This window comes from Methylobacter marinus A45, assembly GCF_000383855.1.
In the GTDB taxonomy this organism is placed as follows: domain Bacteria; phylum Pseudomonadota; class Gammaproteobacteria; order Methylococcales; family Methylomonadaceae; genus Methylobacter; species Methylobacter marinus.
Genome location: NZ_KB912877.1, coordinates 4196019 through 4657391, shown reverse-complemented (window position 1 = coordinate 4657391; position 461373 = coordinate 4196019). Strand labels below are relative to the sequence as shown.

Below are 461373 nucleotides of genomic sequence, written 5' to 3'. Positions count from 1 at the left end.
TCGCCGTCACCTGGGGAAGTAGGAGCGTTACGCGACGATGAAACTCCCTTGGCGATCGCGAAACCAGAAACCGCCGACAGGATGGGCAACCCCGCCTCAGCTGAGATGGTCTTTGTGAGCATCAGTATGGCCAAGATAATGATGATGAACGCGGCAATTACCACTTGCCCATAAGTAGACCAAAACTCGTTCCGCTTCTGCAGGTAATCCGAGTAAGCCTCATTTAGATACTTAGGAATGTTTGGGCGGATATTACGCTGCGTCAAGAAGTCCAAGTAGATCTCGTAGTGGACGAATCCCCGCTCTTTGTCAGAGAAGGCCTTCCATGCGAAGAAGACTATGGCACCTGTGATTAGGATGCCTATGGCTCCAACAAAGATGACAATCCAGAACATGTCCATTGAGATTTGGTGCTCCATCATTCCTCCTCACACATAACGTGATGTATACGACATTAAATATCCAATAATCTGATGCATATGTCGTATAACTCCAGTTGTCTATTAGTAATCAATTGATTTTATGGTTATACCTGAACTCAATGTTCCAGATTGCGGCAATAAATGCGACACTCAACCAAAAACCAGCCAGTGACCTTATTGCCCTTGGTCATCAGATTCTAGATAGTGGGCTAAGGGTTTTTCCATCAGTATATATTAGCTCAAATTGTAGCGCTACATTAAGCTGATGACCATGAGGAACGGCCCAGTTGTTAAAGGTCGATTTGAGTTACTTGACAAATGGCAAAATTAGCAATAAAGTTTACTTGACAAATCATTAATACAGCCAAGTTTACGGAGAAAATTTTGGATAATAGCACTCCAGTTTTTTTTAATTCAGATTTAAAAGCCGATCGTTTAAATTTTATTTCACGCTTGTTACTAGACGCTCGTTATAGTGCTTTGAACGATGCGAATACAGAATTAGATGATAATTACTGCAAAGGCACTCTAGCTTTCGGGCGTCAGAGGCAGGCAATCATTCAAGCTTGCTTGAAGAAACAATATCCATGGTTAACTGTCTCTCATGCCGGGACGGATGTGATATTTAAAATTGGTTCTGTAATTGTTCGTTTTTTTACGGATAATTCACGCCATCCTAGGAAGCCAAGGGTTTTGATACCCACAGTAGCTGAATCTACACAACTCGGAATTTTTGAGCCAAGTAGTAATGAAGTTGTGTTGTGGCGCTTTATCGTTGAAAAAGCAATGAATGATGAAGATGTCGATACTGTCTACTTTATTGGGATTAATGAGTTTAATGAGATTATATGTCGATGGACCTATGAAGGCTCTGTTCCGGTTCTACACAGCATAGATGATTCAACGCCACACGAAAAAGAATTGCCACCGGCATCTGTAACACCCAAATTCAAAGATGAAAAATCTAACCCCAAACTAGACGATGTTCAACGGTAATGAGTTACGATTGGCAAGACAATATCATGGGCTGTCTTTGAATGAGCTTGCCAATTCGATAGAAAAATCACGTCAATATATACATCAGTTAGAGACTGGAAGAACTGAACCAACCGAACAGACTATTAAGCTATTGGCCGATACTTTAAAAGTTTTGCCAAGTTTCTTTTGCACTTCGGGACAAACGTATTTTGCAGAGGAGCAATTTCACTTTAGAAAAAATGTCACAACCAAAGTAGTTTATAAACAAACAGTGAAAGCACGTGGTGAGTTTTTTGAAAGAATTGTTAAATTTATTGATGAAAAATTAAATTTACCTGAAGTTGATTTCCCCAGCATTGATGTGGAAACCAATGAGGAGATTGAAAAAGCAGCTGAAAAAACTCGTAGTCATTGGGATTTAGGTATGGGCCCCATTTCAAATATGGTTCGCGTAGTTGAAAATGCGGGTGCTGTTGTAACGTATTTTGATGGCGTTTCTACTTCTGTCGATGCTTTATCCATTACAGCAAAAAGACCCATTATTATCCGCAATGATTCTAAACAAAGTCCTTACCGATTAAGGTTTGATCTTGCTCATGAAACAGGGCATCTGATTATGCATGAAGGACAAGTTACGGGTGATAGATTGACCGAATTGCAAGCAAATAGATTTGCATCGGCCTTTCTTATGCCTAGAACTACATTTTCTAAAGACTTCATGATGTTTGGGAATCGAGGTAGTAGGATTAGTTGGCAAGGTCTTTCTGATATTAAATTGAAATGGAAAGTAAGCAAAGCAGCTATTTTATATAGAGCTAAAGATCTAAATCTGATCGATTCTGATCAATACAGAAGTGCAATTATAGGATTAAAAAAGCGCGGTGAAGGTATTGTTGAATCAGAAGATCATTTTATAGAAAAAGAAAAATATGAATTGTTGAATAATGCATTTGCTTGTTTAGATCAGTATTATCAAATTAAAGCTAATGAATTTGCTGAGTTTTTTAAAGTAAAATCTGACTTTTTTTCTGTTCTTGTGGATATTCCCAAGAATCGGCCTAAATTACAATTAGTTGGCAATTAGGATCAATGGGGGATAATCGAAATTTACCAGGAATTCAGCTTGGCTGCTAATTAGAAATAGCACTAGCTGTGCAGTGAGGGAATTAAAATCCAATAAATTTCACCATCAATAATCCATTTGACAACCTGCCCAAAAATCCACTATATTTTCCCAAACTGGTAAAAAACCGCCCGGAGCGATCTCGGCGGTTTTTTTATGCCCATAAGATTTTAGCAGACCCGCTCAGGCTTGCCTGACGCGGGTTTTTTTATGCCCGTAAGAAATTGACGACGCACCCGCCCGGAGCTTGCCCGGCGCGGGTTTTTTAATGCCTGAAAAAAACTCCCGCAAGGGGAATGGTTCCCTACGAACATTGTTGAAGATGACAGATCTGGTAATTATTAACTCGAATAAAGAAGCGGTGACTTCGCATATCAGCATTGCCGAAGGTATGGAGGTGACTCAGGATTCTTCTTTGCAGCTTATTAAGCGGTACAAGGCTGATTTAGAGGAGTTTGGAAGGGTGCGATTTCAAATCGTACCCTTCCAAACAAAGGGCGGCGTTCAAAAACACAAGGAATACATGCTCAATCGCGATCAAGCCCTATTTTTGATCACTTTGATGCGAAATAACCAGCGAACCGTGGCGTTCAAAAAACGGTTGGTGAAGCAGTTTTCGGAAATGGAAGCCTGGATTAAAGAGCGCCTGCAGTCGTCCGTCGAATATAAAGTGATGTCGTCCATCCTTAAGGACGCTCGCGCATTGGCCGGAAAAGAGACCGAAAGCCATCATTATGCGAATGAAGCCAAACTCGTCAACTGGGCGATGACGGGAGCGTACAAGGCCTTCGACAAAGCGGCATTGTCCCAGGAAGAAATGGAATTGTTAAACGATCTGCAAGCCCGGAACGCCGTGCTGATCGGCGCCGGCATGACGCGCGAAAACAGGAAAGAGTCGTTGAGAATAATGGCCGCGCTGAATCGAAATCGCTTGGGTGCCGGCTCTTCAAGCCGCTGTTCCAGGGAGGAACTCTAATGGCCTGGACTCAAGACGACCTTGACCGAATCAAGCGCGCGATTGCCCAAGGCGTGCGCCGCGTGCAATTCAAGGACCGGTTGATCGAATACAACTCGATCAGCGAGATGCTGAAAGCTCGCGAAGCTATCGAAAAAGACCTCAACGACCAGGCTGCGCAGGCCGCCGGCGTGACCCGGCCGCGCGGCTACCGGGCCAGAACCTCCCGGGGTTATTGATGCGGATGTTGCGCTATAAAAAGCCGGTCTCGCTGATCGTCGGACTCGACGGCAAGCCGTTGGCGGCCGAAAGCCGGGCCTACGAAGCCAGCGCCCAGGGGCGGCGCCTGGGCTCGTTCGATGCACCGGATCTGAGCCCGAACCAGGCGGCGACGGCGGAGCTGACTATCCTGCGCCGCCGGATGCGGGCCAGCGTGCGTAACAACCCGTGGATGTCCCGGGGGCTGAAGGCCGATGTCGCCAACGAGACCGGCACCGGCATCATTCCGCGTTCCAAGGCCAGCAACAAGGCGTTCCGCAAAGCCATCCGCACCTTGTGGAACGATTGGCTGCCGTTCGCCGATGCCGACGGCATTTTGAACGCTTACGGCATCCAGTGGAGCGCCGTGCGGGGGCGCAAGGAAGCCGGCGAGGTCTTCATCCGCATCCGTCAGCGCCGGCCTGAAGACGGTTTGCCGGTACCGGTTCAGTTTCAGGTGCTGGAGGCCGATTTCTGCCCGGTCAACATGAACGAAAAGGCGCCCAACGGCAATGATATCGTTTCCGGCATCGAATTCAATGCCATCGGCAAGCGCGTCGCGTATTGGATGTACAAAAAGCATCCGGCGGAGAAGGGCGGTTGGACTTATAACGAGCTGACCCGGGTGCCGGCCGAGCAAATCATTCATCACTTTATTCCGCTGCGTCCGGGGCAGTTGCGCGGCAATCCGGACGCCGTGCAGGCCATCGTCCGTTCCTATCTGTACGACAAATACGACGATGCCGAGCTGGGGCGCAAGGAAACCCGTGCGCACTACACCGGCGTGATCCGCCGGCCCGATTACGGCGCCGACGACTACCGCTTCGACCCGATCTCGGGCGTGCCGATCGGGCTGGACGATGACGGCGTGCCGATGCTGGATCTGGAGCCGGGTTCGTTCCCCAGCCTGCTGCCTGGCGAAGATGTCACGCTGTTCGACGGCGACGACGGCGGCGCCGGCTACGCGGATTTCCAGTGGCAGCAGAAACTGGCGATCGCGGCCGGTCAGGATGTGCCGTACGAACTGACGACCGGCGATTACAGCCGCATCAACGACCGCGTCTGGCGTGCGATTGTGAACCAATACCGGCGCGAAATCGAGCAGACCCAGGATCTGTTCACGATTCATCAGGTATGCCGGGTGATGTGGGAAGCCTTCATCGATGCGGCGGTATTGGTCGGCGCCGTCGAAGCGCCCGGTTACGAGACCCGGCGTTTCGATTATATCCGCACCGACCATCGGGCGCCGGCCTGGCCGTACATCAACCCGTTGCAGGATGCCAACGCCGCCAAGATTCTGAAAGAGGAAGGGCTGGAATCGCGGCAGGCGCTGGTGGCCGAGCGCGGCTGGGATGTCGAAGATGTCGACGAACAGCGCGCGGAAGACAAGCAACGCGAAAAGAAACTCGGTTTAACCGACTCAACCCATCAGTGACGTTATGAGCAACCCGATTAAATTATTGACCCGTTTATTCAGCCGCAACAGCGCTAACGCCGTGGTGACTGAAATCTACGCCAAGGCGGTCAACCAGCCGCTGTTCGTGCATCCGGCCCTGGGCGAAATGATCGTGCAGGGCTATCTGCATGCCGATGTCAACCAGCTGGCCGGGGATGCCGGTCAGCGCGGCATGGACAAGACCGAAGCGACGGTCGGCATACTCGATATTTCCGGGGCCTTGGTGTCGCGTTACACACCAGGCCCATGCAGCGCCGGTCCATTGAGCTACGAGGAAATCCGCGACAACTTCGATGCGATGATGGCCGACCCCGGCATCAAAACCATTATCGGCCGCTTCGATACCCCGGGCGGCATGGCCGCGCAAAACATGGATCTGACCGACCATATTTACCAGGCGCGCGGCCAGGGCAAGCGCCTGATCGCGATGGTCGACGACATGGCCTATTCGGCTGGTTTCGCGCTGGCGTCCGCGTTCGATGAAATCTGGATTACCCGTACCAGCGGCGTCGGTTCGGTCGGCGTGGTCAGCTATCACATCGATCAATCCGACTTTAACAACAAGCTGGGCGTCAAGATCGAATACCTGCATGCAGGCGCCCGCAAAATCGACGGCAACCCGCACGAACCTTTGGGCGATGAGGCCAGGGCAAACTTCATGGGCGAAATTTCCCGTTTGTACGACCTGTTTGCGTCGACGGTCGCGCGTAATCTGGGGCTCAGCGTAGAGGCGGTAAAAGCGACGGAAGCGGGCACGTTCCACGGCGAACGGGCGGTTGAAGCCGGCTTCGCGCACAAGATCGGCACCTTCAGCGACCTGCTGCAATCGCTGATCCCTCAGGGCCATGATCATGTCGTCACGGTGACGATGGAGGATCAGGGCGGCATGACTCCGCAGCAAGAACAGTCCGGCCTGTCTGAGCCGGAACAGCCAGAAGATCATGCCCTGGATGATGGAGAAGAGGAATCTCAAGGCGGCGAATCTTCGCAGCCGGCAGCGAGCAGCAAAACGTACAAGGAAAAACTTGAGGATCAGAAAAAACGCCGCGATCCGGACGGCATCGAGGTCGACTCAAAAGCCAAAATAGCCGCCGAGATCCGCGCGATCTGCGCCGCCGCAAAAGTGCCGGAAGCGGCCGCGAATTACATTACCGCCGGCACCGATGTCGAGCAGGTGCGCGCCGATCTGTTCGCCATGCTCACGGCGGGCGAGATCGAGATCAGCAACGCCTTGCCGGCCAAACTGGTGGAAACCGCGCAACAAACCGCACAGCCGTCCGCCGGCAGCATTTACCGCAAACGCCAACAACATTTCAAACGATAGGAAAACATCATGGCCACACTCACTGAAAAAGCCCACGCCGGCGAATTTATTCTCACCGAAGTCGATGCGGCGTTCCGCGAAAAAATCACCGTCATTTCAGGACAGAACCTGATGGCCGGTACCGTCCTGGGGCGCATTGAAACTGACGGCGCCACTGCCGCGGCCGATGCCGGCAATACCGGGGACGGCGCCATGGGCGAGATTACCGTTAGCGCAGGCGTGCAGGAGGGCGATTACCTTTTGACAATTACCGCTGCGGCCACCAATGCCGGCAATTTCCAGGTCACCGATCCGCAGGGCGATGTCGTCGGGGTCGGTACGGTCGGCGCGGCCTTCAGCGGTGGCGGCTTGTCCTTCACGCTGGCTGACGGCGCGGCGGATTTTATTGTCGGCGATACCATCACGATCACCGTAGCGCCCGGCTCCAAAAAATACACCCTGCATGATCCGGCTGCGACTGATGGCAGCCAGCATGCCGCCGGGATTCTGTACGCCGTCGTCGATGCGTCACTGGCCGATGCCAAAGGCGTGGGCATCACCCGATTGGCGACCGTTGCCGACGTGTCGCTGACTTGGAAAACCGGCATCAGCGCCGACGCCAAGGCGGCGGCCATCGCGCGCATGGCTGAACAGCATCTGCTGGTCCGCTAACACAAGATTTTAACCGTTTGGAGAAAAACGCATGCCATCCTTAGATATTTTTAACGATGACGCTTTCGGCGTCGTCAACCTGACCGCCGCCATCAATGACGCTGCCGAAGGGCAGGCCGTTCCCGGCATTATCGACGATTTGTTCCAGGAAGAGGGCATCACCAGCACCGCCGTTTTCATCGAGCGCGACGGCGATACCTTGACTCTGGTTCCCACAGGCGAACGCGGCGCTCCAGGCAGCGCATCCGGCAAATCGAAACGCCAGGCGATTCCATTCAGCACCGTGCATTTGCCGGTCGTCGACGGCATCAATGCCGATGAAGTGCAAAACGTGCGGGTGTTCGGTTCCGAAACGGAACTTCAGACCGTGGAAGGCATGGTCAACAAGCGTCTTATGAAAATGCGCAAACGCCTGGATGCGACGTTGGCTTTTCACCGGATCGGGGCGCTCAAGGGGCAGGTGCTGGATTCGGACGGCGCCACGGTCCTGCTGGACGCATTCACCTCGTTCGGCGTCACGCAGCAATCCGTGGGGATGGCGTTGACGACTGAGACGACCAAAGTGCGCGACAAGATCGTCACGGCCAAGCGCAAAGCCGAAGACGTGATCGGCGATTCCGGCGTCATTACCGGCTGGCGGGCGGTATGCGGGCGCAATTTCTTCGACGCCTTTGTCGGCCATCCTGCCATAGAGGCCGCCTATGCCGGCTGGAGCGAAGCGGCCAACGTCCTGCTCGGCGATCATCGCGCGGCCGGTTTCCGTGTCGCCGACGTCGAGTGGCGTGAATATTACGGCAAGGTCGGCGGCGTCGCGTTCATCGATCCGGATGAAGCGTATTTGATCCCTATCGTTGACGGCCTGTTTATCACCCGCTACGCCCCGGCCGATTATATGGAAACCGTCAATACCATCGGCTTGCCGTATTACGCCAAACAGGAGCCAAGACGGTTCAACAAAGGCATTGACATGGAGGCGCAGTCCAACCCGTTCAATATCTGCACCAAGCCGCGCGCGATTATCAAGCTGACCAAGGTTTAACCTGATGCCGGCATTGATTCTGCCTTATTTGCTAACCGCCGCGCTGTCGTTCGGCGGCGGGTTTTATTTGGCGCATGAACTGAACGCCGCCAAAGTGGCGCGTATTGAATTAGCGGTCGAACAAGCCAATGCCGAAGCCGCCGCGCAGTTCCATGCTGCGCAAGAATTAGCCAACAAGGCGCAGCTAAAAGCCCTCGCCACTAACCGAGAACTGGATAAATCACATGAAGCTTTTATTGCGACCGTTAATGATTACAGGCGCCAGTTGGATGCTCTTAGCGTGCCAGTCCCAGCAGCCTGGAAAAGTCGTAATGGTGACGTGTCCGCCGGTGACAGTGCCGGCATTTCTGCTGCAGCCGCCGCCGAAGCCGAACTTGCAGAAGCGGTTGGTCGAATTGTTAGAGAAGAGGGCGCCAAAGGCGATGCAGCGGGGATCTACGCCAACAGCGCCCATATCTGGGCGTTAACGCTGAATTCAAATAGTGAAAAAAAAGGGAGATGACAATAATGCCTGAAAAAGACCCACTTTCTTACTCACTATTAACCTATGCCTGGGTGTTCTGCCTGTCAGTATTCGGCGGCTCGGCGGGCTACCTGCGCAAAATCCGTTCCGGACTGATTGCCCGGTTCTCCATTACTGAATTGGCCGGCGAATGGGTGATCAGCGCGTTTGTCGGCGTCGTGACGTTTTATTTATGCGAATGGTCGGCGATGCCTGGCGTGCTGTCGGCAGCCTTGATCGGCATTGCCAGCCACATGGGCAGCCGGGCTATTTTTATATTGGAGACGGCCGCCGACCGGGCCTTTCAGCGCTTTATCGAAGCTAGAAGACCGTGATCGGCATCAAAATATAATTTTTTAACTGTAGTGAGAAAAACAATTAAGAGGCGTCAATGTCAGCATTCACTAATTATTTAGAAGAAGAGATCCTGAAGCATATTTTCAGAACCGGTTCATTCACCAAGCCGGCGGCGCTCTACGTTGGCCTTATGACAGCCGTATCCGACGGCGAGACCGGCACGGTAGCGGAAGTGTCGGGCGGCGGTTATGCGCGCGTTTCTGTGGCCCCGGATGATTCGAACTGGGATGCGGCTGTCGGAGGAAACGGCACCACGGCCAATACTAACGCCATCACGTTTCCGGAAGTGACAGCCGATTGGGGCACCGTCACGCATTTTGGCATCTGGGATGCCAGTGCAAATGGCAACCTGTTGGTTTATGCGGCATTGACAGTGCCTCGCAACATCACCAGCGGATCGACGCCAGATTTTGCAGCCGGCGCGCTGACCGTGCAGATCGACAATTAGTGGCCGAACCGGCTGATGAAAGCAGAGATGATGAATTAGATAGGGATATTTTAAATTTAGGCAATAGAGCGTCGGCCTATTGCGATAAAGATAAATTGCTACCACAGCAAAAAATGCGTTTCAAACTGGAAGATTATTTTAACTTCGATAATAGAAATAACTGGGCGTAACGATGCCAATACTCTCGACAGTCATTTTAACATCACAGCCGCAAGCGAATGGAACGCTGCTCGTGCACGAGCAACACACGGATCATACAGGATTCAAACATGACCATATTTATATCGCTCAGGCCGGCGCAGACATAAATCTTGCCGCCGAATTGCGCGCTCAGGTTATGGGTACCGAGATTGACAGACGAGAGGCGGCGGCGCTTGAGGCTGAGAACTTCATCTTACCGTTCAGCAAGTATGAGTTCCTTAATTTATTCACTCAGGCCGAAAGGCTAGCCATTCGGACAGCTGCTAAAAATGATGTGGTTATAGAGGATTTTTTATCCTTGCTGAGCGAGGCACCGGCGGTTTATTTAACAAATCCTGATGTGATCGCGGGCATTAACTATTTCGTTCAGGCTGAACTTCTGACACAGGATCGTGCCACGGAGGTATTGAATGGCTGAGTATTACATTTACTCGGATGCGGCAGGGGTGGGAGATGGTAGTTCATGGGCTGACGCATTCACTACGATTACGGCTTGCTTAACGGCTGTGACCGAGGCCGACGGCGATATATTTTATGTTGCGTCAGATCACAATGAGCTGAATAACGCAGCATTAACTCTGTCATTCGGTGCTTACGTCAAACTGTTATCAGTGAACCGCACATCTGGTTTGCTCGAAGCAGGTGCCATCATCAGCACATCCCACATACTCGGGGCTAATGTCAAAATAGACGGCAATCTGTATTGCTTTGGCGTTGCTTTCGTTATCGGCGTAAATCCTTCAGGCGGGACCAACATCAATCTCCAACTAGGGGACAACAACTCCATCCTGTCGTTTTCAAACTGCGCATTCACGTTACTCCATTCGGCAGGTGCGTCCTATTTCATCTTGGGCCGAAGTGCAAATTCCAGCAGCGCCATTGAGATCGATCTTAACAACTGCTCGATCAGCTTCGGTAATGGAGGCCAGGGAATTGTTCCATGCGGCGCAAAAACAACAATGACGAATTGTAGTATCGGTGAAACAGGGCATGCTCCTAATGCTATATTCAACGCAAAAATTATGACAGGTATAATGGGGGAGATGCGCCTTGCTGGATGTGATTTCAGTTACGGGAGCGCGCTATATGACGCCAGCGCAGTGAAGAGTCATGCAAGCCGAATGCTGTTTGTGCATTGCTTGGTTCCTGGCACGTTAGGAACTGGCACTCACCCCGGACCTGGGTATCTTGAATACGAGCTACACGCCTGCGGCACCGATACAGACGATAACGCCTATCAATACAATTACCAAGGCGGCGCAGGACTCATCAGTTATAACACCGGCGTTTATCCTGCATCGGGTGGCGCTACGTTTTCTGACACTGATGGCACTGATGACCCGTTGTCGCTGATGATGGTGTCTAGTGCGTATGCAAGTAGGCACTATCCGCTGTATTCCCCATGGTTCAATGTTGCCATCGACTCAACAGGCAGTAAAGCTCTTTCAGTAGATTTCGCGCACACGGGTGTTTCGGCATTGAAAGATAATGAAGCTTGGGTTGAAGTTGAGTATATGAGTGAGACAGAAAACACGCTGATCACCAGGGCAATATCTGCGCCCGTCGCGTCCGGCACTAATGCGCTTGACATGCTGGCTTCAGGCAGCGATCTGGCGGATACAGCAGAGGCGTGGACAGGCATCATGGACGAGATAACGCATACGCTCAGTAAATCGGTAACGGTTGAGCAGCAGGGCTTTGCAAGAGTGCGCGTGGCGTTGGCTAAACCATCGACAACGGTCTACATCGACCCACAGGTTACGGTAATCTGATGTTATTTGTTCCTGGTCTTGGCTATGTGTCTGGGAGTGGGTTTATCCCTGGTGGTAGCTACATTCAAGTGCCGGCTGCTGCGGTCGCCCTGGATGGTGCCGCTACAGCGACAGCCGCTGCCGCCGGCTCCCTGAAAACTGTTATCTCGCTCTCTGCGGCGGCCGTCATGCAATCAAGCGCCGCCGGCGCACTATCCATGGACATTAGCCTTGAAGGCTCTGCTGCCGCTGTAGCATTGGCCAATGGTGCATTAACTGCTCAAATCAATATGTCCGGCGCTGCCACCGCCGTAGCTGATGCATCCGGCAATCTGGCCGCGCATGTATCGACAGCACTGTCCGGCCAGGCTGCCGCGTTGGTTTCGGCCGAGGCCGATCTGACGGCGCAAGTCGATCTTGGCGCTTCTGCCGTGGCTCAGGCGTTGGCATCCGGCGACTTGACAATGGACGACTTATTCTCAGACCGGCTCATTGAAAAATATACGTTACGGCCGCCCGAGCGCAACTATGCCATCAATGCGCCTGCGCGCAATTACACATTACAGGCGGTCGCATGAAGATAAACAGCAAAGTTCCGGCGGAAATCATCCCTGTTGTTTTCGATTTTTCCGAAATCATCCCGGCGTTCGACAGTGTTGTTGAAGTCGGCATCGCGGTTATCGAAGGCGCCGATGCCGATTCGCCGTCCATGCTGATTGGCTCGCCAACGACCAATGGCGCAACCGTCGTGCAATTGGTGCGCGGGGGCGTGGCGGATGTCAAATACCGACTCTATTGCCTGGTCGCAGTCGGTGATGAGAAATATCAGATCGACGGCGATATGACCGTCACAGTGTGGCATTCCAAATGACTGATTTTTATTATGACTGATTTTTATTCCCTGATGCCTGACTCGCTGTTTACCGAGACGCTCGGCGACGATGTGACTTATCACGCCAAAGCCGGCGATATCGAGATCAAGGCATTTGTAGATGATTACTTGGAACCTGTATTTTCCGGCGAGGCGCATGTGCAGGAGGGCCGCAAAAGAATTGATGTGGCCGTGGCCGATGCGCCGGGCCTGAAAAAAGGCATGAAGTTCACGCACAACGGCGTGAAATACACGGTTGATGACATCATCGCCAATGACGGCCAGTTTGCCAGCTGTGTGGTGAGCTAATGGCGAGCATTAACGTACAGATTGATCAACAGCAGGTTGATGAAATTTATCGTTTGCTGGAGAACGTCAAACACGGCGCCGAAAAGGCCATACGCGTATCGCTTAACCGTACACTGGACGGCGCTGTAACGTTGACTGCTAAGAGGATTGGCGAAAAAGTCACGCTGAAGTCGGCCATGATCAAAAGCAAAATCACCAAGGCGCGTGCCAAAAACTATGCGCTGGGGGCAACGATGCGGATGCAGAGCGGCCGCATGCCGCTGGCCGCGTTCAGCACCAACCCGAGCGCCGCCAATTTCCAGGCCGGCGGCCGTGGCAATGGCGTATCGGTCAAGGTCTGGCGGGATCAGCCGCCGACGCGCTTCCGCCATGCGTTTTTCGCGGTCATGCCGAACGGTTATATCGGCCTGTTTCAGCGGCGGGGCGGAGATCGGTTGCCTATCGATGAATTAAAAGGACCGTTTCTCAGCTCGATCTATGATCAAACGCCCGGATTGGCGTATGAGGTCGAAACCACATCGGCGGCTCGCCTTCAGCGCGAGCTGGCGCACCAGGTTGACTACTTATTGGGGCTAAACAATGGCTGAGACGATACGCGAACGGATAATAGCGGCATTCACCGACCGCGCGGCGCCGCTGTCGAATCTGGACATCGAGCGGGCCAAGCGCAACCTGGGCGAAAGCAACGACCGGTTTATTTCGATCTGGGACGGCGAGGATCAACTGCTGGAATCACGCTATGGCAAGGAGCAGTTGCAGTTCCCGCTGGCGCTGGAATGCATCTGGAAACACGGCAGCGATAATCCGAGCGCGTCGGCCAATGAGCTGATGGGCGAGATCATCACCACGATGATCGGGATCGGCAAGGACCGTACCTTTGGCGGTCTGGTGGACAAGGTCACAGCGGCCACCAAATCGCCGCAGTACCCGGCGGACGGAAGCGATTACACGACGCTGACCGTCATTTTCTTGATTAATTACACGACCGTTGTGGGTGATCCCTATGTTGTCTAGCATCCGGGACAGGCACGGTTGCCCTTTAATATTTTGCCGCCTCGGCGGTCTTTTTTAACGGAGATTACAATGGCAAATGCCGAAAATGCGAAACTACAATACGAGGCCGGGCAAAATGTTTACACGATGTCCGCCTTGGCCGATTCAGGCGATGCGACTGTGTTCACATCATCCGCAACGCTGTTTTCCAAAAAATCCGGCTATGCGCCCGACGTGCGCCCGAATGGACTGATCACAGGCGGCGCCATCACGCCGGCGGTATCCAATACCAATGATATGGTCGATGTCGCCGCGCTAACCTGCTATTTAGCTGGCGTCAAGGTCGCGGTCGCGGCGGATACCGATGTGTCGATCACGCGTGGACTGATGACCGACACGCATAATATCACTTCTATTACCGTCAAAAGCGACGGCACCATCGAAGCCGTTTCCGGCAATGATGGCACGGAGTTCAGCGAAACGCGCGGCGCGGCAGGCGGTCCTCCATTGATCCCGGTCGGCTCTATCGAAATAGGCCAGGTGCGTACCACGAGTGTCGATGCGGCCGCTGTGGATGATGCGGAAATCGTTCAGGTTGTCGGTGTGCATCAGGAGCGATACGACTATCCTATTTTCGAGATTGATTATGCCAATGCAGAGGTCACGTTTGCATCGGCTCTGCCGCTGATCCATACCGGCGGTGTGCCAAAAGCGGTTTACGCGTCCTATGCCGATCCGATCTTCGCTGATGTGCAGTTGTCGTCCGATTTCGTGCCGGCGGAAACCTCGCACTCGGTGTCCTCGACGCAAGTTTATGGCAGTACGCTCGGTTCAACATCCAGTTCACTCGGTCAGGCGTCATTTACGGCCTTTCTGAATGATGGCATCGGCGATGCGCTGGTCGGGCTGAAAAACGCCATTCTCTGGTTTAAATTCTTTCCGGATCGGTACAAATCGTCCTACATGCTGACGCAGGGCAAACTGGGCATCAGCCGGACATTTCCGGCCGGTGACAACATCCAGGCGGCATGCACCATTTCGGCTGAATCCGAGTCTATCGAGGTTAGCATCTGATGGCGTTCAATAGCCAGAAATTCATGGCCACGGCATTCGAGCCCAGAACGGAGTCGGTTCCTGTTCCCGGGCTCGCCCATTGGTTCGAAGACGGCGAGACAGCGGTCTGGCGGGTGCGAGGCCAGACGGCCAATGAAATGGCCGCCAGTATCGATGCAGGAAGTAAGCACAAGAACATCGATACCATCATCAAAGCCATCGCCGCTGATACCGATCAGGTCGCCGAGCTGCAAAAGGCCATCGGCATCAGCAAGGAGACGCACAGCGACATCATCAAGCGATTGGAGATGCTGGTGCAGTGCAGCGTTGATCCGGTTATCACGCTCGATGTCGCGGTAAAGCTGGCGGAAACCCGTCCGATCGATTTTTATACGCTGACGAATAAGATTCTGTATTTGACCGGGCAGGGCATGGACATAAAAAAATCAAAGCCCTCTGGCAAGATGAAAGTGTCAGGGGGCTGATGGCACTGCTGGACCTGCGCGGCGGATTTCTGTACCAACACAAGCCCAGCCTGTTCCCAGGCGGTGAGATTACCGGCACGGAAATGGCCCTGTGGGAATTGTATTATCGTGAAAAAAACAAGCGGACTAAAACCAAGTAATGGCTGATATATCCCGAACGATTGAAATTATTTTCGGCGCCGTCGACCAGACCGGCAGCGGGATATCGTCCGCCGCCGACAATCTGAACAGACTGACTGGCGCCGCAAGTAATATTACCGAGCCACTGTCTGAAATTGCCGATTATGCGGTCAAGGCCGAAGCGGCCATCGTGTCTTTGGCCGGTGTTTATGGCGGTTATGCCATGGTCAAGGCCTCGGAGTTCGAGCAGGCGCAGATCGATTTAGCCAAGGTGCTAACCGACATCGATCCAAGGATTGAGGAATATACTGATTCAGTAATGGAATTATCCGAGCAATATGGTGTTTCATCGGCCGAAATTTTACAGGGTATCGCCAATTTCAAACAGGCCGGGTTTACCGCTGAAGAGGCTGCTCTCCTGCAAAAAAACGCGCTGGATCTGATGATAGCCGGTGATGTTGAGGCGGCGAACGCATCGGAAATCCTTATTTCGGCAATCAAGGGATTTGGCAGCGAAGCCTCGTCCGCCTCGCGTTATATTGAGGCATTGAATAATGTGTCGAACGATTACGCGGCCGATGTTGCCCAGTTGGCTGAGGGCATGAGCCGCATATCGCCCGTATTGAAGACCATGGGATTCTCGTTCGAGGAAGGCACCGGGCTATTGACGCCCATGATCGAGGTATTTAGAGACGGTGGCGTGGCAGCAGAAGCCCTGAAAACAGGACTGTTGAAGCTGGTGGATGACGCAAAACCGGTAAAGGACGCGCTGGCGGCGCTGGGTGTATCGCAATTGGACCTGAACGGCAACATGCGCTCGGGGCGTGATATTTTCTATGATGTCGCGACCGCCTTTCAAAAAGTGGATGAAAACCAGAAGCTGGTATTTGCCGGGCAACTGTTCGGCATCGAGCAGGCGCCCAAGCTGGTGACGGTTTTCGATAATTTGAATAAAGTTAACGAAATTACCGCATCGGCCATGGCCCTTACAGGATCGGCGGCTAAAGAGGTTGATTTACGTCTTGCATCAACAGCCAAGCAAGCTGATATCGCTAAATCCTCCTTCGAGAATCTTGCCATTGCCATCGGCAAAGAGCTAAATAGCATGTTTTCCGGCGTTATTAGTGGTTCCTCAAGCGTGCTGCAAGCGTTGCGCGCTATCGTGGAGAGCGGCGGGCTGGAGCCGTTTTTGCTAGCCATGCGGCCTTATGTCGATGAATTTGCCAAAACGTTGGACAACATGGCCAAGAATCTGCCCGAGGCCTTCAAAGGGGTTGATTTTTCGGGATTGATTGCGGCGCTGAAGGATTTGGGCTTTGAGTTCGGCAGTTTTTTTGACGGTCTTGATCTGAATACGGTGGAAGGGTTGCAGGATGCGATCCAGTTCCTGGTGGATTCATTTACCTCACTGACCAATGTCGTATCAGGTATTGTTGATGCCTGGGGGCCAGTAGTGCGGGGATTTATAGAGGGTGGGGATGCATTTAATCAGTTGGATGCCCGTACACAGAAAGCGATAGGTACTATGCTGGGGGCCGCCCAGGTATTTGAACAGCTAAAGGGCGCCGTGTTTGATGGGTCAGAAGCACTTAAAACCATTGGAGACGCACTGACAACGATTGCTACCGTGGATATAGGGGCCAAGTTTGCATCCATGCTAGCCGCGCTTAGCGGCGGCGGTTTGGCGGCGGGGGCGGCAGCGTTTGGTGCCGTAACGGTTGCCGCGTATGGGACGTATGCGGGAATTGACGCCAATATCAACGCCTGGAAAGACTATAAAAACACCCAAGATATCGTCAAGGACTCAACAGAGGGCCTTGCTGAGAAGCTGCCCGTAATAAAAGACAAGCTGGAAGAGATCAGTAAGCGTACGGGTGTCACCGTCGTCACCATGAAAGACCTGAACAAGGCAGTCGATGACGGTCGATTAGTCTTCGATGAGGCCTCCAATTCCTATGTACTCGCAGGGGAAAAGGTCAGGAATTTTGATGCGGAAGTAGAAGCGGCAGCCGGTTCCAGCTTTGACTTTGCGGATGAAGTCAACAAAATGGCCAAAGTCTTAAATGTGGCGGAAGTCAGTGCGGAAGAAGCCAAAAAGGGCTTTGAATCACTGGCGCAAGCCGAGAAATATCTGGCGGATACGGCTAAAGAGGGTCATGCCCGGTTCATTGAGTTCCGGGACGGTTTGTATCACGTTACGGAAGGGGGTTTTGAGACAGCGCAGTCTCAAAAGGAATTGGCGGATGAAACCAAAGCGGCCGCTGAAGCAGGTAAAGAAGGGTCTGAAGAATGGAAGCGGGTTCAGGAAGTGCTACTGAAAACCCAAGAACAGGCCAACAATTTCACCATTGAAATGGAGAAATTGTCGAACGAACGCTATGAAATCGACGTTCGGGCCGCCGTGGATTTGCAGACGGCTGAAATTGAGGCTCAAACCCAGCGCATTGCCTCGGCGTTTACTGCCGTGACCGATGTGATTGGTACGCTGGCCGGAAGCGTCACGGAACTGTGGTCGTTATTCTCGGATAAGGCCGGAACTGTCGGGGGTTCCGAATTGGAGGCGGCGGCGTTACGCATGGAGCAACGGTTGGATGCCGAACTGGATTTAAAACGCCAGATGACCGAAGCCGTGATGGCCCAGACCTATGCCCTGACCAGTCGGCTGAATTCCGGAGAACCGTTGATCAGTATCGACGGCGGAACCCTGGCCCCCGAATTGGAACTGGTGTTTGAAAAGATATTGAAATATACCCAAGTGCGGATGACGCAAGAGGGCTTAGCTATGTTGGTGGGGTTATGATTGTCAGTTTGTGCTCCAAATTATTTGATTATGAAGGCGATTTTTTATTGGATGTGGATATGAGCACTAGCGACTTAAGCCACTTATCCCGTCGGGTATCCCGGACGGCTGCGCTGAATGGGGAAGCCTTGATCGTGGATAACGGCTATTCCGCCAGTGATGCCACCTTCATACTCGAGGTCCGGCAGGTGGATTTGAACTTACGTGCACAATTGGCGACCCTGATCACCCGACATAGTTACTTGACCCTATCCTGTGCCGTGGGTCTCTTTTTGGGTGTGGTGGAGTACGTGGACGAATCCAGGGGTTTTAAACTTAAATTTTTAGTTAAGGCGCAGGTCAACGAATGAAACAACTATTTAACAATAATGCCAGTGGCACCTTATCCGCTTCCGTTGACGATCTGGCCGTCACGCTGGTGTTACAAGCGGGGGAAGGGGCCTTGTTTGGCTCCCCGTCGGCCACCACGTATGAACTGGCTACCCTGACGGATGATGGGGTGGTGGAAATTGTAAAGATCACCGGGCGCACAACGGACACTTTAACGGTGGTCCGGGGCCAGGAAGGCACCACGGCGCAAGCCTGGGGGTCCGGTACGACAATTGAAGGCCGGATCACGAAAGGCACCTTGGAGCACCTAGTCCAGAACGTCGCAGAAGGTACGAATGCGGTGGCAATCGGTGAAGGGGCTACAGCGGATGGTGAAAGGGCTACCGTGATGGGGAATTACGCCTATGGCATGCAAGAAGATGATGTGCTCGTCGGGTATAAGGCGATATCCACGGTGGAATCCGGGTGGTCGAGCCTTATCGATAAGGCACAAGGCGATTGGATTCGCGTTGATGTCGGTGGCACGGATTACCTGTTTAGGCAGCTTCTCGAATCAGGCACCACAGGCGTATCCCTGCCGACTTTCGGCACTGACCTCGGGGAGCTTACGGAAGATGGTTCAGTGGTGTGGCAATGTTACGGTGCAGACTCAGGAGGTGGAAGTGCTGCCTCAGCACTGGGGTTTATGAGTACGGCCTTGGGCAACCAAGCTGTAGCCATTGGCAGACATGCACATGCGGTATCAGGAGTGGCTATCGGCAACACCAGTGGTGCTATTGCCCAATCTGTCTCCGTAGGCAGGGAGTCATTAGCCAATGTGAAAGATAGTGTATGTCTGGGTCGTAACTCAGCGGTACGGATTGCCATGCCAGAATGGACCCCGGATACGGAGTTCCATTCCGGGGATGTGATCAAGAATACGGCAGGGACACATGTGTTTCGAGTTGATAATTGGTCGTCAGTCGAACAAGTCTATTTAAGCGGAGGGGTAGAACCGACATGGGATACTGATTTAAATAGCTATACCACAGATACGACGGGCTTCCCCTTCAATAACCTTTCTTGGCAGTGCATCGCCCCGATAGGAGATTATGCCTTATCGGAGACGATAGGCGGTGTGGCTATGGGGGGCTATGCAACCACGGAGCAGGGAGGTGTTGCCCTCGGGTATGAAGCCCATGGCGTCTATAACGGCATTGGTATCGGCCAAGCAGCTATTGCCGTTATGGGCATCGGCATTGGCAACACCGCATATGCCAATGGGGGGGTTGCCATCGGTAAATCCGCATATGCAGCTTCTGATGTGGAATGGAATACAGGTGCCCTAGCCCTAGGGGACTATGCCAGGGCCTACGGAGAGTATAGCAGTTTGGCCATTGGGGAGGGGGCGGAAGCCGCTAATATCCACACCATAGCAATTGGTCCTTATTCGATGGCTAGGGTTGAAAACTCCCATGTGCTAGGGGGTCTGTCAATTGCTCCGAAAAGCGACGGGTACGTTGAATATGATGCCGTGATCTACGGTTCCAGCCAGGAAAACTACCTCCTCGCTAAGGAAGTGTCGCTTACTCAAACAGCCGCAGATGATATAATAGTGATACCTATCCCCGAAGGGGCCTTATTTTTTGTCTCTGAAGTTGGATTAATTCTTACTGAATCTGATACGGTGACAGGTCAACCGGAGATAAGTTTTGGTGTGACAGGTAGTACGGAAGCGTTATTGGCTCAAGTGGCTACGACAAAGAGTGTTGAAGGGGGTAGGAATAAATACACTCCGTTGTCAGATGATGGGATCACTACAGCGATTACCGCTAGCTTAAAGGTATCTGCAACCGCAACAGCCCTAAAGGGGCGGTTCTATATCAAAGGCTTGCTGGTTGAGGGTCAGTAAATGGTAATTAACGGGGGGGTGATCAATGGCACAGCGATCAATGCCGCATCAAGTAGCGGTCGTAACCTGGAAGCCCTCCCCCGGATGTGGGTGGCGACCCGCTATCGCTGTTATTTGACCGGCGAGGCCGACGGCTTGCCGACGGATTTAGAACTGCCGATCAGTTCCTTCCAGACCCGATTGCGATTGACCGGGGACACCGTCTTGACCACGGTGATCAAAGGCGTGGACGCTTATATTGATGCTATCGAAGCCCGGTCTTCCGGGATGTTGCAGGTCTGGCGAGAATACGTGATGTTTGACGGGACGACCCTGCCCTTTTTAATGGTGGAGGCCGCGTTTGACGAGATCACTACCCACACAGGTGGCCGTGCGGGTAGTACCGGGGTGCTGACCGCTCGGGGTCCCTTTGCCCCTAATATCACCGAGATCATTGCCTTAACCACCCCCATCTATTATAGCTTTTCTGGGGGCAAGCGCCGCTACCGGTGTGAGCTGGACCCCCGCTTGCGACCCGGAGATACCGCCCTGATTAACGGGGATGAATTGGTGGTGGATACCATCATCCACATTGTCGACGTGAAAACTACGATTATGGAAATCTCGGAAGTCTAATGGGTAAAGTTACAATTCTGCAAAGCCTGGGGGCGGGCTACTATAAGATTAAGGTGCATTTCGACAATTCTCGTGTGGCAGCAAGGCTCAGTCTATTCGAGGAAAAAATCCCTAAGTTGGAAGCGCGGCTGACGGAAATCTCCGAACGAAAAACGGAACAACAAGTCCTGGTTAATCAAGCCTTACAGGCCCTCAATCAGTATGTGGCTACTACTCCGGTACAAGAATATGTCCAGAACCCCAGCACCTTGAATAAGCTGACGGCAGCGGCGTATGCCGAACGGGGCAAACTGGATACCATTGACCGGGAAGAACGCTTGGTCAAGCTGCAAAAAAAGGAAATGGAACAGGAAAAGAAAAAGCTGACTTCGTTGTGCCCGGACGATTTTGAGACTTATGCATGGTGCGTGGCGAACAATGAAAACTTGACCGGTGAGCTGGAATCGATTGAATGCGATTACCTGTTGCAACGGGACATCCACACCGATCAAATTAAGAATGACACTGGCATTTGGCTTCCAGGCACTGCATCTGCCCCGGAATCTACGCTACAGCATGCACTGGCCTCCTCGGCCTGGGCGGCTTGGTTTAATCTCTGCGTGGCCCCGGCTGCCCAACGCCATAAAGCCCGATACCGGGTGGCAGTGATTGACGGCTTGGATAAGGACGCCAATACTTGTAACCTGACCTTTCAGGGCCGCTATGATATGAGCAAGGACCCGTCCAAACTGGTCGATGATACGCCGATTCACCCGCAGTTTTCCGAAGCCCAGCAAGTTCACTACACCGGAGCGGATATCGTCTATCCACCCTGTAATGGAAAGGCCTTTGAGGATGGGGATAAAGTGATTGTGGATTTACATGGTGGAGTAGGAACACCAACGGTGATTGGATTTTATGAAAACCCAAGGAAATGTCAAGGCCCATGGACATTCATAACATTGCTTGGGTTTAACACTAATGGTGTACCCGGAGAACTTGGTATTCCATTGGATGCATCCGGCCAGGGGCCGATATCCGTCTATTCCTATACCGTATTAGTGGAGGGGTTCGACTGGGAGACTGTGCCAGGTTCCTTGATGCAATCAACAACTGTGGACGAAATAGAGACGAATGCCGAATTCCAACGGATGTACACTACAGCCGCGTTAGGGGTGTCAATAAAAATTGTACAGACATTTACTCGAACATTGACAGCCCATAAAAAACAGAATATGTACTATCCCGCCACATTCGAGTATGAAGAGTATGAAGTACTATTAGAGGAATCCATCACGTCAGATATGACTATAGGTGATGTGCATTATGGCGACATTTACAGCTATTCAGGCACGACTACTATTACTGGCAGTCCAGGGGTAGAAGGTACTTCACATCGGGAATTTACCGCTACAGCTAAGCAGCTAGCTATTTATCAAGATGGGTCTGTAAAGGCCACAAGAAACTATTCTGCAACAGGAACCCAGCATGAGGGGGTGTCGAGTATTACCTATTCCCGCATAACAACGGGGGATTTAGATGATATTACTGATGAGGATATTATCAACGCTGAAACAAGTACCTGGAATCCTGGGTTCTTGGCCTATATGCAGCCTGAACCGTTTCCTACACCAGGACCAAATAATGTCGATATAATGTTGAATAGTAATGCGTGGTGATACAGATGTAAAAGAAATACGGCATTAAAGGATGTTTTTCAAATTGAATATAATAAGTTCTTGAATAATAAAAATATATTATCGATGTGTCGCGGGTTCAATTCCCGCCGCCTCCACCAATTCCGAAAGGCGAACTGATCTCAGTTCGCCTTTTTTATTGCCTGCGCCCCGCGCTACAGGCCTTACCTTGTAAGGCTTTACGGACTTCGCGCCTTTCTTGATCGCGGACTTTTCAGGGCAATTCTTCTCAGAATGGCCCAATACTCTCAGTGACTCTCCCCACCGCGCAAAGCCCAAGTCCATGGCTAGAGAATAGAGGACCATTGAAAAACAATGGATTATTGGCGGACTCATCAACGGAGCTTGAATGCGAAATCGGGTGAGCGAAAGGAAACTAAGTAATGGGCATGGAATAAATCAGGGAATTGGGAGCCAATGTAACAAAAATGTTTGTATTTATTGATAATTACCCACAACTCGCAACATCGGTCAAGCCCTTATATGCAATCAGGAGCCTTGATCGATAAGCTCTTCGCTTGCAGGAGTCGGTCAGGCTGGATAGTATTACCTATCTAAAATGATATATATAGGTAATACTATCCATGGCAAAGCCCTCTACCGCCAGCAGTGCCTGGCACAAGGCCCTGATGACCATCCGAGAACTGGGAGGCATCATCCGTACAACGGATGCAATCCAGGCAGGGATTCATCCCCGAACGCTGTATCAGCTTAGAGACAGTGGCGAGCTGGAGGTTCTGTCACGAGGCGTTTACCGCCTTACAGCTCAGGGCGACATTTCCGATCCGGACCTTGTCACCGTAGCGACGAGAGTTCCTCAGGCCATCATATGTCTGGTATCGGCACTGGCTTTTCACGAAATCACCACTCAAATTCCTCATGCCGTTTCCATTGCGTTGGCCAAGGGCTCGGAAACACCACGCCTGGATTATCCTCCGCTAAGCGTATACAGGTTTTCTGAAGCAGCACTAAAGGAAGGCGTTGAAACACATCAGATTGATGGCATTTCAGTCAAAGTTTATTGCCCGGAAAAGACACTGGCAGACTGCTTTAAATTTAGAAACAAACTCGGAATGGACATCGTGCTGGAAGCCCTAAAACTCTATAAAGCACGCAAAAAATTTAACCTCGGCGAACTGATCAGGTATGCGAAAGTCTGCCGGGTGGAAAAAGTCATGCGCCCCTATCTGGAGGCAACACTATGACTACACGTAAAAATATAGCAGCCTCGGTTCGCCAAAGGCTGTTAAACCGAGCAAAAAGCGATCAGAGACCATTTGCTGAATTGCTTCAATACTATGCGATGGAGCGTTTTCTATATCGTCTTTCACGATCAGCACATGCCCAACGCTTTATCCTTAAGGGGGCTCTTATGCTGCGCGTTTGGCAGGCTCCTGTATTTCGCCCGACCATGGATATCGACATGCTGGCAAAGACCGGTAATGACGAGGAAAACATCATTTCGCAAATCACAGAAGTGCTGAATGTCGAAGTCGAGCCCGATGGATTGGACTTTGATACCGACTTTATCCAATCCGAGCGTATTACCGAAGATGCAGACTATCAGGGTATCCGCATTCGCTTTCGTGGCACGCTCGATTCAGCCAGGATAAATATGCAGCTCGACATTGGGTTCGGCGATATTGTCCATCCTGATCCAATAGAATCTGAATTGCCGACATTGCTCGATTTCGCGGCGCCAAGATTGCTCTGCTACAGCCGCGAGAGCGCTATCGCAGAGAAATTTGAAGCCATGGTAAAGCTTGGAATTTTGAATAGCCGGATGAAGGATTTTTACGATATTTGGATGTTATCCCGACAATTTAACTTCAATGGTGATCAACTGAAGCAAGCCATTCTGCTCACGTTCAGACAGCGAGGCACCTCGTTGTCTGAAAATATTATCGCATTCCAAGAATCATTTTCTGCCGAAAAGCAGGTGCAATGGACAGCCTTCCGCAGACGCCTTGGGCAGGAGCATTTACCCAAGAACTTTGCAGACATCGTGGATCAAGTGTCACGCTTCCTAGCGCCCATCGGAGAAGCCGCATCGGTAGGCCAGTCATTTGACAAAGACTGGAGCGCACCAGTTGGCTGGCAATGAGCCATCATGAGCAATACCCCTTAAATACGAATTAAGAGCCTAATAAACGCCAGTTCACCGATAACGTTAAGGAACGGGAATGAAATAAATCCACACCTACACCGGAAATTTATCCACGTACTTGAGGAAGTTATTTTTATACGCATTCCTAAGTATAAATTCTTAAAAATTATAAGGTTATATAAGTATATATGCTTAAGTAGTGGCGCTAATTGAATGTGCGCTTCCTGAAGCTCAAAATTGGCAGCATGTAACTATTCCGCCCGGTTCGGGTTATAAACTTGCAGGAGGTTAAGACGTGTCATTGATAACCGTTGAAGTTTTAAACAAGGAAACCGGTAAAATCGGAACCATGCCGGTTGCCGTTAACCCTGTGTTTTTACGCGGAGATAATTCGCCTGTCATGCTCGACTACCTGCAGCGCATTATCGATCCACGGCAACGACCCGTCCTCAAGCCGATAAGTATATCGCCACGTTAGGCAAGACCAGCGCGAGCGATGGCCGGTTTTCGCTCCAATACATTACTGATGTTGCGCATGCCGTCGTGAGCCGTTGACACTGGCCTCGCCACCTAAAAAATCCTGCCCGGTTCGGCAAGCGCGCCAAGAACGTACCAATCCCAATTCCCCTTAGAGTTCAACAAACCAATGCTGTCGCGTTTCCGCGCTGATCAAGATCGCGATACTGTTTACAAGCCCCGTGGGAGCGATGCCCACATCGCGACTAGCCAAATCCGTATGGCAGCTGCCGCTTGCGTTCGTCGGCATGATGAGCCTCGGAGGGGGGAGGGGCGCCGGTCTGATGGGGCCGCCAATGCCCGGCGCGCGCTGACTGGACTGAACCGCTTCGGATTGAGGGTTGCTCATACCGGGCTCGCACATGTCATGCCGCGCTCGAAGTCCGGTATCGGTTCCCACGGAGGACCGTGGGAACCAGGTAACCGTAGATAAATCAAGGTGTTACTCGCTCCCACGCTCCCGCGCTCATCGTTATACATAAGTCAAAAATTACTGTTTTGCAATCTTAGCTAATGAGGCTTCGATACCATTTTTTGTCGCCCAACGTTCCCGACTTCGAAATCGCGATCTGGGGATCGCTCCCACAGAGCATCCGGCCCCTTGTGGGAGCGACGCCTTCGTCGCGATTTCGAAGCCACTGATGTTCAATATCCGCAGATTTATCAAACAGCACCGTTTCCAGGTATACGACGAACTCTGTTTAGCAAGTTTACCGATACTTGTGTATAACGGCGAGCGCTCCCGCGTGGGAATGCATACCCAGCTATGAAAGCCTTGGTTTCGGTTAACACGGAAACGGGCAAGCGTTTTATCGTGCGAATGAATTCGTACCTGCAATTTTATGCAACCGGTTCCATAAATTCCGTCAGGCATGCGATTTTATGTAAAATAGCGGGCTTTATCGATCGGCTAGAAAGGCGCACGGCGCTCAATCGTCCCGCAAACAACATAAAACAAATTTTAGACTCCACGTAATTACCAAAACCTCCCTCAATGAACCTCGATTACACCACCCTCGACCTGCTGCGGCAGAGTCATCCGGCCTGGCGGCTGTTGCGCTCGGATCACGCGCCGCTGGTGGCGAGTTTTCTGCATCGCGTGTTTATCGTGCCCAATATACGCGTCATGGCGCAGGCGGATTTGGTCGAGGCGCTGGATGACGAGCTCTTCGCTCTACGCGAGACGCAGGCCTTTCCAAAATCGGCTATCGAGTATCTCAACGATTGGGCCGGCCCGGACAAAGGCTGGCTGCGCAAGTTTTACTCCTCGGGTTCGGACGAGCCGCAGTTCGACCTGACGCCGGCCACCGAGAAGGCGATTGCCTGGCTGGGCACGCTTACCGAGCGCAGTTTCGTCGGCACCGAATCGCGCTTGCTGACATTGTTCGAACTGCTCAAGCAGATGAGCGAGGGCAGCGAGACCGATCCGCAGGCGCGCATCGAGGAACTGCACAAGCGGCGGGATGAGATCGATCTTGAGATCACCCGCGTTTTGGCCGGCGATATGCCGCTGCTGGACGATACGGCGCTGAGGGACCGCTTTCAGCAATTCAACCAGCTTGCGCGAGAGTTACTGACCGATTTTCGCGAGGTGGAGCACAACTTTCGCGGCCTGGACCGGCGCGTCAGGGAACGCATCGCCCTGTGGGAAGGCTCGAAAGGCGCATTGCTGGAGGACATCATGGGCGAGCGCGATGCCATCGCCGATTCCGATCAGGGCCGGAGCTTTCGGGCCTTTTGGGATTTTCTGATGTCCAGCAGCCGGCAGGAAGAACTCTCGACGCTGCTCGAGCGCGTCCTGACCCTGCCGCCGGTCGCCGAGCTCAAGCCCGACGCCCGCATCCGCCGCGTGCATTACGACTGGCTGGAAGCCGGCGAGCACGCCCAGCGCACGGTGGCCCAGCTCTCGCAACAGTTGCGGCGCTTTCTGGACGATCAGGCCTGGCTGGAGAACCGGCGCATCATGGATATCCTGCGCGATATCGAGGCCAGGGCGCTTCAACTGCGCGAATCGCCGCCGCCCGGCGAGGTGATGGGTATTGCGGACACGGCGGCGGGCATCGAGTTGCCGATGGAGCGGCCGCTTTACACGCCGACGGTCAAGCCGGTGATCGCCGATGTCGGGCTGGAAGCGGGCGATGCCGAAGTGGACGCGGCGGCGCTGTACTCGCAGATCGTGATCGACAAGACGCGGCTGGCCCGGCATATCCGCCATGCCCTGCAGGACCGCACGCAAATCACCCTACGCGAGCTGTGCGAGATGCGGCCGTTACAGCATGGCCTGGCGGAGCTGGTGGCGTACCTGCAGCTCGCCGGCGATTCCTTTAAGACGGTTGCCGATGAAGAGACGGTCGAGACCATCGTCTGGACACGCATAGGAACGGACGGCCGGGAATATATCAAACAGGCGCGGTTGCCGCGCGTGATCTTCGTGAGATGAGAATGGCGGAACAAGAACTTGAAAACGCGGCGGCGAATGACTTATCGGCCCTGCTGATCCCTTTGCTCAAAGGTGTGATCTATCGGGAGGCCGACGCAGGTCTTTGGCAGGCGCTGCTCAACCTGCAGGCCCGGGTGCGCGATTATGTGGCGGTGCTGGGATTGGAACTGGTGCTCGACGAGGCCGAGGGCTATTCGTTTTTGCGCTCGCGCCAGGAAAGCGACGATGACGCCGCCCCCAGGCTTCCGCGCCTGGTGGCGAGGCGTCCGCTGTCGTTTCCGGTGAGCTTGCTGCTGGCGCTGCTGCGCAAGAAGCTGGCCGAGTTCGACGCGGGCGGCGGCGACACGCGGCTGGTGCTTGCGCGCGACGAAATCGTCGATCTGGTTCGGGTGTTTTTGCCCGAAAGCAGCAACGAGGCCAGGCTGATCGACCAGATAGAGACGCATCTCAACAAGATCGTGGAACTGGGTTTCCTGCGCAAACTTAAACCGGCCGCGGGCCAGACCGCCATGTTCGAAGTACGGCGCATTCTCAAGGCTTTCGTCGACGCGCAGTGGCTGGCGGATTTCGATGCGCGGCTGGCGGCGTATCAGGCGCAACTCGCGCAAGGAAATAAGTTATGACCACTATGCAATTGGGCCTGGATTTCGTGGCCGACGACGCGCTGTCGGGCTTTCGCCTGCATCGGCTGGAGGTTTACAACTGGGGTACGTTCGACGGCCGGGTGTGGATACTGAATCCGGACGGCCAGAACGCCTTGCTGACCGGCGATATCGGCTCGGGCAAGTCGACGCTGGTCGATGCGGTTACCACGCTGCTGGTGCCGGCGCACCGCATCGCCTACAACAAGGCCGCCGGCGCCGACAGTAAGGAGCGCTCGCTGCGTTCCTATGTGCTCGGGCATTACAAGTCAGAGCGCAATGAAGTGAGCGGAAATGCCAAGCCCGTGGCATTGCGCGACCACAACAGCTACTCGGTGATTCTGGGCGTTTTTCATAATGCCGGCTACGACCAGACCGTGACGCTGGCCCAGGTCTTCTGGATGAAGGACGCGCAGGGGCAGCCGGCACGGTTTTACGTCGGCGCGGAACGGGGGCTGTCGATTGCGGCCGATTTCGCCCACTTCGGCGCCGACATCGCGGGCCTGCGCAAGAAACTGCGAGGTCTCGGCGCCGAGGTGAACGACAGCTTTCCGCCCTACGGCGCCTGGTTCCGCCGCCGCTTCGGCATCGACAATGAACAGGCGCTGGAGTTGTTTCATCAGACGGTGTCGATGAAATCGGTGGGCAACCTGACCGATTTCGTTCGCAGCCACATGCTCGAGCCTTTTGATATCGCGCCGCGCGTCACGGCCCTGATCGGCCATTTCGACGACCTGAACCGGGCGCATGAGGCGGTGCTGAAGGCCAAGCGGCAAGTGGCGCTGCTTTCGCCGCTGGTTAGCGATTGCGAGCGCCATGCAAGCCTCGTTGCGCAAGCCGAGGAACTGCGGGCCTGCCGCGAGGCGCTGAGACCTTACTTCGCCAACCTGAAACTCGGCTTGCTGGAAAAACGCATCGCCGGCCTTGCCGATGATTGGAGCCGGCAGGATGCCCAGGTCAAGCGTATCGAGGAGGACCGTGACGCGCAACGGGTCAAAATGGATGAACTCAAACGCAGCATTGCCGATAACGGCGGCGACCGTCTTGAGAGGCTGGCGATCGATATCCGCAACAAGGACCAGGAGCGCCAGGCGCGCGAGAACAAGGCGCAGCGTTATGCCAGGCTGGTGCGCGCCATCGGTGAAAGCCCATCGGAGGACGAGCCCGGCTTTCTGGCGCAGCGGCAGCGCTTTCTGGCGCTGGCCGAAGCGGCGCAGGCGCAAGATGACAGATTGCAGAACGACCTGACCGAACACGGCGTGAGTTTGCGCCAGGGCAAGCAGGAACATGACCAACTGAGCGCCGAGATCAACAGCCTGAAAGCCCGGCGCAGCAATATCGACGACCAGCAGATCCGGATGCGCTCCGCCTTGTGCGAGGCTCTGAATATTCCGGAGACCGACATGCCGTTTGCCGGCGAACTGCTGCAAGTGCATGAGGATGAGCGCGACTGGGAAGGCGCCGCCGAACGCTTGCTGCGCAACTTCGGCTTGTCGCTGCTGGTGCCGGATGAGCATTATCCGGACGTGGCGGCGTGGGTCGACAGAACGCGCCTTAAGGGGCGGCTGGTCTATTTCCGGGTGCGTCGGGGCGCCCGGGGCGAGTTGCCCGGCCTGCACCGGGATTCGCTGGCGCGCAAACTGGCCATCAAGCCCGACTCGCCTTTCTACGATTGGCTGGAGCGGGAAATCGCCCACCGCTTCGACGTGGCCTGCTGCGCGACGCACGAGCAGTTCCGCCGTGAAATCAAAGCCATTACCCGCGCGGGCCAGATCAAGGCGCCGGGCGAGCGTCACGAGAAAGACGACCGACACCGGCTGGATGACCGCAGCCGCTATGTGTTGGGCTGGACCAATGAAGCAAAGATCGCGGCCCTCGAAGCCAATGCAAAGCAGTTGGAGGCTCGGCTGGGCGAATTGGGCGGTCGCATTGGCAAGATCCAGGCCGAGAAGGGCGCCCTTAAGGAACGCCTCGATGCGCTGTCGAAACTCGACGAGTACACGGATTTCCGCGAACTCGACTGGCAATCGTTGACCCTGGAACTGGCTCAATTGAAGGACGAAAAGAAGCAACTGGAGTCCGCTTCGGATGTGCTCAAGCAATTGAGCGAACAGTTGAACGAGATTGCCGAGGCTTTGAAAGACAGCGAATCCCGGTTGGAGGCGCATAAGGACAAGCGCTCGAAAACCGAGCAGAAAAAGACCGACGCCGAAGCGCTGCTGGCACAGATACAAACGCTGCTGGATGGCTGCGCGCCGGCTGTCCACACGGAGTATTCCGATCGGCTTGATGCCATCAGAAGCGAGGCATTGGGCGAGCATCAACTGTCTGTCGAATCCTGCGACAATCGCGAGCGCGACATGCGCGACTGGTTGCAGACCCGAATCGATGCCGAGGATGCGAAGCTCAAGCGCCTGCGCGACAAGATCATCCAGGCGATGGCGGCGTACAAGGAAGCCTTCAAGCTGGAAACGGCGGAAGTCGATGCCAGCATCGAGGCCGCTTTCGAATACCGGAACATGCTCGATCAGCTGCAGGCCGACGATTTGCCGCGTTTCGAAGCGCGCTTCAAGGAGCTGCTGAATGAGAACACCATCCGCGAGGTGGCGAATTTCCAGTCGCAGCTGGCGCGCGAGCGGGAAACGATCAAGGAGCGTATCGCGCGCATCAACGAGTCGTTGACCGGGATCGATTACAACGCCGGCCGCTATATCATTCTGGAGGCTCAGCCGACGCCCGACGCCGACATCCGCGACTTTCAGGCCGAACTGCGTGCCTGCACCGAAGGGGCGCTGACCGGCTCCGACGACAGCCAGTATTCGGAAGCCAAATTCCTGCAGGTCAAACACATTATCGAGCGTTTCCGGGGGCGGGAAGGTCTGTCCGAGCAGGACCGCCGCTGGACCGGCAAGGTCACCGATGTGCGCAACTGGTTCGTGTTCGGCGCCAGCGAGCGCTGGCGCGAGGACGACAGCGAGCACGAGCACTATTCCGATTCGGGCGGCAAGTCGGGCGGTCAGAAAGAGAAGCTGGCCTACACCATCCTGGCGGCGAGCCTGGCCTACCAGTTCGGCCTGGAATGGGGCGCGGTGCGTTCCCGATCCTTCCGTTTCGTGGTCATCGACGAAGCCTTCGGGCGTGGCTCGGACGAGTCCGCGCAATACGGCCTGCGGCTGTTTTCCCAGCTCAATCTGCAACTGCTGATCGTCACGCCCCTGCAGAAAATCCATATCATCGAACCTTTCGTTTCCAGCGTGGGGTTTGTCCATAACGAGGAAGGCCGCGCCTCCAAGCTGCGCAATCTTTCGATCGAGGAGTACCGGGCCGAGAAAACGAGGATGGCGGGATGACCGAAGGGAAGGCGCCAAGGATGGCGCGCATCGACTGGACCAGGCCGGCCGACTTGCGCGCTCAGGTGCAAAAGCTCTGGGATAGGGGGGAATGGCTGGCCGCTCTTGTCGCGGACGCCCCGTTATTGCCGAAGCGTCTGCTGCTGAAGGGCCCGGCATCGGCCGAGATGGCCGATCGCTTTGACGATGTGCGCGCCTGGATTGCCGAACTTCGGGCCTTGCCTTACTGCCGGGTAGAGATGAGGGAATTTAGGCACCGGTTGCTGGGCGCTAACGCAGTGCCCCGGGAGGTCTGGATCGATACCGTCGAAGACGCCGCCGCGCTGATCGGCAAACGGCGGGATGTGGCCCGTTTCACGGCATTGATCGAGCTGACAGGCAGGCGCCAGCCCAAGCTGCTGGAATGGCTGGCAAAACGGCCACTGCGCGCCCTGGAGCTTGCCGATGCCTGGGAGCGGCTGCTGGAAATCGCCGCCTGGCTTGAACGCCATCCGCGCCCCGGCGTATACCTGAGGCAGGTGGACATCCCGGGCGTGCACAGTAAATTTATCGAAGCCCATCGCGGCGTGCTCATGGAGTTGCTGGATCTGGTCTTGCCGCCCGGGGCCATTGATCAGGCAGCGTGTGGCGCGAGCCAGTTCGCCAGGCGGTACGGGTTCCTCGACAAACCGGTCCGCATCCGCTTGCGCGTTCTCGATCCGGAAATAAACCTTTTCGGCTGCGCTCGGAACAGGCAGGCGCCGGGCAGCCTGGCGCCGGATATCACGCTCGATGCCGAGAGTTTTGCCGGGCTCGATCTCCCCGTCGCGCGTGTTTTCATCACCGAGAACGAGATTAACTTCCTGGCCTTTCCGCGGGTTGAGAACAGCCTGGTCATCTTCGGCGCGGGATACGGTTTCGAGATGTTGGCCCGGGCCGAGTGGCTTTCGCGCTGCCGCATGCATTATTGGGGCGATATCGACACCCACGGCTTCGCGATCCTTGATCAGCTGCGCGGCCGGTTCGGGCACGTGGAGTCGTTCCTGATGGATCGAAAGACACTGCTGGCGTTTGAACCGTTATGGGGAGAGGAAGGGAAACAGACAGTGCGCGACCTGCCTCGGCTGAATGTTGAAGAAGCGGCGCTCTATGATGATCTGCGGGACAACCGGATTCGCGAGAATCTGCGCCTTGAGCAGGAAAGAATCGGCTTTGGCCATGTGCAGTCCGCATTATCGGCGCTCGAGCCGGCTCATGTATTCGACGAAGTTGCTCAGCCAATTGATTAGTTCCAGAAATTTGAATCTTGCATCGCTCGCGAACGATACCCTAAAGGGCACAAGTGCGCCTCCTGGCTCGGCACATCCTATTACTTAGGAACGCGCATAAAATAACTTCCTCAAGTACGCGGATGAATTTCCGGTGTAGGTGCGGATTTATTTATGCCCTATGGGCACAAGTGAATTCGCACCTACAATTTCGTCATAACTGATGTTACGCACGCGGGCGGTTTCATCCCGTTTGCCGCGCCGAGCACCGCAGCTTTCGTCGGGAACAGCCCGAAGGGGCGCTTCATGGATGAAGCGGGTTGCCAAAGAGACAGGAGTCCCTTTTGGCAACCCGCGGCGAAAGCGAGGAGCACAGGATGCAAGCGGCAACCGGGCGGCCTTTTCTTTGGTTACTTTCTTTTCGACTGCATGGATGCAGGAGGTAGAGCAATGCAGGAGCAATTGCCGAGGCCGCGCAAAAGAAAGTAACTCGCCTTCGGGTGCGATAAACCCGATTAAATAAAACTGTCGCGATAGCGACACATTATTAAACCGATTTAACATCAACTGGCCGCGTAACATCAGGTCATAATCAAACTGATTGAGTACCGGTGGGAGCGATGCCCACATCGCGACTTGCCAAGCGATTTAAGATCGCGATGTGGGCATCGCCCCCGCATTGAAACCAGGCCATTGTTCAAGGCCCGATCCAGATAACGCCAGCTAATAAAAATAACCTGGATAATAAGTCCACCGCCACGGCTCGATCTTGTAGATCTCAATCTCGTTCCGAACTTCCAGGGCCTGCGCGGCGCGTTGGACGGCATCGGCCTGAAACCAGGCGGCGGCGACTTTCGCTTCTTCAATCCGGAAGGCGCGCTCTCTGTCCCAGGCTTCGGCCTTGGCGGCATCCTCTCTCTCGATTTCCTCTTTTTTTATCGCCCAGCGCTGTTGCGCGGCTATCTGCTGTTGCCTGGGAATGTCGTTGATCACCATCGGCCGGATGCCGGGCTTGTGAGGGCAGGGATCTTGCTGGTACTGGCCGGGGGCGCATTTGTAGACCTGGGCGTAAGCGGAAGTGGACAGCAAGGCGAGCAGTACTAAACATACCTTCATTTCATCCTCCTTTGCAGGTGGCGCTTCATGATGCCCGCGCCGTAGCGTAGGCACGAGAGGGGAATTAAATCCTGTGATTCAATGCCCGCGGCAATGGTTCAATTCCCGCGCTTGCCATTCCTCGCCATGGCCGCCGGCTTTTGTGCCGGCGCTGCATTCAGAGTACGGCAATCAGTTCTATGTCGCCGCTGCGCCGTTCCGTGCTGACGGCGACGTCCTTGCCGTGGCGGCGGACAACCAGGTCGATGCTGGCCGAGCCGTAGCGTAAGCCCCGAATGCGTATCCAGTTGATATAACTCGGGAGGCGCGGGTAAATCAGCCGAAGCCTCGGCTGGTCACAGTCAAAACCGATGCCCAGCATGGCTTCGATCATCATGAAGATCGCGCCGCTGGCCCAGGCTTGCGGGGCGCAGGCGACCGGGTACAGGATTGGGGCCTGCCCGGGCAGGCGGTTAAAGCCGCAAAACAGTTCCGGAAGCCGATGCTGGTCGAAGAAAATAGAGGCATCGAACAATCCCTCGATTATCTTCAGGGCTTCATCGATAAAACCGTAGCGCGCCAGGCCGGCGGCGGCCAGGGCTGTATCGTGCGGCCAGACCGAGCCGTTATGATAGGACATGGGATTGTAACGCGCCTCGCCGGCGAAGATCGTTCTCAATCCCCAGCCGCTAAAGGCGTTTTCCCCGGTGAATTGCCGAACCAGCCGCGCGGCACGTTCCGGCTTGACCATGCCGTTATAGAGCAAATGCCCCTGGTTGGAACTGCGAACCGCGCAGGGTTTGCCGTTGCCGTCCAGCGCCAGGGCATACATGTCGAGATCATCGAGCCAGAAATTGGCTTCAAAGTCTTCCTGCAGGCGATCGGCCAGGGTGCGCCAGTAGCTCGCCTTGTCTTCGAGTTGAAGGCGATCGGCCAGGTCGGCGCCGCATTTCAAGGCTTCCCAGGCATAGCCCTGAACCTCGCACAAGGCTATCGGCGGTACGGCATCGCTGCCGTCATCATGAAAAATCGAATCGTTTGAATCCTTCCAGCCTTGCTGGACCAGGCCGCCTTTCACATGCTGGTGGTAGCAGAGAAAGCCGTCCTGCGACAGTTTCGTGCTGACCCAGTTCAGTGCTTCTTCGATGTTAGGCCAAAGCTGCCTGATAAACGCCAGGTCGCCGGTCCGCTGAAAGTAATGGCCGGCCAGCACCACGAACAAAGGCGTCGCATCCACGGTTCCGTAGTACCGGCGAAACGGGACTTCGTTCAGGGCGGGCAGTTCGCCCTCACGCAATTCGTGCAGGATTTTTCCCGGTTCGGCTTCCTGGTACGGATTGTCCGACTCGGCCTGGGTCGCGGCCAGAAAGGCCAGAACGCCCCGGGTTAACTCCGGCCGCACCCATAAGGTTTGCAGCGCGGTGATCAAGCCATCGCGACCGAAAGGCGTGGAAAACCAGGGAATTCCCGCGTAGGGATAAGGGCCGTAACAGGTCTCCGTGGTCAGAATCCGCAAATCGGCCGTCGAGCGGTTGAGCCAATCGTTGAATTGCTCGTTATCGGTCCAGATTGCGGCGCTCGCCGCCCTGTCGGCCGCAACCGCACGGTTTTTGGCGCTGGCGGATTGCGTATAGTCGAGCAGATCAAATTGGGCCTCGCCATGCACGCATGAAACCAGGGACTCCAATTCATAGCTTTCTCCCGGCGCCAGCTCGATCCAGAATTTCGCGGTATCCCTTGCCAGTTCGTCAGGGGGTTTGTTAAAGCCTATGCGCGTGCGTCGGACAACACCGTCCAGCCCTTCGTAGGTCAAAATGGCGGCGTCCTGTTCCAGGCTCGGCTCTTTCTGTTTGCCATGTTGCGCGCGATGCACGCCGCGTACTTCGAAGATATCGGAAAAATCGGCGTCGAATTGGTATTCCAGGGAGAAGCGGAGCGGTTGATCGTGGTAACTGACTATTTTCAGGTATTCGCTGAGCGAGTTGTCATTGGCAATCATTTCGCGATGCAGATGCAGGCTGCCCTTTGGAATCCACAGCGATTCGTCATGGAATAAGTCCGGCGTGGTCTGGTCGACCAGCAGCCGGCTGTTGTCGAGCCTGACCATGGAGTTCAGCAACATCGGTTCGCGTTCGGCGAGCTTGATATGCCAAAACGACAGGTGACGCGTGCCGAGAAAATAAAACCCCTGTTCGCCGAAGCCGACCCAGCTGATTTCGCCATGGCGGCTGAAAACCGCAAAGCTTTCGCCGGACTTAAGAACCCGGGTCCGGTCATCGGCGCGCGAGGAAGTGGCTGGAATATACCAACTGTTGTCTATTTGTATGGAACCTTCCATCTCATGCTCCGATAATTGTCGTTACAGTTTGTCGGAAACGCCGGCCGATGCCGCGGCCAGCGGTTGTTTCCAGACCGTGCCCTGCGGCATTGTCCGGTTTTTCAGCCTGTTGAGGCGATAGGTGCCTGGAAGGCTGTTTTCCTGCTGTATGATCAGCTTTTGATAAACATTGACGTAATTTCTGGCCATCAGGTCCGACGAGAAGTTGTGTTCGAAATAGCTTCGGCAGACGCCGCGATCGATCCGGTCGATGCGGTCTATGGCCGAAACGGCCTGTTCCTCGGATTCGACAATGTAGCCGGTCACACCGTCCTTCATGACTTCCGCCACGGAACCGCGGCGATAAGCGATGACCGGCGTGCCGCAGGCCATGGCTTCAATCATCACCAGGCCGAAAGGTTCCGGCCAGGCGATCGGGAATATGAGCGCTTTCGCGCCGCCCAGCAATTCGTTCTTGCCCTGTTCGTCCACTTCTCCGATGTATTCGATCAGGGGATGATTAAGGCGGGGACGGATGCGGGCTTCAAAATACTCGCGATCCACGACATCGATCTTGGCCGCCATTTTCAGCGGCATGTCTGCGCGCAGGGCAATCTCGATAGCCGCTTCAGCGCCTTTTTCAGGCGATATGCGGCCAAGAAAAGCCAGGTAATCGCCGGCTTCGGCCTGAAAATCGTACAAATCAACCGGAATGCCGTTGTACACGGTATCGGTCCAGTGAGCCATGGGTAACGGGTCGCGCTGGTGATCGGCGATCGAAATGACCGGCATATCCCGGAATTCAGTGAACAATGGCTTCAGGTCGGGCAAGTCGAGCCGGCCATGCAGGGTTGTCACGTGCGGGGTCCGCATCTTCCGCCATAAAGGGAAATGCAGGAAGTCGGTATGAAAATGAATGATGTCAAAATTTTCGGCAACACTGCTCACCTGGGCTAACTGCATCATATGCCAGGGCAGGGGATCGCGTTTTTCGGAGGACAAACGCAAGGCGGCCGGGACAATGGCTTGCAATCTGGCGCTGGTGCGGGAATCGGCGCTGGCGAAAAGTGTGACATCATGGCCCTGGTGCACCAGGGCTTCGGTCAGGTAGTGAACCACTCGTTCCGTTCCGCCGTAGGCTTTCGGCGGAACGCTTTCGTGCAAAGGAGCGACTTGGGCAATTTTCATTTTGTTATAACCTCTTGATACGTTAATAAAAGACGGTTAAGTTCTGCAATGAATAGACAGGTCGGCTTTCTTCAGACAGTAGATTCTCAAGTTTTATTGTAAGGATTGATGTTGCAAACGGTGAAGGCCGGGTCTGCGTAACATATGTAATCTGGGGCATGATCATCGCATTTCAAGTTGTTGGGGATCGCCCCGTGTAACGGCAAATTTTAGCGTTCCGCTTTTCCTCTTCAGGACCCCGCTAAACGGGCCGCAATGAAATCCTGATTGGCAAAGCTGAAGGATGATAGTGATGCTCGGCCGGAACGCGTGCGCAGCTTTGAGCTTTGCGATTGATATTTTGAGTATTAACATGGACGATTGTTCAATATCTGCCGGCTACATGACGGGGGCTCTCGTGGCTGGCAGCGTTTTTATCAATTGATGGAGGTGTCATGTCATCGTTTTGCCATTGGGAGGGGGATATCCTGGTGCTGAATGTCCTGGGGCGGCCGAGTGCCAAGCGCACGGCGATCGGCAAGGTCATCGGCAGGCAGTTGGAGATTCATGTCGCCGAGGCGCCGGTGCGCGGCAGGGCGACGGCGCATCTGGTGCGGTTTCTGGCGGAGCAGTTCCAGGTCGATGTCAGCGCCATCGTGGTCGTGTTCGGCGTCTATAAGGTCAACAAGCAATTGCGCATTACAGCGCCCAAACGGTTGCCGGCCGTCATTCCTCATCCGTCCGGGCATGAGATGCGGGACCCGGTCTCCTGACAACAGCGTTCCCGATTAGCCTGAATATTTCACCACGAAGGACACGAACGCCTCCAAGGACAGGAAATGATCCCGTCATTTCTCTGCATTCACCCCATCCATGGGGATTATGGAGGCGGTAGAATTGCGTCTGGAACAGCAATCGAGTACACGAAGGCTTAGCAATTCAATTACTTGCAAATATTTCATAATGAGCTCATGAAGTTATCGGTGAGAGTTGGTAATGCCATGATTTTCTTCGTGCTCTCGGCAACTGCTCCTGCGTTGCCTACAGGGATGTAGGTACTTAGCGTGAGCAGGAGCGGAAGCTGCGCCTAAAGCGCCTACTGTTGGTGCTCTACCTCCTGCATCCATGCAGTCCTCTGTGTTCTCTGTGGTTTCATGAAATATCCGGGTTAGAACTTTCCTTCTTAATCATTCTGTCATTAGCGCAGCCTAAAATCCGAGCCTCAGCAATCATAACAATGGAGTAATTCCCGTGAAGAGGTTCGATCAAAAATTCTTTAAGAATCAGAAAAGCGCAGGCATGCTATTAGCCTCGGCGGCCTGGTCGCTGTTGCTGGCATTGACTGTTTCAAACATGGCGGCGGCGGACGACGGCGTGCCGCTCATGGAGCAGGGTATCCAGTTCGGTGATCCGGCGCCCGGACGGACCATGGTCTGGAGCCGCACAGACCGCCCGGCCCGAATGATGGTGGAATACGCGTTCAACGAGCAATTTCAGGATTCGCGCATCATCCGCGGGCCTTACGCATTCGAAGGCAACGATTTTACCGCTCGCCAGGATTTGGTCGACCTCCCTCGAGGCAAGGATGTTTTCGTTAAGGTCTGGTTCGAGGATCTGACCAATGCCCGCGCCAAAAGCGAACCTGTTGTCGGGCACTTCCATACGATCGGCGAACGCGACAACATCCGTTTCGTCTGGGGCGGCGATACATCTGGTCAGGGCTGGGGCATCAACGAGGCTTTCGGCGGCATGAAAATCTACGAAGCCATGCGCCAGGTCGAGCCGCAGTTCTTCATTCAAAGCGGCGACAATGTTTATTCGGACGGACCCATCCCGCCAAGCAAGCCTGCCGAAGACGGCCAGATCTGGACCAACATCGTCACCCCTGAAGTCAGCAAAGTCGCCGAAACACTGGATGAATTCCGCGGCCGCTATAAATACAACCTGCTGGATGAAAATCTGCTCCGCTTCAATGCCGAAGTGCCGCAAATCTGGCAGTGGGATGATCACGAAGTCGTCAACAACTGGTCGGACGCCAAGGACCTGAACGACGACAGCCGCTATACCGTCAAGGATGTGCCGTTATTGATCGCCCGCGCCGCCAAGGCTTTTCATGAATATGCGCCTCTGCGCTCTCACGACGCCGAAGAAGCCGGCCGGATTTACCGGAAACTGTCCTACGGCAAGCTGCTGGACGTCTTCGTGCTGGATATGCGCAGTTATCGCGGGCCAAATACCCATAACCTGCAAACCCGGGAAAGCGCCGAAACGGCATTCCTGGGCGAAACGCAACTGGCCTGGCTGAAGGAAGAACTGAAGAATTCCCGCGCGGTCTGGAAAGTGATTTCCGCCGATATGCCTATCGGCCTCAATATCGGCGACGGCGTTGACGCCCACGGCAATGCCCGCTGGGAGGCCATCGCCAACGGCAACGACGGGCCGGCTGCCGGCCGCGAACTGGAAATCGCCCGCCTGTTGAGCTTCATCAAGCATAAGCACATCGACAATGTCGTCTGGCTGACCGCCGACGTCCATTACGCGGCGGCTCACTACTATGATCCCGATAAAGCGCAAACCAGCGATTTCGCGCCGTTTTGGGAATTCGTGGTCGGCCCCCTCAATGCCGGCTCTTTTGGTCCCAACAGCACGGACAATACTTTCGGTCCGCAAGTGGTATTCGCCAAGGCGCCGCCGGCCGGCCAGGTCAATCTGTCTCCATTCGCCGGTCTGCAGTTTTTCGGCGAAGTCAACATCGACAGGAGGAGCCGCGCCTTGACGGTCGATTTGAAAGATATCGAAGGCACGACCGTATTCAGCAAAACCCTGGCGGCATCGGCGCACGACAGGGATTGATCGCCAGCTGCCGGGATCCACCCAGGACACCGGCAGCTTTTACCGATGTCGTACCAGAGAACCCAAACACATTTTGTTTCTATCAAAAGGGGTCCGACCCATGTTGAGTCAACTTTACAAATTCGCTTTATTGACGATTGCCGTACTTGGCCTGCAAAATGCCGCGGAAGCGGCGCCTTTCGGGAATAAAGTCCCCATTGTTATCGGCCACCGGGGCGCATCCGGCTATCTCCCCGAACATACGCTGGAAGGTTACGCGCTGGCGATCGAGATGGGCGCAGACTTCATCGAACCCGACCTGGTCCTGACCAGGGATGGGAAGATGATAGCCCGTCACGAGCCGATGATAGGCGCTACGACCGATGTGGCTTCTCATCCGGAATTCGCCGATCGCAAGAACAAACGCATGGTCGACGGCGTTGAATACAACGACTGGTTTGCCAGCGATTTCACGCTGGCCGAAATTAAAACCCTGCGCGCTGTTCAGTCCCGCGCGGATAGGGATCAGCAATACAATGGCCTGTTCCAGATTCCGACCCTCGATGAAGTGATCGCCCTGGTCAAACAAAAGAGCGCCGAGACCGGACGCACCATCGGCATCTATCCTGAAATCAAGCACTCGACGTATCACGCGGCGTTAAGCGATGAGGCAAACCGTAAACTGTTCGGTCCGCATTTCTTCGAAAGAAAACTGCTGAACAAACTGCATGCCGCATACGGCAACAGCGTCTGCGCCCCGGTTTTCATCCAGTCTTTCGAGGTGGGCAACCTGGCGTACATGAGTTCCAGAACACGCATTCAATTGGTGCAGTTGATCGATGCCTACGATGTGGATGCCGATGGTTCAATAATTCTCGAAGCACCTTACCGGCAACCTTATGATTTCGTTGTCTCGGGCGATTCGCGCACCTTTGCCGATCTGCTGACTGAAACAGGGCTGGATTTCGTCAAAACCTATGCCGATGCTATCGGACCGTGGAAGCCCTATCTGGTAAAAACCGTGGATGACGGCGTCGACCGTAATGGCGACGGCAACCTGACCATTAACGACAGGCGCGTGGAAGGCAGCACCGGCGTGCTGGAAATGGCGCATGAAAGAGGGTTGCAGGTTCATACCTGGACTTTCCGCAACGATGCGAGCGGCTACGGTTTTACCGATCCTCAGGAAGAAATGACTTATTATTTCGATCTGGGGCTTGACGGTCTGTTTACGGATTTTCCCGATACCGGCGTGGCCGCCCGTGAGCAGTCGATAAATGCCGCAGGCAATGCCTTTGCATCGGATGCCTGCAAGCGACGCAGAACTGGACATGCGAGGCATTACCGTTAGGAACGGAAATGCAATAAGCCCCGCGATTGAGACAGTATTTCCGTACCTGTCCATGCAATCGTGCTCACGCCCCTTGCCTGCATCCCTGTAGGCAAGGCCGCAGAGAGACGGAAAGACAAGTCAGTTGCGGAAGTTGTAAACTTCACGTTCCTTAAGTTGAACGGTTCAGTGATCGGGCGGCGCCAGGGTCTCAATTGGCTAGCTGCCCGACTTTTCAAAGCTGCCGCATGAGGCATGCTCCGGCGGCCGGCGCATCAAAAAAACATCATTTTGTCGACGCTTGACAGCCCTTCGACTTATCATGGATCGATTGATCAATATTCCTTGCTGGTTTTAGACCTTGTCCTTCGGACCGAAAGGAGCGTCCCGCAACAAGCGAAGTTGCTTTCTCGGGCGCGGATTGGGAAGGGGATGCAGACCTCTTCCCGATCATTGGCTTCATTCCGCGGGGATGTTTCCTTATTGCTTGGCGACTGATCAATTGTTTACAGGACAACAAACCGTAATTCATAGCGTAAAAAAGGAGTTAATACACCATGAGCATGACCTTAGTGATAGGCAACAAAAATTATTCGTCCTGGTCTTTGCGGCCCTGGCTGTTTTTGAAATACCACGGCATCGCCTTTGAGGAAATCAGAATTCCGCTGTATCAGGCCGACTCCAAAAGCAGGATTTTCACCTATTCCCCATCAGGCAAAGTGCCGGCGTTGATCGATGGCGGGCTTAAGGTCTGGGATTCGCTGGCCATTATGGAATATCTGGCCGAACGGTTCCCCAAAACGCAAGCCTGGCCGGAAAATCAGGCGGAAAGGACTCTGGCGCGCTCGGTTTCAGCGGAAATGCACGCCGGTTTCACAGACTTGCGCACCCATTGCGGCATGAATTGCCGACGCTTGCCGGCGGCTAAAAAGCTGCCCGATGCGGTATACAAGGATATCGAGCGCATCGGGCAAATCTGGCGACAATGCCGGCAACAGTACCGGAATCGAGGCCCCTGGCTGTTTGGCCAGTTCACAATCGCCGATGCCATGTTTGCGCCTGTGGCCTTGCGTTTTCGCACGTATCAATTGGAAACCAACGCGGAAGCCCGCGACTATATGAATACGGTGCTCGAATATCCGGCAATCCGGGAGTGGGTTGAGGCCGGCCAGCGCGAAACGGAAGTGATCCCCGGGCTTGAGGATTAACGATGCCATTTAACAAAGAACAATACCTGAGCCGCATTGGCATCAGTCAGCCCCCGGCGACAGCAGAGGGGCTCGTCCGTCTGCAATCCGCACAGCTTCAGGCTATCGCCTTCGAAAATATCGATCCGCTGTTAGGCGTTACGCCTAGCCTGGATACCGCGTCCATTGTCCGCAAGCTGATACATGGCCGCCGGGGCGGCTATTGCTTCGAATTGAACGGTTTGTTCGGGCAGGCCCTGGACGCGTTGGGTTTTCGCTATACGCCTGTCCTGGCACGGGTCCGCATGGGGCAGCCGGAAGGCGGACCTCGCGCGCACCTGTTGTTTCTGGTCGAGACCGAAGACGGCGCGTGGCTGGCCGATGCCGGTTTCGGCGGCCCCGGTTTCCCGGCGCCTCTGCGTCTGGAAACCGGGCTGGAACAGACGATGGCCGGAGATGCTTTCCGCATCAGACAAGACCGCCTGTTCGACGAACTGGTGGTGGAGAAACACACGCCGGATGGCTGGTTCGCACTGTACGGCTTTGACCGGGCTTCCGTTCGTCCCTGTGATCTGGAAGCCGCCAACGTGGTTTGCTCGAGTTGGAGCCAGTCGCCTTTTCCGTTCCATCTGATGATGAACCGGTGTACGCCGTTCGGGCGCATCAGCCTGTTCGACACGAACTTCACCGAGACGCAATCCGGTACTTCAATGACGCGTGCCATCGAAACGCCGGCGGAACTGGGCGAGATCATTCGAAATGATTTCGGCATTGACATTGGACCCGCGCCACTGGCGGCTATTGCCGCCCGGTTGAGCTTTGAATGTGTCGATGCGCCGGTATGAACCGGTAGTCTGGCTGGAAATTGCTATGGAAAATTATCTTCGCTGCTCTGAATATATCGATTGCAACCACCCGGACATCGTCAGTCTGGCAAGATGGCTGGCGGATGGTGCCGAATCCGATCATGACGTGGCTGAAAAATGCTTCGAGTGGGTAAGGGACAACATTCGCCACAGTTGGGATTTCCGCTTAAACCCGGTGACCTGCCGGGCATCCGATGTGCTTCGACACAAAACCGGCTATTGTTACGCGAAGAGCCATTTGCTGGCGGCCTTGCTGCGCGCCAGCAATATCCCGGCCGGGCTGTGCTATCAGCGCTTAAGTCTGGAAGGCAACGGCGCGCCTTACTGTCTGCATGGACTGAATGCGGCTTATCTGCGGGACTACGGCTGGTATCGCATGGATGCCAGAGGCAATAAGGACGGCGTCAATGCCGGTTTTGACCCGCCGCGCGAGCGGCTGGCATTTGCTGTCACGGACAAACTCGAATGGGATTTTCCGGAAATCCGGCCGGAGCCGTTGCCGGCGGTTATCAAGGCCTTGACTGAAAACCACAGCTTCCTGGCCGTTTATCAAAATCTTCCTGATATGGAAATAATCTGAAAATACGGTAAGAACCTACATTCCGCGGCAAAATTTGACCTAATCAAAATTATTTCCGTATCGATTGTTAATCGGCCTGTTCATTTTCCTTGATTCCCAGGCGTTTTAATCCGGCAATTCCCACGGATTGATGCTCTGATACCGTAAAATGAACAGACACGTAGGGACGAACCTGTGTGTTCGCCTTTGGCCAGCGGTTCCCCCGATAACCTGTTGTGCACCCGAAACAGGGCGGACACGTAGGTCCGCCCCTACAATGCCTCCGCACGATACAGGCGCCCCCTTTTATTTGTATGAGCCGCATCGCAAATTATTAGGTGATTTCCATGTTACCTATTATTCCGGTAGTGGCTGAATTGGCTGCGGAATGTCGGTAAGAACTAACCGGCCTGGAATTGAAGAAGGATCTGGCTAAAAATGATTTCCTGAAATTAGCATCTTGCATAGGATGTGCCGGCTAAAAGCGGGCGTTCCAGGCGACGCGGTGAAGCGCAATGCTCGCGAACGATACCCTAAAGGGCACAAGTGCGCCTCCTGGCTTCGGCACATCCTATGCGGAAAATGGGATATTATTGACGGCCAAACCTGAATAATATTGACTGGCGACTTAAGTTATGTCGCACATAACCCATACTTTCTACGATACAAACCAAATCCCTCCCAATATAAGCGCTGATTTCATTTATAAGTCGGAATGTCGTTGATTAATCCAGATTCTGATTATTTAAAAACTCTTTCATCAGTCGTTTTAGTCATGTTCAGTTAAAGTTCATGAAAAACCATTAATCTTTAGCACTGAAAAGGACAATGTATGAATATCGTATTTTGAACTTAAATTTTTTAACCGTGTTCTATAATATCCAATTGTTTCCAGCTGAAAATCTCAGAGGGACACAGATATTATCTTTACAAAATTAGCCAAAGGCTGTGCGATTATGAAAAAAAAATTATTAGTTATCGGTATCAGTTCCGCTTTATTGACAGCTTGTGTAACGGATCCTTACACCGGCCAGTCACGGATAAGTAATGTTGCCAAGGGGGGAGGCATAGGGGCTGCGGTAGGTGCCGGTGCTGGTACATTGTTTGGCGGTAATGATCTGGCGAATGCCGGTTGGGGCGCTTTGGCCGGTGGCGCGGTCGGCGCGGCGGTTGGCGCTTATATGGACCGCCAGGAACAACAGATGCGTGATTCACTGCAGGGAACCGGTATCGAGGTTCAAAGAACAGCCGAGAATACGCTGAACCTGACCATGCCGAACAATGTGACATTCGGGTTTGATTCCTCCAATTTAACACCGCAGGCCCAATCCGCGCTGGATTCAGTGGCTAATGTATTAAACCAGTATCAGGATTCCAGAATCAGTATTACCGGTCATACCGATGATATCGGGGCCGATAATTATAATCAGAGGTTATCCGAGCAACGCGCTTCCAGCGTTTCAAGCTATTTAACCCAGCGTGGCGTGAATTATTCGCGCATTACCCAGCAGGGCATGGGTGAGCGTATGCCGAAACTGCCTAATACCAGCGAAGCCAACCGGGCCGAGAACCGCCGCGTGGAACTGGCCATTATCGCCAATCCGACTGCCGGCAGCCAACCGGGCACTCAGCCGCAAGGTCAACCGCAAGGCGGCTACCCGCAGCAGCAAGGTTATCCGCAACAGCAGGGCTACCCGCAGCAGCAGGGCTATCCGCAGCAACAAGGCTACCCACAGCAGCAGGGCTATCCGCAGCAGCAAGGCTACCCGCAGCAGCAGGGCTATCCGCAACAGCAGGGCTATCCGCAACAGCAGGGTTACCCGCAACAGCAGGGTTACCCGCAACAGCAAAATTATCCTCAGCAGCAGAATTACCCTCAGCAATACGACTATTACAGATAGAACCGTCAGCTTTTAGAGGAGGGCAGTCCGCCAGGTTAATGTCGGACTGCCCGTTTTTTTTGTAAAAATCAGCCAAGCCGTTTCAGGCGCCAGAATCAATCCGCCGTTTTAAGATTATATTTGCGCACCCGGTAGCGCAGTGTTTCCCGTGTCGTGCCCAGTGCCCGCGCGGCGGCGGTCAGGTTGTTGTCGGCCCGCTCCAGGGCGGTCTTGATGATGAAACGATCCATCTCTTCCAGCGCCATGCTGCCGTCCAAAGGCAGGCAAATCCTGTCTTTCGGTTCAACCATCGAACTGTCCGAAGCCGTGCTTTCCTGGCCGGGCAACTGCAGCCACTGAGCCGGAAAGACCGGACCGTCGGCGAACAGCACGCAGCGCTCGATGACGTTGCGCAATTCGCGGACATTGCCGGGCCAGTGATGGGCGCGCAGTTTCTCCCAGACCGGTTCGGGAATGTCCTTGACATGGCGCCCGGCCTTGGCGTTGTACTCGGCGACGAACAGCGGCACCAGTTCGTCCAGATCCTCCCTGGCTTCGCGCAAAGGCGGCAGCATCACGCGGAAAACGTTCAGACGGTGATAAAGATCGCCGCGGAACCCGCCTTCCCGTACCATCTTCTCCAAATCCTGATTGCTGGCCGCGATAATCTGCACATCGACCGTGATTTCCTTCTCGCCGCCCAGGCGCCGTACTTTATGATCCTCGATCGCTTTCAGCAGTTTGGCCTGTAAATCGAGCGGCATTTCGCCGATCTCGTCCATAAACAGCGTGCCGCCGTCGGCCTGTTCCAGCAGGCCGCGATGGCGTCCCGAGGCCCCGGTGAAGGCGCCGGGCTCGTGGCCGAACAATTCCGACTCCAGCAGTTCGCGCGGCAAAGCGGCGCAATTGACTTCGATCATCGGCTGTTGCGCCCTGACGCCGCCATAATGCAGGATGCGCGCCGCCAGCCCCTTGCCGGTGCCCGTTTCGCCGCCAATGATCAAGGCGCTGAAAGGTACCTGGGTCAGGCGCGTCAGCAATGCCCGGACATTGCGCGCTTGCCGGCTCGACCCGACATAGGCATCCGGCGAATAACGCCGGTGCCCCTGCCGTGCCTGGTCAATGACCCGGCGCTGTATCGCCGCGCCGCGGGCCGCGCTGTTGACGACCAGATCGAGGCGATCCGGATCGCAGGGCTTTTCCAGAAAATCATAAGCGCCCAGACGCAAGGCCCGGACCGAATCCGGCACGCTGCCGTAGCCGGTCAGGAACAGCCATTCGGCATGGCTGATGCTTTTTTTGGTTTTTTCCATGAAGTCCAGGGCATTGCCGTCAGGCAGGTTCATGTCGGACAGAATCAGCAAAGGTTCCAGCGCCTCTTTAAGCAGCAATTTCCCGGCTTCGGCCAGTGAGGTCGCCAGCACGACCTCCCAGCCGGATTGCCGATAGTGGCGGCACAGCTCCGAGCCCAGCAGTTTTTCGTCCTCGATAATCAGCAAGGTTTCCATCAGGCTTGATCTCCGATAAGGGAAGTATTCGGCAGTATGACCGACACGCAAGCGCCATGCGGCTGATAATTGCTGAGCCGGATGCTGCCGCCCATGTCTTTGACAAAACGTTGCACCATGGCCAGCCCCAAGCCGGTACCGCGCTGGCGGCTGGTCCGAAACGGCCGGATGCCGTGATTCAGCATATCCTCGGGGAAACCCTGGCCGTTATCGATGATATCGATATGGAGTCCCTGTGTATCCTTGCAGGCCTTGATGCAGACCACGCCGGTGCCGCCTTCCAGAGACTCCACGGCATTCAGGATCAAATTCAGCAGGGCCTGGCGCAGCGCACTCTCGGGCAGTTGTACCGGCAGCGGGCAGGGCGCGTCGATTTCCAGATGCACGGTTTCGGCAATCTGATAGCGCGTCAGCGTGACCAGGTCGCGGATCAGCGCAGCCGCATCGAATTCGGTTGCCGGCTCCGGCGAATGCCGGCTCTGGTCCAGCATCTCGTTGAGCAGCCGGGCCAGGCGTTTCAACTCATCGCCGATCATATCCAGTCGTTCCTGCTGGTCCGGCGCCTGAATTTCACGGCGAAAATTACTGAACGCGATTTGAATGCCGGCCAGAGGATTGCGGATTTCATGCGCCAATTCCGCGGCCACTTCGCCTACCGCCGCCAGCCGCTCCGCCCGCGCCAGACTTGATTGCTGTTCCAGCAGGGCCTGCGTGGCCAGTTTGACCTCCTGTTGCAGGGACTGGGCGTGCAGGCGCTTGGCTTCCTCCAGTTCCGCCAGATGCTTGACCATCTCATTGTAACTGTTGAATACCGGCAGCAGCAGCGGATCAAGATGATCGGTCGTGATCGGCGTATAGCTCTCTTCCGTCAGGCGCTGCAAAAGCTGCTTCAAGTCGTTGAGCGGATGCAGGATGCGGCTGCGCAGAAACAGCACGGCCACGATCAGGGTCCAGGCCAGGATGAGCAGCGCCAGGTACAGTTCGGTCTCCGTGGTGCGGCTGATGTTCTCCAGCAGGTACTCGCGCTGCAGCGATTCGTTATCCAGCGTTTCGCTCATGACCTTTAGCGCCGCGATCAGGCGCGTGTTTTTCTCCAGCTGGTCCAGTTTGCCGACATCGACCAGCAGGTTGCGTACCGTTTCCAGGCTTTTGCGGGTTTTTGCCGATAAATGGCGATGCTCGGCCATCAATGCATTCATTTCGTCCAGGGTTTTGTCCAGCGCCGCCGAAGGGGAGGCCGGCACCGCTTCGGTCAGATATTCGATCAGCGATTGCTGCAGGCCCACCGAGACATTCTGAATGCGATGGGAGTAAGTGGCATACGAGAGCACGGTTTCGAAACGATGCAGATTGCGCCAGATCATGCCGCCGAGTATGGCCAGCACCAGCAGCAGCAACCCCAGGAAGGCAAGGCCGCGCAGTTGAACGGGGCGATAAAAGAGTGATTTCATTCAGGGGTGGGTGTTATAAGGCGCAAGGCAAGACAGCTCTGTCACCTTGCGCCTTTGGCCTCAATAATTCAAATACAAATTAACCGACAGGATATGACTCATGCGGTCGGGCCCGACGGCCTTGCGGATGTATTGGTTCATATAACCGATTTCCGTCCGGGTGCTTTTATCGAAATTGTAACCGACGCCGGCAAATATACGGTTCTGGTCAAAACCGTCGTCGGCGCCCCAGTCGGTCCGGTTGAGATTGGCGAAGTACTCGTCAGTAAGCACCAGGCTGAAATCGGTCGCGAACGGCAAGGGTTTCGACAGCTTCAGCAACTGCCGGAAACGCCAGCCGACATCCTCGCCATTCTGCACGAAGCGCTGCTCGAAGCGGCTGCGGCTGGTGATCGTGCCGAACGAGAATGTCTCGCTCCACAGCAATTGCTGCCAGATACGGTGTTCGTCAACCGGTGTGGCCGCGAAGGGTTCCTCGGTGGGAATGAAGGCATAACCCAGCCAGACAGTGGTATTGTCATTCAACGCATAGCCGAGACCGGTACGCAGCATGCCCTGCGAGAAGCGAGAGGTATCCTCGCCGAACCGGCCCTGGCCTTCGAGCCAGTATTTGAAGCTTTTCAGATCGGGATTGAGAACGCCCAGGCTGCCCGTGGCCGTTATATTGCCCCAGGTCTGGAAATCTTCCGCGGTCTTGGCGGCAATGGGATCGGAAAGCGTCAGGCTGAGCAACAGCGGTAAAACCAGCCGCAATTTTGAAGTCTTCATTATTCTTAATTTCATGATTTAATTTTTTGTTACAAGGCAAGAGAAGCAAACCGGTATTGCCGCGTTGCTTCATGGGGATTATACCGGCTGATTGGAAACTCATGTAGGGTACGCAGCCGCTGTCATCAAGTTAAGGATTCGGTAATCAATAACTGTCTTATTTTAAACGGCGTCTGTGGGAGCGATGCCTTCATCGCGACTTGCGGTGTCTTTAGTCGCGATGAGAGCATCGCTCCCACGGGGATCATAAAAAACGGCATCGGGATGTTATTTTTAGCCGAATCCTAAGAAATCGTTCCGAATTATTTGCCGGTGCTGTAGGTGCGAACCTATGTGTTCGCCCTTGCCCAACAGTTCCCCCTCGGCCAATGGTTTCCCGGTAACCTGTCGTGCACCGGACACAGGGCGGACACGCAGGTCCGCCCCTACGGTTCATCCCGGAATTGGAAATGGACCTTGCGGTTGTTTCGGCAATCCCGTAGGTGCGAATTTATTTATGCCCTATGGGTACTTGTGCCCTTGAGGGTATTCGCACAGGACAACGGTACGCGATGCCTACCCTACTTGCGCATCAATCCCAGCAGTCCCTTCATCAATACCAGCGGCGTCGGCGGGCAGCCGGGAATCACCATGTCAACCGGGATGACATTGGCTACCGCGCCGCAGCTGGCGTAGGACACGCCGAATTCACCGCCGCAGGCGGCGCAGTCGCCGGCCGCGATGACCCATTTCGGATTCGGCGTCGCTTCATAGGTGCGCAGCAATGCGGTCTGCATGTGCCGCGATACCGGTCCGGTCACGAGCAGCACGTCGGCATGCCGCGGCGAGGCGACGAAATGAATGCCGAAGCGTTCTATGTCATAGAAGGGATTGTTGAGCGCATGGATCTCCAGCTCGCAGCCGTTGCAGGAGCCGGCGTCGACCTGCCTGATCGCGATACTGCCCGAGAATTTCCGGTCGATATGGCTTTTGATCTTGATGCCGAGCTGTTCCAGCTCATCATCCTTCGGCGCCTTGACCGGTTCGGTGACCACGCCGGTGGTCAGGATTTTCTTGAACAGTCTCAGCATGTGCCTCTCCTATAAATCATGGCCCGAATAGGAGCCGTTCACGGATTTGTTGCAGACCGGAAAATCCGGGACGATATTGTCCAGCACGAGCTTTTCCAGTACCGGCCAGTTCAGCAGGCTGGGATCGCGCGGATAGCAGCGGGCGATGGTATTGCCGGCATCGAAGCGGATATAAGTGATGATCTCGCCGCGCCAGCCCTCGACGATGCCCAGACCTTCACGGCCCGCTTCGGGTGTCTTCCAGGCGCTGCGCAGATCACCCGGCGACAAAAGATCGATAAATTGCCCGATCAGTTTCAGGGCGACGCTGATCTCCTTGTACCTGACCCAGAAGCGCGAGGCGATATCGGCCTGCGTTTCCACCGGCACCTTGACCGTCAGGCGGTCGTAAGGCGCGTAGGGCGCATCGCGGCGCACGTCGAAATCCTGCCCGCTGGCCCGGCCGACAAAACCCAGGGCGCCGAAGGCGGCGGCGATGGCTTCCGGCAGCAAGCCTGCCGTGTAGAGCCGGTCTTCCAGGGATGAATTCAGATCCAGCGCCGGCAGGACTTCGCCCAGTTCAACTTTCAATTGGTATATTCCTCGCTTGATGGCGATACCGGCCTGTTCGGATACATCACAGTCCACGCCGCCCGGCACAATCCGGTCCATCAGCAGGCGATGGCCGAACAGTTGTTCATTGCAGCGCAGCCACAGTTCCCGCAGGCGCGCGAACTGCATGTGCGCAAAAGCGAAGCCGACGTCATTGCAGATCGCGCCCATGTCGCCCAAGTGGTTGGCGACCCGCTCGCGCTCGGCCAGAATACCGCGTATCAAAGCCGCGCGCGGCGGAATCTCGATGCCGGCGGCCCGTTCCATGGCCAGGCAGGCGGCCCAGCAATGGCCGACCGTGGTGTCGCCCGAGACCCGACTGGCCAGGCGCGCCAGTTGCTCGGGCGTCCGGCCTTCGGCGATTTTTTCGATGCCCTTGTGCACGTAGCCGAGGCGTTCTTCCAGATTCAAAATGGTCTCGCCCACGGCCTGGAAGCGGAAGTGGCCGGGTTCGATAATGCCGGCATGAACCGGGCCGACCGGAATTTCATAAACGCCCGCGCCGTAGGCCTTGACGAACGGATAATCCCGATCGGGCGGCGTGACCGCTTCCGGCTCGCCCTGAACAGGGAAATCCTTGCGCAGCGGATAGCGGGTTTTGGGCCAGGCCTTGTGCCGGGTCCAGGGACGGTTGTCGGGATGGCCCGCGAAATTCACGCCGAACATATCCTGCGTATGGCGCTCGCTGCGGCTGGCGGCCGGATATACCGTGGCCTGCGAAGGCAGTTCCGGTTTCGGGTTATGGACTCGGGTCCGCAGCAGGATGTAGCGGCCCTCTCTTTCGAAACAGGCGTTGATCAAAAACCAGTCCCGCGCCTGCTCGGCCCAGCCGGCCGCCCAGCGTAAATTGTGCTGCAAGGCCAGTTGCGCAAACCGTTGCCAGTCATCGCTGGCGATCTGCCACAGGTCTGCCGGGCCGATGGCGAGCTGTTCGACCATGATGCCGGCCTCGTCGGTCTGCTTTAAAAAATCGGCCTTCCAGTTAGGAGCATGCATAAAATAACTTCCTCAAGGTGTGCAAATGATTTTCGATGTAGGTGCGGATTCGCCTAGGGCGCCTACTGTTTGGTATACGCACAGTGCGAATGAATTCGCACCTACAATTTCATTCGGTTGGAATAACTCATGGCGCACTCCCCGAGATCAATAGCGTCGCCTGCGAGAACCAGTCGGCCAGAAAGCCCGGAATAGCCAGGCCCAGCCAGAGCACCAGTCCCAGATGAATCATGACCGGCCACAGGTTGGCTTTGATGGGCTGCTGGCCTTCGGGCCTGTCGCCGTAGACGATCGGCTGGATATGCCGGAACAGGCCCGCGAAGGCGATGCCTATCCCTAACAATAACAACGGCGCCAGCCACGGATAACTGCGCATCGTGGCCAGCAGTACCAGAAATTCGCTGGTGAAGACGCCGAAAGGCGGAAAACCGGCAATCGAGACCGTGCCGATCAGCAGCCCCCAGCCGATTGCCGGCTGGGTTTTGATCAAGCCGCGTATCTTTTCCATGTTCTGTGTGCCGGCGAGCTGGGACGCATGGCCGACGGTCACGAAAATCGCCGACTTGGTCAACGAATGCACGGTCATATGCAGCAAGGCCGCAAACGTCGCCAGCGGGCCGCCGATGCCGAAAGCGAAGGTCATCATGCCCATATGCTCGATCGAGGAATAACTGAACAGCCGTTTGATGTCTTTCTGCCGGTGCAGGAACAGGGCGCCGACCAGGAACGACAGCAGGCCGAATCCCATCATCAGGAAACCGGCCATATCGGACTGGGTCGCGCCGTCGACCAGCATCTTGTTGCGCACCACGGCATAGAGCGCATCGTTCAGCAGCAGGCCCGACAGCACCGCCGACATCGGCGTCGGGCCTTCGGAATGGGCGTCGGGCAGCCAGTTATGCAGTGGCACGAGGCCGATTTTGGTGCCGTAGCCGATCAGCAGGAACACGAACGCGATTTTAAGCACTTCGGGATTGAGCTTATCGGCATTTTCATAGAGCACCGACCAGAGCAGGGCGTTTTCCTCGCTGCCTATCTGCTCGGCCGCGTAATACAGCAGAATCGTGCCGAACAGCGCCTGCGCGATGCCGACGCCGCAGAGGATGAAGTATTTCCAGGCCGCCTCCACCGACTCGGGTGTGCGGTACAGACTGACCAGCAGCACCGTCGCCAGTGTCGCGCCTTCCATCGCGACCCACAAAATGCCCATGTTGTTGGTCGTCAGTACCAGATACATCGACAGCATGAAGCCCTGGTACATGGCGTGATACAGCTTCAGGCGCGCATCGTTGAGCCGGCCGGTTTCCATTTCGTGCGCCATGTAAGGCGCGGAAAAAATGGCCGTGGTCAGGCCGACGAAAGCGGTCAGCACGATCAGATAGACGTTGAACGGATCGATCAGAAACGCTTTGCCGGCCGACAGGATCGTGCCTTCGCGCAGCACGTTGATGGCCAGCCAGAGCGTGGCGATCAGGTTGACGGCGTTCAGGCGGATATTCCAGGCGCCGGAATCGGCCCGGTGTCCGGCCAGCGCGAAAAAGGCCATGCCGGTCAGTGGAATCAACAGCACCAGATAGGCGGCGATCATTTATCCACCTCGCTCAAGCGGTTCAGCAGATCGACGTCGAGCGAATCGATACTGGTGCGGATATGCAGGAAAAAGATGCCGAACAGCACGGCCGCCACCAGCACATCGAACGCCACGCCCAGCTCGACCACCATCGGCATGCCGTGTGTGGCGACGATGGCGGCGAAAAACAGGCCGTTCTCTATCGACATGAACCCCACCACATGCGCGACCGCCTGCCGGTGCGAGATCATCAGCAGCATTCCTAAAAGCATCACCGACAAACTGACGGCCAGGGCATTGAGCATGACCAGGGACGAGGTCTGCACGATGGGGTGCAGGATGTAGTAGCTGAACAGCATCAGGCTGGCGCCGCCCAGCATGACGGCGGTATTGTTGCTCAACGCCTCGACATCACGGTGCATGTTCATTTTCAGCACCTGCCGCCGCAGCATCCAGGGAATGAGGATCACTTTCAGGACCAGCGTCAGCGCGGCGGAAATATATAGATGATAATTGCTCAGGCTGTAGGCGGCCGCGGCCGTGGTCAAGGCCAATAAAAATCCCTGCACGGCGAACACGAAAATCAGCCTTAACAGCCGCCCCTGGCCCAGCATCAGAAACGACGTGAGCCCGACCAGGGCCGCCAGCGACAGGATGGCCTGCGTATAAAAATCCAGTTGCTCGATGTTCATCGCGCACCCTCCAGAATGATATGGCTCAACATGCCCAGCAAACCCAGCAAATAAGCAAAACTGAGGTATTCCTGCACGCGAAACAGGCGCATTTTCGCGAACAGCGTTTCCGACAACGCCAGCAGAATCGACAAAAACGCCAGTTTGCCGATGATGAACAGCAGGCCGTAGCCCAAATCACCCGGCGTAATCCTTTCGGCAATGCCCCACGGGAAAAAGATGTTGGCGATCAATACGCCGTACAGCATCAGTTTCAACTGGCTGGCCCACTCGATCAACGCCAGATGGCGGCCGCTGTATTCCAGGATCATGGCTTCATGGATCATGGTCAGCTCCAGATGCGTGGCCGGATTATCGACCGGTATGCGCCCGGTCTCGGCAATCGCGACCAGCATCAGCGAAAGCAGCGCGAAGATGAATGAAGGGCGCAATACCAGGCCTTCATCGAGCACAAAGTCGATGGCTAGCGATAGATTGGTCGTGGAGGCGGACATGGTCAGCGCGAAAATGCCCATCAGCATGGCCGGTTCCGCCAGGGTTGAAATCGTCATCTCGCGCGAAGACCCCATGCCGCCGAAGGCCGTGCCGATGTCCAGGCCGGCCAGCGCCAGGAAAAACCGGGCAAAGGAAAAAAAACCGATCAGCACGATGACATCGGCGCTGGCCGAGGTCGGAAGGTCCACGGCGATCAGCGGCACGATGCTGGCGGCCAGCACCATGGCCGAGAAGATGATGTAAGGGGAAATCGTGAAGATCCAGGAGGCCTGATCCGAGACCACCGGCTGCTTGCGCGTCAGCTTGAGCAAATCCCGGTAAGGCTGGAACAAGGACGGCGCCTTGCGGTTCTGCAGGCGGCATTTGCAGCATTTGATCCAGCCCGCCAGCAAAGGGGCCAGCGCGACAAACAGCACGGTTTGCGACATTGCCAATAACCAGTTCATCAGCTGATAATCCATAACATAACGATTAAGGTAACGAACGAATAGCCCAGATAAGTCCGGATATTGCCGGTCTGGATGCGTCCCACCAGTCTGGCCGTCCGGTTGACGGCCCGCTCGATCGGCTGATACAGGCGCGGCCAGCTGTGATCCTGTATTTGCAGGGCATAATGAATCGCCGCGACATCCTGATCCATGGCGCCCTGGCGATCTTTCTTGACCTGTTCGTCGATGAGCCAGACTCTGGCGAAAATGCGCCTGAACGGCATCATGAAGGCGCTGGCGCTGTATTGCATGCGTGGCGTCAGGCCGCCGAAGCCGCAGTCCCAGGTTTCGGCCCGGCGCATGACCGTGGCAGGGCTGCGGCGCAGATAGCGGAAGCAGATGCCGGCCGCGATCAGCGCTCCGACCAGCACCAGCGGCGCCGAATAGGACGCCTGTTCGGCGGAAACGGGCGCCAGATGCAGCCAGCTCAAGGAGGAGCCATCCGGCAAGGACGCCCCCAGCAGCTGTTCGGCAACGTGATTGATCAAGCCCAGCATCAGGCCCGGAAAAATGCCGAACAAAAAGCACAGGCCGGCCAGCAGGGCGGGGCCGGCCAGCATGCCCGGGTCGGCGATTTCCTGGGCCTTGTCGGCATGCCGCGAACGGGGCAACCCCAGGAACAGGATGCCGAAGACATTGACGAAGCAGGCTGCCGCCAGGGCCGCGGTCAGCGCCAGCGCAGCGGCGGCGACCGGAATCAGGCTGCGCAAGACGCCGTTGTCGATGACATCGACCTGCAGCGCCGTCTGGAAAGCCAGCCATTCCGAAACGAAGCCGTTAAACAGCGGCAACGATGAAATGCTCATGCAGCCGATCAGGAACAGCATGCCGGTCTTCGGCATGCGCTTGATCAGGCCGCCCATCTGGTCGATATTCAGTTCATGGGTCTGGTGATGAATCATGCCCGCGCCCAGGAACAGCAGATTCTTGAACAAGGCATGGTTGAAAGCGTGAAACAGCGCCGCCAGAAAACCCAGCGCTCCCAGTTGCGGCTGGTTCTGCGCCATGAAAATCATCGACAAGCCCAGCACCATGACGATGATGCCGACGTTTTCGACCGAACTGTAGGCCAGCATGCGCTTCAGATTGGTCTGCATCATGGCGTACAGAATGCCGCCCAAGGCCGAGACCGTGCCCACTATCATCAGTACCAGTCCCCATTGCCAGTGCACCTCGCCGATCAGGTCGAAACAGAACCGGATCAGGCCGTACAGGGCCACTTTCAGCATCACGCCGCTCATCAGGGCCGAAATGTGCGACGGCGCCACCGGATGCGCTTCCGGCAGCCAGACATGCACGGGCACGAGGCCGGCTTTCATACCAAAGCCCAGCAGCGCCAGCGCAAACGCGATGCTGGCCCAGGCGTTCGATAATCCGGCGCCGCGCAAGGCATCGAAAGTGAAGCCGTCGGCAAAGCTGGCCAGCACGCCGAAAGCCAGGATTATGGCCAGCGCCCCGATTTCCGCCATCAGCAGATAAAGAAAAGCCGCGCGCCGGTTGGCCGGGTTGTCATGCTGGAACGCCACCAGAAAATAGCTGGCGACCGACATCAGTTCCCAGGCGATCATGAAGAAGAAGGCGTCGTCGGCCAACAGCACCAGCAGCATGCCGGCGATGAACAGCCCGCTGAACAGGCTCAGGACCGCAAAAGGATGCTTACTTTCTTCATAAGCCGAGACATAGCCGGGCCCGTACAGGCTGACGGCGCTAATGGCGATGCCGATGATCAGAAAGAATAAGCCGGACAGATTGTCGAAGCGCACCTGCCAGGGCAGCCAGGGCAGGCCCAGACCGATCCGGCCGGTCATCACCTCGCCGCTGACCAGCACGCTCACGCCGGCCAGTGCCGCGAAAAGCCCCGACAAACCCAGCAAGCCGAACACGGCCTGCCGTGTCAGAATCTGCGCCCGTTGCTCTTCCAGGCTGCCGGGCATCCGGAGCCGGCCTAACGCCGGAAGGTTGTGTCGCCCCTGCATCAGCAGCGGCGGCAAGCAGGAAGCAAAGCTTAACAGGACAGCACAATAGGCCAATACAAGAATCATTCAACGCTCCGTCAAGAGATGCGGGTGAGGCAGCCGTCCGGCCACCCGTTCTTTGCTGCCAAAAAGGGCTTAACCTTTCCTTTCATCGGCCGTCATTAAGCGCGCGGCCAGCGCATGATCCGAAAACTTTTCCGAAGCCCGGCCTGTCTGCCGGCAACGGCCGCCCTGCGCTTCGTAGTTGTGCATGTAGTCATAAATGAATTCCATGACCGTATGGTCGATCAGATAGCCGTCGGATAAATCAAACACAACCGATTTGCCCGGTTCCAGCGTGGCCAGCGCTTTTTTCAGCGGCAGGAAATTGGAAAAGATCGCCGAACCGGTCAGTTTGACTATTACGGTGTCGTTATTGGGCCGTTCGATGGCGAAATGAATTTTGAACAGATTGTTGAGCCAGACCCCGCGCGCAATGTGAACAGCCAGCTTGACTATAATGCCGATAGCGACGCCGATCAATAGATCGGTTGCCAGAACGCCTGTGATTGTGACCATGAAAATAAAAAACTGTTCTTTTCCGATACCCATGACTTTGGCGAATTCCCTGGGCGAGGCCAGACGGAAACCGGTGTAGACCAGCAAGGCCGCCAAGGCCGCGAGGGGAATGCTGTGAATCAGGCGCGGAAACAGCATGACGAACAGCAACAGCAGTGCGCCATGAAAGAAATTGGCCCAGCCGGTTTTGGCGCCGTTATTAACGTTGGCGGAGCTGCGCACGATCTCGGCGATCATGGGCATGCCGCCGATCAGGCCGGCGAGCAGGTTGCCGATTCCTACCGCCGTCAGGTCGCGGTCCAGATCGGAGTGGCGTTTATAAGGGTCCAGCTTGTCCACCGCGACGGTGCTGAGCAGGCTTTCAAGGCTGCCTACCAGGCTGATGCCGACCACGGCTTCCCAGAATTCAGTCGTCATAAACTTGGAGAAGTCGGGAAAGTAAAAGCTGGACATGAAATTGTCGGATATTGCGACCAGAAACCTCGGCCCGACTGTTGCTTCATGATGGCCGATGAAAGGCGCATCCGGCAAAAACAGATACATATGTTCGTGGTTCAAGTCGAAAATACGTCCCAGGCCCATGCCGACCAGCACGACGAGAATGGGCGCGGGGATCATTTTCAGCGTGGGGCTTTTCAGCAGCGACCAGATAATCAGAACAACCAGCCCGGCCAGGCCGATCAGGGCGATTTCCGGATTGGGGTTCAGCAGGCTGTGCGGAATCTGCGCCATGGTCGAAAACAGACTGCCCTCTTCAGGCGTCACGCCGAGCATGACAGGGATCTGCTTGGTCATGATAATGATGCCGATCGCGGCCAGCATGCCGTGCACGACCGAGGCCGGGAAAAAAGAACTGAGGCGTCCGGCCTTAAAGACGCCCATCAGGATCTGCAGCACGCTGGCGACGACGATGGCCGCCAGCGTGTAACGGTAGCCGGCCATCGCGTCGCCTTCCCCCAAGGTCTGCACGGCATTCAACACGACAACGATCAAGCCCGCGGCCGGCCCGTTGATCGTCACGTACGAACCGTTGATGCGCGACACCAGCAGGCCGCCGATAATGGCCGTGATAATCCCGGCTGAGGGCGGAAAGCCGGAGGCCATCGAGATGCCCAGGCATAACGGCAAGGCGATAAGAAAAACCAGAAACCCCGACAGCAAATCGCCGCGCCAGTGCGCTTTCAAGCCGGCCAGCCCGGTTTCAGGTAATGCCGAAGACGGAGTATTGATCATGGTTAAGCCTCCACGTTATAAGAATCAATAGCTTTGCAGGAGGATCAGCATTTTCCATGCCAATAAAATGGGGTGGTTTAACGCTATGATTTCTTTAGATAAAAGGATGGGGTTGTGGTTGGTTGCGGAGACGATATGGAAAAAAAGGGGGTGCAAAAACACCACAAGCGGTTCATTTGCACCGGCGGCCGGGGATGTCTCATTTCATGAACCGCTGACTTCGCCCCGATCGTGGTTTACTGCAAGCGTTTGAGTCGATAAAGGCGAGTGAGCCCGCCCCGTATACGCTGAAATAGCGGGGCTGTAAGTTTTCCTACTAATTTACCGGACAACTCTTTTTCTATATAAATGCACTTGGTCAATGAATTTTTACAAGTTGTCAGCTGCATGCAAAGATAAAGCAATAACGGGCGCTATCTATTCTATCAACCAGGCTGATCAATATACGAGCTAAGTATCCATAATGAATATGAAAATCGTCTTATCGGTTCTACTGTTATTCGGAGGAGTCCTGATCATCACGCCGGGCATTGATAGCGTTAAGGGCTCTGGACCGGAATTCATCAGGCAAGCCCAGGCCAGGACATATCCAAATGAAGGCCAGGCTAACGATAAGGTCTTCGATATGCCGGGAGCCGGTAATTGCGAGGCCTGTCATTCGCAACCCGATACCTTTTCCGATATTCCGACATCACATTCGTCGATTTATGAACAGCTCATCTCAAGGCGATGAAAAAATCGGGTTAACGAAAGGCGACGCCCTGGTTATAGTGGATCTGCAAAATGATTTCCTGCCCGGCGGCAGCCTGGCGGTACCGGGCGGAGAACAGGTGATACCGGTTCTGAACGGTTATATCGAGCGCTTCGCCAGGCAAGGGCTGCCTATATTTGCCACGCGCGATTGGCATCCGAAAAACCACAGCTCTTTTGTTGCCCAGGGCGGGCCATGGCCCGAACATTGTGTGGCCGGCACCCGAGGCGCGGACTTTGCGCCCAGTTTGCATCTTCCTATCTCGACGCAGGTGATCTCGGCGGGGATCGAGGTTGAGCGCGATGGCTATTCGGCTTTTGAAACGCCCTTCTTCCAACAGCAACTCGAGAAGGCCGGTACGACCCGTTTGTTTATCGGCGGCCTGGCAACCGATTATTGTGTCTTGAACACGGTGCTCGATGCACTGGCCCTGCATTACCGGGTATGCCTGCTGTTCGATGCCGTACGCGCAGTCAATGTCAAGCCTCAAGACGGTGAAAAAGCCGTTCAAGAGATGGTCCGGCGAGGCGCCAAACCCATTAAGCAAGCCATGATTTTATGATCCTGGACGGTGCATTGCTGACTGATCTTTATCAGCTGACGATGCTTCAGGGCTATTATGAACAGAACCGGGAAGATCTTGCGGTGTTCGAGTTTTTTGTCCGTAAGCTGCCTAAAAACCGGAGCTATATGGTCGCGGCCGGGTTGGCCCAGGTTTTGGATTATCTTGAAGAACTGCACTTTTCCCCGGATGAAATCGACTGGCTCGCCGGCACCGGTTACTTCAAGCCGGCTGTGCTGGACCGGCTCGCCGCATTAAGATTCACTGGCGACGTGCATGCCATGCCCGAAGGCACGGTATTTTTCCCGAGCGAGCCGATTCTGCGGATCACCGCCCCCTTGCCGGAAGCGCAGCTGATTGAAAGCCGGCTCATCAACCTGTTGCATTTCCAGACCCTGATCGCCACCAAGGCCGCGCGCTCCGTGTTGATCGCGCCGGACAAGCTGCTGGTCGATTTCGGCATGCGCCGCGCGCATGGCAGCGAGGCCGGGCTGCTGGCGGCACGGGCCAGTTATCTGACCGGCTTTAGCGGCACCGCGACAGTGAATGCCGGCATGTATTTCGATATCCCGATTTACGGCACGATGGCGCACTCCTTTGTACAGACCTACAGCAACGAAAGCCAGGCCTTCATCGATTTTGCGAAAGCCAATCCCGATAATGTCGTGTTATTGATCGATACCTACGATACCGAAGCGGCCGCCCGGAAGGTCGTTGATCTGGCCGAAACGTTGCGCGCTCTGGGCATCAAAATCAAGGGCGTGCGCATCGATAGCGGCGATTTGGCCGATCATGCCCGTGAGGTCAGATCGATTCTCGATCAGGGCGGCCTTCAGCAGGCCACGATTTTCGCCAGCAGCAGTATTGATGAATACAAACTGGACGCACTGATGACGCAACAGGCGCCGATAGACGGCTTCGGCATCGGCACGCATCTGGATACCTCGGCCGATGCGCCTTATCTCGACTGCGCCTATAAGCTGCAGGAATATGCCGGCATCGCCCGGCGCAAACGCTCGGAAGGCAAGGCAACCTGGCCCGGACGCAAACAGGTCTATCGTAATTATGACGACGATGGCTGCATGAGCGGCGATACCGTAACGCTTGAAAACGCGCCTTGCACGGGACAGCCGTTGCTGCAGCGGGTCATGCAGGGCGGGCGGACTGCGATGCCGCAGCCTTCGCTCACCGAATCCCGGCAGTACACCAAAAACCAGTTAAGCCGGTTGCCGGAAACATTGCGCCAACTCGGTGATACGCCCGGCTATCCGGTGACGATTTCCGCCGAACTGCAAGCGCTGGCGAAACGCGTGGATGAGCAAACCCTTGTTTAACCGGTTCGCCATCGCGGCAAGTCCGAATGCGTCATGTGCCCGGGTCCTGCGCTGTTGCCCGCTCAGGGCTTTTATGGAATATCAGCAGCATCAGCGCCAGCACCGAAAACGCCGCGCCGGCAAGAAAGGTCATGCCTGAACCATAATTATCCCAGAGCCACCCGGCAATGACGCTGGCCAGCAGCATAAACAGGCCGGTTACGAAGTTGAACAGGCCGAATGCCGTGCCTTTCAATTCCCGGGGCGTGGCATTGGCAATCATGGTCGCCAGAATGCCTTGCGTGAACCCCATATGCAATCCCCACAGAGCGACCCCGCACAGGACGACAAGAATCGAATTCGCCCGCGCCAGTACCAGATCAGCCAGCGCCAGCAGAACAAGCCCCGTGGCCAGCAAGTACTCCTTGCGCACATAGTCCGACAGCACGCCGACGGGATAAGCCGATAACGCATAGAACAGGCTCATCACGACCATGACCAGGGGAATCCAGGTGATAGACAGGCCCAGCTCCTCGGCGCGCAGTATCAGGAATGCCTCGCTGAACCGGGTCAGCGTGAAGACGGCGCCTATTATGACAATCCGCCAGTAGGCCCTGGAAAAAGCCTTCAGGAATGCCAGCCGCAAGGGCGAGCGGAATTGGCGCGGCCTGGCTTTGGCGGCCGGTTCCTTTACCCCGAATACGATTAAAATGATCGTGATTGCCGCCGGCACAACGGCAAACCACAATACCGTTTTCATGTCTCCGTGGTAAAAAGACAATAATACGATGGCAAAAAGAGGCCCGAAAACCGCGCCGACCGTATCCATGGATTGGCGCAGGCCAAAACAGGCGCCCCTGATCGTTAAAGGCGCCACATCGGCAATCAACGCGTCGCGCGGCGCCCCTCGCATGCCCTTGCCGATCCGGTCCAGAAAGCGCGCGGCGAAGACCGTTTCCACGGAACCCGCGAGAGGAAATAATGGCTTGGTCAGCGCCGCCAGGCCGTAACCGGCCAGAATCAGCCATTTCCGGCGCCTGAAAAAATCACTCAATGCCCCCGAAAATATCTTGACGATCAGCGCGGTGGCTTCGGCAATGCCTTCGATCAAGCCGATAGTCAGCGCATCAGCCCCCAGTACCGTGACCATAAACACCGGCAATATGCTGTGCACCAGCTCCGAAGACAAATCCATAAACAGGCTGACGTAGCCGAGTGTCCATATGGTTCCGGGTATCGCGGGCAATTGTCTTTTATACACAGAGTTATCCTCGTAACGGATGCAAAAATATCTATCCCGGAATTTCATAATAACCATAGAGCACACAGAGAGCACAGAGAAAATCAAGTTGTTGTCATTTTCTTCCCGTGACTTCATGAATTACGCAATTCTACCGCCTCCATAATCCTCATGAATGGGGATGAATGCAGAGAAATGACGGGATCATTGTCTGTCCGTTCGTGGTGAAATATTCAGGCTAAGGAGCTGATGTTATGCAGACAATTGACCCCGGCGCCGGCAGGGGCGGGGGCGGTTAAAAATACTATCCGTCTTCCTCTCGGATTGGCCGTCCTTGTGGGAGCGATGCCTACATCGCGACTTGCCGGGCGGTATTGAATCGCGATGTATATCCAAAGGGAATAAAGACATCGCTCCATCCGCCACGAAGCACATCCTGTCCTGTACACATTCGTCGTTCTCTCTGGATAATTTATGCTGTACCTGATATCAGGTATTAATCTTAAACGCATACAAAATAGAAGCCGCGAATAAACATATCAGCCAGATAGCGGCTGCCCTGACCGAGCGGTTACGGGCAAGGGCGACGGCATAGATTGCTTTCAGCAGGTTATTGCTGCCGCTGGCCAGTATCACGGAAGACACGATGGCCGAACTGGAGACGGTGAATTCGCCGCTCAGCAGCGACAGAATAAAAGGATCGATATCGGTAAAGCCGACGATAATGGATAGAAAATTCAACCCATGGCCGCCGTAATGGCTGGTCACGTATTGGGTAATGCTGGTAAACAGCATAAACGATATGGCAAACACAATGGCGGTTGATAATTCCAGCGGATGCTTAATCACGTCCGCCTCGGATGGGCTGGGCGTATTATCCCGGAAGCGAAACAAGGCGGCCATGGCGGCAAAGGACAGCACGATGGCGGCTGAAAACGGCGCCAGCAGGCGCTGGCCGGCGCTGGGCGAAAACAGGAAAATAATGACGAGCAGCCGGATATACATCATGGCGGTTGCCATGATCAGCGCCGATGAAACAAAGCGGCCCGCTTCCGCCAGATGATGAGCGCGGCGCCCGATAACAACGGTGGCGACGGTACTGGAATACAGCCCGCCTAAAATACCGGTAATCATCAGGCTGCGACTCTTGAAAAAATACGTATTGACCAGATAGCTCAAGTACGAGAAGCCGGATACGATGATCACCGCCAGCCAGACCTTGTCGTAAGTGACCGGCATCATCGGCGCGATGGGCTCATCGGGCAGCAAGGGCAAAATGACGCCGGAGATAATCAGGAACTTGGCCAGGGTCGTGATTTCCTCGCCCGCCAATTTATCGGAAATACGATGGATCAGCGGTTTCTCGCCGAGTATTAAAATCAACGATACGATGAAGAGTATCAGGAACCAGCTGGGGAATATGCTGACAACCGGTCCGGTCAGATAAATCAGCAGGGCAAGCAGAACACTGAAAAGCGACAGCATCTCTTTCGACGATAACTGCCAGTAATAAATCAGCAGCATGCCGCCGAGCAGGGCAAGGCCGATGCCGAACAGTACGCGCGTGCCGTCCAGGGTGTACAGAATAAATCCTAACAAGCCGATCAGGACAAAAGTACGTGTGCTGCCAAAATGAAACTTATATTGATTCATGCGCTGATAACGGCGGAATTCCAGGCCGACGACAAAAGAAAAGGCCACGGTCAGGGCGAATTCGATCAAGAGAGGCGGAATGACATCTGGAAATTCCATGGTCTGGTCCTTGGGCAGCGATTGCGGAGGATGTGCCGGATTTTAGTGCGTTTGACCCGGTAAACAAGCTTCTATCACGGGGCTTCGCGTTATTTTCGTCACGGCTGTATAGGATTTTATGACAAGCTTGTGTATTCTCGCTCTGACTATCGATAACAAGGGTATTGACTTAAGTATATTTACTAATTATGTTGCGCGCACAAATGCGATATAAGTACCGCCACTCGATATTTGAGCGCTTGTTCTTGCCTTTTCAGATGCCAATGATCAGCTCTCGTTCAAGCGATGCTTTCAATCTCATGATTGGATGATTTTGCGTTGCGAATATCGTTGCAGACATTGAAAACAATTTTTTTATGGTTGGTTTAAAAATGAATATGAAATCCTCTCAATCTGTATCAGATGAATCTCTTTTAGATGATGCTTCCCCGGATAAACCCGTTTCGGAATCCGAATCCAGTGAAAGTAAAAGCGAAATCGACCTGGATGTCGAAGACTTCGATTTAAACGACGAGTACATCATATTGCCGACTGAAAACGAGAAGGTAGCCAAGAAAATGGCCGCGCGCAGAAAGATTGAAATGTACTGGGAGAAAAAAAGATTGAAGGAACAGCTCGGCGAATTTGAAAACTTTGATCTTGATTTCGATTTTTAATCCAAGCGCATATAGCAAATTGACCTGGCCTGCCCCAGTTTTAAAATTTAACGAAAAACATTAATTTTACGATCCCCATTGATTCATTAACAACGGAATTGCCGGATACAGGGTATTTTTCTCGACAAGGGAAACGCTCATTGTGTAAATTTCGGCCAATTTTTATCCCTTTAACCATTTTAACCCCCACCTTGCAATACGTTCCTGAACCACCGGTTTTTTAGACTTTCTCCCCGTCCGATACACTTCAATTTTAAGATGATTGCCTAAGTAGTCACCCGAATTTCGTGGCTGTTGAAAAGAGGGTATAAGTATTTTGATTGAATGACATATCGATAGTCGGTACAAAGGTCGCGTTCTTCAAGCCGGAACACAGGCGCCAGGGATGGCGTATTATTCGTGTTCATGCCGGGTTTGATAGCGTTTTAAACCGATAATGTCGATGCATTGAGGATGAACGCATGAGAATGAAAGAGATGCAGCACATGCTGTCGGATATTGAATGGGAGGTCAAATTAACCCGTGGCATGATCGGCAAGGATTCATTGGACGAGCGCGTGATGGCGGCCATGAGGCATGTGCCGAGACACGAATTCATACCCAAGGCCTTGCGCGAATACGCCTATCAGAACGCACCCGTGCCGATAGGCGCGGGCCAGACGATTTCGCAGCCCTATATCGTTGCCCTGATGAGCGATTTGCTGAACACGAAGCCTTCGGACGTTGTGCTGGAGATCGGTACGGGTTCAGGCTATCAGGCCGCCATCCTCTCCCGGTTGGTCAGGCAGGTCTACAGCCTCGAGTTTGTCGAGGAACTGGCGACGCTGGCGCGCACCCGGCTGCATGAACTGGGCTATGAAAACGTAGAGGTTCGCGCCGGCGACGGCAATCTGGGCTGGCCGGAGCATGCGCCCTATGACGGTATCATAGTCACTGCCGCGGCACCGCATATTCCTCAGGCGTTAATTGATCAATTGCGCACAGGCGCCCGTATGGTCATTCCTTTAGGCTTGCCTTACAGTGCTCAGGAATTGATAGTGGTTGAGAAAAAGCCGGACGGAAAAATCAAGACCGAGGACATTCTCGGCGTCGCTTTCGTGCCGTTGGTTGAAGCGCGGCACTCGGACAGACGCCATGGGACAAGCCGGTGAAAATCAATGCCGGGCACGCGCCGCGGGTCATCATGTGCTGTAGTCTCAAAAGGCGGTGTCCGGCGTATCCAACCGCTTGTCATTAACCAGCGCCCATAATTCAAGCGCGTTGCGGGGCGCGGCGCCTTGGGCGGTGTTGTCAAAATACACATGCACTTGCTTGCCCTGTTCTAGCCACTGCTCGATACGCTCGGCCCAGTGCATTAGTTCCGGCCTGCTATAGCTGGATACATAGGTTTGCATGTGGCCATGCAGGCGAACGTAAACCAGATCCGTGGTCACGCATTCCCACAGGGGCCAGGCTTCGGCATCGGACTGGCATGCGGCGACGCCGGCTTCCGCCAGGGCGTGCGCCGTTTCATCGTCAAACCAGGACGGGTGCCTGAACTCCACGGCATGGCGGACTTCCCGCCATTGTTGCAAAGCGGCGATAAACTGTTGCAGTTTGTCCGGGTTTTTTTTGACCAGGCCGGGCAACTGCCATAGCACGACAGCCAGTTTTTCTTTCAGCGCTTTGGCGTGATTTTTCTCAATCAGAACCGACGCGGACGGATCGGTTAATTTTTTATGATGGGTCAGGTAGCGATTGGCCTTGATTGCGAATCTGAAGCCGGCCGGCGTTTCCTCGGCCCATTTTTGAAAAGTACGGGGGCTTTGCAAACGATAAAAAGTCCCGTTGATTTCCACGGCCGGGAGTCGCTCCGCATAGAACTTTAACCGATTCTTGCGAATAACGCCGGCATAGAAACCATCCTGCCAGTCCGGATAATTCCAGCCGCTGGTGCCTACGTAAAATCGCGGCACGCTTTAACCTTTTATGCAGATGACAGGTTCCAGTCGGGCCACTTTTTTCGCCAGGCCGGCCCGGTCCGCCACATCGATGACGGCGCGCACATCCTTATACGCCAGCGGCGCTTCCTCGGCGATGCCGCGCATGGACGCGCTGCGGATGAGGATGCCCCGGTCCGCCAGTTCATCAATCAATGCCCTGCCGCGCCATTGCTTGGTCGCCTGGTGGCGGCTCATGGCCCGGCCCGCGCCATGGCATGCCGAACTGAAGGCGCGCTGTTCGCTGTCTTTCGTGCCGCACAGCACATAGGAGCTGGTTCCCATCGAGCCGCCGATCAGCACCGGCTGGCCGACATCGCGGTACTCGGGCGGCAAGTCCGGGTGCCCCGGTCCAAACGCCCGGGTGGCGCCTTTACGATGCACGAACAGGTTTCTTTTCACGCCGTCGATAGCATGTGGCTCTAGTTTGCAGGTGTTGTGCGAAACATCGTACAGCAGGTCGAGATGGAGTCCCGGAAACACCGCCGACACGGCTTTGCGGGTCAGGTGCGTGATGATCTGCCGGTTGGCCAGGGCGCAGTTGATACCGGCGCGCATGGCGCCCAGGTATTTTTTTCCCAGCGGCGAATCCAGCGGCGCGCAGGCCAGTTCCCGGTCGGGCAGGGCAATATGGTATTGAGGCGCCGCCAGGGCCATGTCTTTTAGAAATTCGGTGCCGATTTGATGGCCCAGACCTCTGGAGCCGCAGTGAATAGTGATGACGATGGCGTCGCGCTTGAGTCGGTAAGCATCGGCCAGGGTCGGGTTGTAAATATCGGCGACCCGCTGTACTTCAAGATAATGGTTTCCGGAACCCAGGGTACCCATTTCGTCTTTTTGCCGCTCCCGTGCTCTGGTGGAGACCTGTTGGGGTTCGGCGCCGGCCATGCAGCCGCGTTCCTCGGTGAAGGCCAGGTCTCGGGCGGTGCCGAATCCCTGTTCGACGGCCCATGAGGCGCCGCCTTTGAGCATGGCTATCATGCCGTCATGGTTCAGATGGATTTTACCCTTGCTGCCGACGCCCGCCGGAATCGCGCGATACAACTCATCCGCCAGCTGGTGCTGATGAGGCTGTAAATCGGCCATGTCCAGGCCGGTGAGCAGGGTGCGCACGCCGCAAGATATGTCGAACCCCACGCCGCCGGCCGAAATGACGCCGCCCTGCGCCGGGTCGAAGGCGGCGACGCCGCCGATAGGGAAGCCGTAGCCCCAGTGCGCGTCGGGCATGGCATAGGCGGCTTCGACAATGCCGGGCAATGAGGCTACGTTGGTAAGCTGTTCGTACACTTTCTGGTCCATATCGCGCAGCAGTCGTTCATCGGCATAAATGATCGCCGGCACGCGCATGGCGCCTTGGGACGGAATTTCCCAGCAGGTTTCATCGCGTTGTATGAATTGAGAGATATCCATGAGTATCCTTTAAACGTCGACGACGCATTGGGTAACCCATAGGCCGTCCGGTTGTTGATAAACATGCGGCTCGGTCAGCGCGGCGCCTTGTATTTTCACGGCAGGCTGGTGTTGTTGCCGGTCCACGGCCTCGCCAAAGGTGGTTGCCGTCAAGCCTTCCTCATCAAGGGACACCTGGAACCGGTTGAACAACAGGCCGTTAACCGCCGTGATGCATGCCCGTTCGTCGATCCAGCCCGGAAACGGAAATGCGTTGTCGCACCCCGTGCAATGTATCCGGATCGCTTCCGATGGCGGAATATGAGCGGGATCGGCTATTACCGCGGTCATGGCCGGCGTCGCCTGCTCCACGTTTTGGTTGAGCGTCGGAGCGATTCCGCGTATGCCCATATAGGCTTGGTGTTCAAAATGTTCCCAATAAGGCGACATAGCTTCACTTTGCCGTTGGTGAGTTTATTTCTTCGTAATAATGTTTCATACTACGATGAAAAAGCCCTATTGAGATATAGCGCGACTTACCTAAGTAATGGTACTGATTATCTTATTGCTGTTTATACTATAGATTAAACTTAATTTTGGCTCGAAAGCAGCAAAGCAGCGAATGTTTAATATGCACCTATGATCTTGAAAAATATGATGTTGTAGCGGGCAAATGGATTATTTTTCAGACTGAGCTTTCGGGCCGGCCTTTCTGTCATGTCTTGGGTGAAACCTGCCAGCCCTGCGTTGGTTTATCTGTTTTGCTTCATGATGCAAGTAATAATACCGACAATCTGAAATAAAACATTATGCCGTTACGTAATTTTGAATTTTCAATGTGGGCGGAAGCCTGTGAAGTGCTGGATCGTGCCGACCGGCTGCATCGGCGGTTTTTCAGACCTCGCGTCATGAATGCCAAGCGTCCAATCTGGGAGCCGCCGATCGATATTTATGAAACTCAGCATGAATTCACAATTATGGTCGCGCTGCCCGGTGTGGAAACGGAAAATATCAAGGTAAGCTTTGAGGATGGTTTATTGGTGGTGGGCGGGCGGCGTTTCCTGCCGGTTGGCGCCGAGGCTGAGATTCAACGGCTGGAGATTCCGTATGGTCGGTTTGAGCGGAGCATAGAGCTTCCCGATGGGCGTTTTGAATTGGGCCCGCACGAGTTTATGAATGGCTGTCTACTAATTTCACTACGGAAAATAGGATGACTTCATATGCGGATCAAGGACCTTAAAGACTTAATTCTGGGGTCAAAAGGCGATTCTGACGATGATTCGGCCGCGATGCGGAAGGCTCAGGATGATCAGTCCCGGCTATTCATTCCCGATGATGCCTTGGTCATCGTGCCCATGCTCGGTACCGTATTGTTTCCTCAGGTCGTCCTGCCGTTGGTGATTGGCCGAAAACAGTCGATCGCGGCCGTGCAGTATGCGGTGCGTTCCGAAAAGCCGATCGGCTTGCTGCTGCGGCGCGATGACCGGGATGAGGATCCTGCCCCCGATGATCTCTATACGGTCGGCACCGTGGCGGAAATATTGCGATACCTGACCGCCCCGGACGGTAATCATCATATTGTCTGCCAGGGACTCCAACGCTTCCGGGTCAAGGAGTTCCTGTCCGGGTATCCTTTTCTGGTGGCGCGTTGGGAGGAGCACCAGGAACCTGAAGAAACAACCAAGGATATCGAGGCGCGCGTTGTCACGCTTAAGCGGAAAGCGCTGGAGGTGTTGAATTTATCAAAGCAAGTGCCGGATGAACTGGTGAGCGCCGTTCAGCTGATCAATTCGGCGCCCATGCTGGCGGATCTGGTTTCCAGCTATCTGATCACGAAAGCGGAAGAGAAACAGCAGATTCTGGGGCTGTTCGATGTTCAGAAACGTATCGATAAGATATTGGAGATGCTCAATTACAGGATTGAAGTATTGAAGCTTTCCAATCAAATTAATGAGCAGACCCAGGAAACGATGGGACAGCGCCAGCGTGAGTTCGTGCTGAGAGAACAATTGAAAGCCATCCAAAAGGAACTGGGCGAGGGCGAGGAAGGCGCGGTCGAGATCGAGGAAATCAGCAACGCCATCGCGGCAGCCAAAATGCCTGAAGAGGTGGAAAAGCATGCCCGCAAGGAATTGAACCGCCTGCGGCAAATGCCCGAGGCAGCCGGCGAGTACTCCATGCTGCGCAGCTATCTGGACTGGCTGGTTGAAATACCCTGGTCGGTCGCCAGCACGGGGGATATCGATATCAGTAAGGCACGCGAGATTCTCAACGAGGATCATTACGGCCTGGACAAGATCAAGCAGCGCATTCTGGAATATCTGGCCGTGCGCAAGCTGAATCCGGAAGGCAAGAGCCCGATACTTTGCTTTGTCGGGCCCCCTGGCGTCGGCAAAACCTCACTGGGACGCAGTATTGCCCGAGCGATAGAACGCGAATTCGTGCGCACCAGCCTGGGCGGCCTGCATGATGAAGCCGAGATCAGAGGGCACCGGCGCACTTATCTGGGCGCGCTGCCCGGTATTATCATTCAGTCCATCCGAAAGGCCGGCACCAACAATCCAGTGTTCATGCTCGATGAAATGGACAAGATCGGCGCGGGGTTTCAGGGTGATCCTTCCGCGGCGCTGCTGGAAGTGCTGGATCCGGAACAGAACTCGACTTTTCGCGATAATTATCTGGCGGTCCCGTTTGATCTGAGTCATGTCATGTTCATCGGAACGGCCAATGTCCTGGACAATATTCCCATTCCCCTGCGCGACCGCATGGAAGTGATAGAACTGTCCGGCTATACGGCCGATGAAAAGGAGCAGATCGCCAAGCGTTATCTGGTCGGCAGGCAACTGGTCGCGAACGGGTTGACGTCCGAGCAATGCTCCATTACCGATCAGGCGATACGGACCATTATCCAGGAATACACGCGTGAAGCCGGTTGCCGGAATCTGGAACGCGAAATAGGCGCTGTGTTCCGGCATGTTGCCATGCGCATTGCCGAAGGCGATGTGACTCAGGCGCATATTGATGCCGAGCAAATCCCGGCTATTCTGGGGCCGAGAAAATTTGAGAACGATGTCGCCATGCGCACCAGCGTGCCGGGCGTCGCGACAGGACTTGCCTGGACGCCCGTCGGCGGCGACATCCTGTTTATCGAAGCGACCCGCATACCCGGCACCGGCAAGTTGATCCTGACCGGGCAGCTCGGCGACGTCATGAAGGAAAGCGCGCAGGCGGCATTGAGCCTAGTCAAATTTCGGGCGATTGAATTCGGTTTGAGTCTGGATCTATTCGAAAAGACCGACATTCATGTGCATGTGCCGGCCGGGGCCATTCCCAAGGATGGCCCCAGCGCCGGCGTGGCGATATTCGTGGCCTTGTATTCGGCATTCTCGGAGCGTATTGTGCAAAACGACGTGGCCATGACCGGGGAAATCAGTTTGCGCGGGCTGGTTCTGCCGGTCGGCGGCATCAAGGAAAAAGTCATTGCCGCGGCGCGTGCCGGCATCAAAACGGTCATGCTGCCGGCGCGCAATCAAAGGGATTTTGAGGAAATCCCGAAAGCGGTCCGGGATCAGCTCCAGTTTGTCTGGCTGGAGAATGTTGACGATGCGCTGGAGGTTGCCGTGGAAAAGGAGGATGAGAACAGTCCTGAACCGACATGATACAAGGCAGAAGCGCCTGCATCAATCAAGGGCATAAAAAACCGCGAAGAACGCGAAGTGTTGCAGGGTCGAGGAACAGCGGCACGCGCTCTACGGTTGGAAATGTTGAACAGCAAAAAAGAGGCGCCTGAGCGCCTCTTTTTTTGTCTGCAGGATCAATAAATGATTTTTTGATCCTTCAAAGCCGCGTAGATATCGTCAATCGATTGATTATCGCTGTCAAACGCGATGTCCGACAGCTCGGCATTGCTGTTCACGCACAAGCAGATCAGGCCGGCATTTTTGACGGCCTGAATAAGCGGCGCCGCGTCTTCGGCTTCCAGGATGGTTGTGGCATGGCCGGTGTCGAATAATTTCCGTTCCAGTTGATACGCCATGTCCTTGCCATTGGCGCCGGTCAAGGCGATAGCCGTGGCCGTCTGACTGAATCGCGCCGCCCGTTCCGCTATGCTGACCGGTTGCTGAATTTCATCTTCCGTATGGCCGGTGATCATGCCGGCGCCGACCGTGCCGTTGGTCAGGCGGTCGATGATAATGAACGAGCCCGTGCCCTTAGTGCGCTTGTAGGGGTCGAATACCACGGGGGCGTTGACTGAAACCGTGCAGGTGCCGATCTCGTTGAGCTTCAATTCGCTGGCGTCGTGATGTTCCAGGGTATTGACATCGATACGGTGATGGATCATCGAGATGGAGCCGGGTACGCTGCGGGTGGCCAGCTTGATAATGTACTGGCGGCCGGGCGTCATGGCTTGCTCGGCCATCCAGACGATGCTGGCCTTGAATTTATCGGCGACCGTGGCCGGGGCTTTCTCCGTGCCGACAATCATGTCGCCGCGGCTGATGTCGATTTCGTCTTCCAGCGTCAATGTCACGGCCATCGGCGGAAACGCCTGATCAAGATCGCCGTCGTAAGTCACGATTGACTTGATTTTGCTGCTTTTACCCGAGGGCAGGGCGGTAACGCGGTCGCCCTTGCGGAAAATGCCTGATGCCACCGTGCCGCAGAAACCGCGGAAGTCAAGGTTGGGACGGTTGACATACTGGACGGGGAAGCGTGCGTCGTCGAAATTGCGGTCGTTGGCGATTTCAATGGTGTTCAGCGCTTCCATCATCGGCACGCCGGTAAACCAGGGCATGTTGTCGCTGCGGTTGACCACGTTGTCGCCGTCCAATGCCGACATCGGGATAAAGGTAATGTCGTGCAGATCCAGCGTCTGGGTAAATGCCAGGTAATCGGCCTTGATTTGATTGAAGGTTGCTTCGTTATAATCGACCAGGTCCATTTTGTTGACCGCGACGATGATATGTCTGATGCCCAGCAACGAGGCGATGAAACTGTGACGCTTGGTCTGGGTTTGCACGCCGTAACGCGCGTCGATCAGGATGACGGCCAGATCGCAGGTCGAGGCGCCCGTGGCCATGTTGCGCGTGTATTGCTCATGGCCCGGGGTGTCGGCAATGATGAATTTGCGGGTAGCGGTGGAGAAATAGCGATAAGCGACATCGATTGTAATGCCCTGTTCGCGTTCCGCCTGCAAGCCGTCAACCAGCAAGGCCAGATCGATCTTACCGGCGCCCGTGGTGCCGGATTTGACGCTGTCGGCCTGAACCGCGGCCAGCTGGTCTTCGTAGATCATCTTGGAATCATGCAGCAGGCGGCCGATCAGCGTGCTTTTGCCGTCGTCGACATTGCCGCAGGTCAAGAATCGTAACAATTCCTTGCGTTCATGCTGCGCCAGATAAGCATTGATGTCGGAACTGATTAAATCGGATTGGTGTGACATAGTGTTGTTTCTCTGAATTCCTGTTATATGTTGCAGTGGCGGGTATCGTTAGAAATACCCTTCGCGCTTTTTCTGCTCCATGGAGCCGGCCTGGTCGTGATCGATCAGTCGCCCCTGGCGTTCAGAGGTTGTGGTCAACAGCATTTCCTGAATGATTTCAGGCAGCGTGGTGGCGGTCGATTCGACGGCGCCTGTCAGTGGATAGCAGCCCAGGGTGCGGAAGCGGACCATTTTCATTTCCACCTTGTCGCCCGGCTCGATCGGCATGCGGTCGTCGTCGACCATGATCAGCATGCCGTCCTTGTTGACGACGGGGCGTTCCTTGGCGAAATACAGCGGCACAATCGGGATGTTTTCCAGATGAATGTATTGCCAGATGTCCAGTTCGGTCCAGTTGGAAAGCGGGAACACGCGAATGCTTTCGCCCTTGTCGATTCTGCCGTTATAGATGTTCCATAATTCAGGCCGCTGATTCTTGGGGTCCCAGCGATGATTCTTGTCGCGGAAGGAATAGACACGTTCTTTCGCGCGGGATTTTTCCTCGTCGCGCCGGGCGCCGCCGAAAGCAGCGTCGAACTGATATTTGTTCAGCGCCTGCTTGAGACCTTCGGTTTTCATGACATCGGTATGTTTTTTACTGCCATGGGTAAACGGCCCGATGCCCTGCTCGACGCCGTCCTGGTTGACATGGACCAGCAGGTCAAGGCCCAGGTCCTTGACCATGCGGTCGCGAAACTCGATCATTTCCTTGAATTTCCAGGTCGTGTCGACGTGCATCAGAGGGAAGGGCGGTTTGCCAGGATGAAAAGCCTTCATGGTCAGATGCAACATGACGGCTGAATCCTTGCCGATGGAATACAACATCACCGGGCGTTCAAATTCGGCGGCTACTTCACGAATAATATGAATACTTTCAGCTTCCAGCTGTTTGAGGTGGGTCAGTTTATAATCAGTCATTAATAATCCGTCAGGAGTGAGTACCACGGTATATTTATCGAGCGGGATCGATAAGATAATAATTTCCGCTATTTTAATTTGATCAGGCGGTTAATGCCAGATTTGCCTGAAATTTATTGTATCGTGCCGGCTATGGTTAATAATATTACCGATTCTTGATGGATGGGTAGCCGAGGTTTTTCATTTGCCTGAGAATCCAGTGCTGGCGCTTGAGCACATAATTCGAGGGATGTTTTGCGTGCAGGGTGATCGGGTTGGGTAGCGTGGCGGCCAGCAGCGCCGCCTGGGAACGGCTGAGATGTTTTGCGGCAATGCCGAAATAGTGGCGGCTGGCCGCTTCTATGCCGAATAAATGATCACCGAATTCGGCTATGTTCAGATACATCACCAATATCCGTTCCTTGCTCCACAGTAATTCAATCAACAGCGTAAACCAGGCTTCCACTCCCTTGCGCAAGAAACTTTTTGACGGGATCAGGAACAGGTTTTTGGCGACTTGCTGGGAAATCGTGCTGGCTCCCCTCAGCTTGCCGCCGCCCATATACACATCGATTGAGGACTGTATGGCGTTCAGATCAAACCCGGAGTGCCGGAAAAAACGCTGGTCTTCGGAGGCAATAACGGCCGCCGAGGCATTGGGGGAGATTTTGTCGGCGCCGACCCAGGTATAGTCGATGGCTTGGAATGGCTGATTATCGGCCAAGTCCTCAAAATGCCGGTACATCATAAATGCCGAGGTTGGCGCGGGAAGCCAGCGTAATAAGGCGCACAGGCCAACGGATGTAACCACAAAAGTCAGCAGCAAATAAAGCGCCGCGTTTCGTAGTTTAAGTTTCAGTGGCAATGAGCGGGAAGTGCGTTTTCTCAAGGAACGGGCTTGTTTTGTAAAATCGATAAAGTTTTTTCTATGGGTTCGAACCGATGCGGCGTCATCAAGCGGAACGGCTTCGGGGTTAAATTTGGGCGATAAATCAAGGCGTGTTTTCAACGACAATTTTGTTGCGCCCGGTCTCCTTGGCCCGGTAAAGGGCGGCATCGGCCCGGTCGATAATGCTTTCCATCGTATCGCCGGCCCGCAGTATCGCAATACCCGAAGAGACCGTAACCTTGCCGATGGTTTCGGTATTGTCCTTGCGTGTCAGGCGGGTGCTTTCCATGATTTTTCTGATGTGGTCGATAATATCCAGGGCCTCGGTCAATGCCGTATCCGGCATGATAATGGCCATTTCCTCGCCGCCATAGCGCGCGGCATGATGATGGCCGGCGATATATTTTTTCAACAGCGAGGCGAAAAACCGCAATACTTTATCACCGACTAAATGGCCATGGCTATCGTTGACTTGCTTGAAGTGATCCAGGTCCAATAATGCCAGGCAGCCGTGTTGACAGGTCGGACTGGCTACGAATGCGGTTAAGGCGTTATCAAAAGCCCGCCGATTCAACAGCCCTGTCAGGGCATCGGTTTTAGCGATCTCGCGCACCTGGGCAAGTTCGTTCCGAAGCAGTTCCATTTCCTTGTGAGTTTCGTTCAGCTGGGCTTTTAAAGCGTTACTGGCTTCGGCGAGTTGCCTGGTTTCCTGGATAATTTCAGCCAGGATGACGCGCAGATCGGTTGGCGCTTCGGTTGTTTGCAAGGTCTGGGAGTTAACCGTGAGATGATCGCCGGCGACCGATGCTTTTTCACTGGCAAGATTGACGGCCAGTACTGTTTGTTCGATCAGCTGCCGCAGTTGGTGGTTAATTTTTTCAAAAGACTCAGCCGATGCATTACAGATATGCGTTTTATAAAGATTTAAGCTGGTTTCGGGGTCAAATGTTTTTTTGTCGCGGATTAATGTATCGACTTCCTGATTCAGCTGCAGGTTATTACCGGTGACATATTCGTACCAGATGGCATAGTTTATGGGGTCCGTTGGAATATTATTCTTTATCATCAACGGTAAACTTTGCCGCAGATACTCCCGGTGCTGTTCAGGCGGTGCATTATAGGTGGGTAAAAAAGACATGGTGTCCGTCATGTTCGATGGCAGATTTTGCACAAATAAAATCTCGGATTATCTGTAAGGAATTTATCGGAGTTTAAATTAAAATGAAGTCCATGCAATAAGCTTTTCCGGGTTTCTTATAACTAAGCTGTACATAATAAAAAAATACGTTTATTCACATATATAGACCGTGGATTTGACAGTCTTTTATTTTAATATCAGGATAACGGATTTTTAAAATCGATATCGGATAATAATGAAAATTGATGTTGTATATGCCGTGGTATCAACGGGATTATTAAGGAAGGCGGCCGCTGGCCTGGTCATGGTTATGGCGCTTTTCTCTATTGCGGGATGCGCTACTGTCGGGCATGAGTTCCCGGCCGGCCAGGTTTCGACGATCAAAATAGGCGAAACCACCCAGAACGAAATACGCTCCATTTTTGGCAATCCCTGGAGGACTGGAATCGAAGACGGCCTGAGAACCTGGACGTACGGTATCTATCATTACAGTCTGTTCGATGATGCCAGTACGGAAGATCTGCTCATTCGCTTTGACAAGCACGGCGTCGTGTCCTCATTTGTCTTCAATACGACCAAACGATCCAAATAGACCGGTCAGGGGCGCGCTGAAAGGAACCTCCCTGTCTCATCGGTTTTACAAACTATGCCTGCTGGCCGCGGACCCAATCCAAAGCCAGTGCCTCGGCTACTTTAATGCCGTCCACGGCTGCGGATAGAATGCCGCCCGCATAGCCCGCGCCTTCTCCCGCCGGATACAGACCCCGGGTATTCAGGCTCTGATAATCGGCATTGCGCTTGATGCGAATCGGTGATGAGGTTCGCGTCTCAACGCCGGTCAGCACGGCGTCGTGCATGGCAAATCCTTTTATTTTTCTATCAAATGCCGGCAAGGCTTCCCGTATCGCTTCTATGGCATAGTCGGGCAGGGCGGAGCTCAGATCGCACAAATGCACGCCCGGCGTATAGGAGGGCTGTACCGTGCCCAGCGCAACCGAAGGGCGCTTTTCCAGGAAATCGCCTACCAGTTGCCCCGGCGCTTCATAGGTGCCGCCGCCCAGTTCAAATGCCCGGGCTTCCAACCGGCGCTGGAATTCGATGCCGGCCAACGGATGGCCCGGATAATCGTCAGGCGTGATGCCGACAACAATGCCGCTGTTGGCATTGCGCTCATTGCGCGAATACTGGCTCATGCCGTTGGTGACGACATGGCCGGCCTCGGACGTGGCCGCCACGACCGTACCGCCGGGACACATGCAGAAGCTGTAGACGGAGCGCCCGTTGCGGCAGTGATGGACCAGTTTGTAATCAGCGGCGCCGAGTAAAGGGTGGCCGGCATAGTTACCGAAGCGGCAGGTGTCGATCAGCGACTGGGGATGCTCTATGCGGAAGCCGACGGAAAAAGGCTTGGCCTCAATATAAACGCCGCGGTCATAAAGCATTTTGAAGGTGTCCCGCGCGCTGTGACCGACGGCCAGCACGACGTGATTGCCGAGGATCGTTTCGCCGTTGGCGAGCTTGACCCCATGAACCTGCCCGTTATCGATAATAATATCGTCCACACGGCTCTGAAAGCGTATTTCGCCGCCCAATGACTCGATGGTCGCGCGTATTTGTTCTACCATCGAAACCAGCTTGAAAGTGCCTATGTGCGGCTTGCTGACGTAGAGGATTTCGGCGGGCGCGCCGGCTTTGACGAACTCCGTCAGGACCTTCCGGCCGTAATGATTGGGGTCCTTGATCTGGGTATGAAGCTTGCCGTCGGAAAAAGTGCCGGCGCCGCCTTCGCCGAACTGTACGTTCGATTCCGGATTGAACTGGCGCTTGCGCCAGAGGCCGAACGTATCCTTCGTGCGCTCGCGCACTTCCTTGCCGCGCTCCAGGATGATCGGACGAAAACCCATCTGGGCCAGAATCAACGCCGCGAACAGTCCGCAGGGCCCGGTGCCGATCACGACCGGCCGGGTAGCCAGGTGTTCAGGCGCCCGGGCTACAAAACGGTAAGTCGTATCCGGCGTCAGGGAAACATGCGGGTCATCGTGCAGGCGCTGCAGGATGGCCTGCTCATTGTCGATTTCGACATCGAGGCTATAAATAAGGAAAATCGAACTTCGATTGCGGGCATCAATACCGCGACGAAATATCGTATAATTCACACGGTGTTCCGCGCTGAGACCGAGTCGATCGAGAATGGCGGTTTTGATCATGCTTTCCGGATGATCGAGAGGGAGTTTAAGTTCAGTGATTCTCAACATGTAATTATTCCGAGGGGACTTTGGCTAAAGTCCGTGTATATGCCGGTCAGCTTGATGGGACGGGTATATTCTACCGTAATGATATTTTTCTTGTTAGTAGCTATTCAGACGCTTTTATTCTGTTATGCTTTTGATATTCCAAAAAGCCGGGTATAGAGTAAAACGAAACCATTTTACATTAATAAAATCCAGAACATGACTTCCGGTTTAGCAATGATCCGTACATCAAAATACCTATTTTTAATCGGTCTTATTGCCAGCGTCTATTTTACCTCGGGTTTATTAGGCCAGATGCTTAAAGTACCGCCCAGTAACGCCGGTGCGCTGTGGCCGCCTTCCGGCATTTCGCTGGCGGCGATGCTGTTGCTGGGCAAGCGGATTTGGCCCGGTATATTCATCGGCAATTTCTGTATCAGTGCCTGGGCCTTTGGCTTTAACGAGGAATCGTTGCCCATTTATGTAATAACCGGTTTTGGAGCCACCTCCTGTGCTTTAGTCGGCAGCCACCTGATAAGATGTTTCGTCGGTTTTCCGAACCCGCTGGTGGATGATAAAAGCATTCTGCTTTTTATGCTGCTTGGAGGCCCCTTAAGCTGTCTGTTACCGGCAACGATCGCCATGATCGCCATGTATTTGAGCGGCATCATCTCGGTCTCTGAAATTCCCGTCAACTGGATCAGCTGGTGGGCCGGCGACACCATGGGCGTTCTGGTATTCACGCCGTTGATGCTGATGGTTTTCGCCCAGCCGCGGCAGATCTGGCGCAAGCGTATGGTTTCAGTCGGCGTCCCGCTGGTTTTTACGTTTGTATTAGTGATTATATTTTTCTCGTATGTCCGGGAGGCGGATCAACAACAGCGCCAGCAAAAATTCAAAAATCAGGTGATTACCTTGTCGCGCGCCTTAAAAAATCGTATTTATGGCGACCTGCACGCCATTAACAGCGCCAGAACTTTTTTTATGGGGTCGAGCCAGATTGAAAGCAAGGAATTTGCATTATTTACCAGGCAGGCGCTGTCTCCTTTTAAGGAGATCGATTCGCTGATGTGGATCAGCGAATCGCCGTCCGGAACCGCCAATGTCGAATTCATATCCATACTGAACAAGCGGATAACCGGCTACTCAAACGCCGGACGGGCATTTCCGGCAAATCCAAACGATCTGCTCAAGGGCGATTTTACTTCTTCCGAGTTCGGCTATGTGCTGGTCGAGGGAAATAAGCTATATCTGGTGATGCCCGTGTTTAAAGAAGCGGAAACTGAAGAAAAACTGCGTCGGGGGATTATTTTAGCTGCCATTTCCATTGATGAACTGGTGCGCCGGGCGTTTAGCGAGCTGAATACGTCGGGCAGCTTCCTGACTGTCACCATGTCCAAAGGCCCGAAGTACGAGAAAAAAATTATATATTCCGATGCCGGTCATCAGACGGTTAATGCTTCCGAGTATTATGTGTTCCCGGTCGCCGACCAGCAGCTGCGCTTGAGTTTTGTCCACGATTCGATCCTGGAGAATTCGCGTATTTACTGGCCCATGTGGTGGGTTTTAGTCAGCGGGCTGCTGTTCACCTGCTTGCTTGGCCTCGGGCTGTTGATACTGACCGGGCGCTATTTCCAGACTGAATCCATTATTGAAGAACGGACGGCGGCATTGCTGCAGGCAAAAAATGCCGCTGAGACCGCCAATAATGCCAAAAACCAGTTTCTGGCCAATATCAGTCATGAGCTGCGCACCCCGTTGAATGGCATATTGGGGTTTACGCAACTGTTGCAGAAAAAATCCTATTTGCCTGAGGATGTTAAAAAGCAGGTAAACATCATCAAGCAATGTAGCGATAATCTGTTAACGCTGATTACCGATATCCTCGATATTTCAGCGATTGAGTCCAATAAAATCAAAATCGATATCGGCGACTTTGACTTTGATGCACTGTTATCCAATCTGATTGAGGTTTTCAGGCTGCAAGCCGATGAAAAACAACTGGTGCTCATCGTCAACAACGAAGTCATTCCCCATCACTTGATCGGCGATGAAACCCGTATCCGGCAAATTCTTATCAATCTGCTCAGCAATGCCATTAAATACACCGATTATGGCAGTGTGACCATCACCGCGAGCTACCATGACTGCAATCTAATCGTCTCTGTTGAAGACACGGGCTGCGGCATCGCTAAAAAAGATCTGGAACAGATTTTTTCTCCCTTTGTGCAAATTAGTACCACCGATTTTGTCAGGGAAGGCGTGGGTCTTGGCTTGGCCATTACACGCGAACTGGTCGGCTTCATGGGGGGCGAAATTACCGTCGATAGCCAGCCCGGCAGAGGCAGTGTTTTTACGGTGACTTTGCCCTTGCCGGTCAGTATAAGAAATCAGTATGACGGAAGCCGGCAGCATCGGGTCGAAGTCGGCCACAATGATTGCAACCGGGTCTTGATTGCCGATGACAGCGAGATCAATTTGCTGTTACTGGCTAATATGCTTGAGCAACACGGTTGTATCGTCGACTCAGCCAAGAATGGCAAGGAAGCGCTGCAATTGATAAGCGAACAACATTATCAGATGGCGCTTATCGATCTCAACATGCCGGTCATGACCGGTCTGGAACTGGTGAAAACAATAAGAAGCCAGAACAATCCATTAATCATCGCGGCCATCAGCGCCTATGCCGATGAGAATAAAATAACAGAAGCATTGAATGCCGGGTTTGATTATTATTTAACCAAGCCGCTCGATGAAGCTTATTTACTCAAGATGTTGAAGGATATTGCGCGGCAAGAGAAGGAGAGGGATGACATCAAGCCCGAAATGATTCAGAAAAGCCCTTTTCTGCCTATGTCCGGCTGATATATAAAGTTCGCAAATATAAACTGGAATTTACAGACGCTTTTCAAAAAACCGCGTAACAAGAACTACAAGAGCTTGCATCATGACAACTATCAAACTATCGCTTGGCTTTATATTGATATTATTAATGTCGCCGCTAAGCCGGGCGGCGGACTGGCCGGAGTTCAATCTGGTTAAAGCCGAGCCCGCGCGGTTGCCCCGGCCGGAGACGGTAAAAATCAGCCACGACCCCGTCTACAAGTCGGCAAAGGAATACGAGGCTTATCCGTTGTCGGAAATCCTGAATAAAATCCCCATGCCGCCCTCGTCGAAACCGGATGAACTGGTGCTCGTGTTTACAGCCGCCGACGGATATAACGTGTCCATGGCTTATCAGGACGCCATGGCCGAGCAGGGCTTTATCGCTTTCAGGGATAAAGCCGTTCCCGAATCTAAAAAATGGCTGGAATTTAAGTTCGGCAAACAGACCATAACGCCCGCGCCGTTTTATCTGGTTTGGCCGAAAGAAGGCCTGGACGAATGGCGCTATCCCTGGCCGTTTCAGTTGGTTTCGCTGTCATTGCAGCCCGCCAAAGCGTATTTCGGCGCCGCGGCGCCCGCTAAAACCGATGACCGGATCAGCAACGGATTCGAATTGTTCAGCCGCTATTGCATTCGTTGCCATTCAGTCAATCTTTCCGGCGGCGATGTCGGCCCGGAACTGAATGTTCCGAAAAACATTACCGAATATTTTCAGGAACAGGCACTGCCCCAATTCATACGCAATGCGAGCGCGTATCGTGCCGGCACGAAAATGCCCACATTTGAGAACCTTATAACGCCTGATGACGCACAGGATATCGTGCATTATCTGAAGCAAATGAAGCTGGAAAAAGCGCAGTAAACTCGATGCCAAACATAAACAGGGCCATTCTTCTGCTATGCTGGCAGGGAATGGTCATGCCGACAGCCAACGCAGTTGACTGGACGGCCAGTAATATTCAATTGCTGTACGGCAATGACTTTGAATTCGGTGATGATGAAAGAACCACCGTGACCGTGGAGCATGCGCATGGCTGGCGGCATGGCACAAATTTCTTTTTCGTCGATCTTGCCGACCGCAATGATATCGGCGTTGAAATTTATGCCGAAGTTTACTCTTACCTGAGCATGAACAAGGTGACCGGTCTGGATTGGTCTGCAGGTCCGGTTAAGGATATATCCCTGATGGCCGGTTTAAACATCAGCAACAAGCCTGAGCAGGATAACTTCAAAGCCTATTTGCTGGGATTCAGCCTGGATCTGTCCAATTCCCTGTTTGATTATCTGCAGCTGGATATCGCCGCTTATAAAGACGACAGCGTCAGCAATAAATACGGTATGCAGATTACGCCTGTATGGAGCTTGCCTTTTCAAATCGCCTCGACGAAGTTCAAGTTCAGGGGCTTTACCGATTTTCGTACCGGCAATACCAATGCTACAGGTACTTTTCACATTCTCGCGCAGCCGCAACTGCTGCTGGATGTGGGCGATTTGTTCGGCTGGAAAAGCGACAAGGTTTTTGTCGGCACCGAATATTCTTACTGGCACAACAAATTTGGCGTAAGAGGCGTCGATGAATCCGTGGTTCAGGCCATGGCGATCGGGTTTTTCTAAAAGCTCATGGATCGCCGCCACAAGCTGTAGTATTTTTCCGCAAACTGCTTTGCCGGCAGGGGATGGCTGAAATAATGGCCCTGAAAACTCGGACACTCCTGCTGTTTCAGAAGATCGAATTGCTGCGCCGTTTCCACGCCTTCGGCAATGACGTGCAAGCCCAGGTGTTTGGCCATGCCGAGGATGGCCTGCACAATCACGGCATCATTCATATCGGTTAAAATGTCCCTGACGAAACTCCGGTCTATTTTTAATATATCGATCGGCAGTTTTTTCAGATAGGCCAGAGACGAGTAACCGGTGCCGAAATCATCCACGGCTATCGAAATCCCCAAGGCCTTTAAGGCCTTCATTTTAGAAACGGTATCGTTTAAATCATCAATCATCACGCCTTCGGTCAATTCAATACCAAGCAGATACGGCGCAATGCCGCTGCGGGTCAGGGCCAGCCGGACCTGGTCGACGAAATCAGGCTGACGGAATTGACGGGAGCTGACATTGACGGAAATATGCGGCAAATTGATGCCCGCCGTTTGCCAGGCTTTGATTTGACGGCACGCCTCCATCAGTACCCATTGACCAACCGCTAAAATCAAATTGCTTTCTTCGGCAACGGCAATAAATTCCGCTGGCTGCATCATGTTTTTGCCCGGTTGCGGCCATCGAATCAGCGCTTCCGCGCTCAATACAACGCCTTCGCTATCGACCAGCGGCTGATAGTAAAGCGTAAATTGGTTCCGCTCGACGGCAATGCGCAGATTGTTTTCCATCTTGATACGTACATCGGCCGCTTCCTGCATGCTTGGGTGATAAAAACTGATGCTATTGCGGCCGCTGGCTTTTGAACGGTACATCGCGGTATCGGCTTGTTGCAGAATGATATCGGTGCCGACATGGTTATCGGGAAACAAGGCGATGCCGATGCTCGTCGATATTTGATGCTGGTAATCATTAAGAAAAAAAGCCTGGTTTAACGCGGACCTGATTTTTTCGGCGGCCGCGATGGCATGATCCGCCGCGACCGTCAAGCTGTCCAGATCGGGATGCAGCAATACCACAAACTCATCTCCGCCGAGGCGGGCCGGAGTATCCTCTTTTCTGAGCACCGAAGTCAGACGCGCCGCAACCTGTATCAGCAATTCATCTCCTACCGCATGACCCAGGGAGTCGTTCAGTAATTTAAAATGATCCAGGTCCAGAAAAATAACGGCGCCATACTTGTGATGCCTTTTGGCCACCGCCAGGGCGTGTTCGAACCGGTCCAGCAATAACCGGCGATTGGGCAAGGCCGTTAACGCGTCAAAAAAAGCCATGGTATGGATTTTGTCGGCGGCTTCTTTTTGCGCGGTGATATCCGAGAAAACGCTTATATAATGGCTGACCTCATCGAAATCGTTTTTAACGGCCGTGACCGTTTGCCATGCCGGATAGATCTCTCCATTCCTGCGCCGGTTCCATATCTCGCCTTCAAATTTGCCGGAGGTTTGCAGTTGGAACCGGAAGTCCTCGTAAAAGGCCGGGTCATGATAGCCCGATTTCAGGATGCTGGCGCTTTGCCCTTCGACTTGTTCAGCCGAATAACCGGTGATTTGGGTAAAAGCTTTGTTCACGCGCAGGATCCTGGCGTTCTTGTCGGTGATCATGATGCCTTGCAGACTTTCGAAAGTGGTTGCGGCCAGGCGCAATTGTTCCTCGGCTTTCTTTTGTCTGGTGATGTCGATCATGAAGCCGACTATTTCCGTAACCCTGCCGTTATTAATCATCAGGTGAACCACATCGCGCAGCCAGACGCAACGGCCGTCCGCGGCGACCATGCGATATTCAAATTCATGATTGCGAAGGTTCCGGGTTTCTTCCAGGCGATAGGCCGCCGCCGTTGCCCGGTCCTCTTTATGAAGATGCCGGCGCCAGAAATCCGCTTCATTCAGCCATCTGTCGACCGGATAACCCAGTATGCTTTCCGCCTCGTCACTGACAAACAGGAATCTGAATGACGCGGGATCCGCGCGCCAGACGATGGCCGATTGCGTTTGCACCAGTTTTCTGAATTGCTGTTCGTTGGCCGCCAGTTTTATATTGCTTTGCCTGAGTTCCTCGGTGCGCTTGTCGACTTCGGACCTGATGGTTTCGGTATGGCCGGTCAGTACCAGCAAGCCGATGCTCATAAAGCCGGTCAATACCATGCCTACGGCAAGCATTTGCGAAACAGACCAGGAATAATGCTCACTGAGAAATTCCTTATCGGGCGCAATCTCCAGAAACCATTGCTGATCAGCCAGATTGACGGCGCCGAGGACAGTCAGGTTCAGCGGGTCGGATAAGGGCTGATTGCCACTCGATTGGAACAGGGTGGATTGCAAAGGCGCGTTTGCGCCGTCGAAAAGCTTGATGATGACATGCGGAAAATTTGCCCTGTTGATGGTCTGTCTGACAAAGTCCTCAATATTGACAACCTCGGCGACAACGCCTTTCAGCTCGGTATCGGTTTGAAACACGGGCAGTAAAACCATGAATTCGTGTTTGCCGGTCACGATTATTTCCCGGTCACCGATTGTCAACCCGTTCGCTGTTTCCGCCACGGATTTAAATTCGGCCGTCTCTTCGGTAATGGCCCGGTATTTGCTGATTAAGCGATGGCCTTCAGCATTGCCGGCGGCCTCAAGCCATTCAAGCCGCGTAATATCGGGATGCTGATTAAAGAGCGAACGTCCAAAAGTTTTAAAATCATTCTTCGATACCGGCTTCGGCAAGTCAACCGAGTCTTTGATCAGTTGCAGCGTCATCAGGTGCTGGCGCAGTCCGGTTTGCAAATCATCCCGGATAATCGTGGATTGAAGATCAATCACTTTATGCAGGTGTTCAACCTCTTTTTGCCGCGCGACTAAATAGCCGACCGCAAGCACTATGAAAATGCCGACTAACGGCACGCCCAGGGGGAGCAACCGTTGGCGCCAGATTCTATGGGAGCGATTAAAAATAATGAAAAACAGCGGGGTAAAGACGGCTATGCCGGTGCAATCGCCCAGCCACCAGGTTAAAAAGGAAAAAAACAGATCCTGTCCGATGATAACGCCGGCCAGAAATAACGAATACACGCTCAGCATGGCCGGCAACAAGGTGGCTACAGGGCCCGCGAGCAGGAAAAACAGAAAAATCAGCCGGGTTGAAATCAGGCAGTTCGGAAATCCTGCGTATTTGTTGACCAGAACTTTGCCCAGCCAGGCCCTCAGCACGCTATTAAGCGGATTAAGAAACGCAACCGCCAGTTCCGGCGGCGATGCCAGTAATGCCGATATATCATAAACTTCATAATGAATCAGCCATTCAGCCGCGAATATCCCCGGCAAAACCCGGTTACCCCATAACAAAACAGCGGCCAGGCCGATGCCGGCCGGCGGCCAGATGGTCGTAGCGTAACTGGGCGGCAATGATAATGGCAGCGTCAACCGGCCGACCAGATAAAAAATGACAGTCGTCGTAATGATAGGCAGCCAACTTTTAACTAAAATCTTCACAGAGGTCATCGGTCTCATTGATAAGCGGTTGTTTAGTTTTAACAGGAACCGTCCAGGCAGTTGCTTGGATTTAGGTTGATGCAATAAAGTGCCGTTACGCGGCGACTATTAGGAACAGGAATGAAGTAAGACCCGCGATTGAGGCATTATTTCCGTTCCTGTTCAATGACTGCATGCATGGAATGAACGATAAGACAAGTCAATCGCGCAAGTTAATAAAATTCACGCTCCCTGGCACCGGTGACATCCTCAAGGCGTTGATCGCGGCTTGAATAAAAAGCCAATTGCATCCTGCTTTAGGGGTTCTGGTGCGCGGCTGATGGAATAATCAGCCGCGCATGGGTTGAATATTAAAGCTAAGGAACGTGAATTTTATAATTCCCGCAAATGACTTGTCTTTCCGTCCATCTTCGGCGTTGCGCAAACAGTTACATGGCTTGCCATGCGCCTGTTTGCGCGCCTTGAATATGAACAGAAATCCTGCCTCATTTGCGGGTCTTATTTCATTCCCATTCCTAACTTAAAAAGCAGGCGGCCAATCTGTTTTTTTATGGCCGGACGGGCAAGCTGAGATAACGTGATGACTAAACCCGTATTAAATCGGTAAAATAGCATTTTTCAATTTTTTCATCTTTCAAAAACAGAATGCGTACTACTCAATTTCCGCTCAATACCATTAAAGAAACCCCGGCCGATGCCGAAATCGCCAGTCATCAACTGATGATACGCGCCGGACTTATCCGTAAACTGGCCGCCGGTCTTTACACCTGGTTACCGTTGGGGTTGCGGGTATTGCGCAAAGTGGAAAAAATAACGCGCGAGGAAATGGAAAAAGCCGGCGCGCTGGAAGTTCTGATGCCGGCGCTTCAGCCTGCCGAGTTATGGCAGGAAACCGGCCGTTGGGAACAGTACGGCCCCGAGCTGGCGCGTTTGAAAGACCGTCACGACCGTGATTTCTGTCTCGGACCCACACATGAGGAAATCATTACCGATCTGGCGCGCAATGAAATCAAAAGCTACAAGCAATTGCCCATCACCTATTATCAGGTGCAAACCAAATTCCGCGATGAAATCCGTCCGCGCTTCGGCATTATGCGCTCGCGCGAATTCGTCATGAAGGATGCCTATTCATTTCATCTCGATCAGGCATCGCTGCAGGAAACCTACGAGGTCATGTATCAGGCCTACAGCAATATCTTCAACCGGCTGGGCCTGAAGTTCCGCGCCGTTATCGCCGACTCCGGCTCCATCGGCGGCGCCGTTTCGCATGAATTCCACGTGCTGGCCGATTCCGGCGAGGACGCCATCGCCTTCTCGACCGGCAGCGACTATGCCGCCAATATCGAAAAAGCCGAAGCGGTCATGCCGGCCGGATCGCGCGTTCAGCCGACGGCGGCATTAACACTGGTCGATACGCCCGATCAGCATAGCATTGAAGAGGTCAGCCGCTTTTTCAATATTTTGCCTGAGCAATGCCTGAAAACCCTGATCGTGAAAGGCGAGGAAGAAGGCACGCTGGTGGCGCTGCTGTTAAGAGGCGATCACGAGCTGAACGCGATCAAGGCGGAAAAAATCGACGGCATCGCTTCGCCACTGACTTTTGCCAGCGATGAGGAGGTTTACAGCGCCTGCCGCTGCAAGCCGGGCTCTATCGGTCCGATGGGGCTGGAGATAAAAATTATCGCCGACCGCGGTGTGGTCCTGATGTCCGATTTCGTCTGCGGCGCCAACCAGGACGGCAAGCATTATCAGGGCGTCAACTGGGAGCGCGATCTGCCTATCCCTGAGCAAATCGAAGACCTGCGCACTGTCGTCGAAGGCGATGCCAGCCCGGACGGGCAAGGCACGATCACGCTGGCGCGCGGCATTGAAGTCGGCCATATCTTCCAACTGGGCACCAAATACAGTGCCGCGATGAAAGCCGATATCATCAACGAAGCCGGTAAAAACCAGACCATGATCATGGGCTGCTACGGCATCGGCATTTCGCGCGTGGTGGCGGCGGCCATCGAGCAAAATCACGACGACAAGGGCATTATCTGGTCGGACAGCCTGGCGCCGTTCCAGGTTGCACTGTGTCCAATGAACATGCACAAATCCGAACGCCTGAAGGAAGCGACCGAAAAGCTGTATCAGGACCTGCGGCAAGCCGGCATCGACGTGTTGTTCGATGATCGTAAAGTCCGCGCCGGCTTCATGTTCTCCGATATGGAACTGATCGGCATTCCGCATCGCCTCGTGGTCAGCGACCGCGGCCTGGACGCGGGCACGGTCGAATACAAGGCCAGAACGGAGCAGGAGAGCATCGAAATACCGTTTGCGGAAGCCATCGACTTCTTAAAAGCCAGATTGAATCGATAATTGACTGGACAAGAAAAAAATTAACTGTAGGGCCGAATTCATTCGGCCCAGGCGCGGCCGGACGGAGGCAGGTTGTCCCGTCCGGCTTGAGCCGGAAGCCGTAGGGGACGCGGTGCGTGCCTTTCCAGGCTGAATTTCTGCATGCCAAGGGACGGGAATGAAATAGGGGCAAATACAGAATTAGAAAAAATTGTACGTTAACCTCTATTCGCTGATGGCATTGTCCTGGCGGTCTAGGAGACTGTCGGATTATGATTCGTCAGGATTAGTAAAGCATTGAAATAATTTGAAAAATATTTTCCTAACAAAACGCAGTTAAAAAATTTATTTTTTCAAAATCAATGTCTTATGTTTTTGTTGATTTTTAAATTCGACAGGCTCCTAGCGGCTAGTGATGTGCCAGAGATTCCATTCCACCTCCTGAACTATGAATAAACCCGGCTTGCGCAATGATAGTCACATGCCATTACATTATGCCCAAAATCCGGTAAGAACCTTTGGTATTCAAAATGATCGTCACCGGTGATGAGGTTTTGTTTTCCCAGTACCAGCCGTGAGGGCCTTCGAACGGCGCTGTTAAAGTACCGCTGGATCGATTGTCGGTGCTCTCTTTAAAGCTTTTGAAGTACCCGGTCTTATCGCCTTGGGGTTCGCCATGAAAATCAAAATAGAGCTTGGCCCCGTCGGTCGCCCACGAGTACTCCAGGGATGCGCCTTTTACCAGATGGAATTTATATTCCAGACCTTCACCGGCAGGCACTCGTATTTTGACCGAATCCTGCCACTGGGGCTGGGGTTGCTTTTGCGTGGTTTCAGTCGAGCCGGCAGAGGGCTTGACGGCCTGTTTCTGGTTCTGGCCGCTTGTTTCAGCCACTTGCTGCGGCAGCCTCGGACAGGTGATGGCGAGCGGCTGGCTGGCGGCTTTAGTCTGCACCGATGATAAAGCGGTCAACCCCATCATTTTTCCTAAGCCGGTCGGGTCAATGCCGTATTCGGCAGGCAGTACCGCCGTTATTAAAATAGTACTGGCCAATACCGTGGCAGAAGCCGTGGCGATGAGAAGCGATTTCAGTGAGGGAACGGAAGGATTAATGTCATTCATGAGTTTATACGTTAATTAAATAACCGGTTAACTGGTAGCCGAACAGAATCAGGCCGCCTGTCATCAACAGCGTATTGGTCGCGGTCGAAAAGGCATAAAAACTTCGGTGCCTGCGCCAGAAGTCGAGTGCAATCAGGATAAACAGCAACGCCACAAACTGGCCTATCTCCACCCCGACATTGAAGGCTAACAGGTTCTTCCATAACCCCTCTTGAGGCAAGGAAAAGTCCTGCAATTTGGTGGCCAGGCCAAAGCCATGAAACAGGCCGAATACCATCACGGCGAGTTTGGTGTTGGGCTGAAAGCCGAACAATCGGCGAAAACCCCCCAGGTTATCGAAGCCTTTGTAGACCACGGAAAGCCCAATGATGGCATCGATCAGGAACGGATTGACCGTCACGTTGCTCAGCACGCCGAACAACAGCGTCACGCTATGCCCCAAGGTGAACAGGCTGACATACAACAGTACGTCCCGAGTGCGGAACAGAAAGAAAATCACGCCAAGCAGGAACAGCAGGTGATCGTAGCCGGTCACCATGTGTTTGGCGCCGATATACAGAAACGGCCCGATAGCGACGCCCTGGTTGGCCAGCAAAAAATGCTTGGTATTGGCATCGACGCCATGCGCCAGAACGCCGGGGCTCAGCAGAAATAACAGGAACGGCAAGCCCATAAGCCAGGCGGACCGTCGTTTTGCAAATGTCATCGTTTAAAAACCCTCTTGCAAGTGAGTGGAATAAGGTTATGGCTACAGTTTGACGCCACAGTGCTTCAGGATCAGGACCATGATGGAATAACAGCCGGCCGTCGCCGTCAGGGAAACCCCCATGCTCAGATAGAAGTTAATTCCCGCTCTAAGCAATAAAGACAAGCTGACGAAGAAAACCAGGGAAGGCATGACCAGCCAGAAAATCCCGGTTGCCAGATCCGCCACTTTCCCGGCATCGTGAGTATCGATATAAAGCCAGAACATGGCCAGCACGGAGGTGAGCGGCAGCGAGGCCAGCAAGGCGCCGATCAATGAATTGCGTTTCGATAGCTCGGCTATCGCCACGACCAACAGGCTGGTAATGACCACTTTGATGATCGTATAGATCATGTTGTGCCACCGCGATTGATTAATGCCTTCCGCATTGAACCGAAGCGTAAGTACAACCCCTTTGATTTTAGCGCTGTGTTATGTGCTTTTGCGTACATTATTATGTATATATCTTAAAACGCGACTTTCCAGCAACCGAATAAGTATGGGGTCCATTCGTTCATATTCATCAGGAATATCAAGGCAAATCATGCGCTTGCCTTTCAATAGGTTCTTGAATTTTTTCGATACCTTGTTTCTATGGCTTTTTTCCATAACAAATATGATATCAGCCCACTCAATCAAGTCACCGCTTATTGGCGTCGCCGCATCTGAATTTGTGCCGCAGCCAATTGCATTGATCCCATCATATTGTGAAAAGACTTCTTCACCTGTAGGGCTACGGAGTCTATTTTCGCTACATACAAATAATAAATTCATGAATAGCTTTTTGGTGCATAACGTAAGATCAAAGGGCTCATGTTAGCGCACATGTTTTCCGCCCAGGTCTGCAATGAGAGAGTAGATGCTCTGACGGAGACTTGGTAAGAAGCTTTGATCGATATTGAACCCTCCTGACAGAACCGTAGGTATGCCATCCGGTCTTTCGCTTTCGAGCGCATAAGTACCGACAATACCGCCGAGCGACTGCATTGCCAAGTTAATCTGGATATCTGGCTCAGCACTAACAAGGACTGCGGTGCTTGATTTCTCTACCGACTCGTACATGGCACCAATCTCGTTTGCGAAACGCTCAAGATCACCCAATTGAAGCCAAGCTTCAAAGTCACCAACAAAGCCATTGGTTTCGACCAGAACTTGGACGCGGACCCAATCTTCATCGTCCACCAATTGTCTTGGACGTAGTTCAATCAGCAGGCCTTGGGCATGGAGTTTCATGCGCTCTAACGCAAAGTTGAGGGGCGCGCCGCTTTTGGGCGTGTCCCTCTCGAACGCCGTGTTAGCCTTCTAGTCGCCATGAACACCAGCACGTTCTATACGACGTCTTTCAGCTTAATGTAAACCTCCATCTCCACATAACCATCTTTCCTCATGTCATTGAGATAGTGTTCCATTAGCGGAAAATCATCAGGTTCAAATCCACTATTTGGGAACCAATTCGAATACAGCGACATGTGAAAGCTACTAGTTCCTTCTGGTGCGCCTTTGTAGTGTGCAACAGCATATTGTCCCGACGGGATGACTACTTTGAAAAACGGTTCCACAATCCTAGCGTCAGGACTTACGACAACAGCCGCCTCGTATTTGCACTTTTCAGTAGGCGTAATCGCCGGATTATCATGGCAGAGAGCAAAGCGCCTCTGTTTCAGATCCTCAATGCCGTAGCTGCGTGCCCATGCTATCAACTTATCCCACGTCTTGAGCAAAGACGCGGACTCATAACCTGCCGGTGACGTCAGCGCGCAGGCTACTTCTTCTTTGATTTCTACTACGTTCACATTCATAAGCATTTCCTCAAATTGTCCTGGGTTATATGTCACCCGATTGGTGACAACTTGAGGATATAAGTCATTGGGATTGAAAGCCTTTCCATACTTGCTAAATATCTTTCCAATCTTGCTGTTTTCCGTGCCTACAGGCTTTCTTGTCTGGCTCGGACTAACCCCGAAATACAATTTAAACGCTTTCGCAAAGTTAGCGCTAGAAGAGAAGCCGGTGATAATGGCAATTTCGGTGATGCTCAGCTCCTTCTTAAAAACGAGCAGGTTGGCAGCGCGCTCAAGTCGTTTACGGCCGACATAGTCATTAACCGTCTCTCCTACCAAAGCAAGAAATATTCGATGAAAGTGATAGATCGAAAAATTGCTGGCTTTTGCAATTTCCTTCAAATCAATCGGGCGGTTTAGGTTCTCATGAATGAAACGCAATGCCAGATTGACGCGCTCAACATAGCGATTACCGGTGGCCTTTCTCATTCGGGATAGATTGTTCATTTTGTCTCTGGAAGCTAACGTGATGTATACGACATAAAATGTCTAATAATCTGAGGCATATGTCGTATAACTCCAGTTGTCTATTGGTAATTAATTGATTTTATGATTATCCCTGAACTCAATGTTCCAGATTGCGACAATAAATGCGACATTCAACCAAAAACCAGCCAGTGACCTTATTGCCCTTGATCATCAGATTCTAGGCACGCAAGGAAGCCGGAGAGGTCTTCATCCGCATCCGTCAGCGCCGGCCCGAAGACGGCTTGCCGGTACCGGTTCAGTTTCAGGTGCTGGAGGCCGATTTCTGCCCGGTCAGCATGAACCAAAAAGCACCCAACGGCAACGACATCGTTTCCGGCATCGAATTCAACGCCATCGGCAAGCGCGTCGCGTATTGGATGCATAAGAAGCATCCGGCGGAGAAGGGCGGTTGGACCTATAACGAACTGACCCGGGTGCCGGCCGAGCAGATCATCCATCATTTTATTCCGCTGCGCCAGGCTAATGAATTCTTATAACGAATATTTACCGATCCTGAATCAGCCTCAGCGTTTTCTCGGGCATTTTACCGGCCGCAGCCCCTTCCTCCAGATGCAATCGTGCATCTTCATGCACGGTGGTCATGAATTTGATCAGGCGCATCTCGTGCTGCATTTTTTCTTCAAAATCCTCCGCTTCCCACATCTGGTTGAGCAGGTGTTTGGCATGATGATGAATCGTGAACGCGACGGCCTCGGGCAGATGCGTATAGCTGGCGCGGATCGATGCTTTCAGCTGGTCAAGCGAGTCCAGATACTGTTTGTAATCCTTGATATCCTGTTTGCATTTGACCTTAAACATGGCCAGTTCGGCATCATGCCGGGTTTTGAGCAAGGCAATTTCATGCGCCAGCTGCTCGCTGCGTTTTTTCAGATCGGCTTCCAGCGCTTTTTCGGCCAATACCCGGGTATGCCTGAGCCTGGCTCCCTGGTCCTGATTGGCCTCTTGCCAGTCAAGATTCTCTTTTTTGACTATATGAAAAAGATTGACCAGGTTAAGCACCCAGTTTTTAAAAACACTCATGAACGCAGGACGACGGTGGCGATTTTTTGCTGCAGCTTTAACAGGGCTTCAGTGTCCATCTGCTTGCGATAGCGAAGATGCTCCTGTTGCAACTGCCTGAAAGTGCTTTTGGGCAGGTTTTTCTTAATCGCCAACAGGTCTTTATGGATGGCTTTCGATAAAGACCGGATATGCTTGCGGTTGTTTGCCTTTAGCAGGTGTTTTCTGTGCAGTTCATTCAAGTATTTTATTTTCAATGTCTTGAAATGAAACAGCTGGGTAATTCGGGCCTGTTGCGCCTGAATATACAGCAATCGGCGCTGCAGGCGCTGTCCGGCTGAAAAGTAAAACAAAACGGAACGCGCGATTATGCCAGGCATGCCCAGCAATGCGGTGACGATCAGCAGGGCCAAGGCGCTTAACAACATGGCTGAGCCCAGGTGCGCGACCAATTCAGACAAACCGGGGATTTTCAGCCGCAGCAACACTGCCGCCAGAACAAAGACGGGCAATGAAGAAAGAAACAGTAGAAAAGGGATTTTGATAATCAAAAAGATCACCGGAACAAGTCAAGGGAAAGTGGATTTTGGTTTAGCGGGCGATATTGTAGCGAATTTTTCTTAAATCGCGCATATGGCAGACATAATCTCCCGATGAAATGCGAACCAGCCCGGATACGGCGCGGTTGTAAAAATAAACCCATGCCTGACAGACAACGCCGTCATATGTGGATATGTCAGCCTGCTTTCTGATGAATTCATGCGGCTCGGGATACTTTGCCGAGCACTGTTCATAGTCGTCGAGCAGCTTAAAAAGCTCCTTTTTGTCGATGATGCGGTAGAGTTCTCCAGCCACACGGCCGCGGCAATGAGGCAGTTCGACGACGCCGGGGTAACCGTCGACCTGATAAAGCCGGCCGCGCAGGGTGCCCAGGGCGAGAAACTGGCAGTGCCGCATCATCACGTCATGCACGGGCAGTGCAAAAGCCTGCCGTAATGTGCCGTAGACAAATAGATATTCATCCGACATGGCTATTTATGATTTGACCGCGATAATGCAGGCGAAATTGAACCAGCGGAAATAGGTGTCGATATGCTTGAAGCCCGCCCGCTCCAGCAGTGCATAGTTCTCATCGAGGTGATAAGGAATCAGTACGTTTTCCAGTGCCTCGCGTTTGCGCTGGTTTTCGGCGTCGGTATAGCCGCTTTGGGATTTTTTGAATTGCAAATAATGGTCAATATACAGGCGGTTCAGCACGGAATCGTTGCCGAGGATTTTTTCCGATAAAAACAACACGCCCCCCGGCCTGAGCGCGGAATAAATATTCTTCAGCAAATGATCCCGCTCGATCGGGCGCACGAACTGCAGGGTCCAATTCATAATGATAACGTTGCACTCCGGCAGTGCGGGCAGGTGGCTCAAGTCGGCGGTCAGCAGCGACACTTTTCCGGCCTGTATTTCGTCGGCCAGTTTGGCGCGGGCTTTATCCAGCATGGGTTCGGAATTGTCATAGCCGATAAAATGCACGGTCTGCGGGCATTTCGGGTGCGTCGCGATGTGCTTGATAGTGGTACCTGTCGAACAGCCCAGGTCGCAGACGACACCTGAGTCCTCCGGCAGAAAATCCATGGTGATATCGGACTGGATGCGTTGAATCTCACTATAAAAAGGCACGCTTCTGGAGACCATATTGTCGAATACCCTGGCCACGCGCTCGTCAAACGCGAAATCTTCCGCACGGCCTGTTTGTTGAAATAATCTGTCTTCCTCTGTCATCTGTTCGGTTTTATCCTGATGTCATTTTTTCAGTATTATGCGTCAGCCGGCGAGTAATAGGCTAAAATGCCGGCAAAACGGATTGTCGTTTACTCGGTGGCGCGGGACTGAATTCAATCCGGGCTTAATGCTTGCTAAGTCCGGGGGATGAACGCATGCCGCGCTACAGCCGCTTGATTCGTCTATTTTACGCTAAATGGCCTGGTTGGTTATAGCTTCTGTAGGCAGATGCATTGCCTTACAATTTTTTCAATCCGCCGGCTTCTATTTCAATCGGGTGCTCCATGAACAATCGTCGCCTAGCTGTGAAAATGAAATGTATTTTTATATTGCTGCTGCTGATGATACTGGATATCGGCCCGATTCCAATTACAGCCGGCTTGGGATTGTTTATCGTGCTGTTCAGGCCGCTATGGTTCAAGACCTTGGTAGACACCCTTTACAGCGGTAAAAATACGCCTTGATGGCCGGAATGACTGTAGGGCATTAGTTTGAATTTCAGGCATTTCAGGCAGTCTATTAACGAAATTCGACAGCATGGGACCGGCTTATGAATCTCAATATCATCGATTATTTTAAAGAAGACATCTGGTTACAGCGCACACAACATCTTTCGCCTTTCAAGGCGGCAGTGCTGAAATCCACCAAGATCATTCTCCTGTCCGTGGAAGGGTTCGACCGTGATATGGGGCCGTTAAGAGCATCCGCCCTGACGCTTTATTCATTGTTGGCGATTGTGCCGGTTATCGCCTTGTTGTTCGGTATCGCCAAGGGTTTCGGTTATGAAAAGATATTAAAACAGCAACTGCTCGAACAAATACCCAGCCAGGACACGCTGGTGCTGAAACTGATCGATTTCGCGGAAAACATGCTGGCCACGACGCAAGGCGAGGTGGTGGCCGGTATCGGTATCATCGTCTTGTTCTGGACCATCATCAAACTGATCGGCCATATCGAGCGATCATTCAATCATATCTGGAAAATAAACCAGGGTAGGACGCTGGGGCGCAAAATAAGCGATTATCTGTCGGTCATGCTGCTGGCCCCTGTTTTATTGATTGCCTCCAATGGCATTACCGTATTTCTGAAAACCCAGGTCACCTGGCTGATAGATGCCATTAATCTGCCGGACGCAGGCACCTGGCTGGTGCTTAGAGCACTGGGTTTATTACCGGTCGTCATTCTTTCCGCGCTGTTTGCCTTTACCTTTATTTTTATACCTAACCTTAAAGTGGATTATAAGGCGGGCATTATCGCCGGGGTGATTTCGGCCGTCCTGTATCATATGGCGCAATGGGCTTATCTGAGCCTGCAAATCGGTGTATCGGAATATAATGCCATCTACGGCAGTTTTGCCGCATTGCCTTTGCTTATCGTCTGGATCCAGATCGGCTGGATGATTGTCCTGTTCGGTTGCGAGATCAATTTCTATCTGCAAAATTACGGGGATTATCGAGGCAAGCACAAGATCGTCGATTTAAGCTTTTTTCTTAAAAAAATCATCGCCTTGCAGGCCATGCATTTAATCATCAAGCATTTTGTTGAGCAACAGGAGCCTTTAAGCGTTATTGAAATTGCGTCAAGACTGGCTATCCCGGCTTATGTTGTCCACAACGTTTTATCGGAACTGATGCAGGGCGAAATGATCGTTCAGGCTAAAACAGAGGATGATGCCGATGAGGTTTATCTGCCCGCCATGGATATCAATAAAATGACAATCGCTTATGTCATCAATGCGCTGGAGCAGAGAGGGCAGAATCAACTGCCGGATCTCGCTGAGGAAGAGCAATTTATGAAGGTGGTCAAGGAATTCAGGCAACTGATTGAAAACGCCGAGCAAAACCGTCTGTTAAAAGACGTTTAGCTTACAGGCGGGCCTTCTTGTGAGGCAACTCAATCTCGGTGACGGAGCCGGCTTCAGGGTCATTGAAGATACTGTCATCCAGCGCATTTTCACCGCGCGCTATGATGCAGGTGACTGTGGCGTCGCCGGTAACATTGAGTACCGTGCGCAGCATGTCCAGCACCCGGTCCACCCCCATAATCAAACCGATGCCTTCCACGGGCAATCCGACCTGATTAAATACCATGGCCAGCATGATAAGGCCGACGCCGGGCACGCCGGCCGTGCCGATCGATGCCAGCGTCGCCATGCCGATCACGATGACATATTGGCTCAGGCTCAGGTCGATGGCATAGACGTTGGCGATAAAAACCGTGGCAACGCCCTGCATGATCGCGGTGCCGTCCATGTTGATGGTGGCGCCCAAAGGGATGGTGAAGGCGGCGATAGAGTTATCGACGCCAAGACGCTTTTCAGCGACCTGCAAATTAATCGGGATCGTGGCATTGGAACTGGCCGTGCTGAACGCGAAAATATGCGCGGAACGCATTTTTTGAATGAACATCACGGGATTCAGTTTTGCCATCAAGGCTATCAGCAAACTGAATGTGCCGAAAAAATGCAGCAGCAGGCATACGATGACTGCTGAAAAATAGCCGATCATCGGCATAACCAGACCGATGCCTTGCTCGGAAAAAGTCCTGGCCATCAGGAAAAACACACCGATCGGGGCAAAATCCATGACCAGCGTCACGACTTTCATCATGACTTCATTCAATTTTTCAGCCGATTGAGCCAATTGCCGGCCCACATCGCCGGTCATCAGCATGGCAATGGCAAACACAATGACGAAGAAAATGATTTGCAGCATGTTGCCTTCAGCAAAAGCCTGAACGGGATTGCCAGGCACGATATTGATGAAGACCTCAGTGATAGGCGGTGCCGGCGGCGGCGTGAAGTCGGACAAGGACTGCGCGTTGGCAAAATCCTTGCCGGGACCGATCAGGGCCGCGACGCCGAGCGCCAGTGTAATCGCAATCGCGGTAGTCAGGATAAAAAGCCCTAGCGCTTTAATGCCGACCCGGCCCAGGACGCTGACATCGCCTATGCCGCAGACACCGCAGATCAGCGAAAAAGTGACCAACGGAACGACCAGCATTTTCAGCGCATTCACGAAGGCGGCGCCGATAATATAGAACAAGCCGTTGACCAGATAAGTCTGGATAACAGCGACATCCTGGCCGAAGGCGTTGATCAGGCTGCCCGACAGCAGGCCGATGACCATCGCGATCAGGATTTTGGTGGTAATGGTGGTTTTATGCGGCATCAATAATAGCCTGTTTGATCCGGACGATCGCCTGCATGTCCAACGCCGCGGTCCGGTCGTGCAGCCGGCATAAAGCGCCTCTAAAGCCCAGATAATCCGGCCGGTAAGGCATCAGATTGGCGATGTCCGGCAGCCTGAGGGAGCCTGCAAGCCCGCACAGCAATTGATGGGCCTTGGCTTGTTCGGAAAACCGCCTGATAGTGGTTGTATTCATGACTTGTGTTAATGAGCCTTTTTGCTTGTCCATGGTATCGAGCATGACGCCTTTGAAGCCGGCGTTTTTCAGCGAGGCGATGATGGACAGATGAGGTTGGGTATCGGCGAATAATACCGCGATCAAGTCATGTTGGCCAGTTAACGCTCCTAGTTTGGCGAGTGTGCCAGGCCAGTCGCCACCGGGGAAAAAACCGATCTTTACATAATCGACGCCGGTGTCAGCCATCGCCCGGACGGCGTCGAAAACAAGCGTCGGTTGCATGGGCAGATCGCCGACCGTCGCACTGACAGGACAGCGCCCGTCGATGGCGGCCACGATCTGTCTCACGAGCTCGGTTTCCAACGCGCCCAGGGCGCCTTGCTCGGGTTGCTTCAGATCAATGATGTCCACCTGCGCGCCCAGCACTTGCTCGGCTTCGTCCAGGCTATTCACACTGGCAAGCATTCCGGTCATGCGGTCACCTTGTTTTTATGCGCGTCGATCACGGCCATCAGCCAGCCCCAGGCTTCCCGTTCCCGGTCGCCGGCGGTTTTCTCGAGGCCGATGCGCAGATAATCGAATTCGGATTCAATTTTCTCCAGCGGGAGCATGTTTAATCGGCTGATCAGGATCGCCGCTTCCAGCACCGAAAATTGGGCGCGATTAAAACCCTGAAACGGTGCGTGATTGACGCTATGAACGGTTCTGCAGAACAATTTTGGCCGGATCGGGTCTTCTTCCACGCGGACCAGTTCCACTTCGGCATGGGCCAACGCCGCGTCCAGCACCCGACCGTCGATTTTTTCGGCCGGTTTTAACGGCCAGTCGCGCCGGCCGGTCAGGCAGCCCGCGAAAATGCGCACGTCGTCGCAATAGTTGATCACGGCGGTCCGGCGGGATAGCAGATTGTCGAGCGTCGTTGACGGGCGGAACGGCAGGATGATCAGTTCATCGGCCGGCGCGCCCGTGCCTGAAGGACTTTTGGCATGAATACCCATGGGGGCGATGTGGGGGGTGCCCGAATTGTTGACGGTTGTGACTATGGTTTCTTGGATCATTATTTTTTTTGCAAGGTGGAGCCTGCCGGTTTGAAGGTGTGCAGGTCGACGGTGGATTCGGTCGTGTTGGCGGCGCAACCCCAGGTCAGGGGCTGGTCCTGGTTGAAACGCTTGCCGAGCTGCCAGGCGATTTCGGCGCGCGCCAGTTCGACGCCCAGGTAAAAGGCGTGACCGCCGTCGTTTTCGACCTGCAATGCGGGATACAGATCAAACGGATCGGTGGCGCTGTGGAAACCGTCGCGGTTGAATATATGCAGGCCTTCGGCGCTGATCTGGACGCGGAAGCTGGGGTCGCGGATCTCGGCCGCCAGTTCCTTGATCTCTTCCAGTTGATACGGAAATGGCGAAATCTCATGCAGGGCCATCAGGCCCGGATCGATATGCTTGGGCAGCATGTTGTGCTCCTTGGCGGCGAACATGATGCGCCGCGCCAGGTCGGCTTCCTTGACCGCGCGGCAGGCATGCTTGCTGACTTCGGTGGTCAGAATGCTGTTGATGTTGAGTTCCGAGCAGATGCCCAGCAGCAGGGCGTTCATGCCCAGGGTGTCGGCGTGCGTGAGCTCGGTGATATTGCCGACACCCAGCATCATTTCAATGTCGGGGTATTTTTTCCTGACTTCGTGATAGCGCACGATCGAGGCGGTAAAGCCGAAGTGCAGGGGATCCAGGATCGGATCGACGATAAAGGCGCGGTGTTTGGCCTGCATGCCTTGAATAGCGCGGTCCAGAGACGCCAGATCTTCGTGTTTTTCCGGAATCAGAATCGGCGTCGATTCCACTTCGTCGGCGATCCAGAGGCTACTTTCGTGCAGGCTGAGCAGATAGTCCGCGCCGGCTTTGCCGCCCCGGAGCAGATCGTCGTTTTCGAGAGAATCGAGGCTGACCGTGAAGCCCTCCTGTTTCAGCGTGCCGATGACGGCTTCCATGTGCGGAAAATCGGTGCTCGGCAGGCAGCCTATGTCGATGACGTCGGCGCCGTTCTGTTGATAGTAATAAGCGCGTTTGACGACTTCTTCCACGGTAACGTGCGGCGCATCGGTAATTTCGGCGAAGATTTTGACGCTGTAGCGGTTCAGATCGATTTGCTGCGCCGCCTGGCCGAAGAATTGGGGCAAGTCTTTCAGCTCTTCGGGACCGCGCTCCACCGGCAGGCCCAAATCCTGCGATAACGCCTCCAGGTCGCCGCGGCAACGCCCCGGCACCAGAATGCGGTCGGCGCCGAAGGTATCGGTCAGGCGCCGGGCTATCATGTCGGCGGTCATCAGGGCGGCGACTTTAAGGCCCAGTTCATGCACGGTATAGGTGAATTCGGGCTGCATTTTTTCGAGAATCGCGCGCAGCTGTTTTTCCGCCAACCGGCCGGTCAGAAAGAGTATGTGTTCGCTCATTTTAAGGATTCAAGCCGTTCGTTCACTTTAAGGATCAGTTCGTCGACGCTTTCAACGACTGTCGTGTATTCGAAGGTGCGCAGCTTGGCGGTACCTTCCAGATCGATCTTGCGCGGATAAACCATGACTTTTCCGCCCGGCGCCGTCGTCTCCATTTCCGGTGCCGTATCGCAAGGATAGACAATGCTGGGCACCCGGCATTTCCCGGCCTGCGAATATAAATTGGTGACCAGGGAATCGGCGATCCCCAGCACGCACTTGGCCACCGTGTTGGACGTGGCCGGCGCCATGACAAAGGTATGATAATGGCCCTTGTAAAAATGCCCGACCGGCGGCGCCGAGGCGGCTTTATCGCGATAGACCGGCATTCTGGCACGAATTTCACTCAGGTCGATGCTGTACATTTTCAGCACTTCCTCGCCGGCCTGGCTGATGTATAAATCGACGTCGTCCAGGGTCAGCAGGAAATTCAGGCATTCTTCTATATAATGGCCGGAGCCGGTGATGGCCCAGGCTAAACGGGGTTTATTCATTATTCGGGGGCGGATGGATTTCGTTATAATCAATAAATTTCTCTATTATACCCGAATAAATACACAGCAATGCGCACAGGAGCTTAAGCATGTTCGGTCATATCGACAAACCGCTCATTATGGGGATTTTAAATGTCACGCCGGACAGTTTTTCCGACGGCGGCCGGTATTCGGACATCGATGCCGCCGTCCGGCAGGCCAGGCGCATGCTGGTCGAAGGCGCCGATATTATCGATATCGGCGGCGAATCGACACGGCCGGGCTCCGAACCGGTTGCCGCCGATGAACAAATACGGCGCGTGGCGCCGGTCATTACCGCGATCAGGCAACAGGTATCGGCCGATATTCCTATCAGTATCGATACGACCTTAAGCGAAGTCGCCAGGGCGGCCCTGGCGGCTGGCGCCGATATCATCAACGATATCTCGGCGGGCCGTGATGACGAAGCCATACTGGCGCTGGCCGCCGAAACCGGGGCGCCGATCATCCTGATGCACAGCCAGGGCGCGCCGAAAACCATGCAGGACAAGCCCTATTATGACGATGTCGTGCGGGAAGTGCTGGCTGCGCTGCACCGGCAAATCGATGCGGCACTGAAGGCCGGCATCAAAAAAGAGCGGATAGCCATCGATCCGGGCATCGGCTTCGGCAAACGCAAGCAGGACAATATCGACCTGCTGGCGCATCTTGATGCGTTTGTCGCCACGGGCTATCCGGTGCTGCTGGGCACCAGCCGCAAGCGCTTCATGGGCGCCATCTGCGCGGTAACGGAGCCGTCTGAACTGGTGACCGCCACCGCCGTGACCACGGCCTTGGGCATCATGGCGGGCATACAGATGTTTCGCGTGCATGATGTCAGGGAAAACCGCCAGGCGGCGGATGTGGCTTGGGCGATCAGGCAGAGTAGTGGATAGATCTCGAATTGACGTGACTTTTAAGCGCAATTATACTCGGTGAAGTAATAACTTGTGTAATAACTATAAGGTCGCCGTTATGTTAAAGGTCAAAATTACCGCGATTGGAAATTCCATGGGCATCGTTCTGCCCAAAGAGGCACTTAATAAACTTAATGCCGAGAAAGGCGATACGCTTTACCTTGTCGATAGCCCCGAAGGTTATACGCTGACTCCTTATCAGCAAGACTTTGAATCCCAGATGAAAGCGGCCGAAAAAATCATGAAAAAGTATCGCAATGCCTTGCATGAGCTGGCTAAATGATTGAACCGAAGCGGGTTCTGGATGAGGTTGTTATCTCTGTTCATCAAATGCTTCTGGCAGAGCATGGCGGGAGTCTGGGGATTCGGGATAAGGCGTTACTGGAATCCGCTTTAGCTAGACCGAAGCAACGGCATGACTATGAGCCTGATGCCTCGTTATTTGATCTGACCGCCTCCTATTGCTTCGGTATCGCTAAGCATCATCCTTTTATTGATGGTAACAAGCGAGTGGCTTTTACCGTCGCAGCCATTTTTCTGGAGATCAATGGTTTTTCATTTAATGCTTCCGAGCCGGAGACGGTCATTATCATTGAGCAGTTAGCCGCGGGTGAGCTTTCCGAAGAAGAGCTTCGCCAATGGTTCAAGCGTTCTTCCATTGAAAATTTGTAGGGTGCGCAACGCGTACCATTGGTTTTTGAATGAAACCGCAACAAGACCGAAATTTTGACTCCCTGATCGAAAAATTCGAGCAAAGAATCTACGACACACGCAAGGGCGATTGGCGGCTAAAGCTGCTCAAGGAGGACCTTGAGGTTTTTTGCAAGGATGAACCGCTGACGGTATGGGATGCCGGGTGCGGGTTTGCGCAGATCGGTCTGTGGCTGGCCGGACAGGGACACCAGTTGACGCTGTGCGATTTGTCGGAAAAAATGCTGGCGCGGGCGCAAGGGCTGTTCGCCGATGCCGGCTTGACGGCGCGGTTTCACCATGCGGCCGCGCAAACGCTGGCGCCGCAACTGCCGCAGTTTGATCTGGTACTGTTTCATGCCGTGCTGGAATGGCTGGCCGATCCCATGCCTTCCTTACAGGTGATAGCCGATCGGGTCAAACCGGGCGGCTCGCTGTCGCTGCTGTTTTATAACCGTAATGCCATGGTCTACACCAATGCCCTGAAAGGGGAATGGCGCTGGAAGCATCTGCTGGACGGCAGTTATATGGGCAAGGGCAAGAATCTGACCCCGCCCAATCCGCAGTATCCCCATGAGGTCATCGGGCAGCTTCGGCAATGGGGGTTTAGCGTAACGGTCCATACCGGCATTCGCGTGTTCCATGACTATCTGACCCGTGCCATTCGGGAGCAAAGCGATCTGGACGAGTTGTTTGAGCTGGAATACCGCTATTGCCGGATACCGACTTATCGCGATATGGGGCGCTATATCCATTTGCTCGCACGGCGTGACTGATTTCCTTAAAAATAGTTTAAGTTATCGACATATCCCTATAAAAAGATTTGCATTTTATTTTTCATCCTTTAGAATAGCGCGACTCAAAGTCGGGTGCTTAGCTCAGCTGGGAGAGCATCGCCCTTACAAGGCGAGGGTCGGGGGTTCGAACCCCTCAGCACCCACCAGACTTAAAATACATTCATATCGGCCGGAAGTTATACTTCGAGACGGCTTTTTTCCGAATCATTCCTTCAAGACAAACAGTCCGCATCATTATGCGCCGGATTATTGACCCGGCTGCTGACCGGCGTCAGCCGCATATCGCGGTAAGCCGCCGACTGGTCAAAAGACAAAACATCAACCGCTTCGGATTTTTTATCCAGCCAGTCAAGGTATTGTTCGGGCCTGATGACGACGGGCATGCGGTCGTGTATCGAGGCGATTTTGGCGTCGGCGCCGGTCGTGACGATGGTGCAGGAATAGACGGTTTCCGTCTCGTTTTCCCAGTGTTCCCAAAGACCGGCAAAAGCGAACAGTCGGTTGTCGGGATAATGGATGTGATAGGGCTGTTTGCCGGACTCGGTACGGTGCCACTCATAAAAACCGGTTGCCGGAATCAGGCAACGGCGTTTGCGGTAGGCCGTTCTGAACGATGGCTTTTCTGCCAGCGTTTCGGCCCGGGCATTGATCAACCGGTTGCCGATGCCGCGGTCTTTGGACCAGGATGGAATCAGTCCCCAATGCAGGTAGACGGCTTTATTGCTACCGTCTTCCAACTGCACGACGTTGAGGATTTTTTGTCCTGGCGGAATGTTATAGTCAGGCTGATAATTAGCCAGGCGCCGCAGACTGAAATGGTCAATAATCTGCTGCTCTGTCGCGATCAATACATAACGTCCACACATAAATGCACCCGGAACTGATTCAACTGGAAAAAACTTTCGACCGTTCTATTCTATCAAGGATTCCTGATCCCTTGTTTGACCGCTGCGGGGTCGAGCTATGGATCAAGCGCGACGATTTGCTGCATCCGGTTATTTCCGGCAATAAATGGCGCAAGCTCAAATATATTCTGGACCATGCGTTATCATCAGGCGCGCATACGCTGATCAGCATGGGCGGCGCCTATTCCAATCATCTGCATGCGCTGGCTTTTGTCGGGCGTGCGCTGGGAATGAAAACGATAGGACTGGTTCGCGGCGAGCGGCCGGACACGTTAAATCCGACGCTGGCCGACATGCAACACTGGGGCATGGAGCTGAGGTTCGTATCGCGTTCCGATTACAGATCACTCCGGCAGTATAAAGGCTGGCAGGATTTGCCCGGCATCGGTGCCGGGCAATTCTGGCTGCCGGAAGGCGGGGCACAGGCCCTGGCGTTGAAAGGCGTAATGGAACTGGCCCTGGAGATCAAGTTGTCTTACGATGTCATCTGCGCGCCCTGTGGGACCGGCGCCACGCTGGCCGGCATCATTGAAGCGGCTCCGGAGCCGGCATCGGTCATAGGCTTTGCGGCGCTGAAAAACGCGCGCTTTTTAACGGCCGATATTGAGCGGCTGCTGAGCGGGCCGCGCGCTAACTGGCAGGTCAATCTGGATTATCATTTCGGCGGATTCGCGCAAGTCACTGACGAATTGACGGCCTTTATCGATGCTTTCGAGTTAAAAACACAAGTGCCGCTGGAGCCTGTCTATACGGGTAAGATGCTGTACGGGCTTTACGATTTGATGGCCCGGGGCTGTTTTAAACCCGGGCAGCGTATTATTGCCGTTCACACCGGCGGTCTACAGGGGAAACGGGGGTTTGACCGATGAAAAGAGTACTGGAACCTGAATTGATGGAAGATGAAGCGCAGGTCAAGGCTTATGCCGAAGGGGACTTCGAGGCGCCGCACAGCCAGTTTATCGAGCGCCTGCGGGCCTTTGTTGATGAACCTGATTTCAGCGGTACGGCGCTGGACTTAGGATGCGGTCCCGGCGACATCAGCCGCCGTTTTGCCAGGGCGTATCCCTTGTCCAGGGTGCATGCTGTCGATGGTTCGGCGGCTATGATAAATTATGGTAAGTTATCGACAGCTGATGAGTTGAGGCCGCGGATAAATTTTATCCATGGTTTGTTACCCGCTGTAAGCTTGCCGCAAGCCAACTATGACATTATCTTCAGCAATAGCCTGCTGCATCACTTGCCTGATCCCATGGTGCTTTGGCAGGTCATTAAACACTACGCGGGACCGGGCGCGCGGGTCGTGATCATGGATTTATTGCGTCCGGCGAGCATTGACGAGGCGCGGGCAATGGTGCGGGCTTATGCGGCTGATGAACCTGACGTTCTCAAACGGGATTTTTATCAATCCTTACTGGCGGCATTTCGCATGGAAGAAATCGCCGGACAAATAGCACAGGCTGGTTTGAATCTCGATATCGAACAAATCAGCGACCGACATGTTTTTATCACAGGCGTTACATCCTGACGGCTTTAGGTATGGGTACAAAATGGACATAAACGAAACAGACGAAATAATAGATCTTCAAAAACCTGAGCTGTATATCAATCGCGAATTGAGTTTGCTGGAGTTTAATAAACGGGTTTTGGCACAGGCGAAAGATGAAAATGTGCCGTTGCTGGAACGGCTCAATTATCTGTGCATCTCCTGTTCCAATCTGGATGAGTTTTTCGAGGTCCGGGTGGCCAGTGTGTTGCAAATGGCGACCATGGATCCCAAGGCGATCGGATCGGATGGCTTGACGCCCCATGAACAGCTGGAGCAGATTGCGGTCAATGCCCATCAACTGGTCGACGAGCAGTATAGCGTTCTGAACGACATTCTGATTCCGCAGCTCTGCGAGCAGAATATTCATTTCATCCGCCGCAGCAAGTGGACGGAAGCGCAGCACAAATGGCTGGAAAATTATTTCAATGATGAATTGATGCCGATTTTAACGCCGGTGGGCCTCGATTCCGCCCATCCGTTCCCCCGCATACTCAACAAGAGCTTGAATTTTATTATTTCCCTGACCGGCAAGGATGCGTTCGGCCGCAACAGCGGCAGGGCGATTCTGCAGGCGCCGCGATCCTTGCCGCGCATCGTTAAATTGCCTGCCGAGGAAACCGGCAGCGGTCCGGCCGATTTTGTGTTTTTATCGTCGATCATCCATGCCTTTGTCAACGAATTGTTCACCGGCATGACGGTGAAGGGCTGTTACCAGTTCCGCGTGACGCGCAACAGCGACTTTTTCGTTGACGACGACGCCATAGATGATTTGCTGCTGGCCGTGGAAGGCGAACTGGCCATGCGCAATTACGGCGATGAAGTGCGGCTGGAAATCGATGCCAAGTGTCCTGAGGAAACCGTGAATTTTCTGTTGGGCCGCTTCGATATGACCCGCGACCGCCTGTACCTGGTGGATGGGCCGGTCAATCTGAACCGGCTGCAGGAAATTATTGATCTGGTTGAACGGCCCGATCTCAAGTTCGCGCCCTTCAAACCCGGCGTGCCGCCGCAACTGGCACGCAACAAGGACATATTCGCCGCGATCAAGCGCCACGACATTCTGCTGCACCATCCCTTCGAATCGTTCTCGCCGGTCGTCGAGTTTCTGCGCCAGGCGGCTGTCGATCCGGACGTGCTGGCGATCAAACAGACGCTGTACCGCACCGGCGCGGATTCACCCATCGTCAGCGCCCTGGTCAAGGCGGCCAGGGCCGGCAAGGAAGTGACGGTCGTTATCGAACTGCGGGCGCGCTTCGATGAAAAAGCCAACATCAATCTGGCGTCCAAGCTGCAGGAAGCGGCCGTGCATGTGGTTTATGGCGTGGTTGGCTATAAAACGCATGCCAAGATGTGTCTGGTGCTGAGAAGAGAAGGCTCTCAACTGTGCAATTACGTGCACTTGGGGACCGGCAATTATCATCCTAAAACGGCGCGGATTTATACCGATTACGGCCTGTTTTCCAGCGATAAGGAATTAGGCGAGGATGTCCGGCGCGTATTTGCCCAGCTGACCAGTCTGGGTAAAGTGACCAAGCTGAATAAATTGCTGCAATCGCCGTTTACCTTGCATAGCGGACTGATCAGCAAGATCGAACGCGAAATACGCCATGCCCAAAACGGCAAGCCGGCAAAAATCATCATCAAAGTGAACGCCATTGTTGAGGAACAATCGATTCAGGCTCTTTACCGCGCGTCTCAGGCCGGGGTTGTCGTTAAATTGATCGTCAGGGGCGTCTGTTGTTTAAGGCCCGGAATCCCCGGCGTCTCCGAAAACATCGAGGTACGGTCCATTATCGGGCGTTTTCTGGAGCATGGGCGCGTATATGCATTCGAGAATGACGGTAACTGGGAAGTTTATGCCTCCAGCGCCGATTTGATGAATCGCAACATGTTCCGCCGCGTTGAAACCTGTTTCCCTGTTGAAAATAAAAGGCTGCACAACCGGATTTTGCATGACCTGGAATTGTATCTGCGGGATAACACGCAGGCCTGGATACTGCAGCCTGACGGCAGCTACCAGCGCTATACCAAAGTCGAGAATGAAGAGCCGGTACAAGCCCAGGCGATACTGCTGAATGAACTGTTGACCTAGAGGAATGACTATGCGCGAGATTGCCCAGTTAGGTGCCGAGGTGCTAAGACAAAAGGCTGAAGCGGTTGCGGATGTGCACGTCGCCGAGATTCGGCAAATCATAGCGGATATGCAGGCCACCCTGGCCGGCACGCAGGGTGTCGGCATCGCCGCGCCCCAGATCAGCGAGTCAAGACGGATCATGATTGTGGCATCAAGGCCCACGCCGCGTTATCCCCATGCGCCGCAAATGGCGCCGACGGTCATGATCAACCCTGAGTTTGAACCCTTGTCGGATCATAAGGAGAAGGATTGGGAAGGCTGCTTGAGCATTCCGGGCATACGGGCGCGGGTGCCGAGGTATCGGGAGATCCTTATCCGTTATACCGATCAGCGGGGTGAATGGCTGGAGTTACGGCTGGACGGCTTTGTCGCCCGGATTTTTCAGCACGAATACGATCATCTGGAGGGCAGGGTGTATCTGGACAGCGTTGAGGATAATCGGGATATTGTTTCCGAGAGTGAATATTTCAAGCTGATGGACATCCAAAGCCATTGAACGCATTCTGCTGCAGTCTGGAAATCCAATGCTGTCAAAAGCACAGGCTTAGCCATATTTAGTCATTCATCCAGGTAATTATTCCCAGCATCAGCATTTGTAAAGGCAAGGTTGCAATATCAAAAACAAGCGCGAGCGGTTCCTCATGATTGATGCTTGGTCTGACACGCGCCTTCCGGGATTCCGGGAAAAACAGTAGCTTGTTTGGTTTGTTTTCCACGCCTGATACGGAAACGAAAGCCATCATATCGATGTCGTCTTCGATCACTGTTGCGCTGTTTATCTCCGGGCTGGATCTTTTGATTTGATATAGCGCATGCAGTATCGATTTGTCTTTAAGATGCAGAGCCAGGAAATTCTGCTGTAGTTCAGGACAGGCGTCGATGGGTAAGTTCAGATGATCTGTGTGATCAGGAATTGACGTGCAGTATGAGAAATTGAAAGTAATAACCGGAACAGTCGATTTCCTTGATGTATTGCTGCAGTCGGAATGAATGAGAGTACTCGGTATTCTTATATATTCACCGTAAGTTTCATCGCCTACCAGATGTTTAAAATTTTTACCGGTAATATCATGTGATTCGTTGGGCCTGACCGATAGGTCAAATGAGATAGGCTTATGCTCCCGGGTCGCTGTGTTAAAGCCGGTAAAGCAGACGGTCAATAAATCGTCTTGGCTTAGAAAGGCACTGGTATTCTGTATTAAGTCGTATTGCCAGTAATTTTCCTGATTCTGCTTACCCATTGCGACAAATAATGAGGCGCAACCATTGAGTCCGATCAGAATGAATGCGGATAAAATCAAAATCTTGATATGCCGATGGCTAATGCATGCTATCAAGACTTTAATTTTTACCGGCGGCATCAGATTTGACTCATCATTTTCGCATTATTTTGAAGAGCTTTAAGTTGGGGTTTTGAAACAAGAAAGCGCTGACGAAATTTTAAACTCTGTCAGCGCTAAACGAAATACGAAGCTTAGTTAATTCTTGTGCCGAGAGTTCCGCCCGGCGTGGCATTAACGGCACAGAACTTGAATTCCGGGATTTTCGCCGCCGGATCGAGAGCCTCATTGGTAATCAGGTTGGCGCTGGCTTCGTTATAGCAGAAAGCCATGAATATGCTGCCTTTCTGGATGCCCATGTCAGCACGCGCATAAGCCGTAATCTTGCCGCGACGCGACTCGATCGTAATCAGTCCGCCGGGTTCGACGCCCAGTTTGCTGAGGTCTTCAGGATTGACGGAAACAACCGGATCCGGTTCGATCGCATCCAGTGTAGGCGAATGACGCGTCATGCTGCCGGTATGCCAGTGTTCAAGCTGACGGCCGGTAATGAAGATCAGAGGATATTCATTATCGGGCAGTTCATCGGCGTGTATGTATTTGGCCGGCACGAATTTGCCTCTTCCTGACTGAGTCGGGAAACCGTCCGTGAAAATAACCGGCTGGCCCGGATCGCCTACATGTTCCAGCGGATAAGTCAGCGAATCTTCGTTGTTCAGTCTTTCCCAGGTCATGCCGGCGATGCTGGTCATGGCCTGGCGCATTTCATTGAACACATCTTCAGGGCCAGTGTAGTTCCAGTTGCAACCCAAACGGTTGGCGATTTCCTGGATGATCCACAGATCCTGTCTGGCATCACCGGGCGGATTGACGGCCTGGCGACCCATCTGCACGCGCCGGTCGGTATTCGAGAACGTACCGGTTTTTTCATAGAACGCCGATGCCGGCAGAATCACATCCGCAAAACCGGCCGTTTCGGTCAGGAAGATATCCTGCACCACCAGATGCTCCAGGGAGGCGAACGCTTCGCGCGCATGGTTCTGGTTGGGGTCGGACATGGCCGGGTTCTCGCCTTCGATGAACATGCCGAAGACGTCCTTGTGCAGAATCGCATGGATCATTTCCACAGTCGTCAAACCGCGATCAGGGTCCAGTTCAGTGTCCCACAGTGTTTCAAATTTGGCCCGATTGGCAGGATCTTCGACAGGTTGGTAATCAGGATAAACCATCGGGATCAGACCGACATCCGACGCGCCCTGAACATTGTTCTGGCCGCGTAGCGGATGCAGACCGGTGCCGGGTCTTCCCACCTGGCCGGTCATCAAGGCCAGCGAGATCAGACAGCGTGCGTTGTCGGTGCCGTGAATATGCTGGGATACGCCCATGCCCCAGAGGATCATCGAGCCTTTTGACGTTGCATACAGTCTTGCCACTTCGCGGATCGTGTCGGCGTCTATGCCGCAGATAGGCGCCACGTGTTCCGGGCTGTAGTCTTTCAAATGCGCGCGCATTTGATCGAAGCCTTCCGTGTACTTGGCGATATACTCGTCGTTCTGCAGGTTTTCTTCGAGTATGACGTGCATGATGCCGTTAAGCAGCGCCACGTCGGTATCGGGGCGGAACTGCAGCACATGAGAGGCGTATTTGGCAATCGATGTGCGGTTCGGGTCCATCAGGATGATTTTGGTGCCCCGTGCCGCGGCGTTCTTCATGAATGTCGCGCCGACCGGATGATTAACGGTCGGGTTGGAACCGATAATGATGATGACTTCGGCCTTGCTGACATCGGAAACCGGGTTCGATACGGCGCCGGAACCCAGACATTCCAGCAGCGCGACAACCGATGAGGCATGACACAGGCGCGTGCAGTGGTCGACGTTGTTGGAGCCGAAACCGGTACGCACCAGTTTCTGGAACAGATACGCTTCCTCGTTGCTGCCTTTGGCCGACCCCAAACCGGCCAGGGCTTTTTTGCCTTTCTCATCGCGGATCTTTTTCAGGCCGTTAGCGGCAAAATCCAGCGCTTCTTCCCAGGTAGCTTCCCTGAACACGCGGTCGATCTCGCTGGGATCGAGCAAGTCAGTGGTTTTGGCCACGCCTTCACGACGGATCAAGGGCTTGGTGAGACGCAGCGGGTTGTCGGTGTAGTTAAAACCGAAGCGGCCTTTAACGCAGAGGCGGAAATGGTTGGTGTAACCGTCGCGACCCTCCGTATACAGGATCTTGTTGTCCTTGACATGGTATCGGATCAGACAGCCGACGCCGCAGTAAGGGCAGGTTGAGTCGACGGTTTTATCGGCGACCTCGAGACCGACATTGTTGGCCGGCATCAGGGCGCCGGTAGGGCAGGCCTGCACGCATTCTCCGCAGGCCACGCAGCTGCTGGCGCCCATGGGATCGGCGATATCGAAGACGATTTCGGAGCGGGCGCCGCGGTTGGCGTAACCGATGACGTCATTCATCTGCTCTTCGCGGCAGGCGCGCACGCAGCGGGTGCACTGAATGCAGGCGTCCAGATTGACGGCCATGGCCGGATGCGACAGGTCGGCTGCAGGCTGGGCGCGGCCGGGGAAGCGCGGCGCGCCGACTTGCATTTTTTCCGCCCAGATATCCAACTCGGAATCCAGTTTATACGGGGAATTGCCCTGGTCAGGCATGTCGGACTTCAACAGTTCCAGCACCATTTTCTGCGATCTGACGGCGCGCTCGCTTTTCGACTGAACTTGCATGTCTTCTGTCGGCATGCGGCAGCATGAAGGCGCAAGCGTTCTCTCGCCGGCGACTTCCACCACGCAGGCACGGCAGTTGCCGTCAGGACGATAGCCTTCCTTGTAGCACAGATGCGGGATTTCCTTGCCGTGCCGTTTGGCTACCTGCAGGATGGTTTCGTCTTGAAATGCTGACACGGATTCGCCGTCCAGCGTGAAATTAACCGTGGGTTTGTTGATATATTCGGGATTTGCAGCCATGAGTGACTCTCTAAACTTAAGCAGTATTTATTTCAATTCATCAGGAAAATATTTCATCACGCAGCGCAGCGGATTAGGAGCCGCCTGGCCCAGGCCACAGATGGAGGCGTCCACCATGACCGATGACAATTCTTCCAGTAAACTGGCATCCCAGTTCTTTTCCTGCATTAATGTTGCCGCTTTGGAGGTGCCGACCCGGCAAGGGGTGCATTGTCCGCATGATTCCTCTTCGAAGAATTTCATGGCGTTCAAGGCCAGTTCGCGGGCACTGTCCTGGTTGGAGAAGATCACGACCGCGGCCGAACCGATGAAGCAGCCGTATTGGTTGAGCGTATCGAAATCCAGCGGAATGTCGCCCATCGATGCGGGCAGAATGCCGCCCGATGCGCCGCCCGGGAAGTAGCCGTAAAATTCGTGGCCTTCCTGCATGCCGCCGCAATATTCGTCGATCAGTTCGCGTACGGTGATGCCGGCCGGGGCCAGGTGCACGCCTGGTTTGTTGACGCGGCCCGAGACGGAAAACGAGCGCAGGCCTTTGCGTTCATGGCGACCGAACGAGGAGAACCATTCAGGACCTTTCTCGACAATGTCTCTGACCCAGTAGCAGGTTTCCATGTTGTGTTCCAGCGTAGGGCGACCGAACAAGCCGACTTCGGCCAGGAACGGCGGCCTTAACCGCGGCATGCCGCGCTTGCCTTCGATGGATTCGACCATGGCCGATTCCTCGCCGCAGATATAAGCGCCGGCGCCGCGGCGCAGATGGATAGGCGGCAGTTTTTGCGCTTTGGAAGGCGGATTGTGTTGCAGGTTGGCGATTTCCTGGGTCAGAATTTCTCGGCAGCCGGCATACTCGTCGCGCAGATAGACGTAGATTTCATCACAGCCGACGGTCAGGGCCGCGATAACCATGCCTTCGAGGAAACGGTGCGGGTCTTTTTCCAGGTAGTGGCGGTCCTTGAATGTGCCCGGTTCGCCTTCGTCGATGTTGACGGCCATCAGGCGCGGGCCTTTAAAACCCTTGACGATGCGCCATTTCCTGCCGGCCGGAAAACCCGCGCCGCCCAGACCGCGCAGGCCGGAGCTTTCCATTTTTTCGATAATGCTTTCGGCGCTGATCTCGCCTTCGAGGACGCCTTTCAGCGTTTGATAGCCGCCTTCGGCTGTGTAGCGTTCCAGGCTGATGTAATCGGTGACTTTAGCTTTGACAGCGTTATTTTCAACCGCTTCGAAGACGGCAGGCGCGGTTGCCTGATCTATCGGATTCTGGCCGACTACGGCGACAGGAGCGTGCTGGCAACGGCCGACGCAGGGGACTTTCTGGACCCGGACTTTATCTCCCAGGCCACTTTCCAGGGCATGCAGCAAATCATGAGCGCCGGCCATGTCGCAGGCCAGGGATTCGCAAACGCGGACGGTCAATGATGGAGGCGGGGTCTGGCCTTCTTTAACGACATCGAAATGATGGTAGAAAGAAGCTACTTCGTAAACCTCGGCAGTAGAAAGATTCATCTCATGGGCAAGTGCGACGAGATGTTTAGAGGGAATGTGGTGATAATGATCCTGAATTTTATGCAAATGTTCGATCAATAAGTCTCTTTGGCGGGATTCATCGCCCAGGAGGTTTCTTACCTCTTCCAAGGATGCCAGATCCACTGCATGGCCTTTCGGGCCTTTGCGTTTTTTAGTGGTGATTTGTTCTGGCGATATCTTTATAACTGCCACACGTATTTCCTCCAGGTTATCCGGTAAATTAGAGCTTAGAGCCAAATTTATTTGATTTAGTTCGGCTCAAGGAATAGGTTTGCAATCATGCCTCGGGCACACGGCAAAAAATATTACGCACTTTAACGTAGCTGTAATATTTCTATCAAGTCATCATTTATTAGGGTAAACATCAAAAACGGTGATATTATCAAATACTAATGTTCGTATCCTCCCTTGAATGCGCGTCATTATAAAATACTTGAGCAAAATTATCAGGAAATTGCGTTGAATCCCAATCATTTACTTACTTTCGCCGTCGTTGCCCGTTTCAGAAGCATCACGCTGGCCGCGCAACATCTGCATCTGGGGCAGCCTGCTGTCTCGGGGCAGTTAAAGTTGCTGCAAGGCGCGGTCGGAGAGGCGTTATACGAGCGTAAAGGTCATCATATCGAATTGACGCCCGCAGGCAAGGGCTTATTGGAATATGCCCAGAAGATGGACACCGATTACAATCAGGCAATCGATTATGTGCGCTGTTTGCAACAGATCAACACCGGTTTTCTGCGCTTGGGTTCCACGACCACGATCGCGAGTTTTTATCTGCCCCGGCACGTTGTGCAATTGCAGACGCTGTATCCGGGTGTTCAGGTTTTCATGAAAACCTGGGATAGCGCGGAAATCATTCGCAATCTGGGGGATCTGGATCTGGGGTTTATCGAAGGGCCGGTTGACGAGGGTGAGTTGCCGGGCAATTATGTCGTCATTCCCTGGCAGAATGATGAAATCGTGCTGGTGCTGCCGGAAGATCATTGCCTGGCGCAGACCTATCCCGAGAGTGTGCCTCTGGACGTTTTTACCGAGTATCCGGTGATCTGGCGCGAGCCCGGTTCGGGTGCCAGGGATGTCATCGAACAGGCCTTGGCGGCGGCCGGTATCGTCGCGCCTGTCAGCATCGAAGTGACCGGGGTTTCGGGCATTAAAGAGTCGGTCAGGGCTGGTCTGGGTATCGGCTTTTCTTCTTTTCAGGCGTTGCGCAATGAGGCTAAAGGCCTGGTGGCACGGCGCATCAATCCGCCGGATGGCTTGATCTGGCATTTGAATATTATCGCGCCCAAGCAGGTTCTTCAGTCCCGGGTGGCCAAGGCATTTCTGGAATTATGCCTTGGCTGAGTTAGTTTCAGGTTTTTTATTCGAGGTAAGTGATGAGGTTGTTGTTTGCTTTAATTCTGTCGCTGGCTAGCGGTTCCATGTCGGCCGCGCCGGTACTGTCGGTGACGGAAGTCGCACCGGGCGTGTACGTGCATTTGGGCGTGCATGAATTGCCCGATACAAAAAATCATGGCGCTATCGCCAATATCGGGTTTATCGTCGGCGAGCGCTGTGTGGCGGTTATTGATACGGGGGGCAATCCGCGGCAGGGCAAATCCCTGAAACTGGCGATCGAACATACGACATCCAAGCCGGTTTGCTATGTCATCAATACGCACGTCCACCCGGATCACATCTACGGCAATAAGGCTTTCAAAGCGCCCGGGGTTCAGTTCGTCGGCCACCAGAAACTGGCCAGGGCCATGGCGACACGAGGCCTTTATTATATCGACAAGGCGGCCGACCAGCTCGATGTCAAACTAACCGCCGACGATATTATTCCGCCGGATATAGCCGTTAAGGATCATCTGGACCTCGATCTGGGCGGGCGTACACTGAAGTTGACCGCCCATCGCGCGGCCCACACCGATAATGACCTGACCGTTTATGACGAGCGGACCGATACGCTGTGGATATCCGATTTATTGTTTATCGAGCACTTGCCCGTGATAGACGGCAGTCTGAAAGGCTGGCTGGCCGAGCTCAAAACATTGGAAAGCCATGCTTATAAAACCGTGATACCGGGCCACGGGCCGATAGTCACGGATTGGCCGAAAAGCATGCAGCCTGAAAAAGCCTATCTGGAAATGCTGCTGACGGAAATCAGGGACATGATCAAGCAAGGCAAATACATGGAAGAAGCCGTGGAAACCGTCGGTTATTCGGCCAGGGGACAATGGCGGTTGTTTGACGAGTTTCACCGTAAGAACGTCACGACCGCCTTTGCCGAGCTGGAATGGGAAAATTGAATTTATGTCGCCGGCAGGGCTGAGCAGTTGCCGGCGATTTCTTTAACGATTGGAGCTTTAATAACATGAAGATAGAAACAATTAAATCCTGGATTTTGGTTCTGTTGCTGGCGCCGGCTCTGGCTTTGGCCGCCAACGATGACGCCGACTGGACCAACAAGTTGAAAGATCAGTATTTTGCCGGCAAATCGATTGAGGAATCCAGTGATGTCATCGAAATCGATGCGCCGTACCGGGCCGAGGATCCGGCTCTGGTGCCCATAAAGATCGTCAGCAAGGTGCCTCAGACCCGGGACAGCTACATCAAAAAAATTCTGGTGCTGGTTGATAAAAACCCGTTTCCGTTTGTCGGCGAGTTTGAATTCACGCCGGAAAGCGGCAAGGCCGATCTGGCAATGCGGATCCGCGTCAATACCTACAGCAACATCCGTGCGATCGCCGAAATGAATGACGGCCGACTGATCATGACCAAGAAGTTCGTCAAAGCCAGCGGCGGCTGCTCGGCACCGATAGGCGCCGATCTCGACGCGGCCATGCAGCGTTTAGGCAAAATGAAATTCAGGCTCGATGACGGCGCTAAAATCGGCGAACCGACCCAGGCGCAGTTATTGATCAGCCACCCGAATATTACCGGCATGCAAATGGACCAGGTCACGCGGTTTGTGAAAAAGTCCCATTTCATCAAGGAAATGCGGATTTCTTTCAATGACAAGCCGATCCTGACCGCCAAAACCGATATCGCGATCAGCGCCGACCCTAATTTCCGGTTTTATTTTGTGCCGGACAAAGCCGGTGTGTTGAAGGCCGAGGTTGCCGACACCTCATGTGAAAGCCCGACCAGTCGCGACGCCTGCACGGCCGGTAACAGTTTTAGTGAAACCTATACGCTCAATCCCTGATTTTGAGCTATTGGTGGATTGTTGATTAACCACGAAGGACACGGAGTTCACGAAGAAACTCATGTAAAGAAACTTCATGGACTCCGTGCTCTTCGTGGTGTTATGTCAAGTTAACTGCAGTGCGGCCAGTCATCGCCGCTTGACCCCGCTATTTGACGAAACAGCTTTTTTCAGCGTATTTCTCGGCTTCCTTAAGCCGTTGGCGCAGATCCTTGCCTCGGGCCGGATCGCGGAAAGCGCCGCCGCTCTCGCCGGGCATTTTTTGCAGGTATGTAACGGTTTGCGCGGCTTCGTATTCCTCGAATGTCAGTTTCTCGGCAATTTTATCGATTTTACAGCCGCAGGCGTATTGGGTGATGTAATTCAGGCCGCCGTGCTTGGCTACGCAGTTCAGAACATACTCGACGCGATCCCGCGTGGGAAAATCATTGACCCTAGGCGCCTGTTCGGCCGCAGCCGGCTCGTCGGCTTTTTCCTGTGCCGTGGTGCAGGCGGTTATGGCGGCGAGTAAGGCAATGGTTAAAATTGAGTTTATATAGTTACGTTTCATTGAAGTAATCTTATTCCCATAAGTCAGTAAGTGAAAAAGTATGCTCGGCGAAAGGAGCGATGGCGATTGATTCGTTGTCGGCGTGCGCGCCCGTCAACAGCCAGTGCCCATCATGCAGTTCATACGCTTCCAGTGTTCGCAGAACCGGGTCGACCAGCCATAGATGATTGATGCCCAGTTCCGCATAGATCGGCATTTTAACAATTCTGTCAATGCGTGTGGTCGTCGGCGACAGTATTTCGCAAATCCAGTCAGGAGGTGTTTTAAAACATGCCGTTTTTGGCAGTGCCGGCATCCGCTGACGGCGCCAGCCGACCAGGTCCGGGACAAGTACATGCGAATCCAGGTGGCATACGGGTTCGTCAATAATCCACCAGCCGCCAGCCCCGTCCTGGCCTTGTTGAAAGGACGAAACCAGTTCAGCACTCAGCGATGAAGAAGCCAAAGCGTATCGGGTCGCGGATTTTGGGCGCATTTCCAGACGGCCGTGAATGATTTCACCGACCATGTTTTCCGGCAGGTCGATGATATCCTGGTAGCTGGCTTGCTTGTTGACCGTCTTTGTCATAATGTTCTATTGGCTTATTGCTCAACGGCAAAATCAACAATTTGTTTTAATAACGTGTTCATTTCAGTCGAGAATTGGTTCAGTTCCGGGTTCTCCGTGTCAGTAGGCAATAAATGCGTTGATACGATGGTTTTGTCCCGGAAAGTATACATGACCACATTGCAGGGCATGTGCCTGACTGAATGCGGGGACATTAACAACAGGGTCTTCGCGTGCGTTAAATTGCAGAACTGGATGGTGTCGTAATCGGGAAAATCCTTGGTGCCCCGATCGCGTATGACTTTGCCGATGCGGCTGTGCCCGGTTATTCTGAAATTGTTCTCGGCGATCGCGACTTCCAGTTCAGCCAGGACCTCATCATAGGGTTTGCTTGTTTCCACCTGGTAATACGGGATAAACTCGCCCGGCGGTTGCGGTGCGCATCCGGTAATCAATAACAGGCAACTGAAGGCAACGAATTGTCGGATCATCTACAGGTCACATCATTCAAGATTAAACAAGCTTAGCATTATGAACAGTCAAACAAAAGTAACAGGCGTTATTCTCGCCGGTGGTCTGGCCCGGCGCATGAATAACCAGGACAAAGGATTGGTGAACTTCAAAGGCCGGCCGATGATCAGCTATGCCATTGCCGCGCTGTCGCCCATGGTTGATCAGCTGATCATCAATGCCAATCGTAACATGGAGCAGTACCGCCAGTTTGGCCTGCCCGTCGTTGCCGATCAAACCGACAGTTTCGACGGACCTCTGGCGGGGGTGTTGACGGCTATGATTTATGCCAATGCCGACGTACTGGTTGTCATGCCGTGCGATTCGCCGCTGGTTACGACTGAACATTTAGAAAAACTGCTGTCAACGCGCGCCGAACAAAATGCCGACGTGGCCGTCGCCTTTGATGGCGAGCGCCTGCATCCGGTTTTTCTGGCTATCAAGAGCACGCTGAAAAACAGCCTTGAAGCCTACCTGGCCAGCGGCCAGCGTAAAATCGATCTGTGGCTGGAGCGGCAGAATATGGTGAAAGCGGACTTCAGCGATACGCCCGAGATCTTTATGAACATCAATACCATGAATGAATTGACCGCGCTGGAGGCCGACGATAATGACTGAATCCTATCAGCCGTCAATGACCGACGCGGGCCTGAGTTTTTCCAGGCCGGCGGTTGCCATCGATGAACACGGCGAGTCGAGAGAGATTGAACTGGTCGGCGAGCGGGCGCTGACGATTTATGTCGATAAACAGGAAATCGTCACGCTGATGACCATCGGCACGCATCCCGAGTTGCTGACATTGGGCTACCTGAAAAACCAGGGTTTTTTCGAAGACATCCGGGAAATCAAGGTAGTGCAGGTGGATTGGGAGACTGAGGCGGTAGCCGTGGTCACTGACCACAGACACAGCGATTTTTCCGAGCAGATGGCGCAACGTACCGTCACAACCGGGTGCGGGCAGGGTACCGTGTTCGGCCGTCTGATGGAAAAATTAAAACGGATCAGAGTGCCGGAAAGCTCAATCAGGCAATCGACCCTCTACGGCATGCTCGATAGCCTAAGGCAGTACAACGAGATTTACAAGAAGGCCGGCGCCGTCCACGGCTGCGCCCTGTGCAGCGGCAGCCATATCGATTTTTTTGTCGAAGACGTCGGTCGGCATAATGCCGTCGATGCCATCGCCGGCTATATGTGGCTGAACGGGATTTCCGGCGAAAACAAGATTTTTTATACCACCGGGCGCCTGACCTCGGAAATGGTGATCAAGGTTTCGCAAATGGGCGTGCCGGTTTTATTGTCGCGTTCCGGCGCCACGCAGATGGGTTTGGAAATGGCCCGGCAATCGGGCGTTACCCTGATCTCCAGAGCCAAAGGCAAGCATTTTCTGGTTTTGAACGGCGCTGAAAACATCGAGTTTGATGCCGTTAAAGCCGACTGATGCTATTGGCTGTCGATGTTGACTATCGGGACGCCCATGCGTTCATTGCCGGCATTGCTTTTGAAAACTGGCAGGATGCCAGTGAACAAAACGTGTTCAGAAGCCAGCTCGGAAACATTAAGGCGTACAGGCCCGGGCAGTTTTATCGCAGGGAGCTGCCTTGCATACTGAAACTCATTGAAGAGCACCAAATCGTGCCCGATGCCATTATCATCGATGGCTTTGTTTATCTGGACGGTAAATCAAGACCGGGCCTGGGCAAATATCTGTATGACGCCTTGCACGAAAAAATCAGCGTGCTGGGTGTCGCTAAAAAACCATTTAAAGGCATAGCCAGGGAATGCGAACTCTACAGAGGGGCGAGTAAAAAGCCGCTCTATGTCACCAGTGCCGGCATGCCGCTTACAGACGCCAAACAGCACATTAGATCCATGCACGGCCCGTACAGGATACCGACGCTGCTGAAGAAAGTGGATCAGCTATGCAAAACCATGCCGTAGCGAAAAGGCCGGTAAGGTACGCGAAAATCCCAAAACAGCTTTGTCTTCGGCGCTCATCGCAATCGATGCAGACGGACGAATTTGTTTTCAGCGGTCAGTTCCATTTCAAAATAGCCGTTGATGCCCTGGCGAGTCAGAAACGGCTGAATATTGCCGGCGGGAAAAGCGATTCTTCTGCCGTCGTCGGCAAGCACGGAAATGTTTTTGGCAAGACCTTGATAAACCTTAAGGCATTGCTCGCGGGAAAGGCTGAGAGAAAAGCGGATGAACTGGTGTTGAGGCATGGACTCAGGAAAGCCGGGCAGCGGACTGCCCGGCTTGTGGATAGATTAATGTTGGCTTTGCAGGGCGGCAATGCGCTCTTCCAGCGGAGGATGGCTCATAAACAGTTTTCGCACGCCGCCGCCGTTGATGCCGAAAGCCGCAAACTGGCCGGGCAGGTCCTCGGCTTGTCCGCGCTGCAGGGCACGCAGCGCGCCGATCATTTTTTGGCGCCCGGCCAGATTGGCGCCGCCGGCGTCAGCTCTGAATTCCCTGTAGCGCGAGAACCACATGACCAGCATCGTGGCCAGAAAGCCCAGGGCAATTTGCGCAACCATCTGCACGATGAAATAAGCCGGTCCGTACCCCTCTTCGGTTTTGAACACCGTGCGGTCGACCACATGGCCGATCACGGTGGCGAAAAAGTAAACGAAGGTGTTTACCACGCCCTGCATCAACGCCATCGTCACCATATCGCCATTGGCGACATGGCTGATTTCGTGGCCGACGACCGCTTCCACCTCATCGGCATTCATGTTTTGCAGCAGGCCGGTGCTGACAGCGACCAGGGCGCTGTTTTTGTTCATGCCCGTAGCAAAGGCATTCGGTTCCGGGGTCTGGAAAATACCGACTTCCGGCATGCCGATGCCGGCTTGTTGCGCCAATTTGGCGACGGTATCGACCAGCCATTGTTCGGTCCGGTTCTGCGGAGATTCGATTACGTGCACGCCCATCGCGTTTTTAGCGGACCATTTGGACATGGCCAGTGAAATTATTGAACCTGTCATGCCGATGACTGCCGAAATGATCAACAAGGCGTTCAGGTTAAGATCCACGCCCTGAGCATCCAGCATGCCGCTTAAACCCAGGACATTGAAAACGATACTGATGACAACCAGTATCGCCACGTTGGTAGCAAGGAAAAGAAAAATACGCATCATAATTTATGACCTGTAAGTATGGGAAATTTTCCAAGGATATGGGTATGAATCAAATTAATTCAATAGCGTTCCGCGGTGATAATATAAAAATTTATTTATGGAGGGCATCGTCATGTTTTTTAACAAAATAATAGTGTCCGGCCTGCTGCTGTTCAGTGCCGGTCCGGCTTTTTCACAACCGGGCCGGCATCAGGATGTCATCGAGCAATTGCAGTTGCCGGCCGGATTCCATATTTCTATTTTTGCCGACAATGTTCCCAATGCCCGGTCGCTGGCATTAGGCGATAACGGCACGGTTTTTGTCGGCACGATGCGCCAGGGCGCTGTTTATGCCGTGCAGGATACCAATGGCGACGGTGTCGCCGACAAACGGCATGTCATCGCCAGGGATTTATATATGCCCAATGGCGTGGCCTATAAGGATGGCGCGCTTTATGTGGCGGAAGTCAATCGCATCATTCGTTTCGATGACATCAACAAGCGCCTGAATAATCCCCCCAAGCCGGTCACGGTCTACGATAAATTGCCCTCGGATCAGCATCACGGCTGGAAATACCTGCGCTTTGGACCTGACAACAAACTCTATACAGCGGTCGGCGCGCCTTGTAATATCTGTAACCCTGAAAAAGAGATCTACGCCTCGCTGGTGCGGCTGAATCCAGATGGCAGCGACTTTGAGATTATCGGCCGCGGCATCCGGAATACCGTCGGTTTTGACTGGGAGCCGGTTTCGAAAACCTTGTATTTTTCAGAAAACGGCCGCGACTACATGGGCGATGACAGGCCGCCCGACGAAATCAACCAATGGTCTGTTAAAGGCGAACATTTCGGCTATCCGTATTGCCATGGCGGCGATATACCGGATCCCGAGTTTGCCGGCGACAGAAAATGCCGGGAATTCACGGCGCCGGTCTGGAAAATCAAAGCGCATATGGCGGCTCTGGGCATGCGTTTTTATCAGGGCGATCTGTTTCCGGCCGACTTTAAAAACCAATTGTTCGTCGCGCAGCACGGTTCCTGGAATCGCAGCAAGCCGCATGGCTATCGCGTGGTGCTGATAAAATTCAGGGAGGGCAAGCCAGTCTCGGAAGCACCGTTTGTCAGCGGTTGGCTGACCAAAGAAGACAAGGTGCTCGGGCGCCCCGTGGATGTACTGGAAATGCCGGATGGCAGTGTCTTGATCAGCGATGATGAGCTGGGCGTCATCTATCGAGTGAACTATAAAAAATAACCCGTATCAGGTAAACGGAATGAAAAAACAATTTGAGATTATTGACAGGGAAGTTGGTTACCAAGGGTTCTTCAGGCTGGAAAAATACCGCTTGAAACATACCTTGTTCGCCGGCGGCTGGAGCGCCGAGATAGAGCGCGAGCTGTTCATGCGCGGCAATTGTGTCGCGGTTTTGTTATACGACCCTGATGCCGATAAAGTCGTCTTGATCGAGCAGTTCCGGGTAGGCAGCCTTATGCGCCCCGAGAAAGCCTGGATGCTGGAAATTGTCGCCGGCGCCATGGAGGAGGGCGAGACGGCCGAGGAAGTCGCTTACCGCGAGTCGATGGAAGAAGCCGGTTGTGAAATTCAGGAATTGATGGTCATTAATGAATTCTATACCACGCCGGGCGGTTCTTCCGAATGGATCACCCTGTTTTGCGGCAAGGTCGACAGTACCCATGTCGGCGGTATTCATGGCCTGGATCATGAGCACGAGGATATTATGGTGCGCGCCGTGCATTTTGACGAGGTCTATCAGATGCTGGAGGACCGATTGATTGAATCCGCCATTCCCATTGTTGCCATTCAGTGGCTGGCTTTACACAGAGAGCAGCTTAGGCAGAAGTGGGTCAAATAATTTTACACCTGATGTGCTTGGTAAAAGCTGTTAATAATCAAGTAAATAAGGGTTGTAAGCGGGGTGGTTGCCCGTGCATGAGGCGCAACGTGAGATCGGGTTGCCAAATCAGGTCTTGTAGCTAAAAGTATATATAATCAAAGAACTAAATAATCTTTGTCAGGCGATATATGAGCTTAAGTGTCGGTAAATTTTACACTTACCGATAAGCGGTCGGCAGGGTTCAGCCTCAACATTATAGAAAATAAGGCAATTACAGTTCTGGCACGCAACATGCTCTAAATCAATCTCGTGCAACACAGAGTGGAGAGTGGCATGAGTTGGAACACAGTAATGATCGTCGTACTGCTAACCCTTTGTTCTTTTTGGGCGCAAGCAGCCAAGGTTGACCATAAGGCGGCAAGCATCCGAAAAATGGCTGTAGCCTACGAGCATGGCCGCGGCGTTAAAAAAGATTACAGAAAAGCTTTCAAGTATTACTGCCGGGCCGCCTACAGGGGCGATGCGATCGCGTCCTATCATCTCGGTTTCATGTATTTTTACGGGCGCGGCGTGCCGCGCGACCTGTCGCTTTCAATGTATTGGTTCCGCCAATCCGCCGACAAAGGGGATGCTTATTCCCAGCGCATGGTAAAACACCATAAACATGTCAAGCCCGTTTACGACTCGGCCTGTGACCCGGAGTCGAGGGTGGCGCGCCGGCCGTATGCCAGCCATGCCAAGCGCAAAATTGTCGAGTCCTGGGTTAATAAAATAGCACCGGCATACGGCATCGATCCCAAGTTGGTACTGGCTGTCATCCAGGCTGAATCAGCCTTCAATCCCAGGGCTTTATCCAATAAAAACGCTCAGGGACTGATGCAACTGATCCCGGCGACGGCTGAACGCTTCGGCGTCAGGGATGCCTGGAACCCGGTTCAGAATATCAAAGGCGGCACGGCCTATCTTAACTGGCTGATCCACCATTTCTCCGGCAATGTAGAGCTGGTATTGGCCGCCTATAACGCGGGCGAAGGCGCGGTCGAACGCTACCATGGCGTGCCGCCTTATGAAGAAACCCAAAATTATGTCAAACGTATCCTGTCCCGGTATAAGAAAAGAATGCATCCGATACCCGTAAGGCAAGTCGGCAAACCGCTTCCGTTGCATCAGGCCGTCGTTCAGGACAGGCCGGCGGCTGATGGTTGATTAGTTTAACTCGGCCAGCGCCAGGGAGAGTTCGCGGCTGAATTCGGCGAGCAGCGCGCTCAATGCCTTGACCGTGCCGGCATGCGAGGTGTCAGCGAGCGGCTGTTCGATTTTGGAGCGGCCATGGGTCAGGATTTGGTGGTTTTGTTCATTCATGATGGCCCAACCGGCTTCCAGGTTGGCGGATTGACCGGGCCGCGTATCGAACCGGACCACATCGATAATCACGCGATAGTCGACCGAGCCGAATGCGCCCCAGGGATAGGAGCGAACGATATCGGCCGGCAGCAGCAGGGAAAGATTATGCGTTAATACCCGGGTCATGTCGTCTTTTAACGGTGCGGCCCATTGGTGAAACGCGGCGATTTCTATGGTGTTGGCCGGGGTGCGGGTCACTATTTTCTGGCGGTCTATCAGGGCCGGGATGGAGAGGGGACCAACGCCGATCAACTGTTTTTTGACTGCGCCTGTTGTCGCTGGCGCGGACTCGTCTAACGGTTCCAACACATAAAACTGCGTCGGCGGCGTCGACGCGCAGCCCGACAGCAGCAGACTGGCAACGATTATCCATTTTGAAAATTGCATGCGTGTTTATTCCTCTTCTTTACCGCGAATCAATGAATCCGGATGCTGTTCGAGATAATCGGACAGTTGTTTGACCGATTTCGCCGTTTGGGTCAGCTCCCGGAGCAGTTGTTCCAGTTCGTAGTGGGTCGTGGAGCCGGGCTCAAAGGTGTTTAACACTTGCTGGGCCGAACTGATCGTATTGTCGGCATGCCCCAGCGTGCCTTTCGCTGAATGGAGCATGTCGGTCGCCGCGTTGGACGTGCCCTGCAATGATACCAGCGTGGCGTCGATGTCCTGGCTCAGTTTGTCCAATGGCAGTTTGGCAACCTTGTCCATGATGATATTGGCCGCATGGGTAAACTGGTCCAGGGAACTGGCCGTGGTCGGAAACTGGGGGTAAGGCGTCGTGTTGGCGCTCAGGATAACTTCAGTGTCCGGATAAAAATCCAGGTCGACCAGCAGCTGCCCGGTCAGCAGGCTGCCCGTTTGTAATTGCGCACGCAAGCCTTTATCGATCAGCCTTTCGAGCATCGATTTATCGCTGACGCCGGCCTGGTTGTTCACTTTCTTTATGCGATCCGGCTCCAGTTCCACGATGACCGGCACACGAATTTCCGCTGTTTTTTTGTCCAATTCCAGGCGGATGCTGGTGACCTTGCCGATCGGGATGCCGCGCAAATGCACCGGTGCACCTTCGGTCAGGCCGCGTAGTGAGCCCTGGAAATACATGACATATTTCAAGGTATGGGCGTAGACCGTCTGGGTCGATTGCTCATAGGTATCGTATAACTGAAAAAGCGTGTTTTCAGGCTGGATGTCGGCGGCTGTATCATGAGCCGATGCCCGAAAAGCGATGCCGCCGCTTAACAACGAGATCAGCGGCCCGGTTCTGACTTTAAAGCCATTGACGCCGGCCGATAAATCGACGCCGCTGTCTATCCAGAAGCGGGTGTTTTTCCTGACAAACTGGTCGTAAGGGGCGTTAATGAAGATCGTCAAATGTATGGCATTGGCCTCGGCGGACAACTCATGGCTGAGCACTTCGCCGACGATAATGCCGTGGAAATTAATCGGCGTGCCGGGGCGCATCGAACCCAGGTTGCTGGTTTCCAATATGAATTGCGTGCCTTCGACATCGGTTTTCAACGGCGGCGGCGCAATGAGACCGGTAAAATGCTCCTGCTTGCGGCCATCGCCGGGCTTTATGCCGATATAGGGGCCCGATAGCAAGGTGCCGAGCCCCGAAACGCCGCCCAGGCCGACTTGCGGGCGCACGACCCAGAAACTGGTGTTTTCCTTCAGGTAACCGGCGGCCGTACTGTTCATCCGGGCTGTCACGCGAATGGTCTTGTTGTCGTCGTTAATGGAAATGGCCGTCACTTTGCCGACCTCGACATCCAGGTAGCGGATCTTGGTTTTATCGACTTCCAGTCCTTCCGCCGTCGGGAAGGTGATGGTGATGACCGGACCTTTTTCCATGCTGGCTTTATAGATCAGCCAACCGCTGACCAGCAGCGCAATGATGGGCAAGAACCAGACCAGCGGCAATTCGGATTTTTGATGGAGCGCTACGTCTGCGGCGTCGTAAGAGTCGTTGAAATTGTTCATACTTAGCGTTGGTTGTCCCAGATAAGGCGTGGATCGAAACTTTTGGCCGCAAACATTGTGAGAACCACGACGGCGGCGAAGGCTGTGGCCGCGGGCCCGGCAATAACGCGGGCAATGCCGCCCAGATCGACCAGGGAAACAAGGATGGAAATCATGAAAATATCGAGCATGGACCAGCGGCCGACAAAGGCGATAATGCGGTACATGACCGTCCATTTGTGGGCGTCGACCTGCCAGCGGTAATGCACGCACAGCAGTAATAAGGCGATGCCCAGCAGTTTCAGCAGCGGCACCAGAATACTGGCAACCAGGACCAGTATCGCGATCGGCAGCATGTCGCCTTTAATCAGTTCAATAATGCCGCCGATGATCGTATGCGGTTCGCCGGCGGTTAATTGCGTGACCGTCATGATAGGGTAAAGGTTGGCCGGAATGTAAAGCAGGAATGCGCTAATGAGTAGGGCCAGTGTGCGCTGCAGGCTGTTCGCCTGTCGCGCATGCAGCGGGCTGCCGCAAAGCCGGCAATGCCGGGGACGGTTTGCCGCCGGGATTTTTGTTAAACAGCCGCAATCATGACAGCGGACAAACCCTTGTGCCAGCGCGTTCATTTCAGTTTTCATGGCGATGGTTATGCTGCAATTGCTCGATGCGGCGCCAGAACAGGTAAGGATCCAGACAACTGGCCAGCAGGGCGTTTACGATCAATAAGGCAATAAAGGCATACAAACCGAAGCCGAACCGGAGATCAGCCATCGATGCCAGCTTAACGCAGGCGACGATAATGCCCAGCATATAAACCTCGAGCATGGCCCATTCTTCAAGGTGTTGCAACCAGCGCATCCAGTAGGGCAAATACCGGTTTGGCCGCCGAAAATAAAGATGGCCGCTGACCAGTACGGATAAAACAATATTGATCAAGGGGACCAGAATGCTGGATAAAAACACCAGTATGGCGATCGCCCACATGTCTTCCCGGTATAACGTCAACACGCCGGACCATAATGTACCGTCGCGGGTATTGCCCAACACTTTGATGCCGACCAGCGGCAACAAATTGGCCGGCAGGATCAGTATCAAGCCGGTGAGGGACAAGGCAAACGTGCGGGCAACGCTTTGCTTGCGCGGACGCTGGAGCAGATAGCCGCAGCGGGGGCAGCGCGCCTTGTCGCCGACAGCAGGCCGGGCCGGGGTGAGCAATAAATCACATTCGGCGCAGGCATCAAGTTCAATTCTACTCATGGTCCAACTGTTGTTATGCGGGTAAATTGAGTTATAGCAGAGGTCTCGTTCATTAAAATATACCATGAACCTTAAGCGGACATGAGCAAATAAAAACCTGCCCGGACGCTCAGCAGGGCGTCAGCGGTAAGGATGGTCGGGAGGTCTGGCGGGATTGGCTTAAGAGGCAAAACGCCCGGCCTGGATACCCTGGCCGGGCGTCGGGAATATTACTGCAAAATTACCACTGGGATTCGCCGGTTTCCGGGTCGTACATTTCATGGACGATTTTCTTGCGGTTGGCAATCAGTTCCTCAATGCCGGGTGAATTGCTCATGGCGCGTGAAATCGCCAGTTTCATGGCTTCATAATTGGTACGGTATAAATCCTTGCGATCCAGATCCGGGTCCGTTGCACATTCAGGTGCAATCCAGATCATCGCGATAATACACAAATCATTGGCCTGATCGGCCGGAATCACACCGTCTATCACACTATCCAGCACCGCATCGGCGACGGCGGATTGCACGGGGCCGCCGAATAAATTCACATAGGCACTGGATTTGATCGTGACTTTCGGAACCATGATGGTGGCGGGGCGTACCTGCTGGTTGCAGGCGCGAATGGCGAACATGCGCGTATGGCCTTCGGTTTGCCCCATCAGATTGGCGAAGGCATGCCCCGCGGGGCCCTTGACATCGCCTATGAGTATTTCAGGCATGGCGTCCGTGCCTTGGCCTTCGCTGGAAAATACCGTCGCTTCGCCGGTTCTGAACCAAATTTTATCTGACATTGTGAAGCCCCAAAATAAGTGAAAGAGACAGGCATTCTATGCTGGATAAAGCGCGGCGGGCAATAGTAGAGGATGATGAAAAATAAATGCCTGCGGGCAGGGCAGGCAGCAAGAACGGTTGTGATAAACTAAATCGGTTCGCCACCCTGATTTGACTGTTTTCTGGAATATCATTGTTAGCCATGTTATCAAAATTATTGCCCGTTATTTCCACAACGGTATTGTATGCGTTGTATTACCTGATCAGTGTCTTCAAATTCGATGTGCAGATCCACTTTAAGGCGGTGCCGTACGATTATCTTCTGCAAATTATTATCGCCTATCTGCTTTTTGCCTTCTCAAAAAGCCTGTGGATTTTTTTGGTGATTCAGTCCCTGGTGATGGGCATACTGTATGTCGGTAATGCCATAAAAATATCCTTTTTCGGCGGCCCGATCATGCCGGATGATATTTATGCATTACGTTCCCTGTTGCTGATTCTTGACGGATGGCGGTTTTTTGCCGCGGCTGTGCCGTTGGCCGCCATTGCCAGCCTGTTGCTGTACAACTTCAGCATGCGCCACTGGAGTTCCTATCTCGCCAGTCTGGTCGTACTTTTGTTCAGCATTACCCTGGTTTATGAACCGACCTCAATCGTCAAACCGCTCGATCAGTTTTTTGGCAATTCGGTATGGGATCAGCGCTCCAATTATTTATGGCATGGCGCGACCGTTTACACCATTCAGGAGAGTGCGCGCCGGTTCGCCGACGCCGATGTGACGCCCGATCAGGACCGGGCACAGGAATCGGCCGAAAACCTGCTGGCGGCTGTGCCGAAGAAAGTCGGCGGGCCTGCATTTACGCCGCGCAACGTGCATATTGTCTTGCTGGAGTCTTTCTGGGATCCGAATGAATTAAAGAAAGCCCGGTACCAACAAAATCCCCTTGCGCCGGAATTTCGTAAACTTTGGAAAAAAGCCGGTTACTCTCATGCCATGGCGCCGGTGTTCGGCGGTTATACCGCCAATTCGGAATTTGAAGTCCTGTGCGGATTCCCGGTCGTCAAGGATAATGTCAAATTCGAGCGCCGGCTATTGAACGATGTCCCCTGCCTGCCGCATATTCTTGGCGAAAACGGTTACAAAACCATGGCCTCTCACCCTAATGTGCCGGTCTTCTGGAATCGCGTGAATGCTTATCGGCGCATCGGTTTCCAGACCTACTGGTCGCTGCAGGATTTTGTCAAGGACGACATGAACCGCGAGTTTCTGTCGGATGTCTCTCTGTACCGGCAGGTCATGGAGAAAATCCAGCCGGCGCTGGATGCGCATCAGCCGATTCTGGATTACATCGTGACCTATTTCGGCCATTGGAATTACCCTTTGAGCGAAAGCCGGCCCAATAAGATAACGTCACCCTCGCCGGTCGAGGAAGTATCGGGCTATGCCAATACGGTCTATTACAAGTCCCGCGAAATGATGGATTTCATTAATGAAATGCGCAAACGCGACCCGGACGGCATCATCGTGCTGTTCGGCGACCACCTGCCTTTCCTGGGCGAGAATTTTGCCGGCTATGTCGATTCAGGCGTGCTGGCGGCCAATCGCAGCGACTTTACGGCGGAAATGTTCAAGTTCTATGTCAGCACGCCGATGCTGATCATCGATGGCAAACGCGGGCCGATCAAATTCGGCAGCATGCCACTTTATCAGGTGCCTAAAATGATACTTAACCTGTTGAATTTCAATGAGCCGACGATCATGGATTACACCGATTCCATGCCTGATATGCGGGTGCGGCCATTGCCCGGCCTGCATTTCAATCTGACTGGAGACCAGAAAGTGGATCTGTGCAAGGAACCGCCGTACTCGGCGGGCTGCCGGGCATCAGCCAGATGGCTGCACGATGTGCTCACGGTCAGCAATGACTTGTTCATGGGCCGCCAGTTTACCCGGCCCAGGCATCTGCCCAGGGAGCCGGCAGCGCCTGAACCGGTCACCGCCGAGATCATCGCCCGGCAGGAAGCCGGGGGCAGCAAGGCGAAATAAGACACAGGGGCAGGCCGATCCGCCGACTGCCGCTTGATTTTTCCGGAGAAAATGCATGAAAAAATATGTCACCGCGACTGTTCTCAGTCTCGCAATGATGCTTTCAACTCCCGGTTTTGCCGGGCAGATCAATGTGCCGCTGCAGATCGATTACGGTTTGATTGAAAAAGCGCTGAATACCCAGTTGTATAAAGACGAAGGCCATTCCGCCAAGCTTTGGAATGACCGTCAAGGTTGTAGTTTTCTAAAGTTTTCCAACCCTCAGGTCAGCGGTCAAAATGGTCAGGTGCGCTTGCTGAATGACGTTCAGGCCCGGTTAGGGACCGGATTCGGCGGGCAGTGCGTGACCATGCTGGATTGGGACGGCATCCTGGAGACTTTCCAGCAGCCGACCCTTAACGCCGAACAGTCGGTCGTGACTTTCCCCATTACCCGAGCCAATGCCTACGACCGCGAAGGCCGCCAACTGGCGATCGACAAATTGCAGGACTTGATCAGGCGCGTCGCCGAGCCCAAACTGGCAGCGGTGAAAGTGGATCTGAATGAATCCCGGGTTGAAATCCAGCAAACGCTGGCCAGATTTTTACCGAAGCAGAATGCCGCGCAATTTCAGGACATGCTGGACACGCTGAAATTCAGCCATATTCAGGCTCAGGATAACGGCATTAACGTTAATCTCGCCTTTAATGCGCCGGCTCAAATGGCGGCAGTCAAACAAGCGCCGGTCCAGGCCCTCAACGAAGCGGAGCAGCAGCAATGGGCGGCCGCCTGGCAGCAATGGGATGAGTTTCTGACTGCGGCGATCAAACAGGCCTCCGACGATACCCAGTCGCAAGAGCTGCGTGATACCTTAATGGAAATTCTGCTCGATTCGAGGGCCGCTTTCCAGGCCGGCCTGAAAGGCCAGGATAGCAGCGGCGCGGATCCGGTCCGGGTATTTTTTACCGAGACCTGGGTGCGCCTGGCGCCCGTCCTGAAAACCATCGCCAGGGAAGTGCCCGGCATGCAGGGCATGCAATATTTGACCTTCATAGCCGCCACCGATGTCATGTATGAACTTGAGAGTCTGGGCGCGCCGTTCGGCCTGGAGATTTCCACTGACGGCTTGCGCAGGCTGGCGCGCATGCTGATAGCCGGCAGACAGGAGCACATGGAGTCGAAGCCGATGCGTTGACGCCGGCTATCATGAGGCAGAATATGAATACGCATGAACAAAGGCACCGAAACGCGCATCTGGGCGACAAAACGCTATTCAGCGGCGGGCGTTTGCTGCGTTTGCATCAGGCGGTTTATGATCTTTGCTGGCTGCTTAATCGCGGTTATGCCCGGCCTTCGGCCATCAAACTGGTAGGCGATCACTATCAGCTGCTTAAACGCCAGCGCCTGGCTATTGCCAGGGCGGCTTGTTCGGATGCCAGCCGGGAATTAAGATCCGGCAAGTGTCTGCCGGTCGAGGCTGTCAAGGACCGGCAATTGGTTATTGACGGGTTTAACCTGATCATTACGATAGAGACTCTCATGGCGGGCGGTGTCGTGCTGCGCTGCCGGGATGGTTGTATCCGCGATATTGCCGGCATCCACGGCACTTATCGGCAGGTCAATGAAACCGGCAAGGCGATCGCGCTTATCGGCGGAGTGCTCGAATCTTTCAGTCCGGAAAACGTGCTGTGGCTTTTCGACAGGCCCGTTTCCAACAGCGGGCGTCTAGCGGTCCTGGTGCGCGAAATCGCTCAGGAGCAGGGCTGGAGCTGGCAGACCGCGTTAATTGATAACCCCGACCAATTCATCATTCGCGCCGAGCAAGTGGCGATTACGTCCGATTCGGCCGTCCTGGACGCGGTAGAGCAGTGGGTCAATCTGGGCGCCTACATCGTCTCTCATTTTTTTCCTGCCGCCTGGGTGATCGATTTTTCCAATAGCAACGGCCCGGTCTGATACGACTTTTGGAGAGTAACCGGTCAATAAGGGCGGTTTTTGATATGAAGCCGATACAGGACCGGCGAGAGAAAGATTTCAACCAGAAAAAAGATCAGGGCAATCGCTAAAATATCCAGCCATCCCAGGCCCAGTTGCGTCCGCAACAACAGCGCAGGCATGACGGATTCGGGGATGGTATCAACGCCGCGAACCCGGCTGCTTTCGGCATGGCCTCGCCGGCGTTTGATAAAACTGGCCAACAGGTCGCCCGACATGGTCGCCAGGCCGAATAAGGCGCCCTCTTGCGCGGACAGCCCCAGGACCGGGGCAACGAGCGAGGCGGCGATGACCGCAATGACGATGCCGCGCCAGGTTTTGCTGTAACCGAACAGCGGATAGCCGTCGCCTAACGTCAGTCCCATATCCACCGGCCAGCTGAACCGGGCTTTAAACCAGCGGCGAGCTAAAACCGGCGCGCCGTTGGCGGCCAGCAGCAGCATAACGGTCCGGCCGATACAGATCAGGCATGGTTCGATATTCGTCATAAACAATTCCGAAATCGATGATTATAGGTTTCCGACCATTTTTTTTGAACAACTCTCAAAACCGGACTATCCAAATTCAAAAAATCCGGTTCCTTTGGCTCCCCGGCATCGGCCGGCAAAACCGACGTAATTCAGTCAAGTTCTTTGGTGAAACCTTTCGGGAGATTGACGATGAAACTCTACTACGCTCCAGGTGCCTGTTCGCTGTCGCCTCATATTGTGTTATGCGAGGCGGAACTGCCGTTTGAACTCATTAAAGTTGATTTGCAGGAAAAGAAGACGGAAACCGGCGAGGATTTCCGCACTGTGAACCCTAACGGCTATGTGCCGGTACTGGTGCTCGATGACGGGCGCCAACTGACGGAAGGGCCCGCTATCATTCAATACATCGCCGATCAGGCGCCCGGGAAGCGATTGGCGCCGGAAGCCGGTACGTTCGAGCGTTACAATCTGCAGCAATGGCTGAATTTTATTTCCACCGAATTGCACAAGACTTATTCGCCGCTGTTCAATGCCAACATGCCCGCGGAGGCCAAGACACTGTTTCGGAGAACACTGGCATCCCGTTTTCAATGGGTGGCGGATCAGGTTGCCTCGCAACCTTATCTTCTGGGCAGTGATTTTACCGTCGCGGACGCTTATTTATTTGTCATGCTGCGCTGGGGAAAACTGATGGCGATCGATATTTCACGCTGGCCGCCCCTGGTACAATACCAGAACAAGATCGCCGATCGCCCCGCGGTAAAAAGGGCGCTACAGGAAGAAGGGCTTGGCGCCGGCTAGGCCGTGATGAACCGGACGGACATGAAGGGAAGGGGGCTGGTGCGCTTCGCCGACTGCCGGCACCGGTCTGTCAGTTATTTTTGATAATAAATTTGCAGGAACAGTCATTACGCGCCATGCACTCGGTTTGTTCGATCGGCCGGTTCAGTAACGCGGACATCAAGGCCCGGTCGAATTCACACAGTTCCGGAAATTGCTGGGCAAGATCGTGATAAACGCAATTGAAGGCACGTATGCTCGGCGTCGGGGCGTTCTGCTCCTCCGTTGCGTGATAGCCTAGCGCCTGCATGGTCTCAACCAGTGCGGTGATCCTGTCCCCCGGTTCCTTATCGTTGAATTGCGCCATCAGCGTTTGCGCGAACTTGGCGCCAAGCCTTGCCATGTAACGCCCGAAAGCTTCATCGCCCATTTCCGCCTTGAGTTCCGCCAGCATTAAATTACAGAACCAGGCATATTGTTTGGGAAACCGGTTGATGCCTTTTTCCGTCAGGACATAATTTCTGGATGGCCGCCCGCCGGTGATTTTGAAAGTGTCTTTTTTTATGAGATCGCTACTTTCGAGGCTGACCACATGTTGATTGACGGCATTTCTAGAGATATTCAGCGCTGAGGCGATTTCATCAAGGCTCATGCCTCGCCTTGCGTTCAGCAGCAGTTTTAATATCTGATCTTGGCGCGAGCTTGTTCCGTCAGTCATGGGTATTTCTTGCTGTCATTGCGATTAACTTTAATAAATATTCAAAAGTTATCAATCAACTGAAGATGATAAGGATGGAAAAATTATAGTGTATGCAATCCCCTTTTGTCATATAAATATTGCAAAAGTTAAGTATCGATACTAAACTAATTTTCGGGCACTAATGCCCTCCCATAACTATTTAATAATAATTTTTAAAGGTACTTAACGATGAGTGAAACACCTACACTGACACTTTATGATCAACTCGGTGGCGAAGCGGCTGTCAATGCAGCGGTCGATATTTTTTACCGCAAGGTTTTAAGCGATCATCGGATTAACCGCTTTTTTGACAATACCGATATGGAACAGCAAGCGGCAAAGCAAAAAGCTTTTTTAACGATGGCTTTTGGCGGCCCTAATAACTACAACGGCACCGATATGCGCAATGCGCATGCCAGACTGGTCAAGATGGGCCTGGATAATTCGCATTTTGATGCGGTGATGGAACATCTAAGTGGAACTTTACAGGAATTGAATGTTCCACAGGAATTGATCGCGCAAGTTGCCGCAATTGCGGAAAGTACGCGCAGTGACGTTCTGGGTAAATAGTTAAAGAAAGCTTGGGTATTGGCCATGAAGAAAATATCGCTAGGTGATCAAGTCAGTTTTTGTTATGAGGGCGAAACCGTTCTTGACGCCTTGTTGCGCGATAATATCGACATTCCGAACAGTTGCAAGCAAGGGGCTTGCCAAAGCTGCATGGTGCGCAGCCTGGATGTTGAGCCGCCAGTGGCCGCGCAAAGCGGCCTGAAAGATGTATTGCGCAAGCAGAAGCATTTTCTGGCCTGCCTGTGTTATCCGGAACAAGACATGGCCATTACCCTAAGCCAACAGCCGGAGTTCTTTACCGAGGGCACGGTGATGGAAAAACGACCGCTGAATCAGGAAACCCTGTTGTTGACGGTCGAATGCAAGGAACCACTGGATTTTTATGCCGGCCAATTCGTCAATCTCAAACGCGTAGACGGCCTGATGCGCAGCTATTCAATCGCAAACAGCCGGCTGCACGACAAAAAATTAACCTTTCATATCCGCCGCCTGGCGGGCGGACGATTCAGTGAATGGGTTCATCAGGAACTGCTGGTCGGCGATAAAATCGCCGTTTCGGACCCGCAGGGGCTTTGCTATTATCTGCCTACCCGATTCGAACAAAACATGCTGTTGATCGGTACGGGCAGCGGCCTTGCACCGTTAGCGGGCATCATAACCGAAGCATTGCAACAGGGGCATACCGGAGATATTCATCTATTTCATGGCAGCCGTGAAATGGATGGGCTTTACTGGATTGAAGAAATGTTGGAACTGGAACGGCAATATCCGAATTTCCATTACACGCCCTGCGTATCGCGCGGCGACTCGCCCGAAGGCGTGGCGGTAGGCCGTGCCAATGACATCGCCTTGAGCCGGCTGCCTGATCTGAAAGGCTGGCGAGTCTTTCTGTGCGGGCACCCGGAAATGGTCAACGAGACAAAAAGACAGGCCTATCTTAACGGCGCGAGCCTGAAAGACATTTATGCGGATGCCTTTCATGTGGCATCCACTTCGCTTGATTGAGCCGATCGTCCATGAAGGCGCGGCCTCAATAGATAAATTTCTTGTATTTAGCCGGGTGGCGATAGTGTGTTGCGGCTGAGTTTTGCTTTTTAGTGTCGCAGGGCTTAGAGGTTTTGCTTGTTTCCCGCCGAGATGGACAGTAAGCTGTGAAAATTGTAGGGGTGAATTCATTCGCCCATAATCGTTACCATAAGTTCGGTGGCGATTTTTATTACCGACCTCTTTCAACCGGCCATGATTGAACCCGTTGCTTTAAAAGACTTCTTTATCACGTTCTTTTCCTCGGCGTTGATCATTCTGGCCGGCGCCGCTTACGCGCTGCTGTTCGCCTGGTCCAAAATCAACTCACATACCGGTATCAAAATAGGGGCTCTGGCGGCTTATGCCGTGCTGGTTGCGTCAGTGCTCGAACTGACACGGGCTGCGCAATTTCAAGGTTATTGGCTGATTATTTCCGTGGCGATGGTGATCGGCTATTTCTTTGCACCGATCGGTATCTGGCATCTGTGCGTTAAAACGCATGGCCATCCTGATGATACCTCAATAAAAACAAAAATACAGGAGGATGAGCAATGAACGAAACACCGCTATGGGCTTCGGAATCATTCTGGAAAAAAACCGCCATTTGGGTCACCGCCGGATCGTTTGTGATTCTGATCGTATTGACGATGGATTCGTTGAGTCAGACCACGGCGGGCGGCAAGCGGGTGCCGCCTTATTCGGTCATCAACAAGAAAATCGACTACCGGTTCAACAAGGAACTCAATAAATCAGTGCCGGTCATCGGCGGAGATGAGTTTTTATTCGGCAAGCAGTTGAGCGAACAGGAAGCCGAGCAGCTGGTCGATCTCGGCAAGAAAACCGCTCAGAGCAGAAACTGCATGAATTGCCATACCATTCTGGGCAACGGCGCTTATTACGCGCCTGACCTGACCAAGGCCTGGCTGGATCAGGGCTGGCTCTCGAAGGAGTTGCGCGAGGATCTGATGGTCAAGTTTCTGATGAATCCCGAGAGCAATGCCCGTACCTTCGGCAGCAACCGCAAAATGCCCAATCTGGGCATCACCGAGCAGGAAGCGGAAGGCCTGGTCGCGTTTTTAAAATGGATGTCCAGTATTGATACCAACGGTTTTCCGTATAACTTCAAGACCATCGAAGCGGAGGAATGATCATGAACACGCCCCAATTAGACAACGTCATTCCCAAACCGGCTTCGGTCCTGGATAAGGCGCGAATTTACCGGGACAAATTCAAAGCCTGGGTAAACCTCGACAGCAGCAATCTGACCGCCGGACAACAACTGGCCGTCAAATATTTCACCGTGGCGGTCATTTTGTTTGTCGCCCAGATACTGTTCGGTCTGCTGTCGGCCCTGCAGTTCATCTATCCCGGTTTTCTGTACGGCATTCTGGATTTCAACGTCAACCGCATGGTGCACATCAACGCCATGATCGTATGGATGCTGTACGGCTTCATCGGCTCTATTTACTGGCTGATCGAAGACGAAAGCGGCACCGAGATCGTTGGCTTGAAATGGGCCAATATCGCCTTCTGGGTGCTGACCGGCGCCGTCACGCTCGTGGTGCTGGTCTATCTGTTTGTGCAGGTCGGCCCGGGCAAGGATTCCAGCCTCTGGTTCATCAACGAGGGCCGCGAGTATATCGAGGCGCCACGCTGGGCCGATCTCGGCATTACGGCGGTGATGCTGGTGTTCTTCTACAATGTGGTGGCGACGTTCAGCAAGGGTAACTGGTCCGGCATCGCCGGGGTTCTGGTTCTGGACCTGATTGCGCTGGTGGGGCTTTATCTGGCCGGCATGTTTTACATGACCAATATTACCCATGATCAGTACTGGTGGTGGTGGGTGATTCACCTGTGGGTCGAGGCGACCTGGGAAGTGCTGGTCGGCGTGATCATGGCCTGGTCGCTGATGAAACTTCTGGGCGTCCGGCGCAAGATCGTGCAGACCTGGCTGTATATCGAAGTCGCGCTGATGTTCGGTTCCGGCATCCTGGGGCTCGGCCATCATTACTTCTGGATCGGCATGCCAGAATACTGGCTGTCGGTAGGCGGCTTTTTCTCGGCGCTGGAGCCGATTCCGCTGGTCGCGATGGTCGTGCACGCCATTTACGATTCCGGCGTGCACGCATTCAAAACGGTCAATCATCCGGCGCTGGCCTGGGTCATCGCCCACGCCTTCGGTAATTTTTTCGGCGCCGGCGTCTGGGGCTTTATGCATACATTGCCCCAGATCAACCTGTACACGCACGGCACGCAGTGGTCCGCATCGCACGGGCATCTGTCATTCTTCGGCGCTTACGCCACGATCAATATCGCCTTCTTTTATCTGGCGATCCAGCAGTGGCGAGGCAATGTCTGGATGGCCGCCGGCACCCGGCATGCCTGGCGCTGGAAATGGGCCTTGGGTCTGTTGAATGCCGGTGTGGTCGGCATGACCGTCGCGCTGCTGATCGCCGGTTACGAACAGTCGTTTATCGAGCGGGCCGTGGAAGGCTCGACCTGGGCCGGATATTTTGCCGCGCAGAACCAGCCCTCGTTTCAGCATGCCATGAACTGGCGCATGTTCTTTGGCTTGGTGACGGCGGCCGGCCTGGGGTTGCTGGTATGGGATTTACTGACGATCGGCAAGTATGAGGAGCGAAAAGCCGAGAAAGTGGTCGAGAAAGTGATCGTCCATTAAAGCGGCGTTTGTCTGTCAGCGCCTCCGGCGGACGCGCTGACAGAGGCATTAAAACGAAATATCCCACTGCATCCGGGCTCTTTCCTCGGACTGTTCCAATAGGCGGCTGCCATTACTTTCATGCCTGAATGGCGATTAATCAAACACAGCGGATTCGATGCCCTTGCTGGAATCCAGGCCTCGCAGTGTTGCCTTGTCTTTAATGCGGTTAAATTTCGTGCCGGTCACTGTGCTGTTTGTGAAATCGGCATCCTTCAAGCGCGCGCCCGATAGATCGGCACCCGTCAGATCGGCGCCGGAAAAATTGGCTCTGGAAAGATCGGCGTCGAATAATATCGCATTTTTCAGCTTGGCTCCGGACAGATTGGCCATTCGCATCAGGGATTTGTTCATATTGGCGCCGGACAGATTGGCTCCGGACAGATTGGCATTATTCAAGCTGACCCGCATCAAGCCCATTGGCTGGTTTTTCATATCGACGCCCCAGTCGGCATGCGACAGGTTGGCATGGCTGAGATTCGCCCGGTCAAGATTGGCGATAAACCGGCTGCCGGCCAGATTGGCGTGGCTCAGATTGGCGCCGACCATGTGCACGCCGAAAACACTGGTATTGGACAAATCAGCACCGGAAAGATTGATCTTCGACATGACGGTCAAATCCAGGACCAGGCCCGATAAATTACTGTTGCTCAAGTTGCTTCTGCGCAGGTCCGCGCCCCACAGGTCGGCATGCCGAAAGTCCAGTCCGGACAAGTCCAGGTCGGTCAGGTCCTTTCGGCGCAGGTCGGCAGGATGCGCCTTGTCCGCTTTAGCAAGCAGCTGTTCTATGGCCGCGCGATCAAAATCGGCCGCTGATGCCGACAGGCAAAACAGTCCGGCCGCCAAGCCCGGACCGAACATACGGAATTTCGAATACATGTTCATTTTGCATGGCTCCTGAAGTAACTCAATCAGTCAAAAGTAAGAGCCGGAACTCTACCGGCAGTTCACAGGTATTGCAAATTGTCTCTTGTGAGATCAATGCTCCTGTTCGTTTTTCTTTTTCTCTCGCAGTTCAGGCAAGTACCGGTGCACTTTAATCGAGGGCAGAAAAACTTCATCCTGTATTTCGACATCGATACGTTTCAGGCGCAAGGGTTTGTTCTCCGGATTTTCCGACAAGGCCCGGAAGCGGGGCAGGGAGGTGTGCTCGGCGGCCAGGAAAAAGACCGGCCCGACTGCCATGCAGACTTTTCGGCGCAAAATTCTGTTTTCATCGAACCAGGCAATATTGGCGCGTGGATGATTAGAGGGCGGCGAGACTTGCGCCAGAGGTTCATCGAACGGAATCGTGGCCAGCAGTTTCAGTTGCATTTTCAAGCCGGCGATATAGGCCGCTTCACCGCCGCCGCTAATTTTCTTTTCCAGCAGATGCTGCGCATCGGCCACGCTCAGTCTCGATACCATGCGGGAGCGGAACCAGGTAAAAGAAATCGATTCCAGGGCATGGGGAAAATAGAAGAATTTCCGGCTTGCCTGGCGGCGGCTGAAACGGGCATATCCCATACGCTCCAAGGCATATTTCGACAGCGGCATCTGGGTCTCGTCCAGCTTGACCAAAATCTTGTCCATGCGCATTAGCAAGCGCTGCAAACCGTGACGCAATTGATTTACCCGCTCAATTTGTTCCATCGTGGCCAGATCGGTCCCGCACATGCCAATGTAATTGAGCGTCTCTCCAGGCTTCATTTCGTCATTGGCATAGACTACCAGTTTAATAAAGGCCGCCAACTGTTCGCGGTCCGCCGGCGCGTCAAAGTGCTGCGCCCATAACGGGTAGTGATGTTGCTCAAGCAAGCGGTCGCTCAACGCCTGCTGTTCGGATAACAATTGCTTTAAGATCTTGTCCAGCTCGGCTCTGAGCTCAGAATGAATAGTAGGCATGGAAATCTCCTTCTTGGATATATGCAAATTACATTTATATCATAGACATATATGTAAGGCATAAGAAATATCTTATTTGGCTTTCACAGCATTAGCGCGAAACTGTTAAGGCCTGAGGTACCCGGGGGGGGAACAGCCGGGGGTTACCTAATGATTAATTATTTAAATCGCACGGAAAGGCAGTCTATTTACGTATTTCGATGCCTTCGATAGTGTCCATTATCGCCATACTTCGAAAGCTTCAGACTGGCCGCGTGTCATGAAAACTGAAGCTCAGGATGACGGACGACCTGAATCAGTTGCCGCCGGTCTTTAGTCCCGGTTACCGGAGTCTGAGTTCTCTTAACAGAGGGAAGACTATGTCTTTGACAAAATTACCCGGCTTTTTCGATGGCGACAATCATCCAGGAGGAATAGCCCGTCCTCTCCAGGGTGATGACCGTATCATCGTCAAAATTGACCCTGACCTTATTGAAATCGACATACTGGAAGTCATAGGCAAACATACCTTCGGGCTTTTCCTGATTTTTTCCCTTGCTGGTCAAAATCACTTTGACGACTTCCGGAGTGGTCCCGGTATCGATAATCGAACCGAACATTTGATTGCCTATGGCCGCGCCCATCCGGAAGAACGGATTGCTTGGCTGGGCTATCTGCCCGATATTAGCGCTGACGGCAGCCTTGGTATTGGTTTTGAGTTTTTCAAAATCGATGTATGCCGTTAAATGACCGGGGTCTTTTTCAAAAAGCACCTCGCGGAATTCCGTCATGAATAAAGAAGGGCTGAAATAGGATCTGGCAATAACGGCAAGCACTAACAGGCTGCCGGCTAATAATTTCAATTTGAACATTTGTTTTTTCAGTTTTTAAATGAATCAAGGGCGCTGTAGTCTGTGAACAGCGCTTACAGGGATGGAAAAATTATCGTCTTAGCATGGCGGGATCGGAAACCGGGTCCATGACTTCGAAATCGCTTGGTGAGTCGCCTGGCAATGCGTTATCGATCGAGGTCTTTCGGCAGGTCATGGCGACAAACTCCATTTTTTGTTTAAGCTCATGGGGCGGTGGCGTTCCAGTGTTCTGGATTTTTTCCAACAACTTGAAATCGTCATAGCTCAGGCGGCCCACCATATTCTTGCTGGCGCAGCCGCAATAGTCCATGATCAAATTTTCAGGGACGCCGTAATTGGCAACGGACGTGCGCTGGCTTTGATAACAGTTGGCATAAATGGATTGTACAAGCTGCTGTTCAAAAGCTGTTGTGCCAGACGGAGTGCGGGTATCGTTCAACGCCGGCGCGCTGCCGTACTCGCTGCCGTAGCCTCTACCGTAATCTCTCTCGGAATAGCCGTCGTAATCTCTGTAATCCCTATAACCGCTATAGTCCCTATAATTCCTGAAGTCTCTGCCGTACTCTTCTCCCGAGGCGATAAGCGGATAACCCTGCAGCCCTGTCAGCGCCAAAGCAGGCAGGATTAAGTATCGCCGGATGTCAAAAGGCCGTTTATATTGATTAGAGACAGGCAATACCCTAATGAACACACTGCAAAGCAGTAAACAGAAAAGCGTGATTCCAGGCATGGTTTAAGAGCGCGGCAAAAGAAAAAATAATGTTTTTAAAACGTGAAGCGGCAATATCTAAAAATCATCCTGTTATTCTATATCAATACAAGTTATATGTTTGCGCGTGCAGACTAAAAAACTGATAAGCCTTTCTCAAAAGTAACTTTTATTAGCCGGGATTGAGCAAATTATAAGATACTTGAATTCAGATAATCATTGGTTGAATATCAATAAACGTGCATTCTGCTCTGCTGTTAAGATTTGCCGGATGCTTATCCCGGATATTTCATGAAACCACAGAGAACACGAAGAACACGAAGAAAATCATGGCGTTATCATTTACCACCGATAACTTCATAAGCTCATCATGAAATATTTGCAAGTAATTGAATTGAAAAGCCTTCGTGTACTTCGTGTCCTTCGTGGTGAAATATTCAGGTTATTTATCTTTAATTTCTATAGGCGAGAACCATGAAGTTGCCAGTTATTCAAATGCTCTGCGCCGTTGCGCTCTCAGGCGCTATCGGCGTTGCGTATGCTGATGAGGGTAAGGACGAATCAGGAAAGGGAAGGGAAAAAGGCCGGTATTCCTTCGAGAAAGATCGGGGGCACGAGAGAGGCCGGCACGATGACCGTTGGGAAAATGATAATCATGGATCTTACTTCCATGAGCATGGTTATACCCATCTTGACATTCCCCCGGGTCATTATCCGCCTCCGGGCGAATGCCGTATCTGGTATCCCGATCGTCCGGCCGGACATCAACCGCCTCCCGGAGATTGCGGTCATGTTCCTCCCGGCGCCTGGGTAATTCATCACCCGCGTGATATGCCGGGGCGCGTGCATATCAATGTGTATGAGCCCGATTATCCCGGCAGGAGTCATATCGTCGGCGAGTTCGATATCGGCTCAGGTCAATTCATACGGATAATCCTGCAGGATTGATGCTCAAATTACCGGTAAATATCCAGTATTTATTTTCAAGGTTGCCACTATGCCGAGTTGGAGAATTGAAATTTCAGACGCTTCAGGTCAAGCAACATGGCTTGATCTTATGGATATTCAAGGACCGTTAAACGAGTGGCGAGCTGTCGATACCGATGCTTTCCTGCCAGACAAAGGGTATTTTATAAACCAGTTTAAGCGGGTCGTCCCGTCCGAGCAGCCTTCCTGGTTTCTCAGCGATTTCGATATTGACGAGGTACAAGTCGGCTCGACCGGTTGGGGCGAAGTTTTGAAGAACAAGGGCTGGTTTCCCGAGGGTGAGGTACAATGGAAAGTCCTGTCTCCGATTAGCGACGGCTGACTTAACCTGAAAACATAATCAGCTAATCACTTAATCAGGAGATTTAAGTTCATGAATGCAGCAAAAAAACGTATTCTCATCATCGGCGGCGTAGCCGGCGGCGCCACCTGTGCGGCGCGTGCGCGCAGGCTCTGCGAAACCTGCGAGATCGTCGTGTTCGAACGGGGGCCGCATGTATCTTTTGCCAACTGCGGCCTGCCTTATTTCGTGGGCGATGTCATCGAGTCGGAAGCCAAACTGCTGGTGGCCAGCCCGGAGTTGTTCCAGCACCGATTCAACATCGAAGTCCATACGGAAACGGAAGTCACACGCATCGACCGGCAGGCCCGAATGATCGAAGTACGCGATCTCAAGACCGGCGCCACGCGGGAAGAATCGTATGACGCGCTGGTCCTGGCCACCGGCGCCCAGCCGATTCGTCCGCCCCTGCCTGGCATCGATCTGCCCGGCATTTATGGATTGCGCAACATCCCCGACAGCCGGAAGATCAAGGCCGCCGTCGAGCATGCCTCGCGCGCGCTGATCGTGGGCGGCGGCTTCATCGGGCTGGAAATGGCTGAAAACCTGGTCGGGCTGGGGCTTGAGGTGACTCTGCTGGAACTGTCCGATCAGGTCATGCCGCCGCTGGATTCGGAAATGGCCGGCTACGCCGCCGAACGCCTGACAGCCAACGGCGTCAAGCTGAGATTGGGCGAAGCGGTCGAGGCCTTCGAACAACTCCCCGAGGGCGGCCTGAGCGTGCGCACGTCGAAGGGCGCGACACTGAGCACCGATCTGGTCATCCTGGGCATCGGCGTGCGCCCCGATGCCGCGCTGGCCCGTGATGCCGGGCTGGAACTGGGCGAACTCGGCGGCATCCGGGTCGATCCTTACCAGCGCACCAGCGATGAAGCCATCTGGGCGGTAGGCGACGTGGTGGAAGTGAAAAACAGGATTTCCGGGCAGTGGCAGCTCGTGCCGCTGGCCGGCCCGGCCAACCGGCAGGGGCGCGTGGCGGCCACCGCCATTCTCCATCATTTCGCATGCCAGGAGATTGGAACGCAGCCGCCTCTGGATTTCGAGGGCGTGCTCGGCACGGCCGTGTGCGGCGTTTTCGGACTTACCGTCGCCTGTACCGGCGTTAATGAAAAGCAGCTCCAGCGCTCCGGCATGGATTTCGAGAAAGTCTATCTGCATCCCGGTCACCACGCGAGTTATTTTCCGGGCGCCCGGCCGATCCACATCAAATTGCTGTTCGCCAAAGCCGACGGCCGGATTCTGGGCGCACAGGCCGTCGGCGAGCTTGACGTGACGCGGATCATCGATGTCATCGCCACGTCCATGATACAGGGGGCTTCGGTGTATGACCTGGAAGATCTGGAACTTTGCTACGCCCCCCAGTTCGGCGCCGCCAAAGATCCGGTCAACATGGCCGGCATGGTGGCCGCCAACCATCTGCGCGGCGATCTGCAGCTGGCGGATTGGGATGCGCTGGGCTCCACCGCGGCCCTGCTGGTGGATGTCCGCAGCGAGACCGAGTACGCCGGCGGTCATATTCCGGACGCACAGAACATTCCACTGGAATCCCTGCGCGACCGGCTGCACGAATTGCCCCGGACGCGGGAAATCTGGCTGATCTGCGGCGTCGGGCAGCGGGCCTATTACGCGTATCGTCTCCTGGAGCAGAACGGTCTTCAGGTAAAAGTGCTTTCCGGCGGCATGCAGACGCATCAGGCTCGGGCGCGGACCGGCGGTCTATTGTAAATAGAGGTTGCCTGGCAAACGGTAGATGGATCTGATCGCCTATCCGCCAGCACAGTCCAATGATACAATCATCGGCGGTCATAGGCGGGGTTCCGTGATAAACACGTTTTTAGTCAGCCACCTATCACTTTACCTGCATCCATGGCCACCTCAACTCCATTAATAAACACAAGGCACGAAAGATGGCGATACGCTCAACAGATATCGATGAAAGCAAACTGGAACAGTTGCAGGGTAAAGTGATCGGCGATGTGGCCGGGTCATTGGGCTTGCTGATAGCTTATATCGGCGACAAACTGGACCTGTACAGCGCTTTGGCCGAAATCAGCCCCGCAACCAGCCAGGAGCTGTCCGACAGCACCGGCATGGATGAACGTTATCTCAGGGAATGGCTTTCCGCCAATGCGGCAGCCGGGTATGTGAATTACGATGCCGCTGCCGGCAGATTTTCCTTGTCGCCCGAGCAGGCCGTCATTTTTGCCGCCGAGGGTCATCCGGCCTGCATGCAAGGCTTCTTCCAGGCGGTCATGTCGGCTTATGTCGACGAACCCAAACTGACCGAAGTTTTCCGCTCCGGCAAAGGCTTGCCCTGGAGCGATCATAGTCCCTGCCTGTTCTGCGGTACCGAGCGCTTCTTCCGGCCCATGTATGCCATGAATCTGATCGATTCATGGCTGCCGGCGCTCGATGGCGTCCGGGAAAAGCTGGAAGCCGGCGCCCGAGTCGCCGACATCGGCTGCGGGCACGGTTCCTCGACCATCCTCATGGCGCAGGCGTTCCCTAATTCGACTTTTCATGGCTTCGACTATCACGAACCGTCGATCGAACATGCGCGGGAACGGGCTCGAGCCGCGGGCGTCGCAGGCAATACGATTTTCGAAGTCGTGACGGCGAAGGAATATCCCGGGAAAGACTACGATCTTGTTACGATGTTCGATGCGCTGCATGACATGGGCGACCCCGTCGGCGCGGCCAAACATATCGCAAGCACCTTGTCCGAGAGCGGATCATTCATGCTGGTCGAGCCGTTTGCCGGCGACAGTCTGGAAGAAAACCTCCATCCTCTGGGGCAGATTTATTATTCGTTTTCAACGATGGTATGCGTGCCCGCGTCCAAGTCTCAGGAGGTCGGCCTTGGCTTAGGCGCCCAGGCCGGTCAAAAAAGACTCACCGAAGTGCTCAATGCCGGCGGCTTCAGCCAGGTGAGGCGCGCTGCGACGACGCCGACCAATCTGGTGCTTGAGGCAAAAGTCTAGAAGCCCGTATGCGGCTCAGGTTTGCCGGCATCGATGCCGGCAAACCTGAGCATTTGAATCAATACTCCCAGGCGCCTGCAACCGTGATCAGTGAACCGCTCATGGATTCCGGGCTGTTCCACACCAGCCAGGCAGCGGTCTTGCCGATTTCGTCAGGATGTACGGGGCGGCCGTAAGGGATTTGGCTCGCCATCTGTTGACGTTCCTCCGCGCTGATATGGCCCTCTTCGACCAGTCCGGGACAGATCGCATTAACGCGGACCTTGTGCGGAGCCAGCGCGACGGCCAGGCTTTTGGTCAAGGCGGCGACACCGGTTTTGGCGGCGCAGTAGCCGGCCGACATGGGCCAGGCTTTGATGTTTTCCACGCCGGAAAAAGCGAAGTTGATGATCTGCCCTTGATTGCGGCGCAGTTCATCCAGCGCGTAATGGCAGGCATAAAAGCAGGTGTGCAGATTCAGATTGATATCATCGAACCATTCCTGCGGCGTGACCTCCAGCACGTTTTTATAGACAAAGGGGCCGACGACATTGATCAGAACGTCAATCGACCCGAATTCCGACAGGGTTTGGGCAATCAGCGACTCGGCCTGTTCGGGCTTTGTCAGATCGCATTGAAACAGGCGGCTTCGGACATTTTTTGCATCCAGCCAGGCTTGAAGTTCACTGGCTTTGGCATGATTGGAATAATACTGCAGCGCCAATTGCAATGGCTGTTCAGACAAGGCTTTCGCAACGGCTATGCCGATATCCGAATTGCTGCCCGTTATTAAAATGGTTTTCATAAAAACTTGCCATGGTGAACAGAGGAAGGGACATTTTAACGTCAATAAGGGATTTTTGCGGAACGGGATGATTCCGTCAGGACTCCGAGCCCTTAAAGACATTCCATTAAAAAAGATCCATGTCAAACCAATTAGCCGCCGATCTGGTCGTATTGCTGCACTTCGCCTTCATTGTATTTGTCGTATTCGGCGGCCTGTTCGTTTTCAGATGGCCGTGGATCGCCTGGCTGCACCTGCCGGCTGCCGCATGGGGGGCATTCATCGAACTCAGCGGCGGCATCTGTCCGCTGACGCCGCTCGAAAACAGGCTTCGTGCCGCCGCCGATGGCGATACTTATGCCGGCGACTTCATCGACCATTACATCATGCCGGTGATTTATCCCAGCGGTCTGACGCACCAGATACAAATCGCGTTCGGCATAGCCGTCCTGATACTTAACGGCATCATTTATGGGCTGTGGCTTGCCCGCAGAAGGCGTTGTCCGCCTTGTAAACATTGATTTGCAATTGCTAGACTACAGCCTTCTTTACCGGATGAGGGTTTCAATGGAGTGGCACGCATTTCAAAACCGCTGCTGCAGCCTGGATCTGGAAACCGACAGAAACGGCGCCATCTTCGCCGTCGGCGCCGTTTTCAGGGACAAGGTTTTTCATCGCAAAGCGCCGTTCGACAGCCGCCGGGTGCTGGCCGAACTGGACGAATTCGCCGACGACGCCGAGTATCTGCTGGGCCACAACCTGCTCGATCACGACCTGCCGGTGTGCCGGACCGTCCATTCCGGTTTGAGGCTGTTAAACAAGCCCGTCGTCGATACCTTGTTCCTGTCGCCGCTCGCGTTCCCTGAAAATCCTTACCACCGGCTGGTCAAGAACTACAAGCTGGTGCGCGACAGCCTGAACGACCCGCTCGCTGATGCGCGGCTGGCGCTTTCGCTGTTTCAGGACCAGTGGCAGGCGTTGCAGGAACAGCATGGCGGCCTGCTGTCCTTTTATCATTACGCCTTTGCCGGCGATGCGCAGTTCGCCGGCTTGCAACAGGCTCTGGCTGCGATGGGCGCCGGACACATCGGCGCGCCCGCGGCTTTCGATGTGTTCAGGGATCTGACCCAAGGCAAGGTCTGCCGGACCGCGTTCAATAAGGTCATCCTGTCGTACCTGCCCGACCCGAAACTGCGCCCCGCGCTGGCGTATTGCCTGGCCTGGCTGCGGGTTGCCGGCGGAAATTCGGTGCTGCCGCCGTGGGTCCGGCAACGGTTTCACGATGTGGCGCCGGCGCTGGGCCAGCTGAGAGACATTCCCTGCGACAAGCCGGACTGCGAGCATTGCCGGCAAACCCATGATCCGGTCGCCCAGCTGCAGCGCTTTTTCGGCTTTTCCGCGTTCCGGCGTGAACCGGCTGCGACGGACGGCGGCAGCCTGCAGCAGGCGATCGTGCAGTCGGCCATGGCCGACAATCCAGTTTTTGCCGTGCTGCCGACCGGCGGCGGCAAATCGCTGTGTTATCAGCTGCCGGCGCTGGTGCGTTACCAGCGCCGCGGCGTTTTGACCATCGTCATTTCGCCGCTGCAGGCCTTGATGAAAGACCAGGTCGACAACCTGCGCAGCAAGACCGGCGCGCCCAATACGGCTGCGCTGTACGGCATGCTGACGGCGCCGGAGCGCGGCGAGGTGCTGAAAGCCATACAGATGGGCGATATCGCCGTGCTTTATGTCTCGCCGGAACAATTGCGCAATACGAGTTTCCAGCAGGCGATCAGTCACCGCGAGATCGGCTGCTGGGTGTTCGACGAAGCGCATTGCCTGTCCAAATGGGGCCATGATTTCCGGCCTGATTACCTGTACGCCGCGCGCTTCATCAAGGAGTTCTCGCAAAAACAGAAGACGCCGCTGCCGCCCGTGCAATGCTTCACCGCGACCGCCAAGCAGGATGTCAAGGACGAGATCATCAATTACTTCCGCGCCAATCTGGGACAGGAGCTAATCGTTTTCGAGGGCGGCGTGGAACGAAACAACCTGCATTTTGAAGTGCAGACGGTCAATCAGGCCGACAAATACCCGCGCATCAACCAGTTGTTATCGGAACGGCTGTCCGACGATCAGGGCGCTGCCATCGTTTACTGCGCCAAGCGCAAAAATACCGAAGCGGTTGCCGACTATCTGGTGCAGCAGGGCTGGCAGGCCGAGGCCTTTCACGCCGGCAAGGACGCGGCCGAGAAAAAGCACATCCAGGAAAATTTCATCAGCGGCACGACGCGCGTGATTACGGCCACCAACGCCTTCGGCATGGGCATCGACAAGGAAAACGTGCGACTGGTCATTCATGCCGATATTCCGGGATCGCTGGAAAATTACCTGCAGGAAGCCGGGCGGGCAGGGCGCGATCAGCAGGAGGCCGAGTGCATTTTGCTGTTCGACGAGCAGGATATCGATACCCAGTTCAAGATGTCGGCCATGTCCCAGCTGAGTCAGAAAGACATCGCCCGGATTTTGGGCGGTTTGAGAAAAACCAGGAAGGACAAGCAGGGCAACGTAGTGATCACGACCGGCGAATTGCTGCGCGACGACAATGTCGACCTTTCCTTCGACAGCGACGATCACAATGCCGACACCAAGGTGCTGACCGCCGTTTCCTGGCTGGAGCGGGCCGGCTTCATCGAACGCAACGAGAACCGCACGCAGGTTTTTCAGGGCCGGCCACAGGTCAAAAACCTGGCCGAAGCGGAGCAGAAAATCGCCGCGCTCGGCCTGTCGAAACGCCAGCGGCAACGCTGGCTGGCTATCCTGGAAGCGCTGATGAATGCCGAAAGTGATGAAGGTTTCAGCGCCGACAGCCTGGCCGAGTTGGGCGAATTCGCCGAGGATGCCGCCGACCGCGAGCAGGGCCGGCGCAACGAGACGGCCGGCCAGCGCGTCATCCGCACCCTGCATGACATGGCCGAAGCGGGACTGATCAGGAAAAGCCTGCTGCTGACGGCTTATGTCCGCTACAAGGTCGCCAATGCCTCGACAGCGATGCTGGACAAGATTTGCAGCCTGGAGCGGGCCATGCTGGCGTTGCTGCAGGAAGAGGCGCCCGATGCCGGAACCGACGACTGGCAGGTGCTGTCGCTGCGCCATGTCAACCAGCGCCTGCTCGATGCCGGCCATGAGGCCAGCAATCCCGAAGTGCTGCGCAGCCTGCTGAGCAGCCTGTCCCGGGACGGCCTGGGGCTGGCCGGCAACAAGGGCAGCCTGATTTTCCGCTATCGCGGCATCGATCAATACGCCGTCAAGCTGAACCGGGGCTGGCCGGCGCTGATCGCCACGGCCGAGAAACGGCAGGCCATCGCCAAGGTCGTTCTGGACAGCATCATCGCGCGCATCCCCGCCGGCACGCCGGGATCGGCCGATTTGCTGGTCGAATTCGCCGCCGAGGATCTGCTGGCCGGCCTGCAGGCCGATATGTTGGCCTTGTCGCAGGTCCGCGACCCGCTGGCGGCCGTCGAGCGGGCCCTGAATTTCCTGCATGAACAGCGCGTCATCACGCTGCAGAAAGGGCTGGCCGTATTCCGGCAGGCCATGACCATTCAGGTGCTGCCGGAAGCCAAGGGCCGCCGCTACAGCAAGGGCGATTACGAACCGTTGTCGCAGCATTACAGCGAGCGCGTATTCCAGGTGCATGTCATCAACGAATACGCGCGCCAGGCGCTGGATAAAATCGGCCAGGCGCTGGCCTTTGTCGTGGCCTATTTCTCGATGGACAAAAGCGAATTCGTGAAACGTTATTTCGCCGACCGCAAGGACGTGCTGGAACGAGCCACCAGCCAGCAGTCCTTTCAGCGCATCGTCGGCGATCTGCAAAACCCGGGCCAGATCGCCCTGGTGGCCGGGCATGAAGACGACAACACGCTGATCCTGGCGGGGCCGGGCTCGGGCAAGACGCGCGTCATCGTGCACCGCTGCGCTTACCTGCTGCGGGTCAAGCGCGTGCCGCCGGCCAGCATTCTGGTGCTGTGCTTCAACCGCAATGCCGTGACCGAACTGAGGCGGCGGCTGGCCGATCTGGTCGGCGACGATGCGCGCGGCGTGACCGTGCAGACCTATCACGGCCTGTGCCTGCGCCTGACCGGACACGCGATGAGCACGTCAAGCCATGATGCCGAGGCCGTGACTACACAGTTCGATGCGCTGCTGAAGGAGGCCGTCGATCTGCTGAGCGGCAACCGGCAACTGCTCGGCATCGAGGCCGATGAAACGCGCGAGCGCCTGTTGAACGGTTACCGCTTCATTCTGGTGGACGAGTATCAGGACATCGACGAGGACCAGTACCGCCTGGTCTCGGCCATCGCCGGACGCAGCCTCGACGACGACAGCAAGCTGACCATCATGGCGGTCGGCGACGACGACCAGAATATCTACCAGTTCCGCGGCGCCAACGTTGGATTCATCCGCCGGTTTCAGCAGGACTATCAGGCCAGGGAGCATTTCCTGGTCGAAAACTACCGCTCCAGCGCCCATATCATCGCCGCGTCCAATCAATTGATCGCACACAATCGCGACCGCATGAAAACGGACCGGCCGATTCGCATCAATCAGGGGCGCAAAACCCTGGACCCGGGCGGGCGCTGGCAAATGCTCGATACGCTGGCGCGGGGCAGGGTGCAGGTCATCACGGCCGATGACGAAGCGCATCAGGCGATGGCGGCGGTTGCGGAACTGTTGCGCCTGCGCCAGCTGGATGCGCGGCTGGACTGGTCGCATTGCGCGGTGCTGGCCAGTCAATGGGAATTGCTGAGTCCGGTCAGGGCGCTGCTGGAAGATCATGACATTCCGGTCAGCCTGATGCTGGATCGCAACAAACAGCCGCCGCCGTTCAGAGTCAGGGAAGCCGCGCGGCTGCTGGATGCGCTGAAACAGCGCGCGACGAAACTGGACAAGGCTTCGTATTGGCTGGATTTTCTGCGGCAACAACCGGAGGCGGACAGCCGCAATCCATGGCAGGAACTGCTCCTGCAAATACTGGCGGACTGGCAATGCGAAACCGCCGATGGCGAAGTCCCAAACCGGCAGACCCTGGAGTTTCTCTACGAAACGCTGGCCGCCCAGCGCCAGGACAGGCGGCTGGGCAGGGGCGTGTTCCTGAGCACGATCCACTCGGCCAAAGGCATGGAATTCCCGCATGTGCTGATCCTGGACGGAGGCTGGAGCCCGAACAGGCTTGAAGAACAACGGCGGCTTTTATATGTAGGCATGACGCGGGCGCGGGAAACCCTGTGCCTGATGCGGCGCGAAGACCAGCGCAACCCGTTTCTGGCTGCGCTAAACGGCGATTTTCTGCTGCGGCGCAACGCTGAAGCGGCGGACCAGCCGATGCCGCACACCGTTATGCGGCGCTATGCGATTCTGGGCATGCAGGACATCGATATCGGCTATGCGGGTGGTTTCATGCCGGGTCATCCGATTCATGATCACTTGTCCGCGCTTCGTTTCGGCAGCCGGCTGGTCATTGAAACCAATGGCGAAAAAGTGTTTCTGAAAATTAACGGAATTATTGTGGCGGCGCTGTCGCGGAAAGCCGCTGCGCAGTGGCGGGACAGGCTGGATGCCATCGAGTCCGCCACGGTACTGGCCATGATCCGACGCTACCGGGATGACGGCGAGGAAGGCTATCGATCCCGATGCAAGGTCGAGCAGTGGGAAGTGCCGATGGTGGAACTAACGTTGGCCGGCTGACAAACACTTAAGCCAGGCAGCTATATTTTTAATAAGTTTATTATATCATAGACATATTGAGCTATTAATAGACCACATGTTAACGGGCTACTCCAATGACTGACAAAAACTACACCATCAAAACGGCATCACCCGCTGAAGTGAGCATAATGATTGACTGGGCAGCGGAAGAGGGTTGGAATCCTGGGCTTCATGACGCCGATTGTTATCGTACGGCCGATCCGGACGGGTTCCTTATCGGCTGCCTCGGCAATGAACCCGTTGCCGCCATATCGGCGGTCAAATACGACGATTCGTTCGGCTTCCTCGGTTTGTTCATTGTAAAGCCCGCCTGTCGCGGTAAAGGCTACGGCCTGCAAATATGGAAAGCGGGGATAGACCGTCTGACAGGGTGCAACATCGGGCTGGACGGCGTCGTGGCCCGGCAGGAAAACTATAAAAAATGGGGCTTCAAAGTGGCTTATCGCAATATACGTTACCAGGGGACAGGGGGTGGCGAGCTTGATGAACATGACGGAATCATAAAACTGTCAACGCTGCCGTTTGCACAGATTGAATCTTATGACCGCCCGTTTTTCCCAACAAACCGGTCAACATTTCTCAAGTCCTGGATAAACCAGCCTGATTGTGCGGCTCTGGGCATTTTGCAGGATGGGCGGCTGACAGGTTACGGCGTCATGCGAAAATGCCGCTCAGGCTACAAGATCGGTCCTCTTTTTGCCGATAGTCCGGAATTGGCGCAATCGCTTTTCAGAGCGCTAAAATCCGAAGCCAGGCCGGATGAGCCGGTTTATCTGGATATCCCGGAAGTCAATCCGGCCGCCGTGTCACTGGCGGAGCGTCATGGTATGAATGTGGTGTTCGAAACGGCCCGGATGTACAGCGGCGAACAGCCTGATCGGTCGCTGCATCGTGTGTTCGGTGTGACTTCATTCGAATTAGGGTAATAAATAATACCAGTGGGAGAGATTTTAGTCCTGATCGTCATCAAGGCTAAAAGCCCGCCCGCTGGCTGGCAGCTTCTATCTCCATATCGACAAATCAGTTAATCGCCTTTTGGTCCCGCAAACCACCAAATGATCAAACCGACCACCGGCAGCATCAGGATCAAAACCACCCATAACACTTTCATTCCGGTTGAAGCACCGCTTTGAACGACTTTTATAATGGCCCAAATATCCAGGACGAGTATGATAAAACCAAGAAAACCACCAACTTCAATATCCATATTTCCTCCTCAACAGGTTAGTTTTTGATATGTAAGCTATCTTTCTCATCAGTTTCAGACTCTACGCATAAAAGCAAGCGGGTTCTGTTCGTTAGCGCACATTGCTCAGCTCGCCTCTCGTTTTTCAGCATTCTTTCAGCATTAATAAATAAAGGAAATTAAGGGATTAATTTCCAACCGTATTCGGTGTTGCTGAACCGGTTGACGATACCAGCAAGGCCACCGGAAAGGCGCCAAATAACTCACGAATATTCAATTCCAGATGATCATCGACCTTATTCGCCGATAACTTATCGTCGGTAAAAATGTTACGGTAATACCTGGGGGCGTCGGACGGCAATTCCAGCCGGGTGCAAGACCAAGTGAATCCATCGTCCAACAGATGCTTCATGAGTCTAGGCACAACAATCACGGCGAAATGGTCCGGATCACAACGCGCGAACGCTACCAGATTGTCCAGCCTTGGCCCGCTGATAGTCAGCTTCAGGTATTCGCCGTTTTCGAACAGGGCGGCCATATTTCTGCGCAGGCGCAGGGTTTGCGCGGTCAAAAACAGTTTGATCCGGCCATCTTCCGGCGTATTCATCAACGACTTCAGCAGTTGCCGCCGATCACTGGCGACAGCCTCGTCTATAGAGGTCAGTAACTGCCGGATTCTGTCGAAATCGACAGGTCGACGGTTGTCGGGGTCGACCAGCGAGAATTGCCAGGTTTCATTGCCCTGATAAATATCCGGCACGCCCGGCGAAGTCAGTTCCAGCAAGGTTTGAGCAAGCGCATTATGGAGGCCGGCTTTTCGAAGCTGTGTCTCAAAGGCGGCGAAATCGGAAAGAAACACGTGATTGGCTTTCCGGTCAAGACAATGGTTAATAAAGTCGCTGACCGCCTGCTCATACTCCTGGTCGGGATTAAACCATGAACTGTATTGCTTGGCCTCGCGCACAGCCTTGATCATATAAGCGCGGATTCGCTCGCGGTAAACCTCCAGCGTGGCCTCATCTAGCGCCGTCAGGGGCCAGGTGCCAAGCAGGATCTGATAAAACAGGTATTCGTCATTGCGGCTTATGACGGTTGAACCGGTTATCCTGAGATGGTTCAGCCGGTGCCAGTGAAATACTGCTTGCTGCCACTGTTCCGGAAGCTCAGTCAGGACATTGATTCGGGCCCGGACATCGGCACCGTGCTTACTGTCGTGCGTGGACAGGTTCAGCATGGCATGCGGCCACTTCTTGACGCGTTCCTGATTGAAAAAATGAAAGGCGTTGACGGAATAGCCGAATCGGCGCGGGTCGCCGCCAACCTCGTTTAACGTGATCAGCCGGTTGTATTGGTACAGCGCGGTATCTTCATGGCCTTTTGCCATGACCGGCGCCGTGTATTGCTGGAATTTTTTCACGAACCCGATCAGATCGCCTTCGGCGTCGGGCGAATGGGGCTGGATCAGCAACACCCGATGTATGAAATCGAACACGCTTTTGTCGGCGGCATGGCTGCGGCGCCTGGCCTGGGCGATTGCCCATTCGATATATTGCACGTCTTCCTTTCGGACCTCGGGGCTATTGATGTAGGTGCGATAAACCGGAAAACAGGCGCTCACTTCGAGCAGCGCATCGCGCAGGGCATTGAGCGTATAGTCGCGGGTTTTTGAGTGGGACTCGGCGATTTGGCTCAAGCGATTGGCCAGCACATTCCATTCGGCGGCCATGGACGTGGTCATGACCTGTTTTTTGGCCTGGTAGACGAGTTCTTCAAAGTCACTCTCCTGGCCGCTGAACCGGTTGTAAATGACGGTAAAGGCGTCTTCCGCCTCGGCATCGACGAACACGCCGTTCACGATATTGGCAAACTCATAACCGGTCGTACCGTGTATCGGCCAGTCATTGGACAGGTATTCGTAATTGGCGACGATTTTCTCGGCGACGATATAAATAGGCGGCGTATTGCCGTCGGCATAGCTATGGGAAATAGCCGCGATGCGTTCGCACAGGCGTTGATTATAACCGACCGGATCGTACAGGCCATCGGCATGATCGAGACGCAAGCCTTGTATTTTGTTCTGTTCAATCAACGACAGAATAAAGCGGTGCGAGGCTTCGAACACCTGTTCTTGTTCGACCCGCAGGCCGGCCAGTTCATTGATATCGAAAAAACGCCGGTAATTGATTTCATCGCCGGCTACCCGCCAGTAGGCCAGCCGATAAGCTTGATGCTCCAGCAATATATGCAGCTTGTCGGCGGAGTCATTGATTTTTGCTACGCAGCTGTCAATAAATTGTTTTATGGACGTATTGTCGCTGCAAAGACGTGCCAGCTGCCGTTTAAATACCTCCTTGTCGCGGTTACGGTCATCCCGTTGCGCCGGCGTTGCCATTGTTCGCTCGGGCAGTTTGCCGAAACTGCTGTCCAGCGTTTGATATTCCAGCAGCAAGGGATCGCTGGCATCGAACCGGTCGAGCAATTGCGAATGCTGGGCATTCAGGATCAGCGGGTAAGTCTGGGGATCGATCGGAAAGCGGTGCTGATGGTAATAGATGCTGAACTCTCCGGCTTCGGCATCGAAATTCAGCGTCAGTCCGCGCTGTTCCAGCATGTTGCCGTAATGATCGCCCAACACCGGAATCAGCAGCTTGTTTTGCAGCGGCTTCTTGACGGGATGCCAGTCAATATCAAAAAAATCGGCATAACTGGAAGCCGGACCGTTTTCAAGCACGTCCAGCCACCAACCGTTGTCGCTGCCCATGATGCCCATGTGGTTGGGCACGATATCGGCAATCAGGCCCATCCGGTGCCGGCGCAATTCCGCCACCAGGTTTTCATAATCGGCTTCCGAGCCGATTTCCGGATTCAGTGAGTCATGATCGACGATATCATAGCCGTGTGTGCTGCCCGGACGAGCCTTCAGATAGGGTGACGCATAGCAATGGCTGATGCCCAGACTAGATAAATAAGGCACCAGTCCGGTGGCCTGAGCGAAAGTAAAGCGGCTGTTGAATTGCAGTCGATAAGTGGCGTCGGGAATGGTCTTGATGTTTGCCTCATATGCCATGACCGATCAACTTTCAGTCAGCAGCCAAAGCACAGACCAGGGCGGAAGCATCGCGGGTTGCCGTAGGTCGGCGATCGCGTTATCGGTTGTAAAAATGACTTCGCCGGCGCTGGAACTGTCGATCGCTATCGGTTCGTCGTCCAAATTGGCAATCAGCTCAAGTTGCGAATGATCGGCTAACCGCCAGTTCGCCGCCAACGCCCGTTCACCTAACAACCGATAGCCGGATTGTCCGCCGGACAGGCCCGAAAGCCGGGGCTGAATGTACTGTTGGCGCAAGTTCAGCAGTTGCCGGTGGTAATTGAGCCATTGCCGATGGATCGGCTGGTCGCGTTCCTGCCAGTCCAGCTTTGCCGATAAAAAGGTATTGATATGGTGGGGCAACGGTATGTTGCGCGAACCGTTAAACTCAGGAAAGCGGGAAAACTCCCGGAGCCGACCTTGCGCGACTTTTTCGCTCAGATCTTCAGAGAAATCGACGAAGTAAGGGAAGGGCGTGGAGGCGCCCCATTCCTGCCCCATGAACAGCAAGGGTACGGATGGAGCCAGCAGAATCATGGCCGTTGCCGCGCGCAGCGCTTCTTGGGAGCACAGGGTCGAAAGGCGTTCGGCGAAAGCGCGGTTGCCGATCTGGTCATGGTTCTGTAAAAAAGCCACAAAAGCCGTAGGCGGCAAGTCAGCGCTGGGTTCGCCGCGCGGCTTGCCGTCCCGATAGGCGGAGACTTCGCCCTGATAGGCAAAGCCTTCAGTCAGGCAGCGGCCCAGGTAGTTGATGGCATGCCTGGCGTAATCCTGATAATAACCGGCGGTTTCACCGGTCAGCAATAGATGCAGCACATGATGGATATCGTCATTCCACTGGGCGTTGTAATGACTGTTATGGGACTTCGCCGGGTTCGGCCTTAGATAATGAGCGGCGTTATTGTCGTTTTCCAAAACCAGGTGAATGTGACGGTCATAACCATGCGCATGCCGCACTTCCTGGGCCAGATATTCAAAAAACGGCGGACGCGAGGCATCGGAATCATCGAAAATGGCATGCACGGAATCAAACCGCAGCCCGTCGACATGATACTCTTCCAGCCAGTACAGGGCATTATGGACAAAGAAGCTGCGCACCCAAGTGCTGCCGGCATCGTCAAAATTGATCGCGCTGCCCCAGGGCGTCTGGTGGCGATCGGTGAAAAATGCCGGCGCATACAGATTCAGGTAATTGCCTTCCGGGCCGAAATGGTTGTAAACCAGATCCAGAAAAACCATCAGGCCCTTGGCATGAGCCGTCTGTATGAATTCCTTCAGATCGTCCGGCGTGCCGTAAGCTCTGGCTGGGGCGAAAGGCAGTACGCCGTCATAACCCCAGTTGCGGTTGCCGGGAAAATCGGCGATCGGCATGAGCTGCAGGGCCGTGACGCCCAGATCGGCCAAGTGATCGAGCCGCTGCCGGGCAGCGGCAAAGGTGCCTTCGGGCGTGAACGTGCCGATATGCAGTTCGTACAGAACGACATCTTCCCAGGGGCGCCCACGCCAATCCTGGTCCTGCCACTCCCAATCGCCGGGATCGATAATCTGGCTGGCGCCATGCACGGTTTCCGGTTGATAGCGCGAGGCCGGATCAGGGACATAATCGGTGCCGTTAATACGATACTGATAGTAATAGGCACTGCTGCCGAAGCCGGTGATAATGCCGAACCAGCCGTCGTCTTCCGGCGTCATCAACAGATGCTCTTCAGGCTCCAATCCCCGCAGGCTAAGCTCGACAGTATCGGCTCCCGGCGCCCACAGGCGAAAACGCACGCGGCCATCGTCCATGAGCTGGGCGCCGAAAGGCATCAAATGGCGACGGGTGACAGCCATCAGCCCAGCTCGATGCGATTGGTTGCGCCGTTCTGTAGCGCATACATCAGCGTCAGATGTTCGCGCAACTGGCGGGTCAGCAGAAAATTTTCGCGCACAAAATTTTTCACCGTGACTCCCATTTCCTGAGTTTTTTTCGGTTGGTTAAACAAATAGCGGATGCGCAGCGCCGCCCCTTCCGGCGTGTTAACCAGAAAACCGGTATGAAAATTGACGACCTGCAGGCGAATGCCGCCGGTATCGCCGCCTATGACCGGCTTGCCTTTCCACATGGCTTCGGTCACCGTCAGTCCGAAGCCTTCCTTGGTGGACTTCTGGATGACGATATCGGTGATGCGCTGCAGGGCATTGATGGTCCGATGCGCATCGGGCGGCAAGACCAGGACTTTGATGTTCGGTTCATTCTCCGCCGCGGCGTACACATCGGAGAGCACCGCCTCGGCTTCGGGATCGTCGGTTGCGCCGCCGCCGGCCAGTATCAGCTGCAGTTTGGGAATAAAGCGCCGGGCGAGCTTATAGGCTTCGATGACGCCGACAGGATCCTTGAAATGATCAAAGCGCGAGATCTGGGCGATCAGCGGCAGGTCGGGATCAATGTCGAAGCGCGCGCGCACCGCATCCAGTTCGGCCAGGGGCAAATCGATGTTCTTGTCGCTCAGGGGATCAATGCTGGGGGAAATGATGTATTCGGGGTGCGGCAGCGCCTGGGCGAATTGCGGCAGCGAGAAGATGCTGGCATCGTAATCGCGCACGAACCGCTCAAGAAAGCGCCAGGTTCCGCGATGCGGGCGGCTGGCGTCGATATGGCAGCGCCAGATCCATTTACCCTTGCGATTGGCGCAGTATTTCAACAGCGCGGCCGGTTGCGGGTCATGGATGATGACAAAGTCGGCCTCCTCCAGCATAGGGCACAATTGCTGAGCGTTCTGTGCGTTCACGTCCTGATAATGGTCCAGCAAGGTGCCGGGAATGGTCAGCCGATTGCCCTGCAGGGCATTGTGCATGCTTTTCGTGCATTGGAAAAAGTCGCTATCGCCGGTAATGACTTCCCAATGGGCATTGAGGCCCAGGTCGCGGGTCAGCGGCACCAGTTTCTCCAGAATCTCGGCGACGCCGCCGCCCTGACGCGTGGAGTTCACATGCACGACCGTTTTACCCTGCAAGGGCTCGGCCAGTTGCCGCAAGTGACGAATGACATCGGCGCCGGCAATGGCGGCATAAGCATCCAACATATTGGTCATTCCGTCGCTCCCATGGAATAGTCAAAATAATCCTGAAAAACGTCAACCAATTGCTGGCGAAGTTCCGTCAAGGAACCGAAATAAGGATCAATATTCGACAAGAGTTCAATCAGGGTTTGATAGGTTTCGCCATAGCCGTTCAGCCAGGCATGAAAATCGTCGATCCTTTCCGGGCTGCGGCGTCGGGCATCGATAAAATGATAAAAAACACTGCTGACCGATAGCTTGGGCATGAGCTTGGCCATCTCGCGGGGATTGGCGATATCGGCGTGCGCGTTAAAAACGACAATCTGCGAACGGATGAATTCAAACGGCTGGCTGGCGATCACCCAGTGCAGATATTCGCTTTCCTCGAGGCGTACCTCGATATACTCCAGCAACTGCTGGCGTATTTCCGACATGTCGGCGTATTGGCTCGGATCGACGACCGCCAGTTGCTCCGCCAGTTTTGCATCGTGCAGGCTGTGATGGACCCAGGCGGCGAAATCATTGTTGTATTCCCGCTCCTCGAAGCGGGCCTGGAGCAGGTTGCCCCAGAAATGATAATACAGGCTATCCGGACTGAGCTGGATAATATGGTCGCGGAATTCTGTCAGCGTGCGCGCGCGTTTGCCGGTGGCAATGGCAATCAGCGTGCAATCTCTGAGCGTGAATCGGGGGGCTTCTTGCGTCATGGCCGCCTCGGTGGATGGTTCGGTTATTGCCATGGCCTCTCTAAATCGGCTGTCATTCGGTCCTTGGCGCACTTTAGTCGGCGGCCAGTCTGGAACCTTAAGAGATGCATGGATTTTTAGGCCAAAATAACCGATTGGTCGCGAGAAGAACATTCGCATTAATGCCTAGGTAAAGATACTGACTAAGCGCTGGGGTATAAACCGTTATAATTTTTGATATCAACAACAGTGACAAGGCAATGTATGACCACCGGAAAAGTACTGATGATTATCGGCGCCATCCTGATCGTTGCGGGTCTTGTCTTTAATTATGCCCCCTGGCTGATCAACTGGTTTGGCAAATTACCCGGCGATATTCATATCAGGGATGAAAAAAAAGTTGTGTTCATCCCGATCACCTCCATGGTTTTAATCAGCCTGGTTTTGACGCTGATCATCAATCTGGTTTTTCGCAGATAAAAAAGTATATCGATGACGTCCCGCTCTTTTGTACAACCTTGAGATCAAAAGGAGTAAGACACCTATGAACATGGCGGCAGATGCCGGAAGCCATAGGTCGCCGGTCCCCATACCGGCAGGGACTCCGCCAGCCTTCACAGCCGTCGTGACCGGAACCGTCGTACTGATCTCATTGGAATAAGCGCTTTCGACGGTTCGGTTTGAGTCATAGGCCTTCACCCTGAAATAATATTGCCTGCCTTCCTGTAATCCGGCTATTGTGAAAGCGGTTTTATTCCCCACATCAACGCTTGAGGCGTATTTAGCGCTGCCTTGACCGTAAGACACTATATAACCGCCGACATTGGCTGAGGTACTGGCGTCCCAGGCGAGATTCACGCTTCCCGCGAATAAATTACCGCTGAAAATAGACAGGCTGAGCCCGGCCGATCCAAACTGCCGGGTCAGTTTACGCAATACTGATGCTTTTACAGGATGCTTGTTCATAATCGTTTCTGTGTTCAGTGGTCCGCGAATTTCTCCGGTCAAGCCGCTTAATTATCCCGGTCGGATGCATTGACTGGCACAATAACCGACTGAATTCGATAATGAAATTCGCATCAACGCCTAGGTAAAGATACTGAATTCAACAGCGTTGCAAACACGGCCAATGTGGCGTTTTTGGCAATTTTCGGCAATCAATTTGTCGATGGCGCCATGGTTCTTATATAATTTCAAGACTAAAGGGTGGGGGTAAAACCCTTATAAACATAAGGTTGGGGACAAGAATGGAAATACCAGCAGAATTACTGCAAAAAAAGATTTTGATTGTCGATGATGCATCTTCGATGCGTAAACTGACCAAGGCGATTTTACGGGAAGGCGGTTTTACGCATGTTTTTGAAGCCGAGGACGGGCAGACGGCGCTGGCCTTACTCAAGAAGGTGAAAGTCAATTTGGTGATATGCGACTGGAACATGCCGGTCATGAGCGGCATGGAGTTGTTCCTGGCGGCAAAGGCGGACGCGGAGTTAAGCGCGATCCCTTTTATCATGCTGACTTCGTCGTCCGAAGGCACCAAGGTTAAGGAAGCCATTGTCGCGGGCATTACCGCCTACATGATAAAACCCTTCAAGCCAGTGGATCTGATCGCCAAGGTGGTCAGTAAACTGACTTGAACGATTGATTTGAAAAAGCGGGCAACTCTTGTGTCGGGTTGCCCGCTTTTTTGTTACTCGGAACCGGCTTGCCCGGTTGCCGGTTTATTGCTCGGCACGCGACGCTTACCGATGTTTTTCTTGTCGCGATGACGCATTTTGGTCTTTTTAACGGCCTCTTTTTTAGCTTCTTTCCTGTTCTTGCTGCCCGCGGCCTTGCCCGATGCTTTGAGCTTTTTAGGGCCTTTGTATTTGCCTTCCATTTCCTTGATCGTGCGGCGTTTAAATTTCTGCTTCAAAAAGCGCTCGATGCCGGCCATCAAGTTCCATTCCGTACTTTTCACCAGGGCAATCGCCAGCCCCCGTGCGTCGGCACGGCCCGTTCTGCCAATGCGGTGAATATAATCGATGCCGGTTCTCGGCATGTCGAAATTAATGACCAGATTGATGCCTTTTACATCGAGCCCGCGCGCGGCGACATCGGTGGCAATCAGAATATTAATCTCGCCCTGGCCATATAAAGCCATGACCCGGTTGCGTTCTTTCTGATCCATATCGCCATGCAGTACGCCGACACGGAGTTTCTGGCCGCGCAGCGGGCCGCGCAGGCTGTCGGCCTGGATTTTGGTGTTGGTGAATACCAGGGCCTTGTCATAGGTTTCGTTAAGCAGCAGCCAGGCCAGCAGTTTTTGTTTGTGCTCGTGGTCATCGGCCAGGACAATTTGCTGCTCGATATGGCTGTGTTCATCGTGCCGGCTGTTTAAGGCAATCACTTCAGGTTTTGTCAGTACCCGGTCGGACATTTTCTTGATGCCTTGATGGACCAGCGTCGCGGAAAGCAGCAGGGTTTGCCGTTGCGAATTGCAGTGCTCGACAATGGCCAGCACCTCCTCGCTAAAGCCCATGTCCAGCATGCGGTCGGCTTCATCCAGTATCAGTATTTCCAGCTCATCGAGATTCGAAACCTCCTGCTCCAACAGTTCGAGCAGCCGCCCCGGCGTGGCAATGACAATATCGGGATTGTTACGGATGGTTTTCTGCTGTTGCCTGAAGTCATCGCCGCCGGTAACCAGGCCGGCCTGCAGGTCGCTGAATTCGCACAATTGCCGGCATTGCTGAAAAATCTGCCGTGCCAATTCCCGGGTAGGGGCCAGCACCAGCGCCCGCGTTCCGGCATGGGTGGCGGGAATGGTCAGCAAATGGTGCAAGGCCGGCAGCAGGAACGCGGCCGTTTTGCCGCTGCCGGTTTCCGCGCTTACCAGCAGGTCCTGGTGCGCCAGAGCGGGGGGAATGGTCTGCAGTTGAACCGGCGTGGGCTGATCAAAGCCCAGTTTGTCCAGCGCCGCAAGCAAATGCTCGTTCAGGGATAAGCTTGAAAAGGATAAATCGGTATTATTTGTTGAATTAGGTTGCATGAATGGTCAGTCGCCGCCGAAAGGCAAAGATGGGAAGGAGCGGTTTTTTCCGCATTATAAACTTTTTGGGCCGGGGATTTATCAATAAATACAGATTCATTGCCTGCCGATATTTTTAACTGATAAGCTTGATCTGATAATTGATCTTGCGCAGGTGCGGTTTTTCATCTCATATCGATTCGAGCAATAATGACTAAAACGCAAGATCAAAAGCCACGGGAATAATCATGCTTGCCTTACCGCAAATCCATGTCAGTTAATACCAGGAGAATCCATGTCAGTTAATACCAGGAGAATCCATGATACCGATTAGAGATACCGCGCCTTGCAATATAAGACCTTGGGTCACCTGGGTGATCATGGCCATTTGCATTGTCGTTTTCATTGCCATGCAAGTGATGCCGCATGAGTTAAGTTATCGGCTGATTTATCTCTATGGCATGGTGCCTATTCGCTATTCGGACCCACATTGGGCGCTCAGTTTCGGTTTGCCGGATGACCACTTCTTGTCTTTTTTGACCAGTCTGTTTTTGCACGGGAACTGGTGGCATCTGGCCATCAACATGATTTTTATGTGGATTTTTGCCGACAATGTGGAAGACAGAATGGGGCATGGGCCGTTTCTGGTTTTTTATTTGCTGTGCGGGCTTTGCGCCACGTTTCTGCAATGGTATTTCGATCCCCGCCTTGCTATCCCGGTAGTCGGTGCCTCGGGCGCCATTGCCGGCGTGCTGGCGGCTTATTTCTTTCTCTATCCTCTCGCTCGCGTCATCGTCTGGATTCCGCTGTTCTTTTTGCCGATTGTCATCCATATCCCGGCCGTGGCTTTTTTGGGGCTGTGGGTCATCATCCAACTGCATGAAGCGACCACTTCGGTCATTTTTGAAGGCGTTACCGTCGACGTGGCCTGGTGGGCGCATTTAGGCGGCTTCATTACCGGTTCCATTCTGTATCGCTTGTTTGTTCGAAATGAGCCGATGGAAGAAAATTAAATTTTTTGATGGCTTTAAGGTATAATTGCCGGTCTCAAAAAGTGGGGCTTTTTGACAAAAATAACTAGGGTCAGGCGCATTCTGGCTAAGAAAGGCTTCTTAAAGATCTATCAGGAAATTAAAGTAATATGAAAAATATTAATGTTGCATTGGTAAGGTTGCTTCAATTCGTCGTTTTTGTACTGTTCACGTTCATGGTATTGGCCTATTTCGGCGCCATGGTTTTATTGCCACTGGATGCGATAGCATTACTGATCAAACTCATGTCCGCGATTGGTCTTAATGGCTTTATCGCGGCTTTTATCGCCGTTCCGATTGTCGGTTACTTGGGCATGAGAGTTTACAAAATACCGGGGCTTGGCAAAATGGTTGTCGATACAGGCGTTGATCTGGTCAATACCGGCAAATCAAGGGTTGAAGCGTTTAATGAAATTGCCGATTCAGTAAAAGGTTAATTTCCTTTCCCTGCCTTATGAAAGTCAGGCGCAAAAAAGGCGTGTCGAATCAGTTCGACACGCCTTTTTTTCATTAAGCATTTTTTAAATCCCATCCCGCTTATAAAAGCCAATCGATCGGCAACCAAGACAGAACAGTCACTATGGCACGTTGCCAGAAACGGGTACCGGGTTCTGTGTCGTGCCGCACCAGCTGGCCATCCCGATTCTCGAACCAATACAGATCGCCTTTTTCGGACAACCGGACCTCATAGGCATTCTCGGGAATACCGTTAGCGAACACGGCGTCGATTTGTTTTGCCAATGTCGGGCTGTCAATGATAAAGCCCAATTCGGTGTTCAGCCTTGCCGAGCGCGGATCGAAATTGAACGAGCCGATGAAAATGCTTGAATGATCCACCGAAAACGTTTTCGCGTGCAGACTGGACCCTGAACTGCCCAGTATGCCGGTTCTTCTGTCTCTCTCGGTCCCGGGAGACAAAAGCCGCGTTTCATAGAGCGTGATGCCGGCCTTGAGCAACGGTTTGCGCCATTTCGCATAACCGGCGTGTACGATAGGTACATCCGTGGCTTCCAGGGAATTGGTGAAGACCTTGATGTCCACGCCCCGGTTGGCAAGCGCCACAAAGGCATCGACCCCGGCGGCGGTCGGCACGAAGTAAGGCGAAACGAGTTCCACTTCAGCTTCAGGTTCGCCGATGATTTCATTAAGCTCATGGGTCAAATGCTCTTCCTTTGAGGCCTGGCCGAGGCCTTTGGCCGGGTTGTCGCTGACCATGCGGGTTACCACCCATTCCTGCTCCAGGTGTCCTTGAACCAATTTATAAATCAACGCGGAATTGCGTATCGCCTCCATATAGGCCGCGGCGGCCGGATCATCCGCGACCGCCGATGCTGCCAATGCCACTTGTTCGATCAGGTCGGGCTTGGCGGGCGGCAGCACGCAGTCGACAGGATAGGAGGATTCGCTGGCCCAGTAACGGTCAAAGTCGTTTGATACCTCCTTGACGACCGCCCCCACGGCCATGACATCCAGATCGGCAAATAACACGCCTTCAGCCGCGCCAAAATACTCGTCCCCGACATTGCGGCCGCCGATGATCGTGACCTGGTTATCGGCGGTAAAGGATTTGTTATGCATGCGCCGGTTCGCGCGGGAGAAGTCGGTGATATAGTCAAGCAGACGCCACTTGCGGAACATAAACGGATTAAACAGGCGAACTTCGATGTTCGGATGAGAATTAAGCGCGGCTAGCGCCGTATCGAGTTCAGCGGCGGTATTGTTATCGTCAAGCAATAACCGCACGCGGACGCCCCGGTCGGCCGCGGCGTGCAGGGCTTCAAGCAGGAGAATTCCGGTCATGTCGCTGTGCCAGATGTAATACTGGATATCAAGAGTGCGCTCGGCGGCATTGGCCAATAGCGCGCGTACGGCAAACGCGTCATGGGGGTCAGGAAGGGGATAAATGCCGGATTTTCCGGGATGCGCCTCGGCCGAGGGAGAAATCGCCTTCCCAAGCCGGGTCCTCCTGGCTTCGCTGATGGAAAGCGCTACGGAAACGCTGCGTCCTTCGAGCGAGGGTAAGGGCCTGCATCCTGCGATCAGGCTTGTGCCCAGGCTAAATGCCAGTAGATATCGAGCGACGCCCTTGCATGTGCTGATGCCATTATTCATCCGGCAGTCTGTTATACATATTCAAGTACCTTTATGTCGGCGGTTGATCGCCGTCGGGTAGTCACGGCGACTGTAGTTTCCTTATTCTGATATTCGACACAATCGCTTCGCCTTTGTTCGGCATGAAAGCAAGCCGGAGCCGTCCTTCGAAAACCGTCGCCGGGAAAGTCCTGACAACCGCCGCGCGATAGGCGCCGGCCGCTTTCAGAATATCGAAATGGCTCAGCCGGGGCCGGCCATTGACGGCGACAGTGAAGACCCGGTCACCGACGGCGGCATGACTGTCAGGCTCAAGAAAGCCCAGCGTGACGGAATAGTCGCCATTATCGAGCGGGATATCGTAGCTGAACGTACCGCGCCGGAAATTGCTGAACAGGTGCGGGTCCGGCGTAACGCGAGGCGGCGTTTTATCATCCGATGCCGCTAATGCCCTGGCGATCAGCCAGTCGCCCCGGCCGCCCGTGAAAAAATGATCCGAGCCGAACAGCGCGCCGTCGGATGCGGTGAATCCGGTCGTCAGCTGGCCGGCGGCAATATTGACGTCGCGGGTATGCAGCGACCACTGTACCGAATCACTGACGAATTTGCCGCCGTGATCGCCCAGTGCCGTGAGTTCGTTAATGCCGGGGCTCAGCCTGACATCCTTGAATAGGCAGATGCTCATCGGGCATTGAGCCTTGCTGGTTGAACCGATGACCTTGCCGTTGACCGACAGCTGCACCGAATCCGCGTTACTGTAGATTTTTACATCGGCGACCGCATAGGCTCGATGGGTGTAGCGCCGACCGGTAATATAGGTCACGGGGTCGCTGCTCCAATTGGCCTTGTAGAAATAAAACGCATCCTTTTTGGTCCGCCGATCGAACGTTACCAGGCCTTTGGTATTGACGCCCCTGATATCGCCTTCATTGCGCATGGCAGAACCAAAATCGAACATGTTCCAGACGTAGCTGCCCCACAGGTAGCGCTTTTCCGTAATCATCCGGTAATGTTGCTCGTGAACATAATTGGCGTATTCCTCCGTCTGATAGACCACCGGTTGCCCGGTATTGAACACCTCCGCGGGGCCGCCCAGGGGATTGTCGCTATGGTGGCTCAGGGCGGCGCCCGCGCCGTACTCGCTGATACCCATGGGCTGGTCGGGATATTTGTCGTGCAGGGTATCGAGTAATGCGCCGAGCTCCGAGACGCTGTTGCCGTAATACCAGAGACAGTACCGGTTAAGCGCCCAGACATCAGTAATGCCGCCGGTGGCGATGGACCGGCCCATGGCGGCCAATTCCTCGCCGAGATCCGCCTCGGTCGTGACTCGACTAGCGTCCTCGGCCTTGGCAAGCGCGTGCAGTTCCCGCAACAGCGGCGTGACATTGTCGTACGGTGCGGCCGGGCAACCGGTACTCATCATCGCAATTTCGTTGCCGACGGACCACATGGCGATTGCGGCCTGGTTGTACTGCTGGCGAATCAATTCCCGCAGTTGTTGCTTCACGTTGGCCTTAAAGGCATCGGTGGCATCGGTCCCGGAACAGCGCACCGTGCTCACCCCATTCACGAAAGGCACTTCCGCCCAGACCACCAGCCCCAGTCTGCTGGCGACCTCCAGGGTGCGCAGGTTATGCGGATAGTGAGCCAGGCGGACGGTATTCGCGCCGATATCCCTGATCAGTGCCAGCGACTCATCAATATCTTCATCGGTAATACCCCAGCCCTTGCCGGGATAATCCTGATGCATGGCAACGCCGTGTAGACGGATATTCCTGCCGTTCAGGAAGAAACCCTTATTGGCATCGAAGCGCATTTGGCGAATGCCGAAATGCTGCACAACCTTGTCGAGAGGCGTGCCGTCGGTTGCCAGTAGTTCGACGACCAGTTGATATTGATAAGGGTCGTCAAGGCCTTGCCACAGGCGAGCATTGTCAACGATCAGCTCAAGCGGAACTTCCAGGCGGGCGCCGGCCGCCAGCGACACGTTTTTTTGCGCCATGCCTGCAAGCCGGCCATTGTCCGCCAACAAGGCGGCACGGATGGTATAGTCGGCGTCGTGCCCGGAATCACTTTTCAGCTTACTCCGCACATTGACGGTTGCGCTGCTGTCCGAAATGCCGGTCGTGGCGGCATAGACGCCCGGACCGCCCATATCGTCCAGGGCGATGTGGACCGGATCCGGCGTGGAAATCAGCGCGACATGGCGATAAAGGCCGCCGGACATATTGAAATCACCGCTCAATGGCGCAATAGCCGTTACATCGCTGTCCGTTGTCGGCGCCCGGTTATCGACTTTGACCAGCAATACATTGCCGCCATTCGCAATCAGTTTGTCGGTGACATCGAAGCGGAAAGCCGTGAAAGCGCCTCTATGCCGGCCCAGTTTGCGGCCGTTCAGCCAGACATCGGCCACGATGCTGGCGGCCCCGAACTCAAGCCAGTGGCGTGCGCCCGTTGTCGGCGTCTCGAATGTGAGCCGATACCAGCCAATACCACGCCTATAGGGCGCCGCGGCATTCCAGGCATGGGGCAGGGATATCGGTTGCCAGTCGGCCGCCAGCGTATCATCCTGAACGAACTTCCAGTTGCCAACCAGAGGCGTCGTCATCCGCAGTTCCCGGGCATTTACGCTTGCGCCCTGATCAACCATGCCGGTACAGCCGTAAATCGCTAATGCCAGAATTCATTGCCAACGCGATCCCATCATGCGCGGCAAGAATGCCTGTTAAAGTCCCGATTACCAAAGATAAGCGCTCGCCTTTTTTGTCATTATTTCAAAGCTGAAAGCCTGCCGGGCCGGGGCGCCGGCGACACCGTAGCAAACATGCAACGGCAACAGGTGTTCTTCTCTCGGATGGCAATACCTTGCGGCCGGGGCGCTCTGCCAGTTGATCAGCCGCTGTTCTCTCTCGGATTCAGTTATCCGGCGATTGGTGCAGGTATCGATCAGCCACTGTTCGAAAACATCATTCATGGCTTGCGTTTCCGTTGTCGATGGCGCAAAGAAAGCCTTGAGATTATGAAAGGAAAACCCGGAACCGATAACCAGCACCTGTTGTGCCAACAAGGCGGCCAGGGCTTGACCGATCCGGATATGCTCATCGGGCCGCAAGGATTTGACCAGGGACAATTGAAGGCAGGGAATGTTGGCTTCGGGGTACATGATCTTTAACGGCACGAATAAACCGTGATCAAAGCCCCGCTGATCGGTCAGGCTTGCGTCAATGCCATGGCTTTGCAAGAGATCGGCTGTCTTTTGCGCAAGCCTCGGCGCACCGGGTGCGGGATACTCGACAGAATAAGATTCATCCGGGAACCCATAATAATCATAGATCAATGAAGGTGACGCGCCGCTGGTAATGGTCGGCCTGTCTTCTTCCCAGTGAGCGCTGATCACCAGAATAGCCGAAGGATGACCAAGAGCAGGCGTTATTTTTTTAAGAAGGGCTACCAGTTCTTCATGGGCTTTGTCGCCGAGCAAGGGCAAGGGCAAGGGGCCGCCGCCATGGGAAAGGTATAAGACCGAACCTTTCCCGGTATTTGTTAACTTGCCGTTCATGATAGCCCGTGTTGGTACGCCGCACTGGTCAGGCAATGCGATTACGTCATTTTTTCGATCGTGAAACGCTGATAACGATGCGCAAAATCGAACGGCACGCGCCGAATAACATTCATCGCGCGAGCCGCGTCCGTATCGCCGGGCGCATAGATCAACAAAAATGCGGAGCCTTGCCTGGCTGCCTCCAGATGGGTTTTTACGGCCTCATCACTCCAGCCCAATCGCGCCAGAAAACCCTTGTTGTCAGCGAGATTACGCTGTGCCGCATCAGCCACTTCCTCGCTTGTATAAAACTCGCAATCGGCCGGGTCATATCCGCCGGCCATGAGATCCCGCTGCACCTGCCGCGCATCCTCCTGGTTCGGAAACGCGACGACAAGATAACCGAGCGGATAAAAAATACCGAAGTCTGTTGTAGGTGCGGTGTGTGCTTCATTCGCTGACGTCAGATTGCTCATGACTCATCCTCTTCTCTATAGCGTTACGTTAATGGTTCGCTTTGGAAAGCATCAGCAAATCTGACAGCGGCATGGGGGCTAAGTTTCCCTTACGGGCTGATCAGGAGGCCGTGCCGGTTAGGCAAAAAACCGCTTCAGGTAGACACCGGTGTGCGAGGCCGGATTTTCGGCAATCTGTTTCGGCGTGCCTTCGGCCACCAGCGTGCCGCCGCCGTCGCCGCCTTCGGGGCCCATGTCGATAATCCAGTCCGCCGTTTTGATCACGTCCAGGTTATGCTCGATGACGATGACCGTATTGCCGTGATCGCGCAAGGTGTGCAGGACGGACAGTAGCTGCTTGATATCATGGAAGTGCAGCCCCGTGGTCGGTTCATCGAGAATATACAGGGTTTTGCCGGTATCGCGTTTGGAAAGTTCCTTGGCAAGCTTGACACGTTGCGCTTCGCCGCCGGACAGGGTCGTCGCATTTTGCCCCAGGGTAATGTAGCTCAGGCCGACTTCGGTCAGGGTAGCCAGTTTGCGGGCAATGGCCGGTACGGCGCTGAAGAAGGCGGCCGCGTCCTCGACGGTCATGTCCAGCACTTCATTGATGGTTTTGCCTTTGTAGCGTATTTCCAGCGTCTCGCGGTTGTAGCGCTTGCCATGGCAGATGTCGCAGTTGACGAAGATGTCGGGCAGAAAATGCATTTCCACCTTGATCACGCCGTCGCCCTTGCAGGCTTCGCAGCGGCCGCCCTTGACGTTGAAGCTGAACCGGCCCGGCGTGTAGCCGCGCGAGCGCGCTTCGGGCGTGGCGGCGAACAATTCCCGTATCGGCGTGAATAGGCCTGTGTAAGTGGCCGGATTCGAGCGCGGCGTGCGGCCGATCGGGCTCTGGTCGATATCGACGACCTTGTCGAAATGATCCAGGCCTTCGATGGCATCGCAGGGGGCCGGGATGGCGCCGGCACGGTTGATCAAGCGCGCCGCATGGCAATACAACGTGTCATTGATCAGCGTTGACTTGCCGGACCCGGATACGCCCGTGACACAGATCAGCAGGCCGACAGGGAAGGCGATATCGACGTTTTTCAGATTGTTGCCATGCGCGTTGCGCACGACGATTTGCCTGTCCTTATCGACAGGCGTCAACGACTGGGGTACGGCGATGTCGACCTTGCCCGACAGATACTGGCCCGTGAGCGAGTCTTCGTTGGCAAGTATGTCGGCCAGTGTGCCCTGGGCGATGACGCGTCCGCCATGGACGCCCGCGCCCGGGCCGATATCGACGATGTGGTTCGCCGAGCGGATGGCATCCTCGTCATGCTCGACCACGATCACGGTGTTGCCCAGGTCGCGCAACCGGAACAAGGTATTCAGCAGCCGCTGGTTGTCGCGCTGGTGCAGGCCTATCGAAGGCTCGTCCAGCACGTACATGACGCCGACCAGTCCCGCGCCGATCTGGCTGGCCAGGCGTATGCGCTGCGCCTCGCCGCCGGACAGCGTCTCGGCGCTGCGGTCCAGGGTTAAATAATCCAGCCCCACGTTAACCAGAAATTCCAGCCGCTCCTGAATTTCCTTGACGATTTTTATCGCGACTTCGCCGCGCTTGCCGGTCAGGCCGAGCTGCGAGAAGAACGCCAGCGCTCTGCGGATAGGCAAGCGCGTCAGTTGATGAATCGGCAGATCCTCGATGAAGACGTTCCTGGCCGCGATGTTGAGCCTGGCGCCGCCGCAGACGTTGCAAGGCTTGTTGGATAAATACTTGGCCAGTTCTTCCCGAACCATTTGCGAATCGGTTTCATGATAACGCCGCTCCATATTGGCGATGATGCCTTCAAAGCTGTGGCGCCTTTTTTTGGCGCCGCCCGTGCCGGTCATGAACTTGAACTCGATGGTCTCATTGCCGCTGCCGTAAAGGATGACGGACTGAATGTCGCCGGGCAATTGTGAAAACGGCACTTCGGGATCGAAATCGTAATGCTTGGCCAGCGAGCAGATGATCTGGTAATAATAGGCGTTGCGCCGGTCCCAGCCGCGAATCGCGCCGCCGGCCAGGCTGATGTCGGGGTTGTGAATGATCAGCTCGGGGTCGAAGTGCTGGCGCACGCCCAGTCCGTCGCAACTGCCGCAGGCGCCTTTGGGATTGTTGAACGAGAAGATGCGCGGTTCCAGTTCGTTCAGGCTGTAGCCGCAATGCGGACAGGCATAGCGTTCGGAAAACAGCAGTTCCGTGCCGTCATCCATGCAGGCGGCAATCGCAATGCCGTCGGCCATGCGCAGGGCGGTCTCGAAGGATTCGGCCAGGCGTGTGCCGAGATCGTCACGGATCTTGAAGCGGTCGACGATGACTTCAATGGTATGCTGCTTTCTCAGATCCAGTGCCGGCGCTTCGTCCAGATCGTACACGCTGCCATCGATGCGGGCACGGATGAAGCCCTGCGCGCGCAGGTCGTCCAGCAACTGGGTATGTTCGCCCTTGCGCTGGCTAACGACCGGCGCCAGCAGCATCCAGCGTTGTTCCCGGGGTTGGGCAAGCACCTGATCGACCATCTGGCTGATCGTTTGCGCTTCCAGCGAGACCTGGTGCTCGGGGCAGCGCGGCGTGCCGGCTCTCGCGTATAGCAACCTCAGGTAATCGTAAATTTCCGTAATGGTGCCGACGGTTGAGCGCGGATTGTGCGAGGTCGATTTCTGTTCGATCGAGATCGCCGGCGACAGGCCTTCGATGTGGTCGACATCGGGCTTTTCCATCATCGACAAAAACTGGCGGGCATAGGCGGAAAGCGATTCTACATAGCGTCTTTGGCCTTCGGCATAAATCGTGTCAAAAGCCAGCGATGACTTGCCCGAACCGGAAAGTCCGGTAATGACGATGAGTGAATCCCGGGGCAGATCAAGATCGATATTTTTCAGGTTATGCGTTCGGGCACCGCGGATGCTAATGATATCCATCAAATAATTCCGTCAATCTAAACAACCGCATAATATACGTTCAAAACCAGGCTAAGACAAACTAACGCTGGATCAGGAATTTGGGCGAGCACAAATAGTGAATACGACGGAATGATTGTTATAATGCGCGCTTTTGAAATAAACCCGAAGTAGAGCTTTTATTTAATTTCTGGCACATAAGGAGAAACTGGTTTTGACACAAGTGCAGGACATTACAAGTCCGATGAGTCCATTGGAAAAACGCGCCACCTGGTCCCTGGCCAGCATTTACGCCTTTCGCATGCTCGGCTTGTTCCTGATTATGCCGGTATTGTCATTGTCCGCCGAACAGCTTGAAGGGGCGACACCCTCGCTAATCGGCCTGGCTATTGGCATTTACGGCATCAGCCAGTCGCTGCTGCAGATTCCTTTCGGCTTGCTGTCGGATCGATTCGGCCGCAAAAAAATCATTGTCATCGGGTTATTGCTGTTTTTTGCCGGCAGCGTGATCGCCGCCGTTTCCACGACTATCCACGGGGTTGTTTTAGGCCGCGCCATACAGGGGGCCGGCGCCATAGCCGCGGCAACCATGGCGCTGGTCGCCGATTTGACGCAAGAGGTGCACCGTACCAAAGCCATGGCGCTGATCGGCGCCAGCATCGGTGTATCGTTTGGCGTGGCCATTGTCGCCGGCCCGGTCATTGCCGGCCATATCGGCCTGAACGGTATTTTCTGGCTGACGGCGGCGCTGGCGATACTGGCAATAGCCATTATTCTGTTCATCGTGCCTAATCCCCGGCACACCAAGAAACATCGGGATGCGGAGCTGGTGCCGACGCAGTTTTCGCATGTCTTGAAAAATACCGAATTATTGCGTCTGGATTACGGTATTTTTATTCTGCATGCCATTTTAACCGCGAGCTTTGTCATCGTGCCGTTGCTGATACGCGATGCGGGCTTGCTCCCCGCCCGGCACTGGCAGGTGTATTTGCCCGTCTTCGTCGTCTCCATGGCCGCCATTATTCCATTCGTCATTCTGGCCGAGAAAAAACGCAAGATGAAAAGCGTGTTTATAGGCGCCATCGCCGCCCTGGTGCTGGCCAATATCGGCTTGATGCTGGCCAATAACAGTTTGCCCGGCATCATCGTTTTCCTCTGGCTGTTCTTCAGCGGCTTTAATCTGCTGGAAGCGACTTTACCCTCATTAATCTCCAAGACCGCACCGGCGGATTTACGCGGCACGGCCATGGGGGCTTATTCAACCTGTCAGTTTCTGGGGGCGGGGATTGGGGGCGCGGTCGGCGGCTGGTGTTACGGCGCATTTGGTGCCGGCGCGGTGTTTTTATTGGCTGCCGCGGCAGCCGGCAGCTGGCTGCTTTTATCCTTTTCCATGAAGCCGCCGCGGTATTGGGCGAATCTGCTCATTTCACTGGAACGATTATCGGAACAGGAAGCCAATGAATTTATGGCGGAGATGGTGAAAATCATCGGCGTGGAGGAGGTTACGCTGCATTACGAGGAGGCCGTCGCCTATCTCAAGGTGGATAATCAGAAGCTGGACCGGGACAATCTGCAATATCTGATCTCAAGCTACTCTCGTGCCTGATTAATGATGTTAATTTACCCGCCAGGACGCGGGAGTGTTACACTCTTGAGCCTTTTTGCATAATCTTAATTGTGGGAATGAAACATGCCGCATTCCAGTTCGAAAAAAAACGATCCTGATTGGAGCCAAAAGCGAGAGACGGTCAAGCTGTTGTCTTTATCGGCCGCCCAGGTACACGATGCGTTAAAAGAGGCGGACACGTCCGTCAATACGCTGACGGAATCGTTTACGGCCATGGTCGATCATATGCAGGCGATCAATGACCATCTTCTGTCTCTTGAGTCCAGCGAGGCCAGGAATTCGGCTATCGCGCATTGTTTTCAGACCAGCGATAAAATCCAGGCCGCCGTTGTGGCTTTTCAGTTTTATGACCGTATGCAGCAGTGCCTGGAACACGTGGCATCGAATTTAAGGAGCCTGTCCCGATTGGTGGAAAATTCCGAAGGTCTTCATAATCCCAAGGAATGGCAGGACTTTCAGGAAGGCATCCGGGCACGCTATACGATGGAGTCGGAAAAGCTGCTGTTCGATGCCATTTTTCAGGGTAAATCCGTGGATGAGGCTCTCGCGTTAAAAGAAGCTCATCAACAAAGTCAATTTAATAACATAGAGCTATTTTGATAGTAAGACGCCGATGTCAATTAAACGAGTTGTATTAATCTGTTCCCTACCTTCCTTGATTACCGGTTGTGCCGATTTTTTCGGTACCCAGCGGCCGGCACCGGTATCCGGCAGGCAGCCGGATGTCTATGCCAAGCCCGCGCCCAGGCCGCAGGTAAAGCCCAGACCGGCCAAGCCAAAACCGCCGACCGTCACAACCCGGCCGCTGAAGGAATCCGGTTCGATCGCGACCTCGCCGATGGAGGGGGCGCCGGAGTACGCGCCGCCTTTAACCCAAGAACCCTTTAGCCCGCCCGAGGTGCGTACGGAATCCATACAGCCCCTGGAAAATCTGGCGCTTGTATCGCCATCGCCGGCCGTAGGCGCCCTGGTTTCAGCCGCGGACCGGAACAGTCAGGCCGGCAATCTGGAATCGGCAGCTGCCGCGCTTGAGCGTGCCATCAGAATCGAGCCGCGCAATGCCGCCTTGTTTTATAAACTGGCGGAGTTAAGAATCAAGCAGTCCAAGCCGCGTCTGGCCGAAGACCTGGCGAAAAAATCGGCATTACTGGCGTCCAAGGATACCCGGTTGAAAAGACAGAGCTGGTTATTGATTGCCAATGCCAGGGTCATGCAGAAGGATTATGAAGGCGCCCGGGCGGCGAGAGCGAAAGCGGCGGGTTTTTAAGCGTCAGGCCCGGTCGTCAAACAATGGTTTTCCGGCGATTTCCCCGGGCGCCGGCTCTGTTTTTGCCTGTCCGGTCCGGGCAACGATTCGCCCGGTCTTTAAGCCGGATCGTTCAAGCTGTTCCCTGAAATAATCAAGATGCTGATCTATCAAATCGGCGGTTTGCGGTTTCTGGCCGAGAAAATAGGCATGCAGCCCGTCATCCAGCAATGAAACGGTGCAGGCGATGGTGCCGAGTCCGGGCGGGGTAACCGTGATATTAACCGACCAGTTGTCGTCATTAGCCTGCGCCTTGTTTTTCTTGTCCCGCGTTATTGTAATTTTTACGGTGTCGGCTTTTGTGTTTTCCACAAAAGGTATCTCCAGCGTCCATACCTGTTTTGGACTGTCTTCCTTAGGCAGCGAAGCCAACTGGTCCAGCACGATTTTAGCCAGGGCGTTCCCGGACTTTCGCTCCAGATTTTTAAGCAGGCCGAGTTCGGCGTCATCGAAGGCTTCACCGGCGTTTTTCGCGATCTCCTGTTTCAAGGCCTGTACGAATTTAAGCAGCCTGGCTTTAAAATCATCCTTGAAGGCTGATGCCGGTTGCTCCTCCGACTGCTGCAGCCTGGCTTCAAAAAATAACCCTGAATGGCTGACCGCATGCTTGATCCCTTGCTGATCGGCTAGTTGCGGCCGTCCTGGAAGCGTTTGCAAGAGAGCCGCGGCTATCTGCTTGAGCGTCTGGGAAACGGTTTCACTGCTCAGCAAATGCGGCAAATCCTGCACTAACTGATTCAAGACCACGGATGACGCTTCATGGCGAGGCAACACTTGTTTTATCCAGTCACTTATCTTTTCTTCAATAACAGGAAGGGCAGGGAGCAGTTTGAATTCAGGATGGATACCGGTCCTGACGACTTCCAGCGTTAACAGTTGGCCGATTTTTAATGCCGAGGCGGTAACTGCCGTATCCGGATCAGCTGCAAAAGGCATGGTCGGCAGAGTTGTGTTGGATAACTGCAACTGCGAGCGATCAAGGGTGAGCACAGGTGGGTGTGGATGCCTGGCATTGGCTTGGCTAACCACTTGCAGCTGAATTTCATGAGCGGTCAATCCGATTATTTTCACTCCGAGCTGCTGTTTTAAGGCTAAAGGCGCCTCGCTATTATTAACCGTGTTACGCTTTTCATCCGCCGGCTGAACGAATTGCAGGCTTAGCACTGTATTTTGCGCTTTTGAGTTGGGCAACTGAGTAAGAATCCTGAATGCCACAACCGGGGACAGCTGAATAACTTGGAGTTTCAGCGCCTGCCCGGGCGTGAGCTCGATGGGTTGAGCGCTTTGCAGTTGTAGATGCCGGTCGACCACCTTCAACAGAATGGCGCTTTTTTCCTCACTTATGCCGGCGCTGATGACTTTGGCATCGACGTCCTGGCCGACAGTCAGATTCAGCCGGCTTGCCGCCGGCTTGCCTAGCGGCAATTGCCCTTGAGCGCTGATGAATGCCTTGACATCCATGCGGTTAAGCCAGCATTTGCCGGATATTCTCGATTTCATCCTTCGCGGTATCGAGAATATTAATGCTGTCTTTGGCATCGAGATGCCCGGCCAGTTTTTTATAGGCCGGCAATTCGGCTATCTTGGGCATTTTCTTGATATCAATCTTGCCGATGTAACTGTGCAATTGCGAGACCATGACGATGTCCGCGTAATTGGGCGGGTTCGGGTTATCGATAAACCAGTTTTCGGCATTGATGATCACATCCTCAAAATCAGCGGGAAAATCCCAGCGCTGGATAATCTGCACGCCGATATCCGCGCGCAGGGCTTTAATCGTTTCGGCCAGATCCTTGGGGCTGGAAACAATATCGGGATGATTATCGGCATGGGTCAAAATAGGCACGACGCCAATATCATGAAGCAGCCCGGCCAACATGGCACGGTCCGGATCAAAGCCGGACACTTTGTGGGCGAATACGGCACTGATGGCGCCCACATAACTGCTGTGCATCCACAACTCAGTCATTTTGCGGCGAATGACCGGCGATCTGGCGTTGAATACCGATTTCATGGCAAACGCGGTAATGATATCCTGCGCCGCCCTTAATCCCAGACGAGTCAAGGCCTCCGGGCAGCTTTCGATTTGTTTGCGCCCCCTGTAGATCGGGCTGTTGGAGATTCTGATCAAGCGGGCGGTAATGGACGGGTCTATCTGCACGACACGCGCGATTTTAGTGCTATTGGCTTTCTCGTCGTTGATCGCCCGGCGGATTTTAAATGACACATCGGGAATCGTGGGCAGCACCAGTTTATCGGACAGCATATAGGAATAACAATCCGACAATAGTTTGTTTTTGGCCAAACTGATAGCGGTATTGCCAGGGTTGTTATCTATTTCACTCATGCATTGTTTGTTGATTATTCGGACACGCTGTAAAAGTTTAGTTTAAAATCCCCGTTTCAATCGAGATTGATCGTCTCTATATTATTTCTTGTTGAGCAATGAAAACAACTCCATCCGATGTTTTAAGCACATTATCGACCATCCGTGATTACATCCGCTGGGGCGCCAGCCGGTTTACCGAAGCCGGCGTGTGTTTCGGCCATGGTACGGCAACGGCGCTGGATGAAGCCGCGGCATTGGTCCTGTATACCGTGCATCAACCCTACAATCTGTCCGATACTTACCTGGAAGCCGCTTTGACGCTGGACGAGCGCCAACAGGTCATCGATATGATCGGCAGGCGCATCAGCGAAAGAAAGCCGGCCGCTTATTTGACGCATGAAACGATCTTTGCGGGGCTGCCGTTTTATGTCGATGAACGGGTATTGGTGCCAAGGTCGCCGATCGCCGAACTGATCGAGCAGCGCTTCGCGCCCTGGGTCGAGGAAGACCAGGTGCTGCGTATTCTGGATTTATGCACCGGCAGCGCCTGCATTGCCATCGCCTGCGCTTACGCATTTCCCGATGCCTACGTGGATGCGGTCGATTTATCCGCCGATGCGTTGGCTGTCGCTGAAATGAATGTGGCGAAGCACCAGATCGCCGATGCTGTCGCATTATATCGGTCGGATTTATTCAATGAATTGCCCAAGCTGCAATATGACGTCATCGTCAGCAATCCGCCTTACGTCAGCCATGCCGAATGGGAACAGCTTCCCGCCGAGTTTCGCGCCGAGCCCGACATGGGCTTCAAGGGCGGTGAATCCGGCCTGGATATCGTGCTGCGTATTCTGGTCGAAGCCGGTCAGTATTTGACGGAGCAGGGCATTTTGGTCGTGGAGGTCGGCAGCAGTGCGGAAACGCTGCAACACACATTCCCCGACGTGCCTTTTTACTGGCTGGATTTCGAGCGCGGCGGCGACGGCGTGTTTTTACTGACGGCCGAACAGGTTAATCAATATCACGAACAATTTTTAGCGGCTTTAACATAATGTCTGGAAACACTATAGGAAAATTATTTACTGTCACCACATTCGGCGAAAGCCACGGCCCGGCTTTAGGTTGCATCGTCGATGGCTGTCCGCCGGGACTGCCATTGACCGAAGCAGACCTGCAACAGGATCTCGACCGCCGGAAGCCCGGCACATCCCGGCACACGACCCAGCGCCGTGAAGCCGATGAAGTCAGGATTCTGTCCGGCGTGTTCGAGGGCAAAACCACGGGCACGCCTATCGGCCTGCTGATTGAAAATACCGATCAGCGCTCCAAGGATTATTCAAAAATTGCCGACAGCTTCAGACCCGGCCATGCCGACTATACCTACCAGCATAAGTACGGCATCAGGGATTATCGCGGCGGCGGCCGATCATCGGCCCGCGAAACGGCCATGCGCGTAGCGGCAGGCGGCATCGCCAAAAAGTATCTGAAAGAGCAGGCAGGTATCGAGGTCAGGGGCTACCTGTCGCAACTGGGGCCGATAAAAATAGAAAAACTCGATTGGTCGATTATCGATAGCAACCCTTTTTTCTGCCCGGATGCCGATAAAATCGAGGAGATGGCCGCTTATATGGATGCACTGCGCAAACAGGGCGAGTCAATAGGCGCCAAAGTCAATGTCATGGCAAGCAATGTCCCGCCGGGGCTGGGCGAGCCGATTTTTGACCGGCTCGATGCCGATCTGGCGCATGCGTTGATGAGCATCAATGCCGTTAAAGGGGTCGAAATAGGCGATGGTTTCGCTTGCATCGACAGCAAGGGCACGCAGTTTCGCGATGAAATCACGCCGGACGGATTCCTGAGCAATCACGCCGGCGGTATTCTCGGCGGCATTTCCAGCGGCCAGGCCATAGTCGCCAGCATCGCCCTGAAGCCGACTTCCAGTCTGCGTCTGCCCGGCAGAAGCATCAATCTGCAGGGCGAAGCCATTGACGTGGTAACGGAAGGCCGCCATGATCCCTGCGTCGGCATTCGCGCCACGCCGATAGCCGAAGCGATGATGGCGATTGTGTTGATGGATCACTTGTTGCGCCATCGGGCGCAAAATATCGACGTTCATTCCGGATTGCCGGTTTTAAGATAAGCCATTGTTTATGACTCACATCATCGCCATAAGACACGACGCCATGTTTTGTGGCGACAGATAAGGCATCTCATGGCTGTTCCTTACTGGCGTCTCTCGGGTTTCTATTTTTTTTATTTTGCCACGCTGGGCGGCTTCATGCCGTATTGGAGCCTCTATCTGAAAGATAGCGGCTTTAATGCCGGCCAGATTGGCGAACTGTCCGCTTTGCTGGTCGGCACCAAAATCATTGCGCCTAATCTGTGGGGCTGGGTTGCCGACCATACCGGCAAGAGCCTGCGCATTATCCGCATCGCCTCGTTTTTCGCGGTCCTGATCTTTGTCGGTTTTTTAATCGCCCACAATTATGTCTGGTTTGCCTGGATTACCATCGGCTTCAGTTTTTTCTGGAACGCCGCCTTGCCGCAATTTGAGGCGGTAACGTTATTTCATTTAAAAAGCCAGCCCCACCGTTATAGCCAGATCAGGCTTTGGGGATCGGTCGGTTTTATTGCCACGGTGCTGGGCATTGGCTGGTTGCTGGACAGTCAGGGCATGTCAGTGCTTCCGGCCGCTATTGCGGTATTGCTGGCTTTAATCTGGCTGGTGACCTTAACGACACCGGAGGCCCATGCCGTCACCCACGAAACAGACGCCGTGGGCATCATGCAGATCCTGAAAAAACCGGAAGTCCTGGCTTTTTTGACGGTTTATCTGCTGCTGCAGATTGCCCATGGTCCCTATTATGTTTTTTATTCCGTTTATCTTAAGCAATATCATTATTCGACAACGATGACCGGCGGGCTTTGGGCTTTGGGCGTTTGCGCGGAAATTGTTTTGTTTGTGTTCATGAATCGGTTGTTATCGCGCTATTCGCTGCGGCATATTTTACTGGTCAGCATTGCGCTGGCCGTCGGCCGGTGGCTGATGATTGCCTGGTATGCGGACCAGTTAGGGCTGCTGATTCTGGCCCAGGTACTGCATGCCGCCACTTTCGGGGCCGCTCATGTCGCGGCCATTCATTTGGTCCATCTGTATTTTGGACGTAGGCATCAGGGAAAAGGACAGGCTTTATATAGCAGCCTGAGCTTCGGTTTGGGGGGGATGCTCGGAAGTCTCTACAGCGGCTATTACTGGGAATTAATGGGGCCTGCGTTTGTGTATTCAATAGCGGCCGCGGCCTGCGGCCTGGCTTTTGTAATCGCTTACCTATTGATTGGCCTTGAAAATACTCAACACCCGACAAGTTTAGGTTAAAATGGCAACACTACGGTGTGTGACCTATACTTTCCGGTGTGGTTTTTAGTTAACAATACTGAACTTTAGGAAATAATGTGTTTGAAGTGATAAAAAGTGGCGGCTGGATGATGCTGCCAATCATTCTATGCTCAATCGGCGCAATGGGTATTATTGCCGAACGTTTGTGGACTCTGCAAAAAAAGAAAATTTTGCCGCCGGAGCTCGTTCCGCAGGTATGGAATCTGTTCCGAGAACAAAAGCTGGACAAAATGGCGTTGCACCGATTGAAGACCAGTTCGCCTTTAGGCTGCATTCTGGCGGCAGGTCTCGCCAATATCGATCATGGACGCGAAGTCATGAAGGAATGCATTGAAGAAGCCGGCCGGCAAGTCGTGCATGACCTGGATCGCTTTCTCAATGCGCTGGGGACTATTGCCTCGATTGCGCCTTTACTTGGCTTATTGGGCACCGTGCTCGGCATGATCGAGGTTTTTTCCGGCATTATGGTCAATGGCGTCGGTGACCCCAATGCCTTGGCGGGCGGTATTTCCGTCGCCCTGATTACCACGGCCGCCGGCTTGACCGTCGCCATCCCCAGTCTGATTTTTTATCGTTACTTTGAGCGACTGGTCGATGAATACGTCGTCGATATGGAAGAGGAGGCGTTAAAACTGATCGAAGTCCTGCATGGGGAGCGCGAGGAGGCCTGATGAATTTTCACCGTAAAAAAAGGGAAGCGCCTGAAATCTCCATGGCGCCCATGATTGATGTGGTTTTTTTGTTGCTGCTTTTCTTCATGGTCACGACCACGTTTAACCGGCAAACGGAAGTCAATATCAAGCTGCCGGAAGCCAAGGGATCAGAACCTGAAACGCATGAGAAAATGATTACCTTGACTATCGATGCCAACGGCGTTTATTCCCTGAAAGGCGAGGACGGCCTGCCGCATGAACTGGTCAATCAGAACAGGGATGCCTTGAAACAGGAATTGCAAAAGCTCGCCAAACATGCCGCGCATCTTCCTTTTATTATCCAGGCCGACGGCAAGACGCCGCATCAGGCGGTCATTGCGGCGTTGGACAGTGCGGGGCAAGCAGGGTTTACGCATATCACCTTTCCGACGCTAGAGCCGAAAACCGGAGAATGAAAAAGACGCTGGCTCGATGGGCGCAAGATATCTGGTATAAGGATCCGTTCATCGGCGTCTGGCTGTGTCCATTGGGCTTTTTGTTCGGTGACCTGGTCAGGTTTCGCAAGTTTTTGTACCGTCTGGGCCTATTAAAAACACAGGCCGTACCCGTTCCGGTTATCATCGTGGGCAATATTACAGTAGGCGGTACCGGTAAAACGCCTCTCGTGATCTGGCTGACTCGACTGTTGATGGAAGCCGGTTACAGACCCGGCATCATTAGCCGGGGGTATGGCGGCACGGCTGAATCATGGCCTCAGCGGGTTGATGCAAACAGCAGCGCTGAACGGGTCGGTGATGAAGCCTTGTTATTGGCCAAACAAACGGGGTGTCCCATGGCGGTCGGTCCTTTACGCGCGGATGCCGCCAAGCTGCTGCTGACGCAGGCGGATTGTGATGTCATTGTCTCGGATGACGGCCTTCAGCATTACGCCCTGGCACGTACTATCGAGATCGCCGTCATCGATGGCGAACGGCGGTTTGGCAACGGCTACTGCCTGCCGGCCGGTCCGCTCAGGGAACCGATAGAAAGGCTGCAAAGCGTCGATTTCAGGGTCGTTAATGGCGGAGAAGCGGAAGACAATGAATTCCCCATGCGGCTGACCGGCGACAATGCGATCAATTTAGCCACCGGGCGACAAAAGCCATTGCAGGATTTCAGCGCCAGTGAATGCCATGCCTTGGCGGGTATTGGCAATCCTGAGCGTTTCTTCAAGCTGTTGGAGGCTGCCGGCGTGTCCTGCATAACGCGCAGCTTTCCCGACCATTACAAATTTGCACCGCATGATATCGAATTCAATGATGACAAACCGGTGTTGATGACTGAAAAGGATGCGGTAAAATGCACGGCTTTCGCAGGCCCGCGACACTGGTATGTGCCGGTAAAAGCCGTCCTTGCACCGGAATTTTCCGAACAATTATTAAACTTATTGAAAACAAAGCACAATGGATAAAAAATTACTCGATATTCTGGCCTGTCCTTTATGTAAAAGCCCGTTGCTCTACGATAAAGCCAAACAGGAATTAATCTGTAAAGCCGATCACCTCGCTTTTCCCATCCGTGATGACATTCCGGTCATGCTGGAGGATGAAGCGCGCGAATTAAGCCTTGATGAAATCGACGCTTTACATAAATGAGCCTGCGTTTCAAAGTTGTCATCCCCGCCCGATACGCCTCCACAAGGTTGCCAGGCAAGCCGTTATTGAGCATTGCCGGCAAACCCATGATTGCACATGTCTGCGAGCGTGCGCGTGAAGCCGATGCCGATGAAATTATCGTCGCCACCGATGACGAAAGAATCCTGCAAACGGTCAATGAGCAGGGTATTAAAGCCATCATGACCAGCCCGGATCATCAAAGCGGTACCGAGCGCATTGCCGAAGTGGCCAGACTGTGCGGCTGGGGACATGAAGAGATTATCGTTAACCTGCAGGGCGATGAGCCGCTGATACCTCCGGCTTATATTCGCGAGGTGGCCTCGGCATTAGCCGGGCAGCAGCAGGCGGGCATAGCCACGCTGGCTGCTGAAATCGTGGACAACGAGGAAATTTTTAATCCAAACGCCGTTAAAGTCGTATTGAATAAAGCCGGCCTGGCGCTTTATTTCAGTCGCGCGCCCATCCCGTGGGAAAGAGGCGGCTTTGATCATGCCGGCGGCATGCCATCGGGAAAGATGCCGTATCTTCGGCATATCGGCATGTACGCTTATACGGTTGATTTCTTGAACCGTTATTGTCAGTGGGAAGCATCACCGCTGGAGTCGGTTGAATCTTTGGAGCAGCTGAGAATTCTATGGAACGGTGAATCCATACGGGTAAAAGTCGTCGCCCAGTCACCGACGGCCGGGGTCGATACGCCTGAGGATTTGATCCGCGTGGAGCAGGTATTATCCGCGTCACATTAAACTGTATGCCCCGGCTTCACTGGCCTATCCTTAAGTCAAATATTTGACATGGCTCAGCAACAACAGTACTTTAGGCTGTTTTTTTATTATCACTTGTACACTCTATTCCTCAAGGGCTGTTAATGGAACAATTTCATAGAATAAGTCGCTTACCTCCTTATGTTTTTAACATTGTTAATGAGCTTAAAGCTAAAGCCCGCGCAGCCGGAGAAGACATTATCGATTTTGGCATGGGAAACCCGGATCAGCCTACGCCCGAGCATATTGTCAAGAAACTGGTTGAGGCGACGCAGCGAGGGGATACGCACCGTTATTCTGTTTCCAAAGGCATTCCCAGGCTCAGAAGAGCTATTTGCAACTGGTATAAAAACCGCTTCGATGTTGATCTGGATCCTGAAACCGAAGCGATTGTCACAATAGGCTCGAAAGAAGGTCTCGCGCATCTGGCATTGGCGACTTTAGGTCCCGGCGATATCGTGCTGGTGCCCAGTCCAGCTTATCCGATTCATCCTTACGGCGTGGTTATCGCCGGCGCCGATCTGCGGCATATTCCTCTGGTCCCCGGCATTGATTTCTTTGAGGAACTGGAAAAAGCCATTGTCGATTCCTGGCCTAAGCCAAAAATGCTGATTCTCAATTTCCCCGGTAATCCGACCACACAGTGCGTGGAATTGGAGTTTTTTGAAAAGATAATCGCCCTGGCCAAGGAACACAAGATCTGGATAGTACACGATATCGCTTATGCCGACATCGTGTTCGACGGCTACAAGGCTCCGTCCATTCTTCAGGTTCCGGGGGCAAAAGAAGTGGCTGTCGAGTTTTTCTCGCTATCGAAAAGCTACAACATGCCAGGCTGGCGGGTCGGTTTTATGTGCGGCAACAAGCAACTTGTCGCTGCTTTGGCTCGTATCAAATCTTATCTGGACTACGGTACCTTTACACCTATCCAGATCGCGGCGATTACCGCGCTGGAAGGCCCGCAGGATTGCCTGACTGAAATTGCCGAGATGTATAGAAAGCGCCGCGATGTACTGTGCGACGGCCTGACCGCCGCCGGTTGGCCGGTTAAAAAACCGAAGGCCACGATGTTTGTCTGGGCGCCCATTCCGGAACCTTACAAGGAAATGGGCTCCCTGGAATTTTCGAAGAAATTGCTGTCGGAAGCCAAAGTGGCGGTTTCTCCCGGTATTGGTTTCGGCCAGTACGGAGATGACCATGTCCGGTTCGGTCTGATTGAAAATGAGCACAGGACCCGCCAAGCTGTTCGCGGTATTCGTAATATGTTGAAGAAAGACAACCTTATATAATGTTGAATTTATCTAGAATAATACTTTGTGCAGGAGTTTGAGTTGAAACCGGTAAAAGTGGGGGTTTTGGGATTAGGTACAGTCGGAGGCGGTACCGTCAATGTTTTAAAGCGTAATGCAGCGGAAATCGCACGCCGGGCAGGCCGCGAAATCATAATCACCCGCGCATCGGCGAGGGATTTAAACCGGGAACGCATTTGCGACACGCAAGGCATTACCTTAACAACAGACCCTTTTGAAATCATCAACGATCCGGAAATCGACATTGTTCTGGAACTGATTGGCGGCGACGGTCTGGTTAAGGAAATGATCCTGAAGGCAATCGCCAACGGCAAGCATGTCGTCACGGCTAATAAAGCCCTGATTGCCTTACACGGCAACGAGATCTTCGCCAAAGCCAGCGAAAAAGGTGTCATGGTGGCGTTTGAAGCGGCTGTCGCCGGCGGCATTCCCATCATTAAAGCTATACGTGAAGGCTTAAGCGGCAATCAGATCCAGTGGCTGGCCGGTATTATCAACGGCACCAGCAATTTCATTCTGACCGAAATGCGCGATAAGGGCCGTGATTTTTCCGATGTTTTGGCTGAGGCACAAGCATTAGGCTACGCCGAGGCCGACCCTACATTCGATGTTGAAGGCATCGACGCAGGTCATAAATTAACGATACTGGCATCCATTGCTTTCGGCATCCCGCTGCAATTCGACAAGGTTTTTACCGAAGGCATTACCCGGATCACGCGTGAAGATGTCGAATATGCCGATGCCTTGGGCTACCGGATCAAACATTTAGGCATCGCCCGCAAAACGCCTGAGGGCATTGAATTACGAGTCCACCCGACCCTGATACCTGCGCGCCGCCTGATCGCCAATGTCGACGGCGTCATGAATGCCGTACTGGTCAAAGGCGATGCGGTCGGCCCGACGTTATACTACGGTGCCGGTGCCGGCGCGGAACCGACGGCTTCCGCCGTGGTCGCCGATGTCATTGATGTCGTGCGGGCATTAACCGGCGATCCTGAAAACAGAGTTCCGCATTTGGCTTTTCAGGCCAATGCGCTGGCAAATATACCGGTCTTGTCGCCGGACAGATTCAAGACGTCTTATTATCTACGCTTGCATGCCGAGGATAAACCCGGTGTCCTGGCTGAAGTGACAAGAATTCTTGCCAATCACCAGATCAGTATAGAAGCTATTGTTCAGAAAGAAGCACTGGATGGCAAAACATCGTTGCCGATCATCATGCTGACCCAGATCACGCTTGAAAAAGAGATGAATGCGGCCATTGCTGAAATTGAAGCTTTACCGACGGTTAGCGGTAAAGTCAACCGAATCCGCCTAGAAACTTTGGGATAAATAAAAAAACATGTCTATTCGTAAACGTTACACCGGTCTTATCGAACATTACAGAGACCGTTTACCGGTCAGTGAAACCACGCGTCTGATCAGTCTGGGCGAGGGCAACACCCCGCTTATTCAGCTGCAAAACATACCTCGGCTGATAGGTAAGGATGTCGACATTTATGTCAAGTACGAGGGGCTGAATCCCACTGGTTCATTTAAAGACCGCGGCATGACGATGGCCGTGACCAAAGCCGTGGAAGATGGCAGCAAGGCTATTATCTGTGCATCGACAGGCAACACGTCGGCCGCCGCTGCGGCTTATGCGGTTCGCGCCGGCATCAAAGCTTTTGTCTTGATACCCGAAGGCAAGATCGCCCTGGGCAAACTGGCGCAGACCTTGATGTACGGCGCTGAAATCATCCAGATTAACGGCAATTTCGATAGAGGCATGGCGCTGGTTAAGGAAGTAGCCGATCATGCTCCCGTCACGATTGTCAACTCGATCAATCCGTTCAGGCTCGAAGGCCAGAAGACAGCGGCTTTCGAGATCGTTGACGAACTTGGCTGCGCTCCCGATTACCACTGCCTGCCTGTCGGCAATGCCGGCAATATCAGCGCCTACTGGAAAGGTTATAAGGAATATTCAACCGATACCGATACACATCAAGCGGTCACCAAAACGCGTCCGATCATGTGCGGATACCAAGCGGCCGGAGCGGCGCCGTTCGTGCTCGGCCAAATGGTTGACGAGCCGGAAACGGTTGCCACAGCCATCCGCATCGGCCATCCGCAATCCTGGGATTTGGCCTGGGCGGCGCAAAAAGAATCCGGCGGCTGGTTCAATAAATTTTCGGACGAGCAGATTCTGGCGGCCCAAAAAATGCTGTCTCAATATGAAGGCGTGTTCTGCGAGCCGGCATCGGCCACTTCATTAGCGGGAGCATTGCATGATATCAGCACCGGAAAAATCCCAGAGGGCAGCAAAGTTGTCTGTACGTTAACCGGTAATGGCTTGAAAGATCCCGATAGCGCCATCAAGCAATGCGAAGCCGCCCATCCTGTTACGATTGAAGCCAGTCTGGATGCCGTCAAGAAGGCGATTCTGGATAACATGTAATCTGTAATCTGAACCGTTTATAAAAAGCCGGCGAATGTCGGCTTTTTATTTTGAATGGCATCCAGGCGGTGAATTCCGCATGAACCGTATTAAGTGCTATGTGTTGCCGTTTTGGCATGCGCCTCTGGTCAAAGTCTAGTACTTAGTCATACTTGATATGTCGGATATTGCCCCCACATCTGTTGCTTTCCCCGTTAATGGAACCGAGAAATTGGCAGCAAAGAAATATATAGTCCGGCTAAGTAAAGAAGAACGTAATGATTTGGAAGGCTTGGTGCGGCGAGGAAAAGCGGTGGCTTACAAGAGGCTTCATGCGGAAATACTCCTGAAAGCGGATGTCAGTCCCTTGGGAGGTCAGTGGACAGATCGCCAAATCAGTGAAGCCTTCGGCATTTCAACGCGCACGGTAGAGAGAGTTAGGCAGCGATTAGTTGAAAAGGGATTAGAAGCCGCGTTGGCGCGAGCGAAACAACAGCGGGTTAAAAAAAAGGTGATTGACGGTGAAAACGAAGCGCATTTGATTGCGTTGGCCTGTAGTGAGGCGCCCGAGGGTCATAGCCGTTGGACCTTACGTTTGCTGGGACAACACATGGTTGAACTGGGTTATGTGGAAAGCGTCTCCCATGAAACCATTCGACGAACATTAAAAAAAATGAATTGAAACCTTGGCAAAAGAAGGAATGGTGCATACCGGCTAAAGCCAGTGCCGAATTCGTTTGCGCCATGGAGGCGGTTTTGGACGTTTATCACCGGCCCTACGACGAAGCCTATCCTTTGGTCTGCATGGATGAAAGCAGCAAGCAACAGATTAAAGAAACACGCGAACCGATACCCGCTAAGCCGGGTTCGGTGGAAAAGTACGACACGGAATATGAACGCAATGGGGTCAGCAATTTGTTCATGTTCTTCGAACCGTTGGCCGGGCAGCGACAGGTGGTCGTGACCGATCAAAGAACGGCGGTGGATTGGGCGCATCAAATACGGTATTTAGTCGATGTCATCCATCCGCACGCCAAGCGGATTACCTTGGTCATGGATAACTTGAACACGCACACCGGGGCTTCGCTTTATAAGGCCTTTGAACCACAAGAGGCGCGGCGAATTTTGGATAAACTGGAAATCCATTACACGCCCAAGCACGGCAGTTGGCTTAATATGGCGGAAATCGAGTTGAGCATCTTATCAAGACAATGTTTGGATCGGCGCATTCCGAATCAAGAGGTCTTGAAAAACGAAGTCGCTGCCTGGCAAGACAAACGAAATTCGATTTCAAAACCCATGGAATGGCAATTTACCAATCAAGATGCTCGGGTAAAATTGAAAAAACTTTATCCGACAATACAACAATGACTAAGTACTAGTAGTCAGTCAATTTAATTATGACGGGTAAATTGTAGGTGCGAATTCATTCGCACTAATCGCACGCTATGAATACTCTGCAAATTTTACTCGTCAGAACAAGACTGACTAAGTACTAGTTCATGCTGATTGATTCCATGTGACCGGCATTTGTCCGGTTTAAAACTAAAACCGGGGGAATATCTGATGGCGCTGTTTCAGGGAGTCTTGTTTCTTTGCCTGGGGGCTGGCCTTTTGCTCGTGGATTATCGTGCCTTGGGCACCGGATGGCTACCTTGCGGACCGAATGGCTTCAAAGGGAGATTGGAAGTCAGCAAGGATAAGCAGCCGACCGGTTTCTGGCTGATGTTTTTGCTTTATGGCCTGGCCGGATTCTGGCTGGTGCTGTTTTCTCTTCAGCTGTTACTCGGTCAGGCCGAGCCGCTTCCGTTAAGTTAAACTGAACGGGAGGCCCATCGGAACAGGCAATAAAAAAGCCGCATCCTAATTGAAAAGATGCGGCTCGGCATGTGCGGGTTGCGCTACTGATCGAATAACGACGCAACGCGTATAAAATCAATCGTTATGTTTTTTATCGCTTTTATGAAGTTTTTTGATTTTAGTGATTTCCATCGTTTTATCATTGCCTGTTCCGGAATGCTGGATATTCACGAACAGTTTCTGTGGGTCCTTGCCGAAATAGATACCGGTCCCTTCTGCCGCATTATCTTTCAGTGATGCAAACAGATGCACGCCGTCCGCATGGCCATCGCCGTCGTTATCAGGTTCAGCCACCCAAATATCGCTGGGCACGTTATCTTCTACGATCCATAACTTGCCGTCAGGGCCATTAGCTAAATTGTCAGGACTCTTAAGTCCGGTTATACCGGCAGCTTTGTTTTCCGTTGCTATATTGACGCCTGCTTCAACGAAGTAACTGACCATCGGCATTTCATTCAGGCTAATGGCTAACACGGCGCCAGGGCCATCTTTACCGCCGATACGCGGTTCGCAGGTTAACGCGGCGTATAACGTTTTGCCGATACGCTCCAAATCTTCAGGACGACAGTAACTCGTTGCCCCGACTTGCTCTGCCGCTGCTTGTGCATCAAATGTAACCGGGTCCAGTTGTAGCTCCACCCATTCGGCTTCTCCGGTTTGCCCGCCATTTTTAACCCGCAGCGCGAACAATTTGCCGCTACTCAAATCGCCGTAGTTATCCGGCACGAACTTGAAAATGGATCCGCCCGGCGCACGGTCTTCATCGATCACATAGACATTGCCTTCATCATCGGTCTCGATCCCTTCATGAGCAATTGAGCCCAGCAATGGACGCGCGGTCACTTTTTTTGCCGTTGAGGGGTCTTTTTTGTCCAGCTCGATTTCATAAACCAAGCCTCCTGTAGCAAGCGGATAATCGGGGTCTGGATAACCGCCCGCGTTTGTTTCCTCGGCAACCAGAAGCGTGTGCCAGGGTGTCCAGACCAGACCATCCAGAGCTTCCCAATCTTCTCTTGCCGCCAGTTCCTTGGCGATGCCGGTTCGTAAATCGACCACGGAAACCGTTCCACCTAATTTTCCGTCATTGCGTTGATCATTGCCCGGACGGACTTCATGAGTACGATACAAATAACGGCCAGCCTGGATTCGGGTCTCATTGACCGTATTCATATCGGGCCAGTCCTGGTTGATGTAGATATTTAAATCGGATTCATCAGACACAATGGACTGCTTGAAGCCTTCCGGAATCAACCATGTCGATTCATTCAAAATGGCGGGATCATTGGTTAACTCGTTATAAGCAGAGCCGGGGATGGGTTTAAAGGCCATCGGTCCCTTGACATCATTCGCGGCACTGGTGATAGGATGGAAAGCCCCAACTGCTGCCAGCAGGGGAAGAGAGGTTAAAAAGATTTTATTCATGTTCATTTTCCGTGGATTTTTATGAAGATTTTGAGTAAGCCGGGATTGCTTGGGCTTCGGCTATACTATAGATTCTGGAAATGACAAAAATATGAAGAAACCGGGAAGAATTGATGACCATGATGCTGTATCCATTATAATAGGCGGTCATCCCTTTATCTGATATCAATGGCTAGCAGAGCGATACCGACTGAATTTCCAGCAATTTGTTGATTCGAACCACATTGCCTGCACATATATCGTTTAAATCGCCGTTGCGTTAATTCCGCTAACTTATTGAATTACATGTATTACCCAGAAGCGAGAAAAAACATCATTGCCCGGCCCATAGGTAAAAAACGTCCTCAGTTCGGCGAGCTTCATCCCGTACTGGAGCGGATCTATTTAGCCAGAGGATTAACGTCTGAAGCTGATCTGGACAGGACGCTGACAAAGCTGCCATCGCCATGGCTGTTGTCCGGCATGGAAGCGATGGTGACACATTTGGTTACTGCAATCGATGCGGGGAAAAGAATTTCCATCGTAGCCGACTTTGATGCGGACGGCGCAACCAGCTGTGCCGTGGCGGTCAAAGGCTTGCAATTGCTGGGGGCAGGGCAGGTTTCATTCATTGTCCCTAATCGCTTTGAATACGGTTATGGTCTGACGCCTGAAATTGTTGATTTGGTCAAGCAGCAAAAGCCTGACATGATCATTACCGTTGATAACGGCATCTCAAGTATTGACGGCGTCAAAGCGGCCAAGGAATCAGGATTAACCGTTCTGGTAACGGACCACCATTTGCCGGGACATGAACTTCCGGCCGCCGACGCCATCGTCAATCCCAATCTACCCGATGATAAATTTCCGAGCGGTTCTCTGGCGGGTGTGGGGGTGATTTTTTACGTGTTAATGGCATTGCGTAGCCGCTTAAGAGAGCAGCACTGGTTTGATCGGCATCAAATCCAGGAACCGAATCTGGGTCAGTTACTCGATTACGTGGCCTTAGGCACGGTTGCAGACGTGGTTCCTCTGGATCAAATCAACCGAATCTTGGTCTATCAAGGCTTGTTAAGGATACGTACGGGAAGAGGGCATCCGGGCTTGAATGCACTGATCGAGATATCGGGCAAACGGCTGCAATCCATCAGTTCATCGGACCTGGGATTTGCGCTGGGGCCAAGACTCAATGCGGCAGGCCGCATGGATGATATGTCATTGGGCATTGAATGTCTGTTAACCGATGATCCGGCACATGCCAGGGAAATAGCGCTTCAGCTTGATGATCTCAACAATGACAGGCGGGAAATTGAAGGACAAATGAAAAATGAGGCTATCGCCTTGTTAAAAGAAATGAAAACCCTTGATGAACACCATTTGCCTGCCGGAGTCTGTTTGTTCAATGCGGACTGGCATCAGGGCGTGATCGGCATATTGGCTTCGCGAATCAAGGATAGGCTGCATCGCCCCGTTATTGCCTTTGCTTCGGCCGGCAAAGACGAAATAAAAGGCTCCGCGCGTTCGATCCCCGGTGTTCATATTCGTGATGTGTTAAGTGATATTGCCGTCGAGCATCCTAAATTGCTGAGCAAGTTTGGTGGTCACGCCATGGCTGCGGGTCTGAGCTTGAAAATGCATGATTATCCGTCTTTCGCCCTGGCCTTCGATGAAATGGTCAGAAAGCGTTTAGCGAATGTTGATCTGGAGTTAAAGATTTATTCGGATGGCGAACTATCTGAAAACGAACTCTCGATTGAATTTGCCGAGTTATTACAAAATGCCGGCACCTGGGGACAGGAATTCCCGGAGCCTGTCTTTGACGGGGTGTTTGATGTTATTCAAGCGCGTATAGTCGGGCAGCGCCATCTTAAACTGGTATTAAGAAAGCCTGCAGGCGACCTGCTGGTCGATGCTATCGCTTTTTATGTGGATCGCCCTGAACAATGGTTGGGTCTGAGAACTTGCAGGGTAGTTTACAAGTTGGACATTAATGAATTCAGAGGGAATCGGAGTGTTCAGTTTATTTTGCAGTATCTGGAAAAAATAGCATAAAAAAAGGGCGGTAAACCGCCCTTTTTTATACGCAGGCCGCTTATTTTGTCTCCGTGGCCGCTGGTTTTTCTGCCTCAGGAGCAGCGCCTTCTTCAGTTGGGGCGGCACCTTCCTGCGTCGGTTCAACAGCCGGTTGTTCTTCTGTAGTCGCCGGCTCGCCGGCGGGTGCCGCTGGCTCTGCGGCTTCAGGTTTAGGTTGTTCTTCCGCCGTCGGCACCAGAACTTCCACTTGTGCCTGCTTACGCAGGTTTTCGATCATGGATTGCACTTTCTGTCGTTGCAGGTAAGGCGCCAGTTGTTCTTTCACCGCTTCGAACGGCGGAGGTGTTTGCGGGCGAGAATCTTCTCTCAAAATAACATGCCAGCCAAACTGTGTTTGTACCGGAGTTTTTGTATATTTGCCATTTTCCAGTGTCTCTACCGCTTGAGAGAAAGGGGCGACCATCTGGTTGGCTGTAAACCATCCCAGGTCACCGCCCTCGGACGAAGTATCGGTAGAGTGTTTGCTTGCCAACTCAGCAAAGTTTGCGCCTTTGTCCAGTTTTGCAATCAATTTTTTAGCTTCATCTTCAGTCTTGACCAGAATGTGACGTGCTTTATATTCAGTACCTTTTTCAGCTGCAACTTTGCTGTCATATTCCGCTTTTATCTCTTCATCGGTTACCGGATTTGCTTTTAAATAATCTTGCAGAACGGCTTGCGATAATAAAGATTTTTTGAGCGTTTCAAGACGCTGCACAACCTCAGGCGACTTGTCCAGTCCTTTTTTCAAAGCTTCCTGGACCAGTAATTCACGTTGAATCAGTTCCTCTATCAGTTTTTCCTTAGGGAATACCTGCCCATGAGCTCGCTCGGCAACTTCACTTTCCAACTCTGCCAATGTATCTTTACTGATATATTTGCCGTTTACAACAGCAACGGCATCCTCTTTTTGCACCACGGGCGCAGAAGGGGTGGCTGTGGTCGCTTTTTCTTCGTTACAACCTGAAACTAGCGCGGTACCTGCAAGCAGTAAAGGGATGATCTTTTTTTTCATTTATACTTTTCCTTATGTTCTATGTTCAGAGGGTGAGAGAGCATTGATGCCTAAAGCATGAATTTGGTGTTTCATCATATCGCCCAGCGCCTTATAGATTAGCTGGTGCCTTTGAACCAAAGACTTACCTTCAAAAGCGTCGGCTACGATAGTGACATGATAGTGCCCGCCCCCGCTGCGTGCTCCGGCATGTCCGGCATGAGCGGCACTATTGTCTATAATCTCCAGAAGCTCGGGCTGGAAGGCGTCATTTAATAATTGTTTGATGGTATGGGTTGTCATTGAGGTAAGACTTTTTTAAATGGTTTAACAGTGACCTGTGTATATACGCCGGCATCAATATAGGGATCGGCATCGGCCCATTGCTGGGCAGCTTCCAGGTTATCAAATTCAGCCACCACGAGGCTGCCGGTAAAACCGGCTTCCCCGGGGTTTTCAGTATCTATGGCAGGGTGGGGACCGGCCAGAATCAATCGACCGGCATCCTGAAGGGCTTGCAATCTTTTAAGATGATCCGGTCGCGCGGTCATTCTTTTTTCCAGGCTGTTCGCTGCATCTTCACTGATAATTGCGTATAACACGATTTATTCCTCTGTTTCGGGGATATATTTGTAGATAAAAATCATTTGCACCAAAATAAAAATAACCATTAGTCCCGGCACGCCGAATGTCTTAAAAGTTACCCAGTCGTCAGTGTTGAAGTTATACATGACGTACAAATTAATAAATCCGACGCTGATAAAGAAACTGGCCCACATAAGATTCAATCGTTTCCAGATCTGGGCGGGCAACGTCAAGCTACGGGACATCATTCTTTCAACGAAAGGTTTTTTACCGACAAATTGACTACCTAAAAACGCAAGGCCAAACAACCACTCTATAATGGAAAGTTTCCATTTGATAAATTGCTCATCCTGTAAATAGATGGTGGCGCCGCCCATTACAAGAATCAGAATCAGGGTGATCCATTGCATGGTTTCAACTTTGCGGTGTTTAAACCAGGCATAGGCAACTTGAATAATCGTCGCTACGATAACAACCGCGGTAGCGACATAGATATCGTAAAGCTTAAACGCAATAAAAAATAAGATAATAGGGAAAAATTCGAAAAGCTGATTCATAGAAGCTAAAAGTGAAAGTTGTCAGACATAAGTGTCTATTCCTGTGATCAATTCAATACGTTGATCAAGTAGAGGCTGATTAATTTCCTGACGATAGGCGTCAAGCGCCTTTAAAATTCGTATATCAGTTGGTCTATACGTATTATGCCGATCAAGACTTAAATTGGCATTATCGAGCGTTTCTTTTATCTCATCGGGCGAAAGGACCCGATTAAACCGTGGATTATGAGACTTTTTAACAATAGAAAGTTCATTTGCTTCGTTTTTGTTTTGCGCGCCGTCATTTTTTCCGATGAATTGTCGGTTATGGCCGATAGGCGAAAACGTTAACGATGAACTGTGAATTTCCATATATTGACTCGTCTGCTAGGCAAACTTGATAACGTGTCATTGTAAAATTTTTGCTCGTGAATGTACATAACTCGATGTACGTATCTGCTAGAATATTCAATATTTTTGGAGGAAATCTATGAATAGCAATTCACAAATTGAATTAGAGGCCGCTGCATTCAGGCAGTTAATCAGCCATTTACAAAAGCATACCGAAGTCCAAAATATTGATTTAATGATTTTGGCCGATTTCTGCAGAAACTGTCTGGCGAAATGGTATATGGCCGCTGCGGCAGAGCGCGGAATCGACATGGATTATGAACAAGCCAGAGAAGTGATTTACGGAATGCCTTACAGCGAGTGGAAGGATAAGTTCCAAACCGAAGCGACAACTGAGCAATTAGCTGCTTACGCGCGCAAACAGGAATCTAAATCATGACAAATAAAAAATCTCATTACGATGCAATGTTCTCCGGAGTAATAGGGCAGGACTATGAAATGTTGAAACTGATTAGTCCCTTAGCAGCGGAAATGAGTCGACTGGTCGGCGCCAAAGTAGCTGAATATCCTGAACTAAATACAGACAAATTAAACATCGTCGAACTGGGTAGTGGAACAGGCATCACCACATTATCAATATTAACCGCCAGGGAAGCTTCAAGCGTTTTCAGTATCGATAATGAGCCGACTATGCAGGATCAAGCCAAGAAGCATCTGAAAAGGTGGATGGATGACGGGAGACTGACTTTTTGTGGCGACGATGCCTTGACTGCCTTAAAGAATCTGGAGGACGGCAGCGTTGATATCGTGGCCTCGGCTTATACTTTGCACAATTTCCTGAATACCTACCGCCAGGAAGTGATAGAGGAGATTTTCCGGGTACTGAAGCCAGGCGGGCAGTTTATTAATGGCGATCGTTATGGTTTGGATGATATTTCCATGCATACGCGTATCGTTCAGCAAGAGGTCAATGATTATTTCAGAATATTAACCGAAGCCAATAAACTTGAACTATTGGAAAACTGGATAGTGCATTTATTCAGTGACGAGTCCGAAAACCATATCATGCGCGAGTCCGTAGCGTTAAACCAACTGCAAGAGGCCGGGTTTGTTCAGATTAATCTGAGTCATAGGATGGCCGCCAATGCGCTAGTGACAGCCGTGAAATCGGCTTAGTGACTGTTGTAAGAGACTGCTTCGGCAGTCTCTAATTTTTGCCTGCATCGGTCATCAGCAACTGGTTAATTTGCTCAAGATCTTCTATTGCAAGGTTACTGGCGGCCTGCTTGAGTCTAATGCCATTAATCAGATAATCGTACCGGCTACGTGCATAGTCCCGTTTAACCCGGTATAAATTACGTTGTTCGGCCAGCACTTCCACCATGGTCCGTGTTCCTACTTCAAGACCTGCCTCAGTCGCTTCCAGGGCGCTTTCAGCCGAGATTATCGTCGCCTTCAAGGCTTTTACCCGACTTATGCTGGACATTACGCCTCGAAATGCATCCTTTACCTGGCGTTTTACCGAGCGCTTGACAGCGGTCAGTCTTTCTTTGGCGGCTTCATATTCATAACCGGCCTGGCGGGTACGTGAATTGACCGCTCCGCCTTCAAACAAAGGTACATTTAACTGCACACCCACTGATTGCATATCGCCGCGCAAACCAAAACTGCTGTTATCATCGGATACCCCGTAAGAGGCAACCAGATCTAATTGAGGCATGTGTCCATTACGTTGCAGGTCAATTGATTTACGAAAAACTTCAGCCTCATTGACCGCGGAAATGATATTGAAATTATTTATTTCCGCAGAGTTACTCCAGGCTGCAATGTCCATGGGTTCGGGTTGGGCCAAAGGCAGCTTTTCGTCAAGTGAATCCAATAATGCTTCGTTGTCACCGATTATTTCCCTTAAGGCTTCCTTTTGATTATCCAGGTTATTAACGGCTTCTATCTCACTGGCGCTGGCCTGATCGAAGGCCGCCTGCGCCTCATGAACATCGGTAATGGCGATGAGTCCGACTTCAAATCGTTGCTTCGCCTGTTCAAGCTGCCGGGCTATAGCGGTTTTTTCCGCCCGGGTAAATTCCAGATTATCCTCGGCCGATAGAATATTGAAATAGGCCTCGGTTGTTCTGACCATCAGGTTCTGCAACTCCGCTTGGTAAGAAGCCTCAGCCTGGGCGATTTGATTGTCGGATTGGCTCAACTGTATCCAGTGATCCCAATGAAATAATGGTTGAGCCAGATCCAGACTAAACGTATGGTTCCAGTATTCTTGGTTAACTTGCAAGCCACGAAAATCCGAAAATTGAGCATTCTTGGCTTTTTTATTATGCAACCGATTTCTGCCGCTGGTTGCGGTTGCTGAAATATTCGGAAGAAAGCGTGCGATACTTTGATCTTTTAATTCATCGGTGGCGAATTGATTAGCCAGGGCCTGCTTTAAAACAGGATCGTTTTCCAATGCCAATTCATAAGTTTCCAGTAAATTTTGCGCATGTAATGATGGAATACCTGTTAAAACAATAATAAAGCTGAATAGTTTTTTTAATAAAGAATGCTGGGTCATACTTCCATGAAATGTTTACTGGTTGAGATCGATTATCAGTTTTTATAGGTAAGTGGTAATATTTCTGACTTTTGTTTTATCGCACGAGTTTTATCAATATATCGCATGAACCCACTATTTAAAATTTTCTTTTTATCAGTTGTTGCCGCGCAAATAAGTGGTTGTTCCAGTTTTGGCAAAGGTGTTGTCGAAGCCGTCATGGAAAAGCAGCAAGCCGTTGATACGCGTCTTTGTGAAGTATGGGGAAAATCCTTTAATGGAATTATGCCATTTCTGAATCTGCAGAAAGGAAAAATGAAAGTGCTCATGGTGCACGGAGTAGGGGATCATCTGCCGGGATATTCGACACAATTTGTAGAAAAGTTAGCTAAAGAACTTGATTTGCCGGTCATGTCGGCGCAGTACAAGAATATTACCTTGACCGACCCATTTGATACCACCAAGAATCTCGGCAACTTGAGAATCAACCGTTTGCTGAGCAGGGACAGAACCAAGGAGTTAATGTTTTACGAGTTAACCTGGTCAGTCATTACCGCCAAGCAAAAGGAAGTACTGGCTTATGACAACTCCGGAGAATATTCCTTTCGCCGAGCGGAAATCAATGATCTGATGAAAAAATTTTCCAATGACACAGGACCAGACCCTATCATTTATTTGGGCGATAGCAGGGAAGAGATCCTGATTTCATTTACACAATCATTCTGCTGGATGACTAAAAGTAATTGGGAAAACTTGCCGAATGATGAGGCACAAGCCTGCTCATTTAATGACAACTCGCTAACGACCAATATTGATAATGACCAGTATGCTTTCATTTCCCACAGTCTTGGCAGTCGCATCACGATTGATGGTATGCAGCGAATTGCTTCTTTAATGGATACCCGTAACAGTCAATATAAGGACGACTCAATCGAGTCAAGGGAACTGGTTGAAGCATTAAAACGCAAGGAAATCCCTATTTATATGATGTCCAATCAATTGCCTATGCTGCAGTTGGGTCGAAAACTGCCTGAAGTGAACAACCAAAAAGCATCTTATTGCCGGCCCCAAGGGGATAAATATGATCAGCGCATGCTTTCTAAAACATCGATTATTGCTTTCAGCGATCCTAATGATCTTCTCAGTTATGCCGTACCTAGAGGGTTCGTTGAAAAATACCTGGATTCCAGGCTATGTATAGACGTAACCAATATTAATATCAATGTTGCCACAATTTTTGACGCGTTCGGCCTTGGCAAGTTGGCCAATCCAATTAATGCGCATATAGGCTACGATACCGATGACAGGGTAATAGCTCTGATCGCCAAGGGAATCGGTAACGATAAGACATCCAACATCGTTAACGAGCGTTGTCGTTGGATCGATACTATTGATTGAGACAAAAGCATTAGATTTATGTCAGCACACCATAATTTAACATAATATACATTATGCGAAGTTATTTGTTTATTAATCCGTCTTGATTTTCGAGATTAACCTGTTATGAAACATCCAGAATTTCCGCTAACCGATGACTTAATTTATTTAAACCATGCCGCCGTATCACCGTGGCCCAAAAGAACCAGTACTGCGGTTATTAAGTTTGCAGAACAAAACACCCAGTACGGTTCCCATTTTTATTCTGATTGGCTGGCTAAGGAATCCGAATTACGCGGCCAATTGCGAACATTGCTAAATGCGCCTTCCGTCGATGATATTGCCTTAGTTAAAAACACCTCGGAAGCTTTATCCTTTGTCGCTTATGGTCTGGAGTGGCAATCCGGCGACAATATCGTTTCCAGCGACGAGGAATTCCCCTCTAATAGGTTACCTTGGCAATCCCTGGAAAATCTGGGTGTGGAATTTCGTCAAGCGGACTTAAGGAGCGCCATTTCCCCTGAAGACGCTTTATTTGCATTGGTGGATAACAATACCCGATTGTTAACGATCAGCTCTATTCAATTTGCCACGGGCCTGCGTCTGGACCTGGAAAAAATAGGAGCATTCTGCAAACAGCGCAATATCCTGTTCTGTATCGATGCTATTCAAAGCCTGGGAGCCGTTCAGTTTGATGTGCAGGCTTATCATGCTGATTTCGTTATGGCCGATGGTCATAAGTGGATGCTAGGTCCTGAAGGTCTGGGTGTTTTTTATACCACGCCGGAGGCCAGGAATAAGCTGAAATTGACTCAGTACGGTTGGCATATGATGAAAGACGCCTATAATTATGAGAACAAACCGTGGGAAATTCATCCTACGGCACGTCGCTTTGAATGCGGCAGCCCAAATATGCTTGGCATCCATGCGCTTTCAGCCAGCTTATCCCTACTACTGGAAACGGGAATGGCCGCTGTTGAATCATTGGTTATGGAAAAATCAAATTATTTAATGGATCGAATTGATAGAAATGATCAGCTAATATTATTATCGCAACGGCAAAATCAATTTAATTCCGGTATCATAGTATTCAAACACAAAACAATCCCGAATAATGCATTTTACAAATACCTGCAGAAAAACGGCATTATCTGCGCTTTACGCGGTGGTGGAATACGGTTGTCGCCACATTTTTATAATAATAATGAAGAATTAGAAAAAGCGTTAACCATAATGGAATTGTATTACAGCTAACAATTTCTCATTAGGCGTTTTCTATAAAGTCGAATCTATATATAACCGGTTATCCAGTTTGCAACAAATTGCCCTATTCTCTCAGTTACGACCCAGATTGAGCTTGATACTCACTCTATTCGTCCTTCTTCTGAATCAATTTGCTTCAGCTGCGCCACCTGTAAATGAGCAACAAAATATTGTTATTCCAGTCATCAACAGCACTAATCAACAAGACTCCATAAGCCGAAACGGTTTGAGTGCTATTTTTAAAATGCGCCTGCTGCGCTGGAATGATGGATCAGCCGTGACAGTTTTTGTATTAAACGATGATGACCCGTTACATAAACAATTCTGTAAACAAATATTAAATGTTTTTCCTCATCAAATGCGCCGAAACTGGAATAAATTAGTATTCAGCGGTTCTGGACAAGCTCCAATTCTTGTAGAAAGTAAAACGGAAATGATTGAAAAAATAGCAAACACGCCAGGATCTGTAGGCTATTTAAATTTAAAAGACTTAACTGATGGCATCAAGAAATTGGATATTAAATAAGGAAATACGATATGTATGTTATGGAATTTAATTTAAATAAAATCAAGAGAATTATCGTCTGCAACACATTGATTGCAGCGCCTTTTATTTCCAGCAATTGCATTGCAGGTGAAAAAAACTGGTTGCCGGATTCGGTTCAAATTCACGGTTTCCTTTCTCAAGCAATTATTCATACATCGGACAATAATTTTTTCGGCAACTCCGACGATAGTATTTCTACCGATTTCAGGGAATTAGGCATTAATGGTTCATGGCGCATCATCCCTGATTTACAGATAGCGATGCAGGTGGTATGGCGGGATGCGGGATTAACCGATGAGCAAGGCCTACGTATCGATTATGGGCTTGCTGACTATCGCTTGTACTCTTCTGAGGAAAGTTTGCTGGGGATTAAGGCAGGAAGAGTCCCCGCTCCGTTAGGGTTATATAACGATACCCGTGATGTTGCATCTACTAGGCCAGGTATATTTTTGCCGCAATCAATTTATTTTGATATTAATAGAAATATTGCACTATCTTCTGACGGTGGTTATTTATATGGTGAACAAAATACTGATTGGGGGGACTTTTCTTTTAATTTAGGCGTCGTTAATCCTCGTAGTGACGATGACCCTGATTTTAAACAATTAATTGTCGGTAATAATCAAGGGAAAATGGAAGGCCAAGCTTCATGGGGAGGACGTATTAATTATGAGTGGAGAAGTGGGGAAGTCCGGCTTGCAATTACTTACGCCGAGTTTAATAGTAGATTTATTCCTACAGCAGCTTCAAATAACGTGGGGTCAGGTCAGGTCAAAGTTACACCACTAATTTTTTCTGCTCAATATAATGCTGAGAAATGGTCTCTGACTGGAGAATATGAGTTTCGAAATTTGCGATTAAATAATTTCGGACTTTTTCCTGATTCTGACACTACCGGCACAGGTTATTATCTTCAAGGCATTTATAAATTTACATCCTATCTGGAGGGAATGATTCGATATGACGAACTTATCTGGGATAAAGATGATAAAAATGGAGAAAAATTTGCTATGAAATATGGCAGACCGGCTTATTCACGATTTGCTAAGGACTGGACTGTCGGTTTGCGGTTAAAAATAATACCTAATTTACTTCTGAGCACGGAATATCATCGCATAAACGGTACTGGCGCAATATCCACTTTAGAAAATACCGGCCCTACAAAACAGCATTGGGATTTATATTCAGTAATGTTGTCTTATGATTTTTAATTTCATTTGGCACTTCCGGCGTTGGCTGGGAGTGCCCTTTATACGGATTAAACTCTGGTTCTGGCATAGGCTTACCAATACCGTAACCTTGAGCATAATCCACTCCCATGCCCAACAATTCTTTTAGTATCATTTCATTTTCAACAAACTCGGCTATTGTTTTAATCCCCATGCCTTGCCCGACATCATTGATTGCTTTTACGAAAAGTTGATCTTCCTTATTGTTAGCAAGATTTTTAATAAAACTGCCATCGATTTTTAAATACTGCACAGGCAGTTGTTTTAAATGACTCATTGATGAAAATCCCACACCAAAATCATCCAAGGCAAACTTGCCGCCAATATTCGTTACATAGGTCATAAAATCACGAGCCGCTTGTATATTGGTTACCGCCTGAGTTTCCAAAACCTCGAAAATGAACTTATGAGCCGGAACATTCCATTTATCAAGATGCTCAGTAATAATGGAAAATGCATTGGGATTAGAAAGCATTTCACCTGAAAGATTGATTGATAAATGAATTTCCAATCCCTGCTTTATAAATAAAGACTGCTTTTTAAAGGCAAGGTCGATCACTCTTTGGTCAATTTTAGTAATCAGTCCGAAATGCTCGGCAATACCGGTAAACATGCCCGGCGGAATAATTTCTCCGTTTTCTCCAACCATCCGTAACAAGCATTCATAATGGGAAATGCTTTTATCGGTAATTCTCATAATTGGTTGATAATAAAGAACGAATCTATCCTCTTCCAACGCCTTTTCAATTTTCGCTTTCCAATTCACCCTGTGTCGGATTTCATCTCTGGCCAAATCCTCCATTGAGGCAAGACACCACCCTCCTCTGCCCATTTGTTTTGCTTTGTACATGGCAATATCAACGGTGGCCATCAATTCTTGGGGCGAGAAACCGGGGGCCGGAAAAATCAGCACACCAGCGCTAATAGTGACTCCTAGCTCAATATTGTTAACCGCCACTTTAACGGTCGCAATCTCGGTGCAAATTTTTTGTACCAATTTCTCTGCATGGTCCTGATCGATGCAATAAGAAATAACCACGAACTCATCACCACCTAATCTGGCAACGATATCCGAATCACGAATTATCGAAAGCAGCTTATCGGCCACTTTGATCAATAATTCATCCCCCACATTGTGACCGCTACTGTCATTAATATTTTTAAATTGATCGATATCAAACAGGATAAGAGCGCCTTTCTGGTTATAACGTGTGGCGACAGATAAAGCATGAGTCAATTCCTGGTCAAACCGCCGGCGGTTATATAAGTTGGTCAATGGGTCGTGATCTGCAAGCCATGACAATTTTTTTTCGGTTATTCTGCGTTCAGTTAAATCAAGCCCAACCGATAATATTTCGGTTTTTTTATTGTTTTTGATAAGGGTAAAAAACCATGAAATGTATAATTCGTTTCCTTTTGAAGAAAATATAATACATTCATAACGGAAGGTTCTTCGTTGTCGATTGGCGATTTCATTAATAGCACTAGAAATAGTTTTGAAATCTTCATGGCCAAAAACCAGGTCAACGAACAATTGTTGCTTTAATTCTTCTTCATTATAACCAATCAATTTCTCTGCATACCTGTTGCTCATTAATATTTTTCCATTATTATTAATGGTTATGATAATAACTTGAGCTGTATTAAGTATATTGGAAACCAGATTTTTTTCCTGCTGCAGTTCAACAGTTCTCTCGGCCAATCGTTGTGTACGCAAATCGACATCTCTGTCTAAATTTTTCAGAGTGACGATTAAATCCTGTGTGGCATTATTTAATATATCGATTTCATCATTAAAGAGTTTATGTGCGGAAGTTGCCGGCATAATATCGTTTACTTTTATGTAATTTTTCTTGGCTATCCATGGCAGTAAAGCAATGAAGGCATTTAAGCGCCGCATTGGTTTAATTAACAATAATAACAATATTATACCTGCCAATATTAAGCTTATTACACCGCTTAATGCGTATAGCATTGAAGATTTATTAATATCAATTAATTCTTCGCTTAAGTTATCGATAATAACAAGATCGGCAATGCTACTGTCATTACTAAATGGAAAAACAATTATCTCATAATTATTATTATTGTATTCAAAGCGTGCTTTTTTTTCCGGCAAGCCATTTGGTATTTTATTCATGACAGCCAGCAAGATAGGAAAGCTTTTTTGATATTCCGTTAATGCGATAATCGTCTTTGACCATTTATCAAGAATAGGTCTTGTTGAGACTGTTCTATTTTCATTACTCTGTACAAGAATCCCAATTTCCTTCCCGGTAATCGCTTTCATTCTTAGCACCATGTCTGCCAGGTCTCTTCCAAATATGAACACGCCGGCAAATTCCCCATTATGTAAGAAAGGATAAGCTTTGTATTGCACGCAACTGATATTACAGAGAATCTTTTCAAATGGCTCTTCATTTTCAAGTACGTAATTGAGCCAGGGGGAAAAAACATCCGCCTTAAGTGTGGTATCGCCCCAACTATTAAGCAACCCACCACCTTTAGAAAATAAATAAGCGGATTTTATGTCAGACTCAAGCTCGATTTTGAACCAATTGGCATTAATAATTTTTTCTATCTGGTTTAATGCCTGATGCGATGAAAGGTCAAGACTAATAATAGCGGGAACGATCCAGGTGATATCGATTTGATCAAGTTTTGACTGCTGCAATATGCTGTTAAATGCTTGCTGGTAAAACCGGTGTACCCTATCACGCTCCTGTGTATAATTTTTTTCTAATGTCAGGTTACCGAACATGAAAACACTGCCTGAAGATGTCAGAATGGCAATGCTGACGGCTAGAATTGCTTTCCAGGTGAGACTCAGGAATCTGCTTTTTTTCTTGGTTTTAACTTGCATTACTATGAATAGTATTATTTATATTCGATTCAGCTAACTCACTACTTATTGTATCAAACAGAATACGAAATTCCGGCTTTAAATTTTTAAAGGTATTTTCTCGGTAAAAAACATAAGGAGCTCGTATTCCAAAGCATTCAACAGGTTTCCCTATCTGATCGAATTGAACACCAAGATGTTTTAATAAAACTGCAAAACGCGGTTCTATCATAGCAAATCCATATTCAAGATTTTCCCTAAATGCAAAGCACATAGCTGACAGCATGAGGCTCATGGGTAAGTAATTGATCGGAAAACGTTTGTATGAATAAGTCAAATCTTTTCGATACTCATTATCACGATCAGCTCCGTCAGAAAGTCGTTGTCTGAATGATGAAATAATAGCCATTCGAGAAAGTTCGCCAGTATTTATTCCTGGCATTTTATCCAGACCGGTGTTTTTAAAATCAAAGGAATCGCTGTAATATTTTTCAATCGGTAGAGATTTGCAGTGTTTTTCTGTTTGTGGAATTAATCGTATGTAGCCGATGGCTTGATTACTAGGTTTATGAAATAACAAACTATGCAGAGAATATTCATCATATTCGTCAATTTCCATATTGTTTAAGGAATTGCCTAAATTATGATAGCCGTATTCCTCATGAAATACGCTGTATCGCAATTTATAGGCAACCTTTCTAAGCTCTTCTGTATTAACATTTACCATCCGAAAATATTTTGAATAATGATTTCCTATTTCTTTTTTGTCCCACATAATTATCCATATCCATTTTTTACGCTCTTCACCATCAACTCTTTCATGATGAATTACTGAGTGATTAATACATAAATTTCATCTAGTTAAATTTCTTATCTATTCATATAATTATGATTAAATTTTAGACTATTTTCTATAAATTAAATACAAAATTAATCCACATTTATCCCAACAGGAAAAAATCATATGACCGAATTCAAAGGGCTTGCCGACATTGATTATTTAAAGAAGACAGGCAAAATTCTTGCATCTCTTAAGCAAATTAGCTATAAAAAAATGCAAATTAAACAAGGCGACATAGTTCTCGACTTAGGATGTGGCCCTGGCATTGATGCTATTGAACTGGGTGGACTTGTATCGCCCAATGGCTCTGCAATTGGCGTTGATTACGACGAGGCAATGTTAAAACAAGCATCTGCGCAAGTGAAAGAAATTGAAATGCAGCATATTGTCCATTTCCAGCAAGAAGATGCGAGTGCTTTAAGCTTTAATGATAACCACTTTGACAGCTGTCGGAGCGAAAGACTCTTCATGCATCTAAACAATCCAGAACAGGTGGTAGCGGAAATGTTTAGAGTGACAAAACCAGGAGGACATGTAGTTGTTATTGAACCGGATTGGGCGAGCATGTCAGTTGCTTGCGAATCGCCTGAGATAGAGCGCTTATTACTGAATTACCGCCTGGAGAAATTTTTCCCTAATGGTTATTCAGGAAGAAACTTATATCGCCTCTTTAATGAGGCTCATTTTACTGATATTCAAGTAGAAGCGTTTGTAAATCCTTCCACAGACCTAGCATTTTTTTATGCTATAGGCGTCCAAGAAGCCCTCGAAAACAAAGCGTTAGCTGATAATGTCATTACCCCGGAAGCACTTGCGCAATGGCGAACGGAGTTACAACAGGCCGCACATAATAACTCTTTTTACAGCAGTGCCAGTATAGTAATGGTGCATGGAGTTAAACCATTATGACCCAATTTACCTGAAGAATCATATGATAATATCACAGCCAATTTATCCTGAACTCAATTACTAACTATCGATATAATAATGACAACCAAAACTATTCCTCAGGTCAAAGGTGATTTTTTTCTAGGCAATTTACGCCAGTTTAAGGTTAATCCGTTTCAAACATTCTGTGATTGGCATCGCGATTATGGCGATTTAGTCAACTTCAGGTTGGCCACCAGACAGTTTTATTTATTCAGTCATCCACAGTTAGTGGAACTAGCTTTAATTAAACAAAGCCATAATTTTGTCAAACCATATAACCCGGAAAAACCGACAGCGCTGGCTTTGGTTTCACGGCAAGGCCTGGTTACCAGTCAAGGTGATTTATGGCGTAAGCAACGACGTTTGATGCAGCCTATATTTCAACGCTCCAATTTAATATCAATGCTGCCACAAATGATTTTGGCCGGAAATAACCTGTTGCAACGTTGGGAACAATTAGGTGATGGGGCCCAGGTCAATCTTGCAAGCGAAATGATGCACTTGACGCTGGAAATCATCACTCAAACCATGTTCAGTACCAGCGTGCTCGATAGAATAGCTGAGATAGAACCGGCCTTGAGGATTGGAATAAAATATGCTTCCCAAACCCAGGCAAACCCTTTAATTCCACCCTTATGCATACCTACGCCAGCCAATCAGGAATTCAAGCGAGCCATGGCTTTATTGGATGACATCATGTACGGCATGATTGAGCAACATCGGTCCCAGTCCACACCGCAACATGACTTATTGACAATGTTGTTGAATGCGCGTGACGAAAACGGTGAGGCCATGAGCGACCGGCAAATCCGCGATGAAGTCATTACGATTTTTATAGCAGGTCATGAAACCACGGCGAACCTGCTCACCTGGACGCTCTATCTATTGGCTAAACATCCGGATGTCCTTGAAAAGCTCAGGACTGAACTCCGAGAACATTTACAGGGCGGGATACCCGATGCCGAAACCTTACAGAAACTGGTTTATACCCGGGCAGTGTTAAATGAATCCCTGCGCATTCGTCCACCGGCAAACACTATCATTCGTAAGATAGTTCAGGATACAGAAATTGATGGGTATCCTCTTAAAGCCGGCAGACTGGCAGTATTCAGCATATATAATATTCACCATCACCCCGACTATTGGCCAGAGCCGGAAAAATTCGATCCTGATCGGTTTTTAACGACTGAAAACCGGAGGTTCGCTTTTATGCCTTTCGGTACCGGCGAGCGTATTTGCATTGGTAACCATTTTGCCATGCTTGAAAGTCAATTGCTGTTAAGTATGATTCTTCAAAATTATGATGTGCAATTGCTCAATAATGATGAAGTTGAGGTTGAAATGGCTGTAACTATGCGGCCTAAGGGTGGTATTCCAGTACAGCTAAAGCGGCGTTAAGACCGCTCGCTGTTTGTAAAGGTAATTGATAGCCGTGACGGCCAATATGACAAGGGTTGGTCCAAGTGGAGCCAGGATTTAGCCAAGTTCTAATTGAAAAAGCCTTTTGAAATTCTCCGAGCTCTGTTTCGCGATTTGTTCAAAACTTGTATTTCTTAATTCAGCTATATGTTCAGCCACATAACGTACATAAGTAGGATAGTTAGTTTTTCCGCGAAACGGAACCGGCGCTAGATAAGGCGAGTCAGTTTCAATGAGGAAGCGGTCGGCAGGTATTTTTTTTGCTACTTCTTTAATTGCCTTGGCACTGTTAAACGTCACGATACCGGAAAAAGAAATAAAAAAATTCAAATCCAGGGCTTTTTCGGCGAAATCCCAGTCTTCGGTAAAGCAATGAATCACTCCGCCTATGTCCTGAGCACGTTCCTCTTCCAAAATTCGCAATGTATCTTCTTTGGCCTCGCGGGTATGAATAATCAGAGGTTTTTTTAATATTTTTGCTGCATTAATGTGATTTCTGAAGCGTTGTTGTTGCCAGCCAAGATCGCCTTCGCTGCGAAAATAATCCAATCCGGTTTCCCCTATTGCGATAACCTTTTTTTCCTGTCCTAAAGCGACGAGTTCATCTACGCCAGGATCCCTGCCATCCTTAACATTGGGATGAACGCCGACGGTCAGCGATATTTGAGAATATCCTGAAACCAAGTCATGCATGGCCGGATAAGATTCCAAGTCGATTGCTATGCATAACATATGTTCAATTTGATTATTTTCCGCTTCCTTCATGAAGCAGGAAAAATCATTTTGATACGGCTTCAGGTCTATGCGATCCAGATGGCAATGAGAGTCGATGAGCATTCGATAAAATTACATGGTATGGGTTGAGCGGTCGGAACCTAAAGCACCGGCCAAGTAGGTCTCTATTTTATTGCGAGCCATGCCCCCATCCTGATCACTGAATTGCACACCGATCCCTGTTGCTCTGTAGCCTTCGGAACCCGGAGGCGTTTTCCAGATTATTTTTCCGGCAATGGGAAGTCGCTCGGTTTCTTCCATTAAATTAAGCAGCATAAATACTTCTTGACCCATTTGATAGTCTCGGTTGGTCGGAATAAACAGACCACCGTTGGTCACAAAAGGCATATAAGCCGCATATAAAGCGTTTTTATCTTTGATTGAAAGTGACAATATACCTTGTCTGGGTGCTGATTCTGCCATGGTATTATTTGCTCAACAAGTTGATTTCAGACCATTTTATTAAGATTTCTTCAAACATCAATTGCTTATTGACTGGAGAATCCAATCGTCGTCGAGTCTCCAATAATAGATCGTACAATTTATAAACTCTTGTTAATTCTAATCGTTGTGACAGTTCTTTCAAGGGTTTCTCCAAATCCGGATTGTACAGATTTTCAATATTTGCCAGATAAAAACACTTGATTATATCGATAATCCAGGAGGTAACCCAAAATAACAATGGAGCTTCTGGCAGTTTATGCCAATCTTCAGCAACAATGACAGGGTTGCACTGCTGTTTTGCTATACCCCACCATGTTTTGAAGCATTCATTACGTATAGTTATATGACCTTCTTCTGCATATTGTTGGGCCAATAATGGCGCTCCTCTGGCCAGACCGCACAACAGTTCCGTATCTTCCTGCACATGCCGTTGCAACCAGGTGAGCGTAATATCCTTGGCAGGAATATTTATAGCCATCTTTTGACATCGGCTTACTATAGTTGCCAGTAATTTTGCCGGTTTATCGGTAATTAATATAATAATAGTGCGCTCTGTCGGTTCTTCCAGGCATTTTAAAAAGGCATTGGCCGCGGCATGATTCATCTGCTCGGCAGGATTGACAATAACGACACGATAAGCCTCAAACTGAGGCTTTAAGGTGAGCTGTGTAATTAAATTGCGAATTTGGGCAATTGTGATGCTTTTGCCGGCTTCCTCGGGCTGAATGTTGATATAATCAGGATGCGTTTCGGCGTTGATTAGCTTACAACTATCACAATAACCACAGTGTAGACCATTAGGCTGAGGGTTTGCGCACAGCAATGAAAGCGCGAATTGATTAGCCAATTGTTGCTTTCCCAGGCCTTTATTACCGGTAATAAGCAAAGCCTGAGGAACACGTTTCTGGGCAATGTAACTATACAACTGCTCCCAGTTCGGTTGAAGCCAGGGTAATAATGAATTTGAGTTCATGTTATTAGTTGCCGAAGCACATCAACCAGTGCTCTTTGCACATCGTTTAATGGCCGATTCGCTTTAATGAGTTTGATTCTGTCCGGATATAGTTCGGCTCGTCTCAGATAAGCCTGCCTGACCCGTTCAAAAAAATCGATTTTTTCCGATTCAAAACGATCCAGTTTTCCCCTCTCTCGCACTCTTTCAATGCCTATCTCGACAGGGGCATCGAGCAACAATGTCAAGTCGGGGCTCAGTGAGTCCTGGACAAGATTTTCCAGCCACTTGATGGTGCTGATTTCCATGTTTCGCCCGCCACCTTGATACGCATAAGTGGCATCGGTGAAGCGATCGCAAACCACCCATTTTCCTTGTGCCAGCGCAGGCTCAATCACCTGCCCGATATGTTGAGACCTTGCCGCAAACATTAATAAGAGCTCCGTTGACTCCGAAATGTTTTCGTCGCCCGCATCCAACAGTAACAGACGTATCTTCTCTGCCAGTTGAGTACCGCCCGGTTCGCGGGTAGTTATGACAGCGATGCCATGGTCCTGTAAATAACCTTTTATAAAGTTCAGGTTAGTGCTTTTTCCTACCCCTTCCCCGCCCTCTAAAGTAATAAATTTCCCTCTGGTCATTTTTTCTTCCTTTGAAAAATATCAACTGCACGGTTATGATCTTTTAAGGTTGAGGAAAACATATGTGTGCCGTCACCTCGAGACACAAAATACAGACTGTTTCCGCTATTGGGATGTAATGCCGCGTAAATAGCATCTCTTCCGGGCATCGCTATAGGGGTAGGTGGCAATCCTTTAATAACATAAGTATTGTAAGGCGTGCTTGTTTTTAAATCGTCCCAGGTGATATCTCCATTGTAATGATCACCCATACCGTAAATTACCGTAGGATCTGTTTGCAACAGCATGCCCTTTTCCAATCGGCGAATAAATACGCCGGCAATTAGCGGCCTCTCTTCAACTACCGCAGTTTCTTTTTCAACAATGGAAGCGAGAATCAGCGCTTCGTAAGGACTTTTTAAAGGGAGGTTTTCGGCTTTATTGAGCCATTCCTGTTGCAATACCTGCTGCATCCTGTCGTAAGCTCTTTTTAGCAAAGAAACATCGGTCATGTTTTTTTCAAAAAAATAGGTATCGGGAAAAAACAGGCCTTCAGGATGTATTACGTCTGCTCCCAGTTGCCGCATTAAAGCCTCAGAATCAGTACTGTTTAACGTGTGCTCAAGATAAGGATTTTTCTCGATTGCCTGCAATACATCCTTAAAACGCCACCCTTCCGGAAAGGTAATGGCATATTGCCTGGTTTTTCCCTGTACGAACAGCGCCAATATTTCCGGCGCATTTAAACCAGGCGATAGTTCGTATTCTCCGGCTTTAATTTTTTTTGCCGATTTGCTTGTGTAAGCAAGGACTTTGAACCACAAGGGTTTTATCGCCAAGTCCTGGTCGATCAGTTTGTCTGTTATTCGGTCAAGCGAATCGCCTTTTTCGATATCAATATAAACCTGTTTTTCTAACACAACAGGATTTTCCACGGCGCGCTGATAATCCATCCATGCCCATCCTCCCGCAAAACTGAAAGCTAACAACATAAATCCGATAATTTTATGGCTCACGGCCTGGATGCCTCCGCTTCGCTTTTAAATTTTTCCAGACAAGATTGTAATTGCCTGGTTATGGGACCTACCGGAAAATAGCTGTTATCAATTTGGTTGACTGGCCATATACCAATGATTGAATTACTGACAAAGATTTCATCAGCCGATAAAAATTCATCTTTATTAAACAACCGCTCACTTATTGGAATCTCGTTGTGTAACAATATTTCCATGATTATGCCGCGCATAATCCCAGAAATACCCGCATGAGTCAGCAGCGAGGTATGGACTGAACTATCTTTCACATAAAAAAGATTAGTCATCGTCCCTTCAATAATATGATCATTGATATCCAGCATAATTCCTTCCTGAATAGCGGTGTCATTCCATTCGGCTCGTGCCAGTATCTGTTCGAGTCGATTCATATGTTTTATGCCAGCCAGTAGTGGGTTCAGCCCTAAACGAGTGTCGCAGAATCGGGCCGCAATGCCCTGCGCTTTGTGTGCAAGAGGGTAATCAGGATAAGGATGGAGGCTCAATACCCGGGTAGGCAGGATTGGATCAGGCTGACGATAGCCTCGCCCGCCTGATCCGCGCGTTACTATTAGTTTGAGTACAGCCTGATCCGAATCCTTACAAAGACTGAAAACTTCAGCAGTAAGCAGTTCAGGATCCGGTACAGGAATATGCAGTCGATTGCAACCAGTGTTTAAACGCGTTAAATGCCGATCAAAAAATACTGGCTTGCCGTTTTTGACCTCTATTGTCTCGAATAATCCGTCGCCATACTGAAAGCCACGATCAGATATTTCAATTTGCCGCTTGCATTCGCCATTTATCAAAATCATCAGCAAGAAGCATGTCGCATTTGATAATGCGTTTACGCGTAGCGCTTAAACACTATTGATCCATTAGTGCCGCCAAAACCGAATGAATTAGAAATGGCGATATCGATTTTCATATCCCTGGCCGTGTTGGGAACATAATCAAGATCGCATTCGGGATCCTGATTTTCCAGGTTAATGGTTGGCGGGGCAATCTGGTTTTTGACACTCAATGCGGTAAGCACAGCCTCAATACCACCAGCTGCGCCCAGCAGGTGCCCTATCATCGATTTGGTTGAGCTGACAGCGACTTTATAAGCATGGCCGCCCAAGGCCGCTTTCATTGCCTGGGTTTCGCCGACATCCCCGGCAGGAGTTGAGGTGCCGTGAGCATTGATATAGTCAACCTGCTCAGGGTTCAAACCGGCATCACGCAAGGCATTACGCATGCAACGGGCAGCCCCCTCGCCGCCGGCGGAAGGAGTAGTGATATGATAAGCGTCGCCACTCATGCCATAACCGACTACTTCGGCATAAATTTTTGCCCCGCGCGCTAATGCGTGCTCCAGTTCTTCAAGCACAACCACACCGGAACCATCACTTAATACGAAACCGTCACGATCTTTATCCCAAGGGCGACTGGCGGCTTGAGGATCGTCGTTACGGCGCGATAAAGCTTTTGCAGAAGCAAAGCCGCCCATGGCTGTCGGAGAGGTGGTGCAGCGCTCCGCGCCGCCGGCAATCATAACATCGGCGTCGCCGTATTTAATCAAGCGCGATGCATCGCCAATATTATGCGTGCCTGTTGTACAGGCGGTTACGATAGCAAAGTTAGGGCCTTTCAATCCGTATTTGATTGAAAGATTTCCCGAAATCATGTTGATGATATTACCTGGCACAAAGAATGGCGAAATACGGCGCGGACCACCTTTCTCATAAGTTGCATAACATTCTTCAATACCGGTAATACCTCCAATGCCAGCCCCGATTGCCACACCGATACGATCGGCATTTGCCTCGGTAACTTCAATGCCTGAATCTTCAATCGCCTGACAACCGGCAGCGATACCATAATGAATGAAAGCATCCATACGTTTGGCATCTTTGTCGGGAATATATTGAGTAATGTCGAAATTTCTGATGACCCCGCCGAATGTCGTTGCGAAAGGAGAAATGTCAAAAGAATCAATTGGAGTGATGCCGCTTCTACCGTTGATAATCCCGTCCCAGGTTTCCGCGACAGTGTTAGCTAAAGGCGTGACAGCGCCTAATCCAGTTATTACGACTCGACGTTTGCTCAATGTAATGTACCGTAAGAAATGTATAGGAGGGAATAAAGACTTTAAAACTAGTTAGTGGATGAACAAGAGAGTTCATCCACTAAAGACAGACTATTGCGCGTTTTTTTCTACGTAATCGATAGCTTGCTGAACCGTGGTAATTTTTTCAGCTTCATCGTCTGGAATTTCACATTCGAATTCTTCTTCAAGAGCCATAACGAGTTCAACTGTATCCAGAGAATCGGCACCAAGATCGTCTACAAATGAAGCATCAGTAGCGATATCTTCTTTAACGCCCAATTGCTCTGCTACAATTTTTTTTACTCGTTCTTCAATGTTACTCATAATTATTGTCCTCAAACAATGTAAGTTCATCAATGATTGGTTCGAAACTTACAATAGTATTGTTATTAATTTTACTAGAAATCCCGTCTCCGGCAATTCCAGACGGCGGGGGGATTATACTTTATATTGCAAAAATGTCACAATATTAAGGCATAAACATGCCACCGTTCACATGAATGGTTTCGCCGGTGATATAAGCTGCACCTTCCGAAGCCAGAAATGAAACGGCGTGAGCAATCTCCCTGGCTTCGCCGAGACGGGCCAGAGGAATAGATGCTAATAAAGAGTTTTTAATGTCATCACCCAATTCCTTGGTCATATCAGTATCGATAAACCCGGGGGCTACTGTGTTTATAGTAATATTGCGCGATCCCACTTCCTTGGCCATGGATTTGGCAAAACCGATCATGCCGGCCTTTGCCGCGGCGTAATTTGCCTGACCTGCATTGCCGGTAGCTCCGACCACGGAAGATATATTAATGATGCGCCCTGTTTTGGCTTTCATCATGCCTCGCAACACGGCTTTACTCATGCGAAATACTGAGGTTAAATTCGTATTGATGATTTCATCCCACTCATCATCCTTCATGCGCATTAACAGGTTGTCGCGCGTAATGCCGGCATTGTTGACCAATACGGTGGGAGCACCATACTCATCACTCACGGTTTTTACGACTTCGGCAATCGATTCAGGGTTGGCTACATCAAGTTTTAAACCCTTGCCGTTTTCACCGAGATAGGCGGAAATTGAATCAGCCCCGTTATCCGAAGTCGCCGTGCCGACAACAAAGAAACCATCCTCGACCAATCTTTCGGCAATTGCCCTGCCGATACCCCGACTGGCGCCTGTTACTAAAGCTACTTGCTTAGTCATTTAACTGCTCCAATACATTATTTAACGTTTCCGGATCATATATAGCCATATGCTCGGCATCTTTGACGATACGTTTATTTAAGCCGATCAACACCTTGCCGGGGCCACACTCAACGAATCGCTTAACGCCTTGGTCATGCATAAACTTAATCGTGTCAACCCAGCGCACAGGCTTATAAAGCTGTTCTTTTAATACGCTTCGAATGACTTCCGGCGCGCTATGGGCAGTAACGTCTACATTATGGATCAATGTCATTTTCGGTGCATTGATAGTTGTATTCTGCAATTGTTCATCCAGCTTGTCGGCTGCCGATTGCATTAATGCACAATGCGAAGGCACACTAACCGGCAGTAGTAATGCCCGTTTAGCGCCAGCTTCTTTCGCGGCGGTCATGGCTCTTTCAACCGCCGCAGCATGCCCGGCAATGACTACCTGTCCGGGCGCATTAAAATTAACCGCGGAAACAACTTCATTTTCTGCCGTGTCGGCACATACTTTAACGACCTGATGATCTTCAAGCCCTAAAATTGCCGCCATGGCGCCCACACCGGCGGGCACGGCTTCCTGCATCAATCGCCCTCTTGCGGCCACCAGTCTGATAGCGTCTTCAAAAGATACGGCACCCGAGCAAACCAGAGCGGTATATTCGCCAAGACTATGACCTGCCACCCAAGCCGGACGGATATCGCTTTGCTTACACCAAGCTTCCCAGATAGCAAAACAGGCGGCCAGCATGGCCGGCTGTGTATTATATGTCTTGTTAAGTGTTTCCTCAGGGCCATTGGCTACAATAGCCCATAGATCTGTACCCAGTGCATCGGACGCCTGCTCGAAGGTATGTTTTACTACAGGATAGCTCTCCGCCAACGCTGAAACCATGCCAACGGATTGAGAACCTTGCCCTGGAAAAACAAAAGCCAAATTATAATTATGTTTATTCATTAATGCGTTTGTCTTTTAATATTTAATTAAGGCGGAACCCCATGTGAATCCTGCTCCAAATGCTTCAAGCAGAACCACTTGTCCGCGCTGAATGCGCCCGTCGCGGATCGCTTCATTAAAAGCAAGAAGCACGGAAGCCGAGGATGTGTTGCCTTGATTTTCAAGTGTCAGGACAACATGATCCATGGACATTTTTAATTTCTTAGCTGTTGCCGCGATAATACGTATATTGGCTTGATGAGGCACCAGCCAATGGACATCGGACTTTTTCATATTATTAGCCGCCAATGTCTCATCGACGATACGGCCCAACGTGTTCACTGCGACTTTAAACACTTCATTGCCGCGCATCTTGACGAAACCGGACTCGTCTTTGTTTAATTCCGTGGCCGCCTGCGGATTTGGGCAATAAAGTAAATCCTCGTATTCGCCGTCGGAATGGATATGTGTTGATAAAATACCGGCTTCAGATGAGGAGCTTAGCAATAAGGCCCCTGCTCCGTCACCGAATAAAATACAAGTACTTCTATCCGCCCAGTCGACAACGCGCGAACAGATTTCAGAGCCGACAACAAGCACTTTTCTTGCCGCGCCTGACTTAATATATTGATCGGCAATACTCAAAGCAAAAATTGAGCCTGAACAAGCTGCCTGTATATCGAAAGCAACGCATTTTTTGATTCCCAGACGCTGTTGCAACAGACACCCGGTGCTAGGATATACACGATCCGGCGTTCCCGTCGCCACAATGATCAAGTCAATTTCTTCAGGATCAATTTGTGCCGCATCGATAGCTTGTCTTGCCGCGATTTCCGCCATACTTGAAGCGGTCTCGTTCACCCCTGCGATTCGGCGGCTCTTAATGCCGGTTCGCTCATAAATCCAGCTGTCGGATGTATCGACAGTTTGGGATATGTGATCGTTCGTGCGAATCTCTTCCGGCAGATATCCGCCGGTACCGATTACTTTTGAATAACGGATCATGCGCTTTCTCTCCGGGCCAATGTCTGTTCAACTTGCTCGCTTATTTTTCTGATAACATCTTTTTTGATTTCTACTTCGGCAAGATGAATGGCTGTTTTAAAAGCCAGCACATCGGCTCCGCCATGACTTTTGATGACCAAACCACGTAATCCTAGGAAGCTGGCACCGTTATAGAGACGAGGATCTATGCGTTTTTTAAATGACTTCAGCACCGGATAAACAAGCAATCCAGCCAGCTTGGTTAAAATATTTTTACCGAAGGCTTCTTTAAGTGCAGTCCCGATCATTTTAGCCGCACCTTCAATTGACTTCAGCGCAACATTACCGACAAAACCGTCGGCAACGATCAGATCAACTTTAATATTGCCAGCATTTAAGGAATCGCCTTCTACATAACCGATATAGTTTAACAATGAGTTATCCAACAGCTTTGCCGCTGCTTTAACCTGTTCATTGCCTTTAACATCTTCCTCGCCAATATTTAACAGGCCTACTTTCGGGTTCTCGATGTTCTCTACAGCTTTAACCAATTCGGCGCCCATGACCGCGAACTGAAAAAGATGCTCGGCACTGCAATCGACATTACCTCCGAGATCGAGCGCATGGGTATGTCCATAGATCGAAGGTAATGTAGAAATAATGGCGGGGCGGTCAACGCCTGGAATCATTTTCAGAACGAACCTTGCCGTAGCCATTAATGCTCCGGTATTACCGGCGCTAACGCAGGCATCAGCCTGGCCGTCACGAACCAGATTGATAGCTACTCGCATTGACGAATCTTTCTTATTTTTCAGTGCTTTAGACGGGGACTCATCCATACCGACGCACTCCGATGCGTGCTGGATAGTCAGCCTGTCTTTATATTTATGCAGGCTTTGCGCTAAATACTGTTTAAGAATGGTTTCGTCACCCACTAAAATCAGCTTTAAGTCTGGATTGCTTTTCAAACAATCCAATGATGCTGGAATGGTTACTTCGGGACCATGGTCCCCGCCCATCGCATCAATCGAAATTGTTAAACTCACGCTTACGAATGACTCCGGAGGTATTAAAAAAAGCCGAACCCGGCCGGGTTCGGCATATCATCATTCTAAAAGGGAGAAAGATTAATTAATCTTCGTCGCCAGTCGTTACAATTTGGCGACCTTTGAAAAAACCGTCTGGAGTAACATGGTGACGCAAATGAGTTTCACCTGTCATTGGGTCTTGAGAGAGCGCTCTGCTGGTTAAAGCATCATGTGAACGACGTTGACCACGTCTTGAACGTGATACTTTACTTTTTTGTACTGCCATTATAAATCTCCAGTTTTTTTAAGTTTGGCTAAGATGGAAAAAGGATTTTCGGGGGGTGATTGCACTTCCTCGGATGATGAGGCTTCCTTGTTAAAATCCGCGTCCGGCACAGAACAGTCATGCTGATGCTTTGGAAATGTTGGTAACGCAAGCAATAACTCGTCTTCAACAATATCCTTAAGAAGGATTTTTTCTTCATCAATCAGTAACGGTTCATAAACTTCGGGCAATCTATCTGCTTGATCTATTGAGGTAACAATACCTAGTTTGATTTCAGCACTGACAGGCCACTTCACAGCCTGCAAACAGCTTTGACATTCAAGTTCCAAAATCGCCTCTATGTGTCCCTCAATTTTAGCCAGTCGTCCTTCTCGGCCAAAAAAAAGATCAACAGCAACAGCCCCGGTATCATTCAGCAGTGTATCCGCCAAACGATCCAGACTGCTTAAAGGTATTTCGCCCTTAAGTTCAGCGCGCTTGTCCGCGAGTTGTAAAGGGTCTATATATTCGGGCAATCGATCTAACATAACTATACAATGATATCTGGAATCAATAACTGCGTCAAACTTACAACAATTGCCAATATGAAAATCAACAACTTAATTCTGGCTTCGGGTTCTCCCTATAGACAAGTTGCATTAAAAAAGCTTCATTTGGATTTTGCGGCGATCAGTCCCGAAATAGATGAAACGCAGCAGCCTCGTGAATCACCGCAAGATCTTGCTTTGCGCCTGGGGAAAGCCAAAGCGTGGGCGTTATGCCAACAGTACCCTGCGCATCTTATTATCGGCTCGGATCAAGTCGCGATGCTTAATGGCAAGCAATTACACAAACCGGGCAACCGGGCAAAGGCAATCGAGCAACTTCAAATAGCATCGGGCAATACAGTTACTTTTTTTACCAGCATCTGTATTGTAAACAGTAAATCCATGCTTTGCATGTCCGATTTGGATATCTGCTCAGTTTTCTTTAAGACATTAACGAATCAACAAATCGAACATTATGTCGATCTTGAAAAACCTTACGATTGCGCCGGCAGCTTTAAATCCGAAGGCTTGGGTATTGCGTTGTTTGAAAAAATACAGGGTGAAGACCCAAATGCCCTGATCGGCTTGCCGTTGATAAAATTAATTTCGTTATTGGAGAAATTTGATGTGCACGTACTTTAATGGAAGCGCTTGCCGGGGCCTAGCGACTCAAATACCTGTTCAAACTCGTTGTCAGCCCGGTTCATTAGTTCAGCGATTTGCGATTCACTCAGCCTGACAATGGACAAGGTTTCATCGGAAATTTCGGCCAGTATTTCCGGCACGGCTCTCTGTTGTCCCTTACCATCGGCCAAACGAGTTGCCAGATACAGCAAATGCGCATCCAACTTGTGCACCAGCGCTTTTTCTGGCGTTAAGTAATATCGTATTGCTTCCGATAATGAATCAGGCAACCCCCATGATTCAATCAACTCCGCACCAACCTGGGCGTGAGTGAATCCTATTATTTCCTGCTCCAGGCCGGCTACAAGGCCGCGATTGTGATCAGCCGCCAATAATACCTGAAGCGACTTGTCAGGTATTTGGGTATATAAAACCAGCGAGCCTATATCATGCAACAATCCGGCTAACAATAACCGCTCGCAATGCAACACGGCACATTTTTTAGCCAATAGGCGAGCTATCACCGCACAATTGACGCTACGCAGCCAAAAAGCCGTCATATCCACCAGGTCATGCGGGATTCTATTGAACGTATTAACTATCGATGTCGCCAGAATCAAACTGCGCAGATTCTCGTTGCCGATGACGGTTATAGCTCTGGAAATCGTATCAATTCTTGCCTGACAGCCATAAAAAGCACTGTTGACGATTTTCAGTAATCGCGCGCTCAATGCCGGATCCTTGGTTATCACCAAGGCGATATCATTGATGGAAAAACGAGGATTTCCGGTCATCTCGCGAAGCTGATAATAGATGTCCGGCAAAGAAAATAATTCCTGCCCCTCTTGCACCAGGTACTTCGCTGTATTTTCGGTCATGGAAAACTTATTTGTTATAAAGCGCTAGAACCTGTTTCACGTAGTTACGTGTTTCCGGATAGGGTGGAATTGAATTGTGATACTTTATTACAGCATTTTCTCCGGCATTATAGGCGGCAACGGCAAGATCCAAATTCGAATTAAACATCTTCAGCAAATCCTTCAAGTATCGGGTTCCGCCATTAATATTCTGGTCAGGATCACGCCGGTCAGTTACGCCATAGCGTCTTGCGGTGGCGGGCATTAACTGCATTAGCCCAACCGCACCGGCCGATGAGACGGCGGCGGCGTCATAAGCGGATTCCGCTTGAATAACGGCATGCAGTAGCTTTTCGTCGACCTGATGTTTAGCCGCCGCCTGGGCAATCATATCCGCATATTTTTTCTTGTTCACGCTTACATAGGGCAATGCTTTTGAATAACTCTTGGGTCTTGTTCGAATAATGCGCTTATAAAGCTTGTTTTTAGGGTCATCCGTATAATAGACATGCCCTTCAGGATCGATATATTTATAGACATCGGCCAACACTTGATTGGATATAAGCAAGGTAAACAATAAAACAACAGTGACTCTTATCATTTTTGTTATTTTCCCTAGTCAGATATAAAGCCGCATGGGCAGCCTTTTTTTGCCAAAAAATACCAGCCCCCCATAACAGTGGGGCTATTGCGAGAAATTTGGTATTAATTTTCCATCATAAGGTTTAAACCACCGGCTTTAGCCGGTCAGCTTTAGCTGCGATAATCTGGCCAAGGAGGTGGCAATGGACTATAGATACGGCAGCCATACGGTTTACCAAATTGAGTACCATTTTGTTTGGGTAACGAAGTATCGTTATAAAGTTCTGAAAGGTGAAATAGCCGAACGAGTGAGAGACTTGGTGCGGCAGACGTGTGAAGCCTTTGAGATACGGATCATCAAAGGCGTGGTGAGCAAAGATCATGTGCACATCTTGGTGAGTGCACCGCCGAATATGGCTCCCAGTGAAATCATGAGGCGAATTAAGGGACGAACATCGAGCTATCTGCTCGAAGAGTTTCCGCACTTGAAAAAGCGATATTGGGGAAGGCATTTTTGGGCGCGCGGATATTTTTGCGCCACCGTTGGCCAGATGACGGATGAAATGATCAAACAGTATTTGGAGCATCATTTTGAACCTAATCCCAATGACAATTTTAAGATGGAACCCGATTAAGACGCGTCGTTTAGTCGACGCGTATCCGGACTTTCAGTCCGTTATTCGAACCCACCCGCTTGAGCGGGTGGTTGTTTAGTTGCCGTCTTTATAAGGATAGTAAAGACTTGGTTTCACTGCCAGAAGCAGTGCCGTTTTTTATTTGGAATCGGACAGATAATTGTCTATGTCTTCTTTTGAAAACCCTATTTTTTTGGCGACACGATCAGCATGACTCACCCGGGAAATTCCGGGAATTAGCTTATAAGTCGGAGCCTCATTGGCGAATTCAACCTGGCGCGGCACACCTATACCCTGGGCAACAAAATTATCGACCAACTGATGATTGTGGGTGATCAATATAGTGCTATTGCCTTTTCGATAAAATCCATTCAACACATTGGAAGAAGATTCCATTTTTTCTTCAAAAGTTGTCCCTTCGGATAATTCATCGAGTACTACCAGGCTTTTAGCCGTCGTGGTTAAAAAGATATCCTTGGTTCTTTTCAGTTCCGTGCCGAAACGGCCTTCCCCATCATCCAAATGACTGATTTCCGGCACCTGATAATAAATCCTGTCGGCCACGGTAAGCGTGGCCGAGCTGGCAGGTACATAACAACCTATTTGCGCCAACAGTTGAATTTGAGTAACGGTCTTACAGAATGCTGTTTTGCCTCCGCTATTAGGACCGGTCACCAGGACCAGCTTGTCGTTATCCAGGATAAAATTGTTACCAACATAATCAGGATTTTCCTTACCCAAAACCGGATTTCTGGCATCGGCCAGGTTGATGCGATGATGATCAGCCTCAATCAACTCCGGCAAAACCATGTCGCCGCCAAAAGCATCGGCAAATTTTATAAACGACAACAATTCATCCAGTTCGCCCAACGCATCCAGCGTCTCACCGACCGCCGGCGAGCTTTTGAACTCGTTTCTCAACGGGATAATGCAACTGTCCCTGTCAAAACCGCCGACAACCGGAAAGTAAACTAATAACAAAGGAATGAAGAAAATGGATGCGGTCGGGATGGCTTCTACTGAAACTTTGAACATGTCTGTTGGAAATAAACTTGCCAACACCCAGATGATGCCGAAAACCAGCGTCAGCAAAAGCGGCTTGAAGATACGGGGCTTAAAGATAATCGCTGGTGAAAATGAACCTTCTCTTTCCTGTTTTGATTTGATGCCGTTTTCAGTGATATAGGCAGGACCTTCCATCAATGAATAGGCCCGGGATTCTGCAAACGCTTTGATTTTGTCAAAAACATTCTTTAAATAAGCGCTTTTCGGCGCTTCGCTAACTTGAATCTGGTCAACCAGCTCAAGCATAAAACGAATGCCTCTTTTATACTGTAAATAGCCATAACCCTCGATTTCATGCTCTTCCCTGGCGGTACCGAAAGAACCGAGGAATTCGCCGAATAATAGCAGATAAAAGTTTTTCTCGTTTGCCGCCGCGTTTTGGACAATATGTTCGAGATTTTCTTTTAATGCTGAATTATTGCGCAGTTCCTCGACAGCTTCCTGTTTGGCCTTGATTTCCTCCAAGACACCCAGCGGTTGCGTTAAGGACCGGAACAGGACCGCTTGCCCGATCATCGTTGAAGCATGATTGACCGTATCAAACACTTCATTGACTTCAATTGTATTGAAAGCGCTTTCATCGATCACGCCTTCACCGGTTTTCAGCGGTTTGGTGGACTGAACCTCAGGCCAGACATTATCGCGCCAACTTTCTAATAGGGTTTCTTTCATCGTTTTAGCTCTTTATTTTTATCAAGGACACCAAAAACTATAATCGCGGCCACAACAATGCCGGATAGCATGACATTTTCTTTTGAAGCACCAATCAGATAAGCGGCTCCCCCGCCTATCCCCATGCCGATGCCTGTATAAGCGAGGCTGCGCATCAGACGGCATATCGCACAGTTTTGATCGTATCCTCTCATAACATATAATTCTCAAAGTCTTTGCTCGAATAGCTTAACTATAGCATTAACATGAGATGTTGAATCATTAAGCGCCGGAATATAGCGATAGACTTCGCCGCCGGCGGCCATAAACAAGCGTTTGTTTTCCATGGCGATCTCTTCCAGCGTTTCCAGGCAATCCACAGCAAACCCCGGACAAACCATATCAATTTTTTTTATGCCTTGTTTCGGAAGACTTTGCAATGTCTCCGCGCAATAAGGCTTTAACCATTGTGCTTTGCCAAAGCGAGACTGAAAAACGACTTGCCATTGGTCTTTGTTGAGATTCAGTCTTTCGGCAATCAAGGCAGCGGTTTTATGGCACTGATGAAAATAAGGATCCCCCCATTTCGTCAACTGCTCAGGCAGACCATGAAAGGACATCAATAATAAATCGTTTTTTCCTTGTTCACGCCAGGTTTGCTCAATCGATTCGGCGGCCGCCGCAATATAATGATCATCCTGATGATAATCGCTGATAAATTGAAAACTGGGCAAATACCGCCACCGATTCAATTCCCGGACCAAATCATCATAAACGGATGCCGTCGTTGTCGAAGAGTATTGGGGATACAAAGGCAGAACAATTAAATTGTCGATACCTTGTTTTTTTAGGAAATTTAATTGCTTTGCGATGGAAGGCTCGCCATAGCGCATGGCATAGTCCGTTACAACGCCCTCGGCGTTTAACCGCCCGGCTACTTGTTCAGTCAATTGGCGAGTCAGATAGACCAGTGGCGAGCCCTTTTTATCCCATATCTTACGATAAGCCGCCGCCGATCTACGCGGACGAAAAGGCAAGATAAAAAAACGGAGTATTATCCACCATAACGGGCGCGGTAGATTGACCACGCGAGGATCGCCGAGAAACTCCTTAAGAAAGCGCCGGACGGCTGATGTAGTCGGGGCGGCAGGCGAACCTAAATTCACCAATAGCACGCCCGTTTTCCTGGTGGCGGCGCTTTGATGCGGCATGCGTAGAACCTATCGGTTAATCAGATTTAAAAACTCAGACCGCGTACTGATTTCCTTACGGAACACCCCTGTCATTACCGAAGTTGTCATGATTGAATTCTGTTTTTCGATGCCCCGCATCATCATGCATAGATGTTTGGCTTCAATAACCACGGCGACACCTCTGGCGCCGGTCGCAAGTTCGATCGCATCGGCGATTTGCTTGGTCAGTTTTTCCTGAATTTGCAGACGTCGCGCATACATGTCGACGACACGGGCTATCTTTGACAAACCAAGCACTTTGCCTTTTGGTAAATAACCGACATGACATTTGCCGATAAACGGCAGTAAATGGTGTTCGCACAAAGAATACAATTCAATATCCTTAACGATAACCATGTCTTCGGTGTCCGCTGTAAAAATAGCGCCGTTTAGCACTTCCTCCAGCGTTTTATCGTAGCCGTTGTTCAGAAATTTAAAAGCCTTGGCTGCGCGTTTAGGGGTATCGATCAGGCCTTCGCGGTTTAGATCTTCACCGACTGCTTCGATAATTTTGGAAAAATGCTCTTCCATAGTTTCAGTCTCAATTACAAAAAATAGCAGGCTAGTATACATCATTGATTAGCGATTTTAATGCATCCACAATGACATTTTCGTCCGCGCCGGGTTTACCAACATTTTCACTGATATGCCGGCGCCAGCCTCGGGCGCCCGGTGCGCCATGAAACAGCCCCAGAATGTGCCGTGATATGCTATTTAACCGGACACCATTTTTAAGCTGCCGCTGGATATAGGGAATCAGCAAGTTTAAAACTTCTTGCCGCGATCTGGGCCTGCACACCTCATCAAAAAATCGCCTGTCGACCTCGGCTAAAAGGTACGGGTTATGATAGGCTTCCCGCCCTACCATGACGCCGTCAACATGTTTAAGCACCTCTTCTGCCTGATCCAGCGTGGTGATACCGCCATTTAATATAATCTCCAGCCCCGGCAGATCATTTTTTAATTGATAGACATGATCGTAGCGTAACGGCGGTACTTCCCGGTTTTGTTTGGGCGACAATCCGCTTAACCAGGCTTTTCTGGCATGAACAATAAAGGTATTGCAGCCGGCATTGGCCACGGTCATTACAAAATCAAGTAACTCTTCATATGAATCGCGCTCATCAATACCTATTCTCGATTTAACCGTTACAGGAATCGAAACCGCCTGAAGCATGGTTGCCACACACTCGCCCACCAGTTCCGGTTCGGCCATCAAACAGGCGCCGAAGCGCCCATTCTGAACCCGGTCGCTGGGACAACCGACGTTTAGATTGACCTCATCGTAACCCCAGTCTTCAATCATCTTTGCGCAGACAGCAAGATCTTTTGGGTCGCTGCCGCCTAATTGAAACGCCACGGGATGTTCGGCGTTATTGAATTGTAAAAACCGGCTGGGGTCCCCATGCAATAACGCCCCGGTCGTGACCATTTCGGTATACAACAAGGCATGCCGGGAAATCAGGCGGTGAAAATACCGACAATGCCTGTCAGTCCAATCCAACATCGGAGCCACGCAAAACCTATGTGGCTTATAATTTTTTAAATGCATTTATTGATTTTAATCGATTTTGCAAGATTACTTCGTTTTAAAAAAATCTTGGATATTCTTGTCTATTTCCAGAATATTTATGGCTATTTCAGAATCAAAATTGCCCAAAAAATGGGATCTATTAGTTATTATCATACAAATTTCTTGGTCGAAATTCATAAGCTATTGAAGTCCTCCTGTTTTAGACTGAAATATTTAATGACTCACATCGCGTGACACGCAAGGTAGCCATTTTTCGAATGGGATTGTATTTGTGCGCCATCAAATTTCTCCTGCCTGGATTCCAGCCTTGGCCAGTCGCGTCATCCACGCGCCACGTTTGCCATGTGCGCTGAGTAATTTGATTAGGCTAGTTTGAAATTCGGCTTTGCGCCCGGCTTGGTCCATGGCCTCGGCCAAATCCTTCACTGCTTGCAAGGCCTGATCATAGGCATGGCCGGAGCCGCGTTGCAACGTTTGGTCGATAGCCGCCCAAGCCATATCCGAACTAGCCGCCAGGCGTTCCAGCTGTTGTTTGCGCTCGGCACGACGCTTGGCTTCCTAGGCCTCGCGCCTCTGCCGTTCGAGCTCTAGGCGCCGGACCCTGGCTATTGCTCGAGCGGCATCGATTTCGGCAACGGTGCGACGCGGAAGCGGAGAAGATTTTGGTTTGGATGAATGTTCCCGCTGCCAGGCCAGATAACGCTGCCGCAGTGCCCGCTCCGCTTCTTGACTGCGTCCTTCCAACAACAAACGTGTCGTTGCCTGCATGCTTTCCAGGGTTTGCAATGCAATCCATGCATCAAGATCCGGATCAATAGTCTCATGATCGGGTAACGCAGGACTGGCGCTGGCGGCGGCTGCGAGCCAGTCGGAATCGATTTGCAGAAATTCCGTCAAGTCGGATTGTGCAGGGGTTAAGGTTCCCAAGCCTGTCGGCATGGGCGGCTCGATATCGTCATCACCCAATTCTCCATTACACACTCGCGCCAGCCAGCCTAAGTAGAGCGGCCGGGTATCGCCCCGCAATAACTCGTCCCGCAACGGCAATAAGCTATCCATCCACCCCGGACCGTCTTCGTGACACCAAAAACGTTCGAATTCACCCGAATCGTCATTAAAGCCCCAATATACTATCCAATGATCGGTCGTCGGCGTTACACTAAAAGCATCGATAAAGCCGGATTGCGCACCGCTTCGCGATGGCAGAGTGAATGGGTCCGGCGTAGCCTTATCCAATGCCGAAATGGGTAAACGCAATAACAAACTGCACGTTCCCCAATTGGCCGAATAAACGTGTGCGTCGAAATAACGTTGTATCCAATCGAGAGGATCGCCTTTGAGATCGCCCCAATGGTATTCGTTGATGAAGTTGGTCGCCGTAATGGTCGCGCGGGAGGAACGGCTACGCAGTTCCGCTTGTTGTTGTGGCGTGAGCGGCCGATCGACCGCTCTGAATTCGTGATATTGATATTCACTCATGGGTTTATCTCGATACAAACAGACGTCTGAACGTTTCGGTAAAAACTGGTCTCGCTGAGCGGTGGAACCACCGACAAACAATTTTTGATCAAAAAGCCCCCAGCTTTGTCCGCTTGGTAGATAACTCAGCAGGTATGATGGATGGGGCATTAAAAACAAATATGTCTATGATATAATATTTCTTTAATAAAATATAATATCAAAAACGCGAGCTTGCCAGTTTGACATCGGCATCCGCCCAGACTTGCTCAAATTGTTGCTGAACCTCATCAGCCTCTTTAGTGCTACCCTGTTCGCGCAGGCTTTGAGCAAGTCCAAACAGCGACCAGCCGTTTTGCGGGTGATCAAGCAGATCCTGCCGGTAGGCCAGTTCAGCTTCCCCTGCCCTGCCCGCCGCCAGCAGTACCGCACCGAGCACTTGCCGTGGCGGCAGATACCAATCCTTGGGTTCGGTGTAATTAAGTGCGTCCTCAATCTCTACCGCCTTCTGGAGATGAGCAACCGCCTCATCATAATTCTTATTCTGAGCCGCTAATTCGCCATGTAATATTTCCGCCCCAATTTGTAAAATCCGCGCCACGGAATTCAAGTCAAAAACCGTGAGTTCAACCGCCGCCGGATCCGCGATGAGTTTTTCAAGACTGTTGAGTTCGCGCACGGCCTCATCTATTCTTCCCTGCCTGAGCATTGCCAGTCCGCGAGCATAATGCCAGACGCCACTGGCGTAAACCAGATCCGCTTCCGGCGCCGGTTCATTCAAAATAGCCTCCCATTCGCCGAACAAGGCCTTGGTGTAGAGCGGAATCATATAAAAATGCTGTAATGTGCCGCTGAATCCGGGTTCTCGCATCATGTCGGCATCGACTTGAGATGCCGTATCGGCGGCGGCATTTGAGGATAATGCCTTTTGGCCGGTTTTGATCGCGGCGGCCCACAGGAAATGATGGTTGTGCGGTACATAAGCAAGCGTATAAATACTTTCGGCATGCGCATGACTCAGGTAACCACGGTCAATTTTGACCGCCTGTTGGTTAGCTCTTATCGCATCGCGATAACGCCCCACCCGAATATAGATATGCGCCGGCATATGCACCAAATGTCCCGAACCGGGCACCAAAGATGGCAAACGCTCGGCGCTGGCAACCGCCTTTTGAACATAAGGCGAAGCCTCCAAGACATGGATGTACAAATGATTTGCCAGGGGATTGTTGGCATCGATCTCAAGTGCCCGTTCCAGCGTCGAGACGATTTCCGCCGTCCATGGTCTGGCATCGCCCTGCTTGGTCCAAAAATCCCATGGATGCATATCCATCAGCGACTCGGCGAACAAGGAGGCGATGACCGCGTCATCGGGAAACTGATTTGCTACATCGCGCATCGCCGCAGCATAGTATCGATCGAGCGCCGTACGGTCCTGATAGATTTCCCGTGCATAACGTTTGAATAATGCCCGGATCAGGGCCTGCTCTTTTTTCGGTTTCGATTGAGACAATTCCAGCGCTTTTTGAGCTGATTGATATGCCTGGGGCACTACAGCCGGGTCCATGGGTGCATTGATATTCGGACCCAGCACCAGCGCCTCGCCCCAATAGCACATCGCGCAGTCCGTATCGAGACTGTACGCCTGGCGGAAGGAACGCGCCGCTTCAGCGTGATTGAAACCGAAACTCAAAATCAGCCCCTGGTCAAAATAGCGCTGCGCCAGCGGACTTAAGGTCGAGACAGGATAATGATGAGTGTCCAGATCGTCGAACAAACGCACAGTCGCCTTGCCGGCTGCCACGTTGACCGAAAAGCACATCAGCAGGGGAATGATAATTCGTTGCGGACGTGACAAGAGTCGAGCTTTCATAGTTGATGCCCCATAAGTTTAAGGTTTGGATTCAATATCCCGCTGTTCGATGACCACCTGCCAGGGCCGCTCGATAGTCGGTATGACGTGACCTTCATCATCCAGTGCGGCCTGGCTCAGGGAAACCGCATCGAGCACGTTGCCGCCAATAAGGTCCAGTTTATCCGAGCGCCTGTTCACCACGAGATCACAGTGATAAGGACCTCGTCTCAGCCGTGCGAATGCACTCACCTGCTGAATGAAACGCGCCTCGCGAGGCGCGCAAAGCAAATCTCCCGGCCTGGGCGAATACTGACGCGCGTCGCGCGCGATGAAGCGGGCATTATTATCGGCTGACAAGGCGTGTTCGATATAGTCCCAATGCAGTAGCGTGGAAGGCAGATCTTTTTCCGGCACGCCGGCGCTGCGCGCCAGCCAGATTATAAAAGCACCCGACCAGGGACGCAGTTCGCCCTCATAACCTACTATCGGCAATGACGAAACCGTGTACCAGTACAACATCACACGTGATAAAAACGGCGGCCGGGTTTCATGGCTGAACGTCGTTTCTGACGGAAAGACCAGCACCGGTGGTTGACTGGTATAATCCGCAACCGGCTGGCCAAATATCGTCCATTCCTGATGCGCCAGATAAATCATGCGCTCACGTATGGAAGGGATGGCGAAACCAGGCTTGATGCTTGCGTTTGGCGTAATTCGCGGCGGTTGCCCGGCGGTAACCAGCGTGCAACCGACCTGCATTAAAATCAGCCATAAACTTAAACCATGCCGATATCCTCTCACACGTTCACCACTACACGCCAGTGCCTGCCTGGTTCTATTCCCATCAACTCAATATCGAGGTCAAGAAATTGCCGTATGACGTCAACATTGGTCAGACTATGCTCGGATAACGGGCCAGTCACAAACGAACCGCCGGCTCCCTGGCTCAACGGCAGCAGAAGCTGGTCGGCAAGATAGCGACCGACCGGCGCGCCTATGGCCTGATAGCGGTGCAGCTCATCCACGACTCTATCGGCCACCTGTTCGGCACTGATGCCGCGGGTTCCAATACTTTCAAAGATTTCTGTAACGTTTTGATAATTCATTTGCAGGGAAATGATATTGCCTGGGCCTGGAGATTCAACTGTTTCCAGGGTAATGCTTTCATCGGGCCAGTTCAGCCTTTTCAATAATTGTCGCTTTTCCCGAACCAACACATGACTGGGTATGCGGGACGCTATGCATTTTGCCCGTTTACCGAGCAGCTGCGTCTGGCTGTCCAGTTCTATCTTGCGGTAATTTGCCGCCGGCATGATGGTTATTGTCCACCTTCCCCCACCTGCCGGATAGAAACCATAGCGCTCGACCCCGACATCGAATTCAGCTCCCATTTGCCTTAAAACCGGTAAAAAACAATACCGGATAAAATCAAAACTGGGGGCCATCGGATTATGCGTGCCGCCTTCAAGAATCAACCGCGATGGTTTGCCGGTTAACAGCAAGGCCGGCAGCACCGTCTGAAATACCAGCGTACTGCTGCCGGCGCTTTCAATGACAAAGTGATAGTCGCCGGCTTTTATTGCGCCCGGGATAAACTCAATGATTCGGGAACCAATGACCGCACCCTTAACCCGCGCATCGCAGACCTCAGCCATGGCGTTGATGCAAGCTAAATGCTGCCGCATCAGTCCCGGTTTTTTTCTGCCTTGTCTGATATTCTTGATAAGCATCGGTTTCCCGAGACTCGCGGACAAGGACAGCGACGTTCTCAACACCTGTCCGCCACCCTCGCCTTGTGCGCCATCTATCTCGATCATATTCATACCCTCGCAGCGGTATTTTTATGACTACATACCGAGCATTATAAGCCTCTGGCCTTGGAAGGAATAGGCGACAAACTCACGTATATATGTCTATGATATAATATGTTTTATATAAATATTTTTCATGACGCTGCTTCTACCGGAATGGCTCAGGTCTTATAATTGGATAGGCGCCTATTTGTCTATGATATAAATACAATAATATATAAATCGAACAGTAGCCGCCTGCTTACGCGCATGGCCCGTGGTTCGCGGGCCAACCCCATGAGAACAGGTAATGCAAAGATTTATCTGCGTCTGCCGAAGACCGGCCTTATTGAATTACGGCACTGTTTTTTCAATGCCGCTTGATTTGCGCCTTGGCGGCCTCGACGATATTTTCCGCTGTGAACCCGAAGTGTTGAGCGACGACTTTTGCCGGCGCGGACAACCCGAAGGCATGCAGTCCGAACAAGGCGCCATCGCAGCCGGCATAGCGCTCCCAGCCGAAGCTGGAGGCCGCCTCTACGACGACGCGCGCTTTGATCCGAGGCGGCAGCACGCTGTCCCGATATTCCTGGCTCTGAGCCTCGAATAGTTCCCAGGACGGCATGCTGATTACCCGCGCCTTGATGCCTTCCGACATCAACTGTTCATATGCCGTGATGCAAAGCGCAACCTCGCTGCCGGTCGCCAGCAACAGTACATCGGGCTGCTGGTCCGCGGCATCGGCAAGCACATAGGCGCCGCGCGATACGCCGCTTGCCGGCGCGTATTTCGAACGGTTCAGCGTCGGTACCGCCTGCCGGGTCAGAACCAGGCTGACCGGGCGATCCTTGAGCCGCATGATGACGCGCCACGCCTCGACCACCTCGTTCGCATCCGCCGGCCGCAGCAAAACCATGCCCGGCATGGCGCGGAAAGACGCAAGATGCTCGACGGGCTGATGAGTCGGTCCGTCCTCGCCCAGGCTGATCGAGTCATGCGTCCAGATATAAATGACAGGCAGTTCCATCATCGCGCAAAGCCGCACCGCCGCGCGGCAGTAATCGCTGAAAATGAAGAAGCTCGCGGCATAAGGCCGCAGTTTCGACAGGCTCAGGCCGCTGGCAATCGCACACATGGCATGCTCGCGCAGACCGAAATGTAAATTACGTCCGGCATAATCGCCCCCCTGCCCCGGCGCCTGAAATTCGTCGGCCGGTTCGGCGCTCAAATGCGTCTTGGTCGACGGCGCCAGATCCGCCGCGCCGCCCAGCAGCCAGGGCATTTTTCCTGCTATGGCATTCAGCACCTTGCCCGATGATTCACGCGTCGCCATACCCTTCGCATCGGCCGGAAAATCAGGCAACGCGCTGTCCCAGTCCTCGGGCAGCTCGCCATTCTGCATCCGGTCGATCTGCCCGGCAAGATCCGGAAACTGCCGGCGATAAGCCGTAAACCGCTCATCCCAAGCCGAACGGGCCGCCGCGCCGCGCTGGCCAAACTCGGACTGGAAATGCGCGGGAACCTCATCCGGCACATAAAATCTCGCATCAGGGTCCCAGCCGTAGGCCTGCTTCGCCAGCCGCGCCTCCTCATCGCCCAGCGGCTCGCCATGGGCTTCTTTGGTATCGTGCTTATTCGGAGCGCCATAGCCGATATGACTCTGCACGATGATCAACGTGGGGCAATCATCGGTATTGAGAAAGACCTCGTAGCTGCGCGCCAGCATCTCCAGGTCATTGGCATCGCTGACGTGAACGACATTCCAGCCGTAGCCGAAAAAGCGCGCCGCCACATCCTCCGTGAAGGTCAGCCGGGTCGAGCCTTCGATAGTGATATCGTTGGCATCGTAAATCCAGCACAAATTGGACAGCTTCAGGTGTCCGGCAAGGGATGCCGCCTCGGCGCAAACCCCTTCCATGATGTCGCCGTCGCTGCATAATGTATATACGTTATAGTTGAACAGTTCGTAACCGGGGCGATTGTAAGTGGCCGCCAGCCAGCGTTGCGCAATTGCCATGCCGACGCTGGTGGCAGCGCCCTGACCGAGCGGCCCCGTGGTTGTTTCAACGCCGGATGTCCAGCCGTATTCCGGGTGGCCCGTGCAACGGCTGTTGATTTGCCGGAAGGTCTTGAGGTCGTCAAGCGTCACGGCCAGCCGGCCGGTTTCCTTGTAACTGGGGCTTGCCGCCTGAACCCGGCACAGATACAGCAAACTGTAAAGCAGCGCCGAGGCATGGCCGGCCGAAAGCACGAAGCGATCGCGGTTCGGCCAGTTGGGATCTTGCGGGTCGAAACGCAGAAAGCATTGCCAGAGGCAGTAGGCTGTCGGGGCCGCGCCCATCGGCGTGCCGGGATGGCCGGACTGAGCCTGCTGCACGGCATCGATGGACAGCGTGCGCAGGGTATTGATGCAAAGCAGGTCAAGCTGGGCTGGATCGGTCATGCTGTCACTCCCGTAAAGAAAAGCCGGATCATGAGACGGGCCCTGCCCCGGCGGCATCGAGCAAGCCGGAAAAATCGACATGGAGCAGGTCGCCGATCTGTTCCACGGTCAGATCGGCCGGAGGGTAAGCGGCGGTGTTGCCGGGATCGAGCGCATAATGGCCCTGGCGCGGAAAGACCGTCGTCAGCCGGTAGTCCCAGATTTTTTTCATTGCCGCCAGAATGCGCAGCTTGTCGTCCACCATCACATAATGCCGGGCCGGATAGCGCTGCTCGACCGCATCCAGCATCTGCTCCTTGTGAATGTAGATCAGCACATGGCCATCGACCGCATCCCAAAGCCCTGAGCGCAGGACCTTGCGCGGCTGAAACACCACATCGCCATCCGACAGGATAACGGGCAATCCCCACTGACGCAGATGCTCGATCACTTCAAGCGCTCCGGGGTACAGGCGATCCACGAACGGATAATCAGCCAGAAAAGAGGACATCAGCAGCAGTTGCGGCTCGTCCATGGCGCCCAGCCGATAACGCTGCAGCGCGCCCAGGTAGTCGGTATAGCCCAGCTCGGCGCGCAGTTTTTCAAAGATGGTCCAGTAGCGCTGACTGTTCGCAATGCCGAATTCACGTTCCAGATGCCGCCTGAGGTCGTCTGTCACGCGGTCGTTATCGAGCAGCGTATTGTCCACGTCCAGCAAAAAGACAATACCGTCCGGCTCGCTCATAACCTCGACCTCTGGCGCCTGGAATCAAGCCTGCCGTTAACGGCGGCGATGACAAGCGCCCAGGCATCGGATATGTCCGCGCGATTACGGCTACTGCCCATGTCAATGCCCTCCTTTCCTGTTCTGCATCACTGCCTTCTGACGGTCATGTCCATATCGTTTGAATTTCCCATAAGATGAACCGTTTAATCGATCGCCTCAGTTCGGTATCAAACATACGGTCACATTTATTGCGTCTGAATGCAGGAGCAAATAGCTGTCCATGCGGTCGTTCGTAATCTTTGTGGCGAAATTGCCACGTCCGACAGTTTTGCCAGGCTTCAATTTTTTCACATGCTCAATCGCTCATGGCGAAAAAAAGCGCCATTTGTTGGAACCCGCCCTCTACACTGCCTGAATAATCGGGCCAAGCCATACGCCAAAAGCAATCCTTCCGCCACCATGACAACGTTGTTGCCTTGAGCGCAAAAAATAAGGAAGATATGCGAAAAATTTATAGTGATAGCGCAACAAGGAGGGAAAATGCCAAGTGTTTTATTGAAGTACGGCGGCAATACACGCAAAAACAAGAAGTTGCTCTTATGGAGGCCGTCCACATGGCCTTGCGCGAAGCTTTCCAGATCGTCCCGGGCGATAAGAACGTTCGCCTCATCGTGCATAAACCGCACCGCTTCGCGTACCCACCCGCACGTGAGCAACCGGATTTTTATACACATATCAGCATTGACGCATTTGCCGGCCGCTCTCTCGATGCAAAGCGAAATCTGTACAAATCCATCGTTAACAACCTTGAGCCTTTCGGCATACCCAAGGACCACGTAAAGATTCTCCTCAGAGAAATCCCGAAAGAAAATTGGGGCATTCGAGGCGGACAAGCCGGTTGCGATGTGGAGTTGGGTTTTAAAATCGAGGTCTAGTCAGGCAATGCGCTCTACCTCATCGCCATACCGGACTGGCACGAAAAACGCTCAGGCCGGTGGATTCAAACTTACCCTTAGACGAACGGAGAAATAAATTGGTTACAGTACATGTCTGGCCCGGCGAGGGCGTAATCGGTAGCGGTGGAAATGTTGGCCACGGTGCAATGACCTGCGGCAACACTTATATCAGCTGGTGGCCGCGGAGCGGGTCGGTTGCTACTTCCCAGGCCGCGTATCAGATACTTATCGGAGAAGATACGGTCCCCGGCAGCGCGGAAGTGTTTAGAGTAGACTGCGCCAGCGAGGGCAATCGTCTGCCACGAGAATACAACTTTACAGGCGTATTCGATGAGGACGAGATTCTTTATGGATGGGCCGCCTGGCAGGCAATTGGAACTTATAACTTAACCTATAGAAGTTGCTGTGCATGCGTGGTCGCGTTACTGATAACCGGCGGACTTTCACGCGTACTTCCCGGAATCCACCGTTATTTCAGTGCGACTCTCGATAGCAGACCAATCATCACTCCGAACGACCTGGATACCCTGGCTCGCGCCGCAAGCACGAGCTTCCGTCCCGAGCGATCTCCTTCAATGGTTATGCCGAGATCAGGCAGATAGCTTGATGGCATGTCCGGCTATTCGCCACTACTTGAACTATCGCACGATAAGACAGGGAACTTCAATGCGCCGGGGCTCAATCAGGTGATTGTCAAGATTAACCTGAACATTTCACCACGAATGCTTGCTAATGTTTTCGCATGAATTTATGAAGTGACGGTAAGAAAAGGACAATACCTTGATTTTCTTCGTGATCTCTGTGGTTTTATGAAACATCCGGGTTAATAACAATAATAAGGAAATGTAAACATGCTGTGCAGAAAATGCTCAGAGCCAATCGACTTTTCACCGTCCAGGACAGAGAGCCTGAAAAGGTTTCGGCAATTTATCGTCTTCTCGTCAGTTTTAATGCTGACCGGCCTGATGCTATATGTACTTGAAGTGCCGATATGGCCTTGGTGGCTGGGAGGAATGAGCGCCTTCGTGCTTTCGCAGGCGCTCCTCAAGTGGCATGATAGTCGATGGGTTATCTGTCGCCGATGCAAGGAGGGATACAGCTATTATGGCCGCGATTAAAGCGGTGCCAAACAACAACTCTTTAAAACACGATAAGAAAGGCTGGCTTACAGGAACAGCCCATATTGAAAATAATCATCCCGTTACCTGAATTTCGTGGGAGATTAAATAATCGCCAGACTTTACTGCGGTGATACTTGCTTTACCCGTAGTGATACAAGGAAAAATAATAACCGAAAAACAGTCAATTGCCCGCGAGGCTTCGCGTGGCTCTTGATGGATTTCACATGATTGGGGGTCAAACATGCACTTTCGCAACTTAAAAAAAATCAGTCTATTAGCCGCTATCTTGTCCGGTTTTAGCCAGGCCGAAGCTTCGGCAACGGCGGCGGCCAATGCCAGCGGCAACGAAACCATTTATTTAAATCAAAACTGGAATGACGCAGAACGGCAACGCTTTTATTTCACGCCGCAGGGATCCTATCTTCTGCCCTATGCGTGGTTCCTGGCGCTGGAACAGCCGAACAACGACGAGCCGTTCATCAGCACCCAAAATATCGAGCGCTTTGGTTATCTTGCCGACGATGAGGCCTATACGCCCGGCAATCCGGACGGCTTACCGATCGGCTTCGCCAGGGAACCGGCAGACAATGGCGAGGACTGGGTCGGCATGACCTGCGCCGCCTGCCATACCGGAGAGATCCGCTATCAGGGCCGGACTATCCGCATCGATGGCGCGCCGACACTGGGCGATTTCACCGCGTTCGAGCAGAGCCTGATCCAGGCGCTGCAAGCGACATTGGGGCAGCCGGACAAATTCGACCGCTTCGCCCAGACGGTATTGACCGGCCCCAACGAGGCGAACAAGACCGCTCTACGGGCGCGAATGTCCGATCACCTGACCTGGCTGGCGCAGTATGACGCTCGCAGCACGCCCACTCATCCATACGGCTATGGCCGCGTCGATGCCTTCGGCATCATCATGAACGAGGTCTTTGGCCGCGATCTGCAGCAACCGGACAATGTCCGCGTACCCGACGCGCCAGTCAGTTATCCGTTCCTGTGGACCTCGCCGCAACTGGACTGGGTACAATGGAACGGGTCGGCCAACAACCCGTTCGGCCGTAATGTCGGCGAGGTGCTGGGAGTATTTGGGCACGTCAATCTGACCGGCCCGCTGGACCAGCTGGGTTGGAGCACGGCCAGGCCGAGAGAGCTGTTTGAACTGGAGAAGCTGGTGAGCAGTCTGACCCCGCCCAAATGGCCGGTCATGGCGCTGGGTCCGATCGACAGTGAAAAAGCCGCTCGCGGCCGGGCCTTGTACTCGGCTTCGCGCGGCGACGAGCCCAGCTGCGAGGCTTGTCATGCGCAGCCTGATGCGAACGGGCATTACCCGATGACGCCGGCGACCGAAAACCGTTTCGGCGTCAGCTTCATCGAAACGCGGATGACCGGTCTCGGCGAGATTGGCACCGATCCGGCCATGGCCATGAACTTCGCGACCCGCAAGGTGAATACCGGCGGTTTGGCGCCGTTTCTGCCGGCCCCTTTCACCGGGGCAACGGAAATTCCGGCGCCTGCGCTGCTGTCAATACTGGTCGGCATGGCCGTATCCGACGGCATCGCCACCGCCCAGCCTCCGTTCAGTGCCGCGGAAACCGCCGAGCTGATCGGTTACCGGCTTAAGGCACGGGGCTTGCCGCCGTATTCGCCAAGAAATCTGCTTGCCTATCGCGCCCGTCCGTTGGACGGCATCTGGGCAACCGCCCCGTATCTGCATAACGGTTCCGTGCCAAATCTGTATCAGTTGCTGTTGCCGCCAAGCGAACGTCAGCAAACGTTCTATGTGGGAAGCCACCAGTTTGATCCGGAAACAGTCGGCTATCGTTCGAAACCGGGCCAAGGCGCCTTCCTGTTCGACACCCGCCTGCCAGGCAACCTGAACACCGGGCATTATTATGGCACTGATCTTACCGACAACGAGCGTTGGGATCTGATCGAGTTTATGAAGACCTTGTAGCATCCAGGCAAGCGGCTCGCAGACCAGTCGATGCCTGCGGGCCGCTGACCCAGATCGATGATAATGACTATGAAACGTATTGCGAGATGTATCCTGACAGCGCTGTGTCTGCCGGCAAGTGTTCTTGCCGATATTGCACCGGACCAGCTTGTAGCCGCGGCAATCGAGAGAACCACGCACAAAGTGGTTTATGACGGCAGTTATTATCGTATCCCCTACCCCGGCGGCGATATTCCCGAGGGGGTTGGCGTCTGCACCGATGTCGTCATCCGGAGTTACCGGGCGCTGGGAATTGACCTGCAAGCGCTGGTGCATGAAGACATGGCCGCGAATTTCAGCGCCTACCCTTCAAAAAAGCTATGGGGCTTGAAGCGGCCGGATGCAAACATCGATCATCGCCGGGTTCCCAACCTGCAGGTGTTTTTCGCGCGGCACGGGCAGGCATTGCTTGTATCGGACCGCGCGGAGACTTATCAGCCCGGGGATATTGTTTCCTGGATGCTGCCGGGCAACCTGCCGCATATCGGGATCGTCGCCGACGAAACAGCCTCAGCCACACAACGGCCGCTGGTCGTACATAACATCGGACAAGGCCCCCGCTTAGAAGACATGCTGTTTGCCTATCCGATTACCGGACATTACCGGTACTTGCCTGAAGCACCTGACCATTCGCCGCAAGCGAGCCGTCGCTGACCAGGTTGCCTGAGCTCAAACGTTAAACCTCAAATTGACAATCTGACCGACCGTGCAAGCTAGAGCAATCAGCCGTTACTGAAAGCAACGACTGTTGTGAAAACTGAGTTTTGTTATTGACAAGCCTGCCTGAAAAATATAGTAGGGTACGAGACTGTGAAAGTATTCGTTTTTTAAAATTTTCACCACAATATATTGTGCATTTGATATTTGTATATAACAGCATATAGACATTGAGGAGAAAAATTCTGAATACTTTCACAGTCTGGTACCTTTTCCAGCTAATAAACAAACGCTCTAGCCAGTGTGTTTAACAACGGACGGCACAATCCGTTTTTAACTTTCAATTCAGAATAGAAGAATCAATTCAGCTGATTTATACTGAAAATCCCAAACGATCGCAATTCGGGTTAACCGCCATGTCCAGCCCTGCATCGCCAACCCATACGCCCACCTCACCGCATATCGAGAAACTGCTCGATGCAGCCAATTCCGCATCGCAGACAGTGGCGGCACTTCATGTCGCGTTTATCGCGTTCGCCGCCTATCTCGGCGTCATCGTCTGGGGCACCACGCATGAAGACCTGCTTCGCATCAGCCCGGTCAATCTGCCGATATCCAGAAAACATCGCCATCTACCACTTTTGACAGTCCGTTCATCGAGCCAGCAGTATGACACTGGATCGAGGACCCAGACAGTAAGTTTGTATATCTTCAAAAAGCGGTTCCTCGCCCCTAGCAAACAGATCTCCTGGCGCTTCGCGAGAGGTGTCAGCGGCCAGATGCCACCGCACTCCCGGCAATACAGGGGGTAAACAAAAATCGACCGCATCGACGGCGGCATTGAACATCAGGTAAAGTGCTCGCTCCCTATCTTCATGGATGAGACAGGCAAACTGTTTTGCTTGCGGGTCGGCCCAGCTGGGCAATCCCCCTTGCGTGCCAAACCAGTGGATCTCGGCGTCCGTGTAGAATTGCTCCTTACTCAGAATCGGATGCGCTCGACGGAAGGCGATCATGCCACGGGTGAAGCGGAAAATTTCGCTGTGCTGTTCCAGACAGCTCCAGTCATGCCAGCTCGTTTCGTTGTCCTGGCAGTAGGCGTTGTTGTTGCCGCCTTGCGTGCGGCGCAATTCATCGCCTCCAAGCAGCATCGGTACGCCGCGCGAGATTAACAGAGACAGCAAAAAGTTCTTGATCTGGGCTTTCCGCAAGGACTCGATCCCGGCATCCGTCGTCTCGCCTTCAGCGCCGTAGTTCTCGCTGAAGTTGTAGTCTGTCCCGTCATGGTTGTTTTCTCCGTTGGCTTCATTGTGCTTGGTGCGATAGCTCACCAGATCGTTCAGGGTGAAGCCGTCGTGGCAGCTGACGAAATTGATGCTGCCTTCGGGACCTTTGCCGGACTTGGTATAGATGTCGGCGCTGCCGCAGATGCGGCTGGCAAACAAACCGAGCATCCCCTCGTCGCCCCGCCAGAAACGCCGGACATCGTCTCGGTACTGGCCGTTCCACTCCGCCCAGCGGCGTTCGGAAAAGCTCCCGACCTCATACGCTCCGGCGGCATCCCACGCCTCGGCAATGATCTTCACATCCCTTAAAATCGGGTCCTCGGCGATCCGTTCGAGAAGCGGGGCATTGGCCAACAGCTGGCCGCTGCCGTCCCGGCCGAGAATCGACGCCAGGTCAAAACGAAATCCATCGACATGCATCTCCACCACCCAGTAGCGCAACGCAGTCAAGATGTGATCCCGCACTACGGGATGGTTGGCATTGATGGTATTGCCGGTGCCTGCGTAATTCCTGTAAGAACGTTTATCGTCCGCCAGCATGTAGAAAATCGTGTTATCAATCCCGCGGAAACAGAGTGTAGGCCCCCGTTCGTCTCCCTCGGCCGTGTGATTGAACACGACATCCAGGATCACTTCGATCCCCGCATGATGGAGCGCCAGGACCATTTCCTTGAACTCCAGCTTCTGCTGACCCAAGCCTCCCGCGCTGCTGTAGGAGGCTTTTGGCGCAAAGAAGGCCACGGGGTCGTAGCCCCAGTAATTCCCGAGTGGCTGGCCTGTTTGCGGGTTGACGCCTGTTATCTGGTGTTCATTGAATTCGTGAACCGGCATCAGTTCCACGGCCGTCACCCCTAGTTCTTTGAAATAGGGAATCTTTTCCATTAGGCCTCGGTACGTGCCGGGATGCTTTACACCGGAGCTGGGATGGATAGTGAAGCCACGCACGTGTGTTTCATAAATGACTGTCTTCGACCAGGGATGCCTGGGCGGACGGTCCTCATGCCAGTGAAAATGCTCCTGCGTGAACACGCATTTCGGCATGGCGCCGGCATTGTCGACCATAGAACATACCGAGTCTCCGTCGGGCACAGACGGATCGTATCCCCGAGCCGAACCGAACTCCCAGGCGGGTAACTTCGAGATCGCCGTGGCAAAGGGATCCAAGAGAAGCTTGTTGAAATTGAAACGATGGCCGTCCCTGGGTTGATACGGGCCGTCCACGCGATAGGCATACAGCTGGCCAGGCCGAATCCCCTCAACCCAGACGTGCCACACGTCACCCGTGCGGTGGTGCACGGGATCAAGATCAATCACCCTGGCGGCCGTAGCATCTTCGGGATGATCAAACAACTCCAGCCGAACTCGGCTGGCGTGTCGGCTGAAGAATGCAAAGTTCACTCCTTCGTCACGTGCATAGGTTCCCAGAGGCAATGGCACACCAACTCGAACATCAGTCCGCTCCGATATCTCTGCCACGTAATCATGCAGCGGGCGTTCGGACGCAGCCAGATCCGTGGTCGCGTGCGACTTTTCTTCTATTGGCTGCCGCGTTCTTGTCAGTCTTTTTGACTCTTTCATAGGTTGTCTTCTGTCGTCCTTCTCCCGTTCGAGATTGATTCATCGCTGCCAGAGAATGGGATTGACTTCCAAGGGCACCGCAACTCCGTTGCAGTGCGGTATAATGCGCACCGTATAGTCTGTAGCGAGACGGGTCGCCGAGACCGATGCGCGATAGATCCCCTCAAGCGGTGCGCCATCCGGTGGCTGGACGCGCATCATCTCCTGTCGGATCGGACTGTTTCCATTGACCCCATCGGCATACACCTCGACCCGCACGACGTTCGGATCGAGGTCATTGAGATACACCTCTGCCTCAAAGATGTGCTGGGCCGCGTTTGTCTGTACCTTCACGTCGCCAAAGCGTAGCGTGACCCATTTATCTTTCAGCGCATGTTCCCAATCGACTATGGTTCTGCCCACTGCGCCTTTATCGGCAGCGCGCTCACGGTAGGTGGCTGCAGCCGGGAGGTACTGTTGCTCGGTGTATTCGCGCACCGCGCGGTTCGTGGAAAATCGCGGTGTCAGCCGCGCCATGCTTTCCCGCATCCGCGCCACCCAGGCAGTGGGAATGCCCTGCTCGTCGCGAGTATAAAATTCCGGGATGACCTCGCGTTCGAGCAGGTCATAGAGGGCTTCGGCTTCGCTAGCGTCCCAGGCGGGATCGTCATCATGTTCCTGACCATCCCCCAGCGCCCACCCCACTTCCGGCGTGTAGGCTTCCGCCCACCAGCCGTCCAATTCAGACAGATTGATGCCGCCATTGACCAGCACTTTCATGCCGCTCGTTCCACATGCCTCCCAGGGTCGCCGTGGCGTGTTGATCCAGACGTCCACACCCTGCACCAGGTGCTCCGTTAACAGCATGTCGTAGTCGCTCAGGAAGACGATGTGGGGGCGGGTGTCTGGTTGGCGGATAAAATTTATCCATTCATGAATCAAGGCCTGCCCCGCCCGATCTTCCGGATGAGCCTTGCCAGCGATGATGAGTTGCACCGGACGCTCAGGATTCACCAAAAGACGCAGCAAACGCGCCGGATTGTGCAGCAGTAGGTTCGGTCTCTTGTAGGTCGCGAAGCGGCGCGCAAAGCCTAGTGTCAATGCGTTGGGATCCAATAGCTGTTTCGCCTCGTCAACCGCCTCGGGCGATGCGCCTGAGGCGGTCAGTTGTCGGAACAATCGTTCGCGGGCGTATCCAACAAGCGACTTGCTGGCGGCGATGCGAAATTGCCAGAGCCTGGCGTCGGAGACGCGGCGCATGTCCTGCTCCAGGGTGTCTGTTTCGCCCAGCCAACGGTTCTTGCCACAGACCTCCGTCCAAAGTTCATCGGCTGGGGCAGAGTCCCAGGTCGGCATGTGGACGCCGTTAGTTAAGTATTCGACCGGCACTTCGTCCACCGGCCAGCGTGGAAAGAGCGGCTCAAACAGGTGTCGGCTCACTTTGCCATGTAAGCGACTCACGCCATTCACCGCCCCGCTCCCGCGAATCGCCAGATAGGCCATATTGAAAGGCTCCGATGTATCATTCGGGTTCTGGCGGCCCAGGGCCAGCAAATCATGGAGTGTTATGCCGAGCTTCTGCTCGGCATAACCACCGAGGTATTGTTCGATGAGCGCCGGAACGAAACGATCGAAGCCGGCCGCCACCGCCGTGTGCGTGGTGAAGAGGTTGCCCGCCCGGGTGACGGCCAGCGCGACCTCGAAGGGCTGCGCGTTCTCTTCCATGAAACTGAGCGCGCGCTCCAGCACGGCAAAGGCCGCATGACCTTCATTCAAATGACAGACCTCTGGCTGGATGCCGAGTGCCGCGAGCAGCCGCCATCCGCCGATCCCGAGCAGCAATTCCTGTTTCAGGCGCAACTCCGGCCCGCCGCCGTAAAGCTCGCTGGTAATGCCTCGATGCGCGGGGTAATTCGCGGCGTCATTGCTGTCCAGCAGGTACAGCTTCACGCGTCCGACCTGAACCTGCCAGGCGCGCAGCCAGACCGAGTAACCGGGCAAGTCGATCTCCAACCGCAACCACTCACCGTTCGCCTGGCGCAAAGGTGTGATCGGCAACTGTCCGGGGTCGTTGTACGGGAAGAGGGCCTGTTGTGCGCCATCTTTGTCGATCACCTGGCGAAAATAGCCTTGCTGATAAAGCAGACCCACGCCGATTACCGGAACGCCCAAGTCGCTGGCGGCCTTGAGTTGATCGCCGGCCACGTTGCCCAGCCCGCCCGAGTAGATGGGCAAGGCTTCGCTCAACATGAATTCCATACTGAAATACGCAACACAACTGAGGGGAGATTGCGGGTAGGCTTGCTGAAACCACGCAGGCGCCTCTGCCGCATCCCGCCTGGCTTGCACCAGATATTCGACGTTTTTGCGGAATGCGGGATCGGCTAAATCACGCTGGAGTTTTTCCCGCGACACCGTCTGCAGGACGACCCATGGATTTTGAGTCAACTCCCACAGCACAGGATCCAGCTGCCGCCACACTTGGTCGGTGGTATGATTCCACGATGAACGCAAATCCAGGGCAAGCTCGGCCAGGGAATCGAATCCCTCTACGTCCGTGGATAAAGGAAGCTCCTTCGGATGGCTGATTCGTGTTTGTTCACTCATGGTTTCTCCTTTAGTTTTGGCTCGGATGGAATCCCTGGCTCCTGCGGAGATGCCGCCAAAGCATCAGTCACGATGGTCTGCGCTTCCTCCAGTATGCGGCGCAGATGATCCGCTCCCCGGAAACTCTCAGCATAAATCTTGTAGATGTCTTCCGTCCCAGACGGACGCGCTGCGAACCATCCGCTCTCTGCCACCACTTTCAATCCGCCGATGGGCGCGCCGTTGCCCGGCGCGTGAGTGAGGACAGTCTGGATTTTTTCGCCGGCCAGCTCGCTGAGCTTAACCTGCTGGGGTGAGAGTTTCGCCAACAGTTCCTTTTGCTCCGGAGTGGCTGGCGCCTCAACGCGGTCATAGGCAGGCTCACCGAACTCGCGCGTGAGATCGTGGTAGATTTCGCCGGGGGTGCGGCCCATCCGGGCTGTAATCTCCGCCGCCAGCAAAGCCGGGGCAATGCCATCTTTGTCCGTCGTCCAAACGGTGCCATCCAGGCGAGCAAAAGAGGCCCCTGCGCTCTCTTCGCCACCGAAGCCGAGCGAACCGTCGAGCAAGCCATCTACAAACCACTTGAAACCGACCGGCACCTCGTAGAGCTTCCGTCCAAGCTTCGCGCTGACGCGATCAATCATCTGGCTGCTCACCACTGTTTTGCCGACCGCCGCCTCCTTGCGCCACTTCGTCCGGTGTTTGAAAAGGTAGAAGATAGCGACAGAAAGGTAATGGTTGGGCGGCAGCAATCCCCCGCTTGGGGTGACGATTCCGTGCCGGTCATGGTCGGTGTCGCAGGCGAAGGAAAGGTCAAAGCGGTCCTTCATCCCTATCAATCGCTGCATCGCATAGGGTGAGGACGGGTCCATGCGAATCTGGCCGTCCCAATCCGCGGTCATAAACCGGAAGGTGGGATCGACCACTTCGTCGACCACGGCGAGACTCAAACCATAGCGATCGGCTATTCGTCCCCAATAATGGACGCCGGCGCCCCCAAGGGGGTCAACACCCATGCTGAGCTTCGCATCGCGGATGACGTCCATTTCAACCACGTCGCCGAGATCGGCAATGTAGGCACTGAGATAGTCGAACCGGTGTGTCGTGGAGGCGTTGAGGGCTCTCGCAAGCGGAACGCGCTTCACGCCGACCAGGCGAGATTCAAGGAGCTCGTTGGCCTTCCTTTCGATCCAATCGGTGGCAACCGTATCCGCCGGGCCGCCGTTGGCCGGGTTATATTTAAAGCCTCCATCCTGCGGCGGATTGTGCGAGGGCGTGACGACAATGCCATCGGCGAGCCCGGTCTTCCTGCCGCGATTGTAGGTCAGGATCGCGTGAGAAATCACCGGGGTCGGCGTATATTCGCTTCCTGCTGCGATCATCACCTCGACTCCATTTGCCGCCAGCACCTCAAGCGCGGTTGCGTAGGCCGGAATCGACAGCGCGTGGGTGTCGATCCCCAGAAAAAGCGGACCATCGGTTCCCCGCCGCTTACGATAGAGACAGATCGCTTGTGTGATCGCGAGAATGTGGCCTTCATTGAAAGAGCTGTTGAAGGCCGTACCTCGATGTCCGGAGGTGCCGAACGCCACCCGCTGCGCAGGCACTGCGGGATCGGGACCCTCGGTGTAATAGGCCGTGATGAGCCTGGGCACGTTGACCAGCATCCCTGGCTCCACTGGCTGTCCTGCGAGAGGACTTGTTTTCATCGGGTCACTCGGTTTCATGATCCGCACTCCTTCCCCCATTCCGTGTGAAATGTGCCCTTCTTGGCATCAAAGCCGTGGTCAGCCATGTTCAGCACGAGATTGCGTCCCATGACGCCCAGGCTGATCATGCCGAGTTCATGCCGTTGTTGTGCTTGTTGATATGTCATAGTTTTGCCTTCAGAGCCGTTTACGGATAGATTTCAATTCCCGCCGACGTTTTGCGGTGGTCTTGGGATAGGCCAGCTTAGGTTCATTGAGCGCATCAAGGACGAGTTGGGAAACAATCAACTGGGCAAACTCCTTATCATCGGCAGGAACGACGTACCAAGGCGCGTGAGGGGTGCTTGTCGCGTTCAGACAAGTCTCATAAGCCTTCATGTAATGCTTCCGGTAGTTCCTCTGGTGAATGTCCGAGAGGCTGAATTTCCAGTTCTTGTCCGGTTCATCAATACGCTCGCGGAAGCGCTTTCCTTGTTCATCCTTCGACTGGTGGAGGAAAATCTTGATGATCCGGGTGCCGTTACGGTGAAGATGCTCCTCCAGGTCCATGATGGAACGATACCGCCCCTCCCAAATGGTTTTCCCGTCGAGCAACTCATCCGGAAGCCCTTGGCCGCGGAGAATCTCCGGATGCACGCGAACGATTGAAAATGCCGATCCGCCCGCGTTCCGGCAGGCGGCGGGTCGAGCGCCAGAGAAAATCATGCTCCAGTTCCTCGGCACTCGGCTGTTTGAAACTGAAAACCTCGCAGCCTTGCGGATTGCCCCCTGACATGACGTGCCGGATGGCGCCGTCCTTGCCGGCAGCGTCCATTCCCTGAAAAATCAGCAGCAACGCATAGCGGTTCGACGCGTAGTGAAGGCATTGCAACGAGCTCAACGCCTCAACGTGTTCTTTCAGGCGTTTTTTATACCGTTTCTTCGACTTGCAAAAGGGCTTAACAAGCGTCGGCCACTCTTTGAGTTTGACCTTTTCTCCGGGCCGCACACGGAAATCCTTTGAATTGATTTTCATCTTCATTCTTTCCTCCATGCCCGCCGCGTTGTTTGCGTCTGTTTATTTATGAGATTCATCTTCCCGAATCTCCTGCTCCGCCTTCACCCAGTCCTGAACTGCTCGGCCGTCCTGGCGGCCTTGCTCCTCGTACAGTTCATAGGCCCGCTTGGCGATCTGCGGCGTCACATCGACAGCTCTTTTTTCCAACAGCGGCGCGGCAGTGGGATCGAACACCCGATAAGCAAGCAGTTTCACGCCGTCGTTCACGAGGAACCAGGCTAACGCATAACCCCAAACGAACGCGGCCCAGCCCCAGCCGAGCGGCGTCATAAACAGCCCATAAACCGCTATCAGAGTCGCCACGATTTGCGTACCGAGCACCGCTACCCATAGAACCAGCGCGGGGCGTATGGACCAGAATGGGCCGCGCGTGCGCGTCAGAAAAATCGTCAGATGTCCAGCCACGGACAACTTCAGGTACATCAGCGTCTGAATGTGCGCACGGTCGAGATGAAAGACGCGTTCACCGAGATAAAACAAGCCGAAGGCAGAGACAACGCCTATGACGCCCAGTACCGTGGCGATCCCCAGCACCCTATGCATATTCCAGGCCTCGGGCTTGTCTTTGTAATGCACGTTGTCATAGGCAATGGACAGGATCGCGCCGTCGTTGAGCAACGCCAGCATCACGATCATCACTGCAGTCACCGGGTAAAAGTTGAACACCAGGATCGACAATGTCATGAACAACAACACACGTAGCGTCTCGGTGATGCGGTAGATCGCATAGCTGTTCATGCGCTGGAAGATTTTCCGGCTCTCCTTGATCGCGTCGATGATCACCGACAGGCCGGACGTCATCAGCACGATGGACGCCGCCGCGCGCGCCGCGTCGGTCGCGCCCGAAACAGCGATGCCGCAGTCGGCCTTCTTCAGCGCGGGAGCGTCGTTCACCCCGTCGCCAGTCATGCCGACGATGTGGCCGCGTTGCTGCAGGACATCAATAATGTGGAACTTGTGTTCGGGGAACACCTGAGCGAAACCGCCGACATTTTCGATGGACTCCGCCAACTGCGCTGTCTCGTGATGTTTGGTATCGCCGAAACCGCCGGCATCGAGGATATTGGTACCCATTCCTAATGTCCTGGCAGTTTCCCGTGCGATGGCCATTGCATCGCCCGTCACCATCTTGACCTTAACGCCCATCGCGCGCGCGGTCGCGATGGTTGCCTTGGCTTCTTCCCGTGGCGGGTCGGACAGGGGCAGTACGCCTAGAAACTGCCACGCACCGTCTCCCTCGGCTCGAGCCACACCCAGGGAACGAAAACCGCGTGCCGCGAATTCATTGATGGCCTTGTCGACGGCGGGCTTCACCTGCGCTGCATTGGCAGACAACTCCATAATGACCTACGGCGCGCCCTTGGTCACCTTAAACGGTTTCCCTTCCTCACCCTTAACGGTGGCTTCGGTGCGCTTGTGCACCGGGTCAAACGGCTGGAAATGAACCACGTCATAACCCTTTAACGCATCCTTGTCTTTCAGGCCGTCCAGCACGGCCAGGTCGATGGTGTCCTGATTGTCCGCGCGCGACGCCAGCGCGGCATTGAAGATGACTTGATCGGCAGGAATGCCGTTCACGCAGAACGGATCGCCCAGCGCCAGCTTGTTCTGTGTCAGGGTGCCGGTCTTGTCCGCGCACAACACGTCCACGCCCGCCAGTTCCTCGATGGCCGCCAAGCGGGTCACAATCGCCTCTTTTTTAGCCAGCAGGCGTGCGCCGACCGCCATGGTCACGGATAGCACCGTGGGCATCGCCACGGGAATCGCGGCCACGGTCAACACCAGGGCGAACTGCAACGTGATGAGCATCGGGTCGCCGCGGAACAGTGCGACGGTAATAATTATCGCCACCAGGGTTACCGCGAGAATGATCAGGTAATTGCCAATCTTCAGTACGGCGCGTTGGAAATGGCTGGGGCTCTGCGCCTCCTGCATCAGTTGCGTGGTCTTGCCGAAGTAGGTGTTCTTGCCCGTGGCGTACACGAGTGCGTCGATTTCGCCCGTGCGGATGATCGACCCCGAGAACACCGCTTCGCCGGGTTTGCGGGTGACGGGCAACGATTCTCCCGTCAGCGCTGATTGATCCACCTCCACCGGGTCACTCTCCAGCAAGCGTGCATCCGCCGGCACAATATCGCCCAGGCGCAGATGGATGACATCGCCCGGCACCAGTTCGCGAGCCTCCAGGCTGATCCACTTGCCATCGCGTTTCAACTGGGCCTTGTTCGCCAGCTTGGCCTTCAGCGCGGCGATGGCGTTGCCCGCCTGATGTTCTTCCCAGAATCCGACCACGGCATTGGCCAGAAGCAGAATGAGGATGATGGCAAAGTCCGGCCAATGTTGGGCTACCGCTGAAAGGATTACGGCCGCTTCGATCATCCACGGGATCGGCCCCCAGAAATAGGAGAGAAATTTCAGGATGGCATTGGTTTTCTTTTCTTCAATCTCATTCGGCCCGTATTGACTCAGCCTTTTCTGCGCCTCGTCCTGACTGAGACCGTCCGGCGACGAAGCCAATCGCTTCTCCACTTCCGGCATAGGCAGGGATTTCAGATCATCCTTTGGCGCGGACTTAGGCTCGGATAGCGATTGGGATTTTTTTGTCGCGCCAGATTTTGTCATAGCAGGTTTCCTGACATATTATCCAAGGTTGTCTTATCAAATGTTTACGACCGCGCTTCACGATGAGGATTTCCCTGGAATTGCATTTCACTCACTGCCACAAGTATCTACACAAGTCAATCCGGTCAGTACCAGCGCCACGGTATACGGCACATTCAATTGCCGCGCCGCAATCGCCACCGCCGCCGCAACCGAAAATAACAGAATTAAAATCGTCTCAGCCTGCACAGTTAATCACTCCAGTATCAGATTCATGTCCTTTCCATCGCGGTATCGTATAGACCGGCTGCGCAAAACAGAGAATCTCCCGAGTGCATCCGGGGCAAATGCTCAGCCATGTTGTTTGCGGCTAAGCCCTTACGCTCCTTTCAACCACTCCCGTGCATCGGCTACAGCATCGTGCTCGAAGTACCGGATTTTTGCTCTCGTAAACGGCTTGCAGATTGTCGCCATGACATGTTGCCACCACTTTTCCCCGACCATTGCAAGCTTCTCGATGTCGGCGAAGTGATTAATGGCGAACTTGGTATCCTCCCACAATGCGCCCAATTCCCAGCCGCGAAGGCCAGTCATATCGAACAGCACTTGCAACTTTCCGTGTTGCCGGACGAGTCGGTCGAACGCGGGCACGAATTGCTCGTAATCCGTTTTTTTCAGCTTTCCGTTGACATGAATGTCAACCACCTTGCCGCCGTCTTCTTCATTGAGTTGAATGGACATTTTGAACTCCTTTGGTTCGTTTCAGGTTAAGCGTCAACGCAATCCCGCGTTCTATGGACTGGTTTTATGAGCCCTGCAACAGTCCCCTGGATCTCCTGTAGCGCCGGATCAGAGCATTGGTTGAGCTATCATGCTTGAGTTGGCAATTAGCCCCTGCCTCAAGCTCGGGGATGATGCGCGCGGCAAGCGCTTTACCCAGTTCGACACCCCACTGGTCAAATGAGTCAATTTTCCAAATGGTGCCTTGAGTGAAGACGCTGTGTTCATACAGTGCGACGAGTTTACCCAGCGCTGCCGGCGTCAACCGCTCCAGGAGGATCGTGCTTGACGGACGGTTACCTTCGAAGGTTCGATGCGGCACCTGCCATGCAGGGATTCCCTCGGCGCTGACTTCCTGCGGCGTTTTACCAAAGGCCAGCGCCTCTGCCTGGGCAAACAGGTTGGCCATGAGTAAATCGTGGTGGCGGCCGAGAGGATTAAGCGGCTGAGAAAACCCGATGAAGTTACAGGGGATAAGCTTGGTTCCCTGATGAATCAGTTGGTAAAAGGAATGCTGGCCATTGGTGCCCGGTTCCCCCCAGTAGATTGGCCCAGTCTGGCAGACGACCTCCGCCCCGTCCAGCGTGACGTGCTTGCCATTGCTTTCCATAGTCAACTGCTGAAGATAAGCCGGGAAGCGCTTCAAGTACCGCTCATACGGAAGAACCGCCACGGTCTGCGCGCCGAAAAAGTTGTTGTACCAGAGGCCCAGCAGCCCCATGAGCGCCGGCAGGTTACGCTCGAAAGGGGCCGTGCGGAAATGCTCGTCCATCTGGTGGAAACCATCGAGCATGGCCCGGAAGTTTTCAGGGCCGATGGCGATCATGGTCGACAGACCGATCGCCGAGTCCATCGAGTAGCGCCCGCCGACCCAATCCCAAAACCCGAATACATTTTCGGCGTCGATGCCGAACTTGACCACTTTCCCGACGTTGGTCGAGACCGCGACGAAATGTCTGGAAATTGCGCCGGGATGTTGCAAAGTCTTTAAGACCCAATCGCGGGCTGTGCTCGCATTGGTCATCGTCTCCAGGGTGACAAAAGACTTCGACGAGATGATGAACAGGGTCTCCTCGGCATCGAGGCCGTGCATCGCCTCGACAAAGTCGGTGCCGTCGATGTTGGAGATGAAGCGGAAGGTCAGGTCGCGCCGGCTGTAATATCGCAATGCCTCATACGCCATCACCGGCCCCAGCTCAGATCCGCCGATGCCGATATTGATGATATTGCGGGCCGGCTTGCCGGTGCATCCCTTCCACTCCCCGCTGCGTATCCGGCAGGAAAAATCGGCCATCTTGTCGAGCACGGCATGAACCTGAGGCACGACGTCTTCGCCATTCACAACGATGGATTGCCTTTGAGGGGCGCGCAAGGCGGTGTGCAAAACAGCCCGCCTTTCCGTCACGTTGATTTTTTCACCATTGAACATCGCGTCAATTCGATCGCGCAGCCCGCACTCGTCGGCAAGCTGCACGAGCAGCCTGATCGTCTCGTCGGTGATGCGGTTCTTCGAATAATCGAGATAAACGCCGGCAGCCTCGACCGCGAAGCGCTCGCCACGTTCGGGATCATCGGCGAAAAGCTGACGCAGGTGCCGATTTTGCATGGATTGATAATGCGCCTCTAGCGCCTTCCATGCCGGGCGCTCGGTCGGCGGTTGCGAAGCAGCGCTCATCTTTACCCTCCGTCTGCCTTTACGGCAATGCTGACCATCAAGTCATTCCAGGACTTTACGAAGGCCTGGGCGCCCTCGCGCTGGAGCCTGTCTGCGAGCGCCGCATCGTCCATGCCTACCCTCGCGAAGGTGGCGAGCACTTCTTCGGCATTGCCGCCATCGATCGGCAACTCGCCTTTCACTTGCCCATGATCGGCAAAGGCGAGCAACGTCTTCTCGGGCATGGTATTGATCGTATCCGGCGCCGCGAGCGCGTCGATGTACATGGTGTCGGAGGCCTCAGGGTCCTTGGTTCCGGTACTGGCCCAAAGCAGACGCTGCGGCCTGGCTCCGGCCTCGGCCAGTTTCCGCGAGCGGAGCGAGTCCAGCAGTTCGCGGTAGGCCTTATAGGTACGCTTGGCGATGGCGATGCCGAAGCGATTGCGAAGCTCGGCCGGAACCTCGTCCTTGACGACCACATCCCAGCGGCTGACGAAAATGGACGCCACGGAATCGACCTTGGGATCGAGGCCGGCGGCGATCCGTCGTTCGATGCCGCGCATGTATGCCTCGGCCGCCGCGATATATTGCTCACGTGAAAAAAGCAGCGTGACATTCACCGGCACGCCTCCGAAGATGGATTCCTCGATCGCAGGAATGCCTGCGGAAGTCCCCGGAATCTTAATGAAAATATTGGGCCGCTGTGCTCGTTCATGCAGTTGCGCAGCCATTTTGACGCTATTGGCCGTATCGTCCGCCAGCAAGGGAGACAGCTCCAGCGATACCCAGCCGTCCACCCCGTCGGTGGCGTCATGGATCGGGCGAAACAGGTCGGCGGCTTGAGTCAAATCCTCCAGTTCCAGTTCTAGGAACAGTGCCTCGCCCGACTTGCCTTCGGCCGCTTTCCGGCGGATAGCGTCATCGTAGAAATCGGCGCCCTTGATAGCCTGATCGAAAATCGTGGGGTTGGAAGTGAGCCCTGTCAACGAAAGCTCGCTGATGTAGCGCTGCAGCGTGCCGCTCGTCAACAGTCCACGTGTAATGTTATCGAGCCAAAGGCGCTGGCCGAGATCATGCAGTTGTTGTGTGGCTTTCATCATTCCCTCCTGTTCCGCGTTGTCGGTTTTGGTGGATTTAAGCAAGGCAGGCAGATCGACATTGATTTAGAGTTGCCCTCACTTCCAGTTGCGGATTTCCGACATGTTCTCGCCGTGTTTGTAGTCCTGCCCCTCACCTGTGCATAAAGCCGGCCCAGCTTCGAGCGCTTCGCGCACACGCGCCAGCCGTGTGTCGATCCTCGCGCGGTCATGGGCGGACTCGAGGGAACGCTCGGCCAACTCGGCAATCCATTGCACTTGTTCGCCAAGCACGCGCCGGCGGCGTGGGCTGGCCGTCAAACTGGCCAGGGTTTGAAACGCGCCGAGCATCCGCGACATAATGGCGACGTCGCCTTTGGCGTTGCTTCGAATCTGGTCGAACGATTCGGCCAGCAAGCTTTCGAAGCGTGGACCTTTCGCGATCACTCGCAGTTCCCCTTCCTCGTAGCGACGCGATGAGGGGATTTCCCGCTGCGCTATCCGCGCCAGAATCGCCGTCAAATAATCCACGCACATTACCGCGGTCGTTGTATCGTTGATGCCGGGAGAGAGTGCTTTCAGCGCGATATCGACGATCTGCCTGATACCGAAGGCCGCGTCCTGAACCACCGTGCGGTGGCTGCTGATGTGGAACGTCGCCTGTAGGGCGTCGATCGTCGCTTGATCCGGCGGCTCTTCCAGAGCTAATGAGGCCAGCGTGGTGTTCTGGACAACGAACTCGCCGATGCCGTGATCCATCCACACGATCGTATTCCTGTCCCGCGCCAAGCGAACGAGCGCTTCACTATTCACGCCTTGGATATAGCCACTCTCGCTGGCCATGACGGCTCGCCACTTCCGCTCGGACGGCGGGCGTGGTGGTTGCTCATCATCAGCATCGTCGTCGCCCGCTCCTTGTCCGAGGTTGACCGGAAACAATCGGTCGACGGCAGCGATCGTTTCCTCTGCGACCGAAGCGATGATGTTGGAAGCCTGGATCGAAGAGGCGATGTGATGAATGAAGAAGATCAGTGCGCCGACACCACAGAGTGCCAGAACGAAGCCGAAGGAAACGGCCAGGTTGGGAACAAATGCGCCTTCATCGCCACTGCGAATCGTGCGCAAGACGATCAGGCAATAAGTGAAATTGCCGGCGAAAATTCCAAGCACGACCTGAGTGACACGGCTGCGAATGAAATTTCGCACGATGCGTGAGGTGTATTGGCTCGAAGACGTCGCCAGCACCATCAAGACCATCGAGAATGTCACGCCCACCACGGTCATCATGGAGCCAGCAATGGTGGACATCATTCCTCGAGCGCCTTCCGCCCCGGCCCCAAACAGTCGCGGCCACTGCGCCAGCCATCGGTCGCTCACGACGGAGTCTGGCTCGATCAAAACCGCCGCGAGGGCGATACTGGCCACGACAATCATCGAAGGCATAAACCAGAAGCTCGACCGCAGATTGCTCCAGAACTGACTGAACCTATTCATGGGGTAGCTCCCACTTCCAGTTCCGAATTTCCGGCATGTCTTGGCCGTGCTTGTTGATGTACTGCTTGTGCTCGAGGAGCTTGTCCATCAGTTGTTGCTTCAAGGAGAGGCCTTTGTCGCCGGTCTGCGGCAGGCGGTCGATGGTGTCCATCACCAGGTGGAAGCGGTCCAGATCGTTCAGCACCGTCATGTCGAAGGGCGTGGTAATAGTGCCTTCTTCGTTAAGCCGGTCTGTGTGAAATGATGTCATATATACCCCTCGGTTCGTTGCCAAATCAGCCTTGCTTCTCAAGCTGCTTGCGGATCAACAGCAATTCCTGCTGGCGTTTTGAGGAGGTTTCTGGATAGCTCATTTTGAGCGCCTTGAAAGTGTCGAGAATAATCTCGGAAATAATCAGCCGGGCGTTCTTTTTGTCGTCGGCGGGCACCACATCCCAGGGCGCAGTTTTTGTACTCGTTGCGCTTAGACACGCCTCATAGGCCTGCATGTACTGATTCCAGAATTTCCTCTCCTCAATGTCGGCAAGACTGAATTTCCAGTTTTTTTCGGGCTCGTCGATGCGATCGAGAAAGCGCTTTCGCTGCTCTTCCTCTGAAAGATGAAGGAAGAATTTGAGGATTCGTGTGCCGTTGCGATAGAGATGGTTCTCCAGGTCCACGATAGACCGATAGCGCTCCTTCCAGACAGTTTTTTCGTCTAGTAACTCGTTCGGCAGCCCTTGACTGCGCAGAATCTCCGGATGCACTCGAACGATCAACACCTCCTCATAATAGGATCGGTTAAAGATGCCGATCCGGCCGCGTTCCGGCAAACACTGGGAAGTGCGCCACAAAAAATCGTGATCCAGTTCCATAGCACTCGGGTGTTTAAAGCTGAACACCTGGCAGCCTTGTGGATTGACACCGGACATGACGTGCCGGATGGCGCCGTCCTTGCCGGCGGCATCCATGGCCTGAAAAATCAGCAACAGCGCGTAGCGGTCAGAGGCGTAGTGAAGACGTTGCAGCGAGCTCAACTCCTCAACCTGTTCTTCGAGAATTTTGTGGTACTTTTTCTTTGACTTGTACACTGGGTCCACGAGCGTCGGCCACTTTTCGAGGTTGACCTTTTCGCCTTCCGGCACCCGGAAATCTTTGATATTTATTTTCATCTTCTTACCTTGTGTTTGCGGTACCTGCGTTAATTCTACTTGTAGGATTAATGAGCAAGCTCGTCATACCCGCTTCCATGCCGGAATGACGATCATGGAAAGTATTGATTACGTAACCTGACAAAGAAGAACCAACAAATAAACCGCTTTATTCTTCGTCACATACGTTCGAATGCTCCAGTCTCCAATGAGCTTTATCCCTTTTTCTGGTCTCTTCAGTCACCGATGCCGCTGATCCAGTGCCTCGGAGACAAATTTCAAGCCCCAGTTCCACGATGGAATAGTAGTCACCCAACGCGCGCACCGATTGCTGATATTGGCTGTTACTCGGAGTGTCCAAGGCTTTCATGGTGCGGTCGACACTGATTGATATCTCCGGCGCTGGCGGATCAGTCTCTATGGCCCTTTTGATCGCGCAGTCGCCCCAGGGTGCTATCGATCAATCTGCACAACTTATCAGCAGCACCGTCAACGGCTTGGTCCAAGGTCTTAGCATGGTGAGTGACCGCAACCGGCTGACGGCCTTCGAGGCGTGCTTCCATCATGCAACGCATGTCGTCATTGCCGTGCTTCTTGTCGCTGTTCTCATCGCTTAGGTGGACTTCCACTCGCGTGATGTGATCGCTGATTTGGCTAAAAGCACTTTCTACGATACCACTGACCCGAGCGGAAAGTGCCTCGTGACCTTCTATATTGTGGTCGGTATTAATCTGGATTTGCATGGTGTTCTCCTGTTGTGATAATAATGTTTGGCGAATCATATAAATACGACATGGTCTTGCACCGAGGCGACCACACCGTGTAATTGACCATTCTCAGTTTTTTCTCTGATCATACAGCTCTTTTAAAACAGCAGGATCAGGACAACCAATGCCGCCAACAACGCTACCCATAGTCTGAGTGCGGTGTTGGTGGCTTTTTCGGCTTGATCTTTCTCCCACCAGGTTGCCGGATGAATGCCCTGCACCAGAAATGTGACCACCCCGGCAAGGTTCACGCTGATCAGGTTCACCAGAAACAGCGCCAGTGCACCCATCGCCAATGCCGGATGCCCACCACCCAGCAGCAAACCAAAGGTCACCAACGGCGGCAATAATGCCACCGCCACCGCCACCCCAATCAGTGTCGTCGACGTCCCTATCGTAAACGCCAGTGCTCCCGCACAGCCCGACGCCAATGCCAGCACGATGTCGTCAAGCCCCACCCGTGTGCGCAACGCCACCTCGGACAATGTCGGATCCACAGATACCAACGTACCGATAATAACCGACAACACCGTTGTCGTGGCAATACCGCTCAGGTTCGTCTTGAACGCGTCCCGGGCCAGCGGCAAATCGCCCAGCGTCGTCGCCAGCGCCAGCGCCACGTTCGGTCCTAGATGCGGCGCAATTACCATGGCTCCGATGATGATCGTGACGCTGTTGTGGTATAGACCGACGGCAGCCACGATGGTGGACAATACCACCATCGTGAGATAAACCGGTGAACACGTCGCGCCGTTTTTGATGTCCTCGTACAATTCCTCCCGTCTGATCCGTTCAGGCTCTTTTTCCTCGGTCAACGGTTGTTCGGGCGTGGCGGCCGACTCCGGCTCGGGGCGCGGCAATGTCGCTTCAACAGCCAGAATCACTACCCGGTTGCCCTCCGCATCGGCGTAGCGTTTCTCCAATAAATCCAGCACCGCCTCGCTTTGTTCCGCTTCCAATAAAATCCTTACCAGTACTTCCCCGTCCGATAATCGAACCTGCCGATGTTCCAGCACCTTGTGCTCCTTGAGCAGTTCCAGGACTTCCTCGCTGTCCTGCTCCGTTAATACCATCTCAATCAATCGTAGCGCCATAGTCGTTTCACCCTTTCTATTTCCAGTTGCGGATTTCCGGCATGTCTTGACCGTACTTGTCGATGTATAGCTTGTGCTCGATGAGCTTGTCATTGAATCGCTTCTTCAGGGCGCCCCCCTGGTCGCCGGTCTTTATGGTTTGGGTTGTTTCGTCTGTTTCCCGGAAGCGGTAGTTCCGGAAGCATTCAGCAACAGATTCTCTCCCTCTTGCAAGGGTTGAACCCGTCGCGCCTGTTCCTCAATGACCTCGGCTTCGCTGTATAATCCGGCTTCCGCTTTAGTGGACACTGCATCGGCTTCTTCGTGCAGCGATTCAGCAGGAAGCCCTTTTCGTGACAAAGCGCCATGCGTCCCTGCCGATATCCCTTCGAGCAGTGTGACTGGAATTCCCTGAGGGAAAATTACTTCCCGCGCTTCGTCAGGCATCGAAATGCCATGCTTCTGAAAGGCGGTTTTCACCAGCCGTATGAGCGAAGAACGTACTTTCAACCAACTGTATTCGCGGCCATTGAGCCAAAAATACACGCGTAGGTTGACTGTCGCCCGCCCCAGACTGTCCGCCAGCACCGCTGGCTCAGGGTCATTTAGAACGGCCGGATGATCCGCCAGCACCTTCCTTACAATCTCCTGGGCGTCATTGATCGAATCGTCATAGCCGATGCCGACGACGAAGTCCTCGCGTCTGTTACAGTTGGTTGTGAAGTTACGAAGATTACTCTTGTACACGGTTGCATTAGGGATCTGCACGAGATTGCCGTCGAGGGTCATTAAAATCGTCGTGCGTACATTCAGTTGCTGCACATAACCAGTCACCCCGGCAACCTCAACCAAATCATCAGTCTCGAACGGCCGCTGCATACTGAGGAAGATGCTCGCCAGGAAATTTTCTGTTATATCCCGGAAAGCGATGCCAACGGCCAGACCGAGCAGGCCGGTACCGCCGATCACCGTCAAGGCCAGTTGCGTCAGGCCGGAAATTCTTAGAACGATGTAGAAGCCGAAAAGCACAACGAACACGCCTACTCCACGCGCAATGACATTCCGGAGGAGGTTGGCTCTAATGTGCTGGCGAAGGAACACCCGCGCAACCTTTGTCGCCAGAGCACCGGCCCCCACCGACAATGCCAAAATGAGCAGCCCAAAAGCAAAAAAAGGAAGCGAGCGGATGAGCTCGCGCCATAACACCAACAATCCATTCCACGCAGGCTGAAAATCCCATACCGACGGAACAACTACCTCTATCCGGTTGACCACGGCGACGACGGCCTGAGTGTTGCGCGCCAGATCACCGGCCCATTTCTTGAGCTCATCAGACTCCACCCGGCCGCTAAGAAAGACGACTCCTTGCTCAACCCGAACTTGCGGGTCGGTGAACCAACTGGTGGCATTCAGAACGCTCAGGAGGCGCTTGCGGATCTCCTCATCGCGGGCGACAGGCTTGACGTCCACATTAGCGGGTGCCGAAGAAAGTTCTTCTATGCCGGGGGCGGGGAGTTTCCGTGGTTCGCCGGCATTTCCATCCGATTCCTGCGCCATGACCGTCGCAGTCAGCACACTGCACACACAAGCGAGCAAAACCGTCCGTAGAACCTGTTTATAGCGGTGGCACGCCGACCGCTGCATGGGAACACTCTTTCTAAATCCGTTAGATCGCGGCCTCGTCCGTACTGGAGCGCACCTGCCTTGCGAGTTAAGGCTGTTGTCGACATCTAACCGGATCGCGGCGACGGGCTGGAAATTGCTCATTGCTTTACTCCTTCACGTTACTTCCCGGTTGACTTACGCCCCACTTCCAGTTGCGGATTTCCGGCATATCCTCGCCATGTTTCCTGATGTATTGTTTGTGTTCGATCAGTTTGTCCTTGAGCTGCTGTTTCAGGCTGATGCCCTTATCGCCAGCCTGCGGCAGGCGGTCGATGGTATCCATCACCAAATGGAAGCGATCCAGATCGTTCAGCACCGTCATGTCGAAGGGCGTGGTGATAGTGCCTTCTTCCTTGTAGCCGCGGACGTGGATATTATCGTGGTTGGTGCGGCGGTAGGTAAGCCGGTGGATCAGCCACGGATAGCCATGGAAGGCGAAGATGACCGGCCTGTCTTTGGTGAACAGCGCATCGAAATCCCTATCGCTCAACCCGTGCGGGTGCTCGAGTTGCGGCTGCAACTTCATGAGATCGACGACGTTGACCACCCGGATTTTCAGGCCAGGCAGATGCTCACGCATAATGGAGACGGCGGCAAGCGTCTCCAGCGTAGGCACGTCGCCACAACAGGCCATGACCACGTCGGGTTCAGCGCCTGCGTCATTGCTGGCCCACTGCCAGTTGCCGATGCCTGCCGTGCAGTGCTTGATGGCGGCATTCATCGTCAGCCATTGCGGTGCTTGATACTTGCCCGCGATCACGACATTGACGTAATGGCGGCTGCGCAGGCAATGGTCCATCACCGACAGCAGGCAGTTGGCATCCGGCGGAAGATAAACTCGCACGACATCAGCTTTCTTGTTGACGACATGGTCGATGAAACCGGGGTCTTGATGGGTAAAGCCGTTGTGCATCTGCTGCCAGACATGCGAAGCCAGAAAATAATTCAGGGAAGCGATTTTCCGTCGCCACGGTAGCTCCGACGAGACCTTCAACCACTTGGCGTGTTGATTGAACATCGAATCGATGATATGGATAAACGCCTCGTAGCAGTTAAACAATCCGTGCCGGCCCGTAAGCAGGTAACCTTCGAGCCAGCCTTCGCATTGATGCTCGCTCAACATCTCCATCACCCGGCCATCCAAGGCGAGGAACTCATCGTTGTCCTGCGTCCGGGCATCCCATTGCCGATTGGTCAACTCAAACACGGCACCTAGGCGGTTGGAAAGTGTTTCGTCGGGACCGAAAATCCGAAAATTGCGCTGTTCCCGATTAAGCTTGACCACGTCGCGTAAAAACACGCCGAGCTCATGCGCGTCGGCAGCGGTAACCGACCCGGGCGAGGGTACGTTGACTGCGTAATTGCGAAAATCCGGCATGATCAGGTCGCGTAGCAGCATGCCGCCGTTGGCGTGAGGATTGGCGCCCATGCGGCGTTCACCCTTGGGCGCCAGTTCGGCCAGTTCCGGATTCAGCCTGCCCTGCGTATCGAACAGCTCTTCCGGCCGGTAGCTCCGCAACCAGTCCTCTAGCAGCTTGAGGTGTTCCGGATGGGCTGACGGGTCGGAAAGCGGCACTTGGTGCGCACGGAAAGTCCCTTCAATTTGCAGGCCATCCACCCATTTCGGCCCTGTCCAGCCTTTCGGTGATTTGAGGACGATCATGGGCCAGCGCGGGCGCATGGTGTTGCCGTTGACGCGCGCTTCGTGCTGGATGCGTTTGATTTCTTCCACCGCCGAGTCGAGCGTTGCGGCCATGGCCTCGTGCATCAGCGCAGGCTCATGCCCCTCGACGTAATAAGGTATCCAGCCGTTGCCGCGCAGAAACTGATCCAGCTCTTCCGGCTCGATGCGCGCGAGGACGGTCGGGTTGGCGATCTTGTAGCCGTTGAGGTGCAGGATAGGCAGCACCGCGCCATCGGTAGCCGGGTCGAGAAATTTGTTGGAATGCCATGCGGTAGCCAGCGGTCCGGTTTCTGCTTCGCCATCGCCAACGACACAGGCGACAACCAGGTCGGGATTGTCGAACACCGCGCCGAACGCATGGCTGAGTGAATAGCCCAGCTCGCCGCCCTCGTGGATCGAGCCCGGGCATTCCGGCGAGGCGTGGCTGGGAATGCCGCCGGGAAACGAAAACTGAAGAAAGAGCTTCTGAAGCCCGGCCTCGTCCTGGCTGATATCGGGATAGATCTCGCTGTAAGTACCTTCGAGATACGTATTAGCCACCACGGACGGGCCGCCGTGGCCAGGGCCGGAAACGTAGATCATGTCGAGGTCGTATTTTTTGATGACCCGGTTCAGGTGCACGTAAATGAAATTCTGCCCGGGGGTCGTGCCCCAGTGTCCCAGCAGCATGTGCTTGATGTCTGAAAGGACGAGCGGCTGTTTCAACAGCGGATTGTCGAAAAGATAAATCTGGCCGACCGACAGGTAGTTGGCGGCGCGCCAGTAGGCGTCCATCTTGTCGAGCAGTTCCGGGGAAAGCGTCTTTGTATTCATGGTTTAATTCCTTGGGTTAAGCGCGCCATAACTGTTTCCGCCGCTGCCACTTCCTTCGGCCTGAGCGGCGCACAGGCAGGCGCCGAAGATGAAAATGCACCCGGACAGGTAAATCCACAGCAGTAAGGCCATGATTCCCCCGAATGCCCCATAGACTGCGTTCAAGGTGGCGAAATCCTTGAGGTAAATAACGAATAGATTTTCCGCTGCATACAACAATGCCGTGGCACACAAAGCGGCGACCCAGACTTCGACAAAGCGCGTGGGCCGGCTCGGAGCCTGCTTGTAAAATAGGCTCAGACTGAGGAACACCATCAACGAGGGGATGAAAATGCTCCCCAGGGCATAAACCCAGGCACTGAAATCATGCATTGGCAACAGCCAAGCCTTTGTCATTTTCGCCAGCACCGGCACTGCGATGCTAAAGAGGACCACGAAGAGCATGATGACGAGAAAACCCAAGCTTTTGAGCGGTAGCCGCCACCAATTGGATATCTCGGCGCCCCATGCCCGGTTGGTGGCACAGATCAGTGTGGTGAAGATTTGCATCGCTGCCCAACCGAGCATCACAAATGCAACCACACCCATCGGCCCTCGTGCGTTGACCACACCGGCCATGGTGTCAAAAATGGTGCTCTGCATTTCACCTCTCATCGGAACATAGGTTTCTACGTAGGCAATGATTTCCGTCGCGGCTCGGTCCTGGTCAATAAAGATTGAGGCAATGGTGACGAATAGGACGATCAAAGGAAATAGCGAGAAGAATGTATAAAAGGAGAACGCCCCCGCCCATTGCGCTCCGTCTATCCGCGAAAACTTTTTCAAGGCAAGACAGAGTATGGTCCAAACCCTGCTGGCGTGCTGATAAAACCGGTTAACGGCTGTTTCTGGCGCAGTCTTCGTTTTATCGGCTATTTCCGGCACAGTCTTCGTTTTTACTCGAGTATGCTGTACAACCTTCGCCACTTCCAGAACCAGCAGCGGAATGGCACCCAAGGCGACAAGCACGAAAGAATCGCTGAACGGCAGGTATGACGTCTTCAGGAAGCGGGCCAGTGTTGCGTTGTGTTGACTCCATACCTGGAGACCGAAAGAAACGGCTACCACGATCATGAGATTGATATTCGTGAAAAGAGAGATGCGCCAGACCGGCTTGGTTTCACTGCGAGCGCCGAAGGCTCGCAACAGTTCGGCGAAGACCAGCACGGCGAAAGCATAGGTAGTGCCTGAAAGAAAACTCACTTTTTTCATGATTCTGCCGACTCACTGGGCATAACTCCAGCCGTTTTTCGGCGCAGGCCAGCCAATTTCCTCTTTTGGAAGTGCTCAACCGCCATTCCGGGCGAATTTTGGCGGCACCTCTCCCGTGTTTCGTCCTTTTTTCCGTCATCAGTCGTGCCTTTAGGCCGCTTTTTTGTAAGGGCCTCGTCGTCGAGCGGCTTCTTGTTGTTCTTGCTCGCGGAGCATGGCGCCCAAACGCTGAATATTGCGTGCCACGATGGCGAGGGCCACGTAGCGCTTGAAACCATCCATGCCATGATCGGGGCATTTGTTCAACCCATGAACGCCCAGCGCATTGATCGCCGATTCAACCGCTGAATGTTGGCGGCGCAGGCGGACAAACTCCGGGGCGGATTCGCGGGCTTTGTCGGCTTCCGATAGCCGGCCTTTTTTCGGCAATATCACGTTATCCAGGCGTTGTTTGAGCTCTGCTTGATTCCTTGGGCTGTGAAAGCCCTTATCAAAGCTCATGGCTTTTGCCGCGGGAAAGCGGGTTTGGGTTTGTTCGACCAAGGTCACGGCGATTTGATCGTCCGTGGTTTTTGCCATGACCTGATGGTGCAGGATAAAACGGTGTTGATCTTCGACGATAGCCACCCTCAATCCCAACTCGACCGGTACGCCGGCCTTGCCTTTACTGATCCATTCGGTATGGGGTTGAAAAATGGAAAAGACTTTCTCGGCATGCGGAATGGTTTCACCTTGCAGGACCCGACGACGAATCTGGTCGATCTGCCGCTCGGCATGCGCCAGGTAGGCATCGAGATCTGCCAACATCGCTGCCGATATGCCATGCGCTTGGTTCAGGCGCTGCCGAGTGGCGTATGCCCGTTGCACATAGACTTGGGCTTGGTCGAGGTAGGTCTGATAAGCGGCTTCGATTTGCTCTTGCTTGGCCTGACGTTTGGCTTCATCTTGCGAGGTGGAATGCTTGAGCTTTTGAATCAGCCGGTAACTTTTCTTGAAACAACGCAAGTGATAGGCGCTTTGGCGCCATTCGGTCAAATTCAGGGCGTCGCAGAGTGCGGCGCAGGTGTGCAACGTTTTGCGGATGGCATCCCACAGCAAGTTGGTGTCGGTGGGAAAATGCACGTGGGTTTTGACCACAAAGGAATCAGCGCGGGTCTTCAGGCTTTCTTCGGCGTTTTTTTTAACGCCTGGTGTCCCGCATGCACCACTTCCTGGTTGATGCGATCCAGAATCTCGGGCGTGAACAAACTGACGTTGTCCCGGATGGTTGGCAATTCATAACGGTGTTCGTCCAGCCAGTCGCTATGCCCCAGCATCTGCCGGATCGTCTTGTGTTGGTTGGCCAACTCTTGAATCCGGTCGTAATCCACATCAAGCCCTAACCGCAGTACGCCCAACACCAGTATCTTCCACTGCTCCATACCGGGTCGCCCGGTTTTATTGCTGGCTTTGCCTTTTCCGCCTGCCCGTTCGGGCATGACCTCTTCCAGAATGGCAAATATCCGCTGACGCAAGCTGACCTCGGTATAAATGTATTGCAGTCCACGCAGTAGTTGGGGAATGTCATCACGTGATTTAGGATCAATGACAATGGCGGCAATATCGGTTTCACCGAATTTGAGTTGAGGCTGAATGACGGTGCGCATGCGAATTCGAGGGATGAAGATTTTGGCTTTTAGGCGGTTACGGGCCGATTTTCGCTGGAAATAAGACAAAACCGGGGTCAGGGCAACACATCTTCGTGTTGGAAAATCATTATAACCTATTGATGAATATGAGATTAATTAATTTTCATTCAAACACTAATTAAGTCTGAGTTGATGTTTCGAGGCACAATCGATGGTGCCAGCGTATATCCAAGGGAAGTGGCAAAAGAGGTTCTTTTGTGCAATGCTGCGGCAATAGCTATTTTTCACAACCACCCCTCGGGATTGACAGAGCCATCGGTCGCCGACCGCAGTATCACCACTAAGCTAATTGAAGCGTTGAAACTGTTCGACGTTAGAATCTTAGATCACATAATCGTGAGCCACAAAGAAACCTACAGTTTCGCGGAGGCTGGGCTTATGTAGCCCTTTAACTTGATGGGGGCTTATATAGCCCCCCTTTTTTACCCTATTATTTAAAGAGATAGTCATGGAAATAGTACCTATTTATGATGTCGGCGGTTCGTTGCCGGTATCGCTAGAAGCATTTAGGAACCGGCCGTGTGCTTTGCCATTCGGCCACCCGGCTTATGTGCCGCCGTCACCCCAAGAGGTGGACTGTTTGGTAAAACTGACGGGTTGGTCACAGAGTGTAGCGGCGGCCTTGGTGGGTGTGTCGTTTAACCCAAAAAAAGGGTCTTCGACAATCCGAAAATGGAGGGCTAGGCCGGATTCCGATGATGCTCGGGCTATCCCTTATTCGGCTTGGCGTTTAATGTTGCTGTACGCCCGTGTTGTGTCAATTGATGATGGCTTGGCGGTAATAGATAGGCAGAGTGCGGGGGTATAAAACAGCCTGCAAACATCACTCAGGAACCACGATGTGTGCAAATAAGAAAATACAGGATATTTCAATGAAAGCGGGCATTGGCAATTATCAAATTTTAGGATTACCCATCGTCAGCCAACGGCCAATTTCTGACGTACAGGAAGCATAGGTATATGGCAGGTTTAAGTCGTAAAGCGGCCATTCAGAGGCCGACCATGATCCGCCCCTTGTCCCCAAAGCGGTCACTCAGGATGAAGTAGTTCCACCAAGAGAAACGACTCGCTTGGCATTAAACTGTTCCGATTTTCTGTCCCCGCCTCTGAATTGGGGCTCAACTCGCCGCCATAATTGTTCTTGAATGCGTTGTTTAAACCGATTATTGCATATAGATACAGAAGCTAATGAAGTTACATAGCATCCACCTGCATATGATGGCTCGCTCTTTGTACATTCGTTTTCATGTCGCTTTGTTAGCTTCGAAATCTATAACACCCAGGCTTTATAGGTTGCCTCTCTGATTTCGCTAATCACCAGGTTCGGAGGGAGGGACGGTGAAAGCCATTCCCTAACCCTATACAGTGGTTGCTATAGATAGATAACTATTCATAGCGGCCTTCAAGAGACCGTCATTAATTTCTGGCTTACGTCCGATTAGACCTTGAAAACAGTCATTCAAAACGTAAAGAAAGGTTATGGAATGGGCATTGGAAAAAAAGAAAAGCCCAAACCATTTTTAAAATATGAGCTACCATACGCAAAGCCCTCTTGAACACAATTAAGCTTCGGAACTATCATTGAGCTTAATCCAAAATCAATCACAACAAAAAAAGTACAAAAAGCGTGGCCATCTTGTTTACATTGTGAACCCTGAGCGATGTCTGTAGGCTGATTGCAAAGAACTTCGACTCATCATCTAGTACGGGTTGAAGCGGTCAGATACTCACAAATAAACCAGACTGAAAATGTAGATGTTTTCAAGTCTTATGGTTTATTTTCGTGGGTTTCTACAGGTATTTACATTCATATCAATCTTTTCGAACTTATGCTTTTCGAAGACGTGTCTTTTTTAAGGTTTCTGTCTCTCGTTAAATGCTCAACAAATCAATTGATCGTCTGATAACATTTAATGAATTGACACAACTAAGGTCTAAATTAACAATGGGAAGCTATTCCTTTAAACCGAAAACACTGTAGAAAAAAAATATTAATGAAGGAAAAAAGGCAATTATAAACCCCAAAATTAGTGCGAATTGGTATCTGTATTTATACACAAATAGTAATGTTTGACGGATTGCTTCTGTTAGGCATTCGTACTGATTTATTTTTTCCAAAATCTGTTCCTCCTTTTATTAGGACTGTATCAAATTAGGGCCGTTAGCTACCACTATTTACAAGCTCACTTAGGTGATTTGATACGGTTAAAATGCCTGAAATACTTTTCCTGTTCGGTTTAGGCTTGGCTTACTTTATTAAAAATCAATAGCCAGACCAAATACCTTTGGTTCCAACTAGTATAAATGTAATGAATTGAACCAATAAAAAAAGTAGTCCAAGCGCCAACAAGATTTTTTTCACATCATTCATTATGTTCCACCTCAGATACAGACATCCTGTCTCGCCGTAAATTACCTTATTTAGAGTAAGAAGTTGAGAAAAGCCTAGTCAGTCAATCAGATCAAAATATTTGGTATTTATACTGCTTTCCATAGCCTTATCATATAGCTATAAGGTTGACACATAATTATTTTTTTGGCTTTAGGAAGGTAAGCTAATGAGCGCAAGCTTTTTATTGATGTGTCTGAAATAATATTACAAGAAATCAGGCGCGTTTGTAAAAGACTAATTACCTATGAAAACATAGGATTTACCTATGGATTAAAACTGTAAGTAAGTTCTTAATTTCAGTATATTTCTCATTCTTCGGATAATAAATCGCATATATCTGGCGGCTGATTTCCGGATTGCTCAAATAACGGCATCGCACGTCATCGGCGTTTGCAGGCAGGCTGTACTCCGGCATCAACGCAACCCCCATGCCAGCGCGCACCAAGTTGACGATCCAGTCCTCGCTATTGCTACGGTACGCGGCGTAGAGGTTGACTTCCTGGTCCTGGCAGATTGCCCGCAGAGTATCCCTAAGTTCGCAGTTCAACCGATCCAAATAAGGCTCGGACTGGATTTCCTTGAGGTCGATTTTGCTCAAGTGATTAAAGCGATGCTTGTTGTTAAACGCAACTACGTACTTTTCGGTATACAGCAAGGTGGATTGATAGGGCGAACCCAGCAATTGCACAGGGGCGCTAATCACCAAATCCAGCAAATCCGATTCCAGTTGCTGCAATAATAAAGTTTCACAGTCGATAATCAATTCAAATTCAATATTGGGAAACTCATGCTTGTAATGGGCAAAAATCGGGCTTAAACGTTGTGCGCCTATCGTTGCCATCAGGCCTATCCGCAACGGGATATTGTTCAACTTGGTAAAACGAAGGGCATCGGCCTTAGTCGTGACTGTTTCCTTGTATATCTTACGAAAGTTAGGCTCCACCAAGCGGCCGAGCGAAGTCAGCAAACAGCCGGAACGGTCGCGGATGAACAATTCCCCGCCTAATTCATCTTCCAGTTTTTTAATGGATTGCGTTAAAGATGGCTGGGAAATATAGCTGAATTGCGCGGCACGGGTAAAACTGCCGTGATCGCAAACCGCTAAAAAATAACGGATTTGGTGCATTTCCATAGTGTCTTCCTCGAACTTATATAGCCAAAACCTATTCTTCCATAGAAAGTTAGTATTTTACAAGACTTATGAGCAGAGAATAGGATTACATCACCATAAACGAATCCTATGAAAATGAAAAACCATGAAAAATGCAAAATTGATTGTGATGTACCCAACACCTGCCGATGTCGATAGATTTGAACAACGCTATGCAGAGGAGCATGTGCCGATGGCGGTAGAAAAACTGGCTGGAAAAACCCGCTTTGTTGCGTCGCTGATCAAGTCCAGCATCGGCCAGGAACAAATGCCTTTCCATCGCATTGCCGAAGTTTATTTTCCGTCAATGCAGGATTTGGAAGCCTGTTTAAATTCACCGGGCGGACAGGAAACCGCACAACATGCCGTTGATATTTCAACAGGCGGTGCGCCGTTATTTTTGATCGCGGAAGTTGAAAGTTTCGATTTTTAATCCCCTGGCAATTGGGCTATGTATAGCAGCCGATTGCCGATTTTATAATGTTATCATCAGGAGCTACGATGTTATACCTGCCACCAAACCCAGACATTAATTCCTTATCCGACATGCTGGAAAAATATCCGCGTCGCCGGGTATTACTATTTAAGGTCATGGAAGAAATCATGAGAAATCAATCACCTTTCAGCAAGGAAACGCGCCAATTACTGTTTGCTTACACGTCATATCTGAACCAATGCAGCCTGAGCTATGAATACCATAAAGCCGCTTCATTAGCCTCAGGTCTTGACGAATCCGTATTTGCAGCTTTAAAAACGAGTATTCACAGCGCAAAAATCGATAACAAGCTAAAACCGATACTTCGCTTAATTAAAAAACTCACCCTGTCGCCTAAGCAAGTTACCTATGCAGACGCTCAAAAAATCTTCGATGCGGGTTGGGATGAACATGCGTATTTTGATTCCGTCTGTATCTGCGCCATCATGAATTGCATGAACCGTTTTATTACCGCTATAGGTATTGACGCCAATTCATCCGGCCTCAATTATACTGATAAGATGCTGTTTACTTTAAACTATATCGGTTGAATGAGTGAAGATGAATTGATAATTCTGCCTTCAACAAAATACAAAAGAGGTTTTGAAGATGAAAAAGAATTTTCCGTTACCAGCATTATTCAATACGATAGCTCATGCTTGCCGTGCTATAGCTCTATTTGGATTATTGACCATTACTTTACCATCAGTCGTTTATGCACACAGGGGGGCAAATGATGAAGTCGATGCCTGCAATATTCTGGTGGGTCATGAACGGGTACACTTTACCGCCTATACTCCAACATTTACCACCAAAGAGTATTGTCAGTCGATTCCTCATCTGGGAATGACTAATCTGGTGTTCGATTATGACGGCAAAGGCCTGCGCAATTTAACCGTCGAGTTTGAAGTCACCAAAGAACCGGAAGGAACCCGGATTTTCTATAAGGAACCGACAAAAATAAAATCCGGTACGGTCAATGGCGTGGTCGATTTCAGTAAATTCGGTGCAGGTAACTATCTGGCCCATGTCGCGATTGTGCATAAAGACAAGAGCATTGATAGCCACATACCGTTTTCAGTAGGTCTCGAAGAAGAATACTCAGACAATTTACCATTAAAATCGCTATTAATCTTTGTCTTTATAGCAGCAGTTTTTTATTTAATGAAACGCGCAGCCAATAAACCTGTAGCGGGGCCATCCGATGTTTAAAACCTATTTCGATAAATTTAAAACCGTTTTGACTTTTCGCAATAGCGTGTTTATATTGCTGTTTTTTATGCCTATCTTGATAACGCTGTTAATCTTTTTTAGCGAAGATAATGACGAGTTTTCGCAGATGGGCAACACGTCTTATAAAAACGAAAAGGTTCAGTCGCGCTGCGAAGTCGGTACACGTCCGGGTGATCCAGGTGCGGATAATGGCGAATCAACAGGTGAAGGCATTAAATACAATATACGCACGCCGTTGAATTATGATCCCACAATTGCTCATCCATTGCTGATGGTTTATTCACCGGCAAAATCAAATCGGGCAAAGACCGAGAAATTGACCGGACTTACGCTAAAAGCGACGACGGCCGGATTTATAGTCGCTTATGCAGATCATCCCGAGTTATCACCTACCTCAACCATCGAACTCGGTACTATTCCGGGCTTGATTGCCAAAAAATGGTGTGTTGACGAACAGCGTATCTTTCTTACCGGGCATTCTGACGGTGGAACTGCCGCGATGGCGTTAGCGTTTATGGCTGGAACCAAACATATCCCCCATGCGATTGCACCCAGTGCCGCCGGTATCGATTATCAGGATTTACGTGATCGCAAGTGTCCGGAGCCTATCCCTGTCATGATTATGCATAGCACGAATGACCACTTGTTTCCAAAGTATGGTGTACAGTCTTCAGGTTGGTGGGCGGCATGTAATAAATGTGAGCCGATACCTGAACAAATTGAAAATGGTTGCATGGCTTATTCTGGCTGCGCTAATGGCGTAAAGACTTGGTATTGCGAAGGCGATAAACTCCATGCGCAGTGGCCGGGTATTAATGATACGTTGTTAGATTTCTTTGATTCGATAAGTCGTTAAGCGATACGGTCTACCGTTGAGAATTGCAGACTTGTTGTGTGTACTTTCTATACCCGACACCTAAACCTGCTCAGACTAAATTAACGATCCCCTCCTCACTATCGTCGCTTTGAATCAACCAGTGAGAAAAAACGTTTATACTTAACGTTAAGGCGCCTTAAATAGTGCCTGAAAGAAAACTCGCTTTTTTTCATGATTCTGCCAACTCACTGAGCCTAACTCCAGCCATTTTTCGGCGCAGGTCAGTCAATTTCCTCTTTTGGTGGTGCTCAATGGTGCAAATCCGCTATTCCGGGCGAATTTTGGCCGCACCTTTCCCGTGTTTCGTCCTTTTTTCCGCCACCAGTCGTGCCTTTAGGCCGCTTTTTTGTAAGGGCCTCGTCGTCGAGCGGCTTCTTGTTGTTCTTGCTCGCGGAGCATGGCGCCCAAACGCTGAATATTGCGTGCCACGATGGCGAGGGCCACGTAGCGCTTGAAACCATCCATGCCATGATCGGGGCATTTGTTCAACCCATGAACGCCCAGCGCATTGATCGCCGATTCAACCGCTGAATGTTGGCGGCGCAGGCGGACAAACTCCGGGGCGGATTCGCGGGCTTTGTCGGCTTCCGATAGCCGGCCTTTTTTCGGCAATATCACGTTATCCAGGCGTTGTTTGAGCTCTGCTTGATTCCTTGGGCTGTGAAAGCCCTTATCAAAGCTCATGGCTTTTGCCGCGGGAAAGCGGGTTTGGGTTTGTTCGACCAAGGTCACGGCGATTTGATCGTCCGTGGTTTTTGCCATGACCTGATGGTGCAGGATAAAACGGTGTTGATCTTCGACGATAGCCACCCTCAATCCCAACTCGACCGGTACGCCGGCCTTGCCTTTACTGATCCATTCGGTATGGGGTTGAAAAATGGAAAAGACTTTCTCGGCATGCGGAATGGTTTCACCTTGCAGGACCCGACGACGAATCTGGTCGATCTGCCGCTCGGCATGCGCCAGGTAGGCATCGAGATCTGCCAACATCGCTGCCGATATGCCATGCGCTTGGTTCAGGCGCTGCCGAGTGGCGTATGCCCGTTGCACATAGACTTGGGCTTGGTCGAGGTAGGTCTGATAAGCGGCTTCGATTTGCTCTTGCTTGGCCTGACGTTTGGCTTCATCTTGCGAGGTGGAATGCTTGAGCTTTTGAATCAGCCGGTAACTTTTCTTGAAACAACGCAAGTGATAGGCGCTTTGGCGCCATTCGGTCAAATTCAGGGCGTCGCAGAGTGCGGCGCAGGTGTGCAACGTTTTGCGGATGGCATCCCACAGCAAGTTGGTGTCGGTGGGAAAATGCACGTGGGTTTTGACCACAAAGGAATCAGCGCGGGTCTTCAGGCTTTCTTCGGCGTTTTTTTTAACGCCTGGTGTCCCGCATGCACCACTTCCTGGTTGATGCGATCCAGAATCTCGGGCGTGAACAAACTGACGTTGTCCCGGATGGTTGGCAATTCATAACGGTGTTCGTCCAGCCAGTCGCTATGCCCCAGCATCTGCCGGATCGTCTTGTGTTGGTTGGCCAACTCTTGAATCCGGTCGTAATCCACATCAAGCCCTAACCGCAGTACGCCCAACACCAGTATCTTCCACTGCTCCATACCGGGTCGCCCGGTTTTATTGCTGGCTTTGCCTTTTCCGCCTGCCCGTTCGGGCATGACCTCTTCCAGAATGGCAAATATCCGCTGACGCAAGCTGACCTCGGTATAAATGTATTGCAGTCCACGCAGTAGTTGGGGAATGTCATCACGTGATTTAGGATCAATGACAATGGCGGCAATATCGGTTTCACCGAATTTGAGTTGAGGCTGAATGACGGTGCGCATGCGAATTCGAGGGATGAAGATTTTGGCTTTTAGGCGGTTACGGGCCGATTTTCGCTGGAAATAAGACAAAACCGGGGTCAGGGCAACACATCTTCGTGTTGGAAAATCATTATAACCTATTGATGAATATGAGATTAATTAATTTTCATTCAAACACTAGGTACGTGCCGTTTCCGTGGTTTCCGTCTTCAGGGTATAGAGGTAAACCGCGAATGCCACACCGGCCGTGAGCAAGCCGGTGAAACCCATGGCGCGGAGAAAGTCAGGGGTGGTGATGCGCTCGGAGCGGGGGCGAGGTTGGCGCTTCATCACGTCGGGGTCGATGGGATCGGTCGCCAGGCACAGCGCGGGCAGACCGTCGGTCACAAGATTGATCCACAACAGGTGAATGGGCAGCAGCGGCGTCGGTAAACCAATGACCACGCAGACGGTCATCAGCAGCAGTTCGCCGGTATTGCCGGCCAGCAGGTATTGCAGGGTCTTGCGGATATTGTCGTAAATGCCGCGCCCCTCTTCGACGGCGGCGACGATGGAGGCGAAGTTGTCATCGGTGATGATCATGTCCGCTGCCTGTTTGGTGACTTCCGTGCCGGCTTTGCCCATGGCGATGCCGATGTCGGCGCCCTTGATGGCCGGAGCGTCGTTGACGCCGTCGCCGGTCATCGCCACCACCGCATCATTCGCTTTCCAGGCACGGATGATGCGCAATTTGTGCTCGGCGGTAACGCGGGCGTACACGGCGATTTTGGGCGCTCGCTGCCGGAGTTCCTGTTCGGACACTTTATCCAGCTCAATGCCGGCGACGGCCATATCATCGTCTGCAGCGATGCCGAGTTCCCGCGCAATGGCGGTCGCGGTGTGCGGATGATCGCCGGTAATCATCACCACCCGAATGCCGGCGGCGCGACATTTGGCCACGGCATCCTTGGCCTCCTGCCGGGGTGGATCAACCATGCCCGACAGGCCCACGAACACCAGATCGTGCTCCACGGCGTCTGCCGTCAGGTCGGCGGGCGCTGCCTTATCCAGGTCGCGCCAGGCCGAACCGAGCACGCGCAGGGCTTGCTGCGCCATCGCGGTATTTTGCGCCACGATGGTCTGACGATCCTCGTCCGTCATGGGCCGGACTCCGGCGCTGGTGTAAAGGTGTGTGCAGCGCTGCAACAGCACATCCGGCGCTCCGTTGATAAAGGCGCGCAATTTGCCGTCCGGCATTTGGCGTATCATTGTGCTGAGTTTTCTATCGGAGTCAAAAGGTATTTCTTGCTGCTTCGGCATTTCCCGCTCGATGCGCGCGTGGTCGCCGCCGGCTTTGGCTCCGGCGGCCAATAAGGCGCCTTCGGTGGGATCGCCTATCACTTTCCATGCGCCCTTTTCCTGGACCAGATGGGCGTTGTTGCAACCGAGGATGACGGTTGCCAGTTCGAGCAACGCCGCCGCGTGCTGATCTTCCGCTTTGTTACCCTTAAAGCGCGCGTCGCCGTCAGGCCCGTAGCCAATACCCGTGACCTCATAACTTTGCTCTGCGACATAGAGCTCGCGCACGGTCATTTCACCCCTCGTCAACGTGCCGGTCTTGTCGGTGCAGATGACTGAGGTCGAACCGAGCGTCTCGACCGCTGATAGCTTGCGCATCAGCGCATGGCGGCGAGACATGCGCAACACCCCGAGCGAAAGCGCCACCGTGACCACGGCCGGCAGGCCTTCGGGCACGGCGGCCACGGCGAGGCTTACCGAAGTCATGAATAACTCCAACAGGTCCGTGCCGCGCAGCCACCCCAGTCCGAACAATAGTACAACAATGCCAAGCGCCGCCCAAACCAGTACCTGGCCAAAGGACTCGAGCTTTTTCTCCAACGGAGTCTGTTCCTCGGCACCGGCCTCTGTGATCAGACCGGCGATGCGGCCCAACTCGGTCTGCATCGCCGTGGCCACAACCACGGCCATACCGGTACCCGCCGCGATGCTGGTGCCCATGAACACCATATTCTCGCGGTCGCCCAACGGGACATCGGCTTGATCCAAAGTCGCGGATTGCTTGTTCTCCGCCGCCGATTCGCCGGTTAGCGTCGCTTCGATGCAGCGGAGCGAGGCGGCTTCCAGAAGCCGGGCATCGGCGGCGATCAGATCGCCGGCCTCCAGCGCCAGGATATCACCGTTAACGACTCCCGAAGCCGGAATCGCGGTGACTTTCCCGTCACGCATCACCTTGGCCTGCGGCGCGGTCATCTTCTTCAGCGCCGCGATGGACTTTTCGGCGGTGAATTCCTGGTAGAAGCCGATGACGGCATTGAGAACGACGATGGCGAGGATGGCAATGGCGTCCACCACTTCGCCCAGCACGCCGGAGATGACACCGGCCGCGATCAGAATCCAAATAATCAGGCTTTTGAACTGATCAAGAAAAATCCGTAGCGGAGTCATGCGCTTGCCTTCCTTCAGCGCATTCGGGCCGTTGGCGGCAAGGCGATGGGTCGCTTCCTGTGCAGACAGTCCTGCCGCAGAGGAATCGAGTTGCGCCAGTACTTCCTCGGCGGACAGGCTGTGCCAAGCTTGGGTTTTTGCTTGTTCGGCGAGGGCGGGCGGAGTCCTGCTGTGCTTGGTCATTTTTTGGGTTCAGCCTTTAGTTTCAACAGTCGAGCGTTGATGGCCACAATCACCGTGCTCGCAGACATCAGCACCGCACCCAAAGCGGGAGTGAGCAGCACGCCCCACGCGTAAAGCGCGCCGGCCGCCAGCGGAATGGCGACGACGTTGTAGCCCGTGGCCCAGACCAGGTTCTGAATCATCTTGCCATAGGTGGCGCGGGAGAGCCGCACGATAGCCACGACATCCAGCGGATTGCTGCGCACTAGAATCACGTCGGCGGTTTCCACCGCCACATCGGAACCGGCGCCGATGGCAATGCCCACATCCGCCTGCGCCAGCGCCGGGGCATCGTTCACGCCGTCACCGGTCATCGCCACCAAAACGCCTCGGGTTTGGACCTCTTTCACTTTGGCGGCTTTATCTTGGGGCAGGACTTCGGCGAAGTACTCATCCAGTCCGATTTGTTCCGAGACCCATTGAGCCGTCGCCTTGTTATCACCGGTCAGCATCATGCAACGAATATTCAATGCCTTGAGGGCATCGATGGCTTGCTTTGCCTCGGGGCGGATAATGTCAGCCAAGGCGATCGCACCTTTCAGCTGCCCGTCCACAAGGACAAACACGACCGTCTTGCCCTGGGTTTGCAGCGGTTCGACACGCTGGTCATCGTGCGCGATGTTCTGTTCGCGCAAGTAGCCCGGACTGACCACTTTGACCTCTCTGCCATCGACCCGGCCTTCTGCGCCTTTGCCGGGGATGCTCTTGAAGTTTTCAACGGGCAGCTTGTTTTCCGAAGAATCGGCGATCGCCTTGGCGATTGGATGCTCGGAATTTGCATCCACAGAAGCCGCGTATTTACGCAGAGTTTCTTCGTCGATGTCCTGCGCAAGCATCAATGTGTCGGTCACACCGAAGCGGCCCTCGGTCAGCGTGCCGGTCTTGTCAAAAATGATGGCCTGCAGTTTACGGGCGCCCTCGAAAGCGCCGCGATTACGAATGAGGAGACCATTGCTTGCAGCCAAGGCCGTGGAGACGGCCACGACCAATGGTACGGCCAGACCGAGCGCATGCGGACAAGTAATCACCATCAGCGTCACGGCGCGTTCAATGGCAAAGGCGAACTCCTTATTCATCAGAACCAGCCAGATTAAGAATGTGAGCAAGCCGCCTCCCAAGGCGATAATGGTAAGCCACATTGCGGCGGTATCGGCGAGGTTTTGGGTTTTTGATTTGCTTTCCTGTGCCTGCTTGACCAGATCAATGACCTGCGACAGGAAAGAGTCCTTGCCGGTGCCTTTCACCTCGATAGTCAGCGAGCCTTCGCCATTGATAGCGCCGCCAATCACCTTGCCATCGGTTTTTTTGGTGACCGGGGTTGATTCCCCGGTCAGCATCGCCTCATTGACCGAGCTCTCGCCCTCAACGATGACACCATCCGCAGGGATCTTCTCGCCCGGTTTGATCAGCACCTTGTCGCCAACGGTCAACTCGCCGAGCGGGACGTCCTGCACGCTGCCATCGGGCATGAGTTTATGGGCATCGGAGGGCATGAGCTTCGCCAAGGCTTCCAGCGCCTTTGAAGCACCCATCACCGAGCGCATCTCAATCCAGTGACCCAGCAACATGATGTCAACAAGCGTGGCCAGCTCCCAGAAAAACATCTTGCCGGTCAGACCGAACACCACGGCACTGCTGTAAACATAAGCGGTGGTGATAGCAACGGCGACCAGCGTCATCATCCCCGGCTTGCGGGTTTTAAGCTCATTGAACAAACCTTTGATGAACGGCCAGCCGCCATACCAAAAAACCGCCGAGGCAAAGCCGAACAGAACGTAAAGGTCGCCGGAAAAACGGATGGCTTCGCGCAGGCCCACCAACTTTTGGAGCATGGGCGAGAGAGCGAGAATCGGCAGGGTCAAGACCAGTGAGATCCAGAACCGGTTACGAAAATCCGCCGCCATGTGAGCATGGTGGCCTTGATGGTCGGTCCCGGCATGCGGCATTTCAGATTCAGGTTTATTGTTTGTCGCGTGTTCGCGTTGTTTCATTGGAGTCTCCTGTCATTTTTTATGGTTCTTCCATCAACGCTGATCAATACCGCGCTTCGCGATGCTTTGAACGGGTCTTGGCATATCAGCAATTCTCATTATGGAACTGGACGGCGGTCTGCAAGGCAGTTGCAGTCTCACTCACCGTTTTGTTGGGGGTCTCCTTTCATGGTTAACAGTTCACTTCGTAGCAGTGCCGAGCGTTGAATTATTTTTTGAACTGCTTGAGGATAACGACGACCAGCAGGACTATCAGCAACACGCCGATCACCGACCAAAGCCACATCCCTCCACCCATCCATCCGTCTGTATAATTCATCATGTTGTTCATTTTAAAGCCCCTTTCGTTGCGCTGCTACGCCCTACCCACCACTGGGCAATCCAGATCGTGAGCGGAGGCAGGCAAGTCGCGCATGTCAGAACTGGTCTCCGACACGCCGAGCAGCCCGGACTGGGAATTGACCATTACTTTGAATTGCTTCGCGCTCATGTTTTCAGTGCACGCCAGATACCAAAACAGTCCGGGATCGAGATCGCCTGAGCGGGTGCTCATCGGCACTCCGGCTGTTGGGGTGAAACCCATGCTGGTATCCACGGGTTTGCCGTCACGCACCGCCGCCAGGCTTGCGCCATTGCCGAGGTGCGCGAGGATAACCCGACCTTGTGCCGCATCCGTTCCAGCTTGGCGGGCCAGTTCACCCATGAGAAATTCATACGACAACCCGTGAAACCCGTATCGTCGCACTCCCTGTGCTTCATAACGGCGCGGGATCGGTAATAGTTGCGCCACACGCGGCAGGTCATGGTGAAAAGCTGTGTCAAAGCATGCGACTTGAGGCAACTCAGGAAATCGGCGCTGAAACGCCTCGATCAACAGGATTTCTTCCGGCATATGCTCGGGATCGAAGGGACTGATCTTGTGCAGATCTGCAATCATTTCCGCAGTGATTCGCTGCGGTTTGCTATACTTGGGCCCGCCATGCACCACGCGATGCCCTACTGCGGTCAATGCGCCACCCCCGAGTCGTTCCTCGATCCAATCCATCAGAGCGCTCACCGCCACCGCGTGATCCGGTGCCGTCACAGGCCGCGAAAAGTTGTCCTTCTGGTTCACGCCTTTTACCCGCAAGGTGGCCTCCGGCAGTCCAATCCGCTCAATTCCGCCCTCCAGAATCCGTCGGAGCGAGTCACCGGCTTCGAACAGTGCAAACTTGATGCTGGACGAGCCGCCATTGATGGTCAGAATGCGCGGCTTAGCGGATTTCATGACTGATGCCTTCGTCATACTGCAATCCGAACGAGGCCAATTGTGCGCACGTCGACGGGTAATCCGTGTGAAGAATGCTGCGAATCCCCAAATCTTCCGCGATCTGGGCAAACATCGGGGTGTTTTCGATATAGATTATATGCTCGGCTGGCGCCTGGGCGATGTCCATCGCAAGCTTAAAGATGTCCGCGTCCGGCTTGCGGAGATGGACGAAACAGGAAGAAATAAAACAATCCACAAACGCGTTCAGCTTGAACTTTCGAATCCGATAGATATTCAGTTCGCGGCCTTCGTTGCTGACCACGGCGATCTTTAATCCGTACTTTGCCTTGAGTTTTCGGATCAACTCGATCATTTCGGGAAAAGCTCGCGACTGCGCGAACATGAATCCCCGGAACTGATCCCGTGTGAATGGCCGCTCCTCGTAGAAAACCGTTCGACTCAGATATTCCTCCAGCGTAAGTTTACCCTCCTCGTAGGTAGCGAAGTTAAGACGATGCCGATCCTCCATCTCGGCCCACTCCAGTTTGAAGTTCTCCGCCGCCCGTTTGCGGGCATGATGATCCCAGCCGTTGGTGAGCAGGACACCACCGATATCCACAAATACGCAGGTGATTGCAGCCTCTTTCTTCATCGTGTTTTCCTCAGTCGATCGGCTTTGTCACAGGATTCGTGCGACATCTCGACGCCGTCGCAGTGCGGCATTACGCGCGTCATATAGTCTGCTGGTGGTCGGGCCACTGTTTGGCAGGCACGGATTATTGGCCGATCGTTACTTCGTGCACGTTTGCCTCTTCGGCTTTGTTTTGCATCAGGATGTTCCTTACCTTTTCAATTTCCTGCACGATTCCGTGGACAATGAGAATAAACTTGTTGGCCTTCAGCGCGGTTTCGTATCGAATGACACTGTCCTTAGGAATCCCAATGCTCGCAAGTGCACCGCCGAGGGCGGTGAGGCCACCGGTGACGACCGCAGTTTCAAGTGCGCCGATTATCCAGCTTACCAACGGGCCACCGACCATGACCGGACCTATCCCCGGGATGAATAAGAATGTGGAGCCGAAAAGGAGTCCCCAAATCGAACCCCAAAACAGACCAAACTTCCCCCATGTCGCCATGCGATCGCCGGTATTGTAGTAACCGATAGCATTTTCTTCGGAGTGATAATCTTTCCCAACGATGGATAGTTTTTTTCATATCGTAGCCGGACTTTTGCAGTTCCTTGACAGCACTTTCGGCATCTTGGTGGTTGCTAAAGACTCCAACGGCTGAGCTGTTTTTTTTCAGGCATGTCGCTTCTCCATAGGTTTGGGGATAACAAAGTGCAGCATTAACTACTTAACTGCTTAACTGTTCGCTGTCGCGGGTTTACAGGCGGATCTTAGGGATCCATCGGACTGTCATCAAACCTAACTCGAAGAACTTTTTGTCGATTTCGGATTCGTCTCCGTGGGGTGTCAATACCCGACGCCTTAACCAATCTTCAGGCGATTTTATCCGCAAAGCTATTATTTCCATTCCTCATAAGATAGTCTGTTCTCCAGCGTACACATAGATGTCTTCTCTTCCGTCCCAGGCGGGCGCGCTGCGAACCATCCGTTCTCTGCCACCACTTTCAATCCGCCGATGGGCGCGCCGTTGCTCGAATATCGCCCAGTACCGCTCACTGTTCTCAAAACCAAACGAATGCTCCAGATACCGCCTGAGGTCGATAATCACGCGATCGTTGTCGAGCAGCGTATTGTCCACGTCCAGCAAAAAACAATCTCGCCAGGCGCTGTCATGACCTTACTCCTGCCGCGCTGGGTTGAACCAGCCGCCATCGGCTGCAATGAGTGCATCGGCCTCTTTCGGCCCCCAACTGCCGGGCGCATAAAGGCAAGCCCGGTGATGCGCCTCAAGAACGGGGTCGACCGCAGCCCAGGCGGCCTCTATCGCCTCCTCTCTGGTAAAAAGCGCGCCATCGCCGGCCATGGCGTCAGCCAAAAGCCGCTCATAGGGCGCATCCTCACCCGGCTGCTCGTCGAGCAAGTAAAGTTCCCGCTGATCGCCGACAAATTCTTTCCCTGCCCGCTTGACTCGCGCAGCCATGGCGATGGCGCTGTTGGGGGAAAGCCTGAAACGTACATAATTAGTCCGTCCGTCCGCAGGTCGTGAGTCGGCGAATAGCCGCTGCGGCGGCGGCTTAAGCTGGACCAGCACCTCGGCGGCCGTCTCGGCCAGGCATTTGCCGGAACGCAGATACCACGGCACGCCTTCCCAGCGCCAGGAGTCGATAAAAAGCCGCACGGCGCAGAAAGTTTCCACGTCGGAGTCCTTGGCCACATTCGGTTCATTGCGGTAGCCGGTGTACTGGCCGCGCACCAGATCGTCGGCCTGTAGCGGACGCATGGCCTGAAAGACTTTGGCTTTCTCGCTGTGCACGGCGCCGAAGCCTTGATAGGCCGGCGGCTCCATGGCGAGCAGCGCGACAATCTGGAACAGGTGGTTCTGGATCACGTCACGCAGACAACCCGCGGATTCGTAGAAGGCGCCGCGTCCCTCCACGCCGAACTGCTCAGCCAGGGTGATCTGAACGCTGGCCACGCAATTGCGGTTCCAGATCGGCTCCAGGAACGAGTTGGCGAAGCGGAAATACAGGATATTCATGATCGCTTCCTTGCCTAGGAAGTGATCGATGCGGAAGATCGAATCCTGGGGGAATACCGACTGCGCAATACGGTTCAGCTCCTGCGCCGAAGCCAGATCGCGCCCGAACGGCTTCTCAATGATGATGCGCGCATGATCGGCCAGTCCTGCAGCGGCGAGTCCCTTGATGACGGTTGCAAACAGCGAAGGCGTAATGGCCAGATAGTGCGTGGGGCGCCTGGCCTCGCCGATGACCTGTTTGAGCGCGCCGAACGTGCCGGCATCGTTGTAGTCGCCTTTCACATACTGAAGTAGAGAAAGCAGATGATCCAAGGCGTTCCGGTCATCTATCGTGCCGGTCGCCTGTATGCCGTCCGTCGCCCGCTGGCGCAGTTGCTCCAGGGTCCATTGCGTTGACGCAACGCCGATCACCGGCACATCGAGAAGGCCCCGCTTCGCCATCGCGTAAAGCGCCGGAAAGATCTTTTTATGGGCCAGATCCCCCGTCACGCCAAAGAGCACCAGTGCATCGGATATTTCACGGTCACCGGTATTGCCCATATCAATACCCTCCTTTCCTGTTTCGCCCCACTGTTGTTTGCTGGCGGTTTCTCACAGCCAACCTCCGGTAAAACCGGCTCGCCGCAGGCCGTCCGCAACGTATGGACAGCTCCTCATCAATTGCCACACCAGACCGCTACGGTAATTTTCGATCATCAACACAATAGGTCCCTGATTAAGTCCGTAATGCCAGGGCGACACCCAGCCGTAAGGATGGCCGCGTTTTTCCGGAAAGGTTGGATTAAAAGTCGCCTTGAAGCCGTAGGGATTGAGCGCTGTCAATTTAACCTGGTGAATACAGTAATTGATTGCCGGCAGCACGATCTCGGGCGCAAATGGCAAAGACGCGACCACTGCCCACGGTGCAATAGTGCCATCGTCGGGCCCATAGGGAACGCCGCGCGCCAAGTAATCGAAGAATCGGCGCTGTATGCCGTTCACTTTGACGGTGCTAGGTCCAGGGCCGTCGCTCGCGGTAATGCCCCAGCAACACTGATCATAGCCCTTGAATTTGAATGGATTGTTTATCGCGTATTGTCGTTGTATATAAGTTGCACGGCGGCTGTTCTCAAAATAATCGATGCCTTTATCGCGCATAAACGCGTCCCGGATATCGCGGAAATCAATCCAGATATGCGAGAGCTGGTGCGTGAACAAAGACCCGGCGTAAAGATACTCATAGTCACCATAGCTGTCCCATTGATAAGTGGAAGCCCAGGCTTCGTAACTGCTTTCGGGCAGTGGGTGCGTGGGCGATCCCAGGCCGAGAATATACAGAATCAGCGCTTCATCATAGCCTTCCCAGCGATACGTCAGAAAGCCCGTCTCCGGCTTCCAGCCGTGCGTAACCGTTGCGCCCTGGTTTTGCGCCCATTGCCAGTCCGCGCGCTGATAGAGTGCGTCGGCAAGCGTGCGGATTTCCTGTTCGTCGGCCGTATTCGCATCAAAATAGATGCCCGCCGTCAACGCGCCCGCCAGCAGAAAGGCGGTGTCTATAGTCGACAACTCGCATTGCCAGACGCGCCGGCCAGTCTGCATATCAAGAAAATGGTAATAAAAGCCTCGGTAGCCGGTCGCGTCAGGCTCGGGGCCTTGCGGGCTGTTCCAGAAAAAACGCAGCGTCGTCAGCACGCGTTCCACCGCCAGGGAACGCGCTATAAACCCTCGCTCAACGCCTACGGGATAAGAGGCCAGCGCGAGACCGATGGCGGCGATACTGGCCGGCCAATTCGCCTCGGTTTTGTCGATCACGAGCCCGTTGGCGGGATTGGTCTCGTGCAGAAAATAGCAGAATGTCGCACACTGTAGCCTATCCAGTTCAGCATCAATGGTCAGTTGCTTGCTACGCATGGGCATGCCCTGTTTTCTCGGCCATGCCGTTACATCGGCATTCGATACTGGTGGGAGCGGTTGCCGGTTGTCGTATTCAACTTTGTCATAAATGCCCACCTTAAATTAACTTTCCATAAAATGCGCTTACGGATTGATCATTTCCGTTCGTTATCAAACATAAGAAATCAGTACAAGCCCTGAATTAAGCTCATCAGATAGCCGGGATAAATCCCGAACCAGACCAGCAGTACGGTCAGCACGGCCAGGATCACCGAGGAAACCCGGCCAAAAGCCGCCTCATGACCCGCATCAATGCCAGTTTCCTGACTCATCGACATGACCACGATGAGCCTCAAGTAGTAATAAAGCCCCAGGCCGCTGCCGATAATCAGCATCAACAGCAGTCCCCACAATCGCCCGTCGGCGCCGGCCGCGAAAATATAGAATTTGCCGATGAAGCCGGCCGTCAGCGGAATGCCGGCCAGCGACAGTAACATGAAAGTAAAAATCGCCGCCAGCCCCGGCCGGCGCCAGAAAAGCCCGTGATAAAACGACAACGCCACCGCTTCTGCCTGTGGCGTAGATAAAATTGAGACGACGCCGAAAGCGCCCAGCGTGGTCATGAAGTAAGCGACCAGATAAAAAGTGACGGACTCAACGACGAGGTTCGGCGCGATGCGGCCGCCGGCAATGAAGGCGATCAGCAGATAGCCCATGTGCGCGATGGATGAGTAGGCCAGCATGCGTTTGACGTTATTTTGCAGCAACGCCAGCACATTGCCGACCAGAATAGAGGCCACCGCCATGACGCTGAAAACCGTCAGCGCCGGCCCATAGAAATAGCCGCCGCTGCTGAGAAAAAAGCGCAGCAACAGAATGAAAACGGCACCTTTCGAGACCGTGGCAATAAATGCCGTCACCGGCGCCGGGGCGCCTTCATAGACATCGGGCGTCCATAGATGAAACGGCACCAGAGACAGCTTGAAACCGACACCGGCGACGATGAAAACAATACCGGTTAGCACCATACCGTTAAATAGCTCCTGGCTGGCCAGATACTGCTCTATGCCGCTGAAGTTGAGCTGCCCGCATTGCGCGTAGATCAGCGCCATGCCCATCAGCAGGAAGGCGGACGACACCCCCGACAGGACCAGGTATTTGACCGCCGCTTCCAGCGATCCGGATTGACCGAGAACATAACCGACCAGCACGAACAGAGAAACGCTGAGCGTTTCCAGACCAATGAAAAAAGTCGCGAAATGGCAACTGGTGACCAGCACGGAAGCTCCCAAGAGCGCGGCGAGTATCAAAAACAGCAGCTCCTCGTTTTCGCCTTCACGATTCTTGAAATAATCATAGCAAAAAGCGATGACGGCAAGACCCGCTGCCAGCAACAGCGCCATAACGAAGCGTCCGTAGGCGTCCACCCGGATAAGAGGCGTCACCTGAACGGGACCTTGGCGCCCTGCCATCGCCAGCGCCAGCAGGGAAACCAGAAGGCCCAGGCCGGCCATGAGGCAGGTCAGCGTGAAATGGCGCCTGACGGCAATAGTCAGCATCACAACTACCGCCGCCGCGGCGATGCAGATGACAGGCAAAAAAGCGATCAATTGGCTACTGTTCATCGGTCGATTCCATTGCGGCAGAACTTTGCAGGGTCTGTAATGATGGCTCCGTCTCACTAAGCACCAAATGAGGATGCAGTCCCAGCCAGACGCTGGCAATCACCAGCAGTCCCATGGCGGCCATATCCCGGTAGCCGAAATCCGCTATAGGATACGGTTGCCGCAAAGGGCCATGAAAGGCTTTCTGTATGATGAACAGGGCATAAATCGGAGACAGGATCATGACCAGTGCGGCTAAAGCCGTCAGCGCCATGCTGACTTTGAAAGCGCCCAGCAACACCAGAAATTCACCTAAGAAATTGCCCAATCCCGGCAAGCCTAATGAGGCAATAGCGAAGAACAGCGCCACGGCCGACAGACGCGGCATCGCAGTCCAAAACCCGCCCATGTTGCCCATCTCGCGTGTATGCAGACGCTCCTGCAAAGCGCCGGCGATCATGAACAAGGCTGCGGCACTGATGCCGTGCGCCAGCATGGTCATGACCGCACCCTGTAACGCCAGCAGATTCCAGGCAAACACACCCAAGAGCACAAAGCCCATGTGGCTGACACTGGTATAGGCGATCAGCCGTTTCAGGTCGGACTGGGCGAAAGCCATCATGGCCGCGTAAAGCACGCTCACGGCGCCTAGCGCCATGGCGACCGGCGCAAACTGATGCGCCGCCTCGGGAAACAGCGGGATGACAAAGCGCAGCAGGCCGTAAGCGCCGGTTTTCAGCATGACGCCGGCCAGAATAACGCTGCCGCCGGTCGGCGCCTGCGTATGCGCATCCGGCAGCCAGGTATGAAACGGCACCGACGGCAACTTGACCGTAAACGCGACAAAAAAGCCCAGCATCAGCCAGAATGCTGTGTCCGCATCGAGACGTGTACCCAGCAGATCAAAATAGTCGAAACTGTAAACACCGGTGTCGCCGTGATAGATCAGCGCCAGCATGACGATAGCCAGCAGCATCAGCAGACCGCTCACCTGCGTGAAAATGACAAACTTGATAGCCGCTGCGGTGCGGTCTTCGTGGCCCCAGATGCTGATCAAAAAATACATCGGGATAATCATGACTTCCCAACTGAAAAAAAACAGGAACAGATCCAGCGCCAGAAAAACGCCTACAGTCCCAGCCAGGCACATCAGCAGATTGAAGTAAAAGAAACCCGGCCGCTGTTTGATCTCGGTCCAGGAACAGCTGACCGCCATGAAACCGAGCACAACAGTCAGCATGACCAACGCCAAGCTGAGCCCGTCCATGGCCAGATGAAAACCGATACCAAAACGCGCAATCCATGGCCGCTTCAGATCGGCTATCCAGGCCGATGATTGATCGGTGGTCAGCAAATACTGTAACAGCACCAGCACAAACTCAAGTGCCAGCGCCGCCAAAGCAATCCAGCGCGGAGTGGCAGGGCTCCAGCGCTCGGAAATCAAAGCCGCCAATCCGCCCAAAAACAAAACCGCAACCAGCGCCAGCAGCATCATGACAGCAATCCTACGGCAATGATCAGCACGGCGCCAAAACCCATGGCTGCCGCATACCCGCGCAGCCGCCCGGTCTGCGATGCACTGGTCAGATAATGAAGGCCCAAGCTGAGCTTTGCTATGGCGGTATATCCCGCATCCACCACATCATCTTTGTTGAATCCGGCAATGGCCTTGAATGGTCGTATTAGTAATGCGTTATAAAGACTATCCAACCCCCAGCCGCTAAACCAGTAGTTTTGTATACCCCTACCCCATCCCGAAGAAACCAGCCGCCGTACTGAAAACGTACCGGTCAAATAAAACAATGCCGCGATCGCCAGACCGGCCACGGGCGCCGCCAGCGTTATACCGCTCACGGCATCGAAACCGCGATGCGCCTCAACGGCCACAGGAAACACCGAATCCAGCGGTATCCGCAGCAGGCCGCCCAACAGCGCCAGCCCGCACAACACCAGCAGCGGCAACCCCATGCGCCAGCCGATGGCCCGCTCGACGCCAGGGCGTTCGGGACCGAAAAACACCACAAATACCAAGCGGAAACTGTAAATGCCCGTGATCAGCGCACCCAGGCAACCGGCCGCCCACAAACCGGGCGAGGCATCGAAAGTCGCCAGCAGAATGTCGTGCTTGCTGTAATAGCCGGACGTAAGCGGCAACGCGGCCAGCGCGGCGCTGCCGATCACAAAACTCCAGAATGCGACCGGCATGGCCTTACGCAAGCCGCCCATCCTGAAAATGTCGTGCTCGTGGTGAAAACAGAAAATGACCGCCCCGGCGGCAAGGAACAGCAAGGCCTTGAAAAAGGCGTGCGTCAACAGATGGAAAATAGCCGCCGACCAGGCGCCGACGCCCAGGGCCAGAAACATGTAGCCGATCTGGCTGATCGTCGAATAAGCCAGAATACGCTTGATATCGGTCTGAACCAGCGCCGAACAGCCGGCTATTAATAAGGTCACCGTTCCGACCAGCGCGACAGCAAACTGCACGGCAGGCGCCAGCGTAAACAGAGTATGGGTTCTGGCAATCAGGTAGACGCCAGCCGTCACCATGGTCGCGGCATGGATCAAGGCGCTGACCGGCGTAGGGCCGGCCATGGCATCCGGCAACCAGGTTTGCAGCGGCAACTGCGCGGACTTGCCGACCGCGCCGCCCAGCAGCAACGCAGAGGCCGCAACCGGCAGCCAAGTTCCGGCTTGCCATTGGCTTGAGGCCCGTAAGACGGCCTGAATATCAAGCGTGTGCAACTGCGTAAACAGCAAAAATAAGCCCAGCGCCAATGACGTGTCGCCGACCCGCGTCATCACAAAGACCTTGCGCGCCGCATAGCCGTTGTTCGGGTCCTCATACCAGAAGCCGATCAACAGATAACTACCAAGCCCGACCCCTTCCCAGCCCAGATACAGCATCGCCAAGTTATCCGCCAGCACCAGCACCAGCATGGCGCTGACAAACAGATTCATGTAGGCGAAAAAACGCGCGTAGCCGGCATCGTCCGCCATGAAGTCAGCCGAATAAACGTGGATCAGAAAACCGACGCCGGTCACGACAAACAGCATCGTGACCGACAAGGCGTCCAGATAAAACCCGAACGGCAGCGACAGATCGCCGACAACCATCCATGAACCCAGCACCAGCCGGTAAGGTACCTGATCGCCTGACAGAAACGCGGTGCCGACCAGCGCAGCTAAAATAGCCGACAGCCCGACAGATCCGACCCCGACCCAAGCCACTGCCGGTCCGGACAATTTATCGCCGGCCAGTATCAGGATTAAAAAACCGAGCAACGGAAACAGCGGCGCCAGCCAAAGCCATTCAATCACCTGCCCTCCTTATATGCAGAAAGTTCGCCTAATTTAATCAGCGGTAGGCTAGGTTGATAAACCCAGCATTTCGGGGCCGCCCATGCCGGTTTCCGCTAAAGCTCCAACCCAGCCTACACATGCTGTAGGGTACGCACCGCGTACCTTTTCAAAACTCGAATGAACCGGCAAATTTTGAAAAAGGCATGCAATACCCTACCCTTTCATCTGATCCACCGCATCCGCATCCAGCGTATGGAAACGATGAAAAACCTGCATGACCAGCCCCAGGCCGACGCCGACTTCCGCCGCGGCCAGCGTCAGGATCAGCAGAAACATAATCTGCCCATCCGCCTGTCCCCAGCGCGACCCGGCCACGACAAAAGCCAGGCCCGCCGCGTTGAACATGATTTCCAACGACATCAGCATGAAAATCAGATTGCGCCGCACCAGCACGCCGACGAGCCCCAGCGCAAACAGCACGGCCGACAACAGCAAGCCGTACGCCATCGGTATCCCGTTCATGCCTCCCTCCTTTTAGCCATCATGGGCTTGCCGAGGTGATACGCGCCGACCAGCCCCGCCAGCAACAGCATCGAAGCCAGCTCCACAGCTAACAGATAAGGGCCGTACAAGGCGATCCCGACTTGCTTGGAATCCACCAGTTGCCCGGTTTCGGCGCTGCCGCCGCCGGCAATCACTACCAGGACTTCCGCGAACAGAATCAACGCCAACACCGAAGGCCCTATCCAGATGCCCGGCGTCAGCCAAGCGCGCTCCTGATCCGTGGTTTTCTCGCCCTGATTGAGCATCATGATCACGAAAACGAACATGACCATGATGGCGCCGGCGTAGATAATCACTTCCAACACAGCGGCAAAATGCGCGCCCAGCAGGAAAAACAGGACACCCACGGCCAGCAACGACAGGATCAGGTAAAGCAGTCCATGCACGGCATTCACGCGCGTGATCATCATGACCGTCGCGAACACGGCGACGGCCGATGAGATAGAAAACAGGACCAATTCCATACATGCGCTCCTTATGGCAACAGCGTTTTAACATCGACGGGCGGCGCCTCGTTTTCGGCCTCGCCCTTGTCCTTGCCGCCGACCGCCATGCCGGCCACGCGGTAAAAATTGTAATCGTGGTACTTGCCCGTGCCGTCGATCAAAAGATGCTGCTTTTCATAGACCATGTTCTGGCGGTCGTATTCGCACATCTCGAAATCCGGCGTCAGCTGGATCGCGTAGGTCGGGCAGGCTTCCTCGCAGAAGCCGCACATAATGCAGCGGGAAAAATTAATGCGGAAAAAGGCCGGGTACCAGCGCCCGTTCTCGTCCTCGGCTTTCTGCAGCGCGATGCAATCGACGGGGCAGGCGACGGCGCACAGATTGCAAGCCACGCAGCGTTCCTCGCCGTCCGGGTCGCGCGTCAGCACGATGCGCCCCCGGTAGCGCGGAGACAGCGCCCGCTTCTGCTCGGGATATTCGATCGTGTCGGGCTTCGTGAAGATATGCTTGAAGACTTCCCACAAGGTGCGTAATTGACTCAGCATGGTCTCTCCTCATGCGCTGGAAAGCGCTACGGCGCCGGTAGCGAGCAGGTTCAACAACGCCACCGGCAGCATGGCTTTCCAGCCGAAGGTCATGAGCTGGTCATAGCGCGGCCGCGGCAGTGACCCGCGCAGCAGAATAAAGAACAGGATGAAGGCCGCGGTTTTCAGGCAGAACCAGACCAGCGGCGGCAGCCAGGGCCCCAGCCAGCCGCCGAAAAACAAGGTCACGATCATGGCGGAACTGAGAGTAATGCCGAGATACTCGCCGACGAAAAACATGCCGAATTTCATGCCCGAGTACTCGATATGGAAGCCTGCTATCAGCTCCTGCTCGGCTTCGGGCAGGTCGAACGGCGCCCGGCGGCTTTCGGCCACGGCCGCCACCAGAAACACGATAAAGCCCGCAAACTGGGGCAGGATGAACCAGCCGTCGCGCTGGGCCTCGACGATCTCGCGCAGGTTGAACGTGCCGGACAGCATGACCACGCCCATGATGGAAATGCCCATAAACACCTCGTAGCTGACGGTCTGGGCCGCGGCGCGCAGACTGCCCAGCATCGAATATTTGTTGTTGGAGGCATAGCCCGCCAGCACGACGCTATAGACGGACAAGGACGTCAGCGCCAGGAAATAGAGCAGCCCGAAATTGAAATCGATGATGCCGACGCCCGGCGCAAACGGAATCACGGCGAAGCCGGTCAGCATGGTAATGAACACGATCGTGGGCGCCAGCACGAACACCGGTTTGTCGGCAAAAGGCGGAATCCAGTCCTCCTTGAAAAACATCTTGATCATGTCCGCCGCGACCTGAAACAGGCCCAAGGGACCGACCCGGTTGGGCCCGAGCCTATCCTGCCAGACGGCCAACAGCCGGCGCTCCACCCAGATCAGCATCGCCGACACGAAAATCACCGACAGCAGGATGCCGATAATGTCCATAGCACCGCCCAGCCCCGTATTCATGACGGCACCTCCCCGAGCGCTTTTTTCAATGTCGCCGGCTCCGATTGCCGGAACCGCTGGGTTTCCTGCCTGCCGGCCGTTATGCCCAGCAAGCCGGCCGGCAGGCTAGGCTCGATGCTTACGGGCAACACCACGATCGGCCCGCCGGAAAAACAGCTGATTTCGACGCTATCGCCCGCCTGTACGGCCAGCGCCGAGGCATCCGAAGGATTCAGCATGGCCAGGGGACTCGGCGAGCGCTCGGCCAGCGGCGGCGAACGCAGGCTCAATTCCTCGCTACCGAAAATGTGCGGCAGCAGGATGATGCGCCATTGGCTTTTTACCGGCTTAAAGGCATCAGGAATTGCGTTGAACCAATCCAGCGCCCCCGAAGCTTCAATCAATCTGATACCGTAATCGCCGCCCCGTAGATGCCCCCCGATCCCGTCCTGAAATTTGTTGACCGCCTGGTTGGAATTCCAGCCGGGCGCCCAGATAATCGGTTCCAGCGCGGCCGGCACATCAGCTGCCGCGCCTTCCATCGAAAAAGTAAACGGTGTTTCAGGATCAACCGGTCGCTGGGGCTCGCTAATGTTGATATGAGCCTCCATGGCAGTGCGGCCGCTGTAACGCCGGGGCTGACGGGGGATTTTCATGCCGTCGACAGTAAAGCCCGCGCCGGGCGCCGCTTGGGTGATCGCCGTCAGCGCCGGGAAGGCTTCTGCGCAAGCGGCGGTCAGCGCATCAAAACTCAAGTTGTCCATGCCGGCCGACAGCCATTGCCAGCTGCCGCGCACAGGCTCCGGCGCCGGATAAACCTGAAAATAACGTTGCGCCCTGCCCTCGTTATTGACCAGCGTGCCGTCTGTTTCGGCGAACGTCGCGGCCGGCAACAGCAGCGCGGCTTTTTCGGCCGTCTTGCTGCTCAGGCAATCGATGACCGCCACTCGCCCGGCCGCCTGCAAAAACGCATCGACTTCCCAGGCCGGCGCGCGCCGGTAAAGATCGTTCTCAAGGATAATCACGCGGCCGGCATCACGGACCGCCTCGAAAGCCTGCCGCAGGCGCCTTCCGCCCATCATGGCAAGTCCCAGGCTGTTGCATTCAGGCACCGTGAAAGTCAATTGTCTGTCTTTTGCAGGCAGCGCTTTGGCGACATTGTATGCGGCTTCGATGACGGCGTGGCTGGCGCTGGCGGTCCCGGCCACCACCAGCGGACGCCTCGCCTGTCTCAGGCAATCGGCGATAGCGACAGCCAGCGCACGCGCGTCATCATTCAAGCCCGCAGGTTCAGGGGCGCCAGGGTCAAGATCGTGCGCGATGGCAAAACCCAGTCGGGCAATGTCTTCCGGGCTGCCCCGATAAGTATCCGCGGCAGCGTCGTCGAGCCGCGTTGCGCAAACACTGGCGATAAACAATGGGCTACGGTGGTCTATCTGCTGCTCCCTGACGGGCTTGTCCAGCCAGGGCGCTATATTAAGGCTGCGGGCCCGCTCGAAGGCGGCATTGCGCACGGACTGGCGCAACGACAGCGCCAGCCTGGGCGCGCTGTGGGTCACATCCTCGCCCAGAATCAGTACGGCGTCGGCCTGCTCGACCTCCCGCAACGACGGGGAGCGGATGCCGCCATGGCGCAAAATTTCGACAATGGCTTCCAGCAGCGACTGTTCGTTGTCGCCCAGGCCGAGAAAGAAATTTTCCTCGCCGACTCGGCTGCGCAAAGCAAAATTGGCCTCCAGCGAGGCGCGGGGCGAGCCGATGCCGATCGCCCTATCGGCCAGCCAATCGCACAACTGTTGCTGCGCCGCCTCGGGCGTGATATCCATTCGATCATGCATACGCGGTTTTAAGATGCGGTCGGGGCTATTGACGAAACCGTACCCGAAGCGCCCCCGGTCGCAGAGAAAATAGCCGTTGACCTCGCCGTTATAGCGGTTGATGACCCGCCTGAGCTCGCCGTAGCGCTCGCCGGGCGCCGTATTGCAGCCCAGGCCGCAGTGCGCGCATACCGAAGGTGCGGTTTGCAGATCCCATTTGCGCGCATAGTGGGCGCTGAAAGTCCGGTCGGTAAAGACGCCGGTCGGGCAGACTTCGACCAGATTGCCGCTGAATTCGTTTTCCAGCACTCCATCCTCGAAGCGGCCGAAATAGACGTTGTTGTGCATGCCGAATACCTGCAAATCCTTGCCGCCGGCATAATCGCCGTAAAAGCGCACGCAGCGGTAACAGGCGATGCAGCGGTTCATCTCATGATTGATGAACGGCCCCAGATACTGGTTTTTATGCGTGCGCTTCCTGCCGCGATAACGGCGAGTTGTATGGCCGGACATCAGCGTCATGTCTTGCAGGTGACATTCTCCGCCTTCCTCGCAGACCGGGCAATCGTGCGGATGATTGATCATGAGCAGTTCGATGTTGTCGCGGCGGAATTCCCTTGCCTGCTCGGCCTCAATGGAAAGGCGCATGCCGTCCGCCACGGGCGTCATGCAGGCCATGACCAGGCGTCCCTTTTGGTCTTCCGGGTCGTGATAATGGATAACCGCGCACTGCCGGCACGCGCCTACCGAGCCCAGGGCCGGATGCCAGCAAAAGTACGTCAGGTCAAAACCCAGGGCGAGACAGACCGGCAACAGGCTTTCGCCGGCCTCGACCTGATATTGCACGCCGTCGATTTCAATAGTAGCCATCAGCCTTCCCCTGCGCCGGTAATGTAGCGTTCAAAATCCGCGCGGAAAAATTTCAGCGCGCTTTGCAGCGGCTCCATGGCGCCCAGCGCCAATGCGCAGAACGTATGGCCGAGCCCCATCATGCGCGTAAGCCCTGAAAGGGTCTCGAGATCTTCCAGGCGGCCGCGCCCTTCGACGATGTCCTGCAGCAAGGCGGCCGCCCACGGCAGCCCGTCCCGGCAGGGCGTGCACCAGCCGCAGGATTCCTGCGCGAAAAACAGCTCCAGATTCAGTACCATTTTCACGGGACAGGTCTTGTCATCGAGAATGATCAGGCCGCCGGTTCCCATGCGGCTGCCCGCCTTGGCAACCGCTTCGTAATCCATGGGCACGTCCAGTTGCTCGGGCAGCAGAAACTCGGTCGATGCGCCGCCCGGCAGCAAACCGCGCAACGAAAAACCGGCCTGCATGCCGCCCGCCTGTTCTTCGAAGATCTCCCTGATGGGCGTTCCCATGGGCAGTTCCCAGAGACCGGGGCGCTTGACCCGGCCGCTGGCCCCGAACAGTTTCGTGCCGTGATCGGCCCCGCGTCCCAGCCCCTTATACCATTCGACCCCGTAACGGATAATGTGCGGCACGTTGCACAGGGTTTCGATGTTATTAACCACGGTGGGCCTGCCCCACAGCCCGCTGACCACGGCGAACGGCGGCTTGGTGCGAGGATGGGCCCGCTTGCCCTCCAGGGCATTGATCAGCGCCGTTTCCTCGCCGCAGATATAACGCCCGGCGCTGGTATGCAGATGGATGTCCAGGCTGAAATCCGAATTCAGTATGCGCTCGCCCAGATAGTCTTTGGCGCGGGCTTCCTGCAGCGCCTGTTCAAGACGCCGCGCGGCCAGATGGTATTCGGCGCGCAGGAAAATATAAGCGGTCCGGGCCTGGATGGCGTAGGCCGCAATGATCATGCCCTCTATCAACTGATGCGGGTCTTTCTCCAGCAGAAAGCGGTCCTTGAATGTGCCCGGCTCCATCTCGTCGCCGTTGGCGATCAGATAGCGGACCTGGCGCGCATCGTCCATGGGCACCAGGCTCCACTTGAGCCCGGCCGGAAATCCCGAACCCCCGCGCCCCCGAAGCTCCGCATCCTTGACCCACTGCTGCACCTCTTTCGGCTGCAGCTCCTTGACGGCCTTGCGCAAGCCCTGATAACCGCCGGTGCGCTCGTAGTCGGCCAGCGTCGCAAAGAGGCGATCAGGTTCAATGTTCTGGGTCAGCGGCTTGTCCATTTTGTCCATGACGTCACCTGCCCAGCATCTCGTCAACGGTATCGTCCGTGACATCGAGCCGCAGTTGACCGCCCACCAGCACGACCGGCGCATGGTCGCAGGCACCTAGGCAGACAATCGGCAATACCGTGTATTCGCCGTCCGCTGACATCTCGCCCGGTTCGACGTTCAAATGCCGGCACAGGCGTTCCCGGACCTGTTCGGCGCCCAACATCCAGCAGCTGACGCTGTTGCAGTAATGAATGACAGACCTGCCCACGGGCTGGCGGTAGATCAGGTTATAGAAAGTCGCCACGCCTTCCAGTTGCGCCGGCGATATACCCAGCAACTCCGCCACGGCGACCAGGCATTCGTCGGAAACCCAGCGCCGGTATTTCTGCACGATTTTCAGCGCCTCGATGGAAACGGCCGCCTTGTCCGCATAATGCGACATTTCGGCGGTTATCTCCTCTATTTCAACGGAAGTCAGCACGGCAGGTTTCCCGGTCATGTCAGCGGTCCACGTCAGCCATTACAAAATCGATGCTGGCCAGTATCGCAATCAGGTCCGCGATCATCAGACCTTTGCACATCTGCGGGATCATCTGCAGATGCGGGAAAGACGGCGTGCGGATGCGCGTGCGGTAAGACATCGTGCCGCCGTCGCTGGTCAGGTAGTAGCCATTAAGCCCCTTGGTCGCTTCGACGGTCACGCAGGCCTCGCCAGACGGAATCACCGGCCCCCAGCTGACATTGAGGAAATGATCGATCAGGGTTTCTATGTCATGCAGGGTGCGCGCCTTGGGCGGCGGCGTGGTCAACGGATGATCGGCCTTGTAGGGGCCTGCCGGCATGTTGTCCATGCATTGCCTGATGATGCGGATGCTCTGGCGCATCTCTTCGATGCGCACGGCGCAGCGGTCATAACAATCGCCGTGCTGCCCCGTGGGGATGTCAAATTCATAGTTTTCATAACCGGAATACGGGCGCGCCTTGCGGTAATCCCATTCAAAACCCGTGGCGCGCAGCCCCGCTCCGGTCACGCTCCAGCCGATGGCTTCGGCGCTGGTGTAAGTCCCAACGCCCTGAGTACGCCGCCTGATGGTGCTGTTTTTCATGACCATTCTGTCGTATTGATCCAGCCGCGCCGGCAGATAATCGATGAATTCCCGCACGCGTTCGTCCCAGCCTTCGGGCAAGTCCAGCGCCACGCCGCCGATACGGAAATAACTGGAGTGCATGCGCGCACCGCTGATCGACTCCATGATATCGAACACTTTCTCGCGATCGATGAACATATAAAAGATCGGCGACATCTGGCCGATATCCTGGGCAAACGTGCCGTAGAACAGCAGATGGCTGGCCAAGCGGTAGAATTCGGCGATCATGACCCGGATGACTTGCGCGCGCTCCGGGACTTTGATGCCGGCCAGGCGCTCCACGGCCAGCACATAAGGAAAATTGTTCATGGAACCGCCCAGATAATCGACGCGGTCGGTGTAGGGGATATAGGTATGCCAGGACTGGCGCTCGCCCATTTTTTCTGCGCCGCGGTGGTGGTAGCCGATATCGGGCACGGCATCGACAATCTCCTCGCCGTCCAGTTGCAGGGCGACGCGGAAAACGCCGTGCGCACTAGGATGATTGGGGCCGAGGTTCAGGAACAGGAAATCGCTGTCCCCGCTGTGCCGCTGCATGCCCCATTCCTCGGGCACGAAGCGCAGCGCTTCCTGTTCCATGTCTTCGCGTTCGTCGGACAAACGGTAAGGCGCCATTTCCGTCGCGCGGGCCGGATGATCCTTGCGCAGCGGATGCCCGATCCAAGTCGGCGGCATCAGGATGCGTCGAAGATTGGGATGGCCTTCAAAGACGATGCCGAACATGTCCCAGACCTCGCGCTCATACCAGTTGGCCGAGGGCCAGATATCGCAAACGGACGGCAGGGACAGACTGTCCCCGGACAAGGCCACCTTAAGGCGGATATCCTCGTTACGATCAAAAGACAGCAGATGGTAAACGACCGTATAGGCGCTGGCCGGCAGACCCTGCCGCCGGACGCGCTGCCGCTCGTCCACGGCCGACAGGTCGAATAGCATAGCGTAGCCGGGGGGCGCCTCATTTTTAAGAAAGCCGAGGAATGGGCGGATATGTTCCCTGGCCACCCAAAGCGTGGGAATCTTGTCCGCTGTCGGCTGCACGGCAAAAGCGCCGTCGCCGAACCGGTCCGACAGCTCGCGCATGATCCGGTCAGACATGATCGGGCCCCCTTAACTGCCTGGTGCGCATCCTTTCCGGCGTCAACAAATCGCGTTGACTAAGTTTGGGCGCTCTAATCACGCCCTGATCGCCGACCACCCAGCTCAATGGCCGCCTTTCCTGGCCGATAGCCTGTTGCAGCAGCATCAAGCCCTGCAGCAAGGCTTCCGGTCGCGGCGGACAGCCCGGCACGTAGACATCGACCGGCAGAAACTTGTCCACGCCCTGCACGACGCTGTAAATGTCATACATGCCGCCCGAGTTCGCGCAGGAGCCCATGGAAATGACCCAGCGCGGCTCCAGAAGCTGATCATAGAGCCGCTTGACAACCGGTGCCATCTTGCAGAAGACCGTGCCCGAAATGACGATCAGATCCGCCTGTCTGGGCGATCCCCGGATCACTTCGGAGCCGAAGCGAGCGATATCGTGGCGGCTCGTGAACGCGGTCGCCATTTCCACATAACAGCAGGAAAGCCCGAAATTGAACGGCCAGACGGAATTGGCCTGTCCCCAGGCCACCATATTCTCAAGCTTGGCGAACAGAAAATTGCGACGCATCGCCTCTTCGTAGGTCTGCCGACCAGGTCTTGGCGCGGTATCGCTCTCGGCTTTAGTCAGATGCCAGTGCATGGTTCACTCCCGCCGCCCGGATTTTTGAGCATCGATACGCTGCCGACGCGTGCGCCAATCGAGCGCGCCGATAGACCACAGATAGATTAATGCCGCCAATAACACGCCGATGAAAATCAACGCCTCGATAAAACCCGGCCAGCCGGATTCGCGCAAAGCCACCGACCAGGCGAACAGAAACACTGATTCCATATCGAAAATCACGAAAAAGATGGCGAGCAGGTAAAACTGGATGGAAAAGCGGATATGAACGTCGCCAGCCGGCACGATGCCCGACTCGAACGGCTCATTGGCGGCCTTGGCGCTGTGACGCTGCCCTAGAAAATAAGCGCCTCCGAGCATGACGCCGGTGACAGCAAGCACGGCCCCGAAATAGACGATGAGCGGCAGGAGGTCGGAGACAAGCGTGGCTTCAATGTTCATTAATAAAGTGCCTCTGTTGATCAATAGCCCAAAAACAGTAACCACACCGTCAAGTGTGATGTCCAGGTAGATTCAACAAACATCAACATCCGAAGATCACTCATGCTCCTTGCCTGAATAAGAGTTGAAAAAAAGGCTAATGGTTCAACTGAGCATTGGGAGGCCTAGCCGATGGGCATTGCATTTCTCGCGGGCTTTGGGAGTTTCAGTCGGAAGCTGATGCTATGTTAGCCATATAAACTGCCGAAATTTCATGTGCGATGAGTATAATAGAAGAATCAATTCCGCTGATTTATACTGAAAATCACTAAACGATCGCAATCCGGGTTAACCGCCATGTCCAGCCCTGCATCGCCAACCTCGCCGCATATCGAGAAACTGCTGGATGCGGCCAATTCCGCATCGCAGACGGTAGCGGCGCTTCATGTCGCGTTTATCGCGTTCGCCGCCTATCTCGGCGTCATCGTCTGGGGCACCACGCATGAAGACCTGCTTCGCATCAGCCCGGTCAATCTGCCGATTCTGAATGTGGACCTGCCGCTGACCACCTTTTACGCCTTCGCGCCGTGGATGGTAGTCCTGCTGCATTTCAACCTGCTCATGCAATTGGAGCTGCTCTCCAACAAGCTTTGGAACCTGGATAATGACCTGCCTGACACGCCTGCCGGGCAACAAATACGCGACCGCCTGTTCCTCTTCCCTTTCACGCACCTGATCGTAGGGCGCTCCGCTGTCTGGCTGATCCGCTGGCTGCTGTCTCTGGTCGTCGGCATCACTATCATTGCCTTGCCTTTATTTATATTGCTGGCGGCCCAGGTTCGCTTCCTGCCGTTTCACGACGAAGCCATCACCTGGTCCCAGCGCCTCGCGGTTTGGGCCGATGCCGCCATGCTGCTCGCCCTGTGGCCGTTAATCGCCTCGCCCCAGGACAGAGCCCGGGAATGGTGGCGAAACTTCGCCTTTAAGCTGCTGGGTTATTGGCCATCATTGCTTCGCTATTCAGCAACCCTGGCATGGAACAAGCTGGTGCGATCGATTCAGCGCCACTGGCCGAACCGTCGCTGGCGTGAATTACCCCCTCACCCCGTGCAGCAAGCCGGAACCGAACCCAAAGGCATGATTGTCTTGCTGGTCTCGGTGCCGTTAGTGGTTCTGCTCAGCATTATCGCACTGGTCCCCGGCAGTATTACCGTGCAGACTTATTACCTGCCGGCGGAAGATAACTCGCCTGAAGAGGCTCCCGGCTATTTCGAAGACTGGCTGATCCGAAGGATGCCCGAGTCATGGCTGAGTGTTGCCGCCCACAAATATGATGTCGTTTCCTGCACATCGTTAGCGCAGGCTGAAAAGACTGACGCTTTTATTCTCCAGGTCATGCCAGGCCCCTGCTCGTGGTTCAATTGGGGCCTTTTTCCGCGTAACCTAAATCTCAGGGAAGCCAGGCTGGTTCCTAAAGAGGTTTCCCTGTCGTTGTTGACGCGTGCGACAGACCCGGATAAAGAAATTCGTGACGCGGCTTTCCAGGAATTCGACGGCCTTAATTTGCAAAATCGCGACCTGCGCTTCGCCAATTTGTATGGGGCAGTGTTACCCAAAGCGGATATTCGGCATGTCCAGCTGCAGGGTGCGGTCCTGCTAAAAGCGAAACTCCAGGGCGTGGTCGGCTGGGACAAGACGCAACTGCAGGGCGCAATCCTGGGCGGGACGCAACTGCAAGGCGCGGTTCTGACCGAGGCGGATCTGCAGGGCGCGGATCTGCGCGGGGCGGATCTTCAAGGGGCGGACCTGAGCTGGGCAAGGCTGCAAAGCGCCGATCTGCGCGGCGCTAATCTGCAGGGCGTGGATTTGCGCGGAGCGCAACTGCAGGGCGCGGATCTGCGCGGTGCACGATTGCAGGGCACCATCCTGCGCAAGGCGAATTTGCAAGGCGCGGATCTGGTCCACGCGGATCTGCGGGCGGCGGACTTGACCATGGCGGAACTGCAGGGCGCGGCGCTGCGTAAGGTGAAACTGCAAGGAAGCGACTGGTCGGAAGCCCGTCTCGACGGGGTGTTCATCGTCGACGCGTCATGGACGGGCTGGGATGAGCGGCAACAGCGCAAGTTGGAAACGGCTCTCAGGCAAATACTGGACACGGAAAAATTCAGGGCCTTCGAGGCCCGCATGACGCATGCCGACACTGGCATGCTGCCGGGCAAGGCGGCCAGCCGAACAGGCTGCTACAGCGACAGCCGAGCCCTGTTAAAATGCGAATACGCTGATCCGTCGCGTCTTAATGCCTATCGTACCCATGTACTGCACCCGAAATTGATCGAGCTGGCTTGTGCCGATGCGTCAATTGCGCCGGGCATTACAAGACGCGCGCTGGAAAACGCCACGGCCAAGGAAGCCGATTATGGTCTGGCGGCCGCCCTGCTTAATGTACTGGACGCGCCGGAAACCTGTGACGGCCTGGACACACTGCCGGAGCAATTACGGCAACAATTACGGCATGCGGCGGAACAACAGAAAAGCCAGGACAGGCCGAAATGAGACATTGGCACCTGAATTTGCGGATTACCTGAACTCCTGCGTACACGCTAACCTGAATATTTCACCACGAAGGACACGAAGTACACGAAGGCTTAGCAATTCAATTTCATAATGAGCTCATGAAGTTATCGGTGAGAGTTGGTAATGCCATGATTTTCTTCGTGTTCTTCGTGTTCTCTGTGGTTTCATGAAATATCCGGGCTAAGAAGAGTCCCTGGTTCCCACGGTCCTCCGTGGGAACCCATACCGAGCTTTGAGCGCGGCATGTCATGTGCAAGCCCGGTATGAGCGCGAAACGAGTACAGTTCAGCCCGTAAACGAACGCGCCCTTGACGATATAGCGATCGTCATGCGGTTTTTTCCGCTTCGACTTCAATCATTACCATAGCCACATGCGCCTGGCCATCCGCTGCCAGCGGCACTTTCTCCAGATATCCCGAACAAACTTCTTCGATAAACGCCGCCCTTTTTTCTTCGGGAATCCGCCCCGTATAGGGCAGCCATGTGGTTCGAATCCAGCCTTCCAGCCCTGATTTACCATCATGCGTCATATCCTTGGGAATGAGCTCAACACGATTGATGGAAAATCCGGATTCCTTCAATAGCCATCGATATTCCTCGACACCGGGAAACGTGTAAGGAAATTCGAATCCGGTAAAATATCGTGCCCATTCATGCGAAGCTTTAACCTCGTCAATAGCCGAAATGATTCCTTCGGCATCGCCTTTGCCTCCCATGCGCAGGAGAATTTTCCCTCCCGTCCGGAGGCTTTTATACAAGCCTTCAATAACAGGCTGATGGTTCTTGACCCAATGCAGCACGGCATTCGAGAACACCACATCAAAGCATTCCGCAAACGATAAATCACTGGCATCCATCACTTGAAACGAAAGATTCGGATGTCTGGAATGAGGATAGGTCTCCTTTGCCAGCGCTATCATTTGCCTTGAGTTATCAATGCCGACCACCGAGCCCCCGGCCACTAGCCGGGCGATTTCCGCCGTTACTTTTCCATCGCCGCAACCTAAATCAAGAACAGCCTCCCCACCTCTTAAATCCAGATTCGCAATCAGTTCTCTCGCCCATTTTTGTTGAGCTTGTGAGTTTCTTTCGTAATCCTTGGCATTCCAACGGTATTTATTCATATTTTCCTTTTTACATGACAAATAAAGATGTGGCTCCAGGCATCCGGTTTAAAGACGGGCTTAACCGGGCACCTGCACCGGAAATGACGGCTGGGCCAGGGCGCACTGCAGTTCATCAAAATCGACCGGTTTGGTCAGATAACCGTTGAATCCGGCTTTCCTCGCCTGTTCTCGATCCACCTGCCGGCCGTAGCCGCTCAGGGCGATCAGATGCGTCTTTTCCAGACCCGGATGTTGCCTTAGCGCCCGAGCAACCGTGTAACCGTCCATGCCCGGCAGGCCGATGTCGAGCAGCACGACCTCCGGCCGTTCAGCCAGCGCGGTTTCCAGCGCCGCGTGGCCGTCATAGGCCAAGCTTACGGCATGCCCCACGGTGTTCAACAGCAGGGACAGACTCTGGGCGGCATCGCGGTTATCGTCGACCACCAGAATACGGAACGAGCCCTCGGTCGGCTTAACGCCGGCATGATAAAAAATCGGCACGTCCGGCGCTTGCGGCAGGCAAGGCAGCCGGACGACGAATTCACTGCCCTTGCCGCGCCCCTCGCTGATGGCCCAGACCTCGCCGCCGTGCATCGTTACCAGGCTTTTAACCAGCGCCAGACCGATGCCCAGGCCGCCTTCCGAGCGGTCGATGGTCCGGTCCACTTGATAGAACAGCTGAAACAGGCCGGGCAGCGCCGAAGGATCAATGCCTCGGCCATTGTCGCGGACCCGGATGAAGATTTCGTTGTCGCCTCGTTCCACGGTCAGCGTTATGCAGCCTTCTTCGTCGGTATACTTGGCGGCATTGTTGATCAGGTTCGAGACGACTTGCGACAGCCTCACCAGGTCGCCTTCGACGATGACCGGCTCAGGCGGCAGGTGCACGGAAAATTCATGACGGTGCGCCTCCATCAGCGGCTGGCTGGTTTCGACCGCCCGCTGCACGATGGTCGAAATCTCCAGGAGCTCTCTCTTGAGCTCGATCTTGCCGCGACTGATGCGCGAAACGTCCAGCAGGTCGTCGACCAGACGCACCAGGTGTTCGACCTGACGGCCGATAACATCGTGGCACCAGGCCAGGCGCTTCTTGTCCAGACTGAAGTGTTTCATGATGTGCACCGCGTTGCTGATCGGTGCCAAAGGATTGCGCAATTCGTGGGCCAGCATGGCCAGGAATTCATCCTTGCGGCGGTCGGCCTCGCGCATGGCCGCCTCGGCCTGTTTGCGCTCGGAAATATCCCGGCTCACGGTGGCGATACCCACCGGCTCGCCGGTACTGTCCTTGATGAAGAACACGTTATAGATCATCCAGATGGCGGCGCCGGTTTTAAAATGGCGGAACCTGATTTCCACATCCGCGTGGCCGTCGCGCAACACCCTCGGGAAAAATTCATTAATGATAAAATGCCGGTCTTCGGGGAAAAAAAGTTCCTCAATCGGCGTCCGGCCGCACTGCTCCACACTGTCCAGACCGATCAGACGCATGCCGGCTTCGTTGATGTAGAACGAATTGAAATTCATATCGCACATGCTGATGAATTCCATGCTGTTGTCGGCCAGCGACACGAATTTTTGCCGCTCCAACTCCATATGCTTGCGCTCGGTAATGTCGCGCAGGGCGATGACGTAGCCTGGCTGCCCGTCCCATTCCACCGGCGCGGAACGCATTTCCGCCCAGGCCAGACCGTCCGGACGGATCAGATTAATGTCCTGATGGCTGTTTTTATTGGGATTGACCGGAATCGCCAGCGATTGGCCGACTATCGGGCTGCGCGCCAGCAGGGTCTCGGCGGCTTGATTGGCATAGAGTACGACGCCGCCGCTATCGACAACCAAAACGCCGTCGGTAATGGTTTCGAGGATCAGGTCGAGCTTGGAAAGGTGCGTGGCCATGGTGGGTAAGTTTGCTTAAACGATGACGGTTTGTACGCCTATGCCTTTAGCCTGTGTGGTAATGGCCGCGATGACTGACGGGACGCGCGACAGGTCGCCGAGCAGCTTCAGCACCGGTTCCGGCACATCGCGCACCAGCATCGGCGTTGCAAATACGTCTTTTTCCAGCGCTTTTTCCGGCATGCCCAGCACTTCGACGACATCCAGAACCCATTGTCCCGGATCGTAAAGCTTGGATAGCGCGGTCGAGATCTGCTCGACCAGCGCGCGGGTTTCGTTGTTCAACGATACCACATACAAGGTTAACACCAGCTTATGCTGCATTACGTTCCGTTGTTCCTGAAACTTGGCGGTACGGACAATCTGGGCGATATTGCGAATTTGCGTCGAAGACAGCGGCTTGCTGGCCAGTTCGAACTGAAAGCCTTCCTCATGGATGTCTTTCAGTTGATCCATATACTCGCTGGCAAAAGCCGTGACGATGTAGACATTCAGCGTTTTGTCGATGGTTTTCAGCCGGCGCAGGGTTTCCACCCCATCGATGCCGGGCATGCGCAGATCAAGAAAAATCAGATCGGGACGTTCGGCAAGGGTCAGTTCGATGCCTTGCAAACCGTTCTCGGCTTCGCGAACCGCGAAGTTGTCGTCTTCCAGAATCAGTTTAAAGGCGCCGCGCACTGCCGGATCGTCGTCTATTACCAGAATTTTACTTACCATTTGGTGGGTCTCTTGATTATTGGAATCTAAATGTTCAAACATAGGAAAATTGCAGCCGCATGCAGCAGCCGTGTTCGTGTAAACTTTCCACCTGTATCGTGCCGCCGACGTCCTGAACCAGGCGGCGGATGACCGACAGGCCCAGTCCGGTTCCTTTTCCTGGCGGCTTGGTGGTATAAAACGGGTCGAAAATCTTGCTTTGCACCTCTTGCGGAATGCCGTGGCCATTGTCGGTCACGCTCAGCTCCAGCATGCCCTCCTTGGGCCTGGCCGAGATTCTGATTTGAGGCTGCGCGCTGTCGACCAGCGCGTCACGGGCATTAATGATCAGATTGACCAGGATCTGCTGCAGACTGTCGGCGCTACAGTGGATAGCCGGCAAATTATCGGCGGCATCGACCTCGACGGCTATGCCCTGCTTGCCCAGTTCGCCTTCCAGCAGCAGCAGGCTCTGCCTGATGACCTCCGTGATCCGGCAGTTGTCACTGGGGGTCGATCGGCTGTGGACAAATACCAGCATGTTGCTGACGATCTTCTTGATGCGGTGAATCTGCTGCAGCGCCTGATCGAGAACTTCCCTCGATTTTTCATCGCTGCTTCGGCTGCCGGCGAATTCGACAAAATTCATCACGCCCATCAGCGGATTGTTGATTTCATGCGCCACGCCGCCCACCAATGTCCCCAGCGCCGAGAGTTTTTCCATCTGCAGCATGTGCTCCTGATTTTCCTGCAGTTTGGTGTAGGCCTGCCGGGTTTGTTCCAGGAGCCGGGCGTTTTCCAGGGAAATCGCGGCCTGGGCGGTCAACAGTTCGGTCATGTCGGTTTTTTCGACGGTAAAGACGCCGGCCGACAGCCGGTTTTCCAGATACAGCAACCCGATCAGTTCGTTCTGCTTGATGATCGGCAGGCACAGCACCGAACGCAGTTTGAGCGCCTGGACTTCCGGCGTGTTCTGAAACTCGCCTTCGGCCAAGGCATCATGCAGCAGCACTTTTTTACGCGTGCGCAACGCGTAGTTGACGATGGCACGGCTGATGATGCCGCGGAACTGGTCAAGGCTGAGATGCTTGCGGTTAACGATGTGTTTTCTGCCGACATGGCTTTCGGCGGCAACCAGCAGTTCATCCGCTTCCTTGATCAGCAGATAGCCATGCTGCGCGCCCGAGCTTTCCAGCACCACGCTCATGATTTTCTGCATGAGCTGGTTCAGGTCGACTTCAGCCGACAGGGCCAGCGCCGATTTCATCAGGTAATTGAAGTCGAGATTCGGCAGCGTGTCCGACACATCGGGGCTACCGGCTCTATCGGCGCGCGCGATGTAGTCCGAGTCGGTTTCGGGGTGACGCTGCCGCAACAGCGCGCTTTTGCGATCGGCGCGGCAGGCCCGGTAGATGCGTTGCGCGGCGCAGTAGTAAAGTTGGGCATCGCCGAGCTTGCCGGCGGCCACCACCTCCGCCAGGGCTTCATACAAATGACCGGCGAGAAAACCGTAGTTTTGCGCCTGGGCGGTCGCGATGGCATCCAGGTACAGGTTGCGAGCCTCGCGCATCTGGTTGCGGGCGCGGGCAATCTCGGCATGCACAAAGGCCAGAAAAGGTTGCAGCAACGGCCCGAGGCGGGCCCAGGTTTCCAGTTCCGCCAGCAGCGGCGCGATTTCCGCTTCAAGCGCCGGCCCGTCGGCGCCTTCCGGCCAGCGCAGGCGATTGACGATACGGAACACATACCAGAGGCGTTTCAGCACGTTATCGGTCAAACCGTGCAGATAACGTTCCACCATTCGCAAGGATACGGCCGCCGCGGCGTAATCGCCCAGATAATGCTGGGCAAACCCCAGCAGCGCGAAATAACTGCCCGAAGCGGCGACATAATTGTCGGTTTCCCAGCGCGCCAGCGTTTCGCTCATGTCCACCGGCTGGTAATCGGGTTTCATCGGCGCCACCCAGCCGGCCAGCACGGCTTCGGCCAGGCCGACCGAGAACGACAGCTGGTTCTTGCGGGAAAAATGCAGGCATTCCTCGGCGGCTTCTTCAACCAGGCGCAGGTTTTTGCCCTGCACCTGCAGATTCCACATCAACGGGCCGTAGGACAGGCCGGCGTTATAGAGATCGCCGCAATTCTTGCCGCACTGTATGGCTTTATGGCTGTAATCGACGATCTCGGCCGGATGGCTGCGCGAGTGCATGTTGCACCAGACGATGCCGTTCATGCCCCGGGTGGCGCCAAAGGTGTTGGGGTGTTTTTCGCACAGGTCGTGCGCCAGATCCTGGTACAGGAAGGCCTGTTCGAACTTGCCCTGCTCGCCGAGATTGAGGCCCATGATCGAAAACGAATAAATCACCGATTCATCCATGCCGCCGTGCAGACAGTGCAGCGTCGATTGCGCCGCCGACAGATACAGCTGCGGCACCAGGCCGGACATGTAGAGATCGGGGATCAGCTCGCTGTAGAACGCCAGTTCGATCTTGCTTTTCCGGTCCTGGGTAAAAGGCATGTTCAGGATAGTGGTCCAGACGTCGCCTTGCCGTTCGATATCCGCCATCAGGTCCAGCATCCGCTGATTGGCCGTCTCGGGCTGCTCGGGAATCGATTTGTCGAAATAGGCCAGGCCGCGGTTGGCGGTCGCTATCGCCCTGTTGAAATTGCCGAACGACGACAAAGAGGTGGTCTGTTCCGCCAGGGCCTCGGCTTTGTCCAGGTCGCTGGCGGCGTATTCGATCAGATGATTAAGCAGCACTTCGGATTTTTCGTAACGGCCGCACATCAGTTCTGTCTTGGCCAGACGTTGATGAATGCGGAAAGTCAGCTCGTAAGCCTGTTGCCAGCAATCATCCGGCAGATAATCGTGGGCTTTCTGGAAAAATTCGTTGGCGGCATCGCCGGCCAGCGCATCCAGCGCCTTATTGCCGGCATGGAAATTGATGTCGACCAACCGGTACGCCAGTTCATGGCTTATATCGGCCGGACGGCCCAGGTTGAGGTGGGCCGCTATGGTAAACAGGTTATCCAGGGTTTCCAGGTCGGTTCCAGCCGGTATCGCTTGCAGCAGGCGGTTGCCGATACGCCAGTGGATGGCCGGCCGGTCCTCGGGGTTGACCTGGCGCAGCACCGCTTCCTGCACCCGGTCGTGCACGAACTGCAAATCGGATTTATTCTCCAGCAGCATGCCCAGATTCAGGACCGGCTTCAAATCCTCAAACAGCTGTTCGATGCGCATCTCCAGCACCAGCGCCACATCCTCGACGCTGAAACGGTTGCCCATACAGGCGCAGTGGTCGAGGATATACAGGGTTTTCAAAGGCAGTTTGCCCACCTTCGAACTGAACAATTCCACCACCGAGGTCGGCATCCGCGTGTCGCGAATCCGCTTGATATCCCAGTGCCAGTGCTGCTCGGCGTCGGTATTGAGCAGATTCTCGTTATAAAGCCAGGCCAGGCTTTCGCTGACAAACAGCGGGTTGCCTTCGGTGAGATGCGCGATGAATTCCGCCAGCGAGGCCGTGGTCTCCAACGTGGAATTAAGAATATAGGCCACCATCTCGTGACAGTCGGCATCGCTCAGCGCCTCCACGCGGATTTGCGCGAACGGGCTCTGGTTTTCCTGGATCTTGCGGATGAGCTTGCTGAGCGGATGGCTGCCGTCGACTTCGTTGTGCCGGTAGGCGCCCATGAAAAACAGAAAGGGATGCTCATGATGGTTGTCGAACAGGTTCTGCAGAAAATCGAAGGTGGCGCTGTCGCACCATTGCAAATCGTCGATAAACAGCACCAGCGGATTGTCCTCGCTGGCCAGGCAGGCCAGGAACCGGCCGAACAGGTTGTTGAAACGGTTGCGGGCCTCCACCGGCGGCAGGTGCGGCACTTCCGGCTGCGGCCCGATGATGAATTCCAGTTCCGGCAGGACATCGATGATGACGCTGCCGCTGTTTCCCACGACCTCGAGTATTTTGCTCCGCCACTGCCGCACCCGCCCGTCGCTTTCGGTCAGAAAGATGCGCATCAGATTGCGCAAGGCCTGGATCAGCGAACTGTAGGGGATGTTTTTCTGGTATTGGTCGAATTTGCCGGACGTGAAGTAGCCGCGATTTTTCACCAGCGGCTTTTGCAGTTCCTGAATCAGCCGGGTTTTGCCGATGCCGGACAGGCCGGAAATAAACACCGAGCGGAACTTGCCGCTGATGACCTCCCGGTATTGCTGCTGTATCAGCTTGCTTTCGGCCTGGCGGCCCACCATTTTCGAAATAAAAACAACCCGGCGGCTGCGGTCGTACTGGCCCACCGTAAACGCCGACACGTAACCGTTGGCGGCGTATTCATTCTTGCAGCGGATCAAGTCGGCCAGCAACCCCGAGGTGCTCTGATAACGTTTCTCCGGCTGCTTGACGGTAAGCTTGGCGATGATATCGGCCAAGGCCCGGGGAATACTCGGCTTGATCTGATTGGCTTTAGGCGTTTCCTCGGCCAGATGCGAATGGATCAGCTCCAGCGGATCACTGGAAAAAAAAGGCAGCCGGCCGGTCAGCAGCTCGTAAAACACGATCCCCAAAGAATACAAATCGGTGGAAAAATCCACTCTGTAATTGATGCGGCCAGTCTGCTCCGGCGAGGTGTAAGCCAGGGTATGGCGCACGAATTCCGGATCGTAGATAAAATGGCTGACGTCACGAATGTCGAGCGGGGTGATGAAATCGGTCAGCCGCAGGGTCAGCGTTCCCGGCTGCAACAGAATATTGTGGGGTTTGACGCCGCCGTGGGTAATGCCGGCATCGTGTACCGCCTGCAGCGTATCGGCCAGGGTGCAGGCCAGGGTGAAAAAATCGTTGAGATCGAGCTTGTCCTGTTGTTTCATCCAACCATTCAGCGGTTGCCCGGCGAACCAGGGCTGGACGATAAATTGCAGTTCGCCGTAGGATTCCAGGGCGAGCGGCGTGGACACACGGGGATCATGCAGCACTTTCAGGCGTTCGATTTTCTGGCGCAGATGCCGGGACTGGTCATCCCAGCTCGACAGCTGCTTCAGCAGCTTGATAACCAGCGGCTGGTCGGGAACGTGCTTGTGGTAGCCCTTGAACACCACGGCCTGCAAGCTTTCCCCCAGCTTTTCGGTAACAACGTAGTTACCTAGTTTCGGCGCGCTCAGCGGTTGATTATATTTCGCTGTTAAATCAATCACTTGAGTCATAACTTTTGGCGGGATAGAGTGATATCGGGCATGATGCAGTCATTATTACGCTAATCACCATCGTTTCACGACGATGAGGCGGTAGCAGGGATGGATTTAAATGAACGACAGAAATGTTTCATAGGCTTTACAAGCAATTGCTACTGAGAACTACGCGGAAAGGTGTCGATTAAATTTTGAGCGCTTTTTTATACCCGCTCGGGGTCCGAAGCCTGCCATGCTCCGCAGGGCAGCCATCCGGCATTCGCCGGTTTCAAACACGGCCAAAACATCACCCCATGCGATGCTGTTTTTTCTCATTGGCAAAATCCGGCAAAGCCTCGTCATGATTCAGGATATGGACTTGCTTCATCCTTGCCTGAGTCAACGATGCAGGGCTATCCGGCTTTTTCTGGTCAAATTATTGTTCTGTATGCCTGCTCCAGACAGAAACACAGAACAATAATTCATTTACATTTTTTAGGGCTATTTGAATTGCAAGTAAATGATTACATTAAGCCTGAAAGTAAACAGAAAAAGAATAGGTATAAATACCTAGCCAAGCGCATTCCAATTTTCGGTCCTGTCCGCATTGAAACCACCTATAGCGATATGCCATACATCGGGCAGGCGGAAAAATTGTTGCGATTGGGCCCTGGCTCTTGCATCTCGTCCGTCCGCCAGTAATATTGAGACTTTTATCCTTTTAATCCCAGGAAGCACCCCATTAAAACCATCATGAATTCGCGTCGCTCAAAGCCGCTTCTGATCGGGCTGGCGGTCCTTCTTTCGATCGTCGCCGCCGCCTATCTGTTCAAGTCTTACAAGGCCCAGCCGCAACAGCATGACGGTGGCAAGCCGGGCAAACCCGGCCTGTCCGCCGTCGCGGTTGTGGCGGAAACCGCCTTGCAGGGCGACTTTCCGATCTATCTGAGCGGTTTGGGCACGGTCACGGCGCTCAATACCGCGACGATCAGATCGCGCGTCGACGGCGAACTGATCCGCGTCGCGTTCCGGGAAGGCCAGACGGTGCGCGCGGGCGATCTGCTGGCGGAAATCGATCCCCGCCCGTTCCGGGCCCGGCTCATGCAGGCCGAGGGTCAACTGCTGCGCGATGAAGCGTTGTTGAAGAACGCGCGGATCGATCTGGAACGCTACCAGACCCTGTTGGAGCAGGATTCCATTGCCGCGCAGCAGACCGCCACGCAGGAAGCGCTGGTCAGACAGTACCGCGGCATTGTGGAAACGGATCGCGGACTGATCGCGGATGCCAGGCTGCAGTTGGCTTACACGCGCATCACGGCCCCGTTCGCGGGGCGCCTGGGCCTGCGACTGGTCGATCAGGGCAATATCGTGCAGGCCTCCGATGTGACCGGTCTGGTCGTGCTGACGCAGATCCAGCCCATCACGGTCGTCTTCACCCTGCCCGAAACCGACCTGCCGGCCGTCATGAAACGGCTGCGCACCGGCGAGAGCCTGCCGATAGAAGCTTACGACCGGTCGGACCGGATCAAGCTGGCCCGGGGCAAACTCTTGGCCGTGGACAATCAGATCGACACCACGACCGGCACCATCAAGCTCAAGGCACAGTTCGACAATGAGGACCTGGCCCTGTTTCCGAACCAGTTCGTCAACGCCAGGCTGGTCGTCGACACGCTGCACGATGTCACGATCGCGCCGGCCGCGGCCATCCAGCGCGGCACGCCCGGCACCTTTGTCTATGTCGTGAACGAAGACAAGACCGTCAGCGTGCGGCCGCTGAAACTGGGCCCCGCCGAGGGCGAGAAGATCGCCGTGCTCGAGGGACTGGAACCCGGCGAACAGGTCGTGACCGATGGCGCCGACAAGCTGCGCGAGGGCGCCAAAGTCGACATCAGCACGCGCGAACCGGCGGCGCTGGCGCCATGAACCCGTCCCGCCTGTTCATCCTGCGCCCGGTCGCCACCTCGCTGTTGATGGCGGCGCTGCTGCTGGTCGGGATCGTCGCCTACCGCGCGCTGCCGATCTCCGCCCTGCCCCAGGTCGACTATCCGATGATCCAGATCGTCACGCTGTATCCCGGCGCCAGCCCGGACGTCATGACCTCGTCGGTTACGGCACCGCTGGAACGCCAGTTCGGCCAGATGCCGGGGCTCAACCAGATGTCGTCCTCCAGTTCGGGCGGCGCGTCGGTGATCACGCTTCAGTTCGACCTGGACCTGAGCCTCGACATCGCCGAGCAGGAAGTGCAGGCGGCCATCAACGCGGCCAGCAGCTTTCTGCCGACCGACCTGCCGATGCCGCCCATTTACAGCAAGGTCAACCCGGCCGACACGCCGATCATGACCCTGGCGGTCAGCTCGAAGACGCTGCCCCTGACCCGGGTCGAGGATCTGGTGGACACGCGCCTGGCGCAGAAGCTGTCGCAATTGCCGGGCGTCGGCCTGGTCAGCATCGGCGGCGGCCAGCGCCCGGCCGTGCGCATCCAGGCCAATCCCACGGCGCTCGCGGCCTACGGCATGAGCCTGGAAGACCTGCGCGCGGCCATTGTCGACGCCAATGTCAACCGCCCCAAGGGCATGTTCGACGGACCGACGCGCGCGGCCACCATCGATGCCAACGACCAGCTCCGCTCAGCAGCCGAGTTCAGGCCAATCATCATCGCCTACCGTAATGACCGGCCGGTGCGCCTGTCCGATGTCGCCGAGGTCAGCGACGCGGCCGAAAACGCACGCCTGGCGGCCTGGGCCAACGACACGGCGGCCGTGATCGTCAATATCCAGCGCCAGCCCGGCACCAACGTCATCGAGGTGGTGGACCGCATCAAGGCGCTGCTGCCCCAGTTGCGGGCGGCCATGCCCAGCGCCCTGGAAATCGTGCCGCTGAGCGACCGCACCATCACCATCCGCGCCTCGGTGCGGGATGTGCAGACCGAGCTGTTGCTGGCCGTGGCGCTGGTGGTGCTGGTGATCTTCCTGTTTCTGGGCAACGCCTCCGCGACCGCCATTCCGGGCGTCGCGGTGCCGCTGTCGCTGGTCGGCACGTTCGCCTTCATGTATCTGGCCGGCTTCAGCATCAACAATCTGACGCTGATGGCGCTGACCATCGCCACCGGCTTCGTTGTCGACGACGCCATCGTGGTGGTCGAGAACATCACCCGCTACCTCGAAAAGGGCGAAGCGCCCCTGCAGGCCGCGCTCAAGGGCTCGGAACAGATCGGCTCCACGATCATCTCGCTGACGCTGTCCATGGTGGCCGTGCTGATCCCGCTGCTGTTCATGGAAGATGTGGTCGGGCGCCTGTTCCGCGAATTCGCGATCACCCTGGCCGTGTCCATTCTGCTTTCCGGCGTGATCTCGCTGACCCTGACGCCGATGATGTGCGCGAAGATCCTGCGTCCGTCCTCGGAAAAAAAGACCGTCCGATACTTCGACAGGATCACGGCCGGCTACGGCAGGATGCTGACCCGGGTGCTGAACCATCAGGGCCTTACCCTGCTGGTGGTTCTGGCGACGCTGGCACTGACCGTGTTCCTGTATGTCATCGTGCCCAAGGGGTTCTTCCCGGTGCAGGATACCGGCATGATCCAGGGCATTTCCGAAGCGCCGCAGACCGTGTCTTTCGAAGCCATGGCGCGGCGCCAGCAGGCCCTGGCCAAGGTGGTGCTGGCCGATCCGGCCGTCGACAACCTGTCCTCGTTCATCGGCGTCGACGGCGCCAATCCCACGCTCAACAGCGGGCGTTTTCTCATCACCCTGAAACCGCTGGCCGAGCGCGGCGTCAATGCCTCGGAGGTCATCCGGCGGCTGCAGGCAAAGCTAAACGAGGTGCCCGGCATCACGCTGTACCTGCAACCGGTGCAGGATATGACCATCGAAAACCGCGTCAGCCGCATGCAGTACCAGTTCACGCTGGAAGCGGTCGATCCCGGGGAACTGAACCGGTGGACGCGGCGCCTGGTCGAGCAGTTGTCGCGCCAGCCGGCGCTGGCCGACGTAACCAGCGACGTTCAGGACCGGGGACTGCAAGTGTTCGTGTCGATAGACCGCGACAGCGCCAGCCGCCTGGGCGTCACCACCGAGGCCATCGACAGCGCCCTGTACAACGCCTTTGGCCAGCGGCTGATTTCGACCAGCTTCACGCAGTCGAACCAGTACCGCATCGTGCTGGAAGTCCAGCCCGAGTTCCAGCAGGGTCCCGCGGCCCTGGACGACATCCGCGTCGCCTCCGCCAACGATACGCAGGTGCCGCTGCCCGCCGTTGCCAGCCTGTCCGAGCGCTCGGCGCCGCTGCTGATCAATCACCTGGGCCAGTTCCCGGCCGCCACCATCTCCTTCAACCTGGCGCCCGGCGCGGCCCTCGGCGAGGCCATCGACAGCATTGAGGCCGCCAAGCGGAACATCGGCCTGCCCCTGAGCATACAGAGCAGTTACCAGGGCGCCACGCGCGCCTTCACGGCCTCGCTCACGAACACGCTGTGGCTGATCCTGGCCGCGATCGTGACCGTCTATATCGTGCTGGGCGTGCTGTACGAGAGCTATGCCCACCCGATCACGATCCTGTCGACGCTGCCGTCGGCCGGCATCGGCGCCCTGCTGGCCCTGATGCTGTCCGGCACCGACCTGGGCATCATCGGCATCATCGGCATCATTTTGCTGATCGGCATCGTCAAGAAAAACGCCATCATGATGATCGACTTCGCCCTGGAAGCCGAGCGCAAGGAAGGCAAACCGGCGCGCGAGGCGATTTTCCAGGCCTGCCTGCTGCGCTTTCGGCCGATCATGATGACGACGATGGCGGCGCTGCTCAGCGCCCTGCCCCTGATGCTGGGCACGGGCGTCGGGTCGGAGCTGCGCCATCCGCTGGGCATCACCATGGTCGGCGGATTGATTTTCAGCCAGATGCTGACACTGTTCACGACGCCGGTGATTTATCTGGCCTTCGACCGGCTGAGCCGGCGCCTGGCCCGGCCATGACAGGGCTGTCCGCGCATTTCATCGCCCGCCCCGTGGCAACCACGCTGCTGACGCTGTGGCTGGCGCTGGCCGGCCTGATGGCCTTTCTGCAACTGCCGGTCTCGCCGCTGCCGCAGGTCGATTTCCCGGCCATTTCCGTGCGCGCCCAGCTGCCCGGCGCCAACCCCGAGACCATGGCCGCCACGGTGGCCACACCGCTCGAGCGCGCCCTCGGCCGGATTGCCGGCATCAATGAAATGACCTCGGAGAGCACCACCGGCTCCACGCGCATCAACCTGCAGTTCGATCTTGACCGCGACATCGACGGCGCCGCGCGGGATGTGCAGGCCGCGATCAACGCGGCCGGCAGCCTGCTGCCCACGAACCTGCCGAGCCGCCCCAGCTATCGCAAGGTCAACCCGGCCGACGCGCCGATCATGATCATCGCCCTGACTTCGGCAACCCAGACACGCGGCCAGCTCTACGATGCCGCCTCGACCATTCTGGCGCAAAAGATTTCCCAGATTCCGGGCGTCGGCCAAGTGGACGTCGGCGGCAGTTCGCTGCCGGCGGTCCGGGTGGAACTCAATCCGGACGCCATGACCCGATACGGCATCGGTTTCCAGGATGTCCGCTCCGCGATCGCCGCGACCAATGCCAATCTGCCGAAAGGCGCCGTCGAGGACGCCGGCCGGCACTGGCAGATCTACGCCAATGACCAGATCGGCACGGCGAAGGAGTATCTGCCGCTGATCGTCAGCTATCGCAACGGCGCCGCCGTACGCATCGCCGACATCGGCGAAACCGTCGACTCGGTGGAAGACCTGCGCCATGCCGGCATCTACAATGGCAAGCCGTCCGTGCTGCTGATACTGAGAAAACAGCCCGAAGCCAACATCATCGAGACGGTGGACCGGATCCGGGCACTGCTGCCCCAACTCAAGGCCTCGATTCCGCAGGCCATCGATCTGTCGGTGCCCATGGACCGGGCCGGCACCATCCGCGCGTCGCTGCATGAGGTGGAGCGGTCGCTGTGGATCGCCACCGGACTGGTGGTCCTGGTCGTGTTCCTGTTCCTGCGCAACCTGCGTTCGGCCCTGATTCCGTCCATCACCGTGCCGTTGTCGCTGATCGGCACTTTCGGAGTCATGTATCTGTTCGGTTACAGCCTGAACAACCTGTCGCTGATGGCGCTGACCATCGCCACGGGCTTTGTCGTGGACGATGCCATCGTGGTGCTGGAAAACACCTCGCGCCATATCGAGCAAGGCCTGCCGCCGCACCAGGCCGCCATCAAGGGCGCCCGCGAGGTCGGCTTCACGGTATTGTCCATGAGCCTGTCGCTGATCGCCGTGTTCATCCCTATTCTGCTGATGGGCGGCATCGTCGGCCGCCTGTTCCGGGAGTTCGCGATCACGCTGTCGGCGGCGGTGCTGATCTCGCTGCTGCTGTCGCTGACCACGGCCCCGATGCTCTGCGCCCGCTGGCTGACCGGCGCCGGGGAGCAACAGCACGGCCGGCTCTATCACTGGAGCGAGCGGCAGTTCGAGCGCCTGCTCGCCGGCTATGAGCGGACGCTGCGCTGGTCGCTCGATCACGGGCCGCTGATGCTGGCCTTGCTGCTGGGCACGATCGTCCTGAATGTCTACCTGTATGTGATCGTGCCCAAGGGATTCTTTCCGATCCAGGATTCCGGCCGGCTGGCGGGCACCATCCGGGCCGACGAGAGCATTTCATCGCCCGCCATGCAGCAGAAACTGATCGATTTTGCCAAGACCGTGCTGCAGGATGCCGAAGTCAAGAACGTGGTCGGATTCACCAGCACCGGCAATACCGGGCGCATGTTCGTTACCCTCAAGCCGCTGGAGGAGCGCCAGCTGAGCGTCGACCAGCTGATGCAGCGCCTGCGCGCCAGTATTGCCGAGCAACCGGGCGCCAGCCTGTTCCTGCGGCCGGTCCAGGACCTGCGCATCGGCGCGCGCAGCTCGGCGGCCATGTTCGAATACACCCTGCAGGCCGAAGACCTCGCCGAACTGCGCGCCTGGACGCCGCAAATCCAGAGGGCGCTGGCGCAACGCCCGGAACTGGCGGACCTGAATACCGACCAGCAGGAAAAAGGCCAGCAGGTTTCCCTGGTCGTCGATCGTGACGCCGCCGGGCGCCTGGGCGTCAGCCTGGACCTGATCGACTCGACGCTGTACGACGCCTTCGGCCAGCGCCAGGTGTCGGTCATCTACACGCCGCTCAACCAGTATCATGTGGTCATGGAAGCGGCGCCCGAATACTGGCGGCATCCGGACACGCTGAAAAACCTGTACGTCAGCGTGCCGCCCGGCCCGCAGTCGCCGACCGCCAGGCAGGTGCCGTTTTCCGCCTTCGCCCGCTACGAGCTGACCAATGCGCCGCTGGCCGTCAACCATCAGGGCCAGTTCGCCGCCGCCACCCTGTCGTTCAATCTCCAGCCCGGCACCTCGCTGTCGGCGGCCACGCAGGCCATCGAGGAGACGATGAATCAGCTGGGCGTGCCCGATTCGATACAAGGCGGCTTTCAAGGCACGGCCAAGGCCTTCGCGCAATCCCTGAGCAACCAGCCCTGGCTGGTGCTGGCCGCGTTGACCGCGATTTATATCGTGCTGGGCATCCTGTACGAGAGCTATATCCATCCGTTGACCATTCTGTCCACACTGCCGTCGGCCGGCGTCGGCGCGATCCTTGCCCTGCTCGCGTTCGGAATCGAATTCAGCATCATCGCCCTGATCGGCGTGATCCTGCTGATCGGCCTGGTGAAAAAGAACGCCATCATGATGATCGACTTCGCCCTCGATGCCGAGCGCCACGACGGCCTGAACCCGCACGATGCCATTTTCACGGCCTGCCTCATGCGCTTTCGGCCGATCATGATGACGACCTTCGCGGCATTACTGGGCGCCTTGCCGCTGGCTTTCGGAACCGGCTACGGAGCCGAATTGCGCCAGCCGCTGGGCATTTCCATCGTCGGCGGCCTGATCGTCAGCCAGATGCTGACGCTGTACACGACGCCGGTCGTGTATCTGTATCTGGACCGCTTCCAGTGTTGGTGCCGGCGCCGCTTCGGCCGCGATCCGGCCGCTGTCCGCTTACCGCGCTTTTGACAGGCCCGTCATACGTTTGTTCGTCAATCTGTCGATTTTGGAAGCAAGCGATTTTACCGATGAACCGCAACGATGAGCGCAGGGTTCGGGTTCCATATCCAATCAAGCGGGTCGGCGGCAACGCCTGGCATCACACCACCTTCCGCCTCGTCTGCGGGACAAACCGCAATCTCTGGGCGCAAGTACAGCGCGGAGAAGTCCGCGCGGATTTGTATTTCCGGATCGTCGGTTTCATTTGCCGGCCGCGCGCCGGCTGGAAGAATAAGAAAATCCAGCCGCAGTGCGACCATCTGGGCTTTGCCGCTGGAAATAGAAAAATTTTAAACCGCGCTGATAAACTGAAATCCTACCGGTCAAAACAGCGCAGGCGCTGAAGGGATTTTGCGGGAACGCACGATGCAAGAAAACGCATCAATGGGGTTGCCTCAGTTTGGAAGGGATGTATTATGATTAAAGGGATTTTTTTATTCATAGGCTAAATTAACGAGGTGACGGATGCTTGATAAAACTCTGGCGATCATCCTGGCTGGTGGAGCGGGTTCTCGACTGCATCCACTGACGGCTGATCGGGCCAAGCCCGCTGTGCCATTCGGCGGCAATTACCGGATCATCGACTTCACGCTGACCAACTGCCTGCACTCCGGATTGCGGCGCGTGCTGGTGCTGACTCAATACAAGTCGCATTCCCTGCAAAAGCATCTGCGCGATGGCTGGGCCATCTTCAACCCCGAACTCTCCGAATTCATAACGGCCGTGCCGCCCCAGATGCGGACCGGCGAATCCTGGTACTCCGGGACGGCCGACGCCATCCGCCAGAATCTGTTTCTGCTCGAGCGCAGCAATGCCAGTTATGTGCTGATTCTGTCAGGCGATCATATCTACCGCATGGATTATGCCGCAATGCTCCAGTTTCATCGTGACCACGGCGCCGGGCTGACCATCGCCTGCATGCCCGTGCCGCTCGCCAGCGCCGGCTCTTTTGGCGTCATGTCAGTGGACGCAACCAATCGAATTCGCGAATTCCACGAAAAGCCGGAAAATCCCAAGCCCCTGCCGAACGATCCCCATCATGCCCTGGCCTCCATGGGCATCTATATTTTCAGCATGGACCTGCTCTGCCAGGCACTGCATGCCGACCACGCTCTTGCCCAATCAAGCCATGATTTCGGCAAGGACATCATTCCGCGGCTTATCCAATCGCATAACGTTTACGCTTACGAGTTCGGCGGAGAATCCGGCCGGGTCACGCCGGACCGTTACTGGCGCGATGTCGGCACGATAGACAGCTACTACTCGGCCAATATGGACCTGCTCGCGCCGGTTCCGCCGCTGAACCTGTACCAGCCCGACTGGCCCATCCGCACCTACCACGGCCAAAACCCGCCCGCGCGCATGGGCCCCGGAGCGAATGGGCACGAAGGACTGCTGGTCAATTCCCTGCTCGGCAGCGGGACGATCGTCTCCGGAGGCACGGTCAAACATTCGATCCTGTTCCCGCAAGTCCAGGTGCATGAAGACGCCGTAATCGAAGACTCGATCCTGTTCGACGGGGTGCAGGTCGGAGCCGGCGCACACCTGAATCGCTGCATCGTCGACAAAAATGTGCGGATTCCGCCCGGCGAGCGGATCGGCTTTGACCCCGGCGCCGATGCGGCTCGCTTTGTTGTTTCGGAATCCGGCGTTACTGTTGTTCCGAAGGGGTACTGCTTTCTTTCCGATTAATGGCAGTGTCAATAAGCGTTGAAAACTTTTCAGCTCGTAGGATGCGCTGATAGCAGTTTGCTATCCGCACCAGATCCGACAGGTTGCCAGCCGTTTTTTCATGTAATTTTTTCCCCAATTGCCCGGCTTTCCATGCCAAATCCGTAGCCAAATCTGCTGTTTTCGGGTCTATTGAGTCGAGCAAGCAGGGCTCTATCCGAGAAGGTGTTTCTTGTGGTATGGTCATTTGCCGATCTTTTTAATGATATAACTTACTGTTACTTAGAAGTTTTTTTGTTGTTAATGACAACTTTTTTCCGATATAGAATGCCGATTCTAAAGCATAATGCAAGTCTATGTTTTATCAATAAAAATTCATACTTATGGGAATGTTTTTTGCCGACTAAAGAATGCCAATTTATGGGATCGACTTGCTGTCGACCATTAACCTCATAATTAAGGGATTGAAGTCCATCAGAAGTGTAACCCATGCGGCAGAGGCACGGAATGGGACAGTATTCATTAGAGCTGTAGTGGTCAAGTTTTTTCGGGCACCGAGATGGTAGAATCCAGTCGCTGATCAATCTGCTGCAGAAGCCGTTACGGCAGTATGACATCCAGCAGATGGATGAAACCAGCCTGCAGGTGCTCGAGGAGGACAGCAAAAAAGCCCAGTCCAAGTCCTATCTGCGGATACAATGCGCCGGGGCGGCACGTGATCATATTCACCTATGATCCTTTCCGCATCCGATGCAAGTCAGCAAAATCAGGGTCAGTTCTAACATGCCCACATCATTCCCGGTTATTCTTTTCAAATTGCCTGCCTCACAGATCGTAGGCTGGGCTGAAGCTTTGCGGAAACCCAGCTTTGATGACGTCGAAATGCTGGGTTTACCAACTCAGCCTACGAACTCTGTAGCCGGGCAATTCATGCGTCTACGCGGGCTTTTCAGCGTCTGCTTGAGCTTTTTGTTATTTCTTTTTCGTTGACTAACTTATCACAGGCTATTTTGCTTTCCGTGTAATAGAATTTACTGTATAGAAGCCAACGGTAAGTGACATCGCTACAAATACTGTAATGCTGTTTATGAGCATACTTGTCTACTAGGTAATGAGTCAGTTGCGGAAAGGCGAACATTAGCAGGAGGCTGATTACTATGCCGCGCGTAAATAATGCTTCCATTTTTCGGGTCAACTCTAATCCTAAAATCCCTTGCATTACTCCTCCAATGCTTAATAAGAGAAGACCAAGCCCACAACCAAGCATATACATAGATCCTTTATCAAAACCAACAACCGGCTCTTCCAAGCGAAATTTTGAGATGAGTTCAGTGATACTAATAAAAAACCAAGTTAATGCCGCAAGAGTCAGTATTGAAAAAAAAGAAACACTTAAAATTCGGACTAAGAGTGAAGGACGCTGCTCATCATTCATAATCGAAGCCTCGGCCTTCCGGAAAGAAGTTTATCTAAGGTATGCCTTGCAGTATTAATTAAGATGGCTCTGGCAGAGTCAACTGCATAGTCGAAAATTGAATCGGCCAATTCACCTGCGTTCCGATACAAGTTTTGCTTTACACCTTCAATCCTATCTCCTATATCTGCAATATCATCCAAGCCTGCTATAACCCGATCTGTGATGCCATAGCGTTCGTCTAAAACGCTCAAAGCCATGGATGTTCCAATCCCAACCAAAACAACCGCCGCGATTGGTCCAATTGCCACAGTAAATCCCAGAGCAACAGCTGCTGAGGCCGCCGCTATCGATGCACCTGTAGCAATTCCAACTTTCACTACATCAGTGGCCAAAGAGCCAATAAGCTGGCTTAAGGTGGCCTGATCCGTTAAAAAATAGTCCGTAACTCTATAAGCGGAAAGCAGGATCACGGAAAGGATGCCTCCAGATTTTGCCGCGTGTATTGCCCCCGCCTTCCCCAGCCCCATAGTAATAACTTTGGGATTTTTAATTCCGTACTTTGTGCCAGTCAGAACACGTCGCAACCCAGGATGCCCTTTTAGAATGATGTGTGGCTTCCCGCCATATGTCTTGACGTAGGCTTTGGTGGTAAATCCGCCAAGGTCACCGACGAGTTTGCTTAACGTTCTCAAATCATCTGCCGAGGCGTAATAGCTTACTCCGACTTCTACTTTGCCTTTTAATTTTTGCCATGCATTCTTAATATGCGGTAAATTTCCTTTTGGCGATGACCGCACAATGGCGTCCATTTCCTCAATAGAAACAACAAAAATTTCATTCTGATTTGACTTTATTTGCTGCCTTAGCTCTTTCTTTTCCTGCTCTGAAAGCATTTCAACTTACTCCTTTGGTTGAGTTTATGATGAGAAATAACGTTCCGCTTGAGCCGCAGCTTGCCCTGGAACTGTAGCGGAAAGGTAAGCCGTCAGACTCAAAGCGGTTGTTAGGAGCCCGCTCACTCATAGAACTTACCCGCGTACAGAATGTGGGCACAGCGATACCACGGATTTTGGCCCGACGTGTTGTTTTTGGGTTCATTGCTGTTGAATTTCCCCACACTGCAGCGGCCCCAAGCATGGCGTCAATTGTGCCATTCTGCCAACCGAGTGCGCCCGAAGCATAAGGACTTCGAGAACTTGCTTGCTCCATCTCTCGTTCTTCTGAATAGTCCGCAGCTAATGCGTCGATGAAGGCGATAAACGTAGCCTCATCGTTCACTTGGCTTAGCAGTGAATCCAAATCACGTGCCATTGATAGCGCCTGACGTTAAAGCTGTGCGGCGCAAACGAAGCGCAGCGTAGTTTGCGTCCGAACGAGCGCCTTGTTATGCGAATTAAACGACACTGGCTCTTACCTTGCTGGTGATAAGCCCACCTAATTTGCTTACAATTTTTTCTTTCAATTCCTCAGATGAGGTTTGTTTTGCAACTTCCAATTCAGCTGGCGTGATACCTACCACCTGCAGTAAATCGACTTGGCCGGACTTAATGGAAAAACTTTCTGGAAAATTAACGGGGTGGGCAAACATCATTGTTTTTATATCCTCTGATAAAGCGAGAGGAACACGGTTCCCGTAATCAAGAGGCGGAAAATCACCCATTTTTCCGGCGGCAAGGAGCAGCTTATACGCCATTAGTGTTTGAAGCACATCAATAGCCCACATTTCTTCTTCATTTGTTTCCATCAGAAACTCCACACCGAGGCCTGAATATTCTTCTGGAGATTCAGTTTCCCATGGGTTTGACATGCCAGATGTAACATATGCCCATGTTTTTCTATTTTCAGTTGGAGGGCACTTAAATACTCCGTGCGTCAACCACCGAGGATCAACAGTATTGGCATTCATCCGATCAAATATCTCGGTTGATAATGGGTAAATGTCTTGCCCAGTATCGCCAAATATTTGTTTGTATACTTTTTCTTCTCGCTCTTCCCAAGATTCTTCAAGGAAGCTCATGATGTTTCCTTCGCATAATGCCTCGGCTCAGGCGACCGCAAAAGCGGCCCACCGAAGGCATGAAAAAACACGAAACCCGCGCCGCTTTTGCGGGTCGCATGCAGCCGATTGTTAGCCGCCTTATTCTGAGACCGGTGGAAGTAGTCTTTTGGCATCTTGAATAACTATCTGAGTAGAAGACTTCTGCAATGACCTTCTTGCTTTCTGTCTCACTCAGCTCCAGATACATTCCATCGCGATCAACATCGCTGCCCCGGATAATGCTGTATTTGGTGCCGTCAGCTACCACCATCTCTCCCGTTTCAGGCTAACGCCGAGCTCACCCGACCAAAAACCGCAAAGCGGTTTTTGGTCGGGTGAAGCGCTGTATTATGCGCTTTGTGTATATTAGTTTGTCTTTTCAACGCTTTTTGCCCAAAACGTTATTGAGCCATTCGTAGACTCAAAGTCACCGACATAGACATTAATTGACTCTAAACCATGTTTTGATACGTCTTCTATATACATGCCGCGAGTTGCGTAAGGAAAGCCTTTTTCTATTTCGAGATCCCTAGGATCCCAAAACCTCAACTTGCATACCTCGCTACCTTTTTTAAGATGGAGGTCAATATAGGATTTGGAGCTGTCTTCATCATCAAACCTATATGCGAAGTACTCAATATCGCATAGGTGCGGCGATTCAACTATGCTGTGATAAGTTCTTTCCATATTTCACGCATAACAAGTAATTCTCTAGGAGTCTGTCGGATTAATAAAAGCTCATCGCCCCGACTCATCAAATTTAAAATTTGAAAAGCCGTATCGGATCAGTTTTTTTGTCCAGATTCTGTTTTCGCAAGCAGTTAAGTTTCTGTTTTGCCTTATTAGCTCGTAGGCTGGGTTGGAGCTTTGCGGAAACCCAGCTTTGATGACTGACCCCATGTTTTTTACATGTTTGTTTATATACTCCAAACATACTCTGTAGCCGGTCAATTCATGCGTCCGATTACGCTGCGCTAATCGGACCTACGCGGGCTCCCCTGTAGCACGTTCATGATGATGTGTTTCAATCTAAATCAATTTCAGAAAATCCAGAATCATTTTTACCCCGACTACAGACGCTAAATTTGAGAGCATTGATAAAGAGAAAAACCCCGCACAGCCTAAAGTCGGAATAAAACAGTTCCTTCATTACATAGTGACAGTATTTTTCTTTGTCGGTATATCTTTTAGTCTTACCGTCTATTGTGGATGAATCGCTTATCCAAAAATCGTGTTTATTATTTTTTATTTTTTCCCTTAAATATAGTATTTCGAATCGAAATGTACTATTGATTAGCTCTCCAGACAACTTATTACTGAAATCGATTGCTATCGCCTCCCAAGCTTTTCGATCTATTGAATTCTTTTTCATCTGCTCAACAGCTTTAAAAGACAGTGAATCGTAAAAATTCCACAGCCGGCCCTTGCGATACCAAAGAAAAGTTACGAACGCGATAATTATTGTTGGGTTTATTTGGCTAAACAATATTCTGTCCCTCCTGTGTGCAAATAGGCTAACGTAAAGGTAAGCTGGGTGGGCAAACAGCCTCATCGTTTGTCTGCCGTTTGAATCAAAGTCGGTGAGCATAAAAGTGCTGCCCACCCTACTGGGCTTGAGTTTCGTGTTAGGGCCAATTGCCATCAGGTGACTGCTTGGGCCAGCAATGCCAAAGTCTCAAGCGCTGCCTCTGCATTCTTGCGATACCCGGAGTAGTTCGCGAAGGCATCGGAAGTGACAATGGTTGATGCAGTGCCATCCGCGAATTGAAGTGCCGCAGTAGCCACCAGCCCCCTGATTTCCGCGAAAACACTTACGTCCTTCCTCTTTCGTTCGAAGAGCATTGACAGCACTGATCGTTGGCGACGAAAGGACCGGCTCGCGTTCCAGATTCCCCAAAGAGCCGTGGACAAAGGTGGGTTGATCTCTTGGTAATACTCTGACAAGGGCAAGAGCAGCGCAATAAGATCATCGGCGGAACACGATCTATCCAGGCCTTCCCAAGGCAACGCTGATTCCATAAAAACACCGGCTCTGCACGCCGGTTCGAACACAGCTCGCATTAGTCGTTCGTCGAGATCGAGGACGCCCTTGGCGTTCTGCTTGATCCTTTTCATGTCTTCGAGCAAAGCACTGTCTCCCAAGGTCTACTAACGCCGCAATTCACCGGCGGCAAAAAGCATAGCGAGGGACGAGCGGCGCTTTTTGCCGTCCGAGTGAAATTGCCTTGTTATACGCTTTTACTGACATACTCCGTTAACTCACTCCATATATTTACAAGCCCTACATACTGATATGTCGCAGTTGTTGCTACGCCATCGGATGGAACAGATGACGCTTCAAGGTCGAACAAAATATCTGTAATTGCTTCGGCCTCTTCTGCTTTGCATCGAACTTCGTAATAACACTGTTGAGCATCACCGTCGTATTTTTCTGGAAACGGTATTGGTTTACCTGCAATTATTGCCTCAATGATTTTAGCTTCTGATGCTCCCTCCTTTTTTAAAGCCGCCAGAGTTTTAAGAAGAACATCACTTTGCAGTACGTTCGGCTTTGAGCATACTTCTTTGTATTCCGATCCGTTCATATTTTCACGTATAACAAGTGAATCTCTAGATCTGCATATCTTACACACTGCACTACAGCATCAAAACAATTTTTCCAAAAACGTTGTAGTTTTAAACGGGATAACCTACCTACGTCATTTTCACGATAAACAGATCCAGATAATTTCAATACGTATGTTTACAGCTGATTGCCCAAGCAACTCAGCAACTGACCGTTATACTGCTAATTGTCGCCATTCAAATAATTCGAGTGAAGACCGCAACGGGCCGGCAGCGGCCAATCAATAAGTTCAAATGGCGGTTGGTGACATGAGTGTTGGGGCTATCCCTATATGCCGATACTGAACCTCAAACTCAAAGCTGCAAATAGACTTGGATATATCCCCGGAATCCAATAAGAGCCATCGAAATAAAATTCAGCAAGCAACAACCCCAGGCCGTTCCATTCCGATCAAGTTAAGAAAATTCCCCGCCAGAATCAGCTGTTCCTGCGCATGCGGAAGTTTTAAAAGCCGAATTTTAGCGAGTTCCACCGCCGGGTGCAGCCATGGCCCGTCCGAGCCGAAAAGAAGTTTCCGGGCGCCGCCGCGTTCGATCAGGCGTGCCAATAAATCGAAAAAGCGCACTCCGGCGCTATCGGCATGGATGTTGGGATAAGATTCCAGCCGCTCCAACAATGCCGTTTGCGCCCGCCAACTCTCGCCGAAACTCCCGAGGTGAGGAATGATGGAATTGACGCCGGGGTAATGTATCGCCAGCCAATCCACCATCGCCAGCTCGTTTTCGATATCGTATAGCACCGGCAGGTTATATGCCCTGGCCGCCTCGCAAACCTCGCGGCTGATACGCGCATCCTTCCGATGGGCTTTGATGCCCACGAAGCCGTATGCGTCCACGGCGGTTTGTACCATGCGGAAAATCCTGCCTTTATCGCGTATTGGATGGACGTAAGCGAAACCGAAAAAGCGCTGCGGAAAATGTTTGACGAGGCGCGCGACGCTACGGTCCGCCGCCGCGTAATCTTGATGGAAATTGGCAAACAGCACGCTATGCGTGATCCCTGCGGCCGATGCCCGGCGCATATACTCAAGCAGGACGGGGCAGAAGGCGACTAAAGTCGCCCCCACATGATTGCATAAGCCCCGTCTTAATTTAAGAACTGCACGTTCTTTGCAGTCATTTATGAATTCACGCTATCCGGAGCCGCCACGGCAAGCATGACGGCATTGCTTTTAAACACGGCGTTGACCGGCATGCCGGACTTCAGCCCCAGGGATTCGGCGCTGGATTGGGTGATCGTGGCGACCAGGCTCTCTCCGCCGGGCAGCCGGAGCGCGATCTGCGCATCGATGCCATCCCGCTGCATGCGGACCACGGTGCCGGGCAGGCTGTTGCGCGCCGACAGCTGTTGATGGCCGAACTCGGTGACAATGCTGATCTCCGGGGCATTGATCAGCAGCAGCACATCCTGGCCGACATTAAGTTCAAGCCGGTCAAGCACCGCCAGATTCATGGAAGCGGCAACCGGCTCACCGCCTTTCAGCTCGACGAGTGCTTCAACATTGACGGGGCCGGGTTGAATGGCAGTGATAGTGCCGAACAGCTGATTGGTGGCGCTGGTTTTGATGGACAGCGGTTTAAGAAGCAGCACCATCTCGGGATCGTCCGCCAGAGTCTGATTGAGATGCCGCAAGAACTGCCGGTGCTGTTGCTCGAGCTGCATGAACAGTTGCAGCAGCGCCTGACCGGCAGTAGTCAAACGCGTGCCGCCGCCCTTGCTGCCGCCGGTTGTCGTCGCGATCAGCACTTTGGGCGCCAGGTTGTTGGCACGCTCTATCATTTGCCAGGCGCCTTTGTAACTCAAGCCCTGCTGTTTGGCGGCCTGATTGATGGAACCGCTTTCGTCGATGGCCCTTAGCAAGCCGATCATGCGCCTGTCCAGTATGCCGGCCAGCCGCAATTCGCCTTCGATCCAGGCGGTGTTCATGTTGTCATTCGGGTTGTCTGGCATATTTTTCTCTTAACGTGTGAGTGCTGATCGTCTGCTCGACCGGCTTATTATTTCCCAAAACGGTACAACCTGTTTTCCAGTTTTCTTTTTACTCGGTGCAAGAATAAGTCCCACGATTATAAGCCATTCATGGCCAATAGAACGTGCTTAACAACAGGTTCATGCTTCATAACTGATATAGGGTATTCGACCCGAAACGCTTGCTATTCAGTCTAGTGCGAATAAATTCGCACCTACGCGTGCATGACCACTCAGGCGATGAGGTCCACTCTGCCAGTTAAATAAAGATCGGTTTAACAACCTATCGCCAGCGCGGCAAGCAGGATAAAAAACGATCCATGTGTAACATCAGTTCATAATAAAAGCTGTTTTAATCTGCATAAATCCTGAACCCATTCTCCAAAGCACTTACAAGGCATCAGGCTTTTTGGGAGGCATCGCTAACCCCGCCGAGTAAATAATTTCCCCCGGCAAACGCAACCAATGTCGATTAAACACGATCATACAGCGTAGACGGAGCTGAGTGGCTCCATTATGTAACTGAATGTATAAAGAAGGACATAGTTGTGAACAGATGGCATCGAGCATTTTGGTCTTTACTCATAATAGGCATTTTAGTGGCCGCGACTGGAGTCTTGCTGAATTCTTCAGTGCTTGCGGACAAAAGCGTCAATCCTTCCCTGAATAAAGCGGCTGTTGGTCCTGATACGCCTTATATCGTCCTGGGAATGGGGTGTTTCTGGGGCGCGGAAAAACGCATGCAAACCCTGGCAGGCGTATTGGATGTTGAGGCCGGCTACGCCGGAGGCGATATCGCCCACCCCAGCTACGAGACGCTCCATGACACCGAAAAATCCATACGGGAAGGCAAAGCCGTCAAAAACCATGCGGAAGTGGTCAAAGTCTATTACGACCCCAAACAGACCACGCTTGAACGGGTCCTGATCCAGTTCTGGGAAAACCACAACCCCACCCAGGTCAATCGCCAGGGCAACGACATAGGCAGCAATTACCGGAGCGCCGTCTTTTATCGCACCGATGAAGAACGGCAACTGGCAGAGAAAACGCGGGGCATCTATCAGGCCAATTTAAAAGCGGCCGACATCACCAAACCTATTACCACTGAAATTGCCCCGCTGAAAAACTATACGTCCGCCGAAGCGTATCATCAGGATTATCTGGAAAAAAATCCGCGCGGTTATTGCGGCTTGGGCGGGACCGGAGTCGCCTATCACGATTCGAAGCAGCAATAACGATTCGATTCGTTGATAACCGCGGGTTATCAAGCCCTATCTCCAAACGATTGGACGCCCTCCGGCCGTAAAGCGGACAATATTGTCATCTGGCCAGGATAAACCCCGGTCCCGATCAATCAAAGGTCAGGACCGTTCCTCAAAATTCAACTCATGATGGAGGTGGAAAATGGCTAAAATTATTTGTGTTCTTTACGATGATCCGATCGATGGTTATCCGACTTCCTACGCACGGGATGACTGCCCGCAGCCGGAGCGTTATCCGGACGGGCAAACCCTGCCGACGCCCAAGGCCATTGACTTCACGCCCGGCACATTGCTCGGCAGCGTGTCCGGCGAACTGGGCCTGCGCAAGTATCTGGAATCAAACGGCCACCAATTAATCGTCACCTCCAGCAAGGACGGCGACGACAGCGTTCTGGACCGCGAACTGCCCGATGCCGAAATCGTGATTTCGCAGCCGTTCTGGCCGGCCTATATGACGGCCGAACGCATCGCCAAGGCGAACAATCTCAAGATGATCGTGACGGCCGGCATCGGCTCTGACCATACTGACCTGCAGGCGGCGATGGAGCGCGGTATTACTGTCGCCGAAGTCACTTATTGCAACAGCAACAGCGTCGCCGAGCACGTGGTGATGGCGACGCTCGCGCTGGTGCGCAACTATATCCCGTCCTACAATTGGGTGATCAAAGGTGGTTGGAATATCGCCGACTGCGTGGCGCGCTCCTACGACCTGGAAGCGATGCAAGTCGGTACTGTGGCTGCCGGCCGTATCGGTCTGCGCGTACTGCGCCTGCTGAAACCTTTCGGTGTGAAATTGCATTATATGGATCGCCACCGCCTGCCGGAATCAGTCGAGCAGGAACTCGATCTGACCTATCACGCCAGCCTGGAAAGCCTGACCCAGGTGTGCGACATCGTGACCCTGAACTGCCCGCTGCATCCTGAAACCGAGCACATGATCAACGAGCAGACGCTGAAAAATTTCAAACGCGGCGCTTACCTGATCAATACGGCCCGGGGCAAACTGTGCGATCGCGACGCCATCGTCCGCGCCCTGGAAAGCGGTCAGCTGGCGGGCTATGCCGGCGATGTCTGGTTCCCTCAGCCGGCGCCCAACGACCACCCCTGGCGCACGATGCCGCACCACGGCATGACGCCGCACATTTCAGGCACCAGCCTGTCGGCGCAGACGCGCTATGCGGCCGGCACCCGCGAGATTCTGGAGTGCTACTTCGAGGGCCGGCCCATCCGCGATGAGTATCTGGTGGCTCAAGGCGGCCAACTGGCGGGCGTCGGCGCGCATTCCTACAGCAAAGGCGACGCCACCGGCGGCTCGGAAGAAGCGGCTAAATTCAAGAAGAAGGAATAACAGTCGCTTGACCTGAAAGCGGGATGCGGCAGTCAATGCCCGCATCCCTTTAACCAACTTGGAGAAGGGCTTACGCAAGCCTGTGGGGGCGACTTCGCCTAAAGCGCCTACTGTTGGCAGTCGCCCATTCAGATAAAAGGCGACTTCAGTCGCCCCCACAGGTTTTAAACCCGCTTGTTTCGGCGGATGAACAGGCAAACTGCGTAAGTCCTATACAACAAGAAATAGCGGCAAAGCCCTTCTACCAAGTCCTTCTCCGTCTTGCATGAAGCTGGCCTGGATTGAGCCTGGTCTTTGCTTCTGTTGCCGCCCTACGTCAACTTTCCCGATTCCCACTCAATATTATCGGCCTGTTAAGGAAAGAAGCGCTCATTTATCCGCTTTTTGGACACGTTATGACGCTTCAGGGATGAAAGACACGGGTGAATGATCACTCTCTCAACCTACAAAAACATAACAAAATGTTTGAAACCCGACATTATCCACTTCTGACTCAGCAACAATAACTGACGTAACTCAATAACATAATTACCATCTGAATCACTGGCACATTATTTGCTCAAAAACCATTGTCGTTATATACTTTTGTCTATAACGAATAGATTAGAGCGATGCTTATTTTTGGGGGGCTTCAAAGTAAGGATTGCGCTACAGATTCCGTACTTACAATAATTATTAGGATTGACCGTGCAAAGAAAACATATTACCGGCAAGAGTGCCGGCCATACACTCGGTTTGATTATCGCCGGCGGCATTTACATGGGGACCAGCAGTCCTGTTCAAGCAGCGACAGAAAAGAAAAGCTACGTCGCCCCGCCCTTCTCCTCGTTTTCCAGCCAGATGCGCGATGCGTTGACCGGCACCGGCAAATACGAAAAACCGGTCTGGAATCTGCACGATGCCTTGGATCTGCCGGAATGGCTGTCGATGTCGCTGGAACAGCGCACCCGCTATGAAACCCTGGACGGCAGCTATAAAGCCAACAGCCAGGGCGGCGACCAGCAAATTGCCATGCAGATCAATCTGTCGATGGAAGCGCGTTTCGGCCACTGGCGCGTCGGCGGTGAGTTCCTGGATTCACGGCAGTTCGGCGCCGATCAAGGTTCCCGCATCAACAATACCCATGTCAACGAGGCCGACTTTGTCCAGGGCTATCTGGCCTGGGCCGATCAAAACGCTTTTCACAGCGGCCTGGGCGCGGAAGTCATCGCCGGCCGGCAAACCTTGAACATAGGCAGCCGCCGCCTGATAGCCCGCAACGTGTTCCGCAATACCATCAATACCTTTGACGGTTTGCGGCTGCGGGTTCTCGATTACGGCAACTGGCAGTTCAATGCCTTCGTCACCAAGCCGGTCGGCCGTTATCCCAATAATTCGGCGCAACTGCTCGATCATTTCCACAGTTTCGATGAACCGGAATACCAGACCTGGTTCTCCGGCGGCTTCCTGGAAATCTTCGATTTACCCTGGAAAACCAACGCCGAGCTGTATTTGTACCATCTGGATGAGGGCGATCGGGATCGCAATCCCACCAGCAATCGCCGGTATTTCACCCCTGGCATGCGTGTTTACCGCAAGCCCGCCAAAGAGCAGTTCGATTTCGAACTGGAAGCCATCGGTCAGATCGGCACGGTGCGCGCCAGTAAAAGCGCCTCCGACGGCCAGGACCTGCAGCATCGGGCCTGGTATCAGAGTTTCAATGTCGGCTATACCTTCGATCTGCCCTGGTCCCCGCGCCTGTCGCTGGAATACGACTATGCCAGCGGCGACCGCGATCCGAATGACGGCAAGGATGAACGTTTCGATACTTTATACGGCGCGCGTCGTTTTCAGTACGGACCGACCGGCATCTACGGCACCTTTGCCCGCAGCAATATCAACACGCCGGGCTATCGGATAAAAATTAAGCCGCGCCACAACGTGCAAGCCTTTTTAAGCCACCGGTTTTACTGGCTGGCGGAAGACAAGGACGCCTGGACCACCGCGAATTTGCGCGACAAAACCGGCAACACCGGCAATTTTGTCGGTCATCAACTGGAGTTGGCGACACGCTGGAATGTCAACAGCAGCTTTAACCTGGAAACCGGCTGGGCGCATCTGTTCAAGGGCGAATTCGCCAAGAACGCGCCATCGGCGCCGGAGGCCGGGGATCTTGATTATTTTTATGTCCAGAGCTTATTCCGATTTTAGTAACGCGCCGCCCGCGGCAGCATTTTTTTTCATTATGGAGAACGACCATGTCATTTAATTCTATAAGGAACGTCCTGCTGACTTTGTATGTATTATCAAAGAGCTTCTTTCTGACTTTATTGCTGTTTTCGCTCACGGCGATAGCGCATGCCGAAACCACGCTGGTCGCGGTCGCGTCCAACTTCAGCAAGCCGATGACCGAAATCGCCGAGGCGTTTGAACAAGCCACCGGCCACAGTGCCAAACTGTCGTTCGGCTCCTCGGGCAAATTTGTCGCCCAGCTTGAGAATGGCGCGCCGTATGAAGTATTCCTGTCAGCCGATAATGAAAAGCCGCTTAAGCTGGAACAAGCCGGTTTGACGGTGGCCGGCAGTCGCTTTACTTACGCCATCGGCCAGTTGGTGCTCTGGTCGGCGACAGAAGGTCTGGTCGATGAGCAGGGCCAGATCCTGGGCAAAGGCGGCTTCAGGCACCTGGCGCTGGCCGATCCGAAACTGGCGCCTTACGGCGCGGCGGCGGTCGAGGTGCTGAAGAACGCCGGACTGCTGGAAAAGCTTGTGCCTTTGTTCGTGCAGGGTGAAAACATCGCCCAAACCCATCAGTTCATCAGCACCGGTAATGCCGAACTCGGTTTCGTGGCGCTGTCGCAAGTCATCGACAACGGCAAAATCGCCGGCGGTTCCGGCTGGATTGTGCCCGGCAAGCTGCATGGCCCTATTCTGCAGGATGCGGTGCTGTTGAAAACCGGCGCCGATAACCCGGCCGCGCCGGCGCTGCTTGGCTTTTTGAAATCGCCGCAAGCGCTGGCGATTATCCGCAAATACGGCTACAGCGTTGCCGAGTGACCTGGACGATGTTGAACGCCGCCGATATCGCCGCCCTGTGGCTGACCTTCAAGGTCGCCGGCCTCGCCACGCTGCTGATGCTGTTGCTGGGCACACCGTTGGCCTGGTGGCTGGCCCGCACCACATCGCGCTGGAAAGGCGTCTGCAATGCCCTGGTAGCCTTGCCGCTGGTGTTGCCGCCGACCGTGCTGGGATTTTATCTGCTGGTGCTGATGGGACCGAGCGGTCCGATCGGCCGGCTGACGACGGAATTGGGTCTGGGCACCTTGCCGTTCACCTTTGCCGGTCTGGTCGTGGCTTCGGTACTGTATTCTCTGCCGTTTGTCGTGCAGCCCCTGCAGGCCGCCTTTACCACCATCGGCGAGCATCCCCTGGAGGCGGCGGCCACCTTGCGCGCCGGCCCGTTGGACACTTTTTTCAGCGTCGTGGTGCCGTTGGCGCGCCCCGGCTTTTTGACCGCGACGATCCTGGGCTTTGCCCATACCGTCGGCGAATTCGGCGTGGTCTTGATGGTCGGCGGCAACATTCCCGACAGAACCCGCGTGGTGTCGGTGCAAATCTACAATCATGTCGAGGCGCTCGAATACACGCAAGCCCACTGGCTGGCCGGCGGCTTGCTGGCGTTTTCGTTCAGCGTGTTGCTGGTGCTGTACACCGCATTAAAAACCCATCCCGTAGCCCATCAATTGAAATGACTTCCGAGATGACTCAACCGATTACCGCCCGCTTTCAACTCGATTACGGCAGCTTTCAGCTGGCTGTTGATCTCCGGTTGCCGGGTTCCGGCGTCACGGTGCTGTTCGGCCCTTCCGGCTCCGGCAAGACCACGTTGCTGCGCTGCATCGCCGGCCTGCAGCGCGCGCCGCGGGGCTTTCTGTCAATCAACGGCAAGGTCTGGCAGGACAGCGAACGCGGCGTGTTTCTGCCCACGCATAAACGGCCGCTGGGGTATGTGTTTCAGGAGGCCAATCTGTTTCCGCATCTGACGGTAAGCGAAAACCTGCGGTTCGGCAGAAAACGGATCGGCAAGCCGCCGGACGCCATCGAACTACGGCAAGTTATCGATTTGCTGGGCATCGGCCATCTGCTCAAGCGCATGCCGGATCGCCTGTCCGGCGGCGAAAAGCAGCGGGTTGCCATCGCCCGCGCGCTGGCCTTGAATCCCGAAGTGCTGCTGATGGACGAGCCGCTGGCGGCGCTGGATTACCAACGCAAACAGGAAATCCTGCCGTTTCTCGGCCGTTTGAACCGGGAACTCAACATTCCGGTGCTGTATGTCACGCATTCCCAGCAGGAAGTCGCGCAACTGGCCGACCACCTGGTGATGATGGCGGACGGACAGGCGCTGGCTTCGGGCCCGCTCGCGGAAACGCTGAGCCGTCTCGACATGCCGCTGGCCCGGGACCGGGAGGCGGCCACGGTTTGGCCGGTTACCGTCATCGAGCACGAAACCGACTATTATCTCACCCGCGTTGCTTTTGCCGGCGGCTCGCTCAGCCTGCCCGCGATCGATGCCGCGGTCGGCATGCCGCTGCGCGTGCAAATTTATGCCCGCGATGCTAGTATCGCCCTTGAGGCGCCCGCCGCCACCAGCATTCTCAATGTGCTGCCGGCGACCATCACAGGGATGGCCAACGCTCACGGAGGCCAGAGCGTGGTGCGGCTACAGGTCGGCAATCAGGCATTGCTGGCGCACATCACCTGCAAATCGGCGCTGTTGCTGGGCTTACAGGTCGGCATGGGGGTTTATGTGCAAATCAAGGGCACCTCGATCTTAAATTAATCACTATCAGGAGTTTTATCATGAAAGCCAGTGCAAGAAATCAATTCAAGGGAACAGTCAAGGACGTCATTATCGGCACGGTCAATGCCTCGGTACATGTCGGGCTGAACGGAGGCACGACCATCGTCGCCACGATCACCAAGGAATCGGCTGAAAATCTGGCGATCAAAACCGGCATGGCGGTCATCGCGCTGGTCAAGGCCTCGCACATCATCATCGTCACCGATTTCGGCGGCTACCGCATTTCCGCCAGAAACCAGCTGCCCGGCTCGGTCACCGGAATCAAACCGGGGCCGGTCAACACCGAAGTCGATCTTGAATTAACCGGCGGCGAACAGATTGCCGCCACCGTTACCAACGACAGCGTCGAAACGCTGGGCTTGCGCAAAGGCCAGCCCGCAACCATTGTCTTCAAGGCCGGATCGGTGATTCTGGCGGTTGCAGACTGAGCGTTTTAATCTAGCCTGAGCCAAAATTGCGGCGGAGATCTGTTCAAACATCAGCGGTTTCTCTGCCGCTTTGCGTAATTGCGCAGCTTGCGCATTAGTTTACCTGTTAGTCTCCATGCCAGATTTCCGCTAATGCTGCAACCTAGTACTTAGTAATGGGCATGAAATAAATCAGAGAATTGTAGGTGCGAATTCATTCGCACTGTGTGGATACCCTCTAGGGCACAAGTCAAATCGGCCCTGCAAGCGCCCGAGCCAATCATCCGCGTAACATCAGTTAAGATCTTGCCCCAGGGAACTTTTAACTCCGCAACCTTATCAATGATGGAAGCGAATGAGGTAAATGCCATTCCGACTGTTTCTTAAGGAACAAGGCGGCCGCCTTCAGGCGTTCAAAAAATAGACTCCATTGACAAGCAAACAACTACTAAGTCCCCGACTTTGTGGATCGGCAGTTTAACTATCCCAAGCCATTGGGTTGCTACAGATAAAATGCTATGAACTACAATAAAGTAATCTTAGATAGTAAGACCGCGCTTTTTACGGTGCTCGGCGTCATGACGGTTTTGTCGCTCAGGCAAATCGAGAATTCCAGCCTCGGCTATCCGGATGCCGACAGAATTCTGATGGATGGCGTGTTCCTGCTGGATTTCATGCGGGACTTCCCGATCACGCACATTTACGACTATACCATCAACTATTTCGGCCAATACCCGGCATTAAGCATCGGCTACAGACCGCCTTTCTTTCCCTTTGTCGAGGCTATTTTCAACGGCATTTTCGGAATCAACATGTGGAGCAGCCGGCTCGCGCTTCTGGCATTTTACCTGGTCGGCATCGTGGCCTGGTTTAAGCTGATCAGCCGGATTTTCGACTGGCAAACCGCTTTCGCGGCCACCCTGGTGCTGGTCACCACGCCGTTTATCGCCAAATGGGGCTGGTATACCATGGCCGAGCTGCCGGTGCTGTCCATGGGCCTGCTGGCCGGTTATCTGTTCTACCGGTACACGGAAACAGACAATCCTTCCTATCTATATTCAACGGCCGTGGTTTTCAGCCTGGCCTGCTGGACTAAACAGACCGCCGTGTTTCTGGTGTTGTGGTTCGCTATTTTCAGCCTGATGCAGGGCAATCTGCTGAATTACGTCAAAAGAAAGGAGTTCTGGATCAGCACCGCCATAGTCCTGATCACCTTGATGCCGCTGGCGGCGATCACCTTATGGCTGGGCAAGCAGAACCTGGCCCAGTCGCTCGGGGAGAATGAAGGCCATTACCACCTTGCCCGATTGAGCTGGGACAATCTGACCCTGCATTTCGTCAAGCTGAAGCAATACCATCTGACACTGCCCCTGTTGATTATGAGCATTGCCGGCGCCATTGCCGCACTCATCCAAAAGGACAGGAAAATTCTTTACCCCCTTGCGCTGCTGCTTGGCACGTATCTGTTTTTCACGTATCTGGTGGGCAAAAACGAGCGCTATCCAATTTTCTGGATACCGGTTTTTTGCCTGTTCGCGGTCCTGCCGTTGTATTACCTGAAACACAAGGTTGCCGGGTATATGCTCATGAGCGCGGCGATTCTGGGTCTGGTCGTGTTCCAGACCTATAAGATTTACAACCAGCCGCCCAATTACGCAACGGGATACGACGAAGCCGCGCAATTTGTACTGGATAACCAGCAATTGCCGACGGTATTCGTCGATGCCTACAATAACGGCTACTTCACTTATTTCATGCGGGCGCTGGATGAGGAAAAATCGACTTATGTGCTGCGCGCCGACAAGCTGCTGACCTCGTCCTCGATTTTCCCGGACAATTGGCTGGATGTGCACGCGCACTCCGTCAGCGACATCAACAAGTTACTCGATGAGTATGGCATTGATCTCATCGTGATCGAGAACCGGGATGTGTCGGGCATCGAAATTCACAAGAAATTCCGCGAGTACCTTAAAAAAGGCCCGTTCAAATTATTAAAAACGATTGACGTTGAAAGCAGCCGGCCTGTTTTGCAGAACCAGCAGCTGCTTATCTATCGCTACCTGAACAGAAAGCCGGCCACCGAGAATTATCTGCAGCTGCGCTTGCCCGTGGTCGGGCAAACGATCAAGGTCCCCATTAAAAAAAACAGGCGTAAAGAACAAGCCGAGTCCAGGAGTGTGGAATGAAACTGATTGTACAGATTCCTTGCTACAACGAAGAGCATACGCTGCCCGGAACTATCGCCGACATACCGCGCCAGATTGACGGTATCGACCAGGTCGAGCTGATGATTATCGATGACGGCAGCACCGACAGAACCGTCGAGGCGGCCGCGGAACTGGGCATCGATCACATTATCATCAACAAAAAGAACCTGGGGTTGGCCAGGACCTTTCGCAAGGGCCTGGATGAATGCCTGAAGCGCGGCGCCGATATCATCGTCAACACCGACGGCGACAACCAGTATTACGGCGGCGATATTCCCAAACTGGTTGAGCCGATCGTGCAGGCCAAAGCCGATATTGTCGTGGGCGATCGGCAAACCAGCACCATTCCGCATTTTTCGCCATTTAAAAAACTGCTGCAACGGGTCGGCAGCGCGACAGTCCGGCGCCTGTCCGGCACGGATGTGACCGATACCGTCAGCGGATTCAGGGCGTTTTCCAGGGAAGCCGCCATCCGCATCAATATTGTCTCGCCGTTCAGCTACACGATCGAGAACATCATCCAGGCCGGCAAAAAGCACATGGCTATCGCCTCGGTGCCGATTCGCACCAATCCCAAGACCCGGGAGTCGCGGCTGTTCAAAAGCATACCCAAGTTTATTGAGCGGCAGCTGTCCAGCATGCTGCGCATGTACCTGATGTATCAGCCGTTGCGTTTTTTTGCCTATATCGCCATAGCCTTAACGTTCATCGGTTTAATACCGATCACCCGCTTTTTGATTTACTATTTCATGGGCGATGGCAGCGGCCACATCCAATCACTGATCCTGGGCAGCGTGCTCCTGCTGATTGGCTTCGTGACTTTTGTGATGGCGATACTCGCGGACCTGATTAACTTTAACCGGCAATTGTTGGAAATGACGCTGGAGAAAGTGCGGAGAATCGAGTTGGGCGACCATAAGAAATGAAGCTTTCACGCCACGTGGCCTGATGCCCTACCCGCTTGTATTTATAATCCTGGCCAGATCAATCGTATCGATGAAATCAATCGCAGGCGGCGGGTTTCACTCTATCCTATCCAATGGCAGTTACCTGTTCAGCGGCCGTGTGCTGAACATTATTGTGCGCGGCATTTATATTTCGCTGGTCGCCCGGCTGCTGGGACCGGAAATTTACGGCATATTCGCCTCTTTTCAGGCCTGGTATCTAGGCTTTCTGCCGCTCGCCCTGTTCGGCATGCAGGGGATTATTGCCATTGAATTGGCCAGGAGCACAACCGATCCCCATCAACTGGCCGGCGCTTCATTGACGTTACGCTTCATTACCGCGTTTTCGGCCAGTTCAATTTGTTTGCTGGCCGGATGGCTGCTTAATCCCGACCCGCTCAGCAGGCATTTGATCCTGGTCTTTTCGATCGCCATGCTGGGCCGCTCTTTAGCCAACTGGACCGAGGATATCCTGATCGCGCATGAACGCGCCCATTACAGTTTACGCATGGAAGGCCTGTTCAGGCCGCTGGAGGCCATTTTGGGCGCCAGCTGGCTGTTGCTGGGCGATGGCGGCATTATTGAAGTTGCCCTGATGCATGCCCTGAGCTGGTGGTTGCAGGCCTTGGCGGGGTTCTGGCTGATCAGGAAAAGGTTTGTCGCCACGCTCAAGCCGACATGGGCGCCGGCATTCATGACCCGCATGCTGGCCATGGCTGTTCCATTGCTGATTTCAGGCTTTTCCATCAACTGGTTGCTGCAGGGGCCTGTTATCCTGCTGCGGTACACCCGGCTGCCCGAACAAGCCATCGGTTTTCTGGCGCTTGCTTTTCAAATATTCTCCCTGTCCTGTTCCGTGCCCATGTCCCTGGGGATGGCTGCGCTGCCCGTGCTGAGCCGGGCAGCGCAAAGAAACGACGGCAAGGATATCTTTTTTGCCGAAACCATGATCAAAGCGATAGTGCTTCTGGCGGCCCCTGCCCTGATAGCCAGCATTTATATCATGCCGATTGTCACGCCCTGGCTGTTCGGGGCGGCTTATGCGGACGCCGGCAAGTTGTTGGCCTGGAGCCTGTGGCTGCTGATTCCCTTTGCCATCGGCTATCTGTTATCCCAGGTATTGATCGCTCAGAAAAAACTGAAAAGCGCCGGGTTATCGGTATTGGCCGGAATGACGGTTTTCAGTGCGGGCTATATTTACCTGGTCGACCGCTTTGGCGCCAATGGCGCGATTTTAGCCTGCGCCATGGGACTGATTACCTGGGGTCTGTTATCCATGGCACTGGTCGCGTTTTACTCCAGGCTGAACATGATCAAAACGTTGGCGTTGCCAGTAACCTGCGCCGTTTTGGTTTTATATGGCGGTTTATATTTCGGCCTGTTGTAAGGAGTCGGTTTTTCCATCGCTCAACTCAGCTTAGAGGCGATATGAAGGCAAGGGCGAACATACAGGTTCGCCCTACATGTGTCTGTTCATTTCATACAAATCAATGAGGTCGCCTGTATCGTGCGGATGCATTGTAGGGGCGGACCTACGTGTCCGCCCTGTTTCGGGTGCACAACAGGCTATCGGAGAACCGCAGGCCAAGGGTGAACCGATGAGCAAGGGCGAACACGCAGGTTCGCCCCTACGTGTCTGTTCATTTACGGTATCAGGGCATCAATCCGTAGGAATGGCAGGATTAAAACGCCTGGGCATCAAAGAGGCCGATTAGCAATCGATACTGAAATAATTCTGATTGGGTCAAATTTTACTGTGGAATATAAGGCCAATGGCAGTCCATGACTATTTTTTAACATTGCTCATCATCCTGCTGTCGGCGCGCCTGTTTACCGAGATAGCCGTTCGCCTGAAAGCGCCGGCCGTGATCGGCGAACTGCTGGCCGGCGTGCTGATAGGCCCGAGTCTGCTGGGTTGGGTCGAGCCGGTTGAAGCCGTTAAACTGCTGGCGGAAATCGGCATCATCATGCTGCTGTTTGAAGTGGGCCTGGAAACCGACGTCAGGCGTCTGGCAAAAACCGGCGCCAAGGCCTTTATCGTCGCCTTAGTCGGTTTGAGCATGCCGTTTATCATGGGCTTTTCCCTGGCCTTCTGGTTTTTCGAATTGCCTCTTCTGGTCGCCCTGTTCATAGGCGGCACGCTGACGGCGACCAGCATCGGCATCACCTTGCGGGTCCTGGCCGATTTGAAACGCCAAGACTCCGTCGAGGGCCAGGTGGTCCTGGGCGCTGCGGTGCTCGATGATATTCTCGGCGTCGTTCTGCTGGCGTTGTTGTACGAATTCTCCATAGGCGGCGGCATCAACCTGATCAATGCCGGCAAGGTCTTGCTTTCCGTGCTGACCTTTTTTGTTCTGGCGCCCATCGCCGCCAAGCTGATCTCGTTTATCATCAAACATCTCGGCAGCGTGAGCGACGTGCCGGGCTTGATTCCCAGCACCATCGTTTCGCTGATGCTGTTTTTTGCCTGGCTCGCCCATGCCGTGGGCGCGCCGGAACTACTCGGCGGCTTTAGCGCGGGCATGGCCTTGTCGCGCCGGTTCTTTCTGCCGTTTGGCGCGTCCCTGGCCGGCGGCGATATCGACTTTGCGCATGAAATAGAAGCGCAAATGAAACCGATCATTCACTTGTTCACGCCCATTTTCTTCGTCACGGTCGGCCTGTCTCTCAATCTGCGGGAAATTGAGTGGAACTCGCCGTTTGTCTGGCTGTTTTCCTCGACCTTGTTCGCGGCCGCTGTGGCAGGAAAAATCATCAGCCCGCTGTTCATCAGAGGTTCCTGGTTTCAACGCTGGGCGATCGGCATCGCCATGGTGCCGCGCGGTGAGATCGGCTTGATTTTTGCCGAACTGGGCAAGGAAAGCGGTATTTTCACTGACGCGGTTTATGCCGGCATGATTATCGTGGTGGGCCTGACCACGCTATTGCCGCCTTTTCTGTTGAAGTGGCTTTATGGGCGTTATGGATGAGCAACTTGTCTGATTGATCCGATTCCTTCATTTTTGGCCCATAAGGCATTTCAAAGGGATTATCCGGCCCTGGCGCGAACCATGAATGCGATGCGCTCCGTAGTACATGAGATCACATCGCCCCCGCAGGCATAGAGGCGTTGAACCGAACATGACTTTTCTCTCAATCAACCCGTTTGACTGGCTGCGGCACCCAGGAACCGTCGAGGACTTCGGCCTTGGGCCAATAAAGTCTCAGGTTCATCGTAAATGAGCCGTTTCCCGGCGTTGGCAGCCAGTTCGATTCCTTGTCCTTACCCGGCGATTCCCGCTGAATATAGAGATCGAGCGAACCGTCCGGATTTAAGGCGAGATTGTCGCGATCGCCGATCGCATAGCGGTTGATCGGATTCCTGGCGAAGATCTGGCGATCATTGTACATGGTCAACGACCAGAAACCGCGCACCGGGGGAATCTGGTCTTTGTCGAAATGCAGTACGTAACGGTTATCGCTGCTGAAAGGTTTGCCGTCCGCATCGGCGAACGCCGTCGGATAAACTGCATCGTCTACGACATTCGCGCCATAACCACCATAGGCGACGCCGGCACGATGCAAATAATCCGTCCCGTAAGTGCCGATGACGCTCAGGTTGGTGCGCCAGCCGTTCGCCTCAACGCCAGCCTTGCTCCAGGCATCCTTGATCTGCTTGAGTGCGACGGCCGGTGCTGCATTTAGCGCGTCCTGCACCTCCTTGGGCGCGTCGGCGAGTTTAAAAGACTTGCCTGGCACGATGCCGATGCGCTTCATGCGATCCAGAATCGGATAGTCGTTGGCGTGCGGCGGATTGTCCTTCATCAGCTCGGCAAACATCCCGAAGAAGGTGGCCGCATCCATTTTGTCGATCTGGTCGGGCGGCACACTCATATCCTGATTAGGATTGACCCTGCCTTTCGGCGGCGTGTACGGTTTACCGTAGGCGCTCAGGGGTACCGCCTTCATGCCGTCCTGAAACTTACGCACGGCCTCATAGTCCGCCTTGCCGTTGGTCTGCGTGCGGCCTATCAGCACGCCGATTCCCGTAGGGCTTCGGTATTCCTTGACGCCTTTCGGCAGAGGCCCCTTCCAGTTCGGGCCGACGATGGCAAAAGTCTGCGCGGCGTTCCCCGTTGTCCGGGTTCCGGGTACCGTGAAAACGTCGCTCCACATATCCATGAAGGGCATCAGATAGTAACGATCGCCTGCATCGGGGATGCTGACGATCAAGGGTTCCTTGGTCACGTCATAGGCTAACGAAGAATACAAGGTATCGGCATTCGGGCGGACTACGATGGTAAAGGTGTCATCGGGAAATGTCCGCATGTGCCCATATTGATTGAGCGGTGCGCTGGTCCCGACAGGCTCTTCGACGTTTTTGCCCACTTGAATTGTCACACCCGACATTACCAGCGGATAGGCATAGATATAGGCGTCACGCGCGATCTCCTGGGCTTCCTGAGAGGAAATACCCTGCGATGCAGCCATTGTGGCAGCATTCCAGAGCATGGCGGTGCAAGCCGTGGCTAGTAATAGATTTTTCATAAATACACTCCTGGTGTTTTTGATGACTATGATCAGAATGAAGATAAGGATTCCGTCAAAATTAAGTTCCCGATATTGTGGAACACCCTGTAGGGGCGAATTCATTCGCCCTTGGGCGATTAAAATCGCCCCTACAATGCATTTTTTTCAACCAAATCCTATAAGCAAGTGGTGGAGTGAGATTTTCCCGGCAGAAGAAGCCTCACGCCACCCGCTTCATCTTTACTGGGCCTTTTTGATGGGCGGCAAACCCGGGCCGTCACGCAAAGCTTCCGGCTTCGGCGAATACATGCGCATCATGACCTGAAACGGGCTTTTGGGCGCGGGGAGCCAGTTCGACTCCTTACCCTGGCCCGGCGATTTGTGCTGAATGTAAATATCCAGCGAACCATCGGCATTAAAAGCGAGCTTGTCGCGATCGCCAATTGCAAAGCGATTGATCGGATTAGGGACCTGAAAGCCGTCCTTGTCGTACATGGTCAGCGACCAGAAAGCATTCGCGGCCGGCAGTTTGCCTTTCTCGAAATGCAGAACGTAAGCATGTTCGCCGCTGGTCGGGTTGCCATCCGCATCGACAAAGGCGTTGGGGTAGATCGCATCTTCCGGCAGATTGGCGCCCAATCCGGCCATGGCCACCAGGGCGCGCATTCGATAGTCGGTGCCGTAAGTGCCCATGCCGGCCACGACGTAGTTCCAGCCATTCACCGTCTCGCCCAGTTTGCCCTGGGCGACCACTTGCTGAAGGTCGGTTATCGCATCCTTCGCCGCTGCGTTGATTGCAACGACAGTGGCCGGGTCAAGCTTGCTGGCGTCGAACTCGTGCCCAGGCTGTAGACCGAGACGGCGCATGCGAAACAGGATGGGGTAATCATTGCCGTGGGGCGGATGCTTCTTCAGCAGTTGCGAAAACCGTTTTAGAAGATCAACGCCACTCATGTTGTTGACCTGAACCAGCGGCGGCGTTTGGTCATCGACAGCCGGATCCGTGGGCGATTTCTCGGGCGGTGCATATTTTTTGCCCCACCGGCTCAAAGGCGTCAGCTTGTAGGCATCCTGCACCTTGTGAACATTGTCATAGTCATGCGGCCCGTTGGTCTGAGTGCGGCCCATAATCCAGACCACCGGCGTGGGCGCGCGAATGAGTTCCACGCCGTTCGGTAATTTTCCCCGCCAGTCTGGCGATACGATGGCGAAATTTCCGGCCTTGCCGCCGGTGGTGCGAGATCCTGGCACCGCGAACACATCGGTCCACATGTCCAGCATGGGCGTCAGATAGTAGCGGCCGTCGCTATCGGGTACGGACAGCACGACGGGCTCCTTACCGACGTCCAGCCAGGCGAAGGAATAAAGCGTGTCGAAATTGAAGCGCACCACATCCCTGGCCTCCGCATCCGGATATTCACGAAAATGCGCAAACTGATTGATCGGTGCGCGCATGGGCACGCTGGTAGCATCCGGCACGTTAGTTACCTGCCGCATGGTGATATCCATCAGCACCAATGGATAAGCGTAGAGATACGCATCTCTCGCAAGTGCGTAAGTCTCGTCGGCCGAATTGGCGAAAGGCTCAACTTGAGCCATAGTAATCTCGCTAAGTGCGATGAGCAGGCCGAAACCCAGAAACACTTTCCGGAAAACTGTTTTTGCGATATAGACCATGATCGTTCTATCTCCTATGTTGAGTTGCGACTTTCTTAACGCTTACTTTCCACTTTTGATCGTGGTGTAACTGTTGATCAGGTTTCGATAGTCGGGGATGTGGTTCGAGAACAGCGCGCCCAGGCCTTCGACATCGTTGCGCCAGTCGCGGTGCAATTCGCAGGCCACGCCAAACCAGGTCATCAGCTGGGCACCCGCCGCCGACATGCGATTCCACGCAGAATACCGTGTGAGTTCGTTGAAGGTTCCGGAGGCATCGGTCACCACGAAGACCTCATAGCCTTCTTCCAGGGCGGATAAGGCCGGGAAAGCCACGCAGACCTCAGTGACCACGCCGGCGACGATGAGTTGTTTTTTTCCGGTGGCCTTGACCGCCTTGACAAAATCCTCGTTGTCCCAGGCGTTGATCTGGCCCGGCCGGGCGATATACGGCGCATCGGGGAAGATTTCCTTCAGTTCGGGCACGAGAGGACCGTTGGGCCCATCCTCAAAGCTGGTGGTGAGGATGGTCGGCAGCTTGAAATACTTGGCCAGATCGGCCAGAGCCAGGACGTTGTTCTTGAACCTGTCGGGCTCGATATCCCGGACGATGGACAACAGGCCACACTGATGATCAACCAGCAAAACGGCAGCATTGTTCTTGTCAAGGCGAATGTAGGGTTTGCTCATGCTTAATACTCCTTAATCCAGGGTTGGTTGCGCGGGCGGCCATTCTTACACCCTCTCCCGGGTTATGCGGGAAGTGCGATGTTGCTAAGGAACGCGCATAAAATAACTTCCTCAAGTGCGCGGATGAATTTCCGGTGTAGGTGCGAATTCATTCGCACTGTGCGAATACCCTGAAGGGCACAAGTACCCATAGGGCATAAATGAATTCGCACCTACAATTCCTTGATTTATGCCATGCCCATTACTAAGGATTTGGCTAAAAATGACTTCCTGAAACTGGAATCTTGCATAGGATGTGCTGACCAAATCCTAAGGTCATCGGGAATTGACTATTTTGAAAACATCAACTGCGCACCGAAGCGCAGCCCCAGTCCGGCCCACCTTCGGGCCTCTCGAGGTAATAGCGTCCGCCGAATGTTATTTTGGTACTGGACCTTATGCCTCTAAAAAATTCATTTTTGGCAGATTTAGGGCTATTTTTTGTACCAAAAAACTCATATATAGAATGAAAGTACCACGTCTGAAAATCGATTTGAGTTTCGTTGTGCAACTTTTAAGTTTATGACAATAGTGAATTACTAACGGATGTTACGCAGTAAGTTGAATTCAGATCGGTTTAGCAAAGTGTCGCTAGCCCGGATATTTCATAAAAAAAGCGGGCAAATCCCGTAGAGTTCGATAAAATTCAGTTGCTTAGATTGAATTTGAACAAGGATTTGCCCGTGCCAAATTGTACCGCAGCTCAAATAGATTTTCCTGCCTTTAAACGCCGCAAAATACAAGCCCAATTCAGCGGCGGAGCCATCACCAGTGATGGTGGTGTGCTGTTGTTAAGAACCATTGACCAACAGCTCCAGTTAACCCAACGGATTGCGGAACAGATGCACGATCCCAGGGATCCTGAGCGCATCCGGCATCCGGTAGTCGACTTGCTGCGACAACGGGTTTATGGTCTGGCCTGCGGCTATGAGGATTTGAACGATCACGATACACTCCGAAACGATATCGCCTTTCAGACGGCCGTGGAAAAGGATCAGGCATTGGGTAGCCGCTCCACCTTGTGCCGGTTCGAACAGCGGGCGGACCGAGGCTTGATGTGGCGGATGCATGAGGAACTACTGGCGCAGTTCATCGCCTCCTATAAGACGCCGCCGAAGTCCCTCATTCTGGATTTCGACGCCACCGATGATCCGGTTCACGGTGAACAGCAAGGGCGTTTTTTCCACGGTTATTACCGGAATTACTGTTTTCTGCCCTTGTATGTCTTTTGCGGTAATCAGTGCCTGGTCAGCTATTTGCGCCCCAGCAATATTGACGGGGCCAAGCACAGCTGGGCGATCCTGGCCTTGCTGGTCAAACGCCTGCGTCAGGTCTGGCCGGACGTTCAGATTATCTTCCGTGGCGATAGCGGCTTTTGTCGGCATCGGATGCTGAACTGGTGCGAGCGGAAGGGCGTCCGCTATATCGTTGGTTTGGCCAAAAACCAGCGCTTGAAGCGTTTGAGTCAACCCTGGATTGAGCAAGCCCGGACACAATATGAGGCAACACAACAGAAACAACGCGTGTTCACCGATTTGCACTATAAAGCCGGCACCTGGCGATGCCGGCGCCGAGTCATCCTCAAAGCCGAACACATGAGTCAAGGCAGCAACCCGCGCTATGTCGTGACCAACCTGGCAGGCGAGGCGCAAACGCTTTACGAACAAGTCTATTGTGCCCGAGGCGAGATGGAAAACCGGATTAAAGAGCAACAACTGGATCTGTTTGCCGACCGTACCAGCTGCAGTCTGTGGTGGCCGAACCAGTTCCGCCTGCTGCTGTCGACGCTGGCCTATACGCTGATCGAGGCCATCCGCCGGATCGCCCTGAACAACACCGAACTGGCGCAGGCCACCTGTGCCACCATTCGCCTGAAACTGTTTAAGATCGGCGCCGTAGTCATCCGCAATACCCGCCGTATTCGGCTGCTGCTGAGCAGTCATTATCCCTTCCAGTCCCTGTTTCGATCTGTCTGCCAGCGCCTGTGCCCTGATTAGCGCTCGGTAAGTGCTGTACCCGGCACGCTATAAACAACGGGGTAAGGGGGAGCTGTGCCTGAAAATCGGCAATCGACCCTGAAAATAGCCCGTTGAACTTCACCTCCAAAAAATATCAGTCGTTTCTGGTCGTCGAGTGCCTCTGAGGGGCGGCTTCATGGGGCTGATGAAATATCCGGGCTAGCGCGACGATTATTTGAATCGGGTTTATCGCACCCGAAGGCGAGTTACTTTCTTTTGCGCGGCCAAAAGAAAGTAACCAAAGAAAAGGCCGCCCGTTGCCGCTTTTTCCTTGCGCTCCTCGCTTTCGACGAGGGTTGCCAAAAGGGACTTCCTGTCCCTTTGGCAACGCGCTGCATCCAGGCAGCGCCCCTTCGGGCTGTTCTCGCCGAAAGCTGCGGTGCTCGGCGCGGCAAACGGGATAAAATCGTCCGTGCGTAACATCCGTTACTAATTCACGTAGCACCTTCAAGGCTATGAATAGCATAGGCTGGCAACTTTATGGCCCGAAAATGAAGGAATCGTTGCCGTATGCCTTAAAGAGTTGTTATTTTGAATGTTATGTTATAACATTTCTATCACATTGCATTGCCCTCCCCTAACCCTTGAGACCCCTTTTCATGACTTCGAAAATATTACCCGTGACTGTTCTTTCCGGCTTTTTGGGTGCCGGCAAAACTACGCTGCTTAACCATATCCTGACTAACCGCGAGGGCCTGAAAATTGCCGTGATCGTCAACGACATGAGTGAAATCAACATTGATGCCGCGCTCGTTAAAAACGAGGTCGCCCTCAATCGCACCGAGGAAAAAATGGTGGAAATGAGCAATGGCTGCATATGCTGCACGTTACGGGAAGACTTGCTGGTGGAAGTTGGGCAATTGGCCAAGGCCGGCCGTTTTGACTACTTGCTGATTGAATCGACCGGTATCGCGGAACCCATGCCGATTGCCGAAACCTTTACTTTCCGCGATGAAGACGGCGTCAGTCTGTCGGACATTTCCAGACTGGACACGCTGGTAACAGTGGTCGATGCGGTCAATTTCATGCGCGATTATCTGGAAGCCCAGTCGCTGAAAGACATCAATGCCGAACTGGGCATTGATGATGAACGTAACATCGCCGATTTGCTGGTCGAGCAGGTTGAATTCAGCAACGTGATTCTGATTTCAAAGGCCGACCTGGTATGCAGCGATGAGCTGGCCAATTTAACAGCCATCCTTAAATCCCTGAACCGGGAAGCCGAAATCATCCCGATGATCATGGGCCGGGCGCCGCTGCATAAATTACTCAACACCGGCCTGTTCGATTTTGAACAGGCGGAGCAAGCCCCCGGCTGGCTGCAGGAAATGCGCGGCAGCCATACGCCCGAAACCGAGGAGTACGGCATAGCCAGTTTTGTTTACACCGCCCGCAGACCGTTCCATCCCGGCCGTTTTTATGATTATCTGTATCGTGACGATTGGAATAACGGCACCTTGTTGCGTTCCAAGGGCTTCTTCTGGCTGGCCTCGCGCCCCGAGTGGGCGGGTAGCTGGTCACAAGCCGGCGGGACCATGCAACATGGCTGCGCCGGCCGTTGGTGGGCGTCGGTACCGGAAGCTGAATGGCCTGAAGAGTATGCCGTTGACATTCTGGTCAATTGGCAGTCGCCTTTCGGCGACTGCCGACAGGAACTGGTCTTTATCGGCCAAAACATCGATGCCGACAAAGCGCGTGCTGAATTGGACGGTTGCTTGCTGACTGATGACGAACTGGCCGCGGGACCCGCGGTCTGGATATCCTATCGGGACGATTTCCCGCAATGGCTTGCCGAGACGGATCAAGCATGAGTCCGGCATGCCGACCATCCCATGTACCCGCGTTTTCATGTGGATTCGGTCACTTGCCGCCTGGTCTGCACCTATGGCGGTATCGGCACGGAATGGCTGGAAGACGCTTATGTTGACCGCGGCAAATTGGGCGGACTTAAGGACGAGCAATCCGGGCTCATTCTGGACCCGGCCGCCATTTCCGCCATGCCGGCCTATGCGGTGGGCTTGGTGAAAGGCCGTACCTGGGAAGGCAATGAACAACATGGCGCGGTACACCGCTCGCCGCAAGTCAACCCGGCATTACCGCGCCGGTTATTGTTGACTCTCGACTTTGCGTAAGGGTAAAGCATGCTGATTCGTTTTCGCTGGGGCCGTATTTACGACCCGGTCCAAGGGCTGGATAGGGTTATTCAGGATCTGTTCGCGCAAAATGGCGTCATGATTGCCGCGCCCGCGGCTTCGGTAAAATAAAATAAATTCGGGCAAGACCATCGAACAAATTCCGGTTGTACCCAACTAATTTTGATGGGCACTGTTGCAGGAGCAAAAAGACGCGATACACGGTTGCCCTGACCGCCTTGCTGAACAGTTTTGCCACCGAGATGTCATAACAGGTAACGTTTTGGAGTTTTACCATGAATAAAGCCGTTTTATCATTGACCTTATCGTTATGGGCCGCTACGGCCTTCGCCTGGGACGCCCAATCATTTATAAAGCCTTCTCCGGAGGAACTCAAAAGCCGGCTGACGCCGTTGCAGTTCGAGGTGACGCAGCGCGAAGGCACGGAGCGCGCGTTCAATAATGAATACTGGGATAACAAGCAGCCCGGCATTTATGTCGATGTGGTTTCGGGCGAACCCCTGTTCAGTTCGCTGGATAAGTATGACTCCGGCACAGGCTGGCCGAGCTTTACCAGGCCGATCAGCGAGGACAGCATTACCCTCCGAACAGACCGCGGCTTTTTCATCACGCGCACCGAAGTGCGCAGCCGCCTGGCCGACTCGCACCTGGGCCATGTCTTCGACGACGGCCCGCAGGCCACAGGCGGCAAACGCTACTGCATGAATTCAGCCGCGCTGCGCTTCATTCCGGCCGACAAGCTGGAAGCAAGCGGCTACGGGGAATTTGTGCCGATGTTTGAAAAACCATCAAAATAACAACGCGTTCAAGAGCGGACGTCAGCTGATAACCGACCCATGAGTAAACTGACCGACCACGAAATCATAGCGTCATGGAAAAAGAATGTTCAGCCCTGGATCGCGGCTGTCCGTCACGGTGAAATCGAAAACAGAATGCTGATCACGAATAAGGCGGTCGTGAATGCGATATTGCGTAGAGAACCAAACACCGTTCTTGATGTCGGTTGTGGTGAAGGCTGGCTTATCAGGGAATTGGCCCGTACGGGGATAAACGCGCTGGGCATCGATATCGTGCCTGAATTTGTCGAGGCTGCCGCAAAGGATGGAGGCGGAAGGTTTCGGGTGTTGTCCTATGAGGACGTGTCATTGCAAGCGCTCGGTGAACAATTCGATGTCGTCGTGTGCAATTTTTCCCTGCTTGGCGAGACATCCGTTAATCATTTATTTCAACAAATCCCCTCCTTATTGAATGAGCACGGTGCTCTTATTATTCAGACAATTCACCCTGTGGCAGGTTGCGGGGAAAACCATTATGAGGACGGCTGGCGCGAAGGAAGCTGGAGCGGATTCAGTGATGCATTCACCGATCCCGCACCCTGGTACTTCAGGACCTTGGAAACCTGGAAATCGTTGTTTCTGGAAAACGGCTTCAGACTTGTTGAGCAACTCGAACCCGTGAACCCGAAAACCCGTGCTCCGGCTTCCATCATTTTTATCGGAGAGCCCGCCGGCTGACAATGGGGACGGGGCGACGGTAAAAAGCGGCACGACCTGATTCAAGCGTCAGCCGTGCCGCAGTGGCAATCCACATTTACACCGGAGGATCACTATGAGCAAGTACGCAAAATTCGGTGCCATGATCGCGACTTCAACCGTCGTTATGCTGGTGCTGATGTATTTGAACACCTACCAGTTAGAGCATGTGGTTTTCAGCGAGACACGCATGTACATGGCGATCGTGATGGGCGCGACAATGGCTATCATCATGTTGGGATACATGCTGAATATGTACCCCGACCGGCGCGTGAATACAGGTATTTTTGCGGGCAGCGCGCTCGTTTTCGCCCTCGCGCTGTGGCTCGTCCGCAGCCAGAGCACCGTGGACGATGTCTCTTACATGAAGGCCATGATTCCTCATCATTCCATCGCCATCCTGACCAGCGAGCGTGCCCGCATCTCGGACCCGCGCGTCCGCAAGCTTGCCGACGCCATTATCGAGACCCAACGCAAGGAGATTAACGAAATGAAGATCCTGATTAAAGAGCTTGAGGGTCGGCGATAACCGCGTCTATCCCTGTTAAAACAAATCCTCCGTCACATACACGTCATTGCCCGATATGGCGACGCCGATGCCTTGGCGGTCAACCAGCGGAGACAGGATATTGTGTCGATGCGGCGGGCTGTCCATCCAGCCCTGTACTGTCGTTTGCGCGAGCTGGTCCGGATTATTCCAGAAATATTCCCGGCTGACGGTGCCGTTCTCTCTTGTCGTCACTATTTTGTTGTAAAGGCTGTTCAGGAAAATATTTTCGGCCAGACCGGTTTTCCAGGTACGGGGGCCGATTTGCTTCTTTTCGTTCCATCCCTGCCGTTTGCCGCGCGCGGTCGGGTCTTCATGCCGCGGATTGATATGACTGAAGAAATTGTATCTGGCCATTTCCTGGCTGTGATTGCGCGCTATCTCGGTCAGCTTTTCATCCCGCGCCAGTGGCGCCAGGCCGTATTTCTGCCGCTCGCGATTGACCTCCTGATGAATCCGGCGTTCCAGTTGCCGCGGGTCTATCCGGAGCGCGGTGCCTTCATAGGAATCTGCCTGGCAATAGGAAGCGACTAGCCATATCAGTGTAATCAGAGCGAGTTTGTTCATTTCGGGATGGTCGACAGGACGATGAAGTTGATGCGAAAAACAGGCGTTACGCCCAAACGGCCGCCAATGCTATCCGAAATACTCATCCCCATCAATCAGTAAACTTCGGGCATTATTAATTGATGGCTGTTGCGCAAGGGGATTTGATCTTGTTTTGCCGGCAATGCGATTGGTGCTGACGGGTATGGCGATGCGGTGAAGCGTATCAATCGCGAACGATGCGCCTCCTGGCGTCGGCACATCCTCTGTTTAAACAGGGAAGTTATTGACGACCAAATCCTTATAACTATAGGGGTTGTAGAAAACGGTTGTTCTATAATGGTTCTGGTATATAAGACAGGCATATTTTGTTGGACAAAGGAGAACATATGGGAGTCATGCCTTACAAAGAGATTTTAAGCGCTGTCGCTATCGCGCTTACTTTCGCAGCGTTTGTTCCGTATATCCGGACAATCATTAGCGGCGCGACCAAGCCCCATGTTTTTTCCTGGATCATTTGGGGCGCCACAACCTTCGTGGTTTTTCTTGCACAGATCGAAGATAAAGGCGGTGTGGGCGCCTGGCCCATCGGGGTATCCGGATGCATAACGGTGTTTGTTGCATTCCTCGCTTACGTTAAGCGTGCCGATATTACAATCACAAAAACGGATTGGCTATTTTTTACATTGGCAATGTCTTCCTTGCCGCTTTGGTATTTTTCGTCCGACCCATTGTGGGCCGTTGTCGTTCTTACAACCGTCGATGTTCTCGGGTTCGGACCAACGTTCAGGAAGGCGTATAGTTTTCCGCATTCAGAATCCTTGCTGTTCTTTTCCCTGTTCGTTGTCCGCAATATCCTCGTCATGATGGCGCTTGAGAATTATTCCATTACGACAGTACTGTTTCCCGCCGCCGTTGCGGTGGCGTGTATGCTGTTAATGGCAATGATAATGTATCGTAGACGGGCCGCTACTACCCTTGCTGGCGGCACGTAATGGCAACGAATCACAAACTCAAAACCGGCCTGACATTGCACTTAACCGGAGCGCGGCTATAATGCGGTCATGTTTTTTCTGCTTTCCGAGGCCGCGCCCGGCAAGCTTTTTACCTCATGCGAATATGGAAAAGGAACCTGGCATTATGAATGCAATGCTCATTCTGGATAAAACCGTTAGCAAACTGAAAAACTTCCGCAACCACCTGCAAAACAGACCTGAACTCATCAAACGGCATTCAGGCATGCATGTCGTTCAAGGGACGGAACCGGCCATCAAGCATTTGGCTAAAGACGACTCCCTGAAACTGGAATCTTGCATAGGATCGCTGACCAAAAGTAGGCGCTCTAGGCGACGCAGTGAAGCGCATCGCTTTCGAACGTTGCGCCTCCCGTCGTCAGTACATCCTGTGACTGGGACGCTGCTTTTCGCTGGAAACGAACAAAGGGAGGCAAACGCATGAAACTGCCGTTGAGAATTTTATTTTTGCTCCTGGCCGCTTCCGCCCTGTCAGGCCGCGTATCGCAAGCGCAGGAGGCCGATCTGGCCGGTTCCGGCGATCATCCCCTGGTCGGACGTTATGAAGGATCGCACATCAACTTCTACGAGACCAAAGCCTACGAAGAATTGAAGCTGCCGGGCAAAGCGCTGGAACGCGGCGAAAAGGACAAGCCCGAGGCATGGCAGGTGGACCTGTCCGGGAAGCTTACGTCGATCAGATATGAGGGACCGGGAGATCGCTCGGTCCTGGAAGTCATGCGTAACTACGAAGCGGCATTGCGTTCGAAGGGTTTCGAGATCCGCTTTTTCTGCAAGGGCGCGAATGAATGCTCGCCGGCCCGGGCGGCTTCGACCTTCTGGACGGCCGGAAAGGGACAAATCGGCCTGCCCACAACCTGGGACACGAGCGTCTACCTGCTGGCGGAGAAAGCGGGAGCGGACAGCCGGGTTACCGTCGGCATGCTCGGGGTCGAAACAAAAGCGACCAAAAACCGCCCCTTGACGCCGCATGTCGCCGTGACCGTCGTTGAATCAAAGCCGATGGAAGCCGACAAGATCTCGGTCGTCGAGTCCAGCGAAATGCAGCAGGCTTTGGAGCGCGACGGCCGGATTGCCATCTACGGCATCTACTTCGACTTCGATCAGGCGGAGATTAAGCCGGAGTCAGCGCCCCAGATTAAACAATTGGCCGCGCTCTTGGCCGGGAATCCCGGTATGCAACTGTTGATTGTAGGGCACACGGACGGCAAAGGCGCATTCGACTATAATTTGTCCCTTTCCCAGCGCCGGGCCCAGGCCGTCGTAAACACGCTCGTATCGGAGCATGGCATCGACAGTCAGCGTCTGACACCGGCGGGAGCCGGCATGGTGGCACCTGTCGCTTCTAACCGGACGGAACAGGGCCGTGCAAAAAACCGGCGTGTGGAGATTGTCGAACGCTACACCGGCAATTGATGATGTAGGCATGCGATGATTCTTCTATGCAGGTGCGGGTTCCAGTGCGAATGAATTCGCACCTGCGATTCCATGCTTATGACCATACGCTCCGGTTCACTGCGCCTCCTGCTGACTGACTGCCGCCATTATGTCCATCCGCCGCCTAATGCCTTGTAAATATTGATCGCCGCTATGCGTTCGCGCTTGATGACATTGATCAGTTCGAGATTGGCCTGCAGGGCGCTTTGCTGGGCAATCAGAATCTCCAGGTAGTTTGCCCTGGCGGTTTTATAGAGTTCGTTGGAGGTTGCAACGGACTTTTTCAAGACCTCGCTTTGTTGCTTTTTCAGGGCGTGCACTTGCCGCAAATTCTCGATTTTTGAAAGTTCGTTAACCACTTCGACATAACCGTTCAGAATGGTTTTCTGATAGTTGTACATGGCGCTCAACTGATTGGCCTTTGCCGTATTGAACCGCGCTTTCAACGCATTCCTGTTGATCAGCGGCGCAATCAGGGTTCCCATGACGGAATAGGCAAGCGAGGCCGGCGACGCAAATAAAAATTCGGGGTTGAATGCCTGGAAGCCCAAAGTCGCGGTGATATTGAAATTCGGGAAAAAAGCCGCCTTCGCCGCTTTCAAATCAAATTTGCTTGCCTGAATCTGAAACTCCGCCGCGCGAATGTCGGGGCGGTTCGCCAGCAATTGCGAAGGCACGCCGGATGCAATTTGTTTGGGAACCACCTTGAACAAAAGCTCTTTCGACCGTTCAATGGGCTGGGGATAACGCCCCAGCAGGAAATTTAGCTGGTTTTCGGCTTCCGTGATTTGTTGCCGCACTTTTTGGGCCAAAATCCGCGTATTGAGCAGCTGCGCGTTGAATTGCTGTACCGCCAGCTCATTCGCCCTGCCCGCTTGTTTCTGCAGCTTTATGACCTCCAGCGCTTCCTGCTGTTTCTGTATGGTCTGCCTGATGATGTCCAGCTCATTGTCCAGGGCCAGCAATTTGTTATAGTAAATCGCCACATCGGCCACCAGATTTGAAATGACGAAGTTGGTTCCTTCAATGCTTGCCAGATATTCCGAAATCGCTGACTTGCGCTGGTTTCGCAGCTTGCCCCAGATATCGACTTCCCAGGATGCCTGCAGACCCAGATAAATATCGGGCAAGTGTTCGGGCACGATTTGGCCGGGCGTGATTTCGGTGGAAGCGTTACCTGCCCCGTCCATGGTGTAAAGCCCGAATTTGCGCACACTGCCGCCTATATTCAAATCCACTTTCGGCAGCAGCGCGCCGTTGGCCAGTTTCACGCTTGAGCGCGATACTTCAATGCGCTGCAAGGCCATTTGCAAATCGAGATTGTTGCTGACGGCGGTATCGATCAGCTTTACCAGATGCGGATCGGCAAAGTATTGGCGCCAGTCGATGTTTGCAATGCTCGTGGTTGTGCTGCTTTTTTGATCCTGGAAACTTGCCGGCATTGCCTTTTCCGGAATGGACAAGTGGGTATCGAGTGTCGAGCATCCACTGAAGGTCATCGCCAAAGACGACAAGATCAGGGAGTTAAAAATTTGATTCTTCATTTACTCTTACGTAGTAGATATTAGAGCTTTTATTCATTAGTCGGAAACATTACCTTCAGACATGCGTCGCCATGAAAAACAAGCCATTCACTGACCGATAGGGCGTCAGAGATTTTCATAAATCCGGTAGGGTACGCATCGCGTACCTTTTGGGATGACTTTCACCGGAACCGCTGGAGAAGGTATGCACTGCGTACCCTACTGTATTTTTCAGGCAGGCCTGTCAATAACAATAGTCAATTTTTACAACAGCCGTTGTTTTCGGGTAACGGCTGATTGCTCTAGGCACGGGCGATTTTGCTCCCCTCGTTTGAGGTGGCAGGCAGCGCAACTTTTATCCTCTCTTGCTGCGTGGCCTGAAAGCCCGGTTAACGATGCGTTTGAAATCCATTTGAATTCGACTCACTGCGTAATCAGTCAAATAGTTTCAGATAACGCAATTTCTTCCTTCCTTCCGTTACGTTTGCGCTTGTCCGCGATTTTCGCAAACACCACATATAAACCGGGGATGACGATGACCCCGAAAATTGTGCCGAAAATCATGCCCCCCGCGGCTGCCGAGCCGATGGTATTGTTGCCTATTTTTCCCGCGCCGGAAGCGAACATGAGTGGAATAAGCCCGGCAACAAACGCAAAGGAGGTCATCAGAATAGGCCGCAAACGCAGCGCGGCGCCTTCAACGGCCGCTTCAAACGGCGTTTTTCCCAGCCGGTGCTTCATGACGGCATATTCGATGATCAGAATGGCGTTTTTGCCGAGAATGCCGATCAGCATAATCATCGCGATTTGCGCATAGATATTATTTTCCAGCCCCATGACCATCAGTAAGAACAAGGCGCCGAAGATGCCCATCGGCAGAGACAGAATCACCGGCATGGGCAGCAGGAAGCTTTCATACTGCGCCGCCAGCAGCAGGTATACGAACACCAGGGAAATCAGGAAAATGTAAATAGCCTGGTTGCCGGCCCGCGCCTGATCCCGGGATGACCCGGCCCAATCATAGCCAAAACCCTTCGGCAGCTTTTGCGCGGCAACGTCCTTGATTGCGGCGATAGCCTGTCCGCTGCTGTAGCCTTTTGCCGGCTGCCCGTTGACCATGGCCGAGGTGTACATGTTATAGCGTGTCACCTGCTCCGGACCATAGACTTTTTCAGTCCAGAGAAAAGAAGAAAAAGGCACCATTTCCCCTGCATCATTTTTGATATACAGCTTCATCAGGTCGTCAGGCTGGGCGCGGTATTCCGGCAACGCCTGCACCATGACTTTATACATCTGGCCGAAGCGGATAAAGTTGGTCGCGTATTGGCTGCCGATGAGCGTTTGAAGCGTGCTCATGGCATTCTCGGCGGTGATGCCTTTCTGAGCGGCCTTATCGCCATCGATATGCAGCAAAAATTGCGGAAAACGCGCATTGAAAGTGGTGAATGCATTCTCTATCTCGGGCCGCTTGTTGAGTTCCGCCACAAAGGATTCGGCCACTGTCTGCAGCCTCGCTAGGTCAGCCGAACCGGTTTTGTCCAGCAAGCGCATTTCAAAGCCGCTGGAGTTGCCATAACCGGGCACCGGCGGAGGCGTGAAAAATTCGATGCTGGCGTCCTTGATATGCCGGGTTTTGTCTTCAAGCGTTCGGATAACGTCCTTATCTGAAACCGTTCTTTTATCCCAGTTTTTCAAGCTGATCAGATTCATGCCATACACGGCGCCGGTGCCTTCCGAGAGCAGACTGAACCCGGCCAGGCTTGACACCGAATTGACGCTTTGCAATCGCGATGCGATACGCTGCACTTCATCCGACACTTTCTCGGTGCGCTCAAGGGTCGCTCCCGATGGTGCGGTGATATTGGCGTAAATAGTGCCTTGATCTTCCTCGGGAATAAACCCCGAAGGCACGATCCGGCCGATCAAGCCGGAGCCTATGGAGAATGCGATCAATATGCCGAACGTGATCAAACGCCTGTTAGCGATAGCTCCGATCAGCTTCCTGTAGTTGCCGGACAGTTTGTCGTAGCCACTGTTAAAGCGCCCGAAGAATTTTTGCAGTAACGACTTTTTAGCCTGTTTGTCGTTATGCATATTCTTAAGGAACAAGGCGCAAAGCGCGGGCGTCAGCGTGAGCGCGGTGATGCCCGAGAGGACAATGGAACAGGCCATGGTCAGGGAAAACTGCCGGTAAAAAACGCCCGTGGGGCCGTCCATGAAGGCCACCGGCAAGAAAACCGCCGACATCACCAGGGTAATGGCGATAATCGCCCCGCTGATTTCCCGCATGGCTTGCTCGGTTGCCTTGCGGGCTCCCATGCCCGAATGCTCCATCTTGGCATGCACGGCTTCAATGACCACAATGGCATTGTCCACGACGATACCAATGGCAAGCACCAGGGCAAACAGGGTGATGAGGTTAAGCGAAAAACCCATTAACTGCATGAAGAAAAAAGTGCCGATCAGTGAAACCGGCACGGCCAGGATGGGGATGATGGTGGAACGGAAATCCTGCAGAAAGATAAACACCACCAGGGCCACCAGCACGAAGGCTTCTGCCAGGGTTTTAATGACTTCATGGATGGAAGCGTCCAAAAACTCGGACACATCATAGCTCAGGGTATAGTCCATGCCCGGCGGGAAGGAGTTCGCCTTAATCTCGGCCATGGTAGTCTTGATATTGTCGATCACCTCCTTGGCATTGCTGCCCGGACGCTGCTTTAACAAAATGGCGGCGGAGGGCTGGCCGTTTTCCTTGGAAAGCACATCGTAATCCTGGGAATCGAATTCGATCTCGGCCACATCCTTAAGCCGCAGAATTTCACCATCGTTCTTGCCGCTTATCACGATGTTTTCATACGCTTCCCGGGTACTGTGCTTGCCGGTGTATTTTAAAACGTATTGCAGTGCCTGCGCCTTTTTACCGGAGCTTTCCCCTATCTTGCCGGGAGCGGCCTCCACGTTTTGCGCCTTCAGTTTTTCAATGATTTCAGCGGCCGAGATGTTGTACATCATCATCTTGTCGGGTCTGAGCCAAACGCGCATGGAGTATTCCCTTGAGCCCAATATTTCGGCGAAACCGACCCCTTCTATCCGCTTGAGTTCTTTTAAAACATTAATATCGGTAAAATTGTAGAGAAATTTTTCATCCAGCTGCGGATCGGAACTGAGCAGGTTGATATACAACAGCATGCTGTTTTGCACTTTCTCGACAATGACCCCCGCCTTGATCGCTTCGGCGGGCAACTCATCCAATACCGAGGACACTCTGTTCTGAACATTGACCGAGGCCACTTCCGGGTCGACGCCCGCTTTGAAAATAATCTGGATTTCGCCGCTGCCGTCGTTGCCGGAAACAGACGACATATAAGCCATGCCGGGCACGCCATTGATCGCGCGCTCAAGCGGCGTTATGACGGCTTTGACGACGACTTCCGCATTGGCGCCGGTAAATTTTGTCGTCACATTGACTTCCGGCGGTGCAATATCGGGAAATTGAGTGACAGGCAGTTGAGTTAAGGACAACAAGCCCATCAACGTAATAAGAATCGATATGACGATGGACAATACCGGACGATGAATGAATTTTGCAGTCATAATGATAATTGTCGCTGGGTTAATCTCTCCGGCTTAACACCATGTTTTCTTCCAAATCAACACGAATAAAGCGTATTTTGTTGCCATCCCTGACATTGCCGACGCCCTCGTACAGTATCTTTTCGTCTTTCGACAAACCGGACTTTACGACATAAAAATCATCAAACCGCATTTTGGGAATGATATTTCTTTGCTCAAGCACACCCTCCCGGTCCACCGCGAAAACATAAAGTTTGTCCTGTATTTCAAACGTTGACTTTTGTGGCACCAGCAAAGCATTTCTCATCTCCTTGTTTATGATGACCTTGCCACTGGCCCCATGCTTTAAAATTCCATTCGGATTGGGAAATCTTGCCCTGAAAGCGATATTGCCCGTAGCCCGGTCGAACTCGCTTTCAATGGTTTCTATTCTTCCCTGGTAGCCGTAGAGCACATTATTGGCGAGTCTTAAATCAACGGTTTTTGCTTTTTTCCCTTCAGCGGTGATGTAGTTTAGATATTCGGTTTCCGACAGGTTGAAATAGGCGAAGACTTCCCGGCTGTCGGATATGGAGGTCAACATATCGCCTTCCGCTATCAAACTGCCGACTTTTTTCGGAATACGGTTGATAATGCCTTGGTAAGGCGCTCTTATTTGCGTATATGAAAGCTGTAAGGCAGCCTGTTCTTTGTTGGCCAGAGCCTCTGCCACTTCGGCTTTTAATGCATCCACTTTTGCTTTTGTTACCTCAAGCTCCGTCCCGGACACAATGTCTTTATCCACCAGCAGCCTTACGTTTTTCAAATCAACCCGGGCTGCCTTCAAGTCCGCCACGGCCTTCTTGTAAACGGCATCAGCCTTTTGCACTTCTTTCTCAAAGTCCAGGGCGTTAAGCGTAAACAGCAATTGCCCTTTCTTTACCGGCTGGCCTTCATCCGCATGAATTTTTTCAATATAACCTTTAACCTTGCTTCTCACCTCGACATACTTCACCGACTGAATATCGGCGACATATTCGTTACTGTAGGTAGTGTCTTTTACGATGGGCTGTATAACCTCGTAAGTATCGACAGTCTCGGTTTCTTTTGGTGGAGTGCAGGATGCCATGGTTAAGCACAACGCAAGAAACAGTATTTGGCTCTTTTTCATTTTGTAATCAGGTCAATTAAATTTCAGCGTATGAGGATAATTTTCTGATCATGCTTCATACGGACATAGGTACGGGTAAGGATTTTTCCAACAGACAAAATTTGATGTGTAACAAGATTTCTGATCTGTTCATTGAATGCCGCCTTCACTTCTTCCAATTAATACATGTTTAATTGGAAAACAGAATGCTGCGCAGGAAATTACGCGATTATCAGCAAACGGGTACAAACACTTAAACCGGGTTGATAGCCTTGTAAAAAATGGAACGACTTTTTACCTTAATCAATTTCAAACGCTCTGTCAAAGTTGACAAAATACAAATAACGTTATATTTCCATTAGTTAACTCGTCTTGGGCATTTTAGCTCCCGAACAAGTGTGGCTTTTTGCGGCAATTGAAGGCAAAGCGCATCAACGGTTTCGCCCCTTTAACTCCCTATTGACCCAGCCCTCTCCGCCTGCCCTGGCAATGATGGTTTTCGGCATTTAATGATGAACGCGGCTTCAGCAATATCGATAGGAATTGCCGGCAAGACGTTCTATTTTATTAAAAAATCCTACTTTGCTATCCCGGAAATCCCCGGGTATGTCATAATTGGCCGCTTTTATGTGTCTATTGCTGCGGTCAGAAGGCTAATGCGCGGTGGGGAACGTGGAATTTATAACCGGCGTTCCTTAATACACAAATATAACAAGATCGAGTATGACTACGACGAACACCGAAAAAGCCGTTTCTTCCGGCAAAGCGCCCCCCAGAATGCCGGGTGCCCTGCCGCTGTTGGGGCATATGCTTGAATTTGGCAAAAACCCCTTCGACTACATGATGAGACTCAGGAATCAGCTGGGGGAAATCGGTGAATTCCGTATGTTTCATCAAAAAATGGTGCTGATGACCGGCCCTGAAGCGAATGAAGCCTTTTTTCGCGCGCCCGACGCCCAGCTGGATCAAAGTCAGGCCTATAAAATCATGACCCCTATTTTCGGCAAGGGCGTGGTTTTCGACGCGCCGCCGCATAAAAAAGACCAACAACTCAAGATGCTGATGCCCGTATTGCGCGACAAGCCGATGCGCGGCTATGCCCAGGTGATCGTCCGGGAAGTCGAGCAAATGATTGCCGGCTGGGGCGATACCGGCGAGATCGATCTGCTTGAGTTTATGAAGGAACTCACCATTTACACGTCCAGCCACTGCCTGCTGGGCGATGAATTCCGTTATGAACTGAACGAGGAATTTGCCGGGATTTATCATGATCTTGAAAAAGGCGTGAATCCTCTGGCCTTCGTTTTCCCCTATCTGCCCTTGCCCGTGTTTCGGCGCCGGGATAAAGCGCGCGCGCGACTGCAGGAATTAGTCACCGGCATCATTGCCAAAAGAGCCCGGAAACCGGAAAAAAGCGAAGATGCGTTTCAAATGCTGATTGACGCCACCTATGACGACGGCGGCCGCCTGTCGGCGCATGAAATAACGGGCATGTTAATCGGCACCCTGTTCGCGGGGCATCACACCACGGCGGGCACCGCCGCCTGGACCTTGCTGGAACTGGCCCGCCGGCCGGAACAGCTGGATCGGGTGCTGAATGAGCTCGACGCCCACTTCGGCGCCGATGGCGAAGTCACTTTTCAATCGCTGCGGGAAATTCCGGTACTGGAAAATGTGATTAAAGAAGTGTTGCGCCTGCATCCGCCGTTGATATTTTTAATTCGCAAAGTGATGCAGGACTTTCATTTTAAGGATTACACGGTCAAGGCCGGAAAATACGTTTGCGCTTCGCCGCGCGTGTCGCACCGCATCGCGGCTGTGTACCCGGACCCGGAAAAATTTGATCCTGACCGCTATTCACAAACGCGCCAGGAAGATGCCAGGCCGTTCAGCTGGATTGCCTTCGGCGGCGGCAAGCACAAGTGCAGCGGCAACGCTTTTGCCATGCTGCAGCTCAAAGCCATTTTCAGCATTCTGTTACGGCGGTATACTTTCGAACTGGTCGACGACAAAGACAGCTATCAGGATGACTTCACCCAAATGGTGGTGCAGCCGGTCTCGCCTTGCCGGGTCCGATATGTCAAACGTACGGCAATTACAGAAACCGCGACCGGGGCAACGGCAAATACCGTGCAGGAAAGCATTCAGACTGTCGCGAAATTTCAGATAAACATCGACAGAGAGCTTTGCCAGGGCCATGCCACCTGCATGGCTGAAGCGCCTGATCTTTTTCATGTGGACGATGCGGGCAATGTCAGCGTTTTACAGGAAAACCCGCCGCTGGATTTGTTGAGCAAAGCCCGGCAAGCCGAAAAATATTGCCCGACCCGGGCAATTAAAATTGAATTGAAATAGGGATACACAATGGCCGCATATCCTCGGGCAGAACTTGAAGAAATGGTTGAACGTTGGCTGCAGGCCAATCGTGACGCGGAAAAAGAGGGTAACTGGCCCAAACACCTGGGCAGGATGTATACCGAGACCGCCGAGTACCGCTGGAATATCGGACCTAATGAAGAATTTGTCGCACGCAGCCGCAAAGAGATTGAAGAATGGGCTTTAGGCGTGCAAATGGAAGGCTTTGAGCAATGGCGCTACCCATACCATCGCATTTTGATCGATGAAAAACAGGGCGAAGTGATAGGCTTGTGGCGCCAGGTATCTCCCGCGTTGCGAGAAGACGGCACGCATTATGAAGTAGCCGGCATCGGCGGCTCCTGGTTTCGCTATGGCGGCAATTTTCAGTGGGAATGGCAACGGGATTTTTTTGATTTGGGCAATGTGAAAGCCCTGTTTTTTGAACTGGCCGCCGACGGCAAGCTTGATCCCGCCGTAAAAAGGAAAATAGGCAAACTGGCCAAAGGTCAATTGTTGCCCGGCCATGAGCGTTTGCGCAATCCACCCGGCCTGTTGAAAAGACTGAAAGGCCTGTTGGTAATGGTACGTATTGCTTTGTTCAATCAATAAGTTAAAAAATATGGATGCCATCCGTTCTACCTCGGCATTTACCGCTCAATCAAGCTCAAAGGGACCTCAAAAGAATCTATGCTGCATGTAAAACCTAGTTGGAAGAACTGGCATCTGCTTACTGAAAAAGGACGGCAAATCTGGGCCTTCAAGCCCCGCTCAAAGGATATCGAAGAGCATTTACACAATGTCGATGACATCTCGGACGAAGACATCGCCCGATTTGCCGAGGATTTTCAGTTTGATAAATCCGGCAATCCCAATTCCGGCGACCAGGTTTTCAGAAACACCGCCATTAACGCGAAGTTCCGGGAATTTAGCGGCCCGATTCCGCAATCGAGCAATCCCGAAGAGCAAAAAGTCATCGATGCGCTGATCAAAGGCATTAACTACTATTCCTACCTGCAAAGCGAAGACGGACATTGGCCGGGGGATTACGGTGGACCGCTGTTTCTGTTGCCTGGCCTGCTGATCGCCTCTTATATTTCCGGCACACCCTTTCCCAGAGCGCATCGGGAAATGATGAAGCTGTATTTATTCAATCATCAAAACCAGGACGCCGGCTGGGGCATGCATATCGAAGGTCAATCGACCCTATTCGGCACCGTCATGCAATATGTGTCGCTGCGCCTGTTGGGCGTGGATAAAGATCATCAGCAGCTGATCAAGGCCAGGGCCTGGATCAAAAACAACGGCGGCGCAACCGGCATTCCCTCCTGGGGCAAGTTTTATCTGGCGGTTTTGAATTGTTATGACTGGCAGGGCTTTAACAGCCTGTTTCCTGAAATGTGGCTGTTTCCCAAATGGCTGCCCGTCCATCCCTGGCGTTACTGGTGCCACACCCGCATGGTCTATTTGCCGATGGCCTATTGCTATGCGCAGCGCATCAAAGCACCCGAAAATGAACTGATCCTGTCCTTGAGAGAGGAGCTTTATAACCAGGATTTCGCCGCCATCGACTGGCCGAAACAACGCGATGCCGTATGCGAAAAGGACCGCTACACCACGCTGTCTCCGATACTGAAGTGGATGAATTTTTTCACCAATAGTTATGAACAATTCAAATGCGCCTGGTTAAGAAAAAAATCCACCGACTACATTCTAAAATACCTCAATGCCGAGGACGAGCAGACCAACTACATCAACATCGGCCCTGTCAACCAAGCCATTAATTCCATTTGCATCTGGCATGCCTACGGCAAGGATTCAACGCAATTCAAAAAGCATACCGCGCGCTGGTACGATTATTTGTGGGTTGCGGAAGACGGCATGAAAATGAATGGCTACAACGGCTCGCAGCTATGGGATACCGCGTTTGCAACCCGCGCCATGCTGGAAAGCGACCTGGGCAAACTGTTTCCGGCGACGATTGCCAATAGCTATCGGTTTATCGATCAGTCGCAGATCAAGGCCGAACACCCGACGCATGCCGAATTTTTCCGTCATCCGATGATCGGCAGCTGGCCTTTTTCAACGCCTGACAATGGCTGGCCGGTTGCCGATTGCACGGCGGAAGGCTTAAGTGCCGCGCTGGCGGTGCATCATTCAGGTCTGGTTCATCCAGCGATTGATGTAATGCGCATCAAACAGGCGGTCGATATTATTCTTTCTTATCAGAATTCCGATGGCGGCTGGGCCACTTATGAATTGACGCGAGCGCCCAAATGGCTGGAAAAGCTCAATCCTTCCGAAGTGTTTGCCGACATCATGATTGATTATTCATGGACGGAATGCACCGCGGCCTGTGTGCTTTCCTTGCTGGAAATTCAGGAAACCTATCCTGACTTTAAAAACAGCGAAATACGCAAAGCGATCGGCGCGGGACTGGATTTCATCCTGAAGCAACAAAAAGCGGACGGTTCCTGGTATGGCGGCTGGGCGGTCTGCTTTACCTACGCGACCTGGTTTGGCGTGGAAGCGATCAGCAAGGCCAGGGGCAAGGGCTATCATGACGATGCGATTTTAACGGACAGAATCAACATAGCCTGCGGCTTTTTGGCCGGCAAGCAAAAAGCCGATGGCGGCTGGGGCGAAACGTTCGAATCGTGTTCCAAACTGGTTTATACCGAAGCGGCGAAGTCTCAAGTGGTTAATACCGCCTGGGCCTTGCTGGCCCTTATGGCGGCTGATTTTGGCGACAGAAAGGTGATCGAGTCAGGAATCACTCTGTTGTTGAACAGACAAACCAATATAGGCGATTGGCCGCAGGAAAGCATTTCCGGAGTTTTTAATTACAACTGCATGATAACTTACGCTAATTACAGGAATATTTTTCCTGTCTGGGCACTGAACCGATATTGTAAACAGTATGTCCAGCGAAAATAATACATTCAACCTGCTAAAAGCACTCTTATCCAGGGGCTCAGTATGAAGTCAGAGTTCGACATTTGCATTATCGGCGCTGGCATGGCGGGTGCCACCATCGCGGCTTATCTGGCGCCCAAAGACATCAGGATCGCATTAATCGATCCGTCTTACGAAGAGAAAAAACGCATCGTCGGGGAATTGCTGCAGCCCGGCGCCGTTCAGTCGCTGGAGCAAATGGGCCTCGGGCATTTACTGGAAGGGTTCGATGCACAGCCGGTTGAAGGTTACGCCCTGCTGCAGGGCGAGGAAAAAACCACTATTCCTTATCCGCCCCCCTACAAGGGAATGGGCTTGCATAACGGCCGGTTTTTGCAGCAAATAAGAGCCTCCGCGCTGAACAATGCCTCGGTTACGCAAATACAGGGCAAGGCATTGCAACTGCTGGAAAACGAACGGCATGAGATTATCGGCGTCAGTTACCGGGATTCGCTTACCTCCCGAATAAAGTCCATTCATGCTCCCTTAACCATTACCAGTGATGGATTCTTCTCAAATTTCAGAGTGCATCTCAGCAATAATGAAAAAACCGTCACGTCTTATTTTATCGGCTTGATACTAAAAGACTGCGAGATGCCTTTTCCAAAACATGGCCATGTGTTTTTATCGGGACCGACGCCGTTCATTTGTTATCCGATTTCCAGCCATGAAATCAGGCTGTTGATCGATTTTCCGGGCGAACAGCTGCCTAGAAAGCAGTTGCTCCAGCAACATCTCGATACCAATGTAACGCCTTACATTCCCGCCGGCATGCTCGGCAGCTATAACCTGGCCCTGCAGGAAGGCGGATTCAAAGTCATGCCCAACCATTACATGGCGGCAAAACCCATCATCCGGAAAGGCGCGGTGATGCTGGGCGATGCGCTTAACATGCGCCATCCTTTAACGGGCGGCGGCCTGACCGCGGTGTTCTCGGATATCCAGATATTGAGCGCGCATTTACTGGCTATGCCTGATTTCAATAATGCCGATTTGATTCACGAGAAAATCGAAGCCTATTACCGCGACAGACAGGAGGCAAACGCCAATCTCAATATTCTTGCCAACGCGCTGTACGCGGTGATGTCCAACGATTTGCTTAAAAGGGCTGTATTCAAATACCTGCAGTGCGGCGGCGCCAATGCGCAGGAATCGATTGCCGTATTGGCCGGCCTGAACAGGAAACATTATTCCCTGATAAAGCAATTCTGTTTTTTGGCGGTATTCGGTGCATACAATTTAGTACGTGACAATATTTTGAATTTTCCCAAGGCAATCAAACTGCTTTCGGATGCGATTTCCATTATCAAGCCTTTGATGATAAACGAGGTTTCGTCAGTGGCGTTTTTTTATCATTATCTCGGAAAAATTAAATCCCTGGCTTATTTCGGCTATGGCACCCCTGTTCAAAGGCCTTGAACAGCTCTATCAGGGCTAACTGTTAAGCGTGGAATAACTCAGTGAAATTAATATAATGATTTGCCGGACAGAATTTAAAACAACATCCATGATCTTCACGCGCCTGGACCGGATCTCCCGTTTTAGTCCTGGGCGGCACTATCCCGGATTAATGCGATGAACACTGGCATAACACTTGTCACAGGCGCTACCGGACACCTTGGCGCCAACCTGGTTCGCCGCCTGCTCGAACAAGGTGAGCAAGTACGGGTGATGCTGCATTCGGAACGCGAAAACGGAGCGCTGAACGGGCTCGACGTGGAGCGTGTTTATGCCGACCTGCGCGATAGCGAAGCGGTAGCCGCCGCCATGCGCGGGTGCGCCCGCGTTTATCATTGCGCCGCGCTGGTTTCGACCATTCAAGGTAATGCGGCCCATAAACGCGAAGTATATGAGACCAACGTCCGCGGGACTATCCATATTCTCCAGTCGGCCGAGCGCCATAGCATCGACAAGGTGGTGGTGTCGGGTTCGCTGAGCGCCACCGGCTACGAGCCCGGCCGCTCCAGCCACGAGAACATGCCGTTCTATCCCTTCGATCGCCATTTGCCCTACGGCTTTACCAAGCACCTCACCGAGCATGAGTGCCTCAAGGCCCACGCCAATGGCCTCAATGTGGTAGTCGCGACCTCCTGCGCCATCATCGGTCCTCACGATTACGAGCCTTCGCGCATGGGCCGCGTACTCATCGATTACGCTCACGGCGCTCTGCGCGCTTACATTCCCGGCGGCTTCGAATGGGTATCCGGCCGCGATATCGCCGAAGGCCATGTATTGGCCATGCGCCATGGACGATCCGGGCAGAAGTACATTTTCAGCACCGCCTACGCCAGCGTCGACGACCTGATGGCGCTGTTTCGGGAAGTCACCGGCCGCCCGCCGCCGCGGCTGCGACTGTCGCCGTGGCTGATGTCGGCCCTGGCCGAAGTCGCGGACAAGACCTGGTACCGGGCCTTCCCCAACCTGCCCCGGCGTTTCACGCCGGGTGCGGTGCGCCTGCTCCAGATGCGGCGGCGGGCCGACCATGACAAGGCGAAACAGGAATTAGGCTACCGGCCCGGCCAATTGTCCCAGGCAGTGCAGGAAGCCTATGAAGATTTCGTGCGCCGAGGATTGATTGTCCCGGCAAGTAAACAATCCACTTAACCACGAACCGGAGCCCCCAATCATGAACAATGAGCAGACACTTTCAGCGCCTCCCGCTTTTGCAGAAGCCAGGAACGCGCGGCAAAAGGCTCGTGCCGCCGGAATGGACCCAGATCGCTGGTATGTGGTGGAATACGACAGCGCGGTTAAAAAAGGCCAGGTGAAAGAAGTGATCTTCTGGAACACCTCCATCGCCCTGTACCGCGGCGCGGACGGCGAACTCGCGGCGGTGCAAAACCGCTGTCCGCATCGCCAGCTTAAACTCAGCCATGGCATGGTGGACAAGTGCAGTCTGCGTTGCGCCTATCACGGCTGGTCCTTCAACAGGGAGGGCTGGCTGGAGGACTACTCCCACGACAGCTTCGGCAAACCGCTGATCAAAAGACAACTGCGGACTTATCCCGTGCAAGTCCGCTATGGCCTTATCTGGCTATTCCCCGGCGATCCGGAACTGGCTGGCGAGCGCGAGATTCCGGCCATTCCCGAACTCGACGGGGACAACCCGTGGGCCAACTTTGTCTCGGACCTGACCTGGCGCACCCATCATTCGATGGTGATGGACAATATCTGCGATTTCTCCCATGCCTTCCTGCACCGCAAATACAAGCCCTTCATCGATGCCAAATTGACCCATCACGAGGCCGATGACAACAGGGTTTATCTGACTTATGACGCCTATATGGCCGGCGGCCGGATTTCCGGGATTTTCGTGGACCGCAACCGGGTCAATACCCGTTCCATCGAATTATGCTACGAATATCCTTATCAATGGACCAATACGGGCGACAGTATCAAGAACTGGTCGTTCATGCTGCCGATCGACGAGCGGAATACCCGGGTATTTTTCCTGTTTTATTTCGATGCCCTGAAAATTCCGCTGATTGCCATGAAAACCCCGAAGTGGTTGACCCAGCTGGTATTGAATATCGCCAAGCCCCTGGTGTTCAAGCCCATACTCGAAGAAGACGGCGTTGCCCTGGAAGCTGAGCTGTTAGGCTACGAAGCCTGCTGGGATGCCCCGCCTATCGAACTCAACCCCGTGGTTCCGATGTTCCAGCGGCTGACCGCGCGCAAGTGGGAGGAGCATCTGGCCAGGAAGGAAGCGGCGCGGGTCGCTTGCGCGGATTGATTAACGGAACCTCTTGCCAATGAAGATTACCCAACGTATCGCCAGGATCGCCGAATACTTTGCCCGCAATCCCTGGTCGATCCTGGGAGCGGCCGCGGTGCTGTCGATTCTGGCCCTCTGGGCGACGCTGCAACTCCCGGTCCACACCTCGCGGCAGGCGCTGCTTCCCCAGGACACGGCGGTGGCGAAGCGCTTCAACGATTTTTTGAAAAATTACGGCGCCGCCTCGGACCTGATGGTGGTCCTGGAAGGCGCTCCGCGCGGCGAATTGGAGTCCTTTGCCAACGAGCTGGCCGCCCGGCTTGAAACCGAGCCCGAGGTTGGTCAGGCCACCTCGCGTCTTGATATGGGATTTTTCCTGAACCATTCCTACCTGCTGATGCCGACCGAGACCCTGGACAAGCTTGCCGAGATGGCGAGCCCGCCCACCTTGCATGGCGAAACGATGGAAGTAAACCTGCGCAAAGCGTTGAGCTGGAGCCAAGATCACCCGTCGCTGGGCGGCGCGGACACCGACCTGCAGACCGCCGAAGCCAGCCTGAACCTGGCCGCGTTTTTCCTGGAGGAATGGCAACGCTGGCTGTCCTCGGAAACCGTTCCGGCCGGCTTGGACTGGAGCCGCCTACTGGCCAAAAACGCGGCAATGGGCATGAGCGACGGCTACTTTGCCTCGCGCGACGGGCGGATGCTGTTTGTGTTCGTCCACCCGGAAAATCCCTCCGGCGATTTCGAGCATCTTGGCCCCTTCGTCGAAAAGGTCAAGCAGGTGTCGGCGGCCCTGGCCAAACAAACCCAAGCCGCCGGACGCACGCCGCCCACGGTGGGATTGACCGGTCTACCGGCCCTCGAATACGAGGAATACGTCAATATCCGCAAGGATATGACTCTGGTGACCATCACCTCCGCCAGCCTAGTCGCCGCATTGATTCTGCTGGTGGTGCGCAGCGTGCGCTGGGCGGCGCTGATTTTCATTCCCATGGGTCTTGGCGTGCTGTGGAGCCTGGGCCTGGCCTTGTTCACCGTCGGCCACCTGAATATTATCACCGCCGCCTTCATCGCCATTCTGTTCGGGCTGGGGGCGGACTACGGCATTTTCACCTCCTCGCGCATCGCCGAGGAGCGCCGCGCGGGCAAGCCGCTGGTGAAGGCGATCGGGGTCGGCATCGGCTCATCCTTTGTAGCGGTGCTGACGGCCGGGGGCGCCTCGCTGCTGATCTTCAGCGTCCTGGCCTCGGTCGATTTCCCCGGCTTCGCCGAACTCGGCGTGGTGGCGGCCGTGGGCGTGCTGATGATCCTGACCAGCACCTGGATGGTCCAGCCCGCGCTTTACGCCCTGCTGCCGCCCAAGCTGAAAGAGATTGACTCGCTAGCTCCGCCGCCCGCTTCCGCAGCACCCGGGAATCGCGGCGGCGCGTTCCCCAGGCCCGTTGCCATGGCCCTCGTCATACTGGCCATCGCCGGCGCTGCCTTCGGCGGCTGGAAGGGATTCGATATTGATTTCGATTACGACGTGCTGGCCATGTTGCCCGAGGATTCCCAGGCGGCCAATTATCAACGCCGCATGGTAGCGGAGAGTGACTATCAGTCCGAGGTCATCATTTTCACCGCCAGGGACATGGCCGAGGCACGCAGGATCACCAGCGAGGCGGGCAAACTCAAGACCATTGCCCAGGCGCAGTCCTTGACCGGCCTGTTTCCCGTGGACGCCGACGAACGCCTGCGCAAGGCCGTGAGCATCGGCGAGGCATTCGCCCGCACCGACTACGCCTTGCAGGTCGAAGAACTCGGGCGCGCCGGCTTATCGTCCAAATCATTCGAATTGCTGAAGGCAGTGCTGGAAAACGGCGCCGCCCTCATCGACGAAGCCCAGGAGCAGGCCTTTTCCGCCGGACATACCCATCTGGTCGACAGTTTGGAGAACGTGCGCGAACAGGTTTTGGCCATCTCGGCCCGTCTCGCCGCGGACAGCGAACTGGGCCGGGTGCGCAGCGAGAGCTTCTTGCGCGCCTTGCTGTCCGGAGCGGATGCCGGGCTTAACATCATCGACATCTGGCGGCAGGCTCGGCCCCTCATGCCGGAACAGTTGCCGCCCGCCCTGCGCGAGCGCTTCTTTGCCGCCGATGGCAGTATCGCGGTCTATGCTTTCCCGGCAAAATCCGTGTACGATCCCGACAACCTCGACGCCCTGATCAAAGACGTCTATAACATCTCTGCGGAAGCGACCGGCTTCCCGACCACGCACCAGGCGTTCGCCAAGGCCGTGGTGGCGAGTTTTACCCACGGCACGCAATTGGCTCTGGCGCTTTGCCTGCTCTGGGTCATGGCGGCGACGCACAGCCTGCGCGGCTTCGCGCTGGCGGCGCTGCCCTTGCTGATCGGCGGCGGCTGGATGCTGGGGCTGATGGCGCTGAACGGCATTCGCTATAATTACGCCAACATCGTCGCCTTGCCCTTGGTCATTGCGCTGGCGGTCGATTATGGCGTCTGGTTCAGCTACCGCTGGAGCGAATTGAAGCATCGTACCCCGTTGCAAGTCAGCCTGGCCATCGGCAAGGCCATCGGACTGGCCGCCGGCACTTCATTGGCAGGCTTGGGCGCAATCACTCTGGCCAGTTACCGGGGCGTGTCCTCATTGGGGCTAAGCATCACCATCGGCCTGCTCTGCTGTCTGACCGCAACCCTCGTCGTGGCCCCGGCCATCGGACAATTACTTGATTCCAAGAGAAAACCATAATGCGAAAAACGTACCTTATTATTGCCGGCCTGTTGGCCTCTCTTGCCGTCACTGCCGCGCCCGCACCCGAAATGATCGTGGTGTGCTATCCCGGCGGCCCCGTCAATACCCGGGATGCCCAGAGTGCAATGGGTTCCATGCTGCGGGTGGTCGAGCGCGTCGGCCAGTGGCCCGAGAACCGCTTCGACAGCCTGTTCACCAGCAAAATCGACGAATGCCGGAAACAGATCGCCGAAAAAAAACCCAAGTTCGCGATCACATCCCTCGGTCTCTATCTGGAACTGCGCAACCCGCACAATCTGCTGCCGGTGGTCCGGCCCAGGATCAAAGGCCGGACCAGTGAGCGTTACCGGGTCGTCGTCCAGAAGGATAAGTACAAAAGCCTGGACGAGCTGAAAGGCAAAAATTTGGGGGGCACGGTATTGGCCGAGCAGTCGTTCATCGGCAAGATCGTTTTTGCCGGCAAAGTCGATCCCGCCGGATTCTTTGTCCTGCAACCCTCCAATCAGGCCATCCGCGCCTTGCGAGCGCTGGACAAAGGGGAGCTGGACGCCGTCATTCTGAACGAGCAACAATATGCCGGCCTGTCTTCCCTGCATTTGCAGACGCCCCTTGAGGTTGTATTCACGTCCGAGGAAATCCCGCTGATGGGAGTCGTGGCCAACAGCACCACGACTACGGAGGAAGAACGCGCCCGCTTCGGCAAGGCGCTGGAACAAATGTGCACCGATTCCGAGGGCCAGAAACTGTGCGATCTGTTCGGCGTGGAATCCTTTAACGTCGTGGACGCGGCCGTGTTCGAACCCATGGTCAAGCTATGGGATGAAGGGAGCTAAGACTTTGCGCGCTATACGACTACTTACGGCCATTGCGATGCTGGTTCTGGCGGGCTGCGCCGGGCTCCAGAGCGACCGGGTCCGGTTCGATGGACTCTCCGGCTGCCCCGGGCAGACCGCGGCTATGCTGGCCGCTCGGCAAAGCCAATACGGCCCCTTGAGCGACACCCATACCCTGGAATGTGCGCTGACTGTCCTGCGCGACAGCCAGGACCCGGCTCTACGCCGTACCTCGCTCGGCAGCCGCCTGAGCCTGCACCTGGCCGAACGCGAAGCCAACCCGGACAGACGCGAAAAACTGGCCGCCGAGGGCGTGAGCCTTGCCGAGGCGGCGTTGGCGCAAGGGGCGGACGATGATGCGGCGGTGCATTATTATCTGGCGGCCAACCTGGGGCTGGCGGTGCGTGAACATATCACGCTGGCCATGGACAACCTGGAACGGCTGGAAGGCGCGATGAAACGGGCGCTGGCCTTGAACCCGGATATCGACCACGGGGGGCCGTTGCGCCTTTTGGGGGCGCTTTACCTGAAAGCGCCGGCCTGGCCCAGCGGCATAGGCGATCTCGACAAGGCGCTGGAGCTGCTGGAAAAGGCGGTCAATAAACACCCCGCTCATCCACTCAACCACCTGTTTTATGCCCAGGCATTATGGCATGAGGGTGACGAGGCCGGCCTGAGCCGGGCAAAAGCCGAATTCACGCAGGGGGAGAAGCTCTTGGCAGAAGGTAACTGGGGCTACAGCAAAGAGTCCTGGAAAAAAGAGTTCGCCGAGTTTCGACAAGATCTGGAAAACGGCCTATAACCCTTTATGCCGGGTTTCCGCAAAGCTCCACCCCAGCCTACCTGCCGCCCGAGTACCAGCCGTCTAAAACCGCGCCCTAACGATGAATCAACGGCATGCCTCCAGCGCACCGCAAAGCCGCTTGAATGACTTGAGCATTTTGTCTTTCAGCAAGCGGCGGCCGATCATATGTTTGACATCGCTGGCGATGCCCGTCACCTGGTCGGTGTAGCTGCGCACCTCCTGAAAGACCACCGTGCCGCCGCGATAAGCCAGGCAGCCGGTTATCCATTGACTGGCATTGTAAGAATGCGGCGCATAGAACTCCCGGGTCAACGTCAACACGCAGCCATTCCAATCAGTGCTGACGCGATGCCTGAGGATGACCGCCGGACGGCCTTCCACTGTTTTTTCCACCCAGGGGAAGGCCTCTTCCGCTCCGGACGGCAAAGATTCCGGGTAATGCAGCCAGACCTTGTACAAGGCTGGAAAGTCGCGCAGCAGGGCGGCGCTTGCGGTTGCTGCCTGGCGAAGCTCCAGGGCTGGCCTGGAATACCGGCCCGGCTCCCGCGCATACGGCGCGATAGCATGCACGCCTCCGCGCCGATAGGCTTCAAAGCGCTGGAACAGAAGCTCCCGGTAGCGCTGCAGGATCGCGTCTTCGATGACATCGGAAAGCCGTCGCCTGAGGGTTTTGAAGCTATCGATCTCCGAGACCGACAGATTGAATTCATCGCCCGGCTCGACATCCAGCAACGCCTCGGCTTCTTTTCTGGACAGGACGACAGACGCGAGGGAAGCGGCTCCGTCGATCTGGTTCAGCGCCCCGGACGCTATGACATCAAAGTCCAGCGGATCCGGATTGTTCTGGCGCAACTGCCTGGCCACTTTCTCCAAGGGAACCGGCAGATACCAGGCGATGCCCATGGCCAGTTCGGCGTCGCTGTTTTCGCTCAAGGCGTATGTGACAGGTCCGCCCCGAGCCAGTTCGGCAATCTCGCTCCTGTCCATTCCCAACTCGCTCAACACTTTTTCGACGGGCGGGGGGTCCGCAAAAGCGGGTCTTCCCTGTAATGTAAAACTCGCGGCCAACAGCCACGCGACGACGGCATGATTCAGTTTTCTTGGCATTGGCAAACCTCAAGCGCCAGACAATTGTTTACAAACAGTCTATTTAGCGCGTTCATCGATATTAATAGCTGATTCGATATAAAAACATCTTTAATAATTCCCGATGCCCAGCAATTTTAGGCTCGACAACAACCACATAGTGAGATAATGGTGCAAGAATAAAACAGCCGATGAACCAGCCCCACGAATTATCCGGCGCCCAGGGAATATTTGATACTTAGTGTTTGAATGAAAATTAATTAATCTCATATTCATCAATAGGTTATAATGATTTTCCAACACGAAGATGTGTTGCCCTGACCCCGGTTTTGTCTTATTTCCAGCGAAAATCGGCCCGTAACCGCCTAAAAGCCAAAATCTTCATCCCTCGAATTCGCATGCGCACCGTCATTCAGCCTCAACTCAAATTCGGTGAAACCGATATTGCCGCCATTGTCATTGATCCTAAATCACGTGATGACATTCCCCAACTACTGCGTGGACTGCAATACATTTATACCGAGGTCAGCTTGCGTCAGCGGATATTTGCCATTCTGGAAGAGGTCATGCCCGAACGGGCAGGCGGAAAAGGCAAAGCCAGCAATAAAACCGGGCGACCCGGTATGGAGCAGTGGAAGATACTGGTGTTGGGCGTACTGCGGTTAGGGCTTGATGTGGATTACGACCGGATTCAAGAGTTGGCCAACCAACACAAGACGATCCGGCAGATGCTGGGGCATAGCGACTGGCTGGACGAACACCGTTATGAATTGCCAACCATCCGGGACAACGTCAGTTTGTTCACGCCCGAGATTCTGGATCGCATCAACCAGGAAGTGGTGCATGCGGGACACCAGGCGTTAAAAAAAACGCCGAAGAAAGCCTGAAGACCCGCGCTGATTCCTTTGTGGTCAAAACCCACGTGCATTTTCCCACCGACACCAACTTGCTGTGGGATGCCATCCGCAAAACGGTGCACACCTGCGCCGCACTCTGCGACGCCCTGAATTTGACCGAATGGCGCCAAAGCGCCTATCACTTGCGTTGTTTCAAGAAAAGTTACCGGCTGATTCAAAAGCTCAAGCATTCCACCTCGCAAGATGAAGCCAAACGTCAGGCCAAGCAAGAGCAAATCGAAGCCGCTTATCAGACCTACCTCGACCAAGCCCAAGTCTATGTGCAACGGGCATACGCCACTCGGCAGCGCCTGAACCAAGCGCATGGCATATCGGCAGCGATGTTGGCAGATCTCGATGCCTACCTGGCGCATGCCGAGCGGCAGATCGACCAGATTCGTCGTCGGGTCCTGCAAGGTGAAACCATTCCGCATGCCGAGAAAGTCTTTTCCATTTTTCAACCCCATACCGAATGGATCAGTAAAGGCAAGGCCGGCGTACCGGTCGAGTTGGGATTGAGGGTGGCTATCGTCGAAGATCAACACCGTTTTATCCTGCACCATCAGGTCATGGCAAAAACCACGGACGATCAAATCGCCGTGACCTTGGTCGAACAAACCCAAACCCGCTTTCCCGCGGCAAAAGCCATGAGCTTTGATAAGGGCTTTCACAGCCCAAGGAATCAAGCAGAGCTCAAACAACGCCTGGATAACGTGATATTGCCGAAAAAAGGCCGGCTATCGGAAGCCGACAAAGCCCGCGAATCCGCCCCGGAGTTTGTCCGCCTGCGCCGCCAACATTCAGCGGTTGAATCGGCGATCAATGCGCTGGGCGTTCATGGGTTGAACAAATGCCCCGATCATGGCATGGATGGTTTCAAGCGCTACGTGGCCCTCGCCATCGTGGCACGCAATATTCAGCGTTTGGGCGCCATGCTCCGCGAGCAAGAACAACAAGAAGCCGCTCGACGACGAGGCCCTTACAAAAAAGCGGCCTAAAGGCACGACTGATGACGGAAAAAAGGACGAAACACGGGAGAGGTGCCGCCAAAATTCGCCCGGAATGGCGGTTGAGCACTTCCAAAAGAGGAAATTGGCTGGCCTGCGCCGAAAAACGGCTGGAGTTATGCCCAGTGAGTCGGCAGAATCATGAAAAAAGTGAGTTTTCTTTCAGGCACTACTTATATCTAAAATCGATTGGTGACCCGCCGACCGAAACCGGCTTCACCGATTCATTCAGGACAAACACAATGATAAAACCCGAGCAATTATTCGAACACCTACTCACCCATTATCGCGGAATCTTCGCCACCCTCTTCCTTTTGCCTGTTTCGGCCGTCCATGGTGCCTATGCCGGCATCCGCAACGCGCTGGCATTCCGTCTTAACAGCGCCCCCGCCAAACACGATGCCAAGGTTGAGGCGGTGATTCGGCAAATCGAGGACTGGAAAAATCAAGGCGCGAAGCAAAAGCTTTGCACGGCGAGGTCGGGCTGGAAAACCATGAGCGAGATGGTGCCCAAATACAAACTGTCCCATCGCAAGATCGCTGTTGACATGTACGACCTGCTTGAAATCGACGAACAGCGCGGAATCGTCCGGGTGGAACCCCTGGCGACCATGGGCCAGATTTCGCGCAGCCTGATCTCTCAGGGCTGGACGCTGCCGGTGGTGCCGGAACTGGACAGTTTGACGGTAGGCGGCTTGATCATGGGCTTCGGCGTGGAAACCAGCAGCCATAAATACGGGCTATTCCAGCACATCTGCGAATCCTTCGAGATCGTGACGGCGGAAGGAAAACGGCTCAAATGCAGCGCTTCGGAAAATGCCGAGCTCTTTTACCAGATTCCCTGGAGCCATGGCACCCTGGGCTTTCTGGTGGCGGCCGAATTGCAGATCATTCCGGTCAAAAAGTATATCCGGCTCAGCTACCGGCCGGTTTATAGCCTCGATGAGATGGTCAGCGTTTTCGAGCAGGCCAGCCGCGATACCGACAACAACGATTTCGTGGAAGGCTTGGTTTACGACCGCGACCGGGCGGTCATCATGGTCGGCAAATTCGTCGATGCCGCGTGCCCGGACGGTCCTGTCAACGCTGTCGGGCGATGGTATAAGCCCTGGTTTTACAAGCATGTGGAAAGCCATCTGGAGCACGGGAAGGAAGGTCTCGAATACATACCGGTGCGGGATTATTTTCACAGGCACACCCGCAGTTATTTCTGGACCATGGAGGAAATCATTCCGTTCGGCAATCATCCCGTATTCAGGGCTTTACTGGGCTGGGCTCTGCCTCCCCGAATCGAACTGTTGAAATACACGGAAACACAAACCACCCGACGGCTTCGGGAAAAGTTTCACGTGGTTCAGGACATGCTCATGCCGATCCGGCATCTGAAGCAGTCCATTGACTATTTCGACAAACACTTCCGGTTATACCCCTTATGGCTTTCGCCGATGGCGATCAAGGACAACGGCGGACAGCCCGGCTTTGTCCATCCTTTCAGGACAGCGGAAGGCGTTGTGGATGAAATGTATGTCGATATCGGCGCCTACGGCACGCCGCGCAAGGCCGATTTCGATAACGCCAGCGCCCTGCCGTTACTGGAAAAATTCGTCATCGAACAGCACGGCTACCAGGCCCTGTATGCCAGAACCTGCATGGACAGACAGCAGTTCAGAATGATGTTCGACCATGCCGGCTACGACCAGTTGCGCGCGCGTTTGCCGTATTGCCGGCAAGCCTTCGATGAAGTATACGACAAGGTTTCCTCGACAGGCCGGGTTTCGCCGGTCGAGATGCGACAGCTGGAAAAGGCGGGATGAACCGCGCGCCTCGTTAATACATGCGCCGCCTGAACAGCCAGGAAGCGCAGCTCAGCGTGACGAGTCCGATCACGGCCAGAGGCCAGTATTGCGACATCAGTACGTCCGCCGTCAGCCCTTCCAGAAAAACGCCCCGGACGATGACCAGAAAATAGCGCAAAGGATTGAGCAGCGTGAAATCCTGGACCAACGGCGGCATGTTGGCGATCGGCGTCGCAAAACCGGACAGGATCACGGCAGGGACGATAAACAGGAATGAGCCCAAAAGTCCCTGCTGCTGCGTGACGGACAGTGCCGAAATCATCAGGCCGAAGCCGATGACGGCGAACACGAACAGCACCACGCCCAGATACAGCGCCGCCAGGCTGCCGACTATCGGAATCCCGAACCAGAACACGGCCATGAAAATGATGAACGAGGCTTCGATAACGCCGATGATCGCCGCCGGCAGCGCCTTGCCCACCAGGATCTGAAAAGGCGTCAGCGGCGTCACCAGCAACTGGTCGAAAGTCCCCTGCTCCCGCTCGCGGGCGATGGACAGCGCCGTGACCACGATTGTCACGACCAGCGTCAGCAATCCCGCGATACCGGGCACGATAGACCACCGGCTTTCCAGGTTCGGATTGAACCAGGCCCTGATCCGCAATTGCGCGGGCGGCCCCGGCAGGCGATGCCGCTCGGCCCAATCCAGGTTAAACGTGGCCACTATGCTTTGCATGTAATTCAGGGCGATCATTGCCGTGTTGGAATCGCGGCCGTCGACCAGAATCTGCGCCACGGCAGGTTGACGGCCCAAATACAGGTCGCGGCTGAAATGCGGACCGAGATGCAGCACGGCCAGCACTTTCTTCTCATCAAGGGCCGGCGCGATCTGTTCCTGGCGGGTGAGCCTCAAAACCTCCGTAAACGCCGGCGCCGCCGTGAAACGCTCGATAAAATCGCGCGAGGCGATGCTCCGGTCCTCGTTGTAAATCGCGATGGGAATGTGATTAAGGTCGTAAGTCGCGCCATAGCCGAACACGAACAACTGGATAACCGGCGGCCCGATTAATATGAAGCGGCTTTTCCTGTCCCTGACCAGGGCCAGAAATTCCTTGACCAGTAACGCGTAAATCATCGCCCACATGGCTACTCCAGCCGCTTCGGGGCTTTCTTCGCAATCAGCGCGAAAAATACGACCGCCATCACCGACAGCGCCAGCGCATTCGGCAGGATGACGGGCCAGAGGTCGCCGGCCAGGAACACGGTTTGCAATATCGTCACGAAATAACGCGCGCCGATCAGATAAGTGAGCGCCTGGATGGCCGCCGGCATGCTGGTTATGTCAAAAATGAACCCGGATAAAATGAAAGCCGGCAGAAAGGTGGTGATAATGGCCGCCTGCCCCGCGACAAACTGGTTCCTGGAGACGATGGAAATCAGCAGCCCCATGCCCAGCGCCACCAGCAGGAACAGCGTGCCGGTCAGCAACAACACCCACAGCGAACCGCGCAAAGGCACGCCGAACAGGAACACCGCCATGGCGATGGACAGCAGCATCCCGCCCATGCCCAGCAGATAGTACGGAATCAGTTTGCCCAGCAGGACCTCACCCATCGTCACCGGAGTCGCGATCATGGCCTCCAGCGTGCCGCGCTCCCATTCACGGGCCATGACCATGGCCGTCAGCAGCGCGCCGGTCAGGGTCATGATCACGGCGATCAGGCCCGGCACCAGAAAGTCCTTGCTCAGCACCGCGCTGTTGTACCAGATCCGGTGCTCGGCGATGACCGGTTGCGACAGGGCTGTGCCGCGCAGCGCGGCCAGATGGCTCAGCCATTCATTCCACGCGCCCTGGACATAGCCCGAGACCAGGCGCGCGGTATTGGCATCCACGCCGTCGACGATGACCTGGATGGCCGGCGAGTTTTGCTTGAACAGCTGGCTGCTGAAATCCGCGCGCAGGCGGATAATGGCCATGATGTCCCGTGTCAGCACGGCCCGTTCCGCGGCCGCCATGTCGGCAAAATACACGGGTCGAAAATACTCGGACTGTTGAAAGGCCGCCGTGAAACTCGTGGTCTCGGGCGTGGTTTTCTCAATCACCCAGCCCACCGGCACCCGCTTGGCGTCCAATGACACGCCATAGCCGAACAGCAACAGCAGAAATACCGGCAACACGAAGGCAATGGACAAACTGCTGGGATCGCGCCAGATTTGCAGGAATTCCTTGCCGATCAGCCCCTTCAGGCGCAGGTATTTTTTGGCCCTGGAATCGCTCATGACTGTTTTGCCTGTATCAGTTGAATAAACGCATCTTCCATGGTCGGATCGGGCAACGCCTCCGTGCGCGCCTGGCGCTTGATGTCGGTCGGCGTGCCGGCGGTCAGGATATCGCCTTCGGCCATGATCACCAGGCGGTCGCAGTATTCGGCCTCCTCCATGAAATGCGTGGTCACCAGCACCGTGACGCCGGCGGCGGCCAAACGGTTGGTGCGATTCCAGAACTCGCGCCTGGCCAGCGGGTCGACGCCGGACGTGGGCTCGTCCAGGAACAGGATTTCCGGCTCGTGCATCAAGGCGCAGGCCATGGCCAGGCGTTGCTTGTAGCCCAGCGGCAAATCGCCACTGTTGGCGTCCTTGCGCGGCTCCAGTTCGAACTGCCGCAAGGCCCAGCGGATTCGCTCGTCACGGCGGTCATCGCGCAGGCCGTAGACGCTGCTGAAAAACGCCAGATTCTGGCTCACGCTCAAATTCGCGTAAAGCGAAAACTTCTGCGACATGTAACCGATCCGCGCGCGGGCCCTGGCCGCCGCCTTGCGCAGGTCGACGCCGGCAACCTGCAATCGGCCGCTGCTGGCGGGCAGCAATCCGCACAGCATGCGAAAGGTCGTGGTTTTGCCGGCGCCGTTCGCGCCCAGCAGGCCGAAGATCTCGCCGCGCCTGACCGTAAAGCTCAATTTTTTTACCGCCTGAAAATCGCCGAACCAGCGGTCGACGTCGTCAACGCGGATAATTTCCTCATCGGCGACAGGCGCGGCCGGCCCGGCCATCTCGTTTGCCTGCCTGACCGGCGCGCGACGCTTGTTCAACAGGTCGATAAACGCGTCTTCCAGGCGCGGGGCAACAGGCTCGATCCGGGGTTTACCGGTATCTGTCCCTGCCAGCACCGCGCCGGCCGAGTCTTCGCTGTCGCACACCACGCGCACCGCCTCGCCCTGGATGACGGCATCGACAATCCCGGGCTGGCCGCTCAGTCGGTTTTGCAGGTCGCGGTTGGAAAGTTCAGGATGCGTGACGCGGTAACAGCGCCCCCGGATTTTTCCCCGGAAAGCCTCCGGACTGCCGTGGTCCAGCAGTTCGCCCTCGTCCAGCAGCATGACGTCGGTGCAGCGTTCGGCCTCATCGAGATAAGCCGTGCTTAACAGCACGGTCGTGCCGCTCATTTTTACCTGCTGCTCGATAATGTTCCACAATTCCCGCCGCGACACCGGATCGACTCCGACGCTGGGCTCATCGAGCAACAACAGCCGCGGCTGGCTGAGCAGCGTGCAGGCCAGCCCCAGTTTCTGTTTCATGCCGCCGGACAGGCGGCCGGCCAGGCGTGCGGTAAAAGGCGCCAGCCCGGTCATGCGGGTCAGTTGCTGAAAGCGTTGCGCCCGCTCCTGTCGATCAATGCCGTGAAGATCGGCATAAAGAGCCAGGTTTTCGGCCACGCTCAGGTCTTCGTACAGGCCGAAGCGCTGCGGCATGTAACCGATCAGGCCTCGAAGCGGCTCTGTGTCGTTGTCGGTACCGTGCCCAAACACGACGACGCGGCCCGAATCCGGCAGCAGCAATCCCGCCGCCAGCCGCATCAGCGTGGTTTTGCCGGCGCCGTCCGGTCCGACCAGGCCGGCTACCGTGCCTTTCGGCAGCGCCAGCGATACGTTTCGCAAGGCATCGACCCGGTGCCGACCGGCAGTAAAGGCTTTGCCGACGGCCTGGAATTCGAGCGCGAAAACCGCCTGATCGTTGCGGACCTCCGGCATCAGCGCTCCGGACAAGGCGGGACCGCACTGCTTTCGGCATCCGAATCAAGGGCAAGGCTGACCGTAACCGGCATACCCAGGCGCAATTCGTTTTGCGGATTGCAGGCGAAAACCCGCACCTGATAAACCAGACTGGTGCGTAGCTCCGGCGTTTCCACGGTTTTCGGCGTAAACTCGGCCGTGGGCGAAATGAAACCGACCCAGCCGGCATAGGTTTTATCGGGATAGCTGTCCGTTTCGATGTGCGCCGGCATGCCGTATTTCAGTCTGCCCAGCCGGTCTTCGGACACATAGGCTCTCGCCCAGACCGGATCGATCAGCGCCAGGGTGTAAACCGGCGCGCGGATATCGGCGATATCGCCGGGCTCCAGAATACGGTCCTGGATGATGCCGTCGGCGGGGGCATAAAGATGGGCGTCCTGCCAGGCTTTTTTCGCCAGGTCCAATGCGCTTTCCGCGGCTTTCAGCAAAGCCCTGGCTTCGGCAATGTCTTCCTCGCGCGGACCGATCACCGCCAGCGCCTGCAGCTGCTTCAAGGAACGCATGCGCTCACGCGCCGCATCCAGTTCCGCCCGGGCGCGGTCCAGCGCCTGAACCGGCGCCGATTGCCTCTGCACCAGAGCCTGCAGCCGGTCGAATTCCTTTTGTGCGAACTGCAAGGTTGCCTGCGCCGACTTTACATCCGCCTTGGCCTTGCGAATGTCTTGGGCGCGCGATCCGGCCTCCAGCCTCGCGACCACCTGCCGCTGAGCCTCGGCCCTGGCTTCGGCGCTGTCCACGGCATACTGGAAACGCTCTAGATCCTGTATCGCCAGCAGCTGGCCTTTCTTGACCCGCTCGCCTTCCCTGGCATACATCGCCGCGATGTGCTCGGCATCATGAAACGTCAGCTCAACCTGGCGGATATCGATATTGCCGTACAGCGTCAGCCTGTTCTCGTCTACCTGTTCGGAAGGCCGGAAATACCAACCGGCAACCGCAATGCCGAGTATAACGGCCAGGATAATGATGATTTTCAGTGGTTTCATGCTGTTGTTGCCATTCTAGGATTTGGTCGTCAATAAGGTCCCTGTCTAAACATAGCTTACATTCCGCGGCAAAATTTGACCTAATCAGAATTGTTTCAGTACCTTTTTAATCGGCCTGTTCATTTTCATTGATTCATAGGCGTTTTGATCTGGCAATTCCTATGGATTGATGCCCTGATACCGTAACACGTAGGGACGAATCTGTGTGTTCGCCCTTGCCCAACGGTTCGCCTTTGGCCAACGGTTCTCCGATAACCCATTGTGCACCCGAAACAGGGCGGACACGTAGGTCCGCCCCTACATTAAGCGCCGCTATTGGGAATCCGATCTGGTGGTGAGACGGTACACTTTATATTCGACGCGCGCGGGCGGTTGATCCGGAAAACCGGGATCCGCTTCGAACACGCTGTCAACATGCGCCAGATCGATTTCAAAGCCCGTCGAATACAGTGCCCTGATTTCGTCGCCGACGCCAAGCGCCTGTTTGAGCGTCTCGTGTTCCTCGGCATCCTCGGTAGTCAGCAAAAACACCTCGGATGATTTCGGGGTAATCAGCTGCAGGTGAGCGACATAATGCCGGCGGATATCTTCAGGCAGTGCGGTGAGCGCGGCCCGGTCGTAAACCGCATCGATAGCGCCCAGATCGCCCGCGGTCAGCGAAAAGTAATCCCCGCACAAGATGTTGATTCCGCCATGTTTCCATAGGGTAAATTTGCCGACGCGCCGCCGCGATGGCTTGAGCCGGTTTTCAAGGAAAAAGGCCTTGACCGCGATAGGGCTCAGTTCAACACCGACGACAGTGTGTCCCTGCTCGGCAAGCCAGATCATGTCCCGGCTTTTGCCGCACAGCGGCACGAATACCCGGCTTCCACGCACCAGATTAAGGCTTGGCCAGAACCTGGCAAGGAGTTGATTGACCGCATTTTGATGGAAATCGGTTTGCCGATCGCGCCAGAGTTGTAGCCAGAGTTTGTTGTCCCGGCTGGTCATGAATGCGCTTCTCCCGTAGCCGTATATTGCCTGACAGATAAATAGCGGCGCGTAAAATGCCTGCCGTCCATACAGACAGCACCGTACTTGCTTGAGTAATCGGGCATGATGAGTTCTTCCCATGTAAAGTTTTGTGAAAAAGAAAATGTCAGCTCGAACGGACACAAAACTTTGTGAGAAGCGGCATGAAGGTCGAATAGGCACTCGCTGAATTTGCCCAAGAGTACCACGCCCGGCCCCCGGAGCGCCAAGCAATTCAGCGGTGAAGAACAAAGATCTAGCCCAGGGATGAACGGCAAAAAACCCGGACGCATAAGGCGGATCGTACAATGCGCGGCATGCTTCTTTGAAATCCCGCTATTTGCGCAGCCTTCCCCGATAACCCGCCGTCCACGCGTCCATAATGATCTGGACCGCCGCCGCGAGGGCGAGTCCAATGAAGGTAGACGCCATGATCTGGCTGAACCAATGCCCGCCCAGCACCACGCGTGCAATAACGCCGATAGCGATAAGGAACAGCGCGATAGTGGAAGCGGTTGCCGTTGCAATGTTGCGATTTGACGTCATGCGGATCGCCGCACCGAATAGCGCGCCATAAACCAGTCCGAACGTGGAAGGAAATCCTGAGGACGCACTGGGACTGGCCACCGCGACCACATCCGCCGAAGGCCGGGGAGCAAACACCAATGCCCGTAGCAGCGCATCGAGAATTTCCGCCAAAATGAGCGCCAGAACCGGAGTGGCCGTATGACGCCAGCCTCCATGGACAAATGCCAGAAGGATCGCCACGATAAGCGTGCCCCACAGAATGGGCAGCTTCGCGGTGTCGCTCAAAAACATCGCCCAGGACGGGGTGCCGAATATCGATTGCAAAGCACGCGTAACCAGCACGTCGCCAGGCAGCGGGCCCTGAACAATGAGACACGCAGAACCCAGTAAGCCGCCTATCGTGATGTAGATTACAGCTCGCATCGATGCCATGTTTGTATCCTCAGGCAAAGCAGAATCTATCCTCCGTCCTTACCGTTTTCAAATGCTTCATCTCCGGCGCTTTCCAGCCGCCAGATTTCACCTGTGTCAATGGCGGCATAAATCGCGCCGTCCGGCCCCAAAACGAGCGAGCGCATGCGCTGCGCCGACAGATCGGCCACAGTGGCCGTTCTGATCGTCATGCCGTTCGCATCCAGCTGCAAAAGCTGGATGCGCGCGCCCTTCAGGAACCCGACCGCAAGCCAGCCATCCCAAGCCTTCCAGTGCGGCCCGCTCAGAAAGACGCACGGCCCCATCCCTTCGGATACGCCACGGTTGTTCCACGATGGTTTGAGCGCGTCGGGGAACCGGTCCAGATCCGTCATGGACGTAGGCGTGCCGTCGGGCTTATTGGACGTATAGCCGCAATAATCGCTCGCGCACGACACTCCTTTTGTCGGTGCCGGGTCCCAGCCGCCGTTGCCGCCCGCTGCAAGCGGCGTTACTTCATCGTCATGACCGGGGCCGTGCTCACAGACAAACGGCTGGCCCGTGCCGGGGCGAAACGCAATGCCCTGCACATTGCGATGGCCATAGGTGTAGATGCGCGGATCGCCTCCGTGCGGGGTATTGTTGCCAGTTGCGGCTTTGCCGTCGCGGTCGATCCGCAATATCTTGCCGCCCAGACGCGAAAGGTCCTGCGGCAGCGGCCCGTTGTGGTTGTCGCCGGTGGTGACGTACAGGTAACCGTCAGCCGGGCTGAATCGAATGCGGCCGCCGCTGTGTGCGCCCGCGCCGCCCCACAGGTTGAGGGACGCCTTAAACGGGATGTCGGCGACAATGTCCTGACGGTCGGCAACAACGGTGTAGGCTTTATCAACGGTGAGGCGCACGACGCGGTTGGTCTTGGCCTTGTCGATATTTGACGCCATGTAGACGTACACATGGCGGTTTTCGGCAAACGCCGGATCAAGCGTGACGCCCAGCATGCCGCTTTGGCCCTGACAGAAGAGGTCGTCCGCCTCCAGGGCCGCGCCGGCCGTTCCGAACAGAAGCCGGACCTTTCCATCAGAGGCGCGCACGGACAACCCCCGGCATTTTTCCGTAAACAGCATGGCCCCATCCGGCGTAAAGGTCAGGTCCCATGGGTCGAAAAGTCCCGACATCACTACCGTGCGCTTTATTTGAGGTCCGCTGTTGTCCGCCAACGTCGACTGTTCTCGGCCGCAATGGACCAAAACGGCCGCGAACAAGGCCGTTAACATCATGGACAGTACCCTTGTTGTTTTGCGCTTCATTGCTTCACCCCTGAATATCTTCTTCGGAAAGAAACTAATTGGCTGTCTTTTCATCATTCCAGGTTTCATTCATTACGCATCTTCCACATTGAGCATAACGTTTAAGTTAATGGGTGGGCATTAACCCATTTCTCCATTGAATGAAGTGTCAGGCATTTTGTTCAATTTCTAACACTGCGGCGCATGAACCCTTTGAAATTCTGGCTATTACCTTCCGCACCGCATCTGATGCCAGGATGGTAATAGTCACTCAAGATACAGATTCTGTTTTCTAGCTGGAATTTCCAATATTCAAAATCAGTGGATGTTTTTAACAGGCGCGCCAGACGAACACCTTTGATAAGTATTCGTCAGAGGCATACTCATTTCTGGTGCATGACTTAGGATTTGGTCATAAATAATTTCCCTGTTTAAACATAGGATGTGCCGACGCCAGGAGGCGCACTTGTGCCCTTTAGGGTATCGTTCGCGAGCGATACGCTTCACTGCGCCGCCTGAAGCGCCTACTTTTGATCAGCACATCCTATGCAAGATTCCAGTTTCAAGAAGTCATTTTTAGCCAAATCCTTAGTTAAATAAGGCATTTTCGCGTAGCAAACCGCCATTACAGACAGGCCAGCAATATTGCGGAATATGACGGTTTTAAGGCACCGTTTATTGGTGGATTGCCAAGGCAAATCCACCCTACAACTCATCCATCATCCAGATAACAGCTGCGCTGCCGACTATCACAGCGAGGACAATGAGGATTTTCAATGATCTCATGTTGAATCTAATATTGGCATCCTATCGTCTACCCAATGCAGTCGTAAGTTTTGAAGTCAAGCGGAACGGACTTTTGCAACCTCGTCCGGCTAAAAAATCAGCGGCGATTGCGTATTGGCCTGCGAAGCACAAGAATCGCAGAAGATTAGTTGTTAGTTTCTGGATAGTTTTTTAAGTAATGCAATAGCTCAACCACTCTATTCTTTATAATGGTTGTTTGGTATGCACTGCGCGAAATAGCGGACGACGATCCAAAATTATCTAATGTCCAGTTATTATCGATAAAGCTGTACTCCGCATCGCGAAACTGAATCCATAGCCGCTGTGAGTGTAACAAGGACTGTTTGCTGTCAGCATTCAGCTGTTTGCTTAAAGCCGTATAGGCTTGGTTGAGTTCTTGATCGAGAAAGTCACTGTACTGAACATATGCCTTGAAGATTTCCTCTTGATTTTGCGCTTGTTTCTCAATAACGATCTCATATTTCTTGCTGCGCGATTCAAAGTCTGCAACGAGATCAGGCGCATCCGGATTATCGATGGCAAAGCAAAAAGAGGCCTGTGCGAGCAACCATGCCGCTAGAAAAAAGGTTTTTGCTTTCGGCCCTATTAAAATCATTGTTTCACCACTTTTTGTAAATACCTTGTGAATAAACATTCCATTCGCATGCTCTTCTATTTTCAAGCCCTTTAGTATTAGACCACCCTATAATCCCTGCCCTGAACCATCTGTTACCCTTATCACATTTAGCAATTTAAATCGGTTGACCGCTGTTGCTTTTAAGAGTAAAAAAACAACGAGAATTTATAATAATTAAATGAATAATAGGTATTTCATATCCCCCATTTGTCCTTTAATTTAATCTGCTCACGACAGGATTGGCGCTTAAAGCAAATTGAGAATATCAACATACAATAATATATGAGACAAAGGTTTAAATAATATTTATTAAAAACATACACATATTCATTTTTTAAACAGCCTTAACAATTGCGAAATATAAATCAAAATATACTAACGACGGGCAAAGAGTTTCAGAATAAAAACCAATAGGCATTGAAAAATTTACAATCCGGTTTACACTTTGAAAAACAGTCGCCATAAGGGTCTATATTTCTGCATCCGGACGATGCCGCATCATGCACAAGGTTATCAATATAATGACCATGTCATTGATTATCAAGTGTTTTATTTGGAATGCCATTTAATTCCAGGCTATTAAATAAGGAAATACAACAGATAAGACATTCAATATTACATAGACCTGTAAATATGATTTTATAAGATGGATTTATTAGATGATTGCGCATGCATTGACCATTGTAATAAATGAAATGAATCAGCATCTTGACGATGTTTTTCAGATGGCCGCGCCGATCGTCGACCTGGGTAATATAGCGGAAGGGTTTGCAGGCGGTCCGGGAAGCGGCGGCGTTGCCAGAAACAAGCTTATATTGTCTGTGGTTAATATCAAGGAAGAGAAAGCGCTAAAAAATCTGCCCAATTATGTCCGGGACGATGTCTCGCTCAAGGCCAGCTACGAAAACCCGCCTGTTTTTCTTAATCTGCAAATACTGATTTCAGCAACGCATACTAATTACAGCGATGCGTTATTGGTATTATCCCGAGCCATTTGTTTTTTTCAGCATAAGAACGTATTTACGCCGGACAATGTCTCGCCCGGCTCAATAACGGCCAATGCGCCCAATAACCCTCTGGACCAGCTGGAAGCGTTTAAGCTGATCTTTGATTTGTATTCGCCGACCATGGAGGAAGTCAATCATTTATGGGGAACCCTGGGGGGTAAGCAATACCCCTTCGTTTTGTATATGCTGCGCATGATCGACCTGAAATTCAAGGCGGTACAAAGCGAAAGCGGCCTGATTACGGAAGTGGTCAGTGATTTTCATCACAAAACCCCGCCGGCCAATCCATGACTGAACGTATCGGCAACCGGTATCGGCCTCTGTTCGAGATACGCCTGCTGCACCATTACTGGCTGGATGAAGGCGCTGCCGTGTTTGACCTGATCAGCGACCCGTCCCGAAAGAACAAACGATTGCACGGCTATGACAGGCGGCCTTTTCTGACGGTAGTCCCAACCGCGGCCACCGCAAAAGCTTTACAGGCCCTGAATTGCGTCTATAAAGATACGGCACCGGGTTTGATAGTGGCGGCTCCCGCCCTTCAGGTCATTCCCGCCGATACGCTGTTCGAATTCATTGTCACCGTTTCCCATGCCGATTTCTTCAACTACACCGCCCTGACGCTGCCGCCCCGGGAAATTCGCACGCTTTATCATCAACCTGAAGATAAAGCCTATCGCTATAAAACCAATGTTTTCGTTCTTTCGAATCTGACCGGCGCTGCGCGCGGCGCAGGCGCCGACAAAACGCTGTTTTTATCGAGCCCCTATTCCGCGGGCGGCGCCGGCGACAAGGTCGAATACCTGATCGATTCAGCCGGCAAGCTGATGCAGTTGACCAGCGACGGCGACGCAGCCGATCCGACTTCCCAGCTATTGAATGCGGATGCCGCCGTTTTGCCTGTGTTCGTTCATCAAGGCGACATACCCGCCATCGTACCGCCTCCCGGCCTTGCCGGCGCACCCGAGCGCGGAATCCAGTTGACGGACGCCATCCCGGACGATGTATTCGCCCTGATCCGCCTGTCGCCGGTCAGGGCCGATGATGACGACTTCAGCTTTATTGACGACAACGGCATCGCCAAAGCGCCGCACCCGGTTTTCCAGGTTCGCTTCAAGAATCGATCGACCCTCCGGCGATACTTTGACAAGAATACGGGCGCTGTGAAATCCACAGAGCCCAATCCGCTCCCATTAACCTATTTTGGCAACGCAGGCTCAAAACAGAAACCGTCGGCAGGTTTTGTTAAAGCGGAAAAAAGCGGCACCAAAATCACCCGGCTTGTTTCGGAAATTTTCACATAACATCCTCATTGTCAAAATACCAAGGTGAAAAGCATGGCAACAATGTACAAAACCCCCGGCGTTTACATCGAAGAAATCCCCCAGTTTCCGCCTTCCATCGCACCTGTGGAAACGGCAATTCCGGCGTTTATCGGCTATACCGAAAAGGCAGATCTCAGCGGCGAATCCCTGGTCAACAAGCCGACGAAAATCGAATCCATTGCCGAATATGAACTGCTTTTCGGCGGCGCGCCTTCTCAGGACGTCACCCTGCTGCTGGATACCAACAACCAGTTTGTGCGGGCCGAAGCCACGGCAAAGCATTATCTGTACGACAGCCTGCGCCTGTTTTACGCCAATGGCGGCGGCAACTGCTACATTGTTTCGGTCGGCTCTTACTCGGACAGCCTGTCCTCTGCCGCCATCGAAGCGGCTATCGACCTGCTGGAGCAGGAAGACGAGCCGACCATCATCCTTTCGCCGGACGTTGTCTCGGACACGAGCGGACCTTATGAATTCCAGAAAAAAGCCCTGGCGCACTGCAATAAGCTGATGGACCGCGTAACCCTCTGCGATCTGACCAGGGCGGTTGACAGTAACGCATTCGAGAGTTCCGTGGCCGAATTCAGGGAAAAGATCGGCATAAACCACCTGAAATACGGCGCAGCCTATGGCCCGTGGATCAGGGCAAACTTGCCGCGCACGCTCCTGCGCCGCAATGTCAAGCTGCAGCGGGACGGTGTGGGAACGCCTGTCCAGTTGAGCAGCCTGACAGCCGATGCGGAGCTTCAGAGTCTGATTGCGGACCTGATCAATGTGGAAAATTTTGTCAATGAGGCGCTGACCAAGAAAAACACCCTTTCCGGCGGCGCGGACAAAACCCTGGATGACCGTTTAAAGGGACTGCTCGATGCCTTTAACGCGGCGGCTTCAAATGCGACGGCGGCGCAGATACAAGCGGTATTGCAGCCGATAACGGACTACATGGTCGGCATTGTCAAGGAAATAAAACTGCGCTACGACGCGGCGCCGGTTGCGGCCAATAACCGCTTCAAGCTGAAAGAGGATATCGAGAAATATATCGCCGGTTCCAATATGAAAACCGCGCTCGAAACGCTGGCGAACCACCATAAATTCTTAACTAGCCTGGACGCCGCCGACATAATTGAACTGGTAAAGTCGGGCGCGGATCTGGATGACGTGGCCGGATTTCTGGGGTTTACCGACGGAGCCACACTGCTGACGCCTCCCCCCGCTCCTCCGACCGAAGTGAACGACGCATACGTTGCCGCCACAACAGCCAACGAGCGAGGCAAGGTAGCCGTAGTACCGGCACTGGCCGCCGCCAACGAAGCCATTGCCTTTTTCCGCTTCCTGGAAGCCACGCAAAGCAATTACGAAAAGACCCTGAACGACGCGCTGCTGACGGCGTTCGGCTTGTACAAGGATCTGGTGACGAAAGCCGCCGACGCCCTCAATGTGCTGCCGCCGTCGGGCGCGATTGCCGGTATATATGCCGCGACAGACCGGGATCGCGGCGTCTGGAAAGCGCCCGCCAATATCAGCCTGAACGCGGTGGTCGGCCCGGCGGTGAAAATTTCACAATACGAACAGGAATCCTATAACGTCGACGCCAACGCCGGTAAATCCATCAATATCATCCGCGCGTTCACCGGCAAGGGCACGTTGGTCTGGGGCGCGCGCACCCTGGCCGGCAACGACAATGAATGGCGCTACGTCAGCGTCCGGCGCTTTTTCAACTTTGCCGAAGAATCGATCAAGAAAGCGACCGAGCCATTCGTGTTCGAACCGAACGACGCCAACACCTGGGTGCGCGTGCAGGCCATGATCGAGAATTTCCTGACCGTGCTCTGGCGCCAGGGCGCATTGCAGGGCATCAAGCCGGAACACGCGTTTTACGTCGCCGTTGGCCTGGGCAAGACCATGACGGCCCTGGACATCCTCGAAGGCCGCATGATCATCGAAATCGGCATGGCCGTCGTGCGTCCCGCCGAATTCATCATCCTCAAGTTTTCGCACAAAATGGCGGAATCCTGAGCAATGCACCGGAACGATCCATTCTTTCATTAAATAACAAGGATAACCATCATGGCACAAGAATATCCGATTCCCCGATTTCATTTTCAGGTCGACTGGGGCGGCGCAAAAATGAGCTTCACCGAAGTGACCGGCCTGGTCATGGAAAGGGAAAAAATCGAATACCGGCACAGCGACAGCAAAGACTTCAACAAAATCAGCATGCCGGGCATGGTCAAGAACAGCAATATCACCTTGAAACGCGGTAAATTCGAAGGCGACTTCGACTATAACACCTGGCTGGAAGACGTCGCCAACGAGCGCGTCAACGGCCGCCGCGACCTGATCATCCGCCTGCTCAACGAAAAGCACGTGCCGGTCGCCGCGTGGTCGGCCACCCGCTGCTTTCCGGTCAAGGTGACCGCGCCCGATCTCAAATCGGATGCCAACGAAATCGCCGTGGAAAGCATTGAAGTGGCGCACGAAGGCCTGAAACTGATGAAAGTCTGACGGAATCCGGCCGATGATTGATTACTATCCGCCGCTGGGTTTTTATTACAAAGTCGAATTCGGCATCAGCCAGGACAAGAACGACGTGCGTTTTCAGTCGGTGTCGGGGCTGTCGGTGGAATACGACTATGAAACCTTCAAGGAAGGCGGAGAAAACCGCTTTGAGCACAAGCTGCCGGTCCGCACCAAATACGCCGACCTGGTGCTGAAGCGCGGCATGCTGACGGACTCGGCCGTGCTGAAGTGGTTTCTCGACGCCTTTCGCGACCGCACCTTCAAGCCGGCGGATATCAACGTGATTTTGATGAACGAGAAAAGCGAACCGCTCAGGACCTGGAAAATCTCCCACGCCGTGCCGAAAAAATGGCTGGTCAGCGACCTGAACGCCAACGAAAGCGCAATCGTCATTGAAACGCTGGAATTGACTTACCGCTATTTCACCATTCAGTAGAGAGCGGCGCCATGATCGACAAACCGGTAACGGACAATGCCCATTGAGATAAAAGAGCTGCACATCCACGTCTCGGTCGATACGTCGCCCGGCGCAAAACCGGCCGGCGCCGGCAAAAACGCGATCGGCGCCGACAACGATGAAGTCAGGGAAGCCATCGTCGCGGAGTGCGTCGAGCAGGTGCTGCAAATATTGCAAAACAAACAGGAACGCTGATGACTGGCAAACTGGAAAAGATGCTCATCCTGGCTTTCGAAACGTCCGAAGACGCCGAAAACGGCGGTCAGCCGGAAGCCAAAGACAAATTCGAAGCCCTGATCAACCCGGAAACCTACACGCTGGACTACAAGGTCAAAACGTCGGACGGACAGGGCCAGGGCACCAGCTCGGCGCAGGCGAAATTCGAATATACCATGCCGGAAGAACTCTCCTTCGAGTTCCTGTTCGACAATACCGGCATCATCGACGGCAAGCCCAATCCCGACGGCGTATTCGATGATGTCAATCATTTCCGGCAGATGCTGACGGGCTATCAGGGGTCATCCCACGAGCCTTATCACCTGAAGCTGGTCTGGGGGAATCTGATTTTCAAAGGCCGGGCTGTCGAACTCAGCATCAACTACAAGCTGTTCAACCCCAACGGCCAGCCGATACGCGCCGTTGCCAAGGTCAGGTTCAAAGGCAGCATTGAAGAGAAAAAACGCGCCCTGCAGGAGGACAAAAGCTCACCCGATCTGACCCACGTGCGCAAGGTCAAGGCCGGCGACACCCTGCCGCTGATGTGCCAGCGGATTTACGGCGATCCGAAATATTATCTCCAGGTGGCGAAAGCCAATGGCCTCGGTAATTTTCGGCATCTGGTCCCGGGAACCGACCTGGTGTTTCCACCGCTGCGTTAACCAAGACCGCTGAATGGCCATGAACAACGAATCGACCATCCCTACCCCGGCAACACCCGACGTCTGCACCCATGCCATACTCATCGACGGCGCGCAGATCTCCGGCGAATTCCATGTGCTGTCGATTTACGTGAGCCGGGAATTGAACAGGATTCCCACCGCCACCCTTCATTTACAGGATGGCGAAGCCGCCAAGGCGACGTTCAAGGCCAGCAACACCGACCATTTCATTCCGGGCAGGAAAATTGAAATCCAGCTCGGCTACCGCTCGCAGAACGAGCCGGTCTTTAAAGGCATCATCGTCAGGCACAGCATCAAAATCCGCAAGAACGGCGCGCAGCTGATCGTGGAATGCCGCGATGAAGCGGTAAAAATGACCCACGGCGTTCACAGCCGCTATTATGCCGACCGGAAGGACAGCGACATCATGGAAGACCTTATCGGCCGTTACGGCTTGCAGAAAGACATCGCCGCCACACCGGCGGCGCTGAAAGAAGTGGTGCAGTACGATGCCAGCGACTGGGATTTCCTGCTATGCCGCGCCGAAGCCAACGGCCTGATCGTCAAGGTTGAGGACGGCAGGATTACCGTGGCGCCGCCCGCCGCTTCCGAATCCTCCATACTTACCGTTCAATACGGTTCCACACTGCTGGAACTCGACGCCGAAATCGACGCCCGCTGGCAAAGCAAGGGCATCACCGCCCAGAGCTGGAACGCAAGCGATCAGGAACTGCTGACCGCGGAAGCGAAAGAACCCGCCATCACCGGCGGCGGCAATCTCGAATATGCCGGCCTCGCCGATGTGATCGGCGGTGACCCTCAAACCATCAGGCACGGGGGCAAACTGAGCCAGCCCGAATTACAGGCCTGGGCCGACGGCCGGCTGCTGAGAGAGCGTCTGGCCAAAGTGCGGGGAAGGGCGAAATTCCAGGGCTTCGCCGGCGCCCTGCCGGACAGGATCATTCAGGTGAGCGGGATCGGCGAACGCTTCGAAGGCGAACTGTATGTATCCGGCGTCCGCCACAGCTTCGCCAAGGGCAATTGGGAAACCGATGTCCAGCTGGGCCTGAGCACCGAACCGTTCGCCGAAACCTACAACCTGCGTCCCTTGCCGGCCGCGGGACTGCTGCCGGCCGTCAGCGGTCTGCAGACCGGCATCGTGACCGTGCTGGAAGACCCCGAAGGCGAAGACCGCATCAAGGTGAGGCTGCCCCTGATCAGCACCGCCGAGGAAGGCGTCTGGGCGCGCGTCGCGACGCTGGACGCCGGCAAGGAACGCGGCACGTTTTTCCGCCCTGAAATCGGCGATGAAGTGATCGTCGGCTTTCTCAGCGATGATCCCCGCTACCCGGTCATTCTGGGCATGTGCCACAGCAGCGCCAAGCCCGCGCCGGAACCGGCCAAGGATGACAATCACCGGAAAGGCTATGTCAGCCGTGAAAAGTTGACATTCACCTTTGATGACGAAAAAAAGATCGTCACGCTGGAAACGCCCGGCGGCAACCGGATGCGGCTGTCCGAAGAAGACAAGGGCATCACCCTGGAAGACCAGAACGGCAACAAAATCACCCTCGACGACAGCGGCATCAAAATCGAAAGCACCAAAGACCTGATCCTGAAAGCCGCCAAGGATATAAAGATCGAAGGCATGAACACCGAACTGAAAGCCCAGACCGCCTTCAAGGCATCAGGCAGCGGCAGCGCCGAAATTTCGGGCGCCAGCACCACCCTGAAAGGCAGTGCCACCACGGTCATCCAGGGCGGCATCGTTCAAATCAACTGACCCGGAGCCATCAAAATGCCCCCTGCAGCACGCGTAACCGACCTGATTACCAGCACCGCGACCTCCGGCGTTCCCATGCCGATCCTGCCGCCCGGAGCGGCCACTGTGTTCATCGGCGGACTTCCGGCGGCGCGCCTGGGCGACAACTGCGGAGCCGATGCCGTCATCAAAGGTTCGGCAACCGTTCAGATCAACGGCCTGCCGGCGGCCAGAATCGGCGACCTGACCGCCGGCGGCGGCGCAATCCTGCCGCCCGGCGCATTGACTGTGTTAATCGGTGGCTGATATGGATCGTCCCTTTCTCGGCCGCGGCTGGTCCTTCCCTCCCTCCTTCGATGCCGGCAGCGCCCGGGTCGAGATGCTGGAGCAGGAATCCGATATCGCCTCCAGTCTGGAAGTACTGCTCGGCACGAGACCGGGCGAGCGGATCATGCTGCCGCAGTACGGCTGCAATCTGGACGAATTGTTGTTTGAGAATCTGGATACGCGCATGAAAACGCTGATGGCCGACAAGATCGCATCGGCCATCTTGTATCACGAACCGCGCATCCACTTGGAAAAAGTGCAGCTCAATGACAGCCGGGAGCGGGAAGGCGTGGTGCTGATAGACATCGTTTACCGGGTGAAAGCCACCAATTCGAGATTCAACTTCGTCTACCCCTACTACAAACTGGAGGGCACCGACATTAACCTCGCTACAACCGTCAACCTTTTGCCTGAGGGCGTTTAATCATGGCGAATTCAGGCAACTGCAAGCAAAACACCGATCCCTTGAAACTGGTCCACGAAGGCACTCGCCAGGATCAGCGCTTTCCCGCGCCCTTGAATCCCGCTTACGCGCCGAGCGATGAAAGAAAGCTCGAACATGCGCTGGTGTTTGCAAAAGCCTATGCCGGACATTTGAAGTTTTATGACCTCAATAACGTCGCGACCGGCGACTGGGCGCCCTTTTTCAGCCGCGATGCCTCGGTGCAACTGGCGATTGCCGCGGTACAGGACATCGATTATTACAAAAGCAGCGTCAAGGCCTCTTTCGACTTTTTGAACAATCTCGGCAACGACGCGCCTGACAAGGAAACCGAACTGAAACAACGCCTGGGCTATCTGTTCAGCATAATCGGCACGCTCGCCAGACAACTGGAACAGTTGAAGGAAGAGCTGGCGCCCGAAATCCCGCTGAAGCACACCTTGCGCAACCTGATCCGAAACCAGCTGGCGCCGGAGTTGAAAAGGCTGATCGCCTACCACGAAGCCTTTCCCAAGTCCGATACCGATTTTGCAGGCGCCCACCCCGACATGGTTCTGTTAGGCGCGCCGACAACGGATTTCACCGGCATTTACCACTATGAGTTTTCCGCAGACTGGATAACGACCTCCGACTCCGACTGGAACGCCTACCTGTCGAGCATTGTCCCGGACAGTTCGGTTTACGGCAGCGGCGCCGGCGTTTTTGAACGCATCAATCACATCGCCACGCACAATCTCTTCAAGTCCGTCTTTGACCAGTTCCTGAAAGTCTATGTCCGCACGGTCGCGGAGGCCAGACAGGCCTTGCAGCAGACCCTGACCGGCCGCGACGATCACGAACCGCACTACGCCCTGTTCCTGGCCTTTCTGCGGTTATTCGACTATGTCCGCGCGGAAACCAATACCCTGACGGCGCGCCATCTGGATTTTTATTACCGGCAGATCCTGCGCCTGAAGGAAAAACCGGCCGAACCCGGCCATGTCCATCTTCTGGTGGAACTGGCCAGACAGGCGGATAGCCACGAAATAGCCGCAGACGCGCTGTTTAAAGCGGGCAAGGACGATTCGGGCATCGATGTCTTCTATGCCAATGACCGGACGTTTGTCGCCAACCGGGGCAAAATCACCGCGCTGAAAACCGTCTATCGGCATGCCAACGCCCAGCATGACAGTCTGCCCTACCAGAGCGGCCGCCTGTTCGCCTCGCCGGTCGCCAATTCAGACGACGGCCTGGGCGCAAAGCTCACATCCGCCGATCAGTCCTGGCAGCCCTTCTTTAACAAGCTGTACAGCCAGGGCGAACTGGCCGAAATCAGAATGCCCGGAGCCGAAATCGGCTTTGCCGTGGCTTCGCACCACTTAATGCTGGCCGAAGGCGTGAGGACCATCACGCTGCGCTTCGCCATCGACCCGGCCGGCACCCTGGACACCGATCATAAAGCGGACGTCGCCTGTTTCGTCAGCAGCGAAAAAGGCTGGTTTCAGGCCGAAGTAACCAAATTCGCCTCGCCTGCCAACGGCCAGTTGCTGCTGACAGTCCGCCTGGGCGGCGCCGATCCGTCCGTCGTGCCTTATTCGGCCAAAACGCATGGCTACGGTTTCGGGACCGATCTGCCGGTGCTGCTGCTGAAACTGACACACAACGAAAACAGCGATTTTCTTTATGCCGGACTTGAATCCGTCCGTGTGCAAAAAATCGATCTGGACGTCGAGGTCATCGGCCTGAAAACCCTGGCGGTTGCCAACGACTTCGGCCCGGTCGACACGTCCAAGCCGTTTCAGCCGTTCGGCGCATCGCCCGCGACTCACAGCAGCCTGGTGATCGGCTCCAGGGAAGGCTTCCAGAAGCAACTGTCATCCTGCACGCTAAACATAGACTGGCAAACCGCGCCTGCTCCCTACCCCGGCGCCACGATCAAAATCGGCGTGGACTTTTTGCAGAACGGCCAATGGTCAGCCGTGGAAACGCTGTCTTTTGATATCGACGAAACCGAATTTGAACTGCTGAGCGGCGTTGCCAGCGAGGTAAAACCGTATGTGGACAAACCTGATCTGTCGGAACAGGCGATGTTCAACACGGCGTCCCGGCATGGCTATGTGCGCCTGAAACTCTCCGGCGATTTTGGCCAGAGCTTGTATGAACAGGCCCTGGCCACTTACATAGACAATGTCATCAATCAAGTCACCCCCAATCCCAAACCCGTCCCGCCTGCCGGCCCGTTCATTACCGAACTGACGCTGGACTACACGGCGACGCAAACCCTGCTGACCGGCAGCGGCCAGCAAACCGATTTCGACGCGCGACCGGGCCGTTTCTTTCATCTGGCCCCGTTCGGCCACGCCGAGCAGCACCCGTTTCTGACGAGCGGCGCCCCCGATCCGTCTCTCTATTTACTGCCGCAGTTCAGGCATCTGAACAGCGCCGGCGGCAACGGCTTCGATAAAAAACTGCCGGCCAATCACCCCGTCCAGCATGAGGCCGAATGCTATATCGGCATCGCCGACCTGCGGCCGCCGCAGAATCTGGCGCTGTTCTTCCAGGTGGCCGACGGCACGGCCGATCCGGTATCGGTCAAACCGCAGCCGCATATCCACTGGAGTTATCTGCGCGACAACGAATGGGTCGGCTTTCCCGAAAACACTGTACAGGACGGCACGTCCGGACTTTTGAATTCCGGCATCATCACTTTCTCGGTGCCGGATGACGCTTCATCAGCCAATACCCTGCTGCCGGCCGGGCAACATTGGATCAGGGCCGCCGTCGCCGCGGAAAGCGATGCGGTATGCCGCCTGCAGATGGTCGCGGCGCAGGGCCTGAGCGCCACCTTCAAAGACAACGGCAACGATCCGGCCTTTGCCGCCCAAACCCTGCCGGCAGGCACCATCAGCAAACTGGACACGCCCCACGCCGCCGTCAAAAGCGTCAGCCAGCCGTTTCCAGGGTTCGGCGGCAAAGGCGCCGAGCAGCCCGACGCCTTTTATACCCGAGTCAGCGAGCATCTGCGGCACAAAGACCGGGCCATCGCGCTTTGGGACTACGAACATCTGCTGCTGGAAGCCTTTCCGCAGATTTACCAGGCCAAATGCCTGAACCATACGCATTACGAACCCGATGAAGACGGCGGCATCTACCAGGAGCTGGCGCCGGGACACGTCACTATCGTCACCGTGCCGAACCAGCAATTCCATAACCTGCGCGATCCGCTGCGGCCCTATACCAGCCTGGGACTGCTGGAGGCCATCAAGGCATTCCTGCAGCCGCGTCTTTCCTGCTTCGTCAAACTGCATGTCAAAAATCCGCTGTTCGAGGAAGTCGGCGCGCAGTTCAAGGTGCGCTTCCACACCGGCTTCGACGAAACGTTCCATGCCGCCAAGCTCGACGAAGCCATCACCCGCTTCCTCTCGCCCTGGGCTTTCCCGGGCGGCGGCAGCCCGACGTTCGGCGGCAAGGTTTATCAATCCGTGCTGATCAACTTTGTGGAAGAACAGCCGTATGTGGATTACGTCACCGATTTCAGACTGTCCCATACCTACACAAAGCTCGACGGCAACGGCCAGAAAATCGAGGTCGTCGATCAGGACGTGACTGAAATAGAAGGCTCGAAAGCGGTATCCATACTGGTTTCAGCCAGGCATCACGCGATCGAAGTCATTAATCCCGCCCAGCAAACAACGGCCGACAGCACCTGTCCGTGTGAATCCGTATGAACAAGATACCCGATAGCCTGCCCAAACAGCCCGAACTGAAAGCCGCCGAGGATTACTACCGTCTCCGGCGCGAAGGCATCGGCTTTATCGAACAGATGGGCAGCCGTTTATGGACGGACTACAACACTCACGACCCCGGCATCACTATTCTCGAAAACCTGTGTTACGCCATTACCGATCTGGCCTACCGCAGCGGCTGGTCTATCACCGACCTGCTGACGCCCGCCTCGCCGCTTGCAGACGCCAAAACGCCCTTCCCGGATCAGGCCTTTTTCACCGCGCGCGACATCCTGACGGTCAATCCGCTGACGCCGGACGATTTCCGCCGCCTGCTGATCGACCTTGAGCCCGTACGCAATGCCTGGGTGTTCTGCAAGGATTGCGCCTGCGGCTTCAGCTATTACGCCTGGTGCCAGAACGATCAACTGCAGCTTTCCTATCAGAAACCCGACGCAGCGCTGCATCCCAAACGAGTCGAGCCGCAAGGTCTGTACGAGGTCTTGCTGGAACTGGAAGCGGACCCCGAACTGGGCGACCTGAACGACCGCAAGATCAGGCATGCCTACAGCGTTTTCGACGCCGAGGGCGATCCGCACCCGACAGCGATGGAAATGCGTTTCCCGGACTGGCAACTGGCAAACCCCGGACAGGGACAGCTGTTCATCGACAGCGGCGACGCCTTCTCGGGCCTGAATGGCGCTTCGTTCACCGTCAAGGTGAGCATCGGCGCCACCAAAACCTACGACGTGTTGACAGACCCATTGCTGGATGACGCCGGGCGCGATAAATACCTGCGCGATCATTGGCGCCAGGTCTGGTACGTGCGCTTCGAGCTGGAACTTTTGCCGGGCGGCGAAAAAATCAGCATCGGCCCTGCCGCGCTGCGCGTTTTCGGCGACGTCGCCGCCAAAAATCAGGCAACGGCCGCCGGCATCAAGGCCTTGTTCGAAGACACAACGCCAACAGGCTTCATTCAGCGCTACCGCAACAAGCTGATCGGAACGCAAGCGGCCGTCGGCGCCGCCAGGGACGCCTTGCAAAAGCACCGGAACCTGGACGAGGATTATTGCCGCATCCGGCTCGTCGATATTGAGGATGTGAGCGTCTGCGCCGATGTCGAAACCAAGCCCGATGCCGATATCGAACGGATACAAGCCGAGATCTGGCTGGCTGTCGAACGCTATTTCAATCCGCCCGTGCCCTTTTACTCCCTGCAGGAACTGCTGGCCGACGGCACGCCCGTGGAAGACATTTTCAACGGCCCCGAGTTGAGCAACGGCTTTATCAAAAAGGCGGACCTAGAAGCCTCTGGTTTGAAAACCGTTTTACGCGTCTCCGACCTCATCAACAGCCTGATGGACATTGACGGCGTCATTGCCGTCAATAACCTGCTGCTCAGCAAATACGACGCCGAAGGCAATGTCGTCAAAGGCGCCGCCGATCCAGGCTGGGCCAGCGACGGCAGCCCGGTATTCGACAGCGATAAAATCAGCGCGGCCTGGCTGCTGTATATCAGCCCCCTGCATCAGCCCCGTTTCCACAGGGAGCTGTCGCGGTTCCTGTTTTTCAAAAACGGCCTGCCGTTCGCGCCCAGACAAGACGAGGCTTACGACACCCTGATACAGTTGCGCGGCGAGATGGAGCGGCCGAAAATCAAAAACACGCTCAACGACCTGCCCATCCCCGAAGGCACATTCCGCGATCCCGAAGCCTGTTTTCCGCTGCAATACGGTTTTCCGCTGACTTACGGCATCGGCCCGGAAGGCCTGCCGTCTCACGCATCCGGCCAGCGCAAGGCGCAGGCCCGGCAGCTCAAGGCTTACCTGCTGGTCTTCGAGCAGTTCATCGCCAACGCCCTGGCGCAGATCGCCCATACCGCCGACCTGTTCTCTCTCGACCCGGCGACGGACCGCACGTATTTCTTCAAGACATTCAGCGAATCCGTCATCAAGGGCTATGACGAGTTGACCGACGGTCTAGGTACCGCCGAGCTGGAAGCGATGACGGAAACCAAGCCGGAATTCCACGAGCGGCGCAACCGCTTCCTCGATCATCTGATGGCCCGTTTCGGCGAGCAATTTGGCGAATACGCGCTGCTGCTGTCCCGCTCGCAAGGCCAGGCCGCGCAGGATCACCTGATCAAGGACAAGCTGGCCTTCCTGACCGCCTATCCCGGCATCAGCCATGATCGCGGCAAGGCCTTCAACTACACCCTGCCGGTCTCGCAGGACAACCCGGCCGGCATCAAGAAACGCGTCAGCCTGCTGCTGGGCTTTCCCGACCTGGTGTTCAGCATGGATGCCGGCGAGCCGGCCGGCAGCCTTTATACGATAACCTACCAGCTGGTCGACGCCCAGCAGCACAGCTGGTTTGCCGGCAGCCTGGTCGTCGACGCCGGCGACGACGAAGACGCCAAACGCCAGGCCTGGCAGGAGCTGCTCGCGGCCATGAGCAATCCGGCGGCATACGACATTGCGCCCGAAGCGGCCGGCTATCTGCTCAAGCTGAAGGATGCCGACGACAACCCGCTGGGCCAGTCGGATCCGCTGGCAAGCGAAAGCGAAGCCGAAGCGCTCAAGACCGAACTGCTCGGCTGGAGCGCCAACGAGCGCGCCATCGTCGTCGAACATCTGCTGCTGCGGCCCAAGTTCCCGGGCGATGCGCTCTACCCGGCCTGCGTCAGCGGCGGCTGCGGGACCTGCGGCGACGAAGACCCCTATTCGTTCCGCCTGACCTGGGTCATGCCCGGCTGGACGGCGCCTCACAACGACAATATGGACCTGCGCGGTTTCGCCGACCGCACCATCCGCCGGGAAACGCCCGCCCATCTGCTCGCGAAGATCTGCTGGGTCGGCAACGACGGTTTCACGGCCGATCCTTGCGATCCGATCGTCGGCAACGTGGCGGAGCTGCTGAGCGCGGCCTCGGCCAGCGCAGACGAAGAACAGGCCTGCGGCTGCGCGACGGCGCTTTACCAGCGCTTCAGCGATGCCTTCAGGCTGTGGTATCAGGACAAAATCCTGCGCAATTTCCAGCCGGATGAACTGAAAGCCGAATTGCAGACGCTGTTCGACACCCTGGACGCCAATGGCCTGGATTGCGCGATCGTGATTGACGAGGCGCTCTGGCAGCAGATTGCCGCGCTGATGCTGGATTATTTTCAGCCCATCGCGCTCACCGGCTGGCAGTTCGAGCGCTTTGAAAATGCCTGGCGCCAGTGGCTGGAAGCCAACGCCAGAATCGACTGGACCGAAGAACGCCTGCCGGAACAGCTGCACGCCATCCTGTCAGCCAATCTGCTGAGCGCTTCGGCCGCGGATCTGTGCCGGTGCAGCGCCGGCATTCTGAGCGCATACGGCACGGCCTTTTACCAGTGGATGAGCGGCAACGTTCAGCAAGGCCGCGATTTCGGCGACCTCACCGATTTCCAGCCGATCACCATCAGCCTGCGTGAAGAAGGCGACGCCCAGGCGCCGGCCTTCTGTGCCGACGCCACGTTCAGAACCGGCACGGCCGCGGCCATACAGACGCTGCTGGATGAGCGCTATGCCGGTTATCGGGAAGTGTCGTTCCGCCTGTGGCAGGTCGTCAACCTGCTGGCCGGACTGCGCAACGTTTATCCGGATGCGACCCTGCACGATTGCGACGACGGCAGCGATCAAAACCCGGTGCGCCTCGGCAGCACCGCGCTGGGTTCGCTTCACGCCCGCCAGCCGGCCCAAACCCTCTGAAACTTCTGACAATAGTGACATCGCCATGCAACCACTAAAAGATAACTATCCGGTCTTCGAAGCCAATCAGGTACTGACCAATGCCCATCTGAACCAGATGTTCGGCTATCTGGACGAGCAGCAGCGCCTGACGCGGGCCAACCTGATCGGCATCGGCATCGTCTGCGGTCTGGAGATCAGGCTTGACGAGGCGCCGGGCACGATTTTCCTGTCCAGAGGCTGCGGCGTCACCTCGGAAGGCTATCTGATCATGGAACCGGACGATCTGGCGCTGGTTGCGTACCGGACCTACGAATTGCCCCCCGACATCGACTATCCGGCCTTCAAAAACAGCGCGACCAGCCAGCAATATCCGCTGTGGGAACTGTTTCCGGCCGGCGAACCCAATACCGCGCCTCTGGCCGACCCTGCGGGCTTCCTGGATGACAAGGCGGTGCTGCTGTTTCTTGAGCTGAAAAAAGCCGCCCTGCGCAATTGCAGCCCCAACAACTGCAACGACAAGGGTTCGGACGTCACCGTCAAGGTCCGGCGCCTGCTGATCGGCAAAACCGATCTCGACAGCATCATTGCCAATGCGAACGATGCATCGGGTGATTTGGGCCCGGGCGATCTGGAAGCCAGGCTGGCGGCGCAGCTGGACCTGCCGGATCTGCGTCTGCCGCGCTTTAGCGTACCGGACAGCCAGCCGGTGACCAGCCATGACGTGCTGGCGGCCTTCCTGAAAATCTTCAGCGCCGGCGATCTGGCCGCCGCGCTCGGCGACGCGCTGACCCGCGCCTATCAGGCTTTTCAGCCCATCCTGAAGGAAGCCTATGCCAGCGATCCCTTCGTCGGCTTTATGGCCCGGTTCGGTTTTCTGGACAGCGCCGAGCAGGTGCGCTTTCTGCCCTATTACTATGATTTCTTCGACGACCTGATCCGCGCCTACGATGAATTCCGCTGGCAGGGCGTGGACTTGCTGTGCGCCTGCTGCCCGTCCGAAAAACTGTTCCCCCGGCATCTGATGCTGGGCCTGTTGTTTCCGGCCGGGGAAACCGATGCGCCCGGATATCGTCACCGCTTTCTGCCCTCCGCCGCCATCGGCGATTGCGAGCGGCGCACCCGCGAAGTCGTGCTGTTGTTCCGGCGCATGGCGGAGATGATCGACCGCTTTACGCACACGCCCGCTTTGCCGCCGGTAAAGCCGCCGCTGACGCATATTCCCATAGACTCGCAAATTCGCATCACGCCGTCCAGACTGGGCGATGTGGCGTTGTCCGAAAAAGCCATTCCCTATTATTACCAGCAAACCGGCGAACCGCCGTTGTATCGGCTGTGGAATCCAGAGAAAACCCGGCGCCTCAGAGCCCATCACAACCTGAGTTACCGCGCGGACGAATATGTGCCGGCCGCGCCTGCGTTCGTCGCCCAGCCGCTGGCCTACGATCTGGAACCCTACAATTTCCTGCGGATAGAGGGACATCTGGGTAAAAACTATCAAATGGTGCTGAATACCCTGCTGTCGATCAAGTCCAGCCATCGCCTGCCCATCCAACTCATCGCGCTGCGCACGGGGGCTTTCGACGACACCGCGCCCATCGATGTAAACAAGGAAAACTGCCGGTTTCAGGATCTTGAGACGCTGTATGACGTGACGCGCGAACAACTGCTGTGCGCCCTGGTCAAGTCGCTGACCTATTTTTACCACCTGCCTTTCGATGCCGACTCGCCGGTAAAGACGCCGGTCAAATCGCAATTCGCCGTCATCAACCGGTATGCGCCCGATTTTCTGGTGCAGACCAATACCCTAGGCCGCGCCTTTGAAGATTATATAACCCAGCAAGGCGGCGTCGTGCCGGACATCGACGCCAATCTGATGGCAAGCTGGATCAATATCTTTCCTCCCGGCGATATGCTGGTCTATTACAGCTTTTTTTATCTCATTAAACTGAGTGACGCGCTGCCAGACGATTTTGCCGACATCGATTTCGACGACGTCGAAACCCGTTTCAGCAATCTCGCCATTGTCGTCAAAGCCATCGAAGCAAGGCGCGAACACGGCATCGCCAATCTCGACGGCAACTCCGCTGTCCTGAACTGGGAGGAAATCGACGACCGGCTGGAGGATCTGCTGAACAGTTGCCAGCCGGACGCCTTAAAGGCCCTGTACGACGAATATGCGCGCCGCGTCCGGGCGCTGAAGAAAAAGCAGTTTCTCGGCAACTTTTTGCCGGAACATCCGGGCATTCAGCACAAAGCCGGCGTACCGCTGGGCGGCACGTTCATTCTGGTCTACCATCAGAAGCCGGCGGCGAAAACCGGCCCTGCCGCCGGACTCAAAGCCGTCGTGCGGCGCGTCGAGCCTTTCTCGGCGGGCATCATTCTGCCCTTGCACGCCCAAGCGGCCAACCTGAGGGATTTTGTCTTTGTCCGGCCGGAACCTGCCGCGGTCGCCCCGGTCAGAGACGCCGCAACCCGCGTTGCGGCCCGGGCCGACGGCGGACGGATGCCTGCCGACCCGGACCTGCTGGACGCCATCAAGCGCCTGCGCTTCCAGCAGCCTTCGCTCATCAACGCGGACCTTCAACGGGTGCTGGACGGCCTGTCGGCGCTGATACCGGGTTTCTCTGGCACGTTCGGCTCCCCCGATTTCGCCGGCAAGGCCGACAAAATCATCGCCGCAACGGTTGACGACCTGGCCGACGGCACCGTGATCGGCGACTTTTACCTGCCCTATCTTTGCTGCTCCGACTGCGCGCCGATACAGTTCGTATTGCCTAAAACGCCGCCGACCTTTACCGTCGCCATCGGCTGCACGGAACCGGACCCGGCGGCGCCTACGGCGGCAGTCACGATCACCGTCAAGGACGGCATGCCGCCTTACCGGATCAAAATCGACGAACAGGATTTCCAGGATCTGGTCAACCCGGTCCGGTTGACGGCCGGCGAACACACCCTGGTCATCCAGGATGCCGGCGACGCCGTGTCGGCCCCGCAAACCGTCGTCATCCCCGAACCCTTGCGCCTCGGCGAACCGGAGTTCAAATGCTCGGAAGACGGCCAGACTTACGTCGCGACCCTCTCGATTGCCGGAGGCACTCCGCCTTATACCGTCAACGACGCGCCGCTGGACGGCGCCAGCTATACCAGCGCACCGACGGCGAGCGGCGCCAGCCTGTTGTTGCGCATCACCGATCAGCGGCTATGCACGGTGGAAACCATCCTCGCCCATACCTGCCAATTGCCCTGCGACTTGCCGGATGACGGCCAGTCGCAACGCTGCGCCTACCGGCTTTGGCTGCAGCCCGCCATGGATGACGGGCGTTACCGGAGCTACAAACAGACCTCCGGACTCAAGCTGCGCTTTAACGGCCAGGACCTCAACCTGAGCGGCACCGACGATCTCCTGCAAATCAGCGTCGACGACCTTAACAGCGACTTCAAAACCGCGATGACCGCTGCCGTTGAAAAACTCAATGAAGTCGTCAACAAGGCCATCAACGAGACTTTCGGAGAGCTGAGCCGGGATCGCCTGACAATCAGCTACGCACCGGATGAAAGCGATCCTTTCGGCATTCTGTGGATAGAGCATTTTATCAAGGACGCCTTCAGCTTCACCTTCGAGTTCAGTTTCAGCAACTCGGCCTCTGCCGGCAATTTTTCCGTGCGCTATGGGAATGACGCCATCGGTGCGGCCCCCTTCGATGGCGCAATCTTTACCAATTTCGATCTGGACAATAAAGAAACCCGCGTGCCCGCCTTTGCCTGCAGCCGGCGCAACCAATGCACAGGCAGCGATTTCGTCAATCTTTGCGACGGCTTCGATCTGAAGCCCGATTTCGTTTTGAACGAGGAAGGCGACACGCGGTTCATCTTCGCCATCAGCGAGGAAATACCCACAACCGGTATCGCCGCCTGGGTATGGGATTTTTCTACGCCGACCAAGGAGCCGTTTTATGTCGGCGAGAAAATAGCCATTGACTGGCAGCCCGGCGGCTTCATAAGACTGACTGCGATCAGCGACAAAGGCTGTTTCAGTTCAACGTTGAAAGACTTGCGCTAATGACCCACAGCATCCGCCGGCACCATCTGCACATCCGGGTCAACGGCACCGAAGCCGACGGCCTGGCCTTGCATAACCGTCTGCCGGACTGGTGCCGGAACCGGCTGTTTCCTGCGATTGAAAGCGCGCTGGACCGATGCGTGCCGGCGACGGAACACTTGTCGCTGGAGCGCCTGGAGATCGATGTGGGCGAGATCGCTCTCGATCGCCTGGAGCAGGACTTGCCCGAGTTGGTCGGGCGGGCGCTTGAAAAGTCGTTGCGGCTGCTGCAACCGCCTGCGGGAAATTTTGCGGCGGCAACTGCGGGCGATATCAGACAAAGACCGACGCCGCAACGCATCGAGGAAGCCTGGGTTTATTTTTTGACGACCGGCACGCTGCCCTGGGGCCTGCGCCTGCCGGCAGGCGACAATCTGGAACGAACGTTGCTCAGGGTCTGGCGGGAAAACCCTTCAAGCCGTCATTCCGGCGCTGTCCTTGCCGCGCTGGCCTCGGCCAGCGCCAGGCAACGTCTGGTCCGGCAATTTTCCGAAGCGTTTCTGGCAATTCTGCTGAAGCGGCTTGCCCCCGGCCTCGAAACAATCATGGCGAATATTATGCGCCAACTGAACCCTGTCGAACTGCCGGCCGAGCCCGTCAAAGCTTTTTCCAGACAACTGTGGGAGGCGGCATTTGCCTTGATGGCAAGCTCCGGGCCTTACACGGAAGCCCGAATCATCCGCACCGCCTGGCGCCGGCTGCCGGTTACGACGAAGCAGCGCGATCGTCTGAAGCCCCTGCTGGAGCGCAGTTGGCCGGGCGTTATAGGCAAGCCCGAAAATCAACCGCCAGATCAGCGTTTTCCCGCTTCTGAAAACACGATAAACGGCAATACCCGCAGCCCTGACGGCAGGATTTCCGAAGATGCCCGGCCAGACCAGCACCCTGAAGCGGCTGAAGGCATTTATGTCGAAAACGCCGGACTCGTTCTGCTGCACCCGTTTCTGCCCCGGTTTTTCCAGGCCCTGGGCATTGCCTCCGAAGGCGAGGTCATTGTTCAGCCCGAACGCGCGCTGTGTCTGCTGCATTTCCTGACGACCGGACAGCGCATCGCGCCGGAGCATGAACTGGTGCTGCCGAAAATACTCTGCAATATTCCTTTAACGGCGCCCGTCGAGGCCGATATGGACCTGACCGACTCGGAGACGGAGGAAGCGACCGCCCTGCTCGAAGCCGTGATCGGCCATTGGGACGTCCTGAAAAACACCGGTATCGACGGCCTGCGCGGCACGTTTCTGCTGCGCGCCGGAAAAATCACCCGGCGCGATGACGGCGACTGGCGCTTGCAGGTGGAAAGCAAAGCCTTCGATATTCTGATGGACCAGCTGCCCTGGGGCATCAGCATGATAAAACTGCCCTGGATGCCACGGATGCTTTGGGTGGAATGGCGCTATTGACCTCATGACCATGGGTGGAAAAAGATGAAAGCGAGCTCAGAAAAATCGTCCACTACGGCCTCGAAGACCGCGACCCAGACGGCGAACCGGCCCTTTTTCGCCAAGGCGGGCGGCGGCGATTTCTTCGCGCCGGCCAGTCAGTCTTTCGCCGCTTCCGTGCAAACGAAAATGACGGTCAACAAACCCGGCGACACGTTCGAGCAGGAAGCCGACAAAATGGCCGACAAAGTCATGCGCATGCCTGATCCTGCCCCGGCGCCGATTAAGGAAGAAAAACTCCAGCGGCAACCGGAAGATAAACTGCAAAAGCAGGAAGAAGAAAAAATACAGAAAGCAGCCCTGCCGGAGGAGAAAATCCAGAAAGCTGCCGCGCCGGAAGAGAAACTGCAGAAAAAGGAAGAAGAAAAACTACAAAAAGCGGCCTTGCCGGAGGAAAAAATCCAGAAGGCCGAACTGCCGGAGGAAAAACTTCAGAAAAAAGAGGAGGAAAAAATACAAAAAGCCCCGGCTGAAGAAGAAAAACTGCAGCGCAAAGGCGACGCCGGCGCGCCGGCCGTCAGTTCAAACATTCAATCGGCGATCCAGAACAAAACCTCCGGCGGACAACCGCTTTCCAGCGACGTGCGCGGCTATATGGAGCCGAGATTCAACGCCGATTTCAGCAACGTGCGCATCCACAGCGACCCTGAATCCGCCAGCCTGAACCAGCAACTGAGCGCCAGGGCGTTCACTTACCAGAACCACGTTTTCTTCTCCCAGGATCAATACCAGCCGGGCACCAGCGAAGGCAAGCAGCTGCTCGCCCACGAATTGACCCATACCATCCAGCAGGGACATGCCGTACAGCGCAGCCCGCAGGTCAACGCCACGACCTCGCCGCCGGCTGTACAGCGCTTTCTCGGCATCGATATCCCGTCCTGGCAGGACGTTCTGGACTGGCTCGCCGAAAAAGCCTACAACATTCCGGGCTACCGCATGTTCACTATCGTTATCGGCGTCAACCCGATCAACGGCGAAAGCGTCGACCGCAGCGCGGCCAATATTCTCCGGGCCATTGTGGAGTTCTTGCCGGGCGGAAAAATCATCACCGACGCCCTCGAGAAATACAACGTCTTCGAAAAAGCGGGCAGCTGGGTCGAAGGCCAGCTGAAACGGTTCGCCAATCTGCTGGGGACCGTCAAATCCGCAGTCGACCAATTTATGGACGACATCGATTTTCTGGATGTCGTCCTGCATCCTGTGCGCACCTGGAATAGAGCTGTCGACATCTTTACCAAGCCCGTCAATGACATCATCGACTTTATAGGCAGCATTTTCCAGGCGATCCTGCAGTTCATCCGTGATGCGGTATTGATGCCGCTGGCGGCCCTGGCGCAGGGCAAGCCGGGCTTCGATCTGCTATGCGCGATACTGGGCAAAAATCCGATCACCAACGAGCCGGTGCCGAGAAACGCCGACACCCTGATCGGCGGTTTCATGAAACTGATCGGGCAGGAAGAAATCTGGGAAAACATCAAAAAAGGCAATGCCGTGCAAAAGGCGTGGCAGTGGTTCAATACCGCCCTGCAGGAACTGTTCGCCATGGTCGTGCAATTCCCGCAGGACTTCATCGCGATGCTGAAGTCGCTGGAAGTGATGGACTTTATCATCCTGCCCAACCTGTTCATCAAGGTATTTAAAGTTTTCGGCAACTTCGTCGTGAGATTTACCTCGTGGGCCTTCGGCACCACGCTCAGCCTGCTGGAAATCATCTTCTCGGTGGTCGCGCCCGGCGTCATGCCTTATATCGCCAAAGCCAAGGCCAGCTTCCAGAAAATCATCAGAAACCCGATCGCGTTTGTCGGCAATCTGGTCAAGGCGGGCAAAATGGGCTTCACGCTCTTTATGACCAACATCGGCAAGCACCTGAAAACCGCCCTGATCAAATGGATTACCGGGCCGTTAGGCGAAGCCGGCGTTTATATCCCCAAATCGTTCGCCTTGATGGAAATCGTCAAGCTGGTTCTGTCGGTCCTGGGCTTAACCTGGCAAGACATCCGCGGCAAGCTGGTCAAGATTATCCCCGACCCGATCCTGGCCGGCCTGGAAAAAACCGCCGGCATTCTGGTCACGCTGGTCAAAGACGGGCCGGCGGCCGCCTGGGAGCAGATCAAAGTCGAACTGAACGAACTGAAAGGCCAGTTGATCGCGCAAGTCACGCAAATGGTCACCACCGAAATCGTCAAGGCGGCGATCACCAAGCTGGTGATGATGATCAACCCGGCGGGCGCGTTCGTGCAGGCCGTACTGGCCATCTGGAACACCATCACCTTCTTCATTCAAAAGATCAGGCAGATCGGCGCGGCCGTCGCGGCCTTCGTCGACTCCATCTCCGCCATCGCCGCCGGCCAGGTCGCAGGCGCGGCAAAGAAAGTGGAAATGACGATGGCCCGAACCCTGACCGTGGTCATCGCGTTCCTGGCCAAGTTCGCCGGCCTGGGCAGCATCCCGGAAAAAATCGTCGGCATCGTCAGGAAGATTCGCCAGCCGATCGATAAGGGCCTGGACAAGATCGTGGCGTGGCTGGGGAATATGCTGAAGAAAGCCGGTGGTTTCCTGGCCGATAAGGCCCAATCCCTATTGGAATGGTGGAAAAATAAAGTTTCTTTCTCCGACAAGAAAGGCCAATCACATAAACTCTTCTTTTCCGGGCAAAGCGAAAATGCACGCCTTAAAGTAGCTAGCGTGGAAATGTTCACCGAGGAGTTTGTCGCCAGAATCGAACAGATACTCGCCCAGCCTGAAGAAGCTTTAGCCCGATCATTTGCCTTGCCTTATCTGTCCAGGGCCAAACAAAAGAAGCAAGAAATAGACAAAGTCAAAATTCAAATCGAGAGGGAAAAGAAAACCAATTCGCCCAGCGTTAAGTTTACAGAACAAAAACTCAAAAACCTGATGAATGAAATGGCGGTCAATATGGCCCCATTGTTCGATGTCTTGCCCGAAAACCGCGCGGATGACCTTCCTGCCGAAGCCTCTCCCGGAAAATTCGTGACCTTGCCCTATAAAGGCACTGAACGCAAAGCGGAAATTTTGTTTGCCAGCAAGGAACGCGTCAACTACGAAGTGCAATCACTTTCATCAAAGATGCAGTTAAAAACGGTCGACTTCAAAAAACGATGGGCGGCAGGAGAAATCCGGCCCTATGTCGAAGGCGGCTCACGCGAAAAATACTTGGGGGATACCCCTGGAAAGGCATCGTCAACCGGTAGAGCAGTAATTGCCCGCTATAAAACCTCCGTTAATGAAAATAATGAAGTTTTGGTGCAATTAAAGGATGGCAGATGGTGGCCACTGTCGGATTGTGATATGAGTCACGATCCAATCGATGCGGTAGATTTCTGGAACAACACAGCCCGCAAAAACGGCTGGGTTCCCAAAGGTCCGGAAGTAAGAGCCTGGATGTTAAATCCCGCGAATTATATTCTTGAGCCGAGCAGTGAAAACAGAAGCCGTGGCTCCAGACATAAACAAAAATACCTGGCGCCGTAAATCACTTTAAATTAAAGGAAATTATGTTGGATCTTTTTGCAAATTTTAAACCGTCAATCGCGGATTCAGTTTGCCAGACTATAGACATTGGCAAACTACATTTACCTTCCGGTCGCATTTTTTGCTGCGACCCTTTTCTCAGCGATGAAGTCAATGCCCTGGATATAACCGTTGCTCCTGGAAGATATGATGTAAAGCTTTGCATCGCCTCTCTTCCTGAATGGGGAAAACGTGTTGCCCTTGCAGGACTGATCATTTCAAAACATGCTCCAATGCGTTGGCAGGAGGCAACCTATTCGATTGACGGTGAGCAACTTTCCGGTTTTCCCGTAGATGCCGGTTTGGCCTGTTTTATGGATCAGGAAACCAGACAGCGGTTTATTCAAATTTTCGATGACTTCTACACTGCAAATCCCGATGGCAACTATTACGATGATGTGCTCGCAGATGAATTCAAACTCAGCGCCGATCCAAACAATCCCCACGCTTGCGGCGACTGGACTTTGCATTATCCCAGCAAGGATAGCCCAATAAACATCGCAATGTTTGCCAGCGGATTGGGCGACGGATTTTATCAGGCCTTCTGGGGCATGGATTTTATGGATAGACCCGCAATGCTTATTATAGATTTCGGGCTGTTGGAAAACTGATACTCTAAGTAAGCAATCAATCGTAATAACTATAAAACCGGCTACCCAATGAACTCCAATATTGCTAACCTTCAGATTGCTATCACCTGGCTGAGGGACATCGTCTCAGGCTGTCTGGATGTCTATTTTGGAACAACTGAAAGGTTTGAGAAAAAGCCTCTGAATTTTTACGATGAAAGCTCCTGGCTAGGAACATTCATTGAACATCACAACCCGGAATATGAGGAATTTATAGTCTTACTTCTTGCCATCGCTCCACACGTCCAACCCCACTTCTTCAACCGGCTCATCGCCGAACACCTCCCCGAAGGCGGCGATTTCCCCGAATTCGGCGGCGTCAAAGGCACCAACCACCGCGGCATCCTGCCCACCGGCGAAACCGCGCAGTTTATCCTGGCCGGCGACGATCTGGAAAAGCGCCTGGAAATCCAGCGCATCCTGAGCAGCGAACACTGGTTCTCGCAAAAACGCATCCTCTGGATGGAGCCGGTGCGCGAAGGCGAACCCATGATGAGCGGCCGCCTGGTCATCGATCCGGAAATCGTCGAACAGCTTACCGTCGGCACCGTCAGCAAGCCGCGCTTCAGCCTGGATTTCCCGGCGGAATACATCGAAACCGAAATGGACTGGGGCGATCTGGTACTGCACCCCACTACCCTGCGGCAAATCCACGAGATCGAAAACTGGATCGATCATAACGATACGCTGCTGCATGACTGGGGCATGAAGAAAAAAATCAAGCCCGGCTACAGGGCGCTGTTTTACGGGCCGCCGGGCACCGGCAAGACCCTGACCGCGACGCTGCTCGGCAAGCAGGCCGGCAAGGACGTGTTCCGTATCGACCTGTCGCGCGTGGTGTCGAAATACATCGGCGAGACGGAGAAAAACCTGTCGCGACTGTTCGATAAAGCGGAAAACAAAAACTGGATTCTGTTTTTCGACGAGGCCGACGCGCTGTTCGGCAAAAGGACCGACATCCGCGACGCCCACGATAAATACGCCAATCAGGAAGTGGCTTATCTGTTGCAGCGGATCGAAAACTACAACGGGCTGGTTATCCTGGCGACGAACCAGCGCGCCAATATCGATGAAGCGTTCGTCCGCCGCTTTCAGACCATCATCCATTTCCCCATGCCTCGTCCCGAAGAGCGTTATGAAATCTGGCAAAAAACCTTTCCGCCCCAGATCAGCATCGCGAGCGACATCGACTGGCAACAGATTGCTGCACGATACGAACTTACCGGCGCCAATATTCTGAATGTTACCCACTATTGCGCAGTCGAGATTCTGGCCGATCAATCCCTTTCGCTCGACCTGAAGCGCCTGGAAGCGGCTATATTGCGTGAGTTCATCAAGGAAGGAAAAGTGGTTTAGCCGGGAGTCCGGCTTGATTGAAAATGGCTGTTGCGCACGGACCTCTTCGCCTGAAGAACCCGGTCGCTAACTTCGCTGTTCAATGCCTCCTTGTCCGGATTGAACCATAACTCACCGGGCCAATCTGATCCTGGTTTCACCGCTCTTTATCGCTCAGGCCATCTTTGCCTGACTATTTCGTAGGCAACTTTCACGCTGCCAGTATCTGGCAATCAGAGCCGCCATGACCTTCGGTCAAGCTTACCGTGAAAAAACATGTTGATCCGGGATAGTGGAAATGGCGATACACGGTCATAACTTGCCTACGCAGGAGACTTCTCGATCAATACGGTTCGTACCGCCTCACTTGTTATGATTGAGGAAGCAGCGAATACGTAATTTCTACAATAGCAAAATCGGATAATACGTGTAATACTGTTTGGCGCCTGAGTTTGTGACTTAGGTTATATAATTCAACAGCTATTTAATTTGTTCAATAACTTGGAGAATAAAAATGAGCCACTCAACTTACATGTTAGCATTCGCTTCAATGCTGGCTATTGCGAGCAGTGCAAATGCAGAACCTGTAACTTTATCTGATGTTCAAATGGATGGGGTCAGCGCTGGAGCAATAGTTATAGACCCACCGATTATTTCACTTCCCAAATTAAAAACAGACGTTTTCATGCCTGGCTCTACATCCCAGTATTACGAGCAAGAATACCAGTTGGTCCCCGGACGTGAGTATTCTTTGCAATTGTTCTAGGTCCCTGGAGCTGTCTCTCTCCTTAACGCTCAACACATTTAAGTGCCGGCGTTAAACAGCTCATCAATCTTTATATACGCTGTAATCAGTGGCGAGCTAATAACGAACCGTTTCTAGCAGCCGCTTTAAAGTCCTTAGTGCTTCAAGTCATGAGTAGCTTAATTTTTCGAGCAAATAAGCAATCTCATGGATAGAAAGTTACGATGGGCTTTAACGATGAGCTTTATTGGGGAAAAATTTACTATAAATAATGGGTTGTAATACAGTATTACCTATTCAAGGCTGGTTTCGACTGGCCTTTTTTGTGCCTGGTACTACAGTTGTGGATTAGGTTTCTGCCTGCGCCGCCGGTAGTGGCAAGTACGGACCAAAGCTTGATGGCGATGTTTGTCAATAGTGGTCGTGTTTTCTATGCTGTCTGGTCTCCAGGCTTCGTTGTTCAATCCACACTCCTTGTCCGGGCTGAGCCATTCCTCATCGACAGGCGACCGATCCCTTTATCGCAACATAGCGCGTTAAAAACCGACGATGATAAAGCGGCCGTGATCAGGAACGGTTATCTGTCCGAACGTTCGATTCAAACAGGGCTCGGCGACATGGCCGTCAAAGTGCGGAAGGTGCGGGACCCCAAGCGGGACGGGGTTTGTAACCCCGTCCCTAACGTTTCTATACCACCCAAGCCAAGCGGCTACGCTCAGCATAGCGCTTCACGTTACAAGTAATTTGGTAAGGAGCGACGAGGCCGGGTTAGCCGACGACCAAAACCAATATTCAGGCCTTGAAACATAACTTTTCCGCACCGGATTTTCATGGATATAGTTAAGCTTTTGCAAATAGAAAGCAGGGTTTTCAATCTTCTTCGGCGCATTGGTCTCCATCCAAAATTGAAAACTGCCCTGCTCATCAACAAACAGTTTCAACACATTTGGCTCCGTGCTTTCAAGATTGCGCCTGAGTTTACCGGAAGTGAAGCGTTTGAAATCCCGTAAAAATCCCGCCATATCCGGCGAAGTCACTATGAGATGGATATGGTTCAGCATAAAAACATAGCCGTTCAATTCCAGCCCTTTGTTGTCCTGGCAATAACGGATTGAATCGGACAGGATCTGCCAGCGGTTATGGCGATCGAACAGGTAATACCAGCGTTGAACGGTTAGAGTGAGATAGTAAGTGCCGGCATTAAGCTCGGCGGCTACGCGTCGGGATGGCATGGTGAATCCTTTCTAATTTGGTTGTGATGCATGCGTATTTCCTTTCCCATATATTAAAAGAACGTCAGCGTCAAACGTTAAGGACGGGGTTGCAAACCTCGTCCTGCGTGAGTGCGCATTAGCGTTAGCGTAATGCGCCAGATGATAGAGGCCAACATGCTATAAATTGCGCCTTATCGTGTTCAGAGTACACCATCATTTAGCGACAGGCTGAAGATGAACGATCGATCTATTTAACAACACCGCTTCACCCCCCGCCACTTCTCCTCCTGCCACTGCTTGAAAAACTCCTTTTTGCTCAGCGGCTGGCAATGAACGTGCTCGGGGTCGGCCTGATGATGCCTGGCAAAGTGCTCCAGATAGCGCTCATAGGCATCGTCGCCGGAAAGGCGACGTACGATTTGCCAGAATGACTTAAACCTTCTAATCATCAATCCCTCACCCATTCCGCCGCCAACTGACTCGGACTATGCGGCACTTCGGTCAGCGGCCGTATCGGTTTGCCGGCCAGATGAAGCGCGCATACGCGCAGCATGTCGAACACGATCGTCCACAGCAGCGCGACGAAAAACAGCGTCAGATAAGCATCCAGGTGCAGGTTGAAGATCAGCTGCGGCGCGATGGCGGCTTTCTCGGGTGGCAGCGTGCCGGCTGCCAGTTTGTCGGACAGGTTGTTGGCGGCCGCGAAGAAGCCGATGCGGGTGTCGTCGCTGGTGATTTTCTGCCATGAGGCGGTGCTGGTGATGATGATCAGCCACGATAGCGGCAGGCCGGTCACCCAGGCATACCTGAACTTGCCGGACTTGATCAGAATGCCCGTCGCCACGCACAGGGCGATGGCCGCCAGCATCTGGTTGGCGATACCGAACAGCGGCCACAGGATGTTGACGCCGCCGTTCGGGTCGATGACGCCGATATAGAGGAAATAACCCCAGCCGCCCACGACCAGCGCACTGGTCAGGATGACCGAAGGCGCCCATGAGGTTTCCGCCATTTTCGGCCAGATATTGCCGAGCATGTCCTGCAGCATGAACCGGCCCACGCGCGTGCCGGCATCCAGCGTAGTCAGGATGAAGATGGCCTCGAACATGATGGCGAAGTGATACCACAAGGCCAGCAGCCCGTCGCCGAAGGCGCTGCCGAAAATGCTGGCCATGCCGACGGCCAGCGACGGCGCGCCGCCCGTGCGCGCGAACAGGCTGGCCTCGCCCATTTTGCCGGCCAGCGCCTGCATCTGCTCCACGGATACCGGAAAGCCCCATGATGAGATGGTGGCAACGGCCGCGGCCGCTTCCTTGCCGACAACGCCGGCCGGGCTGTTGATGGCGAAAAACACGCCTGGATCGAGCACGGTCGCCGCGATCATGGCCATGACCGCCACGAACGACTCCAGCACCATGCCGCCATAGCCGATCATGCGGATATCGCGTTCATTGGTCAGCAGTTTAGGCGTCGTGCCGGACGATACCAAGGCATGGAAACCCGAGACCGCGCCGCAGGCGATGGTAATGAAAACGAACGGGAACAGCTTGCCGCCGAAAACCGGCCCCGAGCCGTCGATGAATTGCGTTATGGCCGGCATTTTCACATCGGGCTGCAGCACGACGATCGCCACGGCCAGCAGCGTGATGGTGCCCAGCTTCATGAACGTCGACAGATAATCGCGCGGCGCCAGCAACAGCCAGACCGGCAGAATAGCCGCCGCGAAGCCGTAGGCCATGACCCACCAGGCCAGGGTCAGCCCTGCGTGATCGAACAGGCCACGCAATGTTTCGCTGCCGTCGATCCAGCCGCCGCCCGCCACCGACAGCAGCAGCAGCGTCACGCCCAGGGCCGACGCTTCCAGCACTTGGCCGGGGCGGAAATGGCGCATGTAAATACCGACGATCATCGCGATCGGGATCGTCGCGGCGACCGTGGAAGTGGCCCAGGGACTGTGCTTCATGGCATTGACGACCACCAGTCCGAGCACGGCGATCAGGATGATCATGATGGAAAACGTGCCGATCAGCGCCGCCGTGCCGCCCAGAGGTCCGAGCTCGTCGCGCGCCATCTGCCCCAGGCTTTTGGCGTTGCGGCGCGTGGACAGGAACAATATCACCATATCCTGCACGCAGCCGCCTAGCACCGAGCCGAACAGCAGCCACAAGGTGCCGGGCAGATAGCCGAACTGCGCCGCCAGCGTCGGCCCGACCAGCGGTCCCGGGCCTGCAATGGCCGCGAAATGATGGCCGAAGACGATCCATTTGTTGGTCGGTACGAAGTCGCGGCCGTTGTCGAGGCGTTCGGCCGGCGTCGCGCGCGTCTGATCGACGGCCAGCACGGTCGCGGCAATCCAGGCCGCATAAAAACGATAGGCGATCGCATAGACGCACAGCGCGGCGGTAATGAACCACAGCGCATTGATGCTCTCGCCGCGGTTCAGCGCGATGCCGCCGACCGCAGATGCCCCCAGGATAGCGATCAGTAGCCAGATGGCGTTTTTTAATAGGTTATTCTTCATAGCTTTTTATTAGGTTATTGTCATTTTATGCTTCTTGAATTTATGCCGGAGCCGGCCGCTGCTATAACTGCTTTCTGACTTCCGCCAGCACTCTCTCCAGCAAATCCGGCTGCCCGGTCTCAAAATTGGCCGCGTCGATTTCCCGGCGCAGCCAGGTGAACTGGCGCTTGGCCAGTTGCCGCGTGGCGACGATGCCTTTCTCGACCAGGGTGTCGTAATCATACTCGCCCGACAGGTAGGCCCAGACCTGCCGGTAGCCGACCGCCCGGATCGAAGGCATTTTTTCCGTCAGATCGCCGCGCTTGAACAGCGCTTCCACTTCTTCAACCAGGCCCTGCTCCAGCATAATTCTGAAACGCTGGGCGATGATGTCGTGCAGGATCTTTCGGTCCGGCGGAGCGATGATCAGTTTGATTTTACGGTAGGGTATGTCCTGCGCCTGAGCTTCTGTGAAGAAAGAGGTCATCGGCCTGCCGCTGATCTCGTACACTTCCAGCGCCCGTTGTATGCGCTGCGGATCGTTGGGATGAATCCGGGCCGCCGATTCGGGATCGACTCGGGCCAGCCGCGCATGCAGGGCTTCTTTGCCGAACTGTTCCAGTTCCTGATCGAGCTTCGCTCGGACGGCTTCATCGGCTTCGGGCAGCACGGCCAGGCCGCTGTTCAAAGCGTTGAAATAGAGCATGGTGCCGCCGACCAGTATCGGCAGCTTGCCGCGTCCTGCGATATCGGCCATCAAGGCCAGGGCCTGATCCCGGAACTGGCCGGTCGAGAACGATTCCGCAGGGTCCAGTATGTCTATCAGGTAATGCGGAATGCCGCCGCGTTCGGCCAGCGTCGGTTTGGCGGTGCCTATATCCATGCCTCTGTAAACGAGCGCCGAATCGACGCTGATGATTTCGCCGTTGAGCGTCCGGGCCAATTGCACGGCCAGGGCGGTTTTTCCCGAGGCCGTCGGCCCCATCAGGAAAATGGCCGGAGGATGTTGGGTTTCTTGCGTCATAGTGCCGAGATAAAGGTTATTGCCCGCGCAGGAAGAATTTGTCGAGATCATGGGTCGACAGTTCTATCCAAGTCGGCCGGCCGTGATTGCATTGGCCTATTCTTTCGGTCTGTTCCATTTCGCGCAGCAGGGCGTTCATTTCATCGACCGTCAATCGACGATGCGCGCGCACGGCGCCGTGGCAGGCCATCGTGGCCAGGAGTTCGTTGATCTGTTCCTGCACCCGGGTGCTCGCGCCGTGTTCGATGATGTCGGCCAGCACATCGCGTATCAATGTTTCCATGTCGGCATTGTTCAGCAGCGCCGGCGTCGAGCGCAGGATGAGGGTCTCGGGGCCTGAACGGTTCAGATCGAAGCCCAGCGACATGAAGAAATCGTATTCCTGTTCCGCCAGATCGGCTTCAGCCGGGCTGACTGTTAGCTTGATGGGCAGCAGCAGCGGCTGGCTGGGCACGTTGCCGTTGTGATACTGCTTTTTTAAACGCTCGTAAGTGACGCGTTCATGCGCCGCATGAGCATCGACCAGAATGATGCCGTTCGGGGTTTCGGACAGAATATAGATGTTGTGCAGATGGGCGATAGCATAGCCCAAAGGCGGCGCTCCTTTTGTTTGCGCGACCGGCTGCACCGATTGTCGCGCGGACTCGGGTTTCGGATACAGCGCCGCATACGCCTGTATCGTTTCCTCGACATTCAAAGGCAGCGATGCCTGCTCCGGCGTCCTGGGCGTGTAAACCGGTTTGTAACTTTCGACCGGTTTCGTCTGCGGCTGAGGCTGGGGCGTGAATTCCTGTACCGGCATGGAAGGTGCGGAAGACGTTTCCTGATGCCCCGGCCTCAGATCGGCCAGCGACCGGTGCAGCGCCGAAAACAGAAAATCATGCACCAGCCGGCCTTCCCTGAACCTGACTTCCAGTTTCGCTGGATGCGCGTTGACGTCGACCAGCGTCGGATCCAGCGTCAGGAACAGCACGAAGACCGGGTGCCGTCCGTGGAACAGCACGTCCTGGTAGGCCTGTTTGACGGCATGGGCGACCAGTTTGTCCTTGATCAGGCGGCCGTTGACATAGAAAAACTGCATGTCCTGCTGACTGCGCGAAAAGGTCGGCAGGCCCACCCAGCCGGTTAGATGCAGGCCCGATGATTCGAAATCGATTTTGACGGCATTCTCGATGAAAGCCGAGCCGCAGATGCCGGCGACGCGGCGTTCCTGCTCGATCTCGGTGGCCGCCGGTTTCAGGTTCAGGACTTCCCGCTGATTATGGGTAAGCAAAAAACCGATATCGAAGCGGCTCAGCGCCATTCGTTTTATCAAGGTTTCGATATGCGCGAATTCGGTTTTTTCGGTCTTAAGGAATTTGCGCCGGGCCGGTGTGTTGTAGAACAGATCGCGCACGTCGACCGTGGTGCCTTCAGGGTGCGGGTCGGGTTGCGGATCGAAATCCCGCTCCGTGCCGTCGGCAGTGACGCGCCAGGCGCAGTTGGCGCCGGCGGTGCGCGAAATCAGCGTCAATCGGGCCACGGAGCTGATACTGGGCAATGCCTCGCCGCGGAACCCCATGCTGACGACCTGTTCCAGATCCTTCAGTGTGGCGATTTTGCTGGTCGCATGCCGGGACAGAGCCAGCGGCAGATCTTCTTTTACGATGCCGCCGCCGTCGTCCCGGATCTTGATCAGCCGGATGCCGCCCTGCTCGATTTCGATCGAGATTTGCCGGGCGCCCGCATCGAAACAGTTTTCCACCAGTTCCTTGACCACGGATGAAGGCCTTTCCACGACTTCGCCGGCGGCAATCTGGTTGATGAGTTGAATGGGGAGAGAATGAATACGCATGACCAGCCCGGATAAATGCCCTATTTTATATGACTGGGCATTGGCTGTGGAAATTTTAACGGCTGAATTTACGCCGTTGAAAGAAATGGGCGGCCTGACAGCCGCCCAGGTGATCACATATCAAGTTTGGTATTGGCTTCGGCCATGTGAGTCGTCGGTGTATTCCGTTGATTGAAATAGTTGACGATGCCTTTAAAAATGGCCAGCGCCATCTTCGATTGATGCGCGCTGCTGCGCAATTTCTGTTCTTCCGACGGATTCGAAATATAGGCGGTTTCAACCAGAATGGATGGAATGTCGGGTGATTTCAGCACCATGAATCCGGCTTTCTGCACCGAATGCTGATGCAATTCGCCAATTTTTCCGAAGTGCTTTAATACGTTCGACGCCAGGTTAACGCTGGCATCTTGTGTGGCGGTTTGGGATAAATCCAGCAACACCGAAGCCAGAACATCGTCTTTATTGTCTAGCCTGACGCCGCCCACCAGGTCGGACGCATTTTCACTATTGGCCAGCCAGCGCGCGGCTTCGCTGGAGGCGCCTTTTTCCGACAAGGTAAATACCGAGGCACCCTTGACATTGGGATCCTGAAAAGCATCGGCGTGAATGGAAATAAACAAGTCCGCCTTGGCCGCCCGGGCAATTTGCATTCTTTTGCGCAGGTTAACGAAATAATCGCCGTTGCGGACCATGACGGCGCTCATGCCGGGCTGTCTGTCGATCAGCGTTTTAAGGCGCCGGGCAATGGAAAATACGACGTCTTTCTCCAGAGTGCCGTGGGCGCCCTGAGCGCCGGCATCCTTGCCGCCGTGCCCCGCATCGATGGCAATTACGATGCCTTTGCTTTTATGCGCGACCGCTTTTGCTTTGACGGCCACTTTCCGGGCAACCGCTTTTTGGGGCTGGGCGGCGGGCTTGACAACGACGGGCTTGGCTTTGGCTGCTGGCTTAGCGGCCGGTTTGTCCTCGGGAGTCGCCGGGCCTTTATCGGTCAGGTTAACGATTAAATGATTGCCGTCCTTGACGCTTTCTGAACTGACTTGTCTTTTTAAATCCAAAACGACCCTCAAGTCGGTGCCGTTTTTCACCGCCGAGCGCAGCCTGACAAACAGGGGATGAGAGGCAAGCGGCTGGCTTAAAGGTTGTTTTGAACTGACATTGAGGATATCGATCACTAATCGCGACGGATTTTCGAGATGAAAAATTCGATACTTGGGAGCAGAGCTCAGATCAAACACCATGCGCGCCTGACCAGGCCCGGTAATATATTTCAATGAATTGACGTTGATTTGCTGCGCATAACTGGATACAGACAATAACTGTAATACGAAAATAAACAAGACCTTCCAGATTTTTTTCATAGCTATGATCCATATTAACAACAATCTTGTTTAGATTATAACAATATGTCCTTGTTTTTCCACTCTCTTATCAGACTTTTTTTACTAACTCGATAGTCCGCCCGGTACCTTCCGCAGTCAAGGTAATGACGACATCCGGCTCGGGCAGATAGCCCTTGCCCATGTCCGGCCATTCGATAAAACACACGGCCTCCTGGTCGAGGTAGTCCCTGATGCCTATCCATTCCAGCTCTTCCGGATCAGAAATCCTATACAAATCAAAATGAAAGACTTGTCGACCGGCCAGATTATATTCTTCCACCAGCGTATAGGTAGGGCTCTTGACCGCGCCGGTGTAACCTGCCGCGCGCAGAAAACCTCTGACCATGGTGGTTTTTCCCGCCCCTAGATCGCCATGCAAATAAACCAGACATCTGGTCGGCAACGATGCCCATAGCTGCGCGCCGAACTGCTCTGTTTCCTCTGTGTTGTTTAAATATTGTTTCATGAATTGACCAATTGCCTGAGATGGCTCATTAAATCGCTGGCCAACAGGCCTCTTTCTCCGTCTTTTTCCACCGCCCGGTCCGCCGCCAGACCATGAATATGAACGCCTTGCTGGGCCGCCTCTTTCATGGGCAATCCCTGGGCCAGCAGCCCGGCAATCACCCCGGCCAGCACATCGCCCATGCCGCCAGAAGCCATGCCCGGATTTCCCGAGGTCGAAACGGCCAGTTCATCTTCGGAGGCTATCAAGGTGCCGGCACCTTTCAGAATGGCGACACCGCCGAATTTGGCCTGAATTGCCGCGACCGAGGCGAATCTGTCCTGTTGCACTTCGGCTGTGCCGCGCTGCAATAAACGCCCGGCCTCGCCGGGATGCGGCGTCAAAATCCAGTTGGGCTTTGCGGCAGGCGCCCGGGCCAACAGATTCAAGCCGTCGGCATCGATAACCAACGGCTTTTGGGAATTTATCGCGACACTGAACAGTTCATTGGCCCAGTCGCTTTGCCCCAGTCCGGGGCCGACGATGATGACATCGGCCTTATCCAGCAATCGCTCCAGCTGGCTGGCATTTTCCACGCCATGGCACATCAATTCCGGCCTGTTCAGATTCATGAGCCCTGCATGCTCGGGCCGAGTCGCGATGCTGACCAGTCCCGAACCGACGCGCAATGCAGCCTCGGCGGCCATTCTGGCGGCTCCGGAAAAGCCCTGCTCTCCGCCTATAACCAGCACATGCCCGTAATGGCCTTTATGCGCGCAGCGCTCACGCTCCGGAAAGCGCGTTTTGATGACCCGGACCGTGCCTGACGGTACCGATTCAAACACATCATCGGGCACGGCCAGGGAGGCATAAAAAATCTCGCCGCTATAGTCGGCCGCCTGCCCGGTAAACAATCCCTGCTTCAGGCCGATGAAAGAAACCGTGCATTCGGCTTTTACGGCATAACCCATTACATTACCGGTATCGGCGCTCAGACCCGAAGGAATATCGACGGCAATAACATGTTTCAGATTGTTATTGATGAACACGATGGCCTCCGCATAAGCGCCTGTTACCGGCCTGTCCAGCCCGGTACCCAGGAGCGCGTCTATAGTCACGTCGGTCTCAATGTCCAGATCAGAATGAAACGGCACCACCGTTCCCTTGGCTTCAATGAATTTCCGGCAGGCCGTCAAGGCATCGCCAGTGAGTTTTTCTGGATCGGAAACACTATACACGTTCGCGTCGAACCCGGCTTCCAGGGCCAGCCTGGCTATAATATAGCCATCACCCGCATTATTGCCGGCGCCGCAAAAAACCGCCACCGAGTGCGCATAAGGCCATTGATTGCGGAGGCATTGAAAAACAGCATAGCCTGCCCTGCTCATCAGTTCAAAGCCGGGGATGCCGCGTTCCTGGATGGCGATCCGGTCCAGTTCCCTGACTTGCGCTGCTCGATAGAGTTTTATGGGTAGTTTATGCATGTCATCAAGCTCCAAAAAGCTTATCACTTGCATTTGAGTGCGCAATCATAAAGAATCTCCCGTAACCTTAGTATTTTGTACCTCAGCCATTATATTCCTGTATTCATCGATGGACACCACCAGCGCTCAAAAAATGGCGGATCTCGCCCGCCAAATCAAGCAATGGGGACAAGAGCTTGGCTTTCAGCAGGTCGGCATTACCGATACCGATTTATCGGAAGCGGAAGCTCATCTGCAAAGCTGGCTGGCCAATGACTTTCATGGTGACATGGACTACATGCAGCGCCATGGCGTCAAGCGCAGCAGGCCGGCCGCATTGCAACCGGGAACCGTCAGCGTGATTTCCGTGCGCATGGATTATTTGCCCGAACCGGCCGAGTCCCTGCACAAGACGCTCGATGACCCTTATTCCGCCTACATTTCACGCTATGCGCTGGGCCGCGATTATCACAAAATGCTGCGTAACCGTTTGCAGAAACTGGCCGACAGAATACAGCGACACTACGGCCCGTTCGGTTACCGGGCTTTCGTCGACAGCGCTCCGGTCCTGGAAAAGGCGCTGGCCGAAAAAGCGGGGTTAGGCTGGATAGGCAAGCATTCGAACCTGATTAACCGCAAGGCGGGATCGTGGTTTTTCCTCGGGGAAATCTATACCGATCTGCCGTTACCGGCCGATGCAACCGCCACTTCGCATTGCGGCAGCTGTTCGGCCTGCATGACGGTCTGCCCGACCCAGGCGATTGTCTCGCCTTACCGGGTGGATGCCAGACGCTGCATATCGTATCTGACGATTGAGCTGCAAGGCCCGATTCCCGAACCGTTCAGGCCGCTGATCGGCAACCGGATCTATGGCTGCGACGACTGCCAGCTGATCTGCCCGTGGAACCGTTTTGGCAAAATCACCGGTGAACAGGACTTTCATCCCCGGCACCGGCTGAATACGCAGCAATTGCTCGCTGTCTTTGCCTGGAGCGAGGCAGAATTCCTGGCCAGGACCGAGGGCTCGGCCATACGCCGCATCGGCCATGAGCGATGGCTGAGAAACATTGCCGTCGCGCTGGGCAACGCGCCGGCTTCGCCGCCCGTGATCGCGGCCTTAAAGGCCATGCTCGCTCATCCTTCAGAACTGGTGAGAGAGCATGTCCGGTGGGCCTTGGACAGGCGACTGGACCGGTTATCGCCCGGTTAACGCCTGCCCAGCCGCTGTTCGGTTTCCAGCACCCGTTGCGTGGTCTTGAGCACGGTGTCGGGATTCAGGCTCATCGAATCGATACCGATTTCCACCAGAAACTCGGCCATTTCCGGATAATCCGATGGCGCCTGGCCGCATAGACCGGAGTGACTTCCAGTCCGCCGCGCACCTTCAACAGCCAGGCGGATCATCTCTTTTACGCCGGGGTCGCGTTCGTCAAAATCCTCGGCGACAATGGACGAATCGCGGTCCACGCCCAGAGTCAGCTGGGTCAGATCGTTCGAGCCTATCGAAAAACCGTCAAAATGCTCGGCGAAGGCATCAATCTGGATGACGTTGTTGGGAATCTCGCACATCACATAGATTTTGAGACCGTTTTCGCCGCGCTTCAGCCCGAGCCGAGCCATGTACTCGAGCACGCTCCGGGCTTCCTGAACACGCCGGCAGAATGGAATCATCAGGATGACATTGGTCAACCCCATGTCCTCGCGCACGCGTTTCATGGCGGCACATTCCAGCGCGAACCCTTCGGCATAGGCCGGATGCGTATAACGCGAGGCGCCCCGAAAACCGATCATCGGATTGGCCTCATCGAATTCAAACCAGCGACCGCCCAGCAAGGTGGCGTATTCGTTGGTTTTGAAGTCCGACATGCGCACGACCACGGGTTTGGGATAGAACGCCGCGGCGATCGTGCCCACGCCTTCCGACAGTTGCCTGATAAAGAATTCTTTCCCTGTTTCATAAGGGCCGGTTAATTTCCTGAGCTGTTCGAGTTCGCCCGGGTCCTGAACCTTATCCGGATGCAGCAGCGCCATCGGATGCGCCTTGATATATTCGGTAATGATGAATTCCATGCGCGCCAGACCGACGCCATCGTTAGGCAGGAAACTGGTTTTGAAGGCCAGTTCGGGATTGCCGATATTGAGCATGATTTGGGTTTGCGGCCGCTGCAGCCCGGACAGATCGGTGCTTGTGATTTCAAAATCAAGCCGGCCTTCATAAATCTTGCCGATATCGCCTTCGGCACAGGATACAGTCACCAGCGCCTCGTTTTTAATGGCCGTCGTGGCATTGTCGCAACCGATGACGGCCGGCACGCCCAGTTCCCGGGCGATGATTGCCGCGTGACAGGTTCGTCCGCCGCGGTTGGTCACAATCGCCGAGGCGATTTTCATGATGGGTTCCCAGTCGGGCGTGGTAATGTCCGCCACCAGCACATCGCCGGGGTTGAACTCGGACAATTGCTCGAGTCTCTCGATAACGCGCGCCTTGCCGACGGCAATCTTACTGCCTACCGAATGTCCTGTGACAATCGGGGCGGCTTTTTGCTTAAGCGTGTATTGCTCCAGCACCATGCCGCGCCTTTGTGATTCCACGGTCTCGGGCCGGGCCTGAACGATATACAACTGACCGTCAACACCGTCCTTGGCCCATTCCATATCCATGGGTCGAGCCTGTCCGGCCTTGGCGCTGTAATGCTTCTCGATTTTAATGGCATAATCGGCCAGTGTCAGGGCATCCTGATCACTGATACAAAAATGCCCGCGCTCCTGGGCCGATGTGACTATGTTGCGCGTGGATTCGCGCGTGCGTCCCTCGCTATAGACCATTTTGATCTTTTTCGCCCCGAGCGTGCGCCTTAATACCGCCCGATGGCCCTGCTCGAAAGTCGGTTTATGCACGTAAAACTCGTCCGGATCGACGGCGCCCTGCACGACATTTTCGCCCAGTCCGTAAGCGCCGGTTATGAAAACCACGTCGCTGAAACCCGATTCGGTATCCAGCGAAAACATGACGCCGCTGGCGTCCAGGTCGGATCGCACCATTTTCATGATACCTATCGATAACGCCAGTTTGAAATGGTCGAAGCCTTGGTCGATACGATAGTGAATGGCCCGGTCGGTAAACAGGCTGGCAAAGCAGCGCTTGCAGGCATCCAGTAAAGCCTGGTCTCCGCGGATATTCAGATAGGTATCCTGCTGACCGGCAAAGCTGGCGGTAGGCAAATCCTCGGCCGTCGCCGAGCTTCGTACCGCGACGCTCAAGTCCTCGCCATACTCCTGCCGCAATCGGGCGAAGGCATCCAGGATCTCATGTTCAAGATCCCCCGGTAAAGGTGCGGCATATATTATTTCCCGTGCCTTGCGGGCCCGTTTGGCAAGATCGGCGACATTATCCGGATCAAGTTCATCCAATGCCTCATGGAGAAGTTCCCAAGCCCCGGCCTGGTCCAGCACATAACGATAAGCTTCAGCTGTTATGGCAAAACCATTGGGAATCCTGATGCCTTGCTGCGTCAATTCTCGATACATTTCACCCAATGACGCATTTTTACCGCCGACCAAAGGCACATCATCGATGGTTAACTCGTTAAACCAGCGGATGTAGTTTGCTTGTTCAGACATTATCTTTGTTCTCCTTATAAATATTCCCGACTGCCTTATGACTTGGGTTGCAAAGAAGTTACCAGCATTTGCCGGTCTCGCCAATAATTTGTCTGAAAATAAATAACCCTAGAAAAATTGTGTGACAATTTGCCACATTATCAATTATTTCAGGCATTGCTAGCATATTAGTATGCGCTCTTACTTGCCTTTGGCTTTAATCCGGGAGCTTATATTGTGATTGTTAAGCTCCTTTTTTTTTAATTTTACGGCTTGACTTCCGGTTCAAATTTACCAATCAAGCACATACATACTTTTCCACAATTCCTGTGGATAACTCTGTGCATAAGTTCTAGATAACTGCGCTCAGCCCCTGCTCTGCCTATGCTTTTATTAGATTGTAGTGTTTTTATACAAAAATATTACATTTATATATCAACAACTTATAACTTTATAATTTTGATAAATAACAGTTGTATTACAATCTACAGTCATGCTAGCACTATTAAATAGTCTGTGCATAAGCGACACATGTTAAGCTTATGAAAACATCTCATGTCAAGCATTTTCAGCCATATTATAGGGATTAAAACATGCCATTGTTTACCGCCCTTAGCCTCGCCTACAGTTTCATAGTCCAAAGCGCCAGTTCATTACTCAATACATTGAGCGCTCCGGCATTTATGTATATCGGCATGGTTTTGTCGATCAGCAGTATTGCGGGGATCGTTTTCAAGAAGCTGCCGGCGAAAATCTGGTATGACCTCTTCGCCAGCGGCGCATTATTGGCCTGGTTCGGCTACTGGAGACCATTATTTTATGATGATTCGCCGATATTTTTCTTCTATCCGCTTTATTTCGCCTTTATGACGGCGTTTGTGTCATTATTTTTTATCCAGAGATGCCAAACCATCGACTATACGACTTTCTGTTATATGAAATCGTTTTCCGAAAAGAGCAGGCTGCCGCCCTGGCTTGTAATGGCAGGCATTTTGATAAGCCTGGCATGGCATCAGCATTACCTGCTGTTTCCGACCATGATGACCGTTCTGATCGCACGGTTTGCGTTAACGAGCTGCGTTGAATACCACCTGAAAAACCGGTCGAATTTATAAACGTACGCATGGGATAGGGATATCTGCGAGCGGCAGATATCCGGATATGTAAAAGTTAAATGGCAACGCCTACCGGCAGCGCTTCAAACCAGTCCAGAAAGCGTTTGACGTCGTCGCCTTTGAATATGCGCCCATGCTGGGGAGCCAGCATATCGATCTCAAGGTTTCTCACCCGCTCAATCCAGGCTCTTTTTGCCTGATTGGATGGCATCCAGCGCTGATGGAAATAGCGCATTTTTTCGACGTGCGCATCGAATTTATCGACAAACATCGGAGCCCCCGGCGCTTCCAGTGCCGCCCCTACATCGCCTGACATCAGGATTTTGGCATGCGGATCGTAAACATGAAAGTTTGCCGAGGAATGCAGATAATGCGCGGGAATTATCTGCAATTCAACGGAATCCAGATTAATGACGCCGCCTTTATCGGGGATCGGCACGTATTCAATAGTGTCACAGCCATAATGCCGCAAAAACCCTTCCCACAGCGCCGGCGCGTGGAGTTTTGCCTTAGGCAAGGCCTGGTCCCATAAGCCTAGCGATGAAATCACATCGGGATCCTGATGCGAGGCGAACAGGTCGGTTATCTGCTCCACTGGAACATGGTTCAATACCGCCGCCAGCATTGGAGCAAATAGCTCGACGCCGCCGGGATCCAATATCAGGCAACGATTGGCCGCCCGCACGACGTACTGATTGGTATCAATGATGTTATCGGGTTTGTTCTGATCCCTGCCATAAGCTATCCATTGGTACGATCCTTCGTATATTTTGGTCATTTTCATTAAAAAACAAGGCCTCTTGTTATCAGCAACTACTCTGCTATCACTATAATGGATAATACACTTCTACATCGTTGTACATTATCATGAATAATCTGTGCGGCATTATCCACACTCTCGGCAACAGCTTGCAGACTTTGCATATACTCACCCGCCTGCGAGGCTTCAATTCTGGAGTTCGCGGCAATGACGCGCGCGGCCCTGGCTGGCCGCATCACGGCTTCGAGCTGATTTAGCAACTGGGAAACATGCCATCTGAATTGTCCGCGGCTGGCCTGCATTTTGATTTTTGCCGCCTCCACCCGCGCCTGAATGGATTTGCCATGGGCCGCGCCCTCGGCCATTTGAGCCGCCTGCTCGAGTTTTCGGTAGGCATCGGCGGTCCGATATTCGTTAACGGTCAGTTGATACAACAGCAAGGAGTTTTCGTTGATATCATTAACCAGTTCCAACGTTTCCTTGGCCAGTTCATTGATAAAATCGGTGATCGGCTGAAAGCCCTTGGCTTTTTCCCGGGCGCGGAATGCAATGGCTTTGGCATTTGCCGCCGCCAGGGAAATTTCTTTGGCCACTTCCATTACCGCGCCTAATTCCGCGGCAATGGAATCGACTGCGATAAACTGTGACTTGTTCTGTTTATTCGTTGTTCGCATGTTCATTTACATCCTATGAAAGGCTGCCGTCTTTAAGATCCCGTTTTCAAAGCATTACAGGGCATGTCTGTTCAGCTTACTCGGCCCTGAGTCAAGGTTATAACTTGCTGCGCGATTTCCGTTATCGGCTTGACATGGTCTGTGCAGCCTAATTTAAAGGCTTCACCGGGCATGCCCCAGACCACACTGGTTTGTTCATCCTGAATGATCGTCTTCGCCCCGGCTTCATGCATTTCCTTCATGCCTTTTGCGCCATCCGTTCCCATGCCTGTCAGCATAATGCCGATAGCATTGGCGCCAACGCATTGCGCAACTGACCGAAACAAAACATCGACAGCCGGTTTATGCCGATTCACCGGCGGCCCGTCATGCAACTGAATGATATACTTGCTGCCTTCTCTGGCCAGCAGCATGTGCCTGTCTCCCGGCGCAATATAGATATGCCCGGCCTCAACCGGTTGCCCGTGCTGAGCAATACAGGCCGACATCTTTGAGACCAGATCGACATGGCGGGCGAATGATGCACTGAAGGCTACCGGCAAGTGCTGCGTTATCAAAACGGCCGGCATATCGGCGGGCAAGTCCTTGACAACGGTTTTAATTGCTTCCGTGCCGCCCGTGGAGGCACCGATAGCGATAATTTTCTGCCCGCCTTGGGGATATCTTCTTATCGACTCGGCTTTTAAAATAATATCCGCCGAATGTTTAACCTTGATATCGGACTCTGTTGTTAATCCCGGCTTTCTAACCGGCGTGGCATGGTCGCTGATTTCCTGAACGCGCGCTTTGGCCGCCATTTTTACTTTGTTGATTAATTCCTCGGCATAGTCCGTTAGTGTTTTAGCTATATTCACCTTGGGTTTGGCAATAAAGTCCACTGCGCCCAATGCCAGGGCATTTAAGGTCACGTCCGCGCTCTTTTCCGTGAGCGTCGAAACCATTACCACGGGCATCGGCCTCAAACGCATCAGGTTGCGTAAAAAAGTGATGCCGTCCATGCGCGGCATTTCGACATCCAAGGTTAATACGTCCGGATTCAAGAGTTTGATCAGATCCCTGGCCACGTAGGGATCCTCGGCCACCCCGACTACTTCAATGTCCGGGGAAGAATTGAAGATTTCCGTCAACAGTTTTCTGATCAATGCAGAATCATCAATAACCAAAACACGTATTTTTTCCATAGTTTTCTCTTAAAAAAGCTCAACCTCGCCTTCAACAGGCTCGTCCTTAATTTTGTTAAAGTACTGCATCTCTCTATTTATGATCGTATCATTATGTAAATCTTGGATTTTTTTCATGCGGACTTTGCCGGTTTGAGGAAAATACACGATTTTCCGTGGATATATATCGCCTAAATCCTGTGATAACAACAGCAGTCCTTCGGTGTCGATATATTCCAGAATGAATTCGATATTTTTAAGGCCGATATCGGATAGTGTGGGAATGATTTTACCGCCTCCAAATACCTTTAACTCAAGATTTTTTCTTTTGCCGCCATTGCTGAGAATGGTGTTAATCAAATGCTCCATGGCAAAGTTGCCATAGCGGGTGGAATTGCCCAATACGGCTTCGTTGCCCTGTTTTAGCTTTTCTGCGCTGGTTTGAGGCAACATAAAATGATTCATACCGCCAATACCGGATTCTTTATCCCTGATGCAAGCGGCCACGCAAGACCCTAATACGGTCGTGATCAATTCATCGGCTTTGGTGACGTAGTATTCGCCGGGTAAAATTTTCGCGGCAATGATTTCATGTTCATTATCCCAGTAACGGTTGATTCGCTCGAAACCTGAAAGCGAAGGCGGGCTAAAGTTATTTTTAGAAATCATTAAATTTTTATATTAATTTTTTGTATATGGTATTGCCCACTAATCCGAACTCGGATGAAAGCTGATGCAATGATTCCGAATGGCCGATAAATAACCACGCTTTGTCGGCCAGCAATTTTGCATACTTTTTAGCCAGCAGGGCTTTGGTTTCACGGTCGAAGTAAATCAGCACGTTACGGCAAAAGATAAAGTCAAATTGCCCTCGCATAGGCCAATCTTCCATTAAATTCAATTGATTAAAACGTATCAGCCGCTGCAATTGCGGCTTGACCCTTACCCGTACCGGATTGGCTGCCTTATCACGCATAAACCATTGCTTCAGTCTTGTTTCGGATATCCCCTGTACACGATCGATCGCATAAATACCCTGTGCCGCTATGTGTAATACATTGGTATCCAGATCAGTTGCCAGAATCCTGATGGTCCAGTCCGCAGGCACGTTTTCCAGCAAGGTCATTGCGATCGAATAGGGTTCCTCGCCGGTTGAGCAGCCGGCAGACCACACTTTAATTTGCCGGGTATGTTTATTCCTGACCAGGATCTCCGGAATAACATGGTCGCGCAAGTAATCGAAATGATGATTTTCCCTGAAAAAAGAGGTGAGATTCGTGGTAATGGCATTAATGAACTCGGTGAATTCCTGCTCCGGGTGATCGTTAAGATACCGGCAATAGTCCTTGAAATTTGTAAATCCCAGCACTCTTACCCGTTTCGATAGCCGGGAATAAAACATATCGAACTTGCCATCAGGCACTTGAATTCCTGAATGTTCTTTGGACAGATTTCTTAAGAAATTAAAATCTTCCCGGGTGAATTTAAATTCACGCGTTTTTTCTTCCAGTGCCATTGCCTGCCTGCTTTTTCAATAGAGCCCAAGAATATCTAATGCCCGTTTCCGTCAGGCCTCTATATCGAGTATTCCCGATAAGCCCAGCAATGCAGCGGATTCGATAAATTTATCAGATGGTGAATTAATAATAATGTCCTTATCCAGTTTGGCCGCTTTCTGTTTCAGCGCCACAAATAATTGCAGCATTGAGGTATCGATTGAAGTGACGGCCGATGCATCCAATACAATAAGATGATTGGCATCCAGCGATTTCTTCAGCTTTTCATGCAGCAGTTTCACTTTTTGGATATTCAAAACCGCATCCAAGTCGATGAAGGGGCCATCTTGGTCGGCTTCATCCTGATCCGTCTCAGGGATATCCGTTTCGACAGGCTGTTCATTATCCGATTGATCTAAAAATTCATTTTGGCCAGTATCGGTATCAATCCCTGATAGTTGTTCTTGTGATTCCTGCATTTCGTCGATACCCTCGCCCATCCAGGCAAGAGGATCATATCCGATTAAACTATTTTCATTATTTGCCGCCATATATCATCACTCTGCTTTCCTGAAAATCCTTGGCAAGGTTACGAAAATCCCTTGCGGATCGACTTTTCGGACTATATTCTAAAATCGTTTTACCAAAGCTTGGGCATTCCGCCAGCACTGCCGTTTCTCTAATGACTGTCGCTAATATCTGTTCTGGAAAATGCTGAAGCAGAATGTTTAGCACTTGTTTCGATATAGGCCTGGTTGGTGAATATCGTGACATCACCAACAAGATTTTGTATTTCTTCTTAAATACCCTTTCAAATTTCCTGATGGTTCCCATCAGATACGACAGGCCTTGCAACGCCAGAAAGTCGCCGGTCATTGGAATCAAAATTTCGTCCACGGCAAACAAGGCATTGGTCACCAGCAGGCCCGATGACGGCGGGCAATCTATAAAAACGAAATCCTGACCGCTAAGTTTCCCCTGAAGCGCATGCCTTAGTAAATCTCCGCTACGCGCGCCCTCTTCGCTTAACTGTTCAATTTCCGGAAGCCTCCGGCCCGATGCAATCAATTGCAGGCCCTCCCGAACGGAAACAAGCTGCTGTTGAAGCGTTCTGTTATTCAAGAGAACGTCGTCAATACCACTATGGTTTTGTGTGACCCCCAAGGAAACCGATAGATGGCCTTGCGGGTCGAGATCAATTACCGTAACTTTTTTTCCTGAGCCGGCAATTGCATGGCCTAAATTAGCGGAAGTCGTCGTTTTTCCTACTCCGCCTTTCTGATTGATGACCGCAACCACCCTCACCTAGCACACCATGCTATCGATGCTTTCCAGTTCATCCGGATTCAGTAATTTGTCCACATCCAGCAACATAATCATGCTTTGCTTATGAACGTATATGCCCCGCATGTAACGTGTATTTATTTTTGCTCCCAGATTCGGCGTCTGCTTGATATCGGCTACTTTTACATCCAGCACATCCGACACGGCATCGGCTACGACTCCCATAACATACGAGTTCTCATCGTGTTCAACGCAAAGCACAATAACAACGGTCATGGGTGAATATTCACTCTTCTCCATCGAAAACCGTTCCCGTAAATCAATGATCGGAACAATAGAGCCCCGTAAATTTAATGCTCCTTTGATAAAAGCCGGCGTATTGGGTATAACGCGAACGGCTTCCCAGCCTCGTATTTCTTGTACTTTCAGAATTTCCACACCATACGCTTCCCCGGCGAGCTGAAAGGTAAGAAATTGCTCTATTTGACTGTTGGATGCCTGAGTATCAGTTGTCATATTTAATCTAGCTTGCTATGGATGGGTATCTATTGACCTTTAAAACTCTTCCCATTCGCTATCGTCGGCCAAGGCTTTAGCGAAAATCGGCGTGGCCGGCGTTACCGGTTTGGGGGCATTTTTTACTGATGGTATCGATGAAGCCGTTGAAACAGAATTGCTTGCTGGTGGTTTAGCTCCGGCATTGACATTGTTAACTTTAAAGAAATCGAGCAATCGGGCCATGGTCGTGGATTGCTCGCTCATTGAGACGCTCGCTGCCGAGGCTTGTTCAGCCAGGGCCGCGTTTTGTTGGGTAATATCGTCCATTTGCGCGACCGCCTGGTTGACCTGCTCGATGCCGGCGGATTGCTCGGCACTCGCAGACGCGATCTGGGACACGATGTCGCTGACCTGCTTGACGCTGTTGACGATCTCCTGGAGCGCATCGCCGGTTTCATTGACAAAACCGGATCCTGCCCGCACTTTCTGGACGCTATTCTGAATCAGTTCTTTACTCTGCTTAGCGGCATTGGCACTACGCTGCGCCAGATTGCGGACCTCCGTCGCCACGACCGAGAAGCCCCGACCTTGCTCTCCGGCTCTGGCGGCTTCTACCGAAGCATTCAACGCCAGCAGATTGGTCTGGAAGGCGATTTCATCGATAACCCCGATGATTTCAGCGATTTTATTACTGCTTTCATTGATTTCACGCATGGCCGCAATAGCTGAACCTACGACATCGCCACCTTTTTCCGCCAATTGCCGGGCAGTGTTGGCCACTTGGTTGGCCTGTTGCGCGTTATCGGCATTATTTTTGACTGTGCTGGTCAGTTCTTCCATGCTGGAAGCGGTTTCCTCCAGACTAGCGGCCTGTTGCTCCGCTCGCTGTGAAAGATTGTTGTTGCCGCTGGCGATTTCCTGCGATGAACTCTCGATAAAGTCGGCCGCATTGCGAACCTGGGCAAACACTTCACTGACTTTAGTCATGGTGTTGTTAATATTATTCTTGCACTCGGCATAAACCCCTTGATAATCAGTCGAGATAGAGTGTGTCAAGTCGCCCTCCGCCATGCTTTTCATAACGCCGCTGATGTCATTGAAAGCGCTTTCAATAACATCCGTTAATTCATTAATTTCAATGCACAGCGTCTTGAAAAAGCCTTCTTTTCCACGCATGTTAATGCGATTGCTAAGTTCACCGACTTTAATATTGGACACCAGTTCTTCAATTTCACGCTCTATTTGGACTTCTTCCGTTCTATCATGCCATTCCGCGACAAATCCAATGCGTTCACCTTTTTCGGTAAAAACGGGGCTGGCGATTACATTCATATGATGGTTGGCAACAACCAAATCGGAAGCAAACGAACTATTCAGCTTCTCCAAAATACCACGCTGATGAGCCGGATTCTTATGAAAACTGTCAATGTTGCTGCCTAACAGAGCGCCGGCATTAAAAGCGGGTAGCTGTTTACGAATATCATCCTCGGCATCGGTGAATAATTTCAGCGCTGTTTTATTCATATAGATGATGTCGAAGTTAATATCGGCCAGCATGACGGCGGACCCGACATTATCCAACGCATATTTAATCCGCAAGTTTTCCGCAGCGACTTCCTGGGCGGCAATAAAGTCTGAATTCAATTTAACGCTCATGGAGTATAACGCGCGTAAAAAATCCCCTACTTGATCATTTCGGCTTAATTCCATGCCTTTCAGCACAAAATTGCCATTCAACAGTCGGTAGAAAATACCGATAGTATCTTCCAGTGTATTGTTGAATAACCGGGCCAGGCCAATACCTACCGCTGTTCCGATCGCCACCAGCAGCGCGGCAATGGTTAGCAGCATGTAATCCTGTGCTAAAAACAATTGGTACATCAAGAGAAGTTGGGGCAACAGGAAGGCTGTCAACGTCAAGGCGGCTTTTTTCTGGAGACTGATTTCCCTGACTGCTTTAATCCATGCGGCTAGCCCCGTAGGCCGCATTGTTTCTTTATTTGCATTAAGCTGTTTGTAAAACTGCTCGGCTTTTTCAATTTGCTCGCGTTTGAGCGCGGTTCTGACCGAAACATACTCCTGAACCTGGCCATTGGTATAAACCGGCGCCACATTCGCTTCAACCCAGTAAAAATCACCGGATTTAGTCCGGTTTTTTACCGGTGCGACCCATGGCCTGCCCTGTTTTAATGTGGCCCACATATCCTCATACGCCGCTACCGGCATATCCGGGTGCCGGACTATATTATGAGGGGAACCGATCAGTTCCTCACGGCTAAAGCCGCTGATATCGACAAATGCATCGTTTGCGTAGGTAATATGTCCTTTCAAATCTGTTCGGGTAACCAATATCATTCCTTTTTTCATCGGAGCTTCCCGATCGGTTACTGGCATGTTTATTCTCATTATAATTTTCCTCTCGAACTAAACCACACGCATAAATTTTTTATTTTCTATTTATCAGCCATTCTATTAATGGGTATGGCCTTTATGGGGTTTTATTGATAAATATCGCTTCTTTCTTGTTAGAGATTTAGCTTTCATCCTGCGTTACATCATCTAATTTCAGTAATTTATCCACATCCAATAACATCACCATGCGGTCATTGACTGATACGAGTCCGCTAATAAACTCGGTACTGACTTTAGCACCGAAGTCCGGGGCGCTTTGAATCCTGGCCTTATCGACATCAACCACATCTGAAACCGAGTCGACAACAACCCCCGTTATGCGGATTTTATTGCCATCCCCAGTCTGTAGCACAACAACCACGGTTAATTGTGTGTATTCGGCATACCCCAGATTAAACCTTTCCCTTAAATCGATAATCGGCACAATGGAACCGCGGAGATTAACCACGCCTTTTTCATAAGCTGCAACATTCGGTATCCTGGAAACCGGTTCCCAACTGCGTATTTCCTGCACGCGCAGAATATCGACCCCGTACTCCTCGTTACCCAGCGTAAAACTTAAAAACTGCATGTTATTCCCTGTACGCTTGTTAAGCTGATGCTTGTTAACTTGTATATCTTCTTGCGCCATGTTTTTTATACTGCTGTCACCGGTTTGATAAACGAACCAGACCTGGAATATCCAAAATCAAGGCAACAGATCCGTCGCCTAGGATCGTTGCGCCTGAAATGCCTTCAACGCGCTTATAATTGGCTTCCAGCGACTTGATAACGACCTGCTGCTGTCCCAGCAAATCATCAACAAATAAGCCGCATCTCATACCCTGACCCTCAACGACGACAATAATCCCTTCTGCCAATTGCGATGCTTTTGCACTCTGAACGTTAAAAATTTCGTGCATTCTGATAATGGGGATATATTCATTACGTAAACGAAAGGTCTCGCCTTTACCGGCGACCCGGTTAAGCATTTTTTCCGTTATGTTGATTGATTCGATAATGGAAACTAGCGGTACAATGTAGATTTCATCGCCAACCGCCACGGATTGCCCATCAAGAATTGCCAATGTCAGTGGCAGATGGATAGAAATCGTTGTGCCTTTGTCCAGTTCGGAAGTAATTTCAATGTTGCCGCCCAACTCCTGAATATTTTTTCTGACGACATCCATGCCGACGCCACGCCCGGATATATCGGTCAACTGTTCAGCGGTAGAAAAACCAGGCAGAAAAATCAATTCAAAGACCTGCTTATCGGTCAACGTGCTATGTTTATCGATCAGGCCCTTTTCTATCGCTTTTGCTTTTATTTTGTCCTTATTCAAGCCGCGGCCATCATCGATAATTTCTATCACAATATGACCGCCCCGGTGATAAGCCCGCAACTCAATAGTCCCTGTTTCCGGTTTACCGGCCGCAATGCGATCCGCCGGCATTTCTATACCATGATCCAGACTGTTCCTGATCAAATGCACCAGGGGATCGTTGATCAATTCGACAACCGCTTTATCGACTTCCGTATTCTCCCCGACCAGTTTCAATTCGATTTTTTTACCCAATTTGGAACTGATGTCATGGACCAGACGGGGAAAACGACTAAAAACGAAGCTGATGGGCAGCATCCGGATATTCATCACACTTTGCTGTAATTCACGGGTATGCCGTTCCAGCTGGGCAAGTCCACTTTTAAGCTGACTTTCCTTGTTCATGGCAAAATGCTCGCCTACCAGGCTCAACATGGATTGCGTGATCACCAGTTCACCTACCATATTGATGAGGGTATCGATTTTTGCGGTGTCGACTCGAATGGTACTTGATGATTTTGTGACAGTTTTTGCAGGCTCAGGCTCGGCCTTTTGAGGAGCCATCTTGTTGACAGCGTCTTCTGTCACAGGCGGAGGACTGATCGCTGCCGGCTCTGAGATGCCGCTTTCGGGCGTATTCGACAGGGTTTCCGCATCGATTGCCGGTATATGCGCTACCGGATCTTTTACCGGTTTAGCAGCAAGCGACTGGATTTCCAGCTCACAATCACCTTTAACCCAATCAAATATTTCATTAACCTCGTCCTCGGCAATGTCCCCGGCGACTTTTAAATCCCAGGCCAAATAACATGCCTCAGGATTTAACTCATAAAAGTCAGGAATATCCTGAACATTAACCGAAGCGGTCAGTTCCCCTAGCTCTGCCAGTTCCCGAAACATTCTTACCGGATCATTGCCGGTTTGAAGTAAGGTTAGATAAGGGGTAAAAGCAATTTCATAACCTTGGTGTTCATGCTGTTGAGCGGGCGCTGGCTCTGACATGGCAACAGGTGTTTCCATTGCTATTGAATGGTTCACTGGAGATGGCTCCACAGATGCCTCGCTACCATAAAGCTCAACTTCCAAGGCAGACTTCTGTTCAGCAACCCGCGTCTCATCAACATCCTGTTCCTGTTGAATTGCGGTGATCATTTCCCTCAGACAATCTACCGACCCCAACAATACATCAATTGCCGCCTGGGTTACTTGCCGGCGCCCATCCCGCATTTCGTCAAGCAGGGTCTCCATGATGTGCGTAAAATCGGCCACATTGGAAAAGCCAAAGGTTCCGCTGCCGCCTTTGATGGAATGAGCCCCCCTGAAGATCACATTGATGGCTTCCGAATCAATATCTCCCGTATCAAGATTTAATAACCCTGATTCCATTGCTTCCAGGCCTTCAAAGCATTCTTCGAAAAAGACCTGATGAAACTGTGCCATATCAATAGACATAGGCTTACCTGTATTCCTTGAACTCACTCAAATTAAGGTTAGCGGCTAACCCAAAACTTTTTTTAATATTTTTATTAGTTGATCCGGATTAAAAGGCTTGACGATCCATCCCGTAGCCCCTGCCGCCTTACCTTCCTGTTTCTTTTCCGCGCCTGATTCAGTCGTCAACATCAGCATTGGGATAAACTTGTAATTTGAAAGCAAGCGCAAATCCTTAATTAAGGTAATCCCGTCTTTATTTGGCATATTAACATCGGTAACAATGCAATCGAATTGTCTGGACTGAGCTTTAGCAAAAGCATCAACGCCATCCACTGCTTCTTCAACATCATATCCGGCACTTTTCAAGGTAAGCGAAACCATTTTTCTCATTGATGCCGAATCGTCAACTGCAAGAATACTTGCCATTGTTATCTCCATTTTATTCTAATTCTTAAAGTCAAACTTTAGCGCTTATCATATTCATCTCAATACATTAAGTCTAATTTAATTATTCTGTTATAGAAGGTTTCTCAATAAAAAATTTTCAATTTATTTTCCTGGATGGAAATCACATAATGAAAGCCACTAGATAAATTCGCGGGCAGACATATTTCGCTCCAGCTAGAGATGAAACCAGAGAGGGAGGGGCTTGCGCTACTGTTTTCATGAAAACAGTGTAAAAGGAAGTGAGCGATCGTTATTCAATCACAGGTGGGAACAAGTGAAATACCTGAAGAGCACGAAAAAATCATGCTTGCTCCATCAGCTATAAAATGTGCATTACTGTAATACATTGATTAAAGGACGTGCAATAAATACTCTTTTTTAATGCCTGCGGTATTCTCCATCCTCATCAGGATAATAAACGCCTAAAGGTCGATCGAAAGTATATTTACCCGGTTTCACGATTAACAGATCGGCTGTTTTTTCAAAAGCATCATGCGGCGGAGAAATCGCCGCAAAGGCCGTCAGAGGACTGATTGCCACGAAAACGGCAGAACCTGTCAATGTAGCGACGAAACCCAATGGCCGATATAAAATAATATCGATCAGATAAACCCCTGAAGGCTGCTGTTCTTCTGCCTGTGCAGAATTTATTGTTACCAGCATTGCAATAGCGAGAATCAGAATTTTCGTTTTCATATGAGTTTTAACTTGATTTAAAAAATCAGGATTATCTGAACATTTATCATCCATAAACCTTGGAAGCCAGATAATTTATTTACACCGTTCTAAATTTATTTTTGCTCGTTAAGGCATACATTTAATCAGGGCTTTCGGATTTTATTATGATCACGAAAGGAGCGCCAGCGTAAATGCAGAAACAACAAACAGTTTGCTGGCGATTATTGCCGCCACTCAAGATCCCTTAATGTATGAATGCGCGAACCATGCGCATGATGACATGCTGAAACATTTGCTTTTAACAGGCATCCTATATTTTCAAAGCATAAACGATTTTTTTCTTATTGATTGATGCGGCACAATTGCAAGATTGCACTCGCTCTCCAGCAGTACCGCTTCAGGCGAAACGCCGAGTACTCCTCTGCTTTATTAAAGACGGCAATGTTATTTAGGACTTGGCTAAAAATTACTTCCTGAAATTAGGAATCTTGTATAGGATGTGCTGAGCGCAGCAAGGCGCATCTTAATGTTTAAATAGGGATTATTGACGACCAAATCCTTAGCCCTTTTCCAGACAAGTAAGTTTGCGCCCATAAAGGCAAGCTTATCCATAGACGATCAGTTTATGCGGCGAGTTGAAGCAGAATGGCTTAATAAAATATCATAATCGATGCAGCGAACGAGATAAAAATACCGCTTCGTGCAACATCAAGTTACGAATTTTAAGTTACAGTAAACAAGCAACCATATAATTTTTCGCATATGGTTGTATTTATTGCATTTCTCTAGGCAATAAAAAACCCACTAAGCCGTACAGCTTGCGGGTTTTGAGTTCTTGTATCGCTTTGAATTACATCTTGGTGCCGATGGCCGGACTTGAACCGGCACGACTTGCGTCACCACCCCCTCAAGATGGCGTGTCTACCAATTTCACCACATCGGCTGAGAATGATCAGAGTGCGCTATTAAACACTGTTTTTAGTTATTTTTCCACTTTATTCTTTAGTTTGATCGATTGGCTTTTCAGCAGGAGTGACTGCTGGCGCCACGGGTATTTCTTCTGCTTCTGATTTAGGTGCGGAAGGAACACTGTTCATATCTATCGATCCATTTACATCAGGAATACCTGATGTATCTTCCTCGACTTCAGGAGCACTCATCAGATCAAACGTTTTGCCCTGCTGACCACTTAATACAGCCAACCCCAAGCTAGTGGTGAAAAACAAAGTTGCCAAAATTGCTGTTGCCCGAGAAAGAAATGAGGCAGCCCCCTGAGCGCCAAAAACCGAGCCTGAGGAACCGGAGCCAAAAGCCGCTCCCGCATCCGCTCCTTTTCCTTGCTGCATTAACACTAATCCAATAACGCCTAACCCCAACAGTACATGAACAACAATGATTACCTGATACATAAAAAGTCTAAACTACTCTAAGTCGAATGATAAATCTGTAAAAGGCTTCCGCACCCAGCGAAACCCCACCTGTTAAACTGCTATCAATGCCCCTACGACAAGTAAGCCTCTCGTCCTATCCGACTTAACACTGCCCGACGCACAAATAACTGTGTCTTGTCAGCAGTGACCTTATATTCTTTTAACAGTTATGACTGTTGAACTAATTGGATTGGGTCTGCTCATCCGGTGCTACTTAAAGTTTCCACAACCAGAGCCTGGAGCATTTCCACTCTCAAGCAGAAATAAACGACGTATGATATATGCTAACAGCCTATAGTTCAAGCCCCTATCGATTTCTTAACGTCATCAGCCAAATGATGTGCGTAATCCTTTACCTGCACTTCACTTTGCCCTTCCACCATTACACGAATCAAGGGTTCCGTACCTGAAGCCCTCAGCAATACACGACCAGTATCGCCCAGTTGTTTCTCGATGGCTTTCACCGCTTTTTGTATGGCCTCATCCTTATCCGGATTCACTTTTTTACTGGTTTTGACATTCACCAGAACCTGCGGATATTTCTGCATCCCGGACTTTAATTCATGCAAATTTCTGCCACTGCTTTGCATTTCCGCCATGACTTGCAATGCTGAGATAATGCCATCCCCTGTTGTGGTTTTATCCAGACAGATAATATGTCCGGAACTTTCTCCGCCTAAAATACCACTATTCGCAATCAGCATCTCCATAACATAACGATCGCCCACTTTAGCTCTCATCAGGCCTATGCCCAGTTTTTTCAAGGCGTGCTCCATACCCAGATTAGTCATTAATGTACCGACTACAGGACCGGTTAACTGACCTGATTGCAACCTGGATTTAGCGATAATATAGATAAGTTCATCACCATCGACGATTTCACCTTTATGATCCACCATCACCACTCGGTCGCCATCGCCATCAAAAGCAATTCCTAAGTCCGCACGGTATTCCAAAACCGTTGCTGCTAATTTATCCGGCCGGGTTGACCCGCACTCATCGTTAATATTGATCCCGTCCGGTTCCGCTCCTATCGTGACAACTTCCGCGCCCACCTCACTAAACACATGTGGAGCAATGTGATAAGTTGCTCCGTGAGCACAATCGATGACAATCCTCATACCACTAAAATCCAGTCGAGTGGGAACACTTGCCTTGCAAAATTCTATATAGCGACCGGCCGCATCGACCAACCGTTTTGCCTTGCCTAATTCTGAAGACTCTACCGTTGTAATGGGCGAATCGATATAATGTTCAATTTTTTTCTCTATCTCATCAGGCAGTTTTGTACCCTGCACTGAAAAGAACTTGACGCCGTTATCGTAATAAGGGTTATGCGAGGCGCTGATGACAATGCCCGCGCTCGCTCTTAAAGTACGGGTTAAATAAGCGATGCCCGGGGTAGGCATAGGTCCTAGCAGACGGGTATCCACGCCTGCCGCGGTCAAACCCGCCTCTAATGCGGATTCAAACATATAACCTGAAATACGCGTATCTTTACCCACTAATACAAAACCGTGCCCTTCCTTGGCAAATACACGTCCTGTCGCCCATCCTAATTTAAGCAAAAAATCCGCCGTAATAGGTGCCTCTCCTACCTTGCCTCTAATACCATCGGTTCCAAAATACTTTTTTGTCATAATCCTACAAACCTCTACCTGAAAAATGTAGAAACATTAATGCTTCCATAAACCATTATGCGATAAAAATATACTTCAATCCCTGATTCAGTTCACTTTATCGGGGCCAATAAATTTTTTGCATAAAAAAAGGAGAGACATGTCTCTCCTTTTGTTTTCATCCCGCGACTGTCAGGTCTGCTCGGCGGCACCGCCAATCGACTTTCCTGTCTTTTTATCATCCATTCCCTTGGTTTCATCAACTTTAACGTCAGCATGAGGAGGCGTATCATCCCATCCTTGAGGCTCCCTGACCGGCCTACGCGCCATTAAATCATCGATTTGATACTTATCAATGGTCTCGTACTTCATTAACGCTTCCGCCATGGCATGCAGAATATCAACATTCTCTTTGAGAATCTTTTCCGCACGCTCATAGTTCCGGTCAATAAAAGAACGAATTTCTTCATCGATCGTATGAGAAGTCTCTTCCGCAACGGTCTTATGCTGCGTTACCGAGCGTCCCAAAAAAACCTCGCCTTCTTCTTCGCTGTATGCCAACGGCCCTAAACGTTGAGATAATCCCCATTTAGTCACCATATTTCGGGCTAACTCGGTAGCTCGCTCGATATCATTGGAAGCACCAGTACTAACATGCTCCCAGCCAAAGATCATCTCTTCCGCAATACGGCCGCCGTATAAACTGGAAATCATGCTATCCAGTTTTTGTTTGCTGGCACTGTATTGATCTCTTTCCGGCAGGAACATGGTAATACCCAGCGCACGACCTCTAGGCATGATACTGACTTTGTAGACTGGATCATGTTCGGGAACAAGTCTGCCGACAATAGCGTGACCTGCCTCGTGATAGGCCGTCATCTTCTTTTCCTTCTCACCCATTACCATGGAGCGTCTTTCGGCCCCCATGATCAATTTATCCTTGGCCTTTTCCAAATCCGCCATATTGACGACACGTTTATTTGATCTGGCAGCAAACAAGGCTGCTTCGTTGACCAAATTCGCCAGATCGGCTCCGGAAAAACCCGGCGTACCCTGGGCTATATATTTGACTTCAACATCATCAGCTGTAGGCACTTTCTTCAGATGCACGTTAAGAATCTGTTCGCGCCCTCTCACGTCAGGAAGACCAACCGTTATCTGGCGATCAAATCTACCGGGGCGCAATAAAGCCTGATCCAGTACATCGGGACGGTTGGTCGCGGCAATAACAATAATCCCTTCATTGCCTTCAAAGCCATCCATCTCCACCAGCAACTGGTTTAGCGTTTGCTCGCGTTCATCATTGCCACCACCCAGGCCGGCGCCGCGTTGACGGCCAACCGCATCAATCTCATCAATAAAGATAATGCAAGGCGCATGTTTTTTTGCTTGTTCGAACATATCCCGCACACGCGATGCCCCTACGCCGACGAACATTTCCACAAAATCCGAGCCGGAAATAGTGAAAAACGGCACTCTGGCCTCGCCGGCAATAGCTCTGGCCAATAACGTCTTACCTGTTCCTGGCGGACCGATCATGAGTGCACCGCGAGGAATTTTACCGCCCAGTTTCTGATATTTTGCAGGGTCCCTAAGGAAATCCACCATTTCCACAACCTCTTCCTTGGCTTCATCACAGCCGGCTACATCGGCAAAGGTTACTTTAATCTGGTCTTCTTCGAGCATACGGGCTTTGCTTTTTCCGAAAGTCATCGCACCGCGACCGCCACTCGCTCCTCCCTGCATTTGCCGCATGAAGAACACCCAGACCGCAATAAGCAGCAACATGGGGCCGAAAGACACCAGCAACTGCATTAGCATCGAGGGTTGCTCGGGTGGTATGGCCTTGATCTCGACGCCATTAGCCAGCAAGTCATCCACTAAATGAGGATCTTGCGGAGCATAGGTTTTAAATCGCTCACCTCCCTGCATCTTGCCTTTAATAACGTTGTCGTCAATCATGACTTGTTGCACTTGACCCGCTTTCACCGATTCTATGAATTGCGAATACGATAACGATGAATCGCCCCGATCGCCCTGCGGACCAAAATTATTAAATATGGACATCAATACCACGGCAATGACGACCCATAGAATTATATTTTTAATCATATCGTTCAATTTACACACCCCAGGCCCGAACGGCTCTCGGTTTAAAAAACTGACTAATTATATCAGGAATATTTTTCCTGACGGCTCAATTTATCTGGAATTCACCCATTATGAAAAAATATAATTTTCATCATGCCTAGTAATCTCCTTTTATTTAAATATAAGGGCTGTGAACGGTTATTTAAACCCTTTAGCCAAAATATAGACTTCATTGCTTCTCGGTCTTGAGGCTTTTGGTTTTCTAATGACTACCTTTGAAAAGGATTGCTGTACTTCTTTATAAAATTCCTCAAAACCTTCCCCATGGAATAATTTAACCAGAAAAGTGCCGCCTTTTGTTAAAACTGTTTTTGCCGTTTCCAATGCCAACTCTGCCAAATAGATGGATCGCGGTTGATCCACGGCCTTATTGCCGCTCATATTGGGCGCCATATCAGACATCACCAAATTAACCTCCGCACCGTCAAGAACAGCATATAACTCATCCAGCACAGCCTGTTCGCGGAAGTCTCCCTGTATGAAATCGATGCCTTCAATCGGTTCCATCGGCAAAATATCCAATGCGACAATTTTATTCTTGCCGCCGATGAGTTCTCGTGCAAACTGCGACCATCCTCCTGGGGCCGCTCCTAAATCAATAATATTCATCCCTGGCTTGATAATGTGATCTTTATCCTGAATCTCGTTCAGTTTAAAAACGGCGCGCGATCGGTAACCCTTAACTTGAGCCATTTTGACATATTCATCATTGAAATGTTCCTGCATCCAACGACCGCTGCTTTTACTTCGTCCCATAGTTATTTTTTAGTGTAAAATTCGATTTTTTGATTTAGGAAATTATAAAGAGTGAACGCTGCAGACAAGAAAAAACTCCGGGCTCAGGCTCATAGCTTAAAACCCGTCATTATCATCGGCCAATCGGGGCTCACAGCTGCCGTCCTGGCAGAGATCGAACTGGCACTCGACAGCCACGAACTCATTAAAGTAAGAATACGTGCCGAACGGGAAGACCGTAAAGTAATTGGCGAACAAATCTGCATTGATACCGGAGCGGCACTCATTCAAACCATTGGTCAGATTGCTGTCATTTACAGACTAAACCCTGATAAGTAATAAAAGCACAAGGCTAAGGACAAAAGCATGACAGCTTCCTACCTTTTGCCTTGTGTCCCAATCAAACATATTCGATTGAAATAATTTCATACTCGATATCGCCGCCCGGGGCCTTGACTGTAACGACATCCCCAACCTCCTTGCCGATTAATGCACGCGCAATAGGCGATCCGATAGAAATGCGGCCTTCCTTGATATTAGCCTCATCTTCACCAACAATCTGGTAGGTCACTTTCTTTTCCGAATCGATATCCTCTATCTCCACTGTCGCTCCAAAGACCACCTTCCCATTCGCATCCAGTTTAGTGACATCAATGATCTGGGCGTTGGATAGCTTAGCTTCAATCTCAGCGATACGCCCTTCGGCAAAGCTTTGCTGCTCACGCGCGGCATGATATTCGGCATTTTCCTTTAAATCACCGTGTTCACGCGCAGAGGCTATGGACGCAATAATGCGCGGACGAACCACTGATTTCAGTTCGTCCAATTCCTCACGCAATTTTTCCGCACCCTTCACGGTAAGAGGTACTTTATTCATTCTATTGAAACTCCTAATATAGTATTCATCCATCCCTTAATCCGGGAATCCATAAACTGTGCAAGCGGATGACCTTCCAACTACCTCAAGCTTTTATGCAAATCTTGAAGGCAGTTCACATCCCCCGCTTCCAGTTCGCCTAGCGCGTAACAAGCCGCTCTAGCGCCTGCCATAGTCGTATAATAAGTTACGCGGTGCTGCAAGGCTTCCCTGCGCATGGTAAAAGAGTCCGAAATAGCCTTTTTACCTTCCGTCGTATTAATAATCAATTGGATCTGGTCATTTTTTATCATATCAACGGTATTAGGTCGACCTTCGTTGACTTTAAAAACGACCTCACAGGGGATACCGGCCTCTTTAAGAAACCTTGCCGTACCGCCTGTGGCAACAATCTCATATCTTTTCTCCACCAGCATTTTTGCAATATCAGGGGCCTTGGCTTTATCCGCGTCGCGTATGCTGATCAGCACTTTACCGCTATGATTCAAGTCAACGCCTGCGGCGCGCTGGGATTTTGCAAACGCTTCGCCAAACGTCTTTCCCACACCCATCACTTCCCCGGTAGATTTCATTTCAGGCCCCAACAATGGATCCACGCCCGGAAATTTAACAAACGGGAACACGGCCTCTTTAACCGAATAATAAGACGGAATACGTTCTTCAGTTACACCTTGTTCCGCCAGCGATTGCCCGACCATGCAACGCGCCGCGATTTTGGCCAGCGGATAACCGGTAGCCTTGGAAACAAAAGGTGCTGTCCGAGAGGCACGGGGATTTACTTCAAGCACATAAATCTCATCCCCCTGAATCGCAAACTGGGTGTTCATCAAACCTCTGACCCCCAAGGCCTCTGCCATTTTGGCTACCTGTTCACGTAATTTATCCTGAATCTCGGGTGCCAGATCATAAGGCGGTAACGAGCAGGCCGAATCACCCGAATGGATGCCGGCCTGTTCGATATGCTCCATCAGGCCGCCGATCAATACGCGCTCCCCGTCATAAATGGCATCGACATCCATTTCGACCGCATCATCAAGAAAACGATCAAGCAATACCGGCGAATCATTGGATACAGTGACGGCTTCTTTCATATAGCGCTGCAGGCCTTCTTCATTGAAGACGATCTCCATGGCACGGCCACCCAGCACATAGGAGGGCCTCACAACCAAAGGATAACCCAACTCCTTTGCGGCATTAAGCGCCTGCTCGACAGAACGTGCTGTCGCATTAGGCGGCTGTTTTAAGTCCAACCGCTCCAATAGCTTCTGAAACCGCTCACGATCTTCGGCCAAATCAATCGAGTCGGGCGATGTGCCGATAATCGGAACGCCGGCCGCTTCCAAAGCGCGCGCCAATTTCAAAGGTGTCTGGCCGCCATATTGAACGATCACGCCCATGGGCTTTTCCAGCTCAACAATTTCAAGCACATCTTCCAGTGTCAGGGACTCAAAATACAACCGGTCCGAGGTATCAAAATCAGTGGAAACCGTCTCGGGATTACAATTGACCATGATCGTTTCGTAACCGTCTTCACGCAGCGCCAGAGCTGCATGCACGCAGCAATAATCGAACTCGATGCCTTGCCCGATACGGTTAGGCCCGCCTCCGAGAATAATAATCTTTTCCCTATCGGAAACGCGTGCCTCACATTCTTCTTCATAGGTTGAATACAAGTAAGCCGTATCCGAAGAAAACTCAGCCGCGCAGGAATCGATGCGCTTGTAAACAGGACGGATATTCTGCTTGTGTCTGACGTTGCGTACCTCAGATTCGGTCGTATCGAGCAGTTTGGCCAACCTTTGATCGGAAAAGCCTTTACGTTTTAACCTATAAAGCTCGCCTTCTTTCAAGGTCGACAAAGTTTTAGTCGACAACGATTTTTCAGTCAGCACCAGATCTTCGATTTGCGCTAAAAACCATGGATCGATCTTGCATGCCTCATGCACTTCCCGCAATGTCATGCCGCTGCGGAAAGCGTCAGCGACATACAACAAACGATCCGGCCCCGGGTGGCGCATTTCGCGCTGAATTTTTTCGCTCGCGTCCTCGGCGCTCAAATCGACGTATTCATCAAGACCACTGATGCCGATTTCCAGACCGCGCAAGGCTTTTTGTAGCGACTCCTGAAAAGTCCGGCCTATCGCCATGACCTCGCCTACCGATTTCATTTGTGTAGTCAAGCGATCATCGGCTTGCGGAAATTTTTCAAAGGTAAAACGAGGCACTTTTGTGACGACATAATCGATCGTCGGCTCAAATGAGGCTGGTGTCGCGCCGCCTGTAATTTCATTTTGAAGCTCATCCAATGTATAACCGACCGCCAGTTTGGCTGCAACTTTGGCTATTGGAAAACCGGTCGCCTTGGAAGCCAGCGCGGACGAGCGCGATACGCGAGGATTCATCTCGATGACCACCATGCGCCCGTCTTCAGGATTAATCGCCACCTGTACGTTTGAGCCACCCGTATCGACACCGATTTCGCGCAATACCGCTACCGCGACGTTACGCAGAATCTGATATTCCTTGTCGGTCAAAGTCTGCGCCGGCGCCACGGTAATCGAGTCGCCTGTATGTACGCCCATCGGGTCAAAGTTCTCAATTGAACAGATGATAATGCAGTTGTCTTTAGAATCGCGCACGACCTCCATTTCGTATTCTTTCCAGCCCAGCACCGATTCTTCGATGAGCAGTTCATTGGTTGGCGACAAATCCAGGCCGCGTTCGCAAATTTCAACAAACTCCTCCTTGTTGTAGGCGATGCCGCCACCGCTGCCGCCCATGGTAAACGATGGCCGAATAATCGTCGGATAACCGACTTCCTGCTGAGCCGCCATCGCTTCTTCCATTGAATGGGCGGTCTTGGAGCGAGCCACTTCGAAACCGATTTTTCTCATGGCCTGGTTGAACAGCTCACGATCTTCTGCTTTATTGATCGCTTCTTTAGATGCGCCTATCATCTCGACGCCGTATTTTTCCAGCACACCGTGCGCATCCAGCGCCAGCGCGCAGTTCAACGCCGTCTGTCCGCCCATGGTCGGCAGAATCGCATCGGGGCGCTCTTTTTCAATAATTTTCTCTACAGTTTGCCAGTCGATGGGTTCGATGTAAATGGCATCGGCCATATCCGGATCCGTCATGATAGTAGCCGGATTCGAATTGACCAGAATGACGCGATAACCTTCTTCCCGCAGTGCTTTACAGGCTTGCGTGCCTGAATAGTCAAACTCGCAGGCTTGACCAATAACAATCGGGCCTGCGCCCAGTAATAAAATCGATTTTATGTCGGTTCTTTTTGGCATTTCGTTGCTTTGCTCTGCTGATAATTGACTGTCTGATTATTTGTTGAACTGATCCATCATCTTGATGAAATCATCAAATAACGATTGCACATCATGAGGACCGGGGCTTGCTTCAGGGTGCCCCTGAAAGCTCATGGCCGGGCAATCAGTCCGTTCAATGCCTTGCAGGCTGCCGTCAAATAAAGAATGATAAGTTGCGACCAGGTTAGCAGTGAGAGAAGCCTCATTCACCGCGAACCCGTGATTCTGACTACTGATCATCACTCGGCCGGTCGCTTTTTCCTGTACTGGATGATTGCCGCCGTGATGGCCGAATTTCATTTTTTCGGTTTTAGCCCCGCTCGCCAAAGCCAGCAACTGATGCCCCAGACAAATGCCGAAAACGGGTATCTTCTTGGCTAAAAATGTTTTAATCGCTTCAATCGCATAAGTGCATGGCTCCGGATCGCCAGGGCCATTAGATAAAAAGATGCCGTCAGGATTCATTGCCAGCACGGCTTCCGCCGACGTGGTCGCAGGCACAACCGTAATGCGGCAACCGCGATTAGCCAATAATCTCAGGATATTGCGTTTAACTCCAAAGTCATAAGCAACGACGTGCCGAGTCAGGTTTTCAGCCTCCGCATGACCATTCTCCAGTTGCCAGACATTTTCGGTCCACTCGTATGGTTCTGAGACGGTCACTTCCTTGGCCAGATCCATGCCCTGTAAACCGGGAAAACCCTCGATCGCCGCTTGAGCCGCATCTACATCGACCGCTTCCCCGGCCATGATACAACCGCGTTGCGCGCCTTTATCGCGCAGCAGTCGCGTCAATTTACGGGTATCGACATCGGCAATGGCTACAACATGATTATCGATCAAGTATTGTTGCAAGGTTTTTTCGCATCGCCAGTTACTGGCCACTAACGGCAGATCCCTGATTACCAGACCGCTGGCAAAAACGCCAGTGGACTCGTCATCTTCGCAAGTTGTACCGACATTACCAATATGCGGATACGTTAATGTAACAATTTGCCGGGCATAAGATGGATCACTGAGGATTTCCTGATAGCCGGTCATCGAGGTATTAAAAACGACTTCTCCCACGGAACAGCCGTCGATGCCTATAGACACACCGTTAAATACCGTCCCATCTTCCAACACTAACAATGCAGGTTTACTCAAACACGTCACCTCAAATGTGCAAAACGGGATGACCCCCAAAGGACTCATCCCGTTATAAAAAAACAAAATTGTACCAATTTTACGAGATTATCGCGTTCTGGTCATTAACAATTTTTCAAACCCAAGACATCCTGCATGTCATAAAGACCGGTTTGTTTATCTTTTAACCAGACGGCCGCCCTAACCGCGCCATTGGCAAAGGTCATACGGCTTGTGGCTTTATGCGTGATTTCCACGCGCTCTCCTTCATCGGCAAACATAACCGTATGTTCACCAACTATATCGCCGGCACGAATCGTCGAAAAGCCGATGGTTTTTCTATCCCGCTCGCCGGTATTACCTTCACGGCCGTAAATCGCGCAATCCTTCAAGTCGCGGCCCAACGCGCCAGCAACCACCTCGCCCATGCGCAAGGCTGTGCCTGACGGTGCATCGACCTTATGCCGGTGATGCGCCTCAATGACTTCAATATCGGTATAATCGCCCATCACCCTGGCCGTCATTTCCAGCAACTTCAGAGAGAGATTGACTCCCACGCTCATATTAGGCGCGAGTACTATCGATACCTCCCTGGCGGCTTCGGCAATCCGGGCTTTTTGAGCGTCGCTGTATCCGGTCGTGCCGATCACGATTTTTTTGCCGGCTTTACGGCAGATATCAATGTATTCCATGGAGGCATCGGGACGGGTGAAATCGATCAGCACATCGAACTGTTCGACGACGGATGCCAAATCATCGACGACCTTAACGCCGACAGCACTGATGCCCGCCAATTCGCCCGCGTCCGTGCCTATCGCGATGCTCTCGGGCCGGGAAACCGCAACCGAGAGCTCGGCCTTGTCGGCCAGTGCCGCCGCCTTGATCAGGCAAAGCCCCATCCGTCCTGTTGCGCCCACTACAGCAATACGAATCATAGCGCTCACCCTGTCAGTTTATCGAAAAAGCTTTTTACGCCGTCAGTCCACGAATGCTCTTGAGGACTATGATGCTTGCCGCCGCCGGACAGGGAATCACCCAACTGCTGAACCAACTCTTTCTGTTCCTTGGTCAGGTGAACCGGGGTTTCAATCTGCACCCGGCACAGCAAATCGCCGATCGCACCCCCGCGTACCGGCTTGACACCCTTGCCACGCAACCTGAATAACTTTCCGGTTTGTGTTTCGGCAGGAATTTTGAGCATCACCTTGCCATCGAGTGTCGGCACTTCGATTTCTCCGCCTAAACAGGCCGTAGGAAAGCTGATCGGCACTTCGCAATAAAGGTTGGCGCCGTCACGTGTGAAAATCTCATGCTCTTTCACCTGAATCTGCACATACAGATCGCCTGCCGGACCGCCGCGTTCCCCGGCCTCGCCTTCGCCGGCCAGACGAATACGATCGCCGGTATCGACACCTGCCGGCACCTTGACGGACAGGGTTTTGGTTTCCTGAACGCGTCCTTGTCCATAGCATTTACCACACGGATCCTTGATTTGCTTGCCCGTACCGCGACAGGTCGGACAAGTCTGCTGAACGGAAAAGAAACCCTGTTGCATCCTGACTTGGCCATGGCCATGACAGGTCGAGCAGATAATCGGACTGGAGCCTTTTTTGGCGCCCGAGCCATTACATTCGCTACAGACAACCAGCACCGGCACCCGAATTTTGGCTTCGGTTC

The 461373-nt window shown here is 53.5% G+C and carries 406 protein-coding genes, 2 tRNA genes and 1 pseudogene (2 of these 409 running past the window's edge); 188 read left to right on the top strand and 221 right to left on the bottom strand.

What is annotated here, in order from left to right:
* A protein-coding gene (locus METMA_RS0121895; RefSeq protein ID WP_040590762.1) for a hypothetical protein crosses the window boundary here: on the bottom strand, positions 1–422 show its 5' portion. The gene continues 10 nt to the left of window position 1, outside the view; 422 of the gene's 432 nt are visible here — the first part of the coding sequence; its start codon is at positions 420–422; its stop codon lies off the left edge, out of view.
* A 384-nt stretch (positions 423–806) separates the two neighbouring features.
* Between METMA_RS0121895 and METMA_RS0121890 the strand changes: the two genes are divergently transcribed.
* The 33 genes from METMA_RS0121890 to METMA_RS0121705 all read left to right on the top strand — a co-directional run bounded on the left by METMA_RS0121890 (position 807) and on the right by METMA_RS0121705 (position 32930).
* Entirely contained in the window at positions 807–1418 is a 612-nt protein-coding gene (locus tag METMA_RS0121890; RefSeq protein ID WP_020161259.1) for a hypothetical protein, read from the top strand.
* Between the two features lie 10 nt (positions 1419–1428).
* Positions 1429–2484 carry a helix-turn-helix domain-containing protein gene (locus METMA_RS0121885; protein WP_198014581.1) on the top strand — a complete coding sequence of 352 codons (1056 nt, stop codon included), beginning with the start codon at positions 1429–1431 and terminating at the stop codon, positions 2482–2484.
* A 307-nt stretch (positions 2485–2791) separates the two neighbouring features.
* Complete coding sequence (locus METMA_RS25970) at positions 2792–3499, top strand: Rha family transcriptional regulator (RefSeq protein WP_084254162.1); 708 nt, start codon at positions 2792–2794, stop codon at positions 3497–3499.
* Positions 3499–3717: a phage head-tail joining protein gene (locus tag METMA_RS0121875; protein ID WP_020161256.1), complete on the top strand. Its 219-nt coding sequence runs from the start codon at positions 3499–3501 to the stop codon at positions 3715–3717. The genes METMA_RS25970 and METMA_RS0121875 overlap by 1 nt, the downstream gene beginning before the upstream one ends.
* Entirely contained in the window at positions 3717–5171 is a 1455-nt protein-coding gene (locus METMA_RS0121870) for a phage portal protein (RefSeq protein ID WP_020161255.1), read from the top strand. Before METMA_RS0121875 ends, METMA_RS0121870 begins: the two co-directional genes overlap by 1 nt.
* 4 nt (positions 5172–5175) lie before the next feature.
* Entirely contained in the window at positions 5176–6516 is a 1341-nt protein-coding gene (locus tag METMA_RS25965) for a S49 family peptidase (protein WP_020161254.1), read from the top strand.
* A 9-nt stretch (positions 6517–6525) separates the two neighbouring features.
* Complete coding sequence (locus METMA_RS25960; protein WP_020161253.1) at positions 6526–7167, top strand: head decoration protein; 642 nt, start codon at positions 6526–6528, stop codon at positions 7165–7167.
* 31 nt (positions 7168–7198) lie between these two features.
* A complete protein-coding gene (locus tag METMA_RS0121850; protein ID WP_020161252.1) occupies positions 7199–8206 on the top strand; it encodes a major capsid protein in 1008 nt (335 codons plus the stop codon).
* Between the two features lie 4 nt (positions 8207–8210).
* The gene (locus tag METMA_RS0121845) at positions 8211–8708 is read left to right on the top strand and encodes a hypothetical protein (RefSeq protein ID WP_020161251.1); all 498 of its coding nucleotides are present in this window, start codon (positions 8211–8213) and stop codon (positions 8706–8708) included.
* 5 nt (positions 8709–8713) lie between these two features.
* Entirely contained in the window at positions 8714–9043 is a 330-nt protein-coding gene (locus METMA_RS0121840) for a phage holin family protein (RefSeq protein WP_020161250.1), read from the top strand.
* Positions 9044–9099: 56 nt separating this feature from the next.
* Positions 9100–9513 carry a phage tail fiber protein gene (locus tag METMA_RS25955; protein ID WP_020161249.1) on the top strand — a complete coding sequence of 138 codons (414 nt, stop codon included), beginning with the start codon at positions 9100–9102 and terminating at the stop codon, positions 9511–9513.
* Positions 9513–9683, top strand: coding sequence for a hypothetical protein (locus METMA_RS27265; protein ID WP_020161248.1), 171 nt, complete (start codon positions 9513–9515; stop codon positions 9681–9683). The genes METMA_RS25955 and METMA_RS27265 overlap by 1 nt, the downstream gene beginning before the upstream one ends.
* A gap of 62 nt (positions 9684–9745) precedes the next feature.
* Positions 9746–10132, top strand: a complete 387-nt coding sequence (locus tag METMA_RS0121825; protein WP_232216410.1) for a hypothetical protein — start codon at positions 9746–9748, stop codon at positions 10130–10132.
* On the top strand, positions 10125–11486 hold the full coding sequence (locus METMA_RS0121820) for a hypothetical protein (RefSeq protein ID WP_020161246.1): 1362 nt from the start codon (positions 10125–10127) through the stop codon (positions 11484–11486). Before METMA_RS0121825 ends, METMA_RS0121820 begins: the two co-directional genes overlap by 8 nt.
* Positions 11486–12043: a hypothetical protein gene (locus METMA_RS0121810; RefSeq protein WP_232216409.1), complete on the top strand. Its 558-nt coding sequence runs from the start codon at positions 11486–11488 to the stop codon at positions 12041–12043. The genes METMA_RS0121820 and METMA_RS0121810 overlap by 1 nt, the downstream gene beginning before the upstream one ends.
* Positions 12040–12336: a phage fiber-tail adaptor protein gene (locus METMA_RS0121805; protein WP_020161243.1), complete on the top strand. Its 297-nt coding sequence runs from the start codon at positions 12040–12042 to the stop codon at positions 12334–12336. The genes METMA_RS0121810 and METMA_RS0121805 overlap by 4 nt, the downstream gene beginning before the upstream one ends.
* Before the next feature lie 12 nt (positions 12337–12348).
* Positions 12349–12645 (top strand): head-tail joining protein, encoded by a 297-nt coding sequence (locus METMA_RS0121800; RefSeq protein WP_020161242.1) that lies wholly within the window; start codon positions 12349–12351, stop codon positions 12643–12645.
* Complete coding sequence (locus tag METMA_RS0121795) at positions 12645–13232, top strand: phage tail protein (RefSeq protein WP_020161241.1); 588 nt, start codon at positions 12645–12647, stop codon at positions 13230–13232. Before METMA_RS0121800 ends, METMA_RS0121795 begins: the two co-directional genes overlap by 1 nt.
* The gene (locus METMA_RS0121790) at positions 13225–13659 is read left to right on the top strand and encodes a hypothetical protein (RefSeq protein WP_020161240.1); all 435 of its coding nucleotides are present in this window, start codon (positions 13225–13227) and stop codon (positions 13657–13659) included. Before METMA_RS0121795 ends, METMA_RS0121790 begins: the two co-directional genes overlap by 8 nt.
* 69 nt (positions 13660–13728) lie before the next feature.
* Positions 13729–14712 carry a hypothetical protein gene (locus tag METMA_RS0121785; protein WP_020161239.1) on the top strand — a complete coding sequence of 328 codons (984 nt, stop codon included), beginning with the start codon at positions 13729–13731 and terminating at the stop codon, positions 14710–14712.
* Positions 14712–15176 (top strand): hypothetical protein, encoded by a 465-nt coding sequence (locus tag METMA_RS0121780; RefSeq protein ID WP_020161238.1) that lies wholly within the window; start codon positions 14712–14714, stop codon positions 15174–15176. Before METMA_RS0121785 ends, METMA_RS0121780 begins: the two co-directional genes overlap by 1 nt.
* Positions 15176–15316 (top strand): hypothetical protein, encoded by a 141-nt coding sequence (locus tag METMA_RS27260; protein ID WP_020161237.1) that lies wholly within the window; start codon positions 15176–15178, stop codon positions 15314–15316. Before METMA_RS0121780 ends, METMA_RS27260 begins: the two co-directional genes overlap by 1 nt.
* Complete coding sequence (locus METMA_RS0121770; RefSeq protein WP_020161236.1) at positions 15316–18096, top strand: phage tail tape measure protein; 2781 nt, start codon at positions 15316–15318, stop codon at positions 18094–18096. The genes METMA_RS27260 and METMA_RS0121770 overlap by 1 nt, the downstream gene beginning before the upstream one ends.
* Complete coding sequence (locus METMA_RS0121765; RefSeq protein ID WP_020161235.1) at positions 18093–18446, top strand: hypothetical protein; 354 nt, start codon at positions 18093–18095, stop codon at positions 18444–18446. The genes METMA_RS0121770 and METMA_RS0121765 overlap by 4 nt, the downstream gene beginning before the upstream one ends.
* On the top strand, positions 18443–20317 hold the full coding sequence (locus METMA_RS0121760; RefSeq protein WP_020161234.1) for a hypothetical protein: 1875 nt from the start codon (positions 18443–18445) through the stop codon (positions 20315–20317). The genes METMA_RS0121765 and METMA_RS0121760 overlap by 4 nt, the downstream gene beginning before the upstream one ends.
* Positions 20318–20932 carry a hypothetical protein gene (locus tag METMA_RS0121755; RefSeq protein ID WP_020161233.1) on the top strand — a complete coding sequence of 205 codons (615 nt, stop codon included), beginning with the start codon at positions 20318–20320 and terminating at the stop codon, positions 20930–20932. It abuts the gene before it with no gap.
* Positions 20932–22590: a hypothetical protein gene (locus tag METMA_RS0121750; RefSeq protein ID WP_020161232.1), complete on the top strand. Its 1659-nt coding sequence runs from the start codon at positions 20932–20934 to the stop codon at positions 22588–22590. Before METMA_RS0121755 ends, METMA_RS0121750 begins: the two co-directional genes overlap by 1 nt.
* A 602-nt stretch (positions 22591–23192) precedes the next feature.
* Entirely contained in the window at positions 23193–23813 is a 621-nt protein-coding gene (locus tag METMA_RS0121740; protein WP_020161230.1) for a type IV toxin-antitoxin system AbiEi family antitoxin domain-containing protein, read from the top strand.
* Entirely contained in the window at positions 23810–24712 is a 903-nt protein-coding gene (locus METMA_RS0121735) for a nucleotidyl transferase AbiEii/AbiGii toxin family protein (RefSeq protein ID WP_020161229.1), read from the top strand. The genes METMA_RS0121740 and METMA_RS0121735 overlap by 4 nt, the downstream gene beginning before the upstream one ends.
* A gap of 1513 nt (positions 24713–26225) precedes the next feature.
* Positions 26226–27671: a DUF3375 domain-containing protein gene (locus tag METMA_RS0121720; protein WP_020161226.1), complete on the top strand. Its 1446-nt coding sequence runs from the start codon at positions 26226–26228 to the stop codon at positions 27669–27671.
* Positions 27672–27673: 2 nt separating this feature from the next.
* Positions 27674–28294 carry a DUF4194 domain-containing protein gene (locus tag METMA_RS0121715; RefSeq protein ID WP_156830583.1) on the top strand — a complete coding sequence of 207 codons (621 nt, stop codon included), beginning with the start codon at positions 27674–27676 and terminating at the stop codon, positions 28292–28294.
* Entirely contained in the window at positions 28291–31662 is a 3372-nt protein-coding gene (locus tag METMA_RS0121710) for an ATP-binding protein (protein WP_020161224.1), read from the top strand. The genes METMA_RS0121715 and METMA_RS0121710 overlap by 4 nt, the downstream gene beginning before the upstream one ends.
* Positions 31659–32930, top strand: a complete 1272-nt coding sequence (locus tag METMA_RS0121705) for a DUF3322 domain-containing protein (RefSeq protein ID WP_020161223.1) — start codon at positions 31659–31661, stop codon at positions 32928–32930. Before METMA_RS0121710 ends, METMA_RS0121705 begins: the two co-directional genes overlap by 4 nt.
* A 147-nt stretch (positions 32931–33077) precedes the next feature.
* On the opposite strand, the gene METMA_RS27255 is transcribed toward METMA_RS0121705, so the two are convergent.
* The 4 genes from METMA_RS27255 to METMA_RS0121685 form a co-directional block, all read right to left on the bottom strand.
* Positions 33078–33539 (bottom strand): hypothetical protein, encoded by a 462-nt coding sequence (locus tag METMA_RS27255; RefSeq protein WP_027147533.1) that lies wholly within the window; start codon positions 33537–33539, stop codon positions 33078–33080.
* A gap of 93 nt (positions 33540–33632) precedes the next feature.
* Positions 33633–34025 carry a hypothetical protein gene (locus tag METMA_RS0121695; protein WP_020161221.1) on the bottom strand — a complete coding sequence of 131 codons (393 nt, stop codon included), beginning with the start codon at positions 34023–34025 and terminating at the stop codon, positions 33633–33635.
* Positions 34026–34182: 157 nt separating this feature from the next.
* A complete protein-coding gene (locus METMA_RS0121690) occupies positions 34183–36342 on the bottom strand; it encodes an amylo-alpha-1,6-glucosidase (protein ID WP_020161220.1) in 2160 nt (719 codons plus the stop codon).
* Between the two features lie 21 nt (positions 36343–36363).
* A complete protein-coding gene (locus METMA_RS0121685) occupies positions 36364–37509 on the bottom strand; it encodes a glycosyltransferase family 4 protein (RefSeq protein WP_020161219.1) in 1146 nt (381 codons plus the stop codon).
* A gap of 434 nt (positions 37510–37943) precedes the next feature.
* Between METMA_RS0121685 and METMA_RS0121675 the strand changes: the two genes are divergently transcribed.
* The 7 genes from METMA_RS0121675 (at position 37944) to METMA_RS0121645 (ending at position 46163) form a co-directional block, all read left to right on the top strand.
* Positions 37944–38261, top strand: a complete 318-nt coding sequence (locus METMA_RS0121675) for a DUF167 domain-containing protein (RefSeq protein ID WP_020161217.1) — start codon at positions 37944–37946, stop codon at positions 38259–38261.
* A gap of 478 nt (positions 38262–38739) precedes the next feature.
* The gene (locus METMA_RS0121670; RefSeq protein WP_020161216.1) at positions 38740–40341 is read left to right on the top strand and encodes an alkaline phosphatase D family protein; all 1602 of its coding nucleotides are present in this window, start codon (positions 38740–38742) and stop codon (positions 40339–40341) included.
* A gap of 100 nt (positions 40342–40441) precedes the next feature.
* The gene (locus METMA_RS0121665; protein WP_020161215.1) at positions 40442–41671 is read left to right on the top strand and encodes a glycerophosphodiester phosphodiesterase; all 1230 of its coding nucleotides are present in this window, start codon (positions 40442–40444) and stop codon (positions 41669–41671) included.
* 536 nt (positions 41672–42207) lie between these two features.
* The gene (locus METMA_RS0121660; protein ID WP_020161214.1) at positions 42208–42858 is read left to right on the top strand and encodes a glutathione S-transferase family protein; all 651 of its coding nucleotides are present in this window, start codon (positions 42208–42210) and stop codon (positions 42856–42858) included.
* A 2-nt stretch (positions 42859–42860) separates the two neighbouring features.
* The gene (locus tag METMA_RS0121655; RefSeq protein ID WP_020161213.1) at positions 42861–43682 is read left to right on the top strand and encodes an arylamine N-acetyltransferase family protein; all 822 of its coding nucleotides are present in this window, start codon (positions 42861–42863) and stop codon (positions 43680–43682) included.
* A 25-nt stretch (positions 43683–43707) separates the two neighbouring features.
* Positions 43708–44283 carry a transglutaminase-like domain-containing protein gene (locus METMA_RS0121650; protein ID WP_027147531.1) on the top strand — a complete coding sequence of 192 codons (576 nt, stop codon included), beginning with the start codon at positions 43708–43710 and terminating at the stop codon, positions 44281–44283.
* A 935-nt stretch (positions 44284–45218) separates the two neighbouring features.
* Complete coding sequence (locus tag METMA_RS0121645) at positions 45219–46163, top strand: OmpA family protein (protein WP_020161211.1); 945 nt, start codon at positions 45219–45221, stop codon at positions 46161–46163.
* Between the two features lie 95 nt (positions 46164–46258).
* Here METMA_RS0121645 and METMA_RS0121640 read toward each other — a convergent pair whose 3' ends face one another.
* From METMA_RS0121640 to METMA_RS0121595, 10 genes are all read right to left on the bottom strand, one after another.
* Positions 46259–47653 carry a sigma-54-dependent transcriptional regulator gene (locus METMA_RS0121640; RefSeq protein WP_027147530.1) on the bottom strand — a complete coding sequence of 465 codons (1395 nt, stop codon included), beginning with the start codon at positions 47651–47653 and terminating at the stop codon, positions 46259–46261.
* Positions 47650–49101 carry a sensor histidine kinase gene (locus tag METMA_RS0121635; RefSeq protein WP_020161209.1) on the bottom strand — a complete coding sequence of 484 codons (1452 nt, stop codon included), beginning with the start codon at positions 49099–49101 and terminating at the stop codon, positions 47650–47652. Before METMA_RS0121635 ends, METMA_RS0121640 begins: the two co-directional genes overlap by 4 nt.
* Before the next feature lie 60 nt (positions 49102–49161).
* Positions 49162–49869: a DUF2490 domain-containing protein gene (locus METMA_RS0121630; protein ID WP_232216408.1), complete on the bottom strand. Its 708-nt coding sequence runs from the start codon at positions 49867–49869 to the stop codon at positions 49162–49164.
* Positions 49870–50429: 560 nt separating this feature from the next.
* Positions 50430–50939 (bottom strand): NADH-quinone oxidoreductase subunit B family protein, encoded by a 510-nt coding sequence (locus METMA_RS0121625; protein WP_020161207.1) that lies wholly within the window; start codon positions 50937–50939, stop codon positions 50430–50432.
* A 9-nt stretch (positions 50940–50948) separates the two neighbouring features.
* Positions 50949–52526 carry a hydrogenase large subunit gene (locus METMA_RS0121620; RefSeq protein ID WP_020161206.1) on the bottom strand — a complete coding sequence of 526 codons (1578 nt, stop codon included), beginning with the start codon at positions 52524–52526 and terminating at the stop codon, positions 50949–50951.
* A 127-nt stretch (positions 52527–52653) separates the two neighbouring features.
* Positions 52654–54114: a hydrogenase 4 subunit F gene (locus tag METMA_RS0121615; RefSeq protein WP_020161205.1), complete on the bottom strand. Its 1461-nt coding sequence runs from the start codon at positions 54112–54114 to the stop codon at positions 52654–52656.
* Positions 54111–54788: a formate hydrogenlyase gene (locus tag METMA_RS0121610; RefSeq protein WP_020161204.1), complete on the bottom strand. Its 678-nt coding sequence runs from the start codon at positions 54786–54788 to the stop codon at positions 54111–54113. The genes METMA_RS0121615 and METMA_RS0121610 overlap by 4 nt, the downstream gene beginning before the upstream one ends.
* Complete coding sequence (locus tag METMA_RS0121605; RefSeq protein WP_036249695.1) at positions 54785–55729, bottom strand: respiratory chain complex I subunit 1 family protein; 945 nt, start codon at positions 55727–55729, stop codon at positions 54785–54787. The genes METMA_RS0121610 and METMA_RS0121605 overlap by 4 nt, the downstream gene beginning before the upstream one ends.
* Complete coding sequence (hyfB, locus tag METMA_RS0121600) at positions 55729–57813, bottom strand: hydrogenase 4 subunit B (protein WP_020161202.1); 2085 nt, start codon at positions 57811–57813, stop codon at positions 55729–55731. Before hyfB ends, METMA_RS0121605 begins: the two co-directional genes overlap by 1 nt.
* Positions 57814–57882: 69 nt before the next feature.
* Complete coding sequence (locus METMA_RS0121595) at positions 57883–59538, bottom strand: SulP family inorganic anion transporter (RefSeq protein WP_020161201.1); 1656 nt, start codon at positions 59536–59538, stop codon at positions 57883–57885.
* 463 nt (positions 59539–60001) lie between these two features.
* Here METMA_RS0121595 and METMA_RS0121590 point away from each other — a divergent pair, with 463 nt between their 5' ends.
* Genes METMA_RS0121590 through METMA_RS0121580 form a run of 3 tightly spaced genes read left to right on the top strand, consistent with a single transcriptional unit; the run spans position 60002 to position 62185 of the window.
* Positions 60002–60271, top strand: coding sequence for a hypothetical protein (locus METMA_RS0121590; protein WP_020161200.1), 270 nt, complete (start codon positions 60002–60004; stop codon positions 60269–60271).
* On the top strand, positions 60246–60851 hold the full coding sequence (locus METMA_RS0121585; protein WP_020161199.1) for an isochorismatase family protein: 606 nt from the start codon (positions 60246–60248) through the stop codon (positions 60849–60851). Before METMA_RS0121590 ends, METMA_RS0121585 begins: the two co-directional genes overlap by 26 nt.
* A complete protein-coding gene (locus METMA_RS0121580) occupies positions 60848–62185 on the top strand; it encodes a nicotinate phosphoribosyltransferase (RefSeq protein WP_020161198.1) in 1338 nt (445 codons plus the stop codon). Before METMA_RS0121585 ends, METMA_RS0121580 begins: the two co-directional genes overlap by 4 nt.
* A 31-nt stretch (positions 62186–62216) precedes the next feature.
* Here the strand turns inward: METMA_RS0121580 and METMA_RS25305 are convergent, their stop codons facing one another.
* Both METMA_RS25305 and METMA_RS0121570 read right to left on the bottom strand, forming a co-directional pair.
* Positions 62217–63425 (bottom strand): MFS transporter, encoded by a 1209-nt coding sequence (locus METMA_RS25305; protein ID WP_232216407.1) that lies wholly within the window; start codon positions 63423–63425, stop codon positions 62217–62219.
* Positions 63426–63893: 468 nt separating this feature from the next.
* Positions 63894–65156, bottom strand: a complete 1263-nt coding sequence (locus tag METMA_RS0121570; protein WP_020161196.1) for an MgtC/SapB family protein — start codon at positions 65154–65156, stop codon at positions 63894–63896.
* A 371-nt stretch (positions 65157–65527) separates the two neighbouring features.
* On the opposite strand from METMA_RS0121570, the gene METMA_RS0121565 reads away from it, so the two are divergent.
* Both METMA_RS0121565 and METMA_RS0121560 read left to right on the top strand, forming a co-directional pair.
* Positions 65528–65812 (top strand): PA3496 family putative envelope integrity protein, encoded by a 285-nt coding sequence (locus tag METMA_RS0121565; protein WP_020161195.1) that lies wholly within the window; start codon positions 65528–65530, stop codon positions 65810–65812.
* Positions 65813–66273: 461 nt separating this feature from the next.
* Positions 66274–66963 (top strand): protein-L-isoaspartate(D-aspartate) O-methyltransferase, encoded by a 690-nt coding sequence (locus METMA_RS0121560; protein WP_020161194.1) that lies wholly within the window; start codon positions 66274–66276, stop codon positions 66961–66963.
* A 45-nt stretch (positions 66964–67008) separates the two neighbouring features.
* Here the strand turns inward: METMA_RS0121560 and METMA_RS0121555 are convergent, their stop codons facing one another.
* From METMA_RS0121555 to METMA_RS0121545, 3 genes are read right to left on the bottom strand one after another with little or no spacing between them, the layout of a single operon-like run.
* Positions 67009–67767 carry a DUF72 domain-containing protein gene (locus METMA_RS0121555; protein WP_020161193.1) on the bottom strand — a complete coding sequence of 253 codons (759 nt, stop codon included), beginning with the start codon at positions 67765–67767 and terminating at the stop codon, positions 67009–67011.
* A gap of 3 nt (positions 67768–67770) precedes the next feature.
* Positions 67771–69201: an RtcB family protein gene (locus METMA_RS0121550; protein WP_020161192.1), complete on the bottom strand. Its 1431-nt coding sequence runs from the start codon at positions 69199–69201 to the stop codon at positions 67771–67773.
* A 9-nt stretch (positions 69202–69210) separates the two neighbouring features.
* Positions 69211–69630, bottom strand: a complete 420-nt coding sequence (locus tag METMA_RS0121545) for an archease (RefSeq protein WP_020161191.1) — start codon at positions 69628–69630, stop codon at positions 69211–69213.
* 386 nt (positions 69631–70016) lie between these two features.
* Between METMA_RS0121545 and METMA_RS0121540 the strand changes: the two genes are divergently transcribed.
* A complete protein-coding gene (locus METMA_RS0121540; protein WP_020161190.1) occupies positions 70017–70394 on the top strand; it encodes an Hsp20/alpha crystallin family protein in 378 nt (125 codons plus the stop codon).
* A gap of 6 nt (positions 70395–70400) precedes the next feature.
* Positions 70401–72839, top strand: coding sequence for an endopeptidase La (gene lon / locus METMA_RS0121535; RefSeq protein WP_020161189.1), 2439 nt, complete (start codon positions 70401–70403; stop codon positions 72837–72839).
* 155 nt (positions 72840–72994) lie between these two features.
* Here lon and cysN read toward each other — a convergent pair whose 3' ends face one another.
* From cysN to METMA_RS0121515, 4 genes are all read right to left on the bottom strand, one after another.
* On the bottom strand, positions 72995–74623 hold the full coding sequence (gene cysN / locus METMA_RS0121530; protein ID WP_020161188.1) for a sulfate adenylyltransferase subunit CysN: 1629 nt from the start codon (positions 74621–74623) through the stop codon (positions 72995–72997).
* A gap of 48 nt (positions 74624–74671) precedes the next feature.
* Positions 74672–75580, bottom strand: a complete 909-nt coding sequence (gene cysD / locus METMA_RS0121525; RefSeq protein ID WP_020161187.1) for a sulfate adenylyltransferase subunit CysD — start codon at positions 75578–75580, stop codon at positions 74672–74674.
* A 145-nt stretch (positions 75581–75725) separates the two neighbouring features.
* The gene (mtgA, locus tag METMA_RS0121520; RefSeq protein ID WP_051114415.1) at positions 75726–76424 is read right to left on the bottom strand and encodes a monofunctional biosynthetic peptidoglycan transglycosylase; all 699 of its coding nucleotides are present in this window, start codon (positions 76422–76424) and stop codon (positions 75726–75728) included.
* Between the two features lie 127 nt (positions 76425–76551).
* A complete protein-coding gene (locus METMA_RS0121515; RefSeq protein ID WP_036298162.1) occupies positions 76552–77586 on the bottom strand; it encodes a GGDEF domain-containing protein in 1035 nt (344 codons plus the stop codon).
* A gap of 235 nt (positions 77587–77821) precedes the next feature.
* Between METMA_RS0121515 and METMA_RS0121510 the strand changes: the two genes are divergently transcribed.
* Entirely contained in the window at positions 77822–78178 is a 357-nt protein-coding gene (locus tag METMA_RS0121510) for an outer membrane protein assembly factor BamE (RefSeq protein ID WP_020161184.1), read from the top strand.
* A gap of 52 nt (positions 78179–78230) precedes the next feature.
* On the opposite strand, the gene METMA_RS0121505 is transcribed toward METMA_RS0121510, so the two are convergent.
* Entirely contained in the window at positions 78231–79841 is a 1611-nt protein-coding gene (locus tag METMA_RS0121505) for an NAD(P)/FAD-dependent oxidoreductase (protein WP_027147526.1), read from the bottom strand.
* Between the two features lie 213 nt (positions 79842–80054).
* Between METMA_RS0121505 and METMA_RS0121500 the strand changes: the two genes are divergently transcribed.
* The 3 genes from METMA_RS0121500 to METMA_RS0121490 all read left to right on the top strand — a co-directional run bounded on the left by METMA_RS0121500 (position 80055) and on the right by METMA_RS0121490 (position 84317).
* Positions 80055–82682: an ATP-binding protein gene (locus tag METMA_RS0121500; protein WP_020161182.1), complete on the top strand. Its 2628-nt coding sequence runs from the start codon at positions 80055–80057 to the stop codon at positions 82680–82682.
* An 82-nt stretch (positions 82683–82764) separates the two neighbouring features.
* A complete protein-coding gene (locus tag METMA_RS0121495) occupies positions 82765–83565 on the top strand; it encodes a c-type cytochrome (RefSeq protein WP_020161181.1) in 801 nt (266 codons plus the stop codon).
* A gap of 56 nt (positions 83566–83621) precedes the next feature.
* A complete protein-coding gene (locus METMA_RS0121490; RefSeq protein ID WP_232216405.1) occupies positions 83622–84317 on the top strand; it encodes a DUF5020 family protein in 696 nt (231 codons plus the stop codon).
* Here the strand turns inward: METMA_RS0121490 and METMA_RS0121485 are convergent.
* Entirely contained in the window at positions 84314–87841 is a 3528-nt protein-coding gene (locus METMA_RS0121485; protein WP_020161179.1) for an EAL domain-containing protein, read from the bottom strand. The genes METMA_RS0121490 and METMA_RS0121485 overlap by 4 nt on opposite strands.
* A gap of 636 nt (positions 87842–88477) precedes the next feature.
* On the opposite strand from METMA_RS0121485, the gene METMA_RS0121480 reads away from it, so the two are divergent.
* Positions 88478–90193, top strand: coding sequence for a proline--tRNA ligase (locus METMA_RS0121480; protein WP_020161178.1), 1716 nt, complete (start codon positions 88478–88480; stop codon positions 90191–90193).
* Positions 90194–90659: 466 nt separating this feature from the next.
* Here METMA_RS0121480 and METMA_RS0121475 read toward each other — a convergent pair whose 3' ends face one another.
* From METMA_RS0121475 to METMA_RS0121450, 6 genes are all read right to left on the bottom strand, one after another.
* Positions 90660–91295 (bottom strand): hypothetical protein, encoded by a 636-nt coding sequence (locus METMA_RS0121475; protein WP_020161177.1) that lies wholly within the window; start codon positions 91293–91295, stop codon positions 90660–90662.
* 4 nt (positions 91296–91299) lie between these two features.
* Complete coding sequence (locus METMA_RS0121470) at positions 91300–92001, bottom strand: HupE/UreJ family protein (protein WP_036298172.1); 702 nt, start codon at positions 91999–92001, stop codon at positions 91300–91302.
* Between the two features lie 42 nt (positions 92002–92043).
* Positions 92044–92394 carry a DUF3147 family protein gene (locus METMA_RS0121465; RefSeq protein WP_020161175.1) on the bottom strand — a complete coding sequence of 117 codons (351 nt, stop codon included), beginning with the start codon at positions 92392–92394 and terminating at the stop codon, positions 92044–92046.
* 78 nt (positions 92395–92472) lie between these two features.
* Entirely contained in the window at positions 92473–92814 is a 342-nt protein-coding gene (locus tag METMA_RS0121460) for a low molecular weight protein tyrosine phosphatase family protein (protein ID WP_020161174.1), read from the bottom strand.
* A 42-nt stretch (positions 92815–92856) separates the two neighbouring features.
* The gene (locus METMA_RS0121455) at positions 92857–93273 is read right to left on the bottom strand and encodes a WapI family immunity protein (protein WP_020161173.1); all 417 of its coding nucleotides are present in this window, start codon (positions 93271–93273) and stop codon (positions 92857–92859) included.
* 95 nt (positions 93274–93368) lie between these two features.
* The gene (locus tag METMA_RS0121450; RefSeq protein WP_198014575.1) at positions 93369–94328 is read right to left on the bottom strand and encodes an AraC family transcriptional regulator; all 960 of its coding nucleotides are present in this window, start codon (positions 94326–94328) and stop codon (positions 93369–93371) included.
* Positions 94329–94552: 224 nt separating this feature from the next.
* On the opposite strand from METMA_RS0121450, the pseudogene METMA_RS0121445 reads away from it, so the two are divergent.
* Positions 94553–94846, top strand: a pseudogene (locus tag METMA_RS0121445) (phage portal protein); the annotation flags it as partial.
* Positions 94847–94853: 7 nt separating this feature from the next.
* On the opposite strand, the gene METMA_RS0121440 reads toward METMA_RS0121445, so the two are convergent.
* The 4 genes from METMA_RS0121440 to cmoA are packed head-to-tail and all read right to left on the bottom strand — an operon-like array spanning position 94854 to position 97145.
* On the bottom strand, positions 94854–95390 hold the full coding sequence (locus tag METMA_RS0121440; RefSeq protein ID WP_020161170.1) for a hypothetical protein: 537 nt from the start codon (positions 95388–95390) through the stop codon (positions 94854–94856).
* On the bottom strand, positions 95387–95929 hold the full coding sequence (locus METMA_RS0121435) for a hypothetical protein (RefSeq protein WP_156830579.1): 543 nt from the start codon (positions 95927–95929) through the stop codon (positions 95387–95389). The genes METMA_RS0121440 and METMA_RS0121435 overlap by 4 nt, the downstream gene beginning before the upstream one ends.
* Positions 95930–95960: 31 nt before the next feature.
* Positions 95961–96398, bottom strand: coding sequence for a gamma-glutamylcyclotransferase family protein (locus METMA_RS25300; protein ID WP_020161168.1), 438 nt, complete (start codon positions 96396–96398; stop codon positions 95961–95963).
* 6 nt (positions 96399–96404) lie between these two features.
* Complete coding sequence (gene cmoA, locus METMA_RS0121425; RefSeq protein WP_020161167.1) at positions 96405–97145, bottom strand: carboxy-S-adenosyl-L-methionine synthase CmoA; 741 nt, start codon at positions 97143–97145, stop codon at positions 96405–96407.
* Between the two features lie 311 nt (positions 97146–97456).
* On the opposite strand from cmoA, the gene METMA_RS27620 reads away from it, so the two are divergent.
* A complete protein-coding gene (locus METMA_RS27620; protein WP_020161166.1) occupies positions 97457–97609 on the top strand; it encodes a hypothetical protein in 153 nt (50 codons plus the stop codon).
* A gap of 86 nt (positions 97610–97695) precedes the next feature.
* Positions 97696–99009 carry a YihY/virulence factor BrkB family protein gene (locus METMA_RS0121415; RefSeq protein WP_020161165.1) on the top strand — a complete coding sequence of 438 codons (1314 nt, stop codon included), beginning with the start codon at positions 97696–97698 and terminating at the stop codon, positions 99007–99009.
* A 1-nt stretch (position 99010) separates the two neighbouring features.
* Here the strand turns inward: METMA_RS0121415 and METMA_RS0121410 are convergent, their stop codons facing one another.
* Genes METMA_RS0121410 through METMA_RS0121390 form a run of 5 tightly spaced genes read right to left on the bottom strand, consistent with a single transcriptional unit; the run spans position 99011 to position 103490 of the window.
* Positions 99011–100315 (bottom strand): dicarboxylate/amino acid:cation symporter, encoded by a 1305-nt coding sequence (locus METMA_RS0121410; protein WP_020161164.1) that lies wholly within the window; start codon positions 100313–100315, stop codon positions 99011–99013.
* Positions 100305–100985, bottom strand: a complete 681-nt coding sequence (locus METMA_RS0121405) for a (5-formylfuran-3-yl)methyl phosphate synthase (RefSeq protein ID WP_020161163.1) — start codon at positions 100983–100985, stop codon at positions 100305–100307. Before METMA_RS0121405 ends, METMA_RS0121410 begins: the two co-directional genes overlap by 11 nt.
* Positions 100982–101569, bottom strand: coding sequence for a DUF447 domain-containing protein (locus tag METMA_RS0121400; RefSeq protein WP_020161162.1), 588 nt, complete (start codon positions 101567–101569; stop codon positions 100982–100984). Before METMA_RS0121400 ends, METMA_RS0121405 begins: the two co-directional genes overlap by 4 nt.
* Positions 101569–102957: a DUF6513 domain-containing protein gene (locus tag METMA_RS0121395; protein ID WP_020161161.1), complete on the bottom strand. Its 1389-nt coding sequence runs from the start codon at positions 102955–102957 to the stop codon at positions 101569–101571. The genes METMA_RS0121400 and METMA_RS0121395 overlap by 1 nt, the downstream gene beginning before the upstream one ends.
* Positions 102954–103490 carry a flavoprotein gene (locus tag METMA_RS0121390; protein WP_020161160.1) on the bottom strand — a complete coding sequence of 179 codons (537 nt, stop codon included), beginning with the start codon at positions 103488–103490 and terminating at the stop codon, positions 102954–102956. The genes METMA_RS0121395 and METMA_RS0121390 overlap by 4 nt, the downstream gene beginning before the upstream one ends.
* An 89-nt stretch (positions 103491–103579) precedes the next feature.
* Here METMA_RS0121390 and folP point away from each other — a divergent pair, with 89 nt between their 5' ends.
* The 5 genes from folP to METMA_RS0121365 all read left to right on the top strand — a co-directional run bounded on the left by folP (position 103580) and on the right by METMA_RS0121365 (position 106058).
* The gene (gene folP / locus METMA_RS0121385; RefSeq protein WP_020161159.1) at positions 103580–104404 is read left to right on the top strand and encodes a dihydropteroate synthase; all 825 of its coding nucleotides are present in this window, start codon (positions 103580–103582) and stop codon (positions 104402–104404) included.
* A 79-nt stretch (positions 104405–104483) separates the two neighbouring features.
* The gene (locus METMA_RS0121380) at positions 104484–104708 is read left to right on the top strand and encodes an AbrB/MazE/SpoVT family DNA-binding domain-containing protein (RefSeq protein ID WP_020161158.1); all 225 of its coding nucleotides are present in this window, start codon (positions 104484–104486) and stop codon (positions 104706–104708) included.
* A complete protein-coding gene (locus tag METMA_RS0121375) occupies positions 104705–105097 on the top strand; it encodes a type II toxin-antitoxin system death-on-curing family toxin (protein ID WP_020161157.1) in 393 nt (130 codons plus the stop codon). Before METMA_RS0121380 ends, METMA_RS0121375 begins: the two co-directional genes overlap by 4 nt.
* 29 nt (positions 105098–105126) lie before the next feature.
* Positions 105127–105891, top strand: a complete 765-nt coding sequence (locus METMA_RS0121370; protein ID WP_020161156.1) for a methyltransferase domain-containing protein — start codon at positions 105127–105129, stop codon at positions 105889–105891.
* A gap of 91 nt (positions 105892–105982) precedes the next feature.
* Positions 105983–106058 (top strand) — tRNA-Val (locus tag METMA_RS0121365).
* Between the two features lie 66 nt (positions 106059–106124).
* Here METMA_RS0121365 and METMA_RS0121360 read toward each other — a convergent pair.
* Positions 106125–106778: an SOS response-associated peptidase gene (locus tag METMA_RS0121360; RefSeq protein WP_020161155.1), complete on the bottom strand. Its 654-nt coding sequence runs from the start codon at positions 106776–106778 to the stop codon at positions 106125–106127.
* Between the two features lie 2 nt (positions 106779–106780).
* On the opposite strand from METMA_RS0121360, the gene METMA_RS0121355 reads away from it, so the two are divergent.
* Genes METMA_RS0121355 through def form a run of 4 tightly spaced genes read left to right on the top strand, consistent with a single transcriptional unit; the run spans position 106781 to position 110993 of the window.
* The gene (locus METMA_RS0121355) at positions 106781–107686 is read left to right on the top strand and encodes a 1-aminocyclopropane-1-carboxylate deaminase/D-cysteine desulfhydrase (protein WP_020161154.1); all 906 of its coding nucleotides are present in this window, start codon (positions 106781–106783) and stop codon (positions 107684–107686) included.
* Positions 107683–108342 carry a class I SAM-dependent methyltransferase gene (locus METMA_RS0121350; protein ID WP_020161153.1) on the top strand — a complete coding sequence of 220 codons (660 nt, stop codon included), beginning with the start codon at positions 107683–107685 and terminating at the stop codon, positions 108340–108342. Before METMA_RS0121355 ends, METMA_RS0121350 begins: the two co-directional genes overlap by 4 nt.
* Before the next feature lie 22 nt (positions 108343–108364).
* Positions 108365–110455, top strand: coding sequence for a polyphosphate kinase 1 (ppk1, locus tag METMA_RS0121345; protein ID WP_020161152.1), 2091 nt, complete (start codon positions 108365–108367; stop codon positions 110453–110455).
* 10 nt (positions 110456–110465) lie between these two features.
* Positions 110466–110993, top strand: coding sequence for a peptide deformylase (gene def, locus METMA_RS0121340; RefSeq protein WP_020161151.1), 528 nt, complete (start codon positions 110466–110468; stop codon positions 110991–110993).
* A gap of 58 nt (positions 110994–111051) precedes the next feature.
* On the opposite strand, the gene METMA_RS0121335 is transcribed toward def, so the two are convergent.
* The 3 genes from METMA_RS0121335 to METMA_RS0121320 form a co-directional block, all read right to left on the bottom strand.
* Positions 111052–111858, bottom strand: a complete 807-nt coding sequence (locus METMA_RS0121335; RefSeq protein ID WP_036249610.1) for a hypothetical protein — start codon at positions 111856–111858, stop codon at positions 111052–111054.
* Positions 111859–111971: 113 nt separating this feature from the next.
* Positions 111972–114746 (bottom strand): formate dehydrogenase subunit alpha, encoded by a 2775-nt coding sequence (gene fdhF, locus METMA_RS0121325; protein WP_020161148.1) that lies wholly within the window; start codon positions 114744–114746, stop codon positions 111972–111974.
* A 27-nt stretch (positions 114747–114773) separates the two neighbouring features.
* Positions 114774–116468, bottom strand: a complete 1695-nt coding sequence (locus tag METMA_RS0121320; protein ID WP_020161147.1) for an NAD(P)H-dependent oxidoreductase subunit E — start codon at positions 116466–116468, stop codon at positions 114774–114776.
* A 267-nt stretch (positions 116469–116735) separates the two neighbouring features.
* On the opposite strand from METMA_RS0121320, the gene METMA_RS0121315 reads away from it, so the two are divergent.
* From METMA_RS0121315 to METMA_RS0121305, 3 genes are all read left to right on the top strand, one after another.
* Entirely contained in the window at positions 116736–117620 is an 885-nt protein-coding gene (locus METMA_RS0121315) for a LysR family transcriptional regulator (RefSeq protein WP_036249817.1), read from the top strand.
* 32 nt (positions 117621–117652) lie between these two features.
* The gene (locus METMA_RS0121310; protein WP_020161145.1) at positions 117653–118567 is read left to right on the top strand and encodes a quinoprotein relay system zinc metallohydrolase 2; all 915 of its coding nucleotides are present in this window, start codon (positions 117653–117655) and stop codon (positions 118565–118567) included.
* A gap of 65 nt (positions 118568–118632) precedes the next feature.
* Positions 118633–119466 (top strand): quinoprotein dehydrogenase-associated SoxYZ-like carrier, encoded by an 834-nt coding sequence (locus METMA_RS0121305; protein ID WP_020161144.1) that lies wholly within the window; start codon positions 118633–118635, stop codon positions 119464–119466.
* A 148-nt stretch (positions 119467–119614) separates the two neighbouring features.
* Here the strand turns inward: METMA_RS0121305 and METMA_RS0121300 are convergent, their stop codons facing one another.
* Genes METMA_RS0121300 through METMA_RS0121290 form a run of 3 tightly spaced genes read right to left on the bottom strand, consistent with a single transcriptional unit; the run spans position 119615 to position 121054 of the window.
* Positions 119615–120016, bottom strand: a complete 402-nt coding sequence (locus METMA_RS0121300; protein ID WP_020161143.1) for a hypothetical protein — start codon at positions 120014–120016, stop codon at positions 119615–119617.
* 10 nt (positions 120017–120026) lie between these two features.
* On the bottom strand, positions 120027–120584 hold the full coding sequence (locus tag METMA_RS0121295) for a Uma2 family endonuclease (RefSeq protein ID WP_020161142.1): 558 nt from the start codon (positions 120582–120584) through the stop codon (positions 120027–120029).
* A gap of 14 nt (positions 120585–120598) precedes the next feature.
* Complete coding sequence (locus METMA_RS0121290) at positions 120599–121054, bottom strand: DUF302 domain-containing protein (RefSeq protein WP_020161141.1); 456 nt, start codon at positions 121052–121054, stop codon at positions 120599–120601.
* 40 nt (positions 121055–121094) lie between these two features.
* Here METMA_RS0121290 and mobA point away from each other — a divergent pair, with 40 nt between their 5' ends.
* Genes mobA through METMA_RS0121275 form a run of 3 tightly spaced genes read left to right on the top strand, consistent with a single transcriptional unit; the run spans position 121095 to position 123011 of the window.
* Entirely contained in the window at positions 121095–121691 is a 597-nt protein-coding gene (gene mobA, locus METMA_RS0121285; RefSeq protein WP_020161140.1) for a molybdenum cofactor guanylyltransferase MobA, read from the top strand.
* Positions 121684–122511 (top strand): formate dehydrogenase accessory sulfurtransferase FdhD, encoded by an 828-nt coding sequence (locus METMA_RS0121280; protein WP_020161139.1) that lies wholly within the window; start codon positions 121684–121686, stop codon positions 122509–122511. The genes mobA and METMA_RS0121280 overlap by 8 nt, the downstream gene beginning before the upstream one ends.
* Positions 122511–123011, top strand: a complete 501-nt coding sequence (locus METMA_RS0121275; RefSeq protein WP_020161138.1) for an endonuclease V — start codon at positions 122511–122513, stop codon at positions 123009–123011. The genes METMA_RS0121280 and METMA_RS0121275 overlap by 1 nt, the downstream gene beginning before the upstream one ends.
* Before the next feature lie 53 nt (positions 123012–123064).
* Here the strand turns inward: METMA_RS0121275 and METMA_RS0121270 are convergent, their stop codons facing one another.
* Both METMA_RS0121270 and htpX read right to left on the bottom strand, forming a co-directional pair.
* Positions 123065–123295 carry a DUF2835 domain-containing protein gene (locus tag METMA_RS0121270; protein WP_020161137.1) on the bottom strand — a complete coding sequence of 77 codons (231 nt, stop codon included), beginning with the start codon at positions 123293–123295 and terminating at the stop codon, positions 123065–123067.
* A gap of 45 nt (positions 123296–123340) precedes the next feature.
* Positions 123341–124213, bottom strand: coding sequence for a protease HtpX (gene htpX / locus METMA_RS0121265; protein ID WP_020161136.1), 873 nt, complete (start codon positions 124211–124213; stop codon positions 123341–123343).
* 112 nt (positions 124214–124325) lie between these two features.
* On the opposite strand from htpX, the gene METMA_RS0121260 reads away from it, so the two are divergent.
* The 3 genes from METMA_RS0121260 to METMA_RS0121250 all read left to right on the top strand — a co-directional run bounded on the left by METMA_RS0121260 (position 124326) and on the right by METMA_RS0121250 (position 127251).
* Positions 124326–125444: a PQQ-dependent sugar dehydrogenase gene (locus METMA_RS0121260; protein WP_232216404.1), complete on the top strand. Its 1119-nt coding sequence runs from the start codon at positions 124326–124328 to the stop codon at positions 125442–125444.
* Positions 125445–125463: 19 nt separating this feature from the next.
* Complete coding sequence (locus METMA_RS0121255; RefSeq protein ID WP_020161134.1) at positions 125464–126063, top strand: NUDIX domain-containing protein; 600 nt, start codon at positions 125464–125466, stop codon at positions 126061–126063.
* Positions 126064–126378: 315 nt separating this feature from the next.
* The gene (locus tag METMA_RS0121250) at positions 126379–127251 is read left to right on the top strand and encodes a transglycosylase SLT domain-containing protein (protein WP_036249592.1); all 873 of its coding nucleotides are present in this window, start codon (positions 126379–126381) and stop codon (positions 127249–127251) included.
* Here the strand turns inward: METMA_RS0121250 and METMA_RS0121245 are convergent, their stop codons facing one another.
* The 5 genes from METMA_RS0121245 to fae form a co-directional block, all read right to left on the bottom strand.
* Positions 127252–127836: a PqiC family protein gene (locus METMA_RS0121245; RefSeq protein WP_020161132.1), complete on the bottom strand. Its 585-nt coding sequence runs from the start codon at positions 127834–127836 to the stop codon at positions 127252–127254.
* A gap of 6 nt (positions 127837–127842) precedes the next feature.
* A complete protein-coding gene (locus tag METMA_RS0121240; protein ID WP_020161131.1) occupies positions 127843–129426 on the bottom strand; it encodes a PqiB family protein in 1584 nt (527 codons plus the stop codon).
* 2 nt (positions 129427–129428) lie between these two features.
* On the bottom strand, positions 129429–130046 hold the full coding sequence (locus tag METMA_RS0121235) for a paraquat-inducible protein A (protein ID WP_020161130.1): 618 nt from the start codon (positions 130044–130046) through the stop codon (positions 129429–129431).
* The gene (locus METMA_RS25290) at positions 130036–130665 is read right to left on the bottom strand and encodes a paraquat-inducible protein A (protein WP_020161129.1); all 630 of its coding nucleotides are present in this window, start codon (positions 130663–130665) and stop codon (positions 130036–130038) included. Before METMA_RS25290 ends, METMA_RS0121235 begins: the two co-directional genes overlap by 11 nt.
* Positions 130666–130885: 220 nt before the next feature.
* Entirely contained in the window at positions 130886–131437 is a 552-nt protein-coding gene (gene fae / locus METMA_RS0121225; protein ID WP_020161128.1) for a formaldehyde-activating enzyme, read from the bottom strand.
* A 182-nt stretch (positions 131438–131619) separates the two neighbouring features.
* On the opposite strand from fae, the gene METMA_RS0121220 reads away from it, so the two are divergent.
* From METMA_RS0121220 to METMA_RS0121210, 3 genes are read left to right on the top strand one after another with little or no spacing between them, the layout of a single operon-like run.
* On the top strand, positions 131620–133464 hold the full coding sequence (locus tag METMA_RS0121220; protein ID WP_020161127.1) for an LTA synthase family protein: 1845 nt from the start codon (positions 131620–131622) through the stop codon (positions 133462–133464).
* Positions 133465–133519: 55 nt separating this feature from the next.
* Positions 133520–134638: a hypothetical protein gene (locus METMA_RS0121215; RefSeq protein WP_020161126.1), complete on the top strand. Its 1119-nt coding sequence runs from the start codon at positions 133520–133522 to the stop codon at positions 134636–134638.
* Positions 134639–134661: 23 nt separating this feature from the next.
* Positions 134662–135399, top strand: a complete 738-nt coding sequence (locus tag METMA_RS0121210; RefSeq protein WP_036249583.1) for a DUF434 domain-containing protein — start codon at positions 134662–134664, stop codon at positions 135397–135399.
* Positions 135400–135422: 23 nt separating this feature from the next.
* Here the strand turns inward: METMA_RS0121210 and METMA_RS0121205 are convergent, their stop codons facing one another.
* Positions 135423–135926, bottom strand: coding sequence for a CDP-archaeol synthase (locus tag METMA_RS0121205; RefSeq protein ID WP_020161124.1), 504 nt, complete (start codon positions 135924–135926; stop codon positions 135423–135425).
* 171 nt (positions 135927–136097) lie between these two features.
* On the opposite strand from METMA_RS0121205, the gene gstA reads away from it, so the two are divergent.
* Positions 136098–136709 carry a glutathione transferase GstA gene (gene gstA, locus METMA_RS0121200; RefSeq protein WP_027147519.1) on the top strand — a complete coding sequence of 204 codons (612 nt, stop codon included), beginning with the start codon at positions 136098–136100 and terminating at the stop codon, positions 136707–136709.
* A 70-nt stretch (positions 136710–136779) separates the two neighbouring features.
* Here the strand turns inward: gstA and METMA_RS0121195 are convergent, their stop codons facing one another.
* The gene (locus tag METMA_RS0121195; RefSeq protein ID WP_020161122.1) at positions 136780–137406 is read right to left on the bottom strand and encodes a helix-turn-helix transcriptional regulator; all 627 of its coding nucleotides are present in this window, start codon (positions 137404–137406) and stop codon (positions 136780–136782) included.
* Between the two features lie 210 nt (positions 137407–137616).
* On the opposite strand from METMA_RS0121195, the gene METMA_RS0121190 reads away from it, so the two are divergent.
* The 5 genes from METMA_RS0121190 (at position 137617) to METMA_RS0121170 (ending at position 141703) form a co-directional block, all read left to right on the top strand.
* On the top strand, positions 137617–137997 hold the full coding sequence (locus METMA_RS0121190) for a group I truncated hemoglobin (RefSeq protein ID WP_020161121.1): 381 nt from the start codon (positions 137617–137619) through the stop codon (positions 137995–137997).
* A gap of 24 nt (positions 137998–138021) precedes the next feature.
* Entirely contained in the window at positions 138022–139002 is a 981-nt protein-coding gene (locus tag METMA_RS0121185; protein ID WP_020161120.1) for a 2Fe-2S iron-sulfur cluster-binding protein, read from the top strand.
* A 234-nt stretch (positions 139003–139236) separates the two neighbouring features.
* Positions 139237–139578 (top strand): hypothetical protein, encoded by a 342-nt coding sequence (locus METMA_RS0121180; RefSeq protein ID WP_020161119.1) that lies wholly within the window; start codon positions 139237–139239, stop codon positions 139576–139578.
* Positions 139575–140171 (top strand): c-type cytochrome, encoded by a 597-nt coding sequence (locus METMA_RS0121175; protein ID WP_020161118.1) that lies wholly within the window; start codon positions 139575–139577, stop codon positions 140169–140171. The genes METMA_RS0121180 and METMA_RS0121175 overlap by 4 nt, the downstream gene beginning before the upstream one ends.
* On the top strand, positions 140168–141703 hold the full coding sequence (locus tag METMA_RS0121170; RefSeq protein WP_020161117.1) for a cbb3-type cytochrome c oxidase subunit I: 1536 nt from the start codon (positions 140168–140170) through the stop codon (positions 141701–141703). Before METMA_RS0121175 ends, METMA_RS0121170 begins: the two co-directional genes overlap by 4 nt.
* A 135-nt stretch (positions 141704–141838) precedes the next feature.
* On the opposite strand, the gene METMA_RS0121165 is transcribed toward METMA_RS0121170, so the two are convergent.
* The 4 genes from METMA_RS0121165 to METMA_RS0121150 form a co-directional block, all read right to left on the bottom strand.
* Positions 141839–142627: a pentapeptide repeat-containing protein gene (locus METMA_RS0121165; RefSeq protein ID WP_020161116.1), complete on the bottom strand. Its 789-nt coding sequence runs from the start codon at positions 142625–142627 to the stop codon at positions 141839–141841.
* 93 nt (positions 142628–142720) lie between these two features.
* Positions 142721–143626, bottom strand: coding sequence for a hypothetical protein (locus METMA_RS0121160; RefSeq protein ID WP_020161115.1), 906 nt, complete (start codon positions 143624–143626; stop codon positions 142721–142723).
* A gap of 374 nt (positions 143627–144000) precedes the next feature.
* Entirely contained in the window at positions 144001–144477 is a 477-nt protein-coding gene (locus METMA_RS0121155) for a DUF2939 domain-containing protein (RefSeq protein WP_027147517.1), read from the bottom strand.
* A gap of 70 nt (positions 144478–144547) precedes the next feature.
* Entirely contained in the window at positions 144548–145090 is a 543-nt protein-coding gene (locus tag METMA_RS0121150) for a hypothetical protein (RefSeq protein ID WP_020161114.1), read from the bottom strand.
* Between the two features lie 570 nt (positions 145091–145660).
* Here METMA_RS0121150 and METMA_RS27250 point away from each other — a divergent pair.
* The 4 genes from METMA_RS27250 to METMA_RS0121125 all read left to right on the top strand — a co-directional run bounded on the left by METMA_RS27250 (position 145661) and on the right by METMA_RS0121125 (position 149494).
* Positions 145661–146134: a hypothetical protein gene (locus METMA_RS27250; RefSeq protein WP_156830578.1), complete on the top strand. Its 474-nt coding sequence runs from the start codon at positions 145661–145663 to the stop codon at positions 146132–146134.
* 109 nt (positions 146135–146243) lie between these two features.
* Positions 146244–146495, top strand: coding sequence for a hypothetical protein (locus METMA_RS0121135; protein WP_040590754.1), 252 nt, complete (start codon positions 146244–146246; stop codon positions 146493–146495).
* Positions 146496–146546: 51 nt separating this feature from the next.
* Positions 146547–148238 (top strand): FAD-dependent oxidoreductase, encoded by a 1692-nt coding sequence (locus tag METMA_RS0121130; protein WP_020161110.1) that lies wholly within the window; start codon positions 146547–146549, stop codon positions 148236–148238.
* 182 nt (positions 148239–148420) lie between these two features.
* The gene (locus tag METMA_RS0121125) at positions 148421–149494 is read left to right on the top strand and encodes a class I SAM-dependent methyltransferase (protein WP_020161109.1); all 1074 of its coding nucleotides are present in this window, start codon (positions 148421–148423) and stop codon (positions 149492–149494) included.
* A 58-nt stretch (positions 149495–149552) separates the two neighbouring features.
* On the opposite strand, the gene METMA_RS0121120 is transcribed toward METMA_RS0121125, so the two are convergent.
* The gene (locus tag METMA_RS0121120) at positions 149553–150278 is read right to left on the bottom strand and encodes an SDR family NAD(P)-dependent oxidoreductase (RefSeq protein ID WP_020161108.1); all 726 of its coding nucleotides are present in this window, start codon (positions 150276–150278) and stop codon (positions 149553–149555) included.
* Positions 150279–150397: 119 nt separating this feature from the next.
* Between METMA_RS0121120 and METMA_RS0121115 the strand changes: the two genes are divergently transcribed.
* The 3 genes from METMA_RS0121115 to METMA_RS0121105 all read left to right on the top strand — a co-directional run bounded on the left by METMA_RS0121115 (position 150398) and on the right by METMA_RS0121105 (position 156937).
* On the top strand, positions 150398–150778 hold the full coding sequence (locus METMA_RS0121115) for a DUF2784 domain-containing protein (protein WP_020161107.1): 381 nt from the start codon (positions 150398–150400) through the stop codon (positions 150776–150778).
* Positions 150779–150824: 46 nt separating this feature from the next.
* Positions 150825–155990, top strand: coding sequence for a RecQ family ATP-dependent DNA helicase (locus tag METMA_RS0121110; protein ID WP_020161106.1), 5166 nt, complete (start codon positions 150825–150827; stop codon positions 155988–155990).
* 149 nt (positions 155991–156139) lie between these two features.
* On the top strand, positions 156140–156937 hold the full coding sequence (locus METMA_RS0121105) for a GNAT family N-acetyltransferase (RefSeq protein WP_232216403.1): 798 nt from the start codon (positions 156140–156142) through the stop codon (positions 156935–156937).
* A gap of 98 nt (positions 156938–157035) precedes the next feature.
* On the opposite strand, the gene METMA_RS0121100 is transcribed toward METMA_RS0121105, so the two are convergent.
* From METMA_RS0121100 to METMA_RS0121080, 5 genes are all read right to left on the bottom strand, one after another.
* Positions 157036–157218: a PLDc N-terminal domain-containing protein gene (locus METMA_RS0121100; RefSeq protein ID WP_020161104.1), complete on the bottom strand. Its 183-nt coding sequence runs from the start codon at positions 157216–157218 to the stop codon at positions 157036–157038.
* Between the two features lie 166 nt (positions 157219–157384).
* On the bottom strand, positions 157385–160264 hold the full coding sequence (gene treY, locus METMA_RS0121095) for a malto-oligosyltrehalose synthase (protein WP_020161103.1): 2880 nt from the start codon (positions 160262–160264) through the stop codon (positions 157385–157387).
* 6 nt (positions 160265–160270) lie between these two features.
* Entirely contained in the window at positions 160271–162118 is a 1848-nt protein-coding gene (treZ, locus tag METMA_RS0121090) for a malto-oligosyltrehalose trehalohydrolase (RefSeq protein ID WP_020161102.1), read from the bottom strand.
* Entirely contained in the window at positions 162118–163359 is a 1242-nt protein-coding gene (locus METMA_RS0121085) for a glycosyltransferase (RefSeq protein WP_020161101.1), read from the bottom strand. The genes treZ and METMA_RS0121085 overlap by 1 nt, the downstream gene beginning before the upstream one ends.
* Positions 163356–164066 carry a DUF5752 family protein gene (locus tag METMA_RS0121080; protein WP_020161100.1) on the bottom strand — a complete coding sequence of 237 codons (711 nt, stop codon included), beginning with the start codon at positions 164064–164066 and terminating at the stop codon, positions 163356–163358. Before METMA_RS0121080 ends, METMA_RS0121085 begins: the two co-directional genes overlap by 4 nt.
* 210 nt (positions 164067–164276) lie before the next feature.
* Here METMA_RS0121080 and METMA_RS0121075 point away from each other — a divergent pair, with 210 nt between their 5' ends.
* Complete coding sequence (locus tag METMA_RS0121075) at positions 164277–164492, top strand: DUF2905 domain-containing protein (RefSeq protein WP_020161099.1); 216 nt, start codon at positions 164277–164279, stop codon at positions 164490–164492.
* On the opposite strand, the gene METMA_RS0121070 is transcribed toward METMA_RS0121075, so the two are convergent.
* The gene (locus tag METMA_RS0121070) at positions 164442–164978 is read right to left on the bottom strand and encodes a fibronectin type III domain-containing protein (protein ID WP_020161098.1); all 537 of its coding nucleotides are present in this window, start codon (positions 164976–164978) and stop codon (positions 164442–164444) included. The genes METMA_RS0121075 and METMA_RS0121070 overlap by 51 nt on opposite strands.
* Positions 164979–165259: 281 nt before the next feature.
* On the opposite strand from METMA_RS0121070, the gene METMA_RS0121065 reads away from it, so the two are divergent.
* Positions 165260–165649 carry a response regulator gene (locus METMA_RS0121065; protein ID WP_020161097.1) on the top strand — a complete coding sequence of 130 codons (390 nt, stop codon included), beginning with the start codon at positions 165260–165262 and terminating at the stop codon, positions 165647–165649.
* Between the two features lie 53 nt (positions 165650–165702).
* Here the strand turns inward: METMA_RS0121065 and METMA_RS0121060 are convergent, their stop codons facing one another.
* On the bottom strand, positions 165703–167043 hold the full coding sequence (locus METMA_RS0121060) for a DEAD/DEAH box helicase (protein WP_020161096.1): 1341 nt from the start codon (positions 167041–167043) through the stop codon (positions 165703–165705).
* A 299-nt stretch (positions 167044–167342) separates the two neighbouring features.
* On the opposite strand from METMA_RS0121060, the gene METMA_RS0121050 reads away from it, so the two are divergent.
* Entirely contained in the window at positions 167343–168035 is a 693-nt protein-coding gene (locus METMA_RS0121050; RefSeq protein WP_020161094.1) for a rhomboid family intramembrane serine protease, read from the top strand.
* Between the two features lie 128 nt (positions 168036–168163).
* A complete protein-coding gene (locus tag METMA_RS0121045) occupies positions 168164–168490 on the top strand; it encodes a hypothetical protein (RefSeq protein ID WP_020161093.1) in 327 nt (108 codons plus the stop codon).
* A 100-nt stretch (positions 168491–168590) separates the two neighbouring features.
* On the opposite strand, the gene METMA_RS0121040 is transcribed toward METMA_RS0121045, so the two are convergent.
* The 5 genes from METMA_RS0121040 to uvrA all read right to left on the bottom strand — a co-directional run bounded on the left by METMA_RS0121040 (position 168591) and on the right by uvrA (position 177101).
* Positions 168591–170165, bottom strand: coding sequence for a phospholipase D family protein (locus METMA_RS0121040; RefSeq protein WP_020161092.1), 1575 nt, complete (start codon positions 170163–170165; stop codon positions 168591–168593).
* Positions 170166–170226: 61 nt separating this feature from the next.
* The gene (locus METMA_RS0121035) at positions 170227–172758 is read right to left on the bottom strand and encodes a glycoside hydrolase family 2 TIM barrel-domain containing protein (RefSeq protein WP_198014572.1); all 2532 of its coding nucleotides are present in this window, start codon (positions 172756–172758) and stop codon (positions 170227–170229) included.
* Positions 172759–172887: 129 nt separating this feature from the next.
* Positions 172888–173709 carry a DODA-type extradiol aromatic ring-opening family dioxygenase gene (locus METMA_RS0121030; RefSeq protein WP_020161090.1) on the bottom strand — a complete coding sequence of 274 codons (822 nt, stop codon included), beginning with the start codon at positions 173707–173709 and terminating at the stop codon, positions 172888–172890.
* Positions 173710–173750: 41 nt separating this feature from the next.
* On the bottom strand, positions 173751–174167 hold the full coding sequence (locus tag METMA_RS0121025; RefSeq protein WP_020161089.1) for a hypothetical protein: 417 nt from the start codon (positions 174165–174167) through the stop codon (positions 173751–173753).
* A 117-nt stretch (positions 174168–174284) separates the two neighbouring features.
* The gene (gene uvrA / locus METMA_RS0121020) at positions 174285–177101 is read right to left on the bottom strand and encodes an excinuclease ABC subunit UvrA (protein WP_020161088.1); all 2817 of its coding nucleotides are present in this window, start codon (positions 177099–177101) and stop codon (positions 174285–174287) included.
* Positions 177102–177324: 223 nt separating this feature from the next.
* Between uvrA and METMA_RS0121015 the strand changes: the two genes are divergently transcribed.
* From METMA_RS0121015 to METMA_RS25950, 3 genes are all read left to right on the top strand, one after another.
* Positions 177325–178686 carry an MFS transporter gene (locus METMA_RS0121015; RefSeq protein WP_020161087.1) on the top strand — a complete coding sequence of 454 codons (1362 nt, stop codon included), beginning with the start codon at positions 177325–177327 and terminating at the stop codon, positions 178684–178686.
* An 84-nt stretch (positions 178687–178770) separates the two neighbouring features.
* The gene (locus tag METMA_RS0121010; protein ID WP_020161086.1) at positions 178771–179307 is read left to right on the top strand and encodes a hypothetical protein; all 537 of its coding nucleotides are present in this window, start codon (positions 178771–178773) and stop codon (positions 179305–179307) included.
* Positions 179308–179320: 13 nt separating this feature from the next.
* Entirely contained in the window at positions 179321–179974 is a 654-nt protein-coding gene (locus METMA_RS25950; protein WP_152565120.1) for a tetratricopeptide repeat protein, read from the top strand.
* Between the two features lie 3 nt (positions 179975–179977).
* Here the strand turns inward: METMA_RS25950 and fliK are convergent, their stop codons facing one another.
* Together fliK and METMA_RS0120995 are read right to left on the bottom strand one after the other, a co-directional pair.
* A complete protein-coding gene (fliK, locus tag METMA_RS0121000; protein ID WP_020161084.1) occupies positions 179978–181474 on the bottom strand; it encodes a flagellar hook-length control protein FliK in 1497 nt (498 codons plus the stop codon).
* A gap of 4 nt (positions 181475–181478) precedes the next feature.
* Positions 181479–182360 carry an HDOD domain-containing protein gene (locus METMA_RS0120995; RefSeq protein ID WP_020161083.1) on the bottom strand — a complete coding sequence of 294 codons (882 nt, stop codon included), beginning with the start codon at positions 182358–182360 and terminating at the stop codon, positions 181479–181481.
* A gap of 98 nt (positions 182361–182458) precedes the next feature.
* Between METMA_RS0120995 and prmB the strand changes: the two genes are divergently transcribed.
* The 13 genes from prmB to METMA_RS0120920 all read left to right on the top strand — a co-directional run bounded on the left by prmB (position 182459) and on the right by METMA_RS0120920 (position 194352).
* Entirely contained in the window at positions 182459–183391 is a 933-nt protein-coding gene (gene prmB / locus METMA_RS0120990; protein WP_020161082.1) for a 50S ribosomal protein L3 N(5)-glutamine methyltransferase, read from the top strand.
* Entirely contained in the window at positions 183391–184479 is a 1089-nt protein-coding gene (gene aroC / locus METMA_RS0120985) for a chorismate synthase (RefSeq protein ID WP_020161081.1), read from the top strand. The genes prmB and aroC overlap by 1 nt, the downstream gene beginning before the upstream one ends.
* 72 nt (positions 184480–184551) lie before the next feature.
* Entirely contained in the window at positions 184552–185715 is a 1164-nt protein-coding gene (locus tag METMA_RS0120980) for an MFS transporter (RefSeq protein WP_020161080.1), read from the top strand.
* A 77-nt stretch (positions 185716–185792) separates the two neighbouring features.
* The gene (locus METMA_RS0120975) at positions 185793–186407 is read left to right on the top strand and encodes a MotA/TolQ/ExbB proton channel family protein (protein ID WP_020161079.1); all 615 of its coding nucleotides are present in this window, start codon (positions 185793–185795) and stop codon (positions 186405–186407) included.
* On the top strand, positions 186407–186844 hold the full coding sequence (locus METMA_RS0120970) for an ExbD/TolR family protein (protein WP_020161078.1): 438 nt from the start codon (positions 186407–186409) through the stop codon (positions 186842–186844). The genes METMA_RS0120975 and METMA_RS0120970 overlap by 1 nt, the downstream gene beginning before the upstream one ends.
* Positions 186841–187839 carry a tetraacyldisaccharide 4'-kinase gene (gene lpxK / locus METMA_RS0120965; protein ID WP_020161077.1) on the top strand — a complete coding sequence of 333 codons (999 nt, stop codon included), beginning with the start codon at positions 186841–186843 and terminating at the stop codon, positions 187837–187839. Before METMA_RS0120970 ends, lpxK begins: the two co-directional genes overlap by 4 nt.
* Positions 187832–188023, top strand: a complete 192-nt coding sequence (locus tag METMA_RS0120960; RefSeq protein ID WP_020161076.1) for a Trm112 family protein — start codon at positions 187832–187834, stop codon at positions 188021–188023. Before lpxK ends, METMA_RS0120960 begins: the two co-directional genes overlap by 8 nt.
* Positions 188020–188790 (top strand): 3-deoxy-manno-octulosonate cytidylyltransferase, encoded by a 771-nt coding sequence (gene kdsB / locus METMA_RS0120955; protein ID WP_020161075.1) that lies wholly within the window; start codon positions 188020–188022, stop codon positions 188788–188790. Before METMA_RS0120960 ends, kdsB begins: the two co-directional genes overlap by 4 nt.
* Before the next feature lie 122 nt (positions 188791–188912).
* On the top strand, positions 188913–190097 hold the full coding sequence (gene alaC, locus METMA_RS0120950; RefSeq protein WP_020161074.1) for an alanine transaminase: 1185 nt from the start codon (positions 188913–188915) through the stop codon (positions 190095–190097).
* Between the two features lie 42 nt (positions 190098–190139).
* Positions 190140–191450, top strand: coding sequence for a homoserine dehydrogenase (locus tag METMA_RS0120945; RefSeq protein WP_020161073.1), 1311 nt, complete (start codon positions 190140–190142; stop codon positions 191448–191450).
* A 10-nt stretch (positions 191451–191460) separates the two neighbouring features.
* On the top strand, positions 191461–192555 hold the full coding sequence (thrC, locus tag METMA_RS0120940) for a threonine synthase (RefSeq protein ID WP_020161072.1): 1095 nt from the start codon (positions 191461–191463) through the stop codon (positions 192553–192555).
* 157 nt (positions 192556–192712) lie between these two features.
* Positions 192713–193905, top strand: a protein-coding gene (locus METMA_RS27245) for an IS630 family transposase (protein ID WP_408605817.1) whose coding sequence is annotated in 2 segments (ribosomal slippage) — positions 192713–193199 and positions 193199–193905 — 1194 coding nt in all. Because the reading frame shifts where the segments join, the coding sequence is not laid out codon by codon here.
* 195 nt (positions 193906–194100) lie between these two features.
* Positions 194101–194352 carry a hypothetical protein gene (locus METMA_RS0120920; RefSeq protein WP_156830577.1) on the top strand — a complete coding sequence of 84 codons (252 nt, stop codon included), beginning with the start codon at positions 194101–194103 and terminating at the stop codon, positions 194350–194352.
* A gap of 117 nt (positions 194353–194469) precedes the next feature.
* Here the strand turns inward: METMA_RS0120920 and METMA_RS0120915 are convergent, their stop codons facing one another.
* Positions 194470–195816: an alkaline phosphatase PhoX gene (locus METMA_RS0120915; protein ID WP_156830576.1), complete on the bottom strand. Its 1347-nt coding sequence runs from the start codon at positions 195814–195816 to the stop codon at positions 194470–194472.
* Positions 195817–196101: 285 nt separating this feature from the next.
* On the opposite strand from METMA_RS0120915, the gene recJ reads away from it, so the two are divergent.
* Positions 196102–197847 (top strand): single-stranded-DNA-specific exonuclease RecJ, encoded by a 1746-nt coding sequence (gene recJ / locus METMA_RS0120910; protein WP_020161066.1) that lies wholly within the window; start codon positions 196102–196104, stop codon positions 197845–197847.
* 40 nt (positions 197848–197887) lie between these two features.
* Here recJ and METMA_RS0120905 read toward each other — a convergent pair whose 3' ends face one another.
* From METMA_RS0120905 to METMA_RS0120885, 5 genes are read right to left on the bottom strand one after another with little or no spacing between them, the layout of a single operon-like run.
* Entirely contained in the window at positions 197888–198883 is a 996-nt protein-coding gene (locus tag METMA_RS0120905; protein ID WP_020161065.1) for a peptidylprolyl isomerase, read from the bottom strand.
* A 12-nt stretch (positions 198884–198895) separates the two neighbouring features.
* Positions 198896–199165, bottom strand: coding sequence for a BolA family protein (locus tag METMA_RS0120900; protein ID WP_020161064.1), 270 nt, complete (start codon positions 199163–199165; stop codon positions 198896–198898).
* A complete protein-coding gene (locus tag METMA_RS0120895) occupies positions 199162–199464 on the bottom strand; it encodes a YciI family protein (protein ID WP_020161063.1) in 303 nt (100 codons plus the stop codon). Before METMA_RS0120895 ends, METMA_RS0120900 begins: the two co-directional genes overlap by 4 nt.
* Positions 199465–199467: 3 nt before the next feature.
* Positions 199468–200004 (bottom strand): septation protein A, encoded by a 537-nt coding sequence (locus METMA_RS0120890; RefSeq protein WP_020161062.1) that lies wholly within the window; start codon positions 200002–200004, stop codon positions 199468–199470.
* A gap of 21 nt (positions 200005–200025) precedes the next feature.
* The gene (locus METMA_RS0120885) at positions 200026–200355 is read right to left on the bottom strand and encodes a hypothetical protein (protein ID WP_020161061.1); all 330 of its coding nucleotides are present in this window, start codon (positions 200353–200355) and stop codon (positions 200026–200028) included.
* 118 nt (positions 200356–200473) lie between these two features.
* On the opposite strand from METMA_RS0120885, the gene METMA_RS0120880 reads away from it, so the two are divergent.
* Both METMA_RS0120880 and METMA_RS0120875 read left to right on the top strand, forming a co-directional pair.
* Entirely contained in the window at positions 200474–200773 is a 300-nt protein-coding gene (locus tag METMA_RS0120880; RefSeq protein ID WP_020161060.1) for a DUF1244 domain-containing protein, read from the top strand.
* Positions 200770–201510 (top strand): class I SAM-dependent methyltransferase, encoded by a 741-nt coding sequence (locus METMA_RS0120875; RefSeq protein ID WP_020161059.1) that lies wholly within the window; start codon positions 200770–200772, stop codon positions 201508–201510. The genes METMA_RS0120880 and METMA_RS0120875 overlap by 4 nt, the downstream gene beginning before the upstream one ends.
* A 31-nt stretch (positions 201511–201541) precedes the next feature.
* Here METMA_RS0120875 and METMA_RS0120870 read toward each other — a convergent pair whose 3' ends face one another.
* A complete protein-coding gene (locus METMA_RS0120870; protein ID WP_020161058.1) occupies positions 201542–202903 on the bottom strand; it encodes a TolC family outer membrane protein in 1362 nt (453 codons plus the stop codon).
* Between the two features lie 105 nt (positions 202904–203008).
* On the opposite strand from METMA_RS0120870, the gene METMA_RS0120865 reads away from it, so the two are divergent.
* From METMA_RS0120865 to METMA_RS0120850, 4 genes are all read left to right on the top strand, one after another.
* The gene (locus tag METMA_RS0120865) at positions 203009–204280 is read left to right on the top strand and encodes a hypothetical protein (RefSeq protein WP_027147511.1); all 1272 of its coding nucleotides are present in this window, start codon (positions 203009–203011) and stop codon (positions 204278–204280) included.
* 105 nt (positions 204281–204385) lie between these two features.
* Positions 204386–205513: an aminotransferase class V-fold PLP-dependent enzyme gene (locus METMA_RS0120860; protein ID WP_020161056.1), complete on the top strand. Its 1128-nt coding sequence runs from the start codon at positions 204386–204388 to the stop codon at positions 205511–205513.
* Positions 205514–205571: 58 nt separating this feature from the next.
* Entirely contained in the window at positions 205572–206048 is a 477-nt protein-coding gene (locus METMA_RS27905) for a hypothetical protein (RefSeq protein WP_020161055.1), read from the top strand.
* Positions 206049–206059: 11 nt separating this feature from the next.
* Entirely contained in the window at positions 206060–207280 is a 1221-nt protein-coding gene (locus METMA_RS0120850) for a hypothetical protein (protein ID WP_020161054.1), read from the top strand.
* Here the strand turns inward: METMA_RS0120850 and METMA_RS0120845 are convergent.
* Complete coding sequence (locus METMA_RS0120845; RefSeq protein WP_020161053.1) at positions 207228–210161, bottom strand: bifunctional diguanylate cyclase/phosphodiesterase; 2934 nt, start codon at positions 210159–210161, stop codon at positions 207228–207230. The two genes, METMA_RS0120850 and METMA_RS0120845, sit on opposite strands and share 53 nt — an antisense overlap.
* Positions 210151–210915, bottom strand: a complete 765-nt coding sequence (locus tag METMA_RS25280) for a PEP-CTERM/exosortase system-associated acyltransferase (RefSeq protein WP_020161052.1) — start codon at positions 210913–210915, stop codon at positions 210151–210153. The genes METMA_RS0120845 and METMA_RS25280 overlap by 11 nt, the downstream gene beginning before the upstream one ends.
* Positions 210916–211104: 189 nt before the next feature.
* Here METMA_RS25280 and METMA_RS0120835 point away from each other — a divergent pair, with 189 nt between their 5' ends.
* Entirely contained in the window at positions 211105–211890 is a 786-nt protein-coding gene (locus METMA_RS0120835; RefSeq protein WP_020161051.1) for a methyltransferase domain-containing protein, read from the top strand.
* A gap of 78 nt (positions 211891–211968) precedes the next feature.
* On the top strand, positions 211969–213309 hold the full coding sequence (locus METMA_RS0120830) for a cytochrome P450 (RefSeq protein WP_020161050.1): 1341 nt from the start codon (positions 211969–211971) through the stop codon (positions 213307–213309).
* Positions 213310–213387: 78 nt separating this feature from the next.
* On the opposite strand, the gene METMA_RS0120825 is transcribed toward METMA_RS0120830, so the two are convergent.
* The 14 genes from METMA_RS0120825 to METMA_RS0120765 form a co-directional block, all read right to left on the bottom strand.
* Positions 213388–214167 (bottom strand): TatD family hydrolase, encoded by a 780-nt coding sequence (locus tag METMA_RS0120825; RefSeq protein WP_020161049.1) that lies wholly within the window; start codon positions 214165–214167, stop codon positions 213388–213390.
* A gap of 9 nt (positions 214168–214176) precedes the next feature.
* Positions 214177–214527, bottom strand: a complete 351-nt coding sequence (locus METMA_RS0120820; protein ID WP_027147510.1) for a PilZ domain-containing protein — start codon at positions 214525–214527, stop codon at positions 214177–214179.
* Positions 214528–214531: 4 nt separating this feature from the next.
* On the bottom strand, positions 214532–215521 hold the full coding sequence (locus METMA_RS0120815; protein WP_020161047.1) for a DNA polymerase III subunit delta': 990 nt from the start codon (positions 215519–215521) through the stop codon (positions 214532–214534).
* On the bottom strand, positions 215518–216141 hold the full coding sequence (gene tmk / locus METMA_RS0120810; RefSeq protein ID WP_020161046.1) for a dTMP kinase: 624 nt from the start codon (positions 216139–216141) through the stop codon (positions 215518–215520). The genes METMA_RS0120815 and tmk overlap by 4 nt, the downstream gene beginning before the upstream one ends.
* Positions 216138–217136 (bottom strand): endolytic transglycosylase MltG, encoded by a 999-nt coding sequence (gene mltG, locus METMA_RS0120805; RefSeq protein WP_020161045.1) that lies wholly within the window; start codon positions 217134–217136, stop codon positions 216138–216140. Before mltG ends, tmk begins: the two co-directional genes overlap by 4 nt.
* Positions 217133–217966 carry an aminodeoxychorismate lyase gene (gene pabC / locus METMA_RS0120800; protein WP_027147509.1) on the bottom strand — a complete coding sequence of 278 codons (834 nt, stop codon included), beginning with the start codon at positions 217964–217966 and terminating at the stop codon, positions 217133–217135. Before pabC ends, mltG begins: the two co-directional genes overlap by 4 nt.
* Before the next feature lie 32 nt (positions 217967–217998).
* Entirely contained in the window at positions 217999–219243 is a 1245-nt protein-coding gene (fabF, locus tag METMA_RS0120795) for a beta-ketoacyl-ACP synthase II (protein ID WP_020161043.1), read from the bottom strand.
* A gap of 90 nt (positions 219244–219333) precedes the next feature.
* Complete coding sequence (gene acpP, locus METMA_RS0120790; protein WP_020161042.1) at positions 219334–219567, bottom strand: acyl carrier protein; 234 nt, start codon at positions 219565–219567, stop codon at positions 219334–219336.
* Between the two features lie 145 nt (positions 219568–219712).
* The gene (gene fabG, locus METMA_RS0120785; RefSeq protein WP_020161041.1) at positions 219713–220441 is read right to left on the bottom strand and encodes a 3-oxoacyl-ACP reductase FabG; all 729 of its coding nucleotides are present in this window, start codon (positions 220439–220441) and stop codon (positions 219713–219715) included.
* Positions 220434–221384, bottom strand: coding sequence for an ACP S-malonyltransferase (fabD, locus tag METMA_RS0120780; protein ID WP_020161040.1), 951 nt, complete (start codon positions 221382–221384; stop codon positions 220434–220436). The genes fabG and fabD overlap by 8 nt, the downstream gene beginning before the upstream one ends.
* Positions 221385–221399: 15 nt before the next feature.
* The gene (locus tag METMA_RS0120775) at positions 221400–222368 is read right to left on the bottom strand and encodes a beta-ketoacyl-ACP synthase III (protein ID WP_020161039.1); all 969 of its coding nucleotides are present in this window, start codon (positions 222366–222368) and stop codon (positions 221400–221402) included.
* Positions 222365–223393, bottom strand: a complete 1029-nt coding sequence (plsX, locus tag METMA_RS0120770) for a phosphate acyltransferase PlsX (protein ID WP_081917919.1) — start codon at positions 223391–223393, stop codon at positions 222365–222367. The genes METMA_RS0120775 and plsX overlap by 4 nt, the downstream gene beginning before the upstream one ends.
* Before the next feature lie 85 nt (positions 223394–223478).
* Positions 223479–223661 (bottom strand): 50S ribosomal protein L32, encoded by a 183-nt coding sequence (gene rpmF / locus METMA_RS26680; RefSeq protein ID WP_081679042.1) that lies wholly within the window; start codon positions 223659–223661, stop codon positions 223479–223481.
* Entirely contained in the window at positions 223661–224188 is a 528-nt protein-coding gene (locus tag METMA_RS0120765; RefSeq protein ID WP_020161037.1) for a YceD family protein, read from the bottom strand. Before METMA_RS0120765 ends, rpmF begins: the two co-directional genes overlap by 1 nt.
* A gap of 57 nt (positions 224189–224245) precedes the next feature.
* On the opposite strand from METMA_RS0120765, the gene METMA_RS0120760 reads away from it, so the two are divergent.
* Complete coding sequence (locus METMA_RS0120760; protein ID WP_020161036.1) at positions 224246–224830, top strand: Maf family protein; 585 nt, start codon at positions 224246–224248, stop codon at positions 224828–224830.
* Here the strand turns inward: METMA_RS0120760 and METMA_RS0120755 are convergent.
* Together METMA_RS0120755 and METMA_RS0120750 are read right to left on the bottom strand one after the other, a co-directional pair.
* Complete coding sequence (locus METMA_RS0120755) at positions 224827–225690, bottom strand: HDOD domain-containing protein (RefSeq protein ID WP_020161035.1); 864 nt, start codon at positions 225688–225690, stop codon at positions 224827–224829. The two genes, METMA_RS0120760 and METMA_RS0120755, sit on opposite strands and share 4 nt — an antisense overlap.
* Positions 225691–225697: 7 nt before the next feature.
* Positions 225698–226270 carry a transglycosylase SLT domain-containing protein gene (locus tag METMA_RS0120750; RefSeq protein WP_020161034.1) on the bottom strand — a complete coding sequence of 191 codons (573 nt, stop codon included), beginning with the start codon at positions 226268–226270 and terminating at the stop codon, positions 225698–225700.
* A 184-nt stretch (positions 226271–226454) separates the two neighbouring features.
* Here METMA_RS0120750 and tnpA point away from each other — a divergent pair, with 184 nt between their 5' ends.
* Positions 226455–226886: an IS200/IS605 family transposase gene (gene tnpA, locus METMA_RS0120745; RefSeq protein WP_020157762.1), complete on the top strand. Its 432-nt coding sequence runs from the start codon at positions 226455–226457 to the stop codon at positions 226884–226886.
* Between the two features lie 138 nt (positions 226887–227024).
* Here the strand turns inward: tnpA and METMA_RS0120740 are convergent, their stop codons facing one another.
* From METMA_RS0120740 to METMA_RS0120685, 12 genes are all read right to left on the bottom strand, one after another.
* Positions 227025–228623, bottom strand: a complete 1599-nt coding sequence (locus tag METMA_RS0120740) for a MutS-related protein (RefSeq protein ID WP_020161033.1) — start codon at positions 228621–228623, stop codon at positions 227025–227027.
* On the bottom strand, positions 228620–228817 hold the full coding sequence (locus tag METMA_RS27235) for a hypothetical protein (protein WP_027147508.1): 198 nt from the start codon (positions 228815–228817) through the stop codon (positions 228620–228622). The genes METMA_RS0120740 and METMA_RS27235 overlap by 4 nt, the downstream gene beginning before the upstream one ends.
* Before the next feature lie 12 nt (positions 228818–228829).
* Positions 228830–229813: a ferrochelatase gene (gene hemH, locus METMA_RS0120730; RefSeq protein ID WP_020161031.1), complete on the bottom strand. Its 984-nt coding sequence runs from the start codon at positions 229811–229813 to the stop codon at positions 228830–228832.
* Positions 229814–229822: 9 nt separating this feature from the next.
* Positions 229823–230407, bottom strand: a complete 585-nt coding sequence (gene folE, locus METMA_RS0120725) for a GTP cyclohydrolase I FolE (protein ID WP_255360593.1) — start codon at positions 230405–230407, stop codon at positions 229823–229825.
* Positions 230397–231386, bottom strand: coding sequence for a tRNA dihydrouridine(20/20a) synthase DusA (dusA, locus tag METMA_RS0120720; protein ID WP_027147507.1), 990 nt, complete (start codon positions 231384–231386; stop codon positions 230397–230399). The genes folE and dusA overlap by 11 nt, the downstream gene beginning before the upstream one ends.
* 261 nt (positions 231387–231647) lie before the next feature.
* Positions 231648–231866 (bottom strand): hypothetical protein, encoded by a 219-nt coding sequence (locus tag METMA_RS27900; protein ID WP_020161027.1) that lies wholly within the window; start codon positions 231864–231866, stop codon positions 231648–231650.
* A 60-nt stretch (positions 231867–231926) separates the two neighbouring features.
* A complete protein-coding gene (locus METMA_RS25275; RefSeq protein WP_020161026.1) occupies positions 231927–232847 on the bottom strand; it encodes a hypothetical protein in 921 nt (306 codons plus the stop codon).
* A gap of 199 nt (positions 232848–233046) precedes the next feature.
* Positions 233047–234699: a tetratricopeptide repeat protein gene (locus METMA_RS0120705; RefSeq protein WP_156830574.1), complete on the bottom strand. Its 1653-nt coding sequence runs from the start codon at positions 234697–234699 to the stop codon at positions 233047–233049.
* Between the two features lie 18 nt (positions 234700–234717).
* A complete protein-coding gene (locus tag METMA_RS0120700) occupies positions 234718–235482 on the bottom strand; it encodes a DUF2272 domain-containing protein (RefSeq protein WP_232216402.1) in 765 nt (254 codons plus the stop codon).
* Positions 235479–236498, bottom strand: coding sequence for an RNA 3'-terminal phosphate cyclase (rtcA, locus tag METMA_RS0120695; protein ID WP_040591418.1), 1020 nt, complete (start codon positions 236496–236498; stop codon positions 235479–235481). Before rtcA ends, METMA_RS0120700 begins: the two co-directional genes overlap by 4 nt.
* Before the next feature lie 343 nt (positions 236499–236841).
* Positions 236842–238914: a transketolase gene (gene tkt, locus METMA_RS0120690; RefSeq protein ID WP_027147506.1), complete on the bottom strand. Its 2073-nt coding sequence runs from the start codon at positions 238912–238914 to the stop codon at positions 236842–236844.
* Between the two features lie 28 nt (positions 238915–238942).
* Positions 238943–239638, bottom strand: coding sequence for an HAD family hydrolase (locus METMA_RS0120685; RefSeq protein ID WP_020161021.1), 696 nt, complete (start codon positions 239636–239638; stop codon positions 238943–238945).
* 458 nt (positions 239639–240096) lie between these two features.
* On the opposite strand from METMA_RS0120685, the gene METMA_RS0120680 reads away from it, so the two are divergent.
* The 3 genes from METMA_RS0120680 (at position 240097) to METMA_RS0120670 (ending at position 244347) form a co-directional block, all read left to right on the top strand.
* Positions 240097–240555 (top strand): tautomerase family protein, encoded by a 459-nt coding sequence (locus tag METMA_RS0120680; protein ID WP_232216401.1) that lies wholly within the window; start codon positions 240097–240099, stop codon positions 240553–240555.
* 1383 nt (positions 240556–241938) lie between these two features.
* A complete protein-coding gene (locus METMA_RS0120675; RefSeq protein WP_020161019.1) occupies positions 241939–243654 on the top strand; it encodes a di-heme-cytochrome C peroxidase in 1716 nt (571 codons plus the stop codon).
* A gap of 69 nt (positions 243655–243723) precedes the next feature.
* A complete protein-coding gene (locus tag METMA_RS0120670) occupies positions 243724–244347 on the top strand; it encodes a DUF1287 domain-containing protein (RefSeq protein WP_020161018.1) in 624 nt (207 codons plus the stop codon).
* A gap of 455 nt (positions 244348–244802) precedes the next feature.
* On the opposite strand, the gene METMA_RS28085 is transcribed toward METMA_RS0120670, so the two are convergent.
* The 21 genes from METMA_RS28085 to METMA_RS0120565 all read right to left on the bottom strand — a co-directional run bounded on the left by METMA_RS28085 (position 244803) and on the right by METMA_RS0120565 (position 270182).
* A complete protein-coding gene (locus METMA_RS28085; protein WP_269634214.1) occupies positions 244803–244925 on the bottom strand; it encodes a hypothetical protein in 123 nt (40 codons plus the stop codon).
* Between the two features lie 78 nt (positions 244926–245003).
* Positions 245004–247214: a glycogen debranching protein GlgX gene (gene glgX, locus METMA_RS0120660; RefSeq protein WP_020161016.1), complete on the bottom strand. Its 2211-nt coding sequence runs from the start codon at positions 247212–247214 to the stop codon at positions 245004–245006.
* Between the two features lie 39 nt (positions 247215–247253).
* Positions 247254–249800 carry an alpha-glucan family phosphorylase gene (gene glgP, locus METMA_RS0120655; protein ID WP_020161015.1) on the bottom strand — a complete coding sequence of 849 codons (2547 nt, stop codon included), beginning with the start codon at positions 249798–249800 and terminating at the stop codon, positions 247254–247256.
* The gene (gene pgm, locus METMA_RS25270) at positions 249797–251491 is read right to left on the bottom strand and encodes a phosphoglucomutase (alpha-D-glucose-1,6-bisphosphate-dependent) (protein ID WP_051114412.1); all 1695 of its coding nucleotides are present in this window, start codon (positions 251489–251491) and stop codon (positions 249797–249799) included. The genes glgP and pgm overlap by 4 nt, the downstream gene beginning before the upstream one ends.
* Before the next feature lie 14 nt (positions 251492–251505).
* On the bottom strand, positions 251506–251658 hold the full coding sequence (locus METMA_RS27230) for a hypothetical protein (RefSeq protein WP_020161013.1): 153 nt from the start codon (positions 251656–251658) through the stop codon (positions 251506–251508).
* A gap of 10 nt (positions 251659–251668) precedes the next feature.
* Positions 251669–252127, bottom strand: coding sequence for a polyphosphate kinase 2 family protein (locus tag METMA_RS28080; RefSeq protein ID WP_269634213.1), 459 nt, complete (start codon positions 252125–252127; stop codon positions 251669–251671).
* Complete coding sequence (locus tag METMA_RS28075) at positions 252087–252506, bottom strand: polyphosphate kinase 2 family protein (RefSeq protein WP_269634212.1); 420 nt, start codon at positions 252504–252506, stop codon at positions 252087–252089. Before METMA_RS28075 ends, METMA_RS28080 begins: the two co-directional genes overlap by 41 nt.
* A gap of 42 nt (positions 252507–252548) precedes the next feature.
* On the bottom strand, positions 252549–253889 hold the full coding sequence (locus tag METMA_RS27615) for an HAD-IC family P-type ATPase (protein WP_020161012.1): 1341 nt from the start codon (positions 253887–253889) through the stop codon (positions 252549–252551).
* A gap of 6 nt (positions 253890–253895) precedes the next feature.
* Complete coding sequence (locus tag METMA_RS27610; protein ID WP_020161011.1) at positions 253896–255170, bottom strand: HAD-IC family P-type ATPase; 1275 nt, start codon at positions 255168–255170, stop codon at positions 253896–253898.
* A gap of 357 nt (positions 255171–255527) precedes the next feature.
* Positions 255528–255890, bottom strand: a complete 363-nt coding sequence (locus METMA_RS0120620) for a SpoIIAA family protein (RefSeq protein ID WP_020161009.1) — start codon at positions 255888–255890, stop codon at positions 255528–255530.
* Positions 255891–255954: 64 nt separating this feature from the next.
* Positions 255955–257604 (bottom strand): glucose-6-phosphate isomerase, encoded by a 1650-nt coding sequence (gene pgi / locus METMA_RS0120615; RefSeq protein ID WP_020161008.1) that lies wholly within the window; start codon positions 257602–257604, stop codon positions 255955–255957.
* Between the two features lie 2 nt (positions 257605–257606).
* Positions 257607–258725 carry a transaldolase gene (gene tal / locus METMA_RS0120610; protein WP_198014570.1) on the bottom strand — a complete coding sequence of 373 codons (1119 nt, stop codon included), beginning with the start codon at positions 258723–258725 and terminating at the stop codon, positions 257607–257609.
* Between the two features lie 33 nt (positions 258726–258758).
* Positions 258759–260153: a DUF2254 domain-containing protein gene (locus METMA_RS25255; RefSeq protein WP_020161006.1), complete on the bottom strand. Its 1395-nt coding sequence runs from the start codon at positions 260151–260153 to the stop codon at positions 258759–258761.
* Complete coding sequence (locus METMA_RS0120600) at positions 260146–260403, bottom strand: phosphoketolase family protein (RefSeq protein ID WP_020161005.1); 258 nt, start codon at positions 260401–260403, stop codon at positions 260146–260148. The genes METMA_RS25255 and METMA_RS0120600 overlap by 8 nt, the downstream gene beginning before the upstream one ends.
* Positions 260404–260428: 25 nt before the next feature.
* Positions 260429–261304 carry an ADP-polyphosphate phosphotransferase gene (locus METMA_RS0120595; protein WP_020161004.1) on the bottom strand — a complete coding sequence of 292 codons (876 nt, stop codon included), beginning with the start codon at positions 261302–261304 and terminating at the stop codon, positions 260429–260431.
* 389 nt (positions 261305–261693) lie between these two features.
* The gene (locus tag METMA_RS0120590) at positions 261694–262026 is read right to left on the bottom strand and encodes an HPF/RaiA family ribosome-associated protein (protein ID WP_020161003.1); all 333 of its coding nucleotides are present in this window, start codon (positions 262024–262026) and stop codon (positions 261694–261696) included.
* A gap of 122 nt (positions 262027–262148) precedes the next feature.
* Positions 262149–263144, bottom strand: a complete 996-nt coding sequence (locus METMA_RS0120585; protein ID WP_027147504.1) for a TIGR00341 family protein — start codon at positions 263142–263144, stop codon at positions 262149–262151.
* Positions 263145–263276: 132 nt separating this feature from the next.
* Positions 263277–264680 carry a mechanosensitive ion channel family protein gene (locus tag METMA_RS0120580; protein ID WP_198014568.1) on the bottom strand — a complete coding sequence of 468 codons (1404 nt, stop codon included), beginning with the start codon at positions 264678–264680 and terminating at the stop codon, positions 263277–263279.
* Between the two features lie 214 nt (positions 264681–264894).
* Complete coding sequence (locus METMA_RS0120575; RefSeq protein WP_020161000.1) at positions 264895–267285, bottom strand: phosphoketolase family protein; 2391 nt, start codon at positions 267283–267285, stop codon at positions 264895–264897.
* A 3-nt stretch (positions 267286–267288) separates the two neighbouring features.
* Positions 267289–268536, bottom strand: a complete 1248-nt coding sequence (locus METMA_RS0120570; RefSeq protein ID WP_020160999.1) for a YihY/virulence factor BrkB family protein — start codon at positions 268534–268536, stop codon at positions 267289–267291.
* Between the two features lie 150 nt (positions 268537–268686).
* Positions 268687–270182 (bottom strand): ISNCY family transposase gene (locus tag METMA_RS0120565; RefSeq protein WP_156830573.1). Its coding sequence is split into 2 segments (ribosomal slippage): positions 268687–269705 and positions 269705–270182, totalling 1497 coding nucleotides; the frame shifts between segments, so codons are not numbered across the junction.
* Between the two features lie 141 nt (positions 270183–270323).
* Here METMA_RS0120565 and METMA_RS25250 point away from each other — a divergent pair.
* A complete protein-coding gene (locus tag METMA_RS25250) occupies positions 270324–270608 on the top strand; it encodes a JAB domain-containing protein (RefSeq protein WP_456297453.1) in 285 nt (94 codons plus the stop codon).
* Between the two features lie 2267 nt (positions 270609–272875).
* Here the strand turns inward: METMA_RS25250 and METMA_RS0120550 are convergent.
* Positions 272876–273748, bottom strand: a complete 873-nt coding sequence (locus METMA_RS0120550; protein ID WP_020160997.1) for a LysR family transcriptional regulator — start codon at positions 273746–273748, stop codon at positions 272876–272878.
* Positions 273749–273872: 124 nt separating this feature from the next.
* On the opposite strand from METMA_RS0120550, the gene METMA_RS0120545 reads away from it, so the two are divergent.
* From METMA_RS0120545 to METMA_RS0120530, 4 genes are all read left to right on the top strand, one after another.
* Positions 273873–274199 carry an EthD family reductase gene (locus tag METMA_RS0120545; RefSeq protein WP_020160996.1) on the top strand — a complete coding sequence of 109 codons (327 nt, stop codon included), beginning with the start codon at positions 273873–273875 and terminating at the stop codon, positions 274197–274199.
* Between the two features lie 68 nt (positions 274200–274267).
* The gene (locus METMA_RS25245; RefSeq protein ID WP_020160995.1) at positions 274268–274792 is read left to right on the top strand and encodes a carboxymuconolactone decarboxylase family protein; all 525 of its coding nucleotides are present in this window, start codon (positions 274268–274270) and stop codon (positions 274790–274792) included.
* 58 nt (positions 274793–274850) lie between these two features.
* A complete protein-coding gene (locus tag METMA_RS25240) occupies positions 274851–275453 on the top strand; it encodes a hypothetical protein (RefSeq protein ID WP_027147503.1) in 603 nt (200 codons plus the stop codon).
* Positions 275446–276330 carry an alpha/beta hydrolase family esterase gene (locus tag METMA_RS0120530; protein WP_020160993.1) on the top strand — a complete coding sequence of 295 codons (885 nt, stop codon included), beginning with the start codon at positions 275446–275448 and terminating at the stop codon, positions 276328–276330. Before METMA_RS25240 ends, METMA_RS0120530 begins: the two co-directional genes overlap by 8 nt.
* 354 nt (positions 276331–276684) lie before the next feature.
* Here METMA_RS0120530 and METMA_RS0120525 read toward each other — a convergent pair.
* The 22 genes from METMA_RS0120525 to ndhC form a co-directional block, all read right to left on the bottom strand.
* Positions 276685–278180, bottom strand: a protein-coding gene (locus METMA_RS0120525; protein WP_156830573.1) for an ISNCY family transposase whose coding sequence is annotated in 2 segments (ribosomal slippage) — positions 276685–277703 and positions 277703–278180 — 1497 coding nt in all. Because the reading frame shifts where the segments join, the coding sequence is not laid out codon by codon here.
* 156 nt (positions 278181–278336) lie between these two features.
* On the bottom strand, positions 278337–280787 hold the full coding sequence (locus METMA_RS0120515; RefSeq protein ID WP_020160992.1) for a cation-translocating P-type ATPase: 2451 nt from the start codon (positions 280785–280787) through the stop codon (positions 278337–278339).
* The gene (locus METMA_RS0120510) at positions 280784–282817 is read right to left on the bottom strand and encodes a copper-translocating P-type ATPase (protein WP_020160991.1); all 2034 of its coding nucleotides are present in this window, start codon (positions 282815–282817) and stop codon (positions 280784–280786) included. Before METMA_RS0120510 ends, METMA_RS0120515 begins: the two co-directional genes overlap by 4 nt.
* 355 nt (positions 282818–283172) lie before the next feature.
* Positions 283173–284084, bottom strand: coding sequence for an acetate/propionate family kinase (locus METMA_RS25235; RefSeq protein ID WP_020160989.1), 912 nt, complete (start codon positions 284082–284084; stop codon positions 283173–283175).
* Positions 284071–284718 (bottom strand): HAD family hydrolase, encoded by a 648-nt coding sequence (locus tag METMA_RS25230; RefSeq protein ID WP_020160988.1) that lies wholly within the window; start codon positions 284716–284718, stop codon positions 284071–284073. The genes METMA_RS25235 and METMA_RS25230 overlap by 14 nt, the downstream gene beginning before the upstream one ends.
* A 124-nt stretch (positions 284719–284842) precedes the next feature.
* Positions 284843–285202: a DUF1269 domain-containing protein gene (locus METMA_RS25225; protein ID WP_020160987.1), complete on the bottom strand. Its 360-nt coding sequence runs from the start codon at positions 285200–285202 to the stop codon at positions 284843–284845.
* 403 nt (positions 285203–285605) lie between these two features.
* Entirely contained in the window at positions 285606–285842 is a 237-nt protein-coding gene (locus METMA_RS27605) for a hypothetical protein (protein WP_020160986.1), read from the bottom strand.
* A gap of 30 nt (positions 285843–285872) precedes the next feature.
* Positions 285873–287273 carry a glucose-6-phosphate dehydrogenase gene (gene zwf, locus METMA_RS0120480; protein ID WP_020160985.1) on the bottom strand — a complete coding sequence of 467 codons (1401 nt, stop codon included), beginning with the start codon at positions 287271–287273 and terminating at the stop codon, positions 285873–285875.
* A 51-nt stretch (positions 287274–287324) separates the two neighbouring features.
* Positions 287325–288722: a glucoamylase family protein gene (locus METMA_RS0120475; RefSeq protein WP_232216399.1), complete on the bottom strand. Its 1398-nt coding sequence runs from the start codon at positions 288720–288722 to the stop codon at positions 287325–287327.
* 68 nt (positions 288723–288790) lie between these two features.
* Positions 288791–290230 carry an NADH-quinone oxidoreductase subunit N gene (locus METMA_RS0120470; protein ID WP_020160983.1) on the bottom strand — a complete coding sequence of 480 codons (1440 nt, stop codon included), beginning with the start codon at positions 290228–290230 and terminating at the stop codon, positions 288791–288793.
* A complete protein-coding gene (locus METMA_RS0120465; RefSeq protein ID WP_020160982.1) occupies positions 290220–291704 on the bottom strand; it encodes a complex I subunit 4 family protein in 1485 nt (494 codons plus the stop codon). Before METMA_RS0120465 ends, METMA_RS0120470 begins: the two co-directional genes overlap by 11 nt.
* A complete protein-coding gene (nuoL, locus tag METMA_RS0120460; RefSeq protein WP_020160981.1) occupies positions 291701–293527 on the bottom strand; it encodes an NADH-quinone oxidoreductase subunit L in 1827 nt (608 codons plus the stop codon). The genes METMA_RS0120465 and nuoL overlap by 4 nt, the downstream gene beginning before the upstream one ends.
* Before the next feature lie 195 nt (positions 293528–293722).
* Positions 293723–294031, bottom strand: a complete 309-nt coding sequence (gene nuoK / locus METMA_RS0120455; protein ID WP_020160980.1) for an NADH-quinone oxidoreductase subunit NuoK — start codon at positions 294029–294031, stop codon at positions 293723–293725.
* Positions 294028–294537: an NADH-quinone oxidoreductase subunit J gene (gene nuoJ, locus METMA_RS0120450; protein ID WP_020160979.1), complete on the bottom strand. Its 510-nt coding sequence runs from the start codon at positions 294535–294537 to the stop codon at positions 294028–294030. The genes nuoK and nuoJ overlap by 4 nt, the downstream gene beginning before the upstream one ends.
* Before the next feature lie 11 nt (positions 294538–294548).
* The gene (gene nuoI, locus METMA_RS0120445) at positions 294549–295064 is read right to left on the bottom strand and encodes an NADH-quinone oxidoreductase subunit NuoI (protein WP_020160978.1); all 516 of its coding nucleotides are present in this window, start codon (positions 295062–295064) and stop codon (positions 294549–294551) included.
* A gap of 9 nt (positions 295065–295073) precedes the next feature.
* The gene (nuoH, locus tag METMA_RS0120440) at positions 295074–296027 is read right to left on the bottom strand and encodes an NADH-quinone oxidoreductase subunit NuoH (RefSeq protein WP_020160977.1); all 954 of its coding nucleotides are present in this window, start codon (positions 296025–296027) and stop codon (positions 295074–295076) included.
* Positions 296024–298693 (bottom strand): NADH-quinone oxidoreductase subunit NuoG, encoded by a 2670-nt coding sequence (nuoG, locus tag METMA_RS0120435; protein WP_020160976.1) that lies wholly within the window; start codon positions 298691–298693, stop codon positions 296024–296026. The genes nuoH and nuoG overlap by 4 nt, the downstream gene beginning before the upstream one ends.
* Positions 298693–299967: an NADH-quinone oxidoreductase subunit NuoF gene (gene nuoF, locus METMA_RS0120430; protein ID WP_020160975.1), complete on the bottom strand. Its 1275-nt coding sequence runs from the start codon at positions 299965–299967 to the stop codon at positions 298693–298695. Before nuoF ends, nuoG begins: the two co-directional genes overlap by 1 nt.
* 4 nt (positions 299968–299971) lie before the next feature.
* The gene (gene nuoE, locus METMA_RS0120425) at positions 299972–300448 is read right to left on the bottom strand and encodes an NADH-quinone oxidoreductase subunit NuoE (RefSeq protein WP_020160974.1); all 477 of its coding nucleotides are present in this window, start codon (positions 300446–300448) and stop codon (positions 299972–299974) included.
* Position 300449: 1 nt separating this feature from the next.
* The gene (gene nuoC, locus METMA_RS0120420; protein ID WP_020160973.1) at positions 300450–302192 is read right to left on the bottom strand and encodes an NADH-quinone oxidoreductase subunit C/D; all 1743 of its coding nucleotides are present in this window, start codon (positions 302190–302192) and stop codon (positions 300450–300452) included.
* Positions 302185–302823: a NuoB/complex I 20 kDa subunit family protein gene (locus METMA_RS0120415; RefSeq protein WP_020160972.1), complete on the bottom strand. Its 639-nt coding sequence runs from the start codon at positions 302821–302823 to the stop codon at positions 302185–302187. Before METMA_RS0120415 ends, nuoC begins: the two co-directional genes overlap by 8 nt.
* Positions 302824–302826: 3 nt before the next feature.
* The gene (gene ndhC / locus METMA_RS0120410; protein ID WP_020160971.1) at positions 302827–303246 is read right to left on the bottom strand and encodes an NADH-quinone oxidoreductase subunit A; all 420 of its coding nucleotides are present in this window, start codon (positions 303244–303246) and stop codon (positions 302827–302829) included.
* A gap of 336 nt (positions 303247–303582) precedes the next feature.
* On the opposite strand from ndhC, the gene METMA_RS0120405 reads away from it, so the two are divergent.
* Complete coding sequence (locus METMA_RS0120405) at positions 303583–305778, top strand: pentapeptide repeat-containing protein (RefSeq protein ID WP_020160970.1); 2196 nt, start codon at positions 303583–303585, stop codon at positions 305776–305778.
* Between the two features lie 347 nt (positions 305779–306125).
* Here the strand turns inward: METMA_RS0120405 and METMA_RS0120400 are convergent, their stop codons facing one another.
* From METMA_RS0120400 to METMA_RS0120385, 4 genes are read right to left on the bottom strand one after another with little or no spacing between them, the layout of a single operon-like run.
* A complete protein-coding gene (locus METMA_RS0120400; RefSeq protein WP_020160969.1) occupies positions 306126–306923 on the bottom strand; it encodes a methyltransferase domain-containing protein in 798 nt (265 codons plus the stop codon).
* Positions 306924–306983: 60 nt separating this feature from the next.
* Complete coding sequence (locus METMA_RS0120395) at positions 306984–308801, bottom strand: hybrid sensor histidine kinase/response regulator (RefSeq protein ID WP_020160968.1); 1818 nt, start codon at positions 308799–308801, stop codon at positions 306984–306986.
* A 15-nt stretch (positions 308802–308816) separates the two neighbouring features.
* Positions 308817–309518, bottom strand: a complete 702-nt coding sequence (locus tag METMA_RS0120390) for a response regulator (protein WP_027147501.1) — start codon at positions 309516–309518, stop codon at positions 308817–308819.
* Between the two features lie 34 nt (positions 309519–309552).
* A complete protein-coding gene (locus METMA_RS0120385) occupies positions 309553–314697 on the bottom strand; it encodes an AAA family ATPase (RefSeq protein ID WP_020160966.1) in 5145 nt (1714 codons plus the stop codon).
* 717 nt (positions 314698–315414) lie between these two features.
* On the opposite strand from METMA_RS0120385, the gene METMA_RS0120370 reads away from it, so the two are divergent.
* The 5 genes from METMA_RS0120370 to glgC all read left to right on the top strand — a co-directional run bounded on the left by METMA_RS0120370 (position 315415) and on the right by glgC (position 324463).
* Positions 315415–316584, top strand: coding sequence for an MdtA/MuxA family multidrug efflux RND transporter periplasmic adaptor subunit (locus tag METMA_RS0120370; protein WP_020160964.1), 1170 nt, complete (start codon positions 315415–315417; stop codon positions 316582–316584).
* Positions 316581–319631 carry an MdtB/MuxB family multidrug efflux RND transporter permease subunit gene (locus METMA_RS0120365; RefSeq protein WP_020160963.1) on the top strand — a complete coding sequence of 1017 codons (3051 nt, stop codon included), beginning with the start codon at positions 316581–316583 and terminating at the stop codon, positions 319629–319631. The genes METMA_RS0120370 and METMA_RS0120365 overlap by 4 nt, the downstream gene beginning before the upstream one ends.
* Positions 319628–322741: a multidrug efflux RND transporter permease subunit gene (locus tag METMA_RS0120360; protein ID WP_020160962.1), complete on the top strand. Its 3114-nt coding sequence runs from the start codon at positions 319628–319630 to the stop codon at positions 322739–322741. Before METMA_RS0120365 ends, METMA_RS0120360 begins: the two co-directional genes overlap by 4 nt.
* Before the next feature lie 59 nt (positions 322742–322800).
* Entirely contained in the window at positions 322801–323115 is a 315-nt protein-coding gene (locus tag METMA_RS28255) for a sigma 54-interacting transcriptional regulator (protein ID WP_020160961.1), read from the top strand.
* Between the two features lie 121 nt (positions 323116–323236).
* The gene (gene glgC / locus METMA_RS0120350) at positions 323237–324463 is read left to right on the top strand and encodes a glucose-1-phosphate adenylyltransferase (RefSeq protein ID WP_020160960.1); all 1227 of its coding nucleotides are present in this window, start codon (positions 323237–323239) and stop codon (positions 324461–324463) included.
* On the opposite strand, the gene METMA_RS27220 is transcribed toward glgC, so the two are convergent.
* On the bottom strand, positions 324423–324689 hold the full coding sequence (locus METMA_RS27220; protein WP_156830572.1) for a hypothetical protein: 267 nt from the start codon (positions 324687–324689) through the stop codon (positions 324423–324425). The two genes, glgC and METMA_RS27220, sit on opposite strands and share 41 nt — an antisense overlap.
* Positions 324690–325009: 320 nt before the next feature.
* On the opposite strand from METMA_RS27220, the gene METMA_RS28250 reads away from it, so the two are divergent.
* Complete coding sequence (locus tag METMA_RS28250; RefSeq protein WP_156830675.1) at positions 325010–325177, top strand: IS66 family transposase; 168 nt, start codon at positions 325010–325012, stop codon at positions 325175–325177.
* 214 nt (positions 325178–325391) lie between these two features.
* Here METMA_RS28250 and METMA_RS0120340 read toward each other — a convergent pair whose 3' ends face one another.
* The 10 genes from METMA_RS0120340 to METMA_RS0120290 form a co-directional block, all read right to left on the bottom strand.
* Positions 325392–325877, bottom strand: a complete 486-nt coding sequence (locus METMA_RS0120340; RefSeq protein WP_020160958.1) for a hypothetical protein — start codon at positions 325875–325877, stop codon at positions 325392–325394.
* A complete protein-coding gene (locus tag METMA_RS0120335) occupies positions 325874–326752 on the bottom strand; it encodes a hypothetical protein (RefSeq protein ID WP_020160957.1) in 879 nt (292 codons plus the stop codon). Before METMA_RS0120335 ends, METMA_RS0120340 begins: the two co-directional genes overlap by 4 nt.
* Position 326753: 1 nt before the next feature.
* Positions 326754–327170: a hypothetical protein gene (locus tag METMA_RS25220; RefSeq protein WP_040590746.1), complete on the bottom strand. Its 417-nt coding sequence runs from the start codon at positions 327168–327170 to the stop codon at positions 326754–326756.
* 82 nt (positions 327171–327252) lie between these two features.
* Positions 327253–327876, bottom strand: coding sequence for a suppressor of fused domain protein (locus METMA_RS0120325; protein ID WP_020160956.1), 624 nt, complete (start codon positions 327874–327876; stop codon positions 327253–327255).
* Positions 327877–328263: 387 nt separating this feature from the next.
* Positions 328264–328584, bottom strand: a complete 321-nt coding sequence (locus METMA_RS0120315) for a hypothetical protein (protein WP_020160954.1) — start codon at positions 328582–328584, stop codon at positions 328264–328266.
* A 337-nt stretch (positions 328585–328921) separates the two neighbouring features.
* Positions 328922–329539: a hypothetical protein gene (locus METMA_RS0120310; RefSeq protein WP_020160953.1), complete on the bottom strand. Its 618-nt coding sequence runs from the start codon at positions 329537–329539 to the stop codon at positions 328922–328924.
* A complete protein-coding gene (locus tag METMA_RS0120305; protein WP_156830571.1) occupies positions 329539–330024 on the bottom strand; it encodes a hypothetical protein in 486 nt (161 codons plus the stop codon). Before METMA_RS0120305 ends, METMA_RS0120310 begins: the two co-directional genes overlap by 1 nt.
* A gap of 101 nt (positions 330025–330125) precedes the next feature.
* The gene (locus METMA_RS0120300; RefSeq protein WP_020160951.1) at positions 330126–330482 is read right to left on the bottom strand and encodes a hypothetical protein; all 357 of its coding nucleotides are present in this window, start codon (positions 330480–330482) and stop codon (positions 330126–330128) included.
* 396 nt (positions 330483–330878) lie between these two features.
* Positions 330879–331589: an amidohydrolase family protein gene (locus METMA_RS25215; protein WP_156830570.1), complete on the bottom strand. Its 711-nt coding sequence runs from the start codon at positions 331587–331589 to the stop codon at positions 330879–330881.
* A 53-nt stretch (positions 331590–331642) separates the two neighbouring features.
* Positions 331643–332473: a TOBE domain-containing protein gene (locus METMA_RS0120290; RefSeq protein WP_020160949.1), complete on the bottom strand. Its 831-nt coding sequence runs from the start codon at positions 332471–332473 to the stop codon at positions 331643–331645.
* A gap of 635 nt (positions 332474–333108) precedes the next feature.
* Here METMA_RS0120290 and msrA point away from each other — a divergent pair.
* The 11 genes from msrA (at position 333109) to METMA_RS0120235 (ending at position 346467) form a co-directional block, all read left to right on the top strand.
* The gene (gene msrA / locus METMA_RS25210) at positions 333109–333726 is read left to right on the top strand and encodes a peptide-methionine (S)-S-oxide reductase MsrA (RefSeq protein WP_020160948.1); all 618 of its coding nucleotides are present in this window, start codon (positions 333109–333111) and stop codon (positions 333724–333726) included.
* Between the two features lie 169 nt (positions 333727–333895).
* Positions 333896–335101: an NAD-dependent formate dehydrogenase gene (locus tag METMA_RS0120280; protein WP_020160947.1), complete on the top strand. Its 1206-nt coding sequence runs from the start codon at positions 333896–333898 to the stop codon at positions 335099–335101.
* Between the two features lie 681 nt (positions 335102–335782).
* Positions 335783–337291: an alginate export family protein gene (locus tag METMA_RS0120275; RefSeq protein WP_020160946.1), complete on the top strand. Its 1509-nt coding sequence runs from the start codon at positions 335783–335785 to the stop codon at positions 337289–337291.
* A gap of 47 nt (positions 337292–337338) precedes the next feature.
* Positions 337339–338136, top strand: coding sequence for a molybdate ABC transporter substrate-binding protein (modA, locus tag METMA_RS0120270; RefSeq protein WP_020160945.1), 798 nt, complete (start codon positions 337339–337341; stop codon positions 338134–338136).
* A gap of 8 nt (positions 338137–338144) precedes the next feature.
* Positions 338145–338831, top strand: a complete 687-nt coding sequence (modB, locus tag METMA_RS0120265) for a molybdate ABC transporter permease subunit (RefSeq protein WP_020160944.1) — start codon at positions 338145–338147, stop codon at positions 338829–338831.
* An 8-nt stretch (positions 338832–338839) separates the two neighbouring features.
* On the top strand, positions 338840–339919 hold the full coding sequence (gene modC / locus METMA_RS0120260; protein WP_027147499.1) for a molybdenum ABC transporter ATP-binding protein: 1080 nt from the start codon (positions 338840–338842) through the stop codon (positions 339917–339919).
* A gap of 20 nt (positions 339920–339939) precedes the next feature.
* Positions 339940–340368 carry a TOBE domain-containing protein gene (locus tag METMA_RS0120255; protein ID WP_020160942.1) on the top strand — a complete coding sequence of 143 codons (429 nt, stop codon included), beginning with the start codon at positions 339940–339942 and terminating at the stop codon, positions 340366–340368.
* Between the two features lie 497 nt (positions 340369–340865).
* Positions 340866–342533: an ArnT family glycosyltransferase gene (locus METMA_RS0120250; protein WP_020160941.1), complete on the top strand. Its 1668-nt coding sequence runs from the start codon at positions 340866–340868 to the stop codon at positions 342531–342533.
* Positions 342530–343480, top strand: a complete 951-nt coding sequence (locus tag METMA_RS0120245) for a glycosyltransferase family 2 protein (RefSeq protein WP_020160940.1) — start codon at positions 342530–342532, stop codon at positions 343478–343480. The genes METMA_RS0120250 and METMA_RS0120245 overlap by 4 nt, the downstream gene beginning before the upstream one ends.
* 70 nt (positions 343481–343550) lie before the next feature.
* Complete coding sequence (locus METMA_RS0120240; RefSeq protein ID WP_198014560.1) at positions 343551–344885, top strand: oligosaccharide flippase family protein; 1335 nt, start codon at positions 343551–343553, stop codon at positions 344883–344885.
* Between the two features lie 385 nt (positions 344886–345270).
* On the top strand, positions 345271–346467 hold the full coding sequence (locus tag METMA_RS0120235; protein ID WP_020160938.1) for a cation:proton antiporter: 1197 nt from the start codon (positions 345271–345273) through the stop codon (positions 346465–346467).
* A gap of 163 nt (positions 346468–346630) precedes the next feature.
* Here METMA_RS0120235 and METMA_RS0120230 read toward each other — a convergent pair whose 3' ends face one another.
* From METMA_RS0120230 to ycaC, 3 genes are all read right to left on the bottom strand, one after another.
* Complete coding sequence (locus METMA_RS0120230) at positions 346631–347968, bottom strand: DUF1254 domain-containing protein (RefSeq protein ID WP_198014555.1); 1338 nt, start codon at positions 347966–347968, stop codon at positions 346631–346633.
* Positions 347969–348247: 279 nt separating this feature from the next.
* Entirely contained in the window at positions 348248–349684 is a 1437-nt protein-coding gene (locus tag METMA_RS0120225; RefSeq protein ID WP_020160936.1) for a DUF1254 domain-containing protein, read from the bottom strand.
* 42 nt (positions 349685–349726) lie between these two features.
* Positions 349727–350353, bottom strand: coding sequence for an isochorismate family cysteine hydrolase YcaC (ycaC, locus tag METMA_RS0120220; RefSeq protein WP_020160935.1), 627 nt, complete (start codon positions 350351–350353; stop codon positions 349727–349729).
* 722 nt (positions 350354–351075) lie between these two features.
* On the opposite strand from ycaC, the gene METMA_RS0120215 reads away from it, so the two are divergent.
* Entirely contained in the window at positions 351076–352389 is a 1314-nt protein-coding gene (locus METMA_RS0120215) for an IS1380 family transposase (protein WP_020158288.1), read from the top strand.
* A 207-nt stretch (positions 352390–352596) separates the two neighbouring features.
* Here the strand turns inward: METMA_RS0120215 and METMA_RS0120210 are convergent, their stop codons facing one another.
* Positions 352597–352833 carry a hypothetical protein gene (locus METMA_RS0120210; protein ID WP_020160934.1) on the bottom strand — a complete coding sequence of 79 codons (237 nt, stop codon included), beginning with the start codon at positions 352831–352833 and terminating at the stop codon, positions 352597–352599.
* A gap of 176 nt (positions 352834–353009) precedes the next feature.
* Between METMA_RS0120210 and zigA the strand changes: the two genes are divergently transcribed.
* The 6 genes from zigA (at position 353010) to METMA_RS0120180 (ending at position 356624) form a co-directional block, all read left to right on the top strand.
* A complete protein-coding gene (gene zigA, locus METMA_RS0120205) occupies positions 353010–354221 on the top strand; it encodes a zinc metallochaperone GTPase ZigA (RefSeq protein ID WP_020160933.1) in 1212 nt (403 codons plus the stop codon).
* A gap of 21 nt (positions 354222–354242) precedes the next feature.
* Positions 354243–354542 (top strand): DUF1826 domain-containing protein, encoded by a 300-nt coding sequence (locus METMA_RS25200; protein WP_020160932.1) that lies wholly within the window; start codon positions 354243–354245, stop codon positions 354540–354542.
* A 9-nt stretch (positions 354543–354551) separates the two neighbouring features.
* Positions 354552–354674, top strand: a complete 123-nt coding sequence (locus METMA_RS28070) for a hypothetical protein (RefSeq protein ID WP_020160931.1) — start codon at positions 354552–354554, stop codon at positions 354672–354674.
* A gap of 164 nt (positions 354675–354838) precedes the next feature.
* Positions 354839–355360, top strand: coding sequence for a peptide-methionine (R)-S-oxide reductase MsrB (gene msrB / locus METMA_RS0120190; protein WP_020160930.1), 522 nt, complete (start codon positions 354839–354841; stop codon positions 355358–355360).
* A 39-nt stretch (positions 355361–355399) separates the two neighbouring features.
* Positions 355400–356077 carry a class I SAM-dependent methyltransferase gene (locus tag METMA_RS0120185; RefSeq protein WP_020160929.1) on the top strand — a complete coding sequence of 226 codons (678 nt, stop codon included), beginning with the start codon at positions 355400–355402 and terminating at the stop codon, positions 356075–356077.
* A 94-nt stretch (positions 356078–356171) separates the two neighbouring features.
* On the top strand, positions 356172–356624 hold the full coding sequence (locus METMA_RS0120180) for a DUF305 domain-containing protein (RefSeq protein WP_020160928.1): 453 nt from the start codon (positions 356172–356174) through the stop codon (positions 356622–356624).
* A 15-nt stretch (positions 356625–356639) separates the two neighbouring features.
* On the opposite strand, the gene METMA_RS0120175 is transcribed toward METMA_RS0120180, so the two are convergent.
* Positions 356640–357209 carry a CAP domain-containing protein gene (locus METMA_RS0120175; RefSeq protein WP_020160927.1) on the bottom strand — a complete coding sequence of 190 codons (570 nt, stop codon included), beginning with the start codon at positions 357207–357209 and terminating at the stop codon, positions 356640–356642.
* A gap of 368 nt (positions 357210–357577) precedes the next feature.
* Here METMA_RS0120175 and METMA_RS0120165 point away from each other — a divergent pair, with 368 nt between their 5' ends.
* The 3 genes from METMA_RS0120165 to METMA_RS0120155 all read left to right on the top strand — a co-directional run bounded on the left by METMA_RS0120165 (position 357578) and on the right by METMA_RS0120155 (position 359638).
* Positions 357578–358183 carry a hypothetical protein gene (locus METMA_RS0120165; protein WP_020160925.1) on the top strand — a complete coding sequence of 202 codons (606 nt, stop codon included), beginning with the start codon at positions 357578–357580 and terminating at the stop codon, positions 358181–358183.
* 145 nt (positions 358184–358328) lie between these two features.
* Positions 358329–358646, top strand: coding sequence for a hypothetical protein (locus tag METMA_RS27600; RefSeq protein WP_198014553.1), 318 nt, complete (start codon positions 358329–358331; stop codon positions 358644–358646).
* Positions 358643–359638: an OmpA family protein gene (locus METMA_RS0120155; RefSeq protein WP_020160923.1), complete on the top strand. Its 996-nt coding sequence runs from the start codon at positions 358643–358645 to the stop codon at positions 359636–359638. Before METMA_RS27600 ends, METMA_RS0120155 begins: the two co-directional genes overlap by 4 nt.
* 128 nt (positions 359639–359766) lie before the next feature.
* Here the strand turns inward: METMA_RS0120155 and METMA_RS0120150 are convergent, their stop codons facing one another.
* From METMA_RS0120150 to METMA_RS25195, 3 genes are all read right to left on the bottom strand, one after another.
* Positions 359767–361203: an efflux transporter outer membrane subunit gene (locus METMA_RS0120150; RefSeq protein ID WP_027147497.1), complete on the bottom strand. Its 1437-nt coding sequence runs from the start codon at positions 361201–361203 to the stop codon at positions 359767–359769.
* Between the two features lie 417 nt (positions 361204–361620).
* A complete protein-coding gene (locus tag METMA_RS0120145; protein WP_020160921.1) occupies positions 361621–364779 on the bottom strand; it encodes an efflux RND transporter permease subunit in 3159 nt (1052 codons plus the stop codon).
* Between the two features lie 19 nt (positions 364780–364798).
* Positions 364799–365908, bottom strand: a complete 1110-nt coding sequence (locus METMA_RS25195; RefSeq protein ID WP_036252538.1) for an efflux RND transporter periplasmic adaptor subunit — start codon at positions 365906–365908, stop codon at positions 364799–364801.
* A gap of 702 nt (positions 365909–366610) precedes the next feature.
* Between METMA_RS25195 and METMA_RS0120135 the strand changes: the two genes are divergently transcribed.
* The 9 genes from METMA_RS0120135 to bstC all read left to right on the top strand — a co-directional run bounded on the left by METMA_RS0120135 (position 366611) and on the right by bstC (position 379302).
* Positions 366611–368242: a cytochrome P450 gene (locus METMA_RS0120135; RefSeq protein WP_020160919.1), complete on the top strand. Its 1632-nt coding sequence runs from the start codon at positions 366611–366613 to the stop codon at positions 368240–368242.
* Positions 368243–368251: 9 nt separating this feature from the next.
* The gene (locus tag METMA_RS0120130; protein WP_020160918.1) at positions 368252–368854 is read left to right on the top strand and encodes a hypothetical protein; all 603 of its coding nucleotides are present in this window, start codon (positions 368252–368254) and stop codon (positions 368852–368854) included.
* A gap of 78 nt (positions 368855–368932) precedes the next feature.
* Complete coding sequence (locus METMA_RS0120125) at positions 368933–371179, top strand: terpene cyclase/mutase family protein (protein ID WP_020160917.1); 2247 nt, start codon at positions 368933–368935, stop codon at positions 371177–371179.
* Between the two features lie 42 nt (positions 371180–371221).
* Entirely contained in the window at positions 371222–372616 is a 1395-nt protein-coding gene (locus METMA_RS0120120) for an FAD-dependent monooxygenase (RefSeq protein WP_020160916.1), read from the top strand.
* A gap of 156 nt (positions 372617–372772) precedes the next feature.
* Positions 372773–373801, top strand: a complete 1029-nt coding sequence (locus tag METMA_RS0120115) for an NAD-dependent epimerase/dehydratase family protein (protein WP_020160915.1) — start codon at positions 372773–372775, stop codon at positions 373799–373801.
* A 22-nt stretch (positions 373802–373823) separates the two neighbouring features.
* Positions 373824–374930, top strand: coding sequence for a Rieske 2Fe-2S domain-containing protein (locus tag METMA_RS0120110; protein WP_020160914.1), 1107 nt, complete (start codon positions 373824–373826; stop codon positions 374928–374930).
* Between the two features lie 19 nt (positions 374931–374949).
* Positions 374950–377664 (top strand): sterol transporter cytoplasmic membrane protein BstA, encoded by a 2715-nt coding sequence (gene bstA / locus METMA_RS0120105; protein ID WP_020160913.1) that lies wholly within the window; start codon positions 374950–374952, stop codon positions 377662–377664.
* Positions 377664–378500: a sterol transporter periplasmic substrate-binding protein BstB gene (gene bstB, locus METMA_RS0120100; RefSeq protein WP_020160912.1), complete on the top strand. Its 837-nt coding sequence runs from the start codon at positions 377664–377666 to the stop codon at positions 378498–378500. Before bstA ends, bstB begins: the two co-directional genes overlap by 1 nt.
* Positions 378501–378504: 4 nt before the next feature.
* Entirely contained in the window at positions 378505–379302 is a 798-nt protein-coding gene (gene bstC / locus METMA_RS0120095; protein ID WP_232216396.1) for a sterol transporter outer membrane protein BstC, read from the top strand.
* Between the two features lie 87 nt (positions 379303–379389).
* On the opposite strand, the gene METMA_RS0120090 is transcribed toward bstC, so the two are convergent.
* On the bottom strand, positions 379390–380412 hold the full coding sequence (locus METMA_RS0120090; protein WP_020160910.1) for a hypothetical protein: 1023 nt from the start codon (positions 380410–380412) through the stop codon (positions 379390–379392).
* 377 nt (positions 380413–380789) lie between these two features.
* Here METMA_RS0120090 and METMA_RS0120080 point away from each other — a divergent pair.
* Both METMA_RS0120080 and METMA_RS0120075 read left to right on the top strand, forming a co-directional pair.
* A protein-coding gene (locus METMA_RS0120080; protein ID WP_156830454.1) for an ISNCY family transposase occupies positions 380790–382285 on the top strand; the annotation gives its coding sequence in 2 pieces (ribosomal slippage) (positions 380790–381267 and positions 381267–382285; 1497 coding nt in all).
* A 251-nt stretch (positions 382286–382536) separates the two neighbouring features.
* Positions 382537–384108 carry an FAD-binding oxidoreductase gene (locus METMA_RS0120075; protein ID WP_040591390.1) on the top strand — a complete coding sequence of 524 codons (1572 nt, stop codon included), beginning with the start codon at positions 382537–382539 and terminating at the stop codon, positions 384106–384108.
* 13 nt (positions 384109–384121) lie between these two features.
* Here METMA_RS0120075 and METMA_RS0120070 read toward each other — a convergent pair whose 3' ends face one another.
* The 8 genes from METMA_RS0120070 to METMA_RS25945 all read right to left on the bottom strand — a co-directional run bounded on the left by METMA_RS0120070 (position 384122) and on the right by METMA_RS25945 (position 393823).
* Positions 384122–385234, bottom strand: a complete 1113-nt coding sequence (locus METMA_RS0120070) for an ABC transporter permease (protein WP_020160908.1) — start codon at positions 385232–385234, stop codon at positions 384122–384124.
* A 2-nt stretch (positions 385235–385236) separates the two neighbouring features.
* Positions 385237–386370 carry an ABC transporter permease gene (locus tag METMA_RS0120065; RefSeq protein WP_020160907.1) on the bottom strand — a complete coding sequence of 378 codons (1134 nt, stop codon included), beginning with the start codon at positions 386368–386370 and terminating at the stop codon, positions 385237–385239.
* Positions 386367–388118: an ATP-binding cassette domain-containing protein gene (locus METMA_RS0120060; RefSeq protein WP_020160906.1), complete on the bottom strand. Its 1752-nt coding sequence runs from the start codon at positions 388116–388118 to the stop codon at positions 386367–386369. The genes METMA_RS0120065 and METMA_RS0120060 overlap by 4 nt, the downstream gene beginning before the upstream one ends.
* Positions 388118–389146 (bottom strand): efflux RND transporter periplasmic adaptor subunit, encoded by a 1029-nt coding sequence (locus tag METMA_RS0120055; RefSeq protein ID WP_020160905.1) that lies wholly within the window; start codon positions 389144–389146, stop codon positions 388118–388120. The genes METMA_RS0120060 and METMA_RS0120055 overlap by 1 nt, the downstream gene beginning before the upstream one ends.
* Positions 389147–389458: 312 nt before the next feature.
* Complete coding sequence (locus METMA_RS0120050) at positions 389459–390136, bottom strand: thiopurine S-methyltransferase (RefSeq protein ID WP_020160904.1); 678 nt, start codon at positions 390134–390136, stop codon at positions 389459–389461.
* Positions 390137–390493: 357 nt separating this feature from the next.
* Positions 390494–391117: a phosphatase PAP2 family protein gene (locus METMA_RS0120045; RefSeq protein WP_020160903.1), complete on the bottom strand. Its 624-nt coding sequence runs from the start codon at positions 391115–391117 to the stop codon at positions 390494–390496.
* A 26-nt stretch (positions 391118–391143) separates the two neighbouring features.
* Positions 391144–392460, bottom strand: a complete 1317-nt coding sequence (locus tag METMA_RS0120040; RefSeq protein WP_198014551.1) for a PQQ-dependent sugar dehydrogenase — start codon at positions 392458–392460, stop codon at positions 391144–391146.
* Between the two features lie 853 nt (positions 392461–393313).
* Positions 393314–393823, bottom strand: coding sequence for a lysozyme inhibitor LprI family protein (locus METMA_RS25945; RefSeq protein ID WP_051114372.1), 510 nt, complete (start codon positions 393821–393823; stop codon positions 393314–393316).
* Between the two features lie 641 nt (positions 393824–394464).
* Between METMA_RS25945 and METMA_RS0120025 the strand changes: the two genes are divergently transcribed.
* The 18 genes from METMA_RS0120025 (at position 394465) to METMA_RS25180 (ending at position 421739) form a co-directional block, all read left to right on the top strand.
* The gene (locus METMA_RS0120025; RefSeq protein ID WP_020160899.1) at positions 394465–395103 is read left to right on the top strand and encodes a DUF4255 domain-containing protein; all 639 of its coding nucleotides are present in this window, start codon (positions 394465–394467) and stop codon (positions 395101–395103) included.
* Positions 395100–396116, top strand: a complete 1017-nt coding sequence (locus tag METMA_RS0120020) for a hypothetical protein (RefSeq protein WP_020160898.1) — start codon at positions 395100–395102, stop codon at positions 396114–396116. The genes METMA_RS0120025 and METMA_RS0120020 overlap by 4 nt, the downstream gene beginning before the upstream one ends.
* A 33-nt stretch (positions 396117–396149) precedes the next feature.
* Positions 396150–398153 carry a phage tail sheath C-terminal domain-containing protein gene (locus tag METMA_RS0120015; protein WP_027147495.1) on the top strand — a complete coding sequence of 668 codons (2004 nt, stop codon included), beginning with the start codon at positions 396150–396152 and terminating at the stop codon, positions 398151–398153.
* 51 nt (positions 398154–398204) lie between these two features.
* Positions 398205–398642: a phage tail protein gene (locus METMA_RS0120010; RefSeq protein ID WP_020160896.1), complete on the top strand. Its 438-nt coding sequence runs from the start codon at positions 398205–398207 to the stop codon at positions 398640–398642.
* A gap of 13 nt (positions 398643–398655) precedes the next feature.
* Positions 398656–399093: a phage tail protein gene (locus tag METMA_RS0120005; protein WP_020160895.1), complete on the top strand. Its 438-nt coding sequence runs from the start codon at positions 398656–398658 to the stop codon at positions 399091–399093.
* A gap of 36 nt (positions 399094–399129) precedes the next feature.
* Complete coding sequence (locus METMA_RS0120000; protein WP_020160894.1) at positions 399130–399309, top strand: DUF5908 family protein; 180 nt, start codon at positions 399130–399132, stop codon at positions 399307–399309.
* Positions 399309–399992, top strand: a complete 684-nt coding sequence (locus tag METMA_RS0119995) for a CIS tube protein (protein ID WP_020160893.1) — start codon at positions 399309–399311, stop codon at positions 399990–399992. The genes METMA_RS0120000 and METMA_RS0119995 overlap by 1 nt, the downstream gene beginning before the upstream one ends.
* 19 nt (positions 399993–400011) lie before the next feature.
* Complete coding sequence (gene vgrG / locus METMA_RS0119990) at positions 400012–401775, top strand: type VI secretion system tip protein VgrG (protein ID WP_027147493.1); 1764 nt, start codon at positions 400012–400014, stop codon at positions 401773–401775.
* A 15-nt stretch (positions 401776–401790) separates the two neighbouring features.
* Entirely contained in the window at positions 401791–402060 is a 270-nt protein-coding gene (locus METMA_RS0119985) for a PAAR domain-containing protein (protein ID WP_020160891.1), read from the top strand.
* A gap of 1 nt (position 402061) precedes the next feature.
* Entirely contained in the window at positions 402062–402505 is a 444-nt protein-coding gene (locus tag METMA_RS0119980; protein ID WP_020160890.1) for a GPW/gp25 family protein, read from the top strand.
* Positions 402506–402507: 2 nt separating this feature from the next.
* Positions 402508–406230, top strand: a complete 3723-nt coding sequence (locus METMA_RS0119975) for a baseplate J/gp47 family protein (RefSeq protein ID WP_020160889.1) — start codon at positions 402508–402510, stop codon at positions 406228–406230.
* Entirely contained in the window at positions 406227–409961 is a 3735-nt protein-coding gene (locus tag METMA_RS0119970; protein WP_020160888.1) for a hypothetical protein, read from the top strand. The genes METMA_RS0119975 and METMA_RS0119970 overlap by 4 nt, the downstream gene beginning before the upstream one ends.
* 25 nt (positions 409962–409986) lie before the next feature.
* Positions 409987–414003 carry a hypothetical protein gene (locus METMA_RS0119965; RefSeq protein ID WP_020160887.1) on the top strand — a complete coding sequence of 1339 codons (4017 nt, stop codon included), beginning with the start codon at positions 409987–409989 and terminating at the stop codon, positions 414001–414003.
* Positions 414003–415439, top strand: coding sequence for a contractile injection system tape measure protein (locus tag METMA_RS0119960; protein WP_020160886.1), 1437 nt, complete (start codon positions 414003–414005; stop codon positions 415437–415439). Before METMA_RS0119965 ends, METMA_RS0119960 begins: the two co-directional genes overlap by 1 nt.
* Positions 415440–415463: 24 nt before the next feature.
* Complete coding sequence (locus METMA_RS0119955) at positions 415464–418970, top strand: eCIS core domain-containing protein (RefSeq protein WP_020160885.1); 3507 nt, start codon at positions 415464–415466, stop codon at positions 418968–418970.
* 23 nt (positions 418971–418993) lie between these two features.
* Positions 418994–419620: a DUF4241 domain-containing protein gene (locus METMA_RS26645; RefSeq protein ID WP_084254157.1), complete on the top strand. Its 627-nt coding sequence runs from the start codon at positions 418994–418996 to the stop codon at positions 419618–419620.
* Positions 419621–419668: 48 nt separating this feature from the next.
* Positions 419669–420994 (top strand): ATP-binding protein, encoded by a 1326-nt coding sequence (locus METMA_RS0119945; protein ID WP_020160883.1) that lies wholly within the window; start codon positions 419669–419671, stop codon positions 420992–420994.
* Positions 420995–421487: 493 nt separating this feature from the next.
* A complete protein-coding gene (locus tag METMA_RS25180) occupies positions 421488–421739 on the top strand; it encodes a hypothetical protein (protein ID WP_152565011.1) in 252 nt (83 codons plus the stop codon).
* 707 nt (positions 421740–422446) lie between these two features.
* Here METMA_RS25180 and METMA_RS0119935 read toward each other — a convergent pair.
* From METMA_RS0119935 to METMA_RS0119900, 8 genes are all read right to left on the bottom strand, one after another.
* The gene (locus tag METMA_RS0119935; protein ID WP_020160881.1) at positions 422447–422950 is read right to left on the bottom strand and encodes an REP-associated tyrosine transposase; all 504 of its coding nucleotides are present in this window, start codon (positions 422948–422950) and stop codon (positions 422447–422449) included.
* Positions 422951–423183: 233 nt separating this feature from the next.
* Positions 423184–423381: a YbdD/YjiX family protein gene (locus METMA_RS0119930; RefSeq protein WP_027147492.1), complete on the bottom strand. Its 198-nt coding sequence runs from the start codon at positions 423379–423381 to the stop codon at positions 423184–423186.
* On the bottom strand, positions 423381–425453 hold the full coding sequence (locus METMA_RS0119925) for a carbon starvation CstA family protein (protein ID WP_020160879.1): 2073 nt from the start codon (positions 425451–425453) through the stop codon (positions 423381–423383). The genes METMA_RS0119930 and METMA_RS0119925 overlap by 1 nt, the downstream gene beginning before the upstream one ends.
* Positions 425454–425514: 61 nt before the next feature.
* Entirely contained in the window at positions 425515–426456 is a 942-nt protein-coding gene (miaA, locus tag METMA_RS0119920) for a tRNA (adenosine(37)-N6)-dimethylallyltransferase MiaA (RefSeq protein ID WP_027147491.1), read from the bottom strand.
* A gap of 16 nt (positions 426457–426472) precedes the next feature.
* Complete coding sequence (mutL, locus tag METMA_RS0119915) at positions 426473–428290, bottom strand: DNA mismatch repair endonuclease MutL (protein ID WP_027147490.1); 1818 nt, start codon at positions 428288–428290, stop codon at positions 426473–426475.
* Between the two features lie 113 nt (positions 428291–428403).
* A complete protein-coding gene (locus METMA_RS0119910; RefSeq protein WP_020160876.1) occupies positions 428404–429651 on the bottom strand; it encodes an N-acetylmuramoyl-L-alanine amidase in 1248 nt (415 codons plus the stop codon).
* Positions 429652–429721: 70 nt separating this feature from the next.
* On the bottom strand, positions 429722–430138 hold the full coding sequence (tsaE, locus tag METMA_RS0119905) for a tRNA (adenosine(37)-N6)-threonylcarbamoyltransferase complex ATPase subunit type 1 TsaE (protein WP_020160875.1): 417 nt from the start codon (positions 430136–430138) through the stop codon (positions 429722–429724).
* A complete protein-coding gene (locus tag METMA_RS0119900; protein WP_027147489.1) occupies positions 430135–431601 on the bottom strand; it encodes a bifunctional ADP-dependent NAD(P)H-hydrate dehydratase/NAD(P)H-hydrate epimerase in 1467 nt (488 codons plus the stop codon). Before METMA_RS0119900 ends, tsaE begins: the two co-directional genes overlap by 4 nt.
* Positions 431602–431710: 109 nt before the next feature.
* Here METMA_RS0119900 and queG point away from each other — a divergent pair, with 109 nt between their 5' ends.
* Positions 431711–432790 (top strand): tRNA epoxyqueuosine(34) reductase QueG, encoded by a 1080-nt coding sequence (queG, locus tag METMA_RS0119895; RefSeq protein ID WP_020160873.1) that lies wholly within the window; start codon positions 431711–431713, stop codon positions 432788–432790.
* Here queG and ppsA read toward each other — a convergent pair.
* Positions 432787–435201, bottom strand: a complete 2415-nt coding sequence (gene ppsA, locus METMA_RS0119890) for a phosphoenolpyruvate synthase (protein WP_020160872.1) — start codon at positions 435199–435201, stop codon at positions 432787–432789. The two genes, queG and ppsA, sit on opposite strands and share 4 nt — an antisense overlap.
* Before the next feature lie 572 nt (positions 435202–435773).
* Between ppsA and METMA_RS0119885 the strand changes: the two genes are divergently transcribed.
* The gene (locus METMA_RS0119885) at positions 435774–436295 is read left to right on the top strand and encodes a hypothetical protein (protein WP_036249042.1); all 522 of its coding nucleotides are present in this window, start codon (positions 435774–435776) and stop codon (positions 436293–436295) included.
* Between the two features lie 55 nt (positions 436296–436350).
* Here the strand turns inward: METMA_RS0119885 and METMA_RS0119880 are convergent, their stop codons facing one another.
* From METMA_RS0119880 to rlmE, 18 genes are all read right to left on the bottom strand, one after another.
* The gene (locus METMA_RS0119880) at positions 436351–437079 is read right to left on the bottom strand and encodes an oxygen-binding di-iron domain-containing protein (protein WP_020160870.1); all 729 of its coding nucleotides are present in this window, start codon (positions 437077–437079) and stop codon (positions 436351–436353) included.
* A 29-nt stretch (positions 437080–437108) separates the two neighbouring features.
* Positions 437109–437735: a hypothetical protein gene (locus METMA_RS0119875; protein WP_020160869.1), complete on the bottom strand. Its 627-nt coding sequence runs from the start codon at positions 437733–437735 to the stop codon at positions 437109–437111.
* Between the two features lie 65 nt (positions 437736–437800).
* Positions 437801–438910: a protein-glutamate methylesterase/protein-glutamine glutaminase gene (locus METMA_RS0119870; RefSeq protein WP_020160868.1), complete on the bottom strand. Its 1110-nt coding sequence runs from the start codon at positions 438908–438910 to the stop codon at positions 437801–437803.
* Between the two features lie 9 nt (positions 438911–438919).
* Complete coding sequence (gene cheD / locus METMA_RS0119865; protein WP_020160867.1) at positions 438920–439558, bottom strand: chemoreceptor glutamine deamidase CheD; 639 nt, start codon at positions 439556–439558, stop codon at positions 438920–438922.
* Between the two features lie 7 nt (positions 439559–439565).
* Positions 439566–440405: a CheR family methyltransferase gene (locus METMA_RS0119860; RefSeq protein ID WP_020160866.1), complete on the bottom strand. Its 840-nt coding sequence runs from the start codon at positions 440403–440405 to the stop codon at positions 439566–439568.
* Between the two features lie 51 nt (positions 440406–440456).
* The gene (locus tag METMA_RS0119855; RefSeq protein ID WP_020160865.1) at positions 440457–440936 is read right to left on the bottom strand and encodes an STAS domain-containing protein; all 480 of its coding nucleotides are present in this window, start codon (positions 440934–440936) and stop codon (positions 440457–440459) included.
* Complete coding sequence (locus METMA_RS0119850; protein ID WP_232216394.1) at positions 440923–441684, bottom strand: ParA family protein; 762 nt, start codon at positions 441682–441684, stop codon at positions 440923–440925. The genes METMA_RS0119855 and METMA_RS0119850 overlap by 14 nt, the downstream gene beginning before the upstream one ends.
* Positions 441685–441690: 6 nt before the next feature.
* Complete coding sequence (locus METMA_RS0119845) at positions 441691–442185, bottom strand: chemotaxis protein CheW (protein ID WP_020160863.1); 495 nt, start codon at positions 442183–442185, stop codon at positions 441691–441693.
* A gap of 39 nt (positions 442186–442224) precedes the next feature.
* Positions 442225–444534 (bottom strand): methyl-accepting chemotaxis protein, encoded by a 2310-nt coding sequence (locus tag METMA_RS0119840; protein ID WP_232216393.1) that lies wholly within the window; start codon positions 444532–444534, stop codon positions 442225–442227.
* Between the two features lie 166 nt (positions 444535–444700).
* Positions 444701–445210 (bottom strand): chemotaxis protein CheW, encoded by a 510-nt coding sequence (locus METMA_RS0119835; protein ID WP_020160861.1) that lies wholly within the window; start codon positions 445208–445210, stop codon positions 444701–444703.
* A gap of 16 nt (positions 445211–445226) precedes the next feature.
* The gene (locus METMA_RS0119830) at positions 445227–447332 is read right to left on the bottom strand and encodes a chemotaxis protein CheA (RefSeq protein WP_020160860.1); all 2106 of its coding nucleotides are present in this window, start codon (positions 447330–447332) and stop codon (positions 445227–445229) included.
* A gap of 45 nt (positions 447333–447377) precedes the next feature.
* Positions 447378–447740 (bottom strand): response regulator, encoded by a 363-nt coding sequence (locus METMA_RS0119825; protein WP_020160859.1) that lies wholly within the window; start codon positions 447738–447740, stop codon positions 447378–447380.
* Between the two features lie 399 nt (positions 447741–448139).
* Positions 448140–448511, bottom strand: coding sequence for a hypothetical protein (locus METMA_RS0119820; protein ID WP_020160858.1), 372 nt, complete (start codon positions 448509–448511; stop codon positions 448140–448142).
* A 786-nt stretch (positions 448512–449297) separates the two neighbouring features.
* A tRNA-Leu gene (locus tag METMA_RS0119810) sits at positions 449298–449382 on the bottom strand.
* A 52-nt stretch (positions 449383–449434) separates the two neighbouring features.
* The gene (gene secG / locus METMA_RS25175) at positions 449435–449848 is read right to left on the bottom strand and encodes a preprotein translocase subunit SecG (protein WP_020160856.1); all 414 of its coding nucleotides are present in this window, start codon (positions 449846–449848) and stop codon (positions 449435–449437) included.
* Between the two features lie 320 nt (positions 449849–450168).
* The gene (glmM, locus tag METMA_RS0119800; protein ID WP_020160855.1) at positions 450169–451509 is read right to left on the bottom strand and encodes a phosphoglucosamine mutase; all 1341 of its coding nucleotides are present in this window, start codon (positions 451507–451509) and stop codon (positions 450169–450171) included.
* A 171-nt stretch (positions 451510–451680) separates the two neighbouring features.
* Positions 451681–453600 (bottom strand): ATP-dependent zinc metalloprotease FtsH, encoded by a 1920-nt coding sequence (gene ftsH, locus METMA_RS0119795; RefSeq protein WP_020160854.1) that lies wholly within the window; start codon positions 453598–453600, stop codon positions 451681–451683.
* A 177-nt stretch (positions 453601–453777) separates the two neighbouring features.
* On the bottom strand, positions 453778–454395 hold the full coding sequence (gene rlmE, locus METMA_RS0119790; RefSeq protein ID WP_027147485.1) for a 23S rRNA (uridine(2552)-2'-O)-methyltransferase RlmE: 618 nt from the start codon (positions 454393–454395) through the stop codon (positions 453778–453780).
* Positions 454396–454446: 51 nt separating this feature from the next.
* Here rlmE and yhbY point away from each other — a divergent pair, with 51 nt between their 5' ends.
* Positions 454447–454713, top strand: coding sequence for a ribosome assembly RNA-binding protein YhbY (gene yhbY / locus METMA_RS0119785; protein ID WP_020160852.1), 267 nt, complete (start codon positions 454447–454449; stop codon positions 454711–454713).
* 61 nt (positions 454714–454774) lie between these two features.
* On the opposite strand, the gene greA is transcribed toward yhbY, so the two are convergent.
* From greA to dnaJ, 5 genes are all read right to left on the bottom strand, one after another.
* A complete protein-coding gene (greA, locus tag METMA_RS0119780) occupies positions 454775–455251 on the bottom strand; it encodes a transcription elongation factor GreA (RefSeq protein ID WP_027147484.1) in 477 nt (158 codons plus the stop codon).
* An 80-nt stretch (positions 455252–455331) separates the two neighbouring features.
* A complete protein-coding gene (gene carB / locus METMA_RS0119775; protein WP_020160850.1) occupies positions 455332–458550 on the bottom strand; it encodes a carbamoyl-phosphate synthase large subunit in 3219 nt (1072 codons plus the stop codon).
* A 36-nt stretch (positions 458551–458586) separates the two neighbouring features.
* Complete coding sequence (gene carA / locus METMA_RS0119770) at positions 458587–459717, bottom strand: glutamine-hydrolyzing carbamoyl-phosphate synthase small subunit (protein WP_027147483.1); 1131 nt, start codon at positions 459715–459717, stop codon at positions 458587–458589.
* Positions 459718–459821: 104 nt separating this feature from the next.
* Complete coding sequence (gene dapB, locus METMA_RS0119765; RefSeq protein WP_027147482.1) at positions 459822–460631, bottom strand: 4-hydroxy-tetrahydrodipicolinate reductase; 810 nt, start codon at positions 460629–460631, stop codon at positions 459822–459824.
* 5 nt (positions 460632–460636) lie between these two features.
* A protein-coding gene (gene dnaJ / locus METMA_RS0119760; protein ID WP_020160847.1) for a molecular chaperone DnaJ crosses the window boundary here: on the bottom strand, positions 460637–461373 show its 3' portion. Its footprint extends 394 nt past the window's final position; the window shows 737 of its 1131 coding nt (coding positions 395–1131); the start codon falls outside the window, past its right edge; the stop codon is at positions 460637–460639.

Excerpts from the sequence above, each read along its gene's own strand:
- METMA_RS0121490 (WP_232216405.1), top strand. The coding sequence starts at position 83,622 with ATGCCGACAGCCAACGCAGTTGACTGGACGGCCAGTAATATTCAATTG.
- METMA_RS27600 (WP_198014553.1), top strand. The coding sequence starts at position 358,329 with ATGAATGCAATGCTCATTCTGGATAAAACCGTTAGCAAACTGAAAAAC.
- METMA_RS0120110 (WP_020160914.1), top strand. The coding sequence starts at position 373,824 with ATGAACAATGAGCAGACACTTTCAGCGCCTCCCGCTTTTGCAGAAGCC.
- METMA_RS0120005 (WP_020160895.1), top strand. The coding sequence starts at position 398,656 with ATGATTGATTACTATCCGCCGCTGGGTTTTTATTACAAAGTCGAATTC.
- METMA_RS0121465 (WP_020161175.1), bottom strand. The coding sequence starts at position 92,394 with ATGATCTATACGATCATCAAAGTGGTCATTACCAGCCTGTTGGTCGTG.
- METMA_RS0121845 (WP_020161251.1), top strand. The coding sequence starts at position 8,211 with ATGCCGGCATTGATTCTGCCTTATTTGCTAACCGCCGCGCTGTCGTTC.
- METMA_RS0121440 (WP_020161170.1), bottom strand. The coding sequence starts at position 95,390 with ATGAGTGTTTTTAAAAACTGGGTGCTTAACCTGGTCAATCTTTTTCAT.
- msrB (WP_020160930.1), top strand. The coding sequence starts at position 354,839 with ATGAATAAAGCCGTTTTATCATTGACCTTATCGTTATGGGCCGCTACG.
- METMA_RS27615 (WP_020161012.1), bottom strand. The coding sequence starts at position 253,889 with ATGGAGTTGTCTGCCAATGCAGCGCAGGTGAAGCCCGCCGTCGACAAG.
- METMA_RS0120315 (WP_020160954.1), bottom strand. The coding sequence starts at position 328,584 with ATGGAAAGAACTTATCACAGCATAGTTGAATCGCCGCACCTATGCGAT.
- METMA_RS0120905 (WP_020161065.1), bottom strand. The coding sequence starts at position 198,883 with ATGAAAAAAAAGATCATCCCTTTACTGCTTGCAGGTACCGCGCTAGTT.
- METMA_RS0121585 (WP_020161199.1), top strand. The coding sequence starts at position 60,246 with ATGAACAGCTCATCTCAAGGCGATGAAAAAATCGGGTTAACGAAAGGC.
- METMA_RS0121550 (WP_020161192.1), bottom strand. The coding sequence starts at position 69,201 with ATGGATATCTCTCAATTCATACAACGCGATGAAACCTGCTGGGAAATT.
- METMA_RS25945 (WP_051114372.1), bottom strand. The coding sequence starts at position 393,823 with ATGTTTATTCACAAGGTATTTACAAAAAGTGGTGAAACAATGATTTTA.
- rlmE (WP_027147485.1), bottom strand. The coding sequence starts at position 454,395 with ATGGGACGAAGTAAAAGCAGCGGTCGTTGGATGCAGGAACATTTCAAT.
- METMA_RS27250 (WP_156830578.1), top strand. The coding sequence starts at position 145,661 with ATGAAGTTGCCAGTTATTCAAATGCTCTGCGCCGTTGCGCTCTCAGGC.
- dapB (WP_027147482.1), bottom strand. The coding sequence starts at position 460,631 with ATGATTCGTATTGCTGTAGTGGGCGCAACAGGACGGATGGGGCTTTGC.
- METMA_RS0121390 (WP_020161160.1), bottom strand. The coding sequence starts at position 103,490 with ATGAATAAACCCCGTTTAGCCTGGGCCATCACCGGCTCCGGCCATTAT.
- METMA_RS0121820 (WP_020161246.1), top strand. The coding sequence starts at position 10,125 with ATGGCTGAGTATTACATTTACTCGGATGCGGCAGGGGTGGGAGATGGT.
- cheD (WP_020160867.1), bottom strand. The coding sequence starts at position 439,558 with ATGATTTCTAAAAATAACTTTAGCCCGCCTTCGCTTTCAGGTTTCGAG.
- METMA_RS0121625 (WP_020161207.1), bottom strand. The coding sequence starts at position 50,939 with ATGCTGAGACTGTTCAAGAAAATCCTGACCACCGGCGTGGTCACCGAA.
- METMA_RS28085 (WP_269634214.1), bottom strand. The coding sequence starts at position 244,925 with ATGCGTGGTGCCCCAGACGATGACGCCGAGATAGGCGGCGAACGCGAT.
- ppsA (WP_020160872.1), bottom strand. The coding sequence starts at position 435,201 with ATGTCTGAACAAGCAAACTACATCCGCTGGTTTAACGAGTTAACCATC.
- METMA_RS0119830 (WP_020160860.1), bottom strand. The coding sequence starts at position 447,332 with ATGTCTATTGATATGGCACAGTTTCATCAGGTCTTTTTCGAAGAATGC.
- METMA_RS0120245 (WP_020160940.1), top strand. The coding sequence starts at position 342,530 with ATGAAACTGATTGTACAGATTCCTTGCTACAACGAAGAGCATACGCTG.
- METMA_RS0120150 (WP_027147497.1), bottom strand. The coding sequence starts at position 361,203 with ATGAAGAATCAAATTTTTAACTCCCTGATCTTGTCGTCTTTGGCGATG.
- METMA_RS25245 (WP_020160995.1), top strand. The coding sequence starts at position 274,268 with ATGTTATACCTGCCACCAAACCCAGACATTAATTCCTTATCCGACATG.
- METMA_RS25290 (WP_020161129.1), bottom strand. The coding sequence starts at position 130,665 with ATGAGTAGAATTGAACTTGATGCCTGCGCCGAATGTGATTTATTGCTC.
- modA (WP_020160945.1), top strand. The coding sequence starts at position 337,339 with ATGTCATTTAATTCTATAAGGAACGTCCTGCTGACTTTGTATGTATTA.
- mobA (WP_020161140.1), top strand. The coding sequence starts at position 121,095 with ATGAACAGTCAAACAAAAGTAACAGGCGTTATTCTCGCCGGTGGTCTG.
- METMA_RS0120280 (WP_020160947.1), top strand. The coding sequence starts at position 333,896 with ATGGCTAAAATTATTTGTGTTCTTTACGATGATCCGATCGATGGTTAT.
- METMA_RS0119910 (WP_020160876.1), bottom strand. The coding sequence starts at position 429,651 with ATGAAAAAAATCTGGAAGGTCTTGTTTATTTTCGTATTACAGTTATTG.
- METMA_RS0120290 (WP_020160949.1), bottom strand. The coding sequence starts at position 332,473 with ATGCCAGACAACCCGAATGACAACATGAACACCGCCTGGATCGAAGGC.
- METMA_RS0120675 (WP_020161019.1), top strand. The coding sequence starts at position 241,939 with ATGCACTTTCGCAACTTAAAAAAAATCAGTCTATTAGCCGCTATCTTG.
- METMA_RS0120135 (WP_020160919.1), top strand. The coding sequence starts at position 366,611 with ATGACTACGACGAACACCGAAAAAGCCGTTTCTTCCGGCAAAGCGCCC.
- hyfB (WP_020161202.1), bottom strand. The coding sequence starts at position 57,813 with ATGATTCTTGTATTGGCCTATTGTGCTGTCCTGTTAAGCTTTGCTTCC.
- METMA_RS0121300 (WP_020161143.1), bottom strand. The coding sequence starts at position 120,016 with ATGAAACGTAACTATATAAACTCAATTTTAACCATTGCCTTACTCGCC.
- METMA_RS27620 (WP_020161166.1), top strand. The coding sequence starts at position 97,457 with ATGAAATGTATTTTTATATTGCTGCTGCTGATGATACTGGATATCGGC.
- METMA_RS0121115 (WP_020161107.1), top strand. The coding sequence starts at position 150,398 with ATGTCAAACCAATTAGCCGCCGATCTGGTCGTATTGCTGCACTTCGCC.
- aroC (WP_020161081.1), top strand. The coding sequence starts at position 183,391 with ATGTCTGGAAACACTATAGGAAAATTATTTACTGTCACCACATTCGGC.
- METMA_RS0121515 (WP_036298162.1), bottom strand. The coding sequence starts at position 77,586 with ATGTCTTTTTTACCCACCTATAATGCACCGCCTGAACAGCACCGGGAG.
- METMA_RS0119820 (WP_020160858.1), bottom strand. The coding sequence starts at position 448,511 with ATGGATGATAAATGTTCAGATAATCCTGATTTTTTAAATCAAGTTAAA.
- thrC (WP_020161072.1), top strand. The coding sequence starts at position 191,461 with ATGTCTATTCGTAAACGTTACACCGGTCTTATCGAACATTACAGAGAC.
- def (WP_020161151.1), top strand. The coding sequence starts at position 110,466 with ATGCGCGAGATTGCCCAGTTAGGTGCCGAGGTGCTAAGACAAAAGGCT.
- METMA_RS0121305 (WP_020161144.1), top strand. The coding sequence starts at position 118,633 with ATGAAGATAGAAACAATTAAATCCTGGATTTTGGTTCTGTTGCTGGCG.
- METMA_RS0121030 (WP_020161090.1), bottom strand. The coding sequence starts at position 173,709 with ATGAACGGCAAGTTAACAAATACCGGGAAAGGTTCGGTCTTATACCTT.
- METMA_RS0121275 (WP_020161138.1), top strand. The coding sequence starts at position 122,511 with ATGCTATTGGCTGTCGATGTTGACTATCGGGACGCCCATGCGTTCATT.
- METMA_RS0121565 (WP_020161195.1), top strand. The coding sequence starts at position 65,528 with ATGAATATGAAATCCTCTCAATCTGTATCAGATGAATCTCTTTTAGAT.
- rtcA (WP_040591418.1), bottom strand. The coding sequence starts at position 236,498 with ATGATCGAGATAGATGGCGCACAAGGCGAGGGTGGCGGACAGGTGTTG.
- fabD (WP_020161040.1), bottom strand. The coding sequence starts at position 221,384 with ATGAATAAACATAATTATAATTTGGCTTTTGTTTTTCCAGGGCAAGGT.
- METMA_RS0119885 (WP_036249042.1), top strand. The coding sequence starts at position 435,774 with ATGCCATTGTTTACCGCCCTTAGCCTCGCCTACAGTTTCATAGTCCAA.
- METMA_RS0121010 (WP_020161086.1), top strand. The coding sequence starts at position 178,771 with ATGCCGCATTCCAGTTCGAAAAAAAACGATCCTGATTGGAGCCAAAAG.
- METMA_RS0120750 (WP_020161034.1), bottom strand. The coding sequence starts at position 226,270 with ATGATAAGAGTCACTGTTGTTTTATTGTTTACCTTGCTTATATCCAAT.
- METMA_RS0119860 (WP_020160866.1), bottom strand. The coding sequence starts at position 440,405 with ATGGCACTGGAAGAAAAAACGCGTGAATTTAAATTCACCCGGGAAGAT.
- METMA_RS0121800 (WP_020161242.1), top strand. The coding sequence starts at position 12,349 with ATGACTGATTTTTATTCCCTGATGCCTGACTCGCTGTTTACCGAGACG.
- METMA_RS0120585 (WP_027147504.1), bottom strand. The coding sequence starts at position 263,144 with ATGGCGCTACGATTGATTGAGATGGTATTAACGGAGCAGGACAGCGAG.
- METMA_RS26645 (WP_084254157.1), top strand. The coding sequence starts at position 418,994 with ATGTTGGATCTTTTTGCAAATTTTAAACCGTCAATCGCGGATTCAGTT.
- kdsB (WP_020161075.1), top strand. The coding sequence starts at position 188,020 with ATGAGCCTGCGTTTCAAAGTTGTCATCCCCGCCCGATACGCCTCCACA.
- METMA_RS0120390 (WP_027147501.1), bottom strand. The coding sequence starts at position 309,518 with ATGGTAAGTAAAATTCTGGTAATAGACGACGATCCGGCAGTGCGCGGC.
- METMA_RS0120130 (WP_020160918.1), top strand. The coding sequence starts at position 368,252 with ATGGCCGCATATCCTCGGGCAGAACTTGAAGAAATGGTTGAACGTTGG.
- METMA_RS0121840 (WP_020161250.1), top strand. The coding sequence starts at position 8,714 with ATGCCTGAAAAAGACCCACTTTCTTACTCACTATTAACCTATGCCTGG.
- METMA_RS0120510 (WP_020160991.1), bottom strand. The coding sequence starts at position 282,817 with ATGAAACAACGCGAACACGCGACAAACAATAAACCTGAATCTGAAATG.
- zwf (WP_020160985.1), bottom strand. The coding sequence starts at position 287,273 with ATGGGCAATACCGGTGACCGTGAAATATCCGATGCACTGGTGCTCTTT.
- METMA_RS0121245 (WP_020161132.1), bottom strand. The coding sequence starts at position 127,836 with ATGCAATTTTCAAAATGGATAATCGTTGCCAGTCTGCTGCTGTCGGGC.
- nuoG (WP_020160976.1), bottom strand. The coding sequence starts at position 298,693 with ATGGCTACTATTGAAATCGACGGCGTGCAATATCAGGTCGAGGCCGGC.
- nuoI (WP_020160978.1), bottom strand. The coding sequence starts at position 295,064 with ATGCTGAGTCAATTACGCACCTTGTGGGAAGTCTTCAAGCATATCTTC.
- METMA_RS27230 (WP_020161013.1), bottom strand. The coding sequence starts at position 251,658 with ATGACATATCAACAAGCACAACAACGGCATGAACTCGGCATGATCAGC.
- METMA_RS0121685 (WP_020161219.1), bottom strand. The coding sequence starts at position 37,509 with ATGAAAATTGCCCAAGTCGCTCCTTTGCACGAAAGCGTTCCGCCGAAA.
- METMA_RS0120405 (WP_020160970.1), top strand. The coding sequence starts at position 303,583 with ATGTCCAGCCCTGCATCGCCAACCTCGCCGCATATCGAGAAACTGCTG.
- METMA_RS0121695 (WP_020161221.1), bottom strand. The coding sequence starts at position 34,025 with ATGAAGGTATGTTTAGTACTGCTCGCCTTGCTGTCCACTTCCGCTTAC.
- METMA_RS0121605 (WP_036249695.1), bottom strand. The coding sequence starts at position 55,729 with ATGAACTGGTTATTGGCAATGTCGCAAACCGTGCTGTTTGTCGCGCTG.
- METMA_RS0120120 (WP_020160916.1), top strand. The coding sequence starts at position 371,222 with ATGAAGTCAGAGTTCGACATTTGCATTATCGGCGCTGGCATGGCGGGT.
- METMA_RS25970 (WP_084254162.1), top strand. The coding sequence starts at position 2,792 with ATGCCTGAAAAAAACTCCCGCAAGGGGAATGGTTCCCTACGAACATTG.
- METMA_RS0121310 (WP_020161145.1), top strand. The coding sequence starts at position 117,653 with ATGAGGTTGTTGTTTGCTTTAATTCTGTCGCTGGCTAGCGGTTCCATG.
- fae (WP_020161128.1), bottom strand. The coding sequence starts at position 131,437 with ATGTCAGATAAAATTTGGTTCAGAACCGGCGAAGCGACGGTATTTTCC.
- METMA_RS0120705 (WP_156830574.1), bottom strand. The coding sequence starts at position 234,699 with ATGAAAGCTCGACTCTTGTCACGTCCGCAACGAATTATCATTCCCCTG.
- modC (WP_027147499.1), top strand. The coding sequence starts at position 338,840 with ATGACTCAACCGATTACCGCCCGCTTTCAACTCGATTACGGCAGCTTT.
- METMA_RS0121070 (WP_020161098.1), bottom strand. The coding sequence starts at position 164,978 with ATGAACAAGCATCCTGTAAAAGCATCAGTATTGCGTAAACTGACCCGG.
- METMA_RS0120370 (WP_020160964.1), top strand. The coding sequence starts at position 315,415 with ATGAATTCGCGTCGCTCAAAGCCGCTTCTGATCGGGCTGGCGGTCCTT.
- METMA_RS0121810 (WP_232216409.1), top strand. The coding sequence starts at position 11,486 with ATGTTATTTGTTCCTGGTCTTGGCTATGTGTCTGGGAGTGGGTTTATC.
- METMA_RS0121590 (WP_020161200.1), top strand. The coding sequence starts at position 60,002 with ATGAATATGAAAATCGTCTTATCGGTTCTACTGTTATTCGGAGGAGTC.
- METMA_RS0121735 (WP_020161229.1), top strand. The coding sequence starts at position 23,810 with ATGACTACACGTAAAAATATAGCAGCCTCGGTTCGCCAAAGGCTGTTA.
- METMA_RS0120970 (WP_020161078.1), top strand. The coding sequence starts at position 186,407 with ATGAATTTTCACCGTAAAAAAAGGGAAGCGCCTGAAATCTCCATGGCG.
- METMA_RS0120595 (WP_020161004.1), bottom strand. The coding sequence starts at position 261,304 with ATGAAAATAAATATCAAAGATTTCCGGGTGCCGGAAGGCGAAAAGGTC.
- METMA_RS25300 (WP_020161168.1), bottom strand. The coding sequence starts at position 96,398 with ATGTCGGATGAATATCTATTTGTCTACGGCACATTACGGCAGGCTTTT.
- METMA_RS27220 (WP_156830572.1), bottom strand. The coding sequence starts at position 324,689 with ATGACCATACCACAAGAAACACCTTCTCGGATAGAGCCCTGCTTGCTC.
- METMA_RS0121595 (WP_020161201.1), bottom strand. The coding sequence starts at position 59,538 with ATGATCAATACTCCGTCTTCGGCATTACCTGAAACCGGGCTGGCCGGC.
- METMA_RS0119985 (WP_020160891.1), top strand. The coding sequence starts at position 401,791 with ATGCCCCCTGCAGCACGCGTAACCGACCTGATTACCAGCACCGCGACC.
- METMA_RS0120115 (WP_020160915.1), top strand. The coding sequence starts at position 372,773 with ATGAACACTGGCATAACACTTGTCACAGGCGCTACCGGACACCTTGGC.
- METMA_RS0120310 (WP_020160953.1), bottom strand. The coding sequence starts at position 329,539 with ATGGCAATTGGCCCTAACACGAAACTCAAGCCCAGTAGGGTGGGCAGC.
- METMA_RS0121630 (WP_232216408.1), bottom strand. The coding sequence starts at position 49,869 with ATGAAGACTTCAAAATTGCGGCTGGTTTTACCGCTGTTGCTCAGCCTG.
- METMA_RS0120850 (WP_020161054.1), top strand. The coding sequence starts at position 206,060 with ATGTATGTTATGGAATTTAATTTAAATAAAATCAAGAGAATTATCGTC.
- METMA_RS0120775 (WP_020161039.1), bottom strand. The coding sequence starts at position 222,368 with ATGATCCGTTATTCAAAAGTAATCGGTACCGGCGGATATCTGCCGGAA.
- METMA_RS0121560 (WP_020161194.1), top strand. The coding sequence starts at position 66,274 with ATGAGAATGAAAGAGATGCAGCACATGCTGTCGGATATTGAATGGGAG.
- recJ (WP_020161066.1), top strand. The coding sequence starts at position 196,102 with ATGTATTACCCAGAAGCGAGAAAAAACATCATTGCCCGGCCCATAGGT.
- METMA_RS0119960 (WP_020160886.1), top strand. The coding sequence starts at position 414,003 with ATGACCCACAGCATCCGCCGGCACCATCTGCACATCCGGGTCAACGGC.
- METMA_RS0121295 (WP_020161142.1), bottom strand. The coding sequence starts at position 120,584 with ATGACAAAGACGGTCAACAAGCAAGCCAGCTACCAGGATATCATCGAC.
- METMA_RS0121060 (WP_020161096.1), bottom strand. The coding sequence starts at position 167,043 with ATGCAACCTAATTCAACAAATAATACCGATTTATCCTTTTCAAGCTTA.
- METMA_RS0119970 (WP_020160888.1), top strand. The coding sequence starts at position 406,227 with ATGAACAAGATACCCGATAGCCTGCCCAAACAGCCCGAACTGAAAGCC.
- METMA_RS0120980 (WP_020161080.1), top strand. The coding sequence starts at position 184,552 with ATGGCTGTTCCTTACTGGCGTCTCTCGGGTTTCTATTTTTTTTATTTT.
- METMA_RS0121405 (WP_020161163.1), bottom strand. The coding sequence starts at position 100,985 with ATGACCGGAATGCTTGCCAGTGTGAATAGCCTGGACGAAGCCGAGCAA.
- METMA_RS0120230 (WP_198014555.1), bottom strand. The coding sequence starts at position 347,968 with ATGGCTGCATCGCAGGGTATTTCCTCTCAGGAAGCCCAGGAGATCGCG.
- gstA (WP_027147519.1), top strand. The coding sequence starts at position 136,098 with ATGAAACTCTACTACGCTCCAGGTGCCTGTTCGCTGTCGCCTCATATT.
- METMA_RS0121170 (WP_020161117.1), top strand. The coding sequence starts at position 140,168 with ATGATCATGAACACGCCCCAATTAGACAACGTCATTCCCAAACCGGCT.
- METMA_RS0121135 (WP_040590754.1), top strand. The coding sequence starts at position 146,244 with ATGGATATTCAAGGACCGTTAAACGAGTGGCGAGCTGTCGATACCGAT.
- METMA_RS0121545 (WP_020161191.1), bottom strand. The coding sequence starts at position 69,630 with ATGTCGCCTTATTGGGAACATTTTGAACACCAAGCCTATATGGGCATA.
- METMA_RS0120820 (WP_027147510.1), bottom strand. The coding sequence starts at position 214,527 with ATGGCAGAATCAGCACCCAGACAAGGTATATTGTCACTTTCAATCAAA.
- METMA_RS0121375 (WP_020161157.1), top strand. The coding sequence starts at position 104,705 with ATGATTGAACCGAAGCGGGTTCTGGATGAGGTTGTTATCTCTGTTCAT.
- METMA_RS0121290 (WP_020161141.1), bottom strand. The coding sequence starts at position 121,054 with ATGATCCGACAATTCGTTGCCTTCAGTTGCCTGTTATTGATTACCGGA.
- METMA_RS0120740 (WP_020161033.1), bottom strand. The coding sequence starts at position 228,623 with ATGAAAGAAACCCTATTAGAAAGTTGGCGCGATAATGTCTGGCCTGAG.
- METMA_RS0121025 (WP_020161089.1), bottom strand. The coding sequence starts at position 174,167 with ATGAGCAATCTGACGTCAGCGAATGAAGCACACACCGCACCTACAACA.
- METMA_RS0120920 (WP_156830577.1), top strand. The coding sequence starts at position 194,101 with ATGGCGCTGTTTCAGGGAGTCTTGTTTCTTTGCCTGGGGGCTGGCCTT.
- METMA_RS0120545 (WP_020160996.1), top strand. The coding sequence starts at position 273,873 with ATGAAAAATGCAAAATTGATTGTGATGTACCCAACACCTGCCGATGTC.
- bstB (WP_020160912.1), top strand. The coding sequence starts at position 377,664 with ATGCGAAAAACGTACCTTATTATTGCCGGCCTGTTGGCCTCTCTTGCC.
- METMA_RS0121155 (WP_027147517.1), bottom strand. The coding sequence starts at position 144,477 with ATGTTCAAATTGAAATTATTAGCCGGCAGCCTGTTAGTGCTTGCCGTT.
- METMA_RS0121675 (WP_020161217.1), top strand. The coding sequence starts at position 37,944 with ATGTCATCGTTTTGCCATTGGGAGGGGGATATCCTGGTGCTGAATGTC.
- METMA_RS0121750 (WP_020161232.1), top strand. The coding sequence starts at position 20,932 with ATGGGTAAAGTTACAATTCTGCAAAGCCTGGGGGCGGGCTACTATAAG.
- METMA_RS0121645 (WP_020161211.1), top strand. The coding sequence starts at position 45,219 with ATGAAAAAAAAATTATTAGTTATCGGTATCAGTTCCGCTTTATTGACA.
- METMA_RS0120765 (WP_020161037.1), bottom strand. The coding sequence starts at position 224,188 with ATGTTAGATCGATTGCCCGAATATATAGACCCTTTACAACTCGCGGAC.
- METMA_RS25950 (WP_152565120.1), top strand. The coding sequence starts at position 179,321 with ATGTCAATTAAACGAGTTGTATTAATCTGTTCCCTACCTTCCTTGATT.
- METMA_RS0121250 (WP_036249592.1), top strand. The coding sequence starts at position 126,379 with ATGAGTTGGAACACAGTAATGATCGTCGTACTGCTAACCCTTTGTTCT.
- METMA_RS0120760 (WP_020161036.1), top strand. The coding sequence starts at position 224,246 with ATGAAAATCAACAACTTAATTCTGGCTTCGGGTTCTCCCTATAGACAA.
- METMA_RS25230 (WP_020160988.1), bottom strand. The coding sequence starts at position 284,718 with ATGAAGAAAGAGGCTGCAATCACCTGCGTATTTGTGGATATCGGTGGT.
- METMA_RS0119935 (WP_020160881.1), bottom strand. The coding sequence starts at position 422,950 with ATGCCATCCCGACGCGTAGCCGCCGAGCTTAATGCCGGCACTTACTAT.
- glmM (WP_020160855.1), bottom strand. The coding sequence starts at position 451,509 with ATGACAAAAAAGTATTTTGGAACCGATGGTATTAGAGGCAAGGTAGGA.
- METMA_RS0121235 (WP_020161130.1), bottom strand. The coding sequence starts at position 130,046 with ATGAAAACTGAAATGAACGCGCTGGCACAAGGGTTTGTCCGCTGTCAT.
- METMA_RS0121655 (WP_020161213.1), top strand. The coding sequence starts at position 42,861 with ATGCCATTTAACAAAGAACAATACCTGAGCCGCATTGGCATCAGTCAG.
- METMA_RS0120580 (WP_198014568.1), bottom strand. The coding sequence starts at position 264,680 with ATGGCGCAGGAATCGGATGGAAATGCCGGCGAACCACGGAAACTCCCC.
- nuoK (WP_020160980.1), bottom strand. The coding sequence starts at position 294,031 with ATGAACGGGATACCGATGGCGTACGGCTTGCTGTTGTCGGCCGTGCTG.
- ndhC (WP_020160971.1), bottom strand. The coding sequence starts at position 303,246 with ATGAACATTGAAGCCACGCTTGTCTCCGACCTCCTGCCGCTCATCGTC.
- dusA (WP_027147507.1), bottom strand. The coding sequence starts at position 231,386 with ATGCATTTAAAAAATTATAAGCCACATAGGTTTTGCGTGGCTCCGATG.
- METMA_RS0120570 (WP_020160999.1), bottom strand. The coding sequence starts at position 268,536 with ATGAAAAAAGTGAGTTTTCTTTCAGGCACTACCTATGCTTTCGCCGTG.
- METMA_RS0120045 (WP_020160903.1), bottom strand. The coding sequence starts at position 391,117 with ATGGCATCGATGCGAGCTGTAATCTACATCACGATAGGCGGCTTACTG.
- METMA_RS0120600 (WP_020161005.1), bottom strand. The coding sequence starts at position 260,403 with ATGACATCATTTCACACAGACCGGCTTAACGAAGAAGGCACTATTACC.
- METMA_RS0121040 (WP_020161092.1), bottom strand. The coding sequence starts at position 170,165 with ATGAATAATGGCATCAGCACATGCAAGGGCGTCGCTCGATATCTACTG.
- METMA_RS0121615 (WP_020161205.1), bottom strand. The coding sequence starts at position 54,114 with ATGATCGCCGCCTATCTGGTGCTGTTGATTCCACTGACCGGCATGGCC.
- METMA_RS0121120 (WP_020161108.1), bottom strand. The coding sequence starts at position 150,278 with ATGAAAACCATTTTAATAACGGGCAGCAATTCGGATATCGGCATAGCC.
- METMA_RS0121760 (WP_020161234.1), top strand. The coding sequence starts at position 18,443 with ATGAAACAACTATTTAACAATAATGCCAGTGGCACCTTATCCGCTTCC.
- rpmF (WP_081679042.1), bottom strand. The coding sequence starts at position 223,661 with ATGGCAGTACAAAAAAGTAAAGTATCACGTTCAAGACGTGGTCAACGT.
- folE (WP_255360593.1), bottom strand. The coding sequence starts at position 230,407 with ATGTATACTAGCCTGCTATTTTTTGTAATTGAGACTGAAACTATGGAA.
- METMA_RS0121050 (WP_020161094.1), top strand. The coding sequence starts at position 167,343 with ATGATACCGATTAGAGATACCGCGCCTTGCAATATAAGACCTTGGGTC.
- METMA_RS0121875 (WP_020161256.1), top strand. The coding sequence starts at position 3,499 with ATGGCCTGGACTCAAGACGACCTTGACCGAATCAAGCGCGCGATTGCC.
- METMA_RS0119870 (WP_020160868.1), bottom strand. The coding sequence starts at position 438,910 with ATGGAAAAAATACGTGTTTTGGTTATTGATGATTCTGCATTGATCAGA.
- METMA_RS25280 (WP_020161052.1), bottom strand. The coding sequence starts at position 210,915 with ATGTGGGACAAAAAAGAAATAGGAAATCATTATTCAAAATATTTTCGG.
- pabC (WP_027147509.1), bottom strand. The coding sequence starts at position 217,966 with ATGATTTTGATAAATGGCGAATGCAAGCGGCAAATTGAAATATCTGAT.
- METMA_RS0121780 (WP_020161238.1), top strand. The coding sequence starts at position 14,712 with ATGGCGTTCAATAGCCAGAAATTCATGGCCACGGCATTCGAGCCCAGA.
- METMA_RS0120890 (WP_020161062.1), bottom strand. The coding sequence starts at position 200,004 with ATGAATCAGCTTTTCGAATTTTTCCCTATTATCTTATTTTTTATTGCG.
- METMA_RS0121870 (WP_020161255.1), top strand. The coding sequence starts at position 3,717 with ATGCGGATGTTGCGCTATAAAAAGCCGGTCTCGCTGATCGTCGGACTC.
- glgP (WP_020161015.1), bottom strand. The coding sequence starts at position 249,800 with ATGAGTGAACAAACACGAATCAGCCATCCGAAGGAGCTTCCTTTATCC.
- METMA_RS0121580 (WP_020161198.1), top strand. The coding sequence starts at position 60,848 with ATGATCCTGGACGGTGCATTGCTGACTGATCTTTATCAGCTGACGATG.
- glgC (WP_020160960.1), top strand. The coding sequence starts at position 323,237 with ATGCTTGATAAAACTCTGGCGATCATCCTGGCTGGTGGAGCGGGTTCT.
- METMA_RS0120075 (WP_040591390.1), top strand. The coding sequence starts at position 382,537 with ATGATAAAACCCGAGCAATTATTCGAACACCTACTCACCCATTATCGC.
- METMA_RS0120255 (WP_020160942.1), top strand. The coding sequence starts at position 339,940 with ATGAAAGCCAGTGCAAGAAATCAATTCAAGGGAACAGTCAAGGACGTC.
- METMA_RS0120915 (WP_156830576.1), bottom strand. The coding sequence starts at position 195,816 with ATGAATAAAATCTTTTTAACCTCTCTTCCCCTGCTGGCAGCAGTTGGG.
- METMA_RS0121540 (WP_020161190.1), top strand. The coding sequence starts at position 70,017 with ATGTGGGCGGAAGCCTGTGAAGTGCTGGATCGTGCCGACCGGCTGCAT.
- METMA_RS0121460 (WP_020161174.1), bottom strand. The coding sequence starts at position 92,814 with ATGAATTTATTATTTGTATGTAGCGAAAATAGACTCCGTAGCCCTACA.
- greA (WP_027147484.1), bottom strand. The coding sequence starts at position 455,251 with ATGAATAAAGTACCTCTTACCGTGAAGGGTGCGGAAAAATTGCGTGAG.
- bstA (WP_020160913.1), top strand. The coding sequence starts at position 374,950 with ATGAAGATTACCCAACGTATCGCCAGGATCGCCGAATACTTTGCCCGC.
- METMA_RS25225 (WP_020160987.1), bottom strand. The coding sequence starts at position 285,202 with ATGGCGACATGGGGGAAGTTTGGTCTGTTTTGGGGTTCGATTTGGGGA.
- METMA_RS25195 (WP_036252538.1), bottom strand. The coding sequence starts at position 365,908 with ATGAAAAAGAGCCAAATACTGTTTCTTGCGTTGTGCTTAACCATGGCA.
- cysN (WP_020161188.1), bottom strand. The coding sequence starts at position 74,623 with ATGTCACACCAATCCGATTTAATCAGTTCCGACATCAATGCTTATCTG.
- METMA_RS0120865 (WP_027147511.1), top strand. The coding sequence starts at position 203,009 with ATGAACCCACTATTTAAAATTTTCTTTTTATCAGTTGTTGCCGCGCAA.
- queG (WP_020160873.1), top strand. The coding sequence starts at position 431,711 with ATGGACACCACCAGCGCTCAAAAAATGGCGGATCTCGCCCGCCAAATC.
- glgX (WP_020161016.1), bottom strand. The coding sequence starts at position 247,214 with ATGAAAGAGTCAAAAAGACTGACAAGAACGCGGCAGCCAATAGAAGAA.
- METMA_RS0121400 (WP_020161162.1), bottom strand. The coding sequence starts at position 101,569 with ATGATCCAAGAAACCATAGTCACAACCGTCAACAATTCGGGCACCCCC.
- tmk (WP_020161046.1), bottom strand. The coding sequence starts at position 216,141 with ATGACCAGAGGGAAATTTATTACTTTAGAGGGCGGGGAAGGGGTAGGA.
- METMA_RS0119955 (WP_020160885.1), top strand. The coding sequence starts at position 415,464 with ATGAAAGCGAGCTCAGAAAAATCGTCCACTACGGCCTCGAAGACCGCG.
- METMA_RS0121755 (WP_020161233.1), top strand. The coding sequence starts at position 20,318 with ATGGTAATTAACGGGGGGGTGATCAATGGCACAGCGATCAATGCCGCA.
- METMA_RS0121720 (WP_020161226.1), top strand. The coding sequence starts at position 26,226 with ATGAACCTCGATTACACCACCCTCGACCTGCTGCGGCAGAGTCATCCG.
- METMA_RS0119880 (WP_020160870.1), bottom strand. The coding sequence starts at position 437,079 with ATGAAAATGACCAAAATATACGAAGGATCGTACCAATGGATAGCTTAT.
- METMA_RS0121705 (WP_020161223.1), top strand. The coding sequence starts at position 31,659 with ATGACCGAAGGGAAGGCGCCAAGGATGGCGCGCATCGACTGGACCAGG.
- secG (WP_020160856.1), bottom strand. The coding sequence starts at position 449,848 with ATGTATCAGGTAATCATTGTTGTTCATGTACTGTTGGGGTTAGGCGTT.
- METMA_RS0120415 (WP_020160972.1), bottom strand. The coding sequence starts at position 302,823 with ATGCACTGGCATCTGACTAAAGCCGAGAGCGATACCGCGCCAAGACCT.
- METMA_RS0120880 (WP_020161060.1), top strand. The coding sequence starts at position 200,474 with ATGAATAGCAATTCACAAATTGAATTAGAGGCCGCTGCATTCAGGCAG.
- METMA_RS0121510 (WP_020161184.1), top strand. The coding sequence starts at position 77,822 with ATGAAAATTGATGTTGTATATGCCGTGGTATCAACGGGATTATTAAGG.
- tkt (WP_027147506.1), bottom strand. The coding sequence starts at position 238,914 with ATGACCGATCCAGCCCAGCTTGACCTGCTTTGCATCAATACCCTGCGC.
- METMA_RS0120175 (WP_020160927.1), bottom strand. The coding sequence starts at position 357,209 with ATGAACAAACTCGCTCTGATTACACTGATATGGCTAGTCGCTTCCTAT.
- METMA_RS0121205 (WP_020161124.1), bottom strand. The coding sequence starts at position 135,926 with ATGACGAATATCGAACCATGCCTGATCTGTATCGGCCGGACCGTTATG.
- METMA_RS0121770 (WP_020161236.1), top strand. The coding sequence starts at position 15,316 with ATGGCTGATATATCCCGAACGATTGAAATTATTTTCGGCGCCGTCGAC.
- METMA_RS0120685 (WP_020161021.1), bottom strand. The coding sequence starts at position 239,638 with ATGAGCGAGCCGGACGGTATTGTCTTTTTGCTGGACGTGGACAATACG.
- METMA_RS0120465 (WP_020160982.1), bottom strand. The coding sequence starts at position 291,704 with ATGATGCTGCTGGCGCTGGTTGCGGTTTTGTTTTTGGGCGGATTGGCG.
- METMA_RS0121410 (WP_020161164.1), bottom strand. The coding sequence starts at position 100,315 with ATGCCGCATAAAACCACCATTACCACCAAAATCCTGATCGCGATGGTC.
- METMA_RS27900 (WP_020161027.1), bottom strand. The coding sequence starts at position 231,866 with ATGGCTTGGGCGGCTATCGACCAAACGTTGCAACGCGGCTCCGGCCAT.
- alaC (WP_020161074.1), top strand. The coding sequence starts at position 188,913 with ATGGAACAATTTCATAGAATAAGTCGCTTACCTCCTTATGTTTTTAAC.
- METMA_RS0121765 (WP_020161235.1), top strand. The coding sequence starts at position 18,093 with ATGATTGTCAGTTTGTGCTCCAAATTATTTGATTATGAAGGCGATTTT.
- pgi (WP_020161008.1), bottom strand. The coding sequence starts at position 257,604 with ATGAGCGCTGCTTCGCAACCGCCGACCGAGCGCCCGGCATGGAAGGCG.
- METMA_RS0120860 (WP_020161056.1), top strand. The coding sequence starts at position 204,386 with ATGAAACATCCAGAATTTCCGCTAACCGATGACTTAATTTATTTAAAC.
- METMA_RS0120210 (WP_020160934.1), bottom strand. The coding sequence starts at position 352,833 with ATGTTACGCACGGACGATTTTATCCCGTTTGCCGCGCCGAGCACCGCA.
- METMA_RS0121470 (WP_036298172.1), bottom strand. The coding sequence starts at position 92,001 with ATGACATTTGCAAAACGACGGTCCGCCTGGCTTATGGGCTTGCCGTTC.
- METMA_RS0119825 (WP_020160859.1), bottom strand. The coding sequence starts at position 447,740 with ATGGCAAGTATTCTTGCAGTTGACGATTCGGCATCAATGAGAAAAATG.
- METMA_RS25220 (WP_040590746.1), bottom strand. The coding sequence starts at position 327,170 with ATGGCACGTGATTTGGATTCACTGCTAAGCCAAGTGAACGATGAGGCT.
- METMA_RS0121270 (WP_020161137.1), bottom strand. The coding sequence starts at position 123,295 with ATGCCTCAACACCAGTTCATCCGCTTTTCTCTCAGCCTTTCCCGCGAG.
- METMA_RS0119945 (WP_020160883.1), top strand. The coding sequence starts at position 419,669 with ATGAACTCCAATATTGCTAACCTTCAGATTGCTATCACCTGGCTGAGG.
- METMA_RS0120960 (WP_020161076.1), top strand. The coding sequence starts at position 187,832 with ATGGATAAAAAATTACTCGATATTCTGGCCTGTCCTTTATGTAAAAGC.
- METMA_RS0120055 (WP_020160905.1), bottom strand. The coding sequence starts at position 389,146 with ATGAAACCACTGAAAATCATCATTATCCTGGCCGTTATACTCGGCATT.
- METMA_RS0121260 (WP_232216404.1), top strand. The coding sequence starts at position 124,326 with ATGTTTTTTAACAAAATAATAGTGTCCGGCCTGCTGCTGTTCAGTGCC.
- METMA_RS0121210 (WP_036249583.1), top strand. The coding sequence starts at position 134,662 with ATGAATACGCATGAACAAAGGCACCGAAACGCGCATCTGGGCGACAAA.
- METMA_RS0121415 (WP_020161165.1), top strand. The coding sequence starts at position 97,696 with ATGAATCTCAATATCATCGATTATTTTAAAGAAGACATCTGGTTACAG.
- METMA_RS0121165 (WP_020161116.1), bottom strand. The coding sequence starts at position 142,627 with ATGAACATGTATTCGAAATTCCGTATGTTCGGTCCGGGCTTGGCGGCC.
- METMA_RS0120240 (WP_198014560.1), top strand. The coding sequence starts at position 343,551 with ATGAAATCAATCGCAGGCGGCGGGTTTCACTCTATCCTATCCAATGGC.
- METMA_RS25240 (WP_027147503.1), top strand. The coding sequence starts at position 274,851 with ATGAAAAAGAATTTTCCGTTACCAGCATTATTCAATACGATAGCTCAT.
- acpP (WP_020161042.1), bottom strand. The coding sequence starts at position 219,567 with ATGAGTAACATTGAAGAACGAGTAAAAAAAATTGTAGCAGAGCAATTG.
- hemH (WP_020161031.1), bottom strand. The coding sequence starts at position 229,813 with ATGCCGCATCAAAGCGCCGCCACCAGGAAAACGGGCGTGCTATTGGTG.
- METMA_RS28255 (WP_020160961.1), top strand. The coding sequence starts at position 322,801 with ATGAACCGCAACGATGAGCGCAGGGTTCGGGTTCCATATCCAATCAAG.
- METMA_RS0120830 (WP_020161050.1), top strand. The coding sequence starts at position 211,969 with ATGACAACCAAAACTATTCCTCAGGTCAAAGGTGATTTTTTTCTAGGC.
- METMA_RS0121240 (WP_020161131.1), bottom strand. The coding sequence starts at position 129,426 with ATGAACAATTTCAACGACTCTTACGACGCCGCAGACGTAGCGCTCCAT.
- METMA_RS0120040 (WP_198014551.1), bottom strand. The coding sequence starts at position 392,460 with ATGATGAAAAGACAGCCAATTAGTTTCTTTCCGAAGAAGATATTCAGG.
- METMA_RS0119875 (WP_020160869.1), bottom strand. The coding sequence starts at position 437,735 with ATGAACATGCGAACAACGAATAAACAGAACAAGTCACAGTTTATCGCA.
- htpX (WP_020161136.1), bottom strand. The coding sequence starts at position 124,213 with ATGATGCGTATTTTTCTTTTCCTTGCTACCAACGTGGCGATACTGGTT.
- cmoA (WP_020161167.1), bottom strand. The coding sequence starts at position 97,145 with ATGACAGAGGAAGACAGATTATTTCAACAAACAGGCCGTGCGGAAGAT.
- vgrG (WP_027147493.1), top strand. The coding sequence starts at position 400,012 with ATGAACAACGAATCGACCATCCCTACCCCGGCAACACCCGACGTCTGC.
- tnpA (WP_020157762.1), top strand. The coding sequence starts at position 226,455 with ATGGACTATAGATACGGCAGCCATACGGTTTACCAAATTGAGTACCAT.
- METMA_RS0121360 (WP_020161155.1), bottom strand. The coding sequence starts at position 106,778 with ATGTGTGGACGTTATGTATTGATCGCGACAGAGCAGCAGATTATTGAC.
- METMA_RS0120145 (WP_020160921.1), bottom strand. The coding sequence starts at position 364,779 with ATGACTGCAAAATTCATTCATCGTCCGGTATTGTCCATCGTCATATCG.
- METMA_RS0121790 (WP_020161240.1), top strand. The coding sequence starts at position 13,225 with ATGGCTGAGACGATACGCGAACGGATAATAGCGGCATTCACCGACCGC.
- METMA_RS0120070 (WP_020160908.1), bottom strand. The coding sequence starts at position 385,234 with ATGTGGGCGATGATTTACGCGTTACTGGTCAAGGAATTTCTGGCCCTG.
- METMA_RS0119925 (WP_020160879.1), bottom strand. The coding sequence starts at position 425,453 with ATGAAGAATAACCTATTAAAAAACGCCATCTGGCTACTGATCGCTATC.
- METMA_RS0120235 (WP_020160938.1), top strand. The coding sequence starts at position 345,271 with ATGGCAGTCCATGACTATTTTTTAACATTGCTCATCATCCTGCTGTCG.
- METMA_RS0119965 (WP_020160887.1), top strand. The coding sequence starts at position 409,987 with ATGCAACCACTAAAAGATAACTATCCGGTCTTCGAAGCCAATCAGGTA.
- METMA_RS27260 (WP_020161237.1), top strand. The coding sequence starts at position 15,176 with ATGGCACTGCTGGACCTGCGCGGCGGATTTCTGTACCAACACAAGCCC.
- METMA_RS0120060 (WP_020160906.1), bottom strand. The coding sequence starts at position 388,118 with ATGCCGGAGGTCCGCAACGATCAGGCGGTTTTCGCGCTCGAATTCCAG.
- mutL (WP_027147490.1), bottom strand. The coding sequence starts at position 428,290 with ATGCGTATTCATTCTCTCCCCATTCAACTCATCAACCAGATTGCCGCC.
- METMA_RS0121450 (WP_198014575.1), bottom strand. The coding sequence starts at position 94,328 with ATGAACAATCTATCCCGAATGAGAAAGGCCACCGGTAATCGCTATGTT.
- uvrA (WP_020161088.1), bottom strand. The coding sequence starts at position 177,101 with ATGGATATCATTAGCATCCGCGGTGCCCGAACGCATAACCTGAAAAAT.
- METMA_RS25955 (WP_020161249.1), top strand. The coding sequence starts at position 9,100 with ATGTCAGCATTCACTAATTATTTAGAAGAAGAGATCCTGAAGCATATT.
- METMA_RS0121350 (WP_020161153.1), top strand. The coding sequence starts at position 107,683 with ATGAAAAGAGTACTGGAACCTGAATTGATGGAAGATGAAGCGCAGGTC.
- treY (WP_020161103.1), bottom strand. The coding sequence starts at position 160,264 with ATGGCATATGAGGCAAACATCAAGACCATTCCCGACGCCACTTATCGA.
- METMA_RS0119900 (WP_027147489.1), bottom strand. The coding sequence starts at position 431,601 with ATGCATAAACTACCCATAAAACTCTATCGAGCAGCGCAAGTCAGGGAA.
- METMA_RS0121715 (WP_156830583.1), top strand. The coding sequence starts at position 27,674 with ATGGCGGAACAAGAACTTGAAAACGCGGCGGCGAATGACTTATCGGCC.
- METMA_RS0120185 (WP_020160929.1), top strand. The coding sequence starts at position 355,400 with ATGAGTAAACTGACCGACCACGAAATCATAGCGTCATGGAAAAAGAAT.
- METMA_RS27235 (WP_027147508.1), bottom strand. The coding sequence starts at position 228,817 with ATGAGAGGATACGATCAAAACTGTGCGATATGCCGTCTGATGCGCAGC.
- METMA_RS0119845 (WP_020160863.1), bottom strand. The coding sequence starts at position 442,185 with ATGACAACTGATACTCAGGCATCCAACAGTCAAATAGAGCAATTTCTT.
- METMA_RS0121635 (WP_020161209.1), bottom strand. The coding sequence starts at position 49,101 with ATGAAATCACTCTTTTATCGCCCCGTTCAACTGCGCGGCCTTGCCTTC.
- METMA_RS0121175 (WP_020161118.1), top strand. The coding sequence starts at position 139,575 with ATGAACGAAACACCGCTATGGGCTTCGGAATCATTCTGGAAAAAAACC.
- METMA_RS0121710 (WP_020161224.1), top strand. The coding sequence starts at position 28,291 with ATGACCACTATGCAATTGGGCCTGGATTTCGTGGCCGACGACGCGCTG.
- METMA_RS0121505 (WP_027147526.1), bottom strand. The coding sequence starts at position 79,841 with ATGTTGAGAATCACTGAACTTAAACTCCCTCTCGATCATCCGGAAAGC.
- nuoJ (WP_020160979.1), bottom strand. The coding sequence starts at position 294,537 with ATGGAATTGGTCCTGTTTTCTATCTCATCGGCCGTCGCCGTGTTCGCG.
- METMA_RS0121620 (WP_020161206.1), bottom strand. The coding sequence starts at position 52,526 with ATGCATGCTCCTAACTGGAAGGCCGATTTTTTAAAGCAGACCGACGAG.
- METMA_RS0120340 (WP_020160958.1), bottom strand. The coding sequence starts at position 325,877 with ATGAATGATGAGCAGCGTCCTTCACTCTTAGTCCGAATTTTAAGTGTT.
- folP (WP_020161159.1), top strand. The coding sequence starts at position 103,580 with ATGTTCGGTCATATCGACAAACCGCTCATTATGGGGATTTTAAATGTC.
- METMA_RS0121610 (WP_020161204.1), bottom strand. The coding sequence starts at position 54,788 with ATGAACATCGAGCAACTGGATTTTTATACGCAGGCCATCCTGTCGCTG.
- METMA_RS0121195 (WP_020161122.1), bottom strand. The coding sequence starts at position 137,406 with ATGACTGACGGAACAAGCTCGCGCCAAGATCAGATATTAAAACTGCTG.
- METMA_RS0119855 (WP_020160865.1), bottom strand. The coding sequence starts at position 440,936 with ATGGCGGCAAATAATGAAAATAGTTTAATCGGATATGATCCTCTTGCC.
- zigA (WP_020160933.1), top strand. The coding sequence starts at position 353,010 with ATGACTTCGAAAATATTACCCGTGACTGTTCTTTCCGGCTTTTTGGGT.
- METMA_RS0120515 (WP_020160992.1), bottom strand. The coding sequence starts at position 280,787 with ATGACCAAGCACAGCAGGACTCCGCCCGCCCTCGCCGAACAAGCAAAA.
- METMA_RS0120090 (WP_020160910.1), bottom strand. The coding sequence starts at position 380,412 with ATGCCAAGAAAACTGAATCATGCCGTCGTCGCGTGGCTGTTGGCCGCG.
- METMA_RS0121485 (WP_020161179.1), bottom strand. The coding sequence starts at position 87,841 with ATGACCTCTGTGAAGATTTTAGTTAAAAGTTGGCTGCCTATCATTACG.
- METMA_RS0121105 (WP_232216403.1), top strand. The coding sequence starts at position 156,140 with ATGATTGACTGGGCAGCGGAAGAGGGTTGGAATCCTGGGCTTCATGAC.
- METMA_RS27255 (WP_027147533.1), bottom strand. The coding sequence starts at position 33,539 with ATGTGGGCATCGCTCCCACCGGTACTCAATCAGTTTGATTATGACCTG.
- METMA_RS25180 (WP_152565011.1), top strand. The coding sequence starts at position 421,488 with ATGAGCCACTCAACTTACATGTTAGCATTCGCTTCAATGCTGGCTATT.
- METMA_RS0120825 (WP_020161049.1), bottom strand. The coding sequence starts at position 214,167 with ATGCTCATCGACTCTCATTGCCATCTGGATCGCATAGACCTGAAGCCG.
- METMA_RS0121085 (WP_020161101.1), bottom strand. The coding sequence starts at position 163,359 with ATGACCAATATGTTGGATGCTTATGCCGCCATTGCCGGCGCCGATGTC.
- METMA_RS0120125 (WP_020160917.1), top strand. The coding sequence starts at position 368,933 with ATGCTGCATGTAAAACCTAGTTGGAAGAACTGGCATCTGCTTACTGAA.
- METMA_RS0121255 (WP_020161134.1), top strand. The coding sequence starts at position 125,464 with ATGAAAAAACAATTTGAGATTATTGACAGGGAAGTTGGTTACCAAGGG.
- nuoC (WP_020160973.1), bottom strand. The coding sequence starts at position 302,192 with ATGTCTGACCGGATCATGCGCGAGCTGTCGGACCGGTTCGGCGACGGC.
- nuoH (WP_020160977.1), bottom strand. The coding sequence starts at position 296,027 with ATGAATACGGGGCTGGGCGGTGCTATGGACATTATCGGCATCCTGCTG.
- METMA_RS27610 (WP_020161011.1), bottom strand. The coding sequence starts at position 255,170 with ATGACAAAATCTGGCGCGACAAAAAAATCCCAATCGCTATCCGAGCCT.
- METMA_RS0119995 (WP_020160893.1), top strand. The coding sequence starts at position 399,309 with ATGACTGGCAAACTGGAAAAGATGCTCATCCTGGCTTTCGAAACGTCC.
- METMA_RS25965 (WP_020161254.1), top strand. The coding sequence starts at position 5,176 with ATGAGCAACCCGATTAAATTATTGACCCGTTTATTCAGCCGCAACAGC.
- METMA_RS0120165 (WP_020160925.1), top strand. The coding sequence starts at position 357,578 with ATGGGAGTCATGCCTTACAAAGAGATTTTAAGCGCTGTCGCTATCGCG.
- METMA_RS0121395 (WP_020161161.1), bottom strand. The coding sequence starts at position 102,957 with ATGAGCGAACACATACTCTTTCTGACCGGCCGGTTGGCGGAAAAACAG.
- METMA_RS0121380 (WP_020161158.1), top strand. The coding sequence starts at position 104,484 with ATGTTAAAGGTCAAAATTACCGCGATTGGAAATTCCATGGGCATCGTT.
- METMA_RS0120010 (WP_020160896.1), top strand. The coding sequence starts at position 398,205 with ATGGCACAAGAATATCCGATTCCCCGATTTCATTTTCAGGTCGACTGG.
- METMA_RS0120870 (WP_020161058.1), bottom strand. The coding sequence starts at position 202,903 with ATGACCCAGCATTCTTTATTAAAAAAACTATTCAGCTTTATTATTGTT.
- METMA_RS0120015 (WP_027147495.1), top strand. The coding sequence starts at position 396,150 with ATGGCAACAATGTACAAAACCCCCGGCGTTTACATCGAAGAAATCCCC.
- METMA_RS0121480 (WP_020161178.1), top strand. The coding sequence starts at position 88,478 with ATGCGTACTACTCAATTTCCGCTCAATACCATTAAAGAAACCCCGGCC.
- METMA_RS0120815 (WP_020161047.1), bottom strand. The coding sequence starts at position 215,521 with ATGAACTCAAATTCATTATTACCCTGGCTTCAACCGAACTGGGAGCAG.
- METMA_RS0121570 (WP_020161196.1), bottom strand. The coding sequence starts at position 65,156 with ATGGAATTTCCAGATGTCATTCCGCCTCTCTTGATCGAATTCGCCCTG.
- lpxK (WP_020161077.1), top strand. The coding sequence starts at position 186,841 with ATGAAAAAGACGCTGGCTCGATGGGCGCAAGATATCTGGTATAAGGAT.
- METMA_RS0120300 (WP_020160951.1), bottom strand. The coding sequence starts at position 330,482 with ATGAACGGATCGGAATACAAAGAAGTATGCTCAAAGCCGAACGTACTG.
- METMA_RS0121455 (WP_020161173.1), bottom strand. The coding sequence starts at position 93,273 with ATGAAACTCCATGCCCAAGGCCTGCTGATTGAACTACGTCCAAGACAA.
- METMA_RS0121190 (WP_020161121.1), top strand. The coding sequence starts at position 137,617 with ATGAGTGAAACACCTACACTGACACTTTATGATCAACTCGGTGGCGAA.
- METMA_RS0121805 (WP_020161243.1), top strand. The coding sequence starts at position 12,040 with ATGAAGATAAACAGCAAAGTTCCGGCGGAAATCATCCCTGTTGTTTTC.
- ppk1 (WP_020161152.1), top strand. The coding sequence starts at position 108,365 with ATGGACATAAACGAAACAGACGAAATAATAGATCTTCAAAAACCTGAG.
- nuoF (WP_020160975.1), bottom strand. The coding sequence starts at position 299,967 with ATGGACAAAATGGACAAGCCGCTGACCCAGAACATTGAACCTGATCGC.
- METMA_RS0119980 (WP_020160890.1), top strand. The coding sequence starts at position 402,062 with ATGGATCGTCCCTTTCTCGGCCGCGGCTGGTCCTTCCCTCCCTCCTTC.
- METMA_RS0120620 (WP_020161009.1), bottom strand. The coding sequence starts at position 255,890 with ATGTCCATTCAACTCAATGAAGAAGACGGCGGCAAGGTGGTTGACATT.
- METMA_RS0120225 (WP_020160936.1), bottom strand. The coding sequence starts at position 349,684 with ATGGTCTATATCGCAAAAACAGTTTTCCGGAAAGTGTTTCTGGGTTTC.
- METMA_RS0121370 (WP_020161156.1), top strand. The coding sequence starts at position 105,127 with ATGAAACCGCAACAAGACCGAAATTTTGACTCCCTGATCGAAAAATTC.
- lon (WP_020161189.1), top strand. The coding sequence starts at position 70,401 with ATGCGGATCAAGGACCTTAAAGACTTAATTCTGGGGTCAAAAGGCGAT.
- METMA_RS0120550 (WP_020160997.1), bottom strand. The coding sequence starts at position 273,748 with ATGGAAATGCACCAAATCCGTTATTTTTTAGCGGTTTGCGATCACGGC.
- METMA_RS0120065 (WP_020160907.1), bottom strand. The coding sequence starts at position 386,370 with ATGAGCGATTCCAGGGCCAAAAAATACCTGCGCCTGAAGGGGCTGATC.
- METMA_RS0121690 (WP_020161220.1), bottom strand. The coding sequence starts at position 36,342 with ATGGAAGGTTCCATACAAATAGACAACAGTTGGTATATTCCAGCCACT.
- METMA_RS0120845 (WP_020161053.1), bottom strand. The coding sequence starts at position 210,161 with ATGCAAGTTAAAACCAAGAAAAAAAGCAGATTCCTGAGTCTCACCTGG.
- METMA_RS0121500 (WP_020161182.1), top strand. The coding sequence starts at position 80,055 with ATGATCCGTACATCAAAATACCTATTTTTAATCGGTCTTATTGCCAGC.
- METMA_RS0120590 (WP_020161003.1), bottom strand. The coding sequence starts at position 262,026 with ATGCAAATCCAGATTAATACCGACCACAATATAGAAGGTCACGAGGCA.
- fdhF (WP_020161148.1), bottom strand. The coding sequence starts at position 114,746 with ATGGCTGCAAATCCCGAATATATCAACAAACCCACGGTTAATTTCACG.
- METMA_RS0120335 (WP_020160957.1), bottom strand. The coding sequence starts at position 326,752 with ATGCTTTCAGAGCAGGAAAAGAAAGAGCTAAGGCAGCAAATAAAGTCA.
- METMA_RS0120025 (WP_020160899.1), top strand. The coding sequence starts at position 394,465 with ATGATTGCGCATGCATTGACCATTGTAATAAATGAAATGAATCAGCAT.
- METMA_RS25235 (WP_020160989.1), bottom strand. The coding sequence starts at position 284,084 with ATGAAATCCGCTAAGCCGCGCATTCTGACCATCAATGGCGGCTCGTCC.
- METMA_RS28070 (WP_020160931.1), top strand. The coding sequence starts at position 354,552 with ATGCTGATTCGTTTTCGCTGGGGCCGTATTTACGACCCGGTCCAAGGG.
- METMA_RS0120250 (WP_020160941.1), top strand. The coding sequence starts at position 340,866 with ATGAACTACAATAAAGTAATCTTAGATAGTAAGACCGCGCTTTTTACG.
- ycaC (WP_020160935.1), bottom strand. The coding sequence starts at position 350,353 with ATGAGCAAACCCTACATTCGCCTTGACAAGAACAATGCTGCCGTTTTG.
- METMA_RS0121355 (WP_020161154.1), top strand. The coding sequence starts at position 106,781 with ATGCACCCGGAACTGATTCAACTGGAAAAAACTTTCGACCGTTCTATT.
- METMA_RS0121475 (WP_020161177.1), bottom strand. The coding sequence starts at position 91,295 with ATGAATGACATTAATCCTTCCGTTCCCTCACTGAAATCGCTTCTCATC.
- METMA_RS0119930 (WP_027147492.1), bottom strand. The coding sequence starts at position 423,381 with ATGATTAGAAGGTTTAAGTCATTCTGGCAAATCGTACGTCGCCTTTCC.
- METMA_RS0120395 (WP_020160968.1), bottom strand. The coding sequence starts at position 308,801 with ATGGCCACGCACCTTTCCAAGCTCGACCTGATCCTCGAAACCATTACC.
- METMA_RS0120020 (WP_020160898.1), top strand. The coding sequence starts at position 395,100 with ATGACTGAACGTATCGGCAACCGGTATCGGCCTCTGTTCGAGATACGC.
- cysD (WP_020161187.1), bottom strand. The coding sequence starts at position 75,580 with ATGACTGATTATAAACTGACCCACCTCAAACAGCTGGAAGCTGAAAGT.
- METMA_RS0120530 (WP_020160993.1), top strand. The coding sequence starts at position 275,446 with ATGTTTAAAACCTATTTCGATAAATTTAAAACCGTTTTGACTTTTCGC.
- METMA_RS25200 (WP_020160932.1), top strand. The coding sequence starts at position 354,243 with ATGTACCCGCGTTTTCATGTGGATTCGGTCACTTGCCGCCTGGTCTGC.
- miaA (WP_027147491.1), bottom strand. The coding sequence starts at position 426,456 with ATGACGCAAGAAACCCAACATCCTCCGGCCATTTTCCTGATGGGGCCG.
- fabG (WP_020161041.1), bottom strand. The coding sequence starts at position 220,441 with ATGACTAAGCAAGTAGCTTTAGTAACAGGCGCCAGTCGGGGTATCGGC.
- METMA_RS25960 (WP_020161253.1), top strand. The coding sequence starts at position 6,526 with ATGGCCACACTCACTGAAAAAGCCCACGCCGGCGAATTTATTCTCACC.
- METMA_RS0121110 (WP_020161106.1), top strand. The coding sequence starts at position 150,825 with ATGGAGTGGCACGCATTTCAAAACCGCTGCTGCAGCCTGGATCTGGAA.
- METMA_RS0121015 (WP_020161087.1), top strand. The coding sequence starts at position 177,325 with ATGAGTCCATTGGAAAAACGCGCCACCTGGTCCCTGGCCAGCATTTAC.
- METMA_RS0120365 (WP_020160963.1), top strand. The coding sequence starts at position 316,581 with ATGAACCCGTCCCGCCTGTTCATCCTGCGCCCGGTCGCCACCTCGCTG.
- treZ (WP_020161102.1), bottom strand. The coding sequence starts at position 162,118 with ATGGCTGTCACCCGTCGCCATTTGATGCCTTTCGGCGCCCAGCTCATG.
- fliK (WP_020161084.1), bottom strand. The coding sequence starts at position 181,474 with ATGGATGTCAAGGCATTCATCAGCGCTCAAGGGCAATTGCCGCTAGGC.
- METMA_RS0120835 (WP_020161051.1), top strand. The coding sequence starts at position 211,105 with ATGACCGAATTCAAAGGGCTTGCCGACATTGATTATTTAAAGAAGACA.
- METMA_RS0121185 (WP_020161120.1), top strand. The coding sequence starts at position 138,022 with ATGAAGAAAATATCGCTAGGTGATCAAGTCAGTTTTTGTTATGAGGGC.
- METMA_RS0121075 (WP_020161099.1), top strand. The coding sequence starts at position 164,277 with ATGACCACCGGAAAAGTACTGATGATTATCGGCGCCATCCTGATCGTT.
- METMA_RS0120385 (WP_020160966.1), bottom strand. The coding sequence starts at position 314,697 with ATGACTCAAGTGATTGATTTAACAGCGAAATATAATCAACCGCTGAGC.
- METMA_RS0121785 (WP_020161239.1), top strand. The coding sequence starts at position 13,729 with ATGGCAAATGCCGAAAATGCGAAACTACAATACGAGGCCGGGCAAAAT.
- METMA_RS0121495 (WP_020161181.1), top strand. The coding sequence starts at position 82,765 with ATGACAACTATCAAACTATCGCTTGGCTTTATATTGATATTATTAATG.
- METMA_RS0121065 (WP_020161097.1), top strand. The coding sequence starts at position 165,260 with ATGGAAATACCAGCAGAATTACTGCAAAAAAAGATTTTGATTGTCGAT.
- METMA_RS0121280 (WP_020161139.1), top strand. The coding sequence starts at position 121,684 with ATGACTGAATCCTATCAGCCGTCAATGACCGACGCGGGCCTGAGTTTT.
- METMA_RS0120995 (WP_020161083.1), bottom strand. The coding sequence starts at position 182,360 with ATGAGTGAAATAGATAACAACCCTGGCAATACCGCTATCAGTTTGGCC.
- METMA_RS0121180 (WP_020161119.1), top strand. The coding sequence starts at position 139,237 with ATGATTGAACCCGTTGCTTTAAAAGACTTCTTTATCACGTTCTTTTCC.
- METMA_RS0121740 (WP_020161230.1), top strand. The coding sequence starts at position 23,193 with ATGGCAAAGCCCTCTACCGCCAGCAGTGCCTGGCACAAGGCCCTGATG.
- METMA_RS0120360 (WP_020160962.1), top strand. The coding sequence starts at position 319,628 with ATGACAGGGCTGTCCGCGCATTTCATCGCCCGCCCCGTGGCAACCACG.
- prmB (WP_020161082.1), top strand. The coding sequence starts at position 182,459 with ATGAAAACAACTCCATCCGATGTTTTAAGCACATTATCGACCATCCGT.
- METMA_RS28075 (WP_269634212.1), bottom strand. The coding sequence starts at position 252,506 with ATGAAAATCAATTCAAAGGATTTCCGTGTGCGGCCCGGAGAAAAGGTC.
- METMA_RS0120400 (WP_020160969.1), bottom strand. The coding sequence starts at position 306,923 with ATGAATAAATACCGTTGGAATGCCAAGGATTACGAAAGAAACTCACAA.
- METMA_RS0120885 (WP_020161061.1), bottom strand. The coding sequence starts at position 200,355 with ATGGAAATTCACAGTTCATCGTTAACGTTTTCGCCTATCGGCCATAAC.
- METMA_RS0121665 (WP_020161215.1), top strand. The coding sequence starts at position 40,442 with ATGTTGAGTCAACTTTACAAATTCGCTTTATTGACGATTGCCGTACTT.
- METMA_RS0121660 (WP_020161214.1), top strand. The coding sequence starts at position 42,208 with ATGAGCATGACCTTAGTGATAGGCAACAAAAATTATTCGTCCTGGTCT.
- METMA_RS0121160 (WP_020161115.1), bottom strand. The coding sequence starts at position 143,626 with ATGCCTACTATTCATTCTGAGCTCAGAGCCGAGCTGGACAAGATCTTA.
- METMA_RS0120155 (WP_020160923.1), top strand. The coding sequence starts at position 358,643 with ATGAAACTGCCGTTGAGAATTTTATTTTTGCTCCTGGCCGCTTCCGCC.
- METMA_RS0121100 (WP_020161104.1), bottom strand. The coding sequence starts at position 157,218 with ATGGATATTGAAGTTGGTGGTTTTCTTGGTTTTATCATACTCGTCCTG.
- METMA_RS0120325 (WP_020160956.1), bottom strand. The coding sequence starts at position 327,876 with ATGAGCTTCCTTGAAGAATCTTGGGAAGAGCGAGAAGAAAAAGTATAC.
- ftsH (WP_020160854.1), bottom strand. The coding sequence starts at position 453,600 with ATGATTAAAAATATAATTCTATGGGTCGTCATTGCCGTGGTATTGATG.
- modB (WP_020160944.1), top strand. The coding sequence starts at position 338,145 with ATGTTGAACGCCGCCGATATCGCCGCCCTGTGGCTGACCTTCAAGGTC.
- METMA_RS0121035 (WP_198014572.1), bottom strand. The coding sequence starts at position 172,758 with ATGACGACGCCTCTGGTTGGCAACTGGAAGTTCGTTCAGGATGATACG.
- METMA_RS0121335 (WP_036249610.1), bottom strand. The coding sequence starts at position 111,858 with ATGCCGCCGGTAAAAATTAAAGTCTTGATAGCATGCATTAGCCATCGG.
- METMA_RS0120575 (WP_020161000.1), bottom strand. The coding sequence starts at position 267,285 with ATGAATACAAAGACGCTTTCCCCGGAACTGCTCGACAAGATGGACGCC.
- METMA_RS0120875 (WP_020161059.1), top strand. The coding sequence starts at position 200,770 with ATGACAAATAAAAAATCTCATTACGATGCAATGTTCTCCGGAGTAATA.
- METMA_RS0120000 (WP_020160894.1), top strand. The coding sequence starts at position 399,130 with ATGCCCATTGAGATAAAAGAGCTGCACATCCACGTCTCGGTCGATACG.
- carB (WP_020160850.1), bottom strand. The coding sequence starts at position 458,550 with ATGCCAAAAAGAACCGACATAAAATCGATTTTATTACTGGGCGCAGGC.
- METMA_RS25275 (WP_020161026.1), bottom strand. The coding sequence starts at position 232,847 with ATGAGTGAATATCAATATCACGAATTCAGAGCGGTCGATCGGCCGCTC.
- METMA_RS0120670 (WP_020161018.1), top strand. The coding sequence starts at position 243,724 with ATGAAACGTATTGCGAGATGTATCCTGACAGCGCTGTGTCTGCCGGCA.
- nuoE (WP_020160974.1), bottom strand. The coding sequence starts at position 300,448 with ATGACCGGGAAACCTGCCGTGCTGACTTCCGTTGAAATAGAGGAGATA.
- METMA_RS0120900 (WP_020161064.1), bottom strand. The coding sequence starts at position 199,165 with ATGACAACCCATACCATCAAACAATTATTAAATGACGCCTTCCAGCCC.
- METMA_RS0121650 (WP_027147531.1), top strand. The coding sequence starts at position 43,708 with ATGGAAAATTATCTTCGCTGCTCTGAATATATCGATTGCAACCACCCG.
- METMA_RS0121125 (WP_020161109.1), top strand. The coding sequence starts at position 148,421 with ATGGCGATACGCTCAACAGATATCGATGAAAGCAAACTGGAACAGTTG.
- METMA_RS0120050 (WP_020160904.1), bottom strand. The coding sequence starts at position 390,136 with ATGACCAGCCGGGACAACAAACTCTGGCTACAACTCTGGCGCGATCGG.
- METMA_RS0120180 (WP_020160928.1), top strand. The coding sequence starts at position 356,172 with ATGAGCAAGTACGCAAAATTCGGTGCCATGATCGCGACTTCAACCGTC.
- tsaE (WP_020160875.1), bottom strand. The coding sequence starts at position 430,138 with ATGAAACAATATTTAAACAACACAGAGGAAACAGAGCAGTTCGGCGCG.
- METMA_RS25255 (WP_020161006.1), bottom strand. The coding sequence starts at position 260,153 with ATGAATAGGTTCAGTCAGTTCTGGAGCAATCTGCGGTCGAGCTTCTGG.
- METMA_RS0121045 (WP_020161093.1), top strand. The coding sequence starts at position 168,164 with ATGAAAAATATTAATGTTGCATTGGTAAGGTTGCTTCAATTCGTCGTT.
- METMA_RS0119835 (WP_020160861.1), bottom strand. The coding sequence starts at position 445,210 with ATGGCGCAAGAAGATATACAAGTTAACAAGCATCAGCTTAACAAGCGT.
- METMA_RS0121130 (WP_020161110.1), top strand. The coding sequence starts at position 146,547 with ATGAATGCAGCAAAAAAACGTATTCTCATCATCGGCGGCGTAGCCGGC.
- METMA_RS0121795 (WP_020161241.1), top strand. The coding sequence starts at position 12,645 with ATGGCGAGCATTAACGTACAGATTGATCAACAGCAGGTTGATGAAATT.
- pgm (WP_051114412.1), bottom strand. The coding sequence starts at position 251,491 with ATGAAAACAAGTCCTCTCGCAGGACAGCCAGTGGAGCCAGGGATGCTG.
- METMA_RS0121850 (WP_020161252.1), top strand. The coding sequence starts at position 7,199 with ATGCCATCCTTAGATATTTTTAACGATGACGCTTTCGGCGTCGTCAAC.
- METMA_RS0119840 (WP_232216393.1), bottom strand. The coding sequence starts at position 444,534 with ATGAAAAAAGGAATGATATTGGTTACCCGAACAGATTTGAAAGGACAT.
- METMA_RS0121215 (WP_020161126.1), top strand. The coding sequence starts at position 133,520 with ATGAAAAAATATGTCACCGCGACTGTTCTCAGTCTCGCAATGATGCTT.
- METMA_RS0121220 (WP_020161127.1), top strand. The coding sequence starts at position 131,620 with ATGTTATCAAAATTATTGCCCGTTATTTCCACAACGGTATTGTATGCG.
- METMA_RS0120470 (WP_020160983.1), bottom strand. The coding sequence starts at position 290,230 with ATGAACAGTAGCCAATTGATCGCTTTTTTGCCTGTCATCTGCATCGCC.
- METMA_RS0121080 (WP_020161100.1), bottom strand. The coding sequence starts at position 164,066 with ATGGCAATAACCGAACCATCCACCGAGGCGGCCATGACGCAAGAAGCC.
- METMA_RS0120755 (WP_020161035.1), bottom strand. The coding sequence starts at position 225,690 with ATGACCGAAAATACAGCGAAGTACCTGGTGCAAGAGGGGCAGGAATTA.
- METMA_RS0119975 (WP_020160889.1), top strand. The coding sequence starts at position 402,508 with ATGGCGAATTCAGGCAACTGCAAGCAAAACACCGATCCCTTGAAACTG.